Here is a 455,396-nt window from a genome sequence, read left to right on the forward strand (position 1 = left end):
ATCGCGGCACCCGCCCAATCCTACGGGCCACCACGCCGATCAAGGCGATGCTGCTGGGCGGCGAACCGTTGGATGGGCCGCGTCATCTGTGGTGGAACTTCGTGTCCAGCTCGAAGGAGCGGATCGAGCAAGCCAAGCAGGACTGGCTGGAAGGGCGCTTCGGCACGATCACCGGCGACCCGGAATTCATCCCCCTCCCCGACCACTGAGGCAAGGCGCGCCGCGCCCGATTTGTCACGCCCGCTGTCATCGCTTATGGTGCGGCGCAGGGTGATCGTGCGCGGGGAGCGCGCAATCGCCCCGTTACCGCACCACGCGTCGACCGGAGTGATGCGCCATCCGCCTGCCGGGGAAGTCCTACGCAGCAGGCCACGTCGGTCACCGTGATCCATGCACCAACCGCACCGCCGCGCGCCGGTGGTGCCCTGTTTGGGGAACGATCGATGAACGCCTGCCTGTGTTCCGCCGCCGGCCTGCTGCTCGCGCTGGCCGCGCCCGCCTTCGCCCAGTCATCCGGCTGCCCGGCGCTGCCAGCCGGCTCGGCCCTGCACTGGGAGCAGACCGGCACCGACACTCTTATGATCTGCAAGGCATTGGACGATCAGGGCAATCAGGCCTTCGGCGTGATGCTCACCGCCGAGCCGTCGATGGACCCCAAGCGCCACAACCGCGAGGAAAAAGGCGTCATCGACGGCAAGGAGATGCGCTGGTACCGCACCGAGATCGCCAACCGGCCTGACGCACAGACCCGGGTAGCGGTGGTCGAACTGGACAAGGACCGCTACGCCCAGATCTGGATCGACGCCGATTCACCGGCGGCCCTGCAGGCCAGCATGACCACGGCCGAGCGGCTGGATTTCCGCCGCGCCGGCACCCCGGTCGCCTCCAGTCCGTAAGCCGCCGGCCTGGCGGGGCTCAGAAGCGGCCTTCCTGGAAATCCACGAAAGCCTGCATCAGCTCCTGCTTGGTGTTCATCACGAATGGTCCGTGGCGCATCACCGGCTCGCGTAGCGGACGGCCCGCCACCAGAATCAGCTGGGCGCCCTTGGTGCCGGCCCGTAGCGACAGCGCCTCGCCTCCCCCGAGCACGGCCAGGACCTGGGTGTCCAAGGGGCGTGCATCATCGCCCTCGCCCACCGTGACCGCGCCTTCGTAGGCATAGGCAAAGACGTTGTGGCCGGTAGGCAGCGTGGTGTCCCAGCTGGCGCCGGGCTCCAGCCGGATGTCCAGGTACAGCGGGTCGGTCGCCGGCTGCACGATGGGGCCGACCACCTCGCCCACCGCACCGGCGATCACCTTGATCTCTACCCCGCGCGCCGGCGTGGCAACCGGAATGCTGTCCGGCGCGAACTCCTGGTACTTCGGCGCGCACAGCTTGTCCTTGGCCGGCAGGTTCACCCACAGCTGGAAACCGCGCATGCGCCCGGACTCCTGCTCGGGCATCTCCGAATGCACCAGGCCGCGCCCCGCGGTCATCCACTGCACGCTGCCCGGCGTGAGCAGACCTTCGTTGCCGTGGTTGTCGCGATGGCGCATGCGCCCATCGAGCATGTAGGTCACCGTCTCGAAGCCACGATGCGGGTGCTCCGGGAAACCGGCGATGTAGTCCTCGGCCTTGTCGGTGCCGAACTCGTCCAGCATCAGGAACGGGTCCAGATCCGGCAATTGCGCGGTGCCAATGACCCGGGTCAGCTTGACCCCGGCGCCATCGGACGTGGGCTGGCCGCGCACGGTGCGCAGGATGCGGGCGGATTCGGTTGCGATGCTCATGCTGGACCTTCTGTGTTGCACACAAGGTGACGTGCGGGGTGCCCCAGCGTAAGGCCTTTGACGCGCAACCGTCTGTTCCATCGACGCGCCCTTCGTCGAGCGCAGGAGGAAAAGGGCCGGCCGTGCCGGGGCATGTCCTGCGACGCTCGAACATGCCTGTGCTTCGCCGCGCAGAGGCACTCCGATCCGTTCATCGGTCAGCCCCCGGCAGGCGCACGTCGCGCGCCTGCATCCGGTCCGCCTCAAGTCGCAGGCGTGAGCCACCTGGAACCAGGGTTCGTCCGAGGCCGGTGCTTTGCTTGAAGCAGTCAAAGTCAGGCGAGCACCAGATCGCCCGAGGCCTCGGGCGGCAGAGGCCCGCCCTTAGGTTGCCGAGGCCTGTAGGCGGTCACGGCGCAAGCAGCCGCTCGCAGCGCTGGCGCTGGCGCTGGCGCTCCACGCAGTGGCCGATTACCAGCAGGCGATCACGCCCACAAAAAACCCCGCCGAAGCGGGGTTCAAGAATTCTGCAATGTCAACCGCGAATCAGGTGGCCGGCGTGATGTTGGACGCCTGTGCGCCCTTCGGACCCTGCGTCACTTCGTAGCTCACGCGCTGGCCTTCCTGCAAGGTGCGGAAACCCTTTGCGTTGATCGCGGTGTGATGCGCGAAGACATCGGCGCTGCCATCTTCCGGCGCGATGAATCCGAAGCCCTTGGCATCGTTGAACCATTTGACGGTACCGTACGGCATAGCTCTCTCTTTCCCCAGTTGGATCGGTGGTGGTGGCGCGGCTGGGAAGCCGCACGGCCCGAGTATGCAAAGACGCGGCAGCGTTGACAATCACCCGCGCGCCAGTTCCCCCACCAACTCGGCCATCCCGGCCGATGCCGCGTCGACATTGGCCAGGACATCGGCCATGGTGATCTCCTCACCGGTTCCGCAGCCGGCTGCCCAGTTGGCGACGATGGCCAGGCAGGCATAGTCCAGGCCCAGCTCGCGCGCCAGGCCGGCCTCGGGCATCCCGGTCATGCCCACCAGGTCGCAGCCGTCGCGCTTCATGCGGGCGATCTCGGCCCGGGTTTCCAGGCGCGGGCCCTGGGTGGCGCCGTAGCAGCCGCCTTCGACCACCTTGACCCCGGTCACGCGCGCCGCGGCCAGGATCTTGTGCCGCAGCATCGGGGTATAGGGATCCCCGAAGTCTACGTGCAGGACTTCGCCCCCTTCCTCGCACAGCGTGGAAATGCGGCCCCAGGTGTAGTCGATGATCTGGTCCGGGCAGGCCAGCACGCGCGGGCCGAACCGCTCGGTGATGCCCCCGACGGTATTGAGCGCCAGCACGCGCGTGGCGCCGATCTGCTTGAGCGCGGCCAGGTTAGCGCGATAGTTGATCTTGTGCGGCGGCAGCGAATGCCCCTCGCCATGGCGGGCCAGGAACGCCACGCGCTTGCCCAGCACCGTGCCCACCCGAACCGGACCGGACGGTGCCCCGTAAGGCGTGTCCAGGTGCCGGGTCTCGACGTCATCGAGCGTGGCCAGCTTGTAGACGCCGGTGCCCCCGATGACCGCCAGGTCGACACGCTGGCTCACGCGCCTTCCTTCATGGCGTAGATCGCCGGCAGGTTGCGCAGGTGCTCGTGCACGTCCATGCCGAAGCCGAACACGTAGCGGTCCGGAACCTGGACGCCGACGTAATCCGCCTTGACGCCCGGCACGGCGCGATCGTGCTGCTTGACCGTCATCGCGGCGATGCGCACGTCGGTGGCGCCCTGCTCCAGGCACCACTCGCGCACGGCCAGCAGGGTGTAGCCCTCGTCCAGGATGTCGTCGACCAGCAGCACGCGACGGCCGTACAGCGCGGTGGCCGGGCGATGCTTCCAGACCAGCTCGCCACCTTCGGTCTCGCCGCGATAGCGGGTGGCGTGCAGGTAATCAAACTGCAGATCCAGGCTGCGGCCACCGAGCTCCAGCGCCAGCTGCCCGGCGAACGGCAGCGCGCCATGCATGATGGTCAGGTACACCGGCACCTCGCCAGCGTAGTCGCGGGCGATGGCATCGGCCATGGTGGCGATGGCGGCATCCAGCGTGGGGCGGTCGACCAGCAAGTCGGCATTGGCCAGGGCCTGGCGGATGGTCGGGGCGGTATGGGTCGTGGACATCAGGCAATTCCCTTGGAAACAGGCAGGCGCGCGTGCGCCTGGTCATAACGCGTGTCGGCCAACAGGCCTTCCCACGCGCGTGGGCCGCGACCGATCAGGCCGATCAGTGCGGCGGTGTTGAGTGCGCGGCCTTGCACGGCCCGCAGGGCGTCTTCGACCACATCGGGCTGGCAGGCCAGGACGACGTCGCAGCCGGCGTCCAGGTGCAGGGCGACGCGCTGGGCGACGCCGCCGGCCGAGTGCGCGGCGGCCATCGAGATGTCATCGGAGAACACCACCCCGCGAAAGCCGAAGCGCCCGCGCAGAACCTCGTTGATCCAGAACGACGAATATCCGGCCGGCTCGGGCGTCACGGCTGGATAGGCCACGTGCGCGAGCATCACCGCGTCGGCGCCGGTCTCGATACCGGCGGCGAAGGGCACCAGATCCTCGGCGAGCAGGGTCTCCAGCGGGCGCGGATCGGTGGCGATGTCGAAATGGGTGTCTTCCAGCACGGTGCCGTGCCCGGGGAAATGCTTGAGCGTGGCGGCCATGTCGGCGTCGTGCATGCCGCGCACGTAGGCGCGGGTGAAGGCGGCGACCACCTGCGGATCGGCGTGGAAGGCGCGATTGCCGATGGCGCGGTTGCCACGGGCCAGGTCAACCACGGGAGCGAAACTCAGGTCCACCCCGCTGGCGCGGACCTCGCTGGCCATGAGCCAGGCGTGCTCGCGGGCCTGTTCCAACGCGCCGTCCGGATCACGCCCGTACTGCGCGCCAAAAGTCTCCAGCGGCGGCAGCGCGGCATAGCCCTCGCGGAATCGCTGCACGCGCCCGCCTTCCTGGTCCACGGTAATCAGCACCGGGCGCGGCGCGGCGGCACGGATCGCGGCGCTCAATTCAGTCACCTGCTGGCGCGAGACGAAATTGCGCGCGAACAGGACCACGCCGGCCACGGCGTCGTGCTGCAGCCAATCGACTTCGTGGGCGTCCAGTTCGGTGCCGGCGATGCCGATCAAGAGCATGTCAGGGTCTCCAGGCTGGCGCGCCTTACGCGCCGGTCGGGCATTGTCGCAGAAGCGGCCTGAAGCTTCAGAGCAGGCGGCGGTCGGACTTCACTCGCCCTGGGACCAGCGCGCATAGGGATGCGCGGCCAACGCCAGGTTGTAGTAGCGCGACTGATCGGTCACCTCCGCGCCGATCCAGTCCGGCCGCACGAAGGCCTCGTCGGCCGAGGCCAGCTCGATCTCGGCCACCAGCAGCCCCGCGTTCTCGCCCAGGAACTCGTCCACTTCCCACAGGTGCGCGCCCACCCGGACCAGGTGGCGGCGCTTGTCGACCAGGCCGCCCACGCACAGTTCCAGCAGCGCGCGCGCATCGGCCACCGGCACGGGATACTCGTACTCCTGCCGGGTGTGGCCCAGTTCGCGCGACTTGATGTTGAGATAGGCCAGCTCGCCCTGGACGCGGACGCGGACCGAAGCCTTCTGGGCCCCGGATTGCACCGCGCCCAGGTCGTTGAGGTAGCCCTGGGCCATGGGCACGACCGCATGCGCCGCGTCGCGCCAGCCGTCGTTGGTGACCAGGAACTTGCGTTCGATTTCGATTGCCATGGTCCATTATGCCGACCGCGCGCCATCACGCATCCGGACGGCGCAAGGCTGACGCGCGATTCGGCGCCAGGCGACTGTGCGGGTCCCAGCGCGTGGGGTGAACGCTCAGCGCTCGAACAGCGCGATCGACTCGACGTGCGCGGTCTGCGGGAACATGTCCATCGCCCCCGCCGAGACCAGCTTGAAACCGCATTCGTTGACCAGGTAACCGGCATCGCGCGCCAGCGAACCCGGATGGCAGCTGACATACACGATGCGCGAGAACTGCTTGAGCGGCAGCTGCTTGAGCACGTCGATGGCGCCCGAGCGCGGCGGGTCCAGCAGCAGTTTGTCGAAGCCGGCGCGCATCCACGGCGTGCCGCGCTGGTCCTGGGTCAGGTCTGCGGCGAAGAACTGCGCGTTGTCCAGGCCATTGCGCTGCGCGTTGTCCTTGGCGCGGGCGACCAGGCCGGCCTCGCCTTCCACGCCGACCACCTCGCCAACCAGGCGCGCCAGCGGCAGGGTGAAGTTGCCCAGGCCGCAGAACAGGTCCAGCACCCGCTCGCCCGGCTGCGGATCCAGCAGTGCGAAGGCGTGGGCGATCATCTTTTCGTTGAGTTTGGCGTTGACCTGAATGAAATCCAGCGGACGGAAGGCGAGTTCGACGTCCCACGGCGCCAGCTTGAACGACAGCGGCACCTCGGCCGGCCACAGCGGATGCACGGTGTGGTTGCCGCCGGGCTGCAGGAAGATCGCGAACTGCTCTTCTTTCGCGAACGCGGTCAGCTTCTCCAGGTCCTCGGGGACCAGCGGATTGAGATGGCGCACGACGAAGGCGATCACGTCGTCGCCGGCGATGAACTCGATCTGCGGGATATCCGCGCGCCCGGCCAGGCTGTCGACCAGCGCACTGAGCGCGGCGATCTTGAAGCCGATCTCCGGGATCAGCGTATGACACTCCCGCAGGTCGGCGACGAAGCGCGGGTCCTGCTCGCGGAAGCCGACCAGGGTCTTGCCCTTCTTCTCCACCCTGCGCACCGAGAAGCGCCCCTTGCGGCGATAGCCCCAGCTGCCTTCCTTCAGCACCGGCAGCACCGCACCGGGGGTGACGTGGCCGATGCGCTCCAGGTTTTCGAGCAGGGTGTGCTGCTTGGCGGCGATCTGTTTGGTCTCGTCCAGGTGCTGCAGGACGCAGCCTCCGCAGGTGCCGAAATGCGGGCAACGCGGGGTGACGCGATCCGGCGAGGCCTCCAGCACCTCCAGCGTGCGCGCCTCGTCGAAATGGCGGCTGCGCGCGGTCTGCTCGACCAACACGCGCTCACCCGGTAGAGCGCCGGACACGAACACGGCCTTGCCCGGCTCGCCTTCCACCAGCGGCGTGCGACGGGCCACGCCGCGGCCATCGTGGCTCAGGTCGTGGATCTTCAGTTCAAACGGGGTCTTGTCGATGCGCGGGGAACGGGCCACGTGGCGTCAGGCTGCGTGCGGGAAAACCGCCATTGTCGCAGATGCCGCCGCCCACTCCACGGCAGCGGCGCTATGCTCAAGCGCAAGGAACCCATCGCAGAGGGACTGCACCCCATGACCTCACGCATCCTGCTGGTCGAGGACGACGCCACCACGGCCGAGTTCATGCGCGCCACCCTGGAAGACCTGCCCGCCACGGTGTTGCTGGCCCGTTCGCGCGCCCAGGCCCTGGCGCAGGAAGGGCCGTTCGACCTGTGCCTGGTCGATGCCAACCTGCCCGATGGCCGCGGCGAGGAGCTGTTGACGCGCCTGCGCGAACGGCAGCCTGGCGTCCCCGCGTTGGCTCATACCGCCGATCACGGCCAGGACACCCAGGCCAAGCTGTGCGCGGCCGGCTTCGCCGCCGTGGTGGTCAAGCCGGTCCGGGCCGACGTGCTGCGCCAGGCGGCGCGCGACGCGCTTGCGGCGCGCCCGCCCGTGCCGGTGGTGGAGGTCCGCGTCTGCGGCAACGACCTGCCGGCGTGGGACGACACAGCCGCGCTGACGGCGCTGGGCGGCAACCCGGCGCACCTGGACACCCTGCGTGGCCTGTTCCTGCAGGAGCTCGACAGCCAGGTCGTCCAGATCCAACACGCGCTGGATACCGCCGATGTCGCCACGGCCCACCAGTTGCTGCACCGACTGAAGGCCAGCACGGGACTGGTGGGCGCCATGCGCCTGCGCGCCGCCACCGAGGCCCTGGATGCCGCCCTGCCCGATCTGTCCGGCCGCGGGGAGTTCGTTGCCGCCTGGCAGGCCAGCCGGATGCAGGATTAGCGATCGGCCGCGCCGCCGGGAGCCCGCGCCGTGCGCGGAAGCGCCCCCAGCATCTCCCAGGATTTGAGGCCACGCGGTCCCAGGTGATGCGCCAGCAGCTGGCGCATCGCGCGGCGCAGGTCGGCCAGATCGGTCGCATCGGGTTGGGTGTCACTGGCCAGAGCCAGCAGCGCCTGCCCGCTAGGCGCGCGCTGGCGCTCGCCGCCACGCTCGCTGAGCAGGCGGCGCGGACCCAGTTCGGGATCCAGGTGGTAGCGGGCCACCGGATCGATCGGCGCGCCGGTGTCGTCGATGTCGAGGATCAGGCCGACGCCAATGGCCTCGAGCAGGTCACGCTCGAAGCGGCGCAGGGTCCAGCCCAGCGCAGCGCCATGCGCCAGGCGCGCGCGGACCTTGGCATAGGCCACGAACAGCTCGGGCAGCGGGTCCTGCCGCGGCACCAGGCGCAGCATCAGTTCATTGACGTAGAAGGCGGCCAGCGTCGATTCGCCATCCAGCCGCGGGGCGGCATCCAGCGCCTCGGCGCCGACCAGCCGTCCCAGTTCGCCGCGCAGCTGGACCTGCAGGCGAATGTGTTGCAAAGGCTGCAGCGCCGCGCGCAGCAGGTGCTTCTTGGGGCCCTGCACGCCGCGCGCGACCACGCCCAGGCGGCCATGTTCGGCCGTAAGCACCTCCACCAGCAGGCTGGTCTCACGCCAAGCACGCGCATGCAGGACGAAGGCGACGGTGTCCAGTTGCATCGGGACGGTCCCTCAGGACCGGGAGCTGGCGGGGCCGGTGGCCACGCTCACTCGTAGCCGAAGGCCTTCAGTGCGGTCTCGTCGTCCGACCAGCCCTCACGCACGCGCACCCAGGTTTCCAGGAAGACCTTGCGGTCGAACAGGTGCTCCATCTGCTGGCGCGCCTTGCTGCCGATGTCCTTGAGCCGCGCGCCGCCCTTGCCGATGACGATGGCCTTCTGGCTCTCGCGTTCGACCCAGATGACCGCGCCGATGCGCAGCATGTTGCCATCCACGGTGAAGTGCTCGATCTCGGTGGTGGTCGCGTACGGCAGCTCGGCACCGAGCTGGCGCATCAACTGCTCGCGCACCAGTTCGCCAGCCAGGAAGCGCTCGGAGCGGTCGGTGATCTCGTCTTCGCCGAACATCGGCGGTGCTTCGGGCAGCTGCGCCAGCACGTCGCGCACCAGGGCATCCAGGCCGTTCTTCTTCAGCGCCGAGATCGGGTGCACGGCGGCGAAGGTGCGCCCCTCGCTGACCTGGGCCAGGAACGGCAGCAACTCGGACTTGTCCTTGAGCCGGTCGACCTTGTTGATCACCAGGATCACCGGGATGCCGGTGTCGCTGAGCACGTTGTAGGCCAGCGTATCGGTCTCGTCCCAGCGCCCGGCTTCGATCACCAGCAGGCCGGCATCGACACCTTCCAGGGCGCCACGCGCGGCACGGTTCATGACCCGACTCATCGCCGAGGCCGAGTATTTGCCCTGCTGCTTGTGCAGGCCGGGTGTGTCGACCAGCACGATCTGGCCCTGCGGGAAGGTCGCGATGCCCAGCAGCCGGTGGCGCGTGGTCTGCGGCCGGCTGGAAGTGATCGACACCTTGGCGCCGACCAGGGCATTGGTCAGGGTGGACTTGCCGACATTGGGACGGCCGATGACCGCGACGCTGCCGCTGCGGTGGGACTGGGGAATGTTCATGGGCAAAGCTTAGAGCGTGTCCGGGGTATTGGGGGAACGAAAGGCGCCTACGGCGCTTCGTCCTGTCGTGCCGAGCTTGCTCGGCTAAAGCTTTCTCAGGCACCGCCCGGCCGAGCAAGCTCTGCGCGACAGAGGGCTCCCGGGATCGAGAGCGCCTAGCGCCGCGGCAGCTGGCTGATGACACCGGCCGCGGCGGCCTGCTCGGCGATCCGGCGCGAGCCGCCCTCGCCGTCGGCCGACAGTGCCGGCTCGCTGGTGATGCAGCGCACCTGGAAATGGCGCGCATGCTCCTCGCCGCTCTCGCAGACCAGTTCGTAGACCGGCAAGGGCTTCTGGCGGCCCTGCAGCCACTCCTGCAGGCGGGTCTTGGGGTCCTTTTCCGGTTTGCCGACCGGCAGCGCCGCCAGTGCGGTCTCGAACCAGGGCAGCACGCAAGCGCGACAGGCTTCGAAGCCGGCATCCAGATAGATCGCGGCAATGACCGCCTCGACGGCATCGGCCAGGATCGAATCGCGTCGATGCCCGCCAGACTTCATTTCGCCCGGGCCCATGGTCAGGCGCGCCCCGAGCTCCAGCGTACGCGCGACGGTGGCCAGCGAGGCTTCACGCACCAGCTCGGCGCGCGCCCGGGTCAGTGCCCCTTCGTCGGCCTTGGGCCAGCGCTGGAACAGGACTTCGGCGATCAGCAGGTTGACGATCCCGTCGCCCAGGAACTCCAGGCGCTCGTTATGCGGCGCACCGGCGCTGCGATGGGTCAGCGCCTGGGCCAGCAGCTGCGGATCGGCGAAGGCATGGCCGATCGGGTCAGCGCCGGCTGCCAACTCAGCCTTCGCCACCACCGCTCCGAACGATGTCCTGGGCGGTGTCGAACTTGCCCACGACATCCAGGTTGCCGATGATCGGACGACGCACTTCGTACTGGACATTCATCCGCCAACCGCCTTCGATCCGCTTGAAGTTGACGTTTTCCGGTTTGACGTTTTCCGAATAGTTGATATCCAGGCGACGGAAGAAAAAATCCTCCAGACGTGACGGGTCCATGTCGGCGGAACCCGGCTGTTCGGCCAGGCCCTTGGCGGCGGCCTTGACCGAATAGAACTCCTCGTACATCGGGAACAGCTTCATGCCGATGTATGCGGCAAATCCCACCACCGCCAGCGTGATCAGAAACCCGATCAGCGTGATACCGCTCTGCTTGCGCTTCATGACGTTCCCCTTCCCCTTGAAGGACTTGCTGATCACTCGATGCCGTGCCCGATGCGCGACGGATCGAACCCGTTCTTGCAGAACCACCCCTCGCAGTTGAGCCAGATCACGAAGGCCTTGCCCCGCAGATCCTTCTCCGGCAGGAAGTGGGTGTCCGGCCACAGGCGGCCGTCCTCGCTATTATCACGATTGTCGCCCATCACGAAATAGTGGTCCGCCGGCACGGTCCAGGTGCCCTCGCCGGTGTAATGGCCCAGGTCCTCGTAGATGGTGTGGGTCCGGCCGGGCAGGTCCTCCTGCAGCAGGGTGACCCGGTCGCTGCCCGGCGGCAGGCCGCGACCCGAATAGGTGCCCAGCGGCTTGTACTTCACCGGCGTGCCGTTCACCGACAGGGTGTTGCCGGTAAAACTGATGGTGTCGCCCGGCAGACCGATGATGCGCTTGACCCAGTTGTGCTCCGGGTCCATCGGCGGCTTGAACACCACCACATCGCCGCGCTTGGGCTCGCCGATCGGCAGGAACTTGGTGTTGGTGATCGGCAGGCGCAGGCCATAGGAGAACTTGTTGACCAGGATGAAATCCCCGATCAGCAGGTTGGGCATCATCGAGGCCGAGGGGATCTTGTAGGGCTCGGCGACGAAACTGCGCAGGACCAGCACGATGGCCAGCACCGGGAAGAACGCCTTGGAGTAATCGACCAGCACCGGCTCTTCGTCCAGCAGGCCGGCCTTGGCGGCGCGGCGCTTGGCCAGAAAGAGCTTGTCCAGCAGCCAGATGAAGCCGGTCAGCAGGGTGAGTACGACCAGGATTGTTTCGAACCAGACCATCGCATTTCCTTGTCGCGACGTCCGCGCCCGGTGCGTCGCATCTTGCACAGAACAAAGGCGGGTCACGCGACCCGCCCCGCTTGGCATGCCGGCCCCCCGGGCCGGCGCGCCCTTTACTTGCTGTCCACCTGCAGTACCGCCAGGAAGGCTTCCTGCGGGATCTCCACGCGGCCGACCTGCTTCATGCGCTTTTTGCCTTCCTTCTGCTTTTCCAGCAGTTTCTTCTTGCGCGTGATGTCGCCACCATAGCATTTGGCCAGCACGTTCTTGCGCATGGCCTTGACCGTGGAACGGGCGATAATCTGGGCACCGACAGCGGCCTGGATGGCCACGTCGAACATCTGCCGCGGGATCAGGTCCTTCATCTTTTCGCACAGCTCGCGGCCACGGCGATCGGCCTGGCTGCGATGCACGATCAGGCTCAGCGCATCGACCTTGTCGCCGTTGATCAGCGTGTCCAGGCGCACGAACGGACCCGCCTGGAAGCGCAGGAAGTGGTAGTCCAGCGAGGCGTAGCCGCGGCTGACCGACTTGAGCTTGTCGAAGAAGTCCAGCACCACCTCGGCCATGGGCAGTTCGTAGCTGATCTGCACTTGGCTGGCCAGGTACTGGATGCCGATCTGCATGCCGCGCTTTTCCTCGCACAGCTTGATGATGTTGCCGATGTAGGCCTCGGGCGTGAGGATGTTGGCGCGGATGATGGGCTCGCGCACCTCCTCGACCAGATTGGACTGCGGCAGCTTGGCCGGGTTGTCCAGGGACAGGATGGAGCCGTCGGTCCGAAGCACCTCGTAAACCACCGTCGGCGCGGTGCCGATCAGGTCCAGGTCGTACTCGCGCTCCAGGCGTTCCTGCACGATCTCCATGTGCAGCATGCCTAAGAAGCCGCAGCGGAAGCCGAAGCCCATCGCCTCGGAGCTTTCCGGCTCGAACCGCAGCGCCGCGTCATTCAGGCGCAGCTTTTCCAGCGCCTCACGCAGGGCCGGATAGTCCTCGGCATTGACCGGGAACAGCCCGGAGAACACGCGCGGCTGCATCTCCTGGAAGCCCGGCAGCGCCTCGGTGGCCGGGTCGGATGCCAGGGTCAGGGTGTCGCCGACCGGCGCGCCATGCACGTCCTTGATGGACGCGTTGATCCAGCCCACCTCGCCAGCGCGCAGCGCCTTGGTCTTGGTCCGCTTGGGCGTGAAGATGCCCACATCGTCCACCTTGTGCTTGCGCCCGGTGGACATGACCAGAATGTCGTCGCCGTCCTTGATCTGGCCCTGCATCACGCGCACCAGCATGACCACGCCCAGGTAGTTGTCGAACCACGAGTCGATGATCAGCGCCTGCAGCTTGTCGGTGTCGCGCGGCTTGGGCGGCGGAATGCGGTGGACGATCGCCTCCAGCACGTCCTGTACGTTCAGGCCGGTCTTGGCCGACACGGCCACCGCGTCGGCCGCGTCGATGCCGATCACCGCCTCGATCTCGGCCTTGGCTTTTTCGATGTCGGCGGTGGGCAGGTCGATCTTGTTGAGCACCGGCACCACTTCCAGGCCCTGCTCGACGGCGGTGTAGCAGTTGGCCACCGACTGGGCTTCCACGCCCTGGGCGGCATCGACCACCAGCAGCGCGCCCTCGCAAGCGGCCAGCGAGCGGCTGACCTCGTAGGAGAAGTCTACGTGCCCGGGGGTGTCGATGAAATTCAGGTAATAGGTCTGGCCGTCGCGCGCGGTGTAGGGCAACGACACGGACTGGGCCTTGATGGTGATGCCGCGCTCGCGCTCGATCGGATTGTTGTCGAGCACCTGGGCTTCCATCTCGCGCTCGGTCAGCCCGCCACAGAGCTGGATGATCCGGTCGGCCAGCGTGGACTTGCCATGGTCGACGTGGGCGATGATGGAGAAATTGCGGATGAACCGCATCGATTCAGGTGTTTCAGGCGACATGTGGGGAGCGCGGCGGCGCGACGAGGCGTCGGGGAGACAATCGCGGATTATCGCACGCCCGACCCGGGCCCGCCCGCTTTGCGCTGAGCGGCCCGGGAGGCGCCAGCCAAGGCCGGCGCCGGGTTGGCAGGCCTCAGCCGCCGACGGTCAGGGCCACGAACTGCTTGACGCCGTTCTGCGGAGCCTGGACCAGCAGCATCAGCACGTCCCCCTTCTTCACACCGGCGACGGCCTTGTTGAAGTCCGAGACGCTGCCGATCTTGTTGCGGCCGACCTGCAGCACGATGAGGCCCGGCTGCAGGCGCGCCTCCATGGCCGCAGCGCGGGTCACGTTGGAGATGACCACGCCTTCACCGCTGGACAGGCCCAGACGCTGGCGCTGCTGCGCGGGGATCGCCTCGACGCTGAAACCGATGTCCTTGCTGTTGGCCGACTTGCCCGAACCGGCGTCCTGGTCGCCGTCGTCCTCGTCCGGACCGGACAGTCCGGCAGCCTTCTGATCCAGTTCGGTCAGGGTGACGTCCACCTTGCGCGCCTTGCCATCACGGATGACCGTCAGGATGACCTTGGTTCCGGGCGGCAGCGGTGCCACGCGCGACGGCAGATCGGTGAAGTCGTTGATCTTGCTCCCGTCGAATTCGGTGATCACGTCCATGGGCCGGATCCCGGCCTTGTCCGCGCCACTGCCCGGCGACACCGACGCGACCAGGACGCCATTGGTGTTTGGCAGCCCCAGGCTCTTGGCCATCGCCTCGCTGATTTCCTGGTTCATGGTGACGCCCAGCATCGAGCGGCTGACCTTGCCGTTCTTCTTCAGCTGGTCGGCCGCGCTGATGGCCAGGTCGATCGGGATCGCAAAACTGATGCCCATGTAGCCGCCGGACTGGGAGAAGATCTGCGAGTTGATACCGACGACTTCACCCGCTGTATTGAGCAGCGGACCGCCGGAATTGCCCGGGTTGATCGCCACGTCGGTCTGGATGAAGCGCACGTAGTTCGACCCCATGCCGGCCTGGGTTCGTCCTGTCGCACTGACCACGCCGGCGGTGACCGAATGATCCAGCCCAAACGGCGAGCCCACGGCCACCACCCACTGCCCGGGCTTGAGGTTGTTGGACTCGCCCATGCGCAGCGACGGCAGGTTCTTGGCGTCGATCTTCAGCACGGCCACGTCGTAGCCCTTGTCGGCGCCGATGACCTTGGCCTTGAACTCACGTCCGTCGGACAGCTTGACCTTCACGTTGTCCGAGCCGTCGACCACGTGGTTGTTGGTCAGGATGTAGCCATCGGGCGAGATGATGAAGCCCGAGCCCATCGACTCGCCTTCCGGACGGCCGCCGCGGCCGCGCGGCGAAGGCATCTGGAACTCCGGCCCGAAGAGCTGACGGAAGATGTCCGGGATCTGCTGCTGGTCCATCTGGGGCTGCTGGTCGTCGTCGCTGCTGCTGTCGTCACCGCCGCCGATGGTGGCGTCGACGTTGACCACACCCGGGGCGACCTGCTCGACCAGCTTGGTGAAGTCCGGCAGCCCGGTGACGATCTGTGGGGCGCTGCTCTGGGCGATGGAGGGGGCGACCGCAGCCGCGCTGCTGCCGCTTTGCTGGGCGCACGCCGACAAGGGCATGGTGAGGGACATCAGGCCGATCAGGCCAAAACGGACACGTGCATTCATCGACTGCTTGCCTCTGCGTCGGAAAAAGAAAGGGTTGGCAGCACCCGCCCGCAGGCGGGTGCAGGTCACTCAGGGCTGCGCGTCCGGCGCCCGGGCTTCTGACGGCTGGGACGTCGAGGCCGCCGTGGGAAGCCGGGGCTGGAACGGGTAATAGGGCGCCTGTTCGCCTTGGACGTAGCCGGCGGCATAGCTGCCATCGCTGGCCAGGTGAGGGAGCGTGGTCCGTGGCCAGGGCCGCGCCCGCGCCTCACCCAGGGCCGCACCGGCAAAGGGGTCCTGACGGCTTGAAGGCGCCTGGGCAAGGGCGCCCGCCCGCGGGACCTTGGCCGCATTCACCTCGGCCAGGGCCTGACGGGTGATGGCGGCCGTGGCGCGTGCAGCCTGCTGGTTGCGGGTCGCGCTGCCACGACGGCTCTCGTCGGCGCGGCGCGGCACACTGGCGACGGCGACCGCCGCCGAAGCGGCCAGCGTCGCCGCAGGGTCCGGGTCGGCCGGCGCCGACGGCGCTGATGGCGAGCGGATCGTCGAGCCACCGGAAGCCGGTGCCACGCTGCTGGCTAGCTCGGTCGCTTGTGAGGCGACCTGCGGGCGACTGTGCTGTCCGGCAATGAACATGGCCACCAACGCCACGGATGCGGCGACCGCACCACCGCTCCAGCGCAGCAGCCGATGCCCGCCGCGGCCGAATTCCTGGTTGGCGGCAGGCTGTTGCCGGGGCTGCTCGGCCACGGCCGCGGCGACGCGCTCTGCGAAACCATGCGGCGCCGGCGTCGGTGCGCGCCCCCGCAGGACCTCACCACACAGCTGCCAACGTTCCCAGGTCGCGTTCAGCGCCTGATCCTCGCCCATGCGGCGCATCAGGAAGCGGGCCTGATCCGGCGCCAGTTCGCCGTCCATCAGCGCGGACATCTGCTGGCGGTAATGCTGCTGGAACTTGTCGTCGATCATCGGGCACGCTCCCGGGTGGCACCGTCGTGTTCAAGCAAGGGCCGTAGTTCGGCGTCGATCGCATCGCGCGCGCGGAAGATCCTGGAGCGCACCGTGCCGATCGGGCAACCCATCCTGGCGGCGATTTCCTCGTAACTCAGTCCGTCGACCTCGCGCAGGCTGATGGCGGTGCGTAGGTCCTCCGGCAAGGCCTCGACCGCGCGCATCACGGTCTGTTCGAGTTGCTGACGCATGAGCTCGCGCTCGGGCGTATCGGTATCGCGCAGGCGCGCACCGGAGTCGTACTGTTCGGCGTCGGTGGCGTCCACGTCGTCGGTGGGCGGGCGTCGGTTGTGGGCAACCAGATGGTTCTTTGCGGTGTTCACGGCGATCCTGTGCAGCCAGGTATAGAACTGCGCGTCACCACGGAAACTTCCAATCGCGCGATAGGCGCGCATGAAAGTGTCCTGCGCCACGTCCTGGCACTCGCTCCAGTCGTGTACGTAGCGGCCGATCAGCGCCAGGATGCGATGCTGGTATTTGCGCACCAGCAGGTCGAATGCGGCGCTGTCCCCGCGCTGTACGCGCTTGACCAGCTCGAGATCCAGTTCGATGGGTGGATCAGCTTCGGCCATGCCGGTCCGCACTCCTGTGGGCGCCGTCATGAGCCGCTCCTTGTGACCACGCGGGCAGCGGAAAGTTCACTGACGCCATGAAAATCCTGCTGCGGAAAAGTTAGAACGTAAAAATAACGCATGGCGCGTGGACTGCCTGTCAGGTCGTCAGCACAGGACATAGGGATTTGACGCAGGCCAAACAACCTCCCGATCATAACGGGCTCCCCGTACCGTAACGGATGGTCACTCCATGACAGCCAGCTTCGATGGGCTCCGATTCAGTCACTGGCACACGGAAACCCGTCCCGAAGGCGTGGTGGTCCTGTTCCTCGACCGTCAGGACGCCTCGGTCAACGCCTTTTCCCAGGATGTCCTGATCGAGCTGGGCGAGGTGATCGAACGCCTGGCCATCGACCCGCCCAAGGGCGTGGTGATCGCTTCGGGCAAGGACAACGGCTTCATTGCCGGTGCCGACCTCAAGGAATTCCAGGAATTCGACCGCCGCGGCACGGTGAGCGATGCGATCCGTCGCGGCCAAGCCACCTTCCAGAAACTGGCCGAACTGCCCTGCCCGACCGTGGCGGCCATCCATGGCTTCTGCATGGGGGGTGGCACCGAGATCTCGCTGGCCTGTCGCTATCGCATCGCGTCGAAGGACGCTTCCACGCGCATCGGCCTGCCCGAGGTCAAGCTGGGCATCTTCCCGGGCTGGGGCGGCAGCGCACGCCTGCCGCGCCTGATCGGCGCGCCGGCGGCGATGGATCTGATGCTGACCGGTCGTACCGTCTCGGCCAGCGCCGCACGGGCCATGGGCCTGGTCGACCGGACCGTGAACAAAGCGGTGCTGATCGACAGCGCCGTGGCCCTGGCATTGAAAGGCACCACGCGTCCGTTCAAGCAGCGCGCCCTGGGCTGGTCCACCAATACCTGGCTGGCGCGCCGCATCCTGGCCCCGCAGATGAGCAAGCAGGTCGCGCGCAAGGCACGCAAGGAGCACTATCCGGCTCCCTACACACTCATCAACACGTGGGAGCGCGCGGGCGGCAAGGGGATCGGCGCGCGCCTGGATGCCGAGCGCCGCGGCGTGGTCAAGCTGGCCGGCACCCCGACCGCGCGCAACCTGATCCGCATCTTCTTCCTGACCGAGCGGCTCAAGGGGCTGGGCGGCAAGGACGCGGGCATCAAGCACGTGCACGTGGTCGGCGCTGGCGTGATGGGCGGTGACATCGCCGCGTGGTCGGCCTACAAGGGCTTCGAGGTCACCCTGCAGGATCGCGAGCAGCGCTTCATCGATCCGGCCATGACACGTGCGCAGGCGCTGTTCGACAAGAAGGTCAAGGACGCCAGCAAGCGCCCTGCCGTGGCCGCACGCCTCAAGGCCGATCTGGCCGGCGAAGGCGCCGCCAGCGCCGACCTGGTGATCGAGGCCATCATCGAGAGCCCCGAGGCCAAGCGCGCGCTCTACCAAACCATCGAGCCGATGCTCAAGCCCGACGCATTGCTGACCACCAACACCTCGTCGATTCCGCTGGTCGAACTGCGCGAACACATCGCCCGGCCGGCGCAGTTCGGTGGCCTGCACTACTTCAACCCGGTGGCGATGATGCCGCTGGTGGAAATCGTGCACCACGACGGCATGTCGGCCGAGACCGGCCAGCGCCTGGCCGCGTTCTGCAAGGCGCTGGACAAGTTCCCGGTGCCGGTGGCCGGCACCCCTGGCTTCCTGGTCAACCGCGTGCTCTTCCCCTACATGCTCGAAGCGGCCAATGCCTATGCCGAGGGCATTCCGGGTGCGGTGATCGACAAGGCGGCGGTGAAGTTCGGCATGCCGATGGGCCCGATCGAACTGATCGACACCGTCGGCCTGGACGTGGCGGCCGGCGTTGGCAAGGAGCTCTCGCCGTTCCTGGGCCTGCAGGTCCCGGCGGCGCTGGCCACGGTCGAGCCGGACAAGCGCGGCAAGAAGGATGGCCAGGGCCTGTACAAATGGGAGCAGACGGCCAAGGGCAGCAAGCCGGTCAAGCCCGAGGTGCCCGCCGATTACCAGGCGCCGGCCGACCTGGAGGACCGCCTGATCCTGCCGCTGCTGAACGAGGCGGTCGCCTGCCTGCACGACGAGGTGGTCGCCGACGCGGACCTTCTGGATGCCGGCGTGATCTTCGGCACGGGCTTTGCACCGTTCCGCGGCGGCCCGATCCAGTACATCCGCGCCACTGGTGCCGATGCGCTGGTCGAACGCCTCAAGACCCTGCAGGCGCGGCACGGAGATCGCTTCGCGCCACGCCCTGGCTGGGACAATCCCGCGCTGCGCCAACCGGCCGCCTGATCGAGTCCCCCTGCACGTCCGCCGCAGGCTGCAAGCCGCGCGGCGGATCGGGCATCATGCTCCGCCTTGGAACCACGACGACCTCACTTGCATGTTCAATCTGTCTGCGCCGAGTACCGGCACCTATTTCCTGTCGCTGCTGTTGGGCGGCCTGGGCGTTGCAGCCAAGCTGCACTACATCCCGGCACTGGTGCCATACGCGTTCTGGCTGGTCTGCGCGGGCTTGGTCGTGCTGCTGCTGGGCAATCTGTTCAAGAGCCTTTGACCGCAGGCGAGCGGTGACCAGGACGGCGAGGTCTCAGCACCCCATCGCCAAGGCGACTTCCAGTTGGGTCACCCGCACCCAGCCACGCCCATCCCACTGCTCCAGGACCATCCGCAGCAGGCTCGGCGCGACATAGGAGGCGCCTTCGCCTGCTCGTGAGACGCCGCGCGCTAGGTTCTGCCAATGCGCCTCGCCTCCCTGGCGACGCACGGCCGCCAGCAGCTCCGACTGGCTGAAGGTGGGGAAGCAGGTGGATTCGGCCTCCGACGGCGGCAGCACGGCGAAGCGCACATTGCCGTCTACGGCAATGGCGTGCCACGCGGACGTGCAGTGCTTCCAGTCCAGAAGATCCAGGTGCGGCCCCTCATCCGCAAGCGCCAGGCTGGTCTGGTATTGCACGCGCAGGCGCAGCGGCACCTGCTGCCCGGCGGCCTGCGCGGCCTGGACGAGGCCGACCGTCTCCCCGATTTCCGGCGATAGCACATAGCGCGGCTGCAAGGGCGCGGACTGCGACCAGATCGCTGCCGGTGAAGCTTCTGTCCACACCTGGATCCGGGCCACCTGCGCCCCCGCATCCAGCGCAAACGACATCGCCAGCCCCGCTGACAGAAGGCCGGCGATCATGCTGCGGCATCGCGGCATGGGCGCGGCTTACATGGTGTGGGTGGGCTTGTCGGCGTTGAGCGTGCCGGCCAGCAAGGTCTCGATGCGGTTGCGCACCATGTCGCCCTCGCCGCCCTCGGTGAACTGCACGCCGATGCCGGCGGTACGTGCGCCCTGTGCGCCGACCGGCGTCACCCAGATCACCTTGCCGGCCACCGGCAGGCGCTCGCTGGACTCGGGCAGGGTCACCAGGACGAAGACTTCGTCGCCGAGGAAATACCGCTTGGTCGTCGGCACGAAGATGCCCCCGTTTTTCACGAACGGGATATAGGCACTGTAGAGCTGCGCCTTGTCCTTGACCGCCAGCGACAGGATGCCGCCCTTTGTTGCATTCATCCCGTTCCTCCAGTCGCCGAACCACGCACGCCATCGCGCCAGGCCAGCAGTAAATCCACCATCGCCAGGTCGGCGCGCACCGTGGTGCGCAGCAGGTCTCGCGTGCGGTTGGCCGTATCGAACCAGGCAGCCAGCTTGTTCAATCGTGCAGGATCGGTCAAGGCCGGATCGGCTGCCTGCGCCAGCACCAGGTCCGCGGCAAAACGCAGCCGCAAAGAGGCGTGATCGTCGTTGGCCCAACGCTGGGCGGTCTCCACCACCTGCAGCTGGCCGCGCTCGAGCTTGCCCAGGTCGGCCGCCACCTCGCGGCGCAGCGCCATGCCGCCTTCGGCCATCCAGGACAGGGCCAGTCCCGGATGCCCGCGGGCCGCGTCCAGGGCCTCGGCCGCGGCGCTTTCCGGATAGTCCTGCGCAGCCAGCCAGGCCAAGGCCTCGGCACGCGGTGGCAGGCGGACTTCCAGGCTCTGGCAGCGGCTGCGGATGGTCGCCGGCAGGCGCATCGGATTGGCGCTGAGCAGCCACAGGTAGCGCCCAGGCTGGGGTTCCTCCAGCGTCTTGAGCAGCGCGTTCCAGCCCGCGTTGTTGACCGCATCGGCCGGGTCGATGATCGCCACCTGCGCGCGCCCGTACTGCGGGGTGAGCGATAGCTTCTGCGACAGCTCGCGGATCTGCTCGATCACGATCTCGGTGCGCAGCTTGGTGCCGTCGCGCGTGGGAATGAAGGACACCACCGTCAGATCCGGATGGGTGCCGGCCTGGATCAGCTGGAGATCGCGTCCGACGCCGTCGGCCTGCCCGCCGCTGAGCACATGGCGCGCCAGCCGGTCGGCGATCGCACGCTTGCCCAGGCCAGCTGGCCCGCACAGCAGCAGGCCATGGCCCAGGCGTCCGACATCCAGTGCGGCGACTGCATGGTCGTAAGCGCGCTGCTGCCACGGGGCGAATGGACCTGTCACGTGGTCGCCTCCAGCCAGGTGCGTACGGCACTGGCGACCGCCTGCGCGACCGCGTGCGGCGGCTGCGCCGCATCGATCACGCGGAAGCGCGCGGGGAACGCCTCGGCGCGTCGCCGATAGCCTTCGCGCACACGCTCGAAGAAATCGTCCTGTTCGCTTTCGATGCGATCCGGCCACAGGTCGCGGCCCGCGGTGCGGGCGCGCCCTTCGCGCACGTCCAGATCCAGCAGCAGGGTCAGCGCCGGCGCCGCATGCACCACGCGCCGTTCTAGCTCTTCCACCAGGCTGCGGTCCAGGCCGCGCCCGTGGACCTGATAGGCGTAGCTGGAGTCGGTAAAGCGATCGCTGACCACGAACGCGCCGCGAGCCAGGGCCGGTGCGATCACCCGCTGCACATGCTGGGCGCGCGCGGCGAACATCAGCAGCAGTTCGGCTTCCGGCGCCAGCGCCTCCGCGCCAGGTTCGAGCAGGATGCCGCGCATGCGCTCGGCCAGCGGCGTGCCGCCCGGCTCACGGGTCAGGACGACCTCGTACCCGGCCGCCTGCAAGGTGTCTCGAATGGCGCCCAGCGCGCTGGTCTTGCCCGCGCCCTCCCCGCCTTCCAGACTCAAGAAGCGCGGATGTTCGACCGGCAGGCTCATCGCCTGCTCGCCTTGTCGTCCTGGCCCGTCGGCGTCTGCGCCGCCTGGCCTGCGGCGGCCTCCTCCTCGGGCAGCGGCGGGCGACGCATGCGATTGAGGTAGGCGCGCACGGCGGCGTTGTGCTCGGCCAGCGTGGCCGAGAACACATGCCGCCCACTGCCGTCCCCGAGAGCGACGAAGTACAGCGCATCGCCCGGCGCCGGGTGCGTGGCCGCCTCAAGCGCCGCGCGGCCGGGCATCGCGATGGGCGTGGGGGTCAGCCCCGGGCGCGTATAGGTGTTGTAGGGCGTGTCGGTGGTCAGGTCGCGCCGGCGGATGTTGCCGTCATAGGCGCTGCCCAGGCCGTAGATCACGCTGGGGTCGGTCTGCAGCTTCATGCCCTGCGCCAGGCGCCGGGCGAACACGCCGGCGATCTCGGGCCGCTCCTCGGCGATGCCGGTTTCCTTCTCGATGATCGAGGCCAGCGTCAGCGCCTGGTAAGGCGTGGTCAACGGCAGGTCGTCCGCGCGCGTGGCCCAGACCTTGGCCAGGGCCTTGTCCATGTCGTCGTAGGCGCGCTGCAGTACGTCCAGGTCCGTGTCGCCGCGCGAGTACACGTAGGTTTCCGGCAGGAAGCGCCCCTCCGGATGCTCGCCTGTATGACCCAGCTTGGCCATCAGTGCGGCATCATCGAGCTGGGTGGCCTCATGCAGCAACGGCGTGGCCGCCTCCAGCGCCGCGCGCAGCTGGCGCATGTTCCAGCCTTCGACGATGGTGAAGCGGTACTGGATGATGCGACCGGCGCGCATGTTCTGCAGCAGCGAGCGCGGGGTGGTCACGCCGGGCTCCAGCGCATACTCGCCTACCTTGAGCTTGCCCGCCGCGTCGAGCTGGCGGGCCAGCAGCTGCCATTCCAGATCACGGCCGGCCGTGACGCCTTCGCCGCGCAGGCGGGTGAGGACATTGTGGAACGAGTCACCCTTGCGCACCTGCACGGACTGCTCCGCATGCAAGCCCGGCAGCGGCTGCGACTGGAACGCCTGGTAGCGCTGCCAGCCCCACAGCGCGGCGGCCGCGACGGCCAGCCCGAGGAGCACGACGATGAGGACGATGGCGCGGCAACCGCGCCTGCAACCTGATGCCACGGTCATGAAGCCGGCCAAGGGAAGGCCGCGCAGGATACCAGCCGCACGCGAAGCGGGCCGTTCAGACCGCCGGCGCCGCCCCGAGCGCGAGCAGCATGCCGCGGGCCTTGGCCCGGGTCTCGGCCAGCTCCGCCTGCGGATCGGAGTCGATGACGATCCCGGCGCCGGTGCGGAAGCGCAGCGTGGTGCGCTCGGCCTCGTCCACCAGCTGCGCGCTGCGGATGAGGATGTTAAGGTCCAGGTCGCCATCGCGTCCGAGCCAGCCGAACGCGCCGGTGTAGGCGCCACGCGGCACCTGCTCCAGCTCAGCGATGATCTGCATGCAGCGCACCTTCGGACAGCCGGTGATGGTGCCGCCGGGAAAGGTCGCGGCGATCACCTGCCCTGGCGTGACCTCGGCGCGCAGCTGGCCGCGCACATTGCTCACGATGTGGTGCACGTGCGCATAGCTCTCCACCGTCATCAGCTCGTCGACCTCGACGCTGCCCGGCGTGCACACGCGGCCCAGGTCATTGCGCTCCAGGTCGATCAGCATCACGTGCTCGGCGCGCTCCTTGGGATGGCCGACCAGCTCGCGGATGCGGGCGGCATCATCGTCCCCGACGAAGCGCGGCCGCGTGCCGGCGATCGGCCGGGTCTCGACCACGCCACCGCGCACCGACACCAACCGCTCCGGCGAGGCGCTGACCACCGCGTGGCCGTCGTGTTGGAACAGACCGGCGAACGGGGCCGGATTGCACTGCCGCAGGCGCGCATACAGCGCCGCTGGCTCCAGCCTCGGGGCAAACGAGGCCTGCCAGCCGCGCGAGAGGTTCACCTGGAACACATCGCCCGCCGCCAGGTAGTCGAGGATGCGCAGCACCCCCTCGATGAAGTGCTCGGGTGCGTCCTCGATCAGCGCCTCCGGCACGTGCCAGGCCGGCGCCTGGAGGGCAAGCGCCAGGGCCAGATCCGTTTCGACGGCCTGCAGCAGCGCCTCGCAGCCCGGCTCGGCCACCGCCACGCACTCCCCGGTGGCGCGATCGCGCAGCACCGCGGCCGGACAACGCCGTGCCAACGCGACCGGCCGTTCGCCCGGGCCCTGGGGCAGCGTCAGCACCGGCTCGACCTGGCCAGCCAATTCGTAATCCAGCATCAGCGCCCAGCCGCCATGGAAGGGCCAACGCGGTTCCTCGCGCAGCGTGCGCAATGGCTGCCAGGCGGCATCGAGCAGCGAGAGGAAATCCCCCTCCAGCGTCTCCCCGGCCAGGGTGCGGGTCAGCCCGTCCGCTTCCAGGCGCAGGCCTTCGCCGTTGCCCATCAGCAGCAGATCCCAGCGACCGTGCGCGGTGCCCGACGCCACCGACTCCATCAACAGCGGGTAACGCGCCGGCGCCACGCGCTGCAGCGACAGCAGGTCCACCTCGTTGGGCAGCGCACGGCTCAGAAGCATGACGGTCTCATGTGTTGCAAAACGCACATCGGGAGCGGCGCCATGCCGCTCCCGATGTCTTCAACGTCGCCGACGCCGCGCTCAGACGCGCTTGAACACCAGCGTGCCGTTGGTGCCACCGAAGCCGAAGCCGTTGGACATGACCACGTCGACCTGCTGCTCGCGCGCCACGTTGGGCACATAGTCCAGATCGCAGCCTTCCCCCGGATTGTCCAGGTTGATGGTCGGCGGAATCACGCCCTCGTGCAGCGCCATCACCGAGAAGATGGCTTCCACGCCACCGGCCGCGCCGAGCAGGTGCCCGGTCATGGACTTGGTGGAGCTGACCATCATCTTGTAGGCGTGATCGCCCATGGCGCGCTTCATCGCCAGGGTCTCGGCCACATCGCCCAGCGGCGTAGAGGTGCCGTGCGCATTGAGATATTGAACCTGCTCCGGATTCACGCCGGCGTCCTTCATCGCCATGGTCATGCAGCGCGCCGGACCGTCGCCGTTCTCGCTGGGCGCGGTCATGTGCCAGGCGTCCTGGCTGGCGCCGAAACCGGCCAGCTCGCAGTAGATGCGCGCGCCGCGGGCTTTGGCGTGTTCGTACTCTTCGATCACCAGGATGCCGGCACCATCGCCCATGACGAAACCGTCGCGCTCGGCGTCCCACGGGCGCGAGGCCCGGGTCGGATCGTCATTGCGGGTGGACATGGCCTTCATCGAGCAGAAGCCCGCCATCGAGGTCGGCGAGGAACCGCGCTCGGCACCGCCGCAGACCATTACATCGGCATCGCCGTACTGGATGGTGCGCATGGCCATGCCGATGGAGTGGTTGGCGGTCGCGCACGCGGACACGGCCGAAAAGCCGGGCCCCTTGAGGCCCTTCATGATGCTCAGGTGGCCGGGCAGCATGTTGATGATGGTGCTGGGGATGTAGAACGGCGAAACCTTGCGCACGCCCCCGTCGAGCAATTTCTCGGTCTGTTGCTCGATGCCCAGGATGCCGCCGATGCCCGAACCGATCATCGCGCCCACGCGCTCGGCATTGGCCTCGGTGACTTCCAGGCCCGAATCGTCCAGGGCCATCAGCGAGGCCGCGACACCGTAGTGGATGAAGGCATCCATCTTCTTGGCGTCCTTGGGGTGAATGAACTGGCTCAGGTCCAGCTCACGCACTTCACCGCAGATCCGGGTGGGATAGGTCGAGGCATCGAACGAGGTCAGCGGGCCGATGCCCGAACGACCGTTCTTGATGCCGTCCCAACTGCTGGCCAGGTCATTGCCCAGGGGCGAGACCATGCCCATGCCGGTGACCACGACACGACGTCGGCTCATAACGTTCTACTCCGCAATGCTGCAGGCCGGCCAATGCCGGCGTTGACGGGGATGCTGCGGCGCGCCTGCGCCGGATGCGCGCGGGGCCGCAATCGCGGCCCCGGCGTCACTCACTTGCATCAGGGCGTATCAGGCCTTGACGTGCGCCTTGACGTAATCAATGGCCTGCTGGACGGAGGTGATCTTCTCGGCCTCTTCGTCCGGAATTTCGCACTCGAATTCTTCTTCAAGCGCCATGACCAGCTCGACGGTGTCCAGCGAGTCGGCGCCCAGGTCGTCCACGAACGATGCGCTGGTGGTGACTTCTTCTTCTTTGACGCCAAGCTGTTCGACAACAATCTTCTTGACGCGTTCTTCAATGCTGCTCATGGATTCGCTCCAACCGGAGATGGGTAAACACGGGATAGTGTAAGGGAAAGCGGGGCCTGCTGGCACGGCGCCGCAAGCCCCTTCGAATCAGCCACTTAGGGCCGAATTTTATGTCACGGCATGTACATGCCGCCGTTGACGTGCAAGGTCTCGCCAGTGATGTACTTGGCGGCCGGGCTCGCCAGGAAGGCCACCGCGTTGGCGATGTCGGCCGGCTCACCCAACTGGCCCAGCGCGATCTGGCCCAGCAATGCCTGCCTGGTTTCCTCGGGCAGCGCCTTGGTCATGTCGGTATCGATGAAGCCCGGGGCGACCACGTTGACGGTGACGCCGCGCGAACCGATTTCCTTGGCCAGCGACTTGGAGAAGGCAATGATGCCAGCCTTGGCCGCCGAATAATTGGTCTGGCCCGGGTTGCCGGTCACGCCGACCACCGAGGCGATATTGATGATGCGCCCCTTGCGCGCCTTCATCATGCCGCGCATCACCGCCTTGGACGTGCGGAAGACGCTGGACAGGTTGGTGTCCAGGATCGCGTCCCAGTCCTCTTCCTTCATCCGCATCAGCAGGTTGTCGCGGGTGATGCCGGCGTTGTTGACCAGGATCGAGATCGGACCGAATTCCTTCGCCGTTGCGTCAATCAGCGCGTCGACAGCCGCGGCGTCGGTGACGTCCAGCGTGCGGCCATGGCCGCCGATGGACTCCATGCGCTGGGCGATGGCCTGCGCACCGTTGTCGCTGGTCGCCGTGCCGATGACGGTGGCGCCCTGCGCGGCGAGGGTGTCGGCAATGGCCGCGCCGATGCCGCGACTGGCGCCGGTGACCAGAGCGATTTCACCGGACAGAGGAAGTGCTGCGTTCATGCGGTTTTCCAGGTTTCCAGCGCCGAGGCGAACTCGGCGGGCGTGGACAGCGTACGCGCGTCGACCGACTTATCGATGCGCTTGATCAGGCCGGCCAGCACCTTGCCGGGACCACATTCGGCGATACGCGTGGCACCGCCAGCGGACAGTGCCCGCACGCAGTCGGTCCAACGCACCGGCAGGTAGAGCTGGCGCACCAGGGCATCTGCAATCGCGTCGATCGAATCGTGCACCTTGGCGTCGACGTTCTGCACCACAGGCAACGCCGGCAGGTGCCAGGACAGCCCCTTAATGGTGTCGGCCAGGCGATTGGCGGCCTCGCGCATTAGCGGGGTATGCGAAGGCACGCTGACCGCCAGCTTCACGGTCTTGCGCACGCCGCGCGCGTTGAGTTCGGCGATGGCGGCATCGACTGCCTCAGCGTCGCCGCCGATCACGATCTGGCCTGGGGAGTTGTAGTTCGCCGGGACGACGACCTTGGTGCCTGACACCTGCTCGCAGACCTCCAACACTATCGCGTCCTCGGCGCCGAGCACGGCGGCCATCGCACCGACGCCGGCCGGAGCGGCTTCCTGCATCAACTGCCCGCGGATGCGCACCAGATGCGCGCCATCCTTCAACGACAGCGCACCGGCCGCGACCAGCGCGGTGTATTCGCCCAGGCTGTGCCCGGCCAGCTGTGCGGGCGTCGGGCCGCCCTGCTTGCGCCACAGGCGCCAGACGGCGATGCCCGCTGCCAGCAGCGCCGGCTGGGTGTATTCGGTGCGATTGAGCATCTCTTCGGGGCCGCCCTGCGACAGGGCCCACAGGTCCGCGCCAGCGCCGTCGGAGGCTTCGTTGAAGGTATCGCGCACCTGAGGGTGCAACTCGGCCAATTCGGCGAGCATGCCGATGGATTGCGATCCCTGGCCCGGGAAAACGAAGGCAAGTGTGGTGTCTGTCACGCGCAAAGACGCCCTGCTGCGAAAAACGAGGGGCGATGATACGGGTGAAAGGGGTAAGGCGTCTGTACTGCGGCGTATGCCACCCCTTCACACCGTGGCATCAACCCACCAACAGGCGCAGCACATCCAGGTCGCCATCGCTGAACCAGTCGAAGGCCAAGGTCGCGATCACCAGCACACCCAGGGTGCTGGCGCCATGCAGCACCAGCACAGCGTGGGCGAGACGACGCGCCTTGCGTCCCAGGCGATTGCAGACCGCGGCCAGGCGCTGGAGCCGCGTGGTGACCTGGTGGGTCTGCGCTTGCACGTCACGACCTCCGCGGGTCATGGCCTCACGCATCAGCCCCTCCAGCACGGCGGGCCGACGCTCGTAGTAGCGGGCCACGCCATAGCCGAACATCAGCCAGTCGCGCGCCTGGGCCTGGGCCAGGCTCATGACTTCCAGCGGATCTTCCTCGAAGTCGATGAAGCCGATCTGCTCGCCATCGAAGGTCATGTTGCGTGGCAGTGGCTGGCCGAAGTACGCGCCCTCGGCATGCGCTTTGGCGATCGCCGCGAGCGCCAATCGCGTCAATCGGTCGCGCTGCGCATCGTCCTGCGCATCGCGCAGCCAGGCCGCCAGCGAGCGGCCGTTGTCGGTGAGCACCAACGAAGTGCGCCCGCGCCCGATCACTTCAGGCACGTGCACATGCTGTGCCGCCAATTCGTTCAGGCGACGCGCTTCGACATCCAGGGCAGCGGTGCCGACGCGATGCGGCGGCGGTCGCAGCGGCGCCATGCCGAGCTTGCTGGCCAACAGATCCAGGGCGCCGAGCGACAGCACGCGACTGCCGCCATTGCCATAACGTTTCAGCCAGGCCTGACGGCCGTCGATCAGAATGGGTTCAACCATGGGGGCACTCCGTCACAGCATGACAACCCTGTCATGTCGGAAAGATGTTAACCCTTGAGCGTTAACGCCATCGGAACGCACAGCACCGCGCAGGCGTCGCGAACGCGCACGGCCCAGCGCAAGGCGCGCGCAAGCGCACCCGGCATGGCCGGCGGCATTGAGAGGGGAACAGTGCGGCAGAGCCGCCGGACCTGGCTCAATAAAGCATCGATTCGCGCACGAATGACCCGTGCGCCTTCAGCAAGGCACACCACGAAGAGCCAGAAGGAACAAGGACAGCCCCGCGCCGCGGTGCGAGCCCCCGCTCAGAAGCGCAACAGCACCGAACCCCAGGTGAAGCCGCCGCCGAACGCCTCCAGCAGCACCAGCTGACCGCGCTGGATGCGTCCATCACGCACCGCTTCGTCCAGCGCCAGCGGGACCGAGGCCGACGAGGTGTTGCCGTGCCGGTCCACCGTGACCACGACCTGGTCCATGGACATGTCCAGCCGTTTGGCAGTGGCTTCGATGATGCGCAGGTTGGCCTGATGCGGCACCAGCCAGTGCAGGTCGTGCTTGTCCAACTGGTTGGCGGCCAGGGCTTGGTCCACGACCGCGTCGAGCGCCTTGACGGCGTACTTGAACACGTCGTTGCCCTTCATCAGGATCCGCGATCCGGCATTGGGTGCGTCCGGCTGGAAGCCAGCGGAAATGCCGACCGGATTCCACAGCAGTTCCTTCTTGCTGCCATCGGCATGCAGGTGGGTGCTGAGGATGCCGGTCTCGGTATCGGCCTTGAGCACGACCGCGCCCGCGCCGTCGCCGAACAGCACGCAGGTGGTGCGGTCGGTCCAGTCGGTAATACGGGTCAGGGTCTCCGCGCCCAGCACCAGCACGGTTTTCGCGTCCCCGGTCCGGATGAACTTGTCCGCGACCGTCAACGCGTAGATGAAGCCCGAGCAGGCCGCGTTGACGTCCATCGCCATGCAGCCTTCCGCCCCCAGCTTGGACTGGATCAGGCAGGCGGTCGACGGAAAAATGATGTCCGGCGTCGTGGTGCCCACGACGATCAAGTCCAGCTCGTCCGCGGTCACGCCGGCAGCTTCCATCGCCAGCAACGCCGCCTGGTGCCCCAGGGTGCTGCTGGTCTCGCCTTCGCCGGCGATGTGACGCTCACGAATACCGGTGCGGGTGCGGATCCACTCGTCGCTGGTGTCGACGATCTTGGACAGATCGTCGTTGGTCATCACTTTCTTCGGCAGGCAGCTTCCGGTGCCTGCGATACGCGAGTAGATACGACCGTTCGTCACCGGCTGGCTCATCGTGATTCCCGTTGCGCGACCCGCGAAAACGGGCCAGAAAGATGAGAGGTCAGGCACGCATCAAGCGCGCCGCCAGGCTCATTCTTCGTCGACAACCGCCGACTTGGTCGCGATGACCTTCTTGCCGCGGTAGTAGCCGTCAGCGGTCACGTGATGGCGGATGTGGGTCTCGCCCGTGGTCGGGTCGGTGGCCAGCTGCTTGGCGGTGAGGGCATCGTGCGCACGGCGCTGGCCGCGGCGGGACGGGGTGACGCGGGATTTCTGAACAGCCATGGTCTTGCTCCAAACAAGTCTCGTATTCCAACCGCCAAAGCGCGGTCAGTTCTTCTTGAGCGATGCCAGCGCCGCGAACGGGCTGGCCTTCGCCAGTTCTTCCTGCTGCGGGGAGACATCAAGCTCCACCGCGGGCAACTCCGGATTCATCGGGACTGCCGGAACGGCCAGCACCAGCTCATCCTCCACCAGATCCAAGGTCCGCAGCATGCCGTCCTCGGGCACCAGCAGGGCCTCGAACTCGGCCGGCAGCGCGGCCTCGTCGGCCTCGTCCCGGATCAAGCCAAGCCGCTGGACCATGGAAACCGGGAGCAGGAACCGCTCCAGGCTGCGCTGGCATTCCAGCGGCAGCGCCGTCTCGATCCTCAACTCCACGTAAGGCACCTGCAGCGCGTCGCGATCAAACTGAAGCGCAAACGCCACCTCGCCCTCGGCATCGGTCAACAGCCCGTCCAGCCGGCGCAGCGCCGCCAGGGGCACCTTGCCTTCGAAACTGCGTCGCGCCGCAACCATGCGCCAGGCATCCAGGATTTCGGGCACGTGCGCGGACATAAGCCGCAAAATGTTAGAGACCTGCTGGCAGCGTGTCAAATCCAGGCGATGGACATTGTCGCATCCCGGTGCCAGTCGCACACTGCCCGGCCCGCACGACTGCGACCCGCCTCATGCCCGACCTGATCCTGGCCTCCACCTCGACCTACCGTGCCGAGCTGCTGCAGCGACTGCGCGTCCCGTTCCAGGCCAGACGCCCCCTGGTCGACGAAACGCCCCTGGCGGGCGAGCCTCCACAGAGCCTGGCCGTGCGCCTGGCGCGCACCAAGGCCCAGACCGTCGCCGAACAATGCCAGGGAGCCTGGGTGATCGGCTCGGACCAGACCGCCGACCTGGACGGCGCCCCTGTCGGCAAACCCGGCGGGCGGGCGGCGGCGCTGGCGCAATTGGAGGCCATGTCCGGGCGCACCGTGGAATTCCACACCAGCGTGTGCCTGACCGACGGCACCCGATGGCTGGAAGCCACCGATGTGACGCGCGTCGTCCTGCGCCCGCTCCCGGCGGATCAGATCGCACGCTACGTCGACGCGGAAACGCCTTACGACTGCGCAGGCAGTTTTAAATGCGAGGGCCTGGGGATCAGCCTGTTCGAAGCCATCGAAACCCGCGATCCCACGGCCCTGATCGGGCTCCCGCTGATTGCCACCGCGCGGCTGCTGCGCGATGCCGGCTTCCGCATCCCCTAACCACCCGCTGCCGGCGTCCCCCGACACCACTGAGCGAGAAACGACGCCCGACCGATCCAGGACTCCACGACCGCACAATAGCCTCGATCGGGCGCAAGCCCATTGGCAGAAGGGACCGCAGCAGCGATGGTCGAGCCTTCCAGTTGGAGAAGGGATGACGTGGCGGCGGGACGCGAGCCAACCCGCCGCGGCTACTTGATGTCAACCGGCTGTTCCGACCAGTCCTCGACGCTGCCGTCCTGGCCATGCAGGCGCAGTCCCATCCAATGCCGACCGGCGCGCAGCCCGCTGACATCGACCTGCGCGCGGAATCCCACGTCGGGATGATGCGGATCGGTGGAAATCTTCCAGTACACCGCCACCCCCGGATCGGGCAGGCCATAGCGCGCCTGTGCCACCACCTTGCGGTCGATGAGGACCTCCACGCCCTTCAGCCCGACGCCGTCCTTGAACGCCCAGCCTTGCACCGTGAGTGCGCCCGACACGCTTGCACCGCTGACCGGATGATCGATCCAGGCCATCGCGGGCGTCGTGCATACCGGCCCGCGCCCTTCCTGGTCGCGTCGCGAGTGCGCCGCATCGCGCTTGGGCAGATAGAACAACAGAAAGCGCTGGCGCCCATGATCGACATTGATCACGCGCGGAGGCGGCAACGGCCCCACCCGCTCGCATAGCGCGTGGTAACGCGCCAGCAGGAGCTTGTATTGCACTTCGCTGGCACCAACCACCAGCAGTTGCGCAGTGGGGCTGCTGCCATCGCTGTGCAGATCCCACAAGCGCAACTGCGGGGCACGCCCATGCTTGACGTTGAGCGGATGCTCCAGCACCGGGATCGCATCGTCGCCCAGCGCGAACCCGAGTTCCGCGCCCAGTTTGAAGTTGTCGGCCAGCATGCCCGTCTGCCCGGGATGGCGGGCCAGCTCCTCGCGCACCGCCACGGCCAGCTGGTCCCAGCCGGCAAAGTTGTAGGGATAGAACTTGTTGGCCGCCAGGTCTTCCCGCCAGCGTGGCACCGAAGCCACCAGGTAATAGCCCAGCACCACCGCCAGGCCGGTTCCGCACAGCGCCCAGGTCGCCTGGCGTAGCCGGCGCGGCCATTCCTGCAGCAAGGTGGGCACCGCCAGCAGCAGCGGCAGATATCCAGGCAGCGTCCAGTGGAAACTGACGCGCTCGACATCGGCAAAGAACCCCAGCGCGAAGAAGCCAAGGGTCGACACGCCACCGAGCAGGCCAAAGTAGCGCCATTGCGACGGCATCTGCCCGTGGTCGGCGAACGCGCGACGCAGCACCTGGAGCAGGGCGAAGAACAGCAGCGGCGTCACCAATGCGGCCTGCACCACGACGAACAGCACGCCAGTCGCCTGGAACGTCCAGGGATGTCGGTCCACCAGTTGGAAGCGCAGGCCCGCATCGGCGTTCTCGATGTTCCAGGCGATCAGCGGCATCCAGGCGGCCACACCCATCGCCAGCGCCACCCAGACGCGCACGTCCAGCAGCACCCGCCGGCCGCGTGGCATCAGCAGCAAGGCAATGAAACCCACACCGACCACACCGGCGAAGCGGTAATGGCTCAACGCCCCGATCACCAGACCCAGGGCCAATTCCGCCGCCGCAGCCGCCTCCACCTCGCGCAGCAGGCGTGCTCCGGCATCCAGGCACAGCACGGTGGCAAAGGCCATCGGCACATCGGGCACCGCCATGATGCCCAGGCTGCCCGACAGCGGCATCAGCAGGACCAGCGCGCCGGCACGCCAGCCCGCCGCGCGTCCGAACCAGCGCCCGCCAATACCCGCCAGCAGCCACGGCAACAGGGCGGCCAGCAGCAGGAAGGGCATGCGGATGGCCAACACATGCTGGCCTCCGATCGCCGTTCCCAGGCGCACCATCCATGCGGTCAGGCCCGGCAGGTCGGAATAGGCCGCCGCCAGGTGTCGACCCTCCTGCCAGTAGAAGGCCTCGTCGACGAACAACGGCAGGCGCGCCGCGATCAGGATCTTGATCACGGTCAGGCACAGCCACAGCGTCAGGAACGTGCGCTGCGCGCGCGCTTCATCATTCATGGAGCCAGTACACTCGAATCGCAGACAACGTGAGGTGGGAGATACGATGCAGGACAGCCCGGCAACGCACCCGATGCTACCCGATGCCCTGGTGCAGGCCCTGCAGCAGGCACAGGCGCAAGTGAATGGACTGGTGTTGGGCAAGCGCCTGCAGGTGCGCCTGGCGTTCGTCGCCCTGCTGGCAGATGGCCATCTGCTCATCGAGGATTTGCCCGGATTGGGCAAGACGACGCTGGCCCATGCCATGGCCGCCACGCTCGGCCTCGGGTTCCAGCGCGTGCAGTTCACCTCCGACCTGTTGCCCGGCGATGTGCTGGGCGTGTCGATCTATGACGCGCAGACGCGCCAGTTCCAGTTCCATCCCGGCCCGGTGTTCACCAACATCCTGCTGGCCGACGAGATCAATCGCGCGCCCCCGCGCACCCAAAGCGCCCTGCTCGAAGCGATGGCCGAACACCAGGTCACATTGGATGGCACCACGCACACGTTGGACGAACCCTTCTTCGTGATCGCCACGCAGAACCCGGTGGACCTGTCAGGCACCTACCCCCTGCCCGATTCGCAACTGGACCGTTTCCTGCTGCGCATGGGGCTGGGTTATCCCGATGCCAAGGACGAGCGCGCCCTGCTCGCCGGCAGCGACCGGCGCGAGCTCATCGCCGGCACGCGTCCTCTGTTAGGGGTTGAGCAGGTGCTCGCCCTGCGCCAAGCCGTTGGCCGCGTTCATGCCAGCGAGACGCTGATCGACTACGTCCAGGCCCTGCTCTCCCGCAGCCGGCGCCAGCCAGGGGTGCGCGTGGGACTGTCACCGCGCGCGGGGCTGGCCCTGCTGCGCGGCGCGCGTGCACATGCGCTGCTGCTCGGCCGCGACCACGTGTTGCCCGAGGACGTGCAGACGCTGTTCCCGGCGGTGGCCGCACACAGGCTCGTCCCCGATACCGAGGGCAGTTCTTCCACCGAGTTGTCCCACGCCATCCTCCACGCGGTGTCGGTGGACTGATCAGTGAGTGCGATCCGCACGACCGGGCTGCGCCAGCGACTGGCTTTGCTGGCGCGGCCGCGCCAGGCCGAGACCTTGCCGGTCACGCTGGATCGACGCCGGGTCTATGTGCTGCCGACTCCGTTTGGTCTGTTCGCCGGCCTGCTGGTGGCCACGATGCTGCTCGGCGCGTTGAACTACAACAACAACCCCGCTCTGCTGCTCGCCCTGCTGCTGGCGGCCACGCTGATGGCCAGCCTTTTGGCAGCGCACCTGCAGCTTTCGGGGCTGCGCGTGGAGGCGGTGCGGGCCGAGCCGGTCCACGCCGGCGCCCCCCTGCTGGTTCAAGTCGCCCTTTCCGAAGCGGACCGCCGCGCCCGCGTCGGGCTGCGGCTGGGGTCCGGGGGCGAAGAGGTGCTGGTCCCCAGCCTGCTGGACAGTACGGTGGTGGCCGGCCTCGCCCATCCCACCGAGGTGCGCGGCTGGCTACACCTGCCGCGCCTGCGGGCGTCCACCACCCAGCCATTGGGCGTGGCACGGGCCTGGTCCTGGATCTGGCCGGCGACCCCGCTGCTGGTCTATCCGGCGGTCGAGGCCGATGGCCCGCCGTTGCCCGCCCCGGCCGGCGCGGCGCGGCGCACCCGCGTGCAAGCCGCAGGCGAGGAACTTCACCACCTGCGCGCCTATCGCCCCGGCGATGCACCGCGCACCATCGCGTGGAAGCCTTCCGCGCGACGCGACACGCTCCTGGTCCGTGAGTACGAGCATCCGGTCGGGGTGGAGGTCTCGCTGGACTGGGCGTCCCTGGCCGCCCTGCCCTACGAGGCCAGGATTCGCCGGCTCGCGCACTGGGTCGAACTGGCGGAACGTCAGGCCTGCCGCTATCGCCTGCGCCTGCCGGGGCAGGCACCGCTCGGCCCCGCCCTGGGTGCCGAGCATCGCCATCAGTGCCTGCGGGCCCTGGCCCTGATGCCGGCCGGCTGACACGTGCTCGCCTGCCGCTCCACTTCACCCCGTCTGGATCCGCGCAGCCGCCTGTGGGCGCTGGCCTCAGCGGGATTTGGCCTTCTGCCCCTGCTCTTGCAGCTGCCGGGCAGCACCGCCATCGCCGTGGGGAGCGTCGGCCTGCTCAGCGCAGGCATCGCCTGGCGCCGGCCGATCCCATTGCTGCTGCGCCTGGTCCTGGCGCTGACGGCACTGGGCGCGGTGCTGTGGTCGGCCGGGCCGCACTTCGGACGCGATACCGGGTGTGCCTTGCTTGCGGCGATGCTGGCGATCAAACCCACCGAAACCACCAGTCTGCGCGATGGGCGCAGCCTGGTCGGCTTCGCGTTGTTCGCCCCCTTCGCCGCGTTCCTGCTCGACCAAGGGCCCATGACGATGGCGCTGGGCCTGGCCTCGGTGCTGTGCGCGCTGGTGGCTATGCAACGTCTGGCCGCCCTGGAGTCGGGGCTGACAGTGTTGGGCGCGAGCACCCTTCATCGCGCCCGCCCCTGGCAGATCGGACGCTTGGTCCTGATGGGCGTTCCGCTGGTGCTGCTGACGTTCTGGCTGTTCCCGCGCCTGTCCAACCCGCTGTGGGGCCTGCCCGAACGCGCGGTCGGCCGCCCCGGCCTGGCCGACACGATGAAGCCCGGCGAATGGATCGACCTGCTCGCCGATGACACCCCAGCGGCGCGGGTGCGCTTCTTCGGCCCGACGCCCCCGTCTTCGCAGATGTACTGGCGCGGGCCGGTGCTGACCGATTTCGATGGACGGACTTGGCAGGCCTCGGGCCCATCGCGCAATCGCGCGCCCGTGGAGGTCACCCGTCGCGGGCCGCGATACGACTACCAGCTCGACTACGAACCCACGGACCGGCGCCAGTTGGTCGCCCTGGACCTGCCGCTTTCGGCCCCCGATGGCGCGCGCCTGGCGGGCGATTACGAACTGATCTCCGCACGCCCGCTGTCCGGTCTCACCCGCTGGCGGCTGCAATCCTCGGCGCCGGCACGGTTTGCCGCCGATGCCGGTCCCGCGGAGCTGCGGCAGGCCTTGCGGCTGCCGCCGGGCTTCAATCCACGCACCGTCGCGCTGGGGCACCAGTGGCGTGACGCGGCGGGCCGCGACGATGCGGCGATCGTGCGCCGGGCGATGGACTGGATCCGGCAGGACTTCGCCTACACGCTCGACATCCCCTTGCCCGGGCGCGACATGGCCGACGAATTCCTGTTCCAGACCCGGCAGGGCTTCTGCGAGCAGTTCAGTTCGTCGTTCGTGATCCTGATGCGCGCGGCGGGCGTTCCGGCGCGCGTGGTCACTGGTTATGTCGGCGGCGTGCGCAACTCCTTGGGCGGCGGCTACTGGATCATCCGTCGCCAGGACGCCCATGCCTGGGCCGAAGTCTGGCTGCCCGGGCGTGGCTGGGTGCGCGTGGATCCCACCGCCGCGGTGGCACCCGAGCGCATCTACGACACGATCGACGACCGGGCCCAGGCCGGCGACGGTGACGCTGGCGGCTTTGCCGGCCTGAGCCGCTTTTCCGAGGTCAGCGACTGGCTGCGCCGCAACTGGAACGACCTGGTCCTGAGCTTCGATGCGCAGCGCCAGCGCGACCTGCTGCGGCCGTTGGGCTTCGGGCGACTGGACGAGGGCAAGCTCGGCCTGCTGTTCGCCCTTGCCGGCGGCGGCACCTTGCTGGGCATGGCCTGGCTGCTGGCACGCGGCGAACGCGAGCGCGATCCACTGCTGCGTCAGTGGCATCGCCTGGGCCGCCGCTACCGGCGCTACGGCCTGGAACCCCTGGCATCCGAGCCGGCGATGGCCTGGGCGCGGCGCGTTGCAGATGCGCGACGTGACCGGCCTGACACAAACGAGAACCTCATCTCACTCAGCCGGCGTTTCGCGGAATCGCGTTACGCTCTGAGTCATGCGGACGTCCGGGCGCTGATACGCGATCTGCGCCGGCACCGTCCGTGAACCACAGCGAGGTCTGTATGAACACGACTGCTTCCGTCCGCCTGCTGGCTGCTGGAGCCCTGGCGATTTTTCTCGGTGCCTGTGCCACCGTTCCCAAGCCGCTGCAGGGCGAATTCCCCGGCGTCACTCCCCGCGACACCGTCGCCGGCGCGCAGGCCGGGGCCCAGGTCCGCTGGGGCGGTCGCATCGTGGAGACCAGGCCGCGCGCGGACAGCACCTGCTTTGAGATGATCTCTGCACCCCTGGGTGCCACGGGTCGTCCCTTGAGCAGCTCCCCGGATGCCACCGATGGTCGCTTCATCGCGTGCCGCGCCGGCTTCTATGACCCGGCGATCTTCGCCAAGGGCCGCGAAGTGACCTTCATCGGCCGCGTGGACGGGTTCGAGAACACCCGCATCGGCGAGTACGACTATCGCCTGCCGCGCGTGACCGCCGACGTGGTCTACCTGTGGCCGGAAGTGAAAGAGGTGCAGGTGCGCCCGTATCCGGGCCCGTACTACGACCCGTTCTGGGGTCCGGGCTGGGGCTGGGGCCCACGTTGGGGCTGGTGGTAAGCCCAGCGGAATCGACCTGAAAGCGAAGGGCCGGCATTGCCGGCCCTTCTGCCGTGTGCGGGACGCGGCGACTCAGCCACCAGGCGCGCCGAAGCGCCCCAGCGTGGCGCCTGCCAGCAGGTGCAGGTGGATGTGGTAGACGGTCTGCCCGGCGTCCTCGCGGCAGTTCATCACCACCCGATAGCCGTTCTCGGCGAAGCCTTCGGTCCGCGCGTATTCGGCGGCGGCCAGCACCAGCCGGCCCACCAGCGCGGCCTGGTCGGTCTTGAGATCGTTCAGCGTCGGCACGTGGACGGCCTTGGGAATGAACAGCACGTGCACCGGCGCCTGCGGTGCGATGTCCTTGAAGCCCAGCACCTCGTCGTCCTCGTAGACGATGGTCGCCGGGATCTCGCGCCGGATGATCTTGCCGAAGAGGGTGTCGTTCATGGCCTGCCGTCTTGCTGCGAAAGCCCAAGCTTAGCCGCCCCCGGCCGGACGCACACGTTCAGAGGACTTCGCTGCGCGAGCCGAAGGCGTGCGACAGCGTGCCGCGGTCGACGTATTCCAGCTCGCCTCCCAACGGCACGCCGTGGGCCAGCCGCATCGGTTTGACTCCCGCCTGCCGTGCCAACTGCGCCAGGTAGTGCGAGGTCGCCTCGCCTTCCACGGTGGGGTTGGTGGCGATGATCAGCTCGGTGACCTCGCCCTCGCCCAGCCGGCGCGCGAGCTGCTCCAGGCCCAACTCGCGTGGACCGATGCCATCGAGCGGTGACAGCCGTCCCTGCAGGATGAAGTACAGGCCGCGATAGCCGGTGGCCTGCTCGATCGCCAGGCGGTCGGCGGGCGTCTCCACCGCGCACAGCTGATGCCGGTCGCGGCTGGCGCTGGCGCAGATCGCGCACAGCGCGCCTTCGGTGAAGTCCCGGCACTGCGCGCAATGGCCGATGTGCTCCATGGCCTGGCCCAGCAAGCTCGACAGGCGCCGGCCGCCGGCACGATCACGCTCCAGCAGCTGGTAGGCCATGCGCTGGGCACTCTTGTTGCCCACGCCGGGCAGCACCCGCAACGCGTCGATCAGTTGTTCCAGCAGGGAGGCGCTCATGCGGGCGTGGCGTACTGCGCGGGCCCGCGGACACTGCCGGGGCCTGGGCGGAGCGGCGACTTCAGAACGGCAGCTTCATGCCCGGCGGCAGCTGCATGCCGGCGGTGGCCGACCCCATCCGGTTCTTGGACTCGGCGTCGATCTTGTTGGACGCATCGTTGAAGGCCGCGGCCACCAGATCCTCCAGCATCTCCGCATCGGAGAGCAGCGAAGGATCGATGCGCACCTTGCGGCACTCCTTGGCGCCGGTGAGGGTCACGCTGACCATGTTGCCGCCGGCGTTGCCGGTGACTTCCAGCTTGGCCAGTTCTTCCTGCGCCTTCTGCAGGTTTTCCTGCATCTTCTGCGCCTGCTGCATGAGTTGGGCAATGTTTCCGCGCATGTGTGCTTACTCGTCGAAAGGTCGGATGGAATCGGGCACCACCCGCGCGCCCTGCTGCTGGATCAGGCGCTGGACGTCGGGATGGTTCATGAACTGCTCCTCGGCCGAGGAGCGACGCTCGTCCTGACGGCGCGCATCGCGCTGGGCCAGGGTCTCGCCGTGGTCGGCGGTTTCGAACACGATCTTCGGGGCCTGGCCCAATGCCGCGCCCAGCGCCTCGGACAGGTCGCCGACCGAACGTTCGGTCCGCAGGTATTCGAACCCCGGTGCGAGCGACAGACGCAGCACCGCGTCCCCGTAGCCACCGAAGGCCGCATTGGCCGCCAGCTGCTTGGAGGGGCCGCTCAACTGCGCCGAGGCCACCAGCGCCAGCCACTGGTCGGCATCGGCGATGTCGGTGGCGGCGTTGGTCACGGTCGAGGGCACGACCGGCGTGACCGGCGCTGGCGCCGGGGCGACAGCTTCGTGGCGGCGGACGTCGATCGCAGCGGCCGGCGCCGCGGGCGCGGCGACTTTCACCGCCTGCTCGGGGACCTCCCAGGGCGGGACGTCATCGGCGGCGACCGCAGCTTGCGGCTGGGTCGGCTCCGGCGCACGCGCCGCCACCGCGGGAGGCGCTGGAGGCGCTGCTGGAGGCGCAACCTCGGCCTCGCGCTCGGGCAGGCGTGGTGCGGTCGCCGCCTCCGGAGCCACCGGCGCGGCGGCAGCCGCGACCTGGCCAGTGGCGGAAGGCGTCGGCGCGGGACGGGCCGGCGCCGCCGTGGCGGGGGCGACATCGCCCGCACCGGCCGGGCGGAAGGCCAGCATCCGCAGCAGGCTCATCTCGAAGCCCGCCCGCGGACTCGGCGCCAGATACAGGTCGCGCCGGCCATTGAGCGCCATCTGGTACCACAGCTGCACTACCTCAGGACGCAGGCGTTCGGCGAAGGCGGCTGCATCCACGCCCTCGGCTTCAAGGGTCACGCCCGGCACCAATTGCCGCACCTGGACACGGTGCAGGGCCTCGGCAAAGGCCTCCAGCACGCCACTCCAGTCCGGGGAGAAATCGGCAAGCGTTGCGATCGTAGACATCAGGCGCACGCCGTCGCCCGCGGCCAGCGCATCCAGCAGCGCGCCAACCTGGGTGCGGTCGACCGTGCCCAGCATGGCGCGCACGCCGGCGTCGGCCAGCTCGCCTCCGGTATAGGCAATGGCCTGATCCAGCAGCGACAGGCCATCGCGCAGCGAGCCATCAGCCGCCTTGGCGATCTGGCGCACCGCACCGTCTTCGCAAGGGATCTGCTCGGCGCCCAGGATCTTGGTGATCTGCCCGCCGATCTGTTCCTCGTCCAGGCGCTTGAGGTTGAACTGCAGGCAGCGGCTGAGCACGGTGACCGGCAACTTCTGCGGGTCGGTCGTGGCCAGCAGGAACTTCACGTGCTCCGGCGGCTCCTCCAGCGTCTTGAGCAGCGCGTTGAACGCCGCCTTGGACAACATGTGGACCTCGTCGATCAGGTAGACCTTGAACTTGCCGCGCGAGGGCATGTACTGGGCGTTCTCGATCACCTCGCGCACGTCGTCCACGCCGGTGTTGGACGCCGCGTCGATCTCCAGCAGGTCGATGTAGCGCCCGGCGTCGATGTCCAGGCAGGCGGCGCACTCACCGCACGGATCGGCGCTGGTGCCGCGCTCACAGTTCAGCGACTTGGCGAAGATGCGCGCAATGGTGGTCTTGCCCACTCCACGGGTGCCGGTGAACAGGAACGCGTGATGGATGCGGCCGGTGTCCAGGGCATTGGACAGGGCGCGGACCACGTGCTCCTGCCCGACCAGTTCGGCAAAACGCTTGGGGCGCCACTTGCGGGCCAGGACGAGGTAGGACATGGCCGCTATTGTGCCATGCGCCTGTCGCACACCCTGCGCGTGCGGGCGGCTTGAACGCCGCTCGCATCTGGCGCTCGCATTAAATCCATCCGACAGCTAGAATCTGCGCCCCTGAGCGCGGCCACGGCCATGTTCAGTTCCCGGAGAGGTGTCCGAGTGGTTGAAGGAGCACGCCTGGAAAGTGTGTAAGCGTCTAAACCGCGCTTCGGGGGTTCGAATCCCCCTCTCTCCGCCAGATTCAGGTCATCGCCCATGCGATGACGCAACACACCCGGGCCGCGCCTCGTGCGCGGCCCGCGTCCATGGTGGCCCCGTCGGCCCCTCGCGACGCTAGGTCGAAAATCCCGCCAGGGCCGGAAGGCAGCAACGGTATCGACTGACGCGGGCGCCGAGGTCAGCCGGCGGGGCCGCCACCTTTTTGGGGTACGCCATGCGTTCGCATTTCTTCTGCATGCGGTCGCCCGTAGCGTGGAGCTTGCTCCGCTGGGCTTTCCCGACGACCTGAGCGGAACGCCGCCGAGCAAGCTCGGCGCGACAAGCGCACGATGGCCAGGCGGCGAGGCCTCCACCTTTTCGAGGGGGGGCCGCGCGCCCAAGTCGCACTTTCCGTGCGCTTGCTCGTAGCGCGGAGCTTGCTCCGCTGGGCCCTTGCGACGAACTGACCGACGAGCAGCCGAGCGAGCTCGGCTCTACAAGAACGCGATGGTCAGGCGGCGCCGTCCGGCACTGCGGGATGCAGCCAGGCGTCCACGCCACTGGTGTAGCGCTCCTGCTTCCAGATCGGGACCCGTGCCTTGGTCTCGTCGATGATCCAGCGACAGGCCGCGAACGCGCCTTCGCGATGTCCTGCCGAAACCCCCACCCACACGGCCATCTCGCCGATGGCCAGCTCGCCGATGCGATGCACGCAGCGCGCATCGACGATGTCGAACTTCGCCAGCGCCTCGTCGAGGATCTTTTCGCCCTCGGTCGTGGCCAGCTCCACATAGGATTGGTAATGCAGGCCGGAGACGGGCTGGCCGTCGTTATGGTCCCGCACCCAGCCTTCGAAGCTGGCGAACGCGCCGGCGCGCGCATCCAGCAGCTGCGCACGCAGCGGGGCTGGCTCGATCTGCTGGTCGGTGATGGCGAAGCGGGACATCATCAGCCTCCACTGACCGGCGGGATGAAGGCGACCTGCGCGCCTTCGGCGGGCGCATCGTCCCAGCGGGCGAACGCGCCGTCCAGGGCCACGCGCAGGTGCGCGGTGTCCCAGGCAAAGCCATGGCGTCGCTTCACCTCGGCATACAGACCCGCCAGGTCGGTTGCAGATGTCTGCACCGATTCGCGCTCCACGCCCGCCGCCTGGCGCAGGCTGGCAAAATACAGCACGTCCAGCGTCGTCATACCTGGACTCCGAAATCGCGCTTGCCGCCGTGTTTGCCCAGCAGCTGGGCCGGGCCCAGCACGATGGCGTGAGACAGCGCCTTGCACATGTCGTAGACTGTCAGGGCCGCCACGGTCGCGCCGGTCATGGCTTCCATCTCCACGCCGGTGCGATGGGTGGTGCGCACGGTGCATTCGATCCGCAAGACATCCGCTCCACTCCAGTCGATGGACAGCTTGCAGCCATCGATCGGCAAGGGGTGGCAGAAGGGGATCAACTCGTGGGTGCGCTTGACCGCCATGGTGCCTGCAATCACCGCCGTGTCGACGATCCCACCCTTGGCACTGCGCAAGGCATCGCGACGCAACTGCTCGGCCACGTCCGGAGGAAACACGACCTGGCATTCAGCTGTGGCCTGGCGCGCGGTGACGGCCTTGGCCGAGACATCGACCATGGCCGGCTGGCCGGCGGCATCCAGATGGGTGAGGCCATCGGCCACACGTGGTGCTTCACTACTCACTCAACCCCCGATCAGAAACATTTCCACGCGCTTGCGTGGCGGCTGCGCGGCCTGGCCGCGGATCTCGCTGTAGCGGTCGGCGCGCCGGGACCACAAGCCGCCGACGTGCTCGGCCAGCCCGTCTTCTCCCTGCGCCAGCGCGGGACGCAGGTCGGTGCTGGCGCCTGAGAACAGGCAGGTATAGAGCTGCCCATCGGCCGAGACGCGTGCGCGGTGGCAGTCACCGCAGAACGGCGCGGTCACGGAGGACACGAAGCCGATTTCGCCGCCACCGTCGTCGAAGGCGTGGCGCTCGGCCACTTCGCCGCGATAGTGCGCGTCGAGCGGGTGCAGCGGCCAGCGCGCATGGACGCGATCGCGCAGCTCGGACGAAGGCACGACCTGGCCGGCACGCCAGTCGTTGCAGGTGCCCACATCCATGAACTCGATGAACCGCAGCACGTGGCCGCTGCCCCGGAAATACTCGACCAGGGGCAGCACCTGGTCCTCGTTGACGCCGCGTTGCACCACGCAATTGAGCTTCAGGCTGGAAAAACCCGCCGCCACGGCCGTTTCGATCCCCTCCAGCACCGCCCCGATCTGCCCACGGCCCCCGGACATCTGCGCGAACCGCGCCGGCTCCAGCGCGTCCAGGCTCACGGTGATGCGGCGCAGTCCGGCCTGGTGCAGCGCGCGTGCATGCCGCGCCAGCAGCGAGCCGTTGGTGGTCAGGGCCAGGTCTTCGATGCCCGGCACCTGTGCCAGGCGGGCGATGAGCGCGGGCAGGTCCTTGCGCAGCAGGGGCTCGCCACCGGTGATGCGCAGCTTGTTGACGCCCACCTTGGCGAATCCGCGCACCAGCGTTTCGATCTCATCGAAACTCATGCGCGTGGCGCTGTCGAATCCGTAGTCATCCGGCACCCGCTCGGCCGGCATGCAGTAGCCACAGCGGAAGTTGCAGGCCTCGATGACCGACAGCCGCAGGTCGCGCAGCGGCCGGCCGCGCTGGTCCAGCGGCAGTTCGAGCGGGCGCAGGCGGGCGTTCATGTCAGATCGAGATGCGGGCGGTCCTTGGATCGCGCAAGGCTAGCACCTGCCCCGGCAACGCCACGTGGTGACCACGTCCGGCCAGCGCCTGCGCATCGGCGGCACTGGCGTGGTGGTACAGCACGCACCGCGCCAGCAGGCCAGGCGGGTATTCACGCTCCAGGTCATCGATGCCGCTGTGCGAGGGATTGCCGTGCAGGGCGCAGTCATGGGCGATGAGCTCGTCGGCATCGGCATAACGGGCGAGGACTTCCGGGATGGGGCGCGTATCCCCGGTCCAGACCACCGAACCCGGCAGGCGCAGGCCGAAAGCCGTCTGCGGCCAGTGATGACGCACCGGGAACACCTCCAGCCGCACCCCGTCGTGCCAGAACGCCTCCCCCACCGGCACCAGCCGGAAGGCATCCCAGAAGTTCGCCCCGCCCTCGGCCAGGACGTTGGGATATTCCGCCACGCGCTGGTGGAGCAGCGGCACGATCGGCGCCGGGACGTAGAGCAGCACGTGGCCGCGCCGCTGCGGATTGAAGTAGGCGCTGCCAAACAGCCGCTCGAAGCCCCCCACGTGGTCCAGATGGGTGTGGGTGACGAACACCGCCGAAGGCGCATGGCCGTAGTGGCCGATGAAAGCCTCCAGGCCCTCACTGCCGCAGTCGATCGTCAGCCACGGGGCGCCGTCGCGTTCCAGAGTCGCCATAGCAGACCCCAGTTCCACTGCCGACGCATTGCCGACGCCCTGGAACCGCAGTGTCCAGGCCATCTAGAAGCCCTGCTCCCAGGCACGGTCGTAGGCCCGGCGCAGGCGGGCGAAGTCGTAGCCGGCCTCCTCCACGCTGCGCTCGCCGCGCAGCTTGATCAGGGACCGGCGCAGTCGCGACAGGTTGGCCTCGCGCCAGCGCGTGGCGGGAATACGCAACACGCCACGGTCGAAGTCGATCAACCAGCCCCGTCCCTGCGGATCGAACAGGATGTTGTGCGCATTGAGGTCGGCATGGTCCAGCCCGGCGCGATGAAAGCGCGCGATCAGCCGCCCGGCTTCCTCCAGCGGGGCGTCGCTGCCCGCCACCTGGAACCGGTCGGCCAGCGAGCGCACTTCCGGCAGGCGCTCCATCAGCAGCGCGGCGCGATAGGTCATGCCATCGCGCAAGTAGCTGGCCACGTAGGGCCCCGGCACCGGCAAGCCCTTGGCATGCAATTCGCGGGTCAGGCGGAACTCGGCGAAGCTGCGGGTGCGGTTGGCGCCCCGCCACAGGTAGCGGTCTGTACTGAGGCTGGCGGCCATGCCCCCGCGCAGATAGAGCCGCAGCAGGCTCGGTCCGAAGGGCGCGTCGATGAACCAGGCGCCGCCGCGCCCCCCACTTTCCACCGGGCGTGCTCGCTCGCCCCAGTAGGCTGGGTCCAGCCATTGGGCGTCGGCTTGCCGCAGCCGCTGGCGGTCGAACAGAATTGCCCCGTAGCCGCGCTCTTCGCGGTACGGCACCAGAACTTCCGTCGCGTCAAAAGCGGCCATCGCGCGAGTCTATCAACATTGTCCAACGCTCCTGAGTCCTTGTGCCTGCTGCGCCTGTCCGCGCTGGGCGATGTCACCCATGTCGTGCCACTGGTGCGGACCCTGCAGCGCGCCTGGCCGCAGCTCGAACTGGACTGGATCATCGACGGCGGCGGCCGCAAGCTGCTCGAAGGGCTACCAGGTGTGCGCTTCCACGTCTACGACAAGAAGACCGGGCTGGCCGGCATGCGCGCCCTGCGCGACACCCTGCCCGGACGCTTCGACGCCCTGCTGCAGATGCAGGTCGCCTTCCGGGCCAACGTGTTGTCGGCCCTCGTGCCGGCGCGTCGGCGCATCGGCTACGACCGCGGCCGTTCCAAGGACCTGCATGGGCTTTTCATCAACGAGCGCATCGCCGACCGCCCCGGCATCCATGTGCTCGATGCCATCGGCAGTTTCTGCGAACCGCTGGGCCTGAAGCAGGACGCGGTGATCTGGGACCTGCCGGTGCCGGACGAGGCCTGGGGCTGGGCTGCGGCGCAGTGGCCACAGGACGACCAGTCCGTGCTGATGATCTCGCCCTGCTCCAGTCATGTCCGGCGCAATTGGTATGCCGACCGCTATGCCGCGCTGGCCGACCACGCCATCGACCAGGGCTGGCGCGTGGTGCTGTGCGGTGGCCGCAGCGCGCTGGAGCGCGAGACGGCCGACGCCATCGCCGCGCAGATGCGCGGCCCGGTGCTGGACCTGGTGGGCAAGGACACGCTCAAGCAGCTGCCAGCGCTGCTGGCCCGCGCCAATCTGGTGGTCACGCCCGACTCCGGGCCGATGCACATCGCCAATGCCATGGGGACCAAGGTGCTGGGGCTGCACGCGGCCAGCAACCCGCGCCGCAGCGGCCCGTATTCGGACGTGCGCTACTGCGTGGACCGCTACGACGACGCAGCGCGCAAGTTCCTGGGCAAACCGGCCAGCGCGCTCAAGTGGGGGACCAAGATCGAATTCGACGAGGTGATGCAGCTGGTCACGACCGAGGACGCGATCGCCGCCTTCGAGCGCTATCGCGCCGACGCGCAGCGCTGAGACCAGGAACAACGCCGGGCGCCGCTGTCCCGCTCAACAGCGACTGGCGTGGCGCCTAGGGTGCGGCAGCCCCGGAGGCATAATCCTCGTAGGACTTCTCCTCCACGTAGGCCGAACCCAGCGCCACGTTGATGTCCTTCTTGATCCGCGCGCGAGTGTCGTTCTCGAAGTACACGCTGCGCGCCAGGCGGATGAACTCCTCGTCGAAGGCCTGGGCCTTCTCCTTGACGCGGATGTCGTCCTCGATCACCCACAGGCGCTCGTTGACGGCCTTCAGGTCGGCACGCAGCTTGGCCACGTCCTGGACGGCGGCCGGATGGGCCATCCAGGTCTTCTCCAGGGCGGACAGCTCCTTGCGCACGTTGGCCAGCTTGTCCGGGTCGCGCATGCGCTCGGACTTGATCTGCAGGATGGAGATCTTGTCGAGCAGCTCGCCGTAGGAAACGGGGGTCAGGATCTCGGACATGGGCGCACCGCAAACGGAAAGAGAAGTGGCAAGTCTAACGGCCACCGCCGCGCACGCACGGCCCGGGCAGACGCTGAAAAGCAGAACGGCCCCGTGGGGCCGTTCTGTGGAACATGGCGGAGAGGGTGGGATTCGAACCCACGGTACGCTTGCACGTACGCCTGATTTCGAGTCAGGTACATTCGACCACTCTGCCACCTCTCCGGGTGGTGCACCGTCGCCTGGCGGCGGTCCCGGCGGTCGTTCCGGGGTTGCGCATGATACGGGGCCGTTCGACCGCGGACAAGCACCGCGCAGCGGGCGCGCGTTTCACCCGCCCGGGCAGTCGGTCCCGATTGGCCCGAGCACTGCGTCACGCGCACCAGTCAGCGTCGATCAAACGCCCCGTTGTGTGCTTGTGGCTTGTCCTGTTCACCGCGATCATGGCGTTCTAAGTTTTGACAGACAGGGCGATAAAAGGTCCACATGATCGAGTTCGGACACCTCAGCCATGTCGGCCTGCGGCGCGCCCTCAACGAAGACACCTATTACGGCGACACCGAGCTCGGGCTCTGGCTGGTCGCCGACGGAATGGGCGGGCACGCCTGTGGGGAAGTGGCCAGCGCCCTAGCCCGCGAAACCATTGTGCGCGAGATTCGCCAAGGCAAGTCGCTCGGGCAGGCCATCCGTGTGGCGGATGAGGAAATCATTCGGACCTCGCGGCGCCGTAACGACTCCCTGCCGATGGGCACCACCGTGGTCGCTGCGCGGGTCCATGGCAACCGCTTCGAGGTGGCCTGGGTCGGCGACAGCCGCGCCTACCTGTGGCGCGATGGTCAGTTGGCCCAGCTCAGCCAGGACCACAGCTACGTGCAGGAGCTGATTGCCCAGGGCGCCCTGACCAGCGAGCAGGCGCGCTCCCACCCGCACCGCAACGTGGTCACCCAGGCCCTGGGCGTCACCGATCCGGCCCAGCTCAACGTGGAAACCCTCACCGGCGAGCTGCGCCCAGGCATGCAGCTGCTGCTGTGCAGCGACGGCCTGACCGAGGAAGTGGACGACCGCGGCATCGCCGACACCCTGCGCCAGGACGACTGCAGTGCGCAGGAGTGCGTCGATACGCTCATTGCCGCCGCGCTCGATGGCGGCGGCTCGGACAACGTCACCGCCATCCTGGTGCGCTGCAGCTGAGCCGAACTCCGCGACATGCCTGACGCATGGCCCCCTGAGTCACGGGGCGGCCGCAAAGCGGCGGGGGTCTGGATGCCGGTGAGACGGGGCCCGGGTTTTGGAAAAGCCCAATCGCGGGGCGCCCGCGCGAGTGCGCTGGCGCGTCAGCGGACAACGTCACCGCGATCCTGGTCCGCTGCAGCTGAGCACAGCGGGCCTGGAGGATCAGGCCGGCTGCAACGTCTGCGCCACTGCGGGGGCTTCCACCACGTCCCACAGGCAGGTGCCGCCCCCCTTGGACCGGAGCTTCTCAAGCCGAGCGGCGTGGGCTTCAAGTTCGGCCGGTGTGGGCATGACCCGGGCGCGCAGGCCGACATTGCTGGCATCGAAGGCATGGCGCACCGGCTCGGCACGCGCCTGTCCGTCCTGCGGCAGGCCGAAGCCGATCTCCTCCTGCCCAGACGTCAGCGCGATATAGACATCGGCCAGGATCTGGGCGTCGAGCAGGCCGCCATGCAGGTGCCGGTGGGTGTTGTCCACGCCCAGCCGCTTGCATAGCGCGTCCAGCGAATTGCGCTGCCCCGGGAACTGCTCGCGCGCCATGGCCAGGGTATCGATGACCGTGCAGTGATCGGTCATGCGGCCGTGCTGCGGGCCGGCCAGCACCAGCTCGTTGTCCAGGAAACCCACGTCGAAGGCCGCGTTGTGGATGATCACTTCCGCGCCGCGGATGTAGTCCAGGAACTCCTCGACCACTTCGGTGAAGTCCGGCTTGTCGGCCAGGAACTCCAGGGTCAGTCCCGTGACCTCCTGCGCACCGGGCTCGAACGCGCAGTCCGGCTTGAGGTACTTGTGGAAATTACGACCGCTGGGCCGGCGCTCGATCAACTCCACGCAGCCGATTTCCACGACCCGGTTGCCCTTCTTCCATTCCAGGCCGGTGGTCTCTGTATCCAGGATGATCTGGCGCATGGGCTAGCGCTCCTCGTGCAGCGTGATGGAATACTGCCGCAGGACGTGGTCCACGCCCGACAGCTGGGTCATTGTCTCAAAGGTGAAGCCCAATCGGTCCAGGACCGCCAGCGAGGCGGTGTTGTCAGGCGCCACCAGCGCCAACACGCGCGGTAGCCGCAGCACTTGGCGCGCATGCTTCAGCACCGCACGTCCGGCTTCCGTCGCATAGCCTCGCCCGCGCGCACCGGGCAGAAAGGCGTAACCCAGGTCCGGCGCCGGTAACCCCTCGCGCGTGACCAGGCCGATCTGGCCGATATCGCGATCGCTGGCGGCCTCGACCACCCGGCACAGACCCAGTCCGTTGCTGGCGCGATAGGCCATGGGACCAAGCTGCAAGGCACGATGGGCGGCGTCTAGGTCGCGCACGCCGCTGTCACGCACATGGGCGATGAACTCTGCATCGTTCATCACCGCCAGCATCAGCGCGACATCACGCGCGCTGCCGGTCGGGTAGTGCAGGGCCAGGCGTGCAGTCTGCAGCGCCAGGGTGTCCTCGTCGCCGAACGCACTCACGCGGTAGCGCCATCACGCACCGCGATGGCGGCATCGCGTGCCAGCACGTCGACACGCTCGTTGTCGGCATTGCCCGAGTGCCCTTTCACCCAGCGCCAGTCGATCTGGTGGCGCTGGGTGGCGGCCTGCAGACGCTCCCAAAGCTCGCGATTCTTGACCGCGCCGCCGCCGGCCGTCTTCCAGTTCTTGCGGATCCAGCCGGGCAACCATTCGGTGATGCCCTGGCGCACGTATTGGGAATCGGTGATCAAGGTCACCTGGCAGGGCTCGGTCAGGGCCTCCAGCGCCATGATCGCTGCCATCAGCTCCATGCGGTTGTTGGTCGTGTGCGCCTCGCCGCCGGAAAGTTCGCGCTCGATCTTGCCGTAGCGCAGCAGCGCGCCCCAGCCGCCGGGCCCCGGATTGCCGAGGCAGGAGCCGTCGGAGTTAATGGTGATCTGCTTCATGCGTGTTCCGATGCGGTGCGCCAGGCGCTGTTTAAAAAATGGGAGACGGTCGCGGGCTCATGCCGGCACCGCGCCACCCTGCCAGCGCGGCGGGCGGCTCGGCCTGAGGATCAGGTCCGGACCGCGCTTGTCGGCCTGCAGCAGGCAGACCGCACGCATCATGGACGGCGCGCTGCCGCTTCCGTTGCCGCGCCAGGCAGGCCCCAGCCACTGCGGCGGGTGCTGGCTGCAATCCAGCCCGGCGTCCTCCAGGTTGCGCCGCCAGCGCCCGGGGCCACGGATCGACAGGCCCGTGCGGCGCCAGCGCAGCCGGTAGGGACTGACCGGGTTGAGTGCGAACATCCATAGGCGGCCGCCAGGCTCGAGCACGCGGGCGCATTCGGCCAACACCCCGCGAACCCCATTTTCGGGCACGTGCTGCAGCACCACCGCGCTGAAGCTATCCGAGGCCAGCGGGAGCGAAGGTCCACATCGCAGCGGGCCGTCGAACCCACCGGGCCGGGCCCGCAGGGTCACATCGGCGGCCACCACCGAGACGCCGGCGCCGCCGCCCGGATGCAACCACAGCGTCGGCGCGGCGGCCTTGGCGGCCAGGATCGCGGCGATCCGCTGCTGTTCGGCCGCCAGCAGGCGTTGACCATCGGCGGTCCCGAACCATGCGAGGGGCTCGGGTTGACGGTGGGAGGCGGTGGCAGGCATGGTCGGGGATTGTAGAGGACGCTCCCGCGTCTGCCGATCGAAGCCCATGCCCGCACTCACCGCGCTCACCGCCTGTTCCGACAACTACATCTGGGTTCTGGAGGGAGAGGAAGGCGGCGCGGTCATCGTGGACCCGGGCGAGGCCGCGCCGGTGCTGGCCGCCGCCCAGCAGGGCCTGCGGCCGGCCGCCATCCTGGTGACCCACCACCATGACGATCACTGCGGCGGTGTCGGCGCGTTGCTAGCGCAGTGGCCTGACCTGCCTGTGATTGCCGCGGACGATGAACGCATCACCACTGCCACTCACCGGGTGGGCAATGGGGAAATCGTCACGGCGGCCGGCATGGCATTTCGCGCCATCTTCGTTCCCGGACACACGCGGAGCCACGTGGCCTTCCACCGCCAGGAGACAGGTGGCGAACTGTTTTCGGGTGACACCTTGTTCAGCCTCGGCTGCGGGCGGCTGTTCGAGGGGACGCCGGCGCAGATGCTGGCGTCACTGGAGGCCCTGGCCGCGCTGCCGGACGACACCCCGGTGTGCTGCGGGCACGAATACACCCAGTCGAACGCAGCCTTCGCCCTGGCGGTCGAACCCGGAAATGCCGCCCTGCATGCCCGCGCACGCGAGGTCGATGCACTGCGTGCGCAGGGGCGGCCCACACTTCCGGTGACTCTGGCCACCGAGCGCGCGACCAACCCGTTCCTGCGGGTGGATGTCCCCGAGGTCAGGCACGCGGTCGACGCATGGCTGGGCCAGGCTGCGGACAGCCGCGTGGAGACCTTTGCCGGCCTGCGCCGATGGAAGGACGGCTTTCGCGCATGAGGCGTGCGGTGCTCGCCCTCTGCCTGCTGGCGGCGGCTGGTGGCAGCTGCGCCGCGTGGGCACAGTCGACCGATCACCCTGCCCCGGTGGGCAGCGCGCCGGCCGACAGGCTGGACGGCACGCTGATCTACCAGCAGTTCCGGGACGGCCTGGCCGAGCCGGACTGCACGCCCCAGGCCAGTGATGCCCAGTGGCAACGGCATTTCAGCCGTGCCCCAGCGCGACTAGCCGACGAAAGCGACGATATTCTGCCGTTGTTCGGTTACGTGGTCGGCGCGATGCGCGATGCGGACCTGCCGACCGAGTTTGCCCTGATCCCGTTCGTGGAAAGCGGCTATCACCCTGGTGCCAGCAGCGGCAACGGCCCGTCGGGCCTGTGGCAGTTCGTCTCGCTGACCGCGCGCAACCATGGCGTGCGCGTGCGCAAGGGATATGACGGGAGACTGTCTCCGGTGGATTCGACCCAGGCGGCGGTGCGCTATCTCAAGACCCTGCACGGGATGTTCGGGGGCAACTGGCGCCTGGCCGTGATGGCCTACAACGCGGGCGAGAATCGGGTCCTGCAATCTCTGCGCAAGGCCGGGGCGAACGCCAGCACGGCACGCCCAGCCAAGCTGCCCGGACTGTCCCGGGTCACCTATACCTACGTGCAGAAGCTGCATGCCCTGGCCTGCAGCCTGGAGCAGGCCGGCACGGACCCCGCGTGGGTCGGGTCCCTGCACCGACCGGTGCCACGCCTGCAGCCGCTGCAGCTTCCCCCGGATTTCGGCACGCTGGCCCATTGGGCACAACGCGAAGGTCATGACGCCGGTCAGCTGGCCGGCCTGAACCCGGCACTGTCGCGGCTGCACGGTTTCACCGGTGAGTCGCTATGGGTGCTGGCCCCAGCCGAGGACGGCGTCGCGCCCACGATCACGGCCAGCGACCTGGTGGGCGCCGAATCCGACGCCGACCTGCAAGCCGACCAGCAGGCCCCTTTCCTCGCACGCCGTGCGCAGGCCCCGACCGCGACGCGCTCGCACACCGTGGCACGTGGCGATTCGATCTGGTCCATCGCCCATCGCTACGGCCTGCGTCCCCAGCAGTTGCTCCAGTGGAACGGACTCAACGCCAAGTCGGTCATCAAGCCGGGCATGGTCCTGCAGCTGGCGGCGCCGTCGCCCTGATCGCAAGGCGTCTGGCCTGCCTCCACGGCGCCGGCCACCCGAGCCCTTGAACAAAAAAAGGCCGCGCTCGAAAGCGCGGCCTTTTCTCATGGCGCATGGACCACCGCCTCAGAGCCGGTCTTCGTGGACCTCGACCTTGAAACGCTTGCGTGCGTCCTTCACGTAATCCACCACTTCGGCGCCTGCGAACGCCTGTGCCACCTGCTGGCGAAACTGGTCGCGCTGCGCCTCGGGCAATTTGGACGGGTCGCCGGGGGTAACCTTGTCCACGGTGAACACCACGTAGCGGCCATCCTCCATCTTCGTCTTGCCGGCCGACACCTTGCCATCGGCCGGTGCCGGCAGGGCAAAGACGGCCTCGTTACCAACTCGCGAGGGAATCGGCGCGCCACGCGGCAGGCCCGGGATCTGACCGGACTGGTAGTTGGCCTCGTCGGCGATGGCCTTGAGCGATTCACCCTTCTTGATCTTGGCCAGCACCGCATTGGCCTGCTTCTCCGCGGACTTGGCGGCACGATCCGCACGCACCGCCGCAACCACCTGGTCGTGGACCTGCTCAAGCGGACGATCCTGTGCCGCGCTGTGCCCGGTCACGCGCACCACGACGCTGTGCTGGTCATCCAGCTTGATCAGCTGGCTGGCGGTGCCATCGGCGATCATCTGCTCATTGAAGACCTGGCGCAGCACCAGCGGATTAGCCAGCACGCCGGGCGCATCGGCCGCACTGAACGGCCCGGCCTTCTGCACTTGCAGGTCGGCCGCCTTGGCCGCCGGGGCCAGCGCGTCGGGGTTGTCCAGCGTCGCGGTCACCAGCTTGCCGGCCACCTCGTTGTACTGCCGGGCCAATGCTTCAGTCTTGGCCTCGTTGGCCAACTGATCGCGCACCTCCTCGAACGGCTTGCCAGCCTCGCCCTTGATCTCACGCAGCTTGATGACGTGGTAGCCGAATTCGGTCTTGATCGGCCCGACCACCTCACCCGGCTTGGCGATGGAAAACAGAGCGTCCTCGAACGGCCCGACCATCATCCCGCGGCTCACCCAGCCCAGGTCGCCGCCGTTCTCCGCAGAACCGGTGTCCTGCGAATTGGCCTTGGCCAGCGCGGCGAAATCCGCACCCGGCGCCTTGGCTTCCTGGGCGAGCTTGGCGGCCTTTTCCTCAGCGGCTTTCTGCGCGGCCGCATCGGCCCCTGCCGGCACCGAAATCAGGATGTGCGAGGCCAGACGCTGTTCTGAAGAGAAGCGGGTCTTCTCGGCCTCGTAGCGCTTGCGCAACTCGGCCTCGTCCGCCGGGGCCGGCGGCGGCAGCTTGCTTGCATCGACTTCGACGTACTCGACGCTGGCCTGCTCGGGCTTGCGGAAATCGCCTCGGTGGGTGGTGTACCACTGCTTGGCCTGCTCCTCGCTCACCGGCGCGTTATCCGGCTCCGGTGCGGGCAGCGTGGCCAGGGACACATCGCGCGTTTCACCCAGCAGGCCAAACAGCTGCTCGACCTCCTTGTCGGTCACGAAGGCGGACTGCGCCAAGGCCTGCGGCACCAGCGCGATGGCCATGTCCTGACGCACCTGCTGCTGGTAGGTCGTAGGCGTCAGGCCCTGCTGCGCCAGCAGCGATTTATAGGTTGCGCCATTGAACTTGCCATCGATCTGGAAGTTCGGATCGGTGGCGATCGCCTCGCGCAGCGCCTGGTCGCTGACCGACACACCGGCGCGCATCGCGGCCATTTCGACCACTTTGCGGTCGACCAGGTCGTCGAGCACCTTGCGCTTGTTGTCGGCCGAATCGAACTCGCGTGCGTCGAAGGCTTCGCCCAGTTGCGCCTGCTGGCGCTGACGCGCATTGCGCAGCGCCATCTGGTAGTCCTGCGCACTGACCTGTTCGTGCTGCCAGGCCATCGAAACCGGCCACCACGCTGGCGCGGACGTCCACCAGGTCGGCGGCGCCTTGACGGTGGCCACCGCGTTATCCGCGCCCCCACCCATGTACTGGTTCACGCCCACGAAAGCGAACGGGACGATCAACAGGCCCATCACCACGGTGGCGATCCAGCCCGAAGTCTTTTCGCGAAGTGTCTGCAGCATCGAGTCGTTACGTCTGGTTCGGCAAGCCGCGCAGTTTAGCGTGGTTCCACGCCCAGTTCGACGTTACGACGAGGCAAAAGAAAACGCCCGCCGGCTGAGCCGACGGGCGTTTTGGAACAACTGGCGGAGCGGACGGGACTCGAACCCGCGACCTCCGGCGTGACAGGCCAGCATTCTAACCAGCTGAACTACCGCTCCGCACTTTGAAACACGTTGCAAACCTGGTGCTTTCTCTTTTAGGGAAAGCAAAGCCCCCAATCGCTCGGGGGCTTTTGGAACATCTGGCGGAGCGGACGGGACTCGAACCCGCGACCTCCGGCGTGACAGGCCAGCATTCTAACCAGCTGAACTACCGCTCCGCACTAAACCTCATTGCCGTGGTGCTTTGGTGGGTGCTGAGGGTTTCGAACCCCCGACCCTCTCCGTGTAAAGGAGACGCTCTACCGCTGAGCTAAGCACCCTAGCGAGCTAACTAGTTTACTGCGTCCTTCAGGGCTTTACCAGCCTTGAATGCAGGATTCTTCGAAGCGGCGATCTCAATGTTCTCACCGGTCTTCGGGTTGCGGCCCGTACGGGCAGCGCGGCCACGCACCTGGAAGGTGCCGAAGCCCACGATGGTCACCGAGTCACCGCCCTTCAGGGCGTCGGTGATGCTGGCCACGACGGCGTCGACGGCACGGGTGGAATCAGCCTTGCTCAGCTCACAACGGCTGGCAACGGCCTCGATCAATTCGGCTTTGTTCATTGGATAACTCCCTTTGCGGCATGCAACCGCTGAATGAGTGACCGGCCCGGGGCTTGCGCCACTGCGGGCCGGTTGGATCCCGCGTCGAGTGCCAACTCAAGGGCGCTCGCGGGGTGCGGCTTTTATACCAGCCGCCCCCCGCTATCGCAACCAAAAAACCCAATAACGGCGCGGGTTTCAGCGGGTTTTGGGGTTCATGAACCGCAGCAGGTCAATGCTTGACATCACGTGCCGGAGTGGGCTTGGGTGGCTGCGGCACATCGACCTGCTTGCCGCCATCGCTGCCACCGACCGGCGCCACCGGCCGCTCCAGAGCTAGGTCGAGGACCTCATCGATCCACTTCACCGGCACGATCTTCATGCCCTTGGTCACCGCCTCGGGGATGTCCGCCAGATCCTTGCGGTTCTCCTCGGGGATGATCACGGTGGTGATGCCACCGCGCATGGCCGCCAACAACTTCTCCTTGAGCCCACCGATGGCCGAGACACGGCCGCGCAGCGTGATCTCGCCGGTCATCGCTACCTCGGCCTTGACCGGGTTGCGGGTCAAGGTGGACACCAGCGCGGTCACCATCGCGATGCCGGCGCTGGGGCCGTCCTTCGGCGTGGCGCCATCGGGCACGTGCAGGTGCACGTCCTGCTTCTGCAGGAAATCGGTATCGATCCCCAGGCTCTCGGCACGCGCGCGCACCACCGACAACGCGGCCGATGCGGACTCCTTCATCACATCGCCCAACTGGCCGGTCAGGGTCATGCCGCCCTTGCCGGGCACCAGGGTGACTTCGATCTGCAGCAGGTCGCCACCGACTTCCGTCCACGCCAGGCCGGTCACCAGGCCGATCTCATTGGCTTCTTCGGCACGACCGAAGTCAAAGCGACGCACGCCCTGGTACTTCTCGAGGTTCTTCTCGTCGACCACGACGCGGGCGACGGCTTTCTTGCCCTTCTTCTTCTCCGGCTGCGGGCCTGCCAGCGCGATCTCCTTGACCACCTTGCGGCAGATCTTGGCGATCTCGCGCTCCAGGTTGCGCACGCCCGATTCGCGCGTGTAGTAACGCACGATATCGCGTACTGCGCTTTCCTCGATCTTCAGCTCATCGGCCTTCAGCCCGTTGGCCTTCAGCTGCTTGGGCACCAGGTAGCGCTGGGCGATGTTGAGCTTCTCCTCCTCGGTGTAACCGGGGATGCGAATGACCTCCATGCGGTCCAGCAGCGGCCCGGGAATGTTCAGCGAATTGGAGGTCGCCACGAACATCACGTCGGACAGATCCATGTCCACTTCGAGGTAGTGGTCGTTGAAGGTGTGGTTCTGCTCGGGATCGAGCACCTCCAGCAGCGCCGAAGACGGATCCCCGCGGAAATCCATCGACATCTTGTCGATCTCGTCCAGCACGAAGAGCGGGTTCTTGGTCCCGGTCTTGTTGAGGTTCTGCACGATGCGGCCCGGCATCGAGCCGACGTAGGTACGACGGTGGCCACGGATCTCGGCCTCGTCGCGCACGCCACCCAGGGCCATGCGCACGAACTTGCGATTGGTCGCCTTGGCAATCGATTGTCCCAGCGAGGTCTTGCCCACGCCCGGCGGTCCGACCAGGCACAGAATCGGCCCCTTCATCTGCTTCACGCGCGACTGCACCGCCAGATATTCAAGGATGCGCTCCTTGACCTTCTCCAGGCCGTAGTGATCGGCGTCCAGCGTCTCCTGGGCCACCTTGAGGTCCTTGCGGACCTTGCTGCGCTTCTTCCACGGCACGCCAAGCAGCCAGTCCAGGTAGTTGCGCACCACCGCGGCCTCGGCCGACATCGGCGACATCTGCTTGAGCTTGTTGAGCTCGGCGCGCGCCTTGGTCTCCACCGGCTTGGGCATGCCCGCCTCGGCGATCTTGCGGGCCAGGTCCTCCAGCTCGTTGGGCGCATCGTCCAGCTCGCCCAACTCCTTCTGGATCGCCTTCATCTGCTCGTTGAGGTAGTACTCGCGCTGGGATTTCTCCATCTGCGACTTGACCCGGCCGCGGATGCGCTTCTCCAGCTGCTGCACATCGATCTCGCCATCGACAAAGCCCACCAGCAGCTCCAGCCGCTCGCCGACCGGGATGGTTTCCAGAAGCTTCTGCTTGTCGCTGAGCCGAACGCCCAGGTGCGCGGCGATGGTATCGGCCAGGCGCCCGGGCTCGTCGATGCCGGCCAGCGTCTGCAACAGCTCCGGCGGCAGCTTGCGGTTGGTCTTGACGTACTGCTCGAACAGGCTCATCAAGGAGCGGGCGACGGCCTCGACCTCGCGCGACTCGGTGTTCTCGTCGACCTCGATTTCCTCGCCCTGGCCGTAGAGCGAGCTGTCGCGATCGACGATCTCGCTGACCGCAACGCGCGACACGCCTTCCACCAGCACCTTGATGGTCCCGTCCGGCAGCTTCAGCAGCTGCAGGACCTGCGCCAGGGTGCCGATCTGATAGAGGTCGTTGGCGGCCGGGTCGTCGGTCTCGGCCGACTTCTGGGCGACGAGCAGGATGCGCTTGTCGGCGGCCATCGCCTGTTCCAGCGCGCGCATCGACTTGTCACGCCCGACAAACAGCGGGATGACCATGTGGGGGAACACCACCACATCGCGCAGCGGCAGCACGGGCAGGTCCAGGATCTGGGGTTCGGAACGGGCCATGGGGGCTCCAAAGAAGTGCGGGAGGGCGGTCCTGGACAACAGCGAAACGGTGTCGCAAAAACGCCGATGGCCCCGTTATGGGGCCATCGACAGGGGGATGCAAGCGGGAATCTGAATCCCCTTTTTTATCAATTCCTTAGCACATCACTCGGCCGAGGCCACCTTGGCCTGCGCCGGCGGGTTCTGGTAGATCAGATACGGCTCTGACTTGTGCTCGATGACCGACTCGTCCACGACCACCTTGCCCACGTTTTCCAGCGACGGCAGGTCGTACATGGTGTCCAGCAACACTGACTCGACGATGGTGCGCAGGCCACGGGCGCCGGTCTTGCGCTTGAGCGCCTTGCGGGCGATCGCGGACAAGGCGTCGGGACGGAACTCCAGTTCCACGCCCTCCATGTCGAACAGGCGCTTGAACTGCTTGGTGATGGCGTTCTTGGGCTCGGTCAGGATCTTGATCAGCGCCGCTTCGTCCAGTTCCTCCAGCGTGGCGACCACGGGCAGGCGGCCGACGAACTCGGGAATCAGGCCAAACTTGATCAGGTCTTCGGGCTCGACCTCGGACAGGACCTTGCCGATTTCCGGCTTCTTCTCCGAGGACTTCACCTTGGCGCCGAAGCCGATGCCGCTGGCCTCGGTCGAGCGCGACTGGATGATCTTGTCCAGCCCGGCGAAGGCACCACCGCAGATGAACAGGATGTTCTTGGTGTCCACCTGCAGGAATTCCTGCTGCGGATGCTTGCGGCCGCCCTGCGGCGGGACGCTGGCCACGGTGCCCTCGATCAGCTTCAGCAGGGCCTGCTGCACACCCTCACCGGACACATCACGGGTGATCGACGGGTTCTCGCTCTTGCGCGAGATCTTGTCGATTTCGTCGATGTAGACGATGCCCTGCTGCGCCTTGTCGACATCGTAGTCGCACTTCTGCAGCAGCTTCTGGATGATGTTCTCCACGTCCTCGCCGACGTAGCCGGCCTCGGTCAGCGTGGTGGCATCGGCGATGGTGAACGGCACGTTGAGCAGGCGCGCCAGCGTCTCGGCCAGCAGCGTCTTGCCCGAACCGGTCGGCCCGGCCAGCAGGATGTTGGACTTGGCCAACTCGACATCGTCGCTCTTCTGCCGGCTTTCGATGCGCTTGTAATGGTTGTAGACGGCCACCGCGAGCGTGCGCTTGGCGCGTTGCTGGCCGATCACGTACTGGTCGAGGACCTCGAGGATCTCGCGCGGCTTGGGCAGCGAGCTGCGCGCCGACTGGGCCTTCTCCTCCAGCTCCTCGCGGATGATGTCGTTGCACAGCTCCACGCACTCATCACAGATGAACACGCTGGGGCCCGCGATCAGTTTGCGGACTTCGTGCTGGCTTTTGCCGCAGAACGAGCAGTACAGGATCTTGGTGCTGTCGCTGGAACGGCCTTGACGGTCTTCGCTCATGCTTGGTTTACCCACTCACTACGGCCCCCGCGGGGGCATTCGATTTCGAGAATAGCACCGGTTTGGCGCAGGTGCCGCGCCGGGGCTGCCGGGAACAAAGGAGAACTGCGGAACGCAGAAATCCAGATGCAATTCCCGGGCCGCGGCGCGCCGTGGGGGCCGGACACCCCGCAAACGCAACGCGCCGGGGATGATCTCCCGGCGCGCGCTGGCCTCGTGTGCCGCGAGGCGGAACAGCCCCGATCAGGCGGACTGGATCGATTCGTCAGGACGGCGCTCCAGCACCTCGTCCACCAGACCATAGGCCTTGGAATCGGCGGCGCTCTTGAAGTTGTCGCGCTCGGTGTCCCGGGCGATGGTCTCAAGCGACTGGCCGGTGTGCTTGGCCAGGATCTCGTTCAGACGGTGGCGCAGGGTCAGGATTTCGCGGGCATGAATGTCGATGTCCGTGGCCTGGCCCTGGAAGCCGCCCAGCGGCTGATGGATCATCACGCGCGAATTGGGCAGCGCGTACCGCTTGCCGGCCGCACCGGCCGCCAGCAGCAGCGCGCCCATCGAGGCGGCCTGGCCGACGCAGATCGTGCTCACGTCCGGCTTGATGTACTGCATGGTGTCGTAGATGGCCATGCCGGCGGTGACCACGCCACCGGGCGAGTTGATGTAGAAGCTGATGTCCTTCTCAGGGTTTTCCGCCTCGAGGAACAGCATCTGCGCCACGATCACGTTGGCCACGTGGTCATCCACGGGCCCGACCAGGAAGATCACGCGCTCCTTGAGCAGGCGGGAATAGATGTCGTAGGCGCGCTCGCCGCGGCTGGTCTGCTCGACCACCATCGGCACAAGGTTCAGGGCTTTGGTCAGGTTATCCATGGGGTGAGGCACCTTCTTGTTGTTGGATCCGCACGGGTCGTGCGTGGAAATTGCCGGATCCCGCCTCAACTGTCGGTCCTGCCGCCCATGGCGGCCGGACCGACGGCGAAACCAAGCGCCGTTACTGCCGGATGGCGTCCTGGAAGGACAGCGCCTGCTCGGTGTGCTGGGCACGCTCGGCAATCCAGTCGATCACCTGCTCTTCCATCACCCGGGCCTGCAGCCCGGACATCATCTGGGGATCGTTGCGGTACAACTCAATGACCTGCTCGGGCTCCTCGTAGGTGGAGGCGATCAGGCGCATGGTTTCCTGGACGCGCTTGGGATCCAGGCGCAGCTCGTTGCGACGGGCGACCTCGCCCACCAGCAGGCCGACCAGGACGCGCTTGCGGGCGGCATCCATGAAACCCTGGTGCGCACCTTCCGGCGGCTGCACGTTCTGGCCCTGGCGACGGGCCTGCTCGACCTGCTGGGCCAGCATGGCGCGGGCTTCGTTCTCGACCAGGCGCTCGGGCATCTCGACCGAGGCGTAGGCCGCGATCAGCTGCTCGCCGACTTCGCGGCGCAGGCGATTGGCCAGCGCGCCCTTCAGCTCGCGCTCCAGGTTGGTGCGGATGTCGGCCCGGAACTGCTCTTCGTTGCCACCCTTCACGCCGAAGCTCTTGATGAACTCCTTGTCCACCGGCGGCAGCACGGATTCGGACACGTCGGTGACCTTCAGGTGCACCTGCACACTCTTGCCGGCCAGCTGCGGCACCCGCCAGTCGGCGGGAAACTGGACCGTGATTTCTTTTTCTTCGCCCTTGGCCATGCCGACCAGCGCCTGCTCGATGTCGGCGAACATCACGCCCGAACCGATCAGGGTGGCCCCGGTCTCGGCACCTTCGGCCGGCAGGCGCTCGTCGCCGGCCTGCGACCAGGTCTCCAGCGCGACGCGATCACCCTCGGCCGCGCCGCGTTCGACCGGCTGGAAGGTGCGGCGCTGCAGGCGCAGGTTCTCGATCATCTGATCGATATCGGCGTCGGTCACCTCGGCGGTGTGGCGCACCACGCTCAGCTTGGACACGTCGATCTCACCGAAGTCCGGCACCACCTCGAAGGTCGCCACCCACTCCAGCTCACCCTCGCCTGCCGGCTCCAGGCGCGGGTTTCCGGCCAGCTGCAAAGCCTGCTCGCGCACGGCCGAGTCGAAGGTCTCGCGCAGCAGGCCGTCGAGCGCCTCGGCGCGCACCTGCTTGCCGAAACGCTGCTCGATCACCTTGGCCGGCACCTTGCCAGGACGGAAGCCCTTCAGGCGCACGGTCTGGCTCAGCTCGCGCAGGCGGCCACCGATATGGGTGTCCAGGCGCTCGGCCGGCAGAGTGAAACTCATGCGGCGCCCAAGGCTGCCGGTCGATTCGACGGAAACGGTCATGTCACTGGCTCCTGCAACCGTGGCCTCGCAGGACCACGGGTTATCGTTGAGAAAGGGATGGCGGCGGGCTCGGCCGTTTGAAGCGGTCAGCGCCCTTGCCGAACGCGCTAGTTTCGCCGATCGGGCGCGGTTTGACCACCGAGGGTGCGGTTTTCGTTGACAGGCACCCTCCGCGTCCAGACAATACGCGTCCTTTCCGGCGCTGGTCGCCGGCAAGGCACCGGCAAGTCGCCGGCCCACTGAAGTTTCCGGGGTATAGCGCAGTCTGGTAGCGCGCCTGCTTTGGGAGCAGGATGTCGGGGGTTCGAATCCCTCTACCCCGACCATCCTCAGCAAGGGCCAGCAAGATGGGCCCGGATGCATTTCCAGCCGGGCGCCCGTAGCTCAACTGGATAGAGCACCGGCCTTCTAAGCCGGCGGTTACAGGTTCGATTCCTGTCGGGCGCGCCAATGCATCGGCGCACAGGGCTGGATGCGGTTTTCAGTGGTGGCTGTAGCTCAGTTGGTTAGAGTACTGGATTGTGATTCCAGATGTCGGGGGTTCGAGTCCCCTCAGCCACCCCACTTTCCGCACCATTTCGCTCCGAAAGGGTGTTGCAGAACCGGAATCATCGCGTATACTGCGCGACCAGTTTTCGGGGCCGTTAGCTCAGTTGGTAGAGCAGTTGACTCTTAATCAATAGGTCCAAGGTTCGAATCCTTGACGGCCCACCAAACAAGACAGCCATCCGGTGCAAACCGGATGGCTGTTTTCTTATGCGCTGAATCTGCAAGGAAGTCCGACGACCCTGCGTCGCGGGACAGGGCGAGGACGCGCACCTCGTGCGCGAGCGCCAACGGACGTGTAAACCTTCCGCACCTTCGGCACATCCAAAAAGCTCTTTCCCTTCCCGAGATGACGCCATGCCGCCTCGCCTTTCGCTCGTCCTTGGCGCTGCCCTCTTGGCCGCGAGCTTTCACGGCCATGCCAGCCAGGACACCGGCACGATCCGCGGCCAGGCCGCACCCGACGAGCAGATCATCATCGTCAGCGAATCGACCAACGCCATCGTCGGCGTCGTCGCCGACCACGAGGGCCGCTTCGAGGCGCACGACCTCGCCCCAGGGCAATACCGCGTTGCGCGCGGAAGTGCCCTCTCACAGCCTCGCGGCGCACCGGTCCTGGCCGGGCGCGTGACGACGGTGACACTGCCGGCAAAGGCCGACGACCCGAGGCGCTGAGCGCCTCCGGGACCGCACAGAGCGCCCACCCGCTCCCCTGCGCGATCCGTGGGGAGATCGCTTGCTGGCGATCAGAATCGTCAGCGCGCGCCGTGACGGCGGAGAGGTAGAATGCGCACAACCTTGCGAAAGTGGCGGAATTGGTAGACGCACTGGATTTAGGTTCCAGCGGGTAACCCCCGTGGGGGTTCGAGTCCCCCCTTTCGCACCATCAACAAAGGAATGGCAGCCCAGGAGGCGCAATGATCCGCAGTGGCAATCCCGCCCTGAAACAGTCCACCTTCCTCGATCTTGGATCGGGCCGGGTCGTGACCCGAGATGGCGGCGTGATGACGCTCAACGGCACGGTCAACAAGACCGGCTTCCTGTTGCTCCTCAGCCTGCTGACCGCTGCGTTCGCATGGCATCAGTCGACCATCGCCCTTCCCAACGGCGAAATGGCCCCGGCGGCCGGCGCAGGCATCTACATGATTGGCGGCGCGATCGGCGGCCTCATCCTTGCGCTGATCACCACCTTCAAGAAGACCTGGTCACCGGTGACCGCGCCGCTGTATGCGCTGGTCGAGGGCTTCTTCCTCGGCTCGATCTCGGCGATGTACGAAATGCGCTTCCACGGCATCGTCTTCCAGGCGGTGCTGTTGACCTTCGGCACGCTGTTCGCGCTGTTGATGGCCTACCGCAGCGGCCTGATCAAGCCGACCGAGAACTTCAAGCTGGGCGTGGTCGCGGCCACCGGCGGCATCGCGCTGGTGTACCTGGTGTCGATGGTGATGCAGATGTTCGGCATGAACGTCTCCTACATCCATGGCTCGGGCGTGATCGGGATTGGCTTCAGCCTGGTCGTGGTGGTGGTCGCCGCCCTCAACCTGGTGCTGGACTTTGATTTCATCGAGTCCGGCGTCGACGCCGGCGCGCCGAAGTACATGGAGTGGTACGGCGCCTTCGGACTGATGGTCACCCTGGTCTGGCTGTACGTGGAGTTCCTGCGTCTGCTGTCCAAGCTGCAGTCCCGCAACTGACCGGCGCGTACGCGGTGTAGAGCGGAGCTTGCTCCGCTGGGCTTTCCCGACGGCCTGAGCGGAGAGCCGCCGAGCAAGCTCGGCGCTACGCAAGAGCCAGCACTCCCATCAAAAAAGGGCGCCGATGGCGCCCTTTTTTGTGGACCGGTGTTCGCGCCCTTACAGACGGCTGGCGATCGCCTTGGCGAAGCCCATGGTGTTGCCGGTGCCACCCAGATCCGGGGTGACCGAATCCTTGGCTTCCAGCGTAGCCACGATGGCGTTGCGCAGGCGCGTTGCGTTGTCCGGCTGGCCGATGTGGTCAAGCATCTGCGCGGCGGCGAGCAGCAGCGCGCAGGGATTGGCCTTGCCCTGGCCGGCGATGTCCGGCGCCGAGCCGTGTACGGCCTCGAAGATCGCCGCATTGGTGCCGATGTTGGCGCCCGGCGCCAGGCCCAGGCCGCCGACCAGACCGGCGCACAGGTCCGAGAGGATGTCGCCGAACAGGTTGGTGGTCACGATGATGTCGAACTGCTCCGGACGCATCACCAGCTGCATGCAGGTGTTGTCCACGATCATCTCGTTGCACTCGATGTCCGGATAGTCCTTGGCCACCTCGCGCCCGACCTTCAGGAACAGACCCGAGGTCGACTTGATGATGTTCGCCTTGTGCACCAGGGTCACCTTCTTGCGGCCGGCGGCGCGGGCCAGGTCGAAGGCGTAGCGCACGATGCGCTCGGAGCCCTTGCGGGTCACCCGGGTCATCGAGATCGCAGTCTCGCCGTCAGCCGAGACTTCCTGGCCCTCGCTCAGGTAGGCACCCTCGGTGTTCTCGCGCACCGTGATCAGATCCACACCCGCGCCGAAGCGCGACTTGGTGTTGGGGAAGGAAATCGCCGGGCGCACGTTGGCGTACAGGTCGAAATGCCGGCGCATGGTCACGTTGATCGAGGTGAAGCCTTCGCCCACCGGCGTGGTCAGCGGGCTCTTCAGCGCGACCTTGTTCTTCTCGATCGAGGCCAGGGTCTGCGCGGGCAGCAGGTCGCCATGCTTTTCCAGGGCGACCAGGCCGGCTTCGGCGTCTTCGTAGGTCAGGCCCGCCTTGAGTGCGTCGAGCACGTACAGGGTGGCGTCCATGATTTCCGGGCCGATACCGTCGCCGCGGATGACCGTGATGGTTTGCGTCATGAGGAGTTCCAGACTGGGGCGCAAGCCGGTGGGGCATGCGCGGGAAAGAGATTCAGTTCCCTCAGTATGCCCGACCTGAAGTGATCGCCCCAAAACCGGAACGCAGCGGAAAACCGCAAAGATCCCCTAAAAAGCGGATAAGAAACCCAAATTTCGGAAAAAATTCACATAAAACGCGAGTACGCGAATTCAGGTATGCATCATCCATACATACCTGAAACCGCCCGGTTTGCGCGGATCAATCGTGCGCGTGCGCTTGCGGCGCGGCCGCCCCGCCTTCGAGCTGGTCCAGGAAATCCACTGCGCGGCGCAGGTGCGGAATCACGATGGACCCGCCGACGACCAGCCCCACGGAGAAGGTCTCGAAGAACTCCTCGCGGGTCACGCCGGCGTCCTTGCACTGGGCCACGTGGTAGCTGATGCAGTCGTCACAGCGCAGGACCATCGAGGCCACCAGACCCAGGAGTTCCTTGGTCTTCACGTCCAGCGCGCCCGCCTGGTAGGTCTGCGTATCCAGCGCGAAGAAGCGACGGACGACCTGGTTGGGCTCGGCCAGGATGCGCTGATTCATGCGCTGCCGGAATTCGGTGAAGGCCTGGACGCGATCGGCTTCGTTCTCTGACATGGTGCAACTCCAATCGGTGATCGACTCAGGCGCCAGCCAGCAGCGGTTCCAGCCCACCGGCGCGGTGCAGCGCCATCATGTCGTCGTAGCCGCCGACGTGGGTCTCGCCAATGAAGATCTGCGGCACGCTGGTGCGGCGGGTCTTGGCCATCATCTTCTCCCGCTCGGCCGGGTCGGTATCGATGCGCACTTCGGTCCAGGTCTGGCCCTTGGACTTGAGGAAGTTCTTGGCCGCCACGCAGTACGGACAGATGGCGGTGGAGTAGATGGTGATCTCGGGTGTGCTCATGGGGAATTCTCCGCCCGGTTGATGGTCAGACAGGCATCATGGTGGCATGGAGGCGGGAAACCAGAGACAGACATGCAACGCAGCGGATTAACCACTGATTCACGCGTCGGGCACCCAGGGCCCGCATCCTGCGCCACTGCGCTTATCGCCACTCACCGAGCCTGCCTGTGCGCCTGACCCTGCTGGCCACCGCCCTCACCCTGCTGGTCGCCGCGCCGATCAGCCGCGCCCAGACCGAGCGGCTGCCCGACATCGGCTCGTCCGCCGGCGAGCTGCTCACGCCGACCCGGCAGCGCGAGTACGGCGCGATGACGCTGCGCGAGCTGCGCAACTACGGCTACCTGCTGGACGATCCGCTGATCGACGACTGGCTCGACAAGGTCGGCCAGAAGCTCGCCACCAACAGCGACCGCCCGCAGCAGCCGTTCACCTTTTTCATGCTGCGCGACCGTCAGATCAACGCCTTCGCCACCCTCGGCGGCTATATCGCAGTCAACTCTGGACTGGTGTTGACCGCAACGCGCGAGGACGAGGTCGCTGCGGTGCTCTCACACGAGATCGCCCATGTCACCCAACAACACGTCCTGCGCGGCGTCGAACGCGCGCAGCGCGATCAGATTCCCATCCTGCTGGGCATGCTCGGGGCGATCGTCGCGGCCCAGGCAGCGGGAGGAAATTCCAGCGGGGATGCCTCCCAGGCCGCCATCTTCAGCGGCCTGGGGCTGATGCAGCAGCGCCAGATCGACTACACGCGCTCCAACGAATCCGAAGCCGACCGTCTGGGCATCCGCACCCTGGCCCGGGCCGGTTACGACCCGGAGGCGATGGCCGACTTCTTTGCCCGCATGCAACAGGTCATGCGCGCCAACCGGGGGGGCGAACGCGAGCAGGTGCCCGACTACCTGCAGACCCACCCGGTGACGACCACCCGCATCAGCGAAGCCCACGACCGCGCCGAACGCATCGAGCGCGAGCAGAACGTGATCACCACCGTGACCACCCCCGGCGGCAAGATCACCGAATCCAGCCCGCGCGAAGGCAACTACGCGGCAGGCATGCCCAGCACCAATCCCCTGCTGCCGTTCCAGGTCTCGCTGCCGGAGAGCAGTTTTCAGGCTGGTGCGACCGGGCTGTTCGCCTGGGCGCACGAGCGCCTGCGCGTCCTCAGCGCCAACACCCCGGGCGATGCGGTGCGCGAATACGAAGGCATCCGCCGCAGTACCGGCGAGCTGACCGCCCCGCAGCAATATGGCCTGGCCCTGGCCGAGCTGCGCAGCAACGACACACTGAGCGCCGCCACGCATTTCGCCGCGTTGCTCAAGGCCGATCCTGACAACGTATGGCTGGGCCTGGCGCTGGCCGAGGCACAGGCACGCAACGGAGACATGGCGGCGGCCAAACAGCGCTTCGAGGCGCTGCGCAAGCACCGCCCGGACAGCCGACCGATCGCCCTGACCTACGCGCAGGCACTCAATGCGCAGGGCACCGCGGCTGGCGGCAAGCAGGCGCAGGCGATCCTGCAGCCGCTGCTGGGGGGCGCGGACGACGATCCGATCTTCCAGCAGGCCTACGCCCGCGCCTGCGAACTGGCTGGCGACAGCGCCAAGGCCGGAGAGGCGTACGCCCAGGTCGCCTACCTGAACGGGCGCCCGGAGCAGGCCCTGACCCAGCTGCAGAACCTCAAGCGACGCGAAACACTCGATTATTACGACCGCGCCCGGGTCGACGCGCGCATCGCCGCGATCACGCCCGAGGTCCTTGAACTGCGCGATGCCGGCATCCGCGATCCGGACCTGGATCGCAATCGCTGATCCGGCCACGGCGCCCGGGCCGGCCCCACTGTCACAATCGAGTCATAAAATTGTCGTCTACTGGTGCCGATCCCACCGGCTTGGCGAAATTCCGTGCAGAAACGCATCCTGATCGTCGACGACGAACCGGCCATCCGCGACATGGTCGCCTTTGCCCTGCGCAAGGGTGAATTCGAACCGGTCCACGCCGGCGACGCCCGCGAGGCGCAGGGCGCCATCGCCGACAAGGTCCCCGATTTGATCCTGCTGGACTGGATGCTCCCGGGCACCAGCGGCCTGGACCTGGCCCGGCGCTGGCGCAAGGACGCCCTGACCCGCGAGATCCCCATCATCATGCTCACCGCCCGTGGCGAGGAGAACGATCGCGTGGGCGGGCTGGAAGCCGGCGTGGACGACTACGTGGTCAAGCCGTTCTCCTCGCGCGAGCTGCTGGCGCGCATCCGCGCGGTGATGCGCCGCACCCGCGAGGACGAGGAAGACGGCAGCATTTCGGTGGGCACCCTGCGCATCGACGGCGCCGCCCATCGCGTGTTCGCCGAGGACACGCCGGTGCCGATCGGCCCCACCGAGTACCGCCTGCTGCACTTCTTCATGACCCATCCCGAGCGCGTCTACAGCCGGACCCAGCTGCTGGATCACGTCTGGGGCGGCAGCGTGTACGTGGAGGAGCGCACCGTGGACGTGCATATCCGCCGCCTGCGCAAGACCCTCGAACCGCATGGCGCGGACAACATGGTCCAGACCGTGCGTGGCTCCGGTTACCGGTTCTCGGTCTCCACCTGAGCAGCGCCCCACCCGCGGCCTGGCAACACGCGACGGTCACATGCCTGTCGCCAGGCGGTCGCCGCGCCGCCGCATGCCTGCCACGACCGACGCATTACGCTCGGCAACAGCTCTGACACAATCGCCTCATGCCTCTGCACCTGCGCTCGGCCTGGAACCGCACCCTGTTCCGCCTCGCCACCCTCCTGCTCATCGCCGCAGTCGTCGGCTGGCTCGTCGGTGCGTTCTGGCCTGTCCTGGCGCTGGGCGCGCTGGGCGTCGTTGCCTGGCAGTTCTGGCACCTGCGCGTGGTCCTGCGCCGCCTGACGGCCCGCGAACGTCTGAAGCCGCCGCGTGGGGATGGCGTCTGGAACGAACTGGACCGCCTGCTGCACCGCGGCCAGGCCGACATGCGCACCCGCAAGCGCCGTCTGCTGTCCATGCTGCGCGCCTACCGCGCCGCGGCCGCCGCCCTGCCCGACGCGGTGGTGGTCATCGACCGCGACACCCAGCGCGTGCTGTGGTTCAACAAGGCCGCGACCGTGCTGCTGGGGCTACGCCATCCGGTCGATTTGGGCGCGCCGGTCGGCGAGCGCCTGCAGCCGTTGCCGATGTCGCACTGGCTCAGTGGCGGGCGCAACGCCGAGCCGATGCTCGACGCCGTTTCACCGGCCAATGCCGCGCTGCGTCTGAACATCCGCCTGATCCCCTATTCGGACCAGTACTGGCTGCTGGTGGCACGCGACGTCAGCAAGCTGCTGCGCCTGGAGGAAATGCGCCGGGACTTCGTGGCCAATGTCTCCCACGAACTGCGCACCCCGCTGACCGTGGTTCATGGCTACCTGGACATGCTCGACACCGACGAGGTGCCGGAGTGGAAGCCGATCCTGGAAGAGATGCAGAAGCAGTCCAACCGCATGACCCAGCTGGTGGAAGACCTGCTCACCCTTTCACGCCTCGAGGTGCAGGACAGCCTGCCGCACGAGAACATCGGCATGGCCTCGATGATGTCCACCCTGCGCCGGGAGGCCGAAGCCCTCAGCCAGCGCCGGCAGACCATCGTGATGGAAGACTGCGGCGACATCGACCTGTGGGGATCGAACAAGGAGCTGCACAGCGCCTTCTCCAACCTGGTCAGCAACGCGGTGCGCTACACCCCGGTGGGCGGCACCATCACCATCGCCCTGGCCCGCGAGGGTCAAGGCGCGGTGCTGAGCGTGCGCGATACCGGCTACGGCATCCCCGAATCGCACCTGCCGCGCATCACCGAGCGCTTCTACCGGGTCTCCACCAGCCGCTCGCGCGAAAGCGGTGGCACCGGGCTTGGGCTCTCCATCGTCAAGCACGTGCTGAACCTGCACCAGGCCCGGCTGGAGATCGACAGCGCGGTCGGCCAGGGCAGTACTTTCTCGGTCCACTTCGGTCCCGAGCGCGTGCATCCCCGCGAGGGGGCCTTCCCGCTTCAAGAGAGTCAGACCGCATGAATGCCGCCACCGAACTGCCCGCCGAGACCGCCGATCCGCTGCGCGACAGTGCCCTGTACTTCAACCGCGAGCTGTCGCAGCTGGACTTCAACTTCCGCGTCCTGGCCCAGGCACAGGATCCATCGGTCCCGTTGCTCGAGCGGTTGCGCTTCCTGTGCATCAGCTGCACCAACCTGGACGAGTTCTTCGAGATCCGCGCGGCCACCGTGCGGCATGCGCAGGATTTCGGGCTGCCGGCCGGACCGGATGGGCTGAGTCCGGCCACGGTCCTGACGCGCATCCACGACCGCGCGGCGCAGCTCGTCGACGCCCAATACACCTGCTGGAACCAGGTCCTGCGCCCGGCCCTGGACCAGGCCGGCGTGCGCGTGCTGAGTCAATTGGTGTGGAACGCCCGGCAGAAGCGCTGGCTGCGCGCCTACTTCCGCAACGAGATCATGCCGGTGCTCTCGCCCCTGGGCCTGGACCCGTCGCATCCGTTCCCCAAGATCCTCAACAAGTCGCTCAACATCGTGGTGGTGCTCAAGGGCAAGGATGCCTTCGGTCGGGCCGGGCACCTGGCGATCGTGCGTGCGCCGCGTTCGCTGTCGCGCATCATCCAGCTGCCGCAGCGCATCTCCGGCGGCGAGCACGACTTCGTGCTGCTCTCCAGCGTGCTGTCTGCCTTCGTGGACGACCTGTTCCCCGGCATGGAGGTCAAGGGCGCCTATCAGTTCCGGGTGACCCGCAACTCAGAGCTGGTGGTCGACGAGGAGGAAGTGGAGAACCTGGCCCTGGCCCTGCGCGACGAGCTGGCCGGGCGCGGCTACCGGCCCGCGGTGCGCCTGGAGATTGCCCACGACTGCCCCAAGGCCATCGTCGGCACGCTGCTGGAGAACTTCGGCCTGACCGAAAACGCGGTGTATCGCATCAATGGCGCGGTCAATCTCAACCGGGTCAGCCAGGTCTATGACCTGGTCCAGCGCCCCGAGTTGAAGTATCCGGCCTTCACCCCGCGCACGCTGCGCGACGGCGATGCCATGTTCGAGACCGTCGCCGACGGCGACGTGCTGCTCAGCCACCCCTTCGATGCCTTCACCCCGGTGCTGGAACTGCTCAAGCAGGCGGCCACCGATCCCAACGTGCTGGCCATCAAGCAGACGCTCTATCGCACCGGCAAGGACTCGGCCATCGTCGATGCCCTGGTGATCGCCGCGCGCAACGGCAAGGACGTCACGGTGGTGGTCGAACTGCGCGCGCGTTTCGACGAGGAGGCCAACCTGGGCCTGGCCGACAAGCTGCAGGAAGCCGGCGTGCAGGTGGTCTATGGCGTGGTCGGCTTCAAGACCCACGCCAAGATGCTGCTCATCGTCCGCCGCGAGGGCAAGAAGCTGCGCCGCTACGTGCACCTGGGCACCGGCAACTATCACGCCGGCACCGCGCGCGCCTACACCGATCTGGGCCTGATCACGGCCAACCCGGACATCGGCAACGACGTGCACCTGCTGTTCCAGCAACTCTCCGGACTGGCGCCCACGACCAAGCTCAAGTGCCTGTTGCAGTCGCCTTTCACCCTGCATCCGGGGGTGATCAAGAAGATCGAGCGCGAGGCGCGCCTGGCCCGTGAGGGTCGGCCGGCGCGCATCATCATCAAGGTCAACGCCATCAACGAGGTCCGGGTGATCCGGGCCCTGTACGCGGCCTCGCAGGAGGGCGTGCAGATCGACCTGATCGTGCGCGGTGCCTGCACGGTGCGCCCGGGCGTGCCGGGGATCTCGGAGAACATCCGCGTGCGCTCGATCGTGGGACGGTTCCTGGAGCACAGCCGCGTGTACTGGTTCGGCAACGACGGCGACCCGGAGCTGTACTGTGCCAGCGCGGACTGGCTGGAGCGCAATCTGTTGCACCGGGTGGAAACCTGCTTCCCGATCCTGGACGCGCGCCTGGCCGCGCGGGTGTTCCGCGATCATCTGCAGAACTATCTGGACGACAACTGCAACGCCTGGGAACTGGACGCGGACGGGGAATACCACAAGTGTTCGCCGGCGCAGGACCAGGCCCCGCACTCGGCCCAGGGCACGCTGCTGGCCAAGGTCTGACCCTGCGTCATCGCCCGCCGCGCGGCGGGCACCATGAAAGGTGAATGTGGCTTCGGCTACCATTGCGCGCCATGCCATTCACCCTCCCCCAGACCTTCTCCCAGCCGCTGCAGGACAACGACCAGTTGGCAGCCGTGGACCTGGGGTCCAACAGCTTCCATATGATCGTGGCCCGCTACACCCAGGGCCAGTTGCGCGTGATCGACCGCCTGCGCGAGACCGTGCGCATGGCCGACGGTCTGGATCACCGCGGCGGCCTGTCGGCCGAGGCCCACGCCCGCGCCATGGAATGCCTGTCGCGTTTCGGCCAGCGGATCCGCGATTTGCCCGACGCCCGCGTCCGTGCCCTGGCGACCAACACCGTGCGCAGACTGGCGCTGCCGCAGGAGTTCCTGGTCCCGGCCGAAGCCGCGCTGGGTCACGCCATCGAGGTCGTCTCCGGCCGCGAGGAAGCACGTCTGATCTATCTGGGCGTCTGCAATGCGCAACCGCCGAAGGCCGGCAGCAAGCGCCTGGTCATCGACATCGGCGGCGGCTCGACCGAATTCATCATCGGCTCGGGCATGCAAACCCTGGAGCGCGAGAGCATCCAAGTCGGCTGCATCGCCAGCACCCGGCGGTTCTTTCCCGGCGGCAAGCTGACCAAGAAGCGCTGGAATACGGCCCTGACGGAAATCACCGCCGAGCTGCAGCAGTTCGCCCCGCTTTACCGGAGCTTGGGCTGGCAGGAAGCGCTTGGCTCGTCGGGTACCGCCAAGGCCATCGGCGACATCTGCGCGGCGATGAAGCTGACCAAGGGCGCGATCACCGCCGAGGCCCTGCCCCAGGTGCGCGAGCGCCTCCTGCAGGCAGAAAAGATCGAGAACATCGACCTGCCCAGCCTGAGCAAGGATCGCCAGCCGATCATTGCCGGCGGGGTGCTGGTCATGGAGGCCGCCTTCCAGGCGCTGGGCATCGAACGCGTTCTTGTGAGCAAAGCCGCCATGCGCGAAGGCATTCTCTACGACATGCTGGGCCGCCGCGGCGACAACGATCCACGCGAGCAGTCGGTGGCCAGCATGATGCACCGCTACGGCGTGGACGAGGCCCAGGCCAGCCGCGTGGCGGCCACGGCCGCGCGCCTGTTCGCGCAGGTGGCACCGGCCTGGCAGTTGGAACCGGACGACGGGCGCCTGCTCTCGTGGGCCGCGCGACTGCACGAGATCGGCCTGGCCATCGCCCACAGCCAGTACCACATCCACGGTGCCTACCTGCTGGAGCACTCGGACATCGCCGGTTTCTCGCGTCAGGAGCAGCTGATGCTCTCGGCGCTGGTGCGCACGCATCGTCGCGGCATTCCGAAATCCGCCTTCGACGCACTGCCGGACCGCCGCATTCCCGCGGCCCGGCATATCGCCGTGCTGCTGCGCCTGGCCGTGCTGCTGCACCGCGCCCATGACCAGGACGAGATTCCCGTGCTGGATCTGGAGGCCACGGCCGATGACCTGCGCCTGACCCTGGACAAGGCGTGGATCGATGCCCGGCCGCTGCTGCGCGCCGACCTGATCGGCGAGGCCGACGCGCTGCCTGACCTGGGTGTCACCTTCAAGCCCTTCGTGACCTGAACCGACCTCAGGGACCCTGCCGCCTCCCCCTGTCCCTGTAGAGCACGGCTTACCAACTGCCCCAAGACTTGCATGGCCCCATGGCGCCAGTGTTAACGTCCTAGGAAAGGAAAGCGTGCGAATGGCCGATGCCGGTCACGCGCCGCGCCGCCAAGCCGCACAGGGAATTGCATGGCCCGCCAGAATGCCGATGCACTCATCCAGCAAGTCATGGCGCAGGTCGCGAGCGCCTCGAGCTCGGTCGACCGCAACGTCGAGCAGATCCTGCGCGCGGTACGCGACCACCTGCGCATGGACGTGGCCTTTGTCTCCGAGTTCGGCACCCGCGACCGCGTCTTCCGCTACGTGATCAACGAGAGCGGCCGCCTCCAGCTGCATGCCGGTGACACCATGGCGATGGAGTCGGGCTACTGCCGGGGCGTGGTGGAAGGGCGCATCCCGCAGCTGATTCCGGATACTGCGCAGGTTCCGGCGGCCGCCTGCCTGCCCGAGACCAGCGCGATCCCGATTGGCGCCCACTTGAGCGTCCCCATCGTACTGGGCGACGGTCGGGTCTATGGGACCTTCTGCTGTTTCAGCTTCGAGCCGGACCTGAGCCTGGATGAGCGCGACCTGCACATGATGCGTGCGTTCGCCCAGTTGTTGGCCTTCCAGGTCGAGGGCGACCTGGCTGCCGTGCGTGACCATGGCGCCAAGGTCGAGCGGATCAGCGCGGTCCTGGAAATGGGACAGCCGCGCATCGTCTATCAGCCCATCTACCGGCTGTCCGATCACACCATCGCCGGCGTGGAGTGCCTGTCCCGCTTCGACATGGAGCCGCGCCGTCCGCCGGACAAATGGTTCGACGAAGCCAACGAGATCGGCCTGGGCGTGCGCCTGGAGCTCAACGCGATGCTGACCGCGCTCGATGGGCTGCGTGCGGTGCCGGGTGGCTTCTATGTGGCGCTCAATGTCTCGCCGCAGACGCTCGTCAGCGGCGACGTGTTGGAGTACCTGGACGTGATCCAGCCCGGCCGCATCGTCATGGAGATCACCGAGCACGCCCTGGTGGACGATTACCACCCCCTGCAGGCCACGGTGCAGAAGCTGCGCCAGGCCGGGGTGCGCTTCGCGGTCGACGATGCCGGTGCCGGCTACTCCAACATGCGGCACATCCTCACGCTGCATCCGGACATCATCAAGATGGACATCAGCCTGACCCGAAGCATCGACAGCGACCCCTCGCGCAAGGCGCTGGCCGCGGCGATGATCGGCTTCGGCCACCAGACCGGGAGCCATGTCGTGGCCGAAGGCGTGGAAACCGCCCAGGAGCTTGCCGCCCTGGAAGTGCTGGGCGTGGACGAGGTTCAGGGCTATCACCTTTCCCAGCCACTGTCGCGCGATGCGCTCTTCCAGGCCCTGCGAGCCAGCAAGTCGCTGAACTAGCGCGTTTCATCAAACTGCCACGCCGCTGCAATGCAGGGTGCACGGCCGCAGCCCACGCTATGCCAAACGTGGGAGACGCTCATGCGCTACACCATCGTCACAGAGACCTATCCGCCCGAAATCAATGGCGTTGCATTGACCGTGCAGGGTCTGGAGGAAGGGCTGCGGCAGCGCGGCCACGCGGTGGCGCTGGTGCGCCCGCGACAGCCCGCCGATGAAGACGCACCGCCGTGTCCCGACACGCTACTGGTCCGCGGCGGCCGCCTGCCGCGCTATCCCGGACTGCGCTTCGGCCTGCCCGCACCGCAGGCACTGCGGGCCCATTTCGCACGTCACGCGCCGGATGCCATCTACGTGGCCACGGAAGGCCCCCTGGGCTGGTCGGCCCTGCGCGCGGCGCGGCAGCTGGGGATTCCAGCGGCCACGGGTTTCCATACCCGTTTCGATCACTACATGGACGATTACGGAATGCCCTGGCTGCGGCCGACCGCCCTGCGCTGGATGCGCCGCTTCCACAATGGTGGCGATGCCACGCTGGTGCCGACGCTGGAACTGGGCCAGTGGCTGGAGGAACAGGGCTTCCATCACGTGCGCCGCCTGGCGCGCGCGGTGGACACCCGCCAGTTCCATCCCGACTTCCGCGATGAGGCGCTACGGACCCAGTGGAACGCCCATCCCGAAGCACCGGTGGTGCTCTCGGTCGGCCGGATCGCCGCGGAGAAGAACCTGGAATTGGCGGTGCGCAGCTTCCGTTCCCTGCAGCGCGATCGCCCGCAGGCGCGGATGGTGTGGGTCGGCGATGGCCCGGAGCGCGCGGCGCTGGAGGCCGCGCACCCGGATTTCATCTTCGCGGGCATGCAGCGCGGAGAGGCGCTGGCCCGGCACTACGCCAGCGCCGACCTGTTCGTCTTCCCCAGCCGCAGCGAGACCTTCGGCAACGTGACCCTGGAAGCGATGGCCAGCGGCCTGACCACGGTGGCCTTCGACTCGGGCGCGGCGCGCGAACACCTGCGCAGCGGCCTGCACGGCGCGGCGGTGGGCGATGACGAGGCCTTCGTGACAGCCGTCTGCGCGCTGGGCGCACAGCCCGCACGCTGGAAAGCCATGGGCGCGGCCGCGCACCAGGCGGTCCAGGCCCTGCAACCGGCCCAGGTGGCCGCCGATTTCGATGTCCTGCTGTCCCGTCTGGCGCGTCAACGGAGGCCCCATGCGCACGTCGTCCCCGCGTGAGTTGAACCTCCCCCGCGAAGCAGGCGTCTGCCTGTTCGCCAACCGTTTTGGCCGGCGCCAGGACGTGCGCCGCTTCTTCGCCCTCATCAGCCGCCTGGGCGATGGGGTGTTCTGGTATGTGCTGATGGGCGCGCTGATCGTGTTCGACGGCTGGCACGGCCTGGCTGCCGCCGCGCACCTGGCGGCCACCGGCGCGGTCGCGCTGCTGCTCTACAAGGGCCTGAAGCGCTGGACCCGGCGCCCACGGCCATTCGCCTCGGACGTGCGCATCCAGGCCTGGGTGGCGCCGCTGGACGAATTCTCTTTTCCGTCCGGGCATACGCTGCATGCGGTGGCCTTCACCCTGGTGGCGCTGGCGCACTATCCGGCGCTGGCGCCGCTGCTGGTGCCATTCACCGCCTGCGTGGCGACCTCGCGCGTGGTGCTGGGCCTGCACTTTCCCAGCGACGTGCTGGCTGCTTCCATCATCGGCACTTCGTTGGCGGCCCTGGCAATCTGGGCGGTGCCCGGCGTCAGCCTGCTGGGCTGAAACAAGCACATCGCTGTAGAGCGGAGCTCGCTCCGCTGCGCTTGATTCGGTCAGCGGGAAGCCCCCGCTCGGCGGAGCGAGCTCCGCTCTACAGAGCGTTGAAGGCCTGCACTTTCTCAGCGACGCGCTGGCTGTCTCGATCATCGGCACCTCGCTGGCCGCCCTGGCGATCTGGGCTGTGCCGGGCGTCAGCCTGCTGGGCTGAAACAAGCGCATCGCCGTAGAGCGGAGCTTGCTCCGCTGCGCTTGGTTCGTTTCGTGAGGAAAGCCCCAGCGGAGCAAGCTCCGCTCTACGGAGGCGTCAGTCTTCCAGCACGTCCTTGCGCGGGAGCTTGTCATCGCGCATGGCGGCCTGGTAGACGAAGGTCGCCACGATGGCCGCGGCCTGCTGCAGGTCGGCGATGGAGGCGTGGTCGTAGGTGTCCAGATCGCTGTGATGCACCTGTGTGCCGTAGTCCAGCCGGTCCTGCACGAACTGGAAGCCCGGCAGGCCGACGCGGTCGAACGCGATGTGGTCGGTGCTGCCGGTGTTGCGGCTGGTGACGATGGTCGCGCCCACGTCGTTGAACGGCTTCAGCCAAGCCTCGAAGATCGGCATCACCGCCTGGTTCTCCTGCGCATAGACGCCACGGATCTTGCCCGAGCCGTTGTCCAGGTTGAAGTACGCCGAGAGCGTGTTCCACTCCTTGGTCTTCTGCAGCGCGCCGGTGGGCTCTCGGTAGTAGGCCGGCAGTTCCTTCTGCGCCGGATCGGTCGGCTCCGGGTAACGGGCGAAGTGGCGCGCCACGTAATCCATCGAACCGACCAGGCCCTGCTCCTCGCCACTCCACAGCGCCACGCGGATGGTGCGCTTGGGCCGAGCGCCGACCGCCTTGAGGATGCGCATGGCCTCCATCATCACCGCCACGCCGGCGCCATTGTCCGAAGCGCCCGTGCCGGCGTGCCAGGAATCCATGTGCGCGCCCAGCATCACCACCTCGTCGGCCTTGCCGCTGCCCTTGAGCTCGGCAATGGTGTTGTAGCCGGGGTCGTTGGCGTCGCTGGTGAAGCGCGCATCCGAGTTCACCCGCAGGCGCACGGTCTCCTTGCGGTCCAGGGCGCGCAGCAGCGGATTGTAGTGCTCGGCGGCGACCACCAGTTCGGGCACGCCGACCGACTCGCCGGCCTTGCGCGAACCGCCGCCACCGACGCGCAGGATGCCGTCGTCCCAACCGCTGATGCTCAACGCGGCGAGAGCGCCCTCATCGATCAGGAACTGGTTGGTGGCCTTGGCCAGTTCGGTGCGTTCGAGGTAGTCCTTCAGGCGCTTGTCGCGGGCGGCCGGGTCCTTGGGTGCGGGGATGGCGAAATCCAGCAGTTCGGTCAGGCCGGCTTCGTCGTAGCGCTTGGAGGCCGCCTCGGTATCCGGCTTGTAGTCGCGCGCCTGGCTCAGCAGCACGATCTTGCCGCGCAGCTTGCCCTTGTACTGGTCCAGGTCGCCCTTGGTCTTGATCTTGAGCGCGATGGCCTCGCCTTCGACCGGGCCGTTGGTGCCCGGCGTCCAGGCCTTGGGCACGGCATGCAGCGGTGCCGTGCGCGGGCTGAGCAGTTCGACGCTGGCGTTGGCAAACTCCCAGCCACGGCCGAAGTCGGCGAAGGCCTCGTCGTGGACGTTGCTCAATCCCCACTCGGTGAACTTCTGCTTGGTCCACGTATTGGCCTTGGCCATGTTGGGCGAGTTGGTCAGCCGCGGACCGATCTGCTCGGTCAGGTGCTCCAGCGTGTCGCCCACCTGCGAGCGATGAAAGGCCTCCTGCCGGATCTTGCCGACCATCGCCAGGTCGACCGCTTCCTCGGCCTGCGCCGATAGCGCCAGGCCCAATCCTATTACCAGCGCACCCCACTGCATCCGCGTCATGTCCTGCTTCCCCGTTGTGGTTGATCAACCGGACGAGTCTGCCAGTGCGGCGCGGGGATTGCCGCCGGCCATCGGTCATGGCCGGACATGACGCTTGCGTCAGGCCAACGGCACGACCCGCGCACGGCGCAGCGCGGGGGCGTCCTGCCCATCCCAGTCGCGATCGTTGGCCACCTGGGCGCGGGCGCGGCTGGCCTCCAGTGCCTCGAAATCCAGCTCACCGACGGCCCAGACCTGCTCGCCGCTCGTTTGCGCGACCACGCCATCGGCCGGCAATCCGACATCCATCGGCGCGAACAGCGCGGCCTCGCCGGTGTTCTCGTCCAGCGCCGGGCTCCAGCGCGCGATGCCGGCGGTCACCGACTGGGCGACGAACACGCGATTCTCCAGGGCGCGTGCCAGGCAGCCGACCTTGACCCGGGTGGCGCCGGCCTGGGTATCGGTGCAGCTGGGCACCAGCAGCAGGCGCGTGCCGGCCTGCTGCTGGGCGCGCACCGGCAGCGGGAATTCGGCGTCGTAGCAGACGGCGATGCCGGCGCGGATGGCGTCGGCCTCGAACACCCGTACCTCCTCCCCGCCCTCGATCACCTGCGCGGCTTTCTCGAAGCCGGTCAGCTGCAGCTTGTCCTGCCAGCCACTGCGCCCATCCGGGGTGAACCAGTGCGCGCGGTTGCGATAACGCCCGTTGCCGGCAGCGGTGAGGAAGCTGCCAGCGATCACGTGCAAGCCCATGCGCTGGGCCAGGGTAGCGTACAGGTGCAGGAAGTCCTCGGCGTGTTGCTGGGTCGCTTCCAGCGAGGCCAGCAGGTCGGCACTGACGGCGACCGGAAAGGTCGCGGCCAGTTCCAGCGAGAGGTACTCGGGCAGCACCGCGATGCGCGCGCCGGCATCGGCGGCCTGCTGCAGCAGATGCACCTGCTTTTCGGCGAAGGCGTCGAAGTCGCGCGGCTGGCCGATGGGATATTTGGCGACGGCGACTTTCATGCCTGCGGCTCCAGGGGTCGGGTCCAAAAGGTGAGCGTATGCGTGACCTCGCCGCGCGCCGGCTCGCGCCAGGGCAAGGTCACGGTCAGGCCGTCGCGGCGCGTGTAGCCGCGCTTGTGCCAGAAGGCATCGTTGTCGCGGTGGCCCGCCGGCCGGCGCGGATCGTCCTGGTCGCGGTCGACCGCACAGAACGCGGTGGTGTCAAAGCCCCCCAGCGCGCGCGCATGCGCTTCGCGCGCATCGAAGAACGCATGTCCGATGCCGCGACCACGCCACTCCGGCAGCAGCACCGATTCGCCAAAATAGAACACCCGCGCCGCATCAAGGCCCTGTTCGGCCAGCGGCTTGGAGAACGCCTCGGTGTCGTCCAGCAGCGGCAGCCCGGTGGACACGCCCACCACGGCGTCACCGGCTTGCGCCAGCACGAACACGCTGCGCGGCGAACGCGCGTAGGCCGCCAGGTACTGGCGTTCGTAATCCAGGCTGCCTTCGTACAGGTACGGCCAGTGCGCGAATATGGCGATGCGCAGACGCGCCAGGTCATCCAGATGCGGGGCGATATCGGCACCGCGCACCACGGTGATCCGGTGCGCGGCTGACGCGTGGTCGGGCGAAGTCATGGCGTCAATTTAGCGCACCCGGTCTTCTTGTCCCGCCACAGGTAAACCGCAACGCCGTCTTCCGGCGCGACGACCAGCCAGGCCGGCCCGTCGCGCTGCGCGCTCAGCCACAGCAGGCCGTATCGGGCACTGCGCAGCAGGCGCCAGGGACGCCAGGCCGACAGATGCACGCAACGCGGCGCAAGCGCTTGGCCCAGCAACACCGTGGGACGCTCCCGCAACGCCCGGACCGTGGCCTCGGCCAGCTGGAACACCACCGCGCCCTCGCAGCCATGCCGCAGCGGCAGCAACAGCGGCGTGAGCCCCTCTTCCACGCGCACGCCTGCCACCGACAGGATCGATGGCAGGCGACGCGCCGCATGGCGCACGGCGCGTCCCTGCATCAGCATCAGCGCAACTCCGCCGACAGCGCGTACCAGTCCAGCTTGCGGGTGATGGCCATGATCGTGGCCAGGATGCCGAACAGCAGCAGCGAGCCCATCAGCAACGCGTTGTCCTCGGAGATCAGCAGGCCATAGAGCGCGCCATACAGCGCGGTCAGCCCCAGGGCGAAGCCCGCCGCGCGCCACCAGCCGCGCAGCACGCCGGACAGGTAGACGAACTGCACCCCGATGCACGCCACCGCCGAGACCAGGTACGCGATCCAGAAGGCGATGTGCTCGGACAGGCTGATCAGCAGCAGGAAGAACATCGCCAACGCCAGGCCAACCAGCAGGTATTGCATGGGGTGGATGGGCAGGCGCTTGATCAGCTCGAACAGGCCAAAGCCCACGAAGGTCAGCACCACGAACAGGATCCCGTACTTGCTGGCGCGGTCGGCCAGCGTATAGACATCCACCGGGTCGACCAGCTCCACGCGCAGCGCATCCAGCGCCACGTCCTGCGCGCGCAGCCGCTGCAGCTGGGTCTGGGCCTGGCTGGCCAGCGAGGACACCGCCCACTGCGCGTCGAAGCCCGCACCGCTCACCTGCCGCCGCACCGGCAGGAAGTCGCCGGTAAAGGAAGGATGCGGCCACGCCGAGGCGAGCTGCACGCGGGTGTCGTCGGCCACCGGCACCACGTCCAGTGCCTCCGTGCCGGCCAGGGAGAAGTCCACCAAGACCTCGCCTGCGGCGACATGCCCGTCCTCCACCACAGGCAGCGTGGCGCTGATGCCCGGCAGATGTGCGTTGAAGTCGCGGGTACCCGGCACCAGCGACAGCGCGGCGCCGTCGACGGTGAGCCTGGGGGTGCCCATCAGGCCGCGCACATCCTGCACGCCCAGCAGCAGATAAGGCGTGCCGTAGCGGCGCGACACACCGGCCGGCAACGCCGGCAGTTCCTGCCCGAAGCGTGCCGCCAGCCGCGCCTCCCACACGTAGGTGGGCACGTCGAACAGCCCGACCCGCCGCGTCTGCGGACGCAGCTGGCCGTGCACGTTCAGTGATTGCGGAGCCTGCAACAGCACACCGGGCTCATGCACGGTGCGCGTGCGGGCCACGCCCTTGTCGTCGGTATAGGACTCCTCGTGGGTATCGGTGTAGGGCACCGCGCGCAGCGGTCCGACCAGGCGCTGGGCGCCCGCGCTGCTGCGCGAGACGCGCTCCACCGCCTCGGCGCGGTAGGCGGTGCGCTCGGCGATCTTGCTGCGGATCATCGTCAGCGGGATCAGCAGCGCCAGGGTCAGCACACCGACCACGGCAAAGCGCAGGACGAGTTTGAGGGATTTCATGCGGGCCTCCGGCCAGGGTCGATGGCACGCAGCGTGCGCGCCCCCTGTGGGTGGCGATTGAGCTCATCTTGAAGCCAATGTGAAGTGCGCCAGCCGGCCCTCACCTTCCCAGGCTGCCACCACCGCATCCGGCGCTAAACTGACAGATTAGTCAGAATCCTTGGAGCAACCCGTTGGATTTCACCACCGTGCATTGGCTTGCGCAGGATTCACGCCTGCTGTTCTGCGCCCTGGTTGGCATCGCCTGCATCATCGTCCTGATCAGCGTGGCCAAGCTGCCCCCGTTTCTGTCGATCCTCATCGGCACCTTCGCCGCCGGGCTCGGGATCGGCCTGCCCGCCGAGAAGCTCGCCAAATCCTTCAGCACCGGGGCGGGACACCTGCTGGGTGACGCCGGCCTGATCATCGCCCTGGGCGCCATGCTGGGCGCGATGCTGGCCGACACCGGTGCCGCCGACCGGATCGCTTCGACCCTGCTCAAGCTCGGCAAGGGCAAGGCGCTGCCCTGGGTCATGGCGCTGGTGGCGCTGGTGATCGGCCTACCGCTGTTCTTCGAAGTCGGCCTAGTGATGATGGTGCCGATCATCTTCGTCATGGCGCGCCGGTCCGAGCAGCCGCTGTTGCGCATCGCCATCCCCGCGCTGGCCGGCATGACCACCTTGCATGCGCTGATGCCGCCGCATCCGGGCCCGCTGATCGCGGTCAGCACACTGCACGCGGACCTGGGCCTCACCATGCTGTTCGGCTTGGTGATCGCCATTCCCGCGGTGATCCTGGCAGGACCGCTCTACGGGATATGGCTTTCGCGCCGCATGGCGATCGCGGTGCCGGATCACATGGAAGCCCTCTACGCCTCGCGTCAGGCACCCGCCGCACAGCCGGGTTTCGGCGCGAGCCTGGCCATCATCCTGCTGCCGGTGGCACTGATGCTGGGTGCGACCGTGGCCAAGGTCGCCCTGCCGGAAGGCTCGCTGGCCTCGACCGGGCTGCGCTTCCTCGGCGAACCCATCGTCGCCCTCGCCCTTGCCGTGCTCACATCCATCGTGGTGCTTGGCTGGGGCGGTGGACTGGGCCGCGAGCGGGTCAACAAGGTACTGCTCAAGAGCCTGCCGCCGATCGCCGCGCTGCTGCTGACCATCGGCGCAGGCGGCGGCCTCAAGCAGGTGCTGCTGGACGCCGGCATCAGTGACACCATCGCCAAGGTCGCCCAGGCGGCGCACCTGCCCTTCCTGCTGCTGGCCTGGCTGATCGCCGTTGCGCTTCGCCAGGCGACCGGTTCAGCCACGGTGGCCACGACCACCACCGCTGGCATCCTCGCCCCGCTGGTCGCGCACTTGCCGGCCACGCAGGGCGCGCTGATCGCGCTGTCCATTGGCGCCGGCTCGGTGTTCTTCTGCCACGTCAACGACGCCGGTTTCTGGATGGTGCGCGAGTACTTCGACCTCAAGCTCAAGCAGACCGTGCTGGTGTGGTCGGTGCTGCAGACCATCGTGTCGCTGGTCGGCCTGGCCGGCACCGCGTTGCTGTGGCGGCTGTTCGCGTGATCGCAGGCGGTTTGCATCACACGCGCTAGGCTTGGCTGCATGACCGAATCGCTGACCGGCCTCGCCGACGATCCCCGCCGCCTGCGCCTACGCCGCATGAAGCTGGCCGCCTTCGGCCTGCTGCTGCTGATGCTGGCTGGCTTCGCCCTGAGCCACGCGATGGGCCTGCGCGGCCCGTGGGCGTGGGTGGCCGCCTTCTGTGAGGCCGCCGCAGTGGGCGCGATGGCCGACTGGTTCGCGGTGGTGGCGCTGTTCCGCCGACCGCTGGGCCTGCCGATCCCGCACACGGCGATCATCCCGCGCGGCAAGGCGCGGCTGGCCGACAGTCTGGCGGTATTCGTCCGTGACCACTTCCTGGCGCCCGAGGCGCTGCTGGACAAGCTGCGCGTCTTCGACCCGGCCACGCGCCTGGGCCAGTGGCTGTCCGAGCCGACGCAGTCGAAAATGCTGGCCGGCATGGCGCGCGGCTGGGCCCTGCAGGCCCTGAACCTGCTGGACGAAACGGCCGTGCGCACGGCGATCCAGCGCTTCGTCATCGACCGGCTGCGGCGCTGGAACGCGGCCGGGACCGCCGGCGAGGTGCTGGGCATCCTCACCGCCGACGGCCGCCACCAGGAACTGCTGGACGAGGCCCTCAAGCGCATCGGCCGCTGGCTGGACGACCCGGCACTCAAGGCGCGCGCCTCGGCGCTGATCGTGCGCTATGCGCGGCGCGAGTGGCCCAAGCTGATGGGCACGGTGGATCTGATCAAGCCGGTGGATGAAATCGGCGACGCGCTGGCCCAGCGCATCGCCACCGCCGCCCTGGACGAACTGCAGCAGGTCCTCTCCACCCCCGAGCATCCCCTGCGCCAGGACTACGAGGCCTGGCTGTCGGACTACGTCGTGCGCCTGCGCGAGGACCCGGACCTGACCGCGCGCGTGGAACGGATCAAGCAGAACCTGATCGATCATCCGGCCGTGCAGGACTACGTGCGCGGGCTGTGGGACCAGGTGCATGCCGCCCTGCGCACCGATCTGGAGAACCCCGACTCGCGCCTGGCCGCCCACCTGGAACGCTCGCTGCAGGCTCTGGGCGAGGCTCTGGGCCGCGATCCCTCGCTGCGTGACGCGCTCAACACCCACCTCACCACCGCCGCCGAAAGCCTCACCGCCCGCCTGCGCAGCGGCGTCACCAGCCACATCGCCCAGACCATGAAAGGCTGGGACGAACGCCAGCTGGTCGACGTGCTGGAACTGGCCGTCGGCCGCGACCTGCAGTACATCCGCTTCAACGGCACCCTGGTGGGCGGGTTGATCGGGCTGCTCCTGCATGCGGTGGTGGTGTTCTGGGGCGTGTGAAGGTTCCGGGAGGCCTCGCCGGCCCATGCCTTGTGGCACTGTCCCGGCGGGTCGGGTGGCGGCACGGTGGCGGTTCTCTTTTCGCCAACCGGAGCCGCGCGATGCGCCGACCCACCCGTTCGCTGCTTGCCCTGGCCCTGGCCGCCTGCAGCGCCAGTGCCTTTGCCGCCAATGACGCCGTGCCGAGCGGCCACCTGCCGGGCTGGGCCGTGCCGCAGGACTATACGCTGGACCTGAAGATCGACCCGGCGCAAGACAGCTTCAGCGGCACCACCACCATCCACGTCAAGCTCACCCAGGCCAGCGACCATCTGTGGGTCGACGGCAAGGAACTGAAGGTCTCCAAGGTGACCGTGGCCGGCGCCGACGGCAAGGCCGCCCCGGCCACCTACGTGGCCGCCGACGCGCAGAACGGCGTGGCCCGCATCGATTTCGGCAAGACCCTGCAGCCGCAGGTGCTGACCGTGACCATCGCCTACACCGCACCGTTCAATGGCGAGCTGGAAGGCCTGTACAAGGTCACCTACGAGGGCAAGCCCTACGCGATGACGCAGATGGAGCCGATCAGCGCGCGCTTCGCCTTTCCCGGCTTCGACGAGCCGGCGTTCAAGACGCCCTACGACATCAAGCTGACCATCCCCAGCGACCTGCAGGGCGTGGCCAACACCTCGCAGGTGAAGGAAACCCCCGCCGGCCAGGGCTGGAAGACGCTGACCTTCTCGCGCACGCTGCCGCTGCCGACCTATCTGGTCGCCTTCGCCGTGGGCCCGTGGGACATCGTCGACGGCCCAGGCATCACCGCCACGCCCGAGCGTCGCGGCACCCTGCCCCTGCGCGGCGTGGCGCCGGCCGGCAAGGGCCCGCGCATGAAGCTCGCGCTGGACTCCACCCCGGTGATCATCCACACGCTGGAGGACTACTACGGCTTCGGCTATCCGTGGGACAAGCTGGACCTGCTGGCCGCGCCGGACTTCTCCGCCGGTGCGATGGAGAACGCCGGCCTGGTGACCTTCCGCGACTTCCTGCTGCTGCTGGATGACAACTCGGCCACCAGCTACAAGCAATCCTCCTTCAACGTGATTGCCCACGAGCTGGCCCACCAGTGGACCGGCGACACCGTGACCATGGCCTGGTGGAACGACCTGTGGCTCAACGAGTCCTTCGCCACCTGGATGCAGCAGAAGGTGACGATGAAGGTGCATCCGGAGTACCGCGCCGACCTGGACCGCGTGCGCGGCGCCCAGGGTGCGATGTCCGGCGATGCGCTGGTGGCCACGCGCAAGATGCGCCAGGAGATCACCGGCAGCGGCGACATTGAGAACGCCTTCGACGGCATCACCTACCAGAAGGGTGCGGCGGTGCTGGGCATGTTCGAGAACTATGTCGGCGAGGACACCTTCAAGAAGGGCATGCGCCAGTACATCCAGGACCACAAGTTCGGCAATGCCACCGCCGACGACCTGGTCAGCGAGATCGCCCGCGCCGCCGACAAGGGTGCGGACTTCAAGGCGGCCTTCAACAGCTTCCTGGACCAGCCCGGCGTGCCTTACGTGCACACCGAGGTGACCGATGCCGACGGCAAGGTCGTGCTCAAGCTCACCCAGAAGCGCTACCTGCCGCTCGGCAGCACCGGTGACGCTGCCAAGACCTGGGGCGTGCCGGTCTGCGTGCGTTACCAGACCGCCGCCGGCAGCGACAAGGCCTGCACCCTGTTGTCGGCGGCCAGCGGCACCCTGGCCCTGCCTGGCGCCAAGAAGGGCGGCTGGGTGATGCCCAACGCGGGAGCCGCCGGTTACTACCGCATCGGCCTGGATGCCAAGGCGCTCAAGGCGCTGACCACCGGCGTGGGCCAGCTCAGCGACACCGAGAAGCTGGCCTATGGTGACGGCGTCAACGCGGCTTTCAGCCTGGGCGAGATCAACCCCGCCCAGGTGCTGGCCGCGCTCAAGCCGCTGGCTGGCGACAAGGTGGGCGAAGTGGCCGAAGTCCCGACCGACCGCCTGTCCTGGCTGTACGGCCGCCTGGCCAAGACCGACGCCCAGCGTGCGGCCCTGTCCAAGTGGGCACAGGATGCCTACCTGCCGCGCATGCAGCTGCTGGGCTACACCCGCAAGCCCGGTGAGGAGGGCAGCGATGCCCTGCTGCGCGCGCACCTGGCCAGCTTCCTGGCCCTGGACATGAAGGTCGCCCCGGTTCGCGACGCCCTGCTCGCCCAGGGTGATGCCGTGCTGGCCGGCGGCAAGACGCTGGACTTCGACAAGGCCAACCCGGACCTGCTGCCGGCTGCGCTGGGCGTGAGCGTGCAGGTGCACGGCGCCCCGGCCGTCGACCAACTGATGACCGCCCTGCCCGGCGTGATCGACCCGGCCCACCGCAACGCCATGCTGGCCGCGCTGAGCCAGATCGAAGACCCGGCCCTGGCCGCCAAGGTCCGCAGCTTCGGCCTGAGCAAGGACGTCAAGGTGGGCGAGATGCGCTACCTGCTGACCGCCGGCAAGCACGCCACCCTGGCCGACCGCGATGCGCAGTGGAACTGGTTCACCGCCAACTACGACGCCATCCACGACCGCATCGGCGCCTTCGCCGGTGGCTCACTGCCGCGCGTGGCCGCTGTCGGTGCCTGCACCCCGGGCGAATCGGACCGCCTGCAGGCCTTCTTCGAGCCCCGCCTGAAGGACCTGCCCGGCGCCATCCGCGGCCTGCAGCAGGCCCGCGAAAGCATCGGCCTGTGCAGCGCCCTGACCGCCAAGCAGGACCCGGCGACGCTGGTGAAGTAATCGGCTTGGGTTGAAGTCGATGTGTTGAAGCGCCGCCGCGGGAAACCGCGGCGGCGTTTTTGTTTGGTCAATGACACCGTGCGAGAAAGCCACATCTGTGCGTTTCTGCAGATGAGACCGCCCTGGCGGTGCGTCCTCGGCGCTTCGGCTGGCCCGAAGAACAATGGCGCGAGCGCGCATCCGACATACGTCATCACTCACCTCCACGCTACATGGCGCGGACGCTCACCAATCGAGACCTCTAGAACAGCACCAGTTGCGCCGAAGCAGGCGCAGCACCGAACAGCGGCAGTTGTGCGGACGCGGAGTCCTGGATGCGCCGACGGGGACTACGGTGCGCCCGTACTCCGACACGCACGCCACGTCCCAATGTGGATGCCTTCCGACCACCTGAGCTCCCCACCGCTGCCGCCTTGCGCGGGTGCGGGTCCGTTGTGGCCGGCGCCGCGCCGACGGCGGCCCACAGGTGCAGTTGGTCGAGGCGGCTGGCCAATTTGTCCAAGCGTATGGCGTCGTCAGCGCGGTCAGCGCCGATACGTCGGTCCAGGTTCGGGCGGCCGCGGATCATAGGGCGGTGCCCGATGTGCGACAAGCGCGTGACGTCGAGTCTGGACGTCGTGCGGAGTAAACGAATCTGACCCAGCTACGGCTCCATGCAGGCTTCTGATCAGGTTCAACCCCGCGCCTGCGTCGGAACCTCGGGAAGATCGGCGAAGCACTCGATCAGCATTTCGGTCAGCACACGCACCTTCCGCGACGGGTGCGGGCTGGGTGGTCTCACAACGAACATGCCCGCCGGACGCACCGGATAAGACGCCATGACCGAGACGAGCGCACCGGAAGCAAGATGCTCGACGACAAGCCCTTCGGGAAGCATCGCGATCCCAAGCCCCGCCAGGACGGCAGCCACAAGCGCCGTTCCGTTGTCTGCCTTGAAACGGCCGCGGGGCCGGACAGTGACCACCCGCTCTCGGTCCATGAATTGCCAGCTTTCGGTGCCTTGCATGAGACATTCATGAGAAAGCAACTGATCCGGGACCTCTGGCGAACCGAACTCCGCCACATAGCCCGGCGTCGCGACCAGCCTGCCAACAATCGGCCCGACACGCCGAGCAATCAAATTGGAGTCGGGAAGGTAGCCAAGACGTATCGCGCAGTCATAGCCCTCGGCCACCAGGTCGACGTGCCGATCGCTATAGCAGGCATGGACATGAAGGCTTGGATGCTGACGCGCTAGCTCTGCAAAGACCGATGCTAGATGCGTGGGACCAAAGGACAAGGGTGCTGCGATGCGTAACCGGCCACGCAGCTCGCCAGCGGGAAGAATTGTCTCCTTGGCGATGTCGATTTCGCTGGTGACCCTGGCGGCATAGTCACGAAACGTCGCGCCGGCTTCTGTGAGCGATGCACCGCGTGTCGTCCGGGCCAATAGTTGAACACCCAGATCATTTTCGAGCCGCCCCAATCGGCGGCTCACGATTGATTTGGAAATGCCGAGCCGTTGCGCGGCGGCGGTCACACCGCCGGAATCGGCGACTTCAACAAATGTCCGCAGTTCTTCGATATCCATCCGGCGTTCCCCAAAGTGCGACACAGTTTCGCAGCTTGCCTCACTACCGTAGCAAGCATCGCACGGGCAACATCGCCTCATGCCTTGTTGCAGCGGCCTGCCCCCCCCCCTAACGCCGGTCAAGACATGGATGTCACTCCAAAGTCGCCTCACGGTCGGCTTGCGCGCCGACGGCATGCGAACCCAGAAACGAACGCTTCGCCCATCACCGGACCGCCTTGGTGCGTTACGCGGCAAGAGGCGGGGTCGTCCCAAAGCTCGAACGAAGGCCCGCGGCGATAGCCAGCACCGGGAACCAGGATGGTGTGTTGTGCATTCCCAGGGCGAGCTCCCGCGCGTCGCCGTCAAACCAACCAGGTCACCGGCGCAACGCCAAGCTGCGCTTCCCAGCCGATCCATGTTTTCCCTTCACCACACGAGAGAGCACTAGCCGTGACCAGCGAAACGATCCGCTCCCCCCTCACCGATCAGCTCCTGACGCCAGCCAATTCCGCATTGATCATCATCGACTACCAGCCGATCCAGGTCTCCTCCATCCGATCAATGCCGCGCGAGGAACTGGTGTTCAACATCACCAGCACCGCCAAGGCGGCAATGAATTACGGTCTTCCGATCGTCCATTCGACGGTCAACATTGCCACCGGTCGCAACAAGCCACCGATCCAGGAACTGCAGGACGTGATCGGCCATCTGCCGACCTATGACCGGACCTCGATCAATAGCTGGGAGGACACCCAATTCAAGGACGCGGTGAAGGCACTCGGACGGCGCAAGCTGATCATGACCGCGCTCTGGACCGAGGCTTGCCTGACCTTCCCCGCGCTCGACGCGATACAGGAAGGCTACGAGGTCTACGTGCCAGTCGATGCAGTGGGCGGCACCTCGCTCGCCGCGCACGAGACGGCATTGCGCCGGATCGAACAAGCCGGCGGCAAGCTGATCAGTCGGGTGCAGATGTACTGCGAACTCCAGCGCGACTGGGCGCGCGAGGCAACCGTGCCCGGCTTTATGGACGTGTTCGAGAGTTTCGACGGGTTCAATCCTGAAAAAGCCGCCGCGAACCAATAATGTCTGACGTCCGAGCGGGCGGCATCCGTGAAGGTTGCCGGCCCCTCTTTCAGGGAGAAAACAAGGTGACCGAACTGACTGTCCTCGTCGGGCTAAGAGCCAAGCCCGGCAGGGAAGACATACTGCGCCGCGAGCTGTCCGCGCTGGTCGCGCCCTCGCGCAGCGAAGCAGGCAATCTTCGCTACGACCTGTTCGAGGCTCAGGATCAACCCGGCCTGTTCGTCTTCGTCGAAGCATGGTCATCGACCGAATTGCGGATGCAGCACCATGAACATGGCCGGCATATCCAGCATTTCCACGACAACGGGATTGCCCACGTCGAAGCGCGCGAATTCGCCTACGTCCTAAAGCGCGTCGTTTGAGGAGACGGCGAAACCACGCCAATCGCCGGCCCATCGGCTAGGAGGATATAAAGATGATCGATCTAAATGGGAAGCGGGCCCTAGTGACCGGGGGATCGCGGGGCATTGGTGCCGCGATCGCCGCCGCGCTGGCCGAGCATGGGGCCGATGTGGCGTTCACCTATCAAAATGCAGCCGCGAAGGCAAAAGCTGTCAGAAAATCCATTGAAGACACAGGTCGGCGTGCGGTCGCCATCCAGGCCGATAGCGCGGACGCCGAAGCGGTCGCGCGAGCCGTGAACGATGCGGTATCCGCGTTAGGCGGGATCGATATTCTCGTGAACAGCGCGGCGGTGGGCCTCAACGGGCCGCTCGCCGATCTCGATATGAATGAATATCAGACCTTGATGGATGTCAACGTGCGGGCGCCCGTGCTGTTCGCCAAGGCGGTTATTCCGCATCTTGGCAGGGGTGGACGCATCATCTCGATCGGCTCAGGTCTTGGAGAGCGCGTGCCATTCCCGGGTGTAACGGCCTATGCGATGTCCAAGGCCGCGCTCGTCGCCTTTACGCGCGGATTGTCGCGTGAATTGGGCCCGACTGGCATTACGGTGAACCTCGTACAGCCCGGATCGACCGCCACCGACGCCAACCCGGCGGATGGCCCGGGTGCGGATTTCCAGCGCAGCCTGTCGCCCTTGGGACGCTTCGGCGAACCTGGGGAGGTTGCGAACGCGGTGGTCTTTCTTGCGAGTTCAGCCGCGAGCGTGATCAACGGGGCCATCCTGAACGCGGACGGCGGCGCGCTCGCCTGAGCGGACCCAGCCGGCGAAATCCTTAGAGGAACTAGTGAGCATCGAACTGCGGCGCATCACGTACAAGAGCCACCACCACCTCATCGCCGGGCAACTCCGCCTGCCAGCGGATTTCAAGGAGGGAAACGGCTACCCCGCGATCGTGATCTCTGGTCCCGGGAGCAGCACCAAAGAGCAGGCGCCGGGCATCTATGGCGAGAAGCTGGCGGCACGGGGGTATGTCACGCTCACCTTCGACCCGTCCTACCAGGGCGAGAGCACCGGTGAACCGCGAGACCTGGAAAGCCCCGCAGCGCGTATCGAAGACATCCGCAGCGCGGTCGACTTCCTGGTTACGCTGCCATTCGTCGACGAGGATTGCATCGGACTGCTCGGCATCTGTGCGGGCGGCGGCTACGCCATAAGTGCCGCGATGATCGAGCGGCGGTTCAAGGCAGTTGGCACCGTGGTCGCAAGCGATATCGGCACGTCGTTTCGACGCATGGGCAATGCGGCCGACGGAGTGGAGAAGCTGCTGACCGACATTGGCCGCCAACGCACCGCGCAGGCCCGGGGCGCTGCCGCCAAGCGAGAGCCATGGCTGCCCACCCCGGAACAGGCGAAAGCGGCCGGTATTGAAGATCCGTCAACGCTCAATGCCATTGATTTTTACATGACAGAGCGCGGCGCCAGCCAAACGCGCACCAACCAGCGTCTTGCGATCGGCGATGCGCTGCTGGTCGGTTACGACGCGTTTCACTTGGTGGGCGAACTGCTCGTCCAGCCGACCCTGGTCATTGTCGGTGGAAAGCTGGGAACCACCTTCTCCTACGAAGCGAGCAAATCGCTATGGGAGCGCGCGAGAAACCGCAAGGACTTCGTGGTGATCGAGGGTGCAGACCACTATGACCTGTATGACAAGCCGCAATATGTCGACCCTGCTGTGGCCTCCCTCGTGGCCCATTTTGATGGGCATCTTTCGAAGTGATCACCACGCACCATTTCAAGCAAGTCGGCAAGCGCGGCGGCCGACAGGCTTGGTGAAACCCCCAAAACGCGTGCCGCGGCTCGAAGGCGCGGATCGATGAATGAAGGATCCCGCGGAACGGATACCCGTCGCACATTCAGCATCCACGGCACTTATCAAGGAGACCAGCCATTGAGTTTCATCACCACCAATGACGGCGTAGAAATCTTCTACAAGGACTGGGGCCCAAGCGACGCCCCGCCAATCATGTTTCATCATGGCTGGCCCCTCAGTTCCGACGACTGGGACGCGCAGATGCTGTTCTTCCTGTCGAAGGGATATCGCGTGATCGCGCATGATCGGCGTGGACATGGCCGCTCCTCGCAGGTCGGTGATGGGCATGACATTGATCATTACGCCGCCGATGCCTTTGCCGTTGTCACCGCGCTGGATCTTCGCGACGCCGTACATATCGGTCATTCAACAGGTGGCGGCGAAGTGGCGCGCTACGTGGCGCGCCACGGCGAACCGGCGGGCCGCGTGGCCAACGCTGTTCTCATTGCCGCCATTACGCCGTTGATGCTCATGACCGGGAGCAATCCCGAAGGCACGCCGATGGAGATCTTCGACAGCTTCCGGGAGGCGCTCGCCGGCAATCGTGCTCAGTTTTTCCGCGATGTCCCGTCAGGGCCGTTCTACGGCTTCAATCGCGAGGGGGTCGAGGTCCAGGAAGGCATGATCCAGAACTGGTGGCGGCAGGGCATGATGGGGAGTGCGAAGGCGCATCATGACGGCATCAAGGCTTTCTCGGAAACTGATCTGACGGGGGACCTTCAGGCAATCACTGTGCCAACGCTCGTCTTGCATGGCGAGGATGATCAGATCGTCCCGATCGCCGCCTCGGCAAAGAAATCGATCAGGCTCCTGTCGAACGGAACGTTGAAGACGTATCCAGGGCTATCACATGGCCTGTTCGCCACGCACCCAGATCGCATCAACGCCGACATCCTGGCTTTCATCGAGCGTGATTCACGATGAGCTAGGCGGGAGGCGGCTTCGCCGGCAGCCATACCCGAATGGTGAGAGTCGCCGGCCCGGCACCGTGCTGCTGCAACCTCCTTGGCCTGGCGACAGGCGCGCGAAAGCATCGGCCTGTGCAGCGCCCTGACCGCCAAACCAGGACGCGGTGACGCTAGTGAAATGATCGGCTTGGCTTGAAGCGGATGTTCTGGAGCATCGCCGCGTGGGAAACCGCGGCGGTGTCTTTGGTTCGTCAATGGGACCAGGCGACAGACGCCGCCCTACAGCGCGCCTGCAGATGAGACACCTCTGGCGATGCCATCTCCCGGGACGTGTGCAGGATCCATAACATCGTCGAGGAGATCTGCACGTCGCAGCGCTTCAGTCCGAAGCGCACGATCGGCGGCGTGCGCGAAGCGCCTGCCAGCTATCTTGTAGGACCGGCGCCTGTACCTGCTGGCACCGCATCGCGCCTCTCGCAACCGCATCCAACGTATCAGTCGCCAGGCAAGGTATGGGCCGAAGCGAGGGCGGGTTGGTTGGCCCGGGGATGCCCGGGGCGACGTCGTCGGCCTGCTCCTCGCTTTGTCTCACTCAGCAGTTGGGTGGCCGGGATTGCCATCACACGTCCCGGCTGACGGAACGAACGGTGACGCCTCAAGTTGCCGCCCCCATGACAACGGCGAATAATTCACCATGCTGCGGTGCGACATCCTGCGCGCACCTGCCTTTCCGGCGCTGCCGCCCTACCCCGTCCCGCTGACCTGGGTTGCGGCGGCGCCCAGGATCTTCTGCTGTGACTGTTACCCCACAGGCGCGGCCGGATATGCCGGCGACGCGTCCACCCCGCAAGACGCCGGACTACCGCGTCGTCTCCCTGATCATCGCCTGCGCCATCTTCATGGAGCAGCTCGATGCCACCGTGCTGGCCACGGCGCTGCCGGCGATGGCGCGGGACTTCGATGCCTCGGCGCCGGCGATGAGCATCGCCATGACCGCCTACCTGCTGGCGCTGGCGATCGGCATCCCGGCCAGTGGCGCGATGGCCGACCGCTATGGCGCGCGGCGCGTGTTCAGTGCGTCGATCGTGGTGTTCGTGGCCGGCTCGGTGTTGTGTTCACTAGCCACCACCTTGCCGATGATGGTCGGTGCGCGACTGCTGCAGGGCGCTGGCGGCTCGATGATGGCGCCGCTGGGCCGGCTGATTTTGCTGCGCGTGGTGGAGCGGAAAAACCTGGTCTCGGCGATGTCCTGGACCTTGGTCCCGGCCTTCCTGGGCCCGCTGTTGGGTCCGCCGCTGGGTGGCCTGCTGGTGAGCTACTGGAGCTGGCACTGGATCTTCTACATCAATATCCCGATCGGGCTGATGGGGTTCGTGCTGGTGCGCCGGCTGATCCCCTATATCGAGGCGGCCGACGACCCCAAGGCGTTCGACCTGCGCGGTTTCGTCCTGTGCGGGCTGTGTCTGGGCTGCGGGCTGTTCGGCCTGGAGATGGTGAGCCAGCGCGACGGACTGGAGCGGGCCACGGCGCTGATGGCCGTCAGTCTGGTCGCCGCGTTCGGCTATGTGTGGCATGCGCGTCGGCACGCCGCGCCGCTGCTGGATCTGAGCCTGATGAAGATCGCATCGTTCCGTCTGTCGGTGGTGGGCGGCTCACTGATGCGCATCACCCAGGGCGCGCAGCCGTTCCTGCTGCCGCTGCTGTTCCAGCTCGCTTTTGGCTATAGCGCCGCGCATGCAGGCCGGCTGGTGCTGGCCACCGCACTGGGGGCGCTGATCATGCGCATCCTCACGCCTTGGCTGCTGCGCCGCGTGGGCTACCGGCGCGGGCTGATCGGTAATGGCGTGCTGGCCAGCCTGGGCTATGCGGTCTGCGCGCTGTTCCGGCCGGGCTGGCCGGACTGGGTGATGTTCGTGCTGCTGGTGGGCTGCGGGGCATTCATGTCTTTCCAGTTCGCTGCCTACAACACGGTGGCCTACGAGGCGGTGCCCACTCGCCGCATGAGCACCGCCTCCAGCCTGTACACCACGCTGCAGCAGCTGATGCTGTCGGTGGGCGTGTGCGTGGGCGCGCTGATCCTGAAGGTGGCCATTTCCATCGGCCATGACCCGCGCCCGCAGCTGGCGGATTTTTCCGCCGCCTTCATCGTGGTCACGCTGATCTCGCTCTCTTCGACCTGGTGGCACCTGAAGTTCGCCCCGGATGTCGGGGCCGAACTGTCCGGCCACCGCACCAAGGCGGCGGCCTGAGTCAGGCCTGCGCCGGGCGCTTCCACAGGAAAAGCGCCAGTACCACGTTGACCAGCGCCACCACCGCCACGTAGTGCGCAGGCGCCAGCGCACCCGCGCGTGCGGCGAGGTAGGCGATCAACGGCGGCGTCAGCGCCCCGGCGATGGCGTAGGCCGCGTTGTAGGCCAGGGCCAGCCCGGTGAAGCGCACCCGCGCGGGGAACGCCGCCGCCATCACCCCTGGCGCCACGCCGGACACGCCGGCGGTAAAGCCCGCCAACGCATACAGCGGCAGGAAATGCTGCCCGCCGTGTGCCAGGTCGATGTAAAGCAGGTATACGCCGGCCATCAGCGCCAGCGAGGACACCAGCAGCGCCGGCGCGCGCCCGATCCAGTCCGACAGCATGCCGGTCCACAGGCAGCCGGCGATCAGGCAGACCGAGGCCACCACGCTGCCCTCGCTCGCTCGCGCGGCGGAAATCCCGAAGGATGACTGCACCAGCGTGGGCGTCATCAGGATCACCACCACGATGGCCGCTGTCAGCGCCCAGGTAGCGCCCATCGACACCAGCACGCCACCGCGGTGGTCACGCAGCACCTCGCGGATCGGCAGGCGCGCCAGCGCCTTGCGCTCGCGCATGCGGGCGAACACCGGGGTCTCGTCCAGCCATCGCCGTAGCCACACCGACACCAGGCCGAACACGCCACCGAGCAGGAAGGGCAGGCGCCAGGCATACCCCAGCACCTGCGCCGGGGTGAACCAGAGCGCCATCGCCGAGGCCGCTAGCGCGCCCAGCACCAGGCCCAGGCTCAGGCCGGCCGAAAGCGTGCCGATGGCGAAGCCCACCTTGCCCGGCGGCGCGTGCTCGGCCACGAAGACCCAGGCGCCCGGCATCTCACCCCCGATGGCCAGGCCCTGCACCAGCCGCATCAGCAACAACAACAGTGGCGCGGCGATGCCGATCTGCGCGTAGGTGGGCAGCAAGCCGATGCACAGCGTGGGCACGGCCATCAGGAACACGCTGAAGGCGAACAGCCGCTTGCGCCCGATCCGGTCCCCGTAGTGCGCCATCAGCACCCCGCCGATGGGCCTGACGAGATAACCGGCGGCGAAGATGGCGAAGGTCTGCAGCTGCGCCAGCCAGGCCGGCATGTCGGACGGAAAGAACAGCGTGCCCAGGGTCTTGGCAAAAAACACGAAGACCACGAAATCGTAGAACTCCAGCGCCCCACCCAGCGCCGACAGGATCAGGACCTTGGCATCGTTGCGGAGCGGGACGGTGGCGGTGGACATGACGGGCAGGTTCGGGCCAAAGGCGGCACACGATACCGGGCCGGCGGCCCGGATGTGCGGCGGCCGCCAGGCGGCGGGCGCGGGACTAGGCGGCGGCTTCGACGGCCGGGCGCTTCCACAGATAGCAAGCCAGGGCGACGTTGACCAGGGCCACGCCTGCCACGTAGTGCGCCGGGGCCAGCGGCCCGACCTGGCGCGAGAGGAAGGCCACCAGCGGCGGCGTGGCCGCGCCGGCAATCGCGTAGGCCAGGTTGTAAGACAGCGCCAGCCCGGTATAGCGCACCGTGGCCGGGAAGGAGGCGCTCATCACCGCCGGGGTCACCCCCGCCACGCCAGAGGTGAAACCGGCCAGCGCGTACAGCGGCAGGAAGTGGCGCCCGCCATTGGCCAGATCGAAATACAGAAGATAGACGGCCACCAGCAGCGACAGCGAGGCCACCAGCAGCGCCGGCGCACGGCCGATGCGGTCGCTCAGCACACCGGTCCACACGCAGCCGATGACCAGGCAGACCGCCGCCAGCACATTGCCCTCGCTGGCCAGCGCCGGGGCGATGCCGAAGGAGGACTGGATCAGCGTGGGCGTCATCAGGATCACCACCACGATGCCGGCGGTCAGGATCCAGGTCACGCACATCGAGACCAGCACGCCGCCACGGTAGTGGCGCAGGACTTCCCTGATCGGCAGCTGCGCCTGCGCGCGGCGCGCACGGATCTGCGCGAAGACCGGCGTTTCATCCAGCCAGCGCCGCAGCCACACCGAGATGAAACCGAACACGCCGCCGATCAGGAACGGAATGCGCCAGGCGTGCCCGGCCAGCTCGGCCGGGGTGAAGAAGTGCGCCATCGCCGAGGCCATCAGCGAGCCCATCAGCGTGCCGACGTTGATGCCGGCCGAGAGGCTGGCCACGGCGAAGCCGACCTTCTTCGGCGGCGCATGCTCGGCCACGAACACCCAGGCGCCCGGCATTTCGCCACCGATCGCCAGGCCCTGCAGCAGGCGCAGGAACAGCAGCAGCAGCGGCGCCAGCACGCCGACCTGGGCGTAGGTGGGCAGCAGGCCGATGCACAGCGTCGGCAGCGCCATCAGGAACACGCTGAAAGCGAACAGCCGCTTGCGCCCGATGCGGTCGCCGAAGTGCGCCATCACCACCCCACCGATGGGCCGCACCAGATAACCGGCGGCGAAGATGCCGAAGGTCTGCAGCTGTGCCAGCCAGGCCGGGATGTCGGCCGGGAAGAACAGCCCGGCCAGGGTCTTGGCGAAAAACACGAAGACCACGAAATCGTAGAACTCCAGCGCGCCGCCCAGGGCCGACAGGGTCAGGACCTTGGCATCGTTGCGGAGCGGGACGGTGGCGGTGGACATGCGCGGGGAGTCGATCAAAGGCGGCCGGACACCTTAGCGGTCGGGGCCGTCACATGGACAGGCGCAGTGGTGCGCCAGCCGGATGGTGTTTTCCGCCGTCCGTGGCGCGCGTGCAGTGCAGTGCAGTGCGGTGCGGTGCGGTGCGGTGCGGTGCGGTGCGGTGCGCGTTCCACTTTATCCCAGGCCCAATGTCGGCGACCGGTCGGCTGGCGGCGCCCATCTGTAGCGCCGAGCTTGCTCGGCGGGGGGCGTTACCGAAGAAGGCCCCGCCACGTTTGCGCGGCCAGAGGCGCTTCCGGTAAAGCCTCAGCCGAGCAAGCTCGGCGCTACAGATCCGGGCCTTGGCCGAGCGATCTCGGTGCTGCGGGAGGCTGCTGGCGCTGCCGCCTGACGGCGTCGCGCGCAACCGCGCCCGATCTCACTTCATCGCAGAAGCGCCACACACGTCCGTCAACGTGTCCCTGGATCGTCAGCGGCGTGGACTTCCCCAGCGACGCCATGGCCGCCATGGCGGCACCGATCCGTAGCGCCGAGCTTGCTCGGCGGGGACGTTACCGAAGAAGGCCTCTATCACGCCAGATCGGCCAGGGGCTTTCCCAGGAAAGCCTCAGCCGAGCAAGCTCGGCTCTACAGATCTGGCCTCAGCCGATCAAGCTCGGCGCTACAGATTGACCTCGGTCGAGCGAGTTCGGCGCTATGTGGTGGGGACCGCCGCTATCGCCGCCATGGCGGCTCCCACGACTGCCATCAGGCGCGCGTGAGGCGCCAGGCGCGGTGGATGCGGGCGTTGCGCTCGAAATCCGGGCCGATGGTGCTGAGGCTGATCTCCTCGCACACCGCGAACTCGGCCACGGCGGCCTCGTCCAGCTTGAAGCGGCGGAAGTTGTTGGAGAAGTACAGCACCCCGCCCTGCGCCAGCCGCGCGATGCAGGCGCGCAGCAGGCGCACGTGATCGCGCTGTACGTCGAAGTCCTCGGCGCGCGCGGAGTTGGAGAAGGTCGGCGGGTCGCAGAAGATCAGCTCGTACTGGCCGCGGTCGGCTTCCAGCCAGGCCAGCACGTCGGCCTGCACCAGCTGATGCTTGGCGCCGCCGATGCCGTTCTCCTGCAGGTTCTCCGCGCACCACTGCAGATAGGTGCCGGACAGGTCCACGCTGGTGGTGCTGGCCGCGCCAGCCACGGCCGCTTCCACGCTGGCCACGCCGGTGTAGCTGAAGAGGTTGAGGAAGCGCCGCCCGCGTGCCTGGGCGGCCATCTGTCCGCGCAGGGGGCGATGGTCCAGGAACAGCCCGGTGTCCAGGTAGTCGAACAGGTTCACCCGCAGGCGCGCGCCATGTTCGTGGACCACGACGAACTCGCCCTGCTGTGCCATGCGCCCGTACTTGCTGCCGCCCTTGCCGCGCGCGCGCGACTTCACCGCGACCTGCTCGTGCGGCACGGCGAAGACCTGGCGCACCGCGGCCAGCAATTCGTTGAAGCGGCGCAGGGTGTCGGCCTCGGGGATGCTGGCCGGCGCGGCGTATTCCTGCACGTGCAGGAACAGCCGGCGCGCGCCCTCGGCCTCCTGGTAGAGGTCCACGGCGGCGGCGTACTCGGGCAGGTCGGCGTCATAGACGCGGTAGCAGCTCACGTCCTCGCGCTGGCGCCAGGATTTGAACTTCTTGAGGTTCTTGCGCAGGCGATTGGCCACCATCTGCGCGCCTTCGTTGAGCTCGGCCGGCGCGTCGGGGACCACGCGCTGCGGCGGCGCGATGGGATCGACGAAAATCAGCGCGCACTCGATCGCGCCGTTGAACAGCTGGTACTTCTTCTGCGCGCGCAGGCCAGTGGCCATGGCCAGCTCGGCGCTGCCGCACAGCAGGCTGGCGCGCCAATCCGGCACTGCGCCGCGCAGGCCATCGCCCAGCGCGCGGTACAGCGCGGCATCGGCGGCCAGGCGTTCGTCGTAGGGCGGGTTGCAGACCACCACGCCGCGCCGGATCGGCGGTGCGGGCAGCTGGGCCACATCGCAGACCTGGAGCACGATGGCCTCCTCGACCCCGGCCTCGCGCGCACTGGCGCGGGCCGCGTCGATGGCGCGCGGGTCGATGTCGCTGCCGAAGGCGACCTGGCCGAGCTTGGCGCGGCCGGCGGCCTCGCGCGTGCGCGCCTCGTCCAGCAGTGCGTTCCACTGCGCCGTATCGAAGCCCAGCCAGCGCGAGGGCGGCAGGCTGCCGTGGCGCTGCAGGCCGGGGGCGACATCGGCCGCCATCAGTACCCCTTCGATCAGCAGCGTGCCACTGCCGCACATGGGGTCCAGCAGGCCACCGCCACCGGCGTAGGACTGCAACCAGCCAGCGCGCAGCAGCACCGCGGCGGCGAGGTTTTCCTTCAGCGGCGCCTCGTTGCGCACCTGGCGCCAGCCGCGCCGATGCAGCGGGCCGCCGCCCAGGTCGATGGACACCGTGGCCCGCCCCTTGCGCAGCGAGAAGTTGATGCGCACGTCCGGCTCGTCCACGTCGACCGACGGCCGCTCCAGGCCTTCGGCACGCAGGTGGTCGACCACCGCATCCTTGATCCGTTGCGCGGCAAAGCGCGCGTGCGTGATCGCCTCGCCGGACACGTGCGCGTCCACCGCCAGGGTGTGCTCGCTGCGCAGATGCTGCGTCCACGGCAGCGCGAACACGCCGTCGTACATCGCATCCTGGTCGGGACAATCGAACTCCCCGATCGGCCACAGCACGCGACTGGCCAGGCGCGACCACAGCACCGCGCGCTGCGCATCGTGCAGCGTGCCTTCGGCATTGACGCCGGAGACGGTGGCGGTTGCCTTGGACGCGCCCAGCGCGACCAGCTCGTCGACCAGCAGGTACTCCAGCCCCTTGGCGCAGGAAACGTAGAACTTCACTTCAACCTCGAATGGAAATCGGCACGCATGCCGCAAGGGCGGTCACAACCCGGCCAACAGCGCGGCGAACGCCTGTGCGGCCGCGTCCACGTGAGCGGCCAGGCGATGGTCGTCATCGACCATCAGCAGGCGCGCACGCCGCGCCTGCGCCCAGTCGATGACGTGCTTGGCCGGGATCAGTTCGTCGTCCCAGCCGTGGATGATCGAGACGGGCACCTGCGCGGCATCCAGCGCCGGCATGGGGCCCAGGATGGTCGGCGGCGCCATCAGGAACAGCGCATGCACCGGCACCAGCAGCGACACCTGTGCAGAGATGTAAGACCCCAGGCTCGAACCGACCAGCACCAGCGGCCCCTTTTTGGCCGCGGCCGCGGCCAGCGTGCGCAGGCGTACCAGGCGCGCACCGACATCGCCCAACTCGCTGATGTCGCTGCGGCTGTCCAGGTCGGTGTAGTCGGGGCGTTCGTGGCTCCAGCCGGCCGCCTCGGCGACCTGTGCCAGCGCGGTGACCTTGGTCGCCTCGGGCCCGCTTTCGAACCCGTGCGAGAGGATGACGTGGCCGCGGATCACAGCGGCACCACCGCATCGCCGACGGCGAAGGTGCCGCCTTCGACGATCCGCGCGCACAGCCCACCGTGGCCGCGCATGGCGTTGTAGCCGCCGGGGCCGAGTGCGTCCTCCATGCGCGAGCACGGGTCGCAGGGCTCGGTGCCTTCCAGCACCACCCCGCCGATGCGGAAGCGGCGCTCCTTCAGCGCGATCAGCGGAATGCCCGAGACCAGCACGTTGCGGCGCAGGGTGGCGACGTCCACCGCGTCCAGCCCGGCCAGGGCGGCGATCACCGGCAGGTGCTCGGCCTGGATCAGGGTCAGCCCCCGCTTGCCGCTGCCGCCCTTGTAGCGGTCGCCAGTGACGCCAGCGCCGGCGACGACCTGGACGCGCTCGGCGGCGATCATGGGCACATCGCGCGCCGGGCGCACACCGATCCAGTCCACCACGCCGGCACGCGGCAAGGTGGCCATCAGCTTGGCCAGGGGGGAATCGGGGTTAAAAGGCATGGCAGGACAGGGACGACAGCGCGCGGCCGGGGGTGCGCAGTCTAACGCGCCGCGCTCGGCCACCCGGGACGTGTAGCATCCCGGGCATGCCGCACGCCGCACTGATTCCGCTCGATCCACTGCCCTACGCGGGCCTGCTCGACGCCCGCCCGCTGGACCAGATCGACCTGGTCGTCATTCACTGCACCGAGCTGCCCGACCTGGCCACCGCGCGCCAGTACGGCGAACAGGTGCGTTATGCCTCGGGCACCGGCAACAGCGGGCACTGGTACATCGACCGCGACGGCGCGACCCAGTGCTGGATCCCGCCCGAGCGGGTCGCCCACCAGGTGCGCGGCTGGAACCCGCGCTCGGTCGGGATCGAACTGGTCAACACCGGGCGCTGGCCGCACTGGCTGCATGCCAGCCACCAGGCCATGGATGAGCCCTACCCGTCGGTTCAGATCACGGCCCTGGTCGCCCTGCTGACACAGCTGCGCCAGACGCTGCCGGCGCTGCGCTTCATCGCCGGCCACGAGGACCTGGACACCACGCAGGTGCCGGCCGAGGACGACCCGTCGATCCGCGTGCCGCGCAAACGCGATCCCGGCCCGCTATTCCCTTGGGACGCGGTCCTGGCGCAGGTGCCGCTGGAGCGCCTGCTGCCCTGACGCCCAGCCTGCGCAGCGCCGGGCCTCAGGCTTCCCAGTGCTCCGCTTCTATGGCGGGCAGCAAGCCACGCAGGGCGTCGCCACCAGGCTGGGAAAGCAGCTTCTCGGCATCGCCGCGGGCCATGTCCAGAGTCAGGCGCCAGCCGGATTCGTCATGGTCCTCGGCGCGGATCGCCGACAGGTCGTGCAGGCGCGCGCGCAGGCGGCCGGCCGAATGCGGCAGGCTCACCTCGCCGCGGATGCGCTGCAGGCCCAGGCGCTGGGCCAGCGCCGCTTCCAGCAGGTCCAGCCCGACGCCATCGCGCGCGGAGATCCACACCCGCTCACGGGCCAGGCCGACGGTCCCCGGTTCGGTTTCCTCATCCAGGTCGCCTTCGGGCGCATCGTGGCGCGGCTGGGCGCCGTCGATCCGGTCGATCTTGTTGAACACCAGCAGCTGGGGAATGTCGCCGGCGCCGATCTCGCCCAGCACCAGATCCACCTGGGCCATGCGCTCCTCGCGCAGCGGGTCGGCCGCATCGACCACGTGCAGCAGCAGGTCGGCTTCGCGCGCCTCGGACAGGGTCGAGCGGAAGGCCGCGACCAGCTCGTGCGGCAGGTCGCGCACGAAGCCCACCGTATCGGCCAGCACGACGCCACCGCCGGGCAGGTTCACCCGGCGCACGGTCGGGTCCAGGGTGGCGAACAACTGGTCGGCGGCGTAGGCCTGCGCGCCGGTGATGGAATTAAACAGCGTCGACTTGCCGGCATTGGTGTAACCCACCAGGGCCACGCGCGGCAGCTCGCTGCGCACGCGCGCACGGCGCATCTGGGTATGCTGCACCTCGACCTTCTCCAGCCGCTTCTGCAGCTGGTCCACGCGCTTCTGCAGCAGGCGGCGGTCGGTTTCCAACTGGGTTTCACCCGGGCCGCGCAGACCGATGGAACCACCGCGCTGGCGCTCCAGGTGGGTCCAGCCGCGCACCAGGCGCGTGGCGATGTGCTTGAGCTGGGCCAGCTCGACCTGGAGCTTGCCTTCGTGGCTGCGCGCGCGCTGGGCGAAGATGTCCAGGATCAGCCCGGTGCGATCCAGCACCCGCCGCTCCAGCGCCTTTTCCAGGTTGCGCTCCTGGCCTGGCGTCAGGGAATGGTTGACCAGGATCAGGTCGGCGCCGCTGGCGTCGGCCGCGGCCTTGACCTCCTCCAGCTTGCCGCTGCCGATGAAGGTCGAAGGACTGGGCTTGTCGGCGCGCGCGGTGATCATCGCGGCGATGGTGGCACCCGCCGAGCGCGCCAGCTCGGTGAACTCCTCGGCGGCATCCTCATCGGCGGTCACCGCGGCGGATCCACCCCGCACCGGCTGGATCAGCAGCGCGTGTTCGCCACGGCGGGAACGTTCAAACAACTCGGTCGGCATCGGCTACGCAACTGGGAAACAGACACCACAGGATGGTGACGCCCACGCCCCGGTTCAACCGCTGGCCGTGGCCAGCAGCCGGTTGTCCGACCAATGGACGCCGGGGCTGCCGGCGCCGGGAATCAGGCGTCGTCGGCCTCGTCGGACGGCAACTCACCGCCCTCGCCCCCTGGCTGCACATAGCCGCCCCCCGGTCCCACGCGCACGTTGCGCGCCGGCACCACGGTGGAGATCGCGTGCTTGTAGACCATCTGGCTGACCGTGTTGCGCAGCAGGACCACGAACTGGTCGAACGACTCGATGGTGCCCTGCAGCTTGATGCCGTTGACCAGATAGACCGAGACCGGCACCCGCTCGCGCCGCAGCGCGTTCAGGAAAGGATCCTGCAGGGATTGCCCCTTGGACATGCGTAAAACTCCCGCCCATTCTGCGATGGGACTGTTCTTGTAATGGGCCGGCAGTGGCGACTGCTCCCCGAACCACGACCGGTTAACCGATATTACACAAGGCGGACGGATTGACCAGCGACCGCGTCGCGGAATCGAAAACAGCTTTGCTCAACGACCCAGGAACAGGGCCAGCGCATCCTCCAGGCCGGCGCGCTGGGTCGCCGGATCGAACCAGCGCAGGTCCGGCCGGCCGCGCAACCAGGTGAACTGGCGTTTGGCCAGTTGTCGGGTTGCGGCGATAGCGCGCTCGCGGAACTTGTCAGCATCGCCCTGCCCCTCCAGCAACTCCCACGCCTGCCGGTAACCCACCGCGCGCACCGCCGGCAGATCCAGCGGCGCGGCAACGGCCTGCATGGCCGGCAACGCGCGCAGGGCACGAACCTCATCGAGGAAGCCCTGCTCAAGCATGGTCTCGAAACGCTGCGCGATGCGGGCATGCAGCACCGCACGCTCGGCCGGGGCCAGGGCCAGGCGCAGCAGGCGGACCGGCAGACGCGGGCCACGCCGACCCTCGGCCTGCCAGGTGCTGATCGGCGTGCCGGTCAGGCGGAACACCTCCAGCGCGCGCTGGATCCGCTGCGGATCGGTCGGCTTGATCTTCGCGGCCGCGCGCGGATCGACCTGTGCCAGTTCGGCATGCAGCGCGGGCCAGCCGCGCATCGCCGCATCGGCGCTGATGGCCGCACGCAGGGCGGCATCGGCCTGGGGCATTTCGGCGAGGCCTTCGGTCAGGGCCTGGAAATACAATCCGGTGCCACCGGCCAGGATCGGAATCCGCCCACGCGCCACGATGTCCGCGATCGCGGTGCGTGCATCGGCCGCGAACTCGGCAGCCGAATAGGTCTGCCAGGGATCGCGCACATCGATCAGGTGGTGCGGCACCCGCGCCTGTTCGACGGCACTGGGCTTGGCCGCGCCGATGTCCAGGCCGCGATAGACCAGCGCCGAATCGATGCTGACGATCTCCCCGCCCAGCCGCTGCGCCCATTCCAGCGCCAGTGCGGACTTGCCCGAGGCGGTCGGCCCCAGCAGGGCAATGGCAGGCGGCAACAGCAGGTTCGACATGCGCGACAGTGTGCGGGCCGATGCCGGTTCGGTCCATCGCAAACGCAGCGGCGATGGTCGCGGTGGCCGCTCACACCTGTAGCGCCGAGCTTGCTCGGCGGGGACTTCCTTGGGAAGGCCTGTTTGGCTGGGGTGTTCACGGGAATGCCCCAGCCGAGCAAGCTCGGCACTACGGGTCTTCCGTCACCCGTGGGAGCCGCCAGGCCGGCGATGAAGCTCGCCCGGTAACGGCTAAATCGTGCCCACGACCGCTGGTGTTTGGCGTTCCTGATAAGCCCCCGACCGCCGCCGTGGCGGCTCCACCGAGCGCGGCGATCTCAGAAGCTGTCGCCCGGCACCCGCACCCAGCCTTCCATCAGGATGCGGGCGCTGCGACTCATGATCGCCTTGGTCACGGTCCACTGACCGTTGACCTGCCGGGCCTCGGCGCCCACGCGCAGCGTGCCGGACGGATGGCCGAAGCGCACGGCCTCGCGCGCGCCGCCGCCAGCGGCCAGGCTCACCAGCGTGCCGGGAATCGCCGCCGCCGTGCCGATGGCGACCGCGGCGGTGCCCATCATCGCGTGGTGCAGCTTGCCCATCGACATGGCGCGCACGCGCAGGTCGATGTCGTCGGCGCTCACGACCTTGCCGCTGGAAGCGGTATAGCCCTCGGCCGGCGCGACAAAAGCCACCTTAGGCGTGTGCTGGCGCTTGGCCGCCTCGCCGACGTCCTGGATCAGTCCCATGCGAACGGCGCCATGGGCGCGGATGCGCTCGAACTTCGCCAGCGCGGCGGCATCCTCGTTGATCGCACCCTGCAACTCGCTGCCGGTGTAGCCCAGGTCGGCCGCGTTGAGGAAGATCGTCGGGATGCCGGCATTGATCATCGTCGCCTGGAAGCTGCCCAAGCCCGTCACCTCCAGCGTGTCCACGACGTTGCCGGTGGGGAACATCGCCCCGCCGTCCTCGCCTTCGTCGGCCGGATCCAGAAACTCCAGCTGCACCTCCGCGGCCGGGAACGTGACCCCGTCCAGTTCGAAATCGCCGGTCTCCTGCACCTGACCGGCCGTGATCGGTAAATGCGCCACGATGGTCTTGCCGATATTGGCTTGCCAGATGCGGACGCTGCACACCCCGTCGTGCGGCACCTTGCCTGCATCGACCAGTCCGGCGGCGATGGCAAACGGACCGACCGCGGCAGACAGGTTGCCGCAATTGCCGGACCAGTCCACGAAGGCGGTGTCGATGGCGACCTGGCCAAACAGATAATCCACGTCGTGCCCCTCGCGCGTGCTCCTGGACACGATCACCGTCTTGCTGGTGCTGGAACTGGCGCCCCCCATGCCATCGATCTGCTTGGCGTAGGGATCTGGGCTGCCGATCACCCGCTGCAGCAACGCATCGCGCGCCGGGCCCGGCACCTGGGCGCGCGCGGGCAGGTCCTGGAGGCGAAAGAACACGCCCTTGGAGGTGCCACCGCGCATGTAGGTGGCCGGGATCCTGGTCTGAGGGGCGTAAGGCATGGAGAGGTCCTTGGTGCGGAGGCAGGAACGCGCCGGGATCACGCCCGGCCAGACGAGGCGCTGGGGCGCAAGGGCCAGCGCCCCAGCATGCGGTAGCGGTACGGGTCGCCGCCTCCCACCACCAGCTCGAAGCTGTCGATGGTCCACTGGATCGGCCGCACCGGACGAACCTCGAGCCGCCGCGCATGGTGGGCAAACCGGTAGCTCAGGGTCACGTGTGGAACCGGGTCGACGCCACTCTCAAGGCCTTGCTCACCCATCGCGTGCCTGAGTCCTGCAAACAATCGCGCCAGGGGCGCCGACGGTTGCGAGCAACGCAGGTCCACGTTGGCGCTGTCACGGGCGTTGGGCGCGATCCGCCACTGGTCCAGGGCCAGGGTGAAGCCTTCGGCCTGGACCTGACCCCCGGCGCGCAGCAGCTTGGCCCGGGCCTCCGGCGTATCGACGAAACGATCGGACAGCGTCTGGTGCCAGTTGACCAGCGGAAACAGGGCCAGCCCGACCCGCGCCTGGATGCCGTGCTCGCGCGTCGCGGTGTCGAAGGCCTCGCGCATCCTCGCGTCCGGACGCGCGATGAACAGCAGCCGATGCCCGCCCAGCCCAGGTGACCAGGCCATCTCCGGGCGCGGCCGGCGCGCCGGATCCAGGGCCATCGCGTCGTAGGTGAGCAGCATCGCTCAGGCCGCCTTGGTCGCTTCCAGGAAGTCCTGCGCGAAGCGCTGCAGCACACCGCCGGCTTCGTAGATCGAGACCTCCTCGTCCGAATCCAGGCGGCAGGTCACCGGCACCTCGACCACCTCGCCGGTCTTACGATGGATCACCAGCGTCAGCGTGGCGCGCGGGCTGCGCGCCCCGACCACGTCATAGGTTTCAGTGCCATCCAGCTGCAGCGTGCGTCGGTCGGTGCCGGGCAGGAATTCGAGCGGCAGCACGCCCATGCCGATCAGGTTGGTGCGATGGATGCGCTCGAAGCCCTCGGCCACGATCGCCTCCACCCCGGCAAGGCGCACGCCCTTGGCCGCCCAGTCGCGCGAGCTGCCCTGCCCGTAGTCGGCACCGGCGATGATGATCAGTGGCTGGCGGCGCTGCATGTAGGTTTCGATCGCCTCCCACATGCGCACCACCTCTCCCTCCGGCTCGATGCGCGCCAGCGAGCCCTGCGTCTCCACCCCGTCGATCACCGCCATCTCGTTGAGCAGCTTGGGATTGGCGAAGGTGGCCCGCTGCGCGGTGAGGTGGTCGCCGCGATGGGTGGCGTAGGAATTGAAGTCCTCTTCCGGCACGCCCATGTGGGTGAGGTATTCGCCGGCCGCGCTGCTGGCCAGGATCGCGTTGGACGGCGAGAGATGATCGGTGGTGATGTTGTCGCCCAGCAGGGCCAGCGGACGCATCCCGCGCAGCGTGCGTTCGCCGGCCAACGCGCCTTCCCAGTACGGCGGACGCCGGATGTAGGTGCTCTGCGCGCGCCAGTCGTACAGCGGGCTGATCTTCTCGCCGTGCTCCACGCGCACGTCGAACATCGGCCCGTAGACCTTGCGGAACTGCTCGGGCTTGACGCTGGCCTTGACCACCGCATCGACCTCCGCATCGCTGGGCCACAGGTCCTTCAAGGTGATCGGCGTGCCGTCCGCGTCGACGCCCAGCACGTCCTTCTCGATATCGAAGCGCACGGTGCCGGCAATCGCATAGGCGATCACCAGCGCCGGCGAGGCCAGGAACGCCTGCTTGGCATACGGATGGATGCGCCCGTCGAAGTTGCGGTTGCCGCTGAGCACCGCGGTGGCATACAGGTCGCGGTCGATGATTTCCTGCTGGATCTTGGGGTCCAGCGCGCCGCTCATGCCGTTGCAGGTGGTGCAGGCGAATCCGACGATGCCAAAGCCGAGCTGCTCCAGCTCCGGCAGCAGGCCGGACTCCTCCAGATACAGCTGCACCGCTTTGGAGCCCGGTGCCAGCGAGGTCTTCACCCAGGGCTTGCGGGTCAGCCCACGCGCGTTGGCGTTACGCGCCAGCAGGCCGGCGGCAATGACGTTGCGTGGGTTGGAGGTGTTGGTGCAGCTGGTGATCGCCGCGATCACCACGGCGCCGTCAGGCATCAGGCCCTGGGCCTCCTCCTGACGGGCCTTGTCCAGGTCCACGGCGATGCCGCGTTCGGCCAGCAGCCGCGTGGGCAGGCGCCGATGCGGGTTGGACGGCCCGGCCAGGGTGCGATCCACGCTGGACAGGTCGAACTGCAAGGTCCGCTCGTACTGCGCTGCGACCAGGTCGTCGGCCCAGAAGCCGGCGGTCTTGGCGTAGGTTTCCACCAGTTGCACCTGCGCTTCCTCGCGGCCGGTCAGGCGCAGGTAGTCCAGGGTCTGCTGGTCGATGTGGAACAGCGCGGCGGTCGCGCCGTATTCCGGGCACATGTTGGAGATGGTCGCGCGGTCGCCGATGCTCAACGTGGCCGCGCCCGGCCCGCAGAATTCGAGGTAGGCGCCGACCACCTTCTCCTTGCGCAGGAACTCGGTCAGCGCCAGCACGATGTCGGTACAGGTGATGCCCTCGCCCGGCTTGCCGGTCAGCTGGACGCCGACGATGTCCGGCAGGCGCATCCACGAGGCGCGGCCCAGCATGACGTTCTCCGCTTCCAGGCCGCCCACACCCACGGCGATCACGCCCAGCGCATCCACGTGCGGGGTATGGCTGTCGGTGCCCACGCAGGTATCGGGGAAGGCCACCCCATCGCGCACGTAGATGACCGGGGACATCTTCTCCAGGTTGATCTGATGCATGATCCCGTTGCCCGGCGGGATGACCTCCACGTTGTGGAAGGCCTTGGCCGTCCAGTCGATGAAGTCGAAGCGATCGGCATTGCGGCGGTCTTCGATCACGCGGTTCTTGGCGAAGGCCTGGGGATCGGTGCCACCGCATTCCACCGCCAGCGAGTGGTCCACGATCAGTTGCACCGGCACCACCGGATTGACCTGGGCCGGGTCGCCGCCCTGTTCGGCGATGGCATCGCGCAGGCCGGCCAGGTCCACCAGCGCGGTCTGGCCCAGGATGTCGTGGCAGACCACGCGCGCGGGGAACCACGGAAAGTCCAGGTCGCGCCGACGCTCGATCAGCTGGTCCAGATAATCGCCAAGGCGCGTGGGATCTGCGCAGCGCACCAGATTTTCGGCGTGGACCCGCGCCGTGTACGGCAGTCCTGCCCAGGCGCCGGGCCTGCGCGCCTCGACCGCGGCGCGGGCATCGACATAGTCCAGCGCGGTGCCGGGAAGCGGGGTGCGATAAGCGGTGTTCATGGCGGGATCCTGAAATCAGATCTTGCGTTGGGCCGGCCGGGGAGACGACGAAGCGCGCGACGCCCGTCCGCGACCGGGCGCCAAATCTGGCACCGGCCGATGCATTGATCAATCTTGAGTGAACCAATCAACCTGTCGTGACACGGCCTCGGTGGCAGGAATTCAAACGCTTGTTCGGTTGGCTTGGTTATGATGGCGCCCCTTTCGCCATGCCCAGAGCCGGAGCACAGCCGATGACCCCGGAAGCCCTCCTTGCCCAGTACGGTCCCCGCGAATCCATGGAATACGACGTGGTCGTGGTGGGCGCAGGCCCCGGCGGCCTGGCCACGGCGATCCGGCTCAAACAGTTGGCTGCACAGGCTGGCAACGAGGTCTCGGTGTGCGTGCTGGAGAAGGGCTCCGAGCCCGGCGCCCACATCCTCTCCGGCGCGATCATGGACCCGCGCGCGCTGACCGAGCTGATCCCGGACTGGCAGGAACGGGGCGCCCCGCTCAAGCAGGCCGTGACCCGCGACGAATTTCTGTTCCTGGACGAGACCGGCGCCAAGGCCACGCCGGATTTCTTCCTGCCGGACTGCTTCAAGAACCACGGCAACTACATCATCAGCCTGGGCGCGCTGGTGCGCTGGCTGGCCCAGCAGGCCGAGGCGCTGGGCGTGGAGATCTTCCCCGGCTTTGCCGCCGCCGAGCTCCTCTACAGCGAGGCTGGCGCGGTCAAAGGCGTGGCCACCGGCAACATGGGGCTGGGCAAGGATGGCGCGCCGACGGCCGACTTCCAGCTCGGCATGGAGTTGCACGCCAAGTACACGATCTTCGCCGAAGGCTCGCGCGGCCAACTGGGGCGCCAGCTGATGGACAGGTTCTCGCTGGACGCCGGCAAGGACCCGCAGGCCTATGGCATCGGCATCAAGGAGCTGTGGCAGGTCGATCCGAGCCGCCACGAGCCCGGCCTGGTGGTCCACACCGCCGGCTGGCCGCTCACCGATGACACCTATGGCGGCTCGTTCCTGTACCACGCCGAGGACGGCAAGGTCGCCATCGGCCTGGTGGTGGGCCTGGACTACAAGAACCCCTGGCTGAGTCCGTTCGAGGAGTTCCAGCGCTTCAAGACCCATCCGGCGATCCGTAAATATCTGGAAGGCGGCAAGCGCGTCGGCTACGGCGCCCGCTCGATCACCGCCGGCGGCCTGCTGTCGCTGCCCAAGCTGGTGTTCCCCGGCGGCGCCCTGGTCGGCTGCGAGGCCGGCACGCTCAATGCCAGCCGCATCAAGGGCAGCCACGCGGCGATCAAGACCGGCATGCTGGCGGCCGAGGCCGCCTTCGCAGCCCTGGGCGAAGGCCGCAGTGCCGATGAGCTGAGCGCCTACCCGGCTGCGTTCGAGGCCAGTTGGCTGCACGACGAGCTCAGGCAGGCCAAGAACTTCAAGCAGTGGTTCAAGAAGGGCCGTACCACCGCGACCCTGATGACCGGCATCGAACAGTGGCTGCTGCCCAAGCTGGGCGTGCGCACCCCGCCCTGGACGCTCCACCGCACCCAACCCGACTACGCCTGCCTGCTGCCGGCCGACCGCCAGCCACGCATCACCTATCCCAAGCCGGACGGCACGCTGACCTTCGACCGGCTCAGCTCGGTGTTCCTGTCCAGCACCAACCACGACGAGCACCAGCCCGCCCACCTGACCCTGAAGGATCCTTCCGTGCCAGTGGACGTCAATCTCGCCACCTACGCGGGGCCGGAGGCGCGCTATTGCCCGGCAGGGGTCTACGAATTCGTCGACGCCGACGGCGGCGGCCAGCGGCTGCAGATCAACGCGCAGAACTGCGTGCACTGCAAGACCTGCGACATCAAGGACCCTACCCAGAACATCGTCTGGGTCGCCCCGCAGGGCGGCGGTGGACCGAACTATTCGGGCATGTAGCGACGCGTTACCTCTCACCGTGCGCGCCACCTCGGCGCGCCGCCGTCGCCATGCACCCGGTTCCCGCCGCGCGCACCGATCGACATGGCCATTCCCACAAAACTCTGACAGCGGCCCGGCTCCCATGGAGCCCGCCTGACGCGAGCTCCTCCGAGCGTCAGCACCGCGACCAGACCCTGCCCGGTGGAAAAGCCGGATAATGCGCATTATGCAGACCCCAGCCCTTTCCGTCGTCGTGCCGGTCTTTAACGAGCGCGACAATACTGCCCCCCTCGTCCGCGAGATCGTCGCCGCCCTGCGTGGCGTGGTCCCCTTCGAGATCGTCTATGTGGACGACCACTCCCGCGACGATACCGTTGCCACCCTCCAGGCCCTCAAGTCCGAAGTGCCGGAATTGCGCATCCTCCAGCACGTCACCCAGAGCGGCCAGAGCACGGCCATCCGCACCGGCGTCAAAGCCGCGCGCGGTGCCTGGATTGCGACCCTGGACGGAGACGGCCAGAACGACCCGGCCGACCTGCCTAAGCTGCTGGCCGCACGCGATGCCGGCGACCCGGCGGTCAAGCTCTACGCCGGCTGGCGCGTGGACCGCAAGGACAGCGGCAGCAAGCGCTGGGCGTCCAAATACGCCAACGCCATCCGCGTGCGCATGCTCCACGACGACACCCCCGACACCGGCTGCGGCACCAAGCTCTTCGAGCGCGCCGCTTTCCTGGACCTGCCCTACTTCGACCACATGCACCGCTACCTGCCCGCACTGATGCAGCGCGCCGGTTGGAAGACGATCAGCGTTCCGGTCAACCATCGCCCGCGCGGCGGCGGCGTGTCCAAGTACAACAACCTGCAGCGCGCCCTGGTCGGCATCCGCGACCTGCGTGGCGTCGCCTGGCTGATCACGCGCAGCAAGCGCACCGCGGTGCGGGAACTCTAGGCCGGCTTACTAGCCCGCTTGACGGCAGGTGCGTCACGCACCTCGCAATACCCCTCAATACACGCGCGATGCGCACGCACCAAACTGAGCCGACATGGACATCCCCTTCCTGGACCAACCCATCACCTGGCTGTTCTGGACCGGCCTCCACGTCACCGGCTGGAAGCTCATTGGCTACACCGGCGCCTTGATGTTCGGCGGCCGCTGGCTGGTTCAGTTCGTCGCTTCCAAACGCGCTGGCAAACCCGTCATCCCGCGCCTGTTCTGGTACATGAGCGTCCTGGGCAGCCTCATGACCCTGAGCTACTTCGTGTTCTCGGCCAAGCAGGACTCGGTGGGCGTGCTACAGAACCTCTTCCCCGCCTTCACCGCCAGCTACAGCCTGTACCTGGACATCAAGCACCGCGGCTGGAAGCGGGATCGCGCCACGCATTGAGTGCCACAGAAACCGACGTACAGAAGGGCTTCGACACTGAAGAGAGGCGGCCTGAGCGGGCGCCCCGCGTAATTACAAGCGGCGGTGCCAATCGCCTGCAATGCTCTTCACCTAGCAACCTAAGCCCTCGCCGTGATCAATACTTAATGTACTTGCGTTGTGTGCATGCCTGATAAACCACTTCACACGGAACCCCGCCGTTCAATTCGCTACAGGACTGCAAGCCGTCTTGCGTTGCTTCTTCGATAGTAGCTGCGGTGTTTGTGCGGCCACTCGACTTTCCGGGCACTCCATTCTTTGGGAATGTCGCCACAACGCACTGATCGTAGTACGTGATTACCACTTTGCATTTCGTCCCGCCACGGTCCTCACAGTTTTTTATCGCCGATAGTTTCGCATCCCTCTTCTTTTCAAAATCGACTGAAACCCCACCAATTCCATTCTCCCCGTTTGCAAGCGCACCCCAAGTCTTGGTCCAGTAGCCTGTATAGCGCACCACCGTAACTGGACCTTGATCTGACGAATCCACGTCATCCGGCGCGCATTGTCCCGACCCGATAGCCGAACCCGGAGGGCAGCGCGTTTGTGCAAACGATGCGCCAGCAAAAAAAACGCTTGACATTCCGAAGGTCGCAAAAAAAGCAAACTTAAAAATGCCCGAAACATTAAAACCAAGCTGATTAAAATTCTCTTTCTTTATTCGCCTCACCTCGGCTACCTTGATTTGCAGCGATTCTTTGAGTGTTGCCCGTATAATTATTTGTAACATTTGGCCCCTCAATTCGTTGCGTAGTAGCCCCGCCAGATAGAGCTTGCCCCATTTGACTCTGCACCTGCACCGGGGTCCGCTGCCCATTCGGCGAAGTCGATGATCCAGGCCCAATGGCCGCATAAGGATTGAACTGCCCGAGCATACCGTTGAAGAAGGCTGCAGCCATGGGAGGGCCAGTCACGATCAGCATCGTCAGGATGATGCCCAATCCGCCTGTCTGGATAGATACCGTACGCATGCCATCTGGATTCTGAACCAGCGCGCTGCTAAGCCAGAAGGTAGCCGCCACTGCCAACATCATCTCAGTCGCGATGATCAGCACGACGTACAGCACCGCCAGGGCAAACATGGTGCCGACACCGTAGAACAACCACTTCTGGAACAAGGGCTTCGTGGCATCGAATAGCAGACACATGATGAAGAACGGACCAAAACCCGTGAACATCGCCATCGCCAGCTTGTTGAGCGTGATCATGGTGCCGCCAGCCAGCGCCGGGCCGCCCGTCCCAAAGGCAGCGACGGCCTCGATGAGCATGTCATCTGACACGGAATTGCCCTGACCACTACCGTCCCGCCCCTTCTCCACTGCGCTGATAGCGCCCAGGGCCGCAGTCGTGACGGCCAGGTTGGCATCCATGACGTGGTACATGCTGTCGATGTCATCCGTCGTACCGGTCACCGCACCATAGATGGCCTTCCCCAGTCCGTCGGTCAGCTTGGTGTATAGCGAGGTTGAGTTGCCCGCCCAGCCCGTCGCGATGCCGATGATAAGCATGGCCTTGAGCGAATCACCAACCAGCGCCATCATTGGCTCGCGAGAGCGTCCACTGACCACGCGCCATCCCTGCCAGAAGATCCAGATAGTCAGCAACGACAGTGCGGTGACGCCCAGCACCTCAGCAAAATTGCCGAGAATGCGCGACTGAAAGTCGCCAATGCGATCGCGGAGATAGGTCTGAATCTGCTGGTAGAAGATCAGATTAGATAGACCGGAGAGGATGTCGGTTGGCACGGTTTAGTTTTCCTTTTCCTTGGAGGCGGCGCCCCGCTCCATGGTTCGCCGATCAGACTAGTGATGCGGGCCGGGTGTGACCCGGGTGAGGCCTCAGAACGAGGTCAACATGTCACTGATGGTCGGTGCCATTTGGAGCGCACCCTGCAACAGGACCGCCGAACCCACCATGCCACCAAGACTGGAGTTGCCACCATTTGCCAACTGCTTGGCATAGTCAGCCAAGCGGGCACGCTGGGCTGACAGGTAACGGTCGTAGCTGGCGACGGTGAGGTGATAGTTGGTGGCGTCGATCTGCAACTGCGCCTGCAATGCGAGCAACCGGTTGGTATTGGACTGCAATTGACCCATTTCATGCTCAGCGCCGGAATTGATGTCCTGGCGCTCTCGCAAGATTTCCTTGAGTTCATCCTGGCGGTTCTTTGTCAGCTCCAGCATATCGATCATGTAGTTCTGCAGCTTGGACTCGCGCTCGACGATGTCTTTGCAGATCGGCTGCTGCTGGGCACTCTGTGGATTGCTCGAACCCGTCGGACAGCGGGCGGCGATAAGGTCACTGAGCTGCTGCGAGGTCACCTTGGACAGTTCCCGCTCACCGGACAGCTGCTCGCCGCCTTGACTGGAGTCGCTGTACTGGAGCGTCAGACTCTTGTGGTTGTCAGCGCTGTACGTCTGGCCGTTGACGTTGGACTGCTTATATATCTTGTCCAAGCGCTCGTTGATATCGCTCTTCAGTTCACTGATACCCTGATGGGTTTCATCGTCGGTGACCGACCATTGGGCGAACGCAGGCAGGCAGGTGCAGCACAGCACGAGTGCCATGAGCAGCCGCATCACGATGTAGCCATTCGGCTGGGTAAATCGCTGAGTGAAGGGTTTGATGTTCATGAAGATTCCCATGTACTCTCGATCAATTGACGGACGCAACGCGGCGTTCGGTATTGTGACGTGCGCCGCGCTTACCAGAGCCCTTCCGGTTCTCATAGAACAGCGCCAACCAATCGTCCGGCTCAAGCGCATCCTGCGACTTTTCTAGTTCGATGGCGCGCTGCTCCAGCGCCTGATGCATGACCTCGATGTTGTCGGTGGAGGCGGAAATCACCGACAGGGCGTCGTCGAGACCGCGCAGATTCAACTGGCACACCACCGAACCATGGCCCTGCTTGACCAAGAAGCAGCGCGAGCGCTCATCGAGGCTAACGACGACCTGATACTCGGCTTCGGTGAGCTTGAGCCCTTCGATATAGTCATCGCGGCTCGCGTTGGGGTTGGGCAGCAGGATCAGGGTCGCAGTCTGCTCGATCAGGGAGGCAGAGATGTCGCTGGCCAGCGCGTCCTCGGGACTCTGCGTGGCGAAGATGCCCAGGCCGTTCTGCTTTCGGATGGTCTTCTGCTTGTTCTTCGCGAATTCCTTCAGCCCGCCCTTGCCATCCAGGATCTTCCAGAATTCATCCATCACATAGATCAGCGGCCGGCCGTCGATCAGCTCCTCCAGCCGGTGTAGGAGATAGTTGATCACCGGGGCGCGGACTTCGGGATTGTCGATGATGTCCGTGTAGTCGAACCCAATGATGTTCGCCTTCTGCAGGTCGATGGTATCCATGGGATTGTCGAATACCCAGCCCAGCGAGTTGCCAGCGGTCCATTTGCGGATACGGGCGTACAGGCCGTCATCGCCCATGTTGGGCAGGCTCTTCTGGAAGTTGGTCATCGTGCGTAAGCGCATTGGGGTGTCGAGAATGCTCTCGACCGCGCGGAAGATGTCCTCATCCTCGCGTGCGGTATACGCCTGCTTGCCCGCCAGCACCTTGATCAAGTCGGCCAGGAACTGCACGTTGGCCTCGTTACGCTCGCACTGGAAGGGATTGAAGCCAGTCGGACGGCCATTCTCGAGCGCCAGGTAATTCCCTCCGCAGGCGCGAACGAAGATCTCCGCGCCGCGGTCCTTGTCGAAGAAGAAGATGGTCGGCGACGGGGTGTACTTCTGCACCTGGCTGAGCAGGAAGTTGATCAACGCGGTCTTGCCGGTACCCGACTTGCCGATGACCATGGTATTGGCGATGGCCTTTTCCCCGAAGGAGTTCTCGGCCGGGTGTGTGGCATGGAAATTGAAATAATAGGGCTGGCCATTGGTGGTCTGCAGCGTGGTGACGCACTCCCCCCAAGGGTTGTTCTCACGCTTGCCCGTGGCGAAGTTATGCAGCGGCGAGAGCCCAAGGAAGTTGAGCGAACTGATATTGGCCGGGCGCGTGCGGTACTTCCAGTTGGCAGGCAACTGGGAATAGAACGAGGCGGTGATCGCCAGATCCTCCTTGGCGGTCACGAAGCCGGCATTGGATAGCTCCGCGCGCGCCGTGGCCACGTTCTGCTGCAGCCTTGCCTGGCTGTCTGCGTAGACCGACATGACGAAGTGATATTCCCCCAGCACGAAATTGCCGGAGGAGAGCTGGTCCATCGCGTGATCCAGCTCGGCGATCTGGCTGACGGCCTTGTCGCCCGAGGAGATCATCATGCCCTTGGTCCGGTCCAGGACCTTGAGCGCATCGTGACGCCCCATGGGACTGAAGGAATGCGTGATGACGTATTCGAAGTCCAGGTACTTGAGCCCGTTGAGGATGCCGGGGAACGTGCCGTCCGGATATTCCTTGACGTTGAGTACGGCCCCGTAGTGCTTCTCTCCATCCGGAGCCGCGATGATGTAGTCGCCGGTCTTGGCGGAGAACAGGTGCCGACTGACGGCAAGGTAATCCTTGACGGACGCCCCCAGCACCGGAACCGGTTCGGTCACGCGGTTGAGGATGTACCCGAGGAACTCGAGGGTCTCGGAAAAGACCACGCCATTACGCGCCTCGTAGACGCCTAGTCGGTACGGTGAATAGTCCTTGAGCACGGCCTCGACGTTCCCGGCCAGTTCCAAGACCTTCTCGACGGCTTGCTCCTCCATCGCACGCAGCCGCTCCAGGTTGTCCGTTTTCTCGATGAAACTCTTTCCCGAGACGACAGGACGATAGATCAGGGTCAGGTACATCTCGTTGCGCATCACTTTTTGCTTGGCCAGGCTCTCGAAGTAGTCATCGGAGAGCTGCTGGTTGAAGCGGTGGGCAAAGCTGCTGTGCTGCCTGATGCTGCCACGCCGGCGAACGTCATGTACCCAGAAGGCCACATTGACGAAATCAGGCGCACGTAGGGTCTGCAACATCCGATTGAATGTCTTGTGGCGATGTTCCAGCTCCCACTCCTCGCGGCCAACAAAGGGCAGCCCTCCGAGGTGCCAGGTCAGCATGTAGTCCCCACCCGTCGTCTTGACAACCGACTGAGCGACGTGGCTCGAGTAGGGAATGAAATCGCTGATGGGAGAGTCGGGGTTAAACATCACTACGTCCTTGGCAGTTATGCAGACCGGCGCGAAGCGCCGGCGTCTCAATCGGCTCGCTTATCGCGATAGGGGTTTGCCGAGAACACCCAGAGTCCGTCATTGTCGCGGACGTTGCGGACGCGCAGACGGAACTGCAGGCGCAGACCAAGCAGGCGGAAGATCATCTCGTCACGCTTGGCCATCTGCCGCATCACGAAGATCACGACCGGAAGCGCGAGCAGCCACAATAGATTTCCGCTGTACATGGCGAAAAGGAGCGTGCCGCCTGCCCCGATGAAAAACGGGACATACGGCACGCCCATGAACATCGCCGGCCGCGTGCACCCGCGGAACATGATGTTCTTTTCCATCGTACGCTTTAAAAGAGATTGGGAAGGTGCGCAACAATGAGGCCGACCGTCGATCCCTCGGTCATGCAGGCGCCCTGATTGGTGTTCTTCGGCATGATCATGGCGGCAATCTGTCCCGCGGCTCCGATCAATAGGCCACCGATCAGAATCGGCGCAACGTCCCCGATCCGCTTGTGCGCAAAGGCAATCTGATAGCCGGCGAAGATCACGGCGATGGTCACCACGGCGATCGACGCGATGGTCAGCAGATTGTTCACGCTGCCCAGGAAGCCGCAGACGCTGTCCTCGGTCTCCTGATAACCACTATTGTCGGCCATCGCCGGCATGGCGATCAGCGCAAAGACGAAGAGCGAGGCTCTTGCAAGCGCCTTGCTTGCCACCATGGCTCCTTCGGCCGAAATCAACTTGTCCTGCTTGTTCATCCTGTCTATCTCCTTGTACGAGGGTGGTTTGGGGGGAAGCCTCCCCGGGGTATCCGTACCCGCCCATTCAGGCAACGCGGGTACAAAAATCAGAAGACAAAGGCTGCATCGATGCTGTCCCGCCCGGCCGGATTGGCCTGCAAGGGCCCTGCGGCGGCTTGAACCTCCACCTCATTCCTCGGCGCTTGGGTGACGGCTGGCCCAGCGCTATCCGCATAGCGAGGGCCGCCGGGCGTGAGATGGACGACCTCACCGGCATGTGCGCCGGGATCATCATTCACGAGCGCAGCGGACTGATTTCGAGGCGACGCCCCTGCTCCTCCGGAGCGCATCACTGCGGGGGCGGAAAACGCCAGCGGTCCTGTGTCGTTGAGGTCCTCCACGACGCGGCGCGGTGTGGTTCGTTCGGCTCGCTCTGGCGCGCTGGAGGACGCTGCGGCAAGTGCCACCGGCGTCGATGTCATGCCGCCTTGTGCCGCCCGGATGGAGGCAACGATCTTCTGCACGTACCCGTGCTGGAATCCGGTGGAGAAATTGCCGGAGTAGTAGCAGCTGAACGCCTTCCCCCAGTCGCCAGCAGCCCGCGTACGACATTCGGAGAGAATCTGTGAGCCTGCCCGCAGGTTGGTGCACTTGTCGAAGGCTGCCGTGTAATCACTGATACCGAAGCGGCCCAGGTTGTGGCGATTGACCTGCGCAAGACCGACTGAGAAGTTGTAGCCGCGTTGCTCGAGCATTTCGGCCGTTGCGACCGCCTCCGCGAGGCTTTCCGGCTGGCGCACCAAACGCCCCCCGACAACCCCGATTGCGTAGGGGTTGGCAGCAGATTCCACTTGAACGACGTGCTGCATGACGTCTGGCGAAACCGCGAGATTTTGGCATTGCATCATGTCCACATAGGGAAGCATGTGCGTCTCCTTGAGCCTGCCACTCGTTGCAACGAGTGCCCTTGTTTCCTTTATGGGAGCGAACCAAACAGCGGTCGCGAGAGTGATCTTCGCGGCAGCGCTGCCCAGTGTCAATTCATTCAGCACCACCGTGAGCGGGCCGCACCAACAAGCCCCGCTAATGGTGATGTTCGTCACAAATCAATCGTCAAATGTTCGATCGGGGCCGAAGTCGATTCCCGTAATGTAACGCCCGCCGCCGTGCGCCTTGATATGGACCACGATATCGATGGTCATCATGAGCAAGCGCTTGATCACCGAGAACTCAAGCCCCGCCCCTTCTGTGGAGGCTTTGACCATGAGGGCAAGCTGATCCCAGGTCTGCGTGATGTTGCCCGCATGGCAACTTGTGATCGATCCCGGATGCCCGGACGCGCAGTTTCGGATGAAGTAGAACGATTCATCACCGCGCAACTCGGCCAGGATGATGCGATCAGGCTTCATTCGCAGGCATGCTTCCATGCAGCTCTTCGCAGAGACGTTACTTGTGCTCTGCCCGCCTTTTGAATACAGCAGGTGGACGACGTTGGGCTGTTGGATAAACAGCTCGCGCGCGTCTTCGATGGTGACCAGTCGCTCTTCGTCTGGGATGTGATGGACCAGTGCTTTCATGAACGTCGTCTTGCCGCTACCGGTTGCGCCGGCCACGACAATGTTCTTCTTGTAGTGCACGGCCTTGCGGAAGAATTCGGCGTAATCACGCTTGCTGCGCAATTCAAGCAGTTCTTCGTCATGCGCGCTCAGGCCAGCGGTGCCCTCAAGGATCTGGTCGAAGAAGCCCTCCTGCTGATATTGGTCGAGCGTTCGCGTTTGATGCGATGGAAGCCGAATCGTGATGGAGACCTTGCCAGGATCGCAGGCAGGAGGGATCACGAACTGGGCACGCTGCCCAGTCGGGAAAGTCAGCGACACCACTGGATCAGCATCGGTGATGCGCTGACCGGTATTGCTCTCGTTGACGACGGCGGTACAGAACTGCCGTGCACGCTCGAAATTGAGGGAAGGGACCTCGACCTTGCGCCAACCTCCACGTCCCTCTAAGTACAGCTCACCCGGACGATTGATGCAGATTTCCGTGACATCCGGCGAGGCCATGTATTCCTGAATACCGAGCACCTCATACTGGTAGTTCAGAAACTCATTGGAAACCTGGGCCATTGGGCCCTCACCAACCTCGGAAGACATCATCCCGGCCGTCACTGATAGCTCGGCAGCACGCCGGAGAAGTCGACGTCCTTGGCGACGTAGACATTCAACACAGTCCCCTGGTTGATGGTGATGGTAGGGGTACGCGCCATCTGCTGACTGATCATTTGATCGGCGAGCTTCTGCGCCGTCTTCGCGGTCTCGCTTTCATAGGGTTCAATGTAGGTCGTGCCTGTCGGACTGATCGTGGTCCGCTCTGGCCCGTTCTTTTCCCCGGCATACTTGAAGGCATCCGCGATCATGCTGATCATGAGTGCCGAGCTAATCTTGCTCGCCCAGTGGTTGTCCAGATCGCCGGGATGTCCCGCCCCACCAAGATTATCGACACCGGGGCTGGACATCATCACATCCAGCCCTGTCGGTGTGGTAATGCGATCCCAGATCACGGCGACGCGATTGGTACGGCCACCGCCGCCAGAATATGAGCCGCTAACTTTCGACCCTTTGGGCAGCAAGAGCCGCTTCCCGTTGACCGAATACACTGGCTCGGTCACGACGCAGCTGGTGAACCCGGACACATCAGTGACGATGTGGGTCTCCAGGACACATCGAATATAGGTTCCGCGCAACAGCAGGGTATCCGGCTTGCGCAGATACGTTGCGTAGGACGTAGGCGCGAGCTGCGCCTGGATGGAGGGCTGGCCGCCGGGCTCACCGCTACCGAGCATGCCTGAAGCATTCGTCGGCCCGCCCGCACTAGGCTGAGCACCGCCAACACTGCCGCCGCTGTCCGCAATGCGGCGCTCAACCAGTGATGGCCCAGACGGACCGGCATCACGACGGGACGACGCCATCTGCTCACGCCCGTATTCCCGCGGCTCCTCCAGCGGAAGCGGCGCGACCGACTCTGTAGGCCCAGCTGCCGGGAGCGGCGCAACGACCTCGGGCGCGTCAGGAATCAAGGGACGCTCCACGCGCACACGCTCAGGCGCCGACTTGTCATTGCCGCCGCCATCGAACATCTTCAGGAACATGGCCGCCATGACAAGGATCAGAAGCAGCGTGGCCCCAAGGAACAACAAGGCACGCCGATTGAGCCTCTGCCCTTCTTCAGCCCTAAGGCTCGGTGCACCCGCATCCAGATCCTCGAACTCCTGCTCGCGGCCCGCGTTGAAGTACGGATTGCGACGTGCTTCGGATGCACCGTCTCCCGGAACGTCATCACGGTCGTTGGGGGGATTGTGCTGATTCATTTCTGCTCATTCCTCCGCAAGCCGACCACATTCAGACCGTGCCGGATCACCAAGTAGGGGTAAGTCCCATGCACCACGATGGTGTTCTTGTCCACGGTGGTGTTCACGACGAAGTCCTCGCTGTGGGCCTCTTGGCGGCCATAGACGGTCGGAAAATTCCCGCTCGGGAAACTAACGCCATCATTCAGCTTGATATAGGTGAAGCGACCGTCATCGTAGACCGTCGTCGGAATCAGCCACTGGGCTTTGCTTCGCGTCGCGTACGAATAATCGTAGTAATACCTGCGCCCCTTATCGATCCCCAGATCGAGCGCCTCCGGTGGTTCCTTGTTGGCAACTTCTTGCGTCGGGGCCGCACTCGCGAATTGCGTCTCGGGCGAGTAGACGAAGCTCACTTTGTACTGGACGCCGGAGGCGCGGGCCTGACTAAGCGTCTTCCAGTCGGTCGCCACGACTTTCAACTCGAAGATGTAGGAGTGGGTCGCGGTGCGCACCATCATATTGGTGTCCACGTCCGTATTCTTCGGCTTGAGGTAGAAGACATTTTCGCGCCGAGACAATTCCCAGCCGCTACTGAAGCCGGTACTGTAATCGAGGATCTGCTCGTTAGGACTCAGTTCGATCTGTGTCGTGATGCCGAGCCCAGTCCTCACCTGATAGATCGCATCGGGCTTGTACTCATAGCGATCAATCACCTGTGCGGAAGCAGGCCACGCCAACGCACACAGAAGCATCAGGAACATGACCGGCAATGCACCGGGGCGTGGAGGCGCACTCATTGCGGGGAAGCTCCATTCTGGTCAACTGGGGGAAGTTCAGGCGGCTCGGATACGGCAGGCGCGCTTGCGCCCCCCTGTGCAGGCTCGACCAGCGTCTCAGCCGGCGGCAGACTTGCGGCATCATCATCGAGGCGGTAGCTGGTGACCTGGAAACCCATCGGGTTGATGACGCGATCCTGATCCTCGAACTTCAGGCCTGGGTTGTATTCGTAATCGATGGTCGCCAGCTTGTTATCCAACGGCTGGGTCATGCCATTTTTCTTGTCGTACTGAAACCGCTGAAAGCGTACCGTCGCGCCACGATAGCCACGCCCATCAGGCGTACGGACCAAAACAGTGCTCAGGATCTTGACGCGGATCGCTGATTGTCGCCCCATTGTGTTGATCGGGCTGGCGGGATTGTTCTTTGAAAACAACGCGCGATAGGACGCGGCAACGGCGCTTGATGATGTCGCGTAGACATGTCGCCAGCCGCCCAGAGGGGTGAAGGTCAGATCGGCGTCATAGGATTCGCGTGCGAGCACGTAACGATCGACATTCGCTCGATTGATTGCCTCATTCATGGTCAGGCGCTTGTCCATGACATCGCCAACCAGGCGGCTTGCCTGCACATTTCCGGTGTAGGGGTCAGCCAGCACAATGAAGGGGGTTTTCTCTTTGAGCGGCAGCAGCACAAAGTACCCTGCGGCCAGAACGAGAGACAGCATGATTGCGCCGGTCGCCACCTGCCAGGCACGTCGCTCGCTCCGTTTTGCCATATCGGCGATGGTGAGCTCGTAGCTCACCGCCTTATTGATGGCCGACTTGACCTTGGCTGTTTCTTCTTTCTTTCGAGTGATCATGCGCTCGGCGCTTCTTAAGTTATTCGACGCGTATCCAGAAGTTCAGGCTTGCCACCTACTGTGCCGGCTCGGCTGCAGTCGGCGCCGCCGACACCGGCGCAACGGTGATCGTCTTGGAAACGACATAGATCGAAACCCCATGGCTGGCATAGGCGCTGCTTAGCTGAGCTGCGGCATCGCGAATATCGGTGGTATCGATCTGTGCCACGGGGCCGAACAGGGTGAAGTCGGAGCCAAACCGGTAGTCCAACTGCATGCCGCTGTCCTTGGCCCAGCGCGACAGCATGGTCTTGAGCGTGCCGTCCATGGGTGAAGCCTGGAAGATGTACGCATTCGCCAAGGGAAGCTCGATCGGGGCTTCGGAATAGGTATTGAGCGGCCGCCACTTCCCGCGGTAATCAGGCGCAGGCGTGGTCCCGCAGCCGGCAAGCACGATGCTGATCAAAGCCAGCGGAAATGTATTTCTGAAGGCGTTCCGACGACTCACCCGCGTGTACTCCTGTTCCAGGCCGGATATTTCAAAGACATGAAAGCCCGGCCTGCATTCAGGTCAGGCACAACGAATGACTGCGAGCGAGCGCACAGGTGGTGCGCTTGAACAAGAACGGGAAGTGGACGTGCGCGACGAAGGTGCGGATGCACAATGGCCGGCATTGCGCCGCGCCATAACCAAGAATTCCCCAACATCCTTGCAGCCTCCTTGCCTTCAGCTCACCGGCGCATCTTGCCGACGGGCTCGTCCCTGGATAAGGACCGCGATCCAGGCGCCCCCTGTTGAGTAAAGCTAACGTGCACTTGGCGAAGCGGTCAAGCGTTCAGCGTGCACTTATCTCCGCACGACGCTCCTCGATTCCACAAATTTTGAGATGAAAGTCACACTAAACAGAGATAGGCGTGACCTGCACCTTTTCCTTTAGGCGGGCGGTGAAGTGGCGATCCTTGTAGTACTTGATCTTCTCGCACTTCACCGGATGCGGGATGCCTTCGTACATGAAGACCTCGGCATCAAACCCCATGGCCTTGAGTTCCTGCGGCAGCATCAGTGCGCGCCGCTCCTCTGAGATGCTGCGCGTGGTGTCGCGCCCGCGCGTGATGTTGCGTCGCTTGTAGGTGGTGTAGCCCAGCATCTCGGAATAGTCGTTGGCGTCCTGCTGCTCGCGCGGGGCATAGAGGATCTGCAGCGCATGATTGGTGATGATCGTGCGCGACACGTCCTTGCCATAGGTGGCGTCCAGTTGCGCCATCGACTGGATGATGGGCAGCAGGCGGATGTTGTAGCCGGCCATGTAGGACACCGCGGTGGCGATGATGTCGACCTTGCCGATGGCGGTGAACTCGTCCATCAGCAGGAGGCATTGATACTTCAATTCCGGATTGCTCTGCGGCAGTTCACGGGTATTGAGATTGATGATCTGGCTGAAGAAAAGATTGATGATCAGCCGGCTCTCGGCCAGCTTGTTGGGCTGGATGCCGATGTAAATGCTCATCTTCTTCTTGCGCAGATCGGTGAGCAGGAAATCGTCCGCCGAGGTCGCCGCGTCGAGCACGGGATTGATCCAGGCGTTGAGCGGCTCCTTGAGCGTGCCCATGATCGAGGCGAACGTCTCGTCAGCCTGCGAGAGGAGATTGGAGAACGCCGAGCGCGCGTTGTCGCTCAGGAACTTGCGGCCTGCGAGCCCCCGCAGATAGGCCTTTAGTTCGGTCCCGTCGCCGGACGAAAGACGATAGATGCGTCCCAGCGTCGGCGCACCGGAGGAGAACGGGAATCCCGTGGCCAGCTCGTCGTCGCGGTTCTCGAACAGGAACAGCGCGAAGGCCATGAAGGCATTGCGCGCCTGGCTGACCCAGAATTTCTGGTCCTCGGCGCCGTCTGGATAGAGCATCGCGGCGATGCTCATCAGGTCCGAGACGCGGAACGCGGGGTCGGAGGAAACGTAGGTCAGCGGATTCCAACGGTGTGTGCGACGGTCCTCGGCGAAAGGATTGAAGAGAAAGACCTCCTGCCCTTGCGACTTGCGCCAACCGCTGGTGAGATCGAAATTCTCCTGCTTGATGTCCAGCACCACCACCGACTCGGCATACTCGAGCAGGTTGGGAATGACCACGCCCACGCCCTTGCCCGATCGGGTCGGCGCGGCCAGGATCACGAACTGCTGCCCCGGCAACCGCACCAGCTTGCCGCCGAACTTGCCCACGATGATCCCGTTGGCCGACGGCTTGAGCATGTCGTGCTTGGCGAGGTCCCCAGCGGTGGCAAAGCGTGCATCGCCGTGGAGCGATTTCTTCTTCGGCTTGAATACAAGAACAAGCGTCAGCGCGTAGACGAGCAGGACGCCACCAAAGCCGATGTAGCCACCTGCCTTGATCCTGCCGACATAGGGTTGATAACGCGCATCACCCAGCGCCTGCATGTACTGGAGATAGGTATTCCAGTGCAGCGGCGCCCTGACCTTGATCAGGAGCATGGTGGCGTAGCCGGACAGATAGAGCCCTGCGGCCAGCGCCAGGACAGTCAGGACGCCAGCGAAGACGAGTTTCCCCTTGGTCAAGCGATTTCCTCCTTGAAACCGACCCGGGCGGGCCGGTACAGCAGTCAGCGGGTGGGACCTGAGCGCTTGGGGCGCACGGAGCGGCGTCGGCGTGGACGCGCGTCATCCGCGCGCTCAGGTTGCAGATCCTCGAGCAATTGCTCCATGTAGAGCCGCGCCTCTTCGAGCGAAGGCTCGTCGCGCAGCTTGGCGCCGGAGTCGGTGACCACGGCGTACCCGATCACTTCGTCGGGGGCGTAGGCGGGGTCCGCGTCGCGTGTCAGGGCGACAACCTGATAGCCATGCTTCTGCAGAATCGTGTGGCGATATTCCACCCTGGCGTTCCTTCACCGGTGCGACGACACGATCCTAAGCCATCCGGGTGCGCGCCGGCCACCTTGATGCGGCAGACCGGAAGGGGAACTGCCCATACTCCGCAGCCGGCCGCTTCGAAACGGGTATCTCCGGGCGCTCCACACCAGGACCACCTAGTCCAAACCCAGACGCAAAAAAGCCGGGCAATGCCCGGCCTTTCTTGTCCCACCTGCCCCGCCAAGGGAAAGGTGGTGGGCGGTACAGGGTTCGAACCTGTGACCCCTACCATGTCAAGGTAGTGCTCTACCGCTGAGCTAACCGCCCGTCGCAATCAAATTGCGCCCTCGCTGGGAGGGCGCGCATCATACCACCCCTTCGGCTGGACGGGAACGGGCCCGGTCGAATTTTCTGCCGTGGCCGCCTTACCCCTAGACCGAGAGGCTAACGGCCTTGAGCTTGCCGATCTCATCGCGCAACCGGGCGGCGTCCTCGAACTCCAGGTCGCGGGCGTGCTGGTACATCCGGGTCTCCAGCTCCTTGAGCTTCGCGGCGATCTGCGACTGACTCAACGCCCCGTAGTTCTCAGACGGCTCGGCGACCCTGCGCCCCTTGCCGCGCTTGGGTGCCTCGTCGTTGGCTGCGTCGCGCGCGCCTTCCATGATGTCCATGATCGGGCGTGCCACCGACTTGGGCACGATGCCGTGCTCGATGTTGTACTCCTCCTGCTTCTGCCGGCGGCGGTCGGTCTCCTCGATCGCGGCCTTCATGGACGGTGTAAGCCGGTCGGCATAGAGAATCGCCTTGCCGCGCAGGTTGCGTGCAGCGCGGCCGATGGTCTGGATCAGCGAGCCGGTCGAGCGCAGGAAGCCCTCCTTGTCCGCATCCAGGATCGCTACCAGTGACACCTCGGGCATGTCCAGGCCCTCGCGCAGCAGGTTGATGCCGACCAGCACATCGAACTTGCCCAGGCGCAGGTCGCGGATGATCTCCACGCGTTCGACCGTGTCGATATCCGAGTGCAGGTAGCGCACCTTGACGCCGTGCTCGCCCAGGTACTCGGTCAGGTTCTCGGCCATGCGCTTGGTCAGCGTGGTGACCAGGACCCGATCGCCCCAGCCGATCCGCTCGGTGATCTGCGACAGCAGGTCGTCGACCTGGGTGCCGACCGGACGAATCTCCACCTCCGGATCGGTCAGGCCGGTCGGGCGCACCACCAGTTCGGTGATCTCGCCATCGGATTCACGCAGTTCATAAGGCCCAGGCGTGGCGGAAACGTAAATGCTGCGAGGCGAACGCGCCTCCCACTCCTCGAAGCGCAGCGGGCGGTTGTCCAGCGCGGACGGCAGGCGGAACCCGAACTCCACCAGGGTCTCCTTGCGCGAGCGGTCGCCCTTGTACATCGCGCCGATCTGCGGAATGGTCACGTGCGACTCGTCGATGACCAGTAGCGCATCGGCGGGCAAGTAGTCGAACAGCGTCGGCGGCGGCTCGCCCGGCCCCTTGCCGGTTAGGTGCCGCGAATAGTTCTCGATGCCTGAACAGAACCCGACCTCGGCCATCATCTCCAAATCGAACTGGGTGCGCTGGGCTAGGCGCTGGGCTTCGACCAGCTTGTTCTGGGCGTAGAGCTGGTCCAGCCGCTCCTTCAGTTCCAGCTTGATGCTGTCCACGGCGCTCAGGGTGCGCTCGCGCGTGGTGGCGTAGTGCGTCTTGGGGTAGATCGTGAAGCGCGGCACCTTGCGCAGGGTCTCGCCGGTCAACGGATCGAACAGGGTCAGCTGCTCGACCTCGCCATCGAACAGCTCGATCCGCAGCGCCTCCACGTCGTTTTCTGCCGGATGCACGTCGATCACCTCGCCGCGCACGCGGAAGGCGCCGCGCTGCAGTTCGTATTCGTTACGCGTGTACTGCAGATCGGTCAGGTGGCGGATCAGCTGGCGCTGGTCGATGTGCTCGCCCTTGGACAGGATCAGGCGCAGGGAGAGATAGTCTTCCGGCGCGCCCAGGCCGTAGATCGCCGAGACGGTGGCCACTACCAGCGCATCGCGCCGGGACAGCAGCGTCTTGGTCGCCGCCAGGCGCATCTGCTCGATGTGCTCGTTGATCGAGCTGTCCTTCTCGATGAACGTGTCCGAAGCCGCCACGTAGGCTTCCGGCTGGTAGTAGTCGTAATAACTGACGAAGTACTCCACCGCGTTGTGCGGGAAGAACGACTTGAACTCGCCGTAGAGCTGCGCGGCCAGGGTCTTGTTGGGCGCCATGACCAGGGTCGGCTTCTGGATGCGCTCGACCACGTTGGCGATGGTGTAGGTCTTGCCCGAGCCGGTCACGCCCAGCAGGGTTTGCTTGGCCAGGCCGGACTCGAAATTCTCGGTCAGCCGGTCGATGGCCGCGGGCTGGTCGCCCGCGGGGGAGTACGGGGAAACGAGCTGGAAACGTTCAGTCATGGGACCTGCCTTGCACGAGCGAAAAGTATAGACCCGGGCCAGGTGAGGCCCGGATGCAGGGATTTCCTACCCCCTGATGCGGCCTGTCCGACAGCCAAGCAAGGCGGCCGCCGATGCCCGGCGCCGAGCCTGCGGGCGACACTTACTCACACCGCCACGGACAAAGGATTGCCCGATGAACAGAACCTGCCGCGCCGCAAAGCACACTCGCTGCCGAGGCTTTACGCTCCTGGAAGCCAGCATCGTTGTGACCCTGGTCAGCCTCGGGGTCGCCGTTGCCATCCCTTCCTATCACGGCCTACTCCAGCGACAGCGGGAAAGCGCCACGACCAATCTGATTACATCGTTCATGGCGTCCGCCCGGAGCACGGCGATCAGCTACCACACCCCGACCGTGGTGTGCCCGTACGACGGCCTGAAAGGCTGCCGCGCCGACAGCGACTGGACGCAAGGCTGGATGATGTTCTACGACCCGGACGGCAATCGTCAGCCCGATCTCCCGGATGAGATTCTTCGCATGGAACATGCCCCTCGCGATGCCGGCCTACGGATCGTCTCCACCAGCGGCAGACCGCGCGCCACCTTCCTGGCCAATGGCAGTGCGGCGGGCAGCAACCTCACAATTCGCCTGTGCCAGGGCAGCACTACCCGCGCGGCCGTGATCGTCAATCGCAGCGGACGCGCCAGGGTCGAGCGCGCGCCGGATGACGGGGCGTGCGCGGATTGAGGTCGAAACAGGTCCCGTCCGGTCCGGGACAAGCCGCACAAAAAAAGGCCTGCATTGCTGCAGGCCTTTTCCTGAATCTGGCGCCCGAAGTTGGACTCGAACCAACGACCCCCTGATTAACAGTCAAGTGCTCTAACCGGCTGAGCTATTCGGGCGGGGGCGCAAATTGTAGACGGTCGCCAGATGTTCGGCAACCGTCCGATTGCATCGGCGAATCGCGGTCAGAAGCAATCCGGGTTGTTGGCCGTCCCGCTCGCGCCCGAACCACGCGCGCCAGCCTGGTTCAGGGTCAGCGTGCCGCAGCTGTCCTTGTTCTGGCCCTGCGTCGTGGTCGGTGTGGCGGTGAGCGTGTAGGTGTTCGCCGCCTGGTTAGAGATGGCGATGGTGTATTGCGCGGTCCCCGTTCTGGGAGATTGGTTTGTCAGCCCATTGACCGCCGCCATGCTGGTGCCATACGAGTTGTTGACTGTGTGATATCGCTCGAGAATCTGCGCCGATTCCACCAGATCCGCCTTGGCCTGCGCGCGTCGCGACTTACGCACCTGGTTCTGGTAGGAGGGATACGCGATAGCGGCGAGAATGGCCACAACCGCAACGACGATCATGAGCTCGACCAAGGTGAAGCCCTTCTCGCGGCCTAGTTGCCGCCCCTCCCCAGTGACAGTACGGATCTCGCCAGTCGCTACTTGGTGTCGCACTTTCATCGCAATTGTCTCCAGGACTGCCTTCCACAGACGCGCTGGATAGTCAGCGACTGGGTCGGATTGATTGGATCGACCACCACCTCGCTGCATGTGCCCGTTGGCGAATCAGGGACGCAGTCAGGATCGGCCGGGTTGCAGTAGGTGGGCAACGTTGGGCTGGGCTGGGTCACGCCTACTCCCTGGCTGGGCGCACCACTCCCCGACGACACACCGCCGGTGCTGCCGCTTCCCACGGGCGTATTGTCAGGTGCGACCGCCACTTGGCCAAGCGCGGCCGCGCCGGAGAGCGGATTCAGCCCGTAGAGCCAGTTGGTGCCGCCTGGCACACAGTCCGAACCGACGCTGGGAATGTAGGTCGGGAAATAGATCTTGCCGCTCTGGATACGCGGATTGCCGATCATCCGCTCGCCGGTGAGCACGTACTTTCCGTTGGTGTCCTTGACCGCCAGATCCATGTACCAGCCCCGCTGCGCAAGGAAATTGACCGCATTGCTCGACACACTGCGCGTCGGTGGCGTGGTGTTGTCATCCGACAGAATCTGCTGCTGAGCAAGGACCCCGCGTCCGGTGACCGTTGACGACCCGTTGTCCCAGATTCCGTACACCGTCTGCAGATCCGTCGTGTTGTTGTCCCCCGTGGCGAAATACCGGCCTGTCCCGAAATAGACCATGTAGCCGCCGTTCGGCCCCACCGACAGCTCGAGCCCGCCCGTGATCGGCTGGCGATTGCCACTGGGATCCTTGGCGGTGAACAGGGCATTGCCGCTGTAAGCCACATTCCAGGACGCCGCTGTGGCGCCACTGAGGTCGAACTTCCACACGTTGCCCTGCAGATCGCCGCCATAGACACTGTCCACCAGGCCATCGCCGTTGGTGTCGGCCACTGCGATATTGCCCAGCCCGTTCATCGCATTGGTGTTGAGCAGATCCGAGACCTTCCAGTTGGGCTTGACCCTGGCTAGTACCGCGCCGGATTCCACGTCGACCACGAACAGCACCGGGTCCCCGTTGGTACTGTTATACCCATTGCCAAACAGCGCCACCCATTTCCCGTTATCCAGCGGGACGACGACCGGCTGCCCCATGACCAGACCGATATCGGCGGCAACCGCGGGGGTGCTGCTCTTGTCGTTGACCTCCCAGAGCACGTCGTTGGCACCGAACGAATCCGGATTGGTCACGTTGAGACCAAAAGCGCCCTTCTGGCCCGCACCGAGTCCTCCGACCAGGACGGTTCCCCAATTGCCGGTCGTGGCCATCAGGGCGTCGGCGACGGTCAATTTTCCGTCGACGTAGTAGCGATGTGAATAGCTGCGATTGGCCAGGTAACCGAGCCCGGTCAGACGCGTGCGTCCCAGCAGCGAGTTGGGAACATAGGCAAAGGATTCGACACCCGCATCATTGAAGGCATGCAACATACCGTCGTTGGCACCTACGAAGGCATATTCGCGCTTCGAAGCCTTGCCGTTCACGTAGCTGGTGTAAGCCGTGCGCTGCGCCGCGCTCAACCCACCGGCTGAAGACCAGCCGAAGTCGGAGCGTTTGCTTGAGACCACCGGCGCGGAGTTGATGATGTCTCCCATGATGCTGCTGCGCGTCCGGTAAGGCGCAGAATTGAGGGTCGTACCTTGCGCCGTCTTGTCGCCACGCAAATATTTCACGATCGAATCGGCCGACATGCCGCTACCGAAGTCGACGTTGAATTCCCCTTCGGTGGGGTAGCCCAGCTGCGCCAGCACTTCAGCTCGCGACGATCCGAGGTTGGTAGCGCGGAACTCCTTGACGACGGTTCCCCTGTTGGCCGAGGCGACCGGCGCCAACGCCGTATAGATCTTCCGCGCATCCACACCGGCTGAAGTGCTCGGAAGGAGCGCAGCCGCCGACCAGAGCTGCGTACCAAGCAAGCCGGCAGAGGTGAGCCGGAATGCCTTGAGGTCGCCGATCCAGTCGACGCCATTGGGGCTGGCATAGGAGGGCAAGACCGCGAAGGAGTTGGACGACACCTGCGCACCGGCAATCGCCAGTGAGCCGCTGTTCGCTGAGTCAGCTTGGATAGTGTCAAACGCCTTTTCCAGCTGCGGACGCAGATAAAGCGGATTGGTCACCAGGAAGTAGTTATCGGGGGTGCCGTTACCGTCCGCGTCCCATTGCGCCGCACTCGTGATCACGCCATTTTTTCCGGTATCGGCAAAACCACCGAATTTTGCGGCATACCACAGCGGGTCTTGCAACTGAACCGCCGTCGATGTCGCAGAAGGCGTAAAGGTTCTGGACGCATTCAGCGTCAAACCCGCATTGCAGGGCGCAGTCCCCGTCGCCCCGGGCGTCGCACAACCGCCCGCATCGACGCCCGCTGGCGTATTGAGGGCGTAAACAGACGTGTTTTGCGCACTGTCAGAATCACGCACCTCCAGATAGACGCCGTCCTTGGTTGTGCCCGAGATCACATAACCCAGGTTTTGGTTCGCACTGCCGGCCGCATATTCGGAGGTGAGATTGACGGTGACCGTCTTGTCGGCATTTTGGGTAACGACATAGCGCACGATAGCATCCATATCGAAGTCGTTACCCTGCTCCACATCCTCATAGCTGATGCGGAAAGATGCGTAGGGACGACCGCCGTTGACGTCATCCTTGGTTGTACCGTTCAGATTTTCGATCTGCTCGATATACAGCGCCACGATGGTGTTGGTCGGTTTGCGCGTGTCGCCGCCGAAGGTGCCGCTGACCGTCTTGCCGAACGGCAGGATGGTGATGTTGCCAAACTGAAACTTGGGTAGCGGCGAAGCCAATGCAATCGCATAGGTGTTGATCTTCTGATCACCCGCTGCGGCACTGACGTCATTGACATGACCATAGCGCGCCACGCTCGCCGAATAATACGTGCCGTTTTTGGTTGGTTCTTCCGGCGACAGGCCGCGGATATTGCCAAACGAGGTGGCGAGCTTGGGCGTCGGCGCGCCGTCGGTGACGCCACCCACGTCGCCGATGAACACATTGCGGCTGCCGCCGAACTGCTGGTTCCAGATCTCCTGTCCCTCTGCTGCCGCAGAGAACGCCTTCAGGGTCGAAGGCGTATCGCCAGTGGTTGCGTTCGCGTTGAAGGCGCTGCCCGGTAGGTCTCCATCGTAACTCGGATTGATGTCGCTAATGATGGTCTGATACGGCTTGGCGCAGAACGGATAGCCACCGTTCTTGCGATAGGGATCTACCCAGCTCGGGCTCGGCAGGCCCATTGCGACCTCTTCCGCAGCTCCATTGGAGCTGGCCGGACTGTTGGCGAAGCGCGGCGTCGGTGTGGAAGCACCGGCGAAGTAGCGCATCGACTCATACAACATCTCCGCAATCGGATTGCCCCACATGCGGCAGTTGCCGTTGCTGATCGGGTTCGCGGACCCGCCACAGTTCCCTTTGCCGTTGCCCCAGTTGAACGCAGTATCCGAGTTGTAGTTGTTGGTGACGCTACCACCGTAGGCGCCACCAATCATGCGCAGACTGCTGATGGTCTTGGCGATACCAACGACGCTATTGAACTGCCCCGTCGTCGGATTAATTTCATCCGAAAAACTTCCGATATTCCTCCTCAGCACACCGCCTTCGATGTTGTTAGGCTGGGAGCCGGTGATCAGACCGAAATACATCCGGTTCTCTTCGCCGTAGTCATGCAGGATGCCCGTGGGCTTGTAGTTGCCATTGGGATACGCCTTGCACGTATCGTCCCGCACGGCGGCATTGTTGGTGCAGACCTGCACGCGCACCCGGTAATCCTGACGCGTTACAGGATCAGTGGACGGCGTCAGATTGTAGGTGGCGATTGAGAGCGAGCCATCCACAAAGCCGGCCGTCGGGTTGAGCGGACCTCCGTTGTATACCGGAACGATCGTCCAGTTGCTCCAGCCGCCGCCCCCGAGCGCGGTCCGTTCACGCCGGAAACGTAGATAGAACGCTTCACCACCAGCCGCCTCCTCCATTCGGAAGCGGATGGTATAGCTTTTGCCCTGACCCAGATTCAAGATGCCAGTTGAATAATTCTGGCAGTTGCAGGCGCCATGACCTCCGTAGTAGCCAGCCCGACCAACAACATTGTTCCCATTAAGGATCTGAACGTCGACCGCGTCATCGCCATCCACGGCGAATTCGTACCGGCCAGTTTCTAATAGGCCAGTCTGCAAGGTATTGAAAGTACCCTGCATGATGGTCAGAAAATTGTCGTTGGCGCCGTAAGGATTGCAGTTACTTGCGCAGTTGATCGTGCTGCTCGAAATAACGCCACTGCCGAACTGATACGCTGGTTTGGCGTAATTAGTTTCCATCGTATCAAATGCTGCACGATCACCGGGATGACCCGGATAGGCCTGCGGTGTGCCGGCGCTTGTGCAGTCCACACGCTGGTTACTGCTGTTGAAGCATTTATTGCCGGCAACCGGGGCCTCGATGGAGAGCCAGTTGTAGACACGAGTGGATGTATTTTGCAGCACGCGGAACAGCGGGCCGTTGTAGCCGGAACTGGCGAAATCCTGGGTGGTGGTGATCGCAAACAGATGGTACTTACCCGAGCTTGGCAGTCCAAGCGGTGCGTACTTGCGGATGTCATACCCGTCGCGGTCGATGCTCTGGTATTCCTTGCCCCAGCTGTGGCCGTCCTGCGGGAAGAACGAACCCTCCAGCACTGTCTTGTCGGCATCATCCACCGCGCGGTAGCCGCCATAGAGCACCTTGCGCAGGGCATCCATGCGGGAAGTGGTCAAGTAATTGAGGAAGTCACCGCTCCAGTAGGTGCCGCCACAGGTCTTGTCCGCGGTGTAGGACTGGGGGACAAACTGCCCGGACGCGCTCTCGCCCGTGGTGCCGGACCAGGCATAGCAGACATACGAATTGAAGTACCCGTAGTAATCAATCTTGTACTTTGACTCGCCTTCGGCGGGGTTTGGCTTGAGAACGTAGCCGCGGTAACCGACGTCCAGGATGCCGTCGCCATCCAGGTCGGAGGTATCGTTGTAAGCCGAGAAGTAGATCTTGTGGTCCTTGCCCATCACCAGCATGTTCAGTGGCGGCAATGCAGTCTTGGTGAACAAGGGCGCCTGGGCTACGGGAAGCTGGGTGGGCGTGGCCTGGGTCAGGGCCTTGCCGACGAAGACCAGCAATCCGAGCAGCAGCAGCGCAGGCAGGAGATGGCGGATGCGCATGACGTGTGCCTTCAGGGCTTGATGAAGATGGTGTCGACCGCAGCGGCCGAACTGGAATCGGCCACCGAGTCGCGGTCGCGACTGAACGCCGTCGTGCGGAACATATTGCATAGTTCCTTGTCGGCGCCTGCCTTGGCGCTGCATTGCGCGGTGCAAATGCTGATGTTGACCGTGCGTGTATCGCTCACTGTCGTCGCCGGAATTGCGTTGGCCCATACAGTGGGATCGACCGGGTTGGCACAGTCTTCATATGCGTAGGAGGTGCCATTGGTGATGTCGGCCTCACGCTGGCGAATATTCCCCTCAGCGCGTTGAAACGCCATGTTGGCGGACTGGAAGTTCGCAGACATGCGCTCCTGCATGGTTGCAACCTGCATCCCGACGATTCCGATCAGGGCCAGCAGAATGAGCATGATCAAGGCGATGTACAGCGCCGCACCGGATTGCGCACGACGTGGGGCCATGATGCGAGAATGGCGCTTGGGAGAGGTCATGATCAATTTCCGAACAGCCGATTGCGCAGGGCGATGGTGGTGTCATAGCCATGCCGGTAGTTACCGTCGGCCGGTGTATTCATCGTCACCCCCATGACATTGATCGCTTGGACCGGCTGGCCGACGACCGCCCGGTCGTTTGTTCCCCGGATCAAGAGGCCCAGCTGGACGCTCCCAACTCGTCGCCAACGCTTGGCGCTGGTGATTCCGGCCGCTGTATTCGGCAGCGGAGTTCCGATATCAGCCGCCGAAGCGGTCTTGTTGATCAACCCGCTGGCAAAGGCAGCTGTGAGCGCCGCAGAGTCCTCTCCGTAACGCAACTGCATCGATTCCACGCCTTCAACCATTTCTTCCTGCACCGCCTGCAATGCCCCCCCCGCCGGCGCCGTCCAGCGCACGCGATACAGCGACGGGACATTCGTCGTCGGATTAAGTGCGACGAAATAGGCCATGGTTTCGGCCCGATATAGCCAGGTCTGATTTGGCGCGTATGAATAGTTCTCCGTCACCAAGGCGTTATCGCTGGCAACCGTATAGCCGAGCGCCGTCTGGTTGAGCCCAGTGACGTTGACATTCATGGAGGTGTTGCCGGGTGCGGCAGACGCCTGGAACACCGAAGTGGCTCCGCAGTTGCCGATCGCGAATAGGCCGGCCGATCCGCCTGTGGCGACCTTGCTGCTGTCGGCGGCACTTTCACTGGGGTAGCCCAGGGCGGAATTCCCGGTCGTGGTGACCGCCATTGATGTCACCGTGGTCTGGATCGGCGACATGTAGCGCAGGACGATGATGTCACTGCCACGAATGGGCTTGGGATTGATGGAGTTGTCGGTGAGCGCCGTTGGGAGCGCAGGCGTCCAATCCCCCGCGCCGCCCGCCGCCGGCGTGGTGGCCACGGTCAGAATGTCGTCGGGCGAGGTATTGTTTGCCTCGAAGCCTTGGATCGAAATATCGAAGCGCAACGGAAATGCCAAGCTAGAGGCATCGTTGGCCTCGCGCTGGGCGCTGGTCATGAACAAGGAGCGAATATTGCCCCCCGTGATCTTCCCAGCGGCATCGGTCGAATACAGCGACTGATCGTTGACGCAACCGGCATGACCCGCCATGCGGATATCCCGCTGCAGGAAATCCAGGGAGAAGCGCGCATTTTCCTGGTTGCGGGCAACGCCCTGCGACAGTCTGTAAGCGGCGCTGGATGCGCTGAAGACCTGCACTAACCCCAGGATCAGGATCAGGCCGATGGTGATGGCGATCATCAGTTCGATGAGCGACAAGCCGGCCTGATGGCGACGCAACGCGGGCATGGTCCTGGACGTCATAGGCGGCTCTTCAGCTCGATCTGGCTCTTTTGCTTAGCGGCATCCTGCTCCCAGTAAGCGTCCGTCCAACGCAAGGTGACCGTGACCTCACCGTCCGCGGCCAGCGCAACCTGGGCGTCCCCATCAGGAAAGGCGCGACGCACCTCGCAGCGCCAACGGGCGATGATCTCGTTCGGTGTCGCGCTGGATGTCCGCTTACAGGCGTCTTCGGTGCCCGTGATGCTACCGAAGCTGCCGTAGGTGATGCCGTTGTAATAGGAGGCCTGCGAGCGCTGGGTGCGCATCATATCGACCAGTTCATAGGCCAGGTTGGTCGCGATCGTGCGGTCCTGCGCGCTCTTGGTGAAGCGCACGCTCATGGTCTGCAGCATTGCGAAACCCAGCAGGCCCAGCCCCATGATGAGCACGGCGATCATCACCTCGATCAGGGTGAAACCGGCATGCCCGCGACGCCCGATGCGCCTGCGCAATGAGTGGCTCATGGGCAATTCCCCTTCTGTGACCGCACCTGTCCGGTACTGGTCATTGTGATGGTGTTCCTCAGCTGCTGGCCGGCGGGGCACGGATTGCTTGCAAGCACCATGGCACCGGCCGCGGTGGACGGAACGCCTCGCGCGTCGAAGCGCAGTGGCTTGACGCCGACCGTGACGCTGATGGCGCCACTGTTGGCGAAATAGCTGATCACGGTTTCGCCTGCATCAAGTACCCCGTTGCGATTGGGGTCACTCCACACCAGCCAGCCCGCGTTCCAGTCATTGCCGCAGGCAGTGCCGTTGGCGCTAGGACACATGCCGGCGGCTAGCGTGCTCTTGATGGCCTCGCTACGGGCCATCGCGATGGCCGCCGTGAACTGGTTGCTGGTCGTGGCCAGACGATTGGACCGCAGTGTGTTTTGGAAACTGGGCAACCCAATGGCCAGCAGCACCGCCGCAATGGCGACCACGACCATCAGCTCAAGCAGCGTGAAGCCGCGCAATTTGAAAGAACGCCCCATCCCCAGATCCCTGTATGCCCATTCCGGCTCATACAGCCTACCCGGGCATCACCGTGCGACACAGGCCGGTTCGATGAACGGTAGCAAACCCGGGACGGACGCACGGGCGCTTCGCCGAGACGTCGCCCCCCCCTTCCGAGAAACGCGGCGACGCCAGGCAGGCCGGGTCAGGTCACTACGCGATAGCAAGGCTTGTAGTCGCCGGCGATCTTCATGCGTCGCTGGGCGACGAAGGCCTGCAGCAGTGCGTCGAGAGCCGCCATGATATCGGGATCGCCATGGATCTCGAACGGGCCGTGTTCCTCGATCCGGCGCATGCCGTCTTCCTTCACATTGCCGGCGACGATGCCGGAAAACGCACGGCGCAGGTCGGCCGCGATGGCATGCGGGGCGCGCCCGTGGTGCAGGTCGAGTTGGGCCATGGCCTCGTGACTGGGCACGAACGGCTGCTGGAACGCCAGCGGGATATCGATCGCCCAGTTGAAGTAGTAGGCATCCTTGACCGCCTTGCGATGCTCACGGACCTTGGATATCCCCTCCCTCATGACCTGGGAGACCGCCACCGGGTCGCCCACGATGATCTGGTAACGCGACGCGGCGGCCTCGCCCAGGGTCATGCGGATGAACTTGTCGATCTGCTCGAAATAAGGCGCGGCCACCACCGGACCGGTGAGCACCAGCGGGAATGGCAGGTCGGCGTTTTCCTCGCGCAGCAGGATGCCCAGCAGGTACAGGATCTCCTCCGCGGTGCCCACCCCGCCCGGGAAGACGATGATGCCGTGCCCGATGCGGACGAAGGCCTCCAGGCGCTTCTCGATGTCCGGCATGATGACCAGGTGGTTGACGATCGGGTTGGGCGATTCGGCCGCGATGATCCCCGGCTCGGTGATCCCGATGTAGCGCGTCTGCTTCTGGCGCTGCTTGGCGTGGCCAATCGTGGCGCCCTTCATTGGCCCTTTCATGGCGCCGGGTCCGCAGCCGGTGCAGATGTCCATCCCGCGCAGGCCAAGCTCGTAGCCGACCTCCTTGGTGTAGAGGTACTCCTCGCGGGAAATCGAATGCCCCCCCCAGCACACCACCAGGTTCGGCTCGGCGGGCTTGAGGATGCGCGCGTTGCGCAGCTGCCCGAACACCGCATCGGTGATGCCCGCCGAAGTCTCCAGGTCGGCCGCGTACTCCTCGCCCAGCTCGATGGCCATGTAGGCCAGATCGCGGACGACGGCGAACAGCAACTCGGCGACGCCACGGATGATTTCGCCATCGACGAAAGCCATGGCCGGCGCATTGACCAGCTCAATGCGCACGCCGCGGTCGCGCTGCAGCACCTGGATGTCGAAATCCGGGTACAGGTCGCGCGCGGCACGCGGGTCGTCGGAGGCACTGCCGCTGGTCAGCACGGCCAGCGCGCAGCGCCGCAGGAGCTCGTGCATGCCACCGGCGGAGGCATCGCGCAGGCGCGCCACTTCGGTCCGGGAGAGGACATCGAGCCCGCCGCGTGGATAGATTCGGGTACTCACGACCGGGAGCGCCCGGGCTGCCGCTTCACTCATCTGCGTGTTCCTGATTCTTCTCTTTGTCTGACCGATGACTTTAGCGCAGGCTGGCATTGCCGGATATGTCGCCACCGCCAGACGCAAGAACGGCCGGGTCTCCCCGGCCGTTCGTCTTGCGATCCAGCGTGGCGCCGAGCTTAGAACTCGTAGCGGAAGCCCACCTGGGCCGACCACTGCGAAATGCCCTGATCGAAGCCATCGGCGTCGCCGTTGGCCACGGTCGGCTCGTCGGCGCTGCTGAAGTTGTACACGTACTTGCCGTCGGAGATGCCCACCAGGCGTGCAACGCGCGCGTCAGCGTAGAAGCCGTAGTCGATCACGTGGCCCCAGTCCTTGTTGATCAGGTTGCCGACGTTCTGGATGTCCAGCCACACCTGCGCCTTGTGCCCCTTCATGAAGCCCGGGATTTCCTGGCTGATGCGCAGGTCGAAGGTGTTCACCCAGCTTGAGCGGAAGCCGTTGGCAGGCGCGTAACGGCCCTTGTACTTAGCAAGGTCCGGGTGATCTTCAAGCCATGCGTAGAACTTCTGCTCCATCGCCGGATCGGCCACATAGGCACCGTTGGTGATGGACCCGAACAACACATCGCCCTGACCGGACGGCACGTAGAACAGATCGTTGTTGCTGCGGTTGTCGCCGTTGGCGTCGCCGTTGAAGACGTAGCTGTAAGGACGGCCGCTGCGGCCTTCGTACACCAGACCGACCTGGGTCTGGTAGTCACCGAAGAAGTTGTGGTTCCAGTTCAACGAGCCAGAGAAGCGATCGTGGATCTCGTAACGCGAGGTCTTGGCCACGTCTTCGCCGGAGTTGAAGCTGTACTGGTAGGTATAGCCGGAACTGGCCGTCGAGCTGGTCAGCGGACCGACTTCCTCGGCGTCGGTGTAGGTGTAGCCCAGGCTCCAGGACCAGTCGCTGTTCGCAGTCCAGGGCTTGGTCAGCGAGACGGTGAACTGGTTGGTCTTGCCCTTGCTGGTGTTGTCGATCAGGTACACATAGCCGAAGTCGCGATCACGGTCATAGCGCGAGCTGGTGAAGGCGGCCTGATTGGGGTTCCAGTACAGCGTGCGGCCGTCCGGACCTGTGAATCCTGGGCCCAGGTTGAGGCTGCGGTAATACAGCCCGTTCTTGACCTTGGTCATCAACAGCTCGGCCGAGGCAACGATGCCGTACCAAGGGGTCTCATGGTCAATCGCCAGGTTGGCCTTCCAGGTGGACGGCAACTTGAAGTCCTTGCCCGACGTGAAGTTGGCATCGAACACGGTCGAGGACGGGTCGGTCGGTCGCGGCTGGTTGAGCCCGTCGCCACTGAATGGCAGCGTGGTGTAATCCGGGCCGTCCCCGCTTAGGCTCTCGAAGTAGGCGATGTAGTTCGCCGCACCCGCGTTCGCGTAGCTGTTGCCCACCCACACCGACGGGGCAGCACCCTGGAACAGGCCCACGCCGCCGCGCAGCTGGGTCGGACGCTCGCTCTCGAAGTTGTAGTTGAAGCCGAAGCGCGGCTGGATCAGGAACGCATCGTCAAACACCTGGGTGTTGTCGTATCCGAAGGTCTCCTGCACGCCCGGAGCCACTGGCGGTCTGGGGCTGGTGCTCGGCTTGTCCGCACGCAGGCCAAAGGTCAAGGTGAGGTTGTTCGTCGCATACCACGTGTCCTGCACGAACAGGCCCAGGTTCTTGTCGTGGAAGTCAGCGGCGATCGAATTGGGCGCGGTCTCCGCATGGAGCGCGTAGGTGCTCCAGCGACCGGCCTCGAAGTTGTCCAGGCCGTAGAAGGTATAGACGCCGTAGGACTGCTGGCCGAAGTAGTTGTAGATGTCGTTATCGCTGTACTGGGCACCGAACTTGATGTCGTGGTCGCCCAGGGTCAGCGTGCCGGCCCCGTAGTAGTCCCAGGTCTTGGTTTCCAGGACATTGTTCTGCGAGTACTGCTCGGTCCCCAGGTAGATCGAGTCGCCTGACGGCGAGGTCAGGTTCTCATTGCCGCCAAAGAAGATCTGCACGCTCGGCGCGGTGGTCGGCGTATTGCGAACCGCCGAGTAGTCGCGATACGAGACCTTGAATTCGGTGGAGAAGTTGTCGCTCCAGTCTGAGAACAGCTGACCGACGTAGCTTTCCACCGTCTTGTCCTGCTGGTACCAGTACGAGCTCAGCGAGATGCCGCTGTTGCTGATGCCATTGATCCGCAGCTTGCTCTGGTCCAGCTTGCTGTAACGGAAGTTGGCACGGTGGTTTTCGCTGATGTTCCAGTCCAGCTTCAACGCGTACTCTTCCAGATCGGTGTCGCCATTGCTGTCCAGCGTTCCGGCATCGATGCCGTAGCCGGCGGCGATGCTCTGCGCACGCGTGATCTGATCCATGGTGATCCCGCCATCGCCCAGCGGCGTGGTGCTCGGATCGAAGCCCGGGGCCTTCTGTTTGAACTTCTCGTAGTTGGCGAAGAAGAACAGCTTGTCCTTGACGATCGGGCCGCCGAAGGTGGCACCGTAGGTCTTCTCCGAATCGAAGCCGTTGAACTTCTCGCCTTCCGGATCGTCGCCGAACCAGCTGCCATCGCGCATGTAGCCATAGATGGAGCCGTGGAACTCGTTGGTGCCCGACTTGGTGACGGCGTTGACCGTGGCGCCGGTGGCGCTGGTCAGACTGACGTCATAGTTGGACAGGTCGATGTCGATGGCCTCGATGGCCTCCATGGACACCGGCTGGCGGCGGGTCGGCATGTTGTTGCCTTCCAGGCCGAAGGTATCGCTGGCCGAGACACCGTCGATGTTGATCGAGTTGTAGCGCGGGTTCTGACCACCGGCCGAGATCATGCCGGACGCGCGATCGACGAACGCAACACGCGGATCCAGACGCATGAAATCCTGGATGTTGCCGCCGATCGAGGGCAGGTCCTCGATCTTCTGCTGGTCCACGCTGGTACCGGAACCCATCTTGGTCGCACTGAAGACGTCCGAACCGCCGGCATAGCCGATGGCCTGGACCGACTCCAGATTGGTCACATCCCCGGTCAGCGACGCATCGACCGTGTTGACCTGGTTCAGGGTCAGGTAGACGCCGTCTTCAGTCTTGGTGCCTTCGCCGGGCTTGGTGATGGTGACCGTGTACGGGCCGCCCACGCGCAGGCCGCGGGCGGTGTAGCGGCCGCTGGCATCGGTGGTGGCGCGGCTGACCGTTCCGGATTCCACGTGGGTGATGGTCACCTCGGCGCCGGAGACGGGTGCACCACCCGGACCGATGACCGTACCGCCGACGCCAGCGGAGGTGCTCTGCGCCATGGCGGGGGCGGTGGCCAGTATGGCCAGGAGGCCAAGGGCCAGTTTGGAAGTCCGGATACGGCGATGTTGGGTCATTGCGTCTGCCTCGAAGGTTTGGGCGGTCAGAAAAAAATCGTGCTGGCCGGCCACGCTTCTGGCGTGGCTCTCATGGACTTGCTAGTGATGTGCCCCTGGAACGCGTGACAGGCACGACTGTCACGGGTTAACGACAGGTTAACACGTTAAAGCCAAGTTGTGACGGCTTCGTGACGATTTTTCGCAACGCAACATACGGCATTCAATCGAGCCGAAAATTCCTGCAAAATCATGACGTTACGGAAAAATAAAACCAGGCACAGCATGTCGTTCGCGCGTGCGCTGCATGCCTTTCGACGAATGCTGTGACAGAGCTGCCATCAGAGGATCGGCCCCCGCGGGAAGCCTGCCCCCACCGGTTTGATCCACGTTGCGTGCGCGATGACGCATGGGAAGGAAGCTGACGTCTGAAGCCACGTGCGGCGAAAGTCGACCCGCTTCAGGTGCGGCTTCGGAGGCGGGGCCGTTCCACCTGTGCAACGCCAGACCCTGATCGTCAGCCTGCACGCTCGGATCTGGACCGCAAGGCGCGGCGACTGAATGTCAGGAGAGCGCTTCTAGATAAGTCCCGATGCCATCGAGCAGCATCTGCACGGAGATCGCCACCAGCAGCATGCCCATCAGGCGCTCGATCGCGGTCAGCGCGCGCATGCCCAGCCATTTGTAGACCAGGGTGGCCGAAAAAAGGATGACCGCGGTGCCCAACCAGGCGATGCCCAGGGCCAGGCTCCAGCCGAGCAGACGCTCGGGCTCGTTGCTGCCCATCAGCATTACCGCGGCCATGCCGGACGGACCAGCCACCAGCGGGATGGCCAGCGGGACGATGAAGGGCTCGCCGCCCGGAATCTCGCCCATTAGGCCTTCCGGCCTGGGGAAGATCATGCGGATGCCGATCAGGAACAGCACGATGCCGCCGGCAATCTGCACCGACTCCTGGCGCAGGTGCATCCACTCCAGGAAGTACTTGCCGCCCCACAAAAAGCCCATCAGCACCGCCAGCGCGATCAACATTTCGCGCAGCAGCACGATGCGCTGGCGCTGCGGCGGCAGCGGGCGCAGCACCGACAGGAACACCGGGATGTTGCCCAGTGGATCCAGGATGAGGAACAGCAGCAGGGCCGCGGAGAGGATGGTCATGCGAGGGGGTTCCAGACCTGGCCGCGCCGGGAGGCGCCCTCAGGCGATAACAGGGTGACGCAGTGACGTGCGTAATCGCTGGCATCGGCCAGCGCCGGGTCGGTATCTTCGGCGTAGGCGCGCGCGCGAAGCCTGGTCCGCATCGGTCCAGGCTGCAGCGCGGCCACGCGCACCGGGCTGGCGGCCAGTTCCTCGTGCAGCATGTGCACCAGCCCACGCAGTCCCTGCTGGGCCAGACCGTAGCCGCCCCAATAGGCGTGTGCGATGCGCCGCGGGTCGTCCAGCGCGAAGACCAGTGCACTGTCGGGCGCGGCGCGCAGGAGTGGCAGGCAGGCTTGGCTGAGCCACCAGGCCGCGGTGAGGTTGACGTGGATGGCCCGGGCGAATGCGGCCGGATCGGTGTGCTCAAGCGGGGTCAACCCGCGGAACTCGGCCGCGCAGTGCAGCACGCCATCAAGCCGCCCCAGCTGCGAGGCGATGCGCTGCGCCAGTTCGGCGTAGTCGTCGGGGGCGGCCCCTTCCAGGTCCAGCGGGTACATGACCGGCTCCGGCCCTAGCGCCGCGCAGACGTCATAGACGCGATTGAGCTTGGGGGGCCGGCGCCCGAGCAGGATGACGGTCGCACCGGCCTGGGTGCAGGCCTTGGCCGCCGCCTCGCCCAGCCCCCCATGCGCGCCGGTGATCAGGACAACGCGCCCGGCGAGAACCTGTGCCGCGCGCGTAGGCACCTCCAGCAATGTCACTGCGGCAGCGCCTCGGCGACGATCCGCGCCAGTTCGCCGGACTCGTGCAGCTCCAGCGTGATGTCGCAGCCGCCGATCAGCTCCCCATGGATGAACAACTGCGGGAAGGTGGGCCAGTTGGAGAAGCGCGGCAGGTTGGCACGCATCTCTGGCTCTTCGAGCACGTTGATCGCGCGCAGGCGGTCGGCGCCGGCTTCGAGCAGGGCCTTGACCGCGCGGCTGGAATATCCGCACATGGGAAATTCCGGCGTGCCCTTCATGAAAAGCACCATCGGATGGGTGTCCAGTTCCGCCTGGATACGTTCCAGCACCGGCATGTTGCGTTCTCCTGCTTTGACAGCATGCAAACTGTCGTCGAGTAAACTCACCGGCGCTTTCCATCGCCGCCGCCAGCGCCCAATTGTAAGCCTTCGCGCCCCGCTGCCGGCATCTGACTTCACCGCCAAGCCTCAAGGAATTCCGCCATGGCCATCGAACTCCCCGCCCTGCCGTACGACCGTACCGCCCTGGAACCGCACATTTCCGGCGAGACCATCGATTTCCATTACGGCAAGCACCACAAGACCTACGTGGACAACCTCAACAAGATGATCGAAGGTACCGAGTTCGCCTCGATGCCGCTGGAAGAGATCATCAAGAAGTCCCAGGGCGGCATGTTCAACAACGCTGCCCAGATCTGGAACCACACCTTCTACTGGAACTGCCTGTCGCCCAAGGGCGGCGGCGAGCCGACCGGCAAGCTGGCCGAGCTGATCAAGGCCGCCTTTGGTGACTTCGAGAAGTTCAAGGAAGAGTTCACCAAGACCGCCGTCGGCACCTTCGGCTCCGGCTGGGGCTGGCTGGTGCAGAAGAAGGACGGCAGCGTCGGCCTGGTGAGCACCTCCAACGCGGCCACCCCGCTGACCGGCGAGGACAAGCCGCTGCTGACCTGCGATGTGTGGGAACACGCCTACTACATCGACTACCGCAACGCCCGTCCGAAGTATGTCGAGTCCTTCTGGGCCTTGGTGAACTGGGACTTCGTGGCCAAGCAGCTGGCCTGATCGTCACCATCGCAGCAACGAAAAAGGCCGGGGCGACCCGGCCTTTTTCACGCGTGCCTCGTTCGTGCGTCCTGTGCCACGCACCAGATTCAGCGCAGCCTAATCACACGCCGGACAGGACCGCCACCACGGGCTGGACCTGGGCCTGACGCGACAGCGCTTCGCCCGCTGCCGCGACGACCGACGACAAGGCCTGTGGCGTATCGGCACGCAGCGTCGCGTGCCCGACCTTGCGTCCGGCGCGCGGCGACTTGCCGTAGTCGTGCCAATGCCCCCCCGGCTGTGACAGCACACCGTCGGCATCAGGCATTTCGCCCAACCAATTGAGCATGCAGGCATGGCCACGCATGGCCAACGCGCCCAGCGGCAGGCCGAGCACCGCGCGCAGGTGCGCCTCGAACTGCGAGACCTCCGCACCTTCGATGGTCCAGTGGCCGGAGTTGTGCACACGCGGCGCCATCTCGTTGGCCAGCAGCGTCTCGCCCTGGCAGAACAGCTCCAGCGCGAACACCCCGACGTAGTCGATCGCCTCGGCGACGCGGCGGGCGTAGTCGATGGCCTGGGCCTGCACGGCCGGACTGGCCTGCGCCGGGGCCAGGCTGGCCGACAGCACGCCGTCGACATGCCAGTTCTGGGTCAGCGGGAAGGCCTTGAATTCGCCATCGCGGCCGCGCACGGCCACCACCGACACCTCACGGTCGAACGCGACGAAGCCTTCGAGGATCAAGCCAACGGTCGAGGCCTGCGCGCCCAGCGCATCCCATGCCGCCTGCGCATCAGCAGGTGACTTGATCCGGAACTGGCCCTTGCCGTCGTAGCCGAAACGACGCGTCTTGAGGATGCAAGGCGTGCCGATCTCGACCAGCGCCACGTCCAGGTCCTCGCGAGAATCGATCGTGGCGAACGCCGGCACGGGGATCCCCAATTCACGGAACAGGGTCTTCTCCGACAGCCGGTCCTGGGCCACGCCCAGCGCGCGCGGGTTGGGGTACACCGGCACGCGCTCGGCCAGCCATTGCGCACTGCTGGCCGGCACGTTCTCGAAATCGAAGGTCACCACATCGACCTTGGACGCGAACTCCGCCAGCGCCGCTTCGTCGTCGAACCCGCCTACCTGCAGCGGCGCGCACTGGCCGGCGCAGGATTCGGCCGAAGGATCGAGCACGAGGAACTTCAGCCCCAGCGGGAGGCCCGCCAGCGCCAGCATGCGGGCCAGCTGCCCGCCGCCCAGGATCCCGACCGTGGTCATGAGCGCGGATCGTCCCGGTCCATTACGTCCTGTGTCTGCCTGGCGCGGAAGGTGTCCAGTGCTTGCGCCACGACCGGCTCGTGCGGCGCCAGCATTGCGGCGGCAAACAGCGCGGCATTGGCCGCACCGGCGTTGCCGATGGCGAAGGTCGCCACCGGGATGCCGGCCGGCATCTGCACGATGGACAGCAGCGAATCCATGCCATTGAGCGCCTTGGACTGCACCGGCACGCCCAGCACCGGCACGGCGGTCTTGGCGGCGATCATGCCCGGCAGGTGCGCGGCGCCGCCGGCGCCGGCGATGATCGCGCGCAGACCGCGCCCAGCGGCCGCTTCGGCATACGAGAACAGCACGTCCGGCGTGCGATGCGCAGAAACGACTTTCACTTCGTAGGCGACACCCAGCGCATCGAGCTTCTGCGCGGCGTGCTGCATGGTCTCCCAATCCGAACGCGAGCCCATCACGATGCCCACGTGCGGCGCTGACTGGTTGGCGGTCATTGGCCGTCCACGGCTGCAAAACGATATTCTAGCGATCTTGATCGCCAACGGACCTTTCATGGACCGCAAACTGCTCGACATCCTGTGCTGCCCCGTCTCGCGCCAACCGCTTGGACCGCTGGAGGCACGCGGCCTGGACGCGCTCAACCGCGCCATCACCGCCGGCACGCTCAAGCGCATCGACGACACCGCGCAGGCCGAGCCGCTGAAAGAAGCCCTGGTCACCCGCGACCGCAAGACCGTGTACCGCGTCGAGGACGGCATCCCGGTGCTGCTGCCGGAGGAAGGCCTGGCCACCGTGCAGGTCGCCGACTTCCCAGCGTGAGCACCGCCGCGGCCCCGCTGCCACCGCCCGAGGCGGTGATCCTGGACGATGTCCGCCGCGCCCTGGCCGAGGATCTCGGGCCCGGTGACGTCACCGCCGCGCTGCTGCCCGACAACGCCGATGCCGCTTACCTGCTGTGCAAGCAAGAAGCGGTGATCTGCGGGCGGCCATGGTTCGATGCCTGCCACCAGCTGCTCGACCCCGAGGTCGCCATCGATTGGCGCGTGAGCGAAGGCCAGCGCGTGGCCGCCGGCACCGTGCTGGCGACGCTGCAGGGCCGCTCGCGCACACTGGTCAGCGCCGAGCGCACCTCGCTCAACTTCCTGCAGACCCTCAGCGGCGCGGCCACGACCACTGCGGCCTATGTCGATGCCGTGCGCGGCACCGGCACGCGCATCCTCGACACCCGCAAGACCATTCCCGGCCTGCGCCTGGCGCTGAAGTACGCGGTGCGCTGCGGTGGCGGCGACAACCACCGCATCGGCCTGTTCGACATGGTCATGCTCAAGGAGAACCATGTCCGCGCCGCCGGCGGCATCGCCGCCGCCATGCGGGCCGCGCGTGCCCTGCACCCTGACCTGCCGCTGGTGGTCGAGGTCGAATCGCTGGACGAGCTGCGACAAGCGCTGAGCCTGGACTGCACCCGGATCATGCTTGACGACTTCAGCCCCGAACTGCGCCGCGAAGCGGTGCGCATTGCCGCCGGCCGCGTGCCGCTGGAAGTCTCCGGCATGGTCGACCTGAGCACCGTGCGTGCTGTCGCCGAAGACGGCGTGGACTGCATTTCCATCGGCGCTTTGACCAAACACGTCCAGGCCGTGGACCTGTCGCTGAAACTGGGACCGCCGCCCGCCTGATTTCACGGGCGCTGGGCGGCGAGTCTGCGAGCGTGAAGCGCATCGCACGCAGGGGATGAGCTCACACGATGGATCGACGCCGGTTGGCCGCCCTGACCCTGGGCCTGCTCATGCTGGGAAGCGGGTCCGCCGCGGCCATCGAGGTCTGCGATGCCCCGCCCCGCTACGGCCTGAGCCAGGCGGCGATCAACATCGTGCGCGCCACCTGCGAGGAGCACCGCCTGTGGGGGCGCCCCTTCTTCGACCCGCAAGGCCATGTTGCCAGCCTGGGCGTGACCGAGGCCGAGCGCGAAGACCTGACCGATCATGGTGTGATCGCCTGGCAACGCGTGGCCCGCTACTGGCGCGAGAGCGGCACGCTGGCCCAGATCGGCGGCGAGCCCGGCGCCGCCAGCTGCTGGTCCATGCCCGGCAATCGCGCGACCGACAGCGACTGCCGGGCGTTCGTGGTGGACACGCCGTGGTCGGCAGCCTTCGTCTCCTGGATCATGACTCGCGCCGGCATTGCCAACTTCTTCCGATCGCCGCGCCACATCGACTACATCCGCGCCGCATGGCGCGACACGGCGGGAACCGGGCCGTATCGCTATGCCGACCCCGCCACGGAGAAACCCGCCCCCGGCGACCTGCTCTGTTTCATCCGTGGCCGCGACCAGGCGTTGGGCTACGCCGGGCTGACGGCTGCGCTGGCCGGTCCGGGCCCTGTCCCGTCAGAGTCGCACTGCGAGATCGTGGTCGCGGCCAACCTCGGGGGCGACCGTACCCTGCACCTGATCGGCGGCAACGTGCTCAACACGGTGATGATGCGGGCCCTGCCGCTGGATCGCGGCGGGCACGTAATCCTGCCAGCCCCGCTCACACCCATTCCTAACAGCGGCGGCGCCCTGCCTGCGGACCGTCAATGCCTGCCCTCGCAGCCGGATCAGTGCGACTTCAACCGGCAGGACTGGGCCGTGCTGTTGCAGCTGCGCCCACAGGAGGTACCCGTCGCCGAGGCGCCGTCCGGCCCGGAACTTCCAACAGCTCCCGCTGGAGGGGAGCCCATGCCGGCCGCCCCGGTGACACCGGCCGAGACCGTCACGCCCCCTTGAAATCAGCGCCGTCATCCACGGCTGCCACACCCCGCCGCCAGCCGGTAAAGTCGCGCGATGGAACCCATCCTCCTGCTGATCGCCGCCGGTGCCGTGTTCGGCTGGTGGAACGCCGCCCGCGCCGCGGCCGAACGCGCCACCGAAGTGGGCCGCAATGCCTGCTCGGCCGCAGGCGTCCTGTGGCTGGACCAGAGCGTGCATGCCGCCGGCGTGCGTTTGCGCCGCCGCGAGGACGGACGCCTGGGCCTGGAGCGCAGTTTCCGCTTCGACTATTCCTACGACGGTGCCGAACGCCATACCGGACGCTTGGTCCTGCACGGGGACCGACTGGTGTCGTTCGTCGGCCCGGCGCGACCGGACAACACCGCTGAGTTCAGGACCCTGCACTGACCGGCGCCAGCGGCTGACGGCGCAGGTCTCAGCGCGGCTGGTCGCCACCCCACTGCCAGCCGGGCTTTTCGCCTTTCCAGCGGCAGACCAGGATCAGGACCACCGTGGCACCAGCAGCGCACGCGTAGAACGCCATCGGGTGACGCGCGGGCGGGAGCAACGCCCCGCAGGCCAGCAGGGCACCGACGTACAGCGCCAGCGTCGCCCAGCCCTGCCACGCCACCGGCAACCCCCATCCCCAACCATATCGCTTGGCGGGAAACCAGAACCTGTGCTCTGCATGCATGACTGAGCCTCGCTGTCCTGCCAGCGCGTCCTAACCGGACTGCGGCTTACTTGACGACCCGCAAGTGCGGGCGCTTGGCCGGTGGCGGCGCATCGTCATCGGGTGAGGGCGCGTCGGGCGTCGGCGGTTCGTCATCGTCCGAAGGACCGCCCGGCCCGGTCCCGATGTCCTCGGGCAGGGCCATGCCCTGCCCGGTCTCCCGCGCATAGATCGCCAGCACGGCGGAAATCGGGACATTCACCGGATAGCTGACGCCGCCGAAGCGGGCGCTGAAGCTCACCGTGAGGTTGTCGATCACCAGGTGCGCCACGGCCCGCTGGGCGATGTTCAGCACCACGCGCCCTTCCTTCACGGCACTGGCGGGCACCTGCACACCCGCCTGCGTGGCATCCACCAGCAGGTGCGGGGTCATGTCGTTGTCGGCGATCCATTCGGCCAGGGCCCGCAGCAGGTACGGACGATGGCTGGTCATCTGAGGGACGTCTTCGGTCATGGGGCCAGTTTAACCGGCCCGACCGCAGGAGACCGTCGTTTCACGTCATGCGCGACCCATAAAGGACGCCGCCAACGGCTCAGGCCGGCAGGTCGCGCAGCTTGCGCTCCTGCTCGGTCAGGCTGCGGGCGAATCCCGGGTTGCGGAAGATCCGGTTGCCATAGTCCTCGATGACCTTGCCATCCTTCGGCAAGCCCACGTCCAGCGACTGCAGACGCCAGATGATCGGGGCCATCGCGCAATCGGCCAGGCTCATCTCAGGATTGAGGAAGAACTTGCTGGCCTTGAACAGCGGCACCGAGGCGGTCAGCAATTCCTTGAGGCGCTTGCGGCCTGCATCGGCCTGGGCCTTGTTGCCCAACTGGATGGCCTGCACCTGCGGCACCCAATCCACCTCGATGCGCAGCATCGCCAGGCGCAGGCGCGCGCGCGACAGCGGATCGACCGGCATCAGCGGCGGATGCGGATAGCGCTCGTCGAGGTACTCGCTGACCACCGAGGCGGCGTAGAGCGTCAGGTCGCGCTCGACCAGGGTCGGCACCGAATGGTAGGGATTGAGATCGATCAGATCCTCGGGCGGATTCTGCGGATCGACCGGAACCAGATCGTAACTGACGCCCTTGGCGGCCAGTACCAACCGCACGCGGTGGCACAACACGTCATCGACGGAGGAAAACAGCGTCAGGGTGTTTCGCATGCGGGCACTCGTAACCTTTATCAGACCGATCCAGCGGCCGGACTCCCGGCCGCGCCACTGCTCAGGCTGGGTGCCTGGCTGCGCGTGCCGGACGAGCCGGTTTCACGCGACGTACTCGAACATAACAGCTGCCCACGGATTTGCGCACCCCTGCAGGAGCCCGCGCACCAGCCTCAATGGACGTCCTTCCAGAATTCCTTCTTCAACAGGTAGGCCAACAAGGTCAGCGCCACCAGGAACAGGATCACCCACACGCCCATGCTTTGACGCTTGAGCGCGGCCGGCTCGCTGGCGTACTGCAGGAAATTGGTGATGTCGCGAACGCTGCGGTCGAATTCGGCCGGGCTCTCGGTGCCCGGCGACACCAGCTTCAAGGTCTCGACCGGCTTTTCCTTGGTCTGCGGATCCTCCGGCCCGTACTCGGCATGCTGCAGGCCCTGCAGCTCCCACAGCGGGTTGGGCATGGAGGCGTTGGGGAACAGCTTGTTGTTCCACCCCAGCGGGCGCGACTCGTCCAGGTAGAAGGACTTGAGGTAGGTGTAGATCCAGTCGGGCCCGCGCACGCGTGCGATCAGGCTCAGGTCCGGCGGCATCTTGCCGAACCACTTGGCCGCCCCGTCATGCGGCATCGCCACCTGCACCTGCTGGCCCACGGGCGCGCCGGTGAAGTTGAGGTTGTCCATCACCTGGTCCTCGGTCAGGCCCAGGTCCGAGGCCATGCGCGAGTAGCGCAGGTACTTGAGCGAGTGACAGCCCGAGCAGTACCCCATGAACAGCTTGGCGCCACGTTGCAGCGAAGCCGTATCGCCCAGGTCGTTGCCCGCCTGCTGGGTGGCTCCACCCTCGGCCGCCAGCAGCGATGCACTCATGAGCAGGCCGGCGACCAGTGCGGCCAGCTGCGGGAAGAAGCGCTTAGTCATGCGTACTCACCCGCTCGGGCACCGGCTTGGTGCGTTCCAGTCCAAAGAACGTATAGACCCACAGGAAAATGAAGAACCCGAAGTAGCAGCAGGTCAGCACGCGCCCGATGTAGGTCTCCATGATGTCCGTGCCGGGACCCGAGCCAATCTTGCCCAGGTAGATGAAGCTGAACGCGAACACGCCCAGCGCGATCTTGTAGGCCAGCCCGCGGTAGCGGATGGAGCGGACCTTGCCGCGATCCAGCCAGGGCACGGTGAACAGGATGGCGATGGCCGAGAACATGACCAGTACGCCGCCCAGCTTGTTGGGCACCACCCGCAACATTGCGTAGTAAGGCGTGTAGTACCAGACCGGCTTGATGTGCTCGGGCGTCACCAGGCGGTTGGCCTCGGTGAAGTTGTCGTGCTCCAGGAACAAGCCGCCGAAGGCCGGCGCGAAAAAGATGATGAACGCCCCGATCACCAGCAGGAAGCCCACGCCCACCAGATCCTTGACCGTGTAATACGGGTGGAAGGGGATGGTGTCGATCGGCGCCAGCTTGCTCCAGCGGTTGCCTTTGGGCCCGTGCTTGGTGTCCACGCCCTGCGGATTGTTGGAGCCCACCTCGTGCAGCGCACCCAGGTGCAGCACCACCAGCAGCAACAGGACCAGCGGCAGCGCGATCACGTGCAGGGCGAAGAAGCGATTGAGCGTGGCGTCACTGGGCAGGTAGTCGCCCATGATCCATTCGGTCAGCCCCTGCCCGATCACCGGGATGGCGCCAAACAGCGAGATGATCACCTTGGCGCCCCAGAAGGACATCTGGCCCCAGGGCAGCACGTAGCCCATGAAAGCCTCGGCCATCAGCACCAGATAGATCAGCATGCCCAGGATCCACACCAGTTCGCGCGGCTTCTGGTAGCTGCCGTACATCAGCCCGCGGAACATGTGCAGGTAGACCACGATGAAGAACAGCGAGGCGCCGGTGCTGTGCATGTACCGGATCAGCCAGCCCCACTCGACATCGCGCATGATGTACTCGACCGAGGCGAAGGCCTCGGCCGCGCTGGTCTTGTAGTTCATCGTCAGGAAGATGCCGGTGACGATCTGGTTGACCAGGATCAACAGGGCCAGCGAGCCCATGTAGTACCAGAAGTTGAAGTTCTTCGGCGCGTAGTACTCGCTCATGTGCTTGCGATACATGGGCATCAGCCCCGGCGCACGCGCGTTGAGCCAGTCGAAGGCGCCGGTGGCCGCCCGCGAGATCACGTTGGACATCAGGCAGCTCCTTCCGGATCGACGCCAATGATGATGGTGTTGTCGTCCTGATAGTGGTGCGGTGGCACCAGCAGGTTGATCGGCGCCGGCACGCCCTGGAACACCCGCCCGGACATGTCGAAGCGCGATTTGTGGCAGGGGCAGAAGTAGCCGCCCTTCCATTCCGGGTCGAACGGCTCGGGCCGGATCTCGGCGATGATCTCCGGCGAGCAGCCCAGGTGGGTACACAGGCCCACCAGGACCGAGATCTCCGGCTTGATCGAGCGCAGCTCGGGATTGCCCTTGAGCACGTAGGCCGGCTGCTGGTCCTTGTTCTCCGACTCCGGGTCGCGCAGACGCGGATCCAGCGTCGGCAGCGCATCCAGGATCGCCTTGGACCGCTTGACCACCCAGATGGGCTGGCCGCGCCATTCCAGGACCATGCGCTGGCCCTCCTGCAGTCCGGTGATGTCGGCGGTCACTGGCGCACCGGCCAGCTTGGCCCGGGCACTGGGGTTCCACGATTTGATGAACGGGACGGCGAGGAATCCTGCACCCACGGCACCGACGACTGCGGTGGTGGCCGTCAGGAACCGGCGGCGCCCCGCATCCACGGGCATTGAGACCTCGTCATTGGCCATCCGTTACTCCGCGAAGCGTCTTGAGGTAGCTGTCTGGCTGCCTGGATGGGGCCTGTGAAAGACCGTCATCGCAAGAGCGCGGCCGAGTCTAACTGAATAAAAAATTGCGTCACAACAAACCCTTTTCCATCAATGACTTGCAACTTCAATCGTCGACTCGAAGTGTATTGCAGTGCAGCAGCCGTTCAGCGAGCGCCCACCGTTCCCAGGTTGGATCGGTAGCGCGTGGCCAGGACACCAACGCGCTGCACGTAACGCTGGGTCTCGGCATACGGTGGCACCCCGCCGTTGCGGTCGACCGCCCCTTCGCCAGCGTTGTAACCCGCTGCGGCCAGGGTCAGGTCGCCGTTGTAACGCTTGAGCAGGAAGGCCAGGTACTTCACGCCGCCGCGGATGTTCTGGGCCGCGTCGTAGGCATCGGCGACCCCGAAGCGGGCCGCCGTCGCGGGCATGAGCTGCATCAGGCCCATCGCCCCGGCATGCGAGAGCGCCAGGGGGTTGAACGAGGACTCGGCATGGATGATGGCCCGCACGATGGCCTCTTCCACGCCGTATTCGCGGGCCGCCGAGGCGATCTCGCTCTCATAGGCCACGGTGTTGAGCCGTACCGCGCCGAAATCCACGCCCGGGTTGCCGCAGGCGTAGCAGGTCTCGATATAGCTGTAATGGATCGTGCGCAGGTTGCTGACCGCCACGCCGCGCGGCCTGGCGCTGGTGTAGTTGCGTACGCCGTCCTTGATGAACGAGTAGACCTGCCCGCTGACCACCCGCTGCGGATGCGCGGCGGCGGGCTTGGGCGCCACGGCCACGGCTGCCGGTGCAATCGTGCTCGTGGGAGCCGACTCCGCCTTGGGCGCGGCCTTGGGTGATGGCGCCGGTGGCGATGCGGAGACGCGCGCCGCCTTGCGGTTCGGCGCGGGGCGATACTGGCTGACGACCGTGCAGCTGGTCCCGGCGATGCGCTTGCTGACGTAGGCCGGCACGCCATCTGCGCCGACGCACTTGTACAGGGTGCCGGCGCTGGCCGGCAGCGCGACCAGCGATGCAGCGATCATCCCCAGTCGCAGCCATCCCCTCATGGCGCGAAGTGTCCCAGCTTATCAAGGACTTAACAAGCGATTCATCTGGAATTCCGCGCTGACTTTCGGGAAGCGCATCCCGCAACCGGACCAGCCGGAAGTTCCGCGCCCGGAAGCGCGGGAGCCCTGTTGGCCAAGCTCGCTTCCACGCCGTCCACCCGGCGCGAAGACCGCGCCGGACCGCCCGCAACCCGATAAACTAGGCGGCTTTCCCGCCCACCCGACTGGATTAAGCGCCATGACCGGGACGCCAGACGTCACCACGCCCCTCGCGGGCGACACCCCCCTCGTGCCCCTTCCCGGCCAGCGCAAAGCGCCGGCTAACGTGCGCGGCAAGCTGTACATCAAGACCCACGGTTGCCAGATGAACGAGTACGACTCGGCCAAGATGGCCGACGTGCTGGCCGACGCCGAGGGCCTGGAGTTGACCGACAGGCCCGAAGAGGCCGACGTCATCCTGGTCAATACCTGCTCGATCCGCGAGAAGGCGCAGGAAAAGGTCTTCAGCCAGCTCGGCCGCTGGAAGGAATTCAAGACCGGCGGGCGTGAGGTCATCATCGGCGTCGGTGGCTGCGTGGCCTCGCAGGAGGGCGAAGCCATCGTCAAGCGCGCGCCTTACGTGGACCTGGTGTTCGGCCCGCAGACCCTGCACCGCCTGCCCGAGCTGATCCGCGCGCGCCGCGAGCAGAACAAGCCGCAGGTGGACATCAGCTTCCCGGAGATCGAGAAGTTCGACGCCCTGCCGCAGCCGCGTGCCGAGGGGCCCTCGGCGTTCGTCTCGATCATGGAAGGCTGCAGCAAGTACTGCAGCTTCTGCGTGGTGCCCTACACCCGCGGCACCGAAGTCAGTCGTCCCTTCGAGGACGTGCTGGTGGAAGTGGCGCAGTTGGCCGCCCAGGGCGTGCGCGAGATCAACCTGCTCGGCCAGAACGTCAATGCCTATCGCGGTCCGTATGGCGAGGACGGCGAAGTGGCCGATCTGGGCATGCTGATCCGCACGATCGCCGAAATCGACGGCGTGGGCCGCATCCGCTTCACCACCTCGCATCCGCTGGAATTTTCCGACTCGCTGGTCGATGCGTACCGCGATGTGCCGCAGCTGGCCAACTACCTGCACCTGCCGGTGCAGGCCGGCAGCGACCGCATCCTCAGCGCGATGAAGCGTGGCTACACCGCACTGGAGTTCAAGTCCAAGATCCGCAAGCTGCGCGCGGTGCGCCCGGACATCTCGATCAGCTCGGACTTCATCGTCGGTTTCCCCGGTGAGACCGATGCGGATTTCGAGAAGACCATGAAGCTGATCGAGGACGTGGGCTTCGACCAGAGTTTTTCCTTCATCTACTCGCGCCGCCCCGGCACGCCGGCCGCCGACCTGGAGGACACTACCAGCGACGCGGACAAGCACGCCCGCCTGTCGCGCCTGCAGGCCCGCATCAATGCGTTTGCCGCGAACATCTCGCAGAAGATGGTTGGCAGCGTGCAGACCGTGCTGGTCGAAGGGCCGTCGCGCAAGAATCCCAACGAGCTGACCGGCAAGACCGAGAACATGCGCTCGGTGAACTTCCCGGCGCCGGCGCGACTGATCGGCCAGTTCGTCGATGTGGTGATCACCGAGGCGCTGAGCAACTCGCTGCGGGGTCGCGTGGTCACGCCGCTGGACGACGCCGCGTGACCGCGCGCATCAATCGCGACACCCGGTTGTGCATGTCCCTGTCGGCACGGCCGGGCAACTTCGGCACCCGCTTCCAGAACTATCTCTACGAGGCGCTGGGCCTGGACTACGTCTACAAGGCGTTTTCCACCACCGACCTGGCCGGCGCGATCACCGGCATCCGCGCCCTGGACATCCGCGGCTGCGCGGTGTCCATGCCGTTCAAGGAGGCCTGCATTGCGCTGATCGACGGCCTGGAGCCGTCCGCGGCGGCGATCGACTCGGTCAACACCATCGTCAATACCGGCGGCGTGCTGCGTGGGCACAACACCGATTACGCCGCCGTAGCCTCGCTGATCGCCGACAGCGGACTGTCCACCCGCACATGCGTCGCCCTGCGCGGCAGCGGCGGCATGGGCAAGGCCGTGGCCTGCGCCCTGCGCGATGCCGGCTTTGCCGACGGCACCATCGTGGCCCGCAACGCCGTGGCCGGGCAGCGCCTGGCGCGCCAGGCCGGCTGGGCGTGGGCAGCCGACATGGGCGGCGTGTCAGCCAGCCTGCTGGTCAACGTCACTCCGGTCGGCATGGACGGAGGTCCGGAAGCGGGCCAGTTGGCCTTCACCGAGGCCGAGGTGGCCGCCGCCGACCTGATCTTCGACGTGGTCGCCATCCCGGTGGAAACCCCGCTGATCCGTCTGGCACGTGCGCTGGGCAAGCCGGTGATCACCGGCGGCCAGGTGATCGTGCTGCAGGCGGTGGAGCAGTTCGTGCTGTACACCGGCGTACGCCCGGACCAGGCCCTGATCGCCAAGGCCGCCGCGCACGCGCTGGCCTGAGACTCGACGCACTCGATCAAACCCTCATCCAGCGTTGCACGCCGGGCCTGCGCGTGCAGGCATCGGTCGCCCGATGCTGACGAAGGTTCCCGTGCCGATCAGCACATGCCTGCGGCACCGCGACCGCACAGACTCGGCGACAACGCCTCTCGGCCAGCTGCCACGCCGCCATGCTCACGCAGGCGGCCATTTGCCCTGACGCCCCTGATGGCATCAAAAGCGAACTTCCCCCCTGGTGTTGCCTGATCCATGAAACCGCATTCCCCGTTCCGCGAGGTGGGTTGGTTCCTCGTCTGGCTGGCTGCACTGAGCGCCCCGACATGCGCTTTCATCGTCCACCTGGGCAGCCAGCCGCCGATGATGTCGCGAATGCTCATGTGGTGCCCGGGCACCGCGGCATTGCTCGCCTGCCTGATCTGCCGGCGTGATCCACGCACGCTTGGCTGGCACTGGCCTGCTGGCCGCTTCATGGCCCTGGCCTACTTCCTGCCGTGGCTGTATGCGATCCCGGTCTACGTGCTCACGTGGTGGATGCTCCCGGGCGCCTTTGATTGGCAGCTCTATGCCTCGCCACTGGCCGAGCAGTACCACGTTGCCTCACATCCGGATGCCTTTGCAGCGCTGTTTGGCATCCCGACCACGATGACCTTGCTCGTGATCAGCACATTCGCCTGGGCGCTGGGCGAGGAGATTGGCTGGCGCGGCTTCCTGGTGCCACGGCTCTACCCACGATTGGGGCTGGCCGGCACCAGCGTGGCCAGCGGGCTGCTCTGGGCCGTCTGGCATTACCCCAGCCTGCTGGGCGCCGACTACAACGCCGGCACGCCCCCAGTCTATGCCGTGGGATGCTTCACGGCGCTGGTGGTGGCACTGTCTTTCATGATGACCTGGCTACGCATGGCGTCCGGCAGCATATGGCCTTGCGTCATGCTGCACGCAGCGCATAACACGCTGATCCAAGCGGTATTGGACAGCATAACCGCCGAGCACGGAACTGCCGCCTATGTCACCACTGAATTCGGCGCCGGCACTGCACTGGCCGCCTGGGTCATCGTGGCCGCACTGCTTGCAAGGATCCGTGCCAACCGCACACCCGAGCTCCAAGGCAGGTCTGCGCGCTGATCGCCTGGGCCGCCGCGCACGCGGACGGATCAGCGCCTGGCGCGCATCCGCGGCGCGGGTGCGGGCGACACGCCCTCCGCGCGCAGGCTGTCCACTAGCGAGAAGACCCAGGGCCGCAACGCCACCAGCATGCCGACGCTGCGCCGACGCTCCGGCGGCAGGCTGACATCCAGTTCGGCGGCTTCCTTGAAATCGGCCACCAGCTTGTCCAGCTTGCGCCGCAGCGTGGCGGCTGAGGCCTCGCCCAGCTCGCGGATCTCCAGCGCGAAATGCGCCTGCGCCGCGGCGAAATCGTCCTTCAGGAATTCATGGCTGGCCATCTGCAGGTAGCGCGCGCGCACCGGGCCGTCGTCGCGCCAGGAGAAATCGCGCGGCACCCGCAGGCGCACGTGGTCACCGGGCAGCAGCTCCAGCAGTCGCAACCGGTCCAACTGCGCGAGCAGCCGCACCAGTTCGGTCGGCTTGAGCCCGTAGCCTTCGCCGATGGCCGCGGTGCGCCAGCCCTGGCACAGCAGGTGGAACACCGTCATCAACCGCGGCTCGGCGGCCAGCGAGTGCTCCTGGTGCAAGGTGAGGTGGCGGCGCGATTCCCGCGTGCCCCGGGCACTGCGCGCCAGGTCGAAGAAATCGATGTCCAGCACCTCGCAGATCTGCTCCAGGCGGGTCAGGTCCATGCGTCCGCTGGACAGCACGCGCTTGATCGTCGGCTCGGACACGCCCAGAGCAGCGGCCAGGTCGGCGTAGCGCCAGCCCCGCTCCTTGAGCAGGCGCTTGAGCGCAATCAGCAGGCGTTCGCGGTCGGCCATGGCGGTGGAGGCTCGATGCAGGAAGACGCTAGGGATCATATTCCGATACTTGATGGGCCGTGATTGCGCATGGCGATGCCCGAGCGTGACGGTGGACGCTCCTCTCGCGACCAAGTCCGCGCCCATGTCCGCCCTGCCCGCCTCCGTGCCGCCACCGGCCCAGTTGCTCAACGATGTCCACGCCCGCCTCAACCCCACCCGCGCACGCGTGCTGCGGCCTGGCAATGCGGCCGAGGCCTGCGAGACCGTCCGCGCCAGCGCGCGGGCCGGTCTGCCGCTGATCGCCGCCGGTGCCCGCCACGCCATGGGGGGACAACAGTTCCTCAGCGACGGGCAGGTGCTGGACACCTCGGCGCTGGATCGGGTGATCGCCTTCGACAACGCCCGCGGCCTGGTCACGGTCGAAGCCGGCATCCGCTGGCCGGCCCTGCTGGCCTGGCTGGCATCGTGTCCAGACAATACGGCGGGCTGGACGATCCGCCAGAAACAGACCGGCGCGGACGACTTCAGCCTGGGCGGTGCGCTGGCGGCCAACGTGCACGGGCGCGGCCTGTGCCTGGCCCCGTTCGTGGAAGACGTGGAAGACCTGGTGCTGCTCGACACCGACGGCCACTGCGTGCAGAGCAGTCGCAGCCAGCGCCCGGACCTGTTCGCCCTGGTCGCAGGCGGCTACGGGCTGTTCGGCCTGGTGGTGCAGCTGACCCTGCGCCTGACCCCAAGACGGACCCTGCGCCGCCAGGTCTCGCTGGCGCGCGTGGGTGGACTGCAGCGCGCGTTCGAGGACGCGATCGCCCAGGGCTGCACATTTGGCGATTTCCAGTTCGCGATCGATCCGCGCAGCGAGGATTTCCTCGACCTGGGCTTGCTGTCCTGCTACCGCCCGGTCGAGGGTGTCGAGCCCGGCGCACCGCGCCACCTGCAGGCCGAGGACTTCGCGCGACTGCTGTTGCTGGCGCATCACGCCCCCTCCCGGGCCTTCGACGAATACGCCGATTTCTACCTGGCCACCGACGGCCAGCACTACGCCAGCGATGCCCAGCAGAGCGGCGTGTACCTGGATGGCTATCACGCAGCGGTCGATCGCAGCCTGGGCCACTGCGGATCGGAAATGATCACCGAGCTGTACGTGCCGCGCGGCGCGCTGGCCGGCTTCATGGGACGCGCCGCCGACAGCCTGCGCCGCCACCAAGCGCAGCCGATCTACGGCACCGTGCGCCTGATCGAGCGCGACCCGACCAGCGTGCTGGCCTGGGCGCGACAGGACTGGGCCTGCGTGGTGTTCAACCTGCACGTGCAGCACGGCCCGGCCGGCGTGCAGACCGCCGCGGTCGCGTTCCGCGCCTTGATCGACGACGCCTTGTGGTTTGGTGGCAGCTATTACCTGACCTATCACCGCTGGGCCACCCGCGAACAGGTGCAGGCCGCGCATCCGCGCTTCGCGGAATTCCTGCGCGCCAAGCGTGCGCTCGACCCGCAGGAACGCTGGCAAAGCGACTGGTATCGCCATCACCTGGCCCTGGTGGGGCGCTGAGGTGCGCATGTCGACCTCGCTGCTGCTGGCCGCCGCCGCCGTGCGTCAGGCCCGCACGGACCCCACGCCGGGCGCCCAACACAACGCCGCCCTGGCCCGCGCCTGCCTGGAACGTGCAGGCAAGACCGGGCGGCACCTGCTGCATGCGGTCGACACCGCCCCGGGGCGCGGTCTGCTGCGCCTGGTCGAAGCCGGCTGCCTGCCCGGCATCTGCGCGCACTACGCCTGGCGCAAGCGCCGGATCGGCCAGTGGGCCGCGCAGGCCTGCGCCGACGGCGTGCGCCAGGTGTTGATCCTGGCCGCGGGCCTGGACGGGCTGTCGCAACGGCTGCTGGCTCAGACGCCCGCATTGCGCGTGTTTGAGTTCGACCGCGCCGACACGCTGGCGCTCAAGCGCGACGCCCTGCGGACGTTGGGCCTGGACGATCCATGCCTGCACCTGTGCCCGGGCGAACTGGGCGCGGTGCCGTTGGCGCGCTGGCAACGCGACCTGCCTGGCTTCGTGCCTGAACAGCCCACGCTGGTGATCGCCGAGGGCGTGCTGATGTACCTGCCGCTGGAGGCGGCGCAGACGCTGCTGCGCCAGCTCGCCCGGGCCCTGCCCGATGCGCGCCTGATCGCCACCGCCATGGATCTGCGACCCGATGGCGCGCCCGGTTTCGCCCGCCAGCGGCCCTGGGTGCGCACCTGGCTGGGGCGGCGCGGCGAGCCCTTCCGCTGGGGCGCGCCGCGCCAGGCCTTGCCCGGCCTGCTGGGCCACGGTGGCGTGCGCCTGGCCGCGATCGCCGAGCCCGGTGACCCAGACGATCCCGACCCCGCACCGGGTGAATGGGTGTTCCGCGGAGACCTGACGCATCCGCACCACAGCGTTCCGGCCGCCCCCGCACACGCCCGACTCAGGGCGCCCGCGCTACCCTAGACGGTCTATGACCAAGCACCATCACGATTTCACCCTCGACCCCTACGACACCGAGCAACTGGCCAACCTGGCCGGGCCATTCGACGCGCACCTGCGCCAGATCGAATTGAAGCTGGGCGTGGAAATCTCCAACCGCGGCAACGTGTTTCGCGTGGAAGGCCCGGAAAAGGCCGCGCGCGCCACCGAGCAGTTGCTGCGCGCGCTCTATGCCGAGGCGGCCACCGAGGTCTTCGACGCCGATGCCATTCATTTGCGCATGAACGAGGCCAACCTGGAGCACCTGGCCAGCGATGGCTACGCGCCGCAAGAAGTGGCGATCAAGGTCAAGCGCGGCACCGTGCGCGGGCGCGGCCCCAACCAGGCCGCCTACTTGCACGCCATCGCCACCCACGACATCAATTTCGGCATCGGCCCGGCCGGCACCGGCAAGACCTTCCTGGCCGTGGCCATGGCCGTGGAGGCGCTGAACGAGGCCCGCGTGCAACGCCTGATCCTGGTGCGCCCGGCGGTGGAGGCCGGCGAGAAACTGGGCTTCCTGCCCGGCGACCTGAGCCAGAAGGTCGATCCCTACCTGCGCCCGCTCTACGACGCGCTGTACGAGATGCTGGGCGTGGAAAAGGTCGCCAAGCTGCTGGAGAAGAACGTCATCGAGATCGCGCCACTGGCCTACATGCGCGGGCGCACGCTCAACGATGCGTTCGTGATCCTGGACGAGGCGCAGAACACCACCATCGAGCAGATGAAAATGTTCCTGACCCGCATCGGCTTCGGCAGTACCGCGGTGGTCACCGGCGACATGAGCCAGACCGACCTGCCCAAGCACATCCGCTCCGGCCTCAAGGACGCCACCGAGGTATTGCGCGGCGTGGAGGGCGTGTCCTTCAGCTTCTTCGGCGCGCGCGACGTGGTGCGCCATCCGCTGGTGGCGCGCATCGTGCGGGCTTACGATGCGCGCGATGACAAGTCCGGCGATGCCGATCCGGCGTGAGTTGAGTTCGACATGACCCAAGGTCCCATCCATCTGCAGGTCGCGGTCAGCTACGCGCTGCCGCGCGCCGGCCTGCCCGCCGCCGTGTCTTTCCGCAAATGGGTCGCCGCCGCGCTCAAGGGCCGCATCCGTGAGGCCGACCTGGCCATCCGCATCGTGGATGCCAAGGAAGGGCGTTCGCTCAATCGCCACTACCGCGGCAAGGACTACGCGACCAACGTGCTGTCCTTCCCCGGCGAGATGGACCCGGAAATCAAGCTGCCCAAGGGGGTGACCCTGCCCTTGTTGGGCGACCTGGTGATCTGCGCGCCGGTGGTGGCGCGCGAGGCCCGCGACCAGGACAAAGCACTGGCCGCGCACTACGCCCACCTGACCGTGCACGGCACCCTGCACCTGCTGGGCTGGGATCACGAGGACGACAAGGAAGCCGAGGCCATGGAACAGCTGGAACGCGAGATCCTGGCCGAGTTGGGCATCGACGACCCCTACGCGTCCGAGCACGGGGCATGACCGTGCGGGTCAATGCCGCCTGCGTGGCGGCCGCTCTGATCCTGTGCTCCGGCCTGGCGTCGGCCAGCGCACCCGCACCCACCCCCGCGGACACCGCTGACAAGACGGCAGCGCCTGCCGCGCCCGACCTGCCGGCCCTGATCGAGTGCCGCCGGGAGATCGCCGATTTCCTCAAGCTCGACCCGGCCGTGCACGATCCACTCAAGGCCGTGGCCCTGGGCTGGAAGCCGCTGCCGCAGGTCAACCCGTTCATGACCGAATTCGAGCTGACCGCGCCGATCACGGTGTTCGGCCACCCGACCCGCCACATCGCCTTTTCCGGCGACAGCGTCATGGCGATCCTGGACCTGCCCGACCCGCGCCCGCTGGCCCATCAACTCCAGTTGGAGACCGGGATCGACACGCCCGCCAAGGCGATCTTCGGCAAGCAGCTGCGCGCGACCGAGCGGTTCGATCCGGACAGCGGCCAGACCCTCATCCAGGCGATCATCCTCAACGTCTCCAACGTGGCCACCCACCCGGGCAAGACCCTGGTCGGCTGCAGCTACAACCTGGACACCGAAGGTCCGGAACCGGAGCCCGCCAGCCCGCCTCCGGCAGCGGCCAACGCCGTGCCAAACGCCGACTGAGACCCTCGACCGGACGTCAAAACCGTTCTGCTAGACTGCCGGCCACGCCCGCTGTTTGACGGGTGCCTTCACCCCACCAATGTCAGAAGACGACAGTACAACCGCGTCGGAACTTCCCGAAAAACGGCGCAGCTGGCTCGACCGTTTGAGCCATGCGTTCTCAGGCGAGCCTGAATCCCGCGAGGACCTGCTCGCGCTGCTGCGCGATGCCCAGCACAACGGCCTGCTGGAGGCCGATACCTTCACGATGATGGAAGGCGCCATGTCGGTCGCCGAACTCACCGTGGGCGATGTGATGGTCTCCCGCTCGCAGATGGTATCGCTGGCGCAGGACACCCCCTTCGTGGAACTCATGCACCAGGTGGTCGAATCCGGCCACTCGCGCTTCCCGGTGCATGGGGACAACAAGGACGAGATCCTGGGCATCCTGCTGGCCAAGGATCTGCTGCGCGGGGTGGTCGACAAGGGACCGCAGAGCGTGCGCGAACTGCTGCGCCCGGCGGTGCTGATCCCCGAGTCGAAGAAGCTCAACGTCCTGCTCAAGGAATTCCGGCTCTCGCGCAACCACATGGCCATCGTGGTGGACGAGTACGGCGGCGTGGCCGGCCTGGTCACCATCGAGGACGTGCTGGAACAGATCGTCGGCGAGATCGACGACGAGCACGACGAGGCCGAGGACGAAGCCTCGCTGATCGCCGCGCAGGCCGATGGCCAATACGTGGTCGATGCGCTGACCCCCATCGAGGACTTCAACGAGCGCTTCGGCGCCGACTTCCCCGATGACGAATATGACACGGTCGGCGGCCTGGTCACCGACGCGATCGGCCACCTGCCCGAAACGGGCGAGGAACTGACGCTGGGACGTTTCGAGTTCCGCGTGGCCCGCGCGGACGGGCGTCGCGTGCACGCCTTCCACGTCGGCATCTTGTCAGACACCTGATGCGGCGACTGCATGCCCTGCTGGCACGCATCGCGTGCGCGCTGCTGCTGGCGCTGCTGGCCGGCACGGCGGTGGCCGCGCCGCGCATCGGGGTGATGACGATGCAGCCGGGCGAGGTGTTCTTCGAGCGCTTCGGGCACGACGCGTTGGTGGTGGCCGATCCGCAGACCGGTCAGGCGACCTCGTACAACTTCGGCTTCTTCGACCCGGACGAGCCCGGTTTCCTGGGCCGCTTCATTGACGGCAAGATGATGTACTACCTGGTCGCGCTGCCGCTGCAGCAGGACCTGCAGACCTATCGCGAGGAGGGCCGCGGGGTCTCGATCCAGTGGCTGGACCTGACGCCCGAGCAGGCCGATGCACTGGCCTATTCGCTAGCCTGGCGCGCGCAGCCGCAGAACGCGCGTTATCCCTACGACTACTTCACCAGCAATTGCGCTACCCAGGTCCGCGATGCGATCGACGCGGTGATGCGCGGCGCGTTGAAGAAACAACTGGCCGGGCGCTCGCGCGGCAATACCTACCGCAGCGAAGCCGTGCGTCTGGCCTCGCCGGCGTGGTGGATGTGGATTGGCTTCGACCTGGGCTTCGGCCCGTACGCCGACCAGCAGCTCTCGCGCTGGACCGAGTCGTTCGTGCCCATGCGCCTGGCCCAGGCCCTGGCCCAGGTAAAGAACACCGAAGGCCGGCCGCTGGTCCAACAGACCCAGCAGCTGCTGCCGCACCGCATCGCCCCCGAGCCGCCGGAAACCGCGCGACGCTGGTGGCCGTGGCTGTGCATCGGGGTGGCAATCACCATCGCACTGGTCGCCCTGGGGCGCCGCCACCGGCGCGCGGTGGCGGCCTTCGCCCTGCCGTTCTGGCTGCTGTGCACACTGGCCGGCGCGTTGATGCTGTTCATCTGGTTCGGCTCGGGCCACGTGGCCGGCTGGGCCAACCGCAACCTGCTGCTGTTCAATCCGCTGTGCGTGCTGCTGCTGTGGCCGTCGGTGCAGCTGCTGCGTGGGCGCCCGCTGCGGCGCTGGCAGGGCTGGCTGTTGCGGGCGGTGGCGGTGATCGCGGTGCTGGCGTGGATGCTGCACTGGTTTCCGTTTGGCCAGCAGAACAACGTGGCCTGGGTCGTGCTGATGCTGCCGATCCATCTGGCGATTGCATACGTATTCACTGGGCAACGCGGCTTGTCGCGCTGATCCACGCGGGCGAGCATGCCGGTCCACTCCAGCCGGACCACCCGTCATGCTGCGTCTGTTGACCGCCCTGTTGCTGTTCTGTTCGCCGCTGGCCGCCTGGGCGGTCGTGCACGTCGACTCGCCTGGCAAGGTACTTTCAGTCCAAGTCGACACTGATCCTGACGGCCGGCCCAGCTACATGGTGCTGCGCCACGGCAAGCCCCTCATTGCGCCCTCGCGGCTGGGCTTCCTCCTGGTCGACGCGCCCAAGCTGGACCGCAACCTGGTGCTGGGCACGCCGGTCACGCGCACGTTCGATCAGACCTGGGAGCAGCCCTGGGGCGAGCGCCGCGTCATCCGCAACCACTACAACGAGCTGCGCGTCACCCTGACCGAAAAAGTCGCGCCCGGGCGTCATTTCGACGTGGTGTTCCGCGTCTACGACGATGGCGTGGGCTTGCGCTACGACGTCCCCGATCAGCCGAACCTCAAGGACGTGCGCATCGGTCAGGAGCTGACCGAGTTCAACATCGCCGACGAGGCCACCGCGTGGTGGATCCCGGCCTTCGAATGGAATCGCGCCGAGTACCTCTACCACCGCACGCCGGTCGAGGAGATCGGCGATGCGCAGACCCCGCTCACGCTGCGCACGAGCGACGGCCTGCACCTGTCCATCCACGAGGCCGCCCTGGTCGACTACGCCGGCATGAACCTCACCCGGGTGGAGGGGCGGCGCCTGCGCGCGGCGCTGACGCCGGGCAGTGGCGGCCAAGCGCCGGTCGAGCGGACCGCGCCCTTCCATACCCCGTGGCGCACGCTGCAGGTGGGCGAACGCGCCGGCGACCTGGTCGAATCCAGCCTGATCCTCAACCTCAACGAGCCCAACACGCTCGGCGACGTGTCCTGGTTCAAGCCGATGAAATACGTCGGGGTGTGGTGGGAGATGCACCTGGACAAGAAGACCTGGGCCTCCGGGCCCAAGCACGGGGCGACCACCGCCAACGTGATGCGCCATATCGACTTCGCGGCCAAACATCATCTTGGCGGGGTGCTGGTGGAAGGCTGGAACCTGGGCTGGGACGGCGACTGGTTCGGCAACGGCGAGGACTTCGACTTCCTCAAAGCCTACCCCGACTACGACCTGCGCAAGCTGGCCGCTTATGCCAAGTCCAAGGGTGTGCATCTGATTGCGCACAACGAGACCTCGGGCAACGCGGCCCACTACGAGACGCAGCTCGAAGACGCCTTCGCGCTATACCAGTCGCTGGGCATCGATGCAGTCAAGACCGGTTACGTGGCCGATGCGGGCCAGGCCAAGGTGATCGGCCGCGACGGCAAGCGCCACTACGCCTGGCACGAAGGCCAGGACATGGTCCGCCACTACCAGCATGTGGTCGATGTGGCCGCCGAGCACCACATCGCGGTGGATGCGCACGAACCGGTCAAGGCCACCGGCCTGCGCCGCACCTATCCCAACTTCGTGGCCCGTGAAGGCGCGCGCGGCATGGAATACAACGCCTGGGGCAACCCCGGCAATCCGCCCGAGCACGAGGAGAACCTGGTCTTCACCCGCCTGCTGGCCGGGCCGATGGACTTCACGCCTGGCATCTTCAAGATGCAGACCAGGCCCGGTTCGCAAGTGTCCACCACGCTGGCCAAGCAGTTGGCGCTGTACGTGACGATCTACAGTCCGATCCAGATGGCCGCCGACCTGCTGGACCACTACGAAGCCAATCCAAAGCCCTTCAAGTTCATCGAAGACGTGGCCGTGGACTGGGATGAAACCCGCGTGCTCAACGGCGAGGTGGGCGACTACGTCACCATCGCGCGCAAGGAGCGCGGCGGCGAAGACTGGTTCCTGGGTTCGATCACCGACGAGCAACCGCGCACGCTGCAAACCAAGCTCGACTTCCTGACCCCGGGCAAGCGCTACACCGCGCAGATCTACCGCGACGGCCCGGATGCGGACTGGGCGAAGAACCCCGAGGCGATCGTGATCGAGCAGCGCGAGGTCACCAGCGCCGACACCCTCACGCTCAAGCTCGCCCCTGGCGGCGGACAGGCGATCCGCTTCGAGGCCGAATAGGCGCCCGGCTGGCGCGCGGTGGATCGCCCGGTCAGAATCGGGCGATCTTCGTTCATCACCGCGAGTCGTCCATGCCTGCACCCGCCCGCCTGACCGCTGCCCTCCTGCTGGCCCTGCTGCCGGCCTTCGCCGTGACCGCGGCCGACGCGGCCGGCAAGCCCTACCGCAGCGCGCAGCAGATCCTGGATGCCTCGCCGGACAGTGTCTGGCGCAAGCTGGATCCGGATCGCACGCTGTACATGGACCTGGACACCGGGCGGGTGGTGATCGAACTGGCGCCGCAATTCGCGCCCGAGCACGTCGGCAACATCCGCACGCTGGCGCATGAGCACTTCTGGGACGGCACCAGCATCTACCGCGCGCAGGACAACTTCGTGGTGCAGTTCGGTGACGTCGATGGCGAGGACCCGGCCAAGGCCAAGTCGCTTGGCTCGGCCAAGACCCATCTGCCGGCCGAGTTCAATCGCAGCGCGAAGGGGCTGGATTTCCAGAAGCTGCCCGACAGCGACGGCTGGGCCAAGGAAGTCGGCTTCGTCGATGGCTTCCCGGTCGGGCGCACCAGTCCGGACGGCACGGCGTGGCTGGCGCACTGCTACGGCACGCTGGGCGCGGGCCGCAACAACGCCGACGACAGCAGCATCGGCGCCGAGTTGTACGTGACCATCGGCCAGTCGCCTCGGCAGTTGGACGACAACATCACCGTGGTCGGCCGCGTGGTGAAGGGCATGGAACTGCTGAGCACGATCAAACGCGGCCCTGAGCCGATGGGCTTCTACACCGACCCGGCGCAGCGCACCCCGATCAAGTCGATCCGCCTGGCCAGCGACGTGCCGGTGGCCGAGCGCACGCCGCTGGAACTGCTGCGCACCGACAGCCAGACCTTCCGCGAGGTCGCCGAATCCAAGCGCAACCGCGTGGACGATTTCTACAAGCGCCCGGCCGGGCACATCGACCTGTGCAACGTGCCGCTGCCGGTGCGCACGCCCAAAGACTGATCAGCGCCTTGCGGCGCGCTGGCTGACCGCCACGCTGCCCAGGATCAGCGCGCCGGCCACCAGCATCGGCAGTGTGACCGCCTCGCCCAGCAGGGCCCAGGCGAACAGCGCGCCGAACAACGGCACCAGATAGGTCACCGTCGAAGCGGTGGCCGCGCCGACACGGTGAATCAGCCGGTAGTACAGCAGGAAGGCTAGGCCGGTGCAGACCACGCCCAGCGCCGTCACGCTGGCCCATGCGCCGGCGGACACCGCATGCGTGGGCCAGTGCGTCGCGGCCCACGGCGCCAGCAGCAGGGCCGCGCTGCCCAGCGTGGCGGCGGCCGAGGCCGCCGGCGGCAGGCCCTGCATGTGCCGGCGCACCAGGTTCACGCCCACCCCGTACAGCAGCGCGGCCGTGGCACCGGCCAGCACCGCGCCGCCGACACTCGCGCCATCGGCCTTGCCCAGCGCCAGTACCACCACGCCAACGAAGCCGGTCAGTAACGCCAGCGCGCGTCGCGTGCCGATCTTCTCCCCGAAGAACAGGGAGCCGACCAGCGCGGCGAACAGCACGGTCATCGCGTTGCAGATCGCGCCGATGGCCGCGGGCGAGCGCTGTGCGGCCCAGGCGAACAGCAGGAACGGCACCGCCGAGTTGATCAGCCCGATCAGGGCCAGCAACGGCCAGCGGCGGGTCGGGAACTGGGCGCGCGCCTTCCACAGGAACGGGGCCAGCACCAGCGCGCCCAGCGCCAGGCGCACTTCCACCAGTGCCGCAGCCCCGAACTCGCTGGCGGCGATGCGCATGAAGAGAAAGGAGCAGCCCCAGATCGCACCGAGCACGGTCAGGTCGATGGGGGTACGCCAGTCGCGGGTCGCGACCGGGCTCAGGCTGGGAGCGGCAGGCGTGGGCGTGGACATGTGGCATCGGCGGGAGTGGGGAAAGGCGCAGTGCGGCGGGACGGCCGCGACGCGCCAGGGCCGGCAACAGCGTGCGCGGACCGAGCGTGCCGTGCTCGCCGTTTCCGGACATCACAGAACGATGGCTATCCTCGGTCCGGCGTGAAACGCCCACAAGCGCGTAGTATCGCGCCCTGCCACAAATCTGGTTTGTGTCTTGCCATGCACCTGCGCCCGACCCTGCTGCCTTCGCTCGGCGTGTTCGCCGCCGCCGCGCGCCACCAGAACCTGGCTCATGCGGCCGAGGAATTGCACCTGACCGCCAGCGCGGTCAGCCACCACGTCCGCAAGCTCGAGCGCCTGCTCGAAGTCAGCCTGTTCCAGCGCCATGCGCGCGGCGTGACCCTCACCCCGGAAGGCCGCCAACTGGCCGATGCCGCCACCGCCGCGCTGGCCGACGTGGCCGCGGTGGCCGGCGCGCTCCATCCGCAGACCGACGTGGTGCCACTGCGCGTGACCACGCTGCATTCGCTGGCCTACAGCTGGCTGGTCCCGCGCCTGCCGCGCTTTTGCGCCGCACATCCTCAGGTGCGCGTGGAATTCGATTCCAGCCCCGCGCTGGCACGGCTGGACGAAGGTGGGTTCGATCTGGGCATCCGCTATGGCATCGGGCACTGGCCGGGACTGACCGCGCATCACCTGATGGACGACGCACTGTTCCCGGTCGCCTCGCCCGCCCTGCCCGGCGTGGACGCCGTCGACACGCCCTCGCGCATCACCACCCTGCCGATGCTCGCCGACCTTGGACCGCAGGGCTGGCGCGAATGGTTCCGCGAAGCCGGCGTGCACGGCGCGCAGCTGCCCACCCCGCACGTGTTCACCGACAGCACCGACGTCATGCGCGCGGCGGTCTACGGGCTGGGCGCGGCCCTGGCCCGCAAACACATCGCCGCGCCTTACCTGGCGCGCTACGAGCTGGTACGCCTGCCCGGCCCGGACCTGCGCGCCCGCTATGCCTACTACGCCGTGCACGCCGCCCACCGCACGCTCTCACCCGCGGGACAGTTGTTCCTGGACTGGCTCAAGGACCAGGCCCGCGACGAGCGCACGCCGATGCCGGCGATTCCCGATGCGCTGCTGGGGCGCACGCGCCTGAGCGGTGAACGCGCCCGACCGCCGCGTGCCGACAAGGTGCCCTAGACAGCCGCACCGTCGTAGGGGACGACCTTCAAGGTACCCAGATCGAGCGCTGGGACGCAGCGCAGATTCACCGCGATCATTGCCTCGCCATCCGGGCCGATGCCCTCGCTGTAGGGCGCCACGCCGCACACGCCGCAGAAGTGGTGCTGCAGCCGATGCGTGTTGAACGTATAGGTGCGCAGGGCCGACGGATCGACCTGCAGCACGACCGCCGCACGCGGCGCGAACCACAGCAGCGCACCGCGACGGCGGCACAGCGAGCAGTTGCAGTCGATGGCCTGGTCGATCTGGCCCTCGAAGGTAAAGGCAAGGGCACCGCAGTGACAGCTGGCAGCATGGTCCATGGCACGGCTCCTGGCGGGTAGACCGGGCGAGCATAGGCCAAACCCCTGACTGGCGTATCCGATGCCCTATGCTGGATAGCCTTGCCACTTGGATATCCAACATGCGCCACCGCCTGCTCGCCGTCGCCGTCCTTGCCTCGCTCGCCGCCTGTCAACCGGCGCAGGCACCGACCGATGGCAGCAAGGCCGACACCGATCCCCCGACCATGACCGGGACCGCCAAGGCCGACGTGAAGTTCGCCGACCTGTCCAAGCGTGCGGTCGATGGCTGGATGCAGCTTTCGCCGGTCTCGGCCACACAGGTGGGCGACCATCGCTACGATCACCAGCTCGACGACCTGTCCGCGCAAGGTCGCCAGAAGGCCCTGCAGTTCAACCAGAACCTGTTGGCCGAGCTGGACGGTATCGACGTGCACGGCCTGTCGCGCGAGAACCAAGTCGATGCGGCCATCCTGCGCAACCAGCTGCAGTACCAGATCTGGGATGCGCAGACCCTGCAGTCCTGGGCGTGGGATCCGCAGGTCTATACCGGCCTGGCCGGAGGCGCCCTGTACGGCCTGATGGCGCGCGATTTCGCGCCACTGCCGCAACGGCTGCAAGCGGCCATCGCGCGCATGGAGCAACTCCCGGCCCTGTTCGCCCAGGAGCGCGAGAACCTGGATCTGGCGCGCGTGCCCAAGCTCCATGCCCAGACCGTCTCCAAGCAGAACCAGGGCGTGATGGGCATCGTCGCCCAGTTCATCACCCCGCACGCCGGTGAGCTCTCAGACGCCGACCAGGCGCGCCTGGCCAAGGCCACCGCCGCGCTCAATCAGGCCGTCGACGCCCAGCAGGCGTGGATCGACGGCACCCTGGTACCCAATGCACAAGGCGACTTCCGCATCGGCGCGGAGAAGTACGACCAGAAGCTCAAGTTCGCCCTCGTGTCCTCGCTGTCGCGCCAGGACATCCGCCAACGTGCAGAGGGCGAGATCAAGCGCGTGCGCGCCGAGATGTACGGCATCGCCCGCACCGTGCTGAAGGACAAAGCCGGCGCACCCGCCCTACCCGAGGCGCCCAGTGACGACCAGCAGCAGGCCGCCATCGAAGCCGCCCTGGAGCTGACCTACGCTGACAAGCCGGCGCCAGATGCGGTGGTGGACACGGCCAAGGCCGCACTGGCCGAATCGACGGCCTTCGTGAAGGCCAAGGATCTGGTCACCCCGCCCGACGCACCGGTCAAGATCATTCTGATGCCCGAGTTCCAGCGCGGCGTGGCGGTGGCCTACTGCGATTCGCCCGGCCCGCTGGACAAGGACCTGGACACCTTCTACGCCGTATCGCCGATTCCGGAGGACTGGAACGCAAGCCAGGTCGATTCATTCCTGCGCGAATACAACAACCGCATGATCAAGCTGCTCTCCATTCACGAGGGCACGCCGGGCCATTACCTGGAAGGCTGGCATTCTGCCAAGTTCCCCTCCACGCTGCGCGCAGTACTGCGCTCAGGCATGTTTGCAGAGGGCTGGGCGGTCTACACCGAGCACATGATGAGCGAGCAGGGCTACCAGGCTGACGACCCGCTGTACAAGCTCACCCAGCTCAAGTTCTACCTACGCACCATTTCCAACGCGATCCTGGACCAGGGCGTGCACGTGGATGGCTGGAGCAAGGAACAGGCCATGCATCTGATGGTCCATGACGCGTTCCAGCAGACCAGCGAGGCCGAGGGCAAATGGGTGCGTGCGCAGCTGTCCAGCGCGCAGCTGCCGACCTATTTCGTCGGCGTGCAGGAGATGCTGGACACGCGCAAGGCGGTGGAAGCCAAGCAGGGCAAACAGTTCGACCTCAAGGCCTACCACGACCAGTTGCTGTCCTACGGCGCCCCGCCAGTGCGCTTCGCGCGGGAGTTGATGCTGGATCAGCCCATCGAGTAAGCCGGCACGGCGTCGGTCTCAGCCGGCGCCGAACTCGGCGAGCGCCCGTGCCGCGGGCGCTGGCTTGCCGGGGTAGTAGCCCTGTCCCAGGTCGCACCCCATGTCGCGCAGGCGATTCCACAGGACCGTGTTTTCGATGCCCTCGGCCACCGTCACAGCCTCCAGGCTGTGCGCCATGCGGATCATCGACTCCACCAGCCTGCAGGTGCGTGGGTTGTGCTCCATGTCGCGCACGAAGCTGACATCCAGCTTCAGTTCGTCGACATGAAAATGGCGGAAATAGGACAGCGACGAGTAGCCGGTGCCGAAGTCGTCCACCGCGATGCGCAGGCCGCTTTCGCGCAACTGGGTCAGGCGCTTGCCGATCAGCTGTGGACTGTCGACGAAGACGGTCTCGGTGAGCTCGAGGACGACCTGCTCGGGGCGCACGTTCCAGATTCGTAGCGCCGCTGCCATCTGGTCGACGAAGCCTTCTGCCATCAGGGCGATGGGCGAGATATTGATGCCGCATTGCAGGGTCGGGGTGGCGCGGAACGCCGCCGCGCAATGCCGCAGGGTGGCATTGATGCTCCAGCGGGTCAGCTGCTCGATCAGACCGGTCTTTTCCGCCGCGCCGATGAACAGTTCCGGGCTGACGAAGCCCAGCACCGGATCCTCCCAACGGGCCAGCGACTCGTAGCCGCACAACGTGCCACTGTCCATGCCGAAGATGGGCTGCAGGTAGACCTGCAAGCGATTGGTGGTGATGGCCTGGTGCAGGTCCCCGTAGACCACCTGGGGTTGGGCCTGACCCCGATAGGCCGCCACGCGCTCGGGCAGACGCGCCGCCTCCTGGCAAGCCACGTCCGCCTGGCGACACAGCTGGTCGGGGCACTGCGCTGCGCTGGCCATGCACAGCCCCACCGACACGATGGCGCGCGCCGAACGACCTTGCGCCTCAAGCGGATGCATGAACGCGCGGGCGACCTTGGAGGCGGCGAGCATGGCGTGATTGAGGTCGCGTAGTCCCGGCAGGACCACCGCGAAGTCGCACTCGCCAATCTGGACCGCTTCATCCACCGCGCGCAGGCATTCGCGCAGCCGCACCTCGAAGGCGTCGACCAGCGCTTTGCCCGCCTCGTAGCCGAACACCGCCTCGAACTCGCGCAGGCGCTGCATGCGGACCATCAGCAGCGCCCCCGCCGGTTGTCCGGGCAGGGCCACGCGCTCAATGGTCTGGAAGAGGTGCACGCGATTGAGCATGTTGATCAGTCCTCCCCTCGACGTCCGGTCGTGCACACGACCGCCGACTCAGAGATAGAGCTCCCTGGGGTCCAGCCCGTAGGTGCCCGCACGCAGGCCCCGGCGGATACTGATCTGACGATCGTCGTAGGCTCCCCAGGTATCGCGCAGATCCATTGGCTCGAACATGGGCCGCAACTGCTTGTCCGCGTCGGTCAACAGCATCACCCGCGGGAACAGGCGCCGCACCGGGTTCTGCGCCAGCACGATGGCCACCTCGCCAGTGGACAGCTCGACCAGCGTGCCGGTCGGATAGGCGCCCAGGCACTGCACGAACTGTTCGACCAGATCCGCCTGATACAGCGCACCGCGCTGGCGATACAGCACCTGCAGCGCGTCGTAGCGCGATATCGCTTCGCGATAAGGGCGCGCGCTGGTCATCGCATCGTAGGAATCGACGATGCCGGCGATGCGCCCGAACAGCGGGATCTCGTCCGCCACCAGCCCCTTCGGGTAGCCCGAGCCGTCCTCGCGCTCGTGGTGGGTCACGATCATCTGCCGCACCAGGGGATTGTCTGCGCCGGACTCGTCGTAGAAGCGCACGCTATGCATCAGGTGCTCACGCACCAGCGCCATCTCGGCCGGATCCAGGCTCCGGTTGCTCTCGAGCAGATCTTCCGGGATGACGGTCTTGCCGATATCCAGCAGCAGGCCTGCGGTCGCCAGGTCGCGCAGGGCTTCGTCGGGCAAGCCAAGATGGCGGCCAAAGGTCGCCATGAAGCCACAGCAGTTCACCGCATGGCTGTAGGTATAGCTGTCGTGATTGCGCAGGGTCTCCAGCCAGAAAAAGGCATCGGGATTGCGCACGATACTGTCCACCACTGGCGTAATGGCTTCTGCCACCGCTTCCTCGTCCAGGCCGCCTCCGCCTCGCAGCGCGCTGACGATCTCGTGCGCGACGCGGTGGGCGTTGTTCAGCGCCTCGCTGGCCCTCGGGAGTTCTTCCTCGACATGGGACAGCACGGGCCTGGGATTTGCGGCGATCGCCGCCAACGTGGGTACCGCGTAGGCTTCACGTTTGGGCTTGGGCTTGCGCAGGGCACGCCGCGCGAAGCTGTCGCTCTTGACGATATCCACCGTGACCGTGGTGCACCACTGGGCCAGGGTGGCGATGTCCGCCTGGGACTCCACCAGGAAGCCCTGCAGCAGGAACGGCGTACCCACCCAGTCACGGTCGAGCTTGCAGACATACATGCCCGGGCGCAGGTCGGCGACCAGCAGTTCATGCTCTTCGATCAGCATCGGCGCCCCACGTTCATCGCGTTCACCAGCAGCCTGCGCTGCCCTCCCCTGTTACGACATCTTCTCCCACACCTTTCCTTCTGCAATCCGTGAAGGTGTTGGCTCCCGCCCCGGTTGCGGCCCTCGCTCAAGCATCCGCTCCTGCAGCAACGAAGCCACCGCTCTGGCGCTTCCACAACCTCGCGTAAAGTCCGTTACGCGCAACCAGCTCGGCATGGGTCCCGGTTTCAACGATCCTGCCCTGGTCCATCACCACCAGCCGGTCCATCCGCGCGATGGTGGACAGGCGGTGCGCGATGGCCACCACGGTCTTGTCCTGCATGAGCGCCTCCAGGCTCTCCTGGATAGCGGCCTCCACATCGGAATCTAAAGCCGAAGTCGCCTCATCCAAAAGGAGAATAGGCGCGTCCTTGAGCAGCACCCGGGCGATGGCAATGCGCTGGCGCTGCCCCCCGGATAGCTTGACCCCACGCTCGCCCACATGCGCCTCCAAACCACGGCGTCCTTCGCTGTCCACCAACGTCTCGATAAAGCCTTGCGCCCGGGCCTGTGCCAGTACGAGGCCGATCTGCTCCGGCGTTGCATCCGGGCGTCCATAAAGCAGGTTGTCCCGGATCGAGCGGTGCAGCAGCGAGGTGTCCTGGGTCACCACCCCGATCTGGCCGCGCAGGCTGGTCTGGGTGACCGTGGCGATGTCCTGCCCGTCGATCAGGATCCGCCCCGCCTCCAGGTCGTACAGGCGCAGCAGCACGTTGACCAGCGTGGACTTGCCCGCGCCGGAAGGGCCCACCAGGCCGATCTTCTCGCCCGGGCGGATGTCCAGGTCCAGCCCGGCGATCACCCCGCCCCGCTTGCCGTAATGGAAGTGGATCCCCTCGAAGCGGATCGCACCATGTGGGACCTGCAGCGCCGTCGCGCCAGGTTGGTCGGTCACCGCCTGCGGCCGGGCCACGGTCTCCATGCCGTCCTGGACCGTGCCGATGTCCTCGAACAGCCCGTTGACCACCCACATGATCCAACCGGACATGTTCTCGATGCGGATCACCAGCCCGGTGGACAGGGCGATGGCGCCCACGGTGATCGCGCCACGCTGCCACAACCACACGCCCAGGCCTGCCGTCAGGGTGATCATCAGGCCGTTGAGCACGGCGATGGTCACATCCATGGCGGTGGTCATGCGGGTCATGCGCCGGACCTTGGACAGGTTCTCGCGCACGGCCTCGGCCACGTACAGATCCTCGCGCTGTTCGTGCGGGAACAGCTTGAGCGTGGCGATGTTCGTGTAACCGTCCACCACGCGCCCCATCAGCTGTGACTTGGACTCCGACGCGCGCCAGGAGCGCTCCTTGATCCGTGGCACGAACACCGCCAGCGCCGCCACGTAGGCCACCAGCCAACCGATCAACGGCAGCATCAGGCGCCAGTCGGCCTGGGCGAACAGGAACAGCGCACTGCCGGTGTAGACCGCCACGTACCACAGCGCGTCCACGATCTGCACTGCCGACTCCCGCAGCGAGGCCCCGGTGAGCATGATCCGGTTGGCGATACGACCGGCGTAGTCGTTCTGGAAGAACGCCAGGCTCTGGCGCACCACGTAGCGATGCTGCTGCCAACGGATGCGCGCGGTCAGCGACGGGGTCACCGCTTGATGCATCAGCAGGTCGCCCAGCGCCATCAGCACCGGCCGCAACACCAGGGCCACGGCGGCCATGCCCAGCAGGTGCAGTCCATGGCGCTGGAAGAAGCCGACCGCATGCTCGGACTTGGCCAGGTCCACCAGCTTGCCGAGGAAATCGAACAGCGCCACTTCCACCAGCGCCACGGCGAAGCCGACCACGCACATGGCCATCAGGACCCAGCCGGCCTGGCGCAGATAGTAGGTATAGAAACGGAGCAGGCTGCGCGGTGGCGTACCCACGTCCGGCGGATCGAACACGTCGATCAGCGATTCGAACCAGCGAAAGATCATGCGTCATGCACCCTATGTCGTCGCGCAGTATCGCCCCGGCGACGACAAGGCCGCGTGCGCGGCGGTGCATTCAGGCCGTATCAGTCAAGGCCTGGGAGGCGACGATGACGCCATTGGCATCGGCGTAGAGCCAGTGACCGGGCGTGAACTCGACGCCGGCAAAGCGCACCGGCACGTCGACCTCGCCCAGGCCTCGCTTCTCTGTCTTCATCGGCGCGGCGGCCAGCGCCTTCACCCCGAGCGGCAGGTTGCACAGCACCTGCACGTCGCGCACCGCGCCGTGGATGAGCAGGCCCGCCCAGCCATTGGCCACGGCCTGCTCGGCCAGCATGTCGCCCAGCAGGGCGCGGCGCACCGAGCCGGCCCCGTCCACCACCAGCACCCGGCCGGTGCCTTCGGCGGCCACCAACTCGCGCACGCGCGAGTTGTCCTCGAAACAGCGCACCGTGACGATTCGCCCGCAGAACATCGTCGCCCCGCCGAAATCCACAAAGCGCGGCTCGACGACCTGGACCTCGGGATGGGCGTCACAGAGGTCCGGGGTGGTCCAACTGGGATGCATGCGCAGGTCCGTTGGGACTAGAGGGCGTAGCTGACGGTGAAGCTGCCGAAGACCGGCGGCTCGTCCTGACCATCGAACTCACGGGTCGAATAGTAGCGGGCCAGGGCGAACTTCCAGCGTCCCTTCATGACCGCCACACCATACCCCGCGTAGGCCACATAGCGCCGCTTGTCCACGCTGTGGCTATCCTTCCAGGTGTTGCCGTCCAGGGTGATGTCGCGACCAACCCAGCGGCCGTCGGCGGTCAGGAAGCCGTGGATGCGGAACACTCCGCCCGGCTCGGTCTGGCTACGCGGGGCGGTGTTCTCGCCGGCCGGACGCAGCGGCGTGCTGCCGAAATCATCGGGCAGATAGCGACCGAACCGCAGCTCCGCACCGCCGTTGACGAAGGTCTTGTAATTGCCCAGCGCGCCGCCGGCATGGGTGATCGCATCCCAGGTCCACTTGCCCTGGCCCCAGGCGTAGCGATGCATGCGCTCATGCTGGAGCATGAAGACCGGCTCGTCGCGCAGCTGGTTGTTCCAGCCCTCGAACTTGTCGTCGCCCAACACGCTGTGGACCGCGTTCTGGACCTCCTCGCCGCGTGCCGACGGGCCAACCCAGCCGAGCTTGAGTAGCGTCGTGCGCAGGCTGTCGCCCTTGCGCGCGTTGTAGCCGAACCCGACCAGCAACGCCGCCGCGTATGGGCGGTCATCCTCGATGAGGTCCTTGCGGGTGTAGTCGGACGGGGTGTAGATCTCCTGGCCCAGGGTGAAGACCATGTTCTGCTGGTCGAAGCCTTCGGGCTGGATCCAGGTCAGGTAGCGATTCACCAGACGCGCCATGCGCGGCAGGCACGGGTCGTCGGTGTAGTTCTTCAGATTGGGCGAGACCAGCGAGAGCTGGACGCCATTGGTGTAGCCCTCGTCCTGATCCTGACCGCCGAATAGATCATTGTCGACGCGGAAGTTGACGGTGGGCGGAAGTTCGGTCCGGGTGGGGCAGCCTTCCGTTTCCGCTGCGTGCGCGCTGCCGCACGCGGCTGCTGCCAGCAGCAGCCATCCTGCTCTTGCCATGGGGTGTCCCAGAGGGTGGTTGGGGTGGCGCAAATCATGAACCGTCCAGTATTGAAATCCATGTGAAGACGGCGCCACGATTCAGTGCCGGCGCGTGTCGGTATCCTGCCCGCCCGCGCTCACCCGTGCTTCCCAGGCCCTTGCCATGCCCGCGACCCGCAGACCCGCTCCCGGCGACGACCTCTTCGATGCTCGCCCCACGGGTGGTGCCGGCATCCGGGTCGGCATCGGTGGCTGGGTGTTCGCGCCATGGCGCGACAACTTCTATCCGGCCGGACTGGTCCAGCGACTGGAGCTGGACTATGCCAGCCGCCATGTCACCGCGATCGAAATCAACGGCACCTACTACGGCACCCAGCAGCCCGCGACCTACGCCAAATGGCGCGATGCCACGCCGGCGGGCTTCATGTTCTCGGCCAAGGCGCCCAAGCGCATCACCCAGGCGCGCAGGCTGAGCGGCACGCGCACGCAGGTGGAGGATTTCATCGGCGGCATCAGCGCGTTGGGCGACAAGCTCGGGCCGTTGGTGTGGCAGTTCGAATCCGGGCGCCGGATCGAGGCGGAGGAATTTGCCGGCTTCCTCGACCTGCTGCCCAAGCGCGTCGCGGATCGTCCGCTGCGCCACGTGCTGGACGTGCGCGACCCGGCCTTCATCACCCCTGCGTTCCTGGAACTGGCACGCCAGCACGGCATGGGCACGGTCTTTTCCGAATCCACCGAGTACCCGTCCTTCGCCGACCTCACCAGTGACTTCGTCTATGCCCGGCTGATGGCCAGCCGCAGCGATGAACGCCACGGTTATCCGGACAGCGAGCTGGATGCCTGGGCCCGCCGCGCACGGGCGTGGCGGCGTGGCGAAGACCTCGCCGAACTGCCGCATGTCGGCCCCAGCCTCGCGCCGAAGCAGCCACGCGAGGTCTTCGTGTACTTCATCTCCGCGGCCAAGGAGCGCAACCCCGCCGCGGCCATGGCCCTGCTCCAGCGCCTGCAGACCGCCTAGCGTCGGCACAGGCGATCCAGGCCCAGCAGCCCCGGGCCGATCACCACGTACATTCCCGTCATCACCGACGCGTTGCGGGCCACGCCCAGCACGCCATGGGTACTTACGTCCCCAGATGGATACGGATTCTCGCGCACCACGCTGCCACGGATCAGCATCCAGGCCAGGGGAGCACCGGGAACAACAGCCACCAAGCGACATCGCGCAGATCCAGCCCGCGCCCGGCACCCAGCCCAGTCAGCAGACCAGAAGTAGCGCCACGGCCGCAGCGATTCACGGTCCGGCAGCGGCGCTCCCTGCACCTGCGCAGGCTCCGTGGGGGCGACGCCTCGAACCGAGGATCCTGTGCTGTGTGGACGACTCGGCCGCAGCGATAATGCCCCATGCCCACCCCCGTCCCGTTCAAGGCCCACCTGCAGGTCCACGCCTGCGTCATGCTGTGGGGCTTCACCGCCATCCTCGGTAAATTGATCACCCTGCCTGCGCTGCCGCTGGTGTGGTGGCGGATGCTGCTGGTCGTGCTTGCCCTGGCGCTGCTGCCTTCGGTCTGGCGTGGGCTGCGCGCGATGCCGGCGCGGCATCGCTGGGCATACGCGGGCATCGGTGCGCTGGTCTCACTGCACTGGCTGACCTTCTACGGCGCCATCAAGCTGTCCAACGCGTCGGTGGCGGCGACCTGCATCGCGCTGGCACCGGCCTTCACCTCGATCGTGGAGCCGTGGGTGGCCAAGCGCCCGTTCGACCTGCGCGAACTGATCTTCGGTCTGGCCACGCTGCCGGGCGTGGCCCTGGTGGTCGGGGGCGTGCCGCACGAGATGCGCGCCGGCATCGCGGTGGGCGCGCTGTCGGCCCTATTGGTGGCGCTGTTCGGCTCGCTCAACAAGCGCATGGTCGAGGGCGGCGATCCGCTCACCGTCACCGCGCTGGAGCTGGGCGCCGGCACCTTGATGCTGAGCCTGCTGGCGCCAGTGATGCTGCTGGTCCCCGGTTTCGGCGGGACGCTGCTGCACGTTCCGGGCGCGCACGACGCCCTCCTGCTGTTGCTCCTGTCACTGGCCTGCACCCTGCTGCCCTTCGCCATGGCCTTGGCCGCGCTGCGCCACGTCAGCGCCTACGGCATGCAGCTGGTGACCAACCTGGAGCCGGTCTACGCGATCGTCCTGGCCATCCCGCTGCTGGGCGAACAGCGTGAGCTCACCGCGCAGTTCTACGCCGGCGTGGCGATCATTCTGCTGGCGGTGTTCGCCCATCCGGTGTTGGCCCGACGCCGCGGGGCCGCGCACCCGGAGCTGCTGGCCACCTCGGAAGCCAAGGGCATCGTCGACTAGGGCGCGGTCCTACCAGCGCTCCATCTGCGGCAGCAGGCCGCGCAATTCAGCGTCGGTGAGGTTGCGCCAGCGTCCGGGCTTGAGCGGGCCCAGCTTGACGTTGTCGATGCGCACCCGGCGCAGCTGGGTGACCCGATAGCCAAAGGCCGCGGCCATGAGCCGGATCTGCCGGTTCAGGCCCTGGGTCAGCACGATGCGGAAGCCGAACTTGGCGATACGTCCGGTGCGGCACGGCAGGGTCATCTGGTCGTGGATACGCACGCCCTTGGCCATGGCGCGCAGGAACTCGTCGGTCACCGGCTTGTTGACCTCCACCAGGTATTCCTTCTCGTGGCGGTTCTCCGCGCGCAGGATCTGGTTGACGATGTCGCCGTTGCTGGTCAGCAGGATCAGGCCCTCGGACTCCTTGTCCAGGCGACCGATCGGGAAGATGCGCTGCTCGTGGCCGACGAAGTCCACGATGTTGCCCTTGACGCTGGCTTCGGTGGTGCAGGTGATGCCGACCGGCTTGTTCAGCACGATGTACACGTGCTTGCGGCCACTGGACTTGACCACCGTCCGCGCGCGCAGCGGCTGCCCATCGACCAGGACCACGTCGCCCTCGCCCACCACCGCGCCGGTGCCGGCCGGATGGCCATTGACGGTGACCCGGCGCTCGCCGATGAGCTTGTCGGCTTCACGGCGTGAGCAGAACCCGGTCTGCGCGATGTGCTTGTTGAGTCGGGTCGGACCCGCGTCAGGTGCGTCTTCGGTCATGGCGACAACATCGTAAAGCGGAGCTTGCTCCGCTGCGTTTGGTTTACATCGTGCGTAGGAGCCACAGGCGTGCCCGCGAGCTGGCTTGGGCTTGAAAGCAACGGAGCGAGCTCCGCGCTACACGGCCGGAGCAAGCTCAGTGCTCAAAGCCAAACAAAGCTCTGCGCTACGGGCCCTTCGGGCCCTTGCGGTGGGGCTTGCCGCCCGGCTTGAATCCAGCCTTGCCGGCGGGACGCGGCTTGGCGCCCCCCGGTCGCGCCGATGGCGGCCGGAACTGGCGCGGCGCGTCCTGGCCAGTCTCCTCGCCAACCTTGTGGATCCTCAGTTGCTGGCCGGACACCCAGACCTTCTTCAGATGGGTCAGCGTGTCGTCAGGCATGCCCTCGGGCAGGTCCAGGACCGAGTAGTCGTCCTGGATGTCGATGCGACCGATGTAGCGGCTTTCCAGCCCGGCCTCGTTGGCGATGGCGCCCACGATATTCGCCGGCTTGACGCCATGCGCGTGGCCGACCTCGATGCGATAGCGCTCCATGCCCGGCTCCGGCTGCCCAGCCGGTGCGCGGCGCGGACGTTCGGCGCGTGCCTCGTCACCACCCTCCCGCAGCGGACGCTCCGGGCGCGGGCGCTCGCTCCGCTCCGGACGCTCGCTGCGTTCGAAGCGCGCTGCAGGACGCTCGGTGCGCTCCGTGCGCTCGGGACGCGGTGCACGCGGGCGCTCGGCCGACAGCAGCAGCGGCGTGTCGCCCTGCAGCAGGCGCGCCAGCGCCGCGGCGATGTCCACGGCCGGCACGTTGTGCTCGCGCTCGTAGCCTTCGATCAGCGCGCGGTAGTCGCCGGCTTCGCCCGCGGCCAGGGTCTCGGTGATCCGGCCCAGGAACTTGGCCACGCGGCGGTCGTTGACATCGTCCACGCTGGGCAGCTGCATCTCGGTGATCGGCTGGCGGGTGGCCCGCTCGATCGCGCGCAGCATCGACTTCTCGCGCGGCGTCACGAACAGGATCGCCTCGCCGCTGCGCCCGGCACGCCCGGTGCGGCCGATACGGTGCACGTAGCTCTCGGTGTCGTAAGGGATGTCGTAGTTCAGCACGTGGCTGACGCGCTCCACGTCCAGGCCGCGCGCGGCCACGTCGGTGGCCACCAGGATGTCCAGCTTGCCGTCCTTGAGCTGGGCGATGGTCTTCTCGCGCTGGGCCTGCTGCATGTCGCCGTTGATCGCCGCCGCGGCCAGGCCACGGGCCTGCAGCTTCTGCGCCAGCTCTTCGGTGGCCGCCTTGGTTCGGGCGAAAATGATCATGCCGTCGAACGGCTCGGCTTCCAGGATGCGGGTCAACGCGTCGAGCTTGTGCAGGCCCGAGACGAACCAGTAGCGCTGGGTGATGTTGGCCGAGGTCGTGGTCTTGGAGGCGATGTTCACCTCGACCGGCTCTTTCAGATAGGTCTGGGCGATGCGGCGGATGGCCGGGGGCATCGTGGCCGAGAACAACGCCACCTGGCGCGTCTCCGGCGTCTTCTTCAGCACGGTCTCGACATCGTCGATGAAGCCCATGCGCAGCATCTCGTCGGCCTCGTCCAGCACCAGGGTGGTCAGGCCGGACAGGTCCAGCGAACCACGCTCCAGGTGGTCGATCACCCGGCCCGGGGTGCCCACCACCACGTGCACGCCGCGCTTGAGCGCCTGCAACTGCGGGTAGTAGCTCTGTCCACCATAGATGGGCAGCACGTGGAAGCCGGGGATCTTGGCGGCGTACTTCTGGAAGGCCTCGGCCACCTGGATGGCCAACTCGCGCGTGGGCGCCAGCACCAGGGCCTGCGGCTTGCCGCTCTCGGCGGCCAGGCGCGAGAGCACCGGCAACGCGAACGCCGCAGTCTTGCCGGTGCCGGTCTGCGCGGTGCCCAGCACGTCGCGCCCTGCCAGCAGCGCCGGGATGGTGGCGGCCTGGATGGGCGAAGGCGACTCATAACCCACGGCGGTCAGTGCGGACTGGACCGGCTCGGACAGGCCAAGGGCGGAGAACGGCACCGCGGGTGCGGCATTTTCGGAAGACATGATGCAACTCGGACAGCGTAATGGCCGTCTATTGTGCGCCCTGGCGGCCTCCTGCGCCTTGAACGACGCCTGCCGGGAGCGTCAAACCGACCGCTGGCAACGATATTTCGTCTTTGAATCGCCGGTTTTCAATGCTGCAAATGCCGGCGCAAGGCTTGTCGAAACGCTGGCATCGCCGCCACGCGCAGCGCCCCGCGCCGCAACAGGCGCGCGCCCGGGCGCTCGTCGGTGTACAGCCGCGCCACCAATTGGGTGGCCGCATACAGCGGCCAGGTCGCCCGGCGATGCGCCCGCGCGAAGGCCTGCAGCGGCGGCGACGCGCCCGGATCGGCCGCACCCTCTAGGGCTGCGGCCAACCGCTCGACCCCGGCCAGACCAAAATTGAAGCCGTGCGCGGTGACCGGATGCATGCCCACCGCCGCATCCCCGGCCAGGGCGAAGCGCGGCCCGGCCAGTCGCCGGGCATAGCTGGACACCAGCGGATACAGGTGGCGACTACTGGCCAGGCGCATGGCGCCCAGGCGCTCCTCGCACAATCCGGTGACCTCTTCGGCGAAAGCCGTCGGGTCCAGCGCCATCATCGCCGCGGCTTGCTGCGGCGCCAGGGTCAGCACCAGCGAGGAGCTGTCGCCCACCAGCGGTAGCAAGGCCACGGTGCCGCCATAGGCGAACCACTCCAACGCCACCCCGTGGTGCGGCCGGGCGTGGGCCACATGGCAGACCAGCATGCTGCGCCCCAGCTCGTGCAGTTCGGCGCCAACGCCCAATTGCCGACGCAGCCCCGACAAACGCCCGTCCGCGGCCACCAGCAGGCGCGTGTGCAGCAGGCGGCCATCGTCCAGCGTGACCACCACCCGCTCCAGCTCACGGCGCAGTGCGGCCACCCCGACATCGTCCAGCACGCTCACGCCCGGCTGATCGAGCGCCGCCTCGTAGGCGGCCTGGCGGATGCGGTGATTGGCCACCAGCCAGCCCAGCGGCTGGCCAGTGTCCGCCTCGCCGCCGATGGCCAGGGCGAAGGGCGAAGCACCGTCCTGCACGCGAGCCTGGCACAGCGGCGCGATCGTCCCAGCGTCCAGACGCGACCAGACCTGCAGGCGGTCCAGCAGCCGCCGCGAAGCATGGGTCAGGGCGATCTCACGGCCGTCAAAGGCCGGTGCGGCCAGCGCCGTGCGGGGTTGGCGCTCCACCACCGCCACCGTGCGCCCCTGCTGGGCCAGCGCGCGGGCCAGGCACAGGCCCACCGGTCCACCGCCGCCCACCACCACGTCAACCTGCATTGCCTTGACCTCTTCTGGAGCTGGAAGCGTCCTACCCTAACGACTACCCCAGCGCGTGCATTGATCTGGCGCAAGGTGCGGTGTGACAAGACGCCGGCCGCCGCGAATCATCCAGGCATTCCACACACGCTTTCCCGGACCTCCCCATGGAAGACGCCGCCGTGCCACCGGCCCTCGCCCAGGACGAACAGACCCGGCACCGCTTCGAGGCGCTGCTGCAGGCCCATCGCGGGATCGTGCTCAAGGTCGCGGCCAGCTACGCCTTCCATCCCGAGGACCGGGCCGAACTGGCACAGGAAATCGCCACCCAGCTGTGGCGGGCCTTCGCGCGCTATGACGACCAGCGCTGCTTTTCGACCTGGATGTACCGGATCGCGCTGAACGTGGCCATTTCCCAGGTCCGCGGCCAGGCCCTGCGCCAGCGCCACGCCGTGGCCTTCGATCCCAGCCTGCACGACATGGCCGACCCACACGCGGCCGACCCGGAGGCCGAGCAGCAATTGCGCCTGCTGCGCGCGTTCATCGCCGGCCAGCCGCCGCTGGAGCGCGCCTTGCTCGTGCTCTACCTGGAAGAGCGCCCCTCGGCCGAGATCGCCGAGATTCTGGGCATCAGCCAGACCAACGTGACCACCAAGATCGCGCGCCTCAAGCAGCGCATCCGCGACCAACTATGACTTCTTCGGAGCCAACCCATGGACCTTGATGAAATGAAAGCCGCCTGGCAGACCCTGGACGCGCGCCTGCAGCGCCAGAGCTCGCTCAACCTGCAGTTGTTCACCGAAAGCCGCCTGGACAAGGCCCGCGCCCGCCTGCGCCCCCTGCTGGCCTGGCAGATCGTGCAGACCCTGCTCGGGATCGGCATGGCGGTGGTGTTCGCCAGGTTCTGGGTGCAGCACACGGATTCGCCGGCTGCGCTGGTGTCCGGCCTGGCGCTGCACGCCTGGGGCGTGGCCCTGGTGGTGTGCTCGACCGTGGAGGTGTTGCTGATCACCCGCTTGCATTACGCCAAGCCGGTGGTCGCAGTGCAGACGACCCTGGGCCAGTTGCGCCGCTGGCGCGTGCGTTGGCAGCCATTGCTCGGCCTGGCTTGGTGCCTGCTGTGGCTGGCGCTGCTGGAAGTGGCGGCGCAGGCGATCACGGGACGAGATCTGCCTACCGGCTACCTGCTCTGGAATACTGCGTTCAACCTGCTGCTGCTTGGCGGCTGCGTGCTGTTGCTGCGCCGGCGCCGCGACCTGTTCGACGCCGGCAGCGTCGGCCGCAGCATTCCTCGTGCACAGACACTCCTGGACGAGATCGCGACCTTCCAGCGTGAGGAGGCCGACGCCAGCCGCTAGACTGCCGTCATGCAGATCCTCGAATTCGATCTCGACGGCGAGTACGTCGAACTCCACATCCTGCTCAAGCTGTGCGGCCTGGTCGACAGCGGCGGCATGGGCAAGCAGGTCGTCGCCAGCGGCGTGGTTACCGTGGACGGCGTGCAGGAACTGCGCAAGACCGCCAAGATCCGCGCCGGTCAGGTCGTACGCGTCGAGGACGAGGTCGAGATCCGGGTGATGGACCCGGAAGACTGAGCACTGCCCCGCGGGCGCCTGCCCGCTTGGGAGCCGCCATCGCTGCCATGGCAGCTCCCACAAGGGGCTAGATCAATACGAGGCCCGTCACCACCATGGCGCCTTCCACGAAAGCAGGTACAGGCGGGAGGAACTGCGTTGGACGCGGCAAGCGCGCCATGCGGGCGTCATGGCTTTCTGCGAAGCTTGCGGATCTGCTTCGTCATCCCTGCCTCGTCCATGCGCCTGTTCCCGGTCCGGGCCGCCTGGCTGGCCAGCCTGTTGCTGCTGGCCGCCTGCGCCACCGAACGTCCTACCTCGTCCGCTCCCGCCGCTACGGCTGCGACACCCGAGCCGGTCCTGCTGATCTCCATCGATGCCCTGCGCGCCAGCTACCTGGGCCGCGGCGACACGCCGCACCTGGATGCGCTGGCACGCGACGGCGTGCGCGCGCAATGGATGACGCCCTCGTATCCGGCGCTGACCTTTCCCAACCACTACACCCTGGTCACCGGCCTGCGCCCCGACCACCACGGCGTCATCCACAACTCGATGCGCGAGGAGGGCTTGGGCGAATTCAAGGTCGCCGACACCCAGGCCACCGCGGATGCACGCTGGTGGAGCGAGGCCACCCCGATCTGGGTCACCGCCGAGCAGCACGGCCTGAAGACCGCGATCTGGGCCTGGCCCGGCAGCAGCGCGCCCATCGACGGCGTGCGGCCTAACGAGTACCGCCTGTTCAATACCGCCATCCCGGCGGCCGCCCGCGCCGCGGACGTCGCCGGCTGGCTGACTGGCCCGGCCCAGGCGCGCCCGGCGCTGGCCGCGCTGTACATGGAGGATGTGGACGAAGAGGGCCATAGCCATGGTCCGGCTTCGCCGCAGGTGCGCGAGGCCTTGCGCCGCGTGGACGCGGCCGTGGGCACACTGCTGGACACACTGCGGGCGCACGGCCAGCTGTCGGGCACCAACATCGTGATCGTCTCCGACCACGGCATGGCCACCGTCGCCCCCGAGCACGTCATCGCGGTCGAGGACATGGTCAGCAAGCGCGAAGCGGTGGTGGTGTCGGTCGGCCAGGTGGTCGGCGTGCAGCCTAATCCAGGCTTCGAGACCGTGGTCGAAGCCCGCCTGCTCGGCCGCCATGCGCCCTACAGCTGCTGGCGCAAGGGGGAGCTGCCCGCACGCTGGCACTACGGCAGCAACGCGCGCATCCCGCCGATCGTGTGCCAGATGGACGAGGGCTGGGACGCCCTGCCGGCCGAACAGGCCGCGCGTCGTCGCAAGCTCGGCCACGACCGCGGCTCGCATGGCTACGACCCGGCGCTGGAATCGATGCGCGCGATCTTCATCGCGCATGGCCCGGCGTTCCGCCGCGGCGTGGTGCTGCCAGCGTTCGACAATGTCGATGTCTACCCGCTGCTGGCGCATCTGCTGGCCATCCCGGCACAGCCCAACGATGGCACCCTGGCGCCGCTGCGGGCGGGGCTGCGGCCGGACGCGCATTGATGTCCGAAAACGGCCAGTAGGGCCGCCTCGCCGGTGCTAGCCTGCCGGCCATGTCCTCACCCCTGCCCGATGCAGCCCTGTGCGAACGCGCCCGCCTCAGCCGCGATGCGCGCTTCGACGGGCTGTTCTTCACCGCCGTGTCCAGCACCGGCATCTATTGCCGGCCGGTCTGCCCGGCGCCGGTGCCACGGCGCGAGAACGTCAGCTACTTCCCCTCCGCCGCCGCGGCTGAAACCGCCGGTTACCGGCCCTGCCTGCGCTGCCGGCCCGAGCTGTCGCCCGAGCACGGCGCCTGGCGCCGCGGCGACGACGCGGTGGCCCGCGCACTCAAGCTGATCGACGCCGGATTGCTTGCCGATGCGCCGCTGTCGGCGCTGGCGCAGCGCCTGGCCTTGAGCGAACGCCAGCTGCGACGCCTGTTCGCCGACCGCCTGGGCACCTCGCCGCTGGGTGTGCACGCCACGCGCCGGCTGCTGTTCGCCAAGCAGTTGCTGACCGAGACCGCCCTGCCAATCACCGATGTGGCCATGGCCGCCGGCTTCGGCAGCCTGCGGCGCTTCAACACCGTGTTCAAGGACGCCTACCGCATGGCCCCGCGCGAGTTGCGCAAGCGCGAGGTGCCGGCGGCGGCCGACGAAACCCTGGTGCTGCGCCTGGGTTATCGACCGCCGTACGACTTCACCGCGATGCTCGATTTCCTGCGCGGGCGCGCACTGCCGGGCGTGGAGCACGTCGATGCGACGTCGTATTCGCGCGTCGTCGGCCCGGCCGACGCCCCTGGTTGGCTGCGCGTCAGCTCCTGGCCCAGGGGCGAGCACGCACTGCGACTGGAACTGCGCCGGATCGCACCGGCGCGGATGCTGAGCGTGGTCGCGCGGCTGCGACGCATGTTCGACCTGGACGCCGATCCACAGGCGATCGCCGATGCGCTAAGCCATGACCCCCGCCTGGCGCCACTGCTCGCGCGCCGCCCCGGGCTGCGCATCCCCAGCGGCTGGGACGGGTTCGAGATCGCGGTCCGCGCGGTGATCGGCCAGCAGGTCAGCGTGGCCGCCGCACGCACCTTCACCGCCCGGCTGGCGCAGGCGTTCGGCGCACCGCTGCCCGAACCGCTGCGCAGCGAGGTCCACACGCATCTGTTCCCCACGCCCGAGGCCCTGGCCGATGCCGATCTCACCGCGATCGGCCTAACCCAGGCGCGTGCGGCCACGGTACGCACGGTGGCCCAGGCGGTGCTGGACGGGCGCGTGGACTTCCGCCCGGAGGCGCCGCTGGACGACTTCGTCGCCCGCTGGGTCGCGCTGCCCGGCATCGGTCCTTGGACCGCGCACTACCTGGCGCTGCGCGGGCTCGGCCACCCCGACGCCTTCCCGGCTGAAGACCTGGTCCTGCAGAAGGCGCTGCCCAACGACGGCACGCGTCTGAGCGCGCGCGCGCTGGCCGCGCATGCGCAGGCCTGGCGGCCCTGGCGCGGCTATGCCGTGCTGCACCTGTGGAAGGACGCCATGCCGGCCGCGCCCAACCGATCGCCCGAATGCCCCGCCAAGGACCTGCCATGACCATCTTCGAACGCGAACTTCCCAGCCCGGTCGGCCCGCTGCGCGTGGCCGCCAGCGACGCTGGCCTGCACGGCATCGAATTCCCGAACAACAAACACCCGATCAAGCGGCTCGAAATGTGGGAGCGTGGTGACCATCCGCTGTTGCGCGAGGCGCAGGCGCAGCTGGACGCCTACTTTGCCGGACGCCTGCAGGCCTTCGACTTGCCGCTGGCCCCGCATGGCACCGCCTTCCAGCGCCAAGTCTGGCTGGCGCTGGCGCAGATTCCCTTCGGCCAGACCTGGAGCTATGCCCAGTTGGCCCAGCGCGTCGGTCGCCCCGGCGCCAGCCGCGCGGTCGGTGCGGCCAACGGCCGCAACCCGCTGCCCATCGTGCTGCCCTGCCATCGCGTCATCGGCGCCGACGGCGCCCTAACCGGCTTCGGCGGCGGCCTGCCGACCAAGCAATATCTACTGGAGCTGGAAGGCGCGCTGCCCGCGGCCGAGGTCAGCCGCCAGCTTTTCAATTGAATCCCTCGCGCCCTCCCGAGACAGAGCGCTAGGCCTGCCGCTACATCCCGCGGAAGCGATGCATGAATCCGGCACTGACCGGCAAGGTCTGGGCATGGCCGCGCAGACTCAGCACATGCCGGCCCAACTCGTCCTTGTGGACGCGATCGATGCAGGACACGCGCACGATGGCACCGCGATGGACCTGCCAGAACACTGTCGGGTCCAGGCCGTCCAGCAGCTCCTTGAGCGGCATGCGGATCACCGCCTCGCCCTGCGCGGTGACCACGCGCACCAGCTTGTCCTGGGCCTGGAAGAACAGCACCTCGTCGATGCCGATCATGCGCACGGTGTCGCCGGCGCTGGCGGTGATCCAGCGGATGCACGCGGCCGACGGGCGCAGGCGGGCCTCCAACTGGTCGATCAGATCCTGCAGGTCCGGCGTCTGTCCGCTGTCCAATCGCGCCTGCACCCGCTGCACCGCCTGAGCCAGGCGCACGGGCTGCACCGGCTTGAGCAGGTAATCCACCGCGCCGGCATCGAAGGCCTCGATGGCATGCGCGTCGTAGGCAGTGGTGAACACCACCAGCGTGCCGCGCGCGGCCGCTTCGCGCGCCACCACCAGGCCGCTTTCGCCCGGCATGCGGATATCCAGGAAGGCGACCGCCGGCGTCTGTCGTTCCAGCGCATCCAGCGCCGCGCTGCCATCGGCGCAGACCGCGATCAGCTGCAGCGCCGGCCAGGCCTCGGCCAGCGCCTCGCACAGCGCGCGCCGCTGCGGGGCCTCGTCCTCGGCCACCAGTGCGGTCGGGGCGGGCGTGCTCATGCCGGCACCTGGTCGACGGGAATCCCCACCTCGGCGCACACGCCACCACCCTCCAGTGCACGCAGGCGCAGCACCGCGCGTTCGCCATAGCGCGCGGCCAGCTGCTGGCGCACGTTGACCAGCCCCAGTCCGCCGCTGGTGCCCGGCACCAGCCCCGCACCATCGTCGCAGACCTGCACCCACAGCAGGCCGTGGGCCAACGTGGCGACCAGGTCGATCCGACCTTCGCCACGCTTGGGCTCGATGCCGTGCTTGATCGCGTTTTCCACCAGGGTGATCAGCAGCGTGGGCGGAAAGGTTTGCTCGCGCAGTGCTGGCTCGGCCTGCACCGTGTAATGCAGGCGCCCGCCCATGCGCAGCTGCATCAGCGCCAGGTAACGGGCGCACAGATCCAACTGCTCGCCCAGTGTGGACTGCAGCGCGGCCTGCCCATCACGCAAGCGGGGAATGGTGGCGCGCAGGAAGTCCACCAGCGCATCCAGCGTCGCCTCGGCCTGGGCCGGATCCTGGCGCACCAGTGCACGCACCGAGGCCAAGGTGTTGAACAGGAAGTGCGGCTCCACCTGAGCCTGCAGCACCCCCAGGCGCAGGTCGGCATCGCGCGCCTGCGCGGTGGCCGCGTCCAGGGCTCGACGATGCTGGTGTTCTTCCCAGCGGCGGTGCTCACTGAAATACGCCCGCAGCGCCAGCCCGCCACCGAACAGGCCGTAGATCACGATCAGCACCACCACGTTCACCGCCAGGCTGAGCGCACGCGCCACCGGCCCCAGGTGCGGCGCGGTGATCCGCATGGCCTCGGTCGCCGGCCGGACCAGCGCGTTGATATAGCCCGACGCCAGCCGATCGACGAAGAAGCTCAATACGATGCCCAGCAGCAGTGCGGCCACGACCCAGCGCCGCTCGCGCGTGGCGGGCCAGCCGCGATAACGCACCACCCCGGCCAGCGCCGGGCCCAGCGTGGCCATCAGCATGAAGGCCACGAACTCGACAACGGTCACCAGCGCCCCCACCCGCACGCTCTGCCTGAGGATGCCCGTGCCCAGGCCGATCACCAGCGCGAACGCCAGCAACACCACGCCGAACAGCAGCGTGCGTCCGGCCTGCCAGCGCAGACTGAAGACGGGATAGCGGCGGTAGCGCGTCAAGACGGTGTCCGCGCCGCTGGCCATGGCCTGCGGCAGGCGAGTCTGCAGCGCGTAGTCCTGGGTGCTCATGGCGGTCCTGTCCTGCCTCATTGCCGCGCGCCACGCAGCACCTGCCCATTCTGACGCAGGACCAGCGTCTGGACCCGACCCTGCGCATCGCGCTCGAACTGCAACTGCGCGCCTACCGATGGCGCTGCGAACTGGTCCTGCCCCACATGTTCGACGGCGATGGCCGGCTGCCCGGTGCCCTGCACGGTGAGCGTGTCACCGGCCACCGCTACGGTCAGGTCGAAGCCGGGCATCAGCGGATAGGTGCCGGCGTATCCGGCCAGTTGCGCGGCTGAGAGCGGCGCGACCTGTGGCTTGGCGGGTTCGTCCTGATCGCGCCGGGTGGCCAGCATCCGGCCCCCGCCCTGCGACCAGGCGAAGGTCATCCCTGTCGCACTGGGCTCGGGCGTGAGCACCGCGTCCAGCGTGCGCGGATAATAGTCGCCGGCATCGTCGTGGCCCATGACCAGCTCGCGCTGCCCCTGTGGCTGCACCACCAGTTGTCCATCACGCGCGATCAGGCGCATCTTCAGCTGGCCCAGCGTATAGGTCCCTGCCAGCGCCGCCAGCTGCGCCGCATCGGCAGGCACTTCATGACGCGGGTGGCCCAGGGGGAAGTCCGCATCGACCAGGTGCAGGCCCAGTGTGCCCAGCCCGCCCAGCGTGGTCCATGTGGTGTCCGAGAGGATCACCACGCCACGCTGGCGGGCCGGGTCGATGGCCACGAACGAGGAAAACCCACCGGTCCCGCCCTCATGCAGCAGCACGGTGCGCGTCCCGATGCGGCGCTGCATCCAGTTCATCGCCATCGGCGGCAGTGCGGACACGGTCTGTTGGCTGAGCCGGATGGCGGGCGTGATCGGCGCCTCGATCTGTCCCAGCTCGCCCTGCACATAGCGCACCATGTCCTGCAGGGTGGCGCGCACGCCGCCCACGCCCGCCAGGTTGGTCTGAAAGCGCCAGGCCGGCACCGGCTGCCCGCTGGGCGCATGCCCCTGTGCAGGTGAGCTGCCGGCCGTCGGCATGTTGATGTAGGCCTGGTCCATGCCCAGCGGTGCGAACAGCTCGCGCCTGAGCAGGGTCTCGTAGTCCGTGCCGGCGCGCCGGGCAAGGGCGTCGGACAGCAGCATCATCGCGAAGTTGGAATAGGCAAAGTGGCTGCCGGGCGCGGCGGTGAGCGTGACATCGCCCAGCGAGGCCAGCAGATCGGCTTCGCCCAGTCCGACATAGGGATCGGCCATGCCGGTGGCGTGCAGTCGCGATGGCAAGGCCGGCAGCCCCGAGGTGTGGGTCACCACGTGCCGCAGCAGGATCGGCTGGCCCTGGAAGCTGGGCACCGGCGTCCCCGGCGGCAACCAGTCCGCCAAGCGATCGTCCAGCGAGGCATGGCCCGCCACGATCTGCTGCGCCAGCAGCGTGGCGGTCATGGTCTTGGTCACCGAGCCGATCTCGAAGGCGCGGGACGGGCCAACGCGCTTGAGATCGGCCGGGTCGGCACAGGCGTAGGTGCGTGCCACGTGATCGGCTTCGACCACCGCCACGGCCGTGCAGGCGCCGGTGCGGTCGCCGTGCAGACGCTGGGCCACCAGGCCGGCCAACTGCACATCGGTCATCGCGCCAGCGGCAGGGCTCACCAGCAATGCGGCCGAGGCCAGGGCAATGGTTGCGGGATGTGGGAACACGGCATGTCTCCTTGTCGCGGAAAGCCCATGCTCGCCCCCAAAAACACGCGACATCGGAGAACGCGACGAGCGTGCCTGCAACCGCGACGAACCCTGCCCAAGGTGCGACGAACGCGGGTCCGGCAACGCTTTGGACCAGCCGCGCCGCGACGCCTGCACGGCCCCTGGCTGTCGCCCATGTCACAATAAGGGCATGTTTGATACTTCTGAAGCACGCGAGGCCCTGGCCCCGCTGTGGTCGCGTGAACGCTGGATGCGGCGCGTCGCGCTCTGGGGTGGCGCAGTGGCGGTGGCGGTCGTGGCCTTGATTTTCGCCCGGGCCAGCGACGCGGCGTTCGGCTTGTTCGAGAAGATCATCCATCACTCGGTGTGGTGGTCGGTGCTGCTCACCCCGGTGGTGTTCGGCATGCTGGCTTGGCTCACCAATGGCGCGCTGCGACCGACCCGCGGCTCCGGCATTCCCCAGGTGATCGCGGCCCTGCAGCTGCCCAGCCGCCCGTTCCGCAAGGAAAATCTTTCGCTCGGCGTGTCCGCCGGCAAGCTCATGCTGACCGTGCTGGCCCTGCTGGGCGGTGCCTCGGTCGGCCGCGAAGGCCCGACGGTGCACGTCGGCGCCAGCCTGATGTACGTGATCGGCCGGGCGCTGGGCTTCAAGGACCCGCGCGAAGCCACGCACTTCCTGCTCGCCGGCGGCGCGGCCGGGATCGCGGCGGCGTTCAACACGCCCCTGGCCGGCGTGGTCTTCGCCATCGAGGAGCTGTCGGGTCGCTACGAGCACAACTTCTCCGGCACGCTGCTGACCGCGGTGATCGTCGGCGGCGTGGTGTCGCTGGGTCTGCTGGGCAACTACACCTACTTCGGCACGGTCGATGCTTCCCTGCCGCTGGGCATGGGCTGGCTGGCGGTGCTGCTGTGCGGTGTGGTGGCGGGCCTGCTGGGCGGTTTGTTCAGCCGCATCATCCTGGCGGCGATGGACGGCAAGCCGCGCTGGCTGGGACGCGCGCGCAAGGCCAACCCGGTGCTGTTCGCGGCCGGTTGCGGGCTGGCGCTGGCCCTGCTGGGCGTGATCTTCGGCGCCGGCGCGTTCGGCACCGGCTACGACCAGGCCCGCAGCCTGGTCCAGGGACACGCGGTGGTCGGGCACGAGTTCGGAGTGATGAAGTTCGCCGCCAACCTGGTGTCCTATGTGGCCGGCATCCCCGGCGGCCTGTTCTCCCCGGCGCTGGCCGTCGGCGCGGGCCTGGGACACAACCTGTCGGTCATCCTGCCGGGCGTGGACCCGTCCTCGGTGGTGCTGTTGGGCATGTGTGCCTACCTCACCGGCGTCACCCAGGCGCCGCTGACCTCGGCGGTGATCTCGCTGGAGCTGACCGACAACAGCGACATGATGCTGCCGATCCTGGCCACCGTGCTGCTCGCCCGCGCGGCTTCGGCCCTGGTCTGCCGCAAGCCGGTCTACAAGGCCCTGGCCGACCGCCTGCTGGCGGCGATGCCCAACGAAACGCCGGACGCCCCGGCCACGCCGGACGCGGCGACCAATGTCGCCGCACGTCAGGACGAAGAACAGGTCGCGGCCGCGGGCTCGACCACCGGTGCCGGTGCAGAGCCCTCCTCCCCGCCGCAAGCCAGCGACGGCGATGCCGCGGCCGAGGATCGCCAGGACCCGCCGACGCAGCCTCCTAACGCGTAGTCGCTCCAGGGCGTTCCAGACACCGCAAACGAAAAACGGCGCCCGAAGGGCGCCGTTTTTCGATGCACGACGGAAAGCAGCGGTCAGCTGGCCTTGGCCACCGTCTTCTTCGCCACGGCCTTCTTGGCCGGCGACTTGGTGACGGTCTTGCTGGTCACCGGCGTGGCCACTGCGGTGGCGTGCTTGCGCGTGTTGCCGTAGCTGGCGTTGTAGCGCTTGCCCTTGGCGGTCTTGCGGTCACCCTTACCCATTGTTCGTACTCCTGATGTCTGGTGGCCCGCCGGTTCGGCGGGTGCGCGGCCAGCGAGGGACTGGCGCACAGGGCCGGAGAGGCTATCACAGCCCCCTCCCCACCCGTACAGCGTCAGGATGTCGCCCATCCGGTCGGTCATGCGAAACGCCGTGGCAGACAATTCCGCTGCGACCCGGCAAATCCAGGTGCAGAACCCATGCAGAACGGCGCGCGCCTAATGTGCGCAGCTTGCGTCGTGCACGTGGCCGTGGTTCAGGCGCAGATTGAGCAGGTGCGCCAGCCCGACCAGGGTGCCGCCGAAGGTCATCGTCACCGCATGCGCCACCAGATGGTGATGCAGCGGTGCGTACAGGATGCCGGCCCACAGCACGAGCAACCCCAGCAGCAAGGTGCCCAGCGCGCGCAGCACGCGGTGGCGGCGATAGCCGGTGACCAGGCTGAAGGCGCCCAACAGCGAGGCGAAGACCACGAAGGCGCGCTCGAAGCCCTCGCCCAGCCAGGCCGACAGGCCCAACGCGGGGAGCAGCGCGATCAGCAGCGGCAGCACCGCGCAATGCACCGCGCACACCAGCGAGCCGGTGGCGCCCAATCGGTCGAGCCAGGAGCGGAAGGGTGATGACATGACGGGGATGACTTTCGGGACGGGCGTTGACTTCGAGAAGATATATTATAACGTTTTGCCGACACCCGCATCTTTCCCGCAACCCTCCCCGGATCTTCTCAATGATGTCTTCCATTTTCCGCGTCCCCGGCGCGGCCGCCCCCGTTTTTGCCCGTGCTCCGCTCGCCGCCGCCCTCGCACTGGCCCTGAGCAGCTTTGCCGCGCAGGCACAGCAGACCGCCACCCCGCCGGACAGCGACTCGCGCCATGTCCATGGCAGTGGCTTGCACGCCAAGGATCTGGACGCGGTCAAGGTCACCGCCAGCCCGTTCGGCAGCACCGCCGACCAGCTCAGCCGTCCGACCGAAGTGCTCTCCGGCGAAAAACTCGACGAAGCGCGCGCGGCCAGCCTAGGTGAGACCGTCGCCGGCATGCCTGGCGTGCAGAGCTCCAACTTCGGTCCTGGCGTGGGCCGCCCGATCATCCGCGGCATGGACGGCCCACGCGTGGCGGTGATGGCCGACGGTCTGTCCAGCGCAGACGTCTCCACGGTGAGCCAGGACCATTCCCCGGCCATCGAGCCGTTCCTGGCCGACCAGATCGAGGTCCTCAAGGGACCCTCCACGTTGCTGTACGGCAGTGGCGCGATCGGCGGCGCGGTCAACGTGGTCGATGGGCGCATCCCGGAGACCGCGGTCAACGGCATCAGCGGACGCGCCGAAACCCGCGTGGACATCGGCGACAAGGACGGGCAGACCAGCATGGCGCGCGTGGACGTGGGCAACGGTGGCCTGACCATCCACGCCGACGGGGTGTACCGCAACGCCAAGGACTACGACACGCCCGAAGGCCGCCAGGCCAACACCTTCATCGACAACAAGTCCGGGGCCATCGGCGCCTCGCTGGCCGGCGACTGGGGTTTTGTGGGCATGTCGGTCTCGCGTTTCAACGACAGCTACGGCAATCCCGGCGAGCCTGGCGACCTGGCCGCTGGCGAGCGCGGCGTGCACCTGGAGATGCACCAGGATCGTTTCGAGCTCAAGGGCGCGCTGAACGATCCGTGGGGCCAGGGCAGCGGCCTGCGCTACAGCTTCGGCCACACCTCCTACGACCACACCGAGTTCGAGGGTGAGGAGGTGGGCACGGTGTTCAAGAAGAACGCCAACGAGGGCCGGGTGGAGGCCACCTTCGCCGCCGACAACGGCTGGAAGACCGCCGTCGGCGTGCAGGGCAGCGATTCGACCTTCCAGGCGATCGGCGAGGAGGCCTTCGTGCCGCGGACCGACACCAAGTCGGTGGGTGTGTTCGCCGTGGCCCAGAACACCTGGGGCGCGTTCTCCACCGACCTGGGCGCGCGCATCGACCAGGTCAAATACGACACCGAGACCGGCCTGTCACCGGACTACAAGCCGATGAGCCTGTCGGCCAGTTTCGGCTTCCGGCTCAACGACCAGTGGCGTCTGACCGCCAACCTGGACCACGCCGAGCGCGCCCCGGCCGAGGAGGAACTGTTCGCCGACGGTCCGCACATCGCCACGTTGGCCTACGAGATCGGCGGCAACGACCTGCAGAAGGAAAAGGCCAACCAGGCCGAACTGGGCCTGCAGTACCGCAACGACTGGGTCGATGCGAAGGTCTCGGCCTATTACAACCGCTACAACAATTTCATCTACCTCACCGATACCGGCAACCAGTGGTACTTCGATGAGGAAGACGAGTACCTGCCGATCCGCCAGTGGACCCAGGGCGATGCAATCTTCCACGGCTTCGAGGGCGAGGCCACCTTCCACCTGGCCAACAACGACCGCGTCGGCGCCTGGGACCTGCATGTCTTCGGCGACACCGTGCGTGCGCGCCTGGCCGATGGTGGCAACCTGCCGCGCATCAGCCCGGCCCGCTTCGGTGCGCAGCTGCGCTGGGAAGGCGATGCCTGGCGCGCCTCGTTGGGCGGCACGCGCTACATGAAGCAGGACAAGGTCGCGGTCAACGAGACCCCGACCGCCGGCTACACCATGGTCGATGCGCACCTGGCCTACCACATCGATGCTGGCAGCACCTCGTGGGAAGTCTTCCTGGATGGCAACAACCTGCTCAACCGCGACGCGCGCGTGCACACCTCCTTCCTCAAGGACGATGTGATGCTGCCTGGTCGCAACGGCACCTTCGGCGTGCGGGTGTTCTTCTGATCGCCTGACCGCGCCGAGCGGTGGGGCGAGGCGCGACCCCTCCACGCCTCGTCCGGCCCCACGGGGCCTGCGGGCCGGAAGACCTCCCCTGTCTTCCGGCCCGCACTTTTTTTGGTACCACGAGGCATCGGGGCCTCACGCCGTGGAGCGAAAATCCGGCGCCGACATGCCAGCGCCGCCACGCGCAAAGCGCGGCTCACACGCCCATGTAGCGGTGCGGACGGTGGTTGAACATCAGCACCAGGCTCAGCACCACCGCGCCCAGCGCCGAATACAGCACTTTGGAGGGCGCCAGGGTGAGGAAAGCCACGCACATCAGCACCGCGTCGAAGGTCATCTGCACCCGCCCGGCGCTGATGCCATGGGCGCGCTGCAAGTAGACGGCCAGGATGCCCACCCCGCCCAGGCTGGCGTGGTGACGGATGAAGAACAGGATGCCCAGACCGACCAGGGCGCCGCCGACCAGGGCCGAGTACCAGGGTGTCATCGTGGCGTATGGCGCCCACCGCGGCAGCAGGTCGGTCAACATGCCGCAGGCAGCCACCGCCGCGAAGGTCTTGAGCGTGAACTCCCAGCCCATGCGCCGCACCGAGAGCCAGTAGAACGGCAGGTTGACCAGCACGAACATCAGGCCGAAATTCCAGCCCAGCGCGTAATGCGCCAGGAACGCCACGCCCGCCATGCCGCCAATCATCAGCCCGCCCTTGGCGAACACCGCCAGCCCCAGCGAAGCGGTGAGCGTGGCCAGGACCATGCCCTGCACGTCCTCGGCGATCGAATGGTGGAAGGCGCGATCATCGACCCCGATCCCTTCCGAATCCGGTGCCGGCGTCAGCGGTCCGGAGGTGACCACCACGCCCGGGGGCGAATGATCGGCACCGCCATCGTCCAGGCCGACCTCCGGCGCCGGCGCGTCGATGGTGTCGGGATCTTGGTCAGGGGGAATGGCGGAAGACACGGGGGAGGCCGGCTGCGGGGGCCGGCGCATTCTACCGGCACGTCCGTGTCAAACCGTCACATCGGCAACCTTCACTCCACGCGGAGTGCAAACGATCCGATCAGCACCAGCAAGAAGCAGCAGCCACCAACGGCCACAAGCAGCCACGCGCCCCAAGACAAGGGCTCATCGGCAACTAGGCCGCCATCGGCCAGGCCCGCGGCACGCACGCGCTGGTTCACCCACAGCACCGGCAGGGGCGCCAGCAGCGAGATCATCCAGAACGGGTGCGGCATGCGCCCGGCAGCGCTGAGCAGAAAATACAGCAGCGCGGCGATCCCACCATGCAGCTCCGGCGCCCTGCGGCCAAGCCGCTTGGCGAGGATGTCTTCCATCTGTTCGAAGCAGAAATACGCGGTGATCCCTGAAAAGATCGCGCGCGCCACCGGCGAGAGCTTGACCTGGCGCGCACGCCGCACCGCCACCCAGTTCCGGTAGAACCAGACCAACAGATACAGGCCCAGCGTGCAGCCCGACAACAGCAGGAATTTCCAGGCGGCCGGAGCGTACAGCCGAACCGTGGTCGCGGCGCCATCCGCCGGCGCGTCGGCGACGTACGCCGTCGGCGCCTGGTAAGGATTCACTGTCTCAAGTTCCATTTGTCCCCCTGTCATCCACCCTGCGGCGCCATTAGGCGTCCGCGCTTCCCTGCTCGTCCTGCGTCAGCGCGCCTCGGCCACCTCGACCCCGTCCAGCCCCTGGGCCAGGGTGCGCGCGTCGCCGCCGGAGGCCAGCTTGATGCGCAGGCGCACCTCGTTCTGCGAGTCGGCATAGCGCAGCGCGTCCTCGTAGGAGATCTCGCCGGCCTGGTAGAGCTCGAACAGGCTCTGGTCGAAGGTCTTCATGCCCAGGTTGGTGGACTCCTTCATGACCTCCTTGAGCTTGTGGATCTCGCCTTCGCGGATGTAGTCCTGGATCAGCGGCGTGCCGAGCATGATCTCCATGGCCACCCGGCGCGCCTTGCCATCCGGGGTCGGTACCAGTTGCTGGGCGACCACGCCGCGCAGGTTCAGCGACAGGTCCATCAGCAGCTGGCTGCGACGGTCCTCGGGGAAGAAGTTGATGATGCGGTCCATCGCCTGGTTGGCGTTGTTGGCGTGCAGGGTGCACAGCACCAGGTGGCCGGTTTCGGCGAAGGAGATGGCGTGGTCCATGCCTTCGCGGGTGCGCACCTCGCCGATCATGATCACGTCCGGCGCCTGGCGCAGGGTGTTCTTCAGCGCGTTCTCCCAGCTGTCGGTGTCGATGCCGACCTCGCGCTGGGTGATGATGCAGCCCTCGTGCTTGTGCACGAACTCGATCGGGTCCTCGATGGTGATGATGTGCCCGGTCGAGTTCTGGTTGCGGTAGCCGATCATCGCAGCCAGCGAGGTCGACTTGCCGGTGCCGGTGGCGCCGACAAAGATGATGATGCCGCGCTTGGTCATCGCCAGGGTCTTGATCACCGGCGGCAGGTTGAGCTCGTCGACGCTGGGGATCTTGGTCTCGATCCGGCGCAGCACCATGCCAACCTGGTTGCGCTGGTAGAAGCAGCTCACGCGGAAGCGGCCCACGCCGGCCACGCCGATGGCGAAGTTGCACTCGTGGGTCTTCTCGAACTCCTCGCGCTGGGCCGGCGTCATGACGTTGAGCACCAGATCGCGCGACTGTTGCGGGGTCAGCGGGGTCTGGGTGATGGGGGTCAGCTTGCCATGCACCTTGATCGACGGCGGCATGCCGGAGGTGATGAACAGGTCCGATGCCTTCTGGTGCGACATCAGCTTGAGGAACGAGGTGAAGTCGATGCTGCTCATCTGTCTCTCCGTGGGCCGTTGGCCCGGGTGGGGTCAGCGGCAAAACGCATGGGATCGAACCTGTCGGTCGCCAGGGGGCGACCAGGCACCGGCGATTACTCGAACAGGCGCTTGTCCTTGGCGTATTCCTTGGCCTGCTGGCGCGTGATCTGGCTGCGCTTGACCAGGTCCTGCAGGTGCTGGTCCAGGGTCATCATGCCGAACTGCTGGCCGGTCTGAATGGCCGAGTACATCTGCGCGACCTTGTCCTCGCGGATCAGGTTGCGGATGGCCGGGGTGCCGACCATGATTTCCCACGCGGCGGTACGCCCGCCGCCGACCTTCTTCAGCAGGGCCTGGGAGATCACCGAGCGCAGCGACTCGGACAGCATCGAGCGCACCATCGGCTTTTCGCCGGCCGGGAACACGTCGATGATGCGGTCGATGGTCTTGGCCGCCGAACTGGTGTGCAGGGTGCCGAACACCAGGTGGCCGGTTTCCGCGGCGGTCAGCGCCAGGCGGATGGTTTCCAGGTCGCGCAACTCGCCGACCAGGATGTAGTCGGGGTCCTCACGCAGCGCCGAGCGCAGCGCTTCGTTGAAGCCGTGGGTGTCGCGGTGCACCTCGCGCTGGTTGATCAGGCACTTCTGCGAGGTGTGCACGAATTCGATCGGGTCCTCGACGGTGAGGATGTGACCGTATTCGTTCTTGTTGATGAAGTCGATCATCGCCGCCAGCGTGGTCGACTTGCCCGAGCCGGTCGGCCCGGTCACCAGGATCAGACCCTGCGGCTGCTGGACCATCTCGCGGAACAGCGGCGGGCAGCCCAGGTCCTCCAGGGTCAGCACTTCGGACGGAATCGTGCGGAACACCGCGCCGGCGCCGCGGTTCTGGTTGAACGCGTTGACGCGGAAGCGGGCCAACGAGGGGATCTCGAAGGAGAAGTCGACCTCGAGGAATTCCTCGTAGTCGCGGCGCTGCTTGTCCGACATGATGTCGTAGACCAGCGCGTGGACCTGCTTGTGGTCCAGCGCGGGGATGTTGATGCGGCGGACATCGCCGTCCACGCGGATCATCGGCGGCAACCCGGCGGACAGGTGCAGGTCCGAAGCCTTGTTCTTGACCGAGAAGGCCAGCAGTTCGGCGATATCCATGCGTTGCGTGTTCCCCTGTGGAAAGTACTGCGAAACTGGAAGCCTACATCCCCAAAAGGCAGTATAGCGCCCTTGTCGCACCTGCCAACGAGCTTGTCCGCCGTGCTTTCCGACCGTCTCGCCGACACCCTGAACAGGCTGAACAACGCGGCCACCGAGGCCGCCCGGCCAGTGCCCACGCTGGTGGCGGTGTCCAAGTTCCAGCCCGCCCAGGCCGTCGCGGACCTGGCCGCGGCTGGCCAGCGCGTGTTCGGCGAAAACTACGTGCAGGAGGCCCAGGCCAAGCAGGCCGAGCTGAACAGGCCAGACCTGGTCTGGCACCTGATCGGCCACCTGCAGTCCAACAAGGCCGCGCTGGCGGCCGAGCTGTTCGACTGGGTGCAGACCGTGGACCGGCCCAAGCTGGTAGGCGCACTGGCCCAGGCACGACAGCCGGAGCGTGGCCCGCTGAATGTCCTGATCCAGGTCAACATCGACGACGAGGCCAGCAAGCATGGGTGCGCGCCGCAGGACATCGACGCGCTGGCCGCCGCCATCACCGCCCAGCCCGCCCTGGCGCTGCGCGGCCTGATGGCCATCCCGGCGCCACACGAGGACCCGGCCCTACGCAGGGCTGCCTTCGCCCGGATGAAGCAGCTGTTCGACACCCTGGCCGCGCAGCACGCCGGCGTGGACACCTTGTCGATGGGCATGAGCGAGGACTGCGCGCTGGCGGTGGCCGAGGGCGCCACGATGGTGCGCGTGGGCACCGCCTTATTCGGTCCGCGGCCTGCAAAAGCCTGAGCTTTTGTGAAAGCCTGAGCTTTTGTGGGAGCCGCCATGGCGGCGAAAGGCTTCACTAGGAAAGCTTCATCGCCGCCGTGGCGGCTCCCACAAGAAGCAGCGTGATGCGGCGATAATTGTGGGGTTCTCCCGACGCAACAGGTGCATGCCATGACTTCGACCCAGACGACCGCTTCCGACACCATCACCTTCATCGGCGGCGGCAACATGGCCCGCAGCCTGATCGGCGGGCTGGTGGCGCGTGGCACCGCACCGTCGGACATCCGCGTGGCCGAACCGGTGGCCGAGCTGCGCCAGGACCTGGCCGACAAGTTCGGGGTACAGGTCTTCGAGACCGCCGCCGAGGCCGTGCAGGGCGCGGCCCTGTGGGTGTTCGCGGTCAAGCCGCAGGTGATGCGCGGGGTGTGTGAGTCGCTGGCCGCTGCGGCCCAGGCGCAGCGCCCGCTGGCCGTCTCCATCGCCGCCGGCATCACCGCCGGGCAGCTGTCGCGCTGGCTGGGCGGCGTCGCGGTGGTGCGCGCCATGCCCAATACGCCTTCCATGCTGGGCGCTGGCGTGACCGGGCTGTTCGCCTCCTCCGAAGTCGATGCCGCCGGCCGCGCGCGCACCGAGGCCCTGCTGTCCAGCGCCGGCCCGACGGTGTGGATCGAGGACGAGGCGCAGATGGACGCGGTCACCGCCGTGTCCGGTAGCGGCCCGGCCTATGTGTTCCTGCTGGCCGAAGCGATGGAGGCCGCCGGCATCGCCCAGGGTCTGCCGGCCGCGGCGGCGCGCACCCTGACCCTGCAGACCATCCTTGGGGCGGCGCGCATGCTGACCGAATCGGACGAAGCCCCGGCCGAACTGCGCCGACGCGTCACCTCGCCCAACGGCACCACCCAGGCCGCGATCGAGACGTTCCAGGCCGGTGGGCTGGAAGCCCTCACCGCCAAGGCGATCGCCGCTGCGGCACGCCGTGGCGGCGAGCTGTCCGCCGCCAACGATTGAGTCGGCGCGATGGCCGCCCCGCACCGCCCTCGCCTGGCCGGGCTTGCCTGTGTGCTGGCCCTGGCCGCGTGCTCTGAGCGGCAGACCCCGCAGCGGGTCACGCCGATCGCGCCGCCCGATGCGGTGCAGGATCTCGGCACGGTGCGAGTGCGCTACAACGCCCTGCCCAGTCTGTCGATGAATGCGACGGCCGCGCAGGCTTACGGGATCGAGCGCGGCGCCGGGCGCGCGCTGGTCGTGGTCGTGCTGCGCCGGATGGAGGCAGGCCAGGAGCAGCCCCTGCAGGGTGAGGTCAACGGCACGGCCACCGATCTGTCCGGCCGCCGCCAGCCGATCGCCTTCCGTCCCGTGCGCACCGGCGACTACGTCGACCACATCGGCGTAGTGGATGTCAGTGCGCACGACACGCTGCGCTTCGCGCTGCAGGTCAGCAGCGATGCCGGGGGCGGGGCGGTGCGTTTCGAGCGCAGCTTCTGAGCGCGCCTGTCAGCAGTCCGTCCGCTGTGCCCAGGCCTGGATGATCGCGGCGATCGCCTGCACGCCGTCGGTCAGCGCGGCCGGACCGGGCTGCAGGATCAGCGGCGATTTGATCTCGTGCAGCTGGCCGTCGCGCACGGCAGGAATGGCATCCCAACCAGGGCGCGCGGCGACCTGTTCCGGACGAAAGCGCTTGCCGCACCAGGAGCCCAGGATGATGTCCGGGGCCGCGGCAATCACCGGCGCGCCATCGGCCAGGATGCGCCCCTTCGCCAGCGGTTCGCGCGACAGCGCGGGGAAGGCGTCGCGGCCGCCCGCGATCTCGATCAGTTCGGCCACCCACTGGATGCCGGTGATCAGGGGCGTGTCCCACTCCTCGAAGTAGGCGGTCGGCCGGCGCAGCAGCTGTGCGGCCTGCGCGCGGATCACATCCAGGCCGCGTTCGAGCGCATCGGCATACACCTCGGCGCGTGCCGCGCAGCCCACCAGCGCACCGAGCCGGCGCACGTAGTCGATGATGCCGGCCACGCTGCGATGGTTGGCGATCCATACCTCCACTCCGGCCTTGACCAGCGCGGCGGCGATGTCGGACTGGATGTCGGAAAAGCCGATGGCCAGATCCGGCTTGAGCGCCAGGATCTGGTCGATCTTCGCGCTGGTGAACGCGGCGACCTTGGGCTTCTCGCGCCGCGCCTGCGGTGGGCGCACGGTAAAGCCGCTGATGCCGACGATGCGATCCTGCTGGCCCAGCGCGTACAGGGTTTCGCAGGGTTCCTCGGTCAGGCAAACGATGCGCTGCGGACCCATCGCCTCAGAGCGCCATGCGGAAGTAGACGACGCGCTCGGTTTCTTCGAATCCGCAGGCCGCATGCGCGCGCTGCGCGGCCAGATTGTCCAGTGTCGCGTCGGACGCCAGTTCGGTGCAGCCCTGCGCGCCGGCCCAGTCGCGGACCGCGGCCAGCAACGCGCGCCCGATGCCGCGCCCGCGCCAGGCCTCGCTGACGTACCAGCCTTCCAGGAACCCGACCGGCGAGGAATCGGTCCCGTTGACGTGATCCTGGCGCAGGGTGGCTTCTGCAAACCCCACCGCCACGCCATCGGCGAAGGCGATGAAGTTGCTGGCATCGGCGCGCTGCAAGGCCTCGGCTACGTTGCCGACCGCGTCGGTTTCATCCGGCCACAGCGCGCGGCGCAACTGCACCCACGCGCGCAAGTCGCCGCCGCTGGCGGCGCGGATCGAGAAGAGCTCGCTCAAGGCAACGGAAACAGCGATTCGTCGACGAACACCGCCGGCACTTCCCAGGGGTGGGCAGCGTTGATCGCCTGCAGCACGCGCTGCAGGCGGTCCGCATCACGGGTGATGCTGCATTCCAGGCGCACGGTCGGGTCTGCGGTCAGCGCTCCGGCGCTGCCCACGGTGGGCGTGGCCTGGGGGCCGGGACGGAATTGTTCGGTCCCCGGTGCCGAGGTCCACATCACCTCGCGGTAGTGGCCGATGGACAGATCGTCCGCCGCGCAGATCGCGGCCTTGACCGCCTCGACCTCGGCCGGCGGCACGAACACGGTGATCCGGTACACCGGCAGCAGCTGCAGCGTGGCGCTCAAGGGAACAGCATCCGCTTGGACCAGCTGCCGTCGGCGGCGCGTTCATAGCGCCAGCGCTCATGCAGGCGAAACTTGGCGCCGTACCAGAACTCGAAGCTGTCCGGCACCACGCGAAACCCCGTCCAGCCATCCGGGCGCGGCACCTCGCCGCCTTCGAACTCAACCTGCACCTGGGCCAGGCGATCCTCGAAGTCCTCCTCGCTTTCCAGCGTGTGCGACTGCGCCGAGGCCCAGGCCCCCAGCTGGCTTTCACGCGCACGGGTGGCGAAGTAGGCATCGGCCTCCTCGTCGGCCACCAGCTGCACCGCGCCCTCGATGCGGACCTGGATGCCGGCCTCGCGCAAGGTCCGCCACAGCAGCAGCAGCGCCGCGCGTGGATTGGCCTGCAGTTCCTGGCCCTTCTGGCTGTCCAAATGGCTGTAGAACACGAAGCCACGCGCATCGTGCGCCTTGAGCAGCACGGTGCGCACCGAAGGACACCCGGCCAGAGTCGCGGTGGCCACGCTCATGGCGTTGTACTCGGGCTCAGCGGTGCTCTGGCTGGCCTCCAGGTAAAGCTCGGAGAACGTGGCCAGGGCTTCGGCATACAGATCGACTTGGACGTCTTCGCTCATCACGATTGAACTTGGCAGCGGCCCGCAGGCGGTGCGCTATTGTCGCCCGATGACGTCCCATGCGCACGGCTTCCCCGCATCGCTGGTCTGCCAAGCCCTGCGCAGCGCCCTGGCGCTGCCACGCGCGCTCCCGGTGTGGGGTTTGTCGGCCTTGCAGGGCACCGGCAAGTCGACCCTGGCCGCACAGCTGGCCCAGGCCGCGCACGGCCAAGGCCTGCGGGTGGCGGTGCTGTCGCTGGACGACTTCTACCTGACCCGCGGAGCCCGAGAGACACTCGCGCGCCAGGTCCATCCCCTGCTGGAAACCCGAGGCCCTCCTGGCACCCACGACCTGCCGCTGGCCCTGCACACGCTGCAGGCCCTGCGCGACGGTCGCCCGGTGGCGCTGCCGCGCTTCGACAAGCTCGCCGACGATCGCCTGCCCGAACGCGACTGGCCACGCCTCGATGCGCCAGTGCACCTGGTGATCTTCGAAGGCTGGTGCCTGGGCACGCCGGCGCAGGCGACCGGCGCGTTGGTCACGCCGATCAACACACTGGAGCGCGAGGAAGATGCGCAAGGCGTCTGGCGCGGCTACTGCAACGCCACCCTGGCCCGCGACTACCCTGCGCTATGGGCGACCTGCGACAGCCTGTGGTTCCTGCAGCCGCCCGGCTTCGACCCTGTCCTGGACTGGCGCTGGCAGGCCGAACAACGCCTGCTGGCCACACAGCCCGGGCGCACCGCCATGACCCGCTCGCAGCTTGAGCGCTTCCTCCAACACTACGAGCGCATCAGTCGCCACGCGCTGGCGACCCTGCCGGCCATCGCCGACCATGTGGTCCGCGTCGATGCACAGCGGCACGTGCTCGCTGGCTGACGCGGTTTCGCCTGCAACGGTCGTGGCCGCTGCCGGGGTGCCGCCGCTATCATCGACCCGATGAATCCCGCACCCAATCTCGTGATGGTCGGCCCGATGGGCGCCGGCAAGACCTCCATCGGACGCCGGATCGCCGAGCGTTTCAGCCTGGATTTCGTGGACGTGGACCACGCCGTGATCGAAGAGAACGGCGCCAGCATCCCGGCGATCTTCGAGGCCGTCGGCGAAGCCGGCTTTCGTGCCCGCGAGCATACCGCGCTGGCGCGGCTGCTGGACGGCGAGGGCCAGGTGGTGGCCAGCGGCGGCGGCGCGGTGCTGGATCCGGCCAACCGGGCGCTGATGCGCGAGCGCGGCTTTGTGGTCTATCTGCACGTCGGTGTGGAGACCCAGCTGGCCCGCGTGGGCCGCGACCGCAACCGTCCGCTGCTGCAGGGCGTGGACCGTCGCGAGGTGCTGACCCGACTGTTGGAGGTTCGCGACCCGCTCTACCGCGAGGTCGCCGACCTGGTGCTCGATGCCGACCGGCTGACGCCGGGCGAGGCCACCGCCGCACTGGTGGGGCGACTGGCGCGCGAATGGCAGCGCAGCGGGGTGGATGCTGCATGAAACACACGATGCAGACCGTCCACGTCCACGGCGCGGCGCCCTATGACATCCACATCGGTCCCGGCCTGGTCGGCGACGGTGGCGCGCTGGCCGCGCACGCACGTGGACGCCACGCGCTGGTGGTGTCCGACTCGCACGTCGCCCCGCTGTATGCGCAGGCGCTGGAAGACGCGCTGCTGGCTGCCCGCTCCGACCTCAAGCTCGCGCGCTTCGTCCTGCCGGCCGGCGAGGAATCCAAGACCCTGGCCCACTTCGACGGTGCGATCGAAGCGTTGGCGGCGCTGGGTGCGACCCGGGATGCCTGCGTGTTCGCGCTGGGCGGCGGCGTGGTCGGCGACCTGGCCGGCTTTGCCGCTGCGTGCTGGATGCGCGGGGTGGACGTGGTCCAGGTGCCGACCACGCTGCTGTCGATGGTGGACTCCTCGGTGGGGGGCAAGACTGCGGTGGACATTCCGCAGGGCAAGAACCTGGTCGGGGCCTTCCATCCGCCGCGCGCGGTGTTCGCCGATACCGCCACGCTGGCCACGCTGCCGCCGCGCGAGATTCGCGCCGGCCTGGCTGAGGTGATCAAGTACGGCGCGCTCGGCGATCCATTGTTCTTCGAATGGCTGGAGGCCGAGCGCCAGCCGCTGCTCGATGGTGACGCCGGCGCGCTGGCCACCGCCATCGCCCGCAGCTGCGAGGCCAAGGCGTCGATCGTGGCGCGCGATCCGCTGGAAAAGGGCGAGCGTGCCCTGCTCAACCTGGGCCACACCTTCGGCCATGCGATCGAGACCGAGCAGGGCTATGGCGGGGTGGGCAACGACAACCTCAACCATGGCGAGGCGGTTGCGGTGGGCATGGTGCTGGCGGCGACCCTCTCGGCCCGCCTGGGCATGAGCCCGGCCGAGGACACCGCGCGCCTGGTGGCGTTGCTCGAAGCCTACGGACTGCCCACGCGCGTCCCCGCCGGCCTGTCGCCCGAGGCGCTGCTGGGGCGCATGCGCCTGGACAAGAAGAACATCGCCGGGCGCCTGCGTCTGGTGCTGTGGCGCGGCATCGGCCAGGCCGAGGTCGTCCCGGACGTGGACGAGGCCCAGGTGCTGCCGGTCCTGGCCGGCATGGGCTGAACCGCCCGGCCCGCCGGACGCGGGCCTTGCGGCGGCCTGCGATAAACTCGGCGCCATGCGCGTCTTCCTCCAGCAACACCCCGCCGCCGGCGAATCGCCCCGCTACCTGCAGCTGACCCTGCAGCCGGACCTGTTCGGCGGCTGGGAGCTGCTGCGCGAGAGCGGCCAAATCGGCGGACGCGGCCAACTGCGCCGCGAGCAGTACCTGGCCCAGGCCGAAGCCACCGCCGCCTTCGAGAAGGCCCGCGACACCCACCTCAAGCGTGGTTTCCAGGTCATGTTCGTGCGCGGCGCCGACGCCCCGCGGGCCTAGCGATGCAAGCGGTCCTCGAAACCGAGCGCCTGCTGCTGCGCCCGTACGTGCTCGCCGATGCGGCGCAGGTGCAGCGCCTGGCCGGCGACGCGCGCGTGGCCGACACCACGGCCAATATCCCCCACCCTTATCCCGATGGCGCGGCGCAGACCTGGATCGCCGGGCTGGCAGCGGCCTTCGCCGCCGGCACCCGCATCGTCTACGCGGCGACCCTGCGACAGGACGGCGCCGTGATCGGCACCGTCGCCCTGCACGACATCGTCCCGGCCCATGCGCGGGCGATGCTGGGCTACTGGATCGGCGTGCCGTACTGGGGCCAGGGGTATGCCACCGAAGCCGTGCGATGCCTGATCGACCATGGCCATGCCGCGCACGGCCTGAGCCGCATCGGCGGGGCGTGCCTGGCGCGCAATCCCGCCTCGGCGCGGGTCATGGAAAAAGCCGGCCTGCGCGCCGAAGGCCGCCTGGTCGCGCACGAATGCAAGCACGAGGTGTTCGAGGACCTGTTGCTGTACGGCCTGGTCCTGCCCGGTCGCGCCCCCTCGCACTCACCCGCCTGATCCCTCTTTACGGAAGACCTGCCTTGTCCCTGCCCCCGCTCAAGAACGACCGCCTGCTGCGCGCCCTGCGCCGCCAGCCCACCGACCGGACGCCCGTGTGGCTGATGCGCCAGGCCGGCCGCTACCTGCCCGAATACCGCGCCACGCGCGCCAAGGCCGGCAGCTTCCTGGGCATGGCCAAGAATCCCGAGATCGCCTGCGAAATCACCCTGCAGCCGCTGCGCCGCTTTCCGCTGGATGCCGCGATCCTGTTCTCCGACATCCTGACCATCCCCGATGCGATGGGCCTGGAGCTGTACTTCGTCGAAGGCGAAGGTCCCAAGTTCCGCCACACCGTGCGCAGCGCGGCCGAGGCCGCCAGGCTGGGCGTGCCGGACATGGAGACCGAGCTGCGCTACGTGATGGACGCGGTGCGTCTGATCCGCCGCGAACTGGACGGCAGCGTGCCGCTGATCGGCTTCTCCGGCAGCCCGTGGACCCTGGCCTGCTACATGGTCGAAGGCGGCGGCAGCAAGGACTACGCCCGAATCAAGGCCATGGCGCTCAACGACCCGGACACCCTGCACGCGCTGCTCAAGGTCAACACCGATGCGGTCATCGCCTACCTGGGCGCGCAGCGCGCGGCCGGCGCGCAGGCGCTGCAGGTGTTCGATACCTGGGGCGGCGTGCTCAGCCCGGCGATGTACCGCGAATTCTCCCTGCCCTATCTGCAGCGCATCGCCGCCGAGCTGGCGCGTGGCGACGGCGAGGACCGCGCGCCCCTGATCCTGTTCGGCAAGGGCAACGCCGCGCATCTGGAAGCCCTGGCCGCCTCCGGCACCGACGCGGTCGGTGTGGACTGGCTGGTGGAACTGGGCGAGGCCCGGCGCCGCACGGGCGGCAGCGTCGCCCTGCAAGGCAACCTGGACCCAGCCGTGGTCTACGGATCGCCCGAGGCCATCGCCCGTGAGGTCGCCGTGGTGCTGGACAGCTACGCCGCTGCCAACGGCGGCAACCGCGACGGCCACGTGTTCAACCTGGGCCACGGCATGTCCCCGGACATGAACCCCGACCACGTCGCCGCCCTGGTCGAAGCCGTGCAACGGCACAGCGCGCGCTAAGGCGCCCGCCGTTCAGCCTGACGCAGCTGTCCGCTGCGCGGCCGCCTCCAATGCCGCCGCCATCGCCTCGCCCAGCAGTTCGCCGGTGACCGGCTTGCGCAGGAAGCCATCGAAACCGGCCTGGCGGGCCAGGGCCTCGGCCTGGCCGTCGGCACGGGCGGTCACCGCCAGCAGCGGCAGGGGCATGCCCTGTGCGCGGAACTGCCGAGCCAAGGCCAGGCCATCCATGCCGGGCAGGTCCAGGTCGAGCAGGGCGATGTCGAACCGGGCCAGCGCAGCCTCGGTCAGGGCGGCCAAGCCATGCGGGACCGCGCGCACCTGGTGCCCGCGGGCCTGGAGCAGGCCGGTGATGACCTCGGCAATGGTGGCATCGTCTTCCACCAGCAACACCGACAGCGCGCCGGTGGCTTCTGGTGCGAGCGGGCGTGGCAGTGCGCGCGGCGCGGCGGCGGCGGGCAGCGGCAGCTCGACCAGGAAGCGCGTGCCCTGCCCCGGCGTGCTCTGCACCTGGATGCGCCCGCCCATGGCCACGGCCAGTTCCTGGCAGATCGCCAGCCCCAGGCCGCTCCCGCCGTAGCGGGCGGCAGTGCGTGCGCCTTCGGCCTGCTCGAAGCGTTGGAACAGGCGCGCCTGCTGCTCGGCGCTCATGCCCGGGCCGGTGTCCTGGATCGACAGAACCACCCCGCCGCCGACCAGTGCAGACGCATGCAGGTCGACCTGGCCGTGCTCGGTGAACTTGATCGCGTTGCCGAGCAGGTTGAGCAGGATCTGGCGCACCCGCCCCGGGTCGCCGCGCAGCCAGGTCGGCACCGCGGGATCGACTTTGCATGCGAAGTCCAGACCGCGCTGGGTCGCCAGGGGCGCGCTCAGGGCGGCGACGCCGTCGAGCAGCTCACGCAGGTCGAAATCCTGCTGGTCCAGTTCCAGCTTTCCCGCCTCGATGCGGGCCAGGTCGAGCGCGTCGTTGACCAACCGCAGCAGATGCGTCCCGGCCTTCTGGATGGCGGTGGTATAGCCGCGCTGGCGGGGATCCAGGGCCGTGCCCAGGAGCAGCTCGCTCATGCCCAGCACGCCGGTCATGGGCGTGCGGACCTCGTGCCCCAGGGTCGCCAGGAAATGGCTCTTGGCCTGCGAGGCCTGTTCGGCGAGCTGGCGCTTGTGCTGGGCCAGGTTCCATGCCGTGCGTCGGCGCACGCGCTCGCGATACAGCCAGGCGCACAGGGCCAGCCCCAAGGCCACCGCAGCGGTCAGCAGGGCGATGCCCGTCGCGCTGCGCCACCACGGCGGGTCCACCGTGAAGTGCAGCCGATGCACGCGCGAAGCATTGCCGCCGGTGTCGAAGCCCTGCAATTCCAGCGTGTAGGCGCCCGGCGCCAGCGCCGACAGCACCCGATCGCCACTGGCGCCCTGGGACACCCAGTCCGGGTCCAGCCCGACCAGGCGGCTGCGATAGCGGTTGCCGCCCGGGTCGTCGAAGGCCAGCAGGCGTGCGCTGACCCGCAGTTCACGGTCGCCGGGCAGTAGCCGGGGCGAAGCGTCGGGCAGGACCACCACCGCGCCGCCACGCACCACCGTCGGCGGCTGGACCAGCAGCGGCGGGGTCATGGGCGGGCGATCGGGCAGCTTGGGGTCGATCAGGACCAGCGCGCCGTCGCTGGTGGTGCTGGCCAGCACGCCGGTGTCCAGCCGATACAGGCAGAAGTCCAGGAATTCCTGGCTGGGCAGGCCGTCGCGCACGCCAAAGGTGCGGATGTGGCCGCTGGCCGGATCGACGCGCAGCAGCCCGCGCTGGGTGGCCACCCACAGCCGCCCTTGATCATCGCGCTGCATGCCGTTGGCCGGAACGCTCGGCAGTCCCTCGCCAATGGTGCGATCCAGGGTCCACCGCTTTCCGCGATGCACCCAGCGCTCCAGCTGGCCTTCGCGAAACAGCCACACCGCGTCGGCAGATTCGGGGACGAAGCCGGAGACGTCTTCCTCGCCGGTGATGCCTTGCAGCGGCACCAGCGCACGGCGTTCGGGATCCCAGCGCAGGATGCCAGTGGCACTGGCCACCCACGGCTCGCCGTCCGCCCCCGGGCTGAGCTGGGCAAAGGCCAGATCCTCACCCGTGGACGGGTGGTTGCGGATCTCGTCCAGGACCTCGCCGCTGCGTCCGTCACGGCGCTGGACCATCCCGGCCACGCCAACCCAGACATCCCCGCGCGGGTCTTCCATCAGCGCCTCGGGCGCCATGCCGTAGCCGGGATAGCGCTCGATCCGCCAGCGTTTGTGCTCGCCGGTCACCGGGTCGAAGCGCGCCAGATGGCTGGGCCGGTGCCCCAGCCAGACCTGGCCGCGACGGTCCTCCAGGCCGGTGGAGGGCGTCATGCCCTTGAGCTGGCGGTCGCGCATGGCGCTCAGGCTGACATCGCCGCTGCGCGTATCGAACTGCTCCAGCGCGCCGTCGCCATCGATCCGCCAGAGCATGCCATCGGCGCCGGGCGCCACCGAACAGTAAGGACTGATCGCCGTGCCCTTCACCGGGGAAATCACCGCCAGTCGGCGCCAGCTGGCCGGCACATAGGCCAGGCCCTTGCCCATCACCGACACCCACGTCCCGGCGCCAAGGACCTGCTGGAAGGCCGGAACGTAGCGGTTGGCGAACAGCGCATCGCGATCACGCACCGGCTGCGGCGCGCGCTGGCCCTGGGTCAGCCACAGGCCCTGGGACGTGCCCAGCCAGTATTCGCCTCGGCCGGCATCGGCCACCGACACGATCTGGTTCTCCTCCTCGAACATGGAGGCCCAGCGCGGCGCGCGCCACGGCCCGGTGGGCCCCAGCATGGCCGGGCCCCAGGCACCGGATGCCCAGAGGGTGTCGCCCACGCGCATCAGCAGCGGCGCCGGATGCGCCGGCTGCTCGTCGGCGCCCGGCTTCACCACCTTGCCGTCCTGGATGTAGGCCATGCCGTCGATGGTGCCCACCCACAGCCGCCCGCGCGCGTCGCTGGCCAGCGAGATGACCTCGTCCGAGGGCAGGGCCCCGCCGGTGTTCTCCTTGTCGAAGCGGGTCAGCGCGCCATCCGGGGTGACCCGGTACAGGCCACCGCCATTGGTGCCGAACCAGACATCCGCGCCCTGCCCGCCGATGGCGTACACATCGTCGCTGTGCATCTGCCGCTGGTGGTCGGTGTCGTAGCGCAGGAACCTCTTGCGCTCGGCATCGAGCACGCTGACCCCGGCGCCAGCGACCCAGATCCGATCCTGGTCATCGATGTACAACGCCTGGGTGAGGTTGCTGGAGATCGACGCCGGATCGCGCGGATCGTGTTGCCACACGTCGAACTCGGTCCCGTCGTAGCGCGCCAGGCCGTCGTAGGTCGCCAGCCACAGGTAGCCCTGCCGATCCAGCGCCAGCGCCGAGACCGTGGCCGAAGGCAGGCCCTGGGCCACGCCGGTCAGGCGGAACACCGGGCGCTGGACAACCTGCGCCTGCACCGACGCGCAGCAGCCCAGCATCCACACCAGCAATGCGGCGCGCAGCAGCGCACGCAATCCATCCATGTGTTCGAGCTCGTACGTTCTGGGATGCCTGACCGGCATCCTCGCAACCGGGCTGGGCCGGCGCAACCGAGGCCGCTACCTAGCCGTCCGCCTGGTTGCGCCGCAGGGCCGCCGCGCGCTGTGCGGCCGCCATCGCCTCGGCCAGCATCTCGCCGGTGACCGGCTTGCGCAGGAACCCGTCGAAGCCGGCCTCGCGGGCCTGCACCTCGGCCTCGCCGTCGGCACGCGCGGTCACCGCCAGCAGGGGCGCGGCAAACCCCTGCGTGCGCAACTGTCGCGCCAGTCCCAGCCCATCCATGCCGGGCAGGTCCAGGTCCAGCAGGCCGATATCGAACTGCCCCACCACCACCTCGGTCAGTGCCGCCAGGCCATGGCCCACCGCCTTGACCGTGTGGCCGCGCGCCTGCAGCAGGCCGGTGATCACCTCGGCGATGGTGGCATCGTCCTCCACCAGCAGGACCGACAGGGCCTGGCCATCGACGGTGGGCCGGTCCTGCGCGGTCTCGGGCACACCGTGGCTGGCGGTCGGCAGTGGCAATTCAACCAAGAATCGCGTGCCCTGCCCCGGCACGCTCTCCACGCTGATCCGGCCGCCCATCGCGCCGGCCAGCTCCTGGCTGATCGCCAGGCCCAGCCCGCTGCCGCCGTAACGCGCCGAGGTCCGCGCCCCATCGGCCTGCTCGAAACGCTGGAACAGCCGCTGCACCTGGTCGGCGCCGATGCCCGGCCCGGTATCGCTGACCACCAGTCGCACGCCCTGGGCCCCGGCGCCCAGCGGCATGGCCTGCAAGCGGACCGATCCGTGTTCGGTGAACTTCACCGCATTGCCCAGCAGGTTGAGCAGGATCTGGCGGACCCGGCCCGGATCGCCGCGCACCGCGTCGGGCAGGTTGGACGCCACGACGCTGGAAAAGGCCAGGCCGCGTTTCTCGGCCATGGGCGCCACCAGGGCCACGACCCCGTCCAGCAGTTCGCGCAGGTCGAAATCCTGCTGGTCCAGCTCCAGCCGGCCGGCCTCGATCCTTGCCAGGTCCAGGGCGTCGTTGACCAGGCGCAGCAGGTGGGTGCCGGCGTCCTGGATCGAGCGGGTGTAGCGGTGCTGGCGCGCATCCAGCGGCGTGGACAGCAGCAGTTCGCTCATCCCCAGCACGCCGGTCATCGGCGTGCGCACCTCGTGCCCCAGCGTGGCCAGGAACCGGGTCTTGGCCTGCGAGGCCTGTTCGGCGACCGCGCGCTTGTGCTGGTCCAGTTGCCAGGCGTGGCGCCGGCGCAGGCGCAGGCGGTACAGCCACGCGGCCCAGGCCAGCAGCAGCACCGACAGCAGGGTCAATCCGGCCAGTCCCCACGGGCTGCGCCACCATGGCGGCAGCACCCGGAAGCGCAGCGTGCGCACGTCAGACCACACCCCGTCGCTGCTGCGCCCCTGCACGTCCAGCGTGTAACCCCCTGCCGGCAGACGCGAGAACAGACGCTCGCCCTGCGTGCCCACGTCCACCCAGCCCGGATCGTAGTCACTGAGACGGAACCGATAGTCCATGTCGTTGGAACTGGAGAAGGACAGCAGGCGCGCCACCACGTGCAGATCGCGATCCTCGCTGCGCAGCACCAGCGTCTGCTGGTGGGTCAGGTCCAGGCCCTCTTCACCGCGCCGCACCCCGACGAACTCCAGCTGCAGCGCGGGCTTGCGCGTGGAAGGCTTGAGCTGGGCCGGATCGAACAGTACCAGTCCGTCGGGCGTGGCCGCCGAGATCTGGCCACTGGTGGCCTGCACCAGGGTGCGCTCGCGCAGTTCCGGACTGGGCAGCCCGTCGCGCACGCCGTACTGGCGCACCTGTCCGTGGATCGGGTCGGTCCGCGCCAGGCCCCGGGCCGAACTGGTCCAGACGATCCCCTCTGCATCGACGACCATGCCGGTCGGGGCGATGGCGGGAAACTGCTGATCGGTGCCGATGACATGTTCACGGACCAGGCGATGGCCATCCCAGCCGGCGCGCAGCAACTGACCCATCTGCCCGATCCACAGCGTCCGCTGGCCGTGAAAGGCCAGCGAGAACACCGGCTCCCCGGCCAGGCCGGGGACGGCATGCACCTGCGCGCCGTCGGCATCGACCCGCATCACCCCCTTGTCGGTCCCCAGCCACAAGTGCGCCTGCGGGCCGCAGACCATGGACTGGACGAACCCGCCAAGCGGGAACGCCGCCGTGGTCGGTTTGAGCTGGTGCAGGACATGCCCTTCCAGGTCGCGTTGCTGAAGACCGCCCACCCGGTCGTACAACCACACGGTCCGGCCACAGGCGGCGGCCAGTTCCACGCGCCCGGGCATGGCCGGATCGAGGTCCTGCCCGGCGCTCCAGCGCTGCACGCCATGCGTCTGGGGGTCGTAACGCTGCAGTTGTCCGGGCATGGTGATCCACACCCGTCCACGCGCATCCACGGTCACGGTTTGCGGCCACTGCACCGGGTCGATCACCCGCAGGTGGTGCACGATCCGGCCGGTGCGGGGATCCAGCCAGTCCAGGGCGCCGCGGGTGCCGGCCAGCCATAGCCCGCCGTCGGCCGCCGGCGCGCTGGCCAGGACGTAAGGGTTGTACATCGTGTCCGGATCGTCGGCCTCGTTGGTGAGCACGGCGAACTGGCGCCAGCTGGCCGGCAGGTGCCACAGGTTGGCGTTGAGGCTGGCGAACCACAGACCGCCATCGCGGTCCTGGAAGCCGGTGACCCAGTTGGGCTTGACGATGCCATGCGCCGAGACGCTGTAGAGCGGCACGTTCTCGATCCGCCCATCCTTGAGCACGCCCAGGCCCGAGGCGGTGTCCAGCCAGTAGGTGCCTGCGCGGTCGTGCAGCAGGGTCTGCAGGACCGGCACCGAGGAGGTCGATGCCCAAGGCTGCTGCACGTAACGCCCGTCGGGCGTGCGCAATACCGCCCCGCGATCGGTGGCGATCCAGATCCGTCCATCGGGCTCGACACCGATGCGGTTGATGATCTGCGAGGGCAAGGCAGCGGCCGGAACCCGTTCGAAGTCGTGTCCGGTCCAGCGGGCCGCTCCGCCCTGCGTGCCGATCCACAGGCTGCCATCGGCGGCGACGGCCATGTGCACGACGTTGGGATCGGGCAGGCTACGCGCATCGCCCTTGACCGGCATGTAGCGCTCGAACCGCCCGTCGGGCGTGCGCCGGGTCAAGCCACCACCGGAGGTCCCGAACCACAGGCTGCCGTCGGGCGTAGCGGCGATGCACCAGATGGTGTTGCTGCCCAGGGCCGGCGTGTTGTCGCGATCGTGGAAAGTGAAGGCCTTGCGGGCCGAGTCCAGTTCGGCGATGCCCGCATTCTCGGTGCCGATCCACAGGCGGTTCCCGTCATCGACGTGCACCGCCCAGACCAGGTTGTCGCGCAGGCCATCCTCGAGCCGCCAGACGCGGAAGCCACGGCCGTCATAGCGGGCCAGGCCATCGTAGGTCGCCATCCACAGATAGCCCAGGCGATCCTCGGCAAAGGCATTGACGCGGCCGCTGGGCAGGCCGTCGGCCACACCGAGCTGCCGTGGTTGCGGGGTCAGCGGGACCACGGCGTGGGCCACGCCGGCCCAGGCCAGCATGGCCCACAGCACGATGATAATTGCCCGCATCCGGTCCTTTCCCCATGGCCTGCACACGCGTCCATCGCGCCCGGCCAAAGCCGGCCCGGCGCATGCGCGGGGCCCATCGTGCAAGCAAGCACGACCGCGTGGCAACCATGGGGGCTCGCGCGGCGCCATGACACGCCACGCAATGGCCTGTTGCGCACAGGCGCGGCACTCCGGCCGCGCCAGGTGTCTAGAATCCCCCCATGGACATTCCGCACCGCCCCGGGTTTTGCGCACGTCTCACCCTCTTGCTGGCCTGTGCGCTGGCCAGCAGTGCCGCCACGGCGGCCACCCAGACCTACGCACTCGACCCGGTTCACACCCGGGTGCTGTTCGCCATTTCCCACGCCGGTTTCTCGCAGGCGATGGGGACGGTCTCGGGCAGCACCGGCCTGGTGGAGTTCGATCCGGACGACTGGGCCTCGGCGCGCGTGGAGGTCAGCGTCCCTCTGGACCGCGTGGACCTGGGCGACGCGGCCTGGAACAAGGCGGTCCTGGCCGGCAATCTGCTGGATGCGGCCGACCATCCGCAGGCGCGCTTTGTCTCCACCCGGGTCGTCGCCCACGATGCGACCCACGCCGAGGTGCTCGGCGAGCTGACCCTGCATGGCGTCACCCGGCCGGTCACATTGATGGTGACCTTCAACCAGCTCAAGCGTCATCCGCTGCCGCCGTTCCGGCGCACCGCCGGCTTTTCCGCCACGGCCACCATCAGCCGCGCCGCATTCGGTATCACCGCCTGGAAGTCAGTCATCGGCGATACGGTGCAGTTGACCATCCAGGCAGAAGCCACGCGCACCCGCGAAGACTTCGACGATGCCGCACCGCCCTCCGACGCGTCCGCGTCCGCCACCACCGCTCCCTCCTCCCAGGATCCCGCCACACCATGACCCGACCCAACGCCCAGCGCTGGGGTGCGGTCAGCCAGACCCTGCACTGGCTGATCGTGCTGCTGATCACCGCCCTGGCCATCGTCGGTCTGACCATGGACGATCTACCCAAGACGCCGAAGTACTTCTGGGTGTTCACCGCGCACAAGTCGGTGGGCATCACGGTGCTGGTGCTGGTCGTGCTGCGCCTGGCCTGGCGCCTGTATGCCGGCGCGCCGCGGCCGGTCCCCGGCACCCCGGGCTGGCAGCACACGATCGCCTCGCTCACCCACGTGCTGCTGTACGTGCTGATGTTCGCCATGCCGCTGTCGGGGTGGATGTTCGACTCGGCCAGCGGGCTGCGGCCGTTCAAGTTCTTCGGCCTGTTCAACATGCCCAAGCTGGTCGCGCCCGACGATCAGCTGCGCCACCTCTCACACCAGGTGCACGAATGGGGGTTCTACGTTCTGCTGACCCTGGTCGTGCTGCATGCCGGCGCCGCCTTCTACCACCACCTGTTCCAGGGCGATGCCACGCTGGCGCGCATGCTGCCGCGCGGCTGGCTGCGCTCGGCCGACACTCCCACTCCGACCAAGGACTGACCCGATGTCCCGCACCCTGCTTCCCCCCGCTTTGACCGCCGCCGCGCTGGTCGCGGCCTTCGCCACCGCACCCGCCAAGGCGGCCGACTTCACCCAGGCCCCCGGCTCCACGCTGGTGTTCGCCACCAGTTACGACGGGGAGACCTTTACCGGCAAGTTCGGGGGGTTCGACACCAAGGTCAGCTTCGACCCGATGCGGCCGGATCTGGGCACGCTGGAGGTCACCATCCGCCTGGCCGGCACGGCCACCGGCAACAACGACCGCGACACCACCCTGGTCGGCGCGGACTTCTTCAACGTGGCCAAGTACGCGCAGGGCACCTACAGCGCCAAGGGCTTCAAGCCGCTGGGCGGCAACCGCTACAGCACCGACGGCACCCTGACCTTGCGTGGGGTCTCCAAGCCGGTGACCTTCACCTTCCTGTGGACCGGCGGTGCAACCCCCGTGCTCACCGGCAAGGCCACGGTCAAGCGTCTGGCCTTCGGTGTGGGCGATGGAGACTGGAAGGACACCGACACCCTGCCGGACGCGGTGGCGATCAGCACCAAGGTCCTGCTCAAGCCGGCCAACTGATCCGACCCGCCACGAATGTGATTGCGCGCCGGGCATTGCCGGAAGGCAGGGTGACTTCCGGTCCGCGCGAGGCCCATGGCCGGCGCGCGATGCTCGCCAGGCCAACCACGCAGGGACACCCACATGCATCTCCGCCACGCGCTCCTTCCTCTCGGTGCGGCTCTGCTGCTGTCAATGACAGGCACCAGCGGCGCGGCCACACCCGCCACCGCGCAGGACGCCCTGCGCCAGTACGTGCAGGCGGAGTCGAGCTTCGACCTGGAGGCCCTGCGCGCCGTGCTGGACCCGCACTTCGTCGAGACCAGTCCGCTTGGCCAGGTCGATGACCACGACGCGGTGCTGTCGTTCTACGCGCCGGACAAAAAGGTGGCGGCTCCACCCGTGGAGTTGACCGATCTGGTCGTCCACGACCATGGAGACACGGCCATCCTCACTGCACAGCTGCGCTATGCCGTCCCCGGGCATGCGATGACGCTCGCCCTGGGCGCCACCGCACAGCGCACGCCACAGGGCTGGCACCTGCTGTCGGCGCAATACACACCCGTCCGCGCGCAGCAACCTCCAAAGGCGCCCTGACCCAGCTCACTTCCGCAGGAAGGCCTGCACCAGGGCAACATCGAACGGCCAGTCCAGCTCGCGTCCATCCTCGGCATCGCGCAGGACCGGCACGCGCAGGCCATAGCGCGCCTCCAGCGCGGCGTCGGCATCGATGTAGCAGGTCTCGAAATCCGGCAGTCGCGCGGCAGCCAACACGTCCAAGGCCAGGTCGCACAGATGGCAGTCATCACGCTGGTAGAGCAGATAGGCAGGCATGGCGGTCACGGTCCAAACAGATGCCTGTGGTAACCCGACGCCCCCGGCGGCGTCGAGGCCCACCGCATCGCAGCCCGCCCTGAAGCCCCGCAGCTCACCCCTTAAAAATCGAAATTAATCTCGAAATTCGCGCCTACAATGGGGCTCACCCCGGAAAGACGCGGAGAAATTTCGATTTTATGGACATCGCCGTGCTCGGCACCCACGCCAGCCGCATCCACCAGCAGCTGCGCCACGACATCGTGCGCGGACAGCTCAAAGCCGCCTCCAAGCTGAAGCTGGTCGAGCTGCAGCAGCGCTACCGGATCGGCCTGGCGCCGCTGCGCGAGGCACTGTCGCGGTTGTGCGGCGAGCAGTTGGTGGTCAGCGCCGACCAGCGTGGATTCTGGGTGGCGGCGCTGTCGCTGCAGGAGCTGGACGATATCGCCAAGGTGCGCGTGCTGGTGGTCAACGAAGCCATGAACGACTCCATTGTCCATGGCGACGCGGCCTGGGAAGCCCAGGTCTCCGGCGCGCTGGCCGCGCTGGCCGAGATCGAACGCGACCTGTCCGGCAGCAGCACCCAGCCGCCGGGTGACGTGCTCGATGCGCTGGAAGCCCGCAACTTCGCCTTCCACCGCGCGTTGCTGGGCGCGTGCCGCTCGCCCTGGCTGCTGCGCCTGCAGGACATGTTCTATCACCAGGCCGAGCGCTACCGGTATGCGGCCCTGCCGCGCTCTCGCGACAAGCGCTTCTCCCTGGACGAACACATCGCCATCGCCGACGCCGCCCTGGCCCGCAACGTGATCAAGGCCTGCCGCCTGCACGACGAGCACATGGCGCGCACCCAGGCCAGCGTGCGCGCCGCGCTGGAACAACACCTGCAGCGCCAGGACGCGCCGCCGCAGGCGCGCGCTGGGCGCTGAACTTCTCCCTTTCCTCTTTTCGGATCGCACCGTGGCTGTCAGTACCTTCGACCTGTTCAAGATCGGCATCGGACCGAGTTCTTCCCACACCGTGGGCCCCATGCGCGCCGGGGCGCGCTTCGTCTCGCGCTGGCTGGCCCAGCCCGGCCGCATGGATGAAGTGGTCCGCGTGCGGGCCGAGGTGTTCGGCTCGCTGGCCCTGACCGGGCGCGGCCATGGCACCGACAAGGCGCTGCTGCTGGGCCTGGAAGGCCACCAACCCAACCTGGTCGACCCCGACCAGATTCCCGCCATCCTCGAGCGCATCAGCGAGCAGGGGCGGCTGATGCTGGGTGGCACCCACAGCATCGCCTTCGTCGACAAGCGCGATCTGGTCATGAACAAGCGCCAGAAGCTGCCCTTCCACACCAACGGCATGCGCTTCACCGCCTACAACGCGGCCGAGGAAGTGGTGGCCACGCGCGATTACTACTCGGTCGGGGGCGGGTTCGTGGTCAACCAGGACGAGGCGGCCGAGGACCGCATCGTCGCCGACGACACGCCGCTGCCCTACCCGTTCGCCAGCGGCGACGAGCTGATCGCGCGCAGCCGCGAGAGCGGCCTGTCCATCGCCCAGCTGATGTTCGAGAACGAGAAGTCCTGGCGCAGCGCCGAAGAGATCCACGCCGGCCTGCGCGAGATCTGGGAGGCGATGCAGGCCTGCCTGGCGCGCGGCATCCGCCAGGAAGGCTCCCTGCCCGGTGGCCTGCATGTCTCGCGCCGCGCCCCGGCCCTGCACCGCGAACTGTCGGCCAAGCCCGAGGCCGCCATGCGCGATCCGCTGACCACCCTGGACTGGGTCAACCTGTACGCCCTGGCGGTCAACGAGGAGAACGCCGCCGGCGGCCGCGTGGTCACCGCCCCCACCAATGGCGCGGCCGGCATCATCCCGGCGGTGCTGCACTACTACGACCGATTCTGCCCGGGCAGCAGCGAGCAGCGCATCTTCGATTTTCTGCTGACCGCCGCGGCGGTGGGCATTCTGTACAAGGAAAACGCCAGCATTTCCGGGGCCGAGGTCGGCTGCCAGGGCGAGGTCGGCGTGGCCTGTTCGATGGCCGCCGCCGGCCTGACCGCGGCGCTGGGCGGCAACACCAGCCAGATCGAGAACGCCGCCGAGATCGGCATGGAGCACAACCTGGGCCTGACCTGCGACCCGATCGGCGGGCTGGTGCAGATCCCGTGCATCGAGCGCAACGCGATGGGCGCGGTCAAGGCGATCAACGCCTCGCGCATGGCCATGCGCGGCGACGGCAAGCACAAGGTCTCGTTGGACAAGGTGATCCGCACCATGCGCGATACCGGCCGCGACATGCGCGACAAGTACAAGGAAACCAGCCGCGGCGGCCTGGCGGTAAACGTCATCGAGTGCTGACCCGGCCGGCGCGTCGCCTGCCGGTGCCCGCCTTCACGCCAACGCCCGGACTCGTCGTCACACCAAAAGCGTGACAGACGGCCTCCAATCGGCGACAAAGGCCGCTGCAGCAGCCGGGGAGGGCCGGCAGTTGGCGAAGCGGCGCCCCCTGGCTACAGCCGGGAGGCGCCAAGCCGCTAACCGTTGCAGGGGAGAGCGGCGCAATGGCAGGCCACACAGCGCGTGGATCGCAGGCGGATCGTCACCGGGCCAGGCCATGGGCCCGCGTCTGGCTGTGCGCGCTGGCGCTGCTGCTGTCGCAGCGCGCATTGGCGCTGGAGCCGGACAAGCGGTTCCAGGATTACGTGCGCAACAACTGGTCGGTCGAGCAGGGCTTGCCCCAGCTCAGCGTCACCGCCCTGGCCCAGGACAGCACCGGCTATCTGTGGATGGGGACCCAGGCCGGGTTGGCACGCTTCGACGGTAGCCGCTTCACCAGCTTCGACGGACGCGCCTGGCCGGGACTGGGCAGCGGCGATATCCGTGCGTTGCTACCGGGCGAGGACGGCGATCTTTGGGTCGGCACGGCCCAGGGGCTGGCGATGTACAGGCGTGGCGATTTCCGCCATTACGACCCGCTGCCGGCGGTGAGTGGCCCGTTCGAGGTCGCCGCGCTGGACAGCGACATGCTCGACCGCGTGCTGGTGGCCTCCAGCCAGGGCGTCTTCGTGGTCGAGCAGGATCACCTGGTCCGCGTCCCCCGGCTGGAAGCGGCGGCCACCGCGTTGCTGCAGCACGGCCCGACGTTATGGGTCGGCGGCGTGGGCGAGGTGCGCCAGCGCTATGCCAATGGCAGCGTGCGCACCCTGCTCCTGCCCGAAGAGGCCAGCGCCGCTTCGGTCCACGTGCTGATCCATGCGCAGGGCCGGCTGTGGGCGGGGACGAGTGTGGGGCTGTTCTTCCTCCAGGACGGGCGCTGGCAGCGCTACACGGACGATCCACTGCTACGGCGCGCGCCGATCGAGGCGATGCTGCTCGACCATGACGGCAACCTGTGGGTCGCCGCCGCCGACCACCTGCTGCGCCTGCGCGATGCCCGGGTCACGGAGCGGATCGACGGCACGCCCCAATTGGCCGCCCGTACCTTGCTGGAGGACCGCGAGCACAACCTGTGGCTGGGCACGTTGATTTCCGGAGTGACCCGGGTCTGGAACGGGGCCACGCGCCGCTATTCCACCCGCGATGGCCTCACCGACCCGCTGCTGTGGGCACTGGGCCGGGGCCACGACGGGCAGATCTGGGTCGGGACCAACGATGGGGTCTCGATCTTCGACCACGGCCGCTTTCAGACGGTCGTGAGCGGGCGCCAGCTGCCGCACCCGGCCGCGTACTCGCTGCTGGTGGAACCGCGCGAGGCCTGGATCGGGACGCGCTCGGGCGTGGCGGTGCTGCGCGACGGCCGGGTCCAGCACTCGCCGCTGCTTGCGCCGATGGGCGGAGCGCAGATCAACGGCATGGTGCGAGACCTGCGCGGTTGGCTCTGGTTCGCCACCTCCAACGGCCTGTTTCGCCTGCGCGATGGCGTGCTGACCCGCTACGGCGTCGAACAAGGCCTGGCCGATCCACGCGTGCGCGTGCTGCGCATCACCCGCGACGGACGCCTGCTGGTGGGCAGCTACAGTGGCCTGTATGCCTGGCAAGACGAACGCCTGCAGCCGCTGGGACTGGGTCAGGGGCTTGCACCCGACCTGCATGTCACCGCCATTCACGAGCTCGACGATGGCCGTCTGCTGCTCGGCAACCTCTCTCGCGAAACGCTGCTGCTGTTCGACGGCAAGCAATGGGTCGAACTGGACCAGCGTCGCGGCATTCCGGCCAATCCCATCTTCGCCATGGCCATCGACGCCCACGGCCAGCTCTGGGTGGGTGGCCTACGCGGGGTGTATCGCCTACCGCTGGCCGACCTGGCGCACGCCGCCGATTCCCACGGCACGCGGCTGCACGTCCAGCAGATGCTCAACGAGCGCGGCGACCGCCACGGCGGGCAGAAGGGGGATTGCTGCAACGGCGCGGGCAACGGCCGCGGCTTTCTCCAGGACGGCGCCTTCTGGCTCCCCACGCGCGATGGCCTGGTGGCGCTGGATACCGAATCGGACCACGGCAACCCCGTCCCCCCTACCCCACGCGTGGAACGCGTCCAGATCCAGGGCCAGTGGCGCGACGTGGAAGCCGGCGGAAGCTGGACGCTGCCGGCCCAGGCGCGCGACCTGCGCTTCGAATTCACCGCGCTGAGTTTCCAGGCGCCGGAGCACACTGACATCCGCTACCGCCTGCGCGGCTACGACGCGCGGTGGATGAGCCTGGAAAACATCGACCAACGCAGCGTCAACTACACCAACCTGCCGCCGGGCCATTACACCTTCGAGGTGCTGGGAGTGAACAACACCGGCGTGGAGAGCCCGGAGCCGGCGCGGCTCGCCTTCCGGATCCGCCCCTTCTTCTACGAGCAATGGTGGTTCCGCCTGACGGCGGCCCTGGCGATCCTCTCGGTCCTGCTGCTGGTCTACGGCTGGCTGTCGCGCCGCCACGCACGCCAGCGCGCCGCGCTGGAGCTGTTGGTGCAGGCGCGCACGCGCGACCTGCGCGATGCCAATGCGCGACTCGAGGCGCTGAGCGTCACCGATCCGCTGACCGGACTGCACAACCGGCGTTACCTGGGGCGCCAGATTCCGCTGGACCTGGCGTTCTATGCGCGCAACGTCGGCATGGACGTCCAGCACGATGCGGTGTTCTTCGGGCTGCTGGACGTGGATCACTTCAAGCAGGTCAACGACGTCCACGGGCACGAGGCTGGCGACCGGGTTCTGCAGCAGTTGGCCCAGTGCCTGCGCGACCTGACCCGCAAGGGCGACTATGTGGTGCGCTGGGGCGGGGAGGAGTTCCTGCTGGTGTTCCGGCCGATGCCGCGGGCGCAGTTGGCCACGCTGGGCCAGCGCGTGTGCCAGGTCATCGCCGGGCATCGCTTCGACATCGGCGGCGGCGGGGCGCTGCCCATCACCGTCTCGCTGGGCCTGATGGAATACCCCCCTTTCCCGAACGCGCCGGAGTTGCTGGGCTGGGAGCAGATGGTCGCCCTGGCGGACCGCGCGCTGTACGAAGTCAAGCGCAATGGCCGAAATGGATGGGCCGCCTACCGCGCAGCGCCGCAGGCCACCGTCCCGGCGAACGCGCGCGACGGGCAGGTCGACGCTTTGCTCGACAGCGGCCAGCTGCAGTTGGTCGGCTCCATCGTGGCTGAAGACGATTAGGCGCGTGTCGCGGCGCAGCGTGTAACCGCTTCCAGCGATGACTAGGGTAAGGGTCCGCCTCGGCGCGGCGCGCGCGCCGCGCACCGAACGACACGGAGTCGCCATGCCTGCACGCTTCAACCGCCGCACCGCTCTTCAACTGCTCGGCGCAGGGACCTCGCTGCCCTTGGCCATGCGCCTGGCCGCCAGTGTGCCCACCAATGACGCGCCCCCACGCAAGGCGCCCAAAGGGGCGCCGAACATCGTGTTCATCATGACCGACGATCAGGCCCAGGACGCCCTGAGCCTGTACGGCAACCCCATTCTGAAGACGCCGAACATGGACCGCATTGGCGCCGAAGGACTGCGCTTTGACAGGGCGTTCGTCACCACTTCGGTGTGCGCGCCCAGTCGTGCTTCCTACCTGACCGGACTGTATGCCCACAGCCACGGGGTCACCAGCAATGGCGAGGAGCCGGGCTGGTACGAGCAGATGGGCCTGCGCCACGACCAGATCACCTATCCGATGCTGCTGCGCCAGGCCGGCTACCACACCGCGGTAGTCGGCAAGTGGCACATCAAGTCGATGCCGACCGGCTTCGATCACTGGGCCATTCTCAAGGGCCAGGGCAGCTACTTCGACCCGCAATTCATCGTCAACGGCGCGCCGGTGCATTTCCGCGGGCATACCGACGATGTCATCGGCGACCAGGCCATGGCCTACCTGGAGCAGCGGCCGACCGACCAGCCGTTCTGCCTGTGCTACCAGTTCAAGGCCCCGCACGGGCCATGGGAGCCGGACCCGCGCTTCTATGAGGCGTTCAAGGACGTGCAGATGCCAATCCCGCCGGGCTTCGGCCAACCGCAGCCCGAAGGCGCGCCAGAGGCATTTTCCAAGACCACCCAGCAAGTGATCCACCACATGCAGGACCTCTTCCACAAGGCCGAGCGCCGGCCGCCACAGGTGGACGAACACCTGCCTCGCCCGGAGCGCGACTATGCCGTGCTGCAGGCCTTCTTGCGCAACTACTACCGGGTGTTGCTGGGCGTGGACGAGAATGTCGGCCGGGTGCTGGATTACCTGGATGCGCACGGTCTGGCCGAGAACACCATCGTCATCTACACCTCGGACAACGGCATGTTTCTGGGCGAGCACGGCTTCTACGACAAGCGCATGATGCTCGAGCCCGCGCTGCGCGTACCGATGCTGGTGCGCTGGCCGGCGAAGATCCCAGCCGGCCAGGTCAACGACACCGACATGGTCCTCAACATCGACCTGGCCCCCACCCTGCTGGACATGGCTGGCCTCACCCCGCCCGACTGGATGCAGGGCCATAGCTGGAAGCCCATCGCCCTGGACCATGACGCTGCCGGCTGGCGCAAAGACTTCCTCTACGAATGGTTTGAATACCCGGCGGTGCACTGCGCGCGTAAGCACCGCGGCGTGCGCACCCAGCGCTGGAAGCTGATCCACTTCTGGGAGTCGCCGCAGGAATGGGCGCTCTACGACCTGCGCGACGATCCGGGCGAGATCCACAATGTCGTCGACGAGCCACACAACGCGCAGATCGTCACCACGCTCAAACAGCGCATCACCACCCTGCGCGCGCAGACCGGCGATGTCGACCCGCCGGGCTACGTGCCGCCCCTCCGCGTGACCGGCAAGTGTCCGGCCTGAACGGCGCCACGCGCGCGGATGGCTGCGCCTGGCATCGCCGATGATGGACATGTGACCGGCTACGGACGCCCGGCCTCTTATCCTGTCGGCCCGCCCCCACGGACCCGCACGATGCGCAATATGCTCCTGGCCCTCGCCCTGGCCACCGCGTCCCTGCCCACACTGGCCCAGCAGCAACCGGTGTATGGCGCGCGCCTGGAAGGCTTCGACTACCCCTATCCGGTCAAATTGTTCAAGTTCCAGGCCCAGCGGCAGCCGCTGGAGATGGCCTACATGGACATCGCCCCGACCGGCCCGGCCAATGGCCGCACCGCCGTGCTGCTGCACGGCAAGAACTTCTGCGCGGCCACATGGGAGCCGAACATCGGCGCGCTGAGCCGGGCCGGCTATCGAGTGATCGCGGTGGACCAGGTCGGCTTCTGCAAGTCGTCCAAGCCACGCCACTACCAGTTCTCGCTGTCGGGTCTGGCCGACAACACCCACGCCTTGCTGGAAAGCCTGGGCATCGACCACCCCGTGGTGATCGGGCATTCGATGGGTGGCATGCTAGCCATTCGCTATGCGCTGATGTTCCCGCGGGACGTCAGCCACCTGGCCCTGGTCGATCCGATCGGCCTGGAGGACTGGAAGGCCGTCGGCGTGCCCTACCAAAGCGTGGACCAGTGGTATGCCGGCACCCTCAAGACCGATTACGAAAGCACCAAGAAGTACCAGATGGACGTGTATTACGCGGGCACCTGGACGCCGGCATACGAGCGCTGGGCCCGCATGCAGGCCGGGATGTACGCCGGCGACGGCAAGGACATCAATGCCTGGGACCAGGCCCTGACCTACGACATGGTCTACAACCAGCCCGTCGTCTATGAGCTGTCGGACATCAAGGTGCTCACCACGCTATTCATCGGGCTGAAGGACCGCACTGCGGTCGGCAAGGGCAAGGCGCCGCCGGAGATCCGCGCCACCCTGGGCAACTATCCGGTCCTGGGTAAGCGCGCCGCCGGGGCGATCCCGGGGGCGACACTGGTGGAATTCGCCGACCTGGGCCATTCGCCGCAGGTGGCCGACCCGGCGCGCTTCAATGCCGCATTGCTCAAGGCGCTGGGACAGCCATGATCGGCATGGCCTGTCCCTCGTTGCCCACGCGTTGGTAGACACGCATCCGTGCGCAGGGACGCCGGGACGACGAGAATGCAGATCCTAAGACTTCGTCACATTTTCCCGCCAGAAGCTGGCACGCACCGTGCGGCAGGGGTTGGCATGCGACAGCGCCAACACCAGGGGAAACAGGCCATGCAAGCCGACGTCGTCACCGCAAACTGCTTCTGTTGTGACCAAAAACTGTACTTCCGGCCAGATTCTGACCATGGCCATGTGATCGAACGCTATGGCGTGCTGGTCTGCACGCCCTGTTACGAGCGCAACGCCGATGGATGGCACAGCACGCTTGAAGAGCGCCTGCTGGGCCAGCTGCGCCACAGCCGGGTCAAGCTTCCACAGCGCAATGCCCAAGGCCTGTTGCCGCGCGACTGACTGCGCCGCTGCCGCTATGCGGTGACGTCCTTGGACATAGTCGGACCGCGCCTGCCGTTACGCCCACGCCTTGACGGCGGGCCGGCATGGGGACCGATTGAAGTCCTTCAGGCCGCCTTGGCCGCATAGTCCCGCAAGGATCCGCTGGCCTCGCCCACTGTGTTTCCCGGGCGCGTGTCGAATCGGCCGCCACCGTCCTGGTGTTCTGCGTAACTCAGCTGCCGACGGCGGCCGAATTGCTGGGCCGGGACACGTTGCCGCCGCTCCTCGAACATCAAATCGAAATCACCGCGCAGGCATGCCCGGCGCAATGCGACGCATTGGGGCAGGTCGTGCCAGGTCGCCCAGCTGACGGCCCACCGGCGTCCCTGCCGCCGGCGCGGTGCAAGCTCCTCGCGATCCGGGAGCCGCGCGTTGCCTCAGGCTGCGCGAGCGCGCGCGAGCGGCAGCAGCGCCAGCACGTCGTCCAGCAGCGCCGCGGCGGTGACCTCGGCGCCGGCGCCCGGGCCCTGGATCAGCAGCGGCTGCTGCGCGTAGCGATCGCTGTGGATCGCCACGCGGTTGTCGCTGCCCGCCCCGCCACACAGGGCGTGGCCCGCCGGCAAGGCCTGCAGCGACACGCTCGCGCCGCGCGCATCGAAGCGCCCGACGAAGCGCAGCTGCGCGCCGCGTGCCTGGGCCTTGACCAGATGCGAATGCAGCGGCGCATCCAACGTGTCCAGCAGCGCCTCGACCTGTGCGCCGGAGGCGTTGGCCAGGACCGGGGGGAGCAGCGATTCGACCCGCACCTCGCCGGCCTGCAGCGGCAGGCCCGCCGCGCGCGCCAGGATCAACAGCTTGCGACGCACGTCCTCGCCGGACAGGTCGATGCGCGGATCCGGCTCGGTGAAGCCAGCCTCGCGCGCCTGACGCACGCAGGCCGAGAACGGCACGCTGCCGTCGAAGGTGTGGAACAGAAAGGCCAGCGAGCCCGACAGCACGCCTTCGACCGAGGTGATCGCATCGCCGCCGTCGACCAGCGCACGCAGGCTGCGCAGTAGCGGCAGCCCGGCGCCGACGGTGGCGCTGTCGCCGTAGACCGCCGCGCCCGCGCGCGCGGCCTCGGTGATCGCCTGTGCGCGGGTGAGGTCCGCACCCCGGCCCAGCTTGTTGGCCGTCACCACGTGCACGCCACGGCCCAGCCATTCGGCGTGGCGCAGGGCGATGGCGTCGCTGGCGGTGGCGTCGATGACGATGTCGCCGGCGTCCAGCGCATCGGCTTCGGCCCACGGCGGCACGATGCGCGTATTGGCCGGCGCGGTACGCAACTGCGTCAGCCCGGCGTGCAGATCCGCCTCGCCGTCGATGACGGCGCGTGAGTTGGCGATCCACGCGAACGCCGGCAACGGCGTGCCGCGCGCCAGCAGGCGCTGATAGCGGGCCACCAGTGCGCCACCGACGACGCCGGTGCCCAGCAGGGCCAGGCGTGGCGCACGGTGGGTTCCGAGCCGGACGACCGCGCTCATGCGTCGGCCAGTTTCCGTGCGCCCTGGGCGGCGGCCACGGCCTGTGCGCGGGCCAGTCCGGCCTGCAGGTCGGCCACCAGGTCCTCGGACAGTTCGATCCCCACCGACAGCCGCAGCAGGCCGTCGGAGATGCCAGCCTTGGCGCGCGCCTCCGGGGTCATCGCCGCGTGGGTCATCGTGGCAGGATGCGCGACCAGGCTCTCCACGCCGCCCAGCGACTCGGCCAGGGTGAAGTAGCGCAGGCCGTCGACGAAGGCGCGTACGGCGGCCTCACCGCCGTCCAGCTCGAAGGAGATCATCGCGCCGAAGCCCTTCTGCTGGCGCGCGGCGACCGCATGGCCCGGGTGCGAGGCCAGCCCCGGGTAGTAGACCTGGGTGACCGCGGCATGGCCGTCGAGCGCCTCGACAATGGCCTGGGCGTTTTCCTGGTGCACGCGCAGGCGCGCGTCCAGGGTGCGCAAACCGCGCAAGGTCAGGAAAGCGTCGAACGGCGAGCCGGTCAGGCCCAGCGCGTTGGCCCACCACACCAGCTGCTGGTGCAGCTCGGCATCGCGCGCGATCACCGCACCGCCGACCACGTCGCTGTGTCCGTTGACGTACTTGGTGGTCGAATGCAGGACCAGGTCGGCACCGAACTCGATCGGCCGCTGCAGCGCCGGCGACAGGAAGGTGTTGTCCACGACCACCTTGGCGCCGGCCTTGTGCGCCGCCTCAATCACAAAGCGCAGGTCGGTGATGCGCAGCAGCGGGTTGGACGGGGTCTCAATCAGCACCAGCCGGGGCGACTGCGCCAGCGCCTCGCCCAGCGAGACCGGGTTGGTCAGGTCGGCGGTGATCAGTTCGAAGTGGCCCTTGGTCGCCAGCGCGTTAAACAGGCGCCAGCTGCCGCCGTACGCATCGTGCGGCACCACCAGCTTGTCGCCCGGCTGCAGCAACGCGTTGAGCACCAGGTTGATCGCGCCCATGCCGGTGGCGGTGATCACCCCGCCCGCGCCGCCTTCCAGTTCGGCCAGCGCCTCGCCCAGCAGGTCGCGCGTGGGGTTGCCGCTGCGGGTGTAATCGTACTGGCGCTTGTTGCCGAAGCCGTCGAAGGAGAAATTGGACGACAGCACGATCGGCGGGGTCACCGCCCCGTAGGCGGTGTCGCGGTCGATCCCCGCGCGCACGGCGGCGGTGGCGGCGCTGCAGGGAATGGCGTTGTCGGCGGAATGGCTCATGGGGTGTCTCCGGTGGGGCGCAGGGCGGTGGCGAGGATCGCGTCGATGCGGTCGGTTTCTTTCAGGAAGGCGTCGTGGCCATAGGGCGAGCGCAGCACGCGCAGGTGGCCGTTGGGCCCCAGGCCCTCGACCAGGGTGACCAGGTCGGCCAGCGGCACCAGGCGGTCGCCTTCGACGGCGACCACGGTGGTGGGCACGGCGATGGTGGCCGGGTCGATGCGGTGCAGGTCGATGGATTCGGACAGGCGCAGGAAGGCGTTGACCGGGGTGCGCGCGACGTATTGCGCGCCGGCGGCATCCAGGTAGTCCTCGGCGGCCACGCGCACGCGGCCGTTGATGACCTCCGGCGCGGCGTCGAAGCGCTCGCCGAATTCTTCCGGGGTGCGGTAGCTGAGCATGGCGAACTGGCGCGCCAGCGACAGGCCCTGCTGGTCGGCGCACTGCATCTGGCCCAGCGCCACGGCATGGCGCTGCAGCGCGCGCCAGGCCGAGGCGAACGGATGCGGCCGGTGGGCACCGCTGACGGCCACCAGGCGCTCGACCCGCCGCGGATGCCGCGCAGCCAGGTGCTGGCCGACCAGCGCGCCGTAGGAATAGCCGACGAAGGCGCGCAGCGCCGGAATCTCCAGCGCGTCGAGCAGGGTGGCGATGGCGTCGGCCTGGTCGGCCGGGTCGATCGGCGCATCGAGCTGGCCGTCGGCACCGAGGAAATCGAAGGACAGGATGCGCACGCGCGCCGGATCCAGCGTGCGCCCGGCACGGACCAGGTCGTTGGCCCAGCCGTTTTCGGGGAACTGCGCGCTGGCCGCGACATGGCGGTGCGCGGAGATACCACCGGCCACGAACACCACCGGCGCCTCGGCCGGGCCTTGCAGTTCGTAGCGCAGGGTCAGCGTACGCGCGCCGGCATGGCGCATGGCCAGGGCCACCGACAGCTCGCCGCGGATCGCGGGCGCAGCGGCGGCCGACGTACAGCACGCGTCGACTTCGGTGGTTTCGTTGGAATGGGCGGCGACTGTGTTCACGAGGCTCATGGCGGATCCGGGAGGAACGGCCATCGAGCTTTCGCGGGGAAGCTCGCGTTCGTCGTGCAAGGGACGGAAGACACCACCGCCGCTGCACCGTACGAACCATCTTTCGGTCTAAACGCAAAGGCGTCGCCGCAGGATTTGGCACCACCACGACACGCTGTTCTGCGCCGCTGGCTGCCCCGGCTTCAAAGGGCCTGTCCCTCTGCCGGTCTCGATGGTGGACGCAGGTTGCCAGCGCAGAATCCGGTTGTCAATCGCTTTATCAAGATGGAGCGATGGTTGCGCCTGCAACCGGACCGTCGGCGAACGGATGACGCATCCGGGCTCGGCACCGCATCATGGCGGGCATGAGCTCCTTTTCCCTGATCCGCGCCGCCTGCGTGGCACTCCTGCTTGGCGGCTGCGCCAGCCTCTCCCCGCCCCCTGCCCCGCCGTCCGCAGCGGCCGCCACGCCCCAGGCGCGAGCGCCGCATCCCGATGCGGTGGTCAAGGAAGCCTGGATCTCATCCGCTCACCCGGAGGACGAACTGGACTCCCTGGCGGTGTGGCCCACCGAGCAGGGCGGCGCCTGGGTGATCGCCACGGCCAAGTCCGGCAACCAACTGCTGGTCTTCGACGCCGATACCGGACAGCGCCTGCGCACCGTGGGCGGCCCGGGGGACGGTCCCGGCCAGTTCAGGCGGCCCAATGGCATCGCGGTCTGGGGCGACACGCTGTTCGTGGTCGAGCGCGATAACCATCGCGTGCAGGCTTTGTCCCTGCCCGACTTCACCCCGTTGGGATTCATCGGGGCCGAGACGCTCAAGGTGCCCTATGGCATCTGGGTGCAGGAGACCGCGCCGGATACGCTCGAGTTGCTGGTCACCGACAGCTTCATGGCCGACTTCCGGGCCGGCCTGCTGCCGCCGCGTGCGCTGATGGACCAGCGCGTGCGGCGCTACACGGTGAGCCTGCCACCCGAGGGCGGATTGAGTGCGGTGGAGACGGGCAGCTTCGGCGATACCGGGGATGCCGGCATGCTGCACATGGTCGAGTCCATTGCCGGCGACCCGGCCCACGAGCGCCTGCTGATCGCCGAGGAGGACCGCCGCGTCGGTTCGACCCTGCGCGAATACACGATGGACGGGCGCTACGCCGGGCGCAGCCTGCCGGTGTTCGACGCCGACGCCGAGGGGGTGGCGCTGTGGGACTGCGATGTGGACAGCGGCTGGTGGGTGGCGACCGACCAGACCCGTCCGACCCTGTTCCGGGTGTACGACCGCGCCAGCCTGGCGCCCGTGGGCACCTTCTCCGGTCAGGTCGTGGCCGACACCGACGGCGTGGCCCTGTATGTGGCCGGCACGCCGCGCTTTCCCGATGGGGCGCTGTTCGTCCAGCACGACAACCGCGCGCTGGCCGCCTTCGACCTGCGCGACATCGCCGCGGCCCTGCACCTGCATGGCGCCTGCCTGCCGTGAGGAAAGGGATGGCGGGGGCGTGGGTCGTACTCGCCCTGGCCCTGCTGTCGCTCCCGACGCGCGCGCTTGCGCAAACCCTGCCCGCCCAGGCCTCCACGCCCGCCACCTCCGCCCAGGCCGCGGCCCTGGTCCGGTTGCGCCTGGTCAAGACGCCAACCCGCTACCAAGCCTGGGTGGATAACACGCTGCCCGGCCCGGTGCAGGTGGAACTCTCGCTGCCGCGTGGGCGCGGGATCATCGCCTCGCCGGCGCTGCCGACACGCGTCCTGCTGCCCGCCCGTGGCAGCCGGCTGGTCGCCAGCCTGATCCTCACCGCCCCTGCGGACGCCGCCGACTTCGGGCTGGCGCTGGATGCGGTGCCTGGCGACCCGCATGTCCAACCGCTGGACGTGCGCTATCGGCTGCCCTTCGACGCACCGGCTCGGGTCGACCAGGGGCCCGGCGGCCACTTCAGTCATGACGATGCGCAGAACTTCGATGCCATCGACTTCGCCCTGCCCGAGGGCACGCCGATCCTGGCGGCGCGCGAGGGCATCGTGCTCCAGGTCGAAGGCGATCATCGGCAGGTCGGCCTGGGACGCGAGGCCGGCGCGGGCAAGAGCAACTTCGTCCGCGTCCTGCATGCCGACGGGACCATGGCGCTCTACGCACATCTCAAGCCCCAAGGCGTGCTGGTCCGGGTGGGACAGTCGGTCACGGCCGGCCAGCGCATCGGGCTATCGGGCAATACCGGCTTTTCCAGCGGGCCGCACCTGCACTTCGTCGTCCAGGTCAACGCCGGCATGCGACTGGTCTCGATCCCGATCACCCTGGCCGGTCCGCTGGGCGAACTGCGCTTCGCGCACTGATTCGCGGTCCTGTCCCTCCAGGCGGCCCGAGCGCCGTTTAAGGAGCGTTGACGCCCTCATTAGTACATAAGTGTATTATTAGCACGTGAATCAATTCGACCTCCAGCACAGCCGTTTCGCCTCCACGGCCGAGCGCCTCGAAGCGACCGATCGGCGCCATCCCGGGTTTCCCAAGGAAGCCGCCGCTGTCGTGCGCATGATCAAGCTCATCCACAAGCTCACCGTCGATCACGGCAACGACACGCTGCGCGCGCACGGGCTGAGCTACCCGGAATACAACGTGCTGATGATGATCGACAGCAGTCCGGATGGTGCCCTGAGCCCTTCCCTGATCGGCGAGGCGGCCGGGGAGAAGTCGGCCAATGTCACCCGCCTGACCCAGCAACTGGTCGACAAGGGCCTGATCCAGCGCCAACCCAGTCCGCAAGATCGACGCAGCACCTTGCTATGCCTGACACAGGCCGGTCACGCATCGATCGCCGCGTTCCTGCCGGACATCTGGGCCGTGCTGAAGGGCTATGTGCGCGACCTGGACCGCACCGAGCAGGCCGTCCTGCGGCACCTGCTGACCAAACTGCTGCACGGCGTGGAACAGACCTTGTGAGCGCGACGCCCGCCAGCGCCGCGCCGGCGCCTCGACCGTCCTGGCGCGCGCAGGTCCGCGAGGCGCTGCGCGGGGAGGGCGCGGCTTGGCTGTTCGTGTTCAAGGTCCTGCTGTCGATGTACCTGGCCTGCGGGATCGCCATGCGCATGGGATTCTCCTCGCCGTCCACGGCCATGATCACCGTGATCGTGGTGATGAACCGGCAGAGCGGCATGGTCCTGGCCAAGGCCTTCTACCGCACCCTGGGCACCATCGTGGGCAGCATCGTGGCGGTGGCCATCGCCGCGCTGTTCCCCCAGCAGCCGCTGCTGTTCCTGCTGGCGCTGTCGCTGTGGGTCGGCCTGTGCGCTGGCGGTGCGCTGATGTTCCGCAACTTCCGCTCGTATGGCTTCGTCCTGTCCGGCTATACGGTGGCGATCATCGCCCTGCCTGCGGTCAATGCGCCGACCGCGGTCTTCACCCTGGCCACCGCGCGCCTGACCGAAGTGTTGCTCGGCCTGCTGGTCAGCGCGGTGGTGTTCGACGTGGTGTTCCCCGTCCGCCTGCGCAACAGCCTGCGCACGGCTTCCAACGGCTTGATGAGCGCATTTCTGGACTTCGTGCGCGACGGCACCCGCGGGGCGCTGCCGCGTGCGCAGATGGAACAGGCGCATCTGCGTTTCGTGCGCGAGTCGATGAGCCTGGAGGACCTGCGGGCCTCGGTGGTGTTCGAGGATCCGGAGGCGCGGGTGCGCAGCCGCCGCATGCGCCTGCTCAACCAGCGCTTCATGGCGGCCTCGACCCGGTTCCAGTCGCTGCATCACCTGATCAACCGCCTGCTGCGCGGCGACTCGGACGACATCGTCGCCGGCGCCCTGATGCAGCTCTACCGCCCGCTGGGCGACGCCTTGGCCGAGCGCGTCGCCGGCGATCATGCCGATGTCACCCAGCGCCTGGACCAGGTGCTCGACGCGCAGCCCGCCCGCGCCGCTGGCCTGCGCGCGGCCCTGCCCGCCGCGCGGCTGGATGACTTCGACACCGGCGTCTCGCTGCTGCGGCGGTTCACCGCCGAACTGCGCGACATGACCCATACCGCCGCGGCGCTGCAGCAGCCTGGCCTGCGCGGAAAGCTGCACCGCGCCAGCGAGAAGGTCCGCTTCCGCTACGCCACCGATTTGGCGGCGGTCGCCGTGACGGTGGCGCGCAGCTTCCTGGTCTCGCTGCTGCTCGGCCTGGCCTGGATCCATAGCGGCTGGAGCAGTGGCGCCGGGGCGCTGGCCAATGTCATCGCCTTTACCGCGATCCTGGCCGCCGGCGCCAACCCCGCCGCCGCCGCGGTGCAGATCACCAAGGGCTTCAGCCTGGGCGTGCTCATGGCCGTCGTCTGCTTCACCCTGGTCCTGCCGCGCCTGGACAGCTTCCCGATGCTGGTGCTGGGGACCGCACCGTTCCTGATGGTGGCCGTGTATCTGTCCACGCGCCCGCCGCTGTTCGGGCTGAGCCTGGGCACCTGCCTGGGCTTCATGGTCACGCTGGGGCTCGGCCTGTCACCAAGCCAGGACGTGGCCAGCCTGCTCAACAACGGCATGGCCTTCCTGCTCGGCGCGATCCTGGCGATGCTCGCCTTCCAGCTGATCCCCTCGGTGGTCGGCACGCAGTGGCAGCGTCGGCGCCTGCTTACCGAACTGCGCCGCCAGGTGGCCCTGGCCGCCCGCGCGCCGCTGGATGGATTGGCGCCGCGTTTCGAGAGCGTCAGCCGCGACCTGTTCCTGCAGGTGATCACCTACACCCAGCCCGGAAGCCAGGAATCGCGCACTCTGCTGGCCTGGGCGCTGGCCGTGCACGAGACCGGCCGAACGCTGATCGAGCTGCGCCACGACAGCCTGGATGCGGCCGTCCCCGCGGACATCGAGCGCGAGATCGACGCGGCCGTGGCGGCGATCGCGCGCCTGTACGAACACCTCGGCGCCGCCGATCACGACGCGGCCTCCCGGCATCTGGACGCCGCCCTGTCGCTGACCGCCATCGATGGCGCCGTCCCCGCCCGCCTGCAGCCGGTGCGCGAGCACCTGCACCTGTTGCGCAGCGCCCTGCGCGACGCCGATTCGGTCCTCTCCGGCGCGGCCGGCGCTCACCCTGATACCCCCTCGGAGCACGCCCATGCTGCCTCCTGAAATCTCCATCGGCGGGGTCTATGTGCCCGGCCTGCTGGTCCTGGCCGCCGGCCTGTTCGTCCTGTTCTGGCTGCTGGACGGATTGGCCGGTCGCGTCGGCCTGTATCGGCACGCCTGGCATCCCCCGCTGTTCCGCCTGGCCCTGTATGTCTGCGTCTTCGGCTTGCTCGGCCTGATGCTGTTGACCTAGCGCGGCCCGCCTCGGCCGCCACCGCGCGCACGCGACATCGCCAGCGCCGCGCCGCCGACCGGATCGTGACCCGGCTTTCCTTTCCATCCCGAACCCACTTCCGCCCCCATGAATACACCCGCCCTGATCCGCACCGCCCTGACCGGCATCGTGGTCCTGGCCGCCGCCCTGATCGGCTACGCGCTTTGGAACCACTACATGTATTCGCCCTGGACCCGCGATGGCCGGGTCCGTGCCGAGATCGTGCGCGTCGCCCCGGACGTGTCCGGCCTCGTGGCCGAGGTCGATGTGCAGGACAACCAGCACGTCAAGGCTGGCCAGGTCCTGTTCCGCATCGATCCGCGCCGCTTCGAACTGGCCGTTGCCCAGGCCCGGGCCGATCTGGGCGCCGCGCAGGCCGCGGCGCGCGCCGCCGGCGCCAACATCTCCGCCGCCGCGGCCAGCACCACGGCCAGCCAGGCCGATTACCAGAAGTACGCGGCCCAGGCCCAGCGTCGCGAGGCCGCCGCCTCGGTGATCTCGGCCGAGGCCCGCGCCGATGCCGCCGCCACCGCACGCGCCGCGCAGGCTGCGGTGGAACAGGCCCGTGCCAACCGCAGTGCCGCCACCGCCTCGCAATCCAAGGCGTTGGCCGCGGTGGAACAGGCCCAGGCCGCGCTGGACCTGGCTCAACTCAATCTGGAGCGTGCCACCGTGCGCGCCGCCGCCGAGGGCGACATCACCAACCTCAACGTGCGCGTGGGCGACTACGCCAGCGCCGGCGCCGCGCGCATGGCGCTGGTGCGCAGCGACACGATGTGGGTCTACGGCTACTTCGAAGAAACCAAGCTGCCGCACATCCGCGCCGGCGACGCCGCCGACATCCGCCTGATGAGCGACGGCCGCGCGCTGCACGGCACCGTCGAAGGCATCGCCCGCGGCATTACCGATGCCGACAACCCGACCAGCAGCAGCGATCTGCTGGCTTCGGTCAGCCCGACCTTCAACTGGATCCGCCTGGCCCAGCGCGTGCCGGTGCGGGTGCGCATCGATCCGGCCAGCGTCCCCAAGGACATGGTGCTGGCCGCCGGCATGACCGCCTCGGTCACCGTGCATCCGGCGCAGCGCGACGCACGCTGAGGATCTCGCCGGCGAGGGTCGCGAGGCTTTGAAGGGCCTGACTGGAAAAACCTCATCGCCGCCATGGCGGCTCCCACGAGGCCAGCCGCCTGGAGGGGATGTCCCACAAAAAAAGCCCCGCGCGTGCGGGGCTTTTTTTTACGTCGAAGGCGTGGATCAGCCCTTCGGGTAGTCGCGCACGTCCGAACCGGTGTAGATCTGGCGCGGACGGCCGATGCGGGCTTCCGGATCGACCTGCTGTTCCAGCCAGTGCGATACCCAGCCCGGTGTGCGGCCGATGGCGAACATCACGGTGAACATCTCGGTCGGGATCTTCAGCGCCTTGTAGATGATGCCGCTGTAGAAATCGACGTTGGGGTAGAGCTTGCGCTCGACGAAGTACTCGTCCTTCAAGGCGACTTCTTCCAGCTTCATCGCCACGTCCAGCATCGGGTCGTTCACGCCCAGCTCGCCCAGCACCTTGTGGGTCATCTCGCGGATGATCTTGGCGCGCGGATCGAAGTTCTTGTACACGCGATGGCCAAAGCCCATCAGGCGGAACGGGTCGTTCTTGTCCTTGGCACGCTTGACGGCGTTCTCGACGTTGTCGGCGGTGCCGATCTCGGCGAGCATCTTCAGCACGGCCTCGTTGGCGCCGCCGTGAGCCGGGCCCCACAGGGCGGTGATGCCGGCAGCGACCGAGGCGTACGGGTTGGCCCCGGTCGAGCCGACCAGACGCACGGTCGAGGTCGAGGCATTCTGCTCGTGGTCGGCATGCAGGATGAACAGCAGGTCCATGGCCTTGGCCACTACCGGGCTGAGCTCCAGCTCTTCGCTGGGCACCTCGAACATCATGTGCAGGAAGCGCTCGACGTAGCCCAGGCTGTTGCGCGGGTAACGAATCGGCTGGCCGTTGGTGTAGCGGAATGCGGCGGCCGCCAGGGTCGGCATCTTGGCGATCAGGCGGATCGCCGCCAGGCGGCGCTGCTCGGGATCGTTGAGGTCCAGGGTGTCGTGGTAGAACGCCGACAGCGAAGCCACCGAGGCGGCGAGCATGGCCATCGGGTGCGCGTCGTGGCGGAAGCCCTGCAGGAAGCTCTTGAGCGACTCGTGCATCATCGTGTGATGCGTCACTTCGTCCTCGAACTGGGACAGCTCGGTCTTGGACGGCAGCTCGCCGTTCATCAGCAGGTAGGAGACCTCGGTGAAGCTCGAGTTCGCGGCCAACTGGTCGATCGGGTAACCGCGGTACAGCAGCACGCCCTTGTCGCCATCGATGTAGGTGATGGCGGACTTGCAGCTGGCGGTGGCGCCAAAGCCGGGATCGTAGGTGAAAAGACCGGTTTCCTTGGTCAGCTTGGACACATCGACACAGTCGTTGCCAAGCGTGGGTTTCAGTACAGGCAGGGCCACCGGCTTGTCGCCGGCGGTCAGCGTGACCTGGTCAAGATCGGACACAGTGCACTCCTTCACGTGGGGACGCCAAAGCCTGCCGGCCATGGCGCGTAGACAGGATCCGCAGCTGAAACTCGCGCTACGGAGTCCGAGGATTATCGCATACGCCTCCGGATCGATGCCGGTTTTGAATGGATCACGTCACAGTCCTATGCCCCACCCAGTGGTGCAGGCACAAGAAAACGGCCGCGTCCCCTGCGGGACGCGGCCGTCTTTTTTGCGAACAGCGAGCGTTCGATCAGCGCGCGTAGCGCTTCTGGAACTTGTCGATGCGTCCGCCGGTGTCCATGACCTTGTGCTTGCCCGTGTAGAACGGATGCGAAGCCGAGGACACTTCAACCTTGACCAGCGGGTATTCGTTGCCGTCTTCCCACTTGACCGTTTCCTTGCTGGCCAAGGTGGAACGGGTCAGGATCTTGAAGTCGGAGGTGACATCGTGGAAGACGACGTCGCGGTACTGCGGATGGATGTCGGCCTTCATGGGCTTACCACCAGGATGTCGAAAAGGTGAGCCGCGCATTGTAGCGGCCCGCTCAGGCGCCTGCAACTCCCGGCAGGACACCTCCGCCGGGACCACAGGCGAGCCGCCCTAGCCTGCCGCCAGCGCCGCCTTTACCAGGTCCTCGAACCGGGCCTGGTCGTAGCGCAGCAGGAGCCGGGCGTTGTCCGGGCGGCCGGTCTGCCGGTTCCAGTCGGTGATCGTGGCGCCCCGGGTCAGGGTGCCGACCAGCTCCACGCCCAGCGGACGCTCGGCCAGTTCGGTGGCGCCGTCCGGATGCAGGGCGAAGGCCATGGCCAGGGCGTCGGCGCTATGCCAGCGATCCCCGCGCCGATCGGCCGACCACAGCCGGGTCTGGCGCGAAATCTGGTCGTAGAACGCCGCCCGCGGCGAAGGCGCCTGCAGCCACTGCTCCACCTGGGCGTGGGGCAGGCCGTGGGCCAGGGTGGCCTCCCAGTCGGCCACGTCGAAACGTTCGAAGGCCTGGAACACCAGGTGCGCCGCTTCCGGATCGAAGGCCACGTTGAACTCGGCCGCCGGGGTCAAGTTGCCGTGCGCCGACACCGCCCCGCCCATCACCACCAGCCGCTTGATGCGCTGGGGCAGCGTGGGATCCAGCTTGAGTGCCACGGCCAGGTTGGTCAGCGGCCCCAGCGTCACCAGCAGCAGCTCGCCCGCGTACTGGTGGGACAGGCGCAGGATCGCCAGTGCGGCGTGTTCGGCGTGGACGCCGTGCGCGGCCGGGGTATAGCCGACATCACCAAAGCCATCGTTGCCGTGGACATCGGCCGCGTCGGGCGACGGATGCAGCAGCGGCCCAGGGCAACCGGCATGGACCGGCACATCGCTGCGGCCGGCCACTTCGCAGAGCTTGAGCGCATTGCGCACGGTGTGGTCCAGGCCGACGTTGCCCGCGGCGATGGTCAGGCCCACGACCTCGTGCGCGGTGTCGTTGAAGGCCATCAGCAGGGCAAGCGCGTCGTCCACGCCCGGGTCGGTATCGATCAGCAAAGGGGTCTTTTCAGTCATTCCCCATTATGGACCGCGCCCAGTGAGGCCCGTCCAGCCGCCGCCGTACTGGGCGGAACGCAAAAAGAAGGCTGCCATCCCAGGCAGCCTGTCGGAGAGAGGCGAACGAATGGCCAACCCTCGGTGGCGTGCCGCCTACGGGTGACAACGCGCACGCCCGCCGGCGGCGGCCATGGCTCAAGCACTGGCATAGCGGGCCGCGCCTCCGATCCAGCGCGCGGTGATGCGCTCGGCCAGCGCCGGCGCGTGTTCGAGCAAGTGGTCGGCCAGCGCGTGCACCTGCGGCAACAGGCCGGCATCGCGCGCCAGGTCGGCCACGCGGAAGGCGGCCAGCCCGGTCTGGCGCGTGCCGAGCAGTTCGCCGGGGCCACGCAGCTCCAGGTCCTTTTCGGCGATGACGAAGCCGTCGCTGGTCTGGCGCATGGTGTCCAGGCGTTCGCGTGCCATCTGGGACAGCGGCCCCTGGTAGAGCAGCACGCACGAGGACGCCGCCGCGCCGCGCCCCACCCGTCCGCGCAGCTGGTGCAGCTGCGACAGGCCCAGGCGCTCGGCGTTCTCGATCACCATCAGCGACGCGTTGGGCACATCTACGCCCACCTCGATCACGGTGGTGGCGACCAACAGGTCGGACTCGCCCTGCTTGAACGCACGCATCACGGCCTGCTTCTCGGCCGGCTTCATGCGCCCATGGACCAGGGCCACGCGCACGCCGGGCAGGGCGGCGGTGAGCTGCTCGAAGGTGGTCTGCGCGGCCTGGGCCTCGACCCGGTTGGCCGGCCCGCCGCGCGGCGGGGCCTTCGGATCCTCCTCGGCCTCCTCGATCAGGGTGCAGACCCAATAGACCTGCCGTCGCTCAGCGCAGGCCACGCGGATGCGTTCGATCAGCTCGGGGCGGCGCTCGGCGCTGAGGGCGATGGTCTGCACCGGCGTGCGGCCGGGCGGGAGTTCGTCGATGGCCGAGACGTCCAGGTCCGCGTAGGCGGCCATCGCCAGGGTGCGCGGAATCGGCGTGGCGGTCATGACCAGTTGGTGCGGCACGCGGCTCACCCCATCGCCCGCGCGGGCGCCCTTGTCCCGCAGCGCCAGGCGCTGGTGCACGCCGAAGCGATGCTGCTCGTCGACGATGGCCAACGCCAGATCGTGGAACGCCACCGCGTCCTGCATCAGCGCGTGCGTGCCAACCACGACCTGGGCCGTGCCGTCGGCCACCTCCTCCAACACCTTGGCGCGCGCCTTGCCGGTGACCTTGCCGGCCAGCCAGGCCACGCGCACGCCGAGCGGTTCCAGCCAGCCGCGCAGGTTGGCCAGATGTTGTTCGGCCAGCAGTTCGGTCGGCGCGGCCAGGGCGACCTGGCGCCCCGCCTCCACCGCCAGCATCGCCGCCAGCGCGGCCACGACGGTCTTGCCACTGCCCACGTCGCCCTGGACCAGGCGCAGCATCGGCTGCGGCCGGGCCAGGTCGGCCCGCAGCTGCGTGAAGACCCGCTCCTGCGCACCGGTGAGTTCGAACGGCAACGCCGCACGCAATCGCGCCACCAGGCCGCCCCGGCCTGAAAGCGCGTAGGCGCGGTGCTGCTGCAGGGCAATGCGCTGGCGACGCAGGCTCAGGTGATGGGCCAGCAATTCCTCCAGCGCCAGGCGCCGTTGCGCCGGATGGGTACAGGCCGACAGCGCGGCCACGTCGGCATCGCGCGCGGGCCGATGCATGGTCAGCAGCGCCTCGCGCAGGGAGGGCAGCCGGCTGCCATCGGGCAGGCCGAGCAGGTGCTCGGGAAGCAGTTCCAGCGCGGCCTGGTCGGGCAGCCGGTCCAGCGCCTGGGTGATCAGCTTGCGCATCACTGCCGGGCCGACGCCCTCGATGGCCGGGTACACCGGCTCCAGCGTCTCGCTCAGCGGCGCCTCGCCTTCCACGCCGAGCAGCTTGTAGCTGGGATGGACGATCTCCAGCCCGTGCTGCCCCGGTCGCGGCGTGCCATAGGCGCGCAAACGCGTCCCGACGGCGAACTGCGACACCTGGGCCGCACGAAAATGGAAGAACCGCAGCACCAGCGTGCCACGCGACGCATCGCCGATGGCCACACGCAGCATCGGCCGATAGCGAAAGCCGCGCTCGACCGCTTCCACTACGCCCTCGACCTGCACGGCCACGCCGGGCTGCAACCGCGCGATGGGCGTCAGTGACGTGCGATCCTCGTAGCGCAGCGGCAGGTGCAGCCACAGGTCCTGCAGGGTCAGCAGGCCGCGCGCGGCCAGCTTCTCGGCGACCTTCGGCCCGACGCCCGACAGGGCGGAAATGGGCTGGGCAAAGGCGGGTTCCGGACTGCGGACGACGACGGGCATCGCATTAGGATGCCGCCGGCCCGGAGGCATTGCCACCAGAACATCACGCGCGGCCGGGTGGGAAAAACCCCGCCGCGCGCGTCGGGCTTACGCGCCCAGCACCATCACCGCATCGACTTCGAACAGCGCGCCCTTGGGCAGGCCGGAGACCTCGATGGTGGAACGGGCCGGGAACGGCGCGCTGAAGTACTCCTGCATCACCGCATTGACCGCGGCGAACTGACCCAGGTCGGTCAGATACAGGCCCAGGCGCACCATGTCGCCCAATGAGCCACCCGCGGCTTCGGCCACGGCCTTGAGGTTGTCGAAGGAACGCCGCGCCTGCGCGGTGATGTCGCCTTCGACCAGGTTGCCGGTCGCCGGGTCCAACGGGATCTGGCCTGAGAAATACACGGTGTTGCCGGCGCGCACGGCCTGCGAGTACGGACCGATGGCGGCCGGAGCGTGGTCGGTATGGATGATCTGCTTGGACATGGGGACAGGCCTCGAGCCGTTGCGAAAGAGGCGCGCATTGTAGGCGCTGCCCACTCCAGGCTCATGACCAACCACCGCCTCCATCCGCACGGCTGGCGCAGATGGCTCAGGGCCGGCGCACGCCCAGGACGGTCTGCAGGCGGCGCAGGCGGCGCATCACTTCGGCCAGATGGCTGCGGTCGCGCACCTGAATGTTGAAGCGCAGGACCGCGGCGTTGATGTCGCGCTCCAGGTATTCCACCCGCTCGATGTTGGACTGGCTCTGGGCCACCGCCGCGGCGACCTGGGCCAGCACGCCGGTGCGATTCTCCACCTCGATCAGCAGGCTGGCGTCGTAGTCGCCCTTGACCTGCGAATCCCAGTCGATGGCCACCCAGCGGTCCGGCGACTTGCGGAACTCCACCACATTGGGGCAGTCCAGGCGATGCACCACGATGCCCTTGCCGGCGGTGTGGAAGCCCATGATCTCGTCGCCCGGGATCGGCTGGCAGCAGTTGGCGAAGCTGATCACCCCGCGCTCTGCGCCGGTGATCAGGATCTTCTCCTGCGAATGCTTGGAGTGGCCGCCGCTGCGCAGTTCGGCGAAGGCCATCATCGCCTGCGCGGCCTGGGCCGGCATCCAGTTGCCCAGGGCCACGTCTTCGAGCAGGGCCTCCAGGCGCGGGTACTTGTGCTCGACCAGGAAGTTCTCCAGGCGCTGCGCCGGCAGGCGGTCCAGCGAACTGTCCAGGTCTTCCAGCGCGCGATCGAGCATGCGGTGGCCCAATTGCACCGCGTCCTCGTGGCCCAGCTGCTTGAGTTGGTGGCGGATGGCGGTACGGGCCTTGGAGGTCACCACGAACTCCAGCCACTGCGGTTTGGGCGCGGCCGACTTGGCGGTGATGATCTCCACGCTCTGCCCGCTGGTGAGCTTGGTGCGCAGCGGCACCAGCTTCTTGTCCACGCGCGAGGCGACGGCCTGGTTGCCCACGTCGGTATGCACGGCGTAGGCGAAATCCAGCGCGGTGGAGTTGCGCGGCAGGGAGAGGATCTTGCCCTTGGGCGTGAACAGGTAGACCTCGTCGGGGAACAGGTCGACCTTGACGTTGTCCAGAAATTCCAGCGAGGAGCCGGCCGAACGCTGGTTCTCGATCAGCTCGGAAATCCACGCATGGGCACGGCTCTGGGCACTGTTGGGTACGGCGGTGCCGAACTTGTAGGTCCAGTGCGCGGCGATGCCGCGCTCGGCCACCAGGTCCATCTCCTCGGTGCGGATCTGCACCTCGATCGGCGAGCCGTACGGACCGAACAGCACCGTGTGCAGCGACTGGTAGCCATTGGCCTTGGGGATGGCGATGAAGTCGCGAAAGCGTCCATCCAACGGCTTGAACTGCCCGTGCGCGGCACCCAGCGCGTGATAGACGTCCGGCACGCTGGTCACGACCACGCGGAAACCGAACACGTCCATCACCTGGTCGAAGCTTTTGCCTTCCGCGCGCATCTTCGTATAGATGCTCCAGGCGGTCTTGACCCGGCTGACCAGGCGGTGAGCGATGCCCTCGCGGGCCAGGCTCTGGGCGAGTTGGGTCTCGATCTGGGCCAGCGCTTCGCGGCGCATCACTGGCTGGCTGCGGATGTGCTTGCGGATGATGGCGTGACGCCACGGATACATCGCCGCGAAGCTCAAGTCCTGCAGCTCGGACTTGACCAGGCTCATGCCCAAGCGCTGGGCGATGGGCGCGTAGATGTCCAGCGTCTCGCGCGCAATGCGCGCACGCGCCTCGGCGCTCTGCGCGCCCAGGGTGCGCATGTTGTGCAGGCGGTCGGCCAGCTTGATCATGATCACGCGCAGGTCGCGCGACATGGCCAGCAGCATCTTGCGGAACGACTCGGCCGCCGCCTCCTTGCGATCGCGGAACTTCAGCTTGTCCAGCTTGGTCACGCCATCGACCAGCTCGGCCACCGCCTCGCCAAACTCGGCCGCGATTTCCTCGCGGGTCAGCGGGGTGTCTTCGATGGTGTCATGCAGGACCGCGGCAATCAGCGTCTCCACGTCCATGCCCAGCTCGGCCAGCACCTGGGCCACGGCCACCGGATGGGTGATGTAGGGCTCGCCGGACTTGCGCGTCTGCCCGGCGTGCGCCACCGCACCGACCTCCCACGCCTTGCGCAGCAGCGGCAGCTGATCGGCAGGCAGGTAGCTGGCGGCCGCCTCGAAACGCTGCACGTATTCGGGTGCATCGTCCTGCGGCGAAGTGGGGAAAAGCACGTGGCTGGCACTACCTGGATTCATCGGCAAAGCCTATGCCAGCCACCCGGTGGCGGCAATGCGTGCGGTCCGGGCGCGGCCACCGCGATTCACCCATCGCCCCTGGCGCGCCGCGCGGTTGCTGGCGGCCAGGTCCTGGTCCGCTTCCGACGCCGCTCGGGCCGAGAGGCCGACCGCGAGTTGGCGCAGCGCTGCGCCAGCGCTGGGCCACGCGCTGGATCGAAGGCCCAAGGAGGCGAAGGGATACCTGCGCGAGTTTTCGCCCATCTCAGTGGCATTTGCCCGTCACTGCTATGCTCCTGGCTCCTTTCATCCCGGGGCCATTGCGTTGGAAGCGCGTCCTGACCTGCTGATCTTCGATTGCGACGGTGTCCTGGTGGACAGCGAGCCGATCTCCTGCGCGGTCCTGGCCGAAGCGCTCAGCCGCGAGGGCGTTCCGGCGGACGTCACGTTGGTAAAACGCCATTTCCTCGGCCGCAGCCTGCGCGTGGTCAGGCCGCATGCGCTGGAACAGGGCATCGCCCTTCCGGAGGACTTCGAGACCCGCCTCAATGCCACGCTGCTGGCCCGCTTCCGCGAGGAGCTGCAGCCGATTCCAGGCGTGGCCGAGCTGCTGGAGGCATGGGGGCCGCAGGTCTGCGTCGCCTCTTCCAGCCACCTGGAGCGCGTGCGCCTGTGCCTGCACCTCACCGGGCTGGACAGGTTCTTCGGCGACCGCGTCTACACCGCCGAGATGGTCCGGCATGGGAAGCCCGCGCCGGACCTGTTCCTGCACGCCGCCGCGCAGCTGGGCGCTACACCGGCCCGATGTCTGGTGCTGGAGGACAGTCCCAGCGGAGTCCGCGCCGCCCAGGCCGCGCGGATGGAGGTCTGGGGCTTCACCGGCGGCGCGCACCATGCGGGCAGCCAGGCGGCGAGCGACTTGCTCACCGACGCCGGCGCGACACGGGTGCTGGACGACATGCGCGGTGTCGCCGATGCCCTCGACATAGCCGGCACCACCCCTTCGCGCGGCTAGGATAGGCCGCGCTTCACCGCCCGGGGACCCAATGCCGATGGCCAGTTCCGACAACGACACCACCCGTCTCGATGCCGCCGCGCGCGCCGGATGGCTGTACTACATCGCCGGCAATACCCAGGACGAGATCGCGCGCAAGCTCAAGGTCTCGCGCGCGACTGCCCAGCGCATGGTGTCGCTGTGCCTGACCCAGCGCCTGATCACCTTCCGCCTGGAACACCCCATCGCCGCGTGCATGGACCTGGCCGCGCAACTGCAGGACCGCTTCGGCATGCGCTATTGCGAGGTGGTTCCCAGCGACCCGGCCGATCCCACGCTGGTCACCGGCGTGGCCGAACGTGCCGCCGGACTGCTGGAATCCACGCTGCGCAGCGAGACGCCCAGCATCATCGGCATCGGCACCGGGCGCGCCATGCGCGCGGCGGTCGAGCGCATTCCGCCAATGCAGACACGCAACCACCAGCTGGTGTCGCTGGTGGGCAACATCTCGCCGGATGGCTCGGCCAGCCCTTTCGATGCGGTCGCCCGCCTGGCCGACCTGACCGGCGCGCAGCATTACCCGATGCCGCTGCCAGTCTTCTTGTCCTCGGCCCAGGAGCGCCAGACGCTGCTGGGCATCGAGGCCGTGCGACGCATTCGCGACCTGGCCGGCCATGCCGACCTGCGCCTGGTCGGCGTGGGCCAACTGGACCAGACCGCGCCGCTGCACGTGGACGGCTTCATCAGCCGCACCGAACTGCTGGAACTGATCCGTCTGGGGGCCGTGGGTGAGGTCATCGGCTGGGCCCTCAACGCCGAGGGCGAGGTGATCGAAGGTGGCAGCAACCAGCGCCTGACCAGCATTCCGCACCCGGTGCCGGCGACCAGCCTGACCATCGGCGTGGCCGTGGGCGAGGTCAAGGTGGTGCCGATCAAGGCCGCACTGAAGGGCCGCATCCTCAATGGCCTGATCACCGACGAGCGCACCGCCAAGGCCATCCTGGCGCACTGATCCGCAAGTCCCGCATGCCCGCGCCAGGGCAACGGCGCGGGTATGCGCGTGCGCGCTTTTCGACCAGCACGAGCCCCTTGCCATGCACTTCACGATGCTGCAGTGCACGATCGAAAGTGCTTTACAGCCACGCCTCATCATGAGCATATGCGCACCCACAGGGCATTTGCTCACATCATTTCTGGGAGGGAGCGGAATGAGCGCACTGACCAAGGCCACGATCTGCGTGGCCCTGACCGCGGCACTGGCCGCATGCGGAAACAGCGGCGACACAGCCGGTGGCGACGCGGCGGCCAAGTCGGACACGCTGGTGATCGCCACGGTCAACAACAGCGACATGATCCGAATGCAGAAGCTGACCTCGGACTTCACCGACCAGCATCCGGACATCAAGCTCGAATGGGTGACGCTGGAGGAGAACGTGCTGCGCCAGCGCGTGACCACCGACATCGCCACCAAGGGCGGCCAGTTCGACGTGCTGACCATCGGCACCTACGAGGTGCCGATCTGGGCCGAGCGCGGCTGGCTCAAGCCACTCAAGTTCGGCCCGGACTACGACGTGGACGACCTGCTGCCCAAGATCCGGCAGGCCGCCAGCTACGAAGGCCAGCTCTACGCTGCCCCGTTCTACGGCGAAGGCTCGATGCTGATGTACCGCACCGACCTGCTGCAGAAGGCGGGCCTGACCATGCCCGAACAGCCTTCGTGGGACTTCGTGGTCGATGCCGCACGCAAGATGACCGACAAGCAGGACGGCGTGTACGGCATCTGCCTGCGCGGCAAGGCCGGCTGGGGCGAGAACATGGCCCTGCTCAGCGCGATGGGCAACGCCTTCGGCGCACGCTGGTTTGATGAGAACTGGCGCCCGCAGTTCGACCAGCCCGAGTGGAAGGCCGCGCTGCAGACCTATGTCAGCGTGATGAAGGATGCCGGGCCGCCGGGCGCGTCCTCCAACGGCTTCAACGAGAACCTGGCCCTGTTCAACGCCGGCAAGTGCGCCATGTGGGTCGACGCGACCGTAGCCGCTTCGTTCATCACCAATCCCAAGGAATCCAAGGTCGCCGACAAGGTGGGCTTCGCCGCCGCGCCGGACACCGGCAAGGGCAAGACGACCGGCTGGCTGTGGGCCTGGAACCTGGCCATCCCGGCCAGTTCCAAAAAGGCCGACAAGGCGCAGGAATTCATCGCCTGGGCCACCAGCAAGCACTACACCGACCTGGTCGCCTCCAAGGATGGCTGGGCCAACGTGCCGCCGGGCACGCGTACCTCGCTCTACAACAACCCCGAGTACCTCAAGGCCGCGCCTTTCGCCAAGCAGACCCTGGCGGCGATCGACAGCGCTGACACGCACAACCCGGCGGTCAAGCCGGTGCCCTATGTGGGCGTGCAGTACGCCGCCATCCCCGAGTTCCAGGCGATCGGCACCACGGTGGGCCAGCAATTCTCCGCCGCGCTCACCGGGTCGATCAGCGTGGATGAGGCATTGAAGAACGCCCAGGCGGCCACCGAGCGCGAGATGAAGCGCGCCGGCTATCCCAAGTAATCGGGCTGCGGCCCCGCCCGCTGGCGGGGCCGACCCATCTCTGTTCGCGGAAGGCGCGCGGCATGCGCGCCCGCAGGTTCAAGACAGCGAGGTTCAACCCATGAAAATCAGCATCACTCCCCTTGCGCTGGCGCTGCTGGCCACCGGGCTGGTCAGCGCCAATGCCGCGCGGGCCGCGGAGTTCGATCCCAATCAGCACATCGGCGGCGACTGGGGCGGCTGGCGCAGCGACCTGGCCAACGATGGCGTGCAGTTCAAGCTGGGCCACTTCAGCCAGACCGCGCACAACACCTCCGGCGGCGACAGCCACGAGACCGCCTACGCGGATCAGTTCTTCCTGGGCGGCTACTTCGATCTGGACAAGCTGTGGGGCTGGCGCGGCGCGGAGTTCAAGGTGGAGATCACCAACCGCAATGGCGAGCTGATCAACAACAAGGCCAACATTCCCACGCTGCTGCAGTCCCAGCAGATCTATGGCCGCGGCACTGTCACCCGCCTGACCCAGTTTTCGCTGACCCAGCGTCTGTTCGACGACCACCTAAGCATCAAGGCCGGCCGTCTGTATCCGGATGCGGACTTTTTCGCGCTGAGCTGCAACTTCCAGCATCTGACCTTCTGTAGCGGTGGCTCGTCCAACAACATCAGCAGCAGCTGGTACGGCTCGCCGCTGAGCGCTTGGGGCGGGGTAGTGAGTTTCACCCCCGACCATCAGTGGTTCTTCAAGGTGGGCGGCTATGACACCAACCCAGAAACGCTCTCCAAGAACCAAGGCCTGAAGCTGGGCACCTCGGGTGACGACAGCGGGACGCTGATGGCCGCCGAAGTGGAGTTCAAGCCCGACTACGGCAATGGCATCGACGGCGACTACAAGATCGGCGCCACCCGCAACAGCAGCAACCGCACCCGCGTTTATGACGTCACCGGGCTGCCGACCAGCCTGACCGACAACGCCGCCGTCGTGCAGAACACCGACAACGCGTTCTACTTCAACTTCGAGCAGCAGGTGACCAGCAACGGCGCCGGCGGCGGCCTGCGCCTGTTCGCCAGCATGATCCGCGCCGACCAGGACGTGGCGACCGTGGGTGAAGTGCTTGCGGTGGGCGGATTCTGGAAGGGCTTCCTGCCCAGCCGTCCGGACGACCGCATCGGCCTGGCCTTCGGCCGCAATGCGGTCAGCGACAAGCTCACCGACGCCCAGCGCCTGTACGACCGCACCCTGCCGGCCGGTGCCACGCCGATCGGCGTGCAGCACTACGAGTATCCGATCGAGCTGAACTACAACATCGCGGCCTACCGCGGGATCGAGATCATGCCGAGCATCCAGTACATCCGCCATCCGGGTGGCTATGCCGATGCCGACAGCGCCACGATCCTGGGCCTGCAGGTCAGCCTCGATTTCTGAACCTGCAGCGGGCATCCGGCGTGGCCTCCCCCTCCCCGCCCCGGATGCCCGGTGCAGCCTGACAGATGCCCGCGCGACCGTGCGGGCATGACCGCCCGGTCTTGACTGACCCGATGCCCGCGCGCGCGCCGCGCCCCAACGGACAGCTCCGATGGCCACGCAACAGACCCAAAAACTCGCGAGGTTCCTGATCGCCCCGTCGGTCATCCTGCTGCTGCTGTGGATGATCGTGCCGCTGGCGATGACAGTGTGGTTCTCGCTGCTCAACTACAACCTGCTCAATCCCGAGAAGACCTTCGTCGGGATCGCCAACTACACCTACTTCCTCGGCAATCCGGCCTTCGTGTCCTCGCTGGGCAAGACTCTGCTGCTGGTCGGCTCGGTGCTGGGCATCACCGCGGTGTTCGGCACGCTGATCGCGCTGCTGCTGGACCAGGTCTTCGTCGGGCGTCGCATCGTGCGACTGATGCTGATCGCCCCGTTCTTCGTGATGCCCACCGTCAGCGCCCTGGTCTGGAAGAACCTGTTGATGCATCCGGTCTCCGGCCTGCTGGCCTGGCTGTGGCGGGTGTTCGGGCTGACCCCGATCGACTGGTTCACCCAGTACCCGATGTTCTCGATCATCCTGATCGTGGCCTGGCAGTGGTTGCCCTTCGCCGTGCTGATCCTGCTCACCGCGCTGCAGTCGATGGACGAGGAGCAGCAGGAAGCCGCGCTGATGGATGGTGCCGGCGTATTCGACCGCTTCTTCCACCTCACCGTGCCGCACCTGGCGCGCCCGCTGACCATCGTCATCCTGATCGAGACGATCTTCCTGCTGACGGTGTTCGTGGAGATCTACGTCACCACCGGCGGCGGCCCGGGCATGCAGACCACCAACCTGGCCTACCTGATCTATTCGCAGGCCCTGCTGCAGTACGACGTGGGCGCGGCGTCGGCCGGCGGCCTGATCGCCGTGGTGCTGGCCAACATCGCGGCCATCTTCCTGGTCCGCATCGTCGGCAAGAACCTGGAGACCTAGGACATGTCCTCCATTCACGAACAGGCCGCGTTGGACCTGGGAAGCCGGCAGGGGGTGTTGCGCGACGCAGCGCCTGACTGGCCGTCAGGCCAAGTTGTGCAACGCCGGTCGGCGGCTTCCCAGGCCCAACCCAGCGGGCCGTTCCTGCGCGCGTCCGGAACCGCGTCATCGATCGGTCGTGGACGGACGTCCACTTCCTCCCTTTTCCTTGCCCCGAACACGCGCAGGAACGGCGCGACCTGTCCGGGAACGGAGGACATGTCCTGATGGCCCGCCGCACGCCCGTTCCGCAGGTCATCGCCACCACCATCGCCGCCTGGCTGGTGGGTGGGGTGATCTTCTTCCCGATCCTGTGGATGCTGCTGACCAGCTTCAAGACCGAGATCGATGCGTTCTCCACCCCGCCCAGCTTCCTGTTTTTCCATTGGACGCTGGAGAACTACGCCGCCGTGCAGGCACGCAGCAATTACTTCAGCCACGCGTGGAACTCGGTGGTGGTCTCACTGGGCTCCACCCTGATCGCGCTGGCCATCGCCATCCCGGCGGCCTGGGCGATGGCGTTTTCACCGACCAAGCGCACCCGCGGCATTCTGCTGTGGATGCTGTCCACCAAGATGCTGCCGCCGGTGGGCGTACTGGTGCCGATCTACCTGCTCTACCGCGATTCGGGACTGCTGGACACCCAGCTGGGGCTGGTGATCGTGCTGTGCCTGAGCAACCTGCCGATCATGGTCTGGATGCTGTTCAACTACTTCAAGGACATCCCCAAGGACATCCTGGAAGCCGCGCGCATGGACGGCGCCACCATCGGCAAGGAGATCCTCCACATCCTCGCCCCGATGGCCGTGCCGGGCATTGCCTCCTCGCTGCTGCTCAACGTGATCCTGGCGTGGAACGAGGCCTTCTGGTCGTTGAATCTGTCCTCGTCCAAGGCCGCCCCGCTGACGGCGTTCATCGCCTCCTACTCCAGCCCCGAAGGGCTGTTCTGGGCCAAGTTGTCGGCGGCCTCGACGATGGCCATCGCGCCGATCCTGGTGCTGGGCTGGTTCTGCCAGAAGCAGCTCGTGCGCGGGCTGACCTTTGGCGCCGTGAAGTAAGCGCGGCGCGATCAACACACACATTCGATAGGTGGTTCATGGGACGCATCACACTGGAAGGTGTCACCAAATCCTTCGACGACACCCAGGTCATCCACGGCGCCGACCTGGAGATCGAGGACGGCAAGTTCGTGGTCTTCGTCGGGCCGTCCGGCTGCGGCAAGACCACCCTGCTGCGCCTGATCGCCGGGCTTGAGGACGTCAGTGGCGGGCGCATTCTCATCGACGGCCAGGACGTGACCAAGCTGCCGCCGGCCAAGCGCGGGCTGTCGATGGTGTTCCAGTCCTACGCGCTGTATCCGCACATGAGCGTGCGCAAGAACATTGCCTTCGGGCTGAAGATGGCGCGCGTGCCCAAGGCCGAGATCGACAAGCGGGTCAACCAGGCGGCTGACATCCTCAACCTGACCGACTACCTGGACCGCCGGCCGGGCCAGCTCTCCGGCGGCCAGCGCCAGCGCGTGGCCATCGGCCGTGCCATCGTGCGCGAACCCAAGGGCTTCCTGTTCGACGAGCCGCTGTCCAACCTGGACGCCGCCCTGCGTGTGCAGATGCGCCTGGAAGTCACCCGCCTGCAGAAGCAGCTCAAGACCACGGCCGTCTACGTCACCCACGATCAGGTCGAAGCCATGACCATGGCCGATGAGATCGTGGTGCTGCAGGGCGGGCGCATCGAACAGGTCGGCACGCCGCTGGAACTCTACGAGCGCCCGGCCAATGTCTTCGTCGCCGGCTTCATCGGCTCGCCGCGCATGAACCTGCTCGAGGGCGAGATCGCCCAGCGTCATGGCGCGGCCACGCTGGGCGTGCGCCCGGAACACATCCGCGTGCATCGCGGCGACATGGCGACCGATGGCGACGCCTGGCGCGGCACCGTGGCCCAGGCCGAACACCTGGGCAGCGACACCTTCGTTTACGTGGATGTCCCGGGCGTGGGCACGTTGGATGCGCGCTGCACCGGCGATCTGCGCGTGCAACAGGGCGACACGGTGACCCTGGTGCCCGATCCGCAACACCTGCATCGCTTCGATGCCCAGCAGCAGGCGATGCGCTAACCCCCTTCCCCATTGCAACGCACAGCAGGAGATCTCCCCATGTATCTGGACAAGTTCAAGCTCGATGGCCGCGTGGCCGTCGTCACCGGTGGCGGTCGCGCGATCGGCCTGGCCATCTGCGAGGCCCTGGCCGAAGCCGGCGCCAAGGTGATCATCGCCGACCACGATACGGCCGTGGCCGAGGAAGGCCTAGCGACCCTGCGCGCCAAGGGCCTTGACGCCCAGATCGTGCAGATGGACGTGACCGACTCGGCGCGCGTGAATGCGGTGGCCGACGAACTGGTCGCCCAGCACGGCAAGGTCGACATCCTGGTCAACAACGCCGGCATCGCGCGCAGCATGACCCCGGCCGAGACCGTCGCCGACGAGCACTGGCTCAACGTGATCGACGTGAATCTCAACGGCACCTTCTGGTGCTGCCGCGCCTTCGGCAAGCACATGCTGGACAAGGGCGACGGGGTGATCGTCAACGTCGGCTCGATGTCCGGCTTCATCGTCAACAAACCCCAGGCCCAGGCTTACTACAATGCCTCCAAGGCCGCGGTGCATCACCTGACCAAGTCGCTGGCCGCCGAATGGGGCGCGCGCGGCGTGCGCGTCAACGCGGTCGCCCCGACCTACATTGCCACCCCGCTCAATGCCTTCGTCAAGGAGGATCCGCAGATGTACGACGCCTGGATCAACGGCACCCCGATGGCCCGCCTGGGCGAGGTCGAGGAGATCGCCTCGGTCGCGCTGTTCCTGGCCTCCAACGCCTCCAGCCTGATGACCGGCAGCATCGTGCTGGCCGACGGCGGCTACACCTGCTGGTAAGCCAACCCATGCAGGCCAACGACAAGGTGTACATCGGCGTGGACGTGGGCACCGGCAGCGCCCGCGCCGGCGTCTTCGACGCGCGCGGCCAGCTGCTGGGCACCGCGCGCCACGCCATCCAGATCTGGTACCTGCCCGGCGACATGGTCGAGCAGTCCTCGCAGGACATCTGGCATGCGTGCGTGCAGGCCATCGCCGGCGCGGTCGCCGAGGCCGGCATCGCGCCGACACAGGTGGCCGGCATCGGCTTCGACGCCACCTGCTCGCTGGTGGCCGTGGACGCCGACGGCGGGCCGGTGTCCATCAGTCCGACCGGCGAGGCCACGCGCGATGTCATCGTGTGGATGGATCACCGCGCCACCGAGCAGGCCGCGCGCATCAACGCCACCGATGAACCGGTGCTGCGCTATGTCGGCGGACAGATCTCCCCGGAGATGGAAACGCCCAAGCTGCTGTGGCTCAAGGAGCACCTGCCGGACCGCTATGCGCAGGCTGCGCACTTCTTCGACCTGGCCGACTGGCTGACCTGGCGTGCCACCGGCAGCACCGCGCGCTCGCTGTGCACGGTGACCTGCAAGTGGACCTACGTGCAGCACGAGGGCGGCTGGAGCCGGCGCTACTTCGAACGCATCGGCCTGGCCGACCTGCTGGACGACGATGCCCGCCGCATCGGCACCGACATCGTCGCGCCCGGCACCGCGCTGGGCGCCGGCCTGGACGCGCGCGCGGCGCAGGAACTCGGTCTGCCGGCCGGGATCGCGGTGGGTGCCTCGCTGATCGACGCCCATGCCGGCGCCATCGGCACGATTTCCAGTCCGGACACCGACGGGACACCGGTGCCGCCCACGGCGCGCCTGGCCTACATCCTGGGGACTTCGGCCTGTGTGCTGGCCACCACCGAGGAGCCCTGCTTTACCCCCGGGGTGTGGGGCCCCTACGGCGCGGCCATGATCGAAGGCCTGTGGCTCAACGAGGGCGGTCAGTCGGCAGCCGGCGTGGCGATCGACACCCTGGTCCGCTCGCATCCCGGCTATCCCGAAGCCAGCGCCCAGGCCGAGGCCGACGGCAAGGACGTGCTGCGCTGGCTGGAGGAACGCGTGCTGGCAAAGGCCGAGTCCGCCTCGCATGCCGCCCTGCTCGCCCGCGGCCTGCACGTCCTGCCCGACTATCTGGGCAATCGTTCGCCCGATGCCGACCCCAACGCCCGCGCGATGATCGCCGGACTGACCATCGACCACGACCTGCAGGGCCTGGAGGCCCTTTACGTGGCCGGCCTGTGCGGCCTGGGCTACGGCCTGGCCGACATCATCGATGCCCTGCGCGCGCAGGGCGTGCGCTTTGACAGCGTGATCATGAGCGGCGGCGCAAGCCAGAGCCGGCTGGTGCGCCAGCTGATGGCCGATGCCAGCGGGGTCCAGGTGCAGGTCGCCGCCACCGCCGAGCCGGTGCTGCTGGGCAGCGCGATGATCGGGGCGGTGGCCAGCGGCGGGTTCACCGATCTGCCGGCGGCGATGGGCGCGATGAGCGCGCTGGGCGCGAGCACCGAGCCGACGCCAGCGGCACTGACCCGGTTCCACGCCGCCAAGCGCCGTGGCTACCAGTCGATGCAGGCCCTGGACCGCACCTTGCGCCGCGAAATGGCCGACGTTTCTCCTGGAGCCTGACCTCGATGTTCCTGATCTGTGGCGAAGCGTTGTTCGACGTGTTCACCCAATCGCCGCAGGGCGATGCGATCCCGATGCTGGCCCGCCCGGGCGGCTCACCGTTCAACGTGGCCATCGGCCTGTCGCGCCTGGGCAGCCCCTCGGCGCTGCTGGGCGGGCTCTCGCGCGACATGCTAGGCCAGCACCTGGTTGGCATCCTGAGGCGCGAAGGCGTGTGCGCCGACTATCTGATCGCGCGCGACGAACGCACCACGCTCAGCCTGGTGGCCCTCGATGCGCAAGGCGTCCCGCACTACACCTTCTATGGCGAGCACAGCGCCGATCGCGCACTTGAAGTCGCCGACCTGCCCGCGCTGGGCGCGGACGTCCACGGCTTGCATGTGGGCTCCTACACGCTGGTGGCCGAGCCCACCGCCTCAACCCTGCTGCGCCTGGTCACCCAGGCGCGCGGCGAGCGGCTGATCTCGCTGGACCCCAACATCCGCCCCACCGTCGAGCCGGACATGGCGCGCTGGCGCAGTCGCGTCGGCGCGGTGGCCGCGCAGGCCGACCTGATCAAGGTCAGCGAGGAAGACCTGGGACTGCTCTACCCAGGCGAACCGGTCGAGGCCGCCGCGCGGCGCTGGCTCGACGGTGGCACGCAGTTGGTGGTGGTCACGCTGGGTGCCGAAGGCGCCCTGGGCTTCAGCCGCCAGGCGCAGACCCGGGTCGCGGGCCGACTGGTCACCGTGGCCGACACCGTTGGCGCTGGGGACAGCTTCCAGGCCGCACTGCTGCACCAGTTGCCCGACCGCGCTGCGCTGGAGGCGGCCGCCGCCGAGGCGCAGGCGATGCAGCGGCTGCTGACCTTCGCCGCCACCGCCGCCGGCATCACCTGCAGCCGGCCCGGCGCCGATCCGCCGACCCACGCCCAGGTGCTGGACGCGCTCGGCTGAGCGGTCGCGCCCACAGCACCGCTAAAACGCAGAACGGCCCGCGCAAGCGGGCCGTTCCATGTAGACCTGAGGGTCGGTCCAGACGATCAGTCGTCGCCCTTGGACATGTCTTCGTCGGCCACGACCTCGGCGGCGGCCCATTCCAGGGCTTCGCGCTCGGCACGCTCGCGCTCGGCCTTCTCGACGCGGTCGATCAGCTCGTTGTCGACCTTGCGCGCGGCGATCTCGCGCAGCGCCAGGACGGTCGGCTTGTCTTCGGTCTCGTTGTCCAAGGTGGCTTCAACGCCGTTGGCCAGCTGACGCGCGCGCTTGGCGGCCATCATGACCAGCTCGAAACGGTTGTCGACGACTTCCAGGCAATCTTCTACGGTGATGCGGGCCATGTGGGCTCCTGGCGGCCAGCCACCGGATCAGGTGGGCCGCGCGACTAGCGGAAAGGGACCGCGGATTTTAGGGGCAGGCCTTTCCATTTGCAAGACACCCTTTGCAAATCAGAGGGTTAACCCTCTGACATACCCCTGAAATCACTCCAGGAGAAAGGCCTGCCGAGACAGGATGCCGTGGGGAGACTGACGCCAATCATCCTGTCCGAGCACAACTTCTTCCCAGGCGGCCCACATCTGTCGGGCCACGCGCGCGACCGGCATCGCGCCAATCCCCGCACCGAGTGCCGGGCATAGCAATGACTGGATTGGCGGCGAACCACCACGGTCGTTGTGGCGCTGTACGGCCAGCAAAGCGGCACGGAACGCGAGATAGACATTGACCGTGCCAGCGATCCGCGATGGAACGCGCATGGTCGGCGCGCTCACCATAAACGGAATGCCTGCATGGCCGGTCTCCACCACCACGGCTTGCCCTACAACCAGCTCGCCCGCATGCGCCTCGGCGATGCAGGCCTGCAGCCGGTCTTGGAGCTCCCAACCGAAGGCATTGACGTAGTGCAGGTCGATGCCGCCATCCATGTAACCGAAGCTGTTCGCCGGACTGACGATCGCATCCGCCCGCGCGGCGAGGATGTCGCCCTGCTCGACCCGGACCGGCGCCTGAAAGACCGCACGCCAAGCCTCGACCATGCCTGCATCCAGAGCGCGCAGTTCAAGATCCATCTCTGCCCCCCGTCACCACCGGTGCGGCCGTACGGCTCAGTCTGCCAGCAGCGCGTCGATCAGGGCGCGATGTGCGGCGGTCTGGCGTTCGCGACGCAGGCGGCTGGCGGTGAAGATCGCGCACATCTCGTCCACGGCCTGGTCGAACACCTCGTTGACGATCACGTAGTCGAACTCGCCGTAATGGGACATCTCCTCGCGCGCGGCGGCCAGGCGCTGGGCAATGACCGCTTCGCTGTCCTGCCCGCGCTTGCGCATGCGCTCTTCCAGCGCATCGCGCGAGGGCGGCAGGATGAACACGCTCACCGCCTCGGGCACCTTCTCGCGCACCTGGCGCGCGCCCTGCCAGTCGATCTCCAGCAACACGTCCTGGCCGGCGGCCAGCTGCGGCTCGACCGACTGGCGCGCACTGCCCTTCCAGTCGCCATGCACGCGCGCGTACTCGAAGAAGTCGCCCGCCTCGATCATGCGCTGGAACTCCTCGGCACTGACGAAGTGATAGTGCTGGGCGTGGCGCTCACCCGGGCGCGCCGCACGCGAGGTAAAGGAGATCGACAGGCTGATGCGCGGATCGCGTGCCAGCGTGGCGTTGACGATGCTGCTCTTTCCGGCGCCCGACGGGGCCGCGACGATATACAGGGTGCCGCGCATGGCGTTGGCCTTTGGCTGCCGCCCGCCTTGGGGCGGGGCGTCCGTGAAAAGGCGCGCAAGTCTAGCAAAGCCGCGCTCGGGGCGCGGCAAGGGTCACTCCAGGTTCTGCACCTGCTCGCGGATCTGGTCGATCAGCACCTTCAGCTCCACGGCGATGTTGGTGGTGCGCACGTCCACCGACTTGGAACCCAGGGTGTTGGCTTCGCGGTTGAACTCCTGCAGCAGGAAGTCCAGGCGCCGACCGACCGCACCATCGGCCTTGAGCACGCGGCGGATTTCCTTGATGTGGCTGCCCAGGCGATCCAGTTCCTCGTCCACGTCCAGCTTCTGCAGGGACAGCACCAGTTCCTGCTCCAGGCGTCCGGGATCGGCCGGCTGGGCCAGGTCGGCCAGGCGCGCTTCCAGTTTCTGGCGCTGGCCGGCGCGGATCTGCGGGATCAGGGTGCGGGCCTCGGCGGCGTGGGCTTCCACGCCATCGACACGCTCGGCGATGGCCTGGGCCAGCTTGTCGCCTTCGCGCTCGCGTGCGGCGACGAACTGATCCAGCAACGCCTCCATCAGCGTCAGCGCGGCCGCCTGCAGGGCTTCGGGATCGATCGCACGGCTGCGCACCACGCCGGGAAACTGCAGCAGTTCGGTCAGGCTGGTGCTCAGGCCCGGGAAGTGCATGCCCAGGGTCTGCCCAGCCTGGGCCAGGGTCTGGATCCGCGCCTGGTCCAGGTGCAGGCCCTCGTCGCCTTCGGCCACCCGCAGGCGCACCACCAGGTCCAGCTTGCCGCGGGCCACACGCGCGGCCACACGCTCGCGCAACGCCGGCTCCAGCGCGCGCAGCTCCTCGGGCAGGCGCAGGCTCAGCTCCAGGAAGCGGTGGTTGACCGAGCGCAACTCGGCCCCGAGCGTGGCGCCCTCGACCTGGTGCTCGACGGTGGCGTAGGCGGTCATGCTGCGGATCACGGCGGGCGATGTCCTGGGGAAAAGGGGCGTGGATGGTACCCTAGCGCGCTGCGCCGACCGGTCGATCGCACCGGCGCGCCTCACTTCCAAAGCGAATTCCCATGACGTTCTCCCGCCCCAGCGGTCGCGCCGCCGACCAGCTTCGTCCCGTGTCCATCCAGCGCGGCTTCACCCGCCACGCGGAGGGCTCGGTACTGGTGTCCTTCGGCGACACCCGCGTGCTGTGCACCGCCAGCGTGGAGAACCGCGTGCCGGGCTTCCTGCGCGGCAAGGGCGAGGGCTGGGTGACGGCCGAGTACGGCATGCTGCCGCGCTCCACCCACACCCGTTCCGATCGCGAGGCCGCGCGCGGCAAGCAGGGGGGCCGCACCCTGGAGATCCAGCGCCTGATCGGCCGCTCCCTGCGCGCCTGCGTGGATCGCGGGGCCTTGGGCGAACGCACCATCACCCTGGACTGCGACGTGCTGCAGGCCGATGGCGGCACCCGCACCGCCGCGATCACCGGCGCCTACGTGGCCTTGGTCGACGCGATCAACGGCTTGAAGGCGCGCCGCGAGATCAAGCGCGACCCGATCTTTGGCGCGATCGCCGCGGTGTCGGTGGGCATCTACAAGGGCGTGCCGGTGCTGGATTTGGACTATGCCGAAGACAGCGACTGCGACACCGACATGAACGTGGTCATGAACGACGGCGGTGGCTTCATCGAGGTCCAGGGCACGGCCGAAGGCCATGCGTTCCGTCGCGAGGAAATGGACGCGCTGATGGGCCTGGCCCAGGCCGGCATCGAACAGCTTGTCCAGGCCCAGCGCGACGCGCTGGCCAGCTGACGGCGCACATCCGATGAAGCGCACGCTGGCCTTGGTCACGGTGGTGGTCGACGACTACGACCGCGCCATCGCCCACTACACCGGCGATCTCGGATTCGTCCTGCTGGAAGACACGCCCTTGGGCGGCGGCAAGCGCTGGGTGCGCGTGGCCCCGCACGCCGACGATGCCACCGCACTGCTGCTGGCCCGCGCGAGCAACGACGAACAACGCGCGCGCATCGGCGACCAGACCGGCGGGCGCGTGGGCTTTTTCCTGCACACCGACGACTTCGCCCGCGATCATGCGGCGATGACCGCGCGCGGCGTGCAGTTCCTCGAAGCGCCGCGGCATGAGCCTTACGCGACCGTCGCCGTCTTCCGCGACGCCTATGGCAACCAATGGGATTTGCTGGAGCCCAAGTGATGAACCGTCTCGTCCTGGCCAGCGGCAACGCCGGTAAGCTGGCCGAATTCAAGGCCATGCTGGCGCATCTGCCCTACGACATCGTCCCGCAGAAGGAACTGGGCGTCCAAGACGTCCCGGAAACCGGCCTGACCTTCGTCGAGAACGCGCTGATCAAGGCGCGCCACGCCAGCGCCGTCACCGGCCTGCCCGCGCTGGCCGATGATTCGGGCCTGATCGTCGATGCCCTCGGCGGCGCGCCTGGCCTGTACAGCGCACGCTATGCCGGCCAGCCGACCAGCGATGCGGCCAACAACGCCAAGCTGCTCGAAGCGATGCGCGAGATTCCGGACGACCAGCGTCGGGCGCGCTTCTATGCGGTGATCGTGCTGCTGCGACACCCGGAAGACCCGCAGCCACTGATCGCCGAAGGCGCGTGGGAAGGCCGCATCATCCGTGAGCTGCGCGGCAACGGCGGCTTCGGCTACAACCCGCTGTTCCTGGACCCGAACCACGGGCTGACCGCGGCGGAGATGGAGACTGCACTGAAGAACCGGCTCAGCCATCGCGCCCGTGCGCTTGCGGCGTTGAACCAGCAGTTGCTGTCCCTCATGCAGTAGAGGGCCACGCGCGCGATCGGCTTTCCGTAGCGCCGAGCTTGCTCGTCGGGGCGTTCCCGGCAAAGCCCTGCCACGCAAGCTCGGTGCTACTCGCCAACCTTGCAACAACGCGCCGCCGAGCAAGCTCGGCGCTACACCATGCACCTGCGAGCGTTCCTCGAATTTCTTTCATGCTGATCCCACCGCCCCTGTCGCTGTACGTCCACCTGCCCTGGTGCGTGCGCAAGTGCCCGTACTGCGATTTCAACTCGCACGAAGGCAAGGGCGCGCTGCCGTTCGGCGGCTATGTCGATGCGCTGATCCGCGACCTGGACCAGGACCTGCCGCTGGTATGGGGCCGTACGATCCACAGCGTGTTCTTCGGTGGTGGCACGCCCAGCCTGTTCCCGGCCGAACAGATCGACCGCTTCCTGCAGGCCGCCAGCGCGCGGCTGCGCTTCGCGCCCGAGTGCGAGGTGACCCTGGAGACCAACCCGGGCACCGCCGAACATGGCCGCTTCGATGCCTACCGTGCCGCGGGCGTGAACCGGCTGAGCTTCGGCATCCAGAGTTTCGACGACGGCTGCCTCAAGCGCCTGGGCCGCATCCACGACAGCACCCAGGCCGACGCGGCGGTGAAGCTGGCCCAGGACGCTGGCTTCGACAACCTCAACCTGGACCTGATGTACGCCTTGCCCGGCCAGTCGCTGGAGATGGCGCTGGCTGACCTGGAGCGCGCCTTCGCGCTGAACCCGGCGCACGTCTCGCACTACCAGCTGACCCTGGAACCCAACACGGTCTTCTACGCCCGGCCGCCACAGGGCATTCCGGAAGAAGACGCCGCCTGGGACATGCAGGAGGCCTGCCAGACCGCGCTGGCCGCAGCCGGCTATGCCCAATACGAGATCAGCGCCTATGCCCGTCCGGACCGGCAGTGCGCGCACAACCTCAACTACTGGCGCTATGGCGACTACCTGGGCATCGGCGCCGGTGCGCACGGCAAGATCAGTTCCGGTGCGGGGCAGTCCATCCTGCGCCGCTGGAAGCCCAAGCACCCCACCGCCTACCTGGCCCAGGCCGGCACACCGGCCGGCATCGGTGGCGATGACCTCGTCGCCCCGGAACGGCGGCCGTTCGAATACATGCTCAACGTGCTGCGGCTGAAGGAAGGCTTCGCCCTGCGCGACTTCCAGGTGCGCACCGGACTGGAGGCCGGCCGCATCGCCGCGCCGCTGGCACAGGCCCAGTCGCAGGGCTGGCTGGTGCGCGAAGGTGACCGCCTGCGGCCCACCGAGCTGGGCCAACGCTTCGCCAATGACGTGATGTCATTGTTCCTGGACGAGTGAAAGCCCCACTACGCCGCATGCGACAGCGCATGTTGACAGGTGTGTTAAAACCCCCGGGCACAGCGCTTGTTCTCAATGGAACCCGATGGCTGCTCCAGGGGCTGCTTCACCCGAGATGTTGAGTGCCGACACGCTGGCCGCGTCGGCCCTTCCGCCGCGCGTGCGCCACATCCTGGAGGTCCTGCTGGCCCACCTGCAGCCGCACCTGGCCTCGCGCCTGGAGGCCACCGCCGATGCGCTGGAGCAGGAGTTGTTTACCCAGGCCGAGCGCGCGCGCAGCAACGAGCTGCAGGCCACCCAGTTGGCCAACCTGCAGCAGTTGCGCAAGCATCGCGCCCAGTTGCTGCCGCGCATGTCCGCGGCGCTGGAGTGCGAGCTGGCCCAGATCCGCACCCCGCGGGCCGTGCCGGAACAGGCGCCGGAAGACATTCCCTCGATGCTGACCCTGGTGGCCAATGACGACATCGACCAGGACATCGTCCTGCAGGAAGTCGCGCGTCGCCACGAGCATCGCCACCACGAAGCCCTGACGCTGCTGTCCCAGCGCTTTGGCGTGCTGGCCGGCAGCCCCGCGCTGGAGGAAACCCAGCAGCCGCTTTCGCCCCAGTCGCTGTGCCGGGCCCTGCGCACGGCGGTGATCGCGCTGGACGTGGACCTGCCCAGCCAGCTGCAGTTCTATCGCCTGTTCGAGCAGCACGGGATGGCCAGCTACGGTGCGTTGGTGGACGAACTGAGCGAGCTGCTCGGCCAGCAGGGCGTGCTGCCGGGCCTGGTCTTCGCGCCGCAACGTGCGCGGACCCCGTCCGGCCGCGTCCCGTTGACCCGCAAGACCCAGGCCCCCGACGTCCCGGCCCCGCCGCCGGCCAAGCCCCCGGTCAAGCCGCCCGCTCCACCCGCCACTGCTCCCAGTTGGACCCGTCCGCCAGCGGCAAAACGCCCGCCGGACGGCGCGTCCACGTTTGCCGCGTTGCAGCGCCTGCTTTCGGCCGGACATGCACGCGCAAGCGCCAATCCGAAGATCGCCGCGGACGCCGGCATGCCGGCCTGGCTTGCCTCGGCCAGGTCCACGTCGACCACCGCGCCGCAGGGCGCAGCGCCCAAGCCCTTGCCGGCCGCTGCCGCAAGTGCGGGTGCCGGCACGGCGGCCAGCCCGCTCCCGACCACGCAGCTGCTGAGCACCCTGCAAACCCTGCAGCTGCAGGTGGCCCAGGGCCAGGTGCCACAGGCGCCGACCTCGCTGGGCGAGATTCGCGAGCGCACCCTGGCCGGCCTGCGTCGCGCCCACGGCCCGGACGCGCAGCTCGCGCGCCAGGACGAGGACACCTTCGAGCTGCTGGACCTGCTCTACCACGAGATCGGGCGCGAGGTGCGCAAGGGGCCTGCCTCGGACCTGCTGGGCGAACTGCAGGTCCCGGTGGTCCAGGCCGCGCTGAGCGACCGCGAGTTCTTCCTGCGACCGCAGCATCCTGCGCGCGAACTGCTCAACGCCGTGGCCGAGTCGGGCGCCAACTGGATGGGCGAGGAGGACGTCGATCCGGTCCTGATGCAGAAGCTCAAGGCCGCGGTCACCAAGGTGCTCTCCGAGTACAAGGGCGACGAGGCGGTCTTCGAGCAGGCCCACCGCGAAGTCCAGGATCACTTTCAGGTCGCCGCGCGCAAGGCCGAGATCGCCGAACGCCGCCACGTGGAAGCCGCCCGTGGCCGTGACCGCCTGGACATGGCCAAGCGCGGCGCCGCGCAGACGATCGAAACGGCCCTGGATGGACGCCTGCCCATCCCCTTCGTGCAGGCGCTGCTCACCCAGGCCTGGGCCGACGTGCTGACCCTGACCCGCCTGCGCAACGGCGAGGATTCCAGCGAGTGGGCCGAGGTGGCCGCCATGACCGGGGAGATCGCACGGGCGGTCACCGGCGAGGCGCCGACGCCCGATCCCGCCCTGGCCCCCAGGATCGAGAAGGCGTTGGTGCAGGTGGGCTATCACGGCGACGAGGCCGCGGTCATCGCCCAGCGCCTTTCGGGCGAGGACGCCGCGCCACACGGCGGCACCGACCTGGCCGCGCGCGTGCAGACGCGCGCGCGCATCGCCGCGCAGGAATCGCCGGCCAAACCCGCGCTGGCCCCGCGCAGCGCCAACGAAGACGCCAGTTACGACATCCTGCGCAAGCTGCCGTATGGCACCTGGTTCGAGTTCGTCCATAACCAGCAGGGCGACGTCCGTCGGCTGCGCCTGTCCTGGTACAACCCCAATAGCGGCCATGCCCTGTTCGTCAATCAGCGTGGGCAGAAGGTCGGCGACCACACCCTGGACGGCGTGGCGCGCCTGATGGCCCGCGGCCAGGCCCGCGTGCTGAGCGAAGAGCGCGCGCGCCTGATCGACCGTGCGTGGCAGGCCACGGTCGGCAAGCTGCGCGAGCTGGCCGGAGCCGACGCATGAGCATCACCGAAGCCCGCCGCGCGCCACGCCGCAATCCGCATGGCGCCATCGCCGTCAGCGACACCATGACCGGGCGCATCATCGGCCGGGTCGGCAACGTCTCCGAGGCCGGCATGCTGCTGGTCGCCAACACGCCGGTGCGGGAAGACGCGCTGTATCAGCTCCAGTTCACCCTGCCGGCCAGCGCGACCACGCGCGAGACCAGTATCGAGGTCGGCGCGCACCTGCTGTGGACCGGCGCGGCCAACACGCCGGGCCACGCACTGGCCGGCCTGCGCTTCCTCACCGTCTCCCCCGCGCACCTGGAGGCGCTGCGCGACTGGGTGGGCGGTTAGGCGGCATTGCAGCCGATCCGGCAAAATGGGGGGCTCTTTCGCAACACGAGCCTTCGCCATGATGCTGCCCGATCCCGCTCCGCTCTACGCCGACCACCTGGCCACGCTGAAGGCGCGCGCGGATGAAGCGCTGGCGCGCGGCGGCCTGGACCACCTGGTCATCCCCAGCGGCCGTCTGCACTATCAGCACGCCGATGACCTGGGCTACCCGTTCTATGTCAATCCGCAGTTCAAGGCCTGGCTGCCGCTCACGCGCGTGCCGGACAGCTGGGTGGTGTACACGCCAGGCCGCCGCCCGACCCTGATCTTTCTGCAGCCGCGCGACTACTGGCATGTCATCCCCGACGCGCCCAGCGGCTGGTGGGTGGAACACTTCGACATCCAAGTGATCCGCACCCCCGATGAAGCCGTCGCCCTGCTGCCCAAGCCGGCCGCGCGCTGCGCGATCCTGGGCGAGGCGCACAGCACCCTGGGCGAGTACGCCCCCAACAATCCGCAGGACGTGGTCGACTACCTGGCCTATCACCGCGCCTTCAAGACCCCCTACGAAATCGCCCTGATGCGCCAGGCCCAGGTCATGGCCGTGCGCGGGCATCGTGCCGCCGAGGCCGCTTTCCGCAACGGCGCCAGCGAGTTCGACATCCACATGGCCTATTGCACGGCCGTCGGCCAGGACGCGGCCGAGCTGCCTTACGGCAACATCATCGGCCTCAACGAGCACGCCGCCGTCCTGCACTACACCGAGCTGGGCCGGCAGGCGCCGGCGCAGTCGCGCAGCTTCCTGATCGATGCCGGCGCCAGCGCGGCCGGCTACGCCAGCGACATCACGCGCACCTATGCGGCCGACGCCGGCAGCGAATTCCAGGCGATGATCGACGCCGTCGACGCCGCGCAGATCCAGATGGGCCAGGCCGTGGGCCCGGGCGTGGACTACAAACAGTTGCACGTCGATGCGCACCTGCGCCTGATGGGCATCCTCAAGGACTTCGGGGTCATCACCGTTTCGCCGGAGGCTGCGGTGGCCAGTGGCGTGTCGGCAGCGTTCTTCCCGCATGGCCTGGGCCATTCGATCGGCCTGCAGGTGCACGACGTGGCCGGCTTCGCCGCCTCCGACCGCGGCGGTCGCATCGAACGTCCCGAGGGTCACCCCTACCTGCGCATGACCCGCGTGCTGGCACCGGGCATGGTGGTGACCATCGAACCGGGGCTGTACTTCATCGACATGCTGCTCGAAGACGCCAAGGCCGCCGGCCATGGCGCGGCGATTGACTGGGACCGCGTGGCCCACTTCAAGCCCTTCGGCGGCATCCGCATCGAGGATGAAGTGCTATGCACCGAGACCGGCGCGGACAACCTCACACGCCCGGCGTTCGCGGACGCGTCATCGCATTCGCGCTGATGCCCCAAGGTCGGCTTCGCAGACCTCGGGCCCCGTCTCATCAGCTTCCACACCCCCGCCGCTTCGCGGCCGCCCCCTGACTCAGGGGGCTTTCCTCCAGAAGGTGTTGGCGTGGGCGGGAGCCGCCATGGCGGCGAGGGGCTTTACCGGAACAGCCTCATTGCCGCCATGGCGGCTCCCGCCAAGCAACATCAGCCGCCGCTGGCCATCACCGCCTCGATCTCCTCGGCGCTGCGCGCCAACTCGGCGGTCAGCATCGTATGGCCGTCTGCGGTGATCACCACGTTGTCCTCGGTGCGGATGCCGATGCCGCGCCATTTGGAATCGACGCTGGTGTCGTCGGCCGAAATGTACAGGCCCGGCTCGATGGTGAAGACCATCCCCGGCTCCAGCAGGCGTGAGTCGCCGGCCAGGCGATAGTCGCCCACGTCGTGCACGTCCAGGCCCAGCCAGTGGCCGGTCTTGTGGCGGTAGAAGCGCTTGTAGCTACCATCGGCAATCCGTTTTTCCAACGTCCCCTTGAGCAGGCCGAGCTGCAGCAGGCCTTCGGTCAGCGTTTCCACCGCCGCATCGTGCCCGGCCTCGTAGGGCACACCGGGGCGCGCCTGCTCCAGCGCCGCCGCCTGGGCGGCGCCGACCAGGTCGTGCAGCTGGCGCTGTGGCGTGGTGAAACGGCCATCGACCGGGAAGGTCCGGGTGATGTCGGCCGCGTAGTTACGGTATTCGGCGCCAGCGTCGATCAGTACCAGGTCGCCGGCCTTGGCCTGCGCACTGTTGGCCACGTAATGCAGCGTCACCGCATTGGCGCCGGCGCCGACGATGCTGCCGTAGGCCGGCCACGCGTCACTGGCGCGGAACACGCATTCCAGCACCGCCTGCAGCTGGTATTCGTGCACCCCGGCATGGGCGCCGCGCATGGCCGCCAGATGCGCGGCCACGCTGATGTCGGCCGCGCGCTGCATCAGGCGCAGTTCTTCCTTGGACTTGAACAGGCGTTGCTCGTGCAGCAGGTGGCCCAGCTCCAGGAACTCGTGCGGTGGCTGCGCGCCGCGACGGACCTGGGCGCGAACCTGGTTGACCCAGCCGATCAGCTTGAGGTCGAACTCGGTGTGGCGGCCAAAGTGGTAGTACACCCGCGAGCGGCCTTCCAGCATCCCCGGCAGGATCTCGTCCATGTCCTCGATGGGATAGGCGTCGTCCATGCCGAAATCGTCGACCGCGCCCTGCTGACCGATGCGCTGGCCGTCGTAGATCTCACGCGCCGGGTCGCGGTCGCGGTTGAACAGGATCACCTCGCCATGGCGCCGGCCGGGAATCAGGACCAGCACCGCGTCCGGCTCGGGGAATCCGCTCAGATACCAGAAGTCCGAATCCTGCCGATACGGATAGTAGCTGTCGTTGCTGCGTACCCGCTCGGGCGCGGCGGGCAGCACCACGATGGCGTCCTCGCCGACCATGCGCATGAGCTGCTTGCGCCTGCGCGCGAATTCGGCGGCGCTGATCCCGGTGGCGGCCTTCATCAATTCAAACGCTGGCGGTGGCGCGGCGCCAACACGCAGTCGCCGTGCAGCAGCAGGACGGCCACGCGCACGAATTCCTCGATCTCGGCCAGGGCGTCTTCGTCTTCCTCGCTTTCGCCCAGCTCCGGGCTGGCCTGGGCCAGCTTGCCCAGATCCGCCAGGGCCTCGGCCCCGTCATCGGACAGTGAGGCATCGCTGGCCGCCGCCAGGCCAAAACCGCCCAGGAAGGCACGGCACCAGTCGAACAGCGCCTGGGCGCGTTCTTCCAGGCCGGCGCTGGCATCGGGCAACAGCAGTTCGAAGCCGAAGGCGCGGTCCTCCAACTGGGCGACGGTGGAGGTGCGCAATTCATCCAGCGCGCTGTCCGCCGCCGGTGCAGGCAGGGCCGGATCGGCCAGGACGCGCGCCGGCCAGTCCACGGCATTGTCGCCGCCGCCGGACAGCCAGCCGCACAGGCCGCCGTGGAGTTCAAAGGGGGAGGCGCCAAGGCCCAGGCCGCGCGCGGCCTGGTCGACGTCCTCGAGAGTCGGCAGGCTCATCGGGCGATGCCCTGCCGGCGATCAAAGGAATCAGACGGTTGCATGCCTAAAAGTGTAGTCGCAAAGGCCGAAATCCGCTTGTTGCGTGACGCATCGCACGCCTACACTCGATCGCATCCTTTGCGCTGGCGGATGTCACGGAGCCGTTTCGAGCTGATGCCATCATTGCCCTTCCCCTTGCTGATGGCCGCGACACCGGCTCCCGATGCGGCGCGCCTTGCCTGGATGGGAGTGGCCGCTCTGGCGCTGATCCTGGTGGTCCTGGCCGGTACGCGCCGATTGTGGCTACCCGCCCTGCAGCGGCGGCTGCCGCAACCGCCTGTCGTGCCATCCGGAGACGACCATCTCAAACTGGCGTTGTGGGCCTCCGGCGAGGTGTTCTGGGACTACGACCTGATCGGTCGCCGCCTGCACCGCCTGCGGGCGGACGAGCACTCGCCATCCAGCCACGCCATCACCATGCTCACCCGGGTCGGCGACATCCCCCAGATCCATCCGCATGACCTGCCGCTGGTGACCCAGCGCCTGCGCAGCCACCTACGCGGCGAAGCGCCGCTGTTCATGTCCGAGCACCGGATGGACATGCGCGGCGACGGCCAGTGGACCTGGGTGCGCGCGCGCGGCCGGGTGGTCGAACACGATGCACAGGGACGCGCCCTGCGCCTGGCCGGCACCGCACGTGACATCACCGCCAGCCGCAACGCCGAATACGAGCATCGCGTGGCCAGCGAGGTCATGCGCAGCATGAGCGAAGCGGTCGCGGTCCTGGATGCCGAATACCGCTTCATCACGGTCAACCCGTCCTTCAGCCGCATGACCGGCTACGACGGGGCCGAAGTGGCCGGCCAGCCCCTCAGCCTGCTCGACAGCCGTCAGAACACCAGCGACAGCACCGCGCGCATGAGCACCCAGCTCCAGCGCGAAGGCCGCTGGTCCGGCGAGGCCTGGAAGGTGCGCAAGGACGGCGAGGAAATCCTGTGCCGGATCGAGACCAACGTGGTGCCCGACGCCAGCGGTCAGCGCCTGATGGTGGTCCTGGTCCTCAACGACATCACCGAGCAGAAGCGCGCCGAACAGGAACTGCGCTACCTGGCCAACTACGACACCCTGACCAGCCTGCCGAACCGCTCGCTGCTGTCCGAGCGCCTGTCGCGCGCGGTGGTGCGCGCCCGCCGTGAACGCACCCGGGTCGCGGTGCTGTTCATCGACCTGGACCGGTTCAAGGACATCAACGATTCGCTGGGCCACGCCACGGGCGACCGCATCCTGCGTGCGGCCGCCGCGCGGGTGCAGCAGACCGTCGGGCACCAGCACACCGTCGCGCGCCTGGCCGGCGACGAGTTCACCGTGGTCCTGGAAGGCATCACCGCGCCGGCCGACGCAGAGCGCGTGGCCGAACGGGTGATCCAGGCCTTCACCCAACCCTTGTCCTTCGGCGACCGGCTTGAAATCGCGGTCTCGCCCTCGATCGGCATCAGTCTCTACCCCGAACACGCCCAGGTCCCGACCGAACTGCTCAAGCACGCCGACACGGCCATGTACCAGGCCAAGTCCGCCGGCCGCCACACCTGGGCGGTGTACTCGGAGGAGATGGACGAGAAGACCCGGCACCGGGCGATCCTCACCAGCGCGCTGCGGCGTGCGCTGGAGCGCGACGAGCTGCGCGTGGTCTACCAGCCCCGGCTGTCGCTGCATCGCCAGCAGATCACCGGGACCGAAGCCCTGCTGCGCTGGGAGAGCCGCGAGCTGGGCGAGATCTCCCCGGCCCAGTTCATTCCGCTCGCCGAGGAAAGCGGACTGATTGTCGACATCGGCATTTGGACCCTGCGCCAGGCCTGCCAGACCCTGCGCAGCTGGCATGACGCGGGCATGGACCACCTCAGCGTGGCAGTCAACGTGTCGTCCTTGCAGCTGCAGCGCGGCGACCTGGCCGACGTGGTCGCCCGCGTGCTGGCCGAGACCGGGGTCAACGCCTCGCGCCTGGAACTGGAACTGACCGAGAGCGTACTGATGGCCAGTCCCGAACAGAACAGCCGCGTCCTGCAGGCCTGCCGCGCCCTGGGCGTGTCGATCGCGATCGACGATTTCGGCACCGGCTATTCCTCGCTGGCCTACCTCAAACGCCTGCCGCTGAACACGCTGAAGATCGACCAGGAATTCGTGCGCGACATCAACCACGACATCGAGGACGAGGCCATCACCAGCGCGATCATCGCCATGGCCCAGTCGTTGTCCCTGCACGTGGTCGCCGAAGGCGTGGAGACCGCCGCGCAGTTGGCCTTCCTGCAGTTGCGTGGCTGCGACGAGATCCAGGGACACCATGTCTCGCGCGCGCTGGAACCGGCCGACTGCCTGGCGTTCATCCGCATGCACGATGGCGCCGGCAACATCCTGGCCAGCGCCTGATCCGCGTTGCCCGATGCCGCGACATCGGCTGCTTGACCGTCCGCCACGGGCGTGCCTATCGTGATCGACATGGACCAGCCCGACTCGATCGAACAGCTACGCGCTCTGGCTGCACGCCTGCAGGAGCTGGCCGATCGCTGCCAGCGCCTGTCCGACGAGAACCGCAGCCTGCGCGTGCAGCAGGAGCAGCTGTCCAGCGAGCGGGCGCAGCTGCTGGCCAAGAACGAGCTGGCGCGCTCGCGGGTCGAAGCCATGATCACCCGCCTGCGCTCGCTGGAGCAGCACACGTGAGCAGCAGCGAAGTCGTCAATGTCCACATCCTGGACCGCGAATACACCATCGGCGTGGAGCCTGGCGAACGCGGCAGCCTGATGGCCGCCGCCAAGTTGCTGGACACCCGCATGCGCGAGGTCCGCGGCGCGCACAAGATGGCCGCTGCCGACCGTGTGGCGGTCCTGGCCGCGCTCAACCTGGCGCACGAGCTTCAGCAACTGCGCGACCAGCAGGCCGCGCGCGAAAGCGAGTTCACCCGCACGCTGGGCGACCTGCATCGTCGCCTGGATGGCTGGCTCGAGCCGCGTTGAACCTTGACACGATCCTCGTGTTGAACACTGCGCCCTGAACCGCGCCGACAAACGGACTAGGCAAAGCGCCGCGCGTGGCTATACTGATCGCGCATCCTCTGCTGTGTCCGACAGCGTGCAAAACATTCGCCTTGTCCCTTAAAAACGACACCGGGACGGAAACGGAAGCCGGGAGCGCAAGTCCGCCTTCGTAGCGGGAAGCCCGATGGCCCCAAAGCCGGCCCACTTGAACCCCGGGTTCAAGGTCGTTTCGCCGCATCGCCATTGGCGGAGGATGTCTTCAATCTTCTAGAATGCCGCGCCCCACCAGGACGCGGCATTCTTTTTTCATGAGCGATAGCGACGCCCTGCCCGAACTGCGCCGTGAACTGCGTCAACGCCGCCGCGCACTGCCGGCCGCCCAACGCATCGCCGGTGCCGAAGCACTCGCCACGCGTCTGCTGGCCCTGCCCTTTTTGCCCACGCGCGGCTATGTGGCCGGCTACTGGGCCACCGACGGCGAAATCGGCCTGCACGTCTTCCAACTGCGCCTGCCACCCGGCCTGGTCTACTGCCTGCCGGTGCTGCATGGCGAGGAACTGCGTTTTGCTCCCTGGCGCGCGGGCGACCCGCTGGTGACCAACCGCTTCGGCATTCCCGAACCGGACGTGTCGCCGAGTTCGGCGCTCGAACCGACCGAGATGGCGATGGTGGTGATGCCGCTGGTCGGCTTCGATGACGCCGGCCAGCGGCTGGGCATGGGAGGCGGCTGGTACGATCGCAGCTTCGCGTTCCGGCGCATGAGCGCTGCGCCCCCCTGGCTGGTCGGCGCTGCATTCCAGGCCCAGCGCTGCGAGGCCCTGGTGGCCCGGGACTGGGATGTCGTGCCGGACGCGATCTGCACCGAAGCCCACACCCTGACCCCTGGAAGCCGATGAGCACCCGAACCCGCTACTGGTTGATGAAGTCCGAACCCGAGGACTTCTCCATCGACGACCTGCAGCGCGTGGGCACCGAGCCGTGGACCGGTGTGCGCAATTACCAGGCGCGCAATTTCATGAAGGATGGCATGCGCGTGGGCGACGGGGTGCTGTTCTATCACTCCAACACCGAGGTGCCAGGCATCTACGGCATTGCGCGCGTGGCCAGCACCGCCTATCCCGATCCCACCCAGTTCCAGAAGAAATCCAAGTACTTCGACGAGAAGGCCACGGTCGAGCAGCCGCGCTGGTTCCTGGTGGACGTGGCGTTCGAGCGCAAGCTGGCCCACGGCATCGCGCTGGACACCATCCGCCAGCATGCCGAGGCGCTGGGCGAGGACTTCGCCCTGATCCGCAAGGGCACGCGCCTGTCGGTGCTGCCGGTCACCGCCGCGCAGTGGAAGCTGCTGCTCTCGCTCGAAGCCGCCTGATCAGGCGCGCCCACTCCATCCACTTCCCCTTTTCGTGATCGCCTGACCATGTCCGAAGCCAAGCGCCTGGCCGCCGAAAAAGCCATCGAATACGTCGAGGAGGGCATGATCGTCGGCGTCGGCACCGGCTCGACCGTCGCCTATTTCATCGACGCCCTGGGCCGCGACCCGACACGCATCAAGGGCGCGGTCTCCAGCTCCGAGCAGAGCACCGCGCGGCTGCAGTCCCATGGCATCGAAGTGCTGGATCTCAACCACACCGGCACGCTCTCGTTGTATGTCGACGGGGCCGACGAGTGCGACCCGCGCAAGTGCCTGATCAAGGGCGGTGGCGCCGCGTTGACCCGCGAAAAGATCATCGCCCAGGCCAGCCAGCAGTTCGTCTGCATCGTGGACGCCTCCAAGCAGGTACCGGTCCTGGGCAAGTTCCCGTTGCCGGTGGAAGTCATCCCCATGGCGCGCAGCCTGGTGGCCCGCGAGATCCTGGCCCTGACCGGCGGCCAGCCGGTATGGCGCGATGGCGTGGTCACCGACAACGGCAACGTGGTGCTGGACGTGCACAACCTATCCATCACCGATCCGGTCGCGGTGGAGACCGCGCTGAATCAGATCCCCGGCGTGGTCGCCGTGGGCCTGTTCGCCCGCCGGCCGGCCGATGTGGTCATCGTCGGCGGACAACCACCGCAGGTGCTCTGAGCACGCCAGGCCTGGCCGCCGCTGCGGCGGACCACATCGTCACTGGCATCGACTCAGGCTGCCCCGTGGACTGGCGATGAGGTCCGTCGTGGCTTGCCCGACGGCCCAACCGACCGGGCAATGAGCACGCATCGGCGCCGCGTCAGGGACGCTTGCGTCGTCCGCTGCGCTGGCCAGCTCGCCGCTGCCCGAGCACGCGCACCAGGTCGCGCACCAGCGCCTTCTGTTCGTCATCCAGCAGGGCAAGCCCCTCGACCAGGGCCCGCTCCTCGGTGCTCTGCATTGGCCACGCCGCGCGGCTCTCACCCACGCGCAGCTTGCCGAACGCCAATTCGGCGGCCTCGATTCCCAAGGCGGCCGCCAGGCCCTCGATCTGCTCGAGCCGCGGCATGTGCTTGCCATGACGCCAGTTGGAGACGGTCTGGGTCGTCACCGCGATTCCATGGCGACCAAACAACTTCAGCAACTCTCCGTCACTGAGCTCGGAACGGCCGGACGCCTGCAGTGCTTTGTTGAAACGGCTGGCGAAGTCCTCGCGTCTGCGTGCGATGTCCATCCGTGGACGGTAGCGGGCCTCCATCGACGAACTTGCGTAATTAACTTTCAAATAAAGTAAAGTTTACTTTGACGGGGCGTGGCTTCTGCTTAAGCAGACAGGAAGGCAAGTCCCGCAATGCCGCAAGCCTCATCAACGACAGGACGTCGCATGCACGCCAACCCACTCCATCTTGCGATCGAAGCTTCCTACCGATGGATCGACTACCGGCAGGCTTACGCAGCGGTGCTGGAAGGACATGCCAACCCGCAGTCCTGCCTGCTTGAGCTGTTTGTCTTCCGCGTCTGGCTTTCTCAATTCGCCTTGCACCATCTCCAGGGCGGTCGGGCCGATGAGGAAGACGCGGGCCACAGCAAAAGCACGCCGCCTCCTCCGCTGTGGCTGTTGTCGAAACAGGCCCAGGAGGCCGGCATCATCGGTGATGGTCAGGCAGACTTGCTCGCCACACTGCTCCAGCGACGTTTCCCACATTACGATCGAGCCGCGTTGGCAAGCCGAAGCGTCGAGGATCCTCTGGGCCTGCTGGCAGCGACCTCGGTACTGATCAGCCAGTCGTCCCGGCGTCCGACGGAGGCAGCCACGTCTTGCTTGTTGCGGCGCACGCTGGGTCAGTACAGCGGTATCAAGCATGCCTATCAACTCGGCTGAGCACAGCCCCCATGACCACGGGCACCACCGCATCGCTTGACCTGTCCAGCGCCTTGCACCATGGTTTCGCGCTGACGATCAATCGACCAAGTCCCATGCTCGCGCGCGTCTGCCTCCTCTCGGTCCTGCTGCTCTCCGGCGTCGCCGGATGCGCGCCCACACGCTGGGTGGAGATCGCGGGCCACCGCTACAGCATCGAGGTCGCCGATGACGAGGCCGAGCGTGCGCGCGGTCTGATGTTTCGCGACGAGATGGCCGAAGACCACGGGATGCTGTTCATCCACGAATACGAGGAGCCGATCTCGTACTGGATGAAGAACACCCACATCCCGCTGGACATCCTGTACTTCGACCATGCCCTCAAACTGGTCGGCCAGCAGCGCAACGTGCCCCCGTGCTCGGCGGGCAACGCCTGCCCGGCCTACCCCAGCCACGCCGCCGCGCTATACGTGCTGGAGCTCAATGCCGGCCAGGCCGATCGCCTCGGGCTCAAGCTCGGCGAGGTGCTCAAGGTCGATCCGGACGTGGCTCTCAAGGCCCAGCCCGAGTGACCGCGCTCGGGACTTGATCCCCCGCACGAATGGCTGCAGTCTTGGGCCATGGGGGATCGACTGACACTTCCTGATTGGGGTTCGTTGGCCAGTCATGCCGATGACACCCTGCCACTGCTGGGCACCGCGCTGCTGATCGCGCGCGACGAATACCCGCACCTGGACGCCGACCTCTACGACACCCTGCTGCAGAGCCACGCCGAACACCTGCGCCAGGAGATCGAGCAGATCGCGTCCTGGCCGCTGAAGATGGCGGCGATCAACCGCCACCTGTTCGAGGAACTCGGCTACGCCGGGGACCACGACGAGTACTACGATCCGCGCAACAGCTACCTCAACGAGGTCTTCGAACGCCGGCTCGGCAACCCGATCTCGCTGGCGATGGTGCAGATCGAGGTCGCCCGGCGGCTGGGCGTGCCGCTGGACGGCGTGTCCTTCCCCGGGCATTTCCTGGTCCGCCTGCCGGTGGACGATGGACTCCTGGTGATGGATCCGTTCAACGGCGGTCGGCCGCTGGGGGCCGATGAACTGCGCGAGCGCGCCAAACCGCATCTGGGCGGCGACGTACCCGACGACAACGTCCTGCTGCAGATCCTCGACCCGGCGCCGCACCGGGCGATCCTGGTGCGCGTGCTACGCAATCTGCACGGCGTGTATGCCGAACGCGCCGAATGGGACCGCGCGGCGCGCTGCGCGGACCGGGTGCTCAAGCTGGTGCCCGACCAGCCCGAAGCGCTGCGCGACCGCGGCATGGCTTATCTCAACCTGGACTACCGCAAGGGGGCGCAGGCCGACCTGACCCGCTACCTGAATCTGGTCCCCAAGGCGCCCGACGCCCAGGCCCTGCGCGATCAGCTCATCGACCTGCACGCGGGCCGTTCCCGCACCCACTGACGCCGCCAACACCGCTCAGGGCGCCGCGCGCAGGTCCGAGGCCACCATCTCCAGGGTGCGACCCAACGCGCCGCGGCCGCGTTCGACCAGCAGCCGCCCGGCCTGGACCATCTGCTCGCGGCGTTCCGGCTCGGCTAGCAGGGCCAGGATCAGGTCACCGACTTCACGCGCGTTGCGCCCCACTTCCAGCGCGCCGGCCTCGGACAGGCGGCGTGAGATCTCCACGAAGTTGTGCAGATGCGGGCCGGTGACCATCGCGGTGCCGACCGCGGCTGGCTCCAGCAGGTTGTGCCCGCCGATGGCCTGCAGGCTGCCGCCGACGAAGGCGACCTGCGCGCAGGCATAGAAGCCCATGAGCTCACCCAGCGAATCGAGCACGAACACCGCATCGCCAGCCGCCGGCCAGCGCCCCACGCTGCGGCGGCCGACCTGCCAGCCGGCGTCCTGGGCCAGTTCCACCGCACGGCCGAAACGCTCGGGATGACGCGGAGCCCACAGCAGCAGCAGGTCGGGGAAGCGCGCCAGCAGCTGGCGATGGATGGCGATCACCGCGGCTTCCTCGTCCGGGTGCGTGCTAGCGGCGATCCACACCGGGCGCCCGCCCACGTGCTCGCGGAAGCTGCCCACCAGCGACTCCAGGCCGGCGGGAATGGCGATGTCGAACTTGAGGTTGCCGGTCTCCACGATCGCCTCGGGCGCCGCGCCCAGGTGGACGAACCGCTTGCCATCGGCCACCGACTGCGCGCCGATGCGGTGCACGCTGGCCACCACGCGCCGGATCAGCGGGGCCAGCACGCGATAGCCGCGCAGCGAGCGCGCCGACAGTCGCGCGTTGAGGATGTAGGTGCGGATCCCCCTGCCCTTGCAGCCCAGCAGCAGGTTGGGCCACAGCTCGGTTTCCATCACCAGGGCCACGCCGGGCTCGAAGTGCCGCAGGAAGCGCCCCACTGCGCCGGGCAGATCGTAAGGCGCGTAGACGTGGAGCACCTCGTCACCCCACAACGCGCGCACCCGGTCCGATCCGGTCGGGGTGATGGTGGTGACCAGCAGCCGCAGATGCGGATAGTGACGCCGCAACGCATCGACCACCGGCGCGGCGGCATTGACCTCGCCGACCGACACCGCATGCACCCACACATCCACCGGATGCGGCGGCCCGCTCCAGGCGGCATAACGCTCCCCCCAGCGCTGGAAATAGCCGGGGACGCGGAAGCCGCGCCAGATCAGGTGGTAGACCGTGGCCGGCGTCAGCACGTAGAGCACGGCCGAATACAGGGCACGCAACCATGTTTCGGTCAGGTCACGACGCATCGGGGGGCAAGGATACGTAAAAGGCGCCCGGCTACAATGACCGCATGACACAGCGCCCCGCCGACGCGCCTGCGCGCCAGGCCACTCCATTCGATCCCGGACCGCCACCCCTGCAGCCCTCGACCTGGCCGACCTGGCTCGGCGTAGGCGTTTCGGCGCTGGTCGCGCGCCTGCCCTGGGGCCTGCAGCGCGCGCTCGGCCGTCCGTTGGGCGCGCTGCTGAAGCTCGCCCTGGCCTCTCGCCGCAAGGTGGCCGCGCGCAACCTGGAGCTGTGCTTTCCGGACGCGGACGCCGCGACCCGCGCGCGTCTGCTGGACGAGGTCTTCACCGCGCTGGGCGTGGGAATGTTCGAATTCGCCCGCGCCTGGTGGGGGGATGTGGCGCCGATGCGCAAGAACCTGCGCGTGGAAGGCCTGGAGCACCTCGAGGCCGCGCAGGCGGGCGGGCGCGGGGTGATCGTGATCTCCGGGCACTTCACCACGCTCGAATTGTCCGCGCGGCTGATGTGCGACTACGCGCCGCTGGCCGGCATGTACCGGCCACATGCCACCGGCGCGATGGAATGGGCGGTCAAGCGCGGCCGCCTGCGCTATGCCACGGCGATGTTCGGCCGCGAAGAGCTGCGCCCGGCGCTCAAGCACCTCAAGCAGGGCGGCCTGCTGTGGTTTGCGCCGGACCAGGACACCCGGCGCGGGGACAGCGTGTTCGTGCCGTTCTTCGGTCGCCCTGCCTACAGCCTGACCTCCACCCACCAGTTGGCGCGGCTGTCCGGCGCGGCGGTGATTGCCTTCGCCCACGAGCGTCGCCCGGATGGCGGCTATACGCTACGGCTGTCGCCGCCGTTCGCGGATTTCCCGTCCAAGGACGCCACTGCCGATACCGCCCGGGTGATGGCCGCGATCGAGGAGATGATCCGCGCGGTGCCAGCGCAATACCTGTGGATCCATCGGCGCTTCAAGCGCCAGCCGGACGGGCGCGGCGCGCTGTATCAGTGAGGCAGGAGTGCGCAGAAGCGGGCTTTCCCCACTTCTCATTCCTCTCCACTCACTTCTCGTTTCTTGCGCTCACTCCTCGCCCAAAGGCACGACCAGGCGCGTGCGGCCCGGGCCGATGCGGCGCGCGAGCGGAGCCGTGGCCCGCTGGCCCACCTGGCGCCAGGTCAGCACGAATGGTTCGCCGTGGTTGTCCAGGTCCAGCACCGCGCGCTGCGCCTCGCGGCGCCAGGCCAGATCGATCGTGCCGCTGCTGGCGCCCACCCGCACGCCTTCGACGCGCAGCCAGTCCCAGCCCGCCGGTGGCTGCGGCGCGAAGGCCAGCCGACGATGCGCGCCGTCCGCCTCCAGGCCCAGCAATCCGCCGAGGGCGGCCGACAAGAAGGTGGCCGACGACCACGTCTGCTCTGGCACCGACTCGCGTTGCGGCACGAACGCCGCGCCCGACTGCACCTCGTGCATATGCCCGGGCGCGTCCTGCGCGGCCCAGGGCACCAGCCGCAGCCATAGGTCGGCGGCCTGGGCGCCACGGCCCGCGCGCCATAGCGGCTCGGCTGCCGCCGCGCTGCCCAGGCCCCACACGCTGCCGCCCGCATAGCTTTGCGGATCGTAGTCGGGCGCACTCGCCGGCTTGCTGCGTAGCCCCCAGTCGGTCAGCACATCGGGGGAAGCCAGCCGCGCGAACAGGTCCGCGGCCTCCTGCGGCGTGGCCGCGCCGCTGCCGATGGCGGCCAGGTCCGCCCCGCTGAAGGATTCTCCGCGGCGGCCATCGCGGTGGAAGCCGCTGATCCATGACGTCGCCGCCGGGTCGCGATAGCGCGCACGGATCGCCAGGCGGGCGCGCTCGGCATCGGCGCGCGCCTGTGTCGCCAGCGCCGCGTCGCCCTGCGTATCGGCCATCGCCGCCATCGCCTGTGCCGCGTCCACCCAGGCTGCCGACAGGGTCAGCTCGTCGGTCAGCGCGTCCTGTTCGTTGCCGCTCATCTTGCCCGCGGGGACGCGTGGCAACCCGTCGCCGGCATCGATCAGCGAGCGGCAGTAGCGCCACGCCGCCAGCAACTGCGGCCAATGCGCGCGCAGGAAGCCGACATCCCCGCTGGCACGCGCGTACTCGGCGGTCACCGCCAGGAAGTCGAACGCGATGTCCACGTGCGCGTACATGTGCGGGTAGTCGCGCACCCACTCCAGGAAGCCCGCGCTCTGCGACAGCTCGTGCCAGAGCATGCCGGTGTCCGGATCCTGGTAGCGCAGCTCGAACGCCAGCTGCGCCGCGGCGCGCTCGTACTGCCCGCTGGCGACCAGCGCGCGCGTGCTCACCAGCCCGTCGCCGCCGAAGTACCAGGCGTACTGCGGCCGTCGCGCGCCGTGCGAGGGCCCGTAGCCAGCGACCATGCCGCAGCCCAACCGCGCGTTGCACGACCAGGCCTGTTCCAGCGCCACCTGCGCCCAGCGCAGCGCCCGGTTGGCCTGCGCGTCCGGGGTGACGATGCGCAGGCGCGTGGCCCGGGCCAGGCGCACCGCGTCCGCCGGCGCAGGCCCCTCTGGCGCCTGCAGCAGTGCAGTCACGGTGTCGTGCACGTCCTCGCCAGGCTCGCTCTGGGAAGCGAACGCCAGCTCCGCGCAGCGCGCGCCGCCGCAGACGGTCGGCACCAGGTCCAGGAACAGCGGCTGGCCGAACGTGCTGCCGCGGCGGTCGTTGTTGGGCACGCTGTGCGCGCCGGCTTGCGGCGAGGCGATCAACGCGCGGAACCGGCCGCTGGGTTCCTGCAGCAGCAGCCCGCGCGTGGCCGCATCCCAGGCGAACTCCTGCCCGCCGATACCGGACGGCCACATCAGGTTGAGCGAAGGCACCAGATGCACACGAATGCGCAGCTCGGGCGGCGCCCGTTCCACCCGCAGCCGCACGCGCACACCGGGCAGCGTATCGCGCGCCTCGATCCGCTCGGACACACGCAGCCCCGGCGCGACGTACGACCGCGTCAGACCGAACGGATCGACCGTGGCCGTGGCCGGCGCCTCCGCGGCGGCCAATGGCGTGCCATCGCCGCGCAGGAATTCCAGCCGATAGCCCGATGCGATCTGCACCGGGAAGCTCCACAGCTCCAGTCCATCGCTGCCGTAGCCGCCGGCAAAGCCGCGCAATCCGTGCGCGGCCAGATATCGCTCCTGCACCGGCGCCGCGACCGTCCAGGACGGCACCTCCGCTTCTTCGGACGGCTCGGCGACACCGGCCCGCGTGGCCTCACTCCCACCGGCCGGCACACAGGCCAGCGCGGCCATGCTCCACACGAGCGCGGACACTCTGCGCAACGGCATGCCCAATCCCCTGGCGCCACACTGGCTCGATTGTGGCCCGCCCACCACACGACAAGCCCGCCGCGCCGCATCATCGAACCGGCGTGCGTGCAGAGAAGTGATGCGTGAGCAGAAGCGGCTTTCGCTCGCTCCTCACTCCCTTCACTCACGCATCGCTAATAGGGAGAAGCCTCACCCGCCGGCCGCGTCTTGAAGCGCCGGTGCCACCACAGGTACTGCTCGGGATGGGCGCGCACCACCGCTTCCAGCTCGCGCATGTAGCGCGCGGCGAACGCAGCCGGATCGGAACCGTGGGCTTCGTCCCACGGCGGGTCGATGCGCACGCGATAGCGTCCGTCGGGCAGGCGCTGGCACCAGTACGGCAGGATTTCCACGCCGGCGCGGCGGGCCAGGTCGGGCGTGGTGGTCAGGGTCGCCGCTGGCACGCCGAAGAACGGGACGAAGGCGCTGTTGTAGGTGAAGTTCTGGTCGGCCAGATAGGCCACCAGGCCGCCCCGGGAAAGTGTGCGCAGCAGGCCGCGCACGTCCTTCTTGCCGATCACACTGGCGAAGGCGTGCTGGCGTCCATCCTGCATCAGCCGCTCGCCGCAGGAACCGTCGACGCGTCGGACCATGCACGAGAGCGGCTCACCCAGCGCCTCGCCGAGCAGGCGCCCGCCCAGGTCCAGATGCGGAAAGTGCGCGGTCAGCAGCAGGACACCGCGTCCGCCCCGACGCGCAGCCTGCAGATGTTCAAGCCCCTCGACCTCGGCCAGGCCGCGCAACGCGCCCCCCGGTGCGTACCAGGCCCGCGCCATTTCCAGTAGCCCGGTGACGCTGGCCCGGGTGTTCGCGCGCACCAGCGCCTCGCGCGCCGCCTCGTCCAGCGTGGGGAAGCACAAGGCCAGGTTGGTCCGCGCGATGCGCCGGCGACCGGCCAGCAGCGGTGTCAGTACGCCGGCCAGCACGCGTCCCCAACGCAGCAGACGTCGCTGCGGCCACCCCGCCACCCGCCGGCACACCCAGCGGGCAGGCGCGACTAACCAGCAGCGCGGCTCAGTCCGGGGCGACATCGTGGCGGGCCAGCAGGCTGCCCGTATACAGCGCGGCCAGCATCAGGGCCAGCCCGCCCCAGAATGTTGAATAGAACGCCAGGTGGGTGTTGAACGGGAAGACGGTCACCGCCAGGGCCAGCATCGCCGGCCGGGCCCGGTCCCGCGCCTCCATGGGCGAATAGCGCCATGCCCGCCAGGCCATCGCCGCGCCAGCCAGCCACATCAGCAGGCCCAGGGCGCCGGTCTCGCTCAGGATCTCCAGCACGATCTGGTGCGCATGCAGGGCCGGGCCCGCGCCCCAGGCCGGAGCCACGCCCGGCGTGGGATCGCAGGCGGGGAAGACCTCGCGGAAGTCGCGCACGCCAACCCCGTTGAAGGGATGGGCGCGGATCATGCAACCAGCGGCTTCCCAGATTCGCGCGCGGCCAGACAGCGCCGTATCCACTCCGGTCTCGTCGGCGCTCATCGCCGTGGTGGTCAGTTGGACCCGTTCGCGCACCTGCGGGGAGACCACCGCCAGCCCGGCCAGGGCCAACAAGCCCACCAGTCCCACGCCCAGCAGGCGCTTCCAGCCCAGCAGGCGCCAGCCGGAGAACAGCAGCACCAGTGCATAGGTGATCCATGCAGCCCGCGCGCCGGCCAGCAGGATGACCACGCCCACGGCCGCCGCCGCGACCAACCACCCCAGGATGCCGAACCTGCGCCCGGCCGCGAACAGCGCAAACGGCGACAGACTGGCCAGGACCAGGCCCAGCTTGAGGTTGCACGGTCCCAGCACGCCGCTGAGGCGATCCACCGCCGCGGTTTCGGCCGCGGTGCACATGCCGTGTCCGCTGATCACGTGCTTGAGCTGGTCGATGCCGAAAAACAGCGGACTGGTGCCGGAGATGGCCTGGGCCAGCGCGTCCACCGTCCAGATCGCCAGGATGATCGCCAGTCCCCCGAAGGTGATCCTGCGGCCCCGGTCGTTGGCCACCGCCGAGGCGACCAGCCACAGGAAGGGCAGGTAGCGGATATCGGTGGCCACCTTGCTCCAGGCGTGCGCCGGGTCCACCGCGTCGAAGGCCGAGACCAGCTGGGGGACCCAGTAGGCGAAGAACATCACGCTGGTCAGTGCCCAGGCTTCGTTGCTCAGCAGCCGGGTGCCATTGCGGAACCGCTGCAGCACCAGTTGCACCAGCGCGGCCAGTGCTCCCAGGGCGAGTACGCCCTCGGCATAGCCCGGCGCCGGCCACAACGCCACGAACACCAGGATCCAGGCCGGCGCCCAGCGCCAACCATCGGCACGCGGGGCGGTGCGAAGCTCGGTGGCGGCGGCGGTCATGGGGTTGCGAGTTCCTGGTAGAGCGAGAGCGTGGCGTCCTGCATCGCGGACAGCGTGTAGGGCATGGTAGCTGGCGGGGTGGGCGGATCGTCCAGCAGCCCGAGCGCGGTGGCCGCAAGCGCCTGCAGGTCGAACGGCGGCACGGCGCCTCGCGGCAGCAGTTCGGCCAGCAGCTCGCCGACCCCGCCGTGGGCCCAGCCCAGCACCGGACGGCCGACCGACAGCGCCTCCACCACGGTCCGACCGAACGCCTCCGGCTTGCGCGAGAGCTGCAGCACCAGGTCGCTGGCGGCGTAGGCACGGGCGATGGCGCTGGTGGGCGCAGTGAAGGCCACCGCGCCGGCAACGCCCAGTTGCGCGGCCTGGGCTTCCAGCTCTGAGATGTAGGCCTCCCGACCGGGCTCGCGCGCACCGGGCAGCCACAGGCGCGCATCGCGGCCGGCGGCGCGCACCGCCGCCAGCAAGGCCAATGCATCGCCATGGCCCTTGAGCCGGGTGCCGCGGCCAGGCAAGAGCAGCAGCGGCCCTTCGCCGCCCAATGCGGGGATCTGTTCAGCGAGCTCGGCACGCATCGCGCCATCTGGCCAGCGGACGCGTGGAAATTGCGTGGGGTCGATACCGCGCGGGATGACGCGCAGGCGCGCCGGATCTGTGCGCGGATAGTGCGCCAGGACGTAGCGGCGCACGGTGTCCGACACACAGACCACGCGCTCGCCGCTGGCCATGATGGCGCTGTAGCGCCCCGGCGAATTGAGCCCGTGCACCGTGGTGACCCAATGTGGGCGCGTACCGGCCGGCAGCTGCTTCAACGCGACCCAGCCCAGCCAGGCCGGCAAGCGCGAGCGGGCGTGCACGATGTCGGGCCGCTCGGCGGCCAGCAAGGCGCGTACCCCGCGAATATGACGCAGCGTCGCCAGGGACTTGCGCCCGATGTCCAGACAGATGTGCTGCGCGCCACTGGCTTGCAGTGCCGGCACCAGACGCCCTCCCGCGGAGACAACGATGGCGCGATGACCGGCAGCGACGAGCGCAGCGGCGATTTCCAGGGTGGAACGCTCAACGCCGCCGGACTGCAGCGCCGGCAGCAGTTGCAGAACCGTCAGCCGGTGTGCCGGCCCGGCGCTGTCAGTCGACAAGAACGAAGTGCGAACCGCAGTAGGGGCACTGGGTCTCGCCGTTGGGCTCGTCCTCGATGGGCAAGTAGACCCGCGGATGCGAGTTCCACAGCACCATCGACGGCAGTGGACAGCTCAGGGGCAGGTCGGCGCGGGACACGGTGTAGCGCTTTTCGGCGTTGGCCGGCGCGGTGGCGGTTTGGCTCATGGCGGACTCTTGGAATCGCGGACCTGGAAGAACGGGATTCTACCAGCCAAGGCACGGATGACATCGACTGGAGGATGGGCGAGCCGCCACGGCGGCGATGGGGTTTGACCGGAGAGCTTCGTCGCCGCCGTGGTGGCTTCCACACATTCAGCGCCAGCGCTTTTCGTTGGGCTCAGCGCGCGGCCTTCCACGCGCGCAGCGCGGCCTCGAAGCGCGAAAGCCCTTCGGCCAAGTCGGCCTCGGTGAGGTTCAGCGCCGGCACGAAACGCAGCACGTCCGGGCCGGCCTGCAGCAGCAGCAGGCCGTGTGCGGCGCACTGGTCCAGGATCGCCGCGGCCTGGCCGGCGTGCTCGGGGCGCAACACCGCGCCGATCATCAGGCCACGGCCACGGATCTCGGAAAACAACGCCAACTCGGCATCGATCCTGGCCAGCGCCGCGCGCAGCGCCTCGGCCTGGCGCGCCACATTCTGCGCAATGGCCTCAGAGCCCAGCTTGGCCAGCGCCACGCGCGCCACCGCCGAGGCCAGCGGATTGCCGCCGAAGGTGGTGCCATGCGCGCCGAACTGCATCACCTCGGCCACACGCGATCCGACCAGCATCGCGCCGATCGGCAGGCCACCGCCCAGCGACTTGGCCAGGGTGACGATGTCGGGGGTGACCCCGTCGTGCCAGTGCGCAAACAGCGCGCCGGTGCGGCCCATCCCGCACTGGATCTCATCCAGCAGCAACAGTGCGTCGTGCTGGCGGCACAGCGCCTCGATGGCCTTCAGATAGCCCGGCGCGGCCGGGACCACGCCGCCCTCGCCCTGCACCGGCTCGATCATCACCGCGGCCACGTCGCCGTGCGCCATCGCCGCTTCCAGCTGGGCCAGGTCGTTGAAGTCGACGTAGCGGAAGCCGCCCGGCAACGGCTCGTAGCCTTCCTGGTATTTGGGCTGCGCGGTGGCGGTGACCGTGGCCAGGGTGCGGCCATGGAAGCTGCCGCGGAACGTCACGATCACGCGCTTGTCCGGACCGCGCCCCTGCTCGGCCGCCCACTTGCGGACCAGCTTGATCGCCGCTTCGTTGGCCTCGGCGCCGGAGTTGCACAGGAAGGCGCGGCTGGCGAAGCGCGAGGCCTCCACCAGTTCCTGCGACAGGCGCAGCGGCGGCTCGCTGTAGAAGATGTTGCTGGTATGCCAGAGCTTGCCGGCCTGCTCGATCAGCGCCGCGGTCAGGTCCGGGTCGTTGTGGCCCAGGCCGCACACGGCGATGCCGGCGGACAGATCGATGTACTCACGGCCATCGGTATCCCACACGCGCACGCCCTGGCCGCGCTCCAGCACCAGTTCGCGCTGGCGATACACGCTCAGCGTGTACTGCTTGGCGGAGGCGATGAGGTCGGAGGCGGCGGTCATGGCGGTGAACCTTGTGCTGACGAGGGGGATGAACCCGGCATTGTCGCGCATCGGCGCGGCCAGCGTGTGGCCGCGGGCGGCGCTTCAGCGGGCAGCGTCGCCTGTACAGGCCGGTGAGTCCGGGGCCGGACGGATGTCATCGTCGGCGCGCAGTGGGCCGGTGCAGGTGACCCGCCGCGCCGCCACGCTCTGGCTGCGTAGCAGATGACCATCCGACCAGGCCTGGACCAAGAAGTGATCCAGGACGCCGCGCGGCGTCTGCGTCGGTAGATCCAGCAGGGTGACGACATCGCGTTCGCCCAGTACACCGGCCGGCATGTCCACCAGCGGACCGGGATCGACCGCCGCCACGCCTGGTGCTGCCGGCGGGAGGACATAGAACACGAAGCCGTCCTCGGTTGGACGCCAGCCGGCGGTATGCCGCCGGGCCCGCAGGAATGTCTGCAGGACCACCCGGCGCGGTGCGATCCCAGGTGCGCGTGCCAGGTCCTGGGCCAGCAGCCGCGCACCCTCGTCGTCCAAGTCATGCACTGCCCAGGCCAGCAGCGGACAGGCACCGCTGCCCGCGGCGGCCGCACGCTCGGCCAGGAACGCGGCCAGCGCCGGGACGGGGCGACGGCCCGTCAGCTCCCCTGGCATCCAGGACTGGATCGACATGCCGGGCGGCGCGTAATGCCCGAAGAAATCGCGTTCGGCCAGCCGCCGGAACGCGGGCGTCGGCGGTCCGAACTTGTAGGGATGCATCACCGGCACGACCTGCCCCGCGCAGCCGGGCATGGCCGCCACGAAAGTCGCAGTGTCTCGCCAGGGCTCATTGCGCTGCACGAAACGACCGCTCAGCAGCCAAAGCTGCGCGCCCACTGCGAGCACGAGCAGCGCGGCCATCACCCGGTTGGCCCGGCTCGGGCTTACCGGGCCGGCCGCGTCGTACAGCCAAGCCAGCAGTGCGCAAATGAACGGCAACGCGGTCAGCAGGTTCCGGGCCGAATACGACGGCGCCAGCAGGCAGCTCACCAGGATCCCGCTGACGACCATACCGGCCACCACGAACAGTGAAAGCCGCGCCACTGCCGAGCCCCCAGCAGGGACCCGCGCCTTCAGGCTGCTGCGCCCGTGGCGGAGCCGTCGCCACACCGCGGCCACGCACAGGCCCGTCAGCGCCCAGCCCGAGGCCGCGGTGGCCAGGTGCTTGTTGGCCATGCGGGTCTGGGACCAGAAGAACCCGACATCGGCGTGGTACCAGGTGTGCCCCACGTCTTGCGCCGTGGCGTGCCACAACAGCCAGGTGTACCCCCCGACCGCCGCAAGAATCGCCAGCCCGGCGGCGATCACAGGCAACCGCAGGCGCGGCACCGCCAGCAGCCAGGCCATCACCATGCCGGTCAACAGCAACAGATAGAAGTGCACGAAACTGCCGGCCAGCCCCAAGACGACAAGCGCTGCGAAGGCCAGCAGCGGGAAGCGGGGTCGGGCGGCGTGTTCGCGCAGCCAGAGGCCCACGCCCATCAGCCCGGCGGCGATGAGGATGCACAGGCCGTAGCTGCGCGCGTTCTGCGCCTGTTCGAACCAGAACGTGGACACCGCCGCCACGGCCAGCGCGTAGCCCACCGCCATCGGGCTGAAGCGCCGCCACAGCAGGCGGCCGGTCAGCAGCAGCGCCAGGACCGCACACACCGCACTGGGCAGACGCAGCCAGGCTTCGGACAGATCGCCCAGCCGGCTCCAGCCCTGCAGCAGCACGTAGTACAGCGGGGGATGCACGTCAGTCAGCGCGCGCTGCCACAGTCCGTGCAGACCGCCGTCGCCTCCGATCACGAACACCGTGAACAACTCGTCGGCCCAGTAGTTGCTGCAACCCAACTGCACGAAGGCGAATACGCAGGCCACCAGCACGATCGCGGCATAAGCGAAGGCAGGCCAGCGCACACGGGCGGTGGCGGAAGACATGGATTGCATGGCGTCGATCAGGGCGAGGGAGGAGTTCGCGTCAGCACGAGGGCGCAGGCCCCGCACCGCGAACAGGCGCGCATCATACGGTCGCAGGCCGCGCCACGCGGCCGGACCACTCAGCCTGCGTGCAGCCTGGCCCCGCGGTCTAGAGAAGGATCAAGGCGTGCGAAATGTGACGCTTCGACCAGCCCGCGCCACAATGCCCTGATGCGACTGCTCTCCAATCCCCAACTCAATCCGGCGGCCGAGACCGGCTGGCGCAAGCGCTGGTTCGACATCATCTACCGGCATGACGACGCGCCCTCGCGCAACTTCGACCTGCTGCTGGTGGTGGCCATCATCGCCAGCGTCCTGGTGATCATGGTCGACAGCGTGCAGGACCTGCATCGACGCTATGCCACGGTGCTGTACGTGGTCGAGTGGGCCTTCACCGCGATGTTCACCGCCGAATACCTGCTGCGTCTGATCGTGGTGCGTCGGCCGCTGCGCTATGCGATGAGCATCTGGGGCGTGATCGACCTGCTGTCGATCCTGCCCAGCTATGCCTCGCTGCTGATCCCCGGCGCGCAGAGCCTGCTGGTGGTGCGCGTGCTACGCATCCTGCGCCTGTTCCGCATTCTCAAGCTCACCCAGTACGTGGAGGAGTCCGGCGTGCTGATGAGCGCGCTGTGGCGCAGCCGGCGCAAGGTGGCCGTGTTCGTCAGCACCGTGCTGACTTTGGTGGTGATCTTCGGTGCGCTGATGTACCTGGTCGAGGGGCCCGAGCACGGCTTCACCAGCATCCCCACCAGCATGTACTGGGCCATCGTCACCATGGCCACGGTCGGCTTCGGCGACATCGCCCCGCAGACCACGCTGGGACGCTGCATCACCTCGCTGCTGATCCTGATCGGCTACAGCATCATCGCCGTGCCCACCGGCATCTATACCGCCGAACTGGCCGCTGGCCTGCGCGAGGCCAGCGCCAACCACGACCATCGCGGCTGCCCGGAGTGCGGGCTGGAAGGCCATGAGCCCGACGCCCGCCACTGCCGCGGTTGCGGCCATGCCCTGCACGCGCCGATGCCGTAAGGCACCGGCACGGCGGGTTCACCAGACGCCAGTGTTTTCCATCGAGGCCCATGGCTCGGCCGGGGCCAGCGCCGTGCCCTTCTGCAGCAGTTCGATGGAAATCAGGTCCGGGCTGCGCACGAAGGCCATATGCCCATCGCGCGGCGGCCGGTTGATGGTCACGCCCATGGCCTGCAGGTGTGCGCAGGTGGCGTAGATGTCGTCCACCTCGAAGGCCAGGTGGCCAAAGTTGCGGGCACTGCCGTAATCCTCGTCCGAGCCCCAGTTGTAGGTCAGCTCGATCTCGGCCTCCGGCTGGCCGGGCGCGGCGAAGTAGACCAGGGTGAACTTGCCCGCCTCGCTGTCCTTGCGCCGGGTCTGGACCAGGCCCAGGCCCTCGGTGAAGAACTTCGAGGTGGCGTCCAGGTCATGGACGCGGATCATGGCGTGCAGGTATTTCATGGTGTCGCGAAGCTCCGTTCGAACGCGGCGTGGGGCCGCCGGGCCGTGCAGTGTAGGCGCCGCCGCGCGAACGCTCAGTCCAGGAACAGGTCCGGCAGCAGCGGCTGATGCGGATCGACCGCGTAGCCGGACAGATCGGTGATACCCGCCTGCGCCAGCACCTCGTCATCGATCAGGAACCGGCCGGAGAAGCCGGCCGCCTCGCGCACCAGCACCGCATGCGCCGCATCGCCCATGATCGCCGGCGCGCGGCCATTGGCCGTGGATACGCCGGGAATCATGTTCAACGCATCGGTGGAGATCAGCGTGCGCGGCCACAGCGCGTTGACCGCCACGCCCTGTGGGCCGAACTCGGCCGCCAGGCCCAGGGTCACCAAACTCATGCCCATCTTGGCCAGCGTGTAGCCGGTATGCGGTCCCCACCACTTAGGGTCCAGCGACGGCGGCGGGCACAGGGTGAGGATGTGCGGGTTCGGGGCCTCCAGCAGATGCGGCAGGCAGGCCTGCGCGCACAGGAAGCTGCCGCGCGCGTTGACCTGCTGCATCAGGTCGAATCGCTTCATCGGCGTGTCCAGCGTGCCGCGCAGCCAGATCACGCTGGCGTTGTTGACCAGGATGTCGATCCCGCCAAAGGCATCGACCGTGGCGGCCACCGCCGCGCGCACCTGGTCTTCCTCGCGGATGTCGCACTGCAGGGCCAGGCCCTGCCCGCCGGCGTCGTTCACCGCCTGCGCCGCGGTATGGATGGTGCCCGGCAGCCTGGGGTTGGGCACGGCCGACTTGGCGGCGATGGCGACATTGGCCCCGTCGCGGGCGGCGCGCAGCGCGATGGCCAGGCCGATGCCACGCGAGGCGCCGGTGATGAACAAGGTCTTGCCGGACAGACTGGACATGAACGTTCCCTCAGCACGCCGGGGCCGGATGCCTCGGGGCGGCACAGTCTAGCGGGGCGGACACCTTGGCCCTTCTATAATCGCGCCGATGGATTCCTGGTTCGATGGACTGCTGGACTGGATCACCGCACATCCGGCCGCAGCCGGCGCGGTGGTGTTGCTCGTGGCCTTTGCCGATGCGCTGGTGATCGTGGGGGCCATCGTCCCGGCGCTGCCGCTGCTGACGGCGGTGGGTGTCATGATCGGACTGGGCAAGATCTCGGCGCCTTACGCCATCGCCTGTGCGGCGCTGGGCGCCTTTGCCGGCGACGGGGTCAGCTTCTGGGTGGGGCGACGCTGGGGCACCCAACTGCGCGGATTCGGGCCCTTCCGGCGGTATCCCCAGTTGCTGGAACGTGGCGAGCGCCTGTTCCGCCGCAACAGCCTCAAGGCGATCTTCATCGCTCGCTACGTGGGACCGGTCCGGCCCTTCGTGCCTGCGGTGGCCGGCATGCTGGACATGCCACTGCGCCGCTATCTGCCGGCCAGCGCTGCCGCGGCGGTGTCCTGGGCGGTGCTGTTCCTGCTACCGGGCTGGCTGCTGGGTCAGGCCTACGACGCGGTGGCCGCGGTGGCCGGCCGCCTGGCGGTGGTGCTGGGGCTGCTGCTGGTCGTGCTCGGCGCGATCTGGGCGACGGTGCTCTACAGCTATCGGTGGTTTGCCGATCACGCCGACAGCCTGCTGGCCCGGGGCCTGGCGTGGTCGCGCGCGCACCCGGTGCTGGGCCGCTACTCGGTGGCCATCTTCGATCCTGGCCGTCGGGAAACCGTTTCGCTGGCCGTCCTGGCGGTCGCGCTGCTTGCGGTGGCCTGGCTGCTGTTCGCCTTCCTGGTGATCGTCGTGGGCCACGGCGAACCGTTGGGCGTGGACCTGTGGCTGTTCGAGCTGATGCACAGCCTGCGCAACCCATTGGCCGACCGCCCGCTCGCGGCGGTGGCCGCACTGGGCGATGCCGATGTACTGGGCCCGGCCGCGCTGGCGGTGCTTGGCTACCTGGCCTGGCGCAAGCGCTGGCTGGCGGCGGGTCACTGGCTGGCCGCCATCGCCTTCGGCCTGGCGCTGACCGCCTGGCTGGGCGCGATGGTGGACATTCCCAAGCCGCCCACGGTCAGCGGCGGGTTCGGGTTCCCCTCCATCGCGGTGACCATGAGCACGATCATCTTCGGCTTCTTCGCCGTGCTGATCGCGCGCGAGTTGCCCGGACGCGACCGAGCCTGGCCCTACATGGTCGCCGGGATGGTGGTCAGCACGATCGGGTTCGCCCGGGTCTACCTGGGCGCCCACTGGCTGAGCGACGTGATCGGCGGGATGCTGCTGGGCGTGGTGTGGCTGCTGATCCTGGGCGTGGCCTACCGCCGCCGCACCAGCCGTGCCCTGTGGATCAAGCCCCTGGCGTGGATGTTCTACGGCGTGTTCGCGCTGGCCGCCCTGTGGCATGCGCCGCGCGCGGTGGACGCGACCCTGGACCGGTTCGACGCTTCCCTGACCCCCATCGCGCTACCGCTAGACACCTGGTGGGCCGACGCATGGCGCACCCTGCCGGCGACCCGCAACGAGTTCGACGACGAACAGCGCTGGCCGCTGGACGTGCAGATGGCCGGCCCCCTGCAACCGCTGGTGCGTCGCCTGGAGGCCGATGGCTGGCGCCTGCAGCGGCAGGCCGGCTGGGAACGTGCGTTGCAGCTGCTCGATGGCGACCTGCCGCCGCAGGGGCATCCGGTCCTGCCGGCCACGTTGGACACCCATGCCGAAAGCCTGCTGATGCTCAAACCCGGCCCGCGCCCGGACCAGCAATACGCGCTGCGCCTGTGGTCCACTCCCCTGCTGCTGCAGCCCGGGGAGGTTCCGCTGTGGATCGGCGGGGCGCAGACACTGGAGCATCGGACCCTGCTGGGCCTGGTCGGCCTGTGGCGTCCGTTGGCCGACGCCAACGCCTCGCTGGACGCGGTGACCGCGTCGGTCTCGGGGTTGCCGCAAGCCATCGCCCCGCACCCGGCCACCGGCCTACCCGTTCTGCGTCTGCGCACCGACCGCGAGCCGGCGACCGTGCTGGCGCCGGTCAAGGCCAGAACCTCACCGCCCTGACGCCTGCGCAGGATCGGGTCGCGAGGGGCGACTCAGGCCATCAGGGCCAGCAGATGATCCAGCCGCGCATGCGGGTCGTCTTCCTGCAGCACCGCCAGGCGCTGCGCATCGCTCAATGGCAGCAATTCGGCCAGGCGCCACCCGACCCAGGCTGCGCTGTCCAGGTCGCGGGGCGTCATGCCCGGCGGGGTCGCCCCGGCCTTCTCGAAGATCTTTTCCAGCACGGTGGCCAGCAGGCCGTGTTCCGGCCGCAGTTCGTCGTCGGGCTCCGGTTCGCACCAGTCCACTTCCCCCACGACCAGCCCGTTATCGCGCACGCGGGTGCGCTGCACGTGGAAACGCCGACCACCGCGCAGGCGCAGGTTGAGCAGGCCATCCTCACCGGTGCCGAAGTCCTCGATGGTGGCCTCGGTGCCGTAAGCGGCCGGCGCGGCCGGCGTGCCGGCCTCTTCGCCATCCAGGATCAGGCACACGCCGAAGCCCTTGCCGCTGCGGCCGCACTCGCGGATCAAATCCAGATACCGCCGCTCGAACACACGCAACCCGAGCCCCGCGCCAGGCAGCAGCACGGTGTGCAACGGAAACAGGGGCAAGGATTCGGTCGCGGGCATGACACCAGTGTAAACAGGCGCGCAGGAGGCGTCCTGCACGTTGTTTTGACGCCGCCTCAGGCCTGCAGCGCGGCCAGAAACCGCCGCGGCGCACCGTCGAAGCCGCCGTTGGACATGAAGACCACATGGTCGCCCGTGCGCGCCACCTCACCGAGCGCGGCCAGCAGTGCGTCGCTGTCGGGCACTGCGCGCGCATCCCCGCGCACCGCCCCGATCACCTTGCCCGCATCCCACGCCAGCGCGGGGCGATGCAGGAAGACCACGGCGTCGGCTCGCTCGAGCGACGGCGCCAATGCCTCGGCATGCGCCCCCAGGCGCATCGAATTGCTGCGTGGTTCCATCGCCACCACGATGCGCGCATCGCCCACCTTCGCCCGCAGGCCTTCCAGCGTGGTCGCGATCGCGGTGGGATGGTGGGCGAAGTCGTCGTAGACGGTGATGCCGCGCGCCTGGCCGATCACCTCCAGCCGGCGCTTGACGCCGCGGAAGTCGGCCAGCGCCGGCATCACCGCCGCCAGGTCCACGCCGACCGCGGCGGCGGCGGCCAGGGCGGCCAAGCCGTTGAGCACGTTGTGGCGGCCCAGCAGCGGCCAGTGCACTTCACCGACTTCCACGCCCTGCTTCAGCACAGCGAAGGCGCTGCCATCGGCGGCGATCAGGCGCGCGCTCCAGTCCAGCGACGCCTCGAAGCCAAAGCGTTCCACCGGCGTCCAGCAGCCCATCGCCAGCACCTCGTCCAGGCGCGCATCGGCACCATTGACGATCAGCCGCCCATTGGCCGGCACGGTGCGCACCAGGTGGTGGAACTGGCGCTGGATGGCGGCCACGTCCGGGAAGATGTCGGCGTGGTCGTATTCCAGGTTGTTGAGGATCGCCACGCTCGGGCGGTAGTGCACGAACTTGCTGCGCTTGTCGAAGAACGCGGTGTCGTACTCGTCGGCTTCCACGACAAACAGTGGCCGGTCCGCCAGGGCCGGGACCTTGCTTCCTTCTCCCTCCGGGAGAGACTGGCGCGCAGCACAGGATGCGGGTGCAGCGACAAGACCTCCCAGCCGGGCCGACACGCCGAAATCTTCCGCCACCCCGCCGATCAGGAAGCCCGGCGCACGCCCGGCCGCTTCCAGCAGATAGGCCAGGATCGTGGTGGTGGTGGTCTTACCGTGGGTGCCGGCCACCGCCAGCGTCGTGCGGCCCGGCAGCACCGCTTCGCTGAGCCATTGCGCGCCAGAGGTATAGCGGCGGCCCTCATCGAGTACCGCTTCCACCGCGGCATTCCCGCGCGAGAGGGCGTTACCGACGATCACTGCATCGCAATCGGGGGAGATGTTATCGGGCAGATAGCCCTGGGCCAGTTCGATGCCCAGTTGCTCCAGCTGGGTGGACATGGGCGGATAGATCGCCTGGTCGCTGCCCTCGACGGTGTGGCCCTGCTCGCGGGCCAGCGCGGCCACGCCGCCCATGAAGGTGCCGGCGATGCCCAGGATGTGCAGTTTACTCATGCGCCCATTGTCGCCGATCAGGATCAGCGGCACGACCGCCGCATACGAAAAAGGCGCCCTGCGGGCGCCTTCATCGTCACCGACAATCCGCCACTCAGGCCTTGTCGGTGGCCAGCGCGTCGGTCAGGCGCTTGGTGACTTCATCCAGCTCGCCCACGCCATCGACCACGGTCAGGCGCCCCTGGTCCTTGTAGAAGCTGATCACCGGTGCGGTGCTGCTTTCGTAGACTTCCAGGCGCTTGCGCACCGACTCGGGGTTGTCGTCGGCGCGGCCCTCGGCCTTGGCACGGCCGGCGATGCGCTCGACCAGCAGGTCGGTCGGCACGTCCAGCTGCACGGCGGCGTCCATCGGCTGGCCGATGCGCTCCAGCAGCCGGGTCAGGGCATCGGCCTGGGCCAGGTTGCGCGGATAGCCGTCCAGGATGAAGCCGTTGGCCACATCGCCCTGGGACAGGCGCGATTCCAGCATGCCCAGCAGGATTTCGTCGGACACCAGGTTGCCGGCGTCCATCACGGCCTTGGCCTGCTTGCCCAGTTCGGTCCCGGCGGCGACCTCGCCACGCAGCAGGTCGCCGGTGGAAATATGCGGCACCTTGAGGAAGTCCTTCAGGCGCGTGGCCTGCGTACCCTTGCCCGAACCCGGGGGTCCCAGGAGAACCAATCGCATCGTGTCACTCCAAACATTCAATGAGGAAACTTGGGGAGCGGGCCTGGGCTGCCAGCCTGGCGGCGGCGCCGACGCGGCCGGCGCATCGATGTGGGAAGCTTACCCCATCCGGTCATGCGCCCAAGGTAGGACGATGGTGAAACCCACGCTTCTATATGCCCAGTCCGGCGGCGTCACCGCCGTCATCAACGCCACCGCCGCCGGCGTCATCGGCGAGGCGAGGCGCCACAAGATCAAGGTCCTGGCCGCCCGCAACGGCATCCTGGGCGCGCTGCACGAGGACCTGATCGACACCTCGCGCGAGTCGCTGGCCGCGATCAATGCCCTGGCCCATACCCCCGGCGGGGCCTTCGGCTCGTGCCGGGTCAAGCTGAAATCGCTGGAGGCCGACCGTGCCCGCTATGAACGCCTGCTGGAGGTGCTCAAGGCCCATCATGTGCGCTGGTTCCTCTACAACGGCGGCAACGACTCGGCCGACACGGCGTGGAAGGTGTCCCAGCTGGCCCAGGCCTTCGACTATCCGCTGACCTGCGTGGGCGTGCCCAAGACCATCGACAATGACCTGGCCGTCACCGATACCTGCCCTGGCTTCGGGTCGGCGGCCAAGTACACCGCCGTTTCGGTGCGCGAGGCGGCCCTGGACGTCGCGGCGATGGCGCAGACCTCGACCAAGGTCTTCGTGTACGAGGCCATGGGCCGCCATGCCGGGTGGTTGGCCGCCGCGGCCGGCCTGGCCGGCCCGACCCCGGCCGATGCGCCGCACATCCTCCTGTTCCCCGAACGCGCCTATGACGAGGCGGCGTTCCTGGCCCAGGTCGACAAGGTAGTCAAGCAGGTCGGCTACTGCGTGGTCGTGGCCAGCGAGGGCATCCGCACCGCCGATGGCCGCTTCGTGGCCGATGCGGGTGGGGGCGCCGATGCGTTCGGCCACGCCCAGCTGGGCGGTGTGGCTGCCTACCTGGCCGGCAAGGTCAAGGCGACGCTGGGGTACAAGGTGCATTGGGCCCTGCCCGACTACCTGCAGCGCTCGGCCCGGCATATCGCCTCCAAGACCGACTGGGCCCAGGCCCAGGCCGTCGGCAAGGCGGCGGTGCAGTACGCGCTGAAGGACATGAACGCGGTGATGCCCGTGATCGTGCGTACCTCGGACGCGCCGTACCGCTGGAAGATCGAGCCGGCGCCGCTGTCCAAGGTGGCCAACCACGAGAAGACAATGCCGGCCAGCTTCATCCGCAAGGACGGCTTCGGCATCACCTCCAAGGCCCGCGCCTACCTGGCCCCCCTGATCAAGGGCGAAGCCCCGCTGCCCTACGGCAGCGACGGCCTGCCCCGCTACGTGACCCTGAAGAACGTGCCGGTGAAGAAGATCCTCCCGGCCTGGGATGCCTGAGCCGCCTGCCGCTGACCGCGCCGCGGCAGGTCAGCGGCAGGGCGTGCCCTCCATCTCCAGCTTGGCCGCATAGGCCGGCAGCGCCGCAAGCTTGCCGGCTGCGGCCTGCGCCTTGGCGTCCTGCAGATAGATGCGGGCGCGCTCCTGGCCATCCAGCTTCAGCGCCTGCCCGGCTGGTTTGCGCCAGACCTGGACCACGGCCACCTGGCCACTGCAACTGGCCGAGGGCACCTTGATGATGTCGTTGAGCTTCCAACCGGTGGCGACGCTGGGCTGCACCTTGTCGTAGTCCATGAAAGTGGCGCGGGCCTGGCAGGTGGGACTGGTGCGGACCAGGGTCATTGCGTACGGATTGGCGGTATCTCCGGTGAATTTGCCTTCGATCCGGGTGCAGGCCTCAGGAATCTGCCGCACCGTGTGCAGCGCCCCGACCGCCTGCGGCGTGCCGACCGGGCGACGAATCTCAGGCTGCGCCTGGGCCAGCGCAAGGGCGGGGAGCAGAAAGACCAGGCTGCAGCAACGTAGAACCAGGGCGGACATCGGCGACTCCTGCGCGAGAACCAAGGTCCGGCAGGCTGGCAGGGACTTGCTGAATGCCCGGTGTGGGCGACCGTTCGTCGGGCATCGCGGCCCCCAGCAGCATGAGTGAACGGAACCGACGACGTAGTGTGACCAGGTTCTCACGTATTCTGCGTTCTGATCTACAGACGCGACCAGGCCGATCGGCCTGGCGTGTCGCGACTGCGTGCCTTCAGTCGCCCCCCCCCCAGCGTCATCCAAACGGTGCTCGATGAAAGTAGTCATGTTGACGGTGCACGAGGCTTCGTCAGCCAGGAAGGTGGATTTCCATTTCTGGACCGACGTCCTGGCCTCCCGGGGCGACGAGGTGGACTTCGTCACCATTGGGTTGAGCCCACTGACCAAGTTCAAGCCGCAGGCCCGACAGTTCCAGGGGCCGTACAACGCTTGGATCAATGTGGCGCCCGGCGTGCGCAAGCACCTATGGCGCCCGATGTTCCACCCCCTGTCGCTGGGCCAGGCTGCGGTGGACCTGCTGACCAAGCCGCTGTTTTCGCTGTATCCGCTGCTGCTCTCTCGCAATCTGCTTGAGGGCATCGCCGATGTGGATGTCTTCATCGTGGAGAATGGCGCTGGGCTGTGCCTGGTCCCCTCGCTGGCCAAGCGCTTCCCGAATGCCACATTCATTTACAGCGTGTGCGACCGGATCGCCACGCTGCGCTACCACCCGATCATCTTCGAGGCCGAGCATCAGGCCCTGCCGTATTTCGATCTGGTCCGCGTGCCGGCCGAGGTGATGGTGGCCGATTACCCGCACGCCGAGAACGTCCGCTACATCCCGCACGGGCTGGACAAGGCCCTGTTCGACGAGTCCAGCATCTCGCCCTACCCGGCCGGCACGCGCAACGTGGTCAGCGTGGGCGACATGCTCTTCGACGCTGACGCCATCACCACCATGGCCCAGGCCGCGCCAGAGGTGAACTTCCACCTGTTCGGCAAGAAAGCCCGCCTGGACACCACCCTGGCCAACGTCGTCACCCATGGCGAGGTGCCGTTTGACAGCATCGTGCCCTACATTCAGCACGCCGATGCCGGCATCGCGCCCTACCGGCCGGCGCCCAATGCCGACTACCTGAGCCAGTCGAGCATGAAGATGATGCAGTACACCTACTGCCGGCTGCCGATCATCGCCCCGACCTTCGCCGCCAGCGCTGACCACATGGCGGCCTACGAGCCGGGCAATGCCCAGAGCATCGTCGCCGCGCTTCGGCGGGCACTCGCCTATGACCGGGGCCTGATCGACAACAGCAAGGTCCTCAGCTGGCACGGCGCGACCGAACTGATGCTGACCCATGCCAAGGCGGTGCAGAACAAGCCCTCTTCGGCCGATCCGGACAGCATGCCGGTCCCCGAGCGGGACACGGCGCCGACCCAGCAAGACCTGGGCGAGACGGTCGGCGCCTAACCTGTCGCGTCCCGCGCCCAGGTCGTGGCAGGGCGCGCGGGGCACGTTCCCCCTCCCTCGGCTCTGACGCGAGCCTGCGCGGCACTGCGTCATGACCCGGAGCCCCGTGGCCTGCACTCTTGCCCGACTCCGTGCGCTTGGGGACGGGACGGAGCTCGCAGGCACTGACCGCAAGGGCAGCGTCTGTCCACCAGCCTTGGGAGGGGTCATGTTGGAACATTACGGTCTTGCGTTGGCATTGGCCTGCGCTGCAATCGCCATCGTCTACGGCATCCTTTCCTCACGCTGGGTGCTCTCGCGCCCGGCCGGCAACGCGCGCATGCAGGAGATCGCCGCGGCGATACAGGAAGGCGCGCGCGCCTACCTCAACCGCCAGTACCTGACGATCGCCATCGTCGGCGCGGTGCTGTTCGTGCTGGTGGGGGTCTTCCTGAGCTGGCCGACGGCCATCGGCTTCGCCCTGGGGGCGCTGCTGTCTGGCGCGGCCGGCTACATCGGCATGAACGTCTCGGTGCGCGCCAACGTGCGCACCGCCGAGGCCGCACGCCACGGCGTGGGTGCGGCGATGGACGTGGCCTTCCGCGGCGGCGCGATCACGGGAATGCTGGTGGTGGGACTGGGGCTGTTCGGTGTGGCCGGCTATTGGGCGCTCCTGACCCATCACCTGGGCGTCCCGCAGGAGCGGGCGCTGCATGCGCTGGTCGGGCTGGCTTTCGGTTCGTCGCTGATCTCGATCTTCGCGCGGCTCGGCGGCGGCATCTTCACCAAGGGCGCGGACGTGGGCGCCGACCTGGTCGGCAAGGTGGAAGCCGGGATTCCCGAGGACGACCCGCGCAACCCGGCGGTGATCGCCGACAACGTCGGCGACAACGTGGGCGACTGCGCCGGCATGGCGGCGGACCTGTTCGAGACCTACGCGGTCACGGTGATCGCCACCATGCTGCTCGGCGGCCTGATGGCCAGCGAGGCGGGACCGAACGCGATTCTCTACCCGCTGGTGCTGGGGGGCGTGTCGATCATCGCCTCGATCATCGGCGCGCTGTTCGTGCGGGTGAAGGCAGGCGGCTCGATCATGGGCGCGCTGTACAAGGGCGTGATCGTCTCGGCCGTCCTTGCCGCCATCGTGTTCTATCCGGTCACCACCGCCTTGATGGGCGACTCGGCCATCGGCGCGATGCCCCTGTATGGCTGCGCGCTGATCGGACTTGCGCTGACCGGGGCGATCGTGTGGATCACCGAGTACTACACCGGCACCCAGTACAAGCCGGTGCAACACGTGGCCGCCGCCTCGACCACCGGCCATGGCACCAACATCATCGCCGGGTTGGGCGTCTCGATGAAATCCACGGCGATGCCCGTGATCGCGGTGTGCATCGCGATCTGGGGCGCGCATGCGCTGGGCGGGCTGTATGGCATCGCGATCGCCGCCACGGCGATGCTGTCGATGGCCGGCATGATCGTGGCGCTGGATGCCTACGGGCCGATCACCGACAACGCAGGCGGCATCGCCGAAATGGCCGAACTGCCCGCCGAGGTCCGCGCGGTCACCGATCCGCTCGATGCCGTCGGCAACACCACCAAGGCGGTGACCAAGGGCTATGCGATCGGTTCGGCGGCGCTGGCGGCCCTGGTGTTGTTCGCCGACTACACCCACAACCTGGGCGCGGCCCATCCCGGCTCGGTCTATACCTTCGACCTGTCCGATCACAAGGTGATCATCGGCCTGTTGATTGGCGGCTTGATTCCTTACCTGTTCGGTGCGATGGCGATGGAGGCCGTCGGCCGCGCGGCGGGTAGCGTGGTGGTGGAAGTGCGTCGCCAGTTCCGCGAGATCGCCGGGATCATGGACGGGAGCGGCAAGCCGCAATATCACGCTGCCGTCGACCTGCTCACGCGCGCGGCCATCCGCGAGATGATCGTGCCTTCACTGCTACCGGTCGTGGTGCCCATCCTCGTCGGTCTGTTGCTCGGCGCACAGGCGCTGGGCGGGATGCTGATCGGCACGATCGTGACCGGGCTGTTCGTGGCCATTTCCATGACCACCGGTGGCGGCGCCTGGGACAACGCCAAGAAGTACATCGAGGATGGACACTTCGGCGGCAAGGGCAGCGAGGCCCATAAGGCCGCGGTGACTGGTGACACCGTCGGCGACCCTTATAAGGACACGGCGGGACCGGCGATCAATCCACTGATCAAGATCATCAACATCGTGGCGCTGCTGCTGGTGCCACTGCTATGAGCGGGCATTGCCTCTTCCCGATTGCCCCTCGCCCGCCGCAGCCCACCCGGCCACGCGCAGCAGCTGCGTGCAGCCGTCGCCAGCACCTGGACCGATAGCGGGGACGGGCCGCCAGGCCCCGCCATCAAAGTCCGTGCCAGGGCCCGAGCGCCCTGGCAGCGGACACCAGCCCCGCTACAGGCACCCAATGAGCCCGTCATTGATGCTGGCGTTGCTACGGGGTAGCGGCGCGAGCAGCGGCCCCTCTCCGGCCAGGGCCAGGTAAAAGGCCCTCAACCGGGTGCCCTTCTTGATGGGCGTTGGACATTGCCAGAGTTGCGCGTCCACATGCACCTGGCCGGTGGCAGGGTCGATGCTGGCCTCGCTGGCGCCAAAGGTCCAGACGCATTCCCCCATGACGCCATCCCGCTGGCGCACCGAGCAGCGATAGCGCAAGGGCTGATAGTCGCTGTAATCACCCTCGCAATACGTATCGCCGCAGAGTTGGTCGAAATCGGCTTCCAGCCGCTTTTCCAAGTCATGGAAGACCTCCCAACCCGCATTGGGGGTCGGGTAGTCCACCGCATCCACATACCGCTCCTGCGCCGACACGGCGCCCGCCAACAGCAATGCCGAGAGTGCCAGCATCCCGCTCCACCTGCTGCGTGTCTTCCCTTTCATGATCCTGCTCCTGCGAGTAACGGTGAGATCACAGGATGTCCCGGCATTCGCGTGAACGCCGTCGGCGCACGGCGCAACGCGACGGTGCGGTGGTCCGATATCGCGGTCGGATTTGTCCTAACCGCAGCACGCTGCAGCGCAACAGCCGGGGCGCTAGAATGCCGCCCACAATCACGTATCGAAACTGGAGCAGTACATGGGCCTTGGCAGCGTCCCCACCGGCAAGAATCCGCCGGAAGAGATCAACGTCATCATCGAGATCCCGAAGGATTCCGAGCCGGTGAAGTACGAAGTGGACAAGGAATCCGGCGCGATCTTCGTCGACCGCATCCTCTCCACGCCCATGCGCTACCCCTGCAACTACGGCTACGTGCCGCACACCCTGTGCGGCGACGGCGACCCGGCCGACGTGCTGGTGGTGCTGCCGCTGCCGCTGGTGCCCGGCTCGGTCATCCGCTGCCGCCCGGTGGGCGTGCTGCGCATGAGCGACGAAGCCGGCAGCGACGAGAAGCTGCTGGCCGTGCCAGTGGACAAGATCTTCAGCGGCTACGCCCACATCAACGACATCGCCCAGGTCAGTGGCCACTGGCTGGAGCGCATCGGCCACTTCTTCGAGCACTACAAGGACTTGGAGAAGGGCAAGTGGGTCAAGCTGGACGGCTGGGGCGGTGCCGACGAAGCCAAGAAGATCCTGGTCGAAGCCATCGCCCGTGACGCCGAGCAGGACAGCAAGGCCTGAGCGAGGGCGCAATCGCGCTATCCGCTTTTCTAAGGGCGCCGGAAGGCGCCCTTTTTCATTCACCCAAAAGAGCTTTCAGCCATGCAGCGATGCTTGGCTTGCCCGGTCCGTAAGGGAGCGCAGCCCTCTTAGCGCGGGCACTTGGCGCGTGTAGGCGTGCGGCAGCCTTCGCATGGTGAGGGCGTCTGCGGACGGCGCGTGGTCATTTCACATGGTATTGCGCAAGCCAATCCCAATGACTCACCGGCTGCCACCGGCTGCGGCTTGCTCAAACGGGGCGGGCAAACGTCACTCCGCTGGGTATCGCCGTGTTAATCGGCCCATAGCCCTGAATGCAAGCGTTCCATAGCGTGAGTTAGACGGCCATCACATGAATAGGTCGCTAACCATTTCATTTGAATTCATATATTTCAAAATATGCCCAACTCGACACATAGCACCACCCAACGCCAATTCCACGTCGCACACCGGCATTAATTTCCCGTTGCCACTCCGTTGCGGTCTCGTTACGCGTAGTGGCATCTGCCAGACGTTGTCACTGCCCTATGCGCGCTCACACGTGCCCGGCGGGACCTTTTTGTTCTTTTTGGGAAGCCACACGCAATGAACCAACGCCACCAACGCCACGCCCTACGACGTACGGCCCTGGCCGTCCTCCTAGGCGCCGCCTTGACCCAAGGCGCCGCCTACGCGCAAAGCACTTCGGGCAACATTTCCGGCTCAGCCGCCGACGCAGCCGGCTCTACGGTCCAGATCACCAGCAATGCGTCCGGCGTGACACGTGATGTCACCGTCGATGCGTCCGGCCACTTCCGCGCCGCGGCCCTGCCGACCGGTACTTACACTCTGACCATGACCGGCGCCGATGGGGTCTCCAGCAGCCGCACCGTGAACGTGGTCGCCGGCCAGACCACCAATGCAAGCTTCGACGCAGGCACGGGCGCCACCAGCCTGGATACCGTCGTGGTCCGCGGGCTGGCTTCAGTCAACAGCATCGACCTGTCCAGCGTCGAGTCGCGCACCACGTTCACCGCCGACAAACTCAACACTCTGCCTGTCCCGCGTGACATCACCAGCGTCTCGCTGCTGACCCCGGGCACCATCAAGAGCTCCGGCTACTTCGGCAATGCGTCCTTCGGCGGTGCCTCGGCGGCAGAGAATAGTTACTACGTCAACGGCTTCAACATCACCAACCTCTACGACAGCCTGTCGTTCTCCGAGGTGCCATTCCAGGCGATCGACCAGCTGGACGTGCAGACCGGCGGCTACGGCGCCGAATACGGTTTCTCCACTGGCGGCGTGACCAGCGTCAACGTCAAGCGCGGTACCAACGAGTGGCATGGTGGCTTCAGCTGGACCGGCGAGCCGTCCTGGGGCAAAGACGACGCCGGCGAGGTCTATCGCAACGACGGCGGCCTGCTACGCTCTTACAAGAACGACTCCAGCAGCAGCAACACCTACACCGCCTGGGTCGGCGGCCCGCTGATAAAGGACAAACTGTTCATCTTCGCCCTGGGCGAGTTCGGCCAGTCCAATGCGACGCGCTACAGCACGATGCCGGCCACTGCGATCGAGGACGGCAATGGCAACAGCACCGCGCCGACGTCCAATTCCACGACCGCCTACGACTACGAAAGCAAGAACCCGTACTGGCTTGTCAAGCTGGACTGGTACCCCAACGACAGCAATCATGTCGAATACACCGGCTTCGACAATAGCAGTCGCTACACCTACGATTACTACGACGCGGCCTACCAAGGGACCAGCCCGAGCAAGACTGACTACACCGGCCAGTTGGTCGGCAAGAGCGGCGGCCAGACGAACGTCTTCAAGTGGACCAGCTACCTGACCGACAACCTGACCGGCTCGATCCAGTATGGAAAGATGCGCAACCAGGACTCGCAGTTCACGGTCAGCCCGGACGGGGTGATGAGCTATTACGACGGCGATATCAACGGTCCGCAGGGCGCCTGCCCGTACGTGTACAGCTACATCACCAACAGCAAGGAAGGCTGCGCGGTAACCAGCAGCGTGGGCATCTTGGGCGGCCGCAACGAGCGCACCGGCACCCGCCTGGATTTCGACTGGCAGTTGGGTGACCACAAGGTCGGCTTGGGCTACAGCGACGAGAAGTGGAAATCCAAGTCCGGCTCGTCCTATTCAGGCGGATCCTACTGGTATGTCTTCGACGACGGCACCGCCGAGTTGGACAATTTCCGTACCGGCGGCGGCGTGGAGATCGGCCAGAAGTCCTGGTACCTCGAAGACAACTGGCAGATCACCGATAACTTCATGCTGTACGCCGGCGTGCGCAACGACTCGTTCGACAACAAGAACGGCGACGGCGTGAGCTTCGTCAAGCAGGACGACATCTGGCAGCCACGCCTGGGCTTCTCGTGGGATTTGATCGGCGACGGCTCGAGCAAACTGTTCGGCTCACTTGGTCGCTACTCGCTGCCGATCGCGGCCAACGTTGCGCTCCGTGCGGCGACCGCTTCGTACTTCACCATCACCACGTACGAGATCGCTGGGCAGGACCCGAGCAATGCAGCACCGATCGTTACCGGCCAGCTAGGGGAGCCGTACATCGTCAACGGCGAGAACGGCACCACGCCTGATCCCAAGGCTGTGGCGTCGGCGGGCCTGAAGCCGTACACCCAGGACGAGGCGATTCTGGGCTACCAGCAGCAGATCTCCTCGGATATGTCCTGGCTGGATGGCTGGACCGTCGGCATCAAGGGTACCTACCGCCGCATCAACCACGTGATCGACGACACCTGTGATACTCGTCAGGTCTATCTGGCCGCACAAGCCCAGGGCTACGACGTGTCCAGCTGGGGGGATGAGTGGGGCCTGCCGGAAGGCCTGCCGGGCTGCTACCTCTACAACCCGGGCGAAGACATGACCATCAGCCTGGACGTGGACGGAGACGGCACACCCGACACCATCACCGTCGATGGCAAGGCGCTCGGTCCGAAGGCCAAGCGCTACTACAAGGCCGTTACCCTCAGCGCCGATAAGCAGACCGACAAGTGGTACGTGAGCGCTAACTACACCTGGTCCAAGCTCAACGGCAACTACGAAGGCCTCGTCAAGAGCACCAATGGTCAAGACGATACCGGTACGACGTCCGACTTCGATTTCGCGGAGATCATGTACGGGTCGGACGGCTATCTGTTCAACGACCATCGCCACAGCTTCAAGCTCTATGGTGGCTACAAGTTCAATGACGAGTGGCAGGTCGGCGCCAACCTTCTGGTCCAGTCCGGCGCACCGATCAGCTGCCTGGGCGGTGGGTACGGTAGCTTCGGCACCCAGTACGGCTACTCGGGCGTGTTCCACACCTGCAATGTCGGAGAAGACGACATCAGCAAGCAGGGCGCTTCGGGCCGCACCCCGTGGACTGCCAGCCTCAGCCCCAATGTGGTCTACAAGCCGCAGTGGCTGGAAGGCCTGAGCGCGCAGCTGTCGGTGATGAACCTGTTCAACAACATCAAGCCTCTGCAGGTATACGAGACCCGCTATGGCGTGAGCACTTCCGGGCGGGTTACCGACTACTACAACTACAAGGTCGGCAAGTACTACACCGATCCGCGCACGGTCCGTCTGCAGGTACAGTACGACTGGTAAGGATCAAACCAGGGCTTCTCTCTGAGCCCATTGCGTGACCGAAACGCCCCGCCGATTCTCTCCCGGCGGGGCGTTTCGCTTTTTGCGGTCACAGCGCCATGTGCTGCATTGCGGGGCAGTACGCACCTGGTGTGCACGGCCGACTCGCTATCCTGCTGCGCCTTCCACAGTGGCCCCGCGTGCGGCCAACGCACAGGAGCACCACATGGTCTTCAGGATCTCATTGTTCATCGTCGCCGCCCTCGTGCTTGTCGCGGGCCTGGCCCCCGAGCCGTTCAACGACCTCATGCAGGCGGCCCTGCAACAGATCATCGGTGGCGCCGGTTCGCTGTATCTGCTGATCGTCTTCGCCGCCTTGGTGTTTTTGCTGTACCTGTGCGTGAGTCGCTTCGCGGACCTGCGCATCGGGGGCGCAGACGCCGAGCCGCAGTTCTCCAATGCCAGCTGGCTCTCCATGCTGTTCGCGGCCGGCATGGGCATCGGACTGGTGTTCTGGGGCGCCGCTGAGCCGATTTCCCACTTCCTCGAGCCACCCGAGGGCCTGGCGCCGCAAAGCATGCCCGCCGCACGCGCGGCCATGCGCTATGCCTTCTTCCATTGGGGCCTGCACCCGTGGGCGGTGTACGCGCTGATCGGCCTGGCCATGGCGTGGTTCCAGTTTAACCGGGGCGGGCGCGGGCTGATCAGCGACCTGCTCGAACCCGTCCTGGGCCGCCACCATGAGGGTTGGATCGGGCATCTGGTCAACATCGCTGCGGTGGTGGCCACCGCGATCGGTGTGGCGACCACACTGGGCTTTGGCACCGTGCAGATCGCGGCGGGCCTGGAGCGCGTATTCGGCATCCAGGCCTCGACGCCGGTCAGGCTGACGATCATCGCGGTGGCCTTCGTGCTGTACATGTGCTCGACGGCGACCGGCGTGGAACGCGGCATCAAATGGCTGTCCAACTTCAACCTGGGTCTGGCGGCGCTGTTGATGGCCTTCGTCCTGGTGCTGGGCCCGACCGGCTTCATCTTCGACACCTTCACCACCACGCTGGGCGGCTACCTCAACAACCTGGTGACGATGAGCCTGCGCATGTCACCGTTCTCGCGCGGGACCTGGGTGGCCACCTGGACCATCTTCTACTGGGCCTGGTGGATCGCCTGGGCCCCCTTCGTCGGCGCTTTCATCGCCAAGGTGTCCTACGGCCGGCGCATCCGCGAATTCGTCTTCGGCGTGGTGCTGGCGCCCAGCTTGCTGGGCTTCGTGTGGTTTTCGGTGTTCGGCGGCAGTGCGCTGTGGGCACAGCTGTTCGGGCATGTGGACCTGACCCAGGCCTTCGCCGATGGCGCCAACGACTACCAGACCGTGCTGTTTTCGCTGTTCGACAGCCTGCCATTTTCGACCGGGCTCGCGGTGCTGGCCGTGCTGTTGCTGTCGATCTTCTTCGTGACCTCGGCCGACTCGGCGGTGCTGGTCCTGGCCAGCATGTCCTATCACAAGGCCGAAGATCCGCCGCTGGGACGCAAGGTGGTGTGGGGCGCGGCGATCGCACTGATCGCCGGCGTGCTGTTGCTGGCCGGCGGGCTGGATGCACTGCAGGCGATGATCACCGTCACCGCTCTGCCCTTCGCCCTGCTGATGGCGCTGGTGATCGTCTCGTTGTACCGCGCGCTCAACGAGGAATACCTGCGCGAGCAACGCCGCGCGCATCGCGACCGACACGCCATCGAGCAGTGGCTGGCGTGCGAACGCGGCGAGCCCACCAAGAGTTCCCCCGCAGCGCAGGCATCGCAGGAATAGCGGCCGCCGGTCACGCTTTCCGGACCCAGGCGCCCCTCAAGACGCACGCGCGCGGAAAACGCGAAAGAACCTCGCAGAGAAACCACGCCGAGCTGACGACGCAGCCGAATCCGCAGGTCGACCGCCCTGGGCGGCCGTCCACGCGCATTCCGTCAACACCATCGCTCGCGCAGGCTGAGCGGTGATCCAGCGCCTGGCACCAAGTCGGCTCCGTGACGGGGCTGGTCCGCCTTGGATCGCATGGCGCCCTGCGCCGCGTCGCACGGTTGCGATTGCAACAAAATAAGCGCTTGACAGGCCTGTCAAGCCCGTGTTTTTCTGCCCGCCTCATGAATGCACTGCGTCCCACGATGATCTCCGCCTCGACCGCGCCCTGCGCGTCGTCGCTCCTCGTGCTCGTACTTATTCTCTCGCCCACCGGCGCGGGACGTACGGACGTGTAGGCAGGAACGCACGCAACCCTTACGAAACCCCGCGCTGAGAAGTGCGGGGTTTCGTGCTTTCAGCCCCTCGAAAAGTTTCACCGTCAACCTTCAGCCAGACAGGACCAACCCCATGACCGCTTCGACTTCCACCGCCCTCCAGCCCTCTATCGCCATCGTTGGTTACGGCAGCCAGGGGCGCGCCCACGCGATGAACCTGCGCGAGTCCGGTTTCGACGTCACGGTCGGCCTGCGTCCGGGCGGTCCGACCGAAGCGAAGGCCAAGGCCGACGGCTTCCTGGTCAAGACCCCGGCCGAGGCGGTGAAGGAGGCCGACCTGGTCGCGGTCCTGACTCCGGACATGGTGCAGAAGCAGCTCTATAACGACGTGCTGGCGCCGAACATGAAGCCCGGCGCGGTGCTGTTGTTTGCCCACGGCCTGAATGTGCATTTCGGCATGATCGCCCCGCGCGAAGATCTGGATGTGGTCCTGGTCGCGCCCAAGGGCCCGGGCGCCCTGGTACGACGCGAGTACGAGATCGGCCGCGGCGTTCCGTGCATCTACGCCGTCTACCAGGACAAGTCTGGCAAGGCCGAGCAGTTCGCGCTGGCCTACGCGGCCGGCCTGGGTGGCGCCCGCGCCAACGTCATCAAGACCACCTTCAAGGAAGAGACCGAGACCGACCTGTTCGGCGAGCAGGCCGTGCTGTGTGGCGGTGCTTCCTCGCTGGTGCAGGCCGGCTTCGAGACGCTGGTCGAAGCCGGATACCAGCCGGAAATCGCCTACTACGAGGTCCTGCACGAACTGAAGCTGATCGTCGACCTGTTCTACGAAGGCGGCATTACCCGCATGCTGGAGTTCATCTCCGAGACCGCGCAGTACGGCGACTACGTCAGCGGCCCGCGCGTGATCGACGCCTCGACCAAGGCGCGCATGAAGGACGTGCTGACCGACATCCAGGACGGCACCTTCACCAAGAACTGGGTGGCCGAATACGAAGCCGGCCTGCCGAACTACAAGAAGTTCAAGCAGGCCGACCTGGAGCACCCGATCGAGGTCGTCGGCAAGCAGCTGCGCGCCAAGATGGTGTGGCTGGCCGAAAACGCCTCCCCATCGGACAACGAACAGGCCGCCGCCGCATGAACGCCACCACCGCCACTGCCTCCCGCAATGGCGCCCGCTGGATCGCCCACGCCCTGGAGACCGAGGGCGTGGACATCATCTTCGGATATCCCGGCGGCACCATCATGCCGTTCTATGACGCCCTGGTGGATTCCTCGCTGAAGCACATCCTGGTGCGTCACGAGCAGGGCGCGGCACTGGCCGCCAACGGCTACGCCCGCGCCTCGGGCAAGGTCGGCGTGTGCGTGGCCACCTCCGGCCCGGGCGCGTCCAACCTGGTCACCGGCATTGCCGACGCGATGCTCGATTCGGTGCCCATGGTGTGCCTGACCGGCCAGGTCGCCACGCCGCTGATCGGCACCGATGCCTTCCAGGAACTGGACGTGTTCGGCATGACCATGCCGATCGTCAAGCACAGCTTCCTTGTGCGTCGGGTCGAAGACCTGCCGCAGGTCATGGCCGAGGCCTTCCGCATCGCGCGCGAAGGCCGGCCCGGCCCGGTCCTGGTCGACCTGCCCAAGGACGTCCAGGTCACTGATGCCTCGCACCTGCCCGACCATGTGCCGGCGGCGGTGCAGCCGCGTCCGGCACCGGCCGAGGCCGCCATCGCCGAAGCCCTGGCGGCCATCGCTGGGGCGGAGAAGCCTGTGGTCTACGGCGGCGGCGGGATTGCCCTGGGCGATGCGGTGGAGGCGTTCCGCCAGTTCGTCGAGGCCAGCGGTATCCCAACCGTGCTGACCCTGCGCGGGCTGGGTGCCCTGCCGGCCAACCACCCCAACTACCTGGGCATGCTGGGCATGCATGGAACCCGCGCGGCCAACATGGCGGTGCAGGACAGCGATCTGCTGATCGTGGTCGGGGCGCGCTTCGATGACCGCGCCACCGGCAAACTGGCCGAGTTCGCCCCGTTCGCCCGCGTCATCCACCTGGATGCCGATGCCTACGAGATCTCCAAGCTGCGCACCGCTGACATCGCTATCCCCGGTGATGTCGCCACCGGCCTGCGTGCGCTGAGCGGCGCACGCAGCGGATGCTTCGCATGGAAGGCCAAGTGTGCGTCCAACCGCGAGCGCTTCGGCTTCCGCTACGACGCACCGGGCAGTGACATCTATGCCCCGGCCTTGCTGAAGCGCCTGAGCGAGGTCGCCCCCGCCGATGCGATCATCACCAGCGACGTGGGCCAGCACCAGATGTGGGTGGCCCAGCACTGCAAGTTCAACCATCCGCGCAACCACCTGACCAGCGGCGCGCTGGGCACGATGGGTTTCGGCCTGCCGGCGGCGATGGGGGCGCAGCTCGCCTGCCCCGACCGCACCGTGGTGCTGGTCAACGGCGATGGCGGCTTCATGATGAACGTGCAGGAGCTGGTGACCATCGCCCGCTGCAAGCTGCCGGTGAAGATCGTGCTGCTGGACAACTCCGCGCTGGGCATGGTCCGCCAGTGGCAGGAGCTGTTCTTCGCCGAGCGCTACAGCGAGATCGACCTGTCCGACAATCCGGACTTCGCCGCGCTGGCCAAGGTGTTCGGCATTCCGGCACGCCACATCGCCCAGCGCGAGCAGGTCGACGAGGCCCTGGCCGAACTGCTGGCCACGCCTGGCCCTGCACTGCTGCACGTGAGCATCGACATCAAGGCCAACGTGTGGCCGCTGGTGCCGCCCAACCACGCCAACAGCTCGATGCTGGAATCCAACCCGGCCAAGGCCGCCACCACGGAGCCCAAGTCCCATGCCATACCGGCTTGACCTGATCGTGAAACCCGCCGAAGGCGCCTTGGTGCGCGTGATCGGCATGGTCGAGCGCCGCGGCTTCCCGCCACGCAGCGTGCATGCGGTGCCGCGCGCGGACGGCCGCTGGGACCTGCAGATCGAAGTGGACGTCGGCCGGCCGCTGGAGACCCTGCGCCACCAATTGGAAAAGGTGTACGACTGCGAGTCGGTCCGCATCGTCGAAGCCGGCGCGCCAGCGCTGGCCAGCGGGGTGGCGGCATGAGCGCCACGCCTGTCGCCCCGGAGCCTGCCGTACGGAGGTGTCTTCTCGGTCGCCGCCCATCCGTGTGCGGCGATGCCTGACATCGCGGCTGTGAACGTACTGCTCCCCTGCCCGCGCCCGATGCCGCGGGCGGGCGTTTCGGCGCGCCTATTGGACCAAGTGGTCATCGTGCGTGCGGCCAGGCTGCGCGAAACTGGACACCCCTGGCTGCGCGCCGGCCATCCCCCCGATGCGCAACACCCCGGACACCGCCGCACGCCCTTTCCCATTCAATCCCCCCACACGCTTCCTTCAGACGCGACACGACAGAAGACCCGCCGCCCCCTCGCCATCAGGACGGCCGAAGCCGTAGAGGAATCCATCGCATGAACACCAACACCATCGACAACGTACGCATCTTCGACACCACCCTGCGCGATGGCGAGCAGTCCCCCGGCTGCAGCATGTCCCCGCAGCAGAAGCTGGTCATGGCCCGCGGCCTGGCCGACCTCGGCGTGGACATCATCGAGACCGGCTTTCCGGCCAGCTCCCAGTCCGACCGCGAAGCCATGTCGATGATCGCGCGCGAGGTCCGTACCCCGACGCTGGCGGTGCTGTCGCGCTGCCTGGCCGCCGACATCGAAACCTCGCTGCGCGCCCTCGATGGCGCCGCCAATCCGCGCCTGCATGTGTTCCTGTCCACCAGCCCGCTGCACCGCGAGCACAAGCTGCGCATGAGCCGCGAGCAAGTGCTGGAATCGGTCGACCGGCACGTGCGCATGGCCCGTGCCGGGGTGGACGATGTCGAGTTTTCCGCCGAGGACGCGACCCGGACCGAGGAAGACTTCCTGGCCGAGGTGGTCCGCGTGGCCATCGCCGCCGGTGCGACCACCATCAACCTGCCCGACACCGTGGGCTTCACCACGCCCGAGGAGATCCGCGGGATGTTCTCGCGCCTGATCGCCACGGTGCCGGGGGCGAAGGGCGTGGTCTTCAGCGCGCACTGCCACAACGATCTGGGGCTGGCCGTGGCCAACTCGCTGGCCGCCATCGAAGGTGGCGCGCGCCAGGTCGAGGGCTCGATCAACGGCATCGGCGAGCGCGCCGGCAACTGCGCGATCGAGGAGATCGCCATGGCGCTGAAGGTGCGCAACGCGTTCTACAACCTGGACACGCGCCTGAACACCCAGCGCATCGTCCCCACCTCGCAGCTGCTCTCGCGCCTGGTCGGCATGCCGGTCCAGCGCAACAAGGCCGTGGTCGGCGCCAACGCCTTCGCGCATGAATCGGGCATCCACCAGCACGGCATGCTGCGTCACCGCGGCACCTACGAAATCATGCGCCCGCAGGACGTCGGCTGGCCGGACACGCAGATGGTGCTGGGCCGCCACAGCGGCCGCGCCGCGGTCGAAGCCCGCCTGCGCGCCCTGGGGTATGTGCTGGAGGAGGCCGAGCTGAAGCTGGTGTTCGAGCAGTTCAAGGCGCTGTGCGAGCGCCAGCGCGTGGTCAACGACGCCGACCTGCAGACCCTGATGCAGGACGCCAGCGTGAGCGAAGGCTACCGCCTGTCCTCGATGACGATCTCCGACGTGGGCAACCGCGCCAACGCCTTGGTCGAGCTGTCCGATCCGGACGGCAACCGGGTGGCCGAAACCGCCCAGGGCAATGGCCCGGTCGATGCGCTGTTCGGCGCGCTGGCGGCCTCCACCGGCGTGCAGCTGGTGCTGGACAGCTATTCGGTGCACAGCGTGGGCATCGGCGCCGACGCGCGCGGCGAAGCCAGCCTGTCGGTGCGTCACGACGGCGTGGAGTACGAAGGCACCGGCACCAGCAAGGACATCATCGAGGCCAGCGCCCTGGCGTGGCTGGACGTGGCCAACCGCGTGCTGCGCCAGCGCCAGACCGCGCCGTCGCCCTCGGAAGCCGCCGCTGCCTGACCCGCCGTCATGTCCGCACAGACCACGTCCCTTCCCGCCGCAGGACAACACTGGAACGCCGCCGGCTACGCCACCAACGCCGGCTTCGTGCCCGCGCTGGGCGCGCCGGTGGCCGAGCTGCTGGACGCCCGCCCGGGCGACCGCATCCTCGACCTGGGCTGCGGCGACGGCGTGCTCACCGCGCAGCTGGCCGCCCGTGGCGCCACGGTAATCGGCGTGGACGCCTCGCCCGACCTGGTGGCCGCGGCGGTGGAACGCGGCGTCGAGGCGCAGGTGATGGACGCCCACGCCCTGACCTTCGAAGCCCAGTTCGACGCGGTCTTCAGCAACGCCGCGCTGCACTGGATGCGCGAACCTGATGCGGTGCTGGCCGGCGTGCGCCGTGCGCTCAAACCGGGCGGGCGCTTCATCGGTGAGTTCGGCGGCCATGGCAACGTGGCGGCCATCGTCACCGCATTGCGTGCCGCGCTGTGCGCCAACGATGCGGGCGAGCCCGCCTTCGCGTGGTTCTTCCCCACCGCCGACGAATACGCCGCGCGCCTGGCCGAACATGGCTTCCAGGTGGACCAGATCGCCCTGATCCCGCGCCCGACGCCCCTGCCCACCGGCATCGGCGGCTGGCTGCGCACCTTCGCCGATCCCTTCCTGGCCCAGGTCGACACCGGCACCCGCAAGCGCGTGCTGGCCGACACCGAGACCCTGCTGCGCCCGGCGCTGTGCGATGCCTCCGGCCAGTGGCACGCCGATTACGTGCGCCTGCGCTTCAGCGCACGCATCTTTTCTTCCCAGCATTCAATGCAAGGCCAACCGCAATGAGTTCCGCTCCCCGTACGTTGTTCGACAAGCTGTGGGACGCCCATGTCGTCGTCCCGGAAAGCGATACCGCCCCGGCGGTGCTGTACATCGACCTGCACCTGATCCACGAAGTCACCTCGCCGCAGGCCTTCACCGAGCTGCGCGCACGCGGCCTGGCGCCACACCGCGCCGATCGCACCAAGGCGACGATGGACCACTCCACCCCGACCTTGCCCGCTGGCGCGGACGGTAAGCTGCCGTACTACACCGCCGCCGCCGAGAAGCAGGTCGAGACCCTGGAGCGCAACTGCGCCGAGTACGGCATCGAGCTGTTCGACATGGGCTCGGACAATCGCGGCATCGTCCACGTCATCGCGCCCGAGCAGGGCTTCACCCAGCCCGGCATGACCATCGTCTGCGGCGACAGCCACACCTCCACCCATGGCGCGTTCGGCGCCCTGGCCTTCGGCATCGGCACCAGCGAAGTCGGCCACGTACTGGCCACACAGTGCCTGCTGCAGCGCAAGCCCAAGACCATGTCGATCACCGTCGATGGCCCGCTGGCGCCGGGCGTGGAGGCCAAGGACGTGGTCCTGCACATCATCGGCAAGATCGGCGTCAACGGCGGCACCGGCCACGTGCTGGAGTTCCGCGGCTCCACCATCGCCGCGATGGACATGGAGCAACGCATGACCCTGTGCAACATGTCCATCGAAGCTGGCGCGCGCGCCGGCATGGTGGCGCCGGACCAGACCACCTTCGACTACGTCGCCGCCACCCCGCGCGGGCCGAAGGGCGCCGACTTCGACGCCGCCGTCGAATACTGGAAGACCCTGACCACCGAGCCGGGGGCGCGCTTCGATGCGGAGGTGGTGATCGACGCCGCCGAGATCCGCCCGACCCTGACCTGGGGCACGCATCCGGGCACCGCGATCGCCGTCGATGCGGCCATCCCAGCGGCGAACGACGCCGCCGCGCAGAAGGGCCTGGACTACATGGGTTTCCAGGCAGGCCAGACGGTCGCCGGCGCTAAGGTCGACGTGGTCTTCGTCGGCTCGTGCACCAACGGCCGCCTGCGCGACATGCGCGAGGTCGCGCGCGTCCTGTCCGGGCGCAAGGTCGCCGAAGGCGTGCGCATGCTGGTCGTGCCGGGCTCGGAGATCGTCAAGCGCCAGGCCGAGGCCGAAGGCATCGACGTGATCGTGCGACAGGCTGGCGCGCAGTGGCGCGAGTCCGGCTGCTCGATGTGCATCGCGATGAACGGCGACCTGGTCGCGCCAGGCGAACTGGCCGTGTCCACGTCCAACCGCAATTTCGAGGGCCGCCAGGGCCCCGGCTCGCGCACCCTGCTGGCCTCGCCGCTCACTGCGGCATGGGCGGCGGTCAACGGCCGTGTCAGCGACGTGCGTGACCTGTTCGCAGCAACCAACTCCAAGGAAGTGGCCTGATGTCCAGCCCCCAGAACACCCAGGCGGCGAACATCGCCTTCTCCGCCACCGTGGCCAGCGCCCTGGCCCGCAGCATCCGCGACACCCCGCTGCGTCCGCGTGGCAGCGACGAGGCCCTGCCGGTGCTGGACCTGACCGACGTGCCCGCCGACTTTTCTCTGCACGAAGGCGAGGAGGCAGCCTGATGGCCGGCATCCGCACGATCACCTCGCAGGCCGTGGTGCTGCGTTCGAGCAACATCGATACCGACCAGATCATCCCCGCGCGCTTTTTGTCCACGACCGAACGCGCCGGTCTGGGCAAGCACGCGTTCAACGACTGGCGCTGGCAGGCCGACGGCACGCCGAATCCGGAGTTTGCCTTCAACCAGCCACAGAACGCCGGTCGTTCGATCCTGCTGGCCGGGCGCAACTTCGGTTGCGGTTCCTCGCGCGAGCACGCGCCGTGGGCACTGACCGACCTAGGCCTGAAGGCCGTGGTCTCCAGCGAGATCGCCGACATCTTCCGTGGCAACAGCCTCAAGAACGGCCTGCTGCCGGTGGTGCTGGACGAGGCCGACGTGCAGGCGCTGATGGAGCGCCCGGACGACGCGCTGACCATCGACGTGGCCACGCGCGAACTGCGCACGCCCGATGGCCGCGCCTACACCTTCCCGCTCGATGGCTTCTCGCAGACCTGCCTGCTGGAAGGCGTCGACCAACTGGGCTACCTGCTGGCCCGCATTCCCGACATCGAACACTACGAGAGCACCCATGCGCGCTGACATCGTCGTCCTGCCAGGTGACGGCATCGGCCCCGAAGTGGCGGCCGCAGCGGTCACCGTCCTGAAAGCCGTCGCCAGCCGACATGGGCACAGCTTCACCTTCACCGAGCATGACATCGGCGGCATCGCCATCGACCGCCATGGCGAGCCGCTGCCCGAGGCCACCCGGCTGGCCTGCCAGCAGGCCGACGCCGTCCTGCTGGGTGCGGTAGGCGGCCCGAAGTGGTCCGACCCCAATGCCAAGGTCCGCCCCGAGCAAGGCCTGCTCGCCATCCGCCGGGCGCTGGGGCTGTTCGCCAACCTGCGGCCGGTGCGTCCGCACCCTGCTGCTCTGGATGCCTCGCCGATCAAGGCCCACCTGCTGGCCGGGGTGGACATCCTGGTCGTGCGTGAGCTGACTGGCGGCATCTACTTTGGCGACAAGACCCGCACCGAGGATGCCGCCAGCGACCTGTGCCGCTATTCGGTGGCCGAGATCGAGCGCGTGATGCGCAGTGCCTTCCGGCTGGCCCAGGGCCGTCGCGGCAAGGTCACCTCGGTGGACAAGGCCAACGTGCTGGAAACCTCGCGCCTGTGGCGCGACGTGGCCACCCGCATCGGCCGCGAGGAATTCCCGGAGGTCGCCCTGGAGCACCAGCTGGTCGACTCGATGGCCATGCACCTGCTCGCCAAGCCGCGCGAGTACGACGTGATCGTGACCGAGAACATGTTCGGCGACATCCTCACCGACGAGGCCTCGATGCTGGCCGGCTCGCTGGGCCTGCTGCCGTCCGCCTCGCTGGGGCTGGAGGGCAAGGTCGGGATCTACGAGCCCATCCATGGCTCGGCCCCCGACATCGCCGGCAAGGGCATCGCCAACCCGTACGCGACCATTCTGTCGGCGGCCATGCTGCTACGCCATTCGCTGGGACTGGAGGAAGAGGCACAGTGCATCGAACGCGCCGTCGAGGCCGCCCTGGACGCCAAGGCCTTCACCGCTGACCTGGCCGGCCCGGCGCAAGCATTGAGCACGGCCCAGGCCTGTGATGCGGTCCTGGAGCAGTTGGAGGCCCAAGGCACGGTCCCGGCGCTCGGCGAATGATTGCCAGCCGCCCCCCTGCCCCGCAGCCAGCGGGTGGAGGGGGCGGGAATCCGGGCCATGGGCTGACGCTCAGATGACGGGCAGGACAGTTTGGCGCCCTGCGGGCTGTAAATATCGAACCGTCTAGTCTAGTATTGCGCGGATGGTCCAGCCTGCGCCTACCGATACGCCAGACCCCGTCGACCGCGCCTCGCGTGGTGCGACCGGCCCTGGACGCCCGAAGGATCTGGCCAAGCGGGCCGCGATCCTGGAAGCGGCCAAGGCGCTGTTCGGGCGGGAAGGTTTCGTCGGCGTCAGCATGGACCGTATCGCGGCCGAGGCCGGTGTTTCCAAGCTGACCGTCTACAGCCATTTTGGCGACAAGGAATCGCTGTTCTCCGAGACGGTGCGGATTCTTTGCGAGGAAATGCTCCCGGACGAGTTCTTCCAGGTCCAGGCCGACGGCACCTTGCGTGGTCAGCTGCGCCACATCGCCGAAGGGTTCTTCAAGCTGGTGGTCAGCGATGCTGCAATCAGTACCCACCGCATCATGATCACCCCCGGGCAGGCCGATCAGGCCTTGCGCCAGATCTTCTGGAAAGCCGGTCCCCAGCGGACCCACGACGCGTTTGCCGCTTTCTTGCGTGCCGGTGTCGAGAAAGGCCAGCTGCAGATCGACGACTGCGACTGCGCGGCCAAGCAGTTTTTCACCCTGCTCAAGGGCGAGCTGTACGGCAGGATGATGTGCGGGGTGTGCGAGAAGCCTTCCAGTGAGGAGATGCAGGCTCACCTGGATGCCACCGTGGAGATGTTCCTGCGCGCCTATGCCACCCGCTGAAACACGGTTTACAACTGCCATGCCGTCCGGCCCGATGACTTCCGGCACTGCGTTCACGCACGTGTCGCGGCCATCCTGACCATGTCGGACATGCCCTGCACCGCTAGAATGCCCAGCCCCGCGCCCTGGAAGACGCCCATGACGATCAACTACGCCCAAGCCCGCGAGAACATGGTGGAACAGCAGATCCGTCCCTGGGACGTGCTGGACGCCCGCGTGCTCGACACCCTGGCCACCCTGCCGCGCGAAGCCTTCGTGCCACCGGCCCACAGCGCCCTGGCCTATGCCGACCTGGAGCTGCCACTGGGACACGGGCAGAAGATGATGAAGCCGGTCATCGAAGGCCGCACCCTGCAGGCACTGGATCTTCAGGCAGGCGAGGATGTCCTGGAGATCGGCACGGGAAGCGGCTTTCTGACCGCCTGCCTGGCCGACCTGGGACGCGAAGTGGTCAGCCTGGAGCTGCATCCGGAACTGGCCGCGCTGGCCCGTGGCAACCTGGACGCGGCCGGCCTGGGCAGCAACGTCCGCATTGAAACCGCCGATGCCATGTCCTGGACCACCGACCGCCAGTTCGACGTGGTCTGCGTCACCGCCGCGGTGGATGTGCTGCCCGAGGCGTTCCTGGCCTGGGTGCGTCCGGGCGGACGCCTGTTCGTGATCCGTGGGCGCTCGCCGGCCATGGAGGCGATTCTGGTCCACAACGAAGCCGGCGGCGCGCGCATCGAATCCCTGTTCGAAACCGACGACGCGACGTACCTGACCGGCGCCGCGCCGGTCCCCCAGTTCGTGTTCTGAGCGCTACACAAAAAACCTTCAAGGAACCCCCCCGATGATCCGTCGCCCCCTCGTTCTCGCCCTGGCGTTGGCGCTGCCTTCCGCCGCCTCGGCCACCGACCTGATGCAGACCTATGAAATGGCCCGCAACGGCGACCCGACACTGGCTCAGGCCGAAGCCGCGCGCCTGTCGCAGAAGGAAGGCGTGGTTCAGGCCCGCGCCGCCCTGCTGCCGCAGGTCAACGGCAGCGCGAGCATCTCCAAAAGCAACTCCAAGACGGTCGATAACGGGGACTGGAGCGACACCGCCACCAGCCGCAACTATTCCGGCACGGTCAGTCAGCGGCTGGTGGACTTCAGCGCGTTTTCGACGGTGAAGGCGCAAAAGGCGCTCAGTCAGTCCGCGGACTTCGACCTGGATTCGGCCAACGACTCGCTGATCACCCGCACTTCGGCCGCCTACTTCAATGTGCTGATCGCGATCGAGACGCTGGCCTCGGCCGAGGCCGCCGAAGCGGCCTACCAGAAGCAGTTCGACTATGCGCAGAAGCGCCTCGATGTCGGCCTGGCCCCGATCACCGACGTGCACGAAGCGCGCGCCTCCTATGACAGCGCCCGGGCCACGGTGATCAGCCAGCGCAACACCCTCAAGGACGCCTACGAGGCCCTGAGCGAGATCACCGGTCAACCGATCACCAATCTGCGTGGCCTGCCGGACGACTTCAAGCCGCAGCTGCCCTCCGAGTACAGCGCGCAGGGCTGGGTGGACACCGCGCTTGCGCAGAACCCGGCCCTGAAGTCGCTGCAGCTGCAGGTACAGTCCGCGCAGGCCGGTGTGAGCGGCGCCCGCGCCGGGCATCTGCCGACGCTGAGCCTGAGTGGCAGCTACGGGCGCAGCACGGCGTGGGGCGGAGACTCCGCTGCCGTCGATACTGATGGTGACGGCGTCCCAGACACGATCGTGGGCAACAATAGCGATCGCGATTCGAGGTCCATTGGCCTGACCCTGAACGTGCCGATCTTCTCTGGCGGTGCGACCCAGTCCGCCGTGCGCCAGGCCATCGCCCAGCGCGATTCGGCCCAGGATGCCTATGAGCAGCAGCGTCGCGCCGTGGTACGTAATACGCGCAATGCCTATCAGGTGCTGGAAGCCGGCATCAGTGAGATCGAGGCCCGCCGCTCGGCGGTGGTGTCGGCCCGCAGCGCGTTCGACGCCTCCCAGGTCGGCCTGGAAGTCGGCACCCGGACCGTGCTGGACGTGCTGACCAACCAGAACAACCTGGTCGCCGCCGAAGAGAACTACTCGCTGGCCAAGTACAACTTCCTGCAGAACCGCCTGCTCCTGGAAGCCGCGGCCGGCACCCTGGACGCCGCCGACCTGCAGGACATCAACGCCCTGCTCAGCGCCGATGCCAATGCGCGTCTGAACAGCGAAGATGCCCAGCTGATGGGAACCCCGCAGCCGCAGTAACGCGCCTGCGCAAGCTGTGATTCGAGACAGCCGCGGTCCGCCGCGGCTGTCTGCGTTTGGGGCCAGGCTTCAGCCGGCCACGCCGCTGGCCTGGACGTCGACGGCGTACTCGGCCGTCCCGCGCGCCAGCCGCATGCGGGGAAACCACAGGGTCATCACCGTTCCGGCGCCTACCGCGCTATCCACCTCGATGAAGCCGCCGGCCTGGCGCATCAGCGCATAGACCTGTGCCAGGCCCAGCCCGGTCCCACGTCCTTCCGGCTTGGTCGTGAAATACGGCTCGAACAGGCGCGACATGGCCGCCTGATCCATGCCGCAACCGGTATCGGAGACCGCCAGGGTCACGTAGTCACCGGCGGCACGCGTGTGGGTCGCGAAATCTTCCGGCACCTGGTCCTCCCCGCACACCAGGGTGATCGTGCCGACACCCTCGCAGGCATCGCGCGCGTTGATGCACAGGTTCATGACCGCTTGCCCGACCCCGTGCGGGTCGGCCACGACGGGAAATGCGCGCGGCTGGCGTTCGGTCACCAGGGTCAGGTCCGGACCCAGGCTCTGCCGGATCAGGTCGGCCATGTCCAACGCCACGTCCTGCAGGTCCATCGGTTCGGCCCGGACCGGATGCTGACGCGCGAAGCCCAGCAGCCGCTTGGCCACCATCGAGGCATGGCCGAGGGCGTCGCTGCCGCGTCCGAGCAGCTTGCGCTGCATGGGCGTGAGTGAGTCCGGATCATCGGTGACCATGCTGATGGCGGCCACCGCGGTCTGCAGCATGTTGTTGAAGTCGTGGGCGATGCCGGCCACCAGCTGACCCACCGCCTCGCCCTTCTGCGCCTGCATCGCGGCGTGCTCGGCCAGCGCACGCGCCGCCTCGGCGATATCGCGCTGCTCCAGTGCCTGGAGTTCGTGGTGGCGACGTTGCTCGCTGATGGCCTGGGCGCGGGTCAGGGTCGCTTCCAGGAATTCGTTGTGCTCGCTGGCGGCCAGCGCCCGGCTTTCGGCGCCCTGCAACTGCGAGGACAGGCTCTGGTTGAGCAGGCGCAGCGCCTGCTCGACTCGCCGCGCCTCGGTGACGTCGCGACCGACGGCCACCAGAGCGTGCACGCGCCCGGCCACATCCTGCAGTGGACCAATGGATACCGACCATTGCCGTTGCACGCCACGCAAGGTGGTCAGCGTGCCGCTATATTCGGTCGGCTGCCCCGCCATGCCGCGACGCAGGCTCTCACGCACGACGGGCTGCAGGGCGGGCGGCCAGAACTCGGTCCAGGGGTGGCCGACCACGTCCCCGCGCTCGAAGCCCTCCAGCATGTCCAGACCATGCCGGTTGACCGACGTGATCAACCCGGCGGCATCCAGTTCCAGGATGCAGTCCTCGGAGAGATCGACGATCTGGCGATAGCGGTTGCCGGTGGGCATGCGCCCATTCTAGGCACTGCGACGCGCGCTTGCGCGTGGGGTCACCCCGATTTCACAGCGCGCCCCGGATACTCCGGAACTTATTTTGCCCCCGGGAACGCGATGTCCACTGACAGAAAGCCCACCATCCTCGTCGTCGAGGACGATCAGGGCGCCCGGGAGATCGCCGCCATGATCCTGGAAGCGGAGGGTTACCAAGTCGTGTCTGCCAATGGCGGTGTCCAGGCGCTGGACCTGCTGGATGGCACCCAAGGAATCGACTTGGTCTTCAGCGACATCAACATGCCCGGTGGCATGGATGGGATCCAGCTGGCACTGCGTGTGGCCGATCTCAACGAGTCCATCCCGGTCATCCTCACTTCCGGACACGCGCAAGGCAGTTTCCGCAACTTTCCCCACAACGCCGCGTTCCTGCCCAAGCCGTATAACCGGCAGGCGCTGCTGGGCGCGATGCGCAACCACTTGGCGCCCTGAAGCCGCGCCACTGCGCGGGCGCCTGACGGCCCGTTGCAGAAGGTCTACCCTGTCCCCTAGTGGAGGGGATGCTGTAGATGATGACGCCGGACCCGGCGCGCAGGCGCCTGCTGCCCAACCTGCTGCGGGGCTTCGTCCTGACGGTGTGCCTGCTCTTTGCCGGTGCCGAATACCGGCATGGCTTGGAGACACGCCAGGAAGCCCGCGCCCAGATCGAGCTGGATGCCGCCAATCTGGCCCGCTCGGTCAGCCAGCACGCCGAAGACTCCATCCTGCTCGCCGACAGTACCCTGTCGGGCATCGTGGAAGATCTGCAGGTGCACGGGACAGGTCGAGCCAACCTGCGCGCCCTCACCCGCTACTTGCGAAACGAGGCCGAGCGCTCCACGCGCCTGCATGGCCTGTTCGTCTACGACGCCCAAGGGAATTGGCTCGCCTCGTCGCTGGAGGCGATGCCGGAGCATTTCAACAACAGCGATCGTGCCTACTTCCGCCATCACCAGCAGGTCGATGACCAGCGGCCCTGGGTCGGCCCTCCCGTGCGCAGCCGCTCGGACCACAGCTGGATCATCACGGTGACGCGTCGTTACGAGGACGCCAACGGACGCTTCGCCGGCGTGGTCCTGGCCAGCATCGGCGCGCAGTATTTCGCCGATTTCTACAAGGGCTTCGACGTGGGCCACGCGGGCGCTATCGGACTGCTGAACGACGCGGGCCTGGTCTGCGCGCGAACGCCGGACAACGCATCCAGCGTGGGCCGCAACCTCTCCAACACCGCCCTGTTCCGGGAGATGGCCGCACGCAGAAGCGGTGCGATCACCTATGACTCGCCGGTCGATCAGGTGCGCCGCATCAGCGGCTTCCATCATGCCGATCAGTTCCCGCTCCTGGCCGTTGCGGCCCTGTCCGAGCGCGAGGCACTGACGGCCTGGCGTCGATCGGTCCGCAGCCACGCTCTGCTGACCCTGGTCACCATCGGGCTGCTCGCCGGCCTGGGCGAGTGGCTACGGGGCCAGTTGCTGGCCCGCCAAGCGGTGCAGGAGCAGTTCGAAGCCCTGGCCCGGACCGACGGACTGACCGGGCTGGCCAACCGACGCGCGCTGGACGAATACCTGGCCGAAGCCTGGCCGCGCGCGATCCGGGAGAGCGCGCCGCTGGGCCTGCTCCTGCTGGACATCGATCACTTCAAGGATTTCAACGACACCTACGGGCACCAAGCCGGTGATGCCTGTCTCAAGCGCGTGGCCGAGGCGGTCCGGACGTGCGCACGGCGCCACGGCGATCTGGTCGCGCGCTATGGCGGCGAGGAACTGGCGCTGGTCCTGCCCGGCTGCGACGCCGCCGCGCTGCAGGCGGTTGGCCAAGCGGTGTGCCGCAGCGTGCAGGCCCTTGGGATTCCCCACGCCGAAAGCTATACCGCACCGGTGGTAACCATCAGCGTCGGCGCCGCCTCGACCTGGCCGATGCGCATGGCACCAGAGAACGGCCCGGCCGATCTGGTGAACATCGCCGACATGGCGCTGTACGACGCCAAGGCCGGGGGCCGCAACCGGGTGGTCCTGCGCAATCAGTAATGCGTTCGACTTTGGCCCGATGGCGCAGCAGCGCACGCGCGCTACCATCGCCGATCTGATCGATCGGAGGCTCGGCCCTGGCCAGCAACGCCGTCAATACAAGGCTGCTCGGCTTGCTCCTGGCAGGCGGCACCAGCTCACGCATGGGCCAGGACAAGGCGCGTCTGGCCTATGGCCCCGAGCCACAGCTCAAAGCCGCCTTCGACCTACTCAAACGCCACGTGCAGGACTGCTGGATCGCGGTGCGTCCGGACCAGCAGGAAGAACCCCTGCGCGCGATGTTCCCGCAGCTTGTGGACGTCCAGCCCGGGATCGGGCCAGCCGCCGGGCTCCTGGCCGCCCATGCCGCTTTACCGGATGCCGCCTGGCTGGTGCTGGCCTGCGACCTCCCCAGGCTGACCGACCGAACGTTGGCCACGCTGATCGCCGCGCGCGACGCGAGCCTCCAGGCGGTGGCCTTCCGCAGCCCCGTGGACGGACACGCTGACCCACTCTGCGCGATCTGGGAACCCGAAGCGCTTCGGCAGTTGGCGGCACAGGTGCACCAAGGGCAATCTGGTCTGCGACGCGCGCTGTCCGTTGTCGCAGTGCATCTGCTCGAACCACCGTCCGACCACGCGCTGGACAATGCGAACACGCCGGCGGAACACGCGCATCTGAAGACCCGCCTTGCGACCGGCCATGAGTGATCCCTGCGCCCCGGCTCCTTCCGTCCTGCGCTATGAGCAGGCGCTGTCGCGCCTGCTCCAGGATGCCGGCCCGCTGCCGGCCCGGACCTGCACCCGCGAGGAGGCGTTCGGCCGCATCCTGGCCGAAGACGTGCTCGCCCCGATCGCGCTGCCGGGCTTTGACAACGCGGCCATGGATGGCTTTGCCCTGCACACAGACCAGCACGTCCTGTCGGCCGGCAGCGAATTTTCCATCAGCGGCACCATCGTCGCGGGCGATGCGCCTCCCGCAACGCGCGGCGTCGCCTGGGAAATCATGACCGGTGCCCCGCTGCCTCCCGGGACCGACGCAGTGGTGCCGATCGAACACACCGAGCGGCTGAGCGCAGGGCGCATGCGCCTGACGCAGGACATCGCGCGCGGCCGGCATCTTCGCCGCATGGGCAGCGACGTGGCGGCGGGCACCTGCGTCGCAGCCGCCGGAACCCAGGTCGATGCCACCCTCGACATGCTGCTGGCGGCCCTTGGCATCACACAGCTGTCCGTGCGGCCCGCCCCCCGCGTGGCCCTGCTGTGCACCGGCAAGGAACTGGTCACCGACCCCACACAAGCCCTGCGCCCCGGGCAGATCCGCGCTTCCAACGGGGCCTATCTGGCCCGGGCCGTACAGGACGCGGGGGGCCACCTCGTGGCCTGGCACACCGTGGACGACGACCCGGCGACACTCGCCCGACACTTGGACGCGGTGGCGGCGCAGTCCGATCTGGTGCTGACCACCGGAGCGGTCTCGGCCGGCGTGCACGACTTCATCCCCGAGGCGCTGGCCGCCGCCGGCGCGCGGACGGTGTTCCGCAAGGCGGCCATTCGACCGGGCAAACCGCTGCTGGCCTCGCAGCTGGCAGGCGGGCCCCTGGTCCTGTCCCTGCCGGGTAACCCCGTCGCTTCGGTGGTGGGCATGCGCTTTTTCGCGGTGCCGTGGTTGCGCGCACGCCAGGGTCAGGCGGTCGAGCGGCCGCTGCGCGCGCGATTGAGTGCCGCCGCCCAATCACGCACGGGCCTGCGCCAGTTCCTCAAGGCCCGAGTCACCAGCGAGCCTTCAGGGCAACTGCAGGTCGAACTGCTCCATGGTCAGGAGTCGTATCGCATTGGCGCCCTGCTCGACGCCAACGCCTGGGCGGTGATCGACGAGGACGCGACCAGCCTGCCGGCCGGCACGTTGCTGGCGGTGTATCCACGCGATGCGGGCGGGCGCTGGACGCTCGCGTGACCAGCCCGCTCAGGCGGCCGCGCTGACCTGCACCGGCACGGATTTATAGGTCGGCGTGCCCGACTGCGGATCGTGGCTGTCCAAGGGCACCAGGCAATTGCCTTCCGGGTAGTACATGGCGGCGCAGCCGCGGGGGATGTCGTAGGCCACGGCGGTGAAGCCACGCACGGCGTGACCGTCGCTGGCGATGCCCGGCATGCGCGAGGCGACATCGATGGCATCGCCGTGCTCCAGCCCCATCTCGGCCAGATCCTGCGGGTTGAGGAACACCACGTCGCGGCGTCCGCGGATGCCGCGATAGCGATCATCCAGTCCATAGATGGTGGTGTTGTACTGGTCATGGGCGCGCAGCGTGGTCATGGTCAGCAGGCCCGGCGGGCTGGGAAGATCCTCGGCCAGGCCCGGGGCCACCAGGAAATGCGCCTTGGCGCCTTCGCCGCCCCAGTCGCGCACCGAAGCGCCCACCGGCAGCCGGAAGCCGCCCGGGACGCGGATGCGCTGGTTGTAGTCCTTGAAGATCGGGAACACCGCCTCGATGCCGTCGCGGATGCGATCGTAGTCGTCGATCAGCGACTGCCAGTCGACCTTGGTGTCCGGCAACAAGGCCATGGCCATGCCAGCGACGATCGCCGGCTCGGACATCAGCTGCGGCGAAGCGGGCGTGAGGCCACCCTGCGAGGCGTGCACCATCGACATGGAGTCCTCCACCGTGACCGACTGCAGGCCGCTGGCCTGCATGTCGCGCTCGGTGCGGCCCAGGCACGGCAGCAACAAGGCCTCTTTCGCCGGGATCAGGTGCGACCGGTTGGGCTTGGTGGCGATGTGCACGGCCAGGTCGAGCAAGCGCATCGCCGCGAAGCAGGCCTGCGGATCGGGCATGGCCACGGCCAGGTTGCCGCCCAGCGAGACCAACGCCTTGCTGCGTCCGTCGCGGATCGCGCGCAGCGCCTCGACCGCATCGTGGCCGTGGGTCAATGGAAACTCGAAGCCGTAGGTGTCACGAATGCGGTCGAGCAGTTCCTGCGTGGGCTTTTCGGTGATGCCCACGGTGCGGTCGCCCTGCACGTTGGAATGGCCGCGGATCGGCGCGATTCCCGCGCCAGGCTTGCCGATGTTCCCGCGCAGCAGCAGCAGGTTGGCCATCAGCTGCACGTTGTGGGTGCCACCGCGGTGCTGGGTCATGCCCATGCCGTAGCAGATGATCACCCGCTCGGCCTTCGCGTAAACCTGCGCGGCCGCCTCGATGTCGGCGCGCGACAGGCCCGAGACGCGCACGATGTCCTCCCACCGGGTGGCCTGGATGTCAGCACGCAGCGCCTCCAGGCCATCGGTGTGCGCCTCGACGAAAGCGCGATCCAGCAGGCCGCTCCCTCCAGACGCCAGGTCGGCCGCGTCGGCGTCGAACAGCCACTTCATCATGCCCTTGAGCAGCGCGGCATCGCCGCCCACCTTGACCTGGTAGTAGGTTTGGGCGATCTGCGTGGCGTGGTTGGTCAGCATCTCGGACGGATGCTGCGGCGAGACGAAGCGCTCCAGTCCGCGCTCCTTGAGCGGATTGATCGCGACGATCGGCACGCCGCGCTTGGAGATCGCGCGCAGCGTGGACAACATGCGCGGGTGGTTGGTGCCCGGGTTGTGGCCGAAACTGAAGAGCGCGTCGCAGTGGTCGAAATCCTCCAGCGTCACCGTGCCCTTGCCCACGCCGATGGACTGCGGCAGGCCTACGCTGGTGGCCTCGTGGCACATGTTGGAGCAATCGGGAAAGTTGTTGGTGCCGTATTCGCGCACCATCAACTGGTACAGGAACGCGGCTTCATTGGACGCGCGCCCGGAGGTGTAGAACTCGGCCATGTCCGGATGCGGGAGGGCGCGCAAGGCCTTGCCGATCCGCGCGAACGCTTCGTCCCAGGTGATGGGCAGGTAGCGGTCGCTGGCCTGGTCGTACACCATCGGGTGGGTCAGACGGCCGACGTCCTCCAACTGGTGGTCGCTCCATTCCCACAGCTCGGACAAGGTGTGTTCGGCGAAGAACGCCGGCGTGGCGCGCTTGGTCGTGGCCTCCCAGCTGACCGCTTTGGCTCCGTTCTCGCAGAACTCGAACGAGGAGGTGTCCGCCGGGTCCGGCCAAGCGCAGCCCGGGCAGTCGAAGCCCGCCGGCTGGTTGACCCGACGCAGCGCCCCGGCTTCGCGCCCGACGCCCATCTGGTCCTTGAGCGCCTTGGCCACTGCACGCAACGCGCCCCAGCCCCCGGCCGGACCGTCGTAGTCCTCGACGCCGGGGACGTAAAGTTCTTCGTTTTTCACGGGCAACCCGCACGAGCCGTAGGAAGCCAAATCCTGCCATAGCTAGCTGCATGGGGAGTAAAACATGCGATTGATCAAATGAATGGCGCGATACAGAAGCAGGTTGCTAATGATGAAGATCTGGGACTGAGATGAAACCTGACCCCTGACTCCACATCACGATGTTGAATAATGGGGGCAATCAAACGCAGCAACGGAAAATAATCTAAAAATAACGGAAAATAAACTCATCCCGAACGCCCCAAACCAAATGCTGCCGTCGCTCCGGGAGACCGGACGAGCAGGGATAACTAGACACCCTAGGCGTAATTTAATTAAGGAGGATTTATGCGGAATCGACGTGCAATTTTAATCATGCCATTCCTGATGGCTGCCAGCGCATCATGCTTGGCTGCCGATGTCCAAGGGAATTTCCAAATCGGCACGATGCCCAAGTTCGCGGGCATACAGGCGGACATCTACATCACAGGTGGCAACACGGTAGATTACACTAGCAATTTCGTCATCAAGGCCAACGGAAACTATCTCTGCAATACAGCAGACGAAGCCTATAGCAGTACGCCAATCCGGCACTGCAAGGCCACCATCGCCGCGCCGGGGACATACACCATCTCAGCCACTCCGAGTTCGTCGAGCCAAAACTTCAAGGCTCCGGCAGACGTCATCATCAACGTCGATTGATGAAAGGAGGCATCATCTGCTGAACAACGGCGTTTTTGACAAGCGCCAACAGTATTATGGCGCTTCCTCAATGCAACACACCTCCTGCTCCAGACACGACAAGGCCCGCATGAACGGGCCTTGTCGTGCGCATTTTTCCGGCAGTCTTTACCAGATCACGCGAGCACTCATGAACACGGTGCGCGGCGAGCTATAGCTCACAGCCGTGTTGCTGTCGTTATACGTCACCGAGGGTGCATAAACGCCGCTGGAGCCGTAGTCGATGTAATAGCTGCTCAGATTCTTCCAATTGAACACATTGATCACATCTGTACGCACCTGCACGGTGACGCTCTCGGTGACATGCAAGTCCTTGGACAGCGACAAATCTAGCTGACGAGTCCCGAAAATCGGACCGCCGATCAGGAATTTCTGGCCGGGCACATTGTGCAAAGACGTGACATGCGGCTCGCCTGCGTCGGCGCCCCAGGCATCGGGAGTAACCGCGACATTAATCGGCTGCGGCGTAGCCAGGGTAAGCTTGCCCGACAGACTGATGTCCCAAGGCAAATCATAGGTACCGGTCAGCACCAGACGGTGTTTGGGCACCGCATCCAGATCGATGAAGGGATAGTCGAAGATCGTCCCCGCATCAAATGAATAGTGCTCGTCAGCGCCTCGATTTCCCTTGGCATTGGAGTACGTATAGGCAGCCGTAAAGCCCCAGCCCGACTCCTTGGAATAGGGCTTGTCCGCGGACAACAGGACCTGTTTGGTCTTGGTTTCAATCCCGTTGTCGCCCAGGATCAGGCTGCCGATGCCTTCGCCATGACAGTTCCAGGCTTGGCTGAAGCCGGGATCCGTTGCCCCACACAGCTGTGGATTATTGAAGAAGCTGCCATCCGGATAGCGGTTGCCGAGCGTGAAGGCGAAGCCGTCCTTGCTGTGCACGTAGGCCAGGGTGCCCGAAAAATTCCAGTCACCCAGCGCGTGACGCAGGCCCAGCGAGAACTGGTCTGAATAGGGCGTCTTGAGATCGTTGTTGAGCATGTCGATCTCGGTTCCCGAGCGCGAGGTTGGATCGACCACCAGGCCACTGACCGCATCGATACCGCTCAGATACGCTGGGTCCCAAGCCACACAATCCTGCGGTGCCGGTGTGCAGCCCGAGGAATCAGAGAAGCGAATGGTGTAGGACGACAAAGCGCCCTTGACTTGCTCCAGGCCAAGGTAATCGAACAGGTTGCGGTCGTAGCTGCGACCGGCACCACCGAACAACACCCAGGTTTGATCTCCATTGAAGTCATACGAAAACCCTAGGCGAGGAGCAATATTGCCCTTGTCCGCCTTGCGGTTGTTACCGGTGCTGATGTAGTCGTTGACGTCAACGCCGCCCAGCGCCAGCGACTGGGCGTAGGTCTGCCCGGCCGGACCGTTTGGATCCTGGGTGTTGAACGCATCGATCACGGCCTGGGGCGTGCGGTAATCCAGATAGGACGGCACCTTCTCGTAGTCCCAGCGCACGCCCAGGTTGAGCTGCAGCTTGTCGGTCACATCCCAGTCGTCCTGGATGTAGAAGCCGAATTGCTTGTCTTTGGTCGTGACGATCGGCGAGAAGCCCTCGTAGGGATAGCTGAACTTGACCTCGTAGGGAATTTCAGCCGTGCCACCGCCATCGGTAACGGCGTAATAGAACGCTGGGTTGACCGTCGAGTTCTCACTCTGAGTGAGGTCGACCTGCTTGTATTTAACGCCCATCTTGATGACGTGGTCGCCATGCCAGCTGAAGCTGTTGAAGGTCAGGTCGTCCTGGAAAGACGGTCCTTTCTGCCCCTTGCGCTGGATTGCCAAGCCTGACGTGGCGTTGTCATAGATCAGCACATCGTTCTCATTCTGCCTTGCGGTGTACACCGCCTGGCTGCCGATGGTCCTGGCGGTCGGATTGAACAGCACGTCCTCGTAGGTGACGCGCGCTTCATTGAAGTAGCTCTCCCCGTAATGCTCCCACTTCAGGTCGTAGCGGTCCTCGGTGTTTTTGTTGAGCTTGGCTGCATCGCCCGTGGTGTTGCCACCGATGCTGTCCACGCTGTCCTCACGGCGCAGCTTGGCGGTCAGCTCAAGGCGATCGTTGTCGCCGATCTCCCAGTCGATCTTGCCGAAGTACAGGTCCTCAGTGAACGGGCGTGTCACCGGGCCGTACTTTGCCTGGACCGAATCGGGGAGGTCATCGGCGTAGGACAGGAAGTTGTTGTTGACCACCGCGACCGGGTCGGCCGGGATCTCGAAGCCCTTGCCTTCGTAGGAAACGAAGAAGTGCATCTTGTCCTGGATGATCGGACCGCCCAGCGCGAAGCCATACTCGTTCTGGTGGGTCTTCTGCTTACTGCCGCCAGCGCCGTCCTCAGCCGGGGTCGGCTTGCGCCAGTCGGAGTTGGTCATGCGACCGAACACTTCGCCATGAAACTCGTTGGTGCCCGACTTGGTCGCCGCCACGATCGCCGCGGAACCGACCTGGTCGAACTCGGCCTTGTAGTTGGAGGTGATCACCTTGTACTCGCCGATGGCCAGCTGCGGGAACGGATTGCCCGCGCTCTGCTGCTGACCGGACACGCCGCCGAACAGGTAGCTCTTCTGGCCCACGCCGTCGATGTAGACGTTGACCGCAGAGGTCTGCTGCGCGCCGCCGCGGATATCACTGTGTCCGGAGGAGTCCGTGGTGAACTGCATGCCGGGGACGGTATCGGCGAACTCCAGGAAGTTTCGCGTCAGCTGTGGAACCGAGTTGATCTGTTGCAGGGACACGTTAGTGCCCACTTCGGAGGTCTTGACCTCCTGCAGCGGCGGCGCGCTCACCTTCACCGTATCCAGATCGGTGGCCGTTACGCCCGCCGAGGCCGTCGCCGCCGGGGCCTGAAGGTCCAAGCTCACCGAGGTCGCAACGCTCAGGGTCACCGTCTGTTCGGCGCTCCCGGCCTGCACCCGATAGGTTCCTGGCGGCAGGCCGACCAGCGCGTAGCTGCCGTCGGCGCTGGCGGTCACGTGGCGGCTCAGGCCGGTGGCGGTATTAGTCGCGGTCACATCCACACCGCTCTCCGCCTTGCCGCGTAGCGTGGCGTTGGAGGACTGGGCGAAGCTGGGGACGGAGGCGGCCATGCAGCCTGCCAGGGCGATGGCCAGCATGCTGCGGGAGGGGGTACGGCGGGTGAGGCGCTTGCTCTTCATGACATTGCCCTCCTTGGGGCAGTCGGAACGCGAATGTTTGGAACGTCTTTCGGGTAACCTGGGACAGCGGAAAACACAGCGGGAGGAATGCGTCAGCCCATGCTTCGTCGCTCCGGCACGGCGCTGGAGTCGCGCACGATCAGCTGGGGAACCAGGTCGGCGGTGACTGGGGTCATGTCCGCATCGCCGCCCATGGCCGGGTGTTGCAGCAGCAGTTGCAGCGCGCGGGCGCCCAGGTGGGCGATGTCCACGCGCATGGTGGTCAGCGCGGGATTGACATAGCGCGCCATCGGCACGTCGTCGAAGCCGGCCAGCGCGATGTCCTCGGGCACCCGCAGGCCTGCCTTGCGCAGCGCGAACAGACAGCCCAGGGCCATCATGTCGTTGGCAGCGAACACCGCATCAGGACGCTCACCGTCGGCGAAGCTTTCGCCCGCCGCGTAGCCGGACGCCTCATCGAAGGCCCCCTGCACCACCCACGCCGGACCGGCGTCGGCCGCGGCCAGCGCGTCGCGATAGCCACGCAAGCGTTCGCGCGCATCGAAGTTGTTCTCCGGGCCGGCAACAAAGGCGATGCGCCGGTGGCCGACCTCAAGCAGATGCCGGGTCAGGGTCAGTGCCCCGCCGTAGTTGTCGACATTGAGCACGGTGGCGCGCTGGCTCTGGGCGCAGTTCATCAGGACCACCGGCATGTCCGGGGTCAGTGCCTGGTCCAGGGCATCGTCGCCGTCCAGAAACGGCGACATCACCAGGACGCCATCGACCCGGCCGGGTGTGGCCCGCAGCGCATCGCGCTGTTCGTCCAGGCTGCCGTGACAGCTGGAGACCAGCAGGTGCAGGCCGCGCTCGCGTGCGGCGTGATCGATGCCCCGCATCAGCTCGGAAAAGAATTCGCCGTAGAGGTCGGGCAGGACCACGCCCACCGTATGGGTCCGCCGACTGCTCAGGGCGCGGGCGGCGTGGTGCGGGCTGTAACGCAGGTCACTGGCGACCTTGAGGATCCGCTCGCGCACCTCCTCGGCCACGTATTGCCGCCCATTGAGGGCGCGGGAGACGGTTGCGACGGAGACCTCGGCCACGCGTGCCACGTCCTTGATGGTGACATTCATACGGCTGACTCCATGCGCTGTGAGATGCAGACGAGGACGCTTACAAACGTCCCCGAGGGACCGCCTTGATGGCGTGTCCCGACAGGTGACTTGCGGTGGCGGAATACTGCTTTGGACACAGGAAGCTCCCCCTTCCCACGGCGACCGTCTCGTCGGCGGGCGGCACCGTAACAGGAGTTGCAACCGCTTACATGCTGCAACGCATCACACTTTGAAGGCCGATCACCGCCATACCATGGCGTGCCGAGACATCCTTGCCACAGAAGGCTTTGCGCCGGGTTTTCAGTGTTAGCGCTACCCTGACGAGGCCATGGGGCGTCCAATTTTCGTGATCCGCGTTGCAATGCGCCAGGCAATTGCGCAGGCCGGGACATCGAACGACATCCCAACATGGACTTAGCGAAACCCTAACGCCGCTGGAAGCGAGACCACGCCGTACAGGCGCCTCCAGGCGGGCGTGGATCGACGGCCCGCTCACCCGCAGGTGGCCGCGGCAAGCGTGGATTTCTTCGGGTTGCGAGCCGCGTTTGCCGCGGAGGACAGCGACGAGCGCACCGGCCGAGCGGAGGTCACCCTGACCAACCTCACGATTTCGGTGACCACCCAGTCCAAGCCACCCCGGCCAGACCAGCTCAACGTCCGGCATGTGGTCGCAAGTCATCGACGACAGGAACCGTCAGATCAGCGTGGTCACGGCCGGCGGTCCGCGCAGGGCGGGATCGCGCCTGCCAGCACGGCCTTGCATCGACGACGTCGCCAGATCCTGTCGACAGGGCCCGTGCGCAGCCATCCAAGCGTGGGGCCGGATCCTTGTCCGATCACCCGCCCTCGCCGTGCGAGCCTGGGCGCTCACGCCGCAATGGCAGCCCGCACTGGTCCCCATCCGCCAGAGGGTCGACCCGCCGCCATCGCGACATGATTCGTTCGACTTTCGCAGGGCCTGACGCCGCCCATTTCCGGACGTTACGATGGCCCAGGGGCCGCAGGGGGGCGGCCGAGACCTCAGGGGGATGCATGCCGCAGATCCAAAGTGAACTCGTTCGCGAACGCGTGTCCGCCGTGGCCGTCGGCTTGGCCTGTCACGCAGCGGACAACGCCGCCGACCGCGTGACCTGGGCGGTGCGGCTGCTGCTGTCGGCCACCCATGATCTGGAGCCGGCCGAACGCTCGGCCGTGCGCCAGGGCGTGGGCGGACTGATGCGGATGTTCGGCCTGAACTAAGCGGCGAACCTAGCCGACGGATTCCGGGTCCCGATAGAGACACGCCACGCGTTTGAGCCCGCACAACAGGGCGTAAGGACTGGTCTGGCAGATGTGCGCCACCTCGGTGGCGCTGGGCCGGCTGCCCCACAACACCACGCGACTGCCGACATCGGCCTTCGCAAGCGCGGTGATGTCGACGGTCAGCATGTCCATCGACACCCGTCCAACGGTCCGGGTGGGCTGCCCGTCCACCAGCACCGGGGTGCCGTTGGGAGCCAATTGCGGATAGCCATCGGCATAGCCCATGGCAACCACGCCGATGCGCATCGGCGCCGGCGCGGTAAAGCGCGCCCCATAGCCCACCGCCTCGCCGGCCGGGAGGTCACGCACGGCAATCAACCTGGACTCCAGTTGCATCACCGGCGAGAGCACATGCGGGATCGGCGCATCGAGCGGGAACGGACTGGCGCCGTACAACATCAGCCCCGGGCGCACCCAATCGCTACGGATACCGGGCCAGCCCAGTAGCGCCGGCGAGTTGTTGAAACTGGTCGGGCCGTCGAAGTCGCGCGTGGCCGCCTCGAACACCGCGTGCTGGGTTGCGCTGAAATCGCTGTCCAGTTCGTCGGCACGCGCCAGGTGGCTCATCGCGGTGACCGAGGCGATCTTCGGGTCGCGCGAAAGCGCCTGCAACGCCTCTCCGAACTGCGCCGGCGACAGGCCCAGCCGATGCATGCCGCTGTCCAGTTTCAGCCAGACCGTCAACGGTGTGCGCGGCGTGTAATCCGTCAGGGCCGTGAGTTGCCACGGGGAGGCCACCACGGTCCACAGGCCATGCGCGTCGATCAACGGCAGCTCGTCCGCTTCGAGAAACCCCTCCAGCAGCAGGATCGGGTTATCGATGCCGGCTTCCCGCAACTCCAGTGCTTCCTCGATGCAGGCCACGCCGAAGGCGTCGGCCATCGGCGCCAGCGCCTGCGCGCAGCGCACCGCGCCATGGCCATAGGCATCGGCCTTGACCACCGCCACGGCCTTGCCGCCTCCCAGTTGCCGCGCCAGCAGGTAGTTCCGCTGCAGCGCGCCCAGATCGATCAGTGCGCGGGCTGGGCGCATCGTGCCACCTTGCTGGTGCCCACGTGGGGCGTTCGATAACGGGCCATGTCCAGGCCTTCGCTGCTGATCTGCGGCACCTGCCCGGCCATCACGTCGGCCAGGTAGCGGCCCGAACCGCAGGCCATGGTCCAGCCCAGGGTGCCATGGCCGGTGTTGGTGTAGAGGTTGTCCAGCGCGGTCGCGCCCACGATCGGCGTGCCGTCCGGCGTGGCCGGTCGCAATCCCGTCCAGAACTGCGCCGCAGCCAGGTCGCCGCCACGCGGGTACAGGTCATCGACCACGCGCTCCAGGGTTTGCCGGCGACGCGGGTTGAGCGACAGGTCAAAGCCGCTGAGCTCGGCCATGCCGCCCACGCGGATGCGCTGGTCGAAACGGGTGATGGCGACCTTGTAGCTTTCGTCCAGGATCGTGGACACCGGCGCGTCCGCGGCCGAGGTGATGGGCAGGGTCAGCGAATAGCCCTTCAGCGGATACACCGGCAGGTCCAGGCCCAGCGGTGCCACCAGTTGCGGCGAATAGCTGCCCAGCGCCAGCACGTAGCGGTCGGCGCGCTCGACCCTGCCATTCAGGCGCGCGCTGGTGATGCGGCGTCCATCGGACTCCAGCGCATCGACGCGGGTGCCGTAGCGGAATTCGACGCCCGCCGCGGCCGCCATTTCGGCCAGCCGGTGGGTGAACAGGTTGCAGTCGCCGGTCTGGTCGTTGGGCAAGCGCAGCGCACCGACCAGGCGCACCGGCGCCTGCGCCAGTGCCGGCTCGTAGCGGGCAATACCGGCGGCGTCGAGCAATTCGTAGGGCACCCCGTATTCGTCCAGTACCGCCACGTCCTTGGCTGCACCGTCGAGCTGGGCCTGGGTGCGGAACAGCTGGAGGGTGCCCAGGCGGCGGCCCTCGTAGTCGATGCCGGTCTGGGCGACCAGTTCGTCCAGGCAGTCACGGCTGTATTCGGACAGGCGCACCATGCGCGCCTTGTTCACCGCATAGCGCTCGCTGGTGCAGTTGGCCAGCATCTGCAGCATCCAGGTGTACTGGCGCGCGTCCATGCCCGGCCGGATCGCCAGCGGCGCATGGCGCTGGAATAGCCACTTGAAGGCTTTCAGCGGGATGCCCGGCGCCGCCCAGGGCGAGGCGTAACCCGGCGAGACCTGCCCGGCATTGGCAAAACTGGTCTCCAGCGCAGGCCCTGGCTGACGGTCGACGACCGTGACCTCGAAGCCGGCCTTAGCCAGATACCAGGCGGTGGTGGTGCCGATCACCCCACTGCCCATGACGAGAACGCGCACTGCTGCACCCATGATGGCGACCGGCTCAACCGGCCCTGGCAAAACATTACTGCATCGCCCCCGGCAGATTGGACCCATCGCCGGATGGCTGGAGGCGAAAGCTTCAGTTATGCGGCCTGCCGGCAGCAGAGTGTGCCGCCTGCCCGGATCGCGCCTGCCGCGGACCCGACGCTTGCGGGCCATGTGCCGATCGTCCTGCCAAGCCGCCATCGGGCAGCCAGGCCCGCGATCCCGCAAGCCCAATGCCCCGCCCCGGCAAGCCGGGCTGGTGCGGGGCCGGATACGTCGCTGCGCGTGGTCAGGCCTCTGGCGCGTGCCAGTGCTGGTCCAGGTAGTGCTGGTGCGAGGGCATCGTCGCCACCGCCCGTGCCACCCCCTGCCTGACATCCTCGACATAGCGCTCCAGGCGCTCGAGCGGCATGTCGTCCACGATGGGGTGGTAGCCCGCAGGGATGATGCCCTGCCCCAGCATGACCTGGACCCAGTTGGACAACGCGAAGAAATCTTCGCCATTGCGCAGGTAGCGCCCGTCGCGCCGGAACAGCACCATCGCTTCCCGTAGCGGTTCGGGGATGGACATCGTGCGGCAGGCCTCCCAGAACGGCGTGTCATCCCGCGCCGTGGCGTGGTAGTGCAGGATCAGGAAATCCCGCACCCGCTCATATTCGAAAGCCGTGTCGCGGTTGTACCGATCGACCAGTAGCGCACTGAAGTCGCGCGTGGGAAACAGGCTCAACAGCCGGCTGATGCCCGACTGCACCAGGTAAAGGCTGGTCGACTCCAGCGGTTCCATGAACCCGCTGGCCAGGCCCAGGGCCACGACGTTGCGATGCCATTGCTTGCGTCGCATGCCCGTGGTGAAGCGCAGCAGGCGTGGTTCGCCCAGGGCGGGGCCATCCAGGTTGCCCAGCAAAGTGGCGGTGGCCTCATCGTCGCTCAGGTAGGCGCTGGCGTAGACATGGCCATTGCCGGTGCGATGCTGCAGCGGAATCCGCCATTGCCAACCGGCCTGGCGCGCCGTCGCACGTGTGTAGGGCGTGATCGGGTCACGACGCTCGGACAGCGCGGCGATGGCACGATCGCAAGGCAGCCAGTGCGACCAGTCCTCGTAACCGACTTGCAAGGTCTGCTCGATCAGCAGCCCGCGGAACCCCGAGCAGTCGACGAACAGTTCGCCCTCGATGCGCTCACCGCGCTTGAGCGTGACCGAGGTGACGTGGCCATCGCTGTCACGCAGGCCCACATCGACGATCTCACCCTCGATGCGCTGCACGCCACGCGCCTGGGCAAGCTCGCGCAGGAAGCGCGCATAGAGCCCCGCGTCGAAATGATAGGCGTAGGCGATGTCGGCCAGCGGCGAACCCACCGGCGCATCACGGTCACCCGGCGAAAATCGTCCCTGCGGGGCCATCACCGTCTGCAGGGAGTATTCGCCAATCGGCGCGGCGCGCCCGGCAAGGAACTGCTTCAACCAGAACTGGTGGAACGGCAGCGGCCCCATGGCGCGTCCGATCAGGCCAAAGCCATGCACGTAACGCTCGCCAAGACGCCCCCAATCCCGGAACTCGATGCCCAGCTTGGCCGTCGCCTGGGTGTGGCGGACGAAGTCGAGCTCGTTGATCCCCAGCACCTGCGTGTTGAAGGTCCGCAGGTGCGGGACGCTGGCCTCGCCCACGCCAACGATGCCGATCTCTTCGGACTCGATCAGGCGCACCTGCGTACCCTTGCCGAGGTAGGTCGCCAGGGCGGCGGCGGCCATCCAGCCGGCACTGCCGCCTCCGACGACCACGATGTTGCGGATACGACTGTCGTTGGGGTTCGAGTCCACTGATCTATCCCGCCATCATCGGGGCCACCGGCCACAACAATGGGCATTGTAAAAAAAGACGGCCGCCATCACTTGGCGGCCGTCCGGCATCACACGCAAAGCACCCGCTTAGAACTTGTAGGTCACACTCATGTACGCCACCCGGCCCGCATAGCCGTTGGAGTCGAAACGCGCCTTGGTGTCGTTGCCCAGGTAGGTCCGCGTCTCTTCCTTGGTCACATTGAGGATGGAGGCCGCCAGACTCAGCGAAGGCGTGAAGTTGTAGGCTGCGTTGAGGTCGATCTGGGTGTACGGTGCTTCGTAGACGTTCAAGCCACTGACCAGGCCATCGACCACCTCGCCGCGACGGTTGTACGAGGCCCGCAGCAGCAGCGCGTTGTTCTCGTAATACACGGTGAAATTGGTCTGGTTCCGGGCACTGCCCACCAACGGCGACTTGCCGATCTCGGTCCCGTCCTCCAGCGAGACCGCCGCTTCGTTGGTCTTGTTGTAGGTGTAGTTGAACTGGAAGCCCAGGCCCATGTCGAGCGTGTGCTGACCATAGAGTTCCACACCCTCGGACACCGCATTACGGCCGCTGGCGTCGGTGTGGTAGTTCTGCACAGTAACCGTCTGGCCATTGATGGTCTGCGAGAGGTTCAGGGTGACCGGCAAGGTGAAGTTGCTGACATTCTTGCGGAACAGGCCCACGCCCGCGACCGAACCCGGGTGGAAATACCACTCCAGGCCAATGTCGTACTGATTGGCGAGAAATGGCTTGAGCGCCTTGTTGCTTCCGTCGCCATACCAGCCTGCGACGTCGCCACCGCCGATCAGGCGACGATCATTCACGTATTCCTCGCTGTAGTACTGCAGGCCGCCCGGCTTACCGATCGAGTTATAGCCCGGCCGCGCCATGACACGGGATGCAGCGCCACGAAGCACCCAGTTTTCGGCCAAGTCATAGGCGATGTTGAGGCTCGGCAGGCGGTTGACGTAACTGCGATCCAGCGAACTGACGGCAAACGAAGAGATATGGCCGCTGGCCGGGTTCTTCTGGCTGTCAGGCAGGGTCGTGAAGCCGCTGATGCAGCCCGATCCTTCCGGCGCACCGGCGGCTGGCTGGTTACCCGGCGCGCAGGGCAGGGGATTGCCCGCCCCGTCGTCGAAGAAGTAGTCGTTGTAGTAGTCGACGCGATCAGTCGAATCCACGTGCTGGTCGGTGTGCACAAGGCGCAGTCCGATGTTGCCGCGCAGGCGCTCGGTGCGGAAGTTGGCCTGGAAGTAGGCCGCGTAGATCTTCTCACCCACGTTGTAGACGAAGTTTGGCTCCTGCCGGGTCTGCATCGGCCCGTAGGTCTGGTTGAGATAGTCGATGTAGCCCGGATAGTTGATCGCAGGGAACGCGTTGGTGTTGAAGGCACCGGCGATGTTGCCGATCTCATCGGCAGCCAGGAACTGGGACTGGAACACCGAGGCGTCCGGATCGCAGCCGGCTTGGAAGCGGCTGTCGTAATCGCTCGGATCGGCACCGTTGCACACCCAGTAGTTGTTGCCAGTGCTGCGATGGGTGCCACCATCGCGGTACTTCATGCCGAACTGCACCGAGTCCAGCCAGCTGTTCACATCGCCACGCCAGGTGAAATCCGCCTGCGCGAACTTCTGGAAGGTGCTGTTGCGCGTCCACGACGACCCGGTCGAACCCAGGTCGATCTCGCCGATGCCATTACGCAGGTTGTCCATGAGCTCGGGCGACACGCTCAGCGACGGCGTCCCGGTCAGGTCCCACGCGGTGTAGTAATTGCCCAGCGTATAGGCGCCGGTGCCATTGAGCGTGGTGTTCGCGCCAGTCTCGGGAGTCGGTTTGCGCGGCTTGACCGGCATGGTCATCTGCAGTTCCGGCCCCCCCTTGGCCCAGGTCCGACCGCCCTTGAGGGCGATGTCCAGTCGCTCGCTGGTCCAGGCCAGCTCGATGTCCGCGGTCTGGGAGCGGGCCTTCTGCTTGTTGTAAGAGCCGGTCAGCCACGGTGTGGGGATGGTGCAATCGTCCGGCCCCCAGCCTCCCGGCTGTCTCCCGGTCAGGGCGGTCTCTTCCTTCGAGGGTTCACTGCAGTAATACGTCTTGCCTTGGTGCGCGCTGTACTGCGCCCCCGTGACGATCGTCCCGCTTGGATCGAAGGTCAAGCCATCGAGCATGCGTCCGCCTGGCCAGTTGCCGTCACCGGAATAACGCGCCAGGTTCCATTCCGGGACCGACAAGGTATTGGTCTGCGAGTCCTGGTCCAGGTCGAAGCGGAAGTAGTTGCCGGTGACGGTCAGGTTGTCGGTCGGCTTGAACTGCAGCGTGATCTGGCCACCCTTGCGCTTGCGCTCCTCCTTCTCGGACTTGAAGTTGACGACGTTGGGCATCATGAAATCGGTGTAGGAGCCGCCGTTCTGGTCGTTGAAGCCGGACTGCCCCCACCAGTAGCTTTCGAAGCCGGACGGATTGCCGTTGACGTCGGTCGCCGGATGGGTCTCGCTGTCCTCGCTGTACCAGTTCCAGGCGCTGGTATCGACACCCAGGGTGCGCGTGGTGCGCTTCTGGCTGGTATAGCCGACGAAGACGCCGAAGCGGTCTTCCTTGTCATGCCAGGAGTACGAGCCTGAGAACTGTCCGTCGACCTTGTCGCTGGTGTCGGCCCAGGTCCCTTCTGCGGACACGAAGCCGCTGTTGGACTCCAGCTCCAGCGGCCGGCGCGTGTGCAGGATCACCGTGCCACCGATGCCGCCTTCGTCCAGTCGCGCCTCCGGCGTCTTGAACAGCTCCGCGCTGGACAGCATGTTGGACGGCAGCAGGGTGTAGTTGAACGAGCGGGTGGGATCGCCGTTGGACTCGGCGGTCGCCACGTAGTTGCCATTCAACTCGGTCAGGGTCAGGTCCGAGGCCAGGCCGCGCACGCTGACGTTCTTCCCCTCGCCACCGTCGCGCGTGATGATCACACCGGGCACGCGCTGCAGCGCGTCGGCCACGTTCTTGTCGGGGAACTTGCCGACGTCCTCGGCCGTGACCACTTCCACGATCGCGTTGGCGTCGCGCTTCTGGTCCAGGCTCTTCTCGATCGAATAGCGATAGCCAGTGACGGTGACCGCATCCAGATCGGTGGCGCTCTGTGCGGCCTGCGGTGCCTCGGCCGGCTGCGTGCTGTCGACCGACGACGGCGGCGTCGACGTGTCGGACTGCTGCGCCCAGGCAGCGCACGGGCTTGCGCACAAGGCGCCAATGGCGACCGCCAGCAGACGGCGCCGCGGTGACGATGCGTAACTCATTGCAACTCCCCTCTCCAGGTTGACTGACGTTGCGCCGGCACACGGCCGTGGTCACGCCACATCGGCATGCCCCCCAAAGCCACGAAAGCCGGACACATCTTTTAAATCGTTACAAGTTTCGTGACGTACTAGTAACACGGCGACATCGAAAAAATCATGTTGCCATGCAGCGAATTGTGTAAATCGAATTTCATTCGAGGCCCGAATCGGCGTCGGAATCGCGTCCTGACGCGATTCGGAGGGCTTCCTCGGAAGCCTCTACGCGCCGACGAAAGGTCGATGTCGCGAAGCATTTCTTCGGATGATTGCGCTGATCCAGTGATGGACTTACGGAAGATATGCCGACCGTGCGAACGCAGGTCCTGCGCACTCGGCAAGCCCCTTCGCGCCGTGCGCGAAATGCAATGAATGCTACTTAGGACGCCACCATGGCGGCCGCACCTCGCGCCGCAACTTGTAATCAAGACCTAAATCGTTATAAATCCATGGCCCCACTGGGAGCCACACCGCCGCGACGCGCGCCGGTCCCATCGCACTGGAGAGCGCACGATGGATCACACGACGAACCGCAGCCCGCGCCGCGGACACCGCCCCACATCCTGGCGCCATGGCGCGCTGCTGGGCTGCCTGCTGGGACTTGCCGTGCCCCAGGGCATGGCCCGGCCCGCCTCATCCGGCGTGGACCTGCCCGCACAGGTCAATACCTTCATCGGCACGCGCGACGAGGGCAACACGTTCCCTGGGGCATCGGCGCCCTTCGGCATGATTCAGGTCAGCCCGATCGGCTCGCACTACGCGGGCTGGCGCGACGGCGACGAGCGTATCCGCGGCTTCGGCCATTCCTTCCTGTCCGGCGCCGGTTGCTGGGAACAAGGCGGCCAGGTCTCCGTGCTGCCGGTCACCGGCACGATCGGCCCAGGCGGCGACTTCGATACCGCCAAGACCGATGTGTTCGATCAGACCAAGTACGGCGCGCGCTACGCGCAGACTGGCTCCACCGGCCAGGCCGGTGACTACCGCGTCAAGCTGACCGACTACGGCGGCATCCAGGTGGAAACCACGGCGCTGACCCGTGCCTCGGGCGAACGCTATACCTATCCGGCCTCCGCCGGCGAAGGCCACGTGCTGATCAACGTCGGCCAGGCCAACCAGAAGCACCGTGTGATCGGCAGCGAGGTCCACGTGGTCGGCGATCGCGCGGTCGAAGGCAAGATCACCACGCTGAGCTTCTGCGGCGGGCACCAGTACGCGACGTGGTTTCGGATCGAATACAGCCGCCCGTTCAAGGCCTTTGGCGTGTGGGGGCAGGCCGGCGGCACCCCGGGCGCGCGCGACAGCATGGAGAGCGAGTACGAGCCGCTCAACGGCGCCTGGGTGAGCTTCGATACGTCCAAGGACAAGGCCGTCACCGCGATCACCGCGATCTCGCACGTCGACCAGGCCGGCGCGCGCGCCAACCTGCGCGCCGACGGCATGCAGGACGGCAAGCTGCGCCGGTTCGATCCGATGCGCGAGGCGGCACGCACGCAATGGCAGCAGGCGCTCTCGAAGATCCAGATCGACGGTGGCAGCAAGGATGAGCGCACCGTGTTCTATACCGCGCTATACCACGCACTGCTGCAACCCACCACCGGCAACGATGCCGACGGTCGCTATCGCGGTTACGACGATGCGATCCACGAGGCCAAGGACTGGACCTATTACGAGTTCTTCTCGCTGTGGGACACCTACCGCTCGCAGAACCAACTGCTGGCCCTGATCGAGCCCGAGCGCGCGCATGACATCGGCCGCAGCCTGCTGGCCATCGATGCCCAGAACGGCTGGCTGCCACGCTGGGGCTACGCCAATTTCGACACCAACACCATGACCGGCGACCCGGTGACGCCGTTCCTGGTGGACCTGTGGCGCTATGGCGCGCTGAAGGGCCTGGAGCCGCAGGCGTGGAACGCGCTGCGCAAGAATGCCTGGGGCGTGCCGCCTTTCCAGGCGCGCTCGGAAGGCCGCGCCGGCAACGTCAACTACCTGGAGCACGGCTTCGTGTTCTTCGACCGCACCTTCCCTGCCAAGGGCATGGATGTGGATCCGCAGAACGGCGGCTCGGCGACCATGGAATACGCGCTGGGCGACTGCGCACTGTCGCTGATGGCCGGCACGCTCGGCCACGATGCGGATGCCGCGACGCTGCGCAAGCGCGGCGGCAACTGGCGCAGCGTGTGGGATCCGGACCTGCACGAGGCCGAATCGGGCTATCAGGGCTTCCCGCGCCCACGGCTGCGCGACGCGAGCTGGTTTGCGCCGCCGACCGGCACCTACAGCCCGCGCTCGCATTACGGCTTCCACGAGGGCACGGCCTGGCAGTACCAGTGGCTGGTACCGCAGGACATCGACGGCCTGGCTCAAGCCATGGGCGGACGCGCCGCGATGGGCAAGCGTCTGGATGACTTCTTCGCCTACGACCAGCTGGTGGCCGATCCGCTGCATGCCGCGCGCAAGGCCTGGGTGGGCGGCCCGTACAGCTACTACGGCCAGTACCGCTATAACCCCAACAACGAGCCCACCATGCACGTGCCGGCGCTGTACAGCCTGATCGGCCAGCCGTGGAAGACCGCCACGGTGCTGTCCGCCGTGCAGACGCTCTTCACCAACGCGTCCAATGGCGTCACCGGCAACGACGACCTGGGCACCATGTCGGCGTTCTACCTGTTCAGCACCCTGGGTATCTCCCCGCTGATGCCGGGGACCGGCGACATGCTCCTGCACCCGCCGCGCTTCGCCAGCGCCCGGATCGACCTGGGCAACGGCCGCACCCTCACCGTGCGCGGCGACGGCACCGCCGGCGACGCCAGCCCGCGCTACGTGCAGGGCGTGCGCTTCAATGGCAAGCCGCAGTCGGCGGTGTGGATGGACGTGGACGTGCTCAAGCAGGGCGGCACGCTGGACTACCAGCTCAGCACCACGCCCGATCCGCATGGGTGGGGCACGTCCGAAGCAGCCGCCCCCGCGGCGGCCTGCCCGGTCGGTTGATCCGAAAGGCCGGCGTCATGCGCCGGCCGCTCCCTTCATCCCTGGAGCGCAGCATGATCGATGCCACGCGCGCAACACGCGCCACTGCACGCAGGTTCACCGCTTTAGGTCATCGTCCCGCATTCGCGGTGCTGGCCTGTGCCTTGCTGGCATGTCTGCCGCTGACGCCATCGGGATCGGCGTTGGCGCAGACGATCTCGAAGGATGCAGTCGATCTGGCCGATCCGCTGGTCGGCACCGCGCCGCTGGATCGCCCCGCGCTGATCGGCAATGCCCCGCCGCCTGGCGAGGCGCTGTACTCCGGCATGACCTCGCCCGGGGCCCGCCTGCCGCACAGCGCGACCGAGGCCGCGCCGGTCAATGCCAACCTCGACCTGAGCTATCCGGCGGGCGTCCCAGAGCCCTACCACTATCCCAACCCGACCATGTTCGCGTTCACCGGCGGCGGCGGTCCCACCTACGGGGGACGTGCCCAGCCGATGATCATGCCGGTCGTGGGCGACTGGAGCGTACCGCCGGCGTACACGCCGGCTTATTACGACAAACAGCACGAGACCGCCTCCCCCGGCTACTACGCGGTAACACTGGACACCTTCCAGACCCGGGTGGAACTGACCGCCACGGCGCGCACCACGCTGATGCGCTTCACCTTCCCCGAAAGCCAGCGCTCGAACGTGATCGTCAACCTGCGCCGCGACGGTGGGCAGGTGGAAATCGTCGGTGACCACACCCTGCGCGGCGTCGCATCGCCACACGGCGACCGCGAGCCGACCGAGGGCCGTTACTTCGTGGCGGAGTTCTCGCGTGCGTTCTCGGCGTTCGGCAGCTTCCACGCCAACCCGGACGACCCGGGCTGGGGAATCGGCGGCAAGACGGTGATCCCGGCGGGGCACAACGCCGAGGGAAGCTACGCCGGTGGCTATGTCACCTTCCAAACGCAGGCCGGCGACCAGGTGCTGGTGAAGCTCGCGCATGGCCACAGCTATGCCGAAGCCGAGCAGCGTCTGCGCGAGGAAGACCCAGGCTGGGACTTCGATCGCGTGCGCGGCCAGGCCCGCGCCGCCTGGGCCAATCTGTTCGACAAGGTGCAGGTCAGTGGCGGCACGCCCGCGCAGCGCAGGATGTTCTATTCCACGCTGTTCCAGTCGTTCGCCAGCCCGCGCCTGATTGCCCGCACCGGCGAGCGCTTCACCGATGCGGCAGGCAAGGAGCGGATCGCCACGCACGACCGCTACGGGCCGGTGCCGTTCTGGGATACCGGCCGCAACCAGATCGTCCTGATGATGTTGCTTGAACCGGACGTGGTGCAGGACGTCATGCGCTCGGAGCTGGAGATGGCCCAGGAACAGGGCTACATGAACACCTCCTTCCACGGCGACCACGCGGCGCTGCTCTACGACGGGGCCTGGCAACGCGGCATTGCGTTCGACTATGCGGCCGCCTACTCCTACCTGCTCAAGAACGCGACCGACCCCAAGGGCCCGCGCCACTTCCTGGACGAATACGACACGCAGGGCTGGATCGCCGATATCGTCCCGGAAGGAAATCCCAGCCCGCCCTACGCCGGCGGCAAGGCAGGCGTGGCGACCACCCTGGAATACGCCTGGGACGACCATGCACTGGCCGACATCGCCAGGCGTCTGGGCCGGCAGGAGGACGCGCAGCGTTTCAGCGCGCGCGCGGCGAACTATCGCAACGTCTTCGACGCCTCGACCGGATTCATGCGCGGCAGGACCGCCGACGGCACCTGGATCTCGCCCTTCGATCCGGGCGAGCCGTACTACAACTTCATGATGAAGGAGGCCTCGGGCTGGTCGACGCTGTGGCTGGTCCCTCACGACGTGCAGGGCCTCATCGACCTGCTCGGCGGGCGCGAGGCCTTCAACGCCAAGCTCAATGCGTTCTTCTCCACGCCCTACACGCCCAAGGGCATCTGCCGCGACTGCACCGGCCTGATCGGACAATACGTGCACGGCAACCAGCCCGACCAGCAGGCGCCGTATCTGTACGCCTGGAGCGGACAGCCGTGGAAGACGCAGGCCCTGGTGCCCCGCATCCTGACCGACATGTACGGCAGCGACGCCAGTGGCAACGGCTATGCGGGCATGGACGACCAGGGCGCCACGTCGTCGTGGTACGTGCTCAGCGCGATGGGCTTTTATCCGGTCGATCCGGCCAGCGGGGTCTACATCATCGGCAGCCCGGTGTTCGACGACGTCCGGCTGCGCATGGGCAACGGCAAGACGCTGGAACTGGTCGCCCGCAATGCCTCGCCAGCTCATCCCTACATCCAGTCGGCCACGTTGAACGGCAAACCCTGGACCAAGCCCTGGTTCCGCCACAGCGACATCGCCAACGGCGGCCGCTTCGAGTTCGTCATGGGCCCGGCGCCGAATACACACTGGGGCGCCGCACCGGAGGACGCGCCGCCCTCCATGTCGCAAGCCACGCACTGAGTACGCAGCCGCAGCCCGGCGAGTCACCCGTGCCGGCCCGGAGGCTACAATGCCGGGCTTGTGCGGGCCTATAGCTCAACGGTTAGAGCAGGGGACTCATAATCCCTTGGTTCCAGGTTCGAATCCTGGTGGGCCCAGATTCCGGCGTCTTCCCGCGTTATTGCGTGGCACCTTCCGACGCCGCTTCCGCCTCTTCCTCGATCTTTTGGCGCAGGCGACCGGCGCGCACCAGGATCGCGGGCGGGCGCGTTTCTTCGGGAATGCTGAGCAGGCGCAGCCGGCGCAGGAACTGCCCCGGGCCGCGTGCGGAGGTCAGGGCCACGATCGGGATGGAGAACACCAGCCCAATGATCACCGGCGACATCCAGGCCAGCAGCGCGGGTGAAACAAAATACGCCGCCGCGCCCATCATCACGCCGAACAGGGACAGACCGCCGTAGCGCAGGGTCAGCGTGGACCACGGCATGGAGCCGTCATCGCGACGCTGCGCGTCCCAGCCCGAATCCTTGCCGGCCAGTACCTCGGCCACGCCGCGCGACTGTACGTACATGACGATCGGCGCCATCAACGCGGCCAGCACGCTTTCGATCACGATGCTGACGATCATCCGCGCCGCGCCGCCGCAGCCACGCCGGACCTTGCCATCGGCCAGCACCGCCAGATAACCCATCACTTTCGGCGCAAACAGGGCGAACATCGTCGCGCCGAATACCCAGACAATGCGCTCGGGATCGAGTGAACGCCAATAATCGACCGGCGAAAAATGCGCCAGGTCCTGCAGGCTCACCAGCACGCCCGACTGGTCCAGCGGGATCGCGATGCCGATCAGCATCATCAAGGCCCACATCGGCGCGGTGAGGTAATGGCCGATGCCGATCAGGAAATGGGTGCGGCTGATCCAGTGCATGCCGCGGGTCGGCAGCACGCCCACATGCTGCAGGTTGCCCTGGCACCAGCGGCGGTCACGCACCAGCAGGTCGGTCAGCGACGGCGGGCCTTCCTCGAAGCTGCCGCCCAGCGCGGGCGTCATGTGACAGGCCCAGCCGCCGCGGCGGATCAACGCGGCCTCAACGAAGTCATGACTCAGCACATGGCCGTTGAAGGGCCGCACGCCCTCCAACTCGGGCAGTCCACAGTGATCGGCGAATGCCTTGGTGCGGATGACGGCGTTATGCCCCCAGTAGTTGCTCTCGGTGCCGTGCCACCAAGCCACGCCATGGGCGATCACCGGCCCGTACACGCGACCGGCGAACTGCTGCATCCGCGCGAATAAGGTGCTGCCGTTGACGATCAGCGGCAGCGATTGGATCAGCCCCACATCGGGGTGGGTTTCCAGGCCCCAGGCCAGGCGCACGATGGTGTCGCCGGTCATCAGGCTGTCTGCGTCCAGGATCAGCATCTGCGGATAGGCGCCGCCAAAGCGGCGTACCCACTCGGCGATATTGCCGGCCTTGCGCTCGCGGTTGTCCGCGCGATGGCGGTAGTACAGGTTCGGCGCGCCGCCCAGGCGCTCGCGCAGGCGGTGGAACTCGGCCACCTCCTCCATGCGGATGGCGCCACGCGTGGTGTCCGAGAGGATGAAGAAGTCGAACTGCTCCAGATACCCGGTTTCGCGCACCGACTCGTAGATCGCCTGCAGGCCGGCCATCAGCCGCTGCGGCTCCTCGTTGTAGGTGGGCATCAGCAGTGCGGTGCGCACGGAGGGGGCAGGCAGCGGATCCTCCGGACGCAGGCCCAGGCGGCGCCGGCGGCGGGTGACGATCAGCATGAACCCGGCGAACGCACTGACGAAGGACAACGCCACCCAGGCGAACAGCAGGGTGAAGAATGCGAGGAACACCACCTCCAGGACGCCGAGCCCATCGGTGGCCATGACCCGCATCATCTGGAACAGGCCCGCCAGCGTGATCGCCGCGGTGCCGCCGAAGATGTAGATGCGCCGGGCGACCATGTTCGGCGGCGAGGACGGCATCGGGGGCGTTTTCAGCTTGCCTTGGCGCAGGGACTGGACCGGCATGTCCAGCCGATGTTCCGGCGGCATCTGCTCGTAGGCGCGGGCTTCGTCGCTGACGGTGATCTCGACCTTGGGGCCGATGCTGATGGGTTGGACGACCCTCACGCGCGTGCGCTCCGGCGCAATGCCGGCAAGTCCGCATGGACGGAAAGTGCTTGCAAGGGCGGCGAGAGGAAAGCCGGGAGAAAGTTCAAGGCAGTACGACCGGATGCAGGGGCACGCGGAACAGAATACAGGCGAGCAAGGCCGGACTGCATGGCGGCGCGAACGGGACCAGCCGCGCCCTGCACGGCGGTGGCGGCAGGCTGGGCGAACCCTCGCGCGCCCGGGCTGACCGCTTCGGCGCCCGGCGGAAGTTCATGGGACGACACGCATTCTCCAGATGGGGGAGGCAGGAGTGCTGGTCGAGCGTACGCCAGCGCGTGTGAGCGGCAGGACACGACGCGAATCGCAGGACCAGAACGCAAACAGGTCCGCCTCTCGGCGGACCTGTTGCATTCAACGGGCCAGGCAGTCGGCCCTCGCGCTCCTGGGATCAGTCGATGTCCAGGAAGCTGCGCAGCGTCTCCGAACGGGAGGGATGACGCAGCTTGCGCAATGCCTTGGCCTCTATCTGGCGGATGCGCTCACGCGTGACATCGAACTGCTTGCCGACCTCTTCCAGCGTGTGGTCGGTATTCATGTCGATGCCGAAGCGCATGCGCAGCACCTTGGCTTCCCGCGGGGTCAGGCCGGCCAGGACGTCCCGCACCGTTTCCATCAGGTTGATGTTGGTGGTGTTGTCCACCGGGGACTCCACGTTGGTGTCCTCGATGAAATCGCCCAGGTGCGAGTCCTCGTCGTCGCCGATCGGGGTCTCCATGGAGATCGGCTCCTTGGCGATCTTCATGACCTTGCGGATCTTGTCCTCGGGCATGTCCATTTCCTTGGCCAGCTCTTCCGGCGTGGCCTCGCGGCCGTACTGCTGGAGCATCTGGCGGGAAATGCGATTGAGCTTGTTGATCGTCTCGATCATGTGCACCGGGATGCGGATGGTGCGCGCCTGGTCGGCGATCGAGCGGGTGATCGCCTGGCGGATCCACCAGGTGGCGTAGGTCGAGAACTTGTAGCCGCGACGGTATTCGAACTTGTCGACCGCCTTCATCAGGCCGATGTTGCCCTCCTGGATCAGGTCCAGGAACTGCAGGCCGCGGTTGGTGTACTTCTTGGCGATGGAGATCACCAGGCGCAGGTTGGCCTCGACCATTTCCTTCTTGGCCTTGCGCGCCTTGGCCTCGCCATAGGCCATTTGCCGGCTGATGTCCTTCATGTCGGCCAGGGTCAGCATCAGCGACTTCTCCACCTCGATGGTGGCCTGCTGCTCGGCGATGATCTGATCCTTGACCTCACGCAGGCCCGAGGACCACTTCTGCTTGCGCTTGAGGGCTTCGTCGACCCATTCCAGGTTGGTCTGGTTGCCTTCCCAGGAGCGGATGAAATCCTTGCGCGGCATGCGCGCGGTGACCGTGGACAGGTGCAGCACGCGGCGCTCCTGGTCCTTGATCCGCTGCAGCACGTCGCGCACATTGCGCACCAACGTGTCGGTCAGGGCCAGCGGCAGCTTCAGGGTGACGAACACCTCGGCCATTTCCTGGCGCAGCTTGGCGCCGGCCTTGTTGTCCGCACCGCTCTTGGCGTAGCCCTTCTTGAACTTGGCCAGGGCAGCGGACATCACCTCCATGCGGCGGTTGACCTCCTCCGGATCGGGACCGGTCGGGCCGGCATCTTCCTCGGCACCGTCATCGTCGTCGTCCGAATCGTCGTCCGAGTCGTCGTCGCTGCTGTCGCTGCTGTCGCTGCTGCTGTCGCTGCTGTCGCTGGCCGATGCCGGCTGCTCCGGCTCGTCCTGCAGGTCGTTGAAGCCCACCACGACCTCCGCCAGGCGCTTCTTGCCCGCCTTGTGCAGCTCGTAGTCTTCCAGCACCAGTTCGACGATGGACGGCAGCAGGCCCAGGGAGGCCTGAACCTGGCCCAGGCCTTCCTCGATGCGCTTGGCGATGGCGATCTCGCCCTCGCGGGTCAGCAGCTCGACCGTGCCCATCTCGCGCATGTACATGCGCACCGGGTCGGTGGTGCGGCCACCCTCGGTGTCCAGCGAGGTCAGCGCCGCGGCGGCTTCCTCGGCTGCGGTTTCGTCGACTTCGCGGTTGCCGCTGGATTCGCCGGCCAGCAACAGGGTTTCGGCATCGGGCGCCACTTCGTGCACCGCAATGCCCATGCCGTTGATCATGCCGATGATGTCTTCGATCTGCTCCGGATCGACCATGTCGTCGGGCAGGTGATCGTTGACCTCGGCATAGGTCAGGTAACCTTGTTCAAGGCCCTTGCTGATCAGCAGCTTGATGTCGGATGCCTGGGCAGGACGTTCGTTGGCCATGAGTGCTTGCGCCGCCTAAGAGAAAGGTCAGGAGAACCACGTATTATACCAGCCGGACCGTGTCCAGTCTGGTGCCGCGGCGTTCATATTCCGGTTTTTCGCGGCCTGTTCAGGTCCGCAGCAGGAAGGTGACTGGTCCATCGTTGACCAGCTCAACCACCATGTGGGCGCCAAAGCGCCCGGTTTCCACCCCCGCGTGTCGCTGCCGGCAGACCTCGACCAAACGGTTGAAGCCGCGTTCAGCCTGATCGGGCGCTGCTGCCGTGGTGAAGCTGGGCCGCATGCCCGAACGCGTGTCGGCCGCAAGGGTGAACTGGCTGACCAGCAACAAGCCACCGCCGGTGTCGGCCACGGAGCGATTCATCCGCCCCTGTGCGTCGGAAAACACCCGGTAGCCCAGAAGCCGCTCGGCCATGCGCAGGATCTGGGGCTCGTCGTCGCCAGGTTCAAGCCCCACCAAGGCCAACAGGCCCGGCCCGATCGCCCCGATGGTGCCTCCCTCTACCACGACCGAAGCCCGGGTCACGCGCTGGATCAACGAGAGCATGGAGCGCCTTGTACGGAAGTGGGATGGCCGGCCAGATGCGGGCGATCGCCGCCCTTTGCAATGCCCGCGGCGCACGCAGCCGATAGACTGACCGGATGAAACCAAACACCGTGGCCGGGCTCGCGTATCGCGCCACCGCCGTCTTCACCGCCCTGCCCTGGCCGATGCTGCGCCGCCTGGGCGACGCCCTGGCCTGGGTCTGGACCCGGCTGGACGCGCGGGAGAGCCGGGTCGCCCGACGCAACCTGGAACTGGCCTATCCCGACCTGCTGCCCAGTGAACGGGCCGACCTGCACCGGCGGATCCTGCGCGGGACCGCGCGCCAGGCGCTGGAGACCCTGCGCTTCTGGACCCGCCCGCACGCGGCCAACCTGGAGCAGCACCTGCGTCAGCGCCATGGCCAGGACCTATACGACGCTGCGCTGAAATCAGGTCGCGGCGTGATCGTGGCCGCGCCGCATTTCGGCAACTGGGAGTTGCTCAACCAATGGCTGGCCTCGCGCGGGGACATCGCCATCGTCTACCGCCCACCCGAGTCGGACGTGGGCGATGCCTTCCTGCAGCGCGTGCGCGGGGCCGAGAACATCCGCCAGGTGCGGGCCGAGGGGCCGGCCGTGCGGCAGTTGTTCAAGGTCCTCAAAGAGGGCGGCGCGGTCGGGATCCTGCCCGACCAGCAGCCCAAGGCCGGCGATGGCGTGTTTGCGCCGTTCTTCGGCGTGCAGGCCCTCACCATGACCCTGGTCAACCGTCTGGCCGAGCGGACCGGCGCCATCGTCCTGTTCGGCTGGTGCGAACGGGTGGGCACGGATCTGGACTTCGCCCTGCACGTGGAGCCTGCGCCGGCAGGCATGGGCGACCCGGACCCGCAGGTGGGCGCGGCCACGCTCAACGCGCAGGTCGAACGCATCGCCCGGCGCGATCCGGCGCAGTATCAGTGGACCTACAAGCGCTACACCCTGCGCCCTTCCGAAAGCGGGGAGGCCAATCCCTACTGGACCGCGCGCCACCCGCACTGATGTTTCAGCCCGCGCTGGTGTGAAACGGGCATTCGCACCGGACTGACTAGGCTGTGCGCGCCCTTCCCCCAGGCCACTGTCTTGCTCCCACGCTTCCGACCCGGACATGCGTCGCGCCGTCCATCACTTATCCCGGCCCCCCTTCGGTGAGCACGGCCACGCAGGCGCTGTGGATCGAGGGAAAAGGCCGTTTCGCGCTGCGCGAAACACTGTTGCCGACGCCAGGACCCGATCAGGTCCTGGTGCGCACCCGCTACAGCGGGATCAGCCGTGGCACCGAGGCCCTGGTTGCAGCGGGCAAGGTCCCACCTTCCGAACACGCACGCATGCGGGCTCCCTTCCAGGAAGGCCAGTTCCCGTTCCCGGTCAAGTACGGCTATGCCTGCGTGGGCACGGTGGAGGCCGGGCCTGAGCCGCTGCGCGGTCGCGAGGTGTTCTGCCTGCATCCGCACCAGGGCGCCTTCGTCGTCGCCGCCGATCGTGTCACTCCGCTGCCGCCGCAGCTGCCCGCCGCGCGTGCCGTGCTGGCCGCCAACGCGGAAACCGCGCTCAACGTGCTGTGGGACGCCCGCATCGCCGCGGGCGACCGGGTCGTGGTGGTCGGCGCCGGCGTGGTCGGCGCGCTGGTCGCCCACCTGGCCGGGCGACTGCCGGCGACCGAGGTCACCCTGGTCGACATCGACACCTCGCGCCAGTCCCTGGCCGACCAACTGGGCGTGTCATTCACCGTGCCCGACCAGGCACCACGGAACTGCGATGTCGTGGTCCACGCCAGTGCGAGCGAGTCCGGCTTGTCCACCGCGCTGGCTTGTGCGGGGTTCGAGGCCCGGGTGGTGGAGGCCAGCTGGTATGGCGAGCGGATCGCCCGCCTGCCTCTGGGAGAAAGCTTCCACAGCCAACGCCTGCAGCTGGTGTCCTCGCAGGTGGGCCACCTGCCGCCCTCGCAGCGCGCGCGCTGGGACTACGCACGGCGCATGGCCACCGCCCTGTCGCTGCTCGACGACCCCCGCCTGGACGCCCTGATCTCCGGGGAGACGCCTTTCCAAGACGCCCCCAACGACTACCCCACAGTGCTGGCCCACGCCGGCACCCTGTGCCATCGCTTCCGCTATCCCGACTGACCGCAAGGAGCTCGCCCCGCATGTTCGCCGTCGAAGTCCGAGACCACGTGATGATCGCCCACAGCCTGCCGGGGGAGACCTTCGGACCCGCCCAGGGCCTGCACGGCGCCACCTTCGTCGTCGACGCCGCGTTCTACGCCGCCGAATTGGACGATGACGGCCTGGTCGTGGACATCGGCCTGGCCACGCCGCTGCTGGCCGAAATCCTCAAACCGCTCAACTACCAGAACCTGGACGCGCTGCCGCAGTTCGTCGGCAAGACCACGACCACCGAGTTCCTGGCCAAGTACATCTTCGACCAGTTGCGCGCGGCCATCGCCACCGGCCGCCTGGGCGCAGGCGGCGCACGGGTGAAGAAGCTGCGCGTGCTGCTGCACGAGTCGCACGTGGCCCGCGCCTGGTACGAGTCCGAGCTATGAGCCAGCGCGCGCTGGTGTTCGCCATCCCCGGCAACCTGGACAGCCCCACCGGCGGCTATGGCTACGACCGCCGGATCATCTCCGGCCTGCGCGCGCACGGTTGGCAGGTGCAGGTCCTCGGCCTGCCCGACGGTTTCCCGCACCCCACCGCGGCCGACCAGACCGCGACGCTCCAGGCACTGGCAGGCCTGCCTGATGGGACGCTGGTCATGATCGACGGACTGGCGCTAGGAGCGATGGAGACCGACGCGGTGGCCGAAGCCGCCGCACGCCTGGACGTGGTGGCGCTGGTCCATCATCCGCTGGGGCTGGAAGACGGGCTCGAACCTGCCCGCGCGCAGGCGCTGCTGGACGCCGAGCGTGCGGCGCTTGCGCAGGTCCGCAGGGTCGTCACGACCAGCGACACCACGGCGCGCACCCTGCAGGCCGACTTCGACATCCCTTGCGAACGTCTGCGCGTGGTGCCGCCCGGGCTGGACAAGCCGGACCTGCCCCCGCACGACCCGGTCACCGATGAACTCGAGACTCCGGCCACACCGCTGCGCCTGCTGTCCGTCGGCAGCCTGATTCCGCGCAAGGGCCACGCGCGGCTGATCGAGGCGCTGGCGCCCTTGCGCGACCTGGATTGGACGCTGCGCATCGTCGGCGGTGGGCGCGAGGGGGATACCGGCCGTGATCTGCAGGCCCGCATCGCGCGGCACGGACTGCAGGCCCGCATCACCCTGGTCGGCCCAGTGCCTGACACGGCACCGGAACTCGCGCAGGCCGACGTGTTCGTCCTGCCCAGCCGTTACGAGGGCTACGGCATGGCCTTCGCCGAGGCCATGGCCTACGGCCTGCCGGTGATCGGCTGCGGAGCCGGCGCGGTTCCCGAAGTGGTGCCGCCCTCGGCCGGGATCCTGGTGCCGGTCGACGACGTGGAGGCCCTGACCGACGCCCTGCGCTCGCTGCTGACCGATGCGCCGCGCCGTCAGCTGCTGGCCGCCGGCGCGCGCCAGGCCGCGGCGATGCTGCCGGACTGGTCCGCACGCGCGGCGCAGATGGCGCAGGTGTTGGAGGCATGAGCGGCTTTTCCGAGCAATGGCTGGACCTGCGCGAACCGGCCGATCACGCCGCGCGCGACCAAACCCTGCTCGGCCTCGCCGCCGCGCGCCTGGACGCTCGGCCGCACGCAACGCTGGTGGATCTGGGCTGCGGAACCGGCGCCAGCTACCGGGCGTTGGGCCCGCAGCTGCAGGCCCGGCAGACCTGGCATCTGGTCGACCACGATCCGGGCCTGCTGCGGGCCGCGCAGGCCCGGCTGGCGCCCCACGTCGCGGTGGAAACCCACGCGCTGGACCTCCGCGCCCTGGACACCTTGCCGCTGGAAGGCGCCGACCTGGTGACTGCCTCGGCCCTGTTCGACCTGGCTGGCGACGCCTGGCTGAGCGCGTTCGCCGATCGCCTCGCGCAGACCGGCGTCGGGCTGTACGCGGTGCTTACCTACGATGGCCGCATGGACTGGTCCACGCCGCTGCCGGCCGACGTAGCGGTGGTCGAGGCCTTCAACCGCCATCAGCGCGGCGACAAGGGACTGGGCCCGGCCCTGGGGCCGGCGGCCGGCGGACGCCTGGTCGAACTGCTGCAGACGCGTGGCTACCGTGTGCAGACCGCCGCCAGCCCGTGGGTCCTGACCCAGCCAGGGCCCTTCCAGCAAGCCCTTCTCGAAGGCATCGTGCAGGCCGCGACCGAAGCAGGGATGGCGTCGGAGCAGGCGCAGGACTGGCTGGCCGAACGCCTGGGCGCGATGCGGTCGTGCACCGCACGAGTCGGTCATTCGGACGTGCTCGCCTTTCCGCCCGGCTGAACGCCGCGACTTTCAGGACATTGGCGCTTCGCGCAGCTCGCAATCGAACACGACATCCCCCCCCAGGTCGTAGCTGGTCGTGCGCGGCCTTCGGGCCTGGGCCAGCGAGGACACCGGCGGCAGGGCCAGGCCGGTCGGCCCGGCGCCGATGATCAGCGGCGCGATCGCCACGTGCAGGCGATCCAGGCAGCCGGCCTCCAGAAAAGAGGCGATGGTGCAGGCACCACCTTCGACCAGCACGCGCCGCAGGCCGCGCGCGGCCAGCGCCTGGACAATGGCCGGCGCCTCAATGCGCCCGGCATCGTCCATCGGCAATGCCAGGCACGGCACCGTTAGGTCATCGACCCTGGCATTGGGACCGTGCACCAACAGGACCGGCGCGGCCGCGTCGTGCAGCAGCCGGGCCTGACGCGGGATACGCCCACGCGGATCGATGACCACCCGCACCGGATTGCGCCCCTCCACCAGGCGCACGGTAAGCGAGGGATCGTCGGCCACGACGGTGCCGACTCCGACCACAATGGCATCCACCAGCGCGCGGCAGCGATGCAGGTGGCGCAATCCCGCCGCGCCGGAGATGTTGCGCGCGTCGCCATCCACCGTGGCGACCCGCCCGTCGAGCGACTGGCCCACCTGGGCCAGGACGAACGCCGGGCTGCGCGCGAGTGGCGCGTACAGGGCCCCGCACCGTTCTGCGTATGGCGCCCCCATGGCCTGGCGCGATGGGGGACAATGGCCAGGCCATGTCCCGGCTTCGGCCTGCGCACGCAAGGCCGCCCAGCTGGCGCTGGTCAATTCTTCGCCATCGTTGCGCGCGTCGGAATGCACCTGCTGGTCCATGCATTCAAGCTAGGGATGGCAAGGTATGGGGGTTGTGAAATGGCCCAAGACCCCTATAGACAGGATCTCCCGCTCAGCCCCATTCGATCAGGACGACTTCGCACCGCTTTCATCACAGCACTCCTAGCGTGACCTTGTTGTTCCGGATGCGTCCGGTCTTACAGGTGCGATGCGCGGGATCAGGAACGGCAATGACGCCGGCCTTCCCTCCATGCCCGCAGGAGTCCCCATGTCCGCATTGCCCAACCACCTGTTCAACATGCCCACTCGCGTCTCTTCCTCCCTGGCCTTGTTCGGCGACCCTGCCGCGGTCGCCTGTGAACGTGCCGCCGGGGAACTGCGCAGCGGACGGCCGGTGGTGGTAGTGGACGATGCTGGCGCCGGCACGGCCGTGCTGTCGATCGAGGGCGTGACACCGGAGACCTTTGCCAGCTTTGACGAAGCCAGTGGCGGGCAGCACCAGTTGTTCCTCTCTCCGACGCGCGCCCGGGTGCTGGGCCTGGATGCGCCGCATGGCGCGCGCATCCCGCTAGCCGGGCATGCATTCGATGCCTTGGCCGAACTGGCCTACCTGCCGGCGCAGGCGTATGCCGGCGCCTGGACCAGCGGCACGGGCCGCGACGCGGGCGCCTCCGCGTTGGCCCGGCTGGGCCTGCTGCTACCGGCCCTGCTGGTCCACGACCTGCCCCGGCAGGCAACCCCCTTCGATGCCTGCGCCCGGGTCACCTTGCGCCACTTGGCCGATGGCGCGGCCCATGCCGGCCGTGACTGGGAACTGGTGGCGCGTACCCGCGTGCCACTCCGCGAGGTGGGCGACGCCCATTTCGTTGTCTTCCGCGGTGGGGTCGCGCTGCGCGATCAGGTCGCCATCGTGGTCGGCCAGCCCGACCTGTCCAAGCCGGTGCCGGTGCGCGTGCATTCGTCCTGCCTGACCGGCGACCTGTTCGGCTCGCTCAAGTGCGATTGCGGCGACCAGTTGCGCAACGGCCTGCTCAAGCTCAAGGAGCTGGGCGGCGGCGTGCTGCTGTACCTGGATCAGGAAGGCCGCGGGACCGGCATCGCCGCCAAGATGCGTGCCTATGGCTACCAGCACGATGGCCTGGACACCATCGACGCCGATGCGCTGCTGGGCTTTGGGCCGGATGAGCGTCGTTACGAAAGCGCGGCCGCGATGCTGCGCGCCTTGGGTGTTGCACGCGTTCGCCTGCTGACCAACAACCCCTCCAAGGTCGACCGGCTGCGTGCGGCCGGCGTGGAGGTGATCGGGCGCACCCCGGTGACCGGACGCATCACCGCCGACAACGAGGGTTATCTGCGCACCAAGGCAGCACGGGCCGGGCACGCGCTGGATGTCGATGCGCTGATTGCCTCGCTGTCCTGACGGCGTGGAAGCAACGTCATGGCCACCGTCCTCTCCCGGACTCACGGATACGCGCACGCAGCTGCACGACGTCGCAGCGCGGCGCTGAGTTTTCTTGGCTGCGGCGCCGTCGGCGCGGCGCTGGTCGTTGCGCTGTCGCGTGCCATCCCGCTGGACTGGCATTTTGGCGTGGCCTCGGCCGCCGTTTACTTGGGCATCGCCTGCGTCGCGCTGACACGGGTGAGCGGACATCACGCCGGTCCCCGCTTCGGCCTCGCCAACCAGATCACCACCCTGCGTGCGGCGCTGACCTCGCTGTTCGGTGGGCTAGCCACGATGACCCAGACCGTGACGGCAGACAATGCGTGGCTGTGGGTGTTCGCACTGCTCGGCGCGCTGGCGTTGGCGTTGGACGGCGTGGACGGCTGGCTCGCACGGCGGCTGGGACTCGCCTCGAAATTCGGCGCGCGTTACGACATGGAGATCGACGCGCTGCTCATCGCCTTGCTGTCGCTGCTGGCCTGGCGTCTGGGCAAGGCGGGACCGTGGGTGCTGGCCATCGGCGGCATGCGCTATGGCTTCATCGCCGCGGCGGCCGTTCTTCCCCGGCTGCGCGGGCAACTGCCGGACAGCACGCGTCGCAAGACGATCTGCGTGGTCCAGGGCAGCGTGCTCTGCGCGCTGCTGGCGCCCCCGCTGTTGGGCATCTGGAGCCAGCTGCTGGCCGGTGCCGCACTGACGATGCTGGCGCTATCCTTTGCCACGGATGTGTGTTGGCTCTGGCGCCATGCACGGCCCGGCGTTTCGGTGTCAGGGCACGCTGACCTGGGTGCGTCGCCGCACCAGGGTCCACAGCCCCGGTAGGGCCCCCACCACGTTCACCAGCCCATAAAGGACCGAGCTGGCAACGCCGTGTTCCGCGCTCAGCCCGACCAGGGGCCACAGCGCCGCGGCGGCGGCTTCGCGCACGCCCCAGCCGCCAACCGAAATGGGGATGAGCATCGTGGCCAGGGTCAGCGGCAGCACGGTGAGCCAGGCCTGTGCGGGCAACGCATCGCCCAGTGTCCTGGCGCACAGGGCGAACACCGCCACATAGCTGCCCACGATGCTCACGCTCAACACAGACTGCGTCAGCCAGGCGTCGTCACGCCACCATGCGCGCGCCACATCCGGGCCAAGCCCCTGGAGCGCGCGCCGCACCCGCACCGGCCCGCGGCGGGCCAAGCCCCAAACCACGAGTGCGGCCACCACCACCAGCACGGCCGCCAACAGCAGCGTGACCGCAACGCCTGCCGGACGCGCAGCATCGCGGGCCAGCAGTGGCCAGGCGACAAGACCGAGGCCGGCCAGCACGAAGAACGCCACCTGCCCGGCCAGCCGCTCCAGAACCACCGCACGCACCGCGCGCGCGGTGCTGGCCGCTTCGCCGGCATGGCGCCAGGCACGCACGGCGTCACCTCCGACGCCGCCAGGGAGCGTCTGGTTGAGCAGCGTCGCCAAGTAGTACTCGGCGATGGCCCGTGGCAATGGCAGGACAACCTGGAGGCGCACCGCGGTGAAACGCCAGCGCATCGCCGAGAGCACGACCTGCAGCTGCACGACCAGCAGCGCCAACAGCAGCCAGACCGGCTGGGCCTGCTTCAGCCCTTCCAGCGTCGCCGACAGATCCAGCCGCCAGGCGAGCACGGCCAGCAGCGCGAGCGGCAACAGCCACCGCAGCCACGACAGCGGGCGATGAGGACCAGTGTGGCGGGTGTGCGTGCGAATACGGCGGCTCCTCGGCTTGATGCTGGAGACGTTACTAGAACCTCGCGTTCGCCTCCTGCAATGCGCCGTGGTCCGGCGACTGTCGGCGCGACTCGGTGGCTGCCGGCAGAGCGCCGCGAAATCGACTCCAGCCGCTCGCCTTCCTGCTCACCGAAAACCGCGCGAATGGGGACGACCACTGCGATGGTAGGCTCCCCGCCCTGGCCGTCCAGCTGATGACACCGCCTGACGGCGACTTCTTTCCTTCCAGGCGCCTCCTGCTTGTACGACGTTTCCGATCCGAACCCGGCCCCGACTTCTCCCCCGGCCCTGCCTGACACCTGGCAGCCGCTGCCTGCGCGCGGGGCCAAGCTGGCCGCAACCGGCGCATTGCTGGGAACACTGACGGCTGCCGCCGTCGCGCTGGGCGTGGCGCGCCTGTCCGCACCGGTACCGCTGCCCTGGCGCTGGTTGGGACTGGCGGCGGTGCTGGTAGCGTTGGGAGCGGCCTGGATCGCCTGGCGCCGGCACCGCACGATCCGCTGGCGCCTGAACGCGCAGGGGTTCGCGGTGAGCCGCGGCCACCTGTGGCAGAGCGAGACCCACGTGCCAATCTCGCGCGTGCAGCATCTGGACGTGCGCCGCGGCCCGCTGGAACGCGCCGCGCGCCTGGCGACCCTGGTCGTGCATACCGCCGGGACCCGACTGAGCGCGGTCTCACTCTCCGGGCTGGACCACGACGATGCCGAACGCCTGCGTGATCGCCTGGCCCATCAGCTGGACCAGGACGACGACGCGCTGTGAGCGGAGTCGTCCCCAGCCGGCCGGAGACCAAAGCGCCGGACCAGCGCCTGCATCCCTGGTCGTGGCTGTTCGTGCTGTTGCAACAGCTGCGTCAGTTCCTGGTGCCGCTAGTCGTGCTGCTGGTGTTCGGCGGTCGCGATGGCGAACGCGATCATTACGACAACATCGCCTGGCTGGTGGTCATGGCGATCCTGGTCGGCAGCGCCCTGTTGCGCTATCTGACCTACCGCTACGCCATCGGCTGCGATGGCCTGAGCATCCGTAGCGGCCTGTTCCACCGCAACCGCCGCGAGATCCCCTTCGCGCGCATCCATAACGTGGTGGTGCATCAGTCACTGCTGCATCGCCTGTTCGGCGTGGCCGAACTGCGCCTGGAATCGGCCGGTGGAACCAAGCCCGAGGCGCAGATGCGGGTGCTGCGCATGGATCAGGCCTTGGCGCTGGAACAGTTGGTCCGCCACCGCGGCCAGGCGCCTGTAGTTGATGCGCCGCCGGAGGCCTCGACCACGCTGCTGGCCCTGCCCGCCAGCGAGATCGTCCGCCTCGGGCTGATTTCCAACCGCGGCATGATCGTCATGGCGGCCACGTTTGGCGCGCTCTACCAGACCCTGCCGCAAAAGCTGGTGGCCGACGCCGTCGAGGACTATGGCGGCCAGGTCTTCGGCTTCGCCAGCCACCTGCACATGGGCTGGATGTCCGGGCTGATCACGGTGATCAGCCTGCTGGCGTGGGCGCTGGTCTGCCTGCGGCTGCTCTCCATTGCCCTGGCGATCGTGCAGTACCACGGCTTCCGCCTGAGCGAATCGGAGCGTCGGCTGACGGTGGAACGCGGCCTGCTGGCACGCATTCGCAGCAGCGCCGCGCGCCGGCGCATCCAATCCTGGACGCTGCATGAAAGCGTGCTGCATCGCTGCTTCAAGCGCCGCAGCCTGAGCATCGACACGGCCGTGGCCGGCGTCCAGGGCGAACAGGGCCGCGCCATCCGCGAACTGGTACCCCTGGCCACGCCGGAGCGCTGCGACGATCTGGTGCGCCATGTGCTGCCCCATGCGCAGTGGCCACCTGCGCAGTGGCATCCAGTCCCAGCGGGACAATGGTGGCGGCTGTGCCTGTGGCCGGCATTCTGGCTGGCCTGCGGCGTGGCGGCGCTGTGGATGATGACGGAGGGATGGAGCCTGCTGCTCCTGGCCTGGCTACCGTGGTCGGCCTTCAAGGCCTACCGACAGATGCGGCGGATGGGCTGGAGCGTGGACGCCGATCTGGTCGCGGTGCGCGGCGGATGGTGGACGCGCTGGTGGCGTCTGGCCGAGCTCGACAAACTGCAGGCGCTCAAGCTTGCGCGTTCGCCGCTGGACCGGTGCTGCGGGACGGCCTCGCTGCTGCTGGATACCGCGGGTGCCTCGGGGGAGAGTCCACGCCTGCGGTTGCGCTATCTCCCGGTCGACCAGGCCCGCGCGCTGCACGCGCAGCTCATCGCCACACTGGCCCGCCGACGCCTGCGCTGGTGAACCCGCCAGGCGCTGGGCGCAATGACGCCTGCTAGCGCGCGCCGCGTCCCCAGTAGCGCAGCTCCCGACGGATCTGCAGGGCACGCAGGCGGGCGCCGAATGGCTTGGACCGGAGCGTGCCCAACTCGCCGTCGATGAAGTCCTCGGTCGCGGTGATCACCCGTTCGGAGGCATGACCATCGCGGTCAGGATGGATCGCATCGGCGTAGCGCACGATGGCGTCCATCAGCGCGGCCGAAGGGTGCAGCGCACTTTCGAGCTGGACCGGCAACTGTGCCGGGTCGTGGAAATCCAACATGTGCGGTTTGGGCGCCCGGTTGCGCAGGGTCACCACCGGTTTGTGCTGGACGATGAACTCCGACACGATCGAGGAGGTATCGGAGACCAGGACATCGGCGGCGCGCTGGGCGGCCATGACCTGTTCGGGCTCGATGAAGGCCGCGTTCGGGCCGGCCAGCGCGCGGTAGCGGTAGAACAGCGCCTGCGGACATTTGGGGTGCAGGGTCAGCAGCCAATAGTGTTCACCGCGCGCGATGTCGGCGGCGATCTGATCGATCAACAGCGGCGCCGCGCTCAGGCGCTCGGTGAAGGTGGAGCCGAACAGGATCACTGGCCGGCCACCGGTCCGCGCGCGCAACGCGGCGCTGGCCCCACCGTCGTCGCGGAACAGTGGATCGAGCTTGGGCCAGCCGGTCTGGGCCACGGCGAAGTGGCCCTCGCGCTCGGCCAGTGCGCGAAACGGCACGGTCGTGGCCGGGCCCTGGGTGCAATACAGGTCGAACAACCCACGCACGCGGAAGTGCCCGCGCGTATCGGCGCGCTTCTCCACGTTGAAGCCGTGGAACAGCTGCACCTTGGCCCCGGACAGGAACGTCGGCACCCAGTTGGCCGCGCTGAACACCGCGCGCGGGCGCAGGGCCACGGCCTGTTTCAAGTCGACCTTGCGCACGAAGGGCGCGACCTGGCCTTCCAGTCCGCGCGCATTGCCCTCGAACCACGCACTGACCTGCTGGCCGGAGGCGTGCAGGGCCTGGGCCAGAGGCGCGAGAATAGGCAGCGCGTACCGTTCGGTCGCAAACAGCAGGTAGTCGCTCAAGCCATGTCCTCCACGTCCGCACACGGCGAACGGCCGCGCATCTCGGCCTGCATTATCACGTTCAACGAAGCCGACCGCATCGGCGCCTGCCTGGACTCGCTGGCGTTCTGCGACGAATGCGTGGTGGTCGATTCAGGGTCTAGCGATGCGACCGCGCAGATCGCACAGGCACGTGGCGCGCGTGTCCTGCGGCGCGACTTCGATGGCTACCGCAGCCAGAAGGACTTCGCCGTGCAGCAGGCCACCTACGACTGGGTGCTGTGCCTGGACGCGGACGAACGCGTGGACACCCCCTTGCAGGCGGCGATCCTGGCGGCGCGCGAAGCCGGGTTCTCGGGCGCGGCGGGCTACCGCTTCAACCGGCTCTCGGACTACTTCGGCCGCTTCCTGCGCCATGGCAACGCGTATCCGGACCGCGTGCTGCGCCTGTTCGACCGCCGCCAGGGCGGCTGGCGGGGCAAGCGCGAGATCCACGAGGCCGCCAGCGTGGATGGGCCGGTGCGGCCCCTGGCCGGCGACCTGATCCATTACCCCTACCGCTCGCTCGCCCAGCAACTGATCAAGACCCAGCGCTATGCGCAGATGATGGCCGAGCACGAGTACGCGCGTGGCAAGCGGGCGTCCTGGGGCAAGCTGGTGGTGTCGCCGGCCTGGCGCTTCTGGCGTGGATACGTGTTCCGACTGGGATTCCTGGATGGCTGGCGCGGGCTGGTCTATGCCTACGTGCGCGCCAACTACGTGCGCCAGAAGGCGATCATGTTGTGGCTGCTCCAGCACGGGCAACCAGTCAACGATCCGCCGCGCAACTGAGTCTCAGGCCTTGCGCGGATCCTCGCGCAGGCTGAAGCCCAGCAGGATCCCCACCAGGGTCAGATAGGTTCCGCCACTGAGTTGGTGCGCCCACATCGACTGGCTCAGCCCGCACAGCACGAAGCTGACCACCACCACCAGTCCCGCCAGTGCCGCACTGCGCGAGCGCCGCGGAAACGGCCTGACGTTCAGGCGCCGGAGGAACAACCACGCCGGCACCCCGTACAACAGGGCCAGTGCCACCAGACCCGGAATGCCCATCGTCGCGCCCCACTCGGGGAAATCGCTGTGCGCATGCCCCAGTTGGCACCAGGCATCCGGCACGGCGACCTGGCAGGCCGGTGCCGCGGCCAGCACCCGCTCGAAGCGGCCCACGCCCACGCCCACCCAGGGATCGGCTTCGAGCTCGTCGCCAGCCAGGCCCATCAATTGCAGACGCGCTCCGGCGGAGGTATCCGAATCACCGGACGCATAGCGCAGCATGTCGATCTGGAGTGAATCGACACGCTGCTGCACCTGGGGTGACACCGCAGCCACTGCGGCCAGCGCCAGCACGGCCAGCACCCAGGCCTCGAGCCGGTGCGCTCCGCCGCCGCTGCCGCGGGCAAACAGGGCGATGGCCACCACCAGGGCCGCCGCAGGCCAGGCCCCGCGCGTTCCGCTCAGTCCGATCGCCACCAGGCCTGCGGCGGTCGCCACCACGGTCAAGACAAACCGCCCCGAAGGACGCAGGAACACGACCAGCACCAGCAGCAGCACCGCCATGTCGCCGAAGGTGATCGCGTTGTTCCAGCCATCGGCCCGGTCCAGGCCGTGTAAGGTCTGGACCAACGCGACGACACAGGCGCCGATCAGTCCGATCACCGCGCCGCTCCAGAGCGCCGCGCGTGGGGGCGACAGGCCCAGGACCAGCAGACTGGCCAAGGGGATCACCAGCACCCGTCCCCGAGTGCCGGCTTCGCTCCAGGTGTCTTGATGCACCAGGACGGAAAAGCTCACGACGCCAACGACGCAAAGCGCCACCAAGAGCATGCCCAGCACCGGCCAGCCGGCGGCGCGGCGCGCGGCCCACAGCCGGTCTGGCGCCAGCAAGACCGCCGCCAGGGTGCAGCAGGCTGCAGGCGTCAGGCCCCAGGGCGTGGCAATCAGACAGGCGGGCATCAGGAACAAGGCAAGCGCGTACAGCCCGCGCGCGGCGCGCAGGCGCAAGCCATCGGGAAACGGCTGGTCGAACCACAACGCTCGGTCAGGACGTGCCCGCATCGCCTCGTTCTACGCGATCAAGCCCGAACGCGCGCTCACTCATCGCCCGCTTCGATCCGCGCAGCGCGCGCGGCGTCGTCGAAGGGTATCTCAGGCGAAGCCGGGCAGTGTACCCGCGCCGTCATCGGCACCAGCCACCAACCCCGACGATTGGAGTCGCCGATATCGTCAGCCAAGGCACGGTCGACACAGGCCGGGAGCGACACGTCCTGGATCAGCAGCCAGCGCGTGGTCGGTTTCTCCGCCTGCCAGGCCAGGCCGAGCCGCAACTGCTCCTTCCACGGCATCCGGAAGCCGAAATTGGTCGTCCTGGACTGGGTCATGAGCAGGTTCTGCTCCTTCCAGGCCACCAGGCCGAGTTCGGCATCCGGACCGATCCGGCGGGCGGTGGCCATCATCACCCCCCGCGCCGAACTGGAGTCGTTGACCAAGGGTGCCAGGGCGATGCCATACAGCACCCAGATCGCGCCCAGGGTGGACAACAACCCCACCACCGGTCGACGCCGGAACATCAGCACGCTGCCCATGCCCCAGGTACCCATGGCCACCAGCACGTAGGCCAGGGTCGCGGTGACCACCTCGCTCATGCCGCGATCGGTATGCAGCTTGCGCTCGAAGGAGGGGTCGCCGGTCAGCATGGCAATACCCATGCCCAGCGTGGCCAGGGCCAGCACCAGGGCGAATCCACGGGCAAGCCATTGTGGACCCGGCTTGCGCAGCAAGCCCGGCAGCAAGGGCGCTAGCGCCAGACAGACCATGGGCAGGGCCGGCATGATGTAGACGTCGCGCTTGCCGTGCGGAATGGAAAAGAACACCAGCACGATCAACCACCACGCAATCGGCACCAGGTAGCGCGGATCGTGCCGCAGGCGCAGGCGCCGCGCCCAGGGCCGGATCGCCCACGGCAGCGCCAGGATCGTCGGCGCCCACATGAACATGACTTCCAGGAAGTACCACACCGGCTGCGGGTGGTCCCAGGAATTGGCATAGCGCTTGGCGGTCTGGCGGAACAAGATGTCGTTGAGATAGGCGCGGTGCTCGGGATCACCGGACAACAGCACCGTGGAGACCATGGGCACCAGCCAGACCGACACGGCGACCAGGAACGCCAGCGGCCCCAGCCAGAAGCGGCGGTCGCCCGCGCCCACCTTGACGTCCGGCCAGCCGCGAACCGAGGCCACCGCCGCCGGGACGATGCTGAGCAGCGCCAGGAAACCCACGCCCTTGGTGATCGTGCCCAGACCGGCGAAGAACCAGCCCAGCACCCACATCTTCCAGTCCGGGCCCTTCAGCAGGTGCCGCAGCAAGCCGTAGTTGGCCAGGGTGATCATGCCCAGCACCAACGCATCGATCTGCGCGCGCTTGGCCTGGTAGGTGAACTGGAAGGCGAACAGCAGCGCCCAGCCCGCGTAGAGGCCGACCTTGCGCGTCCACAGCCGCTGGCCCAGGTCCTTCACGCACCAGATCGCGCCCATCGTGGCGATCAGCGAGGGCATCAGGAACGCAACCCGCCAGTTGCCCGTGATCAGGAAGAACAGCCCTTCCAGCCACATCAGCATCGGCGGCTTGTCCGGATACAGCTCCACGCCGCGATGCGGGAACAGCCAGTTACCGCTTTCCACCATCTGCTTGGCGACCAGCGCAAAACGCGGCTCGTCGGCCGGCCACGGATCGCGCAGGCCGATGCCGGCGCCGATGACCAGCAGGGCGGTGATGAAGAGCAGCCAGGTGTCGAGGGAACGGGTCTTGGCGAAGGTCATCTGACGCATGGCGCGGAATGATAAACGGGGGCTGTCGGAAGGGCGTTGGCGCCTGATGGCTTCAAGCAGGTGGCGCGCTGGCCTTGCGCAGGCGAGCGTAGAAAAAGCCATCCATTCCCGCTTCGCCGGTCAGACGCTGGCGGAAGGCGGCCTGCTGGCCACAGGCATGGCCGAACGCCGCGCCCGGATCGTCCACCACGGCCTCGGCATGCCGCTGCAAGAAGGCATCGACCTGGTCGGCGTTCTCGGCGGCCAGCAGCGAACAGGTGGAGTAGACCAGCGTCCCGCCCGGGGCCAGCACCTGCCAGGCCGCCTCGAGCAGCCGGGCCTGCAGCGCCGTGAGCGCGACGATATCGGTGTCTCGGCGATGCAGCAGCACGTCGGGCTGGCGACGCACGATACCGGTGGCCGAACACGGCGCGTCCAGCAGCACCGCATCGAAGGGCACTCCGTCCCACCACGCGTCCGGCACGCTGGCGTCCGCCACCTTCAGGTCCGCCTGCACGCCGACGCGTTCGAGCGTCTGGGCCACGCGGCGCAGGCGCCGGGCATCGACGTCCAGTGCGGTCAGCCGCAGCCCAGGCTGGCGCTCCAGCAGGTGCGCGGCCTTGCCACCGGGCGCGGCGCAGGCATCCAGGACCCGGGCCTGGTCCTCCAGGGTGAACAGATCCGCCACCTGCTGCGCCGAGCCGTCCTGAACCGACAGTGCGCCGTCGGCGAAGCCGGGCAGGCCCGCCACGGCCACCGACCCGGGCAGGCGTAGCGCATCGGGCAGAGTCTCAAAGATCTCGGTCTCGAACCCCGCCTCGGCGAGCGTGGCGCGCCTGGCATCCCGGTCCGCCAGGCGCCGGTTGGCGCGCAGCCACAGCGGTGCGGCCTGGGCACTGGCCGCAAAGATCCCGTCCGCGTGACCCGGCCAGTCGGCCCGAACCTGCTGCGCCAGCCAGCGTGGCCAGGCGGCCGAGGCATCAACCTGCGGGACGCCCTCGCGCTGGGTTCTGCGCAGCAGCGCGTTGACCATCCCCGCCTGGTGCGGGCGGCCCAGGGTCCGTGCCGCCTCGACCGTGGCCGACAGGGCGGCATGGGCCGGCAGGCCCAGGGAATCCAACTGGGCCATGCCCGCCAGCAGCAGCGCGCGCAGTTCGTTGTCGCGCGCCTGCAGCGGACGTGGCATCCAGGCGGCCAGTGCCGCGTCGTACCCTGCCCGCCCGCGCAGCGCGGCGAAGCAGATCGCCTCCAGCAAGGCGCGATCGCGGGTGTCCTCCAGCCGGGGCAGCGATGTCGCCAGCTCCGCCTTGAGCGAGCGGCCGCGGTGCAGGACGGCATCCAGCACGCGGGCCGCCATCACCCGCACCACGACGCCGGCCTGGGTGCTCATGCGCTGATCAGGTCGCGTCGTGCGTTGAGATAATCGGCGGCAGTAATGGCCTTGCCGCCCTCGCGCTGGACGGTCCGCAGGCGTAGCGCGCCCTGCCCGCAAGCAATGTCCAGGCCTTGCTTGGATGCCATCAGCAAGGTCCCCGGGGCGGCCTGATGACGCAGCTCCAGCGCCACGGCGCCATGGATGCGCAGGCGCTCACCGGCCACGACGCCTTCGGCGATCGGCCAGGGCACGAAGGCCCGGACCTTGCGCGCCAGCACCTCGGCCGGCTGCTGCCAGTCCAGCCGCGCCTCGGCCTTGTCCAGCTTGTGGGCGTAGGTCACCCCGCCTGCCGGCTGCGGGGTCGGCACCGGTCGCATGCCGGCGCGCAGCAGGCCCAGGCCGTCGGCCAGCACCTGTGCGCCCAACTCGGCCAGTCGGTCATGCAGCTGGCCACCGGTGTCGGTGTCGGCGATCGGCGTGACCTGGCGCAGGAGCACCGGCCCGGTGTCCAGTCCGGCCTCCATCTGCATCAGACACACGCCGCTTTCGGCATCGCCGGCCTCGATCGCGCGCTGGATCGGCGCGGCGCCGCGCCAACGCGGCAGCAGCGAGGCATGCACGTTCCAGCAGCCGAAGCGGGGAATCTCCAGCACCGCACGGGGCAGGATCAACCCATAGGCGACCACGATCATGATGTCCGGGGCCATCTGCCGCAGTGCCGCCTGGCTATCCGGATGCTTCAGCGTCTCCGGCTGCAGCACCGGGATGCCGCGCTTGACCGCCTCCAGCTTGACCGGCGAGGCCGCCAGCCCGCGACCGCGCCCGGCGGGGCGATCAGGCTGGGTGTAGACCGCGATCACTTCATTGTGGCGGGCGGCCGCACGCAGCGACGGCACGGCGAAGTCCGGCGTGCCGGCGAAGACGATTTTCATGGGTGACGGCCCTGATCCAGAAATACAAAAGCGCCCCGCCTGCGCGGAGCGTCAAGCCGAGCTCCCTCGCGGACGCCCGGCAGACTCACCTCAAGCGGCGTTGCGGCGCGCCTTGGCCAGCTTCTTCTTGACCATCTCGCGCTTGAGCGGGGACAGGTAATCGACGAAGAGCTTGCCGTCCAAGTGGTCCATCTCGTGCTGGATGCACACCGCCAGCAGGCCGTCGACGTGCAACTCCTGCGCGGTCCCCGTGCGATCCAGGAAGCGGACGGTGATCTCATCGGCGCGGGTGACATCGGCGAAGATGCCCGGGACGGACAGGCAGCCTTCCTGATAGACCTGTTCGCCGGCCTTGTCGACGATTTCGGGGTTGATGAACACCCGCGGGTCGCCCTTTTCCTCGCTCACGTCGATCACCATGAAGCGCTTGTGGACATCCACCTGGCTGGCGGCCAGGCCGATGCCCGGGGCGTCGTACATGGTCTCGAACATGTCGTCGAGCAGCGTCTGGAAGGCCGGGGTACCGACCTCTTCGGGCGTGACCGGCACCGCGCGCGTGCGCAGGCGGGGGTCGGGAAATTCAAGGATGGGGAGCTGTGCCATGGTGGGACCTACATGGGGCGCCAGCGTGGTTCTGGCAAGTCATGGGTCATTCTAGCGCAGCGCCTGCCGACGCAGCGCTTGCGCCGGCCTGTGATTTCTGGACTATAGTGCCGACCGCCTGTTGGGGAATCAGGTACATACCGCCATGTTCAAACACTTTCGTACAGCTGCGGCTGTCGCGTTCCTGACCCTTGCCGCCTACGCGACCGCGCAGGAAATGGTCGGCGACCACCCTGACACCTATGTGGTGAAGAAGGGCGACACCCTGTGGGACATCTCCGCGCGCTTCCTGAAGAAGCCCTGGCTGTGGCCGGAGATCTGGCAGGCCAACCCGCAGATCGCCAATCCGCACCTGATCTATCCGGGCGATGTGATCTCGCTGGCGTATCTGGACCGGGTGGCGAGCGTGCAGCCCGGCCCGCGCCAGGACGCACCGATCAACGGCCTGCCGCTGTCGGATATCGAGCCGTTCCTGCGCAACATGCGCGTGGTCGACGATTTTGAGGACCTGCCCTACGTGGCCGGCCTGCAGGACGACCGCCTGCGTGCCTTCGGCGACCAGGACGTCTACGTGGTCGGCCTGGACGCGGCCCAGGTGGGCCAGCGCTATGCGGTGGTGCGCCCGACCAAGCTCTACGACGAACCCAAGCCCAGCTACGACCTGGACAGGAAGGGCGACTACATCAAGGGCGAAGGCAGCCTGTGGAAGCAGGTCGAGGTTCCCAACGAGCACAGCGACTTCCTGGGTTACGAACTGGAGCAGATGAGCGTGGGCACCGTCACCGCGGTGGACGCTGACGGCGAGACCGCCACGATCAAGCTGGAAGGCAACGGCCGGGAAGTCCGCGCCGGCGACCGGATCCTGCCGGTCCAGGCCCAGCCTTATGACCTGCAATTCTTCCCGCATCCGCCCAAGACCGCGCTGGAAGACGGCAAGGTGCGCATCATGTCCGTGGCCGATACGATGTCCTACGGCGGTGCACATGACGTGGTGGCCCTGTCCGGCGGCGCCCGCGAGGGCCTGGACAACGGCACCGTGCTGTCGGTGTGGCGCCCGGGCAGCTACAAGCTGGACCCCTTCAAGGGCAACACCTCGCGCATCGCCGAGACCAAGCAATCCGGCCAGGGCCGCAACAAGTTGCCCGACCAGTACGCCGCGCACGTGATGATCTTCCGCACCTTCGACAAGGTCAGCTACGGCTTGATCATGGAAGGCTCGGCGCCGTCGCGCGTGGGCTACTTCCTGCGTGATCCGGACGCCGGCCAGCCGACCACGGCGACCGCCAGCCTGAACTGAGCGGAGTTTTCCTACGCGGATCGAGGACGGCGCCTGAGGGCGCCGTCCTCGTCTGGACGCCACGCTGGCGCCATGGACGAGGAACTTCACGCCCTGCTGCTTCTGATCCTGGCCGGAGGCGCGACCGCCCCGAGACGGCGACTCTTGGACACGCACCCCAGCGCCGCCACCGCCCTGGCCGCAGGCGTCGGCGCCTGGCGCGCGGCTGGCTTGGACGAACGCCGATGCGAACGCCTCAAGGCTCCGAACGAGGCTGCGCTGGCGCGATGCGCCCACTGGCTGGAAGCGCCCGGGCATACGCTGCTGCACTGGCGCCACGCCGATTATCCGTCGCTGCTGCGACAGATCGCCTCGCCCCCGCTGGCACTGTTCGTCGAAGGCGATGCCAGCCTGCTGTGCCATCCCGGGGTGGCCGTGGTCGGCAGCCGTCAGCCCACGGCCGGCGGCGCCGACCACGCGCGCCGTTTCGCCCAGGCGCTGGCCGCGGCGGGCTTCACTGTCATGAGCGGCATGGCCGCAGGCGTGGACGCGGCCGCGCACCAGGCGGCGCTGGCCGCCAACGGCAGGACCGTGGCCATCGTCGGGACCGGCACGGACCTGGCCTATCCGGCCCGGCATGCCCCTCTGCGCAAGCGCCTGATCCAGGCCGGCGCGGTCGCCAGTGAATTCCCACCGGGCACCCAGGCCCGCGCACCGCATTTCCCCAGTCGCAACCGCGTGTTGGCGGGACTGGCGTTAGGCACGCTGGTGATCGAGGCGGCCGAACGCTCCGGCGCCCTGATCACCGCGCGGCTTGCGGCCGAGGCCGGTCGCGAGGTCTTCGCCCTGCCTGGTTCGATCGACAACCCCATGGCCCGCGGCTGTCACCGCCTCATCCGTGACGGCGCCCTGCTGGTCGAGGATCCCGAAGAGGTGATCGCCGCTCTGGCGCCCCTGCTCGGACAGCTGGCCCAAGGCTTGCATGAGAGCCAAATGCCGGTGGCACACGGCCCCCGCAAGGGGGCCGTTCAGCCCAGGGCACCACAGGACCCTGACTACCAGAGCTTGTGGAACGCACTGGGCCACGACCCAACCGGTATGGATGCGCTGGTCGAGCGAACTGGATTGACGGCCGCCACACTGTCCTCCATGCTGCTGGTCATGGAACTGGATGGGCAGGTAGCGGTCGAACACGGGCGCTACTCACGCAGATCGTAGTTTTCCCACCTCCACAGTGCTTTGGAAGCACAGGCCGAGGGCAATGAAAGAGAGCATCCTGGACGTCCTGCTGTATCTGTTTGAACACTATTTCACCGAAGACGCCGACCCGGTCCGCGACCGCGACTCCCTTCAGAACGGCCTGATCCAGGCCGGCTTCAGCCCCACCGAGATCAACAAGGCCTTCGACTGGCTCGATGCGCTGGCCGAACAGCGGCCGGCCAGCACCGAGCCGCGTGTCGACGGGCCGACCCGGGTGTTCTACGGCCCCGAGCTGGAAAAGCTCGACGTGGAGGGCCGCGGCTTCCTGATGTTCCTCGAGCAGCACGGCATCCTGGACAGTGACCAGCGCGAGCTGGTGCTGGATCGGGCCATGGCCCTGGATCAGGACGAACTGGACCTGGACGACCTGAAATGGGTGGTCCTGATGGTGCTGTTCAACCAGCCAGGCTCCGAGGCGGCCTACGCCTGGATGGAAACGCAGATGTTCGCCGACGAACCGGAGCCGGTGCACTAGGCCACAAGGAAGGCTGCCGGCGGCCCATGCGCGCCGACAGCGCAAGCAGACAGGGGGCGTCGCGTGGCCCAATGGCATTACCAACGGGATGGACGGGCCGAGGGTCCGGTGTCTGCGGATGAAGTCGTGCGCCTAGTCCAGGCAGGCGTACTGAGCGATGACAGCCTTTTGTGGCACAAGGCGTTGGCCCACTGGCAACCTCTGTCCACCTTGCGGTCGGCGCTCGGCCCGCGCCTAGCGCCGGCGCAGTTGCCTGAGCCACCGCCGCTTCCTGGCGCCCCCGCCCCGGTCGCACCAAGCAAGGCACGTCGCGGCCTGTCCGGCTGCGCGATCGCGGCGATCATCGCCGCTGCCTGCGTGGTGCCGGTCCTGGCGATCCTGGCTGCGATCGCCGTCCCCGTCTATCAGGATTATGTGAACCGTGCCGCGGTGGCCCAGGCGCTGCTCGAAGCCGCCCCGATCCAGGCCCAGGTTCAGACCGCCATCGCGCACACGCCCAGCGGGCAGTGCCCCGAGAACGGCCAGCCGCCCCTGCGCGCAGCCACCGACTACGCCGGCGCGTCCCTGTCCAGCATCACCATCGGCCGCTTCGAGACGGGCGCCTGCGGGATGGAGCTGGTCCTGCATCGGCCCGAGCAGAAAAAACTGGACGGCAAGCGGATCTGGCTGGAACGCGCTGGCGAGACGTGGACGTGCAGCTCGGAGCTGCCCGACAAGGTGCTGCCCCGCCAATGCCGTTCCAGCGGATCGGCGGCTGCCGGTTCCCCATAGCCTGCGTGCCCCGCGGACATGGGCCTGGCGCGCGTACGCCCCACGCCGCATTCGGCCTACAACGCCAGTACGCGCGGGTGCACCGATTCCACCTAGACCCCGGCTTGGTCTAGGCCTGCCGGCGCCGGTCGGTTAAGGTCGCGCTCGGGGAAATTCCGAGAACCACGGGGAAACGATGTCCAACTGGTACTACGCAGACCGTGACCGCCAGCGTCACGGGCCCATGAGCGCGCCCGAGCTGACGCAAGCCTTCCGCGATGGCCGCGTGGGCCTGGATGCGCTGGTCTGGCGCGACGGCCTCGCCCACTGGCAGCCGCTAAGCGAACTGGCCGGCGAACTGGGCCTGCTGGCCGACACGGCACCGCAGGCGAGCCAGCGCCCACTACCCGACGCCTGGAGCTCCGCTCCCGCCGCCGAGGCCTCCCCGTACGCGGCGCCGGCGTCCGCGCTCAGCATGCAGGCGGCCCCCGTGGCCGGGGGAGAGATCGTGTATGCCGGCTTCCTCAAGCGCCTGGCTGCCTCCACGCTCGATGGCCTGATCATCGGCGCGGCGATGCTGGTCGTGCTCTTCGTCGTCGTGCTGATCATGGGCGTGGGCGGCAGCCTGTTCTCCGACCTGGAGCGGGGCCGCTCGCCGATGGGCGGGGCGATGGGCGTGACCTTCGTGCTGCTGTTCTACCTGGTGCCGTTCGTCGTGCAGGGGGCCTACTACACCCTGATGCACGCCTCCGGCAGCCAGGCCACGCTGGGCAAGATGGCCGTGGGGATCAAGGTGGTCCGAGCCAACGGCGAGCGCCTGTCCATCCTGCGCAGCCTGGGCCGCTTCGCCGCCCTGTTCTTACTGGGCGCGGTGACCTGCAACATCACCCTGATCGCCTCGGCGGTCATGGCCGGGGTCACCGAGCGCAAGCAGGGCGTCCACGACATGATGTGCGACACCCTGGTGGTGGATCGCTGGGCCTTTACCGCGCATCCGGAGCGTCAGCGCCGCGAACTGGGCGGGGTGACCATCGCCATGCTGGTCCTGGCCGCGCTGGCCGTCCTGGGCTACGCGGCCATCATCGTCTTCGCCGGAATCGCGGGCGCCATGAGCAACCACTGACGCATCCCGGGCGACCGGCCGGCTTGACAGGCGGACCACGGCCGTGATTCCACTATAAATAGAACGAAGCTGAACGCCCGGCGCCGCAAGGACCGGGCGTCGCCTTCTTCCCCTCACCAATCTGGCGCACACTCGCCGCCCCGCGCGGCCCGTACTGAATCGAACCCCACTGATGCCCAAGCACCTGCTCATCGTCGAGTCCCCGGCCAAGGCCAAGACGATCAACAAATACCTCGGCAAGGACTTCACCGTCCTGGCCTCGTACGGGCACGTGCGTGATCTGGTCCCCAAGGAAGGCGCCGTCGACCCGGACAACGGGTTCGCCATGCGCTACGACCTGATCGAGAAGAACGAGAAACACGTCGACGCCATCGCCAAGGCCGCCAAGTCCGCCGACGACATCTTCCTGGCCACCGACCCGGACCGCGAGGGCGAGGCGATCAGCTGGCACATCGCCGAGATCCTGAAAGAGCGCAACCTGGTCGGTGACAAGCCCATGCACCGGGTGGTGTTCACCGAGATCACGCCGCGCGCGATCAAGGAGGCCATGACCAAGCCGCGCAGCATTGCCGGCGACCTGGTCGATGCGCAGCAGGCGCGCCGCGCGCTGGATTACCTGGTGGGCTTCAATCTCTCGCCGGTGCTGTGGCGCAAGGTCCAGCGCGGCCTGTCCGCCGGCCGCGTGCAGAGCCCGGCCCTGCGCATGATCGTCGAGCGCGAGGAGGAGATCGAAGCCTTCATCGCCCGCGAATACTGGTCCATCGCCGCCGAGTGCGCGCATCCGGCGCAGCACTTCAGCGCCAAGCTGGTGAAGCTGGACGGGCAGAAGTTCGAGCAGTTCACCGTCACCGATGGCGACACCGCCGAGGCCGCGCGCCTGCGCATCCAGCAGGCCGCGCAGGGCGCGCTGCACGTCACCGACGTCGCCAGCAAGGAACGCAAGCGCCGCCCGGCCCCGCCGTTCACCACCTCCACCCTGCAGCAGGAAGCCTCGCGCAAGCTCGGCTTCACCACGCGCAAGACCATGCAGGTCGCGCAGAAGCTGTACGAAGGCGTGGCCATCGGCGACGAGGGCACGGTCGGCCTGATCAGCTACATGCGTACCGACTCGGTGAACCTGTCGCAGGACGCGCTGGACGAGATCCGCGACGTCATCGCCCGCGACTACGGCACCGCCTCGCTGCCGGACAAGCCCAACACCTACCAGACCAAGTCCAAGAACGCCCAGGAGGCGCACGAAGCCGTGCGTCCCACCTCGGCCTTGCGCACGCCGGCGCAGGTGAGCAAGTTCCTGTCCGACGACGAGCGCCGCCTGTACGAACTGATCTGGAAGCGCGCGGTGGCCTGCCAGATGATTCCGGCCACGCTCAACACCGTCAGCGTGGAGCTGGCCGCCGGCGCCGATCACGCCTTCCGCGCCAGCGGCACCACCGTGGTGGTCCCGGGCTTTTTGGCCGTGTACGAGGAAGGCAAGGACACCAAGAGCGCCGAGGACGAGGACGAAGGCCGCAAGCTACCCAAGATGGCGCCGGGCGACCGCATCCCGCTCGACCGGATCAACGCCGAGCAGCACTTCACCCAGCCGCCGCCGCGCTTCACCGAAGCGGCGCTGGTCAAGGCGCTGGAGGAATACGGCATCGGCCGTCCCTCCACCTACGCTTCGATCATCCAGACCCTGATCTTCCGCAAGTACGTGGAGATGGAAGGCCGCAGCTTCCGCCCCTCCGACGTGGGGCGTGCGGTCAGCAAGTTCCTGTCCGGGCACTTCACCCAGTACGTGGACTACGACTTCACCGCCAAGTTGGAGGACGACCTGGACGCGGTGTCCCGCGGCGAGGAGGACTGGATCCCGCTGATGGAGAAGTTCTGGGGCCCGTTCAACAAGCTGGTGGAAGAAAAGAAGGAGTCGGTCGACCGCTCCGAGGCCACCGGCGCCCGCGAGCTGGGCACCGATCCCAAGACCGGCAAGCCGGTCAGCGTGCGCCTGGGCCGTTTCGGGCCGTACGCAGCCATCGGCAGCACCGCCGAGGACGCCGAGGAGAAGCCCAAGTTCGCCTCGCTGCGCCCAGGCCAGTCGATGCACACCATCACTCTGGAGCAGGCGCTGGAGCTGTTCCTGATGCCGCGCGCGTTGGGCGAGGACAAGGGCGAGGCGGTCAGCGTGGGCATCGGCCGCTTCGGCCCGTTCGCCAAGCGCGGCAGCACCTATGCCTCGCTGAAGAAGGAAGACGACCCCTACACGATCGACCTGGCCCGCGCGGTGTTCCTGATCGAAGAGAAGGAAGAGATCGCGCGCAACCGGATCATCAAGGAATTCGACGGCAGCGACATCCAGGTGCTCAACGGCCGCTTCGGCCCGTACATCTCCGACGGCAAGCTCAACGGCAAGATCCCCAAGGACCGCGAGCCGGCCTCGCTGACCCTGGACGAAGTGGTCAAGCTGCTGGAAGAGACCGGCAAGCCGGTGCGCAAGGGTTTCGGCGCCAAAAAGACTGCGGCCAAGAAGACGACCGCCAAGGCCGATTCGGCCGAGAAGAAGCCGGCGGCGAAGAAGGCGACCAAGAAAGCCGCCAAGAAGACGGTGAAAAAGGCGGCCGCCAAGAAGACCGCAGCCAAGAAGACGGTCTCCAAGAAGGACGCCGCCCAAGGCCCGGCGCCGTTCTAAGGGGCCATGCGGTGAGTGCCCCGACCCTGTCGCTCCAGGATGCCGTCACGCTGCTGCACCACGGCGGCGTGCTGGCCTATCCGACCGAGGGCGTCTGGGGCCTGGGCTGCGACCCGATGTCGCAGGCGGCGGTCGACAAGCTGCTGGCGATCAAGGCGCGACCGGTCGACAAGGGCCTGATCCTGATCGCCAGCGATGCTGCCCAACTGGCCCCGGTCCTGGACTGGAGCACGGTGCCTCAGCCGCGCATCGCCGAGGTCATGGCGAGCTGGCCGGGTCCCAATACCTGGATCGTGCCGGCCTCGGCCCAGGCCCCGGCCTGGGTGACCGGTGCCCACGCCGGCATCGCCGTCCGCGTCACCAACCATCCCTTGGTCATCGCGCTGTGCGACGCGTTCGGCGGCCCCCTGGTTTCCACCAGCGCCAACCTGAGCGGACGCCCATCGGTGACGACGTTCGAAGACCTGGACCCCGAGCTGTTGCCGCGCCTGGATGGTGTCCTGCCTGGCGTGACCGGTGGCCTGACCCGGCCCAGTGTCATCCGCGACGCGGTCACTGGGCACGTGCTGCGGGCCTGAATCCCGGCACGGTGACCCTTTCGCCTCTGCCCGTCGGCGCGCAAGATGCGCGCATGAAGCAACACCTCCTCCTGCCCCTGTCGTTCGCCCTGGCTTGCGCGCTGTCGTCAGCGCCTGCCCTCGCCGATCAGGTCAAGGTCTATCGCTGCCAGGGCGCCGACGGCGCGGTGGCGCTGCGCGACACGCCCTGCAAGCCGGGGCAGCGTCAGGAGGTGATCGAGATGACGCGCCCCACCGATCCGCCTGCGTCGCCACCTGGCGCCACCGCGCCGGCACCGACGTCGGCGGCGCCTGCCCCGCCGCCGCCTCGCGAGGTGGTGGTCTATCGCACGCCGCCGCGCCCGATGTACGAATGCACCACCGAAGAAGGCGAGACCTACACCAGCGACAACGGCGACGGCAATCCGCGCCTGGTGCCACTGTGGTCGCTAGGCTATCGCGACCGGCACTCACGCGGCGGCCTGGTGCCGATCGGCAATACCTGGATCCACGACAGCTGCCATCAGCTGCCGCAGGCCGAGGTCTGCGCGCGCCTGCGCGACCGTCGCTACGAGATCCAGCGCGCGTACCACAGTGCATTGCAGAGCGAGCGCCACGCCCTGGACAAGGAACAACGCGGGCTGGACGCACGCCTGGATAACGATTGCGGAGCTGACTGATGCTGTTCAAGCCCTGGGCCACGGCCACCCTGCTGCTGGCCAGCCTGTCGTGCGCCGGCGGCGCGTTTGCACAGACGACGATCTACAAGTGCACCGACGCAAAGGGCGAGCTGACCATCCAGAACACGCCGTGTCCGGACGGCAGCCGGCAGGACAAGCGCGAGGTGAAGGATGTCGCGACCCAGCCCCTGCCTCCGGCGCTGAGTGCGCCCACACCCAGGCAGGCCACGCCGGCAAAAGATCCGGCACCCGTGCCCAGCACGCCGCCACCGCCCTTGCACCTGAGTGCGGACGATCCCACGCCCGCCGCGCCGCCTGCGCCTAGCGGGCCGGCGACCGTGATCTACCGCTGCACCGATCCCCAGGGCGCCACGACCGTGCAGAACAACCCCTGCCCGGCCGGCAGCAAGAGCGACAAGCGCGCCGTCCAGGGCGTGGCGGCCATGCCCCTGCCCTCGCCCGGACGCCCCACGGCCCCGGTCGCCAGCGCCCGTCCTGTGCCGCCACCGGCCGATGCGTCGCCCTCCGCGGCCGTGCCCGCCGCGGACGATGCGCCGGTGCAGACCATCCAGACCATCAATGGCATGACCCTGATCGAGGATCCCAGCCTGCACAAGGACGATGCGGCGGCCGACGCCCTTGCCGGGCGTGGTCCTTCCAGCAGCGGCAACGATGACGACGGCGCGCCGGCGCCCGATGCGCTCCCCCCGCCGATTCTGTTCAAGTGCACCACCTACGACCGCGGGACTTACCTCACCGAGCAGGCCGAACCGCAGTCACGCTGCGCGCCGCTCAAGACGGTGGGCCTGGATGGCAACGCGTTTGCCGGTTCCGGCAAGGCGTGCGAGGTCATCCACGACGTGTGCGCGCGGGTGACCGACCAGGCACTGTGTCCGGCCTGGAAAAAGCGCCTGGGCGAGGCCGAGGTCGCCTGGCGCTATGCGCGGCCACAGGACCAGGCCAGCCGCAAGGCCGACTACGATCGGGTCCGCCGCATCGTGCAGGAAACCTGCAAGCCCTAGGCGCGCGCGGCGCGTCAGACGGCCTTGTCGCTGACCAGCTGCACCACGCTGGAGAAGTCCAGCCCGCCGCGCCCGGCCTGCTTGTTCATGGCGTAGAGGTTGCGCGCCAGTTCGCCCAGCGGGATGGTCGCGCCCACGCCCATCGCCGCCTCCACGGCCAGGCCCAGGTCCTTGAGCATCAGGTCGTTGCCAAAGCCGCCGCTGTAGCCGCGCGAAGCCGGGGCATTCTCCAGCACGCCCGGCCAGGGGTTGCACACCTCGGTGGCCCAACTGCGCCCGGTGCTGACCGCCATCATCTGCGAGAGCACCTTCGGGTCCAGCCCATGGGCCACGCCCAGGCCGATGGCCTCGCCGGTCACCGCCATGATCACGCCCAGGGCCATGTTGTTGCACAGCTTGGCGACCTGGCCGGCGCCACTGGCACCGACGTGGAAGATGTTCTTGCCCATGGCCTGCAGCACGTCTCGGGCGCGCGCCAGCGCATCGGCCTCGCCGCCGACGATGAAGGTCAGCGTGCCGGCCTGCGCGCCGGCGGTCCCGCCGGAGACCGGGGCATCGAGCATCGCCAGCCCACGCGCGGCGGCGGCCTGGCCCACCGTGCGTGCGGTGGCCGGCGCGATCGTGCTGCAGTCGATCACCAGCGCGCCGGCGGGGATCTTGTCGAGGATCCCGTCCTCGCCCAGGTACAGGCCCTCGACGTGACGGCTGGCCGGGAGCATCGAGATCACCACCTCGGCGCCTTCCAGGGTGTCGGTGGCCGAGGTCCCGGCGTGCGCACCGGCGGCCACGGCGGCTTCCAGCGCAGCAGGCACCAGGTCGAACACGCGCAGCGCGTGGCCGGCCTTGACCAGGTTGGCGGCCATCGGCCCGCCCATGTTGCCCAGACCGATAAAGGCGATATGACTCATGGTTCGGCCCTCCCAGGGCAGTTGTGATTGGTGGTGTGTCGCGCCGAGCGTGCCCGGTCGAACGTGATGTTTTGTAGCGGCGAGCTTGCTCGGCTATGGCCTTATCGATTGTCGTAGAGCCGAGCCCGCTCGGCTGGAGCTTTCCCGGCCGTTGTAGAGCCGAGCTTGCTCGGCTGGGGCTTCACCGGGAGAGCTGCAGCCGAGCAAGCTCGGCTCTACAGTGGATTCCCTGCGACAGCTCCTGCCGCGCAACCAAGGCGCGCCGACTGTTCAAGCCAGGTCGGCGAGCGGGTGCGCATCGGTCGGCCAAGGCGAAACGAGGAAGGCCTCCGCCCAGCGTGCATCGGCATGCGCCAGCGTCGCCGGCTTCCAACGCGGCTTGCGATCCTTGTCGATCAGCAGCGCGCGGATGCCTTCGGCGAAGTCGCCATGCGCGGCCACATGCAGGGCGACGACGCATTCCAGGCGAAAGGTGTCGGCCAGCGACAGCGAGGCCGCGCGGCGCTGCAGCTCCCACGCCAGCCGCTCCGATCCCGGGGCACCGGCGGCCAGCGTAGCCTGCGCGGTCTGCAGCCACGGATCATCGTCGCTCTGCGCGGCGTTGATCGCCTCGACGACGGCTTCCAGCGTCTGCCCCGCGACAAGGCCTTCGATCAGGGCCGCGTGCGTCTGCAGCGGGCCGCCCGCGGTCTTCATCGCCATGCCCTTGAGCAGGGCGGACAGCGCGGCGCGATCGGCCTGCGCCTCACCACGCCAAGGCAGGGCCGCCAGCGCTTCCAGTAGCGCGTCATGCTGGCCGCTCTCGATACAGACATCGGCCAGGCCCGCATAGATGGCATCGCTGGCATTGAGCGGTGCGCCGGTGAGCGCCAGGAACAGTCCCGCGCCGCGCGGCACGCGCGACAGCAGCCAGCTTCCGCCGACATCGGGAAACAGACCCACGGTGATCTCCGGCATCGCCAGCTTGGAGCGCTCGGTGACCACGCGGTGGCTGGCACCCGACATCAGGCCGATGCCGCCGCCCATCACGATGCCATGGCCCCAACACAGCAGCGGCTTGGGATAGGTATGGATCAAGTAGTCGAGGCGGTACTCCTCCTCGAAGAACGCACTCGCGTACGTGTTGGCGGTGATGTCGTCGCTGCCGCTGTCGCGATACGCACGCATGCTGCGATACAGCCCATGCAGGTCGCCACCGGCGCAGAGCGCCTTGCCGCCCGCGCCCTGCAACACCACGCAGGCGATGGCCGCATCGTCGGCCCAGGCGCGCAGCCGCGCGTCCAGCAGGCGCGTCATCTCCAGCGACAGGCCGTTGAGCGTCCTGGGGACGTTGAGCGTGGCGATGCCGATGCGCTTGCCGTCCACGCCGGTGCGTTCTTCGAACAGCACCGGGACTTCGAGCGGGGTCTGCGCCATGTTCATGCGTTGCTCCATTGCGGCGCGCGCTTTTCCAAAAAAGCGGACACGCCTTCGACCTGGTCGGCGGTATCGAACAAGTCGACGAAGGCCTCGCGCTCGGCCACCAATGCGGCGGCAAAGCTGCCGCTGCGCGTGGCCTGCACCAGCGTCTTGCACGCGGCCACGCTGGTCGGGCTTTGTTTGCCCGCCCGATGCGCCCATGCGAGCGCACGCGCCAAGCCCTCTCCCTTCGGCACCACGTCCTCGACCAGCCCGATACGCAGCGCGGTGGCCGCATCGACACGCTCGCCCAGCAGGATCATGCGCTTGGCCCAGCCTTCCCCGACCAGCCGCGGCAGCGCCTGTGTGCCTCCCGCACACGGCAGCAGGCCGACGGCCGCTTCGGGCAGGGCCAGTTGTGCATGGTCCTCGGCGATGCGCAGATCACAAGCCAGCGCGCATTCCAGACCGCCGCCCATGGCGTAGCCATTGATCGCGGCGATGGACACACCGCGGAAGGCCGCCAGCGCTTCGAAGGCCTCGCCAAAGCGGCGCGCCGCTTCGCGTGCATGGGCCTTGTCGCCATTGGCGAACTGCTTGAGGTCCGCCCCGGCCGAGAAAAACTTCTCGCCCTCGCCGGTGACGACCAGCGCGTAGATCTCGCGATCGGCGTTGAGGGCGGCGACCAGGTCACGCAGCGCGGCCAGGCTGTGCACGGTCCACGTGTTGGCCGGCGGATTGGACAAGGTGACGATGGCGACGTGGCCGTCGGCCTCGGCCTTCAGACCGGTGTGCGATGCGGTGCGCCAGCTCATCGCAGCGCCTCGTCGCTGCTGAGCAGGTGCCGCGAGATGATCACCCGCATGATCTCGTTGGTGCCCTCCAGGATCTGATGCACGCGGCAGTCGCGCAGCAGGCGCTCGACCGGGTACTCGCGGATATAGCCGTATCCACCATGCAGCTGCAGGGCGTCGTTGCAGACCGTGAACCCCGCATCGGTGGCGAAGCGCTTGGCCATCGCGCACCAGACCGTGGCGTCTGCAGCGCCGGCATCGAGCTTGCGCGCGGCGGTGTGCACCATCTGCCTTGCGGCCACCAGTTCGGTCGCCATGTCGGCCAGCTTGAACTGCAGCGCCTGGAACTCGCCGAGCTTCTTGCCGAACTGGCTGCGTTCGCCCAGGTAGCGTCGCGCCGCGTCCAGCGCGCCCTGTGCGGCGCCCAGGGAGCACGCGCCGATGTTGATGCGGCCGCCGTCCAGCGCCTTCATCGCCATGCGAAAGCCGTCGCCTTCCTTGCCCAGCAGATTGGCCGCCGGGATGCGCACGCCTTCAAAGCTGATCCCGCGCGTGGGCTGGCTGTTCCAGCCCATCTTCTCTTCCTTGCGGCCGTAGGTGATGCCCTTGGCATCGGCCGGCACGACGAAAGCGCTGATGCCGCGCGCGCCGGGCTCGCCAGTGCGCGCCATCACCACCAGCACGTCGGTGGCGCCGGCGCCGGAGATGAAGGCCTTGGCGCCGTCGAGCACGTAATCATCGCCATCGCGCACGGCGCGAGTCTTGAGCGAAGCGGCATCCGAACCCGCGCCGGGTTCGGTAAGGCAGTACGAAGCCAGTTTCTCGCCGGTGACCAGCCCCGGGCACCAAGCCTCGCGCACGGCCGGCGTGGCGTGGCTGGCGATCAGCCAGGTGGCCATGTTGTGGATGGTGATGAAGGCCGCGGTCGAGGGATCGACGCTGGCCAGTTCCTCGAACACCACCGCCGCATCCAGCCGCGACAGGCCCAGGCCGCCGACGTCCTCCGGCGAGTACAGCCCGCAGAAGCCCAGTTCGCCAGCCTTGGCGATGGCCTCGCGCGGGAAGATGCATTCGGCATCCCAGCGCGCGGCGTGCGGGGCGAATTCCTTGTCGGCGAAGTCGCGCGCGGCCTCGCGGAAGGCCTGCTGCTCTTCGGTCAGTTCGGCCGCGTCGACCGGGAGTTTCATCACTGCATTCATGGCATGGCGCTCCGGCGGCTTACTTCAGGCTGATGGTGGTGTTGACGCCGTGGCCCAGCGTCTCGTCGTCGAACCAGCGCGCGGTGACCGTCTTGGTCTGGGTGTAGAACATCACCACCTGCTTGCCGTAAGGGCCCAGGTCGCCCAACTTGGAAGCGCGCGAGCCAGTGAATGAGAACAGCGGTACCGGCACCGGGATCGGCACGTTGATGCCGACTTGGCCCACGTCGATGTCCTCCTGGAACTTGCGCGCGGCGGCGCCGGACTGGGTGAACACCGCCGTGCCGTTGCCGTTGGGGTTGGCGTTGACGAAGTCGATGGCCGCATCGAGCGAGTCGACCTCCACGATCACCAACACCGGTCCGAAGATCTCCTCGTCGTAGATCCGCATGCCCGGCTTGACCCCAGAGAAGATGGTCGGGCCGACGAAGTTGCCCTGCGCGTGGCCATCCACCTGGGGCTTGCGGCCATCCAGCTCGAGCTTGGCGCCCTGGGCGATGCCCGATTCGATCAGGTCCTGCACGCGGGTACAGGCGGCCGGCGAGATCAGCGGACCGACGTCGGTGTCCTTGGCGTGGCCGGGGCCGACCTTCAGCGTCTTGGCCTTTTCGACCAGCTCTGGAATCCACTCGCGCGCCGCGCCGACCAGGACCAGCGTGGAGGCCGCCATGCAGCGCTGTCCGGCCGCACCGAACGCCGCACCGGCCATCGCGTTGAGCGTCTGCTCCTTGTTGGCATCGGGCAACACGACGGCGTGGTTCTTGGCGCCCATCATGCACTGCACGCGCTTGCCGGCCAGCGAGGCGCGGTGGTAGACATGCGTGCCTACCTTGGTCGAACCGACGAACGACACCGCCTTGATGTCCGGGTGGTCGCAGATCGCGTTGACCACCTCCTCGCCGCCGTGGACCACGTTGAGCACGCCCTTGGGGATGCCGGCCTCCAGCGCCAGTTCGACCAGGCGCATGGTCACCATCGGGTCCTGCTCGGACGGCTTGAGCAGGAAGGTGTTGCCGGTGGCGATGGCCATCGGGAACATCCACAGCGGGATCATCGCCGGGAAGTTGAACGGGGTGATGCCGGCGCACACGCCCAGCGGCTGCATCAGCGTGTAGGTGTCCACGCCGCCGGCCACGTTGTTGGCCAGCTCGCCCAGCTGCAGGTTGCCGATGGCCGCGGCGTGCTCCACCACCTCCAGCCCGCGGAACACATCGCCCTCGGCATCGGGCAGGGTCTTGCCCTGCTCGGCGGTGAGGATGGCCGCCAGCTCGCCCATGTGCTCGCGGATCAGCTGCTGGTACTTGAGGAAGATGCGCGCCCGGGTGCCGATCGGCGTCTTGCGCCAGGTCTTGAAGGCGGCCTTGGCGGCGGCCACGGCGCGGTCCACCTCCTCGACGGTGGCGAACGGCACCTGCCCCAGCACCTCCTGCGTGGCCGGGTTGACGATGTCCTTCCAGGTGGTCGTGGTGGATTCGACGAAGGCTCCGTCGATCAACAAGGACATGCGCGGGAGTTCGGCGTTCATGGGCGATCCGGGAGCAGGACGAAGAAAGGATTCGCATTGTTCGCAAGGCAGGCCTCACTTTCAGCCAGTTTTTTGCTTAATCTGGTGAAAGCCACCGAGATCGCTGCGAAGATTGCGAACATGCCCAATACCCGACGCCAGTTCGGCCTGCGCCTGCAGCGCCTGCGCCAGCAACACGGCCTCACCCAGGCCCAGCTGGCGCAGGCGCTGGGGCTGTCCCCCAGCTATCTCAACCAGATCGAGCGCAACAAGCGCCCACTGACCCCGGCCGTGCAGGCGCGCCTGCGTGAGGTGCTGGGCGATACCGCCCGGCTGTTCGACACCGACGACCCATTCGCCCTGGTCGACCCGCTGCACGACACCCTGGTCGCGCTGGGCCAGCCCGGTGTGAGCATGACCGAGCTGCGCACCCTGGCCGGCAACCTGCCCCAGGTCGCCCACGCCCTGCTGGACCTGCACCGCGAGCACCGCGCCCTGCGCGACCGCGCCACCGCCCTGGAACTGCAGGTCGGCGATCCCGGCGTCGGCACGCCAGCGCTGCTGTCGCCCGGCGACCAGGTACGCGATTACTTCAATCGCCTCGGCAACCACCTGCCCGAGCTGGACGATCTGGCCGAGCACCGCTTCGCCGAACTCGGCCTGGTAGTCGGCCACACCGCCCCACGGCTGCGCCAGCTGCTGGCCGACCGCCACGGCGTGCTGGTCGAGGTGCACGCCGCCGGTGGCCACGAGAAGCGCCGCTTCGATGCCGCCACGCGCGTGCTGCACCTGCCCGGCTACCTGCGACCTGGCCAGCAGGCTTTCCAGATGGCCGCGCAGCTGGTGCTGCTGGAGCATGCAGACCTGATCGCCGCGCTGACCGCACGTGCCGGCTTCGATGACCCCGAGCGCATCGCGCTCTCCCGCATCGGCCTGTCCAACTACTTCGCCGGCGCGCTGGTGATGCCGTACGGCGAGTTCCTGCGCAGCGCCGAGGACAGCCGCTACGACATCGAATGGCTAGCGCACCGCTTCGGCGTGGGCTTCGAGGCGGTGTGCCACCGTCTTTCCACCCTGCAGCGCGAAGGCGCACCCGGCCTGCCGATCTTCTTCATGCGCGTGGACCGCGCCGGCAACGTGTCCAAGCGCCACTCCTCCACCGACTTCCACTTTTCCCAGGTCGGCGGCTCGTGCCCACTGTGGATCGTGTACGAAGCCTTCAACCAGCCCGGCCGCGTGCTGACCCAGGTCGCGCGCCTGCCCGATGGCCGGCGCCACTTCTGGCTGGCCCGCCAGGTCAGCAGCGGCCCGGTCGGCTACGGCCAACCGCGCAAGACCTTCGCCGTCACCCTGGGCTGCGACCTGCGCCACGCCGAGCGCCTGGTCTACGCCCGCGGCATCGACCTGCGCGCCGAAAGCGCGGTGCCCATCGGCCCGGGTTGCAGGACCTGCGAATGGAGTGACTGCCTGCAGCGCGCGTTTCCTGCGCTGCCGCGGTTGGGGGCGGTGGTGCGGTGAGCCTGGTGCACGCGCGCAACATCCCAGGTCCAGGCGACCATCACCGGCGCCACGATCCATGTGGCAACTCTACGTTGCGTTCCGCCGCGGCCAGCGCCTGGATCAAGCCGGCGCGGTCGAATGGCACGCAGTAGGCCGGCTTGGCCCGTTCAAAGCGCCAACTGTCTCGCAGAGGTCCGGCATCCACCGCATCGAAACCAAGTGCGTCGGTCCAATCAACGACTCGCTTCACTGCAACGGGATCATCACCGGCGACGGGTAGCGCGCGCCGTCCAGGCGTGCCGGAAAGCGACGCATCTGTATACAGGTCGCGTGCAAGAACGGCGCTGAATGCCTTGACCACGGTGGATCGAGGAAGGCACTGCGCAACCCACTCACTGGTCGTGATGCGATGGGTGTCAAAGCGCGCGATGCGGCCGTCCCGGTCCGGGTAGTAGTTGTTGGCGTCGACGATGAGCTTGTTCGCCAGCGATGCCGTCGGGAGCGATACAACGGCGGGAAGGGGAATGGCGATCACGATGAGATCGGCGAAGACGATGACTTCTTCGATCATTCCGACCTGGGCACCCGGCAATTGGCGCGAGACCTCACCCATGTGCTCCGGCCTGCGCGAACTAGCCAGTCGTACCTGTTGGCCCGCGGCAAGCGCCAGATGCGCGATGCCGCGGCTCTGCAAGCCCGCGCCGATGAATCCAATATTCATGCGTATTTCCATGATGTGGGGGGCAGGCATGGTGATTCACGCTTCACTGTGGATAAATGACGATCTGGTAGCTGGATCAACAACTCGATGTCTCGAATGGACTTCAACCTCGCTGCGATGGAAGCCTTCGTCAAAGCGGTAGAGACCGGCTCGTTCGCAGCCGCCGCGCGCGCGTTGGATGTATCGCCACAGATGGTGGCCAAGCACGTCGCTGCGTTGGAACGGCGCTTGGGCGCACGATTGCTCAATCGCACCACGCGCAAGCAGGCGCTGACCGAGTTGGGCCATGCGTATCACCAACGCTGCCGATTGATCCTGGAGGAGGTGCTGTCAGCCGACGCACTGGCGCAGACATTGACAGTGGTGCCACGCGGTGTATTGAGAATCAGCGCGCCGATAACATTCGGCACATATCGCGTCGTGCAGTTCCTCGCCGACTTCATGACCGCGCATCCTGATATCGAAGTCGACCTCGTCCTAACCGACCGCCTTGTCGATCTAACCGAAGAAGGGTTTGAAGCCGTCTTCCGGCTCGGCGATCTGCCCGATTCCAGCTTGGCCGCCCGAGCGCTGGAACCCTATCGCCTGATCGCCTGCGCTTCACCGCGCTACCTGGATCGACATGGCGTCCCCGACACGCCCGAGGCGCTGACCGGGCATGCCTGCATCAACTTCATCTATGCCCGCTCGCCCTTCGAGCGAGAATGGCAATTCGCCCGCGACGCTCGGATCCACAAGGTCAAGACGCGTGGACGCCTCCGTGTCAACGAGGGTTCGGCCCTGCTTTCCTCGGCACTCGCCGGACATGGCGTGGTCCTCGCGCCAGAGATGCTGGTGGAACAGGCACTGCAGCAAGGACGCCTAATCCGCGTACTGCCGGACTACGAAGGACCGTCGCGCCCCCTGCACCTGATCTTCGATGCCAACCGCCAAAAGACCGCCAGGCTGCGCACCTTCATCGAGGCCGCCAGCCTGGCGTTTGGACCGGCCGGACGCGGCGCCTAGACCGGCGAAGCTCCTCAGAACGGGGTCGGATTGACTTCTCGCGAGCTGCGGAGTTGCGACAGGATCAACTTTCCCGAACGCGCGTCTTCGGCGGTCGCATTGGCAGTTTCGCTTGGCGGTGCGACACGTTTGTTGCCTTGGGCGGATTTGCTGGAGCTTGGCGGTTCACGGATTGACGGCTCGCCCAAGTTCCAAGTGCTCCATCCAAGATGCGTCGGATGCCGGAGGCCGCAGGGGGGCGGCTCCAACATTCTGTCGACGGCCGCACGACCAAACAGACCGGCGGCTGCGCAGCGATGTTCCAGACTCACTGCCTTTCTCTGGCTCCGCTCCTGGAGCGAGCGGGCCGCCCGACATGCCGCATACGTATGCATCGACCAGACGGCTGATGTGCGATCGCACACGCGCCATGATCGGTCGCCACAACGGGCGGAGGCACGGCGATGGCGACTTCTATGGCGGAACGGATGGTGAGGCTGGCGCTTGCATGCGCTGTGGGCGTGATCCTGTTGCTGCCCTGCCGCGCACGGGCGGCGATCGATGCGAACCTGCTGGGCGGGCGCTTCGATGCCAGCGCCACCAATGTCACCTTTCGCGTCTACTCGTCCACGGCAACCCGCATCGAGGTCTGGGTCTACGCCAGTGCCACCGGCGCCACCGAGAATGCCCGGTACGCGCTATCGAACAACACGACGACCCACGTGTGGTCCGGCAGCATCCCGGTTTCCACACTGCGCGCGGCCGGCGTCAGCGGCCCGGTGTACTACGGCTACCGCGCCTGGGGTCCGAACTGGACTTATTCGGCATCGTGGATGCCCGGCACCTCCACCGGTTTCGTGGCCGACGTGGATGCCGCGGGCAATCGCTTCAACCCCAACAAGCTGCTGTTGGACCCGTACGCACGCGAAGTCAGCCACGACCCGATCACCGCGACCTGCCAGGACGGGACGCTCTACGCCAGCGGCCCTGGCTACCGCACGCTCGACAGCGCCGCGTGCGCGTCCAAGGGGATCGTGCTGGCGAGCGACGCCACCTCCACCGGCAGCAAGCCCACGCGCGCGTTCAAGGATGAGGTGGTGTACGAGGTGCACCTGCGCGGACTGACCAAGAACGACACCACGATCCCCGCCGCCAAACGCGGCACCTATGCCGGCGCGGCGCTCAAGGCCCCGGCGCTGGCCGCCCTGGGCGTCACGGCGGTGGAGTTCCTGCCGCTGCAGGAGACCCAGAACGACCAGAACGACATCGACCCCAACTCAGACAGCGGCGACAACTACTGGGGCTACATGACGCTGAACTGGTTCGCGCCCGACCGTCGCTACGCCAGCGACCGGACCCCGGGCGGGCCGACGAAAGAGGTCAAGGCCATGGTCAAGGCCTTCCACGACGCCGGCATCAAGGTCTACGTCGATGTGGTCTACAACCACACCGGCGAAGGTGGGCCGTGGGGCGGCGGTGACGGCGTCAGCACCTACAACGTGCTCTCGTGGCGCGGGTTGGATAACCCGACCTACTACGCGCTCACCAGCGACCGCCAGCATCCGTGGGACAACACCGGCGTCGGCGGCAACTACAACACGCGCAACCTCATCGCCCAGAATCAGATCGTGGACTCGCTGGCGTACTGGCGCGACACGCTGGGTGTGGACGGCTTCCGCTTCGACCTGGCCTCCGTGCTGGGCAACAGCTGCCAGCATGGCTGCTTCAACTTCGACAAAAATGACGGCGGCAACGCACTCAACCGCATCGTTGCCGAACTGCCTCCGCGCGCGGCTGGCGGTGGGAGCGGCGTGGACCTGATCGCCGAGCCATGGGCCATCGGCGGCAATTCGTATCAGGTCGGTGGCTTCCCGGCCGGCTGGGCAGAATGGAACGGCCAGTACCGGGACACCGTGCGCAAGCTACAGAACAAACTCGGCGTGGAGACGGTGACGCTGGGCACACTGGCCACGCGCGTGGCCGGCTCCTCGGACCTTTACGGCGACGATGGACGTAAGCCGTGGCATTCGGTGAACTTCCTGGTCGCGCATGACGGCTTCACGCTCAACGATCTGTACGCATTCAACAGCAAGCAGAATGCGCAGCCGTGGCCGTACGGCCCGTCCGACGGTGGCGAGGACAGCAACAACAGCTGGGACCAGGGCGGCAACGCGCAGGCGCAGCGGCGCGCGGCGCGGACCGGCATGGCGCTGTCCCTGCTCAGTGCCGGCGTGCCGATGCTGACCGGCGGTGATGAGGCATTGCGCACGCAGTACGGCAACAACAACGCCTACAACCTCGACTCGCCCGCGAACTGGCTGGACTGGACACGGCTACAGGTCGAATCGGACTTCGAAACCTTCACTCGGCGCCTGCTGGCGTTCCGCAAGGCGCACCCCGCGCTGCGCCCGGCGAACTTCTATTCCGGCAGCGATGGCAACGGCAACGTGATGGAACAGTTGCGCTGGTTCAAGCCCGACGGCAGCGTGGCCGATACGGCGTACTTCGAAAACGCCAGCAACCATGCGCTGGCCTGGCGCATCGACGGCAGCGAATTCGGCGATCCGGCGCCGGCGATCTACGTCGCCTACAACGGCTGGTCCGGCGACGTCGACTTCACCTTGCCTTGGCCGGGTACAGGCAAGCAGTGGTACCGCGTCACCGACACGGCGATCTGGAACGAAGGTGGCAACACCGTCGCCTCGCCCGGCAGCGAGACGCTCGTTGGGGGCGAGAACACGCACTACGGCCTGCAGGCACGCTCGCTGCTCCTGATGATCGCGAAGTAGGCTTTCACCAGCCTTGCGGCATGGCCCGCCATTTTGCGCAGGCGATTCGCGTTTGGCTGCCTTGGGCGGGTCCTGCAACGCTTGCTGGTCGCGAGGCCACACGCCCGACCGCGCTTCGGTCCGGAAGCGGGGTCGGAGCGCAGGTTCGGTCACGGGCGGCTGGTTCAATGGCGGAAACAGGCGGTCTGAGCCATCTGCCTTGCCCCTGATCCTCCCACCGCCCGGCTGACGCGGGCCGGGTTTCCCCGGCCTGTTCATTCACCCCGGAAACTTCGGGAATTTCTCGTTGGGGTGGTTCTTCTTCCACTCGTTGAAGGCGGCGGTGCCTTCCCAGGCGGCGAAAGCGCGCGGGGTGCGGCCACGGCCGGTCCAGGTCTCGCCGGTGTGCGGCAGCCAGTACTTGGGGGCGACGGTCTGCTTGGCCGGGGCGGCGGCCTTCTTCGGCTTGGCGCCGCTGATGACAAAACCGGCGATCTCGGACTTCTGGCGGGCATTGAACTGCTCGGCATAATCCTTCAGCAGGGCCACGATCTGGTCGAAGGCTTCGCTGCACTGCTGGCCGCGCAGCTCGACTTCCTGTTCTTCCAGCTTGCGCAGTTCGTCGGCGAGCCGGGCCTTGGCCTCGGCGATGGAGGCCAGGTTCGGCGTATTGGGGGAACTCATGCGGATTTCTTGCCCTGACGGGAAACGGGCCGCCATTCTCGGCGTTCGGCGGGCGGGCGGCAAACCGGGCCGGTCGCTCGGCCCAACCAGGTATCGGGATGCCGACAACCGGCTGCCAGCGCTAGCCGTGTCCGGTCGCGCTCAGGGATGCAGGGCCAGGCCCTTGATGGTCTTGTCCACCGCCTTTTTGCCGCCGCGGATGGCGTAACCGACCAGATTCATGTGCTCTGGATCCTCGGCGGCGAAGGCGACACGATTGGCCGCATCGTGTCCGGTGGAGAACATGGCCTGGACAAAGGCAAGCCGGACCAGCTCACGCTTCAGCGCACCGGCGTGCACCGCCTGCAGTTGGGCCAGGTCCGCCTGGAAGACCATCATCGGCTGAATCAGCATGCGTCCGTAGATGCGCTGCGCCGCATCCACGTAAGGCTCGCCCAAGGCCTCTGGCGCGGCCGCCGCGATGCCGGTGGACAGGAAGGCCACGGCATTCAGGCGCTGCCAGATGGCCAGGTCATGACGCACGATGAGCGCGACTTTGGTATCGAACATGGGGCGGGTTCCGGTGGGGATGCCCGCAAGCCTGGGTCAGCTCAGGGCACCAGGTCTGGAACGTTTGTGCAGCTGCGTCGGTAGGCCGCCGGCGTCAGTCGGTACGCACGCCGGAACCAACGGCCAAGGTGGCTCTGGTCGGCAAAGCCGGTCTCGGGGGCCACACTGGCCGGCTGCATGCCACCGGCCAGCAGCGCGCGCGCCGCGCGCAGGCGCAGCCGGATCAGGTAGGCATGCGGGGACAGCCCATAGGCCTGGGTGAACTGCCGGGTGAGCCTGAAGCGATCCATCCCGGTCATCTTCGACAGGTCATCGAGCCCGATGTCCTGCGCCAAGTGCGCATGCAGCGCCTCACGGACGCGCACGATGGCCGCATCCACTGGCCGGCTCGCCGGGCCGTGCCGGGAGCGATGCCTGTGCAGCGCACGCAGGAGTGCGTCCAGCGTCTGGTCGCGCGCGAGCCGGCCTTCGCCGGCGTGAAGCGCACTGAACGCTCCACTGATGACCGACACCAACCCGGGATCGTGCTGCAGGATGTGCTTGGAGGCGGCCCGGTCTGCGCGTGCTTCATCCTGCCCGAGCCGTTCCGCCCATTGCACCAGCACGGGCTGCGGGAGGTACAGCATGGCGTAGGTGAAGCCCTCCCGCTCCGGCGCGCGTCCGTCGTGGACTTCCCCCGGCTCGATCAGGATGGCGCGCCCTGGCGTGCTGACATGGACTGCGCGCCGACAACGGAACTGCTGAACGCCTTGCTGGGTGAAGCCCACCAGCAGTTCGTCGTGATCGTGCGGATCGTAGGCGTGGCCGCCGAAGTGGGCCTGCACCGTCTCGATGCCGGTCTCGCGATCCCTGCGGAGCGCGATCCAGTCCCGCGATACCGGCCTGGCCCGAGGCGTGTTCACCCCGCCATGTTACCCCCGCTCGGTCGGCTGGCCCGGGGGCCAACCGTCTCTTGCCGAGCGGCCCCGGCGTGTGCCACCCATGTGGAACGCCGTGGGCCTGTAGGCCACGGCTCAGTTCGCCGCGGCCTCCTGGTTCGTCGCGGCGGGTTCGGCCGCGGGCATCACCGTCAGGGTGATCTTCGATGGGTACTGCGGGCCGTGGTGCACCACGTTGTGGGCGATCACGCCGTGGTCCTCGTCGACGTTGTTGCCGCCGGTGTTGAGGTTGCGATCGAAGCGCGGGAAGTTGCTGCTGGACACGTCCACGCGCAGCGTGTGCCCGGGCTTGAAGTAGTACGCGGTATCGATCGGCTGGAAGGTGACCGGTACCACCTGACCCTTCTCCATCCACGCCAGCGGCTTGTCGTAGCCGTTGCGGTAGCGCATGCGCTGGATGTTCTCGGTGATGTTCATCGCGCGGCCGTCCGGGAAGACGTCGATCAGCTTGAAGGTGAAGTCGGTGTCCTTGGCATCGGAGGACACGTACAGCGTGACGGTCACCGGGCCGCTGACTTCCATGCCCTTTTCGAAAGGCTTGGTGTCGTAGACCAGGATGTCGTTGCGGGTTTCCTGCTGGCGCTGGTCGAAGGCGCCGAACTTGGTCGCCCCCTGGCAGCACCCGCCGCCGCCCAGCGTGGGCACCGGGTTGCTCGGGTCATAGGTGAACTTGTCCGATTGCGCGGTCGTGGGCAACGTGGCGCTCAGTACGCCGTTGCCGTACAGCGTGTTGGCCTGGCCCTCGCTGCCGAAGTACAGGTCCTGCGTGGTCACCCCCGCCGGCGGCCAGGTCTGCGCGTTCTTCCAGCGGTTGGCACCCATCACGTAGTACATGACCTTGGGCTGCTTGGCGACCACCGGGCTGTCCTCGCCCTTGAGGTACTGGTCGAACCAGCCGTAGACCAGCGCGTCGTAGTCGAAGCGGGCATCGCCCATGTCCATGTCGCCCACCATGGTGTGTTCGCTGGAGCGCTTATAGGCGCAATGCAGCACCGGGGCGATCACCGCGTACTGCTGCTCGGCGATGGCCTTGTCGGCGGTCTTGCGCACCTGGTTGTAGGCGGCCAGGTTGGGCGAGACCGACACATCGAACCAGCTCATGAACCACAGGCCCGGCTTGTTGATCTTCTGGTCCTCGTGCCACAGCCCGCCCTTGTACCAGGCCGGGCTGTTGGGCGTGCGCGCGACCATGTTGCCGCCGGTGGCCACGGGCATGACCGTGTCGTAGATGCCGGGCGGGCCGCCGACGGCCTTGATGATGTCCTTGCTCGGCAGGTGCCAGAACGCCTTGTCCCAGTCGACCTTGGGCATCTGCGGGGCCAGGTCGAAGAAGTGCGAGGCGTTGATGAGCTCGTCCTGCGTGGTGCCAGCCGCGAACTGCGGACGCACCTGGTTCTGGATGCCGTAGTCGTAGATCCATGACACGAACAGCATCTGCATCGCGCCGCCGCGATACCAGTTGCCCTGCTCGTAGTAGGGACCGACCTTACCCACGCCGGCACCGAAGCCCTGCACGTTGAAGGTGGTCAGCGCCGGGTTGTCCTGTGCCACCACCGCCAGTTGCCATTCGGCCGTAGAGGAGCAGCCTGTGGTGCCGACCTTGCCGCTGGCCCAGGGCTGCGAGGACATCCACTTCAGCTCGTCGGTGGCATCGCTCAGCGGCATGCCGAGGATGTCGTAGTTGCCCTGGGAGAAGAAATGCCCACGCTCCTGCATCTGCACGAACGCATAGCCATGCTTGACTGCGGCGATCTGCTGGCTCATGTCGCGCGGCGCGCCCAGCTTCACGTCCCAGAAATTGAAGTTGTAGGGCGTGCGCGAAAAGATGATCGGGAACTTGCCCTCGCCCTTGGGCCGATAGACATCGGCCGCCATCAGCTTGCCATCGCGCATCTTGACCATGACCTTGCGATCGATCACGGCGATCTGTTCCAGCTCGGCCTCCAGCGCGTTGCGCTTGGCGATCAACTCGGCATCGGGATCTGCGTTGCGCTGGGCGAACGCCGGCGTCGCCCCCAGCAAGGTCAGTCCGCAGGACATGAGTGCCGCGCCGAGCAAGGTGGCGCGCCGACGGATCAGCATGGAGGTTTCCCCGAGGTCAAACCCCGGAGTCTCTCCCAGATGCATGGCGTGCGGAAGAGGCAGTGGCACTGCCGGATGCCACCGCGCGCGCGGAGGCAAAGGACCAAGCGCGGCAAGCTCGCGGCTGCGGCCGCCAGGCAGCCCGGTTGCGCATGGGTGCCAAACGACGTGATTTCGCCAGAAATTGCGCCCAACGCTTGCCGCCCATGGTTGCACCGGTAACCGCCGCGCGCGGTGTCCCAATCAGCGGGAATGCCCGTTGCCACGCAATTGTCCGCATGGCGTCAATTCTGGTCTGATCCGGTCCCCGGACAGGTCACGCGCCTGACATGGCCGCGCCGGTTGCGCACGAGCGCGCCGCCGACCCCATTCTTTCAAGATGCCCCTCGCCCTATGACTGCAGACACCAAGCATCCCGCCGCCGCGCAGGCGCCACACCCGCACCAGGCGGCGCTGGACTATCACCGCTGGCCGCAGCCGGGCAAGCTGGAAGTGGCGCCGACCAAGTCGGTGCGCACCCAGCAGGACCTGGCCCTGGCCTACTCGCCGGGCGTGGGCTATGCGTGTGAGGCCATCGTCGCCGACGCAGGCCAGGCGCACTTCATGACCGGACGCGGCAACCTGGTGGGCGTGATCACCAACGGCACCGCCGTGCTGGGCCTGGGCAACATCGGCCCACTGGCCGGCAAGCCGGTGATGGAAGGCAAGAGCATCCTATTCAAGCGCTTCGCCGGCGTGGACGCGTTCGACATCGAACTGGACGCCAACGACCCGGATAAGCTGATCGAGATCGTCGCGGCGATGGAGCCGACCTTCGGCGGCATCAACCTGGAAGACATCAAGGCCCCGGAGTGCTTCGCCATCGAACGCACCCTGGCCGGGCGCATGAACATCCCGGTCTTCCACGACGACCAGCACGGCACCGCGATCGTGGTGGGCGCGGCGGTGACCAACGCGCTGGGTCTGGTCGGCAAGCGCATCGAGGACATCCGCCTGGTGGTGTGCGGCATGGGCGCGGCGGGCGTGGCCTGCGTGGACATGCTGGTCTCGCTGGGCCTGCAGCGCGGCAACATCCTGGCGGTGGACCGCAGCGGGGTGATCCACAGCGGCCGCGGCAACCTGGACGCGAGCAAGGCGGCCTACGCGCGCGACACCGAGGCACGCACGCTGGCCGACGCGCTGGTCGGGGCGGACCTGTTCCTGGGCCTGTCCGGCCCGGGCACGCTGACCGCCGAGATGCTGGCCACGATGGCCGCCGATCCGATCGTGCTGGCACTGGCCAACCCGTATCCGGAAATCCTCCCGGCCCAGGCCAGGGCCGTGCGCAGCGATGTGATCGTCGGCACCGGGCGCTCGGATTTCCCGAACCAGATCAACAACGTGCTGTGCTTCCCCTATCTGTTCCGCGGCGCGCTGGACGTGGGCGCCACGCAGATCGATACCGGGATGAAGGTGGCCTGCGTACAGGCCCTGGCCCGGCTCGCCCTGAGCCAGACCGATGCCGAGGGCCACGTGGTGTTCGGCCGCGAGCGCCTGATTCCGCATCCGCTGGATCCACGCCTGCTGGTCGAGCTGCCCGCCGCCGTCGCCAAGGCCGCCATGGACAGCGGCGTGGCCACCCGCCCGATCGCCGATCTGCACGCCTACCGCCAGCGCCTGACCCAGCTGTCGGCCGACCTGGCAGCGCGTTGGAACACCGCCGAAGGCTGAGCCTCACCGGCGCGCACGGCCGCACGCAGGCGCGCCATCACGCCCTGGGGCGTGGCGCTTCGCGCCCTGCCTCAGCGGCCGGCCGCGGTGGCGTTCAAGTCCGTCGTGGGCACCAGACCGTCGCCGCAGAAGATCGCGTACATCGCGGTCAGCAACTGCTCCACCCGTGCATCGGCGATGCGATAGAAGATCGAGCGCGACTGCCGGCGCGTGGCGACCAGCCCGGCCTGACGCAGTTCGGCCAGTTGCTGGGACAGCCCAGGCTGGCGGATACCGGTGGCCTGCTCCAGCGCCCCGACCGACAGCTCGCCCTGCGAGAGCTGGCACAGCACCAACAGGCGCGAGGGCGTGGCCACCAGGCGCAGCAGCTCGGCCACCTCGGGCACCTTGGCCTTCATGGCCGCCAGTTCGGCACGCTCGCCGCCGCTCATGCCGGATTCCTGACGGCGCGGCACGGCTGCCGCCTTCCCGCCGATCTGGCCACGACACGGGCGACGCCCGCGCGGGGCGCCGACGGTAAACCTGCCATGGCAGGGGAAGCGAACAACATGCAGATCCTTGGGCGAGTGCGGCAGCGCGGCGCCGCACAGTCTAAGAGCCGCCAGCGGCGAAAGGCGCCGACGTCCCGGCGCAACGAGATACTTGCATACTTTCGTAAATAACGTAAGTATTGATCATCCTCAGCCAGGGCCTGCCCATGCGCACCGCCGGTTCCGATCCAAACCTCGCCCAGGCCTGCGCCACGGTCGATGACGCGCTGCAGGGCCGCGCCCCGCGCCCGCAGGTGACGACGTTCTTCGACCAGGCCACCTTTACCGCCAGCCACGTTGTGCGCGATCCCGGCAGCGATGCCTGCGCGATCATCGACAGCGTGCTGGACTTCGACATGGCCAGTGGCCGCACCGCCCAGCATTCGGCTCAGCGGCTCCTGGACTTTGTGCACGATGCGGGGTTGCGCGTGGAGTGGCTGCTGGAAACCCACGCCCACGCCGACCACCTCTCCGCCGCCCCGCTGCTGCAGGAACGCCTGGGCGGGCGCCTGGCCATCGGCCGCCACATCACCACCGTGCAGGAGACCTTCGGCACGATCTTCAACGCCGACGCCCGATTCGCCCGCGGCGGCAGCCAGTTCGACCGGTTGATCGCCGACGGCGAGACCTTCCGCATCGGCGGGCTGCAGGCCACCGCCCTGCACGTGCCCGGCCACACCCCGGCGTGCATGGCCTACGTGATCGGTGATGCGGTGTTCCCGGGCGACACGCTGTTCATGCCCGACTACGGCACCGCGCGCTGCGACTTTCCCGGCGGCAGCGCGCGCACGCTGTACCGGTCGATCCGTCGCCTGCTGTCCCTCCCTGGGCAGGGGCGGGTGTTCCTGTGCCACGACTACAAGGCCCCGGGCCGCGACCACTACGCATGGGAGAGCACCATCGAGGCCGAGCGCAGCGGCAACATCCACGTGCACGAAGGCGTGGACGAGGAAGCCTTCGTGCAGATGCGCGAACAGCGCGATGCCACCCTGTCCATGCCACGCCTGATCCTGCCCTCGGTGCAGGTGAACATGCGCGGCGGACACCTGCCCGAGCCGGAGGACAACGGCGCCCGTTACCTCAAGCTGCCGCTGGACCTGCTGTGAGCGCGCCGGCGGCCATCGCGTGGTATTGGCCGGTCATGGGCGGGGCCCTGATCGGGCTGGCGGCCGGCGGCTACCTGCTGCTGCTCGGGCGCGTCGCTGGCATCTCCGGGTTGATCGCCGCGGCGACCGGCGTGGCCCGCAACGCCGCCCGGGACCTGGCGGCGTGGTTTCTCATCGGGCTGCTGTGCGGCAGCGCCATCGCGATGAGGCTGCGCGGCATGCCGGACCTGCAGGTCCCCGGCAGCTGGCCGCTGCTGGTGGCCGGTGGCCTGCTGGTGGGCTATGGGACACGGCTGGGCTCGGGCTGCACCAGCGGCCACGGGGTGTGCGGGCTGGCGCGCCTGTCGCCCCGCTCGATGGTCGCCACCGGGGTGTTCATGGCCTGCGGGGCGGCCACGGTCTGGGTGGTGCGCCACCTGCTCGGGGGTGCGGCATGAAGGGGCTCGCCGCGCTGGCCTGCGGGCTGCTGTTCGGCCTGGGCCTGGTGATCTCGGACATGGCCAATCCAGCCCGCGTGCTGGCGTTCCTGGACGTGGCCGGCGCATGGGATGCGTCGCTGATCCTGGTCATGGGCGCCGCACTGGTGCCCTCGACGCTGGCCTATCGCCTCTATCTGCATCGCCAGCGGCCGCTGCTCGAAGCCCAGGGCCAGCTGCCCGTTGGCGGCCGTCCCGACGCGCCACTGGTCGTGGGGGCGGTGCTGTTCGGCATTGGCTGGGGCCTGGTCGGTCTGTGCCCTGGGCCGGCCGTGGCCGCCCTGGTGACCGGACGCTGGCCGTTCGTGCTGTTCGCCCTGGCCATGCTCGGCGGCATGGGCCTGCACCGTGTTCTGCACGCGCGTCGGTGAGGCAGGCCAACCGCGCGTACTTCAGAACCCGAAGCGCCCGAACCCGCCGTCCACGGCGATGCATTCCCCGGTGATGTAGCTGGCCGCCGGCAGGCACAGGAAGGCGATCGCCGCGGCGACTTCCTCCGGCTCGCCGATGCGCTGCAGCGGCGTGCGCGCCAGGACCTGTTCGTAGTGGTCGGTATCGGCCAGCGCGGCCGCGGTGCGCGGCGTGAGGATGGCCCAGGGCGCGACCGCATTGACCCGGATGCCCGCCTCGGCCCACTCGGCCGCCAGGCTGCGGGTCATCTGATGCAGCGCGGCCTTCGCCATCCCCTCGACCGTGGCGCCCCGTATCGATGCCAGGCCGCTGACCGCACCGACGTTGACGATGCTCGTCGCCGGGTGCCCGGCCAGCAGCGGCTGCGCGTAGCGACACAGCTCGAAGGCCGAGAACAGGCTGGTCTCGAACACGTCCCGCCACTCGTCCTCGCCCAGTTCCAGGGTCTCGCCGATCAGCGTCGCGCCCACGGCATTGACCAGGATGTGCAGGCCCTCGCCCTGGTCCTCCACCCAGTCCAGCAGCGCACGCCGCTCCTCGTCGATGCTCACGTCCGCGGCGAAGCCTTCGATCAGGCGCTCGGGGAACTGGTCGGTCAGCTCATCGCGGGCCGCTTCCAGGGTGTCGGCATCGCGCGCGGCCAGCAGCACATCGCAGCCCAGCGACAGCAGCTCGCGCGCGGTGGCCAGGCCGATGCCGGCACTGGCGCCGGTGACCAGGGCCAGCTGTCCATCCAGACGCCAGCGGAGATTGGACATCGAGCAACTCCCGGAAAAAGTCAGCGCACCCACGCCATGCCGATCGAGGCTGGCGCGGTGGGCCTGAAACCATACTGCGCATACAGCCGATGTGCATGACCGTCCGCGATCAGACTGACATACGCACCGGGCGGGACATGGTCCTGCAGGTAAGCGCTGATCGCGCCCATAATCCGCTTGCCCAGGCCGCGTCCCTGGTGCGCGGGCAGCACGGCGATGTCCACGACCTGGTAGAAGCACCCCCCGTCCCCGATCACCCGCCCCATCCCGACCGGCTCGCCCGCGCACAACACCTGCACGGCAAAGCAGGAGTTGGGCAGCCCCGCGGCGGCGGCGGCTTCCGATTTGGGACTCAGTCCCGCGGCAGTGCGCAGATGACGGTAGACCGCGATGGAAGGCGCCTGCTCGAGCAGGGTGTATCGAGATGACAACGGATCATGCATGCGCGTGCGCTGGCAACAGCGAGGTCAACGCGCGTCGTACACCACGACCCACACCACGCCGAGCACCGGCGCGAGCACCGCGCCGGCCAGTACGCAGCGCGTGCGCGACAAGCCCCGCAACGGCGTCGACAGCGCGGCCACGACGGCGCACAGGCCCAACCAGAACACCGCCAGCCCAGCACCATGAAAGACCCAGACGACCTGGGCGGGGTGGGCAAGCCGCCACAGGCCAAAGGCCAACCCGGCCATCGACGGAGCAAACAGCAATGCGCCTGCGAATGCGTAGCCCATGCGTGCAGACCACGGCACCGCGCCGGCCGCTGCCTTCCCTTTCGACATTCCCTGTCCTCCAGCACCTGCCGCGCACCGGCGTAGGATAGCCGTGCCTCCAACGCGAGACCTCTGCCATGCCTGCATCGCGCATCGCCATCGCCCTGTCGTGTCTGGGCTGTCTGGCGCTGGCCGCCTGCAGCCCGCCCAGCACGCCACAGCCGGAAACGCCGCCGCAGCCGCAGACCGCCGCCGCGCGTGCCCTGCACGCTCCGCTGGATCGCGCCAAGGCGGTGGAGGGACAGGTGCAACAAGCCAAGGCCGCGCAGGATCGGCAGATCGAGGCCGACACGCAGTAGCGGCCAATGCGGCGTTCGCCGACACGCCGATCGGATCAAAAAAAAGCGGGCCAGCGGCCCGCTTTTTTTCATCCTGCCTGCAGTGCGCTCACAGTCCGCAGAAGCAGTACGCCAGTTCGGTCACCGGCTTGGCGCCGGGCTTGCGCGCCATCGCATCCTGCACGAACTGCAGCTGCTGGGCGGTCTGCGGCATGGCCTTGAGCAGCATCGCCTGGGCAAAATCCGAGTGTCCAAACAGCGCCTTGCCCACCGGGTTGCCAGCGGCATTGGCGATGAACTGCTCGAAGGGCGACAGTTCCTTCTCCACATAGCGCACGCGGTAATCGCCGGCCTTGCCCAGCTTGGCGCGCGCGGCGGCGTCGGCGATGGCGTCCTTCAGGCCACCCATCTGGTCGACCAGTCCCCGCTCCATCGCCTGCTGGCCGCTCCACACGCGGCCACGGCCGATCTCGTTGACCTGCTCGACGGTCTTGTGCCGGGCGGCGGCCACCCGGCCGGTGAAGTCGGCATAGCCCTTGTTGATCACCGCCTGGATCACCTCACCCACCGCCGGGTCCATCGGCTTGGTCGGGTCGAATGCACCGGCAAAGCGCGTGGTGCCTACGCCATCGGTATGCACACCGATCTTGTCCAGCGCACGGGCGAAGTTGGGAATCAGGCCGAAGATGCCGATCGAGCCACTGATGGTGGACGGGTCGGCATAGATCCGATCAGCGTTCATGCTGATCCAGTAGCCGCCGGACGCGGCCAGGTCGCCCATGGACACCACCACCGGCTTGCCGGCCTGCTGCAGGGCGACGACCTCGCGACGGATCTGCTCGGAGGCGAACACCTCGCCACCGGGCGAATCCACGCGCATCACCACGGCCTTGACCTTGTCGTCTTCCAGCGCCTGGCGCAGCAGCGCCGAGGTGCTCTCCCCGCCGATACGACCGGCCGGCTGGTCGCCGCCGCTGATCTCGCCGGCGGCCACAACCACGGCCACCTGCGCGCGCTCGTCCAGGGCCAGCGGACGCTTGTCCAACTGGGCCAGGTAGGCGTCCAGGCCGATGTGGCGGAAGCCCAGGTCGTCCTTGTCGTCATCGTCGGCCACGCCGCGCTTGGTCAGCAGCTCATCGACCTCGCGCTGGGTCTTGAGCCCGTCGACCAGCTTCTGCTGCAGGGCCAGCTTGGCCAGGTCGCCACCGGCGGCGGTGACCTCGGCCGGCAGGTTGTCGATGCCGGCGGCGATGGCCTGCGGGTCCAGCTTGCGGGCCTTGCCCACGTCGGCCAGGTAGCGGCCCCAGATGTCGTTCATCCAGTACAGGTCCGCTTCCTTGGCATCCTCGGAAGCCGCATCCAGGATGTAGGGCTCGGCGGCGGACTTGTACTCCCCCACGCGGAACAGGTGCACGTCCACGCCCAGCTTGTCCTGCAGGCCTTCGCGGAAGTACTGGCGGTAGCGGCCCAGGCCTTCCATCACCACGCTGCCCATCGGGTCCAGGTAGACCTCGTTGGCCTGCGCGGCCAGCAGATACTGGCCCTGGCTGATGTTCTCGCCGAAGGCCACGATCTGCTTGCCCGAGGCGCGCAGGTCGGCCAGCGCGGCGGCCACCTCGCGCAGCGAGGCGTAGCCGCTGGCCTGCAGCTTGTCGAAATCGACCAGGACCCGCTCGATCTTCTTGTCGTCCTTGGCCGCCTCGATCGCGCGCAGCAGGTCGCGCAGCTGGAGCTCGTTGCCCTCCTGGCCGAAGGCCTTGGACAGCGCGCGGCTGGCCGGGTCGGAGCTGTACTGTTCCACCAGCGCCGCATCCGGAGCGATGACCAGGGTGGTGCGGTCCAGCAGCGGCCGGGGACCGCCACTGCCCTTGGCCAGGGCGATGATGACCAGCACCGCGATCAGAAACAGCAGGCCGAAGAAGACCAGGTTGAAGATTAGGCGGCGGGTGAAATTCATCACGTCCCACAGACCGATGAAGAATCGGCTGACGGGATCGCGGCGGACGGGCTGGTTCATGGGCGGCAACGCGCTCTCTACGGGAAGCTGGCCGCCAGCTTAGCCGCTGCGGCGCCACACCGGCATGCCCCACACGTCATGCGCGCCGATGGCAATCAGGTCATCCACGCCAGTCGGCGCCGGCTGTGGTGCAGGCGCCAGCCCATCAGCACCGCGGCGGCGGTCAGCCCCACGGTCAGTCCGATCCACATGCCGCGCGGGCCATAGCCCAGGCCCAGTCCCAGGCCAGCACCCAGGGGCATGCCAATGCCCCAATAGGACACCGCCGCCAGCAGCATCGGCACGCGGGTGTCCTTGAGCCCGCGCAGCGCCCCGGCGGACATCACCTGCAGCCCATCGGGAAACTGGAACACCGCCGCCAGCACCAGCAGGCTGCCGGCCAGGCCGGCCACCGCCAGATCGTCGGTATAGATGCCGGCGATCTGCTGGTGAAACAGCGCCAAGGCGATCGCGGCAAACGCCTGGGTGCCCAGCACGATGGTGTAGCCGGCCCGCACCGCGCGCAGCACGCCGGCCCCATCGCGGCGCCCCAGGGCGTGGCCCACGCGCACGGTGGTCGCCTCGGCCAAGCCCATCGGCACCATGAAGCAGATTGCCGAGATATTGATCGCGATCTGGTGCGCGGCCGCCGGCGTCGCCCCCAGCCGTGCGATCAACAGCGCGGTGGTGATGAACAGGCCGCCCTCCATCAGCACCGTCACCCCGATCGGCAAGCCGGTGCGCAGCAGGCCGGCGATCTGCGACCAGCGCGGCGGCTCCAGGTGCGCGAACAGTCCCAACGGCGCGAAGCGCCGCGACCGCGCCAGATAGGTGGCGAACAGCACGGCCTGGATCCACATCGTCACTGCCGAGGCGATGCCCAGTCCGCCGGCGCCCAGTTCCGGGAATCCGCCGACGCCGAACGCCAGCACATAGCCCACCGGCGCCAGCACGAACAGCCCGCCGAAGCCCAGCACCATCGTCGGCAACGTCCAGTGCATGCCTTCGCTGAGGTTGCGCATGCACAGGTACAGCGCCATCGCCGGCAGCCCCCAGCGGATGCCGTGCAGGAAGTCGCGCGCGCCCGGGACGATCTCAGGCGCGATGCCCATCGGCGCCAGCGCATACGGCGCCAGGCTCAGGAAAGCGAACATCGCCAGCCCCAGCCCGGCCGCCAGCCACAGCGCCTGGCGGAACAGCGGACCGATGCGGTCATGCTCGCCGGCGCCATCGTGGTGCGACACCGAGGCGGCCAGCGCCACCAGGGTGCCCATCGGTACCATCAGCGGTAGCCACATCAACGCCGTGCCGGTGGTCACCGCCGCCAGCGTGGCGGTGGCGTGGTGGCCGGCAATGATGTTGTCGACGAAGCCGACCAGGCCGGCCGAGACATGGCCGATGACGAGCGGCAAGGCGAGCCGGCCGGTGGTGCGCACTTCCTGCGCAAGGCCCGGCGTGGGCAAGGATTGGGCGGACATGAGAAAAACCAGACGCATCGGCTGCGATCGCGCGCGGGATGGGCGCTGGCATCGGGCCGGAAAGGACGGCTATCTTACCGCTCGCGGCGGCCCACTGATGCAATGGGGAAAGGCCACGCCTAGCCAACGCGCGTCTCTTGCGGGAATAACGAGGAAGTCCATGTCGATCAGCCACTGCGTGACGACGCAGCGCCGCGTGCGTGCCGGAGCAGCTCTTCGGGTTGCCGTATTTGGCGCTCGGACCACACTCGCACCCCAGCCAACTGGACCAGGCAACCCGAGCTGTCGCCATTGCATCTGCAGCCCGCTGGAAAGGACCTGGGCATGAACACGCCGGCCGGCGACCATGCCGCTCCTGCCGCCTGTGACAACTGCGCCACGCCGTTGACCGGCGAGTATTGCTCCCACTGCGGCCAGCATGCGCACAACCCGCTGCGCAGCTTCGCCCACGCGGTAGAGGACGTGCTCGAGTCGTTCTGGCACCTGGACGGACGCATCGTGCGCACCTTGCGCGACCTCCTGTTCCCGGGCCGGCTGGCGGTGCGCTTCCTGCGCGGGCATCGCGCCCCGTACGTGCCGCCGCTGCGTCTGTTCGTGGTGATGAGCGTGCTGACGTTCTTCGTGGCGCAGTACGCGTTCCACTGGGAAGGCGCGAACGTCTCGATGCCGGCGGTTGCCACGCTCGATCCCGCCGGGGCCAACCTGCCACCCAACCCAGGGGAGTTCGCCGAACAGACCACGGTGGCAGCGGTGGAGGCCGAGCGCGACGCCAAACTCGCCGACCTCGTCCAGGCCAACCGCCAGGTCGCCGGTGTGCCGGGCCTGGGACGGGTCACGCAGTTGGGCATGCGCAAGATCCGCATCGATGCGCAGGCCCGCATCCACCAGTTGGATCCGAACCAGCCGGCCACGCTCGCAGCGTCGACCGATGCTTCGAACGCAGCGCCCGACACGCCTGACGCGGACGACGACCTGCTGGGCCATTTCGATCCGGCCAGGAACCCGGTCCACATCGATGCCCTGCCCGGCTTCGCCAATCGCTGGATCAACAAGAAGCTGGCGCGCGCGCAGATCAACCTGCGCCGCTACAGCGATGATCCCGGCGAAGGCCTGCATGTGTTCATCGCCGCGATTCCCAGCGCGCTGTTCGTGCTGGTGCCGGTGTTCGCACTGTTGCTGAAGGTCTTCTACCTGGGCAGCGGCCGCGGCTACCTGGAGCACCTGGTCGTGGGCCTGTACAGCCACACCTACATGGTGCTGTCGCTGTTGGCCGTCTTCGTCCTGATGCTACTCGACGGCGCGCTCCCGGCCAGCGCTGGCTGGATGTCGTGGATCCTCGCCACCCTGCGCGTGTTACTGCTGCTGTGGGTACCGGTCTACCTGTGGCTCACGCAATACCGCGCCTATGGCGAACCCTGGTGGCTGACCACGATCAAGTACGTCGTGATCGGCAACCTGTATTTCGTGCTGGTCGGCGTGGCCACGCTCATGGTCGGCTTCAACAGCATGACGCACTGAGGCCTCAGCGCCTCAACCGCTCCTGCAACCAGCGGTCGCGGTCCTGCGCGGTGGTGGCGATCAGGTCCTGGCGCAGCGCGTCGCGCTCCTGGGGCGGGGTGCGCTGGGCCAGCACGGCCAGGTCCGCACGCTGCGGCGCGGTCATCTGGCGCAGTGCCGCCAACAGCGGCTGGCGTTCGGCCTCGGGCATGAAGGCCAGCAGCGGATGCAGCTTGGCGTAATCGGCGCCCAGGTCCGGTCCCAGCCGCCAGCCCGCCTGATCGGTCTGGTCGAGCGCGTCAAAGCGCGCCTGCATCGCCTGCCGCTGCGCCGGCGGCAGGGTGGACAGGATGGCGGCGGCCTGGCTCAGACGGGCGCGGGTCTGCGCGTCCAGCGCCATCCAGTCGGCGTAGGCGGCTCGCTGACGCGCACGCTCCAGGGGCGGCAATGCATCCCAGGCCACCATCCGGCGGGCGAACGCCGCGCGGCCGGCCTCGTCCAACACGGCCAGGCGCGCGGCGCGCTGGGCCTGGAGGGCGCTCAGATTCGCCCCCTCGTCGCCAGCCTGCGCGACCAGGGTCATCGTCACCACCGCCAGTGCGCCGGCGATCAGGGCCAGCGCGCTACGGGGTCGCATCGTCGCGCTCCTGGGCGGTGCCGGCCATGGCCTCGGCGGCTTCACGCTGCCGGTCCTGCGGCGCGGCGGCGTACCAGGACAGCATCCCGCTCCGGCGCGCCAGCGCCAGGCCGTCCGGGTCCATCAACAGGTCGAAATCCGGGTGCGAGAGCAGCACCTGCGGATCGTCGTAGTGGACACCGGCCTCGGTGTCTCCGGAAAGGGTATCGACCTGGACCTGGGCGGCGTCCTGCAAGCCCTGCTGGCCCCGGTCGCCGGACGGCGCGCCCGCAGTGGCAGGCGCGGCCAGACGACCTCCATGGGTGAACCACCAGCCCGCCGCAGCCAGGGCGCACAGGGCGACCAGTCCTCCCAGCACCCAGCCCCAGGGAAACGGGCGCGCGTCGCTGCGCGCGCGGCGGGGACGCGCTGCCGGACGCGGGCGCGTGGACTGCCCGGGTGTGGGTGCCGGGGTCGCAGCCGGGGCCTGCGTCGGCGGGGCCGGGCGGGGTGTCTGGCCCTGCACCAACGACTCGCGCAGACGCGACAGGTGCGCCAGCCGCTCTGGCGGAAGCGCCCGCAGGTGCTGCTGGATCGCCTCGGCCAGAGCGCGCCAGGCATCGGCATCGGGTTGGCCTTCCGCATCACGCGGACAGGCCCGGGCCAGCGCCTGACGATAGCCGGCCTGGTCCACGCCGAGCACCGCGCCGGCATCCTCTTCGTCCAGTCCTGCAACCAGGCGCAGGAGCAAAGCCAGGCGGTCGTCATCGGCCAGATCGGCCAGGTGATCCAGGGCGTCGGGCCAGCGCGCCTCCGGGTGCGCCTGGCGCAAAGGGGGTGCGGCGACCAGCAGCGACCAGAAGCCGCGTGGCCAGGCGGCCATCGGCTGCTCGCTGGCGTACTGGCGGAAGGCCCGCAGCGCGGCGGCCAGGGCGATCTCGCCGGTGTCGCGGCGGCCGCACTGGAGCTCGGCCAGGACCACGCCGCGTCGTTCGACCCCGCGCAGGAAGGCTGAGAGCGCGGCGGGGACGTCGTCGGTTGTGTTCAAGGGCAGGATCGGATCGGCAAGGCGGAATACGGGCGTCATGATAGGCGTGCCGACGCGGGTTGGGTTTGTCGACAAACGCCTTGACATTCGCCAAACATTCAAATTTCCCGGGATTCGACGGGGCTTGACTTCAAAGCGGTTGTGCACAGCAATCATTTTTCGTTCACCAAGCCCCTCGCAGGCGAGCACGGCGGTTCCCAAACACCAGGGTTCCACGCACAACTTGTTGTTCTATATGGAAAAAACCGGCTTGGCGTTTTTTTCACCAATGTGACGGATGCCTAACGACCACGCGAATTTACGCGTGGAGCACCCACGCCATGCACAGGCTTATCCACAGCCGATGTGGATAAGGGGGTTTTCCCAATGGCGACCGGGGGTTGCGCGTGGTTTGTCAGTGAAATGTCAGCTTTCTGACGCAAACGCACATGGCCCGGCTCGGGCGCAAGCGGTGACCTACACTTGCCGCCGATGTCCGCCGCTCTCGTCCTCCGCATCGCGCTGCCCGTCCCCCTGCGGCAGGCCTTCGACTACCTGCCTCCCGACGGCCACGCGGCCGGTCCGGGCGACATCGGTTGCCGCGTGCGCGTCCCCTTCGGCCATCGCGAGCTGGTCGGGATCGTGGTGGCGGTCGCGCCCGCGGATCCCGCGGCAGGCGCCTTGCGCAGCGCCCTGCAGATCCTCGACGCAGACCCGCTGCTGGTCGGCGAACTGCGCCGCTCGCTGCAGTGGCTGGCCAGCTACACCCACGCCCCACTGGGCGAGGTGCTGGCCACCGCCCTGCCCGGCCCCCTGCGCCACGGCGAGGCCCTGCCGACTCGCGAAGCCTGGCGCTGGCGCCTGACCGAAGCCGGCGTGACGGCCCGCGACCGCCTGCGCGCAGGCAGCAAACCGCGCCTGCTGGCCGAGGCCCTGGGCGGTGACGGCGTGGCCGAATGGCAACTGGACGACCTGCACCCGGGCTGGCGCACCGCCGCACGCAGCCTGGCCCAGCGCGCGTTCGCCGAGCGCATCGCCGAGGCCCCGCGGGGGTACGCCCAGCCGGCCCAGCCCGGCCCGGCGCTCAACCCCGAGCAAGAGGCCGCGGTGGCGGCCATCCCGGCGCAGGGGTTCGCCCCGATCCTGCTCGAAGGGGTCACCGGCTCAGGCAAGACCGAGGTCTATCTGCAGGCCATCGCCGCCTGCCTGGCCCGCGGCCGCCAGGCCCTGGTCCTGGTGCCGGAAATCGGCCTGACGCCGCAGACCCTGGCCCGCTTTCGCGCGCGCCTGGGCGTGGAGGTGTACGCACTGCACTCCGGGCTGGCCGATGGCGAGCGCGCCCTGACCTGGGCCGCCTGTCTGCGCGGCGAGGCGCGGGTGGTGGTGGGCACTCGCTCGGCGGTGTTCGTACCGCTGCCCGAGGCCGGGCTGATCGTGATCGACGAGGAACACGACGGCAGCTACAAGCAGCTGGACGGCATCCGCTACCACGCGCGCGACTTCGCCCTGGTGCGCGGCAAGGCCTTGGACATCCCCGTGGTACTGGGCAGTGCCACGCCCTCCCTGGAGACGCTGCACAACGCCCAGGCCGGGCGCTACGCGCACTTGCGCCTGACCACGCGCGCGGGCGATGCCAAGGCCCCCAACGTGCGCGTGATCGACGTGCGCAAGCGCCCGCTGGCGGCCGGACTCTCCCCCGAGACCCTGGGCGCGATCGCCGCCCAGCTGCAGGCCGGCGGCCAGGTGCTGGTGTTCAAGAACCGCCGCGGCTACGCGCCGGTGCTGCTGTGCCACGACTGCGGCTGGACCGCGCACTGCCATCGCTGCGACGCGCCGATGACCGTGCATGCGGCCGGCCGGCGTCTGCAGTGTCATCACTGCGGCCACCGCCAGGCGGCACCGCCGGCCTGTCCTGACTGCGGCGGGCTGGCGCTGCAGCCGCAGGGCGTGGGCACCGAGCGCCTGGAGGAACTGCTCGCCGATAGCTTCCCCCAGGTGCCGGTGCTGCGCATCGACCGCTCCACCACCGCACGCAAGGACGCGCTGGAGCAAGCGTTCGCCACGCTGGGCGACGGGCCAGGCATCCTGGTCGGCACCCAGATCCTGGCCAAGGGCCACGACCTGCCGCTGCTGACCCTGGTGGTGGTGGTGGGCGTGGACGAAGGCCTGTTCTCGGCCGACTTCCGCGCGGGGGAGAAGCTGGCGCAGTTGCTGATCCAGGTCGCTGGCCGCGCCGGTCGCGCCGCGCGCCCCGGGCAGGTCTGGCTGCAGACCCACCATCCGGGCCATCCGCTGCTGGAAACCCTTCTGTCCGGCGGCTACCGCGCGCTGGCCGACGCCGAGCTGCTGGACCGCCAGGCGGCCGGGTTTCCGCCGTTCGCTCACCTGGCGATGTTCCGCGCCGAAGCAAAACAGGTCGAGCACGTGCAGGCGTTCCTGCGCGCGGCCCGTGCCGCGCTGGCCAGCTTCGACGCGAGCGTCGAGCTGCACGGCCCGATGCCGGCGCCCATGCCGCGCCGGGCGGGGTTCCAACGCATGCAACTGCTGCTGTCCACAGCGCAACGCCCGCGCCTGCACGCGGCGCTGCAGGCGGCCCTGCCGGTGATCGACGCGCTGCCCGAGGCGCGGCGCGTGCGCTGGTCGTTGGACGTGGATCCCACGGACCTGTACTGAATCCGCGGCGGACACGCCGATGAGGGGATCTCATCAAAAAGTCGAATTGACGTGACGGCTCGCGCGGGTGCGGCATGACAGAATCCTGGGTATCGCGCGACAGGCTGAGCACACGCCCGGCGCCGCCAATGCTTTTCCAACTGCACCCCTCCCTCCCATGTCAGCTTCCACACACCATCTGGTCATTGTCGGCGGCGGTTTCGCCGGCCTGTGGGCCGCGCGCGCGCTCGACAACGCACCCGTGCGCATCACCCTGATCGACCGCCACAACCACCACCTGTTCCAGCCGCTGCTATACCAGGTCGCCACCGCCGGCTTGTCCGCGCCGGATATCGCCGCGCCACTGCGCCACATCCTCAGCGCCCAGCGCAACATCGAGGTCCAACTGGGCGAGGTCACCCATGTCGTTCCCGAGGCGCGCACGGTGGAACTGTCCGATGGCACCGTGATCGGCTACGACACGCTGATCCTGGCCACCGGCGCGGGCCACGCGTATTTCGGCAATGACCAGTGGGCCGAGCACGCGCCCGGCCTGAAGACCCTGGACGATGCCCTGCGCCTGCGCCGCGAGATGCTGGTCGCCTTCGAGCGTGCCGAGGCGGAGACCGACCCGGTCAAGCGCGCGGCCTGGCTGCACTTCGCCATCGTCGGCGGTGGCCCGACCGGCGTTGAGCTGGCCGGCACCCTGGCCGAGATCGCGCGTCACACGCTGAAGGACGAGTTCCGCCACATCGACCCGCGCGATGCGCGCGTGCGCCTGATCGAGGCCGGTCCGCGGGTGCTGCCCTCCTTCCCCGAGGACCTCACCGACAAGGCGCACGCGCAGCTGGAAAAGCTGGGCGTGGACGTCTGCACCGGCACGCCGGTCACGCACATCGACGAGCATGGCTACAAGCTCGGTGAGACGTTCTTCGCCGCGCGTACCGTGGTGTGGGCGGCGGGCGTGGCGGCCTCACCGCTGGCACGCTGCCTGGGCGTTCCACTGGACCGGGCCGGCCGCGTGCTGGTGCAGCCGGACCTGAGCGTGCCGGGCTACCCGGACATCTTCGTCGGCGGCGACCTGGCGGCGATCCAGCAGGCCAACGGCAAGCCGGTGCCCGGCGTGGCGCCAGCCGCCAAGCAGATGGGCAAGCACATCGCCAAGACGCTGCGCCAGCGGCTGGCCGGCAAGCCCGCGACGCCGTTCAAGTACAGCGACTTCGGCAACCTGGCCACCATCGGCCGCATGGCCGCCATCGTGCACCTGGGCAGGTTCAAGCTGTCGGGCCCGCTGGCCTGGTGGTTCTGGCTGGCCGCCCACGTGTACTTCCTGATCGGCTTCCGCAACCGCTTCGTGGTCCTGGTCAACTGGGCCATGGCCTACATCAGTTACCAGCGCGCCGCGCGCATCATCTTCGGCAGCGCGCCGAAGGAAAAGGTGCCCGACGACCATGGCGCCCAGGATCCCGTCGCCGAACAGCGCCGCGCCGCAGGCTGACCGGGCCGGCCGTGCCGGGATCGATCGTGCCGGGATCACGCAACCGCGCAGGGAAGCGCTTGCGCCGTTGTTCTCTTATGGCGGCCTCGGCCGCTCCCCATCACCGCCCCCATCGACGCGGCGTGGACCGGCCCCTCCGACACGTCCAGGGTCAGGGTGCGCAAGACCAATAAAAAACCCCGCCTGAGCGGGGTTCTTGTGCGTACTTTCCGGGCTGCCGGAATCAGGCCGCGAACAGCGCCTTCATCTTCTTGAGCGCGTTGGCCTCGATCTGGCGAATGCGCTCGGCGGAGACGCCGTACTCGTCTGCCAGTTCCTGCAGGGTGACCTTGTTGTCATCGTCCAGCCAGCGGCGGGCGACGATGTCGCGCGAACGCTGATCCAGGTTGGCCATGCCCTCGCGCAACAGTTCGAGCTGGCTGCCCTCGCTGTCGGCGCGCTCATAGGCCTGCGACGGATCTTCCTCACCCGCCACCAGGTAGTGGGCAGGCGACGGTGGCGCAGAGCGCTCCTCGTCCTCGTCGGCCGGGGCGTCGAAACCGATATCGCGACCGGACAGGCGCGACTCCATCTCGACCACTTCGCGCTCGGAGACGTTGAGGTCCTTGGCCACGGCGCTGACTTCGGCCGCGTTCATCCAGCCCAGGCGGGTCTTGGACTTGCGCAGATTGAAGAACAGCTTGCGCTGGGCCTTGGTCGTGGCGACCTTGACGATGCGCCAGTTCTTGAGGATGAACTCGTGCATCTCGGCGCGGATCCAGTGCACCGCGAAGGACACCAGGCGCACGCCCATGTCCGGGTCGAAGCGCTTGACGGCCTTCATCAGGCCGATGTTGCCTTCCTGGATGAGGTCGCCCAGCTGCAGGCCGTAGCCGCTGTAGCCACGGGCCACGTGCACGACGAAGCGCAGATGCGAGTGCACCAGTTCACGGGCGGCATCGAGGTCGTTGTCGTCGCGGAAGCGGTGCGCCAGCTCCTGCTCCTCATCGACCGTGAGCACCGGGATCTGGTGCACGGCGCCGATGTAGGCGTCCAGCGAGCCAAGCGGGCTGGGAATCGGGAGGTTGTTGGCCACCATGGCGGTGGCTGCGGAGGTCTGGTTCATGGCAGCGATATTAGCAATGTGGAGGTTCGACTGCTAAGGCCTGGAATGGTTCCCTTCGTTCTACCAAAAGGACAATCTTCCTGGATTTTGTTGTATTGCATTCACTTTTGGAAATACGACGCAAGACCAATCCAAATTTCATTTCGAATCAATCATTTGGCCGATACGACCGGCTCCAACGAGCTGCCTGACAATGACATGCGGGTCGTCAGGGCCGCGTTCAAGAGTCGAGCGCCTGGCGTTACATCCGACGAATGGTCGCCCCGGCCTCAGCCACCGGCCTGCACGGATCAAGACATCCGTCCCCGCAGTCCGCATCAGCAATCGCCGCCCTGTCGGACGCAGCGTCCCGCCGGGCACGGGACCGGCTGACGTCACGGTACCGGCGGCCTCGCTATCATGCGCGCCCATCTCACGCGGCACGGTCGCAAGGCACCTGGAGCACACATGAGCAAGCAACCTATCGGCGTGGTCGGCATGGCGGTCATGGGCCGCAACCTGGCCCTCAATATCGCCAGCCGAGGGCATAAGGTCTCCATCTACAACCGCAGCCGCGAGAAGACCGAGGAGGTCATGGCCGACAGCCCCGACGCCGGGCTGGTACCCACCTACACCCTGCAGGAATTCGTCGACTCGCTGGAAACCCCGCGCCGCATCCTGCTGATGGTCAAGGCCGGTGCCGGCACCGACGCGGTGATCGAGGAGTTGAAGCCGCTGCTGTCCAAGGGCGACGTGCTGATCGACGGCGGCAACACCTTCTTCCAGGACACCCGCCGCCGCAACCAGGAACTGGCCGACGCCGGCTTCCACTTCATCGGCACCGGCGTGTCCGGCGGCGAGGAAGGCGCGCTCAAGGGGCCATCGATCATGCCGGGCGGTCCCAAGGACGCCTATGAGCTGGTCGCGCCGATCCTGACCGAGATCGCGGCCAAGGCCGAGGACGGCACGCCGTGCGTGACCTACGTCGGTCCCGATGGCGCCGGCCACTACGTCAAGATGGTCCACAACGGCATCGAGTACGGCGACATGCAGCTGATCTCGGAGAGCTATGCGGTGCTCAAGCAGGCGCTGGGCCTGTCCAACGCCGAGCTGGCCGATATCTATACCCAGTGGAACGAAGGCGAGCTGGACAGCTACCTGATCGAGATCACCTCCAGGATCTTCCGCAAGCGCGATGACAGGACCGATGCCGACCTGGTCGACATGGTCCTGGACCGCGCCGCGCAGAAGGGCACCGGCAAGTGGACCAGCCAGAGCGCGCTGGACTTAGGCATTCCGCTGCCGCTGATCACCGAATCGGTGTTCGCCCGCATCGTGTCCTCGCTCAAGGACGAACGTGTGGCGGCGGCCAAGGTGCTGGCCGGGCCGGACGCGCCTGCGTTCGACGGCGACAAGGCCGCCTTCATCGAAGCGGTGCGCAAGGCGCTGTACCTGAGCAAGATCGTGTCCTACGCGCAGGGCTTCGCGCAGATGCGCGCGGCCTCGGACGAGTACGACTGGAACCTGCAGTACGGCGAGATCGCCAAGATCTTCCGCGCCGGCTGCATCATCCGCGCGCGCTTCCTGCAGAAGATCACCGAGGCCTATGCCCGCGACGACAAGCTGGCCAACCTGCTGCTGGACCCGTACTTCCAGAAGATCGCCGCCGATTACCAGGGCGCCTTGCGCGAGGTGGTGGGCACCGCAGTGAAGCTGGGTATCGCCGTGCCCTGCTTCGCCTCGGCCATCGCCTACTACGACAGCTACCGCAGCGCGCGCCTGCCGGCCAACCTGCTGCAGGCCCAGCGGGACTTCTTCGGTGCGCACACCTTCGAGCGCACCGATGCCGAAGGCAGCTTCCACGCTGATTGGAACTGATCGCCTGGGACCGGCCAAAGGTGTGATTCAAATCACATATTTGGCCGGTTCTGGCGCCCAATCACGTCTGGCGTGCGACCAATGTTGTGTTTCGGTCTGACGACATTTGCCTGAACATTGCATTCAGCAAATGTATTCACGCCGGAATCACGATGTCCCTGTTGCTTCGCTTATTGACCTCGCAGACGCGTCGACGCCGCCTGCGCCTGCTGTTGCTGGTCCTGGCCGCGCTGCCAGCGGCCTCGGTCCTGGCATCGCCCACGACGTTGAAGGTCATGACATTCAATGTCCGCACGCCGGTCGACACCGATGACAACCGTTGGGAGAACCGCCGCGATGTGATGGCCACGGTGCTGCGCACGCAGGCACCGGACGTGATCGGCACTCAGGAGTTGGTCAAGCGACAGGCCGATGACCTGATCGCCCGCCTGCCGCAGTACGCCTGGTTCGGCCAGGGCCGACGCGGCGGAGAAGATGATGAGCACATGGGCGTGTTCTACCGCACCGATCGCCTGCGCGTGCTCCAGTCCGGCGATTTCTGGCTGTCCGATACCCCGCAGGTGCCCGGCAGCATCAGCTGGGGGCATCCGCTTCCGCGCATGGTGACCTGGGCGCGCTTCCAGCGGATTGCCGACGGCGCGACGTTCACCCTCTACGACACCCATCTGCCCTATCGCGATGAGGACGAGGCCGCCCGCCTCAAGGGCGCGCGCTTGATCGCCGCGCGCCTGGAGGCGCTGCCAAAAGACGAACCGGTGATCCTGACCGGGGATTTCAACACCACGCCGGACAGCCAGGCCCATGCCGCGCTGACAGCCACGTTGCAGGATGCATGGACGGCTGCCCCGAAGCGAGCGGGCCCGGAAGGAACCTTCCACGATTTCACCGGCACGCCAGGGCGTCGGATCGACTGGATCCTGTCACGTGGGCTGGAACTCCGCTCGGTCGAAGCGATCACCTTCCACCAGGGCGCGCGCTATCCCTCGGACCATTTCCCGGTCGTGGCGGTGTTCGACCTGAAGCGCCCGCCTGCTCAGGACCACTAGCGCAACACGACGATCACGATCCGGCGGCCCCGATTTTCCCGGCGCGCGCCTCAAGTTGAGTCGAGACTGGTCGCTATCCCGGTCCAAGACTCCGCTCCTTCGGCGGGCTTAACACGCATAAGGCAATGACGTCCCACGCAGTGAAGCGCCTGGTCAGGCTGTTCCTCGCGCTGCTGCTGCTCCAGGGGCTGCTGGCCTGTGCGCCCGCCTCGCGCCCGGACGCCTACGTGGTCACCGGACATGCGGCCACAGACCAGGAAACGCCGCCCCAGTGCCGGCACCGGCACCGGCCGGACCGCACCCTGGTGACACTGCAGCCCCCGCCGGGGGGATGGCCTGGTGTTCCCCAGGCGGTGGTGGTGATGAACGTGTTCCAGGGTGAAGTGGAGATCCGCCACGACACCCGGGAGCGTTGCGGCACCCTGCAGGACGCGCGCACGCTGGACTCACGCTTCATGTCGGGGATGGGCATGGTGCTGGTGCCGGCCAAGGGCGATCTGAGTCCGATCCAGGTCGAGTTCGACCCAAGCCCCCTGCCCCTGTGGCGGCCGCTGGTCCGGCTGGGCCAGCCGGCAACGGTGCAGCGGCAGGACACCTTCCGCTTCTCGATGCGTGTCGCCTCGGTGGCGGTGATGCTGGCCCTGGTCATGTCCTCGATGCTGACCTTCCTGAGCACGCGCGAGCGCGCGTTCCTGTCCTATGCGGTCAGCTCGGCGCTGTTCGCGCTGTGGATGGCGCTGCTGTCCGGATTGTGGGCCTACCCGCGCCCCTGGCTGCCGCTCGGCGAGGCGTCCCTGCGTCTGGTGGTAGCCCTGCCCACCGCGCTGATCGGCATGACCGTGCGCATGCTCGTCCACCAGTCGGCGCCGGCGGCGCTGGCCCAGCCGCTGCGTCACGCGGCCAAGTGGCTGATGTGGCTGCTGTTCGCCTTGGCGGCCACCGCGCTGTTTTCCCCCGAAGCCTGGATCCCTGCCATGTCCATGCTGGACGAGGCGAGCTTCTACGCGCTGTGCCTGCTGCTGACGCTGCTCGCCTCATTCATCGTCTGGCGCGGGGAACGTGGCGGAATCACCACCGTGGCCTGCGTGGTGCCCTTCGTCCTGCTGGGCGTGTGGGAGTTGTGCGCGCCGCAGGCACTGGCGATCTGGAAGGTCGAGGCCATGATGCTGTGCGGGTGCTGGCTGGCCATCACCTCGAGCATGTCCCTGACCCTGCGCATGGGCAGCCTGCGCCGACAGCGCGACGAGATGCGGGCACTGGCCCAGACCGATGCACTGACCGGCTTGCATAACCGGCGTGCGGCCATGGAGACGCTTGCCGAGGCGGTCAACCAGGCCCAGCGCCAGGGCCATGCGCTGACCGTGGGCTTCCTGGACATCGACCACTTCAAGTCGATCAACGACCGCTTCGGCCACGAGACCGGAGACCAGGTCCTGCAGCATTTCGCACGCGCGCTGCGCACGGTGTTTCGCGATCAGGACTACGTGGCGCGCATGGGCGGCGAGGAATTCCTGGTCTTGCTTCCCGGCGTCGAGCCCCGTCACGCCGCCCAACGCATCCAATCCCTGGCCCCGCTGCTCAGCGGCATCGCCGCGGCGCTGGATCGCAGCGATCTGCACGTCACCGTGAGTGCCGGGGTCGCCGCACGGCGGGCCGGCGAGACCGATGCGAGCGCCCTACTGCAACGCGCCGACGCCGCCATGTATGCGGCCAAGCACGGTGGTCGCGACCGGGTCGAAGTCGCGCCCTAGCGCGCGTGGTCAATCCGGAGCGGTCCGCGCCATTGCCGCGAGAGCCCGGGGTTCGGAGCGGGATGACGGGCCTAGCTCAACCGGATCAACATGCCCCCCAGCGCCGCCGCGCACACCAGGAACACGACCCAGCCGGCGAGGCGGCGCCAGCCCAGCGAGGGCGCGGGCGGCCTTGCGCGCGGGCGCGCCAGATGGCGCGAGACCGGCCTCGCGTCACGGGGCATGGGCCGCAACACATGCCCATGCAGGGCACGCGGCCGGTCCCGGTCGGAATCGCTGCTGTTGTAGGGGTCCGTCATGGACGTCGGCTCCGGTTCCGTGGATCGAGTGGCGAATCTAGCAGGCCCGCGCCGTGCCGGACATCAGCTGTCCAGCCGGTCGGCCAACGCATCGGTGGCGCGGACCAGCGCATGGGTGATGGCCGGATCGAAGGCGCTGTGTCCGGCCAGCACCATCTCCAGGCGCGCCTCGGGCCACGCCGCCGCCAGGTCGCAGGCGGCCTTGGCCGGGCACAGCATGTCGTAACGCCCCTGCACGATCACCCCGGGCAGGTGGCGGATACGCCCGATGTCGCGCAGCAACTGATCCGGCGCCAGGAAGACATCGTGGCGAAAGTAATGCGCTTCGATCCGTGCGACCGCCAGGGCGGCGGCATCGGGCTCCGGCGCGGGAGGCACCAGCGGATCGTGCACCAGGGTCGAGGCACCATCTTCCCAGGCGTTCCAGGCGCGCGCGGCGGCCAGGCGAACCTGTGGATCGTTGCTGTCCAGGCGGCGCCAGTACGCCTCGACCAGCGCGTCGCGCTCAGCTGGCGGGATATGCGCCACGTAACGCGCCCAGCCCTCGGGAAAGACCATCCGCGCCCCACCGTCGGCCTCGTTGAACCAGTGCAGTTCCTCGCGTCGCCCCAGGAAGACGCCGCGCACGATCAGCCCGGTCACTTGCGCCGGATGGGCCTGGGCATAGGCCAGGGCCAGCGTCGATCCCCACGAACCGCCAAACACCGCCCAACGCTCGATCCCGAGCAACAGACGGATCGCCTCGATATCGGACACCAGATGCGCAGTGGTGTTGTCCTCCACGTCCGCCGTCGGGGTGGAGCCACCGCAGCCGCGCTGGTCGAACAGCACGATGCGCCAGCGCGCCGGATCGAAGAAACAGCGATGCTCGGGGATCAGCCCACCGCCGGGACCGCCATGCAGGAACACCACCGGCAGGCCATCGGGCTGACCGCACTCTTCCACGTAGAGCGTGTGCCGCCCATCCACGGCCAGCCGGTGGGTGGCATAGGGCGTGATCGGAGGATAGAGCTTGCGCATGGCGGCATCGCAACCAACGGGGCGCTCCCTTTTACCACCCGGACGCGCCCCGACAAGAAGCAGCGGCCATGACATGAGCGCTGACCCCAACGCGCATCGCGTAACGGATGACGCGCGGAAACCTTCAAGTCACGCGAACGTGGTGCGAAGGTTTTGTATGCAGACGGGTTCGTGACCCGGGCGGACAGGTTGGCCGATGGCGACTCTGTAAGGTGGACATCGCAGCGCTCCCACAAGGAGAAACGCCATGAACCACCCCACTCCGCCCTGCTTCACGATCTATGGCCGCACGACCGACCGGCTCTATTTTGTCACCTCCGGTGACGACACCATCAGCGTGACCCCCGACGTTCAGATCGAGGTCGGATACGCAGATCTCCTGTTGATGCGGTGCGCCCCGGTTTCGCATCTGGAAGACAACCCGCTCGCCCTGGCGGCCTGCCGCGCCGCTGTGGCCTTCGCCCGTACGCATGGTCTGGCCATCGACGCGGCGGACGCCTTCTATGAGTGAGGCCCGCATGCCCGACATCGCAAGCACCGCGAACCACAGGCCACGCGCACAAGCGTCGAGCCCCACCTTGGATCGATCGCATGCAGCGGGCGGTAGACCACGGTCGCGCGATTCATTTCGTCACGCGGCACGACCGCTTCGTCACCCCTCCTGCGCCCAACCTGACGCGGCCAAGCACGCGGCGCGGATCACTTGCCCGCGCCTTCCACACGGAACGGCAGATTGGCGTAGGCCGCATGGCCCTTGCCGTCGCCGACCTGGACGAACAGCCGGTAGTGACCGGGTGCTGTGGGCGCCTTGAAGCGCACCGATCCGCCGACGGTCTTGCCGAAGTTCACCGGCACCTGTGCCGGGATCGCCTCGGGGTCGCCGCCCACACTGGTCGCTTCGCTCTCGCGCAGTACGCGCCAGTGATAGTCCAGCGCATCGCCCTCCGGATCCTGCGCCGTCGCCTGTGCCCGGTGCGCACTGCCGGGTGCAAGCGTGATGCTGGCCAGCGCCTCCTGCCCGTCCACGGTCAAGGGCGAGATCGACGGGGCGCGGTTATCGGGCCAGCGACCGGTCCACAGGAACTGCATCGCGTCCACGCCCGGCGTGGACTGCCCATCAGGCAGGAACAAGCCGTACCAGGTCGGGGTGCGCTCCTGCTTGTGCCCCCACAGGAACACATAGGAGCCCAGCCCCTGCACCTGATCGCTGTCGATATAGCGGGTGTAACGCTCGCGCAGCAGGTCGGCCTTGCGCGTGGCGGTGTCCTCTATGGGCGCCTGCCAAGCGGTCAGCGGGCTCTCCCAGTGTCCGGTCGGCCCCCACTCGGTCACCACATAGGGCCCGGTCCAGCCGCTGCTCACCAGCTTGTCGGGCAGGCTGACGATATCGCCGTAAAGCTGGATGCCGATCAGGTCCAGCTGCGGCGCACGTGACTTGATCGCATCGATCAGCGGCTTGTCGAAGCCTGCCAGGGTGGTCATCACCGGATGGTTGGGGTCGATCCGATGGATCATGTCGGCCAGCTGGCCGACCGCGTTCCAGACCCGCGGGTCGGTCGACTCCAGGTTCAACTCGTTGCCCACCACCCACATCAGCACGGCGGGATGGTCCTTATAGGCCATGATCTCGGCTTGGATCCGCGCCTGCTGGGCCTGGACGGCCCGGGCATCGCCATAGTCGAAGCCATGGCGCTCGCGCGCGACCTCGATACCGACCGCGACCATGAGCCCATTGCGCTGGGCGCGGTCGAGCATGGCCCGCATGGCCGCCGGATCGGATTCCACGCGCCAGGTGCGGAACGAATTGCCGCCCCGGGCAGCCAGGGCCTCCTGATCGCCGCCTCCCGACAGACCCGCCCCCTTGATCCGGAACGTCTGATCGTTGACCAGCAACTGGTAGCTGCTGCCCTGGTGCGCGATCCGCACCCGTGCAGGCCCCTGGCTGGCCGCCGAGACCACTGGCGTCTGACCTTGGGCCAAGGCCGCCACCGCCAGCAGCATCGTCGCCAGCCCCCATCGCTTGAACATGCATCACTCCACGTGTGCGCACGCACCACCGGATCCGGTGGTGCGGTCTGTGTGGGGGGAAGGGGATCATGCCATGTCCGGCATGGGTTCACCTTGCGGGGACACCCAAGCTGGCAGGCTCGCCATTGGTCTCAGATCCCCCGCCATGCATCACCGCCCGGCCCCCAAGTTGCCGGCCGCCCTCGAACGGCGCCGGCTGGATGCGTTGTATCGCTACGACGTGCTGGATACGGCACCGGAAGCGGCGTTCGACGACATCACGCAGATCGCCGCGCTGTTCTGCGGCACCCCGATGGCGTTGATCAGCCTGGTCGAGGCCCATCGGCAGTGGTTCAAGTCCGCTTATGGGCTGAACGAACACGAGACGCCGATCGAAGGTTCCATCTGCGCGCATGCGTTGCTGCAGGACGCGCTGATGGTCGTACCCGATACCTGTCGCGACGCGCGGTTCCGCGCCAGTCCGCTGGTGCTGGGCGCCCCCCACCTGCGCTTCTATGCGGGGGCCCAGCTGCGCACGCCCGACGGCCTGCCCCTGGGCACGGTGTGCGTGCTGGATACCAAGCCGGGCACGCTGACCGAGGCACAGGGCCAGATGCTGCGCGGGCTGGCACGTCAGGTCATGACCCAGTTGGAGCTCCGCCGCCTGCTGGCGACCAGTGAACGCACCAGCCAATACCGCGCCGGGCTGCTGGCATCGGCCGGGCATGATTTCCGCACGCCCATGACGACCGTCAACCTGGCGCTGGACATGGCCCACCGCGCCAGCGCAGAGCGGCTACCGCGCATCCTGGCCATCGGTCGGGCGGCCCTGGCCAATGTGGAAAGCGGGCTGACGCGCATGCTGTCCAGCGCGAGTGGCCAGAACACCTTCGAGCTCAACGATCTGGCGCCCACCTCCATCGGCGAGGTGCTCGACCGGGTTGGCCAAGCGCATGACTGGACCGCGCGACGCCAGACCGTGCGCCTGACGGTCGTCGGAACCACGCAGATCGCACCCAGTGACGGGCGCCAGCTGGAGACCTTGCTGGGCAACCTGGTCGCCAACGCGATCAAGTACACGCCGGCCGGCGGCCGGGTGCTGGTGGGCTGCCGGCGCCGCGAAGGCGCGCTGGATATCGAGGTGGTGGACAACGGACCGGGCATCGCCCCGGACAAGATCGCGCACATGTATGGCGCATTCCGCCAGACCACGCGCAGTCGCGATGGGCTGGGGCTGGGGCTGTGGATCGTCCATCGCATCGCCACCGCCCTGGATATCGGCATCACGGTGCGCTCGCGCCCCGGGCGCGGCACGCGGTTCATCCTGCGCCTGCCCGGCGCCATGCGACCGGACGCCCCGCTGCCCGCCTGAGGGCTAGTCGACCGTCAGCACCACCTTGCCAAGGTGCTGGCCCGCTTCCAGATGCGCGTGCGCGGCGGCCGCCTGGTCCAGCGGGAAGGTCCGGTCCACGTGCGCGCGCACCTTGCCCTGGGCCAGCCAGGGCCACACCACCCGTTCGATCTCGGCGGCGAGCCGGGCCTTTTCATCGGCCGGGCGTGGCCGCAGCGTGGAGCCGGTCAACACGGCCTGCCGGCGCATCAGCTCGAACACCGGGACTTCCAGCGTGCCACCACCGAGCGCGGCGATGTAGACGATGCGGCCGCCGGGGTTGAGGACCGACAAGGTGTCGGCGAACACGCTGGCGCCGACCATGTCCAAGGCGACATCGATGCCGCCGGCCTCCCGTGCGGCCTCGGCAAAACCGCCCGCGGAGGTATCCACCGCGATATCGGCGCCCAGCGCGCGCGCCTGGGCGGCCTTGTCGGCCCCACGCGCGGTGGCCAGGACCTGGGCGCCGGCGGCCTTGGCCATCTGGATCGCCATCACGCCGATGCCGGAGGTCGCGCCGTGCACCAGCAATCGTTCGCCGGCCTTGAGCAGGCCGTGTTCGAACACATTGGCGTACACAGTGAACATCGTTTCGGGCAGCGCCGCGGCCTGGACGAAGTCGTAGCCCTCCGGCAGCGGCAGCACCTGGCGCGCGTCGACCGCCACGTATTGCGCATAGCCGCCACCGGCGAGCAGGGCACAGACGCGATCACCGGCCTCCCAGCGCCCTGCGGGCACGACCACCTCGCCGGCGACTTCCAGGCCCAGCGTCTGCGGAGCGCCGGCCGGAGGTGGATAGTGGCCCTGACGCTGCAGCACATCGGGACGGTTGATGCCGGCGGCGCGGACACGGATGAGGACCTCGCCCTGGCGCGTATGCGGACGCGCCACCTGGACCGGATGCAGGGCCTGGGCGTCGGTCTGGCCGTCGGCAACGGCGATGGCGGTCATCAGGGTTTCGGACATGGACGGACTTCAGTGTCGGGGAAGGGGCATGCTAGGACCAGCCGGGTGAACCTGACGCATCGCCACCCCATCGCAGACGCGAACGGTGTCACGCCTGTCGTTCTTGACGGGCGCGTGATGCAGGTTCCCGGTTGTGGCCGGCGCGTGCCGCCGCGTATGGTCGTCCATCACTCGCGACCCGGAGGTGGGCGTGTCGCTGCTGCTGCCGTTGTTGTATCTGGCAGGCCACACGCTGGCCCTGGCCTTCTCATCGCATGCGCAGGCGGCCTCGTTCGGCTTTCTCACCGTGGCCCCGCTGATAGCGGGCGCGGCCTGCCTGTGGCGCAGCCGCCGCGACGAGGTGGCCCCGGCCTGGATCGCCCTGGCGGTGGCCCTGTTGCTGTGGGCCGGCGGCATGGCGGTGAACATGGTGCAGACGGTGTGGATGCACAACGCCGATGTCACGGCCGGTGTCAGCATCCTGCTCTACGTGCTCTATGGGGTGCCGTTGATCTTCGCCCTGTCCAGTCCGGCGCGCGAGCGCTGGCAGGTGCGTGCGATCGATCTGGTGCTGGCCCTGGTGCTGAGCGCGCTGTTCTTCGTCCACACGTTTTCATTTTCTACCACGCGAACCACCAGCGCGGCCGGCCTGGACCAGCTGCTGCTGATGCTCGACATCGAGAATGGCCTCATCGCGGTGTTCTCGCTGATCCGCTACCTGGCCAGCCAGAGCCCGGCACGCCGGCAGTTCTATCGCACCCAGACCCTGTTCGCATGGGTGTATCTGGCCGTGGCCACCTACATCAACCATGGCGAGCCGGCCGACACGGACTTCGGCGGCTTCAGCGACCTGCTCATCGACCTGCCGTTCCTGCTGCTGACCGGTCTGTGCCTGCGTCCGCGCCGGACCGCGCCCCCGACCTGTGTCTCGCCGGCCCTGTCCCTGCTGGTCCAGGCATGCTGCCCCTTGCTGCTGCCGATGAGCCTGCTGGTCATGTCCGCCCTGCTATCCAGCACGCATCTGTCGCTGGCCATCGCCGGCTTTGCCATCGCCACGCTGGGCTACGGCGTGCGCAGCGTGCTGATCCAGTTGCGCACCCAGGTCGAACGCGACCAGCTCGACGCCCTGGCCCGGGTGGATACGCTCACCGGCCTGGCCAACCGGCGCCAGTTCGACGACGTGCTGCAGCGCGAATGGCAGCGTGCGCGTCGTACCGGCGAGCCGCTTTCCCTGCTGATGATCGACGTGGATCACTTCAAGCGACTCAACGACGCCTTCGGCCACCAGACCGGCGATGTCCGCCTGCGTGCGGTGGCCGGCGCACTGGCCGCTGGCAGCCCCCGGGCGCTGGACCTGGTGGCCCGTTACGGGGGCGAGGAGTTCGCGGTGATCCTGCCCGCCACCGACGCCCCGGCCGCCCTGGCACTGGCCGAACACATGCGTGCGGCCGTGCTGGATCTGCAGCTGCCGGCGGCCGCACCGCAGCCCTGGGTGACCGTGAGCATCGGCGTGGGCACCGCCGCACCGGGCCGCCAGGACAGCCCCGATGCATTGCTCGCACAGACCGACGCAGCGCTGTACGAGGCCAAGAGCGCCGGGCGCAACTGCGTCATCGCCCGCGCCCTGGCCAGCGACTGAGCGTGTCTCACCGCCCCCCTTTCGCCGCTTGATCCTGCTGGCTGCGCACGTAGGTCATCACGTTGAGGAACGTGTCCACCCAGTACACGTCGCGATGCGCGGCCAGGTACGCCAGCAGCTCGGCATGTGCCTGGCTGGAGGTGGTCAGGTAATCGCCGCCCACGCCGTGGAAGGTGAAGTTGATCATCGTGCCGCGTCGCGCCGCCTCTTCCACCTGGGCGATCAGCTGTGCGCCACTCAACCCCACCGGCGCCTCGACCGGCACTGCCAGCGGATCCAGCGTGTCCATGTCGGGAATCACCCCTCCCTCCCCGACCTTGATGCCGACGAACTGGTCGCGCACCAGCGGCAGGTAATCGCCATCGCGTGCCTGGTGATCACCGCAGGGCACGGTCAGCGTGCGCCGGGTCTTGCCGTCGATGGCATGAAGCATGGTGTTGGCCAGCACCACCTGATCGGCCATCTGTGCCTTGGTGGTGGTGTCCAGGTTGCGCTGCGGCTCGACCCAGCCGCGGTCCGGCAGCGAGGCCTGGCACTGGTGGAACAGGGTGTGGTTGCCCAGCTCGTGGCCTTCGGCCGCCGCCGCCCGCCATTCCGGCAGGCGCTTGAGGACCGGCTCGCGCGAGAGCTGCAGGTAGAAGCTGCCCTTGAAGCCATACCGGTCCAGCGCGGGGATGGCATGGTCCAACTGCGAATCCAGCGCATCGTCGTAGGCCAGGCTGACTGCGGCGCGCTTGCCCTCCGGCCAGGCGAACGACTCAGACGCCGCGCGTGCGATCGGCACGGTCGTCAGCAGCGCCCAGGCCAGGCAGACGCCGGTCATCCCAACCCATCGCTTGCGCATCGGTCATCCTCGCGGTCCGGAAGGCCTGCAGCCTAGCGGACCGGCCACGCGCTGCCATCAGGCGGCGCAACAACGCCGACTCACTGGGCGGCGCGGCTGCAGGTGAAAAAGCCATTGAGCGTCAGCCGCCCCTGGGCGAGATCCTCGCTCAGCAGCGCGGGATGATCGATATGGCCGCTGTGGAAGACGCTGGCATCGTAGAAGATCAAGCGGTTGAAACGTGCCGGCACGGTGGCCAGTCGCTGGAAATACGCGTTCGATCTGGTCATGTACGCCTGCGCGATGCCGTACTGGCGCTCGAAGGCCTCAGGATCCAGACGACCGGTGTCGGCCATCAGCCGGGCCACCTCGGCCGGCGCACGCGTGGGGGCGAAGAAGCTGGTCCCGCCCAGGCGCGGATCGTCGAACAGGTACAGCACCGAGGCGGCGACCAGTTCGTGGCCCCGCACCCGATCACCGCCCTGTACCAGAAGCCGGTCCTGGTGACAGATCGACTGACCTGGCTGCAGCTGATCCGGGCGCAGGGTCACCATCGACAACCGGCTGTACATGGCCAGCGTGCGGCGCGCGCCCAGCGCGGCGCGCGCGTGCAGGCGGAAGGCATCGTCCAGCTGCGCGGAGAACGCATCGGGCATGCGCAGCTCGCGGCCGGGATAGGCATTGTGCGCCGGCCGGCTGAAGGCTTCCCGATGCGACAGCGCGTAGGCGCGCAGGCCCTCGGGATCGAGCAGGGCATCGTCGAGCACCACGACCGGCGCGCGACCGGGGAGCGCGATCTGTTGAATTTTCGGATGCGGATTGAACATGGCCCGCATCCTCCCACACCTGATCCGGGCCAGGCAGACCAACCGGACCGCGTAACATGTCCGATTGCCGCACACGCGGCGTCCGACACGAGCAACACCATGATCACCAACGATGTCCTGCGCAGCGTGCGCTACATGCTCGACCTGAGCGAACCGCGCCTGATCGAGATCGCGCAGCTGGCCGACCCGGCCTTCACCGTGGACCGCGCCGACGTGCAGGCCGCGCTCAAGCGCGAGGACGAAGACGGCTATGCCCCGTGCAGCGACGCGCTGCTGGCGCACGTACTGGATGGCCTGATCGTCCATTGCCGGGGTCGCGATGAGAGCCTGCCGCTGCGCCCGGTCGAAACCCGCGTCACCAACAACATCGTGCTCAAGAAGCTGCGCGTGGCCTTCCAGCTCAAGGACGTGGACATGCACGCGGTGTTCGCCAGCGCCGGCTTTCCGGTCTCCAAGCCGGAGCTGTCGGCGCTGTTCCGCCAGCCGGACCACAAAAACTACCGTCCCTGCGGCGACCAGTTGCTGCGCGCCTTCCTCAAGGGACTGACCACGCGTCTGCGCGGCGCGTGAGCAGGCCTGCCCCGCCTGGTGGCGTCCCCACCGGGCAGGGCAGGCGCGCGCAGCTTTACGGGATCAAGCGCGCGGCACGCAGCTGGGCGAACAGATCGAAGAACGCATCGTCGCTGGGCTGGTAATCCAGGAAGCCCAGGCGTCGGCTCTTGGCCATGTCGGTCACCACTTCCAGTGGCCGGCCCAGGTCGGCATCGGTATGCCAGGGTGAGACCAGTCGGGTGATGTCGGCCTCGGCCAGGTCGTGGGCGGCGGCCAGCTCGGCCCAGCGCGGCGCGTCATCGGCCATCTGCTGCTCCAGCGGCCTGACCTGCCCGTCGAACGGGGCCGGCTCGAGCTCGAACCACTGCGCGATGCGCGACCACATCCAGCTCCAGCGGAACACATCGCCATTGACGATGTTGAAGGCCTGGTCGGCCGCGGCCGGGGTCTGGGTGGCCCACAGCAGCTGGCGGGCCAGCTGGCGCGCATCGGTCATGTCGGTCAGCCCGTTCCACTGCGCGGCCGAGCCGGGGAAGTAGAACGGCCGGCCGCTGGCCTTGCACAGGGAGGCATACACCGCCAGCGTGGTGCCCATGTTCATCGCATTGCCCACCGCCATGCCGATCACGGTGTGTGGCCGGTGCACGCTCCAGTGGAAGCCATCGCGCGCGGCGGCGGCGAAGACCTCGTCTTCCTGCGCGTAGTAGAAGTTCTCCACGTCCAGGCGCGGCTGTTCCTCGCGGAACGGCGTGGCCGGCATGCGGCCCTGCGCATAGGCCTCGAACGGCCCCAGGTAATGCTTGAGCCCGGTCACCAGGGCGACATGGCGCAGGCTGCCTTGCGGCCCCAGCGCGTCGAGCAGGTGCCGCACCATGGCGCTGTTGACGCGGATGTTCTCGGCCTCGTTGGCCTGCCGCGACCAGGTGGTGATGAACACATGGCTGGGCGCCAGGTCCGCCAGCGCCACGCGCGTGGCGGCCGCGTCGGTCAGGTCGGCCGAGATGGGCTGCACGCCGGCCACCAGCGCCTGCGGGCGCCGGGCCAGGCCGTGCACGCCCCAGCCGGCCTCCAGCAAGGTCCGGGTCAGGGTGCTGCCGATGATGCCGGTCGCACCGACCACCAATGCACGTTGGGTCACACGCTGCTCCTTATGCTCTACGTCAGGGCGGGTACCTTAGGCAGGCACGCCCGCGTGTGGAAGAAGGCACCAAATGGTCACCCCCTCATGAAACCCGGCAGTCCTGAAGAACAGTGGCGCGAGGACTGCGCGCCACGCCGCGTGCTGGAACTGTTCAGCACCAAGTGGACCTCGATGGTCCTGCACACGCTGTGGGCACGCCACGATGGCTGCGCGCGCAGCGCGGCCCTGCACCGCAGCCTGCCGGCGATCTCGCAGAAGATGCTGACCCAGACCCTGCGCGAGATGGAGCACGCCGGCATCGTCACCCGCACCGTGCATCCCACCGTGCCGCCGGCGGTGGAGTACGCGCTGACGCCGCTGGGCACGCGCCTGGTCGAGCCGATCGAACTGATCTACGACTGGGCGCGGAGCAACAGCGAAGCCCTGGACGCGCTGCAGCCGCGCCCGACCTCGCGCCGCCGCGGCGGGACTTGAGCGCAGCGGCGCAGGACCATCCCGGCCCTACACTGCGGGGTTTGCGCCCGAGCCCGGCCATGCCCTCCCTGTTTCGTCCCCGTTTCCTGGCCTTGCTGTGTGCCTGCCTGCTCGCCGGCTGCGCCACCGCGCCCACCGCCCGTGCACCGATCCAGGTGAAGGTGTTTGTCGCGGCGATGTTCGAGATCGGCGCCAACACGGGCGATCGCGCTGGCGAATTCCAGCACTGGTACGAGCGCTACTGGCAGGACGCCACGCCCATCGCGGTGCGCGGCGCCCTGCACCCGGTGTATTGCAACGCCGATGGGGTCTGCGGCGCGGTGCTGGGCATGGGCAAGGTCAACAGCTCGGCTTCCATGCAGGCCATCCTGCTCGATCCGGCCTTCGACTTCTCGCACAGCTATTACCTGCTCTCCGGCGTGGGCGGCACCCCGCCGCAGCGCGGCACCATCGGCGAGGTCAACTGGGCCACCTGGCTGGTGGACTACGACCTGGGCCATCGCTGGGCGCCGGAGGAGAACACCCCCGGCGCGCCGACCTTCATGCCACGCAAGGGCTATGAGGCCTATCGCGTGTTCCGGCTCAATCCGGCGCTGGTGGCCTGGGCGATGCAGCTATCGCAGGACGTGCCGCTGCAGGACTCCGCCGCCGCGCGCGCCTATCGCCTGCGCTATCCAGAGGTGGCCGCGCGACGCGCGCCCTTCGTCGGCACCGGCACCCATGTGACCGGCGATACCTTCTTCCATGGCCCGGGGCTGTCCAAGCAGGCCCAGGACATCGCCAAGCTGTACGGCGCCGACGACTACGTCATCACAGAGATGGAGGCCACGGCGGTGACCCTGGTCATCCAGCGCACCCACGGCACCGACCGCGTATTGAGCCTGCGTGGAGCGGTCAACTTCGACCAGGGCAATCCGCACGAAACCACGCTGCAGCACCTGGACCCGGCGCCGGGGCAAACCGCGGGCGGCTTCCCCGAGACCGTGCACAACATCGAAACGGTCGGCGCGCGCGTGGTCGACCACATCGTCGACCACTGGCCGCAGTGGCGCGACGGGGTGCCTGCGCGCTGAGCCGAGCGCACGCCCGACACGCTGTGCCGTCGGCGGGATCACCAGCAGGCTGGCGGACGCACGCTCGGTCAGGCCAGGCGGCGCATGCGGCTCAGCGTGCCGGCGTGAAGCGCAGTGCCCCCAGATCGAACGGCGCCGCATCGGCGCGCAGCACCAGGGTGTTGGTGCCCGGTTGCAGGGCCAGCGCCGCAAAGCCGGCCGAGGTGGCATCCACCGGATCACCATTGAGCAGCACCGTCGCCTGGGCTGCACCCGCGCCTCGCGTTTCCAACGCCAGGTCGTAGCGTCCGCCACGCGCGACCTGGAAGGTGTACCGCACCCATTCGCCGCGCTGCAGCTGCGCCACCCACAGTCGCCCATCCGGATCGCGTGACAGGTCCACGCCATCGTTGCGATAGGCCATGGCCGGGTTCCAGGTCACCCCGCCGGCCTTGGTGGACTCATTGGCCGCCGTCAGATCGTGGTAGGCCACGCCATCGGGCCCCAGGTCGAAGTCCACCGCCGCCATGCGCCCGCCATTGGCACCGATCAGGTGCTGCTTGAACGGCATCGCGCGATCCGAATGCGGGGCGCGCAACAAGGCATCGACCACATCCGGGTGCTGCAGGTTGTGGGCGAACGCCACATCGTGGGTCGCCAACTGCATCAGCGCCGCTTCGGCCTGCTCGGGCGAAGGCTTTGGCCCCTCGCCATGCCAGTAGGCCAACAGCGCGCGATACCCGGGATTGGGCACCACCTGCAGCGGATTGTTGTAGCGGATCTTCTTCAGCGGCCACCAGCTCCAGCCGATGCCCTCGCCTTCGGCCAGCGCCACCGTGCGCGTGTACCAGTCATTGGAGTTCTCGCCGGTTTCGCCCAGCCATAGCGGCACCTGGTAGCGGTCGCGCAAGGCCAGGATGTCGGCGATGCTCTGGCGCGTGGCCGGATTCCAGTACTTGTGGAAGCTCAGGACCAGGTTGTCGTCCCACAGGCCGTCTTCGAGCATGCCGCGATAGTTGTTGCCCCAGCAATTGCCCTCGATCACGAGCATGTGGTGCGGGTCGACCTGGCGGATGGCCCGGGTGATGCGCACCAGCAGCGCGCGCAGCGGGGCATTGTCTGCTTCCTGGCAACCATGCAGGTCACCGGCGTCGGCGAAGCCCCAGTTGGGCTCATTGAGCAGGTCGTAGGCGGCCACGGCCGGCTCGTCGCGGTAGCGCTTGGCCAGTTCCACCCACAGGGCGACCAGCTTGTCCTGCGCGGCCGGGTCGTCCCACAGCGAGGGCCGGGAGGGATCGCGATCGGCGATATTGACGTCGTTGCCCTGCCCGCCCGGTGCGGCATGCATGTCCAGGATCACCCGCATGTCGTTGGCCTTGGCCCAGCCGATCAGCGCATCGGTGCGCGCGAAGCCGTCCTTGATCCAGGTCTGCCGACCCGGCACCGGCTCGTCCTCCACCGGCAGCGTATACAGCGCGTAATGCATCGGCAGGCGCACGGAATTGAACCCCCAGGCGCCCAGCGCATCGATGTCGGCCTTGGTGGTGTGGTGGTCCAGCCAGGCGGTGTAGAACGCCTCGGTCTTCGCCTCGCCGATCAACTGCTTGATGTTGGCGCGGATCACCCGCTGGGTCCCGAACTGGGGCAGCTCCAGCATGTAGCCTTCCTGCAGCATCCAGCCCCCCAGGCCGAACCCGCGCAGCAGCACGTCACGGCCTTGGCCATCGACGATGCGCGTGCCTTGGGCATGCAGGTAATCGGGCGCGGGCGCTTGCTGGGCAGCGGCGGCACCGCTCAGGGACACCGCCAGTAGCAGGCAGGCGAGGCAGGAAGGCTTCATCGGCATTGGACTCGATCAGGTCAAACCCTGCCAGCCTAGCCGCTCGGTGCGCCACCTCGGTCTTGCGATGCAGCATCCCGGCCCGTTGCGGCCGACCCTCAGACCGGCAGTTCGCCCATCGCCGCGCTCCACGGGCCCAGCACCCAGTCCGCATCCGGCGCCTGGCTGTCGTCCACGCAGCGCGTCGGGTCGACCGTGGCGCCAATGATCGGCACTGCGCCCTCTAGCAGCGCCGGGCGCGGGATCACCACCGGCTGCCCGGTGAGATTGATCATCACCACCAGGCTGCCGGGCGCGCGCTCGGTCGGGCTGTGCGGCAGGGCGCCGCGTTCGAACAACAGCACCCCGTCGGGCGCGTCGTGGAAACGGATGTCGTCCACGCGCAGGCGTGGCTCGGCCCGGCGCCAGGCCAGCAGGCGCTTGGTGTGGTTGAGCGTGCTGTAGGGATCGTCCCGCTGGCGATCCACCGCGCGTTCGGCATGCGAGCCACTCAGCGGCAGCCAGGGGATGTTGACGGTGAAGCCGCACTGCACCGCATCGGCGATCCAAGGCATCGGCGTGCGACAGCCGTCGCGGCCCTTGAACTCGGGCCAGAAGGCGATGCCGTAAGGGTCCTGCAGCCGCTCGAACGGCACCTCCACCTCCGGCAGGCCTAGTTCCTCACCCTGGTACAGGCACACGCTGCCGCGCAGGCACACCAGCAGGGTCATCAGCAGGCGGCTGAAGTTGTCGTCGACCACGCCCTCCGGCGCCCAGCGCGAGGCCACGCGCATGACGTCGTGGTTGGACAGCGCCCAGCAGCCCCAGCCGCCGGTGCGGGCCAGTTCGCGCTCCAGCGACTCCACCTCGTGGCGGATGCGCGCGGCCGAGCCATCGCCCTGCAGCAGCTGGAAACTGTAGGCCATGTGCAGACGCTTGCCGGCCGCGGTGTAGTCGGCCATCAGCGGCGGCGCGTTCTCATCGCCGATCTCGCCCACGCTGGCCGCGCCGTACTCATCCAGCAGCCCGCGCAGGCGCTCCAGGAACGGCAGGTTCTCCGGCCGGCTCTTGTCGTGCACGTGCCACTGCAGGCTGAAGGGATTGTCGCGCTTGACCGTGCTGGTGGCCGCGCGCTGGGCAGGTGTGGAGGGCGGGTTGTCGGTCAGCGTGGCGTCGTGGAAGAAGTTGTTGCAGGCGTCGAAGCGGAACCCGTCCACCCCGCGCTCGCACCAGAACCGCACTTCCTCCAACACCGCGGCCTGCACCTGCGGGCTGTGGAAGTTCAGGTCCGGCTGGCTGGTGAGGAAGCCGTGGAAGTAATACTGCTGGCGCCGCGACTCCCACTGCCAGGCACCGCCGCCGAACATCGCCAGCCAGTTGTTGGGCGGGCCACCGTCCGGGGCAGGATCGGCCCACACGTACCAGTCGGCCTTGGGGTTGTCGCGGCTGCTGCGGCTCTCGGTGAACCAGGGATGCAGGTCGGAGGTGTGCGAGATCACCTGGTCGATCAGCACCCGCAGGTCCAGCGCATGGGCGCGATCAACCAGGGCGTCGAAATCCTCCAGCGTGCCGAACAGCGGATCCACCGCCCGGTAGTCGGAAATGTCGTAGCCAAAATCGCGCATCGGCGACTGGAAGAACGGCGAAATCCACACCGCGTCGCAGCCCAACTCGGCGATGTGCTCCAGGTGCGCGGTGATGCCGGGCAGGTCGCCCACGCCATCGCCATTGCTGTCGGAAAAGCTGCGCGGATAGACCTGGTAGACGACGGCGCCGCGCCACCAGGCGTCCAGCACGTCGGGGCGAAGTCGGGATCGCAAAGAAGTTCCTTGTCAGTGGGGGCAGCCGGCGCGCGTCGGCCGGGCCGCACACGCTAACCCACTGTGGCGCTTCTGCAGCAGGGCATGACGGTCCCCGATAAAGCACGCGCTCAGGAAGTTGAGCGCCTCGCGCGCTGTGTCTGCACGCATCGCGCTGCATGCAGAGAGGCGCACGTCGCGATGACCAAACCGGCGCAGTCCAGGGCGCGCACGGAAACCGTTTTCCGATCAGTCAGTTGTCGGCGCACGACCCTGCTGTGCCGCAACACGTATCGACGTGGGCGGCGACGGATTTCATCTGGGTTGAACATGCACCTGTGACGGACCCCTCCAAACGCGATGTCGGCGCGCGCGGCGTTTGACAGCGCTGTCATGGGTGCCGAGGGTGCGGCCGGCCCCACGGACCACCACCACCCGACAGGAGCTTCCCATGCAGATCCGTTCCCCCCTGGCCCTGACCGTCGCCGCGCTTCTCGGCACCGGCCTGGCGACCCTGGCCCCCGCCACCCACGCCCAGACTTTGGTCTGGCAGGACAACTTCGACGGCCCGAGCATCGACGGCGACAAGTGGCAATACGACGTCGGCACCGGCTGCCAGATCGGCAACTGCGGCTGGGGCAATGCCGAGCTGGAGTACTACACCAGCCGCCCCGAGAACGCCCGCATCGAGAACGGCCACCTGATCATCGAGGCGCGGCGCGAGGACTTCGGCGGCATGCCCTTCACCTCGGCGCGGCTGAAGACCGAGGGCCGCATGCACTTCAAGTACGGCACGCTGGAGGCCCGCATCAAGACGCCCGAGGTCGGCAACGGCCTGTGGCCGGCGTACTGGATGCTGGGCGCCATCGGCGTGTGGCCGGCGCGCGGGGAGATCGACATGCTGGAGGCCGGTTCGGCCCAGGCCATCGCCGACGGCATGGCCAACCGCCGCATCGGCGCGGCCGTGCACTGGGACTACAACGGCTCCCAGGCCGACTATGGCAGCGACTACAACAGCCCGGTGGACCTGCAGAACGACTTCCACACCTATCGACTGACCTGGGACGCCAACTACATCCGCATGTCCATCGACGGACAGCAATACTTCGAGTTTGCGATCTCGGACATCGAAGGCGCCTCGCTGCAGGAGTTCCACCAGCAGCAGTTCCTGCTGCTCAACCTGGCCGTGGGTGGCAACTATCCGGGCATTCATGACGTGGCCGGCATCACCGCGCCGATCCCCGGCCAGATGGAGGTGGACTACATCCGCCTCTACCAGGACACCCCTGGCGCCGAGCTGTACGTCGGCGCCGACCACGCCGCGCCGGCCGGCACCTTCGGGCTGTTCTCAGAGCAGGCCGGACTCGCGGGGCAGCTGGATTACAGCAACGACGCGAACCTGTACCTCTGGAACAACCTGAGCGCCAACGGCAGTGCGCCCTACGCCGGCAGTCAGGTCATGGGCTACCACGCGGCGGCCGGCAACTGGTACGGCCTGGGCATCGCCACCGGCTATCACAACTTCGCCAATTACGCCGGCGGGTCGCTGAAGTTCCAGATGAAGACCACCACCACCTCGACCTTCAAGATCGGCATCAACACCTCCTTCGGCGACAGCTGGGTGGACTTCGTCAACGGCGGCAATAACCACGGTCTGGTCCGCGACGGGCAGTGGCACCAGGTCACCATCCCCTTCAGCGCCTTCTACGACCTTGACCTCAAGTCGGTGCGCCAGCCCTTCATGCTGGTCTCCGATGCACCGGCGAGCGATGTGGATTTCGCCATCGACGAGGTGGTCTACCAGAGCCCGTAGCCTGATCCTCGGCACCGTCCAACGCAGTGCGGGGGCAACGGCTCAGACCACGAGCCTGCCCTCGCGCTCGGCCAGGCTGATGACGGCGGTCATGCCGGCATTGAATTCGAGAAAATCCGCTTCAACGCCGTCGCTGAAGATGACCCCGTAGCCGGGCATCTGCGACACCACGCTGAGCGGCGTGTCCCGAGTCACCGTACCGAAGGCCATGGCGACCTGCGTTGTCCGGCTGGGAAACGGTTCGCGCACGGTGTACTGCAAAAAACCCGCATCCCACGCGAACCCGCGACCACGCATCGCTTCCGCGTCTTGCTCCAGCCCATGCCCGGCCACCGCCGCCGCACCGGCCAGCAAGCTCTGAAACCAGCCTGTCGAACCCAGACCGGTCGAAACGATCACGCCGCTGGACGATTGCTGTTCGCTGCGTTGGTCCTGTTCGATCAGATAACGCGCCGAGACATGCGTGCGCGGCCCGATGAACAGATCGTTGACCGCATGGAGTTCCTGGCCATCGTTCAACACCGCCCGCGCCATGGTGACGCGCTTTTCGTTGTGCCTTCCGGACAGCGCCAAAGGCGCGACGTGCGCCAGGTCCTGCACACGAAAAGGCAACAACACGCCATCCCAACGCGCTGGATCGGGATTGACCCCCACGACTGGTTGGCCATCCCGCAGATACTTGAGGGTGTTGGCGACCAGACCATCCTGACCGAGCACAACGACCAGCGCATCGGGCGCGAACAAGTAATTGGGCAGAAAGCCGCGATCCAGGCGATGCACGCGACCGAAGCGTGACAGCGTCGCCTCGGCCACGGAGACCGCTTGCTGGTATAGACGCTGCTCAAGCTCGTAATCGGCAAAATCCGCGCCAAGGTGCTCGACGTAAAAACGCGCCTGGTCCAGCGTGTTGAAGCGCGTCACCAGATCTTCCAGCCGGGTTTTCCGGGTGACCAGCACGATGCGCCGGTTGAGCGCGTCCATCGATCAGTCCTTGGCCGGACGCTGACGCTGCTGGGTGAGCTGCTGCAACAGGTCCGGGGAAATATTGAGTTCGCCAATGCGAGACGCATTTTCCGCCAGACTCTGGAATGCCTGCGCGATCAGCGTGCCCGGATCGGCCTGTCCCACCATCAGCGCCTGCAGTATCTTCGCATCAACACCCTGCACCGCCCTGACCGTCGCGGCGACGGCGTAGGCACTGGCATCGGCCTGGGTCTGAGCGTTGGCCGCGCGTAGCGCCGTCAGAAGCTTGTTCTTTTCCTCCAGCGCGGTGCGGCCGGCCATCTCCTCGTCCTGGATCGCCTGACGCTTGGCCAGTACCGATCGCTCGGCCTCCAGCTGCGCCTCCCGGATCTGGCGCTTCTTGGCCTCCACCGCAATCTCCGTATTGAGTTCGTTCTCCTTTACAGCGCGCTCCTGCTCGATGGCCGCATTGCGGCGCAGGTAGGTCGCATCGTCGGCTTGCTTGAGGATCTGCTCACGCACCTGCGCTTCGAGGGCTCGCGCGGTCTCCGGATTGGGCTTGATCGCCAGAATCGACAGGTTCACCAATTCAAGACCGAGGCTGGGCAGGCCATCGGCTCGTTGCAGGCCCTGACGGACGACCTGCACCAACGGCTCGGCGTTGCGCAGCAGTTCCTGCAACGGCTGTCCCTGCAGCACTGAGCGCAGCTGCACCTGAACCGCGTTGACCACGCGCTGCGGCAGTTTGGTTGGATCCTCCGCTGCGAAGTCACCGTTGGGCTTGAGCGTGAAGTTCATCAGCCCGGCCAGCGTCAGGGGCTCGGCCACGCGGTAGGTCACTTGGCCTTGCACGGTCACTTCCTGAAAGTCGCTGCTGACCTCGCGGAACATGAAGGGAGCGTCGACGCTTTCCAGTGGAATCGAGACCAGCGTGGTGCTGGGGGCGAAGTACCAGAAGGTCAGGCCCGTGCCCTGCCTGACGGGCTTGCCATTCTTGTACTGCAGCACATAGGTGCTGGGGCTGGCCTTGACATAGCGATATCCAAACATGCAATGGCTCCATGGCCGATCGATCGTGAGATTGCACGACCAGGCCACGAGCCCGGACCAGACCGGGCCTCCGCCCGTACCTGGCGTGCTCCAACCCATTAGCAGGCCTGATGTCGCGGCCCAAAGCAAGCGGCGAGCCGTGTCACGCGCGCCGCATGGCCCTGCGCCGGACGGCCTGCGTCGTCGGACGCATACACTTGAACTTCGTCATCGACTTCGGGGATATCCATGTTGCTGCAACGTGTCGCACCCGCCGCCGCGCTGGCCCTCGGCCTGTATACCTTCGCGCTGTCCTCGCCGGCGCAGAATGCGACGCCGCCCCACCACTTCATCCGCGTCACGTTGGATGGGGCCAGCGACCAGCCTGTCTCCGGGCGCCTGCTGGTCTTCGCCGCCCAGGCTCAGGCCGCCCGGGCCGAGGCCAAGGACGGCAAGGTCGAGGAGGTGGACACCAACCCGTTCGATCCGACCGCCGTGGCCGTGGCCGGGCGCGAGGTGAGCGGGCTCACGCCCGGCGCCAGCGTGATGGTCGACCTGGACGATGTGGCCTTTCCGTCAGGCTTCTCGACGCTGCCGGCCGGCGACTATGTGTTCCAGGCGGTGCTGGACCCCGATCACAGCTACAACTACCTGGGCCGCGACGGTGGCGACCTGGTCAGCGCGGTGGCCGAAGGCCCGTTGGCGGCGGGCAAGGCGCTGCCGAACCTGTCGCTGGTCAAGCGCCTGCCGGTGCACGATGACCCATGGAGGCTGTCCTCCCGTGCTCCGCAAGCGGTGCGCGATGCGCTGCCGCAGGCCAAGGCGCAGACCCACGACGCCTCCATGGTCAGCCCGGCGCTGAGCGCGTTCTGGGGCCGGCCGATCCAGGTGCGCGCGCGGGTGCTGGTCCCGCCCGGCTATGACGCCAAGGCGGCCACGCGCTACCCCACGGTGTATTTCACCCACGGCTTCACCGGCAACTACGACCGTCTGGCCGGCAACATCGCCACGGTGTGGCAGGCCATGGCCAGCGGGCAGATGCCGAAGATGATCTGGGTGTTCCTGGACGAGTCCACGCCGACCGGCACCCATGAGTTCGCCGACTCGGTGAACAACGGCCCGTGGGGCACGGCGCTGACCGAGGAGGTCATCCCCGCGCTGGAGCGTGAGTACCGCATGGACGCCAAGCCCAGTGGACGCTTCCTCAACGGCCACTCCTCCGGCGGCTGGGCCACGCTGTGGCTGCAGACCCGCTACCCGAAGATCTTCGGTGGCACCTGGTCGACCTCGCCGGACCCCAGCGACTTCCACGACTTCACCGGCGTGGACCTGTACGCGCCCGACGCCAACCTGTACACGCGCGCCGACGGCAGCCCGGTGCCGCTGATCCGCGACCACGGCAAGGTCATCGCCAACATGGAGACCTTCGCCCGGCTCGAACGCGTGCTCGGCCCGTACGGTGGGCAAATGGGTTCGTTCGACTGGGTGTTCTCCCCGCGCGGGCAGGATGGCGCGCCGCTGCCGATGTTCGACCGCGACACCGGCAAGGTCGATCCCAAGGTCGTGGCCTATTGGCATGCGCACTACGACATCGCCGCGCGCGTGGCCGCGCACTGGCCGCAGCTCAAGCCTGACCTGGATGGCAAGATCCACCTGATCGTAGGCACGGCCGATACGTTCTATCTGGACGGGGCGGCGCACCGCTTCAAGGCGGTGCTGGACAAGCTGGGCGCGAAGAGCGACTTCCGCTTCCTGCCCGATCGCACACACTTTGATCTGTACAAGCAGGGCGACGACGACAGCGCGCTGTTGAAGAAGATCGCTTGGGAGATGTATGCGGTGGCCCGGCCCGGTCAGGCACGGACCAAGGCGCCAGGCCAGTAGAGCCACCGTCGAGACCTACCCCGGCGCGCCTGGCGGGCGCGCCGGTGGCATTGCGCTAGTCGTCGGACTTGCGCGACCTGCGCGACTTAAGCCGGTCGACGAAATTGTCCTTCAGCAGCGACTTGACCTCCTGCCCGCGCCCCTTCAGCACGGCCTTGGCGCCGTACAGCGCGGTGCCAGCGACCTGGGCGAACTCCACCTTGGGCGGCATCACCAGTTCGGTCGGGCTGGTGTGCACGTCCAGCAGCGCCGGCCCGGGATGGGCCAGGACGTCGCGCACGGCCTGCTCCAGGTCTTCGCTGCGGGTGACGGTGCGGCCGTAGAACCCGATCACCTCGGCAAGGCGGCCGAAATCCGGGTTCCTCAGGTCGGTGTAGTTGTCCAGCAGACCCTCGACCTTCTGCTCGAGCTCGACGAAGTTCAGCGAACTGTTGTTGTAGACGATCACCTTGATCGGCAGTTGCTCCTGCACGGCGGTCAGCAGATCGCCCAGCAACATGGCCAGGCCGCCATCACCCGACAGCGAGATCACCTGCCGCCCGGGGAAGGCCTTCTGCAGGCCGAGCGCCTGCGGCATGGCGTTGGCCATCGTGCCGTGCAGCAGGCTGGTCAGCGTGCGGCGCCGGCCGTTGCCGCGGATATGGCGCAGCAGCCACACCATCGGTGAGCCGCCATCGGCCGTGAACAAGGCATCGTCGGTGGCGTGGCGATCGATCAGCGCGGTCAGGTGCTGGGGATGGATCAGCTCGCCTTCGCCCGGCTGCTCTTCCTCGGCCAGGGTGTCCAGCGCCGCCTTGCGATGCTCGAGGCATTCGTCCAGATAGGCGCGGTCGCTGCGTGGGGTCAGCAGCGGCAGCAGCGCCTGCAGGGTCGGGGCGATGTCGCCGACCAGGCCCAAGTCCACCGGATGCCGGCGCCCCAGGTGCGAGCCATCCCGATCGACCTGCAGCAAGGTGGCCTTGTCCGGGTAGTACTGCGCCCAGGCGAAGTCCGCGCCCAACAACAGCAGCGTGTCGCAGGACATCAGCGCGTGGTAGCCGCTCTCCACGCCGAAGATGCCGGTCATGCCCATGTTGAAGGGGTTGTCGTGCTCGACGAAATCCTTGCCGCGCGAGGTGTGGGCGATGGGCGCCTTGAGCGTCTCGGCCACTTGCAGCAGCCAGGGGTGAGCCGTCTCGCAGCCGGCGCCGGCATAGATGGCCACCTTGCCACCGGCATTGAGTTTGTCGGCCAGCAGCTGCAGCTCGGCGTCGGACGGGCGCAGCACCGGTGCGGTGAAGTGCACGCCGAACGGCACGTCATGCTTGACCTCCATCGTGGAGATGTCCGACGGCAGGATCACCACCGCCACGCCGCGCCGGCTGATCGCCGCCTGGCAGGCCAGCGCGACCACGCGATGAGCCTGCTCGGCGCTGTGCACCTGCTCGCAGAACACACTGCAGCTCTTGTAGACCGCGGCGAAATCCACTTCCTGCGGAAACTCCATGCCCAGTTCTGCGGTGACGATCTGGCTGGCGATCAGCACCACCGGGGCACGGTTGCGGTTGGCCTCGAACAGGCCGTTGATGAAGTGCAGGCCACCGGGCCCGCACGAGCCGGCGCAGGCGGTGAGCCGGTTGGCGATGAGCGCCTCGGCGCCGGCGGCGAAGGCACCGGCTTCCTCGTGGCGCACATGCACCCATTGGATGCCACTGTCGGCGATGGCGTCGGTGACGTGGTTGAGGGTGTCGCCGACGATGCCGTAGCAGTGCTGGACGCCGGCCTGTTCAAGGGTGTCGACGACGATGCGGGCGACGGTGGGGTGGGCCATGGGATGCAAACTCCAGCGCGGGCCTCCCATGCTAGGCATCGCGCGATGAGGCGAGCGTCGATGGCATGTTGCGTCTCCGTCAACGACATGGGACGGGGCACGGCCGTGGTGCCCGATAGATCGTCTGCGGCCACGTTCCGTTCGGCCCTGGAGACGGCAGGGATGCATGCGCGGCTGCAGGGCCGATAGCGTGGTCCCACGCATGCCCTGGCTGTCACGCGCGCCGCCATGGCGGCGCAATCCATGTTCCCCGATTGCGCAGGCGCCCGCACGAGCAGCCGCCAGACAACCAACGCAGCGCACATGCACCGCCAGCAGCGTGGGCGGCATCGTCATCGACATTCGGCGATCATGCCGGTCCCGCCTTCGGAACCTTCCGTCATGTCCGACAACATCCTGGTCTTCTACGGCTCCTACCGCCGCGATCGCATGGGCATCCGCCTGGCCCAGTACGTGGTGCGCACGCTCAACGCGCGCGGTGCCCAGGCCGAGCTGATCGATGCCAAGGCGGTCGACCTGCCGATGCTGGACCGCATGTACAAGGAATACCCCAAGGGCGAAGCGCCGCCGGCGATGGAAGCGCTGGCCGAGAAGCTGCGCAAGGCCGACGGCTTCGTGTTCGTCACCGGCGAATACAACTGGGGCCAGCAGCCGGGCCTGAAGAACCTCACCGACCATTTCCTGGAGGAATGGTTCTGGCGCCCGGCCGGCATCGTGAGCTACTCGGCCGGGCGCCTGTCCGGTGCGCATGCCGCGGTGGCCTGGCACGGCACGCTGTCGGAGATGGGCATGGTGGTGATCTCCAGCACGGTCACGGTCGGGCCGATCGGCAAGACCTTGGACGCCGAGGGCCAGCCCATCGAGGCCGCCGGCCAGTCGCTGGAGCGCAGCTTTGCCCGCTTCGCCGATGACCTGGGCTGGTGGACCGAGGCGGCGCGCGCCCAGCGCCAGCGCCGCCCGCCACCGTACTGACGGCCAAACGGCCATGCACTAAAGAAAAAGCCCGCACATGGTGCGGGCTTTTTTGTCCTCTCCGGCGATCGATGGGTCAGGCCGGGATGGCGAGCGGTCCGCGTGCGGCCGACGGGGGCGCCCCTGCCGGCGCGCGCTTGACGGCGCCCTTGCCCGGCTTGGTTCCACCGAAGCGGAACACCGCCACCGCCCGGCTCAGCTCGGCCGCCTGGTCTTCCAGGCTGCGCGCCGCGGCGGTGGCTTCTTCCACCAATGCCGCGTTCTGCTGGGTGCTCTCGTCCAGCTGCATGACCGTGCGGCTGACCTGCTCGATGCCCGAACTCTGTTCGGCGCTGGCCGCGGAGATCTCGGCCATGATGTCGGTCACCCGCTTCACCGAGGTCACCACCTCGGCCATGGTGCTGCCGGCGCGCGCCACCAGCACCGAGCCCTGCTCGACCTCCTGCACCGAATCGGTGATCAGGGTCTTGATCTCCTTGGCCGCATCGGCCGAGCGCTGCGCCAGCGAGCGTACCTCGGAGGCCACCACGGCGAAGCCGCGGCCCTGCTCGCCGGCGCGCGCGGCTTCCACCGCCGCGTTGAGCGCCAGGATGTTGGTCTGGAAGGCGATGCCGTCGATCACGCTGATGATGTCGCCGATGCGGGCCGAAGCCGCGCTGATCGACGCCATGGTCGTCACCACGTCCTCGACCACCTGGCCGCCGGTCTGGGCCACCTCGCCCGCGCCGAGCACAAGCTGGTTGGCCTGGCGTGCACTGTCGGCGTTCTGCTTGACCGTGGAGGTCAGCTCTTCCATGGACGCGGCGGTTTCTTCCAGGTTCGCGGCCTGCTGTTCGGTGCGGACCGACAGGTCACCATTGCCGGTGGCGATCTCGCCGGCGGCGGTGTTGATCTGTTCGACCGAGCGCTGGATGCCCTGGACGATGGTGGTGAGCTGCTCAGCGGTCCGGTTGGCGGCCGCGGCCAACAGGCCGAACGCACCTTCGTAATGGGCCTCCACGCGCTGGGACAGGTCACCATCGGCGATCGCGCCCATGATCCGGCCCACGTCCGACAGCCCCGTATCGGCCTGCTCCATGAGCAGGTTGAGCGCGCCGATCATGTCGGCGAAGGCATGCTGGTAGCGCGCCTGTTCGCCACGCGCCGAGAAGTCGCCACGCGCGGCCGCGTCGGCCAGGCGGGCGATGTCGCCGTTGATCGCCGACAGGTTGCCCTTCACCGCATCCAGCGCCTCATGCAGCGCGGCGCGCTGCCCGGGCAGGCGGCGCATGTCGCGGCGCAGGTCACCGCGGCCGTACTCGCCCATGATCTCCATCGCCTCGATGATCGCGTCCAGATGCTCGAACAGCACCCGGTTCACGCCACTGGCCAGGGTCCCGTAGTCACCCGGGAAGTCCTCGGGCATCCGGTGGGCGATGTCCTCGCCCTGCTGCAGGCGCGTCAGGGTCTGCATCTCGCCGTTGAAGCGCTGCAGCACCTGCTGCATCTGGCCCATGCTGGTCATCAGCTGCCCGGCCTCGTCGCGCGACTCGACCTTGATCTGGGTATCGAAGCGGCCGGCCGCGATGGCCTCGGCGGCACGCGTGGCCGCGCGCAGCGGCGTCCCGATGGCCGCGGCGATCAACCAGCACAGGCCGACCACGATGGCGATCAAACCGGCGCCGATCAAGGTCAGGGTGCGGGTGAACTTCCAGGCCTCGGCCTGGATGTCCTCGGCATACACGCCCATCGCCACGATCCAGTTCCACTGGGGGAAGGCGGCCGCGTAGCTGATCTTGGGCAACTGTTTCTTGCTGCCCGGCTTGGGCGCGCTGTAGTTGCTGAAGCCATCACCCTGGCTGACGGCCTTCTGGATGTCGCGATAGACGTATTCGCCGGCATCGCTCTTGTAGTCGCTCATGTCCGTCCCGGGCTTGCGCTTGGGATGCATGACGATGCGCATCTGCGGGTCGGCGACGAAGAAATAGTCCACGCCGCCGTTGGTGCGCATGTCGGCGAGCGCCGCCTTGGCCTGGTCCTGGGCCTGGGCGTGTGTCAGCGCGCCACTGGCCTCGCGCTTGGCATAGTGCTCCAGCACCGACAAGCCCATGTCCACCTGCGTCTTGACGCTGGCCTTGCGGGCGGCCACCAGGTCGAGATACTGCAACCGTGCCGCAGCGACCGACAGGATGACCACACCGACCGTGATCAAAGCACAGAGCAGCACGAACTTGCGTGTCAGCGGCAGGTTGGCGATATGGCGACGTAACGAGACAAGGGGGTTCATGAGGCGCTCCGGATTCCAATCAGCATTGGCATAAGGCGATATCGGCGGGTCGCTGACAGCCTTGACCAGTTTTTTCTGAACACGCACCCAGCCCAGTCCCTCAAGCCCACGCCCGTCTGGTCGATATTTGCTGTGACGCGGATGCTTGGGTCGTCCGTTCCCCGCCGCCCCGCCCAGGTCCTGCGCAATGCCTCAACTGCCCGATCCGCCACCGCCGAAGGGAGGGCTGCGCCGACTCCTGTCCAAGCTGGGCGAGCGCGGTGAGGACACCGCCACGCCCGGCAAGGCGGTGCTGACGACCACCCATCGACGCGTGTCCGCGAGCACGCCCTCGGCAGTCGAGGTTGCCGCTCCGCCAGTCGATGCGGCGGCCGCCACCGCCGCGCTCATGCGCCTGTTCTCCCATGCCCATCGGCCGGAGGAACTGCTGGATGCCTTCGCCAGCGGCATGGCCAGCCTGCATGGCGAACTGGGCGACATGGGCCGGCGTCTGCGCGTGGCTCACGATGCCGGCGACTGGCCCGGCTATGGCCGCGCCCTGCGCCAGTTGATCGACAAGTACATCCGCACCATCGACGTGGCCGACCCGCTGGCCGCCGGACGCACCCAGGCCGAATACTTGCGCGACCTGCTGCGCCATGCCCTGGGCAATGCCCTGGCCACGCTGCTCCAGCGCACCCCGGACCTGGTCGAGGAAGCCCAGTCGCTGGGCACTGCGCTGCGCCACTGGCGCCCGGGCCAGGATCTGGGCGTCATGGAGACCCGCCTGCGTGAACTCACCCACCAGATCGGGCTGCGCGCCGACGATGCCAACGAGCAGCAGAACCTGCTACTGGGCCTGTTCGACCTATTGCTGGAGAACGTCGGCGAGCTGATCGACGAGCGCAGCTGGCTACAGGGCCAGATCGGCATGGTCCGCCAGCTGATCGCCGGGCCGATGGACGCCCCGGCCATCGAGCAGGCGCGCGGCACGCTGCGCGAGGTCATCTACAAGCAGGGCCTGCTCAAGCAGGGCATCGCCGAGTCCAAGCAGGCCATGCGCGAGATGATGGTGTCCTTCGTCGACCGCCTGGGCGGCATGGCCACCAGCACCGGCGAATACCACGACCGCGTCGCTGGCTATACCCAGGCCATCGGCGACGCCAACAGCATCGCCGAGCTCAACCGCCTGTTGCAGGAGGTGCTGGACGATACCGCCGGCATGCAGGCAGAAGCGGCTTCGGCACGCGATGTGCTGCTCAACGCCCAACAGCAGGTACAAGCCGCTGAAGCGCGCATCCAGGCGCTGGAGCAGGAGCTCAAGGACGTGGCCGGGCTGGTGCGCGAGGACCAGCTGACCGGCGCGCTCAACCGACGCGGCTTCGAGGAACTGTTCGAGCGCGAGGTGGCGCGCACCCAGCGCAGCAGCGCCCCGCTGTGTGTGGCCATGCTGGACCTGGACGATTTCCGCAAGCTCAACGAGACCCATGGCCATGCCGGCGGCGATGCCGCCCTGCGTCACGTCGTGGAGATCGCCCGCGCCACTTTGCGCGCCACCGACGCCATCGCCCGCTTCGGCGGCGAGGAATTTGTGCTGCTGCTGCCGGACGCGACCATCTTCGAGGGCAGCGCCGCGGTCACCCGCCTGCAGCGCGCGCTGGCCCAGCACTCGTTCCTGCACGAGGACATGCGCGTGTTCGTCACCTTCAGCGCCGGCGTGGCTCTGCGCAAACCGGACGAGGCCCAGGACGTGCTGCTCAAGCGTGCCGACCGCGCCATGTACGAGGCCAAGAAGGCAGGCAAGAACCGCGTCCTGAGCGCCGACTGAGCGCGAGACCTGCGCGCAGGTGGCGATGAAAGACTCGGCCGCGTGGCAGCGGACACCGCGCCTTGGGCCACACGATGTCGAGACAGGCAGGCGTCGACACGGCAGCCGTGCCGACGGTGGCCGGCTGAAGCGGACACTCACCGCCGTTTCATCCGGGCTGGCACCGCCGCGCGTTAAGGTCGGCGCCCTTGTTCCCTCAAGCGAGACCCGAGATGAGCCTGTTCTCCAGCATCGTCAACAAGATCTTCGGCCATGCCCAGCCGGCCGCGCCGGCGACGCCGGTCGCCGCGCCCGGCCCGCAGGTGACCATCGTCGATGGTTCCGAGGCCACCGCCGACATCGCCCCGCCGGCACGCAACCCGGCCCCGGCCCCGGCCCAGGCCGCTGCCGCCGCGCCGGTGGACGTGGAAGCCGTGCTCACCGACATGGCCGCGGCCAAGGGCGGCAAGAGCGACTGGAAGCATTCCATCGTCGACCTGCTCAAGCTGCTGGACCTGGATTCCAG

The 455,396-nt window shown here is 67.6% G+C and carries 405 protein-coding genes, 13 tRNA genes, 2 other RNA genes, 3 pseudogenes and 1 riboswitch (2 of these 424 cut by a window edge); of the genes and pseudogenes, 200 read left to right on the forward strand and 223 right to left on the reverse strand.

Annotation, left to right across the window (positions count from 1 at the left end):
* Window positions 1–209 carry the final stretch of a pirin family protein gene (locus PJ250_RS00370; protein WP_271646573.1) on the forward strand. The gene continues 655 nt to the left of window position 1, outside the view, so only the last 209 of its 864 coding nucleotides appear in the window; the start codon falls outside the window, past its left edge; the stop codon is at window positions 207–209.
* Window positions 210–443: 234 nt separating this feature from the next.
* A complete protein-coding gene (locus PJ250_RS00375) occupies window positions 444–896 on the forward strand; it encodes a hypothetical protein (RefSeq protein ID WP_271646574.1) in 453 nt (150 codons plus the stop codon).
* A gap of 19 nt (window positions 897–915) precedes the next feature.
* Here PJ250_RS00375 and PJ250_RS00380 read toward each other — a convergent pair whose 3' ends face one another.
* The 7 genes from PJ250_RS00380 to rlmD form a co-directional block, all read right to left on the reverse strand.
* Complete coding sequence (locus PJ250_RS00380; RefSeq protein WP_271646575.1) at window positions 916–1,770, reverse strand: pirin family protein; 855 nt, start codon at window positions 1,768–1,770, stop codon at window positions 916–918.
* Window positions 1,771–2,295: 525 nt separating this feature from the next.
* Window positions 2,296–2,502 carry a cold-shock protein gene (locus tag PJ250_RS00385; protein WP_130520125.1) on the reverse strand — a complete coding sequence of 69 codons (207 nt, stop codon included), beginning with the start codon at window positions 2,500–2,502 and terminating at the stop codon, window positions 2,296–2,298.
* A 90-nt stretch (window positions 2,503–2,592) separates the two neighbouring features.
* The gene (locus tag PJ250_RS00390; RefSeq protein WP_271646580.1) at window positions 2,593–3,339 is read right to left on the reverse strand and encodes an S-methyl-5'-thioinosine phosphorylase; all 747 of its coding nucleotides are present in this window, start codon (window positions 3,337–3,339) and stop codon (window positions 2,593–2,595) included.
* Window positions 3,336–3,908 (reverse strand): hypoxanthine-guanine phosphoribosyltransferase, encoded by a 573-nt coding sequence (locus tag PJ250_RS00395; RefSeq protein ID WP_271646582.1) that lies wholly within the window; start codon window positions 3,906–3,908, stop codon window positions 3,336–3,338. Before PJ250_RS00395 ends, PJ250_RS00390 begins: the two co-directional genes overlap by 4 nt.
* Complete coding sequence (gene nagZ / locus PJ250_RS00400; protein ID WP_271646584.1) at window positions 3,908–4,912, reverse strand: beta-N-acetylhexosaminidase; 1,005 nt, start codon at window positions 4,910–4,912, stop codon at window positions 3,908–3,910. The genes PJ250_RS00395 and nagZ overlap by 1 nt, the downstream gene beginning before the upstream one ends.
* A 90-nt stretch (window positions 4,913–5,002) precedes the next feature.
* Window positions 5,003–5,500: a CYTH domain-containing protein gene (locus PJ250_RS00405; RefSeq protein ID WP_271646585.1), complete on the reverse strand. Its 498-nt coding sequence runs from the start codon at window positions 5,498–5,500 to the stop codon at window positions 5,003–5,005.
* A gap of 105 nt (window positions 5,501–5,605) precedes the next feature.
* A complete protein-coding gene (gene rlmD, locus PJ250_RS00410; protein WP_271646586.1) occupies window positions 5,606–6,946 on the reverse strand; it encodes a 23S rRNA (uracil(1939)-C(5))-methyltransferase RlmD in 1,341 nt (446 codons plus the stop codon).
* A gap of 114 nt (window positions 6,947–7,060) precedes the next feature.
* Here rlmD and PJ250_RS00415 point away from each other — a divergent pair, with 114 nt between their 5' ends.
* The gene (locus tag PJ250_RS00415) at window positions 7,061–7,762 is read left to right on the forward strand and encodes an Hpt domain-containing response regulator (protein ID WP_271646587.1); all 702 of its coding nucleotides are present in this window, start codon (window positions 7,061–7,063) and stop codon (window positions 7,760–7,762) included.
* Here PJ250_RS00415 and recO read toward each other — a convergent pair.
* The 9 genes from recO to rpoE form a co-directional block, all read right to left on the reverse strand.
* Entirely contained in the window at window positions 7,759–8,502 is a 744-nt protein-coding gene (gene recO / locus PJ250_RS00420; RefSeq protein WP_271646588.1) for a DNA repair protein RecO, read from the reverse strand. The two genes, PJ250_RS00415 and recO, sit on opposite strands and share 4 nt — an antisense overlap.
* A gap of 47 nt (window positions 8,503–8,549) precedes the next feature.
* Window positions 8,550–9,458 carry a GTPase Era gene (gene era, locus PJ250_RS00425; RefSeq protein ID WP_271646589.1) on the reverse strand — a complete coding sequence of 303 codons (909 nt, stop codon included), beginning with the start codon at window positions 9,456–9,458 and terminating at the stop codon, window positions 8,550–8,552.
* Window positions 9,459–9,613: 155 nt separating this feature from the next.
* Window positions 9,614–10,279: a ribonuclease III gene (gene rnc, locus PJ250_RS00430; RefSeq protein ID WP_271646590.1), complete on the reverse strand. Its 666-nt coding sequence runs from the start codon at window positions 10,277–10,279 to the stop codon at window positions 9,614–9,616.
* Between the two features lies 1 nt (window position 10,280).
* Entirely contained in the window at window positions 10,281–10,664 is a 384-nt protein-coding gene (locus PJ250_RS00435; protein ID WP_271646591.1) for a DUF4845 domain-containing protein, read from the reverse strand.
* Between the two features lie 32 nt (window positions 10,665–10,696).
* Window positions 10,697–11,491: a signal peptidase I gene (lepB, locus tag PJ250_RS00440; protein ID WP_271646592.1), complete on the reverse strand. Its 795-nt coding sequence runs from the start codon at window positions 11,489–11,491 to the stop codon at window positions 10,697–10,699.
* Between the two features lie 113 nt (window positions 11,492–11,604).
* Window positions 11,605–13,398, reverse strand: a complete 1,794-nt coding sequence (gene lepA, locus PJ250_RS00445) for a translation elongation factor 4 (RefSeq protein ID WP_271646593.1) — start codon at window positions 13,396–13,398, stop codon at window positions 11,605–11,607.
* 157 nt (window positions 13,399–13,555) lie between these two features.
* Entirely contained in the window at window positions 13,556–15,094 is a 1,539-nt protein-coding gene (locus PJ250_RS00450; protein WP_271646594.1) for a Do family serine endopeptidase, read from the reverse strand.
* A gap of 69 nt (window positions 15,095–15,163) precedes the next feature.
* A complete protein-coding gene (locus tag PJ250_RS00455) occupies window positions 15,164–16,042 on the reverse strand; it encodes a sigma-E factor negative regulatory protein (RefSeq protein WP_271646596.1) in 879 nt (292 codons plus the stop codon).
* A complete protein-coding gene (gene rpoE, locus PJ250_RS00460; RefSeq protein ID WP_271648726.1) occupies window positions 16,039–16,656 on the reverse strand; it encodes an RNA polymerase sigma factor RpoE in 618 nt (205 codons plus the stop codon). Before rpoE ends, PJ250_RS00455 begins: the two co-directional genes overlap by 4 nt.
* 232 nt (window positions 16,657–16,888) lie before the next feature.
* On the opposite strand from rpoE, the gene PJ250_RS00465 reads away from it, so the two are divergent.
* A complete protein-coding gene (locus tag PJ250_RS00465) occupies window positions 16,889–18,964 on the forward strand; it encodes a 3-hydroxyacyl-CoA dehydrogenase NAD-binding domain-containing protein (RefSeq protein ID WP_271646597.1) in 2,076 nt (691 codons plus the stop codon).
* 91 nt (window positions 18,965–19,055) lie between these two features.
* A complete protein-coding gene (locus tag PJ250_RS00470; RefSeq protein WP_271646599.1) occupies window positions 19,056–19,229 on the forward strand; it encodes a hypothetical protein in 174 nt (57 codons plus the stop codon).
* Between the two features lie 33 nt (window positions 19,230–19,262).
* Here the strand turns inward: PJ250_RS00470 and PJ250_RS00475 are convergent, their stop codons facing one another.
* The 14 genes from PJ250_RS00475 to PJ250_RS00540 form a co-directional block, all read right to left on the reverse strand.
* On the reverse strand, window positions 19,263–19,853 hold the full coding sequence (locus PJ250_RS00475; protein WP_271646600.1) for a hypothetical protein: 591 nt from the start codon (window positions 19,851–19,853) through the stop codon (window positions 19,263–19,265).
* Between the two features lie 27 nt (window positions 19,854–19,880).
* Window positions 19,881–20,228 (reverse strand): PilZ domain-containing protein, encoded by a 348-nt coding sequence (locus tag PJ250_RS00480; protein WP_271646602.1) that lies wholly within the window; start codon window positions 20,226–20,228, stop codon window positions 19,881–19,883.
* Window positions 20,225–21,184, reverse strand: coding sequence for a DNA polymerase III subunit delta' (locus PJ250_RS00485; protein WP_271646603.1), 960 nt, complete (start codon window positions 21,182–21,184; stop codon window positions 20,225–20,227). The genes PJ250_RS00480 and PJ250_RS00485 overlap by 4 nt, the downstream gene beginning before the upstream one ends.
* A complete protein-coding gene (tmk, locus tag PJ250_RS00490; RefSeq protein WP_271646604.1) occupies window positions 21,181–21,825 on the reverse strand; it encodes a dTMP kinase in 645 nt (214 codons plus the stop codon). The genes PJ250_RS00485 and tmk overlap by 4 nt, the downstream gene beginning before the upstream one ends.
* A complete protein-coding gene (gene mltG, locus PJ250_RS00495) occupies window positions 21,822–22,955 on the reverse strand; it encodes an endolytic transglycosylase MltG (RefSeq protein WP_271646605.1) in 1,134 nt (377 codons plus the stop codon). The genes tmk and mltG overlap by 4 nt, the downstream gene beginning before the upstream one ends.
* A gap of 55 nt (window positions 22,956–23,010) precedes the next feature.
* Window positions 23,011–24,381, reverse strand: coding sequence for an aminodeoxychorismate synthase component I (locus PJ250_RS00500; protein ID WP_271646606.1), 1,371 nt, complete (start codon window positions 24,379–24,381; stop codon window positions 23,011–23,013).
* Between the two features lie 81 nt (window positions 24,382–24,462).
* Window positions 24,463–25,701, reverse strand: coding sequence for a beta-ketoacyl-ACP synthase II (fabF, locus tag PJ250_RS00505; protein WP_271646607.1), 1,239 nt, complete (start codon window positions 25,699–25,701; stop codon window positions 24,463–24,465).
* 129 nt (window positions 25,702–25,830) lie between these two features.
* Window positions 25,831–26,070: an acyl carrier protein gene (gene acpP, locus PJ250_RS00510; RefSeq protein WP_014161144.1), complete on the reverse strand. Its 240-nt coding sequence runs from the start codon at window positions 26,068–26,070 to the stop codon at window positions 25,831–25,833.
* A 113-nt stretch (window positions 26,071–26,183) separates the two neighbouring features.
* The gene (gene fabG / locus PJ250_RS00515; RefSeq protein ID WP_271646613.1) at window positions 26,184–26,933 is read right to left on the reverse strand and encodes a 3-oxoacyl-ACP reductase FabG; all 750 of its coding nucleotides are present in this window, start codon (window positions 26,931–26,933) and stop codon (window positions 26,184–26,186) included.
* Window positions 26,930–27,877, reverse strand: a complete 948-nt coding sequence (gene fabD, locus PJ250_RS00520; protein ID WP_271646614.1) for an ACP S-malonyltransferase — start codon at window positions 27,875–27,877, stop codon at window positions 26,930–26,932. Before fabD ends, fabG begins: the two co-directional genes overlap by 4 nt.
* 100 nt (window positions 27,878–27,977) lie before the next feature.
* On the reverse strand, window positions 27,978–28,769 hold the full coding sequence (locus PJ250_RS00525) for a BUD32 family EKC/KEOPS complex subunit (protein WP_271646615.1): 792 nt from the start codon (window positions 28,767–28,769) through the stop codon (window positions 27,978–27,980).
* 305 nt (window positions 28,770–29,074) lie between these two features.
* Window positions 29,075–30,070: a beta-ketoacyl-ACP synthase III gene (locus PJ250_RS00530; RefSeq protein ID WP_271646616.1), complete on the reverse strand. Its 996-nt coding sequence runs from the start codon at window positions 30,068–30,070 to the stop codon at window positions 29,075–29,077.
* A 78-nt stretch (window positions 30,071–30,148) separates the two neighbouring features.
* On the reverse strand, window positions 30,149–30,343 hold the full coding sequence (gene rpmF / locus PJ250_RS00535) for a 50S ribosomal protein L32 (protein WP_130520075.1): 195 nt from the start codon (window positions 30,341–30,343) through the stop codon (window positions 30,149–30,151).
* A gap of 45 nt (window positions 30,344–30,388) precedes the next feature.
* The gene (locus tag PJ250_RS00540) at window positions 30,389–30,895 is read right to left on the reverse strand and encodes a YceD family protein (RefSeq protein WP_271648727.1); all 507 of its coding nucleotides are present in this window, start codon (window positions 30,893–30,895) and stop codon (window positions 30,389–30,391) included.
* A 113-nt stretch (window positions 30,896–31,008) separates the two neighbouring features.
* On the opposite strand from PJ250_RS00540, the gene PJ250_RS00545 reads away from it, so the two are divergent.
* Window positions 31,009–31,581, forward strand: coding sequence for a Maf family protein (locus PJ250_RS00545; RefSeq protein ID WP_271646617.1), 573 nt, complete (start codon window positions 31,009–31,011; stop codon window positions 31,579–31,581).
* A 191-nt stretch (window positions 31,582–31,772) separates the two neighbouring features.
* Here the strand turns inward: PJ250_RS00545 and PJ250_RS00550 are convergent, their stop codons facing one another.
* Window positions 31,773–33,641 carry an ArnT family glycosyltransferase gene (locus PJ250_RS00550; protein WP_271646618.1) on the reverse strand — a complete coding sequence of 623 codons (1,869 nt, stop codon included), beginning with the start codon at window positions 33,639–33,641 and terminating at the stop codon, window positions 31,773–31,775.
* A 46-nt stretch (window positions 33,642–33,687) separates the two neighbouring features.
* On the opposite strand from PJ250_RS00550, the gene PJ250_RS00555 reads away from it, so the two are divergent.
* The 4 genes from PJ250_RS00555 to PJ250_RS00570 are packed head-to-tail and all read left to right on the forward strand — an operon-like array spanning window position 33,688 to window position 38,132.
* Window positions 33,688–34,641 carry an AAA family ATPase gene (locus tag PJ250_RS00555; protein ID WP_271646619.1) on the forward strand — a complete coding sequence of 318 codons (954 nt, stop codon included), beginning with the start codon at window positions 33,688–33,690 and terminating at the stop codon, window positions 34,639–34,641.
* A 12-nt stretch (window positions 34,642–34,653) separates the two neighbouring features.
* On the forward strand, window positions 34,654–35,604 hold the full coding sequence (locus PJ250_RS00560) for a DUF58 domain-containing protein (RefSeq protein ID WP_271648728.1): 951 nt from the start codon (window positions 34,654–34,656) through the stop codon (window positions 35,602–35,604).
* 3 nt (window positions 35,605–35,607) lie between these two features.
* Window positions 35,608–37,578, forward strand: a complete 1,971-nt coding sequence (locus PJ250_RS00565) for a transglutaminase TgpA family protein (RefSeq protein WP_271646620.1) — start codon at window positions 35,608–35,610, stop codon at window positions 37,576–37,578.
* Between the two features lie 17 nt (window positions 37,579–37,595).
* Entirely contained in the window at window positions 37,596–38,132 is a 537-nt protein-coding gene (locus PJ250_RS00570; protein ID WP_271646621.1) for a Slp family lipoprotein, read from the forward strand.
* A gap of 72 nt (window positions 38,133–38,204) precedes the next feature.
* Here the strand turns inward: PJ250_RS00570 and PJ250_RS00575 are convergent, their stop codons facing one another.
* The 4 genes from PJ250_RS00575 to dnaX all read right to left on the reverse strand — a co-directional run bounded on the left by PJ250_RS00575 (window position 38,205) and on the right by dnaX (window position 41,461).
* On the reverse strand, window positions 38,205–38,561 hold the full coding sequence (locus PJ250_RS00575; protein WP_271646623.1) for a histidine triad nucleotide-binding protein: 357 nt from the start codon (window positions 38,559–38,561) through the stop codon (window positions 38,205–38,207).
* 58 nt (window positions 38,562–38,619) lie between these two features.
* Complete coding sequence (recR, locus tag PJ250_RS00580; RefSeq protein WP_271646625.1) at window positions 38,620–39,216, reverse strand: recombination mediator RecR; 597 nt, start codon at window positions 39,214–39,216, stop codon at window positions 38,620–38,622.
* Between the two features lie 61 nt (window positions 39,217–39,277).
* Entirely contained in the window at window positions 39,278–39,598 is a 321-nt protein-coding gene (locus PJ250_RS00585) for a YbaB/EbfC family nucleoid-associated protein (RefSeq protein WP_271646626.1), read from the reverse strand.
* A 6-nt stretch (window positions 39,599–39,604) separates the two neighbouring features.
* Window positions 39,605–41,461 (reverse strand): DNA polymerase III subunit gamma/tau, encoded by a 1,857-nt coding sequence (dnaX, locus tag PJ250_RS00590; protein ID WP_271646627.1) that lies wholly within the window; start codon window positions 41,459–41,461, stop codon window positions 39,605–39,607.
* A 142-nt stretch (window positions 41,462–41,603) separates the two neighbouring features.
* Between dnaX and PJ250_RS00595 the strand changes: the two genes are divergently transcribed.
* Window positions 41,604–41,696, forward strand: a tRNA-Ser gene (locus tag PJ250_RS00595).
* A gap of 76 nt (window positions 41,697–41,772) precedes the next feature.
* Window positions 41,773–41,869, forward strand: an RNA gene (ffs, locus tag PJ250_RS00600) — signal recognition particle sRNA small type.
* Between the two features lie 298 nt (window positions 41,870–42,167).
* Here ffs and PJ250_RS00605 read toward each other — a convergent pair.
* From PJ250_RS00605 to PJ250_RS00630, 6 genes are read right to left on the reverse strand one after another with little or no spacing between them, the layout of a single operon-like run.
* Complete coding sequence (locus PJ250_RS00605) at window positions 42,168–42,602, reverse strand: molybdenum cofactor biosynthesis protein MoaE (RefSeq protein ID WP_271646628.1); 435 nt, start codon at window positions 42,600–42,602, stop codon at window positions 42,168–42,170.
* A gap of 2 nt (window positions 42,603–42,604) precedes the next feature.
* Window positions 42,605–42,847 carry a MoaD/ThiS family protein gene (locus tag PJ250_RS00610; protein ID WP_271646630.1) on the reverse strand — a complete coding sequence of 81 codons (243 nt, stop codon included), beginning with the start codon at window positions 42,845–42,847 and terminating at the stop codon, window positions 42,605–42,607.
* Window positions 42,844–43,347: a cyclic pyranopterin monophosphate synthase MoaC gene (gene moaC, locus PJ250_RS00615; RefSeq protein WP_271646631.1), complete on the reverse strand. Its 504-nt coding sequence runs from the start codon at window positions 43,345–43,347 to the stop codon at window positions 42,844–42,846. The genes PJ250_RS00610 and moaC overlap by 4 nt, the downstream gene beginning before the upstream one ends.
* Window positions 43,348–44,373 (reverse strand): GTP 3',8-cyclase MoaA, encoded by a 1,026-nt coding sequence (gene moaA / locus PJ250_RS00620; protein ID WP_271646632.1) that lies wholly within the window; start codon window positions 44,371–44,373, stop codon window positions 43,348–43,350.
* Window position 44,374: 1 nt separating this feature from the next.
* A complete protein-coding gene (locus PJ250_RS00625; protein ID WP_271646634.1) occupies window positions 44,375–45,130 on the reverse strand; it encodes an MBL fold metallo-hydrolase in 756 nt (251 codons plus the stop codon).
* Complete coding sequence (locus PJ250_RS00630; protein WP_271646635.1) at window positions 45,131–45,880, reverse strand: 3-deoxy-D-manno-octulosonic acid kinase; 750 nt, start codon at window positions 45,878–45,880, stop codon at window positions 45,131–45,133. It abuts the gene before it with no gap.
* A gap of 18 nt (window positions 45,881–45,898) precedes the next feature.
* Between PJ250_RS00630 and PJ250_RS00635 the strand changes: the two genes are divergently transcribed.
* The gene (locus PJ250_RS00635) at window positions 45,899–46,942 is read left to right on the forward strand and encodes a glycosyltransferase family 9 protein (RefSeq protein WP_271646636.1); all 1,044 of its coding nucleotides are present in this window, start codon (window positions 45,899–45,901) and stop codon (window positions 46,940–46,942) included.
* A 55-nt stretch (window positions 46,943–46,997) separates the two neighbouring features.
* Here the strand turns inward: PJ250_RS00635 and PJ250_RS00640 are convergent, their stop codons facing one another.
* Both PJ250_RS00640 and PJ250_RS00645 read right to left on the reverse strand, forming a co-directional pair.
* On the reverse strand, window positions 46,998–47,408 hold the full coding sequence (locus PJ250_RS00640) for a DUF6165 family protein (RefSeq protein ID WP_271646637.1): 411 nt from the start codon (window positions 47,406–47,408) through the stop codon (window positions 46,998–47,000).
* A gap of 114 nt (window positions 47,409–47,522) precedes the next feature.
* A tRNA-Ser gene (locus PJ250_RS00645) sits at window positions 47,523–47,612 on the reverse strand.
* A 261-nt stretch (window positions 47,613–47,873) separates the two neighbouring features.
* Here PJ250_RS00645 and PJ250_RS00650 point away from each other — a divergent pair.
* Window positions 47,874–48,578 carry a PP2C family protein-serine/threonine phosphatase gene (locus PJ250_RS00650; RefSeq protein ID WP_271646638.1) on the forward strand — a complete coding sequence of 235 codons (705 nt, stop codon included), beginning with the start codon at window positions 47,874–47,876 and terminating at the stop codon, window positions 48,576–48,578.
* Between the two features lie 204 nt (window positions 48,579–48,782).
* Here the strand turns inward: PJ250_RS00650 and dnaQ are convergent, their stop codons facing one another.
* The 4 genes from dnaQ to PJ250_RS00670 are packed head-to-tail and all read right to left on the reverse strand — an operon-like array spanning window position 48,783 to window position 51,229.
* A complete protein-coding gene (dnaQ, locus tag PJ250_RS00655; RefSeq protein WP_271646639.1) occupies window positions 48,783–49,529 on the reverse strand; it encodes a DNA polymerase III subunit epsilon in 747 nt (248 codons plus the stop codon).
* A 3-nt stretch (window positions 49,530–49,532) separates the two neighbouring features.
* A complete protein-coding gene (locus PJ250_RS00660; RefSeq protein ID WP_271646640.1) occupies window positions 49,533–50,084 on the reverse strand; it encodes a GNAT family N-acetyltransferase in 552 nt (183 codons plus the stop codon).
* A complete protein-coding gene (rnhA, locus tag PJ250_RS00665; RefSeq protein ID WP_271646641.1) occupies window positions 50,081–50,530 on the reverse strand; it encodes a ribonuclease HI in 450 nt (149 codons plus the stop codon). Before rnhA ends, PJ250_RS00660 begins: the two co-directional genes overlap by 4 nt.
* Window positions 50,531–50,587: 57 nt before the next feature.
* Window positions 50,588–51,229 (reverse strand): class I SAM-dependent methyltransferase, encoded by a 642-nt coding sequence (locus PJ250_RS00670; protein ID WP_271646642.1) that lies wholly within the window; start codon window positions 51,227–51,229, stop codon window positions 50,588–50,590.
* A gap of 46 nt (window positions 51,230–51,275) precedes the next feature.
* Between PJ250_RS00670 and gloB the strand changes: the two genes are divergently transcribed.
* Window positions 51,276–52,052, forward strand: coding sequence for a hydroxyacylglutathione hydrolase (gloB, locus tag PJ250_RS00675; RefSeq protein ID WP_271646643.1), 777 nt, complete (start codon window positions 51,276–51,278; stop codon window positions 52,050–52,052).
* Window positions 52,053–52,060: 8 nt separating this feature from the next.
* Window positions 52,061–53,218, forward strand: a complete 1,158-nt coding sequence (locus PJ250_RS00680; protein ID WP_271646644.1) for a lytic transglycosylase domain-containing protein — start codon at window positions 52,061–52,063, stop codon at window positions 53,216–53,218.
* Between the two features lie 108 nt (window positions 53,219–53,326).
* Here the strand turns inward: PJ250_RS00680 and PJ250_RS00685 are convergent, their stop codons facing one another.
* From PJ250_RS00685 to tig, 9 genes are all read right to left on the reverse strand, one after another.
* Entirely contained in the window at window positions 53,327–55,297 is a 1,971-nt protein-coding gene (locus PJ250_RS00685; protein WP_271646645.1) for a SurA N-terminal domain-containing protein, read from the reverse strand.
* A 121-nt stretch (window positions 55,298–55,418) separates the two neighbouring features.
* Window positions 55,419–55,495: transfer RNA gene (locus tag PJ250_RS00690), tRNA-Asp, on the reverse strand.
* Between the two features lie 84 nt (window positions 55,496–55,579).
* Window positions 55,580–55,656 (reverse strand) — tRNA-Asp (locus tag PJ250_RS00695).
* A 27-nt stretch (window positions 55,657–55,683) separates the two neighbouring features.
* Window positions 55,684–55,758, reverse strand: a tRNA-Val gene (locus PJ250_RS00700).
* Between the two features lie 11 nt (window positions 55,759–55,769).
* Window positions 55,770–56,042, reverse strand: a complete 273-nt coding sequence (locus PJ250_RS00705) for a non-specific DNA-binding protein Hbs (RefSeq protein ID WP_271646647.1) — start codon at window positions 56,040–56,042, stop codon at window positions 55,770–55,772.
* A 211-nt stretch (window positions 56,043–56,253) separates the two neighbouring features.
* A complete protein-coding gene (gene lon / locus PJ250_RS00710; protein WP_271646648.1) occupies window positions 56,254–58,698 on the reverse strand; it encodes an endopeptidase La in 2,445 nt (814 codons plus the stop codon).
* 144 nt (window positions 58,699–58,842) lie between these two features.
* Entirely contained in the window at window positions 58,843–60,129 is a 1,287-nt protein-coding gene (gene clpX, locus PJ250_RS00715) for an ATP-dependent Clp protease ATP-binding subunit ClpX (RefSeq protein ID WP_271646650.1), read from the reverse strand.
* A gap of 243 nt (window positions 60,130–60,372) precedes the next feature.
* The gene (gene clpP, locus PJ250_RS00720; protein WP_271646651.1) at window positions 60,373–60,999 is read right to left on the reverse strand and encodes an ATP-dependent Clp endopeptidase proteolytic subunit ClpP; all 627 of its coding nucleotides are present in this window, start codon (window positions 60,997–60,999) and stop codon (window positions 60,373–60,375) included.
* Window positions 61,000–61,120: 121 nt separating this feature from the next.
* Window positions 61,121–62,413, reverse strand: a complete 1,293-nt coding sequence (gene tig / locus PJ250_RS00725; RefSeq protein ID WP_271646652.1) for a trigger factor — start codon at window positions 62,411–62,413, stop codon at window positions 61,121–61,123.
* A 249-nt stretch (window positions 62,414–62,662) separates the two neighbouring features.
* On the opposite strand from tig, the gene PJ250_RS00730 reads away from it, so the two are divergent.
* The 7 genes from PJ250_RS00730 (at window position 62,663) to PJ250_RS00760 (ending at window position 64,653) form a co-directional block, all read left to right on the forward strand.
* A tRNA-Pro gene (locus PJ250_RS00730) sits at window positions 62,663–62,739 on the forward strand.
* A 47-nt stretch (window positions 62,740–62,786) separates the two neighbouring features.
* A tRNA-Arg gene (locus PJ250_RS00735) sits at window positions 62,787–62,863 on the forward strand.
* A gap of 37 nt (window positions 62,864–62,900) precedes the next feature.
* Window positions 62,901–62,977, forward strand: a tRNA-His gene (locus tag PJ250_RS00740).
* 74 nt (window positions 62,978–63,051) lie between these two features.
* Window positions 63,052–63,127 (forward strand) — tRNA-Lys (locus tag PJ250_RS00745).
* 189 nt (window positions 63,128–63,316) lie between these two features.
* The gene (locus PJ250_RS00750) at window positions 63,317–63,634 is read left to right on the forward strand and encodes a carboxypeptidase-like regulatory domain-containing protein (protein WP_271646654.1); all 318 of its coding nucleotides are present in this window, start codon (window positions 63,317–63,319) and stop codon (window positions 63,632–63,634) included.
* A 125-nt stretch (window positions 63,635–63,759) separates the two neighbouring features.
* Window positions 63,760–63,845, forward strand: a tRNA-Leu gene (locus tag PJ250_RS00755).
* A gap of 34 nt (window positions 63,846–63,879) precedes the next feature.
* Complete coding sequence (locus PJ250_RS00760) at window positions 63,880–64,653, forward strand: Bax inhibitor-1/YccA family protein (protein ID WP_271648471.1); 774 nt, start codon at window positions 63,880–63,882, stop codon at window positions 64,651–64,653.
* A 159-nt stretch (window positions 64,654–64,812) separates the two neighbouring features.
* Here the strand turns inward: PJ250_RS00760 and PJ250_RS00765 are convergent, their stop codons facing one another.
* The 3 genes from PJ250_RS00765 to grxC form a co-directional block, all read right to left on the reverse strand.
* Window positions 64,813–65,820, reverse strand: a complete 1,008-nt coding sequence (locus PJ250_RS00765; protein WP_271646655.1) for an isocitrate dehydrogenase — start codon at window positions 65,818–65,820, stop codon at window positions 64,813–64,815.
* Between the two features lie 238 nt (window positions 65,821–66,058).
* Entirely contained in the window at window positions 66,059–66,445 is a 387-nt protein-coding gene (locus tag PJ250_RS00770; protein WP_271646656.1) for a carboxymuconolactone decarboxylase family protein, read from the reverse strand.
* A 25-nt stretch (window positions 66,446–66,470) separates the two neighbouring features.
* Window positions 66,471–66,734, reverse strand: coding sequence for a glutaredoxin 3 (grxC, locus tag PJ250_RS00775; protein ID WP_271646657.1), 264 nt, complete (start codon window positions 66,732–66,734; stop codon window positions 66,471–66,473).
* Between the two features lie 167 nt (window positions 66,735–66,901).
* Between grxC and PJ250_RS00780 the strand changes: the two genes are divergently transcribed.
* From PJ250_RS00780 to PJ250_RS00815, 8 genes are all read left to right on the forward strand, one after another.
* Complete coding sequence (locus tag PJ250_RS00780) at window positions 66,902–68,545, forward strand: M48 family metalloprotease (RefSeq protein WP_271646659.1); 1,644 nt, start codon at window positions 66,902–66,904, stop codon at window positions 68,543–68,545.
* Window positions 68,546–68,638: 93 nt separating this feature from the next.
* Window positions 68,639–69,328, forward strand: coding sequence for a phosphate regulon transcriptional regulator PhoB (gene phoB, locus PJ250_RS00785; protein WP_271646660.1), 690 nt, complete (start codon window positions 68,639–68,641; stop codon window positions 69,326–69,328).
* 128 nt (window positions 69,329–69,456) lie between these two features.
* A complete protein-coding gene (gene phoR / locus PJ250_RS00790) occupies window positions 69,457–70,791 on the forward strand; it encodes a phosphate regulon sensor histidine kinase PhoR (protein ID WP_271646661.1) in 1,335 nt (444 codons plus the stop codon).
* A complete protein-coding gene (gene ppk1, locus PJ250_RS00795) occupies window positions 70,788–72,869 on the forward strand; it encodes a polyphosphate kinase 1 (protein ID WP_271646662.1) in 2,082 nt (693 codons plus the stop codon). Before phoR ends, ppk1 begins: the two co-directional genes overlap by 4 nt.
* Window positions 72,870–72,940: 71 nt before the next feature.
* Window positions 72,941–74,473, forward strand: a complete 1,533-nt coding sequence (gene ppx, locus PJ250_RS00800; RefSeq protein ID WP_271646663.1) for an exopolyphosphatase — start codon at window positions 72,941–72,943, stop codon at window positions 74,471–74,473.
* Window positions 74,474–74,644: 171 nt separating this feature from the next.
* Window positions 74,645–75,898 (forward strand): sensor domain-containing phosphodiesterase, encoded by a 1,254-nt coding sequence (locus PJ250_RS00805; protein ID WP_271646664.1) that lies wholly within the window; start codon window positions 74,645–74,647, stop codon window positions 75,896–75,898.
* A gap of 81 nt (window positions 75,899–75,979) precedes the next feature.
* Window positions 75,980–77,128 carry a glycosyltransferase family 4 protein gene (locus PJ250_RS00810; protein ID WP_271646665.1) on the forward strand — a complete coding sequence of 383 codons (1,149 nt, stop codon included), beginning with the start codon at window positions 75,980–75,982 and terminating at the stop codon, window positions 77,126–77,128.
* Entirely contained in the window at window positions 77,106–77,657 is a 552-nt protein-coding gene (locus tag PJ250_RS00815; RefSeq protein WP_271646666.1) for a phosphatase PAP2 family protein, read from the forward strand. The genes PJ250_RS00810 and PJ250_RS00815 overlap by 23 nt, the downstream gene beginning before the upstream one ends.
* Before the next feature lie 301 nt (window positions 77,658–77,958).
* Here PJ250_RS00815 and PJ250_RS00820 read toward each other — a convergent pair whose 3' ends face one another.
* The 5 genes from PJ250_RS00820 to creD all read right to left on the reverse strand — a co-directional run bounded on the left by PJ250_RS00820 (window position 77,959) and on the right by creD (window position 82,869).
* Window positions 77,959–79,545 carry a M20/M25/M40 family metallo-hydrolase gene (locus PJ250_RS00820; protein ID WP_271648472.1) on the reverse strand — a complete coding sequence of 529 codons (1,587 nt, stop codon included), beginning with the start codon at window positions 79,543–79,545 and terminating at the stop codon, window positions 77,959–77,961.
* A gap of 108 nt (window positions 79,546–79,653) precedes the next feature.
* Window positions 79,654–80,538 (reverse strand): carbon-nitrogen hydrolase family protein, encoded by an 885-nt coding sequence (locus PJ250_RS00825; protein WP_271646667.1) that lies wholly within the window; start codon window positions 80,536–80,538, stop codon window positions 79,654–79,656.
* Window positions 80,535–81,158 (reverse strand): GNAT family N-acetyltransferase, encoded by a 624-nt coding sequence (locus PJ250_RS00830; protein WP_271646668.1) that lies wholly within the window; start codon window positions 81,156–81,158, stop codon window positions 80,535–80,537. The genes PJ250_RS00825 and PJ250_RS00830 overlap by 4 nt, the downstream gene beginning before the upstream one ends.
* Window positions 81,155–81,547: a hypothetical protein gene (locus PJ250_RS00835; RefSeq protein WP_271646669.1), complete on the reverse strand. Its 393-nt coding sequence runs from the start codon at window positions 81,545–81,547 to the stop codon at window positions 81,155–81,157. Before PJ250_RS00835 ends, PJ250_RS00830 begins: the two co-directional genes overlap by 4 nt.
* Window positions 81,547–82,869 (reverse strand): cell envelope integrity protein CreD, encoded by a 1,323-nt coding sequence (gene creD / locus PJ250_RS00840; RefSeq protein ID WP_271646670.1) that lies wholly within the window; start codon window positions 82,867–82,869, stop codon window positions 81,547–81,549. The genes PJ250_RS00835 and creD overlap by 1 nt, the downstream gene beginning before the upstream one ends.
* Before the next feature lie 173 nt (window positions 82,870–83,042).
* Here creD and PJ250_RS00845 point away from each other — a divergent pair, with 173 nt between their 5' ends.
* The 3 genes from PJ250_RS00845 to PJ250_RS00855 all read left to right on the forward strand — a co-directional run bounded on the left by PJ250_RS00845 (window position 83,043) and on the right by PJ250_RS00855 (window position 88,531).
* A complete protein-coding gene (locus PJ250_RS00845) occupies window positions 83,043–84,413 on the forward strand; it encodes a GntT/GntP/DsdX family permease (protein ID WP_271646671.1) in 1,371 nt (456 codons plus the stop codon).
* A gap of 39 nt (window positions 84,414–84,452) precedes the next feature.
* Window positions 84,453–85,754, forward strand: coding sequence for a DUF445 domain-containing protein (locus PJ250_RS00850; RefSeq protein ID WP_271646672.1), 1,302 nt, complete (start codon window positions 84,453–84,455; stop codon window positions 85,752–85,754).
* Window positions 85,755–85,855: 101 nt separating this feature from the next.
* Window positions 85,856–88,531, forward strand: coding sequence for a M1 family metallopeptidase (locus tag PJ250_RS00855; protein ID WP_271646674.1), 2,676 nt, complete (start codon window positions 85,856–85,858; stop codon window positions 88,529–88,531).
* Window positions 88,532–89,204: 673 nt separating this feature from the next.
* On the opposite strand, the gene PJ250_RS00860 is transcribed toward PJ250_RS00855, so the two are convergent.
* The gene (locus PJ250_RS00860; RefSeq protein WP_271646675.1) at window positions 89,205–90,101 is read right to left on the reverse strand and encodes a LysR family transcriptional regulator; all 897 of its coding nucleotides are present in this window, start codon (window positions 90,099–90,101) and stop codon (window positions 89,205–89,207) included.
* Window positions 90,102–90,533: 432 nt separating this feature from the next.
* Between PJ250_RS00860 and PJ250_RS00865 the strand changes: the two genes are divergently transcribed.
* The 6 genes from PJ250_RS00865 (at window position 90,534) to PJ250_RS00890 (ending at window position 96,542) form a co-directional block, all read left to right on the forward strand.
* Window positions 90,534–91,169: a hydrolase gene (locus PJ250_RS00865; protein WP_271646676.1), complete on the forward strand. Its 636-nt coding sequence runs from the start codon at window positions 90,534–90,536 to the stop codon at window positions 91,167–91,169.
* Between the two features lie 65 nt (window positions 91,170–91,234).
* Window positions 91,235–91,531, forward strand: coding sequence for a putative quinol monooxygenase (locus PJ250_RS00870; RefSeq protein WP_271646677.1), 297 nt, complete (start codon window positions 91,235–91,237; stop codon window positions 91,529–91,531).
* A gap of 53 nt (window positions 91,532–91,584) precedes the next feature.
* Window positions 91,585–92,325 (forward strand): SDR family NAD(P)-dependent oxidoreductase, encoded by a 741-nt coding sequence (locus tag PJ250_RS00875; protein ID WP_271646678.1) that lies wholly within the window; start codon window positions 91,585–91,587, stop codon window positions 92,323–92,325.
* Window positions 92,326–92,359: 34 nt separating this feature from the next.
* Window positions 92,360–93,292, forward strand: coding sequence for an alpha/beta hydrolase (locus PJ250_RS00880; protein ID WP_271646680.1), 933 nt, complete (start codon window positions 92,360–92,362; stop codon window positions 93,290–93,292).
* Window positions 93,293–93,463: 171 nt separating this feature from the next.
* A complete protein-coding gene (locus tag PJ250_RS00885) occupies window positions 93,464–94,309 on the forward strand; it encodes an alpha/beta fold hydrolase (protein WP_271648473.1) in 846 nt (281 codons plus the stop codon).
* Window positions 94,310–95,117: 808 nt separating this feature from the next.
* Complete coding sequence (locus tag PJ250_RS00890) at window positions 95,118–96,542, forward strand: MFS transporter (RefSeq protein WP_271648474.1); 1,425 nt, start codon at window positions 95,118–95,120, stop codon at window positions 96,540–96,542.
* A 1-nt stretch (window position 96,543) separates the two neighbouring features.
* Here PJ250_RS00890 and PJ250_RS00895 read toward each other — a convergent pair whose 3' ends face one another.
* The 5 genes from PJ250_RS00895 to PJ250_RS00915 all read right to left on the reverse strand — a co-directional run bounded on the left by PJ250_RS00895 (window position 96,544) and on the right by PJ250_RS00915 (window position 103,125).
* Window positions 96,544–97,815 (reverse strand): MFS transporter, encoded by a 1,272-nt coding sequence (locus tag PJ250_RS00895; RefSeq protein ID WP_271646682.1) that lies wholly within the window; start codon window positions 97,813–97,815, stop codon window positions 96,544–96,546.
* An 85-nt stretch (window positions 97,816–97,900) separates the two neighbouring features.
* Window positions 97,901–99,181 (reverse strand): MFS transporter, encoded by a 1,281-nt coding sequence (locus PJ250_RS00900; protein ID WP_271646684.1) that lies wholly within the window; start codon window positions 99,179–99,181, stop codon window positions 97,901–97,903.
* Between the two features lie 747 nt (window positions 99,182–99,928).
* Entirely contained in the window at window positions 99,929–102,067 is a 2,139-nt protein-coding gene (gene rlmKL / locus PJ250_RS00905; protein WP_271646685.1) for a bifunctional 23S rRNA (guanine(2069)-N(7))-methyltransferase RlmK/23S rRNA (guanine(2445)-N(2))-methyltransferase RlmL, read from the reverse strand.
* A gap of 42 nt (window positions 102,068–102,109) precedes the next feature.
* On the reverse strand, window positions 102,110–102,637 hold the full coding sequence (locus tag PJ250_RS00910; protein ID WP_271646686.1) for a YqiA/YcfP family alpha/beta fold hydrolase: 528 nt from the start codon (window positions 102,635–102,637) through the stop codon (window positions 102,110–102,112).
* Window positions 102,634–103,125: an MOSC domain-containing protein gene (locus PJ250_RS00915; protein ID WP_271646687.1), complete on the reverse strand. Its 492-nt coding sequence runs from the start codon at window positions 103,123–103,125 to the stop codon at window positions 102,634–102,636. The genes PJ250_RS00910 and PJ250_RS00915 overlap by 4 nt, the downstream gene beginning before the upstream one ends.
* Before the next feature lie 86 nt (window positions 103,126–103,211).
* On the opposite strand from PJ250_RS00915, the gene PJ250_RS00920 reads away from it, so the two are divergent.
* Window positions 103,212–103,775 (forward strand): N-acetylmuramoyl-L-alanine amidase, encoded by a 564-nt coding sequence (locus PJ250_RS00920; protein WP_271646688.1) that lies wholly within the window; start codon window positions 103,212–103,214, stop codon window positions 103,773–103,775.
* Between the two features lie 25 nt (window positions 103,776–103,800).
* Here PJ250_RS00920 and hflX read toward each other — a convergent pair whose 3' ends face one another.
* The 6 genes from hflX to acnD form a co-directional block, all read right to left on the reverse strand.
* Entirely contained in the window at window positions 103,801–105,159 is a 1,359-nt protein-coding gene (hflX, locus tag PJ250_RS00925; RefSeq protein ID WP_271646689.1) for a ribosome rescue GTPase HflX, read from the reverse strand.
* Between the two features lie 134 nt (window positions 105,160–105,293).
* Entirely contained in the window at window positions 105,294–105,578 is a 285-nt protein-coding gene (hfq, locus tag PJ250_RS00930; protein ID WP_271646690.1) for an RNA chaperone Hfq, read from the reverse strand.
* 150 nt (window positions 105,579–105,728) lie between these two features.
* A complete protein-coding gene (gene miaA / locus PJ250_RS00935; RefSeq protein ID WP_271646692.1) occupies window positions 105,729–106,685 on the reverse strand; it encodes a tRNA (adenosine(37)-N6)-dimethylallyltransferase MiaA in 957 nt (318 codons plus the stop codon).
* A gap of 317 nt (window positions 106,686–107,002) precedes the next feature.
* Complete coding sequence (prpF, locus tag PJ250_RS00940) at window positions 107,003–108,190, reverse strand: 2-methylaconitate cis-trans isomerase PrpF (protein WP_271646694.1); 1,188 nt, start codon at window positions 108,188–108,190, stop codon at window positions 107,003–107,005.
* 38 nt (window positions 108,191–108,228) lie between these two features.
* Window positions 108,229–108,864 (reverse strand): 2'-5' RNA ligase family protein, encoded by a 636-nt coding sequence (locus PJ250_RS00945; RefSeq protein WP_271646695.1) that lies wholly within the window; start codon window positions 108,862–108,864, stop codon window positions 108,229–108,231.
* Between the two features lie 3 nt (window positions 108,865–108,867).
* Complete coding sequence (acnD, locus tag PJ250_RS00950; RefSeq protein ID WP_271646696.1) at window positions 108,868–111,477, reverse strand: Fe/S-dependent 2-methylisocitrate dehydratase AcnD; 2,610 nt, start codon at window positions 111,475–111,477, stop codon at window positions 108,868–108,870.
* A 233-nt stretch (window positions 111,478–111,710) separates the two neighbouring features.
* Here acnD and PJ250_RS00955 point away from each other — a divergent pair, with 233 nt between their 5' ends.
* The 3 genes from PJ250_RS00955 to PJ250_RS00965 all read left to right on the forward strand — a co-directional run bounded on the left by PJ250_RS00955 (window position 111,711) and on the right by PJ250_RS00965 (window position 114,763).
* Window positions 111,711–113,396 (forward strand): electron transfer flavoprotein-ubiquinone oxidoreductase, encoded by a 1,686-nt coding sequence (locus tag PJ250_RS00955; protein WP_271646697.1) that lies wholly within the window; start codon window positions 111,711–111,713, stop codon window positions 113,394–113,396.
* A gap of 208 nt (window positions 113,397–113,604) precedes the next feature.
* Complete coding sequence (locus PJ250_RS00960) at window positions 113,605–114,327, forward strand: glycosyltransferase family 2 protein (protein ID WP_271646699.1); 723 nt, start codon at window positions 113,605–113,607, stop codon at window positions 114,325–114,327.
* 94 nt (window positions 114,328–114,421) lie between these two features.
* Window positions 114,422–114,763, forward strand: coding sequence for a lipid-A-disaccharide synthase N-terminal domain-containing protein (locus PJ250_RS00965; protein ID WP_271646700.1), 342 nt, complete (start codon window positions 114,422–114,424; stop codon window positions 114,761–114,763).
* 136 nt (window positions 114,764–114,899) lie between these two features.
* Here PJ250_RS00965 and PJ250_RS00970 read toward each other — a convergent pair whose 3' ends face one another.
* The 16 genes from PJ250_RS00970 to uvrB form a co-directional block, all read right to left on the reverse strand.
* On the reverse strand, window positions 114,900–115,472 hold the full coding sequence (locus PJ250_RS00970; protein ID WP_271646701.1) for a DUF4189 domain-containing protein: 573 nt from the start codon (window positions 115,470–115,472) through the stop codon (window positions 114,900–114,902).
* Window positions 115,444–116,547 carry a TrbL/VirB6 family protein gene (locus PJ250_RS00975; RefSeq protein ID WP_271646702.1) on the reverse strand — a complete coding sequence of 368 codons (1,104 nt, stop codon included), beginning with the start codon at window positions 116,545–116,547 and terminating at the stop codon, window positions 115,444–115,446. The genes PJ250_RS00970 and PJ250_RS00975 overlap by 29 nt, the downstream gene beginning before the upstream one ends.
* 93 nt (window positions 116,548–116,640) lie before the next feature.
* The gene (locus PJ250_RS00980) at window positions 116,641–117,435 is read right to left on the reverse strand and encodes a hypothetical protein (RefSeq protein ID WP_271646703.1); all 795 of its coding nucleotides are present in this window, start codon (window positions 117,433–117,435) and stop codon (window positions 116,641–116,643) included.
* 22 nt (window positions 117,436–117,457) lie between these two features.
* On the reverse strand, window positions 117,458–119,920 hold the full coding sequence (locus tag PJ250_RS00985) for a VirB4 family type IV secretion/conjugal transfer ATPase (protein WP_271646704.1): 2,463 nt from the start codon (window positions 119,918–119,920) through the stop codon (window positions 117,458–117,460).
* Window positions 119,921–119,967: 47 nt separating this feature from the next.
* Window positions 119,968–120,273 (reverse strand): VirB3 family type IV secretion system protein, encoded by a 306-nt coding sequence (locus PJ250_RS00990; RefSeq protein ID WP_271646705.1) that lies wholly within the window; start codon window positions 120,271–120,273, stop codon window positions 119,968–119,970.
* Between the two features lie 8 nt (window positions 120,274–120,281).
* Window positions 120,282–120,656 (reverse strand): TrbC/VirB2 family protein, encoded by a 375-nt coding sequence (locus tag PJ250_RS00995; RefSeq protein ID WP_271648475.1) that lies wholly within the window; start codon window positions 120,654–120,656, stop codon window positions 120,282–120,284.
* 128 nt (window positions 120,657–120,784) lie between these two features.
* The gene (locus PJ250_RS20595; protein ID WP_333909515.1) at window positions 120,785–121,591 is read right to left on the reverse strand and encodes a lytic transglycosylase domain-containing protein; all 807 of its coding nucleotides are present in this window, start codon (window positions 121,589–121,591) and stop codon (window positions 120,785–120,787) included.
* Window positions 121,592–121,783: 192 nt separating this feature from the next.
* On the reverse strand, window positions 121,784–122,830 hold the full coding sequence (virB11, locus tag PJ250_RS01005) for a P-type DNA transfer ATPase VirB11 (protein WP_271646706.1): 1,047 nt from the start codon (window positions 122,828–122,830) through the stop codon (window positions 121,784–121,786).
* Window positions 122,831–122,838: 8 nt separating this feature from the next.
* Window positions 122,839–124,041, reverse strand: a complete 1,203-nt coding sequence (locus PJ250_RS01010; protein ID WP_271646707.1) for a TrbI/VirB10 family protein — start codon at window positions 124,039–124,041, stop codon at window positions 122,839–122,841.
* A complete protein-coding gene (locus PJ250_RS01015; RefSeq protein ID WP_271648476.1) occupies window positions 124,038–124,784 on the reverse strand; it encodes a TrbG/VirB9 family P-type conjugative transfer protein in 747 nt (248 codons plus the stop codon). Before PJ250_RS01015 ends, PJ250_RS01010 begins: the two co-directional genes overlap by 4 nt.
* Window positions 124,785–124,816: 32 nt before the next feature.
* The gene (locus PJ250_RS01020; RefSeq protein ID WP_271646708.1) at window positions 124,817–125,662 is read right to left on the reverse strand and encodes a VirB8 family type IV secretion system protein; all 846 of its coding nucleotides are present in this window, start codon (window positions 125,660–125,662) and stop codon (window positions 124,817–124,819) included.
* A gap of 55 nt (window positions 125,663–125,717) precedes the next feature.
* On the reverse strand, window positions 125,718–126,149 hold the full coding sequence (locus PJ250_RS01025; RefSeq protein WP_271646709.1) for a hypothetical protein: 432 nt from the start codon (window positions 126,147–126,149) through the stop codon (window positions 125,718–125,720).
* Window positions 126,150–126,540: 391 nt separating this feature from the next.
* Complete coding sequence (locus tag PJ250_RS01030; RefSeq protein ID WP_271646710.1) at window positions 126,541–128,211, reverse strand: type IV secretory system conjugative DNA transfer family protein; 1,671 nt, start codon at window positions 128,209–128,211, stop codon at window positions 126,541–126,543.
* A gap of 44 nt (window positions 128,212–128,255) precedes the next feature.
* Window positions 128,256–128,525, reverse strand: coding sequence for a hypothetical protein (locus tag PJ250_RS01035; protein ID WP_271646711.1), 270 nt, complete (start codon window positions 128,523–128,525; stop codon window positions 128,256–128,258).
* Between the two features lie 229 nt (window positions 128,526–128,754).
* Window positions 128,755–128,829 (reverse strand) — tRNA-Val (locus PJ250_RS01040).
* 104 nt (window positions 128,830–128,933) lie between these two features.
* The gene (gene uvrB, locus PJ250_RS01045; RefSeq protein ID WP_271646712.1) at window positions 128,934–130,952 is read right to left on the reverse strand and encodes an excinuclease ABC subunit UvrB; all 2,019 of its coding nucleotides are present in this window, start codon (window positions 130,950–130,952) and stop codon (window positions 128,934–128,936) included.
* Window positions 130,953–131,127: 175 nt separating this feature from the next.
* On the opposite strand from uvrB, the gene PJ250_RS01050 reads away from it, so the two are divergent.
* The gene (locus tag PJ250_RS01050; RefSeq protein WP_271646713.1) at window positions 131,128–131,679 is read left to right on the forward strand and encodes a GspH/FimT family pseudopilin; all 552 of its coding nucleotides are present in this window, start codon (window positions 131,128–131,130) and stop codon (window positions 131,677–131,679) included.
* A gap of 78 nt (window positions 131,680–131,757) precedes the next feature.
* Here the strand turns inward: PJ250_RS01050 and PJ250_RS01055 are convergent.
* The 12 genes from PJ250_RS01055 to grxD all read right to left on the reverse strand — a co-directional run bounded on the left by PJ250_RS01055 (window position 131,758) and on the right by grxD (window position 147,473).
* A tRNA-Asn gene (locus tag PJ250_RS01055) sits at window positions 131,758–131,834 on the reverse strand.
* A 66-nt stretch (window positions 131,835–131,900) separates the two neighbouring features.
* Window positions 131,901–132,284, reverse strand: coding sequence for a type IV pilin protein (locus PJ250_RS01060; RefSeq protein ID WP_271648477.1), 384 nt, complete (start codon window positions 132,282–132,284; stop codon window positions 131,901–131,903).
* A gap of 95 nt (window positions 132,285–132,379) precedes the next feature.
* Window positions 132,380–137,569, reverse strand: coding sequence for a pilus assembly protein (locus PJ250_RS01065; protein WP_271646714.1), 5,190 nt, complete (start codon window positions 137,567–137,569; stop codon window positions 132,380–132,382).
* A gap of 11 nt (window positions 137,570–137,580) precedes the next feature.
* Window positions 137,581–138,063 (reverse strand): pilus assembly PilX family protein, encoded by a 483-nt coding sequence (locus PJ250_RS01070; protein WP_271646715.1) that lies wholly within the window; start codon window positions 138,061–138,063, stop codon window positions 137,581–137,583.
* 2 nt (window positions 138,064–138,065) lie between these two features.
* Window positions 138,066–139,364: a PilW family protein gene (locus tag PJ250_RS01075; RefSeq protein ID WP_271646716.1), complete on the reverse strand. Its 1,299-nt coding sequence runs from the start codon at window positions 139,362–139,364 to the stop codon at window positions 138,066–138,068.
* An 11-nt stretch (window positions 139,365–139,375) separates the two neighbouring features.
* Window positions 139,376–139,849 carry a type IV pilus modification protein PilV gene (pilV, locus tag PJ250_RS01080; RefSeq protein ID WP_271646717.1) on the reverse strand — a complete coding sequence of 158 codons (474 nt, stop codon included), beginning with the start codon at window positions 139,847–139,849 and terminating at the stop codon, window positions 139,376–139,378.
* Window positions 139,850–139,857: 8 nt separating this feature from the next.
* Window positions 139,858–140,373 carry a GspH/FimT family pseudopilin gene (locus PJ250_RS01085; protein WP_271646718.1) on the reverse strand — a complete coding sequence of 172 codons (516 nt, stop codon included), beginning with the start codon at window positions 140,371–140,373 and terminating at the stop codon, window positions 139,858–139,860.
* 167 nt (window positions 140,374–140,540) lie between these two features.
* Window positions 140,541–141,923 carry a nucleotide 5'-monophosphate nucleosidase PpnN gene (ppnN, locus tag PJ250_RS01090; RefSeq protein WP_271646719.1) on the reverse strand — a complete coding sequence of 461 codons (1,383 nt, stop codon included), beginning with the start codon at window positions 141,921–141,923 and terminating at the stop codon, window positions 140,541–140,543.
* A 140-nt stretch (window positions 141,924–142,063) separates the two neighbouring features.
* The gene (locus tag PJ250_RS01095) at window positions 142,064–145,276 is read right to left on the reverse strand and encodes a TonB-dependent receptor (RefSeq protein ID WP_271646720.1); all 3,213 of its coding nucleotides are present in this window, start codon (window positions 145,274–145,276) and stop codon (window positions 142,064–142,066) included.
* Window positions 145,277–145,819: 543 nt separating this feature from the next.
* On the reverse strand, window positions 145,820–146,413 hold the full coding sequence (locus PJ250_RS01100; RefSeq protein WP_271646721.1) for a MarC family protein: 594 nt from the start codon (window positions 146,411–146,413) through the stop codon (window positions 145,820–145,822).
* Complete coding sequence (locus PJ250_RS01105) at window positions 146,410–147,147, reverse strand: SDR family NAD(P)-dependent oxidoreductase (RefSeq protein WP_271648478.1); 738 nt, start codon at window positions 147,145–147,147, stop codon at window positions 146,410–146,412. Before PJ250_RS01105 ends, PJ250_RS01100 begins: the two co-directional genes overlap by 4 nt.
* Window positions 147,148–147,152: 5 nt before the next feature.
* Window positions 147,153–147,473: a Grx4 family monothiol glutaredoxin gene (gene grxD, locus PJ250_RS01110; RefSeq protein WP_271646722.1), complete on the reverse strand. Its 321-nt coding sequence runs from the start codon at window positions 147,471–147,473 to the stop codon at window positions 147,153–147,155.
* 147 nt (window positions 147,474–147,620) lie between these two features.
* Here grxD and PJ250_RS01115 point away from each other — a divergent pair, with 147 nt between their 5' ends.
* Window positions 147,621–148,199 carry a superoxide dismutase gene (locus tag PJ250_RS01115; RefSeq protein ID WP_271646723.1) on the forward strand — a complete coding sequence of 193 codons (579 nt, stop codon included), beginning with the start codon at window positions 147,621–147,623 and terminating at the stop codon, window positions 148,197–148,199.
* 103 nt (window positions 148,200–148,302) lie between these two features.
* Here PJ250_RS01115 and PJ250_RS01120 read toward each other — a convergent pair whose 3' ends face one another.
* Together PJ250_RS01120 and purE are read right to left on the reverse strand one after the other, a co-directional pair.
* On the reverse strand, window positions 148,303–149,448 hold the full coding sequence (locus PJ250_RS01120; protein WP_271646724.1) for a 5-(carboxyamino)imidazole ribonucleotide synthase: 1,146 nt from the start codon (window positions 149,446–149,448) through the stop codon (window positions 148,303–148,305).
* Window positions 149,445–149,948, reverse strand: coding sequence for a 5-(carboxyamino)imidazole ribonucleotide mutase (purE, locus tag PJ250_RS01125; RefSeq protein WP_271646725.1), 504 nt, complete (start codon window positions 149,946–149,948; stop codon window positions 149,445–149,447). The genes PJ250_RS01120 and purE overlap by 4 nt, the downstream gene beginning before the upstream one ends.
* Window positions 149,949–150,006: 58 nt before the next feature.
* On the opposite strand from purE, the gene PJ250_RS01130 reads away from it, so the two are divergent.
* From PJ250_RS01130 to PJ250_RS01145, 4 genes are all read left to right on the forward strand, one after another.
* A complete protein-coding gene (locus tag PJ250_RS01130) occupies window positions 150,007–150,273 on the forward strand; it encodes a Trm112 family protein (RefSeq protein ID WP_271646726.1) in 267 nt (88 codons plus the stop codon).
* Window positions 150,270–151,130: a carboxylating nicotinate-nucleotide diphosphorylase gene (gene nadC, locus PJ250_RS01135; protein ID WP_271646727.1), complete on the forward strand. Its 861-nt coding sequence runs from the start codon at window positions 150,270–150,272 to the stop codon at window positions 151,128–151,130. The genes PJ250_RS01130 and nadC overlap by 4 nt, the downstream gene beginning before the upstream one ends.
* A gap of 68 nt (window positions 151,131–151,198) precedes the next feature.
* Entirely contained in the window at window positions 151,199–152,221 is a 1,023-nt protein-coding gene (locus tag PJ250_RS01140; RefSeq protein ID WP_271646728.1) for a DUF2272 domain-containing protein, read from the forward strand.
* A gap of 57 nt (window positions 152,222–152,278) precedes the next feature.
* On the forward strand, window positions 152,279–152,611 hold the full coding sequence (locus tag PJ250_RS01145) for a DUF3301 domain-containing protein (RefSeq protein ID WP_271646729.1): 333 nt from the start codon (window positions 152,279–152,281) through the stop codon (window positions 152,609–152,611).
* A 28-nt stretch (window positions 152,612–152,639) separates the two neighbouring features.
* Here the strand turns inward: PJ250_RS01145 and PJ250_RS01150 are convergent, their stop codons facing one another.
* The 7 genes from PJ250_RS01150 to PJ250_RS01180 all read right to left on the reverse strand — a co-directional run bounded on the left by PJ250_RS01150 (window position 152,640) and on the right by PJ250_RS01180 (window position 157,964).
* Window positions 152,640–152,897 carry a hypothetical protein gene (locus PJ250_RS01150; protein ID WP_271646730.1) on the reverse strand — a complete coding sequence of 86 codons (258 nt, stop codon included), beginning with the start codon at window positions 152,895–152,897 and terminating at the stop codon, window positions 152,640–152,642.
* A gap of 46 nt (window positions 152,898–152,943) precedes the next feature.
* Window positions 152,944–153,390: a ClpXP protease specificity-enhancing factor gene (locus PJ250_RS01155; protein WP_271646731.1), complete on the reverse strand. Its 447-nt coding sequence runs from the start codon at window positions 153,388–153,390 to the stop codon at window positions 152,944–152,946.
* Between the two features lie 79 nt (window positions 153,391–153,469).
* Window positions 153,470–154,087 (reverse strand): glutathione S-transferase N-terminal domain-containing protein, encoded by a 618-nt coding sequence (locus tag PJ250_RS01160; protein WP_271646732.1) that lies wholly within the window; start codon window positions 154,085–154,087, stop codon window positions 153,470–153,472.
* A gap of 173 nt (window positions 154,088–154,260) precedes the next feature.
* Window positions 154,261–155,007 (reverse strand): cytochrome c1, encoded by a 747-nt coding sequence (locus tag PJ250_RS01165; RefSeq protein WP_271646733.1) that lies wholly within the window; start codon window positions 155,005–155,007, stop codon window positions 154,261–154,263.
* The gene (locus tag PJ250_RS01170; RefSeq protein ID WP_271646734.1) at window positions 155,000–156,265 is read right to left on the reverse strand and encodes a cytochrome b; all 1,266 of its coding nucleotides are present in this window, start codon (window positions 156,263–156,265) and stop codon (window positions 155,000–155,002) included. The genes PJ250_RS01165 and PJ250_RS01170 overlap by 8 nt, the downstream gene beginning before the upstream one ends.
* On the reverse strand, window positions 156,265–156,885 hold the full coding sequence (gene petA, locus PJ250_RS01175; protein WP_271646735.1) for a ubiquinol-cytochrome c reductase iron-sulfur subunit: 621 nt from the start codon (window positions 156,883–156,885) through the stop codon (window positions 156,265–156,267). The genes PJ250_RS01170 and petA overlap by 1 nt, the downstream gene beginning before the upstream one ends.
* A 185-nt stretch (window positions 156,886–157,070) precedes the next feature.
* Window positions 157,071–157,964 (reverse strand): lytic transglycosylase domain-containing protein, encoded by an 894-nt coding sequence (locus PJ250_RS01180; protein WP_271646736.1) that lies wholly within the window; start codon window positions 157,962–157,964, stop codon window positions 157,071–157,073.
* A gap of 238 nt (window positions 157,965–158,202) precedes the next feature.
* Here PJ250_RS01180 and miaB point away from each other — a divergent pair, with 238 nt between their 5' ends.
* From miaB to PJ250_RS01195, 3 genes are all read left to right on the forward strand, one after another.
* Complete coding sequence (gene miaB, locus PJ250_RS01185) at window positions 158,203–159,636, forward strand: tRNA (N6-isopentenyl adenosine(37)-C2)-methylthiotransferase MiaB (protein WP_271646737.1); 1,434 nt, start codon at window positions 158,203–158,205, stop codon at window positions 159,634–159,636.
* Entirely contained in the window at window positions 159,633–160,451 is an 819-nt protein-coding gene (locus PJ250_RS01190; protein WP_271646738.1) for a shikimate 5-dehydrogenase, read from the forward strand. Before miaB ends, PJ250_RS01190 begins: the two co-directional genes overlap by 4 nt.
* A 249-nt stretch (window positions 160,452–160,700) precedes the next feature.
* Window positions 160,701–161,573: a CPBP family intramembrane glutamic endopeptidase gene (locus PJ250_RS01195; RefSeq protein WP_271646739.1), complete on the forward strand. Its 873-nt coding sequence runs from the start codon at window positions 160,701–160,703 to the stop codon at window positions 161,571–161,573.
* Between the two features lie 29 nt (window positions 161,574–161,602).
* Here the strand turns inward: PJ250_RS01195 and PJ250_RS01200 are convergent, their stop codons facing one another.
* Entirely contained in the window at window positions 161,603–162,379 is a 777-nt protein-coding gene (locus PJ250_RS01200) for a helix-turn-helix domain-containing protein (protein ID WP_271646740.1), read from the reverse strand.
* A 124-nt stretch (window positions 162,380–162,503) separates the two neighbouring features.
* On the opposite strand from PJ250_RS01200, the gene PJ250_RS01205 reads away from it, so the two are divergent.
* The 9 genes from PJ250_RS01205 (at window position 162,504) to PJ250_RS01245 (ending at window position 172,146) form a co-directional block, all read left to right on the forward strand.
* Window positions 162,504–163,910 carry an FAD-binding oxidoreductase gene (locus PJ250_RS01205; RefSeq protein WP_271646741.1) on the forward strand — a complete coding sequence of 469 codons (1,407 nt, stop codon included), beginning with the start codon at window positions 162,504–162,506 and terminating at the stop codon, window positions 163,908–163,910.
* Between the two features lie 7 nt (window positions 163,911–163,917).
* Window positions 163,918–164,829: a class I SAM-dependent methyltransferase gene (locus PJ250_RS01210; protein ID WP_271646742.1), complete on the forward strand. Its 912-nt coding sequence runs from the start codon at window positions 163,918–163,920 to the stop codon at window positions 164,827–164,829.
* A gap of 7 nt (window positions 164,830–164,836) precedes the next feature.
* Window positions 164,837–165,817: a PhoH family protein gene (locus tag PJ250_RS01215; protein WP_271646743.1), complete on the forward strand. Its 981-nt coding sequence runs from the start codon at window positions 164,837–164,839 to the stop codon at window positions 165,815–165,817.
* 12 nt (window positions 165,818–165,829) lie between these two features.
* A complete protein-coding gene (ybeY, locus tag PJ250_RS01220) occupies window positions 165,830–166,327 on the forward strand; it encodes an rRNA maturation RNase YbeY (RefSeq protein WP_271646744.1) in 498 nt (165 codons plus the stop codon).
* Entirely contained in the window at window positions 166,324–166,956 is a 633-nt protein-coding gene (locus tag PJ250_RS01225) for a hypothetical protein (protein ID WP_271646745.1), read from the forward strand. The genes ybeY and PJ250_RS01225 overlap by 4 nt, the downstream gene beginning before the upstream one ends.
* A 79-nt stretch (window positions 166,957–167,035) precedes the next feature.
* The gene (locus tag PJ250_RS01230; protein ID WP_271646746.1) at window positions 167,036–167,896 is read left to right on the forward strand and encodes a CorC family transporter; all 861 of its coding nucleotides are present in this window, start codon (window positions 167,036–167,038) and stop codon (window positions 167,894–167,896) included.
* Window positions 167,896–169,086 carry a lipoprotein N-acyltransferase Lnb domain-containing protein gene (locus tag PJ250_RS01235; protein ID WP_271646747.1) on the forward strand — a complete coding sequence of 397 codons (1,191 nt, stop codon included), beginning with the start codon at window positions 167,896–167,898 and terminating at the stop codon, window positions 169,084–169,086. The genes PJ250_RS01230 and PJ250_RS01235 overlap by 1 nt, the downstream gene beginning before the upstream one ends.
* Before the next feature lie 46 nt (window positions 169,087–169,132).
* Window positions 169,133–171,151: a glycoside hydrolase family 97 protein gene (locus PJ250_RS01240; RefSeq protein ID WP_271646748.1), complete on the forward strand. Its 2,019-nt coding sequence runs from the start codon at window positions 169,133–169,135 to the stop codon at window positions 171,149–171,151.
* Window positions 171,152–171,222: 71 nt separating this feature from the next.
* On the forward strand, window positions 171,223–172,146 hold the full coding sequence (locus PJ250_RS01245) for a peptidylprolyl isomerase (RefSeq protein WP_271646749.1): 924 nt from the start codon (window positions 171,223–171,225) through the stop codon (window positions 172,144–172,146).
* Here PJ250_RS01245 and PJ250_RS01250 read toward each other — a convergent pair whose 3' ends face one another.
* Window positions 172,147–173,049 carry a DMT family transporter gene (locus tag PJ250_RS01250; protein ID WP_271646750.1) on the reverse strand — a complete coding sequence of 301 codons (903 nt, stop codon included), beginning with the start codon at window positions 173,047–173,049 and terminating at the stop codon, window positions 172,147–172,149. It abuts the gene before it with no gap.
* A 201-nt stretch (window positions 173,050–173,250) separates the two neighbouring features.
* Between PJ250_RS01250 and PJ250_RS01255 the strand changes: the two genes are divergently transcribed.
* Window positions 173,251–174,228 (forward strand): LysR substrate-binding domain-containing protein, encoded by a 978-nt coding sequence (locus tag PJ250_RS01255; protein ID WP_271646751.1) that lies wholly within the window; start codon window positions 173,251–173,253, stop codon window positions 174,226–174,228.
* On the opposite strand, the gene PJ250_RS01260 is transcribed toward PJ250_RS01255, so the two are convergent.
* The gene (locus tag PJ250_RS01260) at window positions 174,225–174,572 is read right to left on the reverse strand and encodes a GFA family protein (RefSeq protein ID WP_271646752.1); all 348 of its coding nucleotides are present in this window, start codon (window positions 174,570–174,572) and stop codon (window positions 174,225–174,227) included. The two genes, PJ250_RS01255 and PJ250_RS01260, sit on opposite strands and share 4 nt — an antisense overlap.
* 101 nt (window positions 174,573–174,673) lie before the next feature.
* Between PJ250_RS01260 and PJ250_RS01265 the strand changes: the two genes are divergently transcribed.
* Window positions 174,674–176,488: a DUF885 domain-containing protein gene (locus PJ250_RS01265; protein WP_271646753.1), complete on the forward strand. Its 1,815-nt coding sequence runs from the start codon at window positions 174,674–174,676 to the stop codon at window positions 176,486–176,488.
* A gap of 18 nt (window positions 176,489–176,506) precedes the next feature.
* On the opposite strand, the gene PJ250_RS01270 is transcribed toward PJ250_RS01265, so the two are convergent.
* From PJ250_RS01270 to PJ250_RS01290, 5 genes are all read right to left on the reverse strand, one after another.
* Window positions 176,507–177,730: a putative bifunctional diguanylate cyclase/phosphodiesterase gene (locus PJ250_RS01270; protein ID WP_271646754.1), complete on the reverse strand. Its 1,224-nt coding sequence runs from the start codon at window positions 177,728–177,730 to the stop codon at window positions 176,507–176,509.
* A 48-nt stretch (window positions 177,731–177,778) separates the two neighbouring features.
* Complete coding sequence (locus PJ250_RS01275; protein ID WP_271646755.1) at window positions 177,779–179,011, reverse strand: HD-GYP domain-containing protein; 1,233 nt, start codon at window positions 179,009–179,011, stop codon at window positions 177,779–177,781.
* A 127-nt stretch (window positions 179,012–179,138) separates the two neighbouring features.
* Window positions 179,139–180,980: an ABC transporter ATP-binding protein gene (locus tag PJ250_RS01280; RefSeq protein WP_271646756.1), complete on the reverse strand. Its 1,842-nt coding sequence runs from the start codon at window positions 180,978–180,980 to the stop codon at window positions 179,139–179,141.
* Window positions 180,981–181,050: 70 nt separating this feature from the next.
* A complete protein-coding gene (gene rraA / locus PJ250_RS01285) occupies window positions 181,051–181,542 on the reverse strand; it encodes a ribonuclease E activity regulator RraA (RefSeq protein WP_271646757.1) in 492 nt (163 codons plus the stop codon).
* A gap of 17 nt (window positions 181,543–181,559) precedes the next feature.
* Entirely contained in the window at window positions 181,560–182,597 is a 1,038-nt protein-coding gene (locus PJ250_RS01290; protein ID WP_271646758.1) for a lipid A deacylase LpxR family protein, read from the reverse strand.
* A gap of 145 nt (window positions 182,598–182,742) precedes the next feature.
* Here PJ250_RS01290 and PJ250_RS01295 point away from each other — a divergent pair, with 145 nt between their 5' ends.
* Window positions 182,743–183,597 carry a DUF72 domain-containing protein gene (locus PJ250_RS01295; RefSeq protein ID WP_271646759.1) on the forward strand — a complete coding sequence of 285 codons (855 nt, stop codon included), beginning with the start codon at window positions 182,743–182,745 and terminating at the stop codon, window positions 183,595–183,597.
* Here PJ250_RS01295 and PJ250_RS01300 read toward each other — a convergent pair.
* A complete protein-coding gene (locus PJ250_RS01300) occupies window positions 183,594–183,788 on the reverse strand; it encodes a Pr6Pr family membrane protein (RefSeq protein ID WP_271646760.1) in 195 nt (64 codons plus the stop codon). The two genes, PJ250_RS01295 and PJ250_RS01300, sit on opposite strands and share 4 nt — an antisense overlap.
* 192 nt (window positions 183,789–183,980) lie before the next feature.
* Between PJ250_RS01300 and PJ250_RS01305 the strand changes: the two genes are divergently transcribed.
* A complete protein-coding gene (locus tag PJ250_RS01305) occupies window positions 183,981–184,925 on the forward strand; it encodes a DMT family transporter (protein ID WP_271646761.1) in 945 nt (314 codons plus the stop codon).
* A 9-nt stretch (window positions 184,926–184,934) separates the two neighbouring features.
* Here PJ250_RS01305 and PJ250_RS01310 read toward each other — a convergent pair whose 3' ends face one another.
* From PJ250_RS01310 to ubiM, 3 genes and pseudogenes are all read right to left on the reverse strand, one after another.
* Window positions 184,935–185,681, reverse strand: a complete 747-nt coding sequence (locus PJ250_RS01310; protein ID WP_271646762.1) for a pseudouridine synthase — start codon at window positions 185,679–185,681, stop codon at window positions 184,935–184,937.
* Between the two features lie 307 nt (window positions 185,682–185,988).
* Window positions 185,989–187,728, reverse strand: a pseudogene (locus PJ250_RS01315) (DEAD/DEAH box helicase); the annotation flags it as partial.
* 128 nt (window positions 187,729–187,856) lie between these two features.
* Window positions 187,857–189,008 (reverse strand): 5-demethoxyubiquinol-8 5-hydroxylase UbiM, encoded by a 1,152-nt coding sequence (gene ubiM, locus PJ250_RS01320; protein ID WP_271646764.1) that lies wholly within the window; start codon window positions 189,006–189,008, stop codon window positions 187,857–187,859.
* A gap of 146 nt (window positions 189,009–189,154) precedes the next feature.
* On the opposite strand from ubiM, the gene PJ250_RS01325 reads away from it, so the two are divergent.
* From PJ250_RS01325 to PJ250_RS01350, 6 genes are all read left to right on the forward strand, one after another.
* On the forward strand, window positions 189,155–189,682 hold the full coding sequence (locus PJ250_RS01325) for an RNA polymerase sigma factor (protein ID WP_271646765.1): 528 nt from the start codon (window positions 189,155–189,157) through the stop codon (window positions 189,680–189,682).
* 18 nt (window positions 189,683–189,700) lie between these two features.
* Window positions 189,701–190,345, forward strand: coding sequence for a hypothetical protein (locus tag PJ250_RS01330; RefSeq protein WP_271646766.1), 645 nt, complete (start codon window positions 189,701–189,703; stop codon window positions 190,343–190,345).
* Window positions 190,346–190,354: 9 nt separating this feature from the next.
* Complete coding sequence (locus tag PJ250_RS01335; protein ID WP_271646767.1) at window positions 190,355–190,582, forward strand: RNA-binding S4 domain-containing protein; 228 nt, start codon at window positions 190,355–190,357, stop codon at window positions 190,580–190,582.
* Between the two features lie 219 nt (window positions 190,583–190,801).
* Window positions 190,802–192,070: an alkaline phosphatase family protein gene (locus tag PJ250_RS01340; protein WP_271646768.1), complete on the forward strand. Its 1,269-nt coding sequence runs from the start codon at window positions 190,802–190,804 to the stop codon at window positions 192,068–192,070.
* A gap of 50 nt (window positions 192,071–192,120) precedes the next feature.
* A complete protein-coding gene (locus PJ250_RS01345) occupies window positions 192,121–193,629 on the forward strand; it encodes a DNA-3-methyladenine glycosylase 2 (RefSeq protein WP_271646769.1) in 1,509 nt (502 codons plus the stop codon).
* Complete coding sequence (locus PJ250_RS01350; RefSeq protein WP_271646770.1) at window positions 193,626–194,138, forward strand: methylated-DNA--[protein]-cysteine S-methyltransferase; 513 nt, start codon at window positions 193,626–193,628, stop codon at window positions 194,136–194,138. Before PJ250_RS01345 ends, PJ250_RS01350 begins: the two co-directional genes overlap by 4 nt.
* Before the next feature lie 40 nt (window positions 194,139–194,178).
* On the opposite strand, the gene PJ250_RS01355 is transcribed toward PJ250_RS01350, so the two are convergent.
* Genes PJ250_RS01355 through PJ250_RS01365 form a run of 3 tightly spaced genes read right to left on the reverse strand, consistent with a single transcriptional unit; the run spans window position 194,179 to window position 197,818 of the window.
* Window positions 194,179–194,943: a LytR/AlgR family response regulator transcription factor gene (locus PJ250_RS01355; protein ID WP_271646771.1), complete on the reverse strand. Its 765-nt coding sequence runs from the start codon at window positions 194,941–194,943 to the stop codon at window positions 194,179–194,181.
* Window positions 194,940–196,157, reverse strand: a complete 1,218-nt coding sequence (locus PJ250_RS01360) for a sensor histidine kinase (RefSeq protein WP_271646772.1) — start codon at window positions 196,155–196,157, stop codon at window positions 194,940–194,942. The genes PJ250_RS01355 and PJ250_RS01360 overlap by 4 nt, the downstream gene beginning before the upstream one ends.
* 17 nt (window positions 196,158–196,174) lie before the next feature.
* Window positions 196,175–197,818 carry a serine hydrolase gene (locus PJ250_RS01365; RefSeq protein ID WP_271646773.1) on the reverse strand — a complete coding sequence of 548 codons (1,644 nt, stop codon included), beginning with the start codon at window positions 197,816–197,818 and terminating at the stop codon, window positions 196,175–196,177.
* A 193-nt stretch (window positions 197,819–198,011) separates the two neighbouring features.
* Between PJ250_RS01365 and PJ250_RS01370 the strand changes: the two genes are divergently transcribed.
* Window positions 198,012–199,508, forward strand: coding sequence for a chloride channel protein (locus PJ250_RS01370; RefSeq protein ID WP_271646774.1), 1,497 nt, complete (start codon window positions 198,012–198,014; stop codon window positions 199,506–199,508).
* 83 nt (window positions 199,509–199,591) lie between these two features.
* On the opposite strand, the gene PJ250_RS01375 is transcribed toward PJ250_RS01370, so the two are convergent.
* Both PJ250_RS01375 and PJ250_RS01380 read right to left on the reverse strand, forming a co-directional pair.
* Window positions 199,592–199,759 carry a 30S ribosomal protein THX gene (locus PJ250_RS01375; RefSeq protein ID WP_271646775.1) on the reverse strand — a complete coding sequence of 56 codons (168 nt, stop codon included), beginning with the start codon at window positions 199,757–199,759 and terminating at the stop codon, window positions 199,592–199,594.
* Between the two features lie 216 nt (window positions 199,760–199,975).
* Entirely contained in the window at window positions 199,976–200,383 is a 408-nt protein-coding gene (locus PJ250_RS01380) for a MerC domain-containing protein (protein WP_271646776.1), read from the reverse strand.
* A gap of 104 nt (window positions 200,384–200,487) precedes the next feature.
* Between PJ250_RS01380 and PJ250_RS01385 the strand changes: the two genes are divergently transcribed.
* A complete protein-coding gene (locus PJ250_RS01385; protein ID WP_271648479.1) occupies window positions 200,488–202,548 on the forward strand; it encodes a TonB-dependent receptor in 2,061 nt (686 codons plus the stop codon).
* Window positions 202,549–202,744: 196 nt separating this feature from the next.
* On the opposite strand, the gene PJ250_RS01390 is transcribed toward PJ250_RS01385, so the two are convergent.
* From PJ250_RS01390 to PJ250_RS01405, 4 genes are all read right to left on the reverse strand, one after another.
* Window positions 202,745–203,440, reverse strand: coding sequence for a YitT family protein (locus PJ250_RS01390; protein WP_271648480.1), 696 nt, complete (start codon window positions 203,438–203,440; stop codon window positions 202,745–202,747).
* Window positions 203,441–203,577: 137 nt separating this feature from the next.
* Entirely contained in the window at window positions 203,578–204,144 is a 567-nt protein-coding gene (locus tag PJ250_RS01395; RefSeq protein ID WP_271646777.1) for a hypothetical protein, read from the reverse strand.
* A gap of 63 nt (window positions 204,145–204,207) precedes the next feature.
* A complete protein-coding gene (locus PJ250_RS01400) occupies window positions 204,208–205,338 on the reverse strand; it encodes a PilT/PilU family type 4a pilus ATPase (protein ID WP_271646778.1) in 1,131 nt (376 codons plus the stop codon).
* Window positions 205,339–205,433: 95 nt separating this feature from the next.
* Complete coding sequence (locus tag PJ250_RS01405) at window positions 205,434–206,471, reverse strand: type IV pilus twitching motility protein PilT (protein WP_271646779.1); 1,038 nt, start codon at window positions 206,469–206,471, stop codon at window positions 205,434–205,436.
* A 102-nt stretch (window positions 206,472–206,573) separates the two neighbouring features.
* On the opposite strand from PJ250_RS01405, the gene PJ250_RS01410 reads away from it, so the two are divergent.
* The 3 genes from PJ250_RS01410 (at window position 206,574) to PJ250_RS01420 (ending at window position 208,718) form a co-directional block, all read left to right on the forward strand.
* Window positions 206,574–207,254 (forward strand): YggS family pyridoxal phosphate-dependent enzyme, encoded by a 681-nt coding sequence (locus PJ250_RS01410; protein WP_271646780.1) that lies wholly within the window; start codon window positions 206,574–206,576, stop codon window positions 207,252–207,254.
* 150 nt (window positions 207,255–207,404) lie between these two features.
* Window positions 207,405–208,241 (forward strand): pyrroline-5-carboxylate reductase, encoded by an 837-nt coding sequence (proC, locus tag PJ250_RS01415; RefSeq protein ID WP_271646781.1) that lies wholly within the window; start codon window positions 207,405–207,407, stop codon window positions 208,239–208,241.
* Window positions 208,242–208,250: 9 nt separating this feature from the next.
* On the forward strand, window positions 208,251–208,718 hold the full coding sequence (locus tag PJ250_RS01420) for a DUF4426 domain-containing protein (RefSeq protein ID WP_271646782.1): 468 nt from the start codon (window positions 208,251–208,253) through the stop codon (window positions 208,716–208,718).
* A gap of 9 nt (window positions 208,719–208,727) precedes the next feature.
* Here the strand turns inward: PJ250_RS01420 and PJ250_RS01425 are convergent, their stop codons facing one another.
* The 4 genes from PJ250_RS01425 to pdxH are packed head-to-tail and all read right to left on the reverse strand — an operon-like array spanning window position 208,728 to window position 210,937.
* A complete protein-coding gene (locus PJ250_RS01425) occupies window positions 208,728–209,525 on the reverse strand; it encodes a cobalamin-binding protein (protein ID WP_271648481.1) in 798 nt (265 codons plus the stop codon).
* Window positions 209,526–209,529: 4 nt separating this feature from the next.
* Window positions 209,530–209,973 carry an aminoglycoside 6'-N-acetyltransferase gene (gene aac(6'), locus PJ250_RS01430; RefSeq protein WP_271646783.1) on the reverse strand — a complete coding sequence of 148 codons (444 nt, stop codon included), beginning with the start codon at window positions 209,971–209,973 and terminating at the stop codon, window positions 209,530–209,532.
* The gene (locus PJ250_RS01435; RefSeq protein WP_271646784.1) at window positions 209,970–210,323 is read right to left on the reverse strand and encodes a YqfO family protein; all 354 of its coding nucleotides are present in this window, start codon (window positions 210,321–210,323) and stop codon (window positions 209,970–209,972) included. The genes aac(6') and PJ250_RS01435 overlap by 4 nt, the downstream gene beginning before the upstream one ends.
* Window positions 210,320–210,937 (reverse strand): pyridoxamine 5'-phosphate oxidase, encoded by a 618-nt coding sequence (gene pdxH / locus PJ250_RS01440; protein ID WP_271646785.1) that lies wholly within the window; start codon window positions 210,935–210,937, stop codon window positions 210,320–210,322. Before pdxH ends, PJ250_RS01435 begins: the two co-directional genes overlap by 4 nt.
* 49 nt (window positions 210,938–210,986) lie before the next feature.
* Here pdxH and PJ250_RS01445 point away from each other — a divergent pair, with 49 nt between their 5' ends.
* Genes PJ250_RS01445 through hemE form a run of 6 tightly spaced genes read left to right on the forward strand, consistent with a single transcriptional unit; the run spans window position 210,987 to window position 215,484 of the window.
* The gene (locus tag PJ250_RS01445) at window positions 210,987–211,796 is read left to right on the forward strand and encodes a kinase (protein ID WP_271646786.1); all 810 of its coding nucleotides are present in this window, start codon (window positions 210,987–210,989) and stop codon (window positions 211,794–211,796) included.
* A gap of 60 nt (window positions 211,797–211,856) precedes the next feature.
* Entirely contained in the window at window positions 211,857–212,402 is a 546-nt protein-coding gene (locus tag PJ250_RS01450; protein WP_271646787.1) for a shikimate kinase, read from the forward strand.
* Window positions 212,399–213,511: a 3-dehydroquinate synthase gene (gene aroB, locus PJ250_RS01455; RefSeq protein ID WP_271646788.1), complete on the forward strand. Its 1,113-nt coding sequence runs from the start codon at window positions 212,399–212,401 to the stop codon at window positions 213,509–213,511. Before PJ250_RS01450 ends, aroB begins: the two co-directional genes overlap by 4 nt.
* A gap of 55 nt (window positions 213,512–213,566) precedes the next feature.
* On the forward strand, window positions 213,567–213,824 hold the full coding sequence (locus PJ250_RS01460; protein ID WP_271646789.1) for a WGR domain-containing protein: 258 nt from the start codon (window positions 213,567–213,569) through the stop codon (window positions 213,822–213,824).
* A gap of 2 nt (window positions 213,825–213,826) precedes the next feature.
* Window positions 213,827–214,384: a GNAT family N-acetyltransferase gene (locus tag PJ250_RS01465; protein ID WP_271646790.1), complete on the forward strand. Its 558-nt coding sequence runs from the start codon at window positions 213,827–213,829 to the stop codon at window positions 214,382–214,384.
* Window positions 214,385–214,413: 29 nt separating this feature from the next.
* Window positions 214,414–215,484, forward strand: coding sequence for a uroporphyrinogen decarboxylase (gene hemE / locus PJ250_RS01470; protein WP_271648482.1), 1,071 nt, complete (start codon window positions 214,414–214,416; stop codon window positions 215,482–215,484).
* A 12-nt stretch (window positions 215,485–215,496) separates the two neighbouring features.
* Here the strand turns inward: hemE and PJ250_RS01475 are convergent, their stop codons facing one another.
* Together PJ250_RS01475 and PJ250_RS01480 are read right to left on the reverse strand one after the other, a co-directional pair.
* Window positions 215,497–219,030, reverse strand: coding sequence for a hybrid sensor histidine kinase/response regulator (locus PJ250_RS01475; protein WP_271646791.1), 3,534 nt, complete (start codon window positions 219,028–219,030; stop codon window positions 215,497–215,499).
* A 79-nt stretch (window positions 219,031–219,109) separates the two neighbouring features.
* The gene (locus PJ250_RS01480) at window positions 219,110–222,658 is read right to left on the reverse strand and encodes a sensor histidine kinase (RefSeq protein ID WP_271646792.1); all 3,549 of its coding nucleotides are present in this window, start codon (window positions 222,656–222,658) and stop codon (window positions 219,110–219,112) included.
* 200 nt (window positions 222,659–222,858) lie between these two features.
* On the opposite strand from PJ250_RS01480, the gene PJ250_RS01485 reads away from it, so the two are divergent.
* From PJ250_RS01485 to PJ250_RS01500, 4 genes are all read left to right on the forward strand, one after another.
* Complete coding sequence (locus PJ250_RS01485) at window positions 222,859–223,545, forward strand: YceI family protein (protein ID WP_271646793.1); 687 nt, start codon at window positions 222,859–222,861, stop codon at window positions 223,543–223,545.
* On the forward strand, window positions 223,542–224,126 hold the full coding sequence (locus PJ250_RS01490; protein ID WP_271646794.1) for a cytochrome b: 585 nt from the start codon (window positions 223,542–223,544) through the stop codon (window positions 224,124–224,126). The genes PJ250_RS01485 and PJ250_RS01490 overlap by 4 nt, the downstream gene beginning before the upstream one ends.
* Before the next feature lie 4 nt (window positions 224,127–224,130).
* Entirely contained in the window at window positions 224,131–224,700 is a 570-nt protein-coding gene (locus PJ250_RS01495; protein ID WP_271646795.1) for a YceI family protein, read from the forward strand.
* A 174-nt stretch (window positions 224,701–224,874) separates the two neighbouring features.
* Window positions 224,875–225,276 (forward strand): nuclear transport factor 2 family protein, encoded by a 402-nt coding sequence (locus PJ250_RS01500; RefSeq protein WP_271646796.1) that lies wholly within the window; start codon window positions 224,875–224,877, stop codon window positions 225,274–225,276.
* 6 nt (window positions 225,277–225,282) lie between these two features.
* Here PJ250_RS01500 and PJ250_RS01505 read toward each other — a convergent pair whose 3' ends face one another.
* Window positions 225,283–225,513, reverse strand: a complete 231-nt coding sequence (locus tag PJ250_RS01505) for a glutaredoxin family protein (protein WP_271648483.1) — start codon at window positions 225,511–225,513, stop codon at window positions 225,283–225,285.
* A 179-nt stretch (window positions 225,514–225,692) separates the two neighbouring features.
* On the opposite strand from PJ250_RS01505, the gene PJ250_RS01510 reads away from it, so the two are divergent.
* The 6 genes from PJ250_RS01510 (at window position 225,693) to PJ250_RS01535 (ending at window position 234,306) form a co-directional block, all read left to right on the forward strand.
* On the forward strand, window positions 225,693–226,418 hold the full coding sequence (locus PJ250_RS01510; RefSeq protein WP_271646797.1) for a GntR family transcriptional regulator: 726 nt from the start codon (window positions 225,693–225,695) through the stop codon (window positions 226,416–226,418).
* Window positions 226,419–226,449: 31 nt separating this feature from the next.
* Window positions 226,450–227,832 carry an L-serine ammonia-lyase gene (locus PJ250_RS01515; protein WP_271646798.1) on the forward strand — a complete coding sequence of 461 codons (1,383 nt, stop codon included), beginning with the start codon at window positions 226,450–226,452 and terminating at the stop codon, window positions 227,830–227,832.
* Window positions 227,833–228,035: 203 nt separating this feature from the next.
* Window positions 228,036–231,119 carry a ligand-binding sensor domain-containing diguanylate cyclase gene (locus PJ250_RS01520; RefSeq protein WP_271646799.1) on the forward strand — a complete coding sequence of 1,028 codons (3,084 nt, stop codon included), beginning with the start codon at window positions 228,036–228,038 and terminating at the stop codon, window positions 231,117–231,119.
* Between the two features lie 103 nt (window positions 231,120–231,222).
* A complete protein-coding gene (locus tag PJ250_RS01525) occupies window positions 231,223–232,776 on the forward strand; it encodes a sulfatase family protein (protein ID WP_271646800.1) in 1,554 nt (517 codons plus the stop codon).
* Between the two features lie 111 nt (window positions 232,777–232,887).
* Window positions 232,888–233,889, forward strand: a complete 1,002-nt coding sequence (locus PJ250_RS01530; protein WP_271646801.1) for an alpha/beta fold hydrolase — start codon at window positions 232,888–232,890, stop codon at window positions 233,887–233,889.
* 177 nt (window positions 233,890–234,066) lie between these two features.
* Window positions 234,067–234,306: a hypothetical protein gene (locus PJ250_RS01535; protein ID WP_271646802.1), complete on the forward strand. Its 240-nt coding sequence runs from the start codon at window positions 234,067–234,069 to the stop codon at window positions 234,304–234,306.
* A gap of 419 nt (window positions 234,307–234,725) precedes the next feature.
* Here PJ250_RS01535 and PJ250_RS01540 read toward each other — a convergent pair whose 3' ends face one another.
* The 3 genes from PJ250_RS01540 to PJ250_RS01550 are packed head-to-tail and all read right to left on the reverse strand — an operon-like array spanning window position 234,726 to window position 238,062.
* Window positions 234,726–235,811 (reverse strand): homoserine dehydrogenase, encoded by a 1,086-nt coding sequence (locus tag PJ250_RS01540; protein ID WP_271646803.1) that lies wholly within the window; start codon window positions 235,809–235,811, stop codon window positions 234,726–234,728.
* Window positions 235,808–237,028 (reverse strand): O-succinylhomoserine (thiol)-lyase, encoded by a 1,221-nt coding sequence (locus PJ250_RS01545; protein WP_271646804.1) that lies wholly within the window; start codon window positions 237,026–237,028, stop codon window positions 235,808–235,810. Before PJ250_RS01545 ends, PJ250_RS01540 begins: the two co-directional genes overlap by 4 nt.
* The gene (locus PJ250_RS01550; RefSeq protein ID WP_271646805.1) at window positions 237,025–238,062 is read right to left on the reverse strand and encodes a homoserine O-succinyltransferase MetX; all 1,038 of its coding nucleotides are present in this window, start codon (window positions 238,060–238,062) and stop codon (window positions 237,025–237,027) included. Before PJ250_RS01550 ends, PJ250_RS01545 begins: the two co-directional genes overlap by 4 nt.
* 93 nt (window positions 238,063–238,155) lie before the next feature.
* A riboswitch (SAM riboswitch) is annotated at window positions 238,156–238,280 on the reverse strand.
* A 126-nt stretch (window positions 238,281–238,406) separates the two neighbouring features.
* On the opposite strand from PJ250_RS01550, the gene PJ250_RS01555 reads away from it, so the two are divergent.
* The 6 genes from PJ250_RS01555 (at window position 238,407) to PJ250_RS01580 (ending at window position 244,430) form a co-directional block, all read left to right on the forward strand.
* Window positions 238,407–239,516: an NHL repeat-containing protein gene (locus PJ250_RS01555; protein ID WP_271646806.1), complete on the forward strand. Its 1,110-nt coding sequence runs from the start codon at window positions 238,407–238,409 to the stop codon at window positions 239,514–239,516.
* A gap of 8 nt (window positions 239,517–239,524) precedes the next feature.
* A complete protein-coding gene (locus PJ250_RS01560) occupies window positions 239,525–240,364 on the forward strand; it encodes a M23 family metallopeptidase (protein WP_271646807.1) in 840 nt (279 codons plus the stop codon).
* Between the two features lie 85 nt (window positions 240,365–240,449).
* Window positions 240,450–240,968, forward strand: a complete 519-nt coding sequence (locus tag PJ250_RS01565) for a MarR family winged helix-turn-helix transcriptional regulator (RefSeq protein ID WP_271646808.1) — start codon at window positions 240,450–240,452, stop codon at window positions 240,966–240,968.
* Window positions 240,965–243,121, forward strand: coding sequence for an FUSC family protein (locus tag PJ250_RS01570; RefSeq protein ID WP_271646809.1), 2,157 nt, complete (start codon window positions 240,965–240,967; stop codon window positions 243,119–243,121). Before PJ250_RS01565 ends, PJ250_RS01570 begins: the two co-directional genes overlap by 4 nt.
* Window positions 243,108–243,311 (forward strand): DUF1656 domain-containing protein, encoded by a 204-nt coding sequence (locus PJ250_RS01575; RefSeq protein WP_271646810.1) that lies wholly within the window; start codon window positions 243,108–243,110, stop codon window positions 243,309–243,311. Before PJ250_RS01570 ends, PJ250_RS01575 begins: the two co-directional genes overlap by 14 nt.
* A 108-nt stretch (window positions 243,312–243,419) precedes the next feature.
* Window positions 243,420–244,430, forward strand: a complete 1,011-nt coding sequence (locus PJ250_RS01580) for an HlyD family secretion protein (protein WP_271646811.1) — start codon at window positions 243,420–243,422, stop codon at window positions 244,428–244,430.
* Between the two features lie 156 nt (window positions 244,431–244,586).
* On the opposite strand, the gene PJ250_RS01585 is transcribed toward PJ250_RS01580, so the two are convergent.
* The 6 genes from PJ250_RS01585 to PJ250_RS01610 all read right to left on the reverse strand — a co-directional run bounded on the left by PJ250_RS01585 (window position 244,587) and on the right by PJ250_RS01610 (window position 252,478).
* Window positions 244,587–245,867, reverse strand: coding sequence for a citrate synthase (locus tag PJ250_RS01585; protein WP_271646812.1), 1,281 nt, complete (start codon window positions 245,865–245,867; stop codon window positions 244,587–244,589).
* A gap of 235 nt (window positions 245,868–246,102) precedes the next feature.
* A complete protein-coding gene (locus PJ250_RS01590; RefSeq protein WP_093138572.1) occupies window positions 246,103–246,345 on the reverse strand; it encodes a type B 50S ribosomal protein L31 in 243 nt (80 codons plus the stop codon).
* A 108-nt stretch (window positions 246,346–246,453) separates the two neighbouring features.
* A complete protein-coding gene (locus tag PJ250_RS01595) occupies window positions 246,454–247,392 on the reverse strand; it encodes a nucleoside hydrolase (RefSeq protein ID WP_271646813.1) in 939 nt (312 codons plus the stop codon).
* A gap of 177 nt (window positions 247,393–247,569) precedes the next feature.
* Window positions 247,570–249,732, reverse strand: coding sequence for an ATP-dependent DNA helicase RecG (gene recG / locus PJ250_RS01600; RefSeq protein WP_271646814.1), 2,163 nt, complete (start codon window positions 249,730–249,732; stop codon window positions 247,570–247,572).
* An 87-nt stretch (window positions 249,733–249,819) separates the two neighbouring features.
* Window positions 249,820–250,206: a RidA family protein gene (locus PJ250_RS01605; protein WP_271646815.1), complete on the reverse strand. Its 387-nt coding sequence runs from the start codon at window positions 250,204–250,206 to the stop codon at window positions 249,820–249,822.
* A gap of 106 nt (window positions 250,207–250,312) precedes the next feature.
* A complete protein-coding gene (locus tag PJ250_RS01610) occupies window positions 250,313–252,478 on the reverse strand; it encodes a RelA/SpoT family protein (protein ID WP_271646816.1) in 2,166 nt (721 codons plus the stop codon).
* A 304-nt stretch (window positions 252,479–252,782) separates the two neighbouring features.
* Here PJ250_RS01610 and PJ250_RS01615 point away from each other — a divergent pair, with 304 nt between their 5' ends.
* From PJ250_RS01615 to PJ250_RS01660, 10 genes are all read left to right on the forward strand, one after another.
* On the forward strand, window positions 252,783–253,472 hold the full coding sequence (locus PJ250_RS01615; protein WP_271646817.1) for an HAD family hydrolase: 690 nt from the start codon (window positions 252,783–252,785) through the stop codon (window positions 253,470–253,472).
* A gap of 37 nt (window positions 253,473–253,509) precedes the next feature.
* Window positions 253,510–254,463 (forward strand): sugar-binding transcriptional regulator, encoded by a 954-nt coding sequence (locus PJ250_RS01620; protein ID WP_271646818.1) that lies wholly within the window; start codon window positions 253,510–253,512, stop codon window positions 254,461–254,463.
* Between the two features lie 196 nt (window positions 254,464–254,659).
* The gene (locus PJ250_RS01625) at window positions 254,660–256,006 is read left to right on the forward strand and encodes an ABC transporter substrate-binding protein (RefSeq protein WP_271646819.1); all 1,347 of its coding nucleotides are present in this window, start codon (window positions 254,660–254,662) and stop codon (window positions 256,004–256,006) included.
* Window positions 256,007–256,106: 100 nt separating this feature from the next.
* Complete coding sequence (locus PJ250_RS01630; RefSeq protein WP_271646820.1) at window positions 256,107–257,408, forward strand: carbohydrate porin; 1,302 nt, start codon at window positions 256,107–256,109, stop codon at window positions 257,406–257,408.
* A gap of 151 nt (window positions 257,409–257,559) precedes the next feature.
* Window positions 257,560–258,429 carry a carbohydrate ABC transporter permease gene (locus PJ250_RS01635; protein ID WP_271646821.1) on the forward strand — a complete coding sequence of 290 codons (870 nt, stop codon included), beginning with the start codon at window positions 257,560–257,562 and terminating at the stop codon, window positions 258,427–258,429.
* 266 nt (window positions 258,430–258,695) lie between these two features.
* A complete protein-coding gene (locus PJ250_RS01640; protein WP_271646822.1) occupies window positions 258,696–259,526 on the forward strand; it encodes a carbohydrate ABC transporter permease in 831 nt (276 codons plus the stop codon).
* A 38-nt stretch (window positions 259,527–259,564) separates the two neighbouring features.
* The gene (locus PJ250_RS01645) at window positions 259,565–260,581 is read left to right on the forward strand and encodes an ABC transporter ATP-binding protein (RefSeq protein ID WP_271646823.1); all 1,017 of its coding nucleotides are present in this window, start codon (window positions 259,565–259,567) and stop codon (window positions 260,579–260,581) included.
* Window positions 260,582–260,620: 39 nt separating this feature from the next.
* Window positions 260,621–261,394 (forward strand): SDR family NAD(P)-dependent oxidoreductase, encoded by a 774-nt coding sequence (locus PJ250_RS01650; protein WP_271646824.1) that lies wholly within the window; start codon window positions 260,621–260,623, stop codon window positions 261,392–261,394.
* 8 nt (window positions 261,395–261,402) lie between these two features.
* Window positions 261,403–263,058 (forward strand): FGGY-family carbohydrate kinase, encoded by a 1,656-nt coding sequence (locus tag PJ250_RS01655; RefSeq protein WP_271646825.1) that lies wholly within the window; start codon window positions 261,403–261,405, stop codon window positions 263,056–263,058.
* A 5-nt stretch (window positions 263,059–263,063) separates the two neighbouring features.
* Window positions 263,064–263,993, forward strand: coding sequence for a carbohydrate kinase family protein (locus PJ250_RS01660; RefSeq protein ID WP_271646826.1), 930 nt, complete (start codon window positions 263,064–263,066; stop codon window positions 263,991–263,993).
* Window positions 263,994–264,079: 86 nt separating this feature from the next.
* Here the strand turns inward: PJ250_RS01660 and rpoZ are convergent, their stop codons facing one another.
* The 4 genes from rpoZ to PJ250_RS01680 form a co-directional block, all read right to left on the reverse strand.
* The gene (rpoZ, locus tag PJ250_RS01665) at window positions 264,080–264,376 is read right to left on the reverse strand and encodes a DNA-directed RNA polymerase subunit omega (protein ID WP_271646827.1); all 297 of its coding nucleotides are present in this window, start codon (window positions 264,374–264,376) and stop codon (window positions 264,080–264,082) included.
* 141 nt (window positions 264,377–264,517) lie between these two features.
* Window positions 264,518–265,102 (reverse strand): macro domain-containing protein, encoded by a 585-nt coding sequence (locus tag PJ250_RS01670; RefSeq protein WP_271646828.1) that lies wholly within the window; start codon window positions 265,100–265,102, stop codon window positions 264,518–264,520.
* Window positions 265,103–265,138: 36 nt separating this feature from the next.
* The gene (gene gmk, locus PJ250_RS01675; RefSeq protein WP_271646829.1) at window positions 265,139–265,753 is read right to left on the reverse strand and encodes a guanylate kinase; all 615 of its coding nucleotides are present in this window, start codon (window positions 265,751–265,753) and stop codon (window positions 265,139–265,141) included.
* Between the two features lie 93 nt (window positions 265,754–265,846).
* A complete protein-coding gene (locus PJ250_RS01680; RefSeq protein ID WP_271646830.1) occupies window positions 265,847–266,707 on the reverse strand; it encodes a YicC/YloC family endoribonuclease in 861 nt (286 codons plus the stop codon).
* Window positions 266,708–266,808: 101 nt separating this feature from the next.
* On the opposite strand from PJ250_RS01680, the gene rph reads away from it, so the two are divergent.
* The 7 genes from rph to pepQ all read left to right on the forward strand — a co-directional run bounded on the left by rph (window position 266,809) and on the right by pepQ (window position 274,029).
* Window positions 266,809–267,534, forward strand: coding sequence for a ribonuclease PH (gene rph, locus PJ250_RS01685; protein ID WP_271646831.1), 726 nt, complete (start codon window positions 266,809–266,811; stop codon window positions 267,532–267,534).
* Window positions 267,535–267,547: 13 nt separating this feature from the next.
* Window positions 267,548–267,937 (forward strand): VOC family protein, encoded by a 390-nt coding sequence (locus PJ250_RS01690; RefSeq protein WP_271646832.1) that lies wholly within the window; start codon window positions 267,548–267,550, stop codon window positions 267,935–267,937.
* Complete coding sequence (gene rdgB, locus PJ250_RS01695; protein ID WP_271646833.1) at window positions 267,937–268,536, forward strand: RdgB/HAM1 family non-canonical purine NTP pyrophosphatase; 600 nt, start codon at window positions 267,937–267,939, stop codon at window positions 268,534–268,536. The genes PJ250_RS01690 and rdgB overlap by 1 nt, the downstream gene beginning before the upstream one ends.
* Before the next feature lie 170 nt (window positions 268,537–268,706).
* Entirely contained in the window at window positions 268,707–269,861 is a 1,155-nt protein-coding gene (gene hemW / locus PJ250_RS01700; protein ID WP_271646834.1) for a radical SAM family heme chaperone HemW, read from the forward strand.
* A gap of 85 nt (window positions 269,862–269,946) precedes the next feature.
* Window positions 269,947–272,295 (forward strand): DUF1631 domain-containing protein, encoded by a 2,349-nt coding sequence (locus tag PJ250_RS01705; protein WP_271646835.1) that lies wholly within the window; start codon window positions 269,947–269,949, stop codon window positions 272,293–272,295.
* The gene (locus PJ250_RS01710) at window positions 272,292–272,630 is read left to right on the forward strand and encodes a PilZ domain-containing protein (protein WP_271646836.1); all 339 of its coding nucleotides are present in this window, start codon (window positions 272,292–272,294) and stop codon (window positions 272,628–272,630) included. Before PJ250_RS01705 ends, PJ250_RS01710 begins: the two co-directional genes overlap by 4 nt.
* A 58-nt stretch (window positions 272,631–272,688) precedes the next feature.
* Complete coding sequence (pepQ, locus tag PJ250_RS01715; RefSeq protein WP_271646837.1) at window positions 272,689–274,029, forward strand: Xaa-Pro dipeptidase; 1,341 nt, start codon at window positions 272,689–272,691, stop codon at window positions 274,027–274,029.
* Between the two features lie 191 nt (window positions 274,030–274,220).
* On the opposite strand, the gene PJ250_RS01720 is transcribed toward pepQ, so the two are convergent.
* Window positions 274,221–275,549 carry an aminopeptidase P N-terminal domain-containing protein gene (locus PJ250_RS01720; RefSeq protein WP_271646838.1) on the reverse strand — a complete coding sequence of 443 codons (1,329 nt, stop codon included), beginning with the start codon at window positions 275,547–275,549 and terminating at the stop codon, window positions 274,221–274,223.
* Window positions 275,549–276,088: a UPF0149 family protein gene (locus PJ250_RS01725; protein WP_271646839.1), complete on the reverse strand. Its 540-nt coding sequence runs from the start codon at window positions 276,086–276,088 to the stop codon at window positions 275,549–275,551. Before PJ250_RS01725 ends, PJ250_RS01720 begins: the two co-directional genes overlap by 1 nt.
* A 156-nt stretch (window positions 276,089–276,244) precedes the next feature.
* Between PJ250_RS01725 and PJ250_RS01730 the strand changes: the two genes are divergently transcribed.
* From PJ250_RS01730 to rpiA, 7 genes are all read left to right on the forward strand, one after another.
* Window positions 276,245–278,494, forward strand: a complete 2,250-nt coding sequence (locus tag PJ250_RS01730) for a putative bifunctional diguanylate cyclase/phosphodiesterase (protein WP_271646840.1) — start codon at window positions 276,245–276,247, stop codon at window positions 278,492–278,494.
* Window positions 278,495–278,563: 69 nt separating this feature from the next.
* Window positions 278,564–278,785 carry a TIGR02449 family protein gene (locus PJ250_RS01735; protein ID WP_271646841.1) on the forward strand — a complete coding sequence of 74 codons (222 nt, stop codon included), beginning with the start codon at window positions 278,564–278,566 and terminating at the stop codon, window positions 278,783–278,785.
* Window positions 278,782–279,078, forward strand: coding sequence for a cell division protein ZapA (locus PJ250_RS01740; RefSeq protein ID WP_271646842.1), 297 nt, complete (start codon window positions 278,782–278,784; stop codon window positions 279,076–279,078). The genes PJ250_RS01735 and PJ250_RS01740 overlap by 4 nt, the downstream gene beginning before the upstream one ends.
* Before the next feature lie 92 nt (window positions 279,079–279,170).
* A non-coding RNA gene (ssrS, locus tag PJ250_RS01745) (6S RNA) lies at window positions 279,171–279,356 on the forward strand.
* Window positions 279,357–279,407: 51 nt separating this feature from the next.
* Window positions 279,408–279,995 (forward strand): 5-formyltetrahydrofolate cyclo-ligase, encoded by a 588-nt coding sequence (locus tag PJ250_RS01750; RefSeq protein WP_271646843.1) that lies wholly within the window; start codon window positions 279,408–279,410, stop codon window positions 279,993–279,995.
* Window positions 279,992–280,468, forward strand: a complete 477-nt coding sequence (locus tag PJ250_RS01755) for an EVE domain-containing protein (RefSeq protein WP_271646844.1) — start codon at window positions 279,992–279,994, stop codon at window positions 280,466–280,468. The genes PJ250_RS01750 and PJ250_RS01755 overlap by 4 nt, the downstream gene beginning before the upstream one ends.
* Before the next feature lie 48 nt (window positions 280,469–280,516).
* Window positions 280,517–281,164, forward strand: a complete 648-nt coding sequence (gene rpiA / locus PJ250_RS01760) for a ribose-5-phosphate isomerase RpiA (RefSeq protein WP_271646845.1) — start codon at window positions 280,517–280,519, stop codon at window positions 281,162–281,164.
* 142 nt (window positions 281,165–281,306) lie between these two features.
* Here the strand turns inward: rpiA and PJ250_RS01765 are convergent, their stop codons facing one another.
* The gene (locus tag PJ250_RS01765) at window positions 281,307–281,744 is read right to left on the reverse strand and encodes a hypothetical protein (RefSeq protein WP_271646846.1); all 438 of its coding nucleotides are present in this window, start codon (window positions 281,742–281,744) and stop codon (window positions 281,307–281,309) included.
* A gap of 126 nt (window positions 281,745–281,870) precedes the next feature.
* Between PJ250_RS01765 and PJ250_RS01770 the strand changes: the two genes are divergently transcribed.
* From PJ250_RS01770 to PJ250_RS01780, 3 genes are all read left to right on the forward strand, one after another.
* Window positions 281,871–282,368 carry a hypothetical protein gene (locus PJ250_RS01770; RefSeq protein WP_271646847.1) on the forward strand — a complete coding sequence of 166 codons (498 nt, stop codon included), beginning with the start codon at window positions 281,871–281,873 and terminating at the stop codon, window positions 282,366–282,368.
* A 95-nt stretch (window positions 282,369–282,463) separates the two neighbouring features.
* Window positions 282,464–282,919 (forward strand): DUF192 domain-containing protein, encoded by a 456-nt coding sequence (locus tag PJ250_RS01775; RefSeq protein ID WP_271648484.1) that lies wholly within the window; start codon window positions 282,464–282,466, stop codon window positions 282,917–282,919.
* Between the two features lie 48 nt (window positions 282,920–282,967).
* Window positions 282,968–283,813: a SirB1 family protein gene (locus PJ250_RS01780; RefSeq protein WP_271646848.1), complete on the forward strand. Its 846-nt coding sequence runs from the start codon at window positions 282,968–282,970 to the stop codon at window positions 283,811–283,813.
* Between the two features lie 15 nt (window positions 283,814–283,828).
* On the opposite strand, the gene waaA is transcribed toward PJ250_RS01780, so the two are convergent.
* Window positions 283,829–285,124 (reverse strand): lipid IV(A) 3-deoxy-D-manno-octulosonic acid transferase, encoded by a 1,296-nt coding sequence (gene waaA / locus PJ250_RS01785; RefSeq protein ID WP_271646849.1) that lies wholly within the window; start codon window positions 285,122–285,124, stop codon window positions 283,829–283,831.
* Between the two features lie 44 nt (window positions 285,125–285,168).
* Here waaA and lpxL point away from each other — a divergent pair, with 44 nt between their 5' ends.
* Window positions 285,169–286,119, forward strand: a complete 951-nt coding sequence (lpxL, locus tag PJ250_RS01790) for an LpxL/LpxP family Kdo(2)-lipid IV(A) lauroyl/palmitoleoyl acyltransferase (protein WP_271646850.1) — start codon at window positions 285,169–285,171, stop codon at window positions 286,117–286,119.
* Window positions 286,120–286,188: 69 nt separating this feature from the next.
* Here lpxL and PJ250_RS01795 read toward each other — a convergent pair whose 3' ends face one another.
* The 7 genes from PJ250_RS01795 to PJ250_RS01825 all read right to left on the reverse strand — a co-directional run bounded on the left by PJ250_RS01795 (window position 286,189) and on the right by PJ250_RS01825 (window position 295,468).
* The gene (locus PJ250_RS01795) at window positions 286,189–288,432 is read right to left on the reverse strand and encodes an amylo-alpha-1,6-glucosidase (protein WP_271646851.1); all 2,244 of its coding nucleotides are present in this window, start codon (window positions 288,430–288,432) and stop codon (window positions 286,189–286,191) included.
* Between the two features lie 155 nt (window positions 288,433–288,587).
* Window positions 288,588–289,484, reverse strand: coding sequence for a lysophospholipid acyltransferase family protein (locus PJ250_RS01800; RefSeq protein ID WP_271646852.1), 897 nt, complete (start codon window positions 289,482–289,484; stop codon window positions 288,588–288,590).
* Complete coding sequence (locus tag PJ250_RS01805; protein WP_271646853.1) at window positions 289,468–290,790, reverse strand: O-antigen ligase family protein; 1,323 nt, start codon at window positions 290,788–290,790, stop codon at window positions 289,468–289,470. The genes PJ250_RS01800 and PJ250_RS01805 overlap by 17 nt, the downstream gene beginning before the upstream one ends.
* A complete protein-coding gene (locus PJ250_RS01810; RefSeq protein WP_271646854.1) occupies window positions 290,787–291,926 on the reverse strand; it encodes a glycosyltransferase in 1,140 nt (379 codons plus the stop codon). Before PJ250_RS01810 ends, PJ250_RS01805 begins: the two co-directional genes overlap by 4 nt.
* The gene (locus PJ250_RS01815) at window positions 291,916–292,113 is read right to left on the reverse strand and encodes a zinc-finger domain-containing protein (RefSeq protein WP_271646855.1); all 198 of its coding nucleotides are present in this window, start codon (window positions 292,111–292,113) and stop codon (window positions 291,916–291,918) included. The genes PJ250_RS01810 and PJ250_RS01815 overlap by 11 nt, the downstream gene beginning before the upstream one ends.
* A 172-nt stretch (window positions 292,114–292,285) precedes the next feature.
* Window positions 292,286–293,512, reverse strand: a complete 1,227-nt coding sequence (locus PJ250_RS01820) for an acetylornithine transaminase (protein WP_271646856.1) — start codon at window positions 293,510–293,512, stop codon at window positions 292,286–292,288.
* A gap of 84 nt (window positions 293,513–293,596) precedes the next feature.
* Window positions 293,597–295,468 carry a glycosyltransferase family 39 protein gene (locus tag PJ250_RS01825; protein ID WP_271646857.1) on the reverse strand — a complete coding sequence of 624 codons (1,872 nt, stop codon included), beginning with the start codon at window positions 295,466–295,468 and terminating at the stop codon, window positions 293,597–293,599.
* A gap of 201 nt (window positions 295,469–295,669) precedes the next feature.
* Here PJ250_RS01825 and PJ250_RS01830 point away from each other — a divergent pair, with 201 nt between their 5' ends.
* Window positions 295,670–296,533, forward strand: coding sequence for an ion transporter (locus PJ250_RS01830; protein WP_271646858.1), 864 nt, complete (start codon window positions 295,670–295,672; stop codon window positions 296,531–296,533).
* Between the two features lie 18 nt (window positions 296,534–296,551).
* Here the strand turns inward: PJ250_RS01830 and PJ250_RS01835 are convergent, their stop codons facing one another.
* Window positions 296,552–296,974, reverse strand: coding sequence for a VOC family protein (locus PJ250_RS01835; protein ID WP_271646859.1), 423 nt, complete (start codon window positions 296,972–296,974; stop codon window positions 296,552–296,554).
* Between the two features lie 74 nt (window positions 296,975–297,048).
* Window positions 297,049–297,867 (reverse strand): SDR family oxidoreductase, encoded by an 819-nt coding sequence (locus PJ250_RS01840; protein WP_271646860.1) that lies wholly within the window; start codon window positions 297,865–297,867, stop codon window positions 297,049–297,051.
* A gap of 88 nt (window positions 297,868–297,955) precedes the next feature.
* Between PJ250_RS01840 and PJ250_RS01845 the strand changes: the two genes are divergently transcribed.
* The gene (locus PJ250_RS01845; RefSeq protein WP_271646861.1) at window positions 297,956–299,992 is read left to right on the forward strand and encodes a bifunctional DedA family/phosphatase PAP2 family protein; all 2,037 of its coding nucleotides are present in this window, start codon (window positions 297,956–297,958) and stop codon (window positions 299,990–299,992) included.
* A 32-nt stretch (window positions 299,993–300,024) separates the two neighbouring features.
* Here PJ250_RS01845 and PJ250_RS01850 read toward each other — a convergent pair whose 3' ends face one another.
* From PJ250_RS01850 to PJ250_RS01860, 3 genes are all read right to left on the reverse strand, one after another.
* Window positions 300,025–300,603 carry an LON peptidase substrate-binding domain-containing protein gene (locus PJ250_RS01850; protein WP_271646862.1) on the reverse strand — a complete coding sequence of 193 codons (579 nt, stop codon included), beginning with the start codon at window positions 300,601–300,603 and terminating at the stop codon, window positions 300,025–300,027.
* Window positions 300,604–300,659: 56 nt separating this feature from the next.
* On the reverse strand, window positions 300,660–302,102 hold the full coding sequence (gene mpl / locus PJ250_RS01855) for a UDP-N-acetylmuramate:L-alanyl-gamma-D-glutamyl-meso-diaminopimelate ligase (protein WP_271646863.1): 1,443 nt from the start codon (window positions 302,100–302,102) through the stop codon (window positions 300,660–300,662).
* Between the two features lie 94 nt (window positions 302,103–302,196).
* Window positions 302,197–302,769 carry an adenylate kinase gene (locus PJ250_RS01860; RefSeq protein WP_271646864.1) on the reverse strand — a complete coding sequence of 191 codons (573 nt, stop codon included), beginning with the start codon at window positions 302,767–302,769 and terminating at the stop codon, window positions 302,197–302,199.
* Window positions 302,770–302,902: 133 nt separating this feature from the next.
* On the opposite strand from PJ250_RS01860, the gene PJ250_RS01865 reads away from it, so the two are divergent.
* Window positions 302,903–304,159: a 6-phosphofructokinase gene (locus tag PJ250_RS01865; protein WP_271646865.1), complete on the forward strand. Its 1,257-nt coding sequence runs from the start codon at window positions 302,903–302,905 to the stop codon at window positions 304,157–304,159.
* A 30-nt stretch (window positions 304,160–304,189) separates the two neighbouring features.
* Here PJ250_RS01865 and PJ250_RS01870 read toward each other — a convergent pair whose 3' ends face one another.
* Window positions 304,190–304,699 carry a hypothetical protein gene (locus PJ250_RS01870; protein ID WP_271646866.1) on the reverse strand — a complete coding sequence of 170 codons (510 nt, stop codon included), beginning with the start codon at window positions 304,697–304,699 and terminating at the stop codon, window positions 304,190–304,192.
* Window positions 304,700–304,961: 262 nt separating this feature from the next.
* Here PJ250_RS01870 and PJ250_RS01875 point away from each other — a divergent pair, with 262 nt between their 5' ends.
* Complete coding sequence (locus tag PJ250_RS01875) at window positions 304,962–306,143, forward strand: GumK N-terminal domain-containing glycosyltransferase (protein ID WP_271646867.1); 1,182 nt, start codon at window positions 304,962–304,964, stop codon at window positions 306,141–306,143.
* A 208-nt stretch (window positions 306,144–306,351) separates the two neighbouring features.
* Window positions 306,352–308,382 (forward strand): sodium-translocating pyrophosphatase, encoded by a 2,031-nt coding sequence (locus PJ250_RS01880; RefSeq protein WP_271646868.1) that lies wholly within the window; start codon window positions 306,352–306,354, stop codon window positions 308,380–308,382.
* Between the two features lie 174 nt (window positions 308,383–308,556).
* On the opposite strand, the gene PJ250_RS01885 is transcribed toward PJ250_RS01880, so the two are convergent.
* Window positions 308,557–309,009, reverse strand: a complete 453-nt coding sequence (locus PJ250_RS01885; RefSeq protein ID WP_271646869.1) for a hypothetical protein — start codon at window positions 309,007–309,009, stop codon at window positions 308,557–308,559.
* Between the two features lie 229 nt (window positions 309,010–309,238).
* On the opposite strand from PJ250_RS01885, the gene ppa reads away from it, so the two are divergent.
* The 15 genes from ppa (at window position 309,239) to PJ250_RS01960 (ending at window position 327,802) form a co-directional block, all read left to right on the forward strand.
* On the forward strand, window positions 309,239–309,781 hold the full coding sequence (gene ppa / locus PJ250_RS01890) for an inorganic diphosphatase (protein ID WP_271646870.1): 543 nt from the start codon (window positions 309,239–309,241) through the stop codon (window positions 309,779–309,781).
* 669 nt (window positions 309,782–310,450) lie between these two features.
* Window positions 310,451–313,411: a TonB-dependent receptor gene (locus PJ250_RS01895; protein WP_271646871.1), complete on the forward strand. Its 2,961-nt coding sequence runs from the start codon at window positions 310,451–310,453 to the stop codon at window positions 313,409–313,411.
* Window positions 313,412–313,616: 205 nt separating this feature from the next.
* Window positions 313,617–315,197, forward strand: a complete 1,581-nt coding sequence (locus PJ250_RS01900) for a BCCT family transporter (protein WP_271646872.1) — start codon at window positions 313,617–313,619, stop codon at window positions 315,195–315,197.
* A gap of 555 nt (window positions 315,198–315,752) precedes the next feature.
* Window positions 315,753–316,763, forward strand: a complete 1,011-nt coding sequence (gene ilvC, locus PJ250_RS01905; protein ID WP_271646873.1) for a ketol-acid reductoisomerase — start codon at window positions 315,753–315,755, stop codon at window positions 316,761–316,763.
* On the forward strand, window positions 316,760–318,487 hold the full coding sequence (gene ilvG, locus PJ250_RS01910; RefSeq protein WP_271646874.1) for an acetolactate synthase 2 catalytic subunit: 1,728 nt from the start codon (window positions 316,760–316,762) through the stop codon (window positions 318,485–318,487). The genes ilvC and ilvG overlap by 4 nt, the downstream gene beginning before the upstream one ends.
* Window positions 318,471–318,734, forward strand: a complete 264-nt coding sequence (locus tag PJ250_RS01915) for an ACT domain-containing protein (RefSeq protein WP_271646875.1) — start codon at window positions 318,471–318,473, stop codon at window positions 318,732–318,734. The genes ilvG and PJ250_RS01915 overlap by 17 nt, the downstream gene beginning before the upstream one ends.
* Window positions 318,735–319,099: 365 nt before the next feature.
* Entirely contained in the window at window positions 319,100–320,650 is a 1,551-nt protein-coding gene (locus PJ250_RS01920; RefSeq protein ID WP_271646876.1) for a 2-isopropylmalate synthase, read from the forward strand.
* 9 nt (window positions 320,651–320,659) lie between these two features.
* The gene (locus PJ250_RS01925) at window positions 320,660–321,466 is read left to right on the forward strand and encodes a class I SAM-dependent methyltransferase (protein WP_271646877.1); all 807 of its coding nucleotides are present in this window, start codon (window positions 320,660–320,662) and stop codon (window positions 321,464–321,466) included.
* Window positions 321,463–322,893 carry a 3-isopropylmalate dehydratase large subunit gene (gene leuC, locus PJ250_RS01930; protein WP_271646878.1) on the forward strand — a complete coding sequence of 477 codons (1,431 nt, stop codon included), beginning with the start codon at window positions 321,463–321,465 and terminating at the stop codon, window positions 322,891–322,893. Before PJ250_RS01925 ends, leuC begins: the two co-directional genes overlap by 4 nt.
* Window positions 322,893–323,078, forward strand: a complete 186-nt coding sequence (locus tag PJ250_RS01935; RefSeq protein ID WP_271646879.1) for a hypothetical protein — start codon at window positions 322,893–322,895, stop codon at window positions 323,076–323,078. The genes leuC and PJ250_RS01935 overlap by 1 nt, the downstream gene beginning before the upstream one ends.
* Window positions 323,078–323,656, forward strand: a complete 579-nt coding sequence (leuD, locus tag PJ250_RS01940; RefSeq protein ID WP_271646880.1) for a 3-isopropylmalate dehydratase small subunit — start codon at window positions 323,078–323,080, stop codon at window positions 323,654–323,656. The genes PJ250_RS01935 and leuD overlap by 1 nt, the downstream gene beginning before the upstream one ends.
* A complete protein-coding gene (gene leuB, locus PJ250_RS01945; protein WP_271646881.1) occupies window positions 323,646–324,737 on the forward strand; it encodes a 3-isopropylmalate dehydrogenase in 1,092 nt (363 codons plus the stop codon). Before leuD ends, leuB begins: the two co-directional genes overlap by 11 nt.
* A 142-nt stretch (window positions 324,738–324,879) precedes the next feature.
* Window positions 324,880–325,554, forward strand: a complete 675-nt coding sequence (locus PJ250_RS01950) for a TetR/AcrR family transcriptional regulator (RefSeq protein ID WP_271646882.1) — start codon at window positions 324,880–324,882, stop codon at window positions 325,552–325,554.
* A 138-nt stretch (window positions 325,555–325,692) separates the two neighbouring features.
* Window positions 325,693–326,352, forward strand: coding sequence for a protein-L-isoaspartate O-methyltransferase family protein (locus PJ250_RS01955; protein ID WP_271646883.1), 660 nt, complete (start codon window positions 325,693–325,695; stop codon window positions 326,350–326,352).
* A gap of 34 nt (window positions 326,353–326,386) precedes the next feature.
* Window positions 326,387–327,802: a TolC family outer membrane protein gene (locus PJ250_RS01960; protein ID WP_271646884.1), complete on the forward strand. Its 1,416-nt coding sequence runs from the start codon at window positions 326,387–326,389 to the stop codon at window positions 327,800–327,802.
* Window positions 327,803–327,871: 69 nt separating this feature from the next.
* Here the strand turns inward: PJ250_RS01960 and PJ250_RS01965 are convergent, their stop codons facing one another.
* The gene (locus PJ250_RS01965) at window positions 327,872–329,221 is read right to left on the reverse strand and encodes a two-component system sensor histidine kinase NtrB (protein ID WP_271646885.1); all 1,350 of its coding nucleotides are present in this window, start codon (window positions 329,219–329,221) and stop codon (window positions 327,872–327,874) included.
* A gap of 102 nt (window positions 329,222–329,323) precedes the next feature.
* On the opposite strand from PJ250_RS01965, the gene PJ250_RS01970 reads away from it, so the two are divergent.
* From PJ250_RS01970 to glp, 4 genes are all read left to right on the forward strand, one after another.
* A complete protein-coding gene (locus tag PJ250_RS01970) occupies window positions 329,324–329,695 on the forward strand; it encodes a response regulator (protein WP_271646886.1) in 372 nt (123 codons plus the stop codon).
* A 77-nt stretch (window positions 329,696–329,772) separates the two neighbouring features.
* Entirely contained in the window at window positions 329,773–331,269 is a 1,497-nt protein-coding gene (locus PJ250_RS01975; RefSeq protein WP_271646887.1) for a GGDEF domain-containing protein, read from the forward strand.
* 113 nt (window positions 331,270–331,382) lie between these two features.
* The gene (locus tag PJ250_RS01980) at window positions 331,383–331,958 is read left to right on the forward strand and encodes an NTP transferase domain-containing protein (RefSeq protein WP_271646888.1); all 576 of its coding nucleotides are present in this window, start codon (window positions 331,383–331,385) and stop codon (window positions 331,956–331,958) included.
* On the forward strand, window positions 331,951–333,204 hold the full coding sequence (glp, locus tag PJ250_RS01985; protein WP_271646889.1) for a molybdopterin molybdotransferase MoeA: 1,254 nt from the start codon (window positions 331,951–331,953) through the stop codon (window positions 333,202–333,204). Before PJ250_RS01980 ends, glp begins: the two co-directional genes overlap by 8 nt.
* Before the next feature lie 9 nt (window positions 333,205–333,213).
* Here the strand turns inward: glp and PJ250_RS01990 are convergent, their stop codons facing one another.
* Window positions 333,214–335,508 carry an FdhF/YdeP family oxidoreductase gene (locus tag PJ250_RS01990; RefSeq protein ID WP_271646890.1) on the reverse strand — a complete coding sequence of 765 codons (2,295 nt, stop codon included), beginning with the start codon at window positions 335,506–335,508 and terminating at the stop codon, window positions 333,214–333,216.
* A 354-nt stretch (window positions 335,509–335,862) separates the two neighbouring features.
* On the opposite strand from PJ250_RS01990, the gene PJ250_RS01995 reads away from it, so the two are divergent.
* The gene (locus tag PJ250_RS01995) at window positions 335,863–336,189 is read left to right on the forward strand and encodes a hypothetical protein (RefSeq protein ID WP_271646891.1); all 327 of its coding nucleotides are present in this window, start codon (window positions 335,863–335,865) and stop codon (window positions 336,187–336,189) included.
* Window positions 336,190–336,336: 147 nt separating this feature from the next.
* On the opposite strand, the gene PJ250_RS02000 is transcribed toward PJ250_RS01995, so the two are convergent.
* Window positions 336,337–339,390, reverse strand: coding sequence for a TonB-dependent receptor domain-containing protein (locus PJ250_RS02000; RefSeq protein ID WP_271646892.1), 3,054 nt, complete (start codon window positions 339,388–339,390; stop codon window positions 336,337–336,339).
* 92 nt (window positions 339,391–339,482) lie between these two features.
* Window positions 339,483–340,499 (reverse strand): LacI family DNA-binding transcriptional regulator, encoded by a 1,017-nt coding sequence (locus PJ250_RS02005; protein ID WP_271646893.1) that lies wholly within the window; start codon window positions 340,497–340,499, stop codon window positions 339,483–339,485.
* A gap of 1,014 nt (window positions 340,500–341,513) precedes the next feature.
* Here PJ250_RS02005 and PJ250_RS02010 point away from each other — a divergent pair.
* Entirely contained in the window at window positions 341,514–341,720 is a 207-nt protein-coding gene (locus PJ250_RS02010) for a hypothetical protein (RefSeq protein WP_271646894.1), read from the forward strand.
* Window positions 341,721–341,729: 9 nt separating this feature from the next.
* Here the strand turns inward: PJ250_RS02010 and alr are convergent, their stop codons facing one another.
* The 4 genes from alr to PJ250_RS02030 form a co-directional block, all read right to left on the reverse strand.
* Window positions 341,730–342,815, reverse strand: a complete 1,086-nt coding sequence (gene alr / locus PJ250_RS02015) for an alanine racemase (protein WP_271646895.1) — start codon at window positions 342,813–342,815, stop codon at window positions 341,730–341,732.
* A complete protein-coding gene (locus tag PJ250_RS02020; RefSeq protein WP_271646896.1) occupies window positions 342,794–344,098 on the reverse strand; it encodes a D-amino acid dehydrogenase in 1,305 nt (434 codons plus the stop codon). The genes alr and PJ250_RS02020 overlap by 22 nt, the downstream gene beginning before the upstream one ends.
* 298 nt (window positions 344,099–344,396) lie before the next feature.
* On the reverse strand, window positions 344,397–345,926 hold the full coding sequence (locus PJ250_RS02025) for a tryptophan halogenase family protein (protein ID WP_271646897.1): 1,530 nt from the start codon (window positions 345,924–345,926) through the stop codon (window positions 344,397–344,399).
* Window positions 345,927–346,034: 108 nt separating this feature from the next.
* Window positions 346,035–349,214 carry a TonB-dependent receptor gene (locus PJ250_RS02030; RefSeq protein ID WP_271646898.1) on the reverse strand — a complete coding sequence of 1,060 codons (3,180 nt, stop codon included), beginning with the start codon at window positions 349,212–349,214 and terminating at the stop codon, window positions 346,035–346,037.
* 654 nt (window positions 349,215–349,868) lie between these two features.
* Between PJ250_RS02030 and PJ250_RS02035 the strand changes: the two genes are divergently transcribed.
* The 3 genes from PJ250_RS02035 (at window position 349,869) to PJ250_RS02045 (ending at window position 354,831) form a co-directional block, all read left to right on the forward strand.
* Window positions 349,869–352,238 (forward strand): GH92 family glycosyl hydrolase, encoded by a 2,370-nt coding sequence (locus tag PJ250_RS02035; RefSeq protein WP_271648485.1) that lies wholly within the window; start codon window positions 349,869–349,871, stop codon window positions 352,236–352,238.
* A gap of 53 nt (window positions 352,239–352,291) precedes the next feature.
* Complete coding sequence (locus tag PJ250_RS02040) at window positions 352,292–354,694, forward strand: GH92 family glycosyl hydrolase (RefSeq protein ID WP_271646899.1); 2,403 nt, start codon at window positions 352,292–352,294, stop codon at window positions 354,692–354,694.
* A 64-nt stretch (window positions 354,695–354,758) separates the two neighbouring features.
* Window positions 354,759–354,831 (forward strand) — tRNA-Ile (locus tag PJ250_RS02045).
* 20 nt (window positions 354,832–354,851) lie between these two features.
* On the opposite strand, the gene mdoH is transcribed toward PJ250_RS02045, so the two are convergent.
* The 3 genes from mdoH to dtd form a co-directional block, all read right to left on the reverse strand.
* Window positions 354,852–356,795: a glucans biosynthesis glucosyltransferase MdoH gene (gene mdoH, locus PJ250_RS02050; RefSeq protein WP_271648486.1), complete on the reverse strand. Its 1,944-nt coding sequence runs from the start codon at window positions 356,793–356,795 to the stop codon at window positions 354,852–354,854.
* Between the two features lie 448 nt (window positions 356,796–357,243).
* On the reverse strand, window positions 357,244–359,124 hold the full coding sequence (gene rpoD / locus PJ250_RS02055) for an RNA polymerase sigma factor RpoD (RefSeq protein WP_271646900.1): 1,881 nt from the start codon (window positions 359,122–359,124) through the stop codon (window positions 357,244–357,246).
* A gap of 109 nt (window positions 359,125–359,233) precedes the next feature.
* Window positions 359,234–359,671, reverse strand: a complete 438-nt coding sequence (dtd, locus tag PJ250_RS02060; RefSeq protein ID WP_271646901.1) for a D-aminoacyl-tRNA deacylase — start codon at window positions 359,669–359,671, stop codon at window positions 359,234–359,236.
* A gap of 95 nt (window positions 359,672–359,766) precedes the next feature.
* Between dtd and PJ250_RS02065 the strand changes: the two genes are divergently transcribed.
* The 5 genes from PJ250_RS02065 (at window position 359,767) to PJ250_RS02085 (ending at window position 364,073) form a co-directional block, all read left to right on the forward strand.
* Window positions 359,767–360,687 (forward strand): lauroyl acyltransferase, encoded by a 921-nt coding sequence (locus tag PJ250_RS02065; protein WP_271646902.1) that lies wholly within the window; start codon window positions 359,767–359,769, stop codon window positions 360,685–360,687.
* 146 nt (window positions 360,688–360,833) lie between these two features.
* Window positions 360,834–361,808 (forward strand): zinc-dependent alcohol dehydrogenase, encoded by a 975-nt coding sequence (locus PJ250_RS02070; protein WP_271646903.1) that lies wholly within the window; start codon window positions 360,834–360,836, stop codon window positions 361,806–361,808.
* 20 nt (window positions 361,809–361,828) lie between these two features.
* The gene (locus PJ250_RS02075) at window positions 361,829–362,227 is read left to right on the forward strand and encodes a 6-pyruvoyl trahydropterin synthase family protein (protein ID WP_271646904.1); all 399 of its coding nucleotides are present in this window, start codon (window positions 361,829–361,831) and stop codon (window positions 362,225–362,227) included.
* Window positions 362,224–363,291, forward strand: a complete 1,068-nt coding sequence (locus PJ250_RS02080; protein WP_271646905.1) for a glycosyltransferase family 4 protein — start codon at window positions 362,224–362,226, stop codon at window positions 363,289–363,291. Before PJ250_RS02075 ends, PJ250_RS02080 begins: the two co-directional genes overlap by 4 nt.
* The gene (locus PJ250_RS02085) at window positions 363,288–364,073 is read left to right on the forward strand and encodes a methyltransferase (protein ID WP_271646906.1); all 786 of its coding nucleotides are present in this window, start codon (window positions 363,288–363,290) and stop codon (window positions 364,071–364,073) included. The genes PJ250_RS02080 and PJ250_RS02085 overlap by 4 nt, the downstream gene beginning before the upstream one ends.
* 12 nt (window positions 364,074–364,085) lie before the next feature.
* Here the strand turns inward: PJ250_RS02085 and PJ250_RS02090 are convergent, their stop codons facing one another.
* Window positions 364,086–364,901 (reverse strand): RibD family protein, encoded by an 816-nt coding sequence (locus PJ250_RS02090; RefSeq protein WP_271646907.1) that lies wholly within the window; start codon window positions 364,899–364,901, stop codon window positions 364,086–364,088.
* A gap of 271 nt (window positions 364,902–365,172) precedes the next feature.
* Between PJ250_RS02090 and ribA the strand changes: the two genes are divergently transcribed.
* Both ribA and PJ250_RS02100 read left to right on the forward strand, forming a co-directional pair.
* Entirely contained in the window at window positions 365,173–366,294 is a 1,122-nt protein-coding gene (gene ribA / locus PJ250_RS02095; protein ID WP_271648488.1) for a GTP cyclohydrolase II RibA, read from the forward strand.
* Window positions 366,295–366,312: 18 nt separating this feature from the next.
* Window positions 366,313–367,137: a CDP-alcohol phosphatidyltransferase family protein gene (locus PJ250_RS02100; RefSeq protein WP_271646908.1), complete on the forward strand. Its 825-nt coding sequence runs from the start codon at window positions 366,313–366,315 to the stop codon at window positions 367,135–367,137.
* On the opposite strand, the gene PJ250_RS02105 is transcribed toward PJ250_RS02100, so the two are convergent.
* Window positions 367,084–367,980, reverse strand: a complete 897-nt coding sequence (locus PJ250_RS02105; RefSeq protein WP_271646909.1) for a lysylphosphatidylglycerol synthase transmembrane domain-containing protein — start codon at window positions 367,978–367,980, stop codon at window positions 367,084–367,086. The genes PJ250_RS02100 and PJ250_RS02105 overlap by 54 nt on opposite strands.
* A 321-nt stretch (window positions 367,981–368,301) precedes the next feature.
* Between PJ250_RS02105 and PJ250_RS02110 the strand changes: the two genes are divergently transcribed.
* Both PJ250_RS02110 and PJ250_RS02115 read left to right on the forward strand, forming a co-directional pair.
* Complete coding sequence (locus PJ250_RS02110; protein ID WP_271646910.1) at window positions 368,302–368,823, forward strand: PH domain-containing protein; 522 nt, start codon at window positions 368,302–368,304, stop codon at window positions 368,821–368,823.
* Window positions 368,820–370,331 (forward strand): PH domain-containing protein, encoded by a 1,512-nt coding sequence (locus PJ250_RS02115; protein WP_271646911.1) that lies wholly within the window; start codon window positions 368,820–368,822, stop codon window positions 370,329–370,331. Before PJ250_RS02110 ends, PJ250_RS02115 begins: the two co-directional genes overlap by 4 nt.
* A 31-nt stretch (window positions 370,332–370,362) precedes the next feature.
* Here the strand turns inward: PJ250_RS02115 and PJ250_RS02120 are convergent, their stop codons facing one another.
* Complete coding sequence (locus tag PJ250_RS02120) at window positions 370,363–371,427, reverse strand: CDP-glycerol glycerophosphotransferase family protein (RefSeq protein WP_271646912.1); 1,065 nt, start codon at window positions 371,425–371,427, stop codon at window positions 370,363–370,365.
* A gap of 3 nt (window positions 371,428–371,430) precedes the next feature.
* Between PJ250_RS02120 and PJ250_RS02125 the strand changes: the two genes are divergently transcribed.
* Window positions 371,431–372,237: a glycosyltransferase family 2 protein gene (locus PJ250_RS02125; RefSeq protein WP_271646913.1), complete on the forward strand. Its 807-nt coding sequence runs from the start codon at window positions 371,431–371,433 to the stop codon at window positions 372,235–372,237.
* A 3-nt stretch (window positions 372,238–372,240) separates the two neighbouring features.
* Here the strand turns inward: PJ250_RS02125 and PJ250_RS02130 are convergent, their stop codons facing one another.
* From PJ250_RS02130 to def, 5 genes are all read right to left on the reverse strand, one after another.
* Window positions 372,241–373,500, reverse strand: coding sequence for an O-antigen ligase family protein (locus tag PJ250_RS02130; protein ID WP_271646914.1), 1,260 nt, complete (start codon window positions 373,498–373,500; stop codon window positions 372,241–372,243).
* Between the two features lie 35 nt (window positions 373,501–373,535).
* Complete coding sequence (locus PJ250_RS02135) at window positions 373,536–375,269, reverse strand: ArnT family glycosyltransferase (RefSeq protein ID WP_271646915.1); 1,734 nt, start codon at window positions 375,267–375,269, stop codon at window positions 373,536–373,538.
* Between the two features lie 52 nt (window positions 375,270–375,321).
* Window positions 375,322–376,638: a 16S rRNA (cytosine(967)-C(5))-methyltransferase RsmB gene (rsmB, locus tag PJ250_RS02140; protein ID WP_271646916.1), complete on the reverse strand. Its 1,317-nt coding sequence runs from the start codon at window positions 376,636–376,638 to the stop codon at window positions 375,322–375,324.
* Window positions 376,635–377,555 (reverse strand): methionyl-tRNA formyltransferase, encoded by a 921-nt coding sequence (gene fmt / locus PJ250_RS02145; protein ID WP_271646917.1) that lies wholly within the window; start codon window positions 377,553–377,555, stop codon window positions 376,635–376,637. Before fmt ends, rsmB begins: the two co-directional genes overlap by 4 nt.
* 90 nt (window positions 377,556–377,645) lie before the next feature.
* On the reverse strand, window positions 377,646–378,158 hold the full coding sequence (gene def, locus PJ250_RS02150) for a peptide deformylase (protein ID WP_271646918.1): 513 nt from the start codon (window positions 378,156–378,158) through the stop codon (window positions 377,646–377,648).
* Window positions 378,159–378,303: 145 nt separating this feature from the next.
* Between def and PJ250_RS02155 the strand changes: the two genes are divergently transcribed.
* The 9 genes from PJ250_RS02155 (at window position 378,304) to PJ250_RS02195 (ending at window position 387,966) form a co-directional block, all read left to right on the forward strand.
* Window positions 378,304–379,455, forward strand: coding sequence for a LysM peptidoglycan-binding domain-containing protein (locus PJ250_RS02155; protein ID WP_271646919.1), 1,152 nt, complete (start codon window positions 378,304–378,306; stop codon window positions 379,453–379,455).
* A 72-nt stretch (window positions 379,456–379,527) separates the two neighbouring features.
* On the forward strand, window positions 379,528–380,652 hold the full coding sequence (gene dprA / locus PJ250_RS02160; protein ID WP_271646920.1) for a DNA-processing protein DprA: 1,125 nt from the start codon (window positions 379,528–379,530) through the stop codon (window positions 380,650–380,652).
* A 43-nt stretch (window positions 380,653–380,695) separates the two neighbouring features.
* Entirely contained in the window at window positions 380,696–381,169 is a 474-nt protein-coding gene (locus PJ250_RS02165) for a DUF494 family protein (protein ID WP_271646921.1), read from the forward strand.
* Between the two features lie 357 nt (window positions 381,170–381,526).
* Complete coding sequence (locus tag PJ250_RS02170; protein WP_271646922.1) at window positions 381,527–381,940, forward strand: pilin; 414 nt, start codon at window positions 381,527–381,529, stop codon at window positions 381,938–381,940.
* 175 nt (window positions 381,941–382,115) lie between these two features.
* Window positions 382,116–383,042: an RDD family protein gene (locus PJ250_RS02175; protein ID WP_271646923.1), complete on the forward strand. Its 927-nt coding sequence runs from the start codon at window positions 382,116–382,118 to the stop codon at window positions 383,040–383,042.
* A gap of 172 nt (window positions 383,043–383,214) precedes the next feature.
* Window positions 383,215–385,707 carry a DNA topoisomerase I gene (locus tag PJ250_RS02180; protein WP_271646924.1) on the forward strand — a complete coding sequence of 831 codons (2,493 nt, stop codon included), beginning with the start codon at window positions 383,215–383,217 and terminating at the stop codon, window positions 385,705–385,707.
* Window positions 385,708–385,718: 11 nt separating this feature from the next.
* Window positions 385,719–386,285 (forward strand): L-threonylcarbamoyladenylate synthase type 1 TsaC, encoded by a 567-nt coding sequence (locus tag PJ250_RS02185; protein WP_271646925.1) that lies wholly within the window; start codon window positions 385,719–385,721, stop codon window positions 386,283–386,285.
* A 53-nt stretch (window positions 386,286–386,338) separates the two neighbouring features.
* The gene (locus PJ250_RS02190) at window positions 386,339–386,944 is read left to right on the forward strand and encodes a DUF4124 domain-containing protein (protein ID WP_271646926.1); all 606 of its coding nucleotides are present in this window, start codon (window positions 386,339–386,341) and stop codon (window positions 386,942–386,944) included.
* The gene (locus tag PJ250_RS02195; RefSeq protein WP_271646927.1) at window positions 386,944–387,966 is read left to right on the forward strand and encodes a DUF4124 domain-containing protein; all 1,023 of its coding nucleotides are present in this window, start codon (window positions 386,944–386,946) and stop codon (window positions 387,964–387,966) included. The genes PJ250_RS02190 and PJ250_RS02195 overlap by 1 nt, the downstream gene beginning before the upstream one ends.
* Before the next feature lie 14 nt (window positions 387,967–387,980).
* Here the strand turns inward: PJ250_RS02195 and mmsB are convergent, their stop codons facing one another.
* The 5 genes from mmsB to PJ250_RS02220 form a co-directional block, all read right to left on the reverse strand.
* On the reverse strand, window positions 387,981–388,874 hold the full coding sequence (gene mmsB / locus PJ250_RS02200; RefSeq protein WP_271646928.1) for a 3-hydroxyisobutyrate dehydrogenase: 894 nt from the start codon (window positions 388,872–388,874) through the stop codon (window positions 387,981–387,983).
* Window positions 388,875–389,144: 270 nt separating this feature from the next.
* Complete coding sequence (locus tag PJ250_RS02205) at window positions 389,145–390,296, reverse strand: enoyl-CoA hydratase/isomerase family protein (protein WP_271646930.1); 1,152 nt, start codon at window positions 390,294–390,296, stop codon at window positions 389,145–389,147.
* Window positions 390,293–391,087, reverse strand: a complete 795-nt coding sequence (locus PJ250_RS02210) for an enoyl-CoA hydratase (protein WP_271646931.1) — start codon at window positions 391,085–391,087, stop codon at window positions 390,293–390,295. The genes PJ250_RS02205 and PJ250_RS02210 overlap by 4 nt, the downstream gene beginning before the upstream one ends.
* Window positions 391,084–392,265 carry an acyl-CoA dehydrogenase family protein gene (locus tag PJ250_RS02215; protein WP_271646933.1) on the reverse strand — a complete coding sequence of 394 codons (1,182 nt, stop codon included), beginning with the start codon at window positions 392,263–392,265 and terminating at the stop codon, window positions 391,084–391,086. The genes PJ250_RS02210 and PJ250_RS02215 overlap by 4 nt, the downstream gene beginning before the upstream one ends.
* Before the next feature lie 19 nt (window positions 392,266–392,284).
* Entirely contained in the window at window positions 392,285–393,790 is a 1,506-nt protein-coding gene (locus tag PJ250_RS02220) for a CoA-acylating methylmalonate-semialdehyde dehydrogenase (RefSeq protein WP_271646934.1), read from the reverse strand.
* Window positions 393,791–393,910: 120 nt separating this feature from the next.
* Between PJ250_RS02220 and PJ250_RS02225 the strand changes: the two genes are divergently transcribed.
* A complete protein-coding gene (locus PJ250_RS02225) occupies window positions 393,911–395,287 on the forward strand; it encodes a helix-turn-helix domain-containing protein (RefSeq protein ID WP_271646935.1) in 1,377 nt (458 codons plus the stop codon).
* Between the two features lie 40 nt (window positions 395,288–395,327).
* Here the strand turns inward: PJ250_RS02225 and PJ250_RS02230 are convergent, their stop codons facing one another.
* The gene (locus PJ250_RS02230) at window positions 395,328–395,990 is read right to left on the reverse strand and encodes an NADPH-dependent F420 reductase (RefSeq protein WP_271646936.1); all 663 of its coding nucleotides are present in this window, start codon (window positions 395,988–395,990) and stop codon (window positions 395,328–395,330) included.
* Between the two features lie 96 nt (window positions 395,991–396,086).
* On the opposite strand from PJ250_RS02230, the gene PJ250_RS02235 reads away from it, so the two are divergent.
* Both PJ250_RS02235 and PJ250_RS02240 read left to right on the forward strand, forming a co-directional pair.
* Entirely contained in the window at window positions 396,087–396,995 is a 909-nt protein-coding gene (locus PJ250_RS02235) for a LysR substrate-binding domain-containing protein (RefSeq protein WP_271646937.1), read from the forward strand.
* A gap of 500 nt (window positions 396,996–397,495) precedes the next feature.
* Window positions 397,496–399,763 (forward strand): isoamylase, encoded by a 2,268-nt coding sequence (locus tag PJ250_RS02240; RefSeq protein ID WP_271646939.1) that lies wholly within the window; start codon window positions 397,496–397,498, stop codon window positions 399,761–399,763.
* Window positions 399,764–400,021: 258 nt separating this feature from the next.
* On the opposite strand, the gene PJ250_RS02245 is transcribed toward PJ250_RS02240, so the two are convergent.
* From PJ250_RS02245 to PJ250_RS02260, 4 genes are all read right to left on the reverse strand, one after another.
* The gene (locus PJ250_RS02245; protein WP_271646940.1) at window positions 400,022–400,426 is read right to left on the reverse strand and encodes an H-NS histone family protein; all 405 of its coding nucleotides are present in this window, start codon (window positions 400,424–400,426) and stop codon (window positions 400,022–400,024) included.
* A gap of 141 nt (window positions 400,427–400,567) precedes the next feature.
* On the reverse strand, window positions 400,568–400,975 hold the full coding sequence (locus PJ250_RS02250; RefSeq protein WP_271646941.1) for a PTH2-like family protein: 408 nt from the start codon (window positions 400,973–400,975) through the stop codon (window positions 400,568–400,570).
* Window positions 400,976–401,016: 41 nt separating this feature from the next.
* Window positions 401,017–401,877 (reverse strand): AraC family transcriptional regulator, encoded by an 861-nt coding sequence (locus tag PJ250_RS02255; RefSeq protein WP_271646942.1) that lies wholly within the window; start codon window positions 401,875–401,877, stop codon window positions 401,017–401,019.
* A gap of 111 nt (window positions 401,878–401,988) precedes the next feature.
* Window positions 401,989–403,995 carry a CocE/NonD family hydrolase gene (locus PJ250_RS02260; RefSeq protein ID WP_271646943.1) on the reverse strand — a complete coding sequence of 669 codons (2,007 nt, stop codon included), beginning with the start codon at window positions 403,993–403,995 and terminating at the stop codon, window positions 401,989–401,991.
* 393 nt (window positions 403,996–404,388) lie between these two features.
* On the opposite strand from PJ250_RS02260, the pseudogene PJ250_RS02265 reads away from it, so the two are divergent.
* Window positions 404,389–405,660 (forward strand): annotated as a pseudogene (locus tag PJ250_RS02265) (malic enzyme-like NAD(P)-binding protein); the annotation flags it as partial.
* A gap of 116 nt (window positions 405,661–405,776) precedes the next feature.
* Here the strand turns inward: PJ250_RS02265 and PJ250_RS02270 are convergent.
* On the reverse strand, window positions 405,777–406,103 hold the full coding sequence (locus PJ250_RS02270; RefSeq protein ID WP_271648489.1) for an ArsR/SmtB family transcription factor: 327 nt from the start codon (window positions 406,101–406,103) through the stop codon (window positions 405,777–405,779).
* Between the two features lie 299 nt (window positions 406,104–406,402).
* On the opposite strand from PJ250_RS02270, the gene PJ250_RS02275 reads away from it, so the two are divergent.
* The 3 genes from PJ250_RS02275 to PJ250_RS02285 are packed head-to-tail and all read left to right on the forward strand — an operon-like array spanning window position 406,403 to window position 408,188.
* Window positions 406,403–407,341 carry an MBL fold metallo-hydrolase gene (locus PJ250_RS02275; protein WP_271648490.1) on the forward strand — a complete coding sequence of 313 codons (939 nt, stop codon included), beginning with the start codon at window positions 406,403–406,405 and terminating at the stop codon, window positions 407,339–407,341.
* A gap of 14 nt (window positions 407,342–407,355) precedes the next feature.
* Window positions 407,356–407,778 carry a YeeE/YedE family protein gene (locus PJ250_RS02280; RefSeq protein ID WP_271648491.1) on the forward strand — a complete coding sequence of 141 codons (423 nt, stop codon included), beginning with the start codon at window positions 407,356–407,358 and terminating at the stop codon, window positions 407,776–407,778.
* Window positions 407,775–408,188, forward strand: a complete 414-nt coding sequence (locus tag PJ250_RS02285; RefSeq protein ID WP_271646944.1) for a DUF6691 family protein — start codon at window positions 407,775–407,777, stop codon at window positions 408,186–408,188. The genes PJ250_RS02280 and PJ250_RS02285 overlap by 4 nt, the downstream gene beginning before the upstream one ends.
* Before the next feature lie 21 nt (window positions 408,189–408,209).
* Here PJ250_RS02285 and PJ250_RS02290 read toward each other — a convergent pair whose 3' ends face one another.
* From PJ250_RS02290 to PJ250_RS02300, 3 genes are read right to left on the reverse strand one after another with little or no spacing between them, the layout of a single operon-like run.
* Window positions 408,210–408,986, reverse strand: coding sequence for an SDR family oxidoreductase (locus PJ250_RS02290; RefSeq protein ID WP_271646945.1), 777 nt, complete (start codon window positions 408,984–408,986; stop codon window positions 408,210–408,212).
* Window positions 408,987–409,006: 20 nt separating this feature from the next.
* Window positions 409,007–409,429, reverse strand: a complete 423-nt coding sequence (locus tag PJ250_RS02295; RefSeq protein WP_271646946.1) for a GNAT family N-acetyltransferase — start codon at window positions 409,427–409,429, stop codon at window positions 409,007–409,009.
* A 24-nt stretch (window positions 409,430–409,453) separates the two neighbouring features.
* A complete protein-coding gene (locus PJ250_RS02300; RefSeq protein ID WP_271646947.1) occupies window positions 409,454–409,768 on the reverse strand; it encodes a hypothetical protein in 315 nt (104 codons plus the stop codon).
* A gap of 68 nt (window positions 409,769–409,836) precedes the next feature.
* On the opposite strand from PJ250_RS02300, the gene PJ250_RS02305 reads away from it, so the two are divergent.
* On the forward strand, window positions 409,837–410,058 hold the full coding sequence (locus PJ250_RS02305) for a hypothetical protein (RefSeq protein ID WP_271646948.1): 222 nt from the start codon (window positions 409,837–409,839) through the stop codon (window positions 410,056–410,058).
* An 88-nt stretch (window positions 410,059–410,146) separates the two neighbouring features.
* Here PJ250_RS02305 and sppA read toward each other — a convergent pair whose 3' ends face one another.
* Together sppA and PJ250_RS02315 are read right to left on the reverse strand one after the other, a co-directional pair.
* Window positions 410,147–412,054, reverse strand: coding sequence for a signal peptide peptidase SppA (sppA, locus tag PJ250_RS02310; protein ID WP_271646949.1), 1,908 nt, complete (start codon window positions 412,052–412,054; stop codon window positions 410,147–410,149).
* A 95-nt stretch (window positions 412,055–412,149) separates the two neighbouring features.
* On the reverse strand, window positions 412,150–413,511 hold the full coding sequence (locus PJ250_RS02315) for an MATE family efflux transporter (RefSeq protein WP_271646950.1): 1,362 nt from the start codon (window positions 413,509–413,511) through the stop codon (window positions 412,150–412,152).
* A gap of 324 nt (window positions 413,512–413,835) precedes the next feature.
* On the opposite strand from PJ250_RS02315, the gene PJ250_RS02320 reads away from it, so the two are divergent.
* Complete coding sequence (locus PJ250_RS02320; RefSeq protein WP_271646951.1) at window positions 413,836–415,029, forward strand: DUF3667 domain-containing protein; 1,194 nt, start codon at window positions 413,836–413,838, stop codon at window positions 415,027–415,029.
* Between the two features lie 4 nt (window positions 415,030–415,033).
* On the opposite strand, the gene PJ250_RS02325 is transcribed toward PJ250_RS02320, so the two are convergent.
* Together PJ250_RS02325 and PJ250_RS02330 are read right to left on the reverse strand one after the other, a co-directional pair.
* Entirely contained in the window at window positions 415,034–415,645 is a 612-nt protein-coding gene (locus PJ250_RS02325; protein WP_271646952.1) for a DUF3106 domain-containing protein, read from the reverse strand.
* Window positions 415,632–416,711, reverse strand: coding sequence for a hypothetical protein (locus PJ250_RS02330; protein ID WP_271646953.1), 1,080 nt, complete (start codon window positions 416,709–416,711; stop codon window positions 415,632–415,634). The genes PJ250_RS02325 and PJ250_RS02330 overlap by 14 nt, the downstream gene beginning before the upstream one ends.
* A 432-nt stretch (window positions 416,712–417,143) precedes the next feature.
* Here PJ250_RS02330 and PJ250_RS02335 point away from each other — a divergent pair, with 432 nt between their 5' ends.
* A complete protein-coding gene (locus PJ250_RS02335) occupies window positions 417,144–419,324 on the forward strand; it encodes a primosomal protein N' (protein ID WP_271646954.1) in 2,181 nt (726 codons plus the stop codon).
* 157 nt (window positions 419,325–419,481) lie between these two features.
* Window positions 419,482–420,801 carry an NAD(P)/FAD-dependent oxidoreductase gene (locus PJ250_RS02340; protein ID WP_271646955.1) on the forward strand — a complete coding sequence of 440 codons (1,320 nt, stop codon included), beginning with the start codon at window positions 419,482–419,484 and terminating at the stop codon, window positions 420,799–420,801.
* A gap of 223 nt (window positions 420,802–421,024) precedes the next feature.
* Here the strand turns inward: PJ250_RS02340 and rpoH are convergent, their stop codons facing one another.
* A complete protein-coding gene (gene rpoH / locus PJ250_RS02345; protein ID WP_271646956.1) occupies window positions 421,025–421,906 on the reverse strand; it encodes an RNA polymerase sigma factor RpoH in 882 nt (293 codons plus the stop codon).
* A gap of 447 nt (window positions 421,907–422,353) precedes the next feature.
* Between rpoH and gndA the strand changes: the two genes are divergently transcribed.
* The 3 genes from gndA to PJ250_RS02360 all read left to right on the forward strand — a co-directional run bounded on the left by gndA (window position 422,354) and on the right by PJ250_RS02360 (window position 426,560).
* Window positions 422,354–423,763, forward strand: coding sequence for an NADP-dependent phosphogluconate dehydrogenase (gndA, locus tag PJ250_RS02350; RefSeq protein WP_271646957.1), 1,410 nt, complete (start codon window positions 422,354–422,356; stop codon window positions 423,761–423,763).
* Between the two features lie 152 nt (window positions 423,764–423,915).
* Window positions 423,916–424,809, forward strand: coding sequence for an endonuclease/exonuclease/phosphatase family protein (locus tag PJ250_RS02355; RefSeq protein ID WP_271646958.1), 894 nt, complete (start codon window positions 423,916–423,918; stop codon window positions 424,807–424,809).
* 125 nt (window positions 424,810–424,934) lie between these two features.
* A complete protein-coding gene (locus PJ250_RS02360; RefSeq protein WP_271646959.1) occupies window positions 424,935–426,560 on the forward strand; it encodes a sensor domain-containing diguanylate cyclase in 1,626 nt (541 codons plus the stop codon).
* Window positions 426,561–426,631: 71 nt separating this feature from the next.
* Here the strand turns inward: PJ250_RS02360 and PJ250_RS02365 are convergent, their stop codons facing one another.
* On the reverse strand, window positions 426,632–426,859 hold the full coding sequence (locus PJ250_RS02365) for a hypothetical protein (protein ID WP_271646960.1): 228 nt from the start codon (window positions 426,857–426,859) through the stop codon (window positions 426,632–426,634).
* 63 nt (window positions 426,860–426,922) lie between these two features.
* Window positions 426,923–427,879 (reverse strand): prolyl aminopeptidase, encoded by a 957-nt coding sequence (gene pip, locus PJ250_RS02370; protein ID WP_271646961.1) that lies wholly within the window; start codon window positions 427,877–427,879, stop codon window positions 426,923–426,925.
* A gap of 247 nt (window positions 427,880–428,126) precedes the next feature.
* Between pip and PJ250_RS02375 the strand changes: the two genes are divergently transcribed.
* Window positions 428,127–428,390 carry a hypothetical protein gene (locus PJ250_RS02375; RefSeq protein ID WP_271646963.1) on the forward strand — a complete coding sequence of 88 codons (264 nt, stop codon included), beginning with the start codon at window positions 428,127–428,129 and terminating at the stop codon, window positions 428,388–428,390.
* Window positions 428,391–428,578: 188 nt separating this feature from the next.
* On the opposite strand, the gene PJ250_RS02380 is transcribed toward PJ250_RS02375, so the two are convergent.
* The gene (locus tag PJ250_RS02380) at window positions 428,579–429,880 is read right to left on the reverse strand and encodes a glycoside hydrolase family 2 TIM barrel-domain containing protein (RefSeq protein ID WP_271648492.1); all 1,302 of its coding nucleotides are present in this window, start codon (window positions 429,878–429,880) and stop codon (window positions 428,579–428,581) included.
* A gap of 172 nt (window positions 429,881–430,052) precedes the next feature.
* On the opposite strand from PJ250_RS02380, the gene PJ250_RS02385 reads away from it, so the two are divergent.
* Window positions 430,053–431,258, forward strand: coding sequence for a GAF domain-containing sensor histidine kinase (locus tag PJ250_RS02385; RefSeq protein ID WP_271646964.1), 1,206 nt, complete (start codon window positions 430,053–430,055; stop codon window positions 431,256–431,258).
* A 3-nt stretch (window positions 431,259–431,261) separates the two neighbouring features.
* Here the strand turns inward: PJ250_RS02385 and PJ250_RS02390 are convergent, their stop codons facing one another.
* Window positions 431,262–432,242: an NAD(P)H-quinone oxidoreductase gene (locus tag PJ250_RS02390; RefSeq protein ID WP_271646965.1), complete on the reverse strand. Its 981-nt coding sequence runs from the start codon at window positions 432,240–432,242 to the stop codon at window positions 431,262–431,264.
* A gap of 190 nt (window positions 432,243–432,432) precedes the next feature.
* On the opposite strand from PJ250_RS02390, the gene PJ250_RS02395 reads away from it, so the two are divergent.
* A complete protein-coding gene (locus PJ250_RS02395) occupies window positions 432,433–433,860 on the forward strand; it encodes a GGDEF domain-containing protein (RefSeq protein ID WP_271646967.1) in 1,428 nt (475 codons plus the stop codon).
* A gap of 7 nt (window positions 433,861–433,867) precedes the next feature.
* On the opposite strand, the gene PJ250_RS02400 is transcribed toward PJ250_RS02395, so the two are convergent.
* A complete protein-coding gene (locus PJ250_RS02400) occupies window positions 433,868–434,704 on the reverse strand; it encodes a polysaccharide deacetylase family protein (RefSeq protein WP_271646968.1) in 837 nt (278 codons plus the stop codon).
* An 80-nt stretch (window positions 434,705–434,784) separates the two neighbouring features.
* Window positions 434,785–435,510, reverse strand: coding sequence for a DUF6445 family protein (locus PJ250_RS02405; protein WP_271646970.1), 726 nt, complete (start codon window positions 435,508–435,510; stop codon window positions 434,785–434,787).
* Between the two features lie 99 nt (window positions 435,511–435,609).
* Here PJ250_RS02405 and PJ250_RS02410 point away from each other — a divergent pair, with 99 nt between their 5' ends.
* Window positions 435,610–436,080, forward strand: a complete 471-nt coding sequence (locus PJ250_RS02410; RefSeq protein WP_271646971.1) for a YehS family protein — start codon at window positions 435,610–435,612, stop codon at window positions 436,078–436,080.
* A 55-nt stretch (window positions 436,081–436,135) separates the two neighbouring features.
* On the opposite strand, the gene PJ250_RS02415 is transcribed toward PJ250_RS02410, so the two are convergent.
* Window positions 436,136–437,200: an SDR family oxidoreductase gene (locus tag PJ250_RS02415; RefSeq protein ID WP_271646972.1), complete on the reverse strand. Its 1,065-nt coding sequence runs from the start codon at window positions 437,198–437,200 to the stop codon at window positions 436,136–436,138.
* An 87-nt stretch (window positions 437,201–437,287) separates the two neighbouring features.
* Here PJ250_RS02415 and PJ250_RS02420 point away from each other — a divergent pair, with 87 nt between their 5' ends.
* Both PJ250_RS02420 and PJ250_RS02425 read left to right on the forward strand, forming a co-directional pair.
* Entirely contained in the window at window positions 437,288–437,677 is a 390-nt protein-coding gene (locus PJ250_RS02420; RefSeq protein ID WP_271646973.1) for a winged helix-turn-helix transcriptional regulator, read from the forward strand.
* Window positions 437,678–437,736: 59 nt separating this feature from the next.
* Window positions 437,737–438,750 carry a purine-nucleoside phosphorylase gene (locus tag PJ250_RS02425; RefSeq protein ID WP_271646974.1) on the forward strand — a complete coding sequence of 338 codons (1,014 nt, stop codon included), beginning with the start codon at window positions 437,737–437,739 and terminating at the stop codon, window positions 438,748–438,750.
* 91 nt (window positions 438,751–438,841) lie between these two features.
* Here the strand turns inward: PJ250_RS02425 and PJ250_RS02430 are convergent, their stop codons facing one another.
* Both PJ250_RS02430 and PJ250_RS02435 read right to left on the reverse strand, forming a co-directional pair.
* Window positions 438,842–440,569: a cellulase family glycosylhydrolase gene (locus PJ250_RS02430; RefSeq protein WP_271646975.1), complete on the reverse strand. Its 1,728-nt coding sequence runs from the start codon at window positions 440,567–440,569 to the stop codon at window positions 438,842–438,844.
* Window positions 440,570–440,667: 98 nt separating this feature from the next.
* Window positions 440,668–442,344, reverse strand: a complete 1,677-nt coding sequence (locus PJ250_RS02435) for an alpha-amylase family glycosyl hydrolase (protein ID WP_271648493.1) — start codon at window positions 442,342–442,344, stop codon at window positions 440,668–440,670.
* Between the two features lie 454 nt (window positions 442,345–442,798).
* Between PJ250_RS02435 and PJ250_RS02440 the strand changes: the two genes are divergently transcribed.
* On the forward strand, window positions 442,799–444,160 hold the full coding sequence (locus tag PJ250_RS02440) for a glycoside hydrolase family 16 protein (protein ID WP_271646976.1): 1,362 nt from the start codon (window positions 442,799–442,801) through the stop codon (window positions 444,158–444,160).
* A gap of 42 nt (window positions 444,161–444,202) precedes the next feature.
* Here the strand turns inward: PJ250_RS02440 and PJ250_RS02445 are convergent, their stop codons facing one another.
* Together PJ250_RS02445 and PJ250_RS02450 are read right to left on the reverse strand one after the other, a co-directional pair.
* Window positions 444,203–445,141, reverse strand: a complete 939-nt coding sequence (locus tag PJ250_RS02445) for a diacylglycerol kinase catalytic domain-containing protein (RefSeq protein WP_271646977.1) — start codon at window positions 445,139–445,141, stop codon at window positions 444,203–444,205.
* A 3-nt stretch (window positions 445,142–445,144) separates the two neighbouring features.
* The gene (locus tag PJ250_RS02450; RefSeq protein ID WP_271646978.1) at window positions 445,145–446,221 is read right to left on the reverse strand and encodes an SPFH domain-containing protein; all 1,077 of its coding nucleotides are present in this window, start codon (window positions 446,219–446,221) and stop codon (window positions 445,145–445,147) included.
* Window positions 446,222–446,401: 180 nt separating this feature from the next.
* Between PJ250_RS02450 and PJ250_RS02455 the strand changes: the two genes are divergently transcribed.
* Window positions 446,402–448,036 carry an alpha/beta hydrolase gene (locus PJ250_RS02455; protein WP_271646979.1) on the forward strand — a complete coding sequence of 545 codons (1,635 nt, stop codon included), beginning with the start codon at window positions 446,402–446,404 and terminating at the stop codon, window positions 448,034–448,036.
* A gap of 55 nt (window positions 448,037–448,091) precedes the next feature.
* Here PJ250_RS02455 and PJ250_RS02460 read toward each other — a convergent pair whose 3' ends face one another.
* Complete coding sequence (locus PJ250_RS02460; RefSeq protein ID WP_271646981.1) at window positions 448,092–449,846, reverse strand: thiamine pyrophosphate-dependent enzyme; 1,755 nt, start codon at window positions 449,844–449,846, stop codon at window positions 448,092–448,094.
* Between the two features lie 381 nt (window positions 449,847–450,227).
* Here PJ250_RS02460 and PJ250_RS02465 point away from each other — a divergent pair, with 381 nt between their 5' ends.
* Window positions 450,228–450,818: an NADPH-dependent FMN reductase gene (locus tag PJ250_RS02465; protein ID WP_271646982.1), complete on the forward strand. Its 591-nt coding sequence runs from the start codon at window positions 450,228–450,230 to the stop codon at window positions 450,816–450,818.
* A 172-nt stretch (window positions 450,819–450,990) separates the two neighbouring features.
* On the opposite strand, the pseudogene PJ250_RS02470 reads toward PJ250_RS02465, so the two are convergent.
* Window positions 450,991–453,084: pseudogene (locus PJ250_RS02470) on the reverse strand (methyl-accepting chemotaxis protein); the annotation flags it as partial.
* A 187-nt stretch (window positions 453,085–453,271) separates the two neighbouring features.
* Between PJ250_RS02470 and PJ250_RS02475 the strand changes: the two are divergent.
* Together PJ250_RS02475 and PJ250_RS02480 are read left to right on the forward strand one after the other, a co-directional pair.
* Entirely contained in the window at window positions 453,272–454,891 is a 1,620-nt protein-coding gene (locus tag PJ250_RS02475; protein ID WP_271646985.1) for a GGDEF domain-containing protein, read from the forward strand.
* A 212-nt stretch (window positions 454,892–455,103) separates the two neighbouring features.
* Window positions 455,104–455,396, forward strand: the 5' portion of a protein-coding gene (locus PJ250_RS02480) for a DUF3597 domain-containing protein (protein ID WP_271646986.1). The gene runs 148 nt beyond the window's last position; the window shows 293 of its 441 coding nt (coding positions 1–293); the start codon lies at window positions 455,104–455,106; its stop codon lies off the right edge, out of view.

Origin of the sequence: Pseudoxanthomonas sp. JBR18 (assembly GCF_028198165.1) — a bacterium.
GTDB lineage: Bacteria > Pseudomonadota > Gammaproteobacteria > Xanthomonadales > Xanthomonadaceae > Pseudoxanthomonas_A.

What these genes read in the sequence shown, in the direction of transcription:
- PJ250_RS00375 (WP_271646574.1), top strand. Translation starts at nt 444, where the DNA reads ATGAACGCCTGCCTGTGTTCCGCCGCCGGCCTGCTGCTCGCGCTGGCC.
- PJ250_RS00380 (WP_271646575.1), bottom strand. Translation starts at nt 1,770, where the DNA reads ATGAGCATCGCAACCGAATCCGCCCGCATCCTGCGCACCGTGCGCGGC.
- PJ250_RS00385 (WP_130520125.1), bottom strand. Translation starts at nt 2,502, where the DNA reads ATGCCGTACGGTACCGTCAAATGGTTCAACGATGCCAAGGGCTTCGGA.
- PJ250_RS00395 (WP_271646582.1), bottom strand. Translation starts at nt 3,908, where the DNA reads ATGTCCACGACCCATACCGCCCCGACCATCCGCCAGGCCCTGGCCAAT.
- nagZ (WP_271646584.1), bottom strand. Translation starts at nt 4,912, where the DNA reads ATGCTCTTGATCGGCATCGCCGGCACCGAACTGGACGCCCACGAAGTC.
- PJ250_RS00405 (WP_271646585.1), bottom strand. Translation starts at nt 5,500, where the DNA reads ATGGCAATCGAAATCGAACGCAAGTTCCTGGTCACCAACGACGGCTGG.
- PJ250_RS00415 (WP_271646587.1), top strand. Translation starts at nt 7,061, where the DNA reads ATGACCTCACGCATCCTGCTGGTCGAGGACGACGCCACCACGGCCGAG.
- recO (WP_271646588.1), bottom strand. Translation starts at nt 8,502, where the DNA reads ATGCAACTGGACACCGTCGCCTTCGTCCTGCATGCGCGTGCTTGGCGT.
- era (WP_271646589.1), bottom strand. Translation starts at nt 9,458, where the DNA reads ATGAACATTCCCCAGTCCCACCGCAGCGGCAGCGTCGCGGTCATCGGC.
- PJ250_RS00435 (WP_271646591.1), bottom strand. Translation starts at nt 10,664, where the DNA reads ATGAAGCGCAAGCAGAGCGGTATCACGCTGATCGGGTTTCTGATCACG.
- lepB (WP_271646592.1), bottom strand. Translation starts at nt 11,491, where the DNA reads ATGGTCTGGTTCGAAACAATCCTGGTCGTACTCACCCTGCTGACCGGC.
- lepA (WP_271646593.1), bottom strand. Translation starts at nt 13,398, where the DNA reads ATGCGGTTCATCCGCAATTTCTCCATCATCGCCCACGTCGACCATGGC.
- PJ250_RS00450 (WP_271646594.1), bottom strand. Translation starts at nt 15,094, where the DNA reads ATGAATGCACGTGTCCGTTTTGGCCTGATCGGCCTGATGTCCCTCACC.
- PJ250_RS00455 (WP_271646596.1), bottom strand. Translation starts at nt 16,042, where the DNA reads ATGATCGACGACAAGTTCCAGCAGCATTACCGCCAGCAGATGTCCGCG.
- rpoE (WP_271648726.1), bottom strand. Translation starts at nt 16,656, where the DNA reads ATGGCCGAAGCTGATCCACCCATCGAACTGGATCTCGAGCTGGTCAAG.
- PJ250_RS00465 (WP_271646597.1), top strand. Translation starts at nt 16,889, where the DNA reads ATGACAGCCAGCTTCGATGGGCTCCGATTCAGTCACTGGCACACGGAA.
- PJ250_RS00470 (WP_271646599.1), top strand. Translation starts at nt 19,056, where the DNA reads ATGTTCAATCTGTCTGCGCCGAGTACCGGCACCTATTTCCTGTCGCTG.
- PJ250_RS00475 (WP_271646600.1), bottom strand. Translation starts at nt 19,853, where the DNA reads ATGATCGCCGGCCTTCTGTCAGCGGGGCTGGCGATGTCGTTTGCGCTG.
- PJ250_RS00480 (WP_271646602.1), bottom strand. Translation starts at nt 20,228, where the DNA reads ATGAATGCAACAAAGGGCGGCATCCTGTCGCTGGCGGTCAAGGACAAG.
- tmk (WP_271646604.1), bottom strand. Translation starts at nt 21,825, where the DNA reads ATGAGCCTGCCGGTCGAACATCCGCGCTTCTTGAGTCTGGAAGGCGGG.
- mltG (WP_271646605.1), bottom strand. Translation starts at nt 22,955, where the DNA reads ATGACCGTGGCATCAGGTTGCAGGCGCGGTTGCCGCGCCATCGTCCTC.
- PJ250_RS00500 (WP_271646606.1), bottom strand. Translation starts at nt 24,381, where the DNA reads ATGCTTCTGAGCCGTGCGCTGCCCAACGAGGTGGACCTGCTGTCGCTG.
- fabF (WP_271646607.1), bottom strand. Translation starts at nt 25,701, where the DNA reads ATGAGCCGACGTCGTGTCGTGGTCACCGGCATGGGCATGGTCTCGCCC.
- acpP (WP_014161144.1), bottom strand. Translation starts at nt 26,070, where the DNA reads ATGAGCAGCATTGAAGAACGCGTCAAGAAGATTGTTGTCGAACAGCTT.
- fabG (WP_271646613.1), bottom strand. Translation starts at nt 26,933, where the DNA reads ATGAACGCAGCACTTCCTCTGTCCGGTGAAATCGCTCTGGTCACCGGC.
- PJ250_RS00525 (WP_271646615.1), bottom strand. Translation starts at nt 28,769, where the DNA reads ATGGTTGAACCCATTCTGATCGACGGCCGTCAGGCCTGGCTGAAACGT.
- PJ250_RS00530 (WP_271646616.1), bottom strand. Translation starts at nt 30,070, where the DNA reads ATGAGCCAGCCGGTGACGAACGGTCGTATCTACTCGCGTATCGCAGGC.
- rpmF (WP_130520075.1), bottom strand. Translation starts at nt 30,343, where the DNA reads ATGGCTGTTCAGAAATCCCGCGTCACCCCGTCCCGCCGCGGCCAGCGC.
- PJ250_RS00540 (WP_271648727.1), bottom strand. Translation starts at nt 30,895, where the DNA reads ATGTCCGCGCACGTGCCCGAAATCCTGGATGCCTGGCGCATGGTTGCG.
- PJ250_RS00545 (WP_271646617.1), top strand. Translation starts at nt 31,009, where the DNA reads ATGCCCGACCTGATCCTGGCCTCCACCTCGACCTACCGTGCCGAGCTG.
- PJ250_RS00550 (WP_271646618.1), bottom strand. Translation starts at nt 33,641, where the DNA reads ATGAATGATGAAGCGCGCGCGCAGCGCACGTTCCTGACGCTGTGGCTG.
- PJ250_RS00555 (WP_271646619.1), top strand. Translation starts at nt 33,688, where the DNA reads ATGCAGGACAGCCCGGCAACGCACCCGATGCTACCCGATGCCCTGGTG.
- PJ250_RS00570 (WP_271646621.1), top strand. Translation starts at nt 37,596, where the DNA reads ATGAACACGACTGCTTCCGTCCGCCTGCTGGCTGCTGGAGCCCTGGCG.
- PJ250_RS00575 (WP_271646623.1), bottom strand. Translation starts at nt 38,561, where the DNA reads ATGAACGACACCCTCTTCGGCAAGATCATCCGGCGCGAGATCCCGGCG.
- recR (WP_271646625.1), bottom strand. Translation starts at nt 39,216, where the DNA reads ATGAGCGCCTCCCTGCTGGAACAACTGATCGACGCGTTGCGGGTGCTG.
- PJ250_RS00585 (WP_271646626.1), bottom strand. Translation starts at nt 39,598, where the DNA reads ATGCGCGGAAACATTGCCCAACTCATGCAGCAGGCGCAGAAGATGCAG.
- dnaX (WP_271646627.1), bottom strand. Translation starts at nt 41,461, where the DNA reads ATGTCCTACCTCGTCCTGGCCCGCAAGTGGCGCCCCAAGCGTTTTGCC.
- PJ250_RS00605 (WP_271646628.1), bottom strand. Translation starts at nt 42,602, where the DNA reads ATGTCCCGCTTCGCCATCACCGACCAGCAGATCGAGCCAGCCCCGCTG.
- PJ250_RS00610 (WP_271646630.1), bottom strand. Translation starts at nt 42,847, where the DNA reads ATGACGACGCTGGACGTGCTGTATTTTGCCAGCCTGCGCCAGGCGGCG.
- moaA (WP_271646632.1), bottom strand. Translation starts at nt 44,373, where the DNA reads ATGAACGCCCGCCTGCGCCCGCTCGAACTGCCGCTGGACCAGCGCGGC.
- PJ250_RS00625 (WP_271646634.1), bottom strand. Translation starts at nt 45,130, where the DNA reads ATGGCCTGGACACTGCGGTTCCAGGGCGTCGGCAATGCGTCGGCAGTG.
- PJ250_RS00630 (WP_271646635.1), bottom strand. Translation starts at nt 45,880, where the DNA reads ATGGCCGCTTTTGACGCGACGGAAGTTCTGGTGCCGTACCGCGAAGAG.
- PJ250_RS00640 (WP_271646637.1), bottom strand. Translation starts at nt 47,408, where the DNA reads ATGTCCGAGATCCTGACCCCCGTTTCCTACGGCGAGCTGCTCGACAAG.
- PJ250_RS00650 (WP_271646638.1), top strand. Translation starts at nt 47,874, where the DNA reads ATGATCGAGTTCGGACACCTCAGCCATGTCGGCCTGCGGCGCGCCCTC.
- dnaQ (WP_271646639.1), bottom strand. Translation starts at nt 49,529, where the DNA reads ATGCGCCAGATCATCCTGGATACAGAGACCACCGGCCTGGAATGGAAG.
- rnhA (WP_271646641.1), bottom strand. Translation starts at nt 50,530, where the DNA reads ATGAAGCAGATCACCATTAACTCCGACGGCTCCTGCCTCGGCAATCCG.
- PJ250_RS00670 (WP_271646642.1), bottom strand. Translation starts at nt 51,229, where the DNA reads ATGCCTGCCACCGCCTCCCACCGTCAACCCGAGCCCCTCGCATGGTTC.
- gloB (WP_271646643.1), top strand. Translation starts at nt 51,276, where the DNA reads ATGCCCGCACTCACCGCGCTCACCGCCTGTTCCGACAACTACATCTGG.
- PJ250_RS00685 (WP_271646645.1), bottom strand. Translation starts at nt 55,297, where the DNA reads ATGCTGCAGACACTTCGCGAAAAGACTTCGGGCTGGATCGCCACCGTG.
- PJ250_RS00705 (WP_271646647.1), bottom strand. Translation starts at nt 56,042, where the DNA reads ATGAACAAAGCCGAATTGATCGAGGCCGTTGCCAGCCGTTGTGAGCTG.
- lon (WP_271646648.1), bottom strand. Translation starts at nt 58,698, where the DNA reads ATGGCCCGTTCCGAACCCCAGATCCTGGACCTGCCCGTGCTGCCGCTG.
- clpX (WP_271646650.1), bottom strand. Translation starts at nt 60,129, where the DNA reads ATGAGCGAAGACCGTCAAGGCCGTTCCAGCGACAGCACCAAGATCCTG.
- clpP (WP_271646651.1), bottom strand. Translation starts at nt 60,999, where the DNA reads ATGGATAACCTGACCAAAGCCCTGAACCTTGTGCCGATGGTGGTCGAG.
- tig (WP_271646652.1), bottom strand. Translation starts at nt 62,413, where the DNA reads ATGACCGTTTCCGTCGAATCGACCGGCAGCCTTGGGCGCCGCATGAGT.
- PJ250_RS00750 (WP_271646654.1), top strand. Translation starts at nt 63,317, where the DNA reads ATGCCGCCTCGCCTTTCGCTCGTCCTTGGCGCTGCCCTCTTGGCCGCG.
- PJ250_RS00765 (WP_271646655.1), bottom strand. Translation starts at nt 65,820, where the DNA reads ATGACGCAAACCATCACGGTCATCCGCGGCGACGGTATCGGCCCGGAA.
- PJ250_RS00770 (WP_271646656.1), bottom strand. Translation starts at nt 66,445, where the DNA reads ATGTCAGAGAACGAAGCCGATCGCGTCCAGGCCTTCACCGAATTCCGG.
- grxC (WP_271646657.1), bottom strand. Translation starts at nt 66,734, where the DNA reads ATGAGCACACCCGAGATCACCATCTACTCCACCGCCATCTGTCCGTAC.
- phoR (WP_271646661.1), top strand. Translation starts at nt 69,457, where the DNA reads ATGCCTCTGCACCTGCGCTCGGCCTGGAACCGCACCCTGTTCCGCCTC.
- ppk1 (WP_271646662.1), top strand. Translation starts at nt 70,788, where the DNA reads ATGAATGCCGCCACCGAACTGCCCGCCGAGACCGCCGATCCGCTGCGC.
- ppx (WP_271646663.1), top strand. Translation starts at nt 72,941, where the DNA reads ATGCCATTCACCCTCCCCCAGACCTTCTCCCAGCCGCTGCAGGACAAC.
- PJ250_RS00805 (WP_271646664.1), top strand. Translation starts at nt 74,645, where the DNA reads ATGGCCCGCCAGAATGCCGATGCACTCATCCAGCAAGTCATGGCGCAG.
- PJ250_RS00810 (WP_271646665.1), top strand. Translation starts at nt 75,980, where the DNA reads ATGCGCTACACCATCGTCACAGAGACCTATCCGCCCGAAATCAATGGC.
- PJ250_RS00815 (WP_271646666.1), top strand. Translation starts at nt 77,106, where the DNA reads ATGCGCACGTCGTCCCCGCGTGAGTTGAACCTCCCCCGCGAAGCAGGC.
- PJ250_RS00820 (WP_271648472.1), bottom strand. Translation starts at nt 79,545, where the DNA reads ATGCAGTGGGGTGCGCTGGTAATAGGATTGGGCCTGGCGCTATCGGCG.
- PJ250_RS00825 (WP_271646667.1), bottom strand. Translation starts at nt 80,538, where the DNA reads ATGAAAGTCGCCGTCGCCAAATATCCCATCGGCCAGCCGCGCGACTTC.
- PJ250_RS00830 (WP_271646668.1), bottom strand. Translation starts at nt 81,158, where the DNA reads ATGACTTCGCCCGACCACGCGTCAGCCGCGCACCGGATCACCGTGGTG.
- PJ250_RS00835 (WP_271646669.1), bottom strand. Translation starts at nt 81,547, where the DNA reads ATGCTGATGCAGGGACGCGCCGTGCGCCATGCGGCGCGTCGCCTGCCA.
- creD (WP_271646670.1), bottom strand. Translation starts at nt 82,869, where the DNA reads ATGAAATCCCTCAAACTCGTCCTGCGCTTTGCCGTGGTCGGTGTGCTG.
- PJ250_RS00850 (WP_271646672.1), top strand. Translation starts at nt 84,453, where the DNA reads ATGACCGAATCGCTGACCGGCCTCGCCGACGATCCCCGCCGCCTGCGC.
- PJ250_RS00855 (WP_271646674.1), top strand. Translation starts at nt 85,856, where the DNA reads ATGCGCCGACCCACCCGTTCGCTGCTTGCCCTGGCCCTGGCCGCCTGC.
- PJ250_RS00860 (WP_271646675.1), bottom strand. Translation starts at nt 90,101, where the DNA reads ATGGATATCGAAGAACTGCGGACATTTGTTGAAGTCGCCGATTCCGGC.
- PJ250_RS00875 (WP_271646678.1), top strand. Translation starts at nt 91,585, where the DNA reads ATGATCGATCTAAATGGGAAGCGGGCCCTAGTGACCGGGGGATCGCGG.
- PJ250_RS00890 (WP_271648474.1), top strand. Translation starts at nt 95,118, where the DNA reads ATGCCGGCGACGCGTCCACCCCGCAAGACGCCGGACTACCGCGTCGTC.
- PJ250_RS00895 (WP_271646682.1), bottom strand. Translation starts at nt 97,815, where the DNA reads ATGTCCACCGCCACCGTCCCGCTCCGCAACGATGCCAAGGTCCTGATC.
- PJ250_RS00900 (WP_271646684.1), bottom strand. Translation starts at nt 99,181, where the DNA reads ATGTCCACCGCCACCGTCCCGCTCCGCAACGATGCCAAGGTCCTGACC.
- PJ250_RS00915 (WP_271646687.1), bottom strand. Translation starts at nt 103,125, where the DNA reads ATGCCTTTTAACCCCGATTCCCCCCTGGCCAAGCTGATGGCCACCTTG.
- PJ250_RS00920 (WP_271646688.1), top strand. Translation starts at nt 103,212, where the DNA reads ATGCCGCACGCCGCACTGATTCCGCTCGATCCACTGCCCTACGCGGGC.
- hfq (WP_271646690.1), bottom strand. Translation starts at nt 105,578, where the DNA reads ATGTCCAAGGGGCAATCCCTGCAGGATCCTTTCCTGAACGCGCTGCGG.
- miaA (WP_271646692.1), bottom strand. Translation starts at nt 106,685, where the DNA reads ATGTCGAACCTGCTGTTGCCGCCTGCCATTGCCCTGCTGGGGCCGACC.
- prpF (WP_271646694.1), bottom strand. Translation starts at nt 108,190, where the DNA reads ATGCCTTACGCCCCTCAGACCAGGATCCCGGCCACCTACATGCGCGGT.
- PJ250_RS00945 (WP_271646695.1), bottom strand. Translation starts at nt 108,864, where the DNA reads ATGCTGCTCACCTACGACGCGATGGCCCTGGATCCGGCGCGCCGGCCG.
- acnD (WP_271646696.1), bottom strand. Translation starts at nt 111,477, where the DNA reads ATGAACACCGCTTATCGCACCCCGCTTCCCGGCACCGCGCTGGACTAT.
- PJ250_RS00955 (WP_271646697.1), top strand. Translation starts at nt 111,711, where the DNA reads ATGACCCCGGAAGCCCTCCTTGCCCAGTACGGTCCCCGCGAATCCATG.
- PJ250_RS00960 (WP_271646699.1), top strand. Translation starts at nt 113,605, where the DNA reads ATGCAGACCCCAGCCCTTTCCGTCGTCGTGCCGGTCTTTAACGAGCGC.
- PJ250_RS00965 (WP_271646700.1), top strand. Translation starts at nt 114,422, where the DNA reads ATGGACATCCCCTTCCTGGACCAACCCATCACCTGGCTGTTCTGGACC.
- PJ250_RS00980 (WP_271646703.1), bottom strand. Translation starts at nt 117,435, where the DNA reads ATGAACATCAAACCCTTCACTCAGCGATTTACCCAGCCGAATGGCTAC.
- PJ250_RS00985 (WP_271646704.1), bottom strand. Translation starts at nt 119,920, where the DNA reads ATGTTTAACCCCGACTCTCCCATCAGCGATTTCATTCCCTACTCGAGC.
- PJ250_RS00990 (WP_271646705.1), bottom strand. Translation starts at nt 120,273, where the DNA reads ATGGAAAAGAACATCATGTTCCGCGGGTGCACGCGGCCGGCGATGTTC.
- PJ250_RS00995 (WP_271648475.1), bottom strand. Translation starts at nt 120,656, where the DNA reads ATGGTGGCAAGCAAGGCGCTTGCAAGAGCCTCGCTCTTCGTCTTTGCG.
- virB11 (WP_271646706.1), bottom strand. Translation starts at nt 122,830, where the DNA reads ATGATGTCTTCCGAGGTTGGTGAGGGCCCAATGGCCCAGGTTTCCAAT.
- PJ250_RS01010 (WP_271646707.1), bottom strand. Translation starts at nt 124,041, where the DNA reads ATGAATCAGCACAATCCCCCCAACGACCGTGATGACGTTCCGGGAGAC.
- PJ250_RS01015 (WP_271648476.1), bottom strand. Translation starts at nt 124,784, where the DNA reads ATGTTCCTGATGCTTCTGTGTGCGTTGGCGTGGCCTGCTTCCGCACAG.
- PJ250_RS01020 (WP_271646708.1), bottom strand. Translation starts at nt 125,662, where the DNA reads ATGATCACTCGAAAGAAAGAAGAAACAGCCAAGGTCAAGTCGGCCATC.
- uvrB (WP_271646712.1), bottom strand. Translation starts at nt 130,952, where the DNA reads ATGACTGAACGTTTCCAGCTCGTTTCCCCGTACTCCCCCGCGGGCGAC.
- PJ250_RS01050 (WP_271646713.1), top strand. Translation starts at nt 131,128, where the DNA reads ATGAACAGAACCTGCCGCGCCGCAAAGCACACTCGCTGCCGAGGCTTT.
- PJ250_RS01060 (WP_271648477.1), bottom strand. Translation starts at nt 132,284, where the DNA reads ATGATCGTCGTTGCGGTTGTGGCCATTCTCGCCGCTATCGCGTATCCC.
- PJ250_RS01065 (WP_271646714.1), bottom strand. Translation starts at nt 137,569, where the DNA reads ATGCGCATCCGCCATCTCCTGCCTGCGCTGCTGCTGCTCGGATTGCTG.
- PJ250_RS01070 (WP_271646715.1), bottom strand. Translation starts at nt 138,063, where the DNA reads ATGACCTCTCCCAAGCGCCATTCTCGCATCATGGCCCCACGTCGTGCG.
- PJ250_RS01075 (WP_271646716.1), bottom strand. Translation starts at nt 139,364, where the DNA reads ATGCCCGCGTTGCGTCGCCATCAGGCCGGCTTGTCGCTCATCGAACTG.
- PJ250_RS01085 (WP_271646718.1), bottom strand. Translation starts at nt 140,373, where the DNA reads ATGGGGCGTTCTTTCAAATTGCGCGGCTTCACGCTGCTTGAGCTGATG.
- ppnN (WP_271646719.1), bottom strand. Translation starts at nt 141,923, where the DNA reads ATGAGTGAAGCGGCAGCCCGGGCGCTCCCGGTCGTGAGTACCCGAATC.
- PJ250_RS01095 (WP_271646720.1), bottom strand. Translation starts at nt 145,276, where the DNA reads ATGACCCAACATCGCCGTATCCGGACTTCCAAACTGGCCCTTGGCCTC.
- PJ250_RS01100 (WP_271646721.1), bottom strand. Translation starts at nt 146,413, where the DNA reads ATGACCATCCTCTCCGCGGCCCTGCTGCTGTTCCTCATCCTGGATCCA.
- grxD (WP_271646722.1), bottom strand. Translation starts at nt 147,473, where the DNA reads ATGCCGGTGCTGGAACGTATCCAGGCGGAACTGGACACCCATCCGATG.
- PJ250_RS01115 (WP_271646723.1), top strand. Translation starts at nt 147,621, where the DNA reads ATGGCCATCGAACTCCCCGCCCTGCCGTACGACCGTACCGCCCTGGAA.
- PJ250_RS01120 (WP_271646724.1), bottom strand. Translation starts at nt 149,448, where the DNA reads ATGACCACGGTCGGGATCCTGGGCGGCGGGCAGCTGGCCCGCATGCTG.
- purE (WP_271646725.1), bottom strand. Translation starts at nt 149,948, where the DNA reads ATGACCGCCAACCAGTCAGCGCCGCACGTGGGCATCGTGATGGGCTCG.
- PJ250_RS01130 (WP_271646726.1), top strand. Translation starts at nt 150,007, where the DNA reads ATGGACCGCAAACTGCTCGACATCCTGTGCTGCCCCGTCTCGCGCCAA.
- PJ250_RS01140 (WP_271646728.1), top strand. Translation starts at nt 151,199, where the DNA reads ATGGATCGACGCCGGTTGGCCGCCCTGACCCTGGGCCTGCTCATGCTG.
- PJ250_RS01145 (WP_271646729.1), top strand. Translation starts at nt 152,279, where the DNA reads ATGGAACCCATCCTCCTGCTGATCGCCGCCGGTGCCGTGTTCGGCTGG.
- PJ250_RS01150 (WP_271646730.1), bottom strand. Translation starts at nt 152,897, where the DNA reads ATGCATGCAGAGCACAGGTTCTGGTTTCCCGCCAAGCGATATGGTTGG.
- PJ250_RS01155 (WP_271646731.1), bottom strand. Translation starts at nt 153,390, where the DNA reads ATGACCGAAGACGTCCCTCAGATGACCAGCCATCGTCCGTACCTGCTG.
- PJ250_RS01160 (WP_271646732.1), bottom strand. Translation starts at nt 154,087, where the DNA reads ATGCGAAACACCCTGACGCTGTTTTCCTCCGTCGATGACGTGTTGTGC.
- PJ250_RS01165 (WP_271646733.1), bottom strand. Translation starts at nt 155,007, where the DNA reads ATGACTAAGCGCTTCTTCCCGCAGCTGGCCGCACTGGTCGCCGGCCTG.
- PJ250_RS01170 (WP_271646734.1), bottom strand. Translation starts at nt 156,265, where the DNA reads ATGTCCAACGTGATCTCGCGGGCGGCCACCGGCGCCTTCGACTGGCTC.
- petA (WP_271646735.1), bottom strand. Translation starts at nt 156,885, where the DNA reads ATGGCCAATGACGAGGTCTCAATGCCCGTGGATGCGGGGCGCCGCCGG.
- PJ250_RS01180 (WP_271646736.1), bottom strand. Translation starts at nt 157,964, where the DNA reads ATGAGGGGATGGCTGCGACTGGGGATGATCGCTGCATCGCTGGTCGCG.
- miaB (WP_271646737.1), top strand. Translation starts at nt 158,203, where the DNA reads ATGACCGGGACGCCAGACGTCACCACGCCCCTCGCGGGCGACACCCCC.
- PJ250_RS01195 (WP_271646739.1), top strand. Translation starts at nt 160,701, where the DNA reads ATGAAACCGCATTCCCCGTTCCGCGAGGTGGGTTGGTTCCTCGTCTGG.
- PJ250_RS01200 (WP_271646740.1), bottom strand. Translation starts at nt 162,379, where the DNA reads ATGGCCGACCGCGAACGCCTGCTGATTGCGCTCAAGCGCCTGCTCAAG.
- PJ250_RS01205 (WP_271646741.1), top strand. Translation starts at nt 162,504, where the DNA reads ATGTCCGCCCTGCCCGCCTCCGTGCCGCCACCGGCCCAGTTGCTCAAC.
- PJ250_RS01210 (WP_271646742.1), top strand. Translation starts at nt 163,918, where the DNA reads ATGTCGACCTCGCTGCTGCTGGCCGCCGCCGCCGTGCGTCAGGCCCGC.
- PJ250_RS01215 (WP_271646743.1), top strand. Translation starts at nt 164,837, where the DNA reads ATGACCAAGCACCATCACGATTTCACCCTCGACCCCTACGACACCGAG.
- ybeY (WP_271646744.1), top strand. Translation starts at nt 165,830, where the DNA reads ATGACCCAAGGTCCCATCCATCTGCAGGTCGCGGTCAGCTACGCGCTG.
- PJ250_RS01225 (WP_271646745.1), top strand. Translation starts at nt 166,324, where the DNA reads ATGACCGTGCGGGTCAATGCCGCCTGCGTGGCGGCCGCTCTGATCCTG.
- PJ250_RS01230 (WP_271646746.1), top strand. Translation starts at nt 167,036, where the DNA reads ATGTCAGAAGACGACAGTACAACCGCGTCGGAACTTCCCGAAAAACGG.
- PJ250_RS01235 (WP_271646747.1), top strand. Translation starts at nt 167,896, where the DNA reads ATGCGGCGACTGCATGCCCTGCTGGCACGCATCGCGTGCGCGCTGCTG.
- PJ250_RS01240 (WP_271646748.1), top strand. Translation starts at nt 169,133, where the DNA reads ATGCTGCGTCTGTTGACCGCCCTGTTGCTGTTCTGTTCGCCGCTGGCC.
- PJ250_RS01245 (WP_271646749.1), top strand. Translation starts at nt 171,223, where the DNA reads ATGCCTGCACCCGCCCGCCTGACCGCTGCCCTCCTGCTGGCCCTGCTG.
- PJ250_RS01250 (WP_271646750.1), bottom strand. Translation starts at nt 173,049, where the DNA reads ATGTCCACGCCCACGCCTGCCGCTCCCAGCCTGAGCCCGGTCGCGACC.
- PJ250_RS01255 (WP_271646751.1), top strand. Translation starts at nt 173,251, where the DNA reads ATGCACCTGCGCCCGACCCTGCTGCCTTCGCTCGGCGTGTTCGCCGCC.
- PJ250_RS01260 (WP_271646752.1), bottom strand. Translation starts at nt 174,572, where the DNA reads ATGGACCATGCTGCCAGCTGTCACTGCGGTGCCCTTGCCTTTACCTTC.
- PJ250_RS01265 (WP_271646753.1), top strand. Translation starts at nt 174,674, where the DNA reads ATGCGCCACCGCCTGCTCGCCGTCGCCGTCCTTGCCTCGCTCGCCGCC.
- PJ250_RS01270 (WP_271646754.1), bottom strand. Translation starts at nt 177,730, where the DNA reads ATGCTCAATCGCGTGCACCTCTTCCAGACCATTGAGCGCGTGGCCCTG.
- PJ250_RS01275 (WP_271646755.1), bottom strand. Translation starts at nt 179,011, where the DNA reads ATGCTGATCGAAGAGCATGAACTGCTGGTCGCCGACCTGCGCCCGGGC.
- PJ250_RS01280 (WP_271646756.1), bottom strand. Translation starts at nt 180,980, where the DNA reads ATGATCTTTCGCTGGTTCGAATCGCTGATCGACGTGTTCGATCCGCCG.
- rraA (WP_271646757.1), bottom strand. Translation starts at nt 181,542, where the DNA reads ATGCATCCCAGTTGGACCACCCCGGACCTCTGTGACGCCCATCCCGAG.
- PJ250_RS01290 (WP_271646758.1), bottom strand. Translation starts at nt 182,597, where the DNA reads ATGGCAAGAGCAGGATGGCTGCTGCTGGCAGCAGCCGCGTGCGGCAGC.
- PJ250_RS01295 (WP_271646759.1), top strand. Translation starts at nt 182,743, where the DNA reads ATGCCCGCGACCCGCAGACCCGCTCCCGGCGACGACCTCTTCGATGCT.
- PJ250_RS01305 (WP_271646761.1), top strand. Translation starts at nt 183,981, where the DNA reads ATGCCCACCCCCGTCCCGTTCAAGGCCCACCTGCAGGTCCACGCCTGC.
- PJ250_RS01310 (WP_271646762.1), bottom strand. Translation starts at nt 185,681, where the DNA reads ATGACCGAAGACGCACCTGACGCGGGTCCGACCCGACTCAACAAGCAC.
- ubiM (WP_271646764.1), bottom strand. Translation starts at nt 189,008, where the DNA reads ATGCAGGTTGACGTGGTGGTGGGCGGCGGTGGACCGGTGGGCCTGTGC.
- PJ250_RS01325 (WP_271646765.1), top strand. Translation starts at nt 189,155, where the DNA reads ATGGAAGACGCCGCCGTGCCACCGGCCCTCGCCCAGGACGAACAGACC.
- PJ250_RS01330 (WP_271646766.1), top strand. Translation starts at nt 189,701, where the DNA reads ATGGACCTTGATGAAATGAAAGCCGCCTGGCAGACCCTGGACGCGCGC.
- PJ250_RS01335 (WP_271646767.1), top strand. Translation starts at nt 190,355, where the DNA reads ATGCAGATCCTCGAATTCGATCTCGACGGCGAGTACGTCGAACTCCAC.
- PJ250_RS01340 (WP_271646768.1), top strand. Translation starts at nt 190,802, where the DNA reads ATGCGCCTGTTCCCGGTCCGGGCCGCCTGGCTGGCCAGCCTGTTGCTG.
- PJ250_RS01345 (WP_271646769.1), top strand. Translation starts at nt 192,121, where the DNA reads ATGTCCTCACCCCTGCCCGATGCAGCCCTGTGCGAACGCGCCCGCCTC.
- PJ250_RS01350 (WP_271646770.1), top strand. Translation starts at nt 193,626, where the DNA reads ATGACCATCTTCGAACGCGAACTTCCCAGCCCGGTCGGCCCGCTGCGC.
- PJ250_RS01355 (WP_271646771.1), bottom strand. Translation starts at nt 194,943, where the DNA reads ATGAGCACGCCCGCCCCGACCGCACTGGTGGCCGAGGACGAGGCCCCG.
- PJ250_RS01360 (WP_271646772.1), bottom strand. Translation starts at nt 196,157, where the DNA reads ATGAGCACCCAGGACTACGCGCTGCAGACTCGCCTGCCGCAGGCCATG.
- PJ250_RS01370 (WP_271646774.1), top strand. Translation starts at nt 198,012, where the DNA reads ATGTTTGATACTTCTGAAGCACGCGAGGCCCTGGCCCCGCTGTGGTCG.
- PJ250_RS01375 (WP_271646775.1), bottom strand. Translation starts at nt 199,759, where the DNA reads ATGGGTAAGGGTGACCGCAAGACCGCCAAGGGCAAGCGCTACAACGCC.
- PJ250_RS01380 (WP_271646776.1), bottom strand. Translation starts at nt 200,383, where the DNA reads ATGTCATCACCCTTCCGCTCCTGGCTCGACCGATTGGGCGCCACCGGC.
- PJ250_RS01385 (WP_271648479.1), top strand. Translation starts at nt 200,488, where the DNA reads ATGTCTTCCATTTTCCGCGTCCCCGGCGCGGCCGCCCCCGTTTTTGCC.
- PJ250_RS01395 (WP_271646777.1), bottom strand. Translation starts at nt 204,144, where the DNA reads ATGGAACTTGAGACAGTGAATCCTTACCAGGCGCCGACGGCGTACGTC.
- PJ250_RS01400 (WP_271646778.1), bottom strand. Translation starts at nt 205,338, where the DNA reads ATGAGCAGCATCGACTTCACCTCGTTCCTCAAGCTGATGTCGCACCAG.
- PJ250_RS01405 (WP_271646779.1), bottom strand. Translation starts at nt 206,471, where the DNA reads ATGGATATCGCCGAACTGCTGGCCTTCTCGGTCAAGAACAAGGCTTCG.
- proC (WP_271646781.1), top strand. Translation starts at nt 207,405, where the DNA reads ATGACTTCGACCCAGACGACCGCTTCCGACACCATCACCTTCATCGGC.
- PJ250_RS01420 (WP_271646782.1), top strand. Translation starts at nt 208,251, where the DNA reads ATGGCCGCCCCGCACCGCCCTCGCCTGGCCGGGCTTGCCTGTGTGCTG.
- PJ250_RS01425 (WP_271648481.1), bottom strand. Translation starts at nt 209,525, where the DNA reads ATGGGTCCGCAGCGCATCGTTTGCCTGACCGAGGAACCCTGCGAAACC.
- pdxH (WP_271646785.1), bottom strand. Translation starts at nt 210,937, where the DNA reads ATGAGCGAAGACGTCCAAGTCGATCTGTATGCCGAAGCCCTGGCCACG.
- PJ250_RS01445 (WP_271646786.1), top strand. Translation starts at nt 210,987, where the DNA reads ATGACGTCCCATGCGCACGGCTTCCCCGCATCGCTGGTCTGCCAAGCC.
- PJ250_RS01450 (WP_271646787.1), top strand. Translation starts at nt 211,857, where the DNA reads ATGAATCCCGCACCCAATCTCGTGATGGTCGGCCCGATGGGCGCCGGC.
- aroB (WP_271646788.1), top strand. Translation starts at nt 212,399, where the DNA reads ATGAAACACACGATGCAGACCGTCCACGTCCACGGCGCGGCGCCCTAT.
- PJ250_RS01460 (WP_271646789.1), top strand. Translation starts at nt 213,567, where the DNA reads ATGCGCGTCTTCCTCCAGCAACACCCCGCCGCCGGCGAATCGCCCCGC.
- PJ250_RS01465 (WP_271646790.1), top strand. Translation starts at nt 213,827, where the DNA reads ATGCAAGCGGTCCTCGAAACCGAGCGCCTGCTGCTGCGCCCGTACGTG.
- PJ250_RS01475 (WP_271646791.1), bottom strand. Translation starts at nt 219,030, where the DNA reads ATGGATGGATTGCGTGCGCTGCTGCGCGCCGCATTGCTGGTGTGGATG.
- PJ250_RS01480 (WP_271646792.1), bottom strand. Translation starts at nt 222,658, where the DNA reads ATGCGGGCAATTATCATCGTGCTGTGGGCCATGCTGGCCTGGGCCGGC.
- PJ250_RS01485 (WP_271646793.1), top strand. Translation starts at nt 222,859, where the DNA reads ATGGACATTCCGCACCGCCCCGGGTTTTGCGCACGTCTCACCCTCTTG.
- PJ250_RS01490 (WP_271646794.1), top strand. Translation starts at nt 223,542, where the DNA reads ATGACCCGACCCAACGCCCAGCGCTGGGGTGCGGTCAGCCAGACCCTG.
- PJ250_RS01495 (WP_271646795.1), top strand. Translation starts at nt 224,131, where the DNA reads ATGTCCCGCACCCTGCTTCCCCCCGCTTTGACCGCCGCCGCGCTGGTC.
- PJ250_RS01500 (WP_271646796.1), top strand. Translation starts at nt 224,875, where the DNA reads ATGACAGGCACCAGCGGCGCGGCCACACCCGCCACCGCGCAGGACGCC.
- PJ250_RS01505 (WP_271648483.1), bottom strand. Translation starts at nt 225,513, where the DNA reads ATGCCTGCCTATCTGCTCTACCAGCGTGATGACTGCCATCTGTGCGAC.
- PJ250_RS01510 (WP_271646797.1), top strand. Translation starts at nt 225,693, where the DNA reads ATGGACATCGCCGTGCTCGGCACCCACGCCAGCCGCATCCACCAGCAG.
- PJ250_RS01520 (WP_271646799.1), top strand. Translation starts at nt 228,036, where the DNA reads ATGGCAGGCCACACAGCGCGTGGATCGCAGGCGGATCGTCACCGGGCC.
- PJ250_RS01525 (WP_271646800.1), top strand. Translation starts at nt 231,223, where the DNA reads ATGCCTGCACGCTTCAACCGCCGCACCGCTCTTCAACTGCTCGGCGCA.
- PJ250_RS01530 (WP_271646801.1), top strand. Translation starts at nt 232,888, where the DNA reads ATGCGCAATATGCTCCTGGCCCTCGCCCTGGCCACCGCGTCCCTGCCC.
- PJ250_RS01535 (WP_271646802.1), top strand. Translation starts at nt 234,067, where the DNA reads ATGCAAGCCGACGTCGTCACCGCAAACTGCTTCTGTTGTGACCAAAAA.
- PJ250_RS01540 (WP_271646803.1), bottom strand. Translation starts at nt 235,811, where the DNA reads ATGAGCGCGGTCGTCCGGCTCGGAACCCACCGTGCGCCACGCCTGGCC.
- PJ250_RS01545 (WP_271646804.1), bottom strand. Translation starts at nt 237,028, where the DNA reads ATGAGCCATTCCGCCGACAACGCCATTCCCTGCAGCGCCGCCACCGCC.
- PJ250_RS01550 (WP_271646805.1), bottom strand. Translation starts at nt 238,062, where the DNA reads ATGAGCCTCGTGAACACAGTCGCCGCCCATTCCAACGAAACCACCGAA.
- PJ250_RS01555 (WP_271646806.1), top strand. Translation starts at nt 238,407, where the DNA reads ATGAGCTCCTTTTCCCTGATCCGCGCCGCCTGCGTGGCACTCCTGCTT.
- PJ250_RS01560 (WP_271646807.1), top strand. Translation starts at nt 239,525, where the DNA reads ATGGCGGGGGCGTGGGTCGTACTCGCCCTGGCCCTGCTGTCGCTCCCG.
- PJ250_RS01575 (WP_271646810.1), top strand. Translation starts at nt 243,108, where the DNA reads ATGCTGCCTCCTGAAATCTCCATCGGCGGGGTCTATGTGCCCGGCCTG.
- PJ250_RS01580 (WP_271646811.1), top strand. Translation starts at nt 243,420, where the DNA reads ATGAATACACCCGCCCTGATCCGCACCGCCCTGACCGGCATCGTGGTC.
- PJ250_RS01590 (WP_093138572.1), bottom strand. Translation starts at nt 246,345, where the DNA reads ATGAAGGCCGACATCCATCCGCAGTACCGCGACGTCGTCTTCCACGAT.
- PJ250_RS01595 (WP_271646813.1), bottom strand. Translation starts at nt 247,392, where the DNA reads ATGACTGAAAAGACCCCTTTGCTGATCGATACCGACCCGGGCGTGGAC.
- recG (WP_271646814.1), bottom strand. Translation starts at nt 249,732, where the DNA reads ATGCCCGTCGTCGTCCGCAGTCCGGAACCCGCCTTTGCCCAGCCCATT.
- PJ250_RS01605 (WP_271646815.1), bottom strand. Translation starts at nt 250,206, where the DNA reads ATGTCCAAGCAGATCATCCATACCGACCACGCTCCGGCCGCCATCGGT.
- PJ250_RS01610 (WP_271646816.1), bottom strand. Translation starts at nt 252,478, where the DNA reads ATGAATCCAGGTAGTGCCAGCCACGTGCTTTTCCCCACTTCGCCGCAG.
- PJ250_RS01620 (WP_271646818.1), top strand. Translation starts at nt 253,510, where the DNA reads ATGGCCAGTTCCGACAACGACACCACCCGTCTCGATGCCGCCGCGCGC.
- PJ250_RS01625 (WP_271646819.1), top strand. Translation starts at nt 254,660, where the DNA reads ATGAGCGCACTGACCAAGGCCACGATCTGCGTGGCCCTGACCGCGGCA.
- PJ250_RS01630 (WP_271646820.1), top strand. Translation starts at nt 256,107, where the DNA reads ATGAAAATCAGCATCACTCCCCTTGCGCTGGCGCTGCTGGCCACCGGG.
- PJ250_RS01635 (WP_271646821.1), top strand. Translation starts at nt 257,560, where the DNA reads ATGGCCACGCAACAGACCCAAAAACTCGCGAGGTTCCTGATCGCCCCG.
- PJ250_RS01640 (WP_271646822.1), top strand. Translation starts at nt 258,696, where the DNA reads ATGGCCCGCCGCACGCCCGTTCCGCAGGTCATCGCCACCACCATCGCC.
- PJ250_RS01645 (WP_271646823.1), top strand. Translation starts at nt 259,565, where the DNA reads ATGGGACGCATCACACTGGAAGGTGTCACCAAATCCTTCGACGACACC.
- PJ250_RS01650 (WP_271646824.1), top strand. Translation starts at nt 260,621, where the DNA reads ATGTATCTGGACAAGTTCAAGCTCGATGGCCGCGTGGCCGTCGTCACC.
- PJ250_RS01655 (WP_271646825.1), top strand. Translation starts at nt 261,403, where the DNA reads ATGCAGGCCAACGACAAGGTGTACATCGGCGTGGACGTGGGCACCGGC.
- PJ250_RS01660 (WP_271646826.1), top strand. Translation starts at nt 263,064, where the DNA reads ATGTTCCTGATCTGTGGCGAAGCGTTGTTCGACGTGTTCACCCAATCG.
- rpoZ (WP_271646827.1), bottom strand. Translation starts at nt 264,376, where the DNA reads ATGGCCCGCATCACCGTAGAAGATTGCCTGGAAGTCGTCGACAACCGT.
- PJ250_RS01670 (WP_271646828.1), bottom strand. Translation starts at nt 265,102, where the DNA reads ATGGATCTTGAACTGCGCGCTCTGGATGCAGGCATGGTCGAGGCTTGG.
- gmk (WP_271646829.1), bottom strand. Translation starts at nt 265,753, where the DNA reads ATGCGCGGCACCCTGTATATCGTCGCGGCCCCGTCGGGCGCCGGAAAG.
- rph (WP_271646831.1), top strand. Translation starts at nt 266,809, where the DNA reads ATGACGTTCTCCCGCCCCAGCGGTCGCGCCGCCGACCAGCTTCGTCCC.
- PJ250_RS01690 (WP_271646832.1), top strand. Translation starts at nt 267,548, where the DNA reads ATGAAGCGCACGCTGGCCTTGGTCACGGTGGTGGTCGACGACTACGAC.
- rdgB (WP_271646833.1), top strand. Translation starts at nt 267,937, where the DNA reads ATGAACCGTCTCGTCCTGGCCAGCGGCAACGCCGGTAAGCTGGCCGAA.
- hemW (WP_271646834.1), top strand. Translation starts at nt 268,707, where the DNA reads ATGCTGATCCCACCGCCCCTGTCGCTGTACGTCCACCTGCCCTGGTGC.
- PJ250_RS01705 (WP_271646835.1), top strand. Translation starts at nt 269,947, where the DNA reads ATGGCTGCTCCAGGGGCTGCTTCACCCGAGATGTTGAGTGCCGACACG.
- PJ250_RS01710 (WP_271646836.1), top strand. Translation starts at nt 272,292, where the DNA reads ATGAGCATCACCGAAGCCCGCCGCGCGCCACGCCGCAATCCGCATGGC.
- pepQ (WP_271646837.1), top strand. Translation starts at nt 272,689, where the DNA reads ATGATGCTGCCCGATCCCGCTCCGCTCTACGCCGACCACCTGGCCACG.
- PJ250_RS01720 (WP_271646838.1), bottom strand. Translation starts at nt 275,549, where the DNA reads ATGAAGGCCGCCACCGGGATCAGCGCCGCCGAATTCGCGCGCAGGCGC.
- PJ250_RS01725 (WP_271646839.1), bottom strand. Translation starts at nt 276,088, where the DNA reads ATGAGCCTGCCGACTCTCGAGGACGTCGACCAGGCCGCGCGCGGCCTG.
- PJ250_RS01730 (WP_271646840.1), top strand. Translation starts at nt 276,245, where the DNA reads ATGCCATCATTGCCCTTCCCCTTGCTGATGGCCGCGACACCGGCTCCC.
- PJ250_RS01735 (WP_271646841.1), top strand. Translation starts at nt 278,564, where the DNA reads ATGGACCAGCCCGACTCGATCGAACAGCTACGCGCTCTGGCTGCACGC.
- PJ250_RS01750 (WP_271646843.1), top strand. Translation starts at nt 279,408, where the DNA reads ATGAGCGATAGCGACGCCCTGCCCGAACTGCGCCGTGAACTGCGTCAA.
- PJ250_RS01755 (WP_271646844.1), top strand. Translation starts at nt 279,992, where the DNA reads ATGAGCACCCGAACCCGCTACTGGTTGATGAAGTCCGAACCCGAGGAC.
- rpiA (WP_271646845.1), top strand. Translation starts at nt 280,517, where the DNA reads ATGTCCGAAGCCAAGCGCCTGGCCGCCGAAAAAGCCATCGAATACGTC.
- PJ250_RS01765 (WP_271646846.1), bottom strand. Translation starts at nt 281,744, where the DNA reads ATGGAGGCCCGCTACCGTCCACGGATGGACATCGCACGCAGACGCGAG.
- PJ250_RS01770 (WP_271646847.1), top strand. Translation starts at nt 281,871, where the DNA reads ATGCACGCCAACCCACTCCATCTTGCGATCGAAGCTTCCTACCGATGG.
- PJ250_RS01775 (WP_271648484.1), top strand. Translation starts at nt 282,464, where the DNA reads ATGCTCGCGCGCGTCTGCCTCCTCTCGGTCCTGCTGCTCTCCGGCGTC.
- PJ250_RS01780 (WP_271646848.1), top strand. Translation starts at nt 282,968, where the DNA reads ATGGGGGATCGACTGACACTTCCTGATTGGGGTTCGTTGGCCAGTCAT.
- waaA (WP_271646849.1), bottom strand. Translation starts at nt 285,124, where the DNA reads ATGCGTCGTGACCTGACCGAAACATGGTTGCGTGCCCTGTATTCGGCC.
- lpxL (WP_271646850.1), top strand. Translation starts at nt 285,169, where the DNA reads ATGACACAGCGCCCCGCCGACGCGCCTGCGCGCCAGGCCACTCCATTC.
- PJ250_RS01795 (WP_271646851.1), bottom strand. Translation starts at nt 288,432, where the DNA reads ATGCCGTTGCGCAGAGTGTCCGCGCTCGTGTGGAGCATGGCCGCGCTG.
- PJ250_RS01800 (WP_271646852.1), bottom strand. Translation starts at nt 289,484, where the DNA reads ATGTCGCCCCGGACTGAGCCGCGCTGCTGGTTAGTCGCGCCTGCCCGC.
- PJ250_RS01805 (WP_271646853.1), bottom strand. Translation starts at nt 290,790, where the DNA reads ATGACCGCCGCCGCCACCGAGCTTCGCACCGCCCCGCGTGCCGATGGT.
- PJ250_RS01815 (WP_271646855.1), bottom strand. Translation starts at nt 292,113, where the DNA reads ATGAGCCAAACCGCCACCGCGCCGGCCAACGCCGAAAAGCGCTACACC.
- PJ250_RS01820 (WP_271646856.1), bottom strand. Translation starts at nt 293,512, where the DNA reads ATGACCGCCGCCTCCGACCTCATCGCCTCCGCCAAGCAGTACACGCTG.
- PJ250_RS01825 (WP_271646857.1), bottom strand. Translation starts at nt 295,468, where the DNA reads ATGCAATCCATGTCTTCCGCCACCGCCCGTGTGCGCTGGCCTGCCTTC.
- PJ250_RS01830 (WP_271646858.1), top strand. Translation starts at nt 295,670, where the DNA reads ATGCGACTGCTCTCCAATCCCCAACTCAATCCGGCGGCCGAGACCGGC.
- PJ250_RS01835 (WP_271646859.1), bottom strand. Translation starts at nt 296,974, where the DNA reads ATGAAATACCTGCACGCCATGATCCGCGTCCATGACCTGGACGCCACC.
- PJ250_RS01840 (WP_271646860.1), bottom strand. Translation starts at nt 297,867, where the DNA reads ATGTCCAGTCTGTCCGGCAAGACCTTGTTCATCACCGGCGCCTCGCGT.
- PJ250_RS01845 (WP_271646861.1), top strand. Translation starts at nt 297,956, where the DNA reads ATGGATTCCTGGTTCGATGGACTGCTGGACTGGATCACCGCACATCCG.
- PJ250_RS01850 (WP_271646862.1), bottom strand. Translation starts at nt 300,603, where the DNA reads ATGCCCGCGACCGAATCCTTGCCCCTGTTTCCGTTGCACACCGTGCTG.
- mpl (WP_271646863.1), bottom strand. Translation starts at nt 302,102, where the DNA reads ATGAGTAAACTGCACATCCTGGGCATCGCCGGCACCTTCATGGGCGGC.
- PJ250_RS01860 (WP_271646864.1), bottom strand. Translation starts at nt 302,769, where the DNA reads ATGCGATTGGTTCTCCTGGGACCCCCGGGTTCGGGCAAGGGTACGCAG.
- PJ250_RS01865 (WP_271646865.1), top strand. Translation starts at nt 302,903, where the DNA reads ATGGTGAAACCCACGCTTCTATATGCCCAGTCCGGCGGCGTCACCGCC.
- PJ250_RS01870 (WP_271646866.1), bottom strand. Translation starts at nt 304,699, where the DNA reads ATGTCCGCCCTGGTTCTACGTTGCTGCAGCCTGGTCTTTCTGCTCCCC.
- PJ250_RS01875 (WP_271646867.1), top strand. Translation starts at nt 304,962, where the DNA reads ATGTTGACGGTGCACGAGGCTTCGTCAGCCAGGAAGGTGGATTTCCAT.
- PJ250_RS01880 (WP_271646868.1), top strand. Translation starts at nt 306,352, where the DNA reads ATGTTGGAACATTACGGTCTTGCGTTGGCATTGGCCTGCGCTGCAATC.
- PJ250_RS01885 (WP_271646869.1), bottom strand. Translation starts at nt 309,009, where the DNA reads ATGCTGGCACTCTCGGCATTGCTGTTGGCGGGCGCCGTGTCGGCGCAG.
- ppa (WP_271646870.1), top strand. Translation starts at nt 309,239, where the DNA reads ATGGGCCTTGGCAGCGTCCCCACCGGCAAGAATCCGCCGGAAGAGATC.
- PJ250_RS01900 (WP_271646872.1), top strand. Translation starts at nt 313,617, where the DNA reads ATGGTCTTCAGGATCTCATTGTTCATCGTCGCCGCCCTCGTGCTTGTC.
- ilvC (WP_271646873.1), top strand. Translation starts at nt 315,753, where the DNA reads ATGACCGCTTCGACTTCCACCGCCCTCCAGCCCTCTATCGCCATCGTT.
- ilvG (WP_271646874.1), top strand. Translation starts at nt 316,760, where the DNA reads ATGAACGCCACCACCGCCACTGCCTCCCGCAATGGCGCCCGCTGGATC.
- PJ250_RS01915 (WP_271646875.1), top strand. Translation starts at nt 318,471, where the DNA reads ATGCCATACCGGCTTGACCTGATCGTGAAACCCGCCGAAGGCGCCTTG.
- PJ250_RS01920 (WP_271646876.1), top strand. Translation starts at nt 319,100, where the DNA reads ATGAACACCAACACCATCGACAACGTACGCATCTTCGACACCACCCTG.
- PJ250_RS01925 (WP_271646877.1), top strand. Translation starts at nt 320,660, where the DNA reads ATGTCCGCACAGACCACGTCCCTTCCCGCCGCAGGACAACACTGGAAC.
- leuC (WP_271646878.1), top strand. Translation starts at nt 321,463, where the DNA reads ATGAGTTCCGCTCCCCGTACGTTGTTCGACAAGCTGTGGGACGCCCAT.
- PJ250_RS01935 (WP_271646879.1), top strand. Translation starts at nt 322,893, where the DNA reads ATGTCCAGCCCCCAGAACACCCAGGCGGCGAACATCGCCTTCTCCGCC.
- leuD (WP_271646880.1), top strand. Translation starts at nt 323,078, where the DNA reads ATGGCCGGCATCCGCACGATCACCTCGCAGGCCGTGGTGCTGCGTTCG.
- leuB (WP_271646881.1), top strand. Translation starts at nt 323,646, where the DNA reads ATGCGCGCTGACATCGTCGTCCTGCCAGGTGACGGCATCGGCCCCGAA.
- PJ250_RS01950 (WP_271646882.1), top strand. Translation starts at nt 324,880, where the DNA reads ATGGTCCAGCCTGCGCCTACCGATACGCCAGACCCCGTCGACCGCGCC.
- PJ250_RS01955 (WP_271646883.1), top strand. Translation starts at nt 325,693, where the DNA reads ATGACGATCAACTACGCCCAAGCCCGCGAGAACATGGTGGAACAGCAG.
- PJ250_RS01960 (WP_271646884.1), top strand. Translation starts at nt 326,387, where the DNA reads ATGATCCGTCGCCCCCTCGTTCTCGCCCTGGCGTTGGCGCTGCCTTCC.
- PJ250_RS01965 (WP_271646885.1), bottom strand. Translation starts at nt 329,221, where the DNA reads ATGCCCACCGGCAACCGCTATCGCCAGATCGTCGATCTCTCCGAGGAC.
- PJ250_RS01970 (WP_271646886.1), top strand. Translation starts at nt 329,324, where the DNA reads ATGTCCACTGACAGAAAGCCCACCATCCTCGTCGTCGAGGACGATCAG.
- PJ250_RS01975 (WP_271646887.1), top strand. Translation starts at nt 329,773, where the DNA reads ATGATGACGCCGGACCCGGCGCGCAGGCGCCTGCTGCCCAACCTGCTG.
- glp (WP_271646889.1), top strand. Translation starts at nt 331,951, where the DNA reads ATGAGTGATCCCTGCGCCCCGGCTCCTTCCGTCCTGCGCTATGAGCAG.
- PJ250_RS01995 (WP_271646891.1), top strand. Translation starts at nt 335,863, where the DNA reads ATGCCATTCCTGATGGCTGCCAGCGCATCATGCTTGGCTGCCGATGTC.
- PJ250_RS02000 (WP_271646892.1), bottom strand. Translation starts at nt 339,390, where the DNA reads ATGAAGAGCAAGCGCCTCACCCGCCGTACCCCCTCCCGCAGCATGCTG.
- PJ250_RS02005 (WP_271646893.1), bottom strand. Translation starts at nt 340,499, where the DNA reads ATGAATGTCACCATCAAGGACGTGGCACGCGTGGCCGAGGTCTCCGTC.
- PJ250_RS02010 (WP_271646894.1), top strand. Translation starts at nt 341,514, where the DNA reads ATGCCGCAGATCCAAAGTGAACTCGTTCGCGAACGCGTGTCCGCCGTG.
- alr (WP_271646895.1), bottom strand. Translation starts at nt 342,815, where the DNA reads ATGCGCCCAGCCCGCGCACTGATCGATCTGGGCGCGCTGCAGCGGAAC.
- PJ250_RS02030 (WP_271646898.1), bottom strand. Translation starts at nt 349,214, where the DNA reads ATGAGTTACGCATCGTCACCGCGGCGCCGTCTGCTGGCGGTCGCCATT.
- PJ250_RS02035 (WP_271648485.1), top strand. Translation starts at nt 349,869, where the DNA reads ATGGCCCGGCCCGCCTCATCCGGCGTGGACCTGCCCGCACAGGTCAAT.
- PJ250_RS02040 (WP_271646899.1), top strand. Translation starts at nt 352,292, where the DNA reads ATGATCGATGCCACGCGCGCAACACGCGCCACTGCACGCAGGTTCACC.
- rpoD (WP_271646900.1), bottom strand. Translation starts at nt 359,124, where the DNA reads ATGGCCAACGAACGTCCTGCCCAGGCATCCGACATCAAGCTGCTGATC.
- dtd (WP_271646901.1), bottom strand. Translation starts at nt 359,671, where the DNA reads ATGCTCTCGTTGATCCAGCGCGTGACCCGGGCTTCGGTCGTGGTAGAG.
- PJ250_RS02065 (WP_271646902.1), top strand. Translation starts at nt 359,767, where the DNA reads ATGAAACCAAACACCGTGGCCGGGCTCGCGTATCGCGCCACCGCCGTC.
- PJ250_RS02075 (WP_271646904.1), top strand. Translation starts at nt 361,829, where the DNA reads ATGTTCGCCGTCGAAGTCCGAGACCACGTGATGATCGCCCACAGCCTG.
- PJ250_RS02080 (WP_271646905.1), top strand. Translation starts at nt 362,224, where the DNA reads ATGAGCCAGCGCGCGCTGGTGTTCGCCATCCCCGGCAACCTGGACAGC.
- PJ250_RS02085 (WP_271646906.1), top strand. Translation starts at nt 363,288, where the DNA reads ATGAGCGGCTTTTCCGAGCAATGGCTGGACCTGCGCGAACCGGCCGAT.
- ribA (WP_271648488.1), top strand. Translation starts at nt 365,173, where the DNA reads ATGCCCACTCGCGTCTCTTCCTCCCTGGCCTTGTTCGGCGACCCTGCC.
- PJ250_RS02100 (WP_271646908.1), top strand. Translation starts at nt 366,313, where the DNA reads ATGGCCACCGTCCTCTCCCGGACTCACGGATACGCGCACGCAGCTGCA.
- PJ250_RS02125 (WP_271646913.1), top strand. Translation starts at nt 371,431, where the DNA reads ATGTCCTCCACGTCCGCACACGGCGAACGGCCGCGCATCTCGGCCTGC.
- PJ250_RS02130 (WP_271646914.1), bottom strand. Translation starts at nt 373,500, where the DNA reads ATGCGGGCACGTCCTGACCGAGCGTTGTGGTTCGACCAGCCGTTTCCC.
- PJ250_RS02135 (WP_271646915.1), bottom strand. Translation starts at nt 375,269, where the DNA reads ATGCGTCAGATGACCTTCGCCAAGACCCGTTCCCTCGACACCTGGCTG.
- rsmB (WP_271646916.1), bottom strand. Translation starts at nt 376,638, where the DNA reads ATGAGCACCCAGGCCGGCGTCGTGGTGCGGGTGATGGCGGCCCGCGTG.
- fmt (WP_271646917.1), bottom strand. Translation starts at nt 377,555, where the DNA reads ATGAAAATCGTCTTCGCCGGCACGCCGGACTTCGCCGTGCCGTCGCTG.
- def (WP_271646918.1), bottom strand. Translation starts at nt 378,158, where the DNA reads ATGGCACAGCTCCCCATCCTTGAATTTCCCGACCCCCGCCTGCGCACG.
- PJ250_RS02155 (WP_271646919.1), top strand. Translation starts at nt 378,304, where the DNA reads ATGTTCAAACACTTTCGTACAGCTGCGGCTGTCGCGTTCCTGACCCTT.
- dprA (WP_271646920.1), top strand. Translation starts at nt 379,528, where the DNA reads ATGGACGAGGAACTTCACGCCCTGCTGCTTCTGATCCTGGCCGGAGGC.
- PJ250_RS02165 (WP_271646921.1), top strand. Translation starts at nt 380,696, where the DNA reads ATGAAAGAGAGCATCCTGGACGTCCTGCTGTATCTGTTTGAACACTAT.
- PJ250_RS02175 (WP_271646923.1), top strand. Translation starts at nt 382,116, where the DNA reads ATGTCCAACTGGTACTACGCAGACCGTGACCGCCAGCGTCACGGGCCC.
- PJ250_RS02180 (WP_271646924.1), top strand. Translation starts at nt 383,215, where the DNA reads ATGCCCAAGCACCTGCTCATCGTCGAGTCCCCGGCCAAGGCCAAGACG.
- PJ250_RS02190 (WP_271646926.1), top strand. Translation starts at nt 386,339, where the DNA reads ATGAAGCAACACCTCCTCCTGCCCCTGTCGTTCGCCCTGGCTTGCGCG.
- PJ250_RS02195 (WP_271646927.1), top strand. Translation starts at nt 386,944, where the DNA reads ATGCTGTTCAAGCCCTGGGCCACGGCCACCCTGCTGCTGGCCAGCCTG.
- mmsB (WP_271646928.1), bottom strand. Translation starts at nt 388,874, where the DNA reads ATGAGTCATATCGCCTTTATCGGTCTGGGCAACATGGGCGGGCCGATG.
- PJ250_RS02205 (WP_271646930.1), bottom strand. Translation starts at nt 390,296, where the DNA reads ATGAACATGGCGCAGACCCCGCTCGAAGTCCCGGTGCTGTTCGAAGAA.
- PJ250_RS02210 (WP_271646931.1), bottom strand. Translation starts at nt 391,087, where the DNA reads ATGAGCTGGCGCACCGCATCGCACACCGGTCTGAAGGCCGAGGCCGAC.
- PJ250_RS02215 (WP_271646933.1), bottom strand. Translation starts at nt 392,265, where the DNA reads ATGAATGCAGTGATGAAACTCCCGGTCGACGCGGCCGAACTGACCGAA.
- PJ250_RS02220 (WP_271646934.1), bottom strand. Translation starts at nt 393,790, where the DNA reads ATGAACGCCGAACTCCCGCGCATGTCCTTGTTGATCGACGGAGCCTTC.
- PJ250_RS02225 (WP_271646935.1), top strand. Translation starts at nt 393,911, where the DNA reads ATGCCCAATACCCGACGCCAGTTCGGCCTGCGCCTGCAGCGCCTGCGC.
- PJ250_RS02230 (WP_271646936.1), bottom strand. Translation starts at nt 395,990, where the DNA reads ATGAATATTGGATTCATCGGCGCGGGCTTGCAGAGCCGCGGCATCGCG.
- PJ250_RS02235 (WP_271646937.1), top strand. Translation starts at nt 396,087, where the DNA reads ATGGACTTCAACCTCGCTGCGATGGAAGCCTTCGTCAAAGCGGTAGAG.
- PJ250_RS02245 (WP_271646940.1), bottom strand. Translation starts at nt 400,426, where the DNA reads ATGAGTTCCCCCAATACGCCGAACCTGGCCTCCATCGCCGAGGCCAAG.
- PJ250_RS02250 (WP_271646941.1), bottom strand. Translation starts at nt 400,975, where the DNA reads ATGTTCGATACCAAAGTCGCGCTCATCGTGCGTCATGACCTGGCCATC.
- PJ250_RS02260 (WP_271646943.1), bottom strand. Translation starts at nt 403,995, where the DNA reads ATGCTGATCCGTCGGCGCGCCACCTTGCTCGGCGCGGCACTCATGTCC.
- PJ250_RS02270 (WP_271648489.1), bottom strand. Translation starts at nt 406,103, where the DNA reads ATGAAGGCCAAGGTGCCCGAGGTGGCCGAGCTGCTGCGCCTGGTGGCC.
- PJ250_RS02275 (WP_271648490.1), top strand. Translation starts at nt 406,403, where the DNA reads ATGCGCACCGCCGGTTCCGATCCAAACCTCGCCCAGGCCTGCGCCACG.
- PJ250_RS02285 (WP_271646944.1), top strand. Translation starts at nt 407,775, where the DNA reads ATGAAGGGGCTCGCCGCGCTGGCCTGCGGGCTGCTGTTCGGCCTGGGC.
- PJ250_RS02290 (WP_271646945.1), bottom strand. Translation starts at nt 408,986, where the DNA reads ATGTCCAATCTCCGCTGGCGTCTGGATGGACAGCTGGCCCTGGTCACC.
- PJ250_RS02295 (WP_271646946.1), bottom strand. Translation starts at nt 409,429, where the DNA reads ATGCATGATCCGTTGTCATCTCGATACACCCTGCTCGAGCAGGCGCCT.
- PJ250_RS02300 (WP_271646947.1), bottom strand. Translation starts at nt 409,768, where the DNA reads ATGTCGAAAGGGAAGGCAGCGGCCGGCGCGGTGCCGTGGTCTGCACGC.
- PJ250_RS02305 (WP_271646948.1), top strand. Translation starts at nt 409,837, where the DNA reads ATGCCTGCATCGCGCATCGCCATCGCCCTGTCGTGTCTGGGCTGTCTG.
- sppA (WP_271646949.1), bottom strand. Translation starts at nt 412,054, where the DNA reads ATGAACCAGCCCGTCCGCCGCGATCCCGTCAGCCGATTCTTCATCGGT.
- PJ250_RS02315 (WP_271646950.1), bottom strand. Translation starts at nt 413,511, where the DNA reads ATGTCCGCCCAATCCTTGCCCACGCCGGGCCTTGCGCAGGAAGTGCGC.
- PJ250_RS02320 (WP_271646951.1), top strand. Translation starts at nt 413,836, where the DNA reads ATGAACACGCCGGCCGGCGACCATGCCGCTCCTGCCGCCTGTGACAAC.
- PJ250_RS02325 (WP_271646952.1), bottom strand. Translation starts at nt 415,645, where the DNA reads ATGCGACCCCGTAGCGCGCTGGCCCTGATCGCCGGCGCACTGGCGGTG.
- PJ250_RS02330 (WP_271646953.1), bottom strand. Translation starts at nt 416,711, where the DNA reads ATGACGCCCGTATTCCGCCTTGCCGATCCGATCCTGCCCTTGAACACA.
- PJ250_RS02335 (WP_271646954.1), top strand. Translation starts at nt 417,144, where the DNA reads ATGTCCGCCGCTCTCGTCCTCCGCATCGCGCTGCCCGTCCCCCTGCGG.
- PJ250_RS02340 (WP_271646955.1), top strand. Translation starts at nt 419,482, where the DNA reads ATGTCAGCTTCCACACACCATCTGGTCATTGTCGGCGGCGGTTTCGCC.
- rpoH (WP_271646956.1), bottom strand. Translation starts at nt 421,906, where the DNA reads ATGAACCAGACCTCCGCAGCCACCGCCATGGTGGCCAACAACCTCCCG.
- gndA (WP_271646957.1), top strand. Translation starts at nt 422,354, where the DNA reads ATGAGCAAGCAACCTATCGGCGTGGTCGGCATGGCGGTCATGGGCCGC.
- PJ250_RS02355 (WP_271646958.1), top strand. Translation starts at nt 423,916, where the DNA reads ATGTCCCTGTTGCTTCGCTTATTGACCTCGCAGACGCGTCGACGCCGC.
- PJ250_RS02360 (WP_271646959.1), top strand. Translation starts at nt 424,935, where the DNA reads ATGACGTCCCACGCAGTGAAGCGCCTGGTCAGGCTGTTCCTCGCGCTG.
- PJ250_RS02365 (WP_271646960.1), bottom strand. Translation starts at nt 426,859, where the DNA reads ATGACGGACCCCTACAACAGCAGCGATTCCGACCGGGACCGGCCGCGT.
- pip (WP_271646961.1), bottom strand. Translation starts at nt 427,879, where the DNA reads ATGCGCAAGCTCTATCCTCCGATCACGCCCTATGCCACCCACCGGCTG.
- PJ250_RS02375 (WP_271646963.1), top strand. Translation starts at nt 428,127, where the DNA reads ATGAACCACCCCACTCCGCCCTGCTTCACGATCTATGGCCGCACGACC.
- PJ250_RS02380 (WP_271648492.1), bottom strand. Translation starts at nt 429,880, where the DNA reads ATGCTGCTGGCGGTGGCGGCCTTGGCCCAAGGTCAGACGCCAGTGGTC.
- PJ250_RS02385 (WP_271646964.1), top strand. Translation starts at nt 430,053, where the DNA reads ATGCATCACCGCCCGGCCCCCAAGTTGCCGGCCGCCCTCGAACGGCGC.
- PJ250_RS02390 (WP_271646965.1), bottom strand. Translation starts at nt 432,242, where the DNA reads ATGTCCGAAACCCTGATGACCGCCATCGCCGTTGCCGACGGCCAGACC.
- PJ250_RS02400 (WP_271646968.1), bottom strand. Translation starts at nt 434,704, where the DNA reads ATGCGCAAGCGATGGGTTGGGATGACCGGCGTCTGCCTGGCCTGGGCG.
- PJ250_RS02405 (WP_271646970.1), bottom strand. Translation starts at nt 435,510, where the DNA reads ATGTTCAATCCGCATCCGAAAATTCAACAGATCGCGCTCCCCGGTCGC.
- PJ250_RS02410 (WP_271646971.1), top strand. Translation starts at nt 435,610, where the DNA reads ATGATCACCAACGATGTCCTGCGCAGCGTGCGCTACATGCTCGACCTG.
- PJ250_RS02420 (WP_271646973.1), top strand. Translation starts at nt 437,288, where the DNA reads ATGAAACCCGGCAGTCCTGAAGAACAGTGGCGCGAGGACTGCGCGCCA.
- PJ250_RS02425 (WP_271646974.1), top strand. Translation starts at nt 437,737, where the DNA reads ATGCCCTCCCTGTTTCGTCCCCGTTTCCTGGCCTTGCTGTGTGCCTGC.
- PJ250_RS02430 (WP_271646975.1), bottom strand. Translation starts at nt 440,569, where the DNA reads ATGAAGCCTTCCTGCCTCGCCTGCCTGCTACTGGCGGTGTCCCTGAGC.
- PJ250_RS02440 (WP_271646976.1), top strand. Translation starts at nt 442,799, where the DNA reads ATGCAGATCCGTTCCCCCCTGGCCCTGACCGTCGCCGCGCTTCTCGGC.
- PJ250_RS02445 (WP_271646977.1), bottom strand. Translation starts at nt 445,141, where the DNA reads ATGGACGCGCTCAACCGGCGCATCGTGCTGGTCACCCGGAAAACCCGG.
- PJ250_RS02455 (WP_271646979.1), top strand. Translation starts at nt 446,402, where the DNA reads ATGTTGCTGCAACGTGTCGCACCCGCCGCCGCGCTGGCCCTCGGCCTG.
- PJ250_RS02460 (WP_271646981.1), bottom strand. Translation starts at nt 449,846, where the DNA reads ATGGCCCACCCCACCGTCGCCCGCATCGTCGTCGACACCCTTGAACAG.
- PJ250_RS02465 (WP_271646982.1), top strand. Translation starts at nt 450,228, where the DNA reads ATGTCCGACAACATCCTGGTCTTCTACGGCTCCTACCGCCGCGATCGC.
- PJ250_RS02475 (WP_271646985.1), top strand. Translation starts at nt 453,272, where the DNA reads ATGCCTCAACTGCCCGATCCGCCACCGCCGAAGGGAGGGCTGCGCCGA.